This is a genomic window from Vibrio pelagius, assembly GCF_024347575.1.
GTDB classification, from domain to species: Bacteria; Pseudomonadota; Gammaproteobacteria; order Enterobacterales; family Vibrionaceae; genus Vibrio; species Vibrio pelagius.
In genome coordinates, this window is record NZ_AP025503.1 from 461,373 (window position 1) to 922,745 (window position 461,373).

The 461,373-nt window shown below is 45.6% G+C and carries 387 protein-coding genes, 24 tRNA genes, 3 rRNA genes, 2 other RNA genes, 4 pseudogenes, 1 riboswitch and 2 other annotated features (2 of these 423 running past the window's edge); of the genes and pseudogenes, 251 read left to right on the forward strand and 169 right to left on the reverse strand.

What is annotated here, in order from left to right; all coding sequences use genetic code 11:
• Window positions 1–1,278: the 5' portion of a multifunctional CCA addition/repair protein gene (locus vsple_RS02085; RefSeq protein ID WP_261882544.1), read on the reverse strand. It extends 30 nt beyond the left edge of the window; 1,278 of the gene's 1,308 nt are visible here — the first part of the coding sequence; its start codon is at window positions 1,276–1,278; its stop codon lies off the left edge, out of view.
• Between the two features lie 36 nt (window positions 1,279–1,314).
• On the opposite strand from vsple_RS02085, the gene vsple_RS02090 reads away from it, so the two are divergent.
• Entirely contained in the window at window positions 1,315–2,967 is a 1,653-nt protein-coding gene (locus tag vsple_RS02090; protein ID WP_261882545.1) for an ExeA family protein, read from the forward strand.
• Entirely contained in the window at window positions 2,967–3,884 is a 918-nt protein-coding gene (locus vsple_RS02095) for a general secretion pathway protein GspB (protein WP_261882546.1), read from the forward strand. The genes vsple_RS02090 and vsple_RS02095 overlap by 1 nt, the downstream gene beginning before the upstream one ends.
• A 70-nt stretch (window positions 3,885–3,954) precedes the next feature.
• Here vsple_RS02095 and vsple_RS02100 read toward each other — a convergent pair whose 3' ends face one another.
• From vsple_RS02100 to vsple_RS02110, 3 genes are all read right to left on the reverse strand, one after another.
• A complete protein-coding gene (locus vsple_RS02100) occupies window positions 3,955–4,566 on the reverse strand; it encodes a TIGR04211 family SH3 domain-containing protein (RefSeq protein ID WP_255231498.1) in 612 nt (203 codons plus the stop codon).
• Between the two features lie 204 nt (window positions 4,567–4,770).
• The gene (locus vsple_RS02105; RefSeq protein WP_032553082.1) at window positions 4,771–6,033 is read right to left on the reverse strand and encodes an inorganic phosphate transporter; all 1,263 of its coding nucleotides are present in this window, start codon (window positions 6,031–6,033) and stop codon (window positions 4,771–4,773) included.
• Window positions 6,034–6,162: 129 nt separating this feature from the next.
• Window positions 6,163–6,843 carry a TIGR00153 family protein gene (locus vsple_RS02110; RefSeq protein ID WP_255231496.1) on the reverse strand — a complete coding sequence of 227 codons (681 nt, stop codon included), beginning with the start codon at window positions 6,841–6,843 and terminating at the stop codon, window positions 6,163–6,165.
• 208 nt (window positions 6,844–7,051) lie between these two features.
• Here vsple_RS02110 and vsple_RS02115 point away from each other — a divergent pair, with 208 nt between their 5' ends.
• A complete protein-coding gene (locus tag vsple_RS02115; protein WP_261882547.1) occupies window positions 7,052–8,569 on the forward strand; it encodes a CYTH and CHAD domain-containing protein in 1,518 nt (505 codons plus the stop codon).
• 38 nt (window positions 8,570–8,607) lie between these two features.
• On the opposite strand, the gene vsple_RS02120 is transcribed toward vsple_RS02115, so the two are convergent.
• The gene (locus vsple_RS02120) at window positions 8,608–9,357 is read right to left on the reverse strand and encodes a potassium channel family protein (protein WP_261882548.1); all 750 of its coding nucleotides are present in this window, start codon (window positions 9,355–9,357) and stop codon (window positions 8,608–8,610) included.
• 98 nt (window positions 9,358–9,455) lie between these two features.
• On the opposite strand from vsple_RS02120, the gene vsple_RS02125 reads away from it, so the two are divergent.
• The 3 genes from vsple_RS02125 (at window position 9,456) to hldE (ending at window position 15,260) form a co-directional block, all read left to right on the forward strand.
• Window positions 9,456–10,712, forward strand: a complete 1,257-nt coding sequence (locus vsple_RS02125; protein WP_261882549.1) for a methyl-accepting chemotaxis protein — start codon at window positions 9,456–9,458, stop codon at window positions 10,710–10,712.
• Between the two features lie 130 nt (window positions 10,713–10,842).
• The gene (gene glnE / locus vsple_RS02130; protein WP_261883108.1) at window positions 10,843–13,695 is read left to right on the forward strand and encodes a bifunctional [glutamate--ammonia ligase]-adenylyl-L-tyrosine phosphorylase/[glutamate--ammonia-ligase] adenylyltransferase; all 2,853 of its coding nucleotides are present in this window, start codon (window positions 10,843–10,845) and stop codon (window positions 13,693–13,695) included.
• 134 nt (window positions 13,696–13,829) lie between these two features.
• Window positions 13,830–15,260 (forward strand): bifunctional D-glycero-beta-D-manno-heptose-7-phosphate kinase/D-glycero-beta-D-manno-heptose 1-phosphate adenylyltransferase HldE, encoded by a 1,431-nt coding sequence (gene hldE, locus vsple_RS02135; RefSeq protein ID WP_255231492.1) that lies wholly within the window; start codon window positions 13,830–13,832, stop codon window positions 15,258–15,260.
• A 116-nt stretch (window positions 15,261–15,376) separates the two neighbouring features.
• Here the strand turns inward: hldE and tolC are convergent, their stop codons facing one another.
• Window positions 15,377–16,699, reverse strand: a complete 1,323-nt coding sequence (gene tolC / locus vsple_RS02140) for an outer membrane channel protein TolC (protein ID WP_255231491.1) — start codon at window positions 16,697–16,699, stop codon at window positions 15,377–15,379.
• 227 nt (window positions 16,700–16,926) lie between these two features.
• On the opposite strand from tolC, the gene nudF reads away from it, so the two are divergent.
• The 6 genes from nudF (at window position 16,927) to parC (ending at window position 23,862) form a co-directional block, all read left to right on the forward strand.
• Window positions 16,927–17,556 carry an ADP-ribose diphosphatase gene (gene nudF, locus vsple_RS02145; RefSeq protein WP_261882550.1) on the forward strand — a complete coding sequence of 210 codons (630 nt, stop codon included), beginning with the start codon at window positions 16,927–16,929 and terminating at the stop codon, window positions 17,554–17,556.
• Window positions 17,557–17,560: 4 nt separating this feature from the next.
• Window positions 17,561–18,004 (forward strand): DUF1249 family protein, encoded by a 444-nt coding sequence (locus vsple_RS02150; RefSeq protein ID WP_261882551.1) that lies wholly within the window; start codon window positions 17,561–17,563, stop codon window positions 18,002–18,004.
• Between the two features lie 53 nt (window positions 18,005–18,057).
• Window positions 18,058–18,882 (forward strand): 3',5'-cyclic-AMP phosphodiesterase, encoded by an 825-nt coding sequence (gene cpdA / locus vsple_RS02155; RefSeq protein ID WP_261882552.1) that lies wholly within the window; start codon window positions 18,058–18,060, stop codon window positions 18,880–18,882.
• The gene (gene yqiA, locus vsple_RS02160) at window positions 18,882–19,484 is read left to right on the forward strand and encodes an esterase YqiA (protein ID WP_261882553.1); all 603 of its coding nucleotides are present in this window, start codon (window positions 18,882–18,884) and stop codon (window positions 19,482–19,484) included. The genes cpdA and yqiA overlap by 1 nt, the downstream gene beginning before the upstream one ends.
• A gap of 241 nt (window positions 19,485–19,725) precedes the next feature.
• The gene (gene parE / locus vsple_RS02165; RefSeq protein WP_032553096.1) at window positions 19,726–21,606 is read left to right on the forward strand and encodes a DNA topoisomerase IV subunit B; all 1,881 of its coding nucleotides are present in this window, start codon (window positions 19,726–19,728) and stop codon (window positions 21,604–21,606) included.
• Between the two features lie 3 nt (window positions 21,607–21,609).
• Window positions 21,610–23,862, forward strand: coding sequence for a DNA topoisomerase IV subunit A (gene parC / locus vsple_RS02170; protein ID WP_261882554.1), 2,253 nt, complete (start codon window positions 21,610–21,612; stop codon window positions 23,860–23,862).
• A gap of 97 nt (window positions 23,863–23,959) precedes the next feature.
• On the opposite strand, the gene degS is transcribed toward parC, so the two are convergent.
• From degS to zapG, 3 genes are all read right to left on the reverse strand, one after another.
• Entirely contained in the window at window positions 23,960–25,021 is a 1,062-nt protein-coding gene (gene degS / locus vsple_RS02175) for an outer membrane-stress sensor serine endopeptidase DegS (protein WP_261882555.1), read from the reverse strand.
• A 160-nt stretch (window positions 25,022–25,181) separates the two neighbouring features.
• Entirely contained in the window at window positions 25,182–26,537 is a 1,356-nt protein-coding gene (locus vsple_RS02180; protein WP_255231772.1) for a Do family serine endopeptidase, read from the reverse strand.
• A gap of 123 nt (window positions 26,538–26,660) precedes the next feature.
• Window positions 26,661–27,116, reverse strand: a complete 456-nt coding sequence (zapG, locus tag vsple_RS02185) for a Z-ring associated protein ZapG (RefSeq protein WP_255231484.1) — start codon at window positions 27,114–27,116, stop codon at window positions 26,661–26,663.
• A 219-nt stretch (window positions 27,117–27,335) separates the two neighbouring features.
• On the opposite strand from zapG, the gene zapE reads away from it, so the two are divergent.
• The 8 genes from zapE to sspB all read left to right on the forward strand — a co-directional run bounded on the left by zapE (window position 27,336) and on the right by sspB (window position 33,681).
• Window positions 27,336–28,439, forward strand: coding sequence for a cell division protein ZapE (zapE, locus tag vsple_RS02190; RefSeq protein WP_261882556.1), 1,104 nt, complete (start codon window positions 27,336–27,338; stop codon window positions 28,437–28,439).
• A 246-nt stretch (window positions 28,440–28,685) separates the two neighbouring features.
• Complete coding sequence (rplM, locus tag vsple_RS02195) at window positions 28,686–29,114, forward strand: 50S ribosomal protein L13 (protein ID WP_032553102.1); 429 nt, start codon at window positions 28,686–28,688, stop codon at window positions 29,112–29,114.
• A gap of 15 nt (window positions 29,115–29,129) precedes the next feature.
• Window positions 29,130–29,522, forward strand: coding sequence for a 30S ribosomal protein S9 (rpsI, locus tag vsple_RS02200; protein ID WP_004740758.1), 393 nt, complete (start codon window positions 29,130–29,132; stop codon window positions 29,520–29,522).
• A 331-nt stretch (window positions 29,523–29,853) separates the two neighbouring features.
• Window positions 29,854–30,444 (forward strand): ubiquinol-cytochrome c reductase iron-sulfur subunit, encoded by a 591-nt coding sequence (petA, locus tag vsple_RS02205; protein WP_032553103.1) that lies wholly within the window; start codon window positions 29,854–29,856, stop codon window positions 30,442–30,444.
• Window positions 30,444–31,709 (forward strand): cytochrome b, encoded by a 1,266-nt coding sequence (locus vsple_RS02210; RefSeq protein ID WP_032553104.1) that lies wholly within the window; start codon window positions 30,444–30,446, stop codon window positions 31,707–31,709. The genes petA and vsple_RS02210 overlap by 1 nt, the downstream gene beginning before the upstream one ends.
• Window positions 31,706–32,443 (forward strand): cytochrome c1, encoded by a 738-nt coding sequence (locus vsple_RS02215; RefSeq protein WP_255231482.1) that lies wholly within the window; start codon window positions 31,706–31,708, stop codon window positions 32,441–32,443. The genes vsple_RS02210 and vsple_RS02215 overlap by 4 nt, the downstream gene beginning before the upstream one ends.
• Before the next feature lie 96 nt (window positions 32,444–32,539).
• Window positions 32,540–33,175: a stringent starvation protein SspA gene (gene sspA / locus vsple_RS02220; protein WP_032553106.1), complete on the forward strand. Its 636-nt coding sequence runs from the start codon at window positions 32,540–32,542 to the stop codon at window positions 33,173–33,175.
• Window positions 33,176–33,195: 20 nt separating this feature from the next.
• Window positions 33,196–33,681, forward strand: a complete 486-nt coding sequence (gene sspB / locus vsple_RS02225; RefSeq protein ID WP_261883109.1) for a ClpXP protease specificity-enhancing factor — start codon at window positions 33,196–33,198, stop codon at window positions 33,679–33,681.
• Between the two features lie 47 nt (window positions 33,682–33,728).
• Here sspB and vsple_RS02230 read toward each other — a convergent pair whose 3' ends face one another.
• The 5 genes from vsple_RS02230 to vsple_RS02250 form a co-directional block, all read right to left on the reverse strand.
• Window positions 33,729–34,922 (reverse strand): ISL3 family transposase, encoded by a 1,194-nt coding sequence (locus tag vsple_RS02230; RefSeq protein WP_261882557.1) that lies wholly within the window; start codon window positions 34,920–34,922, stop codon window positions 33,729–33,731.
• 132 nt (window positions 34,923–35,054) lie between these two features.
• A complete protein-coding gene (locus vsple_RS02235) occupies window positions 35,055–35,687 on the reverse strand; it encodes a BON domain-containing protein (protein ID WP_261882558.1) in 633 nt (210 codons plus the stop codon).
• 10 nt (window positions 35,688–35,697) lie between these two features.
• On the reverse strand, window positions 35,698–36,288 hold the full coding sequence (locus vsple_RS02240) for a phosphoheptose isomerase (RefSeq protein ID WP_004729817.1): 591 nt from the start codon (window positions 36,286–36,288) through the stop codon (window positions 35,698–35,700).
• A gap of 2 nt (window positions 36,289–36,290) precedes the next feature.
• Window positions 36,291–36,689 carry a YraN family protein gene (locus tag vsple_RS02245; protein WP_261883110.1) on the reverse strand — a complete coding sequence of 133 codons (399 nt, stop codon included), beginning with the start codon at window positions 36,687–36,689 and terminating at the stop codon, window positions 36,291–36,293.
• A complete protein-coding gene (locus vsple_RS02250; RefSeq protein WP_261882559.1) occupies window positions 36,676–38,487 on the reverse strand; it encodes a penicillin-binding protein activator in 1,812 nt (603 codons plus the stop codon). The genes vsple_RS02245 and vsple_RS02250 overlap by 14 nt, the downstream gene beginning before the upstream one ends.
• Window positions 38,488–38,549: 62 nt before the next feature.
• On the opposite strand from vsple_RS02250, the gene rsmI reads away from it, so the two are divergent.
• The 22 genes from rsmI to vsple_RS02360 all read left to right on the forward strand — a co-directional run bounded on the left by rsmI (window position 38,550) and on the right by vsple_RS02360 (window position 67,495).
• Window positions 38,550–39,416 (forward strand): 16S rRNA (cytidine(1402)-2'-O)-methyltransferase, encoded by an 867-nt coding sequence (gene rsmI / locus vsple_RS02255; protein WP_150895845.1) that lies wholly within the window; start codon window positions 38,550–38,552, stop codon window positions 39,414–39,416.
• A gap of 224 nt (window positions 39,417–39,640) precedes the next feature.
• Window positions 39,641–40,080: RNase P RNA component class A (rnpB, locus tag vsple_RS02260), an RNA gene on the forward strand.
• Between the two features lie 228 nt (window positions 40,081–40,308).
• Window positions 40,309–41,259, forward strand: a complete 951-nt coding sequence (rsmH, locus tag vsple_RS02265; RefSeq protein ID WP_032553111.1) for a 16S rRNA (cytosine(1402)-N(4))-methyltransferase RsmH — start codon at window positions 40,309–40,311, stop codon at window positions 41,257–41,259.
• 3 nt (window positions 41,260–41,262) lie between these two features.
• Window positions 41,263–41,580, forward strand: coding sequence for a cell division protein FtsL (ftsL, locus tag vsple_RS02270; RefSeq protein ID WP_255231477.1), 318 nt, complete (start codon window positions 41,263–41,265; stop codon window positions 41,578–41,580).
• Complete coding sequence (locus vsple_RS02275) at window positions 41,577–43,337, forward strand: penicillin-binding transpeptidase domain-containing protein (protein ID WP_255231476.1); 1,761 nt, start codon at window positions 41,577–41,579, stop codon at window positions 43,335–43,337. Before ftsL ends, vsple_RS02275 begins: the two co-directional genes overlap by 4 nt.
• An 18-nt stretch (window positions 43,338–43,355) precedes the next feature.
• Window positions 43,356–44,846 carry a UDP-N-acetylmuramoyl-L-alanyl-D-glutamate--2,6-diaminopimelate ligase gene (gene murE, locus vsple_RS02280; protein ID WP_261882560.1) on the forward strand — a complete coding sequence of 497 codons (1,491 nt, stop codon included), beginning with the start codon at window positions 43,356–43,358 and terminating at the stop codon, window positions 44,844–44,846.
• Entirely contained in the window at window positions 44,839–46,215 is a 1,377-nt protein-coding gene (locus vsple_RS02285; RefSeq protein ID WP_261882561.1) for a UDP-N-acetylmuramoyl-tripeptide--D-alanyl-D-alanine ligase, read from the forward strand. The genes murE and vsple_RS02285 overlap by 8 nt, the downstream gene beginning before the upstream one ends.
• Window positions 46,212–47,294, forward strand: coding sequence for a phospho-N-acetylmuramoyl-pentapeptide-transferase (gene mraY, locus vsple_RS02290; protein ID WP_032553116.1), 1,083 nt, complete (start codon window positions 46,212–46,214; stop codon window positions 47,292–47,294). The genes vsple_RS02285 and mraY overlap by 4 nt, the downstream gene beginning before the upstream one ends.
• Before the next feature lie 58 nt (window positions 47,295–47,352).
• Window positions 47,353–48,669 (forward strand): UDP-N-acetylmuramoyl-L-alanine--D-glutamate ligase, encoded by a 1,317-nt coding sequence (gene murD, locus vsple_RS02295; RefSeq protein WP_261882562.1) that lies wholly within the window; start codon window positions 47,353–47,355, stop codon window positions 48,667–48,669.
• Between the two features lie 30 nt (window positions 48,670–48,699).
• Entirely contained in the window at window positions 48,700–49,887 is a 1,188-nt protein-coding gene (gene ftsW, locus vsple_RS02300; RefSeq protein ID WP_372064208.1) for a cell division protein FtsW, read from the forward strand.
• Between the two features lie 7 nt (window positions 49,888–49,894).
• Window positions 49,895–50,956, forward strand: coding sequence for an undecaprenyldiphospho-muramoylpentapeptide beta-N-acetylglucosaminyltransferase (gene murG, locus vsple_RS02305; RefSeq protein ID WP_261882564.1), 1,062 nt, complete (start codon window positions 49,895–49,897; stop codon window positions 50,954–50,956).
• Window positions 50,957–50,969: 13 nt separating this feature from the next.
• Window positions 50,970–52,430: a UDP-N-acetylmuramate--L-alanine ligase gene (gene murC, locus vsple_RS02310; RefSeq protein WP_255231470.1), complete on the forward strand. Its 1,461-nt coding sequence runs from the start codon at window positions 50,970–50,972 to the stop codon at window positions 52,428–52,430.
• A gap of 194 nt (window positions 52,431–52,624) precedes the next feature.
• The gene (locus tag vsple_RS02315) at window positions 52,625–53,404 is read left to right on the forward strand and encodes a cell division protein FtsQ/DivIB (protein ID WP_255231469.1); all 780 of its coding nucleotides are present in this window, start codon (window positions 52,625–52,627) and stop codon (window positions 53,402–53,404) included.
• Window positions 53,397–54,665 carry a cell division protein FtsA gene (ftsA, locus tag vsple_RS02320; RefSeq protein ID WP_261882565.1) on the forward strand — a complete coding sequence of 423 codons (1,269 nt, stop codon included), beginning with the start codon at window positions 53,397–53,399 and terminating at the stop codon, window positions 54,663–54,665. The genes vsple_RS02315 and ftsA overlap by 8 nt, the downstream gene beginning before the upstream one ends.
• 30 nt (window positions 54,666–54,695) lie before the next feature.
• Complete coding sequence (gene ftsZ, locus vsple_RS02325) at window positions 54,696–55,925, forward strand: cell division protein FtsZ (RefSeq protein ID WP_261882566.1); 1,230 nt, start codon at window positions 54,696–54,698, stop codon at window positions 55,923–55,925.
• 95 nt (window positions 55,926–56,020) lie between these two features.
• On the forward strand, window positions 56,021–56,938 hold the full coding sequence (gene lpxC / locus vsple_RS02330) for a UDP-3-O-acyl-N-acetylglucosamine deacetylase (protein ID WP_032553123.1): 918 nt from the start codon (window positions 56,021–56,023) through the stop codon (window positions 56,936–56,938).
• Window positions 56,939–57,317: 379 nt separating this feature from the next.
• Entirely contained in the window at window positions 57,318–60,044 is a 2,727-nt protein-coding gene (gene secA / locus vsple_RS02335) for a preprotein translocase subunit SecA (RefSeq protein WP_261882567.1), read from the forward strand.
• Between the two features lie 309 nt (window positions 60,045–60,353).
• Window positions 60,354–60,752 (forward strand): 8-oxo-dGTP diphosphatase MutT, encoded by a 399-nt coding sequence (gene mutT, locus vsple_RS02340; protein WP_261882568.1) that lies wholly within the window; start codon window positions 60,354–60,356, stop codon window positions 60,750–60,752.
• 89 nt (window positions 60,753–60,841) lie between these two features.
• Window positions 60,842–61,666 carry a 4-hydroxy-tetrahydrodipicolinate reductase gene (dapB, locus tag vsple_RS02345; RefSeq protein WP_261882569.1) on the forward strand — a complete coding sequence of 275 codons (825 nt, stop codon included), beginning with the start codon at window positions 60,842–60,844 and terminating at the stop codon, window positions 61,664–61,666.
• Between the two features lie 482 nt (window positions 61,667–62,148).
• Window positions 62,149–63,288: a glutamine-hydrolyzing carbamoyl-phosphate synthase small subunit gene (carA, locus tag vsple_RS02350; protein WP_255231463.1), complete on the forward strand. Its 1,140-nt coding sequence runs from the start codon at window positions 62,149–62,151 to the stop codon at window positions 63,286–63,288.
• Between the two features lie 16 nt (window positions 63,289–63,304).
• A complete protein-coding gene (carB, locus tag vsple_RS02355) occupies window positions 63,305–66,535 on the forward strand; it encodes a carbamoyl-phosphate synthase large subunit (protein WP_255231462.1) in 3,231 nt (1,076 codons plus the stop codon).
• Between the two features lie 180 nt (window positions 66,536–66,715).
• Window positions 66,716–67,495, forward strand: coding sequence for a TSUP family transporter (locus vsple_RS02360; RefSeq protein ID WP_261882570.1), 780 nt, complete (start codon window positions 66,716–66,718; stop codon window positions 67,493–67,495).
• Here vsple_RS02360 and vsple_RS02365 read toward each other — a convergent pair.
• The 12 genes from vsple_RS02365 to gltB form a co-directional block, all read right to left on the reverse strand.
• On the reverse strand, window positions 67,446–68,291 hold the full coding sequence (locus vsple_RS02365) for a LysR family transcriptional regulator (RefSeq protein ID WP_255231770.1): 846 nt from the start codon (window positions 68,289–68,291) through the stop codon (window positions 67,446–67,448). The two genes, vsple_RS02360 and vsple_RS02365, sit on opposite strands and share 50 nt — an antisense overlap.
• 60 nt (window positions 68,292–68,351) lie before the next feature.
• Window positions 68,352–68,924, reverse strand: coding sequence for a flavodoxin family protein (locus vsple_RS02370; protein WP_261882571.1), 573 nt, complete (start codon window positions 68,922–68,924; stop codon window positions 68,352–68,354).
• Between the two features lie 3 nt (window positions 68,925–68,927).
• Entirely contained in the window at window positions 68,928–69,341 is a 414-nt protein-coding gene (locus tag vsple_RS02375) for a VOC family protein (protein ID WP_255231459.1), read from the reverse strand.
• A gap of 217 nt (window positions 69,342–69,558) precedes the next feature.
• Window positions 69,559–70,179, reverse strand: coding sequence for a TRIC cation channel family protein (locus vsple_RS02380; RefSeq protein ID WP_261882572.1), 621 nt, complete (start codon window positions 70,177–70,179; stop codon window positions 69,559–69,561).
• Between the two features lie 71 nt (window positions 70,180–70,250).
• Window positions 70,251–71,072, reverse strand: coding sequence for a vitamin B12 ABC transporter substrate-binding protein BtuF (gene btuF, locus vsple_RS02385; RefSeq protein ID WP_420833794.1), 822 nt, complete (start codon window positions 71,070–71,072; stop codon window positions 70,251–70,253).
• Window positions 71,073–71,100: 28 nt separating this feature from the next.
• Complete coding sequence (locus vsple_RS02390) at window positions 71,101–72,054, reverse strand: cobalamin biosynthesis family protein (RefSeq protein ID WP_261882574.1); 954 nt, start codon at window positions 72,052–72,054, stop codon at window positions 71,101–71,103.
• A 10-nt stretch (window positions 72,055–72,064) separates the two neighbouring features.
• Window positions 72,065–72,760 carry a 5'-methylthioadenosine/S-adenosylhomocysteine nucleosidase gene (gene mtnN, locus vsple_RS02395; protein WP_032553134.1) on the reverse strand — a complete coding sequence of 232 codons (696 nt, stop codon included), beginning with the start codon at window positions 72,758–72,760 and terminating at the stop codon, window positions 72,065–72,067.
• A gap of 114 nt (window positions 72,761–72,874) precedes the next feature.
• Complete coding sequence (locus vsple_RS02400) at window positions 72,875–73,303, reverse strand: DUF1499 domain-containing protein (RefSeq protein WP_261882575.1); 429 nt, start codon at window positions 73,301–73,303, stop codon at window positions 72,875–72,877.
• Window positions 73,304–73,613: 310 nt separating this feature from the next.
• Entirely contained in the window at window positions 73,614–75,371 is a 1,758-nt protein-coding gene (locus tag vsple_RS02405; RefSeq protein ID WP_261882576.1) for a diflavin oxidoreductase, read from the reverse strand.
• 30 nt (window positions 75,372–75,401) lie between these two features.
• Complete coding sequence (locus tag vsple_RS02410; RefSeq protein ID WP_261882577.1) at window positions 75,402–80,843, reverse strand: glutamate synthase-related protein; 5,442 nt, start codon at window positions 80,841–80,843, stop codon at window positions 75,402–75,404.
• 511 nt (window positions 80,844–81,354) lie between these two features.
• Window positions 81,355–82,824, reverse strand: coding sequence for a glutamate synthase subunit beta (locus tag vsple_RS02415; RefSeq protein WP_255231453.1), 1,470 nt, complete (start codon window positions 82,822–82,824; stop codon window positions 81,355–81,357).
• On the reverse strand, window positions 82,824–87,371 hold the full coding sequence (gltB, locus tag vsple_RS02420) for a glutamate synthase large subunit (RefSeq protein ID WP_261882578.1): 4,548 nt from the start codon (window positions 87,369–87,371) through the stop codon (window positions 82,824–82,826). The genes vsple_RS02415 and gltB overlap by 1 nt, the downstream gene beginning before the upstream one ends.
• Window positions 87,372–87,902: 531 nt before the next feature.
• Between gltB and mnmL the strand changes: the two genes are divergently transcribed.
• The 4 genes from mnmL (at window position 87,903) to vsple_RS02440 (ending at window position 93,634) form a co-directional block, all read left to right on the forward strand.
• Entirely contained in the window at window positions 87,903–88,859 is a 957-nt protein-coding gene (mnmL, locus tag vsple_RS02425) for a tRNA modification radical SAM protein MnmL/YtqA (RefSeq protein ID WP_255231451.1), read from the forward strand.
• Window positions 88,860–88,940: 81 nt separating this feature from the next.
• Window positions 88,941–90,734 (forward strand): diguanylate cyclase domain-containing protein, encoded by a 1,794-nt coding sequence (locus vsple_RS02430; protein ID WP_261882579.1) that lies wholly within the window; start codon window positions 88,941–88,943, stop codon window positions 90,732–90,734.
• Between the two features lie 103 nt (window positions 90,735–90,837).
• Window positions 90,838–93,183 carry an aerobic respiration two-component sensor histidine kinase ArcB gene (arcB, locus tag vsple_RS02435; protein WP_261882580.1) on the forward strand — a complete coding sequence of 782 codons (2,346 nt, stop codon included), beginning with the start codon at window positions 90,838–90,840 and terminating at the stop codon, window positions 93,181–93,183.
• Window positions 93,184–93,190: 7 nt separating this feature from the next.
• Window positions 93,191–93,634, forward strand: a complete 444-nt coding sequence (locus tag vsple_RS02440) for a hypothetical protein (RefSeq protein ID WP_255231448.1) — start codon at window positions 93,191–93,193, stop codon at window positions 93,632–93,634.
• 124 nt (window positions 93,635–93,758) lie between these two features.
• Here the strand turns inward: vsple_RS02440 and arcA are convergent, their stop codons facing one another.
• Window positions 93,759–94,475, reverse strand: a complete 717-nt coding sequence (gene arcA, locus vsple_RS02445) for a two-component system response regulator ArcA (protein ID WP_255231447.1) — start codon at window positions 94,473–94,475, stop codon at window positions 93,759–93,761.
• A gap of 542 nt (window positions 94,476–95,017) precedes the next feature.
• Here arcA and vsple_RS02450 point away from each other — a divergent pair.
• Complete coding sequence (locus vsple_RS02450) at window positions 95,018–95,503, forward strand: putative 4-hydroxy-4-methyl-2-oxoglutarate aldolase (RefSeq protein WP_261882581.1); 486 nt, start codon at window positions 95,018–95,020, stop codon at window positions 95,501–95,503.
• A 66-nt stretch (window positions 95,504–95,569) separates the two neighbouring features.
• On the opposite strand, the gene vsple_RS02455 is transcribed toward vsple_RS02450, so the two are convergent.
• Window positions 95,570–96,037 carry a ribonuclease regulator gene (locus vsple_RS02455; protein WP_255231445.1) on the reverse strand — a complete coding sequence of 156 codons (468 nt, stop codon included), beginning with the start codon at window positions 96,035–96,037 and terminating at the stop codon, window positions 95,570–95,572.
• 320 nt (window positions 96,038–96,357) lie between these two features.
• Window positions 96,358–96,473 (forward strand) — a sequence feature (Thr leader region).
• Between the two features lie 31 nt (window positions 96,474–96,504).
• Here vsple_RS02455 and thrA point away from each other — a divergent pair.
• The 4 genes from thrA to vsple_RS02475 all read left to right on the forward strand — a co-directional run bounded on the left by thrA (window position 96,505) and on the right by vsple_RS02475 (window position 101,994).
• Window positions 96,505–98,964, forward strand: a complete 2,460-nt coding sequence (gene thrA, locus vsple_RS02460; protein ID WP_261882582.1) for a bifunctional aspartate kinase/homoserine dehydrogenase I — start codon at window positions 96,505–96,507, stop codon at window positions 98,962–98,964.
• A gap of 17 nt (window positions 98,965–98,981) precedes the next feature.
• Window positions 98,982–99,938 (forward strand): homoserine kinase, encoded by a 957-nt coding sequence (thrB, locus tag vsple_RS02465; protein WP_032553216.1) that lies wholly within the window; start codon window positions 98,982–98,984, stop codon window positions 99,936–99,938.
• The gene (gene thrC, locus vsple_RS02470) at window positions 99,935–101,218 is read left to right on the forward strand and encodes a threonine synthase (RefSeq protein WP_261882583.1); all 1,284 of its coding nucleotides are present in this window, start codon (window positions 99,935–99,937) and stop codon (window positions 101,216–101,218) included. Before thrB ends, thrC begins: the two co-directional genes overlap by 4 nt.
• A 116-nt stretch (window positions 101,219–101,334) precedes the next feature.
• The gene (locus vsple_RS02475) at window positions 101,335–101,994 is read left to right on the forward strand and encodes an NADPH-dependent FMN reductase (RefSeq protein ID WP_261882584.1); all 660 of its coding nucleotides are present in this window, start codon (window positions 101,335–101,337) and stop codon (window positions 101,992–101,994) included.
• Between the two features lie 71 nt (window positions 101,995–102,065).
• Here the strand turns inward: vsple_RS02475 and grcA are convergent, their stop codons facing one another.
• Complete coding sequence (grcA, locus tag vsple_RS02480; RefSeq protein WP_150895821.1) at window positions 102,066–102,443, reverse strand: autonomous glycyl radical cofactor GrcA; 378 nt, start codon at window positions 102,441–102,443, stop codon at window positions 102,066–102,068.
• Between the two features lie 327 nt (window positions 102,444–102,770).
• On the opposite strand from grcA, the gene nfo reads away from it, so the two are divergent.
• The 3 genes from nfo to vsple_RS02495 all read left to right on the forward strand — a co-directional run bounded on the left by nfo (window position 102,771) and on the right by vsple_RS02495 (window position 105,441).
• Window positions 102,771–103,676, forward strand: coding sequence for a deoxyribonuclease IV (gene nfo, locus vsple_RS02485; protein WP_261882585.1), 906 nt, complete (start codon window positions 102,771–102,773; stop codon window positions 103,674–103,676).
• 445 nt (window positions 103,677–104,121) lie between these two features.
• Window positions 104,122–104,802: a uracil-DNA glycosylase gene (ung, locus tag vsple_RS02490; RefSeq protein WP_261882586.1), complete on the forward strand. Its 681-nt coding sequence runs from the start codon at window positions 104,122–104,124 to the stop codon at window positions 104,800–104,802.
• Window positions 104,803–104,889: 87 nt separating this feature from the next.
• Window positions 104,890–105,441, forward strand: a complete 552-nt coding sequence (locus vsple_RS02495) for a hemerythrin domain-containing protein (RefSeq protein WP_255231440.1) — start codon at window positions 104,890–104,892, stop codon at window positions 105,439–105,441.
• A gap of 69 nt (window positions 105,442–105,510) precedes the next feature.
• Here the strand turns inward: vsple_RS02495 and vsple_RS02500 are convergent, their stop codons facing one another.
• Window positions 105,511–105,699 (reverse strand): DUF3545 family protein, encoded by a 189-nt coding sequence (locus vsple_RS02500; RefSeq protein ID WP_032553153.1) that lies wholly within the window; start codon window positions 105,697–105,699, stop codon window positions 105,511–105,513.
• Between the two features lie 709 nt (window positions 105,700–106,408).
• Between vsple_RS02500 and vsple_RS02505 the strand changes: the two genes are divergently transcribed.
• Window positions 106,409–107,836, forward strand: a complete 1,428-nt coding sequence (locus vsple_RS02505; RefSeq protein ID WP_255231439.1) for an alanine/glycine:cation symporter family protein — start codon at window positions 106,409–106,411, stop codon at window positions 107,834–107,836.
• Window positions 107,837–108,045: 209 nt separating this feature from the next.
• Window positions 108,046–108,822 carry a peroxide stress protein YaaA gene (gene yaaA, locus vsple_RS02510; RefSeq protein WP_150870961.1) on the forward strand — a complete coding sequence of 259 codons (777 nt, stop codon included), beginning with the start codon at window positions 108,046–108,048 and terminating at the stop codon, window positions 108,820–108,822.
• A gap of 105 nt (window positions 108,823–108,927) precedes the next feature.
• Here the strand turns inward: yaaA and srmB are convergent, their stop codons facing one another.
• Window positions 108,928–110,160: an ATP-dependent RNA helicase SrmB gene (gene srmB / locus vsple_RS02515; RefSeq protein WP_255231438.1), complete on the reverse strand. Its 1,233-nt coding sequence runs from the start codon at window positions 110,158–110,160 to the stop codon at window positions 108,928–108,930.
• A 108-nt stretch (window positions 110,161–110,268) separates the two neighbouring features.
• Complete coding sequence (locus vsple_RS02520; RefSeq protein ID WP_255231437.1) at window positions 110,269–110,991, reverse strand: tRNA1(Val) (adenine(37)-N6)-methyltransferase; 723 nt, start codon at window positions 110,989–110,991, stop codon at window positions 110,269–110,271.
• Window positions 110,992–111,303: 312 nt separating this feature from the next.
• Here vsple_RS02520 and brnQ point away from each other — a divergent pair, with 312 nt between their 5' ends.
• Window positions 111,304–112,617 (forward strand): branched-chain amino acid transport system II carrier protein, encoded by a 1,314-nt coding sequence (brnQ, locus tag vsple_RS02525; RefSeq protein WP_261882587.1) that lies wholly within the window; start codon window positions 111,304–111,306, stop codon window positions 112,615–112,617.
• Between the two features lie 113 nt (window positions 112,618–112,730).
• On the opposite strand, the gene fldB is transcribed toward brnQ, so the two are convergent.
• The gene (gene fldB / locus vsple_RS02530; RefSeq protein ID WP_255231435.1) at window positions 112,731–113,252 is read right to left on the reverse strand and encodes a flavodoxin FldB; all 522 of its coding nucleotides are present in this window, start codon (window positions 113,250–113,252) and stop codon (window positions 112,731–112,733) included.
• A gap of 151 nt (window positions 113,253–113,403) precedes the next feature.
• Between fldB and xerD the strand changes: the two genes are divergently transcribed.
• The 9 genes from xerD (at window position 113,404) to vsple_RS02575 (ending at window position 122,750) form a co-directional block, all read left to right on the forward strand.
• Entirely contained in the window at window positions 113,404–114,318 is a 915-nt protein-coding gene (gene xerD, locus vsple_RS02535; protein ID WP_255231434.1) for a site-specific tyrosine recombinase XerD, read from the forward strand.
• A gap of 26 nt (window positions 114,319–114,344) precedes the next feature.
• Window positions 114,345–115,124, forward strand: coding sequence for a thioredoxin fold domain-containing protein (locus vsple_RS02540; protein ID WP_261882588.1), 780 nt, complete (start codon window positions 114,345–114,347; stop codon window positions 115,122–115,124).
• A 72-nt stretch (window positions 115,125–115,196) separates the two neighbouring features.
• Window positions 115,197–116,933 (forward strand): single-stranded-DNA-specific exonuclease RecJ, encoded by a 1,737-nt coding sequence (gene recJ / locus vsple_RS02545; protein ID WP_261882589.1) that lies wholly within the window; start codon window positions 115,197–115,199, stop codon window positions 116,931–116,933.
• Window positions 116,934–117,160: 227 nt separating this feature from the next.
• A protein-coding gene (prfB, locus tag vsple_RS02550) for a peptide chain release factor 2 (protein ID WP_150895812.1) occupies window positions 117,161–118,259 on the forward strand; the annotation gives its coding sequence in 2 pieces (ribosomal slippage) (window positions 117,161–117,235 and window positions 117,237–118,259; 1,098 coding nt in all).
• A 50-nt stretch (window positions 118,260–118,309) separates the two neighbouring features.
• On the forward strand, window positions 118,310–119,842 hold the full coding sequence (gene lysS / locus vsple_RS02555) for a lysine--tRNA ligase (RefSeq protein ID WP_255231432.1): 1,533 nt from the start codon (window positions 118,310–118,312) through the stop codon (window positions 119,840–119,842).
• A gap of 278 nt (window positions 119,843–120,120) precedes the next feature.
• Window positions 120,121–121,455, forward strand: a complete 1,335-nt coding sequence (gene vpsR, locus vsple_RS02560) for a cyclic-di-GMP-binding transcriptional regulator VpsR (protein ID WP_261882590.1) — start codon at window positions 120,121–120,123, stop codon at window positions 121,453–121,455.
• Window positions 121,456–121,765: 310 nt separating this feature from the next.
• A complete protein-coding gene (locus vsple_RS02565) occupies window positions 121,766–121,888 on the forward strand; it encodes a hypothetical protein (RefSeq protein ID WP_261882591.1) in 123 nt (40 codons plus the stop codon).
• Window positions 121,889–121,995: 107 nt separating this feature from the next.
• A complete protein-coding gene (locus vsple_RS02570) occupies window positions 121,996–122,247 on the forward strand; it encodes a DUF1127 domain-containing protein (protein ID WP_261882592.1) in 252 nt (83 codons plus the stop codon).
• A 191-nt stretch (window positions 122,248–122,438) separates the two neighbouring features.
• Complete coding sequence (locus vsple_RS02575) at window positions 122,439–122,750, forward strand: DUF6482 family protein (RefSeq protein WP_032553168.1); 312 nt, start codon at window positions 122,439–122,441, stop codon at window positions 122,748–122,750.
• A 26-nt stretch (window positions 122,751–122,776) separates the two neighbouring features.
• Here vsple_RS02575 and mutH read toward each other — a convergent pair whose 3' ends face one another.
• Window positions 122,777–123,442 carry a DNA mismatch repair endonuclease MutH gene (mutH, locus tag vsple_RS02580; protein WP_255231428.1) on the reverse strand — a complete coding sequence of 222 codons (666 nt, stop codon included), beginning with the start codon at window positions 123,440–123,442 and terminating at the stop codon, window positions 122,777–122,779.
• Window positions 123,443–124,056: 614 nt separating this feature from the next.
• Here mutH and rppH point away from each other — a divergent pair.
• From rppH to vsple_RS02605, 5 genes are read left to right on the forward strand one after another with little or no spacing between them, the layout of a single operon-like run.
• Window positions 124,057–124,575, forward strand: a complete 519-nt coding sequence (gene rppH / locus vsple_RS02585) for an RNA pyrophosphohydrolase (RefSeq protein WP_239841548.1) — start codon at window positions 124,057–124,059, stop codon at window positions 124,573–124,575.
• 2 nt (window positions 124,576–124,577) lie between these two features.
• Complete coding sequence (ptsP, locus tag vsple_RS02590; RefSeq protein WP_261882593.1) at window positions 124,578–126,827, forward strand: phosphoenolpyruvate--protein phosphotransferase; 2,250 nt, start codon at window positions 124,578–124,580, stop codon at window positions 126,825–126,827.
• Window positions 126,828–126,835: 8 nt separating this feature from the next.
• A complete protein-coding gene (locus tag vsple_RS02595; RefSeq protein ID WP_255231426.1) occupies window positions 126,836–127,627 on the forward strand; it encodes a sulfite exporter TauE/SafE family protein in 792 nt (263 codons plus the stop codon).
• A 53-nt stretch (window positions 127,628–127,680) separates the two neighbouring features.
• Entirely contained in the window at window positions 127,681–128,502 is an 822-nt protein-coding gene (gene lgt, locus vsple_RS02600; protein WP_261882594.1) for a prolipoprotein diacylglyceryl transferase, read from the forward strand.
• 9 nt (window positions 128,503–128,511) lie between these two features.
• Window positions 128,512–129,363 (forward strand): thymidylate synthase, encoded by an 852-nt coding sequence (locus tag vsple_RS02605; RefSeq protein WP_032553174.1) that lies wholly within the window; start codon window positions 128,512–128,514, stop codon window positions 129,361–129,363.
• 708 nt (window positions 129,364–130,071) lie between these two features.
• On the opposite strand, the gene vsple_RS02610 is transcribed toward vsple_RS02605, so the two are convergent.
• Window positions 130,072–131,217 carry a Na/Pi symporter gene (locus vsple_RS02610; RefSeq protein ID WP_032553175.1) on the reverse strand — a complete coding sequence of 382 codons (1,146 nt, stop codon included), beginning with the start codon at window positions 131,215–131,217 and terminating at the stop codon, window positions 130,072–130,074.
• Between the two features lie 388 nt (window positions 131,218–131,605).
• Here vsple_RS02610 and nhaR point away from each other — a divergent pair, with 388 nt between their 5' ends.
• Together nhaR and vsple_RS02620 are read left to right on the forward strand one after the other, a co-directional pair.
• Entirely contained in the window at window positions 131,606–132,496 is an 891-nt protein-coding gene (nhaR, locus tag vsple_RS02615) for a transcriptional activator NhaR (RefSeq protein ID WP_261882595.1), read from the forward strand.
• A 104-nt stretch (window positions 132,497–132,600) separates the two neighbouring features.
• Window positions 132,601–132,897: an ArsR/SmtB family transcription factor gene (locus vsple_RS02620; RefSeq protein ID WP_255231422.1), complete on the forward strand. Its 297-nt coding sequence runs from the start codon at window positions 132,601–132,603 to the stop codon at window positions 132,895–132,897.
• Between the two features lie 134 nt (window positions 132,898–133,031).
• Here vsple_RS02620 and rpsT read toward each other — a convergent pair whose 3' ends face one another.
• The gene (gene rpsT / locus vsple_RS02625) at window positions 133,032–133,292 is read right to left on the reverse strand and encodes a 30S ribosomal protein S20 (protein WP_032553178.1); all 261 of its coding nucleotides are present in this window, start codon (window positions 133,290–133,292) and stop codon (window positions 133,032–133,034) included.
• 251 nt (window positions 133,293–133,543) lie between these two features.
• On the opposite strand from rpsT, the gene murJ reads away from it, so the two are divergent.
• The 6 genes from murJ to ispH all read left to right on the forward strand — a co-directional run bounded on the left by murJ (window position 133,544) and on the right by ispH (window position 141,336).
• Window positions 133,544–135,106, forward strand: a complete 1,563-nt coding sequence (gene murJ / locus vsple_RS02630) for a murein biosynthesis integral membrane protein MurJ (RefSeq protein WP_338116311.1) — start codon at window positions 133,544–133,546, stop codon at window positions 135,104–135,106.
• 70 nt (window positions 135,107–135,176) lie between these two features.
• Window positions 135,177–136,112 carry a bifunctional riboflavin kinase/FAD synthetase gene (gene ribF / locus vsple_RS02635; RefSeq protein WP_255231420.1) on the forward strand — a complete coding sequence of 312 codons (936 nt, stop codon included), beginning with the start codon at window positions 135,177–135,179 and terminating at the stop codon, window positions 136,110–136,112.
• A 63-nt stretch (window positions 136,113–136,175) separates the two neighbouring features.
• Complete coding sequence (ileS, locus tag vsple_RS02640) at window positions 136,176–139,031, forward strand: isoleucine--tRNA ligase (RefSeq protein ID WP_261882597.1); 2,856 nt, start codon at window positions 136,176–136,178, stop codon at window positions 139,029–139,031.
• A 160-nt stretch (window positions 139,032–139,191) separates the two neighbouring features.
• A complete protein-coding gene (lspA, locus tag vsple_RS02645) occupies window positions 139,192–139,692 on the forward strand; it encodes a signal peptidase II (protein ID WP_261882598.1) in 501 nt (166 codons plus the stop codon).
• Between the two features lie 126 nt (window positions 139,693–139,818).
• Window positions 139,819–140,250, forward strand: coding sequence for an FKBP-type peptidyl-prolyl cis-trans isomerase (gene fkpB / locus vsple_RS02650; RefSeq protein ID WP_150895804.1), 432 nt, complete (start codon window positions 139,819–139,821; stop codon window positions 140,248–140,250).
• A 150-nt stretch (window positions 140,251–140,400) separates the two neighbouring features.
• On the forward strand, window positions 140,401–141,336 hold the full coding sequence (gene ispH / locus vsple_RS02655; protein ID WP_261883111.1) for a 4-hydroxy-3-methylbut-2-enyl diphosphate reductase: 936 nt from the start codon (window positions 140,401–140,403) through the stop codon (window positions 141,334–141,336).
• A gap of 122 nt (window positions 141,337–141,458) precedes the next feature.
• On the opposite strand, the gene btsR is transcribed toward ispH, so the two are convergent.
• The 3 genes from btsR to vsple_RS02670 all read right to left on the reverse strand — a co-directional run bounded on the left by btsR (window position 141,459) and on the right by vsple_RS02670 (window position 145,600).
• Entirely contained in the window at window positions 141,459–142,190 is a 732-nt protein-coding gene (gene btsR / locus vsple_RS02660; RefSeq protein WP_032553185.1) for a two-component system response regulator BtsR, read from the reverse strand.
• A gap of 59 nt (window positions 142,191–142,249) precedes the next feature.
• Window positions 142,250–143,920, reverse strand: coding sequence for a sensor histidine kinase (locus tag vsple_RS02665; protein WP_261882599.1), 1,671 nt, complete (start codon window positions 143,918–143,920; stop codon window positions 142,250–142,252).
• A 192-nt stretch (window positions 143,921–144,112) separates the two neighbouring features.
• Window positions 144,113–145,600 carry a carbon starvation CstA family protein gene (locus tag vsple_RS02670; RefSeq protein WP_261882600.1) on the reverse strand — a complete coding sequence of 496 codons (1,488 nt, stop codon included), beginning with the start codon at window positions 145,598–145,600 and terminating at the stop codon, window positions 144,113–144,115.
• Between the two features lie 290 nt (window positions 145,601–145,890).
• On the opposite strand from vsple_RS02670, the gene vsple_RS02675 reads away from it, so the two are divergent.
• The gene (locus tag vsple_RS02675) at window positions 145,891–146,241 is read left to right on the forward strand and encodes a DUF2799 domain-containing protein (protein WP_255231415.1); all 351 of its coding nucleotides are present in this window, start codon (window positions 145,891–145,893) and stop codon (window positions 146,239–146,241) included.
• A 91-nt stretch (window positions 146,242–146,332) separates the two neighbouring features.
• Here vsple_RS02675 and murQ read toward each other — a convergent pair whose 3' ends face one another.
• Window positions 146,333–147,262 (reverse strand): N-acetylmuramic acid 6-phosphate etherase, encoded by a 930-nt coding sequence (gene murQ / locus vsple_RS02680; RefSeq protein WP_261882601.1) that lies wholly within the window; start codon window positions 147,260–147,262, stop codon window positions 146,333–146,335.
• Between the two features lie 31 nt (window positions 147,263–147,293).
• Window positions 147,294–148,409, reverse strand: coding sequence for an anhydro-N-acetylmuramic acid kinase (locus vsple_RS02685; RefSeq protein WP_261882602.1), 1,116 nt, complete (start codon window positions 148,407–148,409; stop codon window positions 147,294–147,296).
• A 99-nt stretch (window positions 148,410–148,508) separates the two neighbouring features.
• Between vsple_RS02685 and nagZ the strand changes: the two genes are divergently transcribed.
• The 3 genes from nagZ (at window position 148,509) to tyrA (ending at window position 151,989) form a co-directional block, all read left to right on the forward strand.
• On the forward strand, window positions 148,509–149,501 hold the full coding sequence (nagZ, locus tag vsple_RS02690; protein WP_261882603.1) for a beta-N-acetylhexosaminidase: 993 nt from the start codon (window positions 148,509–148,511) through the stop codon (window positions 149,499–149,501).
• A gap of 244 nt (window positions 149,502–149,745) precedes the next feature.
• Window positions 149,746–150,819: a 3-deoxy-7-phosphoheptulonate synthase gene (locus vsple_RS02695; protein ID WP_150895798.1), complete on the forward strand. Its 1,074-nt coding sequence runs from the start codon at window positions 149,746–149,748 to the stop codon at window positions 150,817–150,819.
• 42 nt (window positions 150,820–150,861) lie between these two features.
• Window positions 150,862–151,989, forward strand: a complete 1,128-nt coding sequence (gene tyrA / locus vsple_RS02700; RefSeq protein ID WP_261882604.1) for a bifunctional chorismate mutase/prephenate dehydrogenase — start codon at window positions 150,862–150,864, stop codon at window positions 151,987–151,989.
• A gap of 158 nt (window positions 151,990–152,147) precedes the next feature.
• Here the strand turns inward: tyrA and vsple_RS02705 are convergent, their stop codons facing one another.
• From vsple_RS02705 to ettA, 3 genes are all read right to left on the reverse strand, one after another.
• On the reverse strand, window positions 152,148–153,185 hold the full coding sequence (locus vsple_RS02705; protein ID WP_261882605.1) for a M23 family metallopeptidase: 1,038 nt from the start codon (window positions 153,183–153,185) through the stop codon (window positions 152,148–152,150).
• A 35-nt stretch (window positions 153,186–153,220) separates the two neighbouring features.
• A complete protein-coding gene (locus tag vsple_RS02710; RefSeq protein WP_261882606.1) occupies window positions 153,221–153,598 on the reverse strand; it encodes a PilZ domain-containing protein in 378 nt (125 codons plus the stop codon).
• Between the two features lie 85 nt (window positions 153,599–153,683).
• Window positions 153,684–155,351, reverse strand: a complete 1,668-nt coding sequence (gene ettA / locus vsple_RS02715) for an energy-dependent translational throttle protein EttA (RefSeq protein WP_255231408.1) — start codon at window positions 155,349–155,351, stop codon at window positions 153,684–153,686.
• 264 nt (window positions 155,352–155,615) lie between these two features.
• Between ettA and sltY the strand changes: the two genes are divergently transcribed.
• Complete coding sequence (gene sltY, locus vsple_RS02720) at window positions 155,616–157,565, forward strand: murein transglycosylase (RefSeq protein ID WP_261882607.1); 1,950 nt, start codon at window positions 155,616–155,618, stop codon at window positions 157,563–157,565.
• A 142-nt stretch (window positions 157,566–157,707) separates the two neighbouring features.
• A complete protein-coding gene (trpR, locus tag vsple_RS02725; RefSeq protein ID WP_261882608.1) occupies window positions 157,708–158,001 on the forward strand; it encodes a trp operon repressor in 294 nt (97 codons plus the stop codon).
• 107 nt (window positions 158,002–158,108) lie between these two features.
• On the opposite strand, the gene yjjX is transcribed toward trpR, so the two are convergent.
• From yjjX to vsple_RS02745, 4 genes are all read right to left on the reverse strand, one after another.
• Complete coding sequence (yjjX, locus tag vsple_RS02730; protein WP_261882609.1) at window positions 158,109–158,633, reverse strand: inosine/xanthosine triphosphatase; 525 nt, start codon at window positions 158,631–158,633, stop codon at window positions 158,109–158,111.
• A gap of 162 nt (window positions 158,634–158,795) precedes the next feature.
• Window positions 158,796–159,971: a prephenate dehydratase gene (gene pheA / locus vsple_RS02735; protein WP_255231404.1), complete on the reverse strand. Its 1,176-nt coding sequence runs from the start codon at window positions 159,969–159,971 to the stop codon at window positions 158,796–158,798.
• 12 nt (window positions 159,972–159,983) lie between these two features.
• Window positions 159,984–160,105, reverse strand: a sequence feature (Phe leader region).
• A 111-nt stretch (window positions 160,106–160,216) separates the two neighbouring features.
• Complete coding sequence (gene hpf, locus vsple_RS02740; protein ID WP_255231403.1) at window positions 160,217–160,552, reverse strand: ribosome hibernation-promoting factor, HPF/YfiA family; 336 nt, start codon at window positions 160,550–160,552, stop codon at window positions 160,217–160,219.
• Window positions 160,553–161,048: 496 nt separating this feature from the next.
• On the reverse strand, window positions 161,049–161,777 hold the full coding sequence (locus tag vsple_RS02745; RefSeq protein WP_255231402.1) for an outer membrane protein assembly factor BamD: 729 nt from the start codon (window positions 161,775–161,777) through the stop codon (window positions 161,049–161,051).
• A 138-nt stretch (window positions 161,778–161,915) separates the two neighbouring features.
• Here vsple_RS02745 and rluD point away from each other — a divergent pair, with 138 nt between their 5' ends.
• The 11 genes from rluD to vsple_RS02800 all read left to right on the forward strand — a co-directional run bounded on the left by rluD (window position 161,916) and on the right by vsple_RS02800 (window position 174,664).
• Complete coding sequence (gene rluD / locus vsple_RS02750) at window positions 161,916–162,890, forward strand: 23S rRNA pseudouridine(1911/1915/1917) synthase RluD (RefSeq protein ID WP_239841518.1); 975 nt, start codon at window positions 161,916–161,918, stop codon at window positions 162,888–162,890.
• A 2-nt stretch (window positions 162,891–162,892) separates the two neighbouring features.
• On the forward strand, window positions 162,893–163,633 hold the full coding sequence (gene pgeF, locus vsple_RS02755) for a peptidoglycan editing factor PgeF (RefSeq protein ID WP_261882610.1): 741 nt from the start codon (window positions 162,893–162,895) through the stop codon (window positions 163,631–163,633).
• 115 nt (window positions 163,634–163,748) lie between these two features.
• Window positions 163,749–166,322 (forward strand): ATP-dependent chaperone ClpB, encoded by a 2,574-nt coding sequence (clpB, locus tag vsple_RS02760; RefSeq protein ID WP_261882611.1) that lies wholly within the window; start codon window positions 163,749–163,751, stop codon window positions 166,320–166,322.
• A 526-nt stretch (window positions 166,323–166,848) separates the two neighbouring features.
• Window positions 166,849–168,400 (forward strand): 16S ribosomal RNA (locus tag vsple_RS02765).
• Between the two features lie 78 nt (window positions 168,401–168,478).
• Window positions 168,479–168,554 (forward strand) — tRNA-Ser (locus tag vsple_RS02770).
• Between the two features lie 429 nt (window positions 168,555–168,983).
• A 23S ribosomal RNA gene (locus tag vsple_RS02775) occupies window positions 168,984–171,874 on the forward strand.
• A gap of 119 nt (window positions 171,875–171,993) precedes the next feature.
• Window positions 171,994–172,109, forward strand: a 5S ribosomal RNA gene (rrf, locus tag vsple_RS02780).
• The 16S, 23S and 5S rRNA genes sit together here with 3 tRNA genes alongside, the layout of an rRNA operon.
• A gap of 77 nt (window positions 172,110–172,186) precedes the next feature.
• Window positions 172,187–172,263 (forward strand) — tRNA-Asp (locus vsple_RS02785).
• A 36-nt stretch (window positions 172,264–172,299) separates the two neighbouring features.
• Window positions 172,300–172,376 (forward strand) — tRNA-Trp (locus vsple_RS02790).
• Between the two features lie 878 nt (window positions 172,377–173,254).
• Window positions 173,255–174,094, forward strand: coding sequence for a penicillin-insensitive murein endopeptidase (gene mepA / locus vsple_RS02795; protein ID WP_261883112.1), 840 nt, complete (start codon window positions 173,255–173,257; stop codon window positions 174,092–174,094).
• Between the two features lie 261 nt (window positions 174,095–174,355).
• The gene (locus vsple_RS02800; protein WP_255231398.1) at window positions 174,356–174,664 is read left to right on the forward strand and encodes a hypothetical protein; all 309 of its coding nucleotides are present in this window, start codon (window positions 174,356–174,358) and stop codon (window positions 174,662–174,664) included.
• Window positions 174,665–174,705: 41 nt separating this feature from the next.
• Here the strand turns inward: vsple_RS02800 and vsple_RS02805 are convergent, their stop codons facing one another.
• From vsple_RS02805 to rdgC, 3 genes are all read right to left on the reverse strand, one after another.
• Complete coding sequence (locus vsple_RS02805; protein WP_261882612.1) at window positions 174,706–174,960, reverse strand: YfhL family 4Fe-4S dicluster ferredoxin; 255 nt, start codon at window positions 174,958–174,960, stop codon at window positions 174,706–174,708.
• Between the two features lie 28 nt (window positions 174,961–174,988).
• A complete protein-coding gene (trhP, locus tag vsple_RS02810) occupies window positions 174,989–176,392 on the reverse strand; it encodes a prephenate-dependent tRNA uridine(34) hydroxylase TrhP (protein WP_061033314.1) in 1,404 nt (467 codons plus the stop codon).
• Between the two features lie 204 nt (window positions 176,393–176,596).
• A complete protein-coding gene (gene rdgC, locus vsple_RS02815; RefSeq protein WP_261882613.1) occupies window positions 176,597–177,511 on the reverse strand; it encodes a recombination-associated protein RdgC in 915 nt (304 codons plus the stop codon).
• 195 nt (window positions 177,512–177,706) lie between these two features.
• Between rdgC and phoB the strand changes: the two genes are divergently transcribed.
• From phoB to vsple_RS02830, 3 genes are read left to right on the forward strand one after another with little or no spacing between them, the layout of a single operon-like run.
• Entirely contained in the window at window positions 177,707–178,396 is a 690-nt protein-coding gene (gene phoB / locus vsple_RS02820) for a phosphate regulon transcriptional regulator PhoB (protein ID WP_032551271.1), read from the forward strand.
• Between the two features lie 35 nt (window positions 178,397–178,431).
• Window positions 178,432–179,730: a phosphate regulon sensor histidine kinase PhoR gene (phoR, locus tag vsple_RS02825; protein ID WP_261882614.1), complete on the forward strand. Its 1,299-nt coding sequence runs from the start codon at window positions 178,432–178,434 to the stop codon at window positions 179,728–179,730.
• A 53-nt stretch (window positions 179,731–179,783) separates the two neighbouring features.
• Window positions 179,784–180,704, forward strand: coding sequence for a PstS family phosphate ABC transporter substrate-binding protein (locus vsple_RS02830; RefSeq protein WP_261883113.1), 921 nt, complete (start codon window positions 179,784–179,786; stop codon window positions 180,702–180,704).
• 10 nt (window positions 180,705–180,714) lie between these two features.
• Here the strand turns inward: vsple_RS02830 and vsple_RS02835 are convergent, their stop codons facing one another.
• Complete coding sequence (locus vsple_RS02835) at window positions 180,715–182,211, reverse strand: Ppx/GppA phosphatase family protein (protein ID WP_261883114.1); 1,497 nt, start codon at window positions 182,209–182,211, stop codon at window positions 180,715–180,717.
• 115 nt (window positions 182,212–182,326) lie between these two features.
• Window positions 182,327–184,426, reverse strand: coding sequence for a polyphosphate kinase 1 (gene ppk1 / locus vsple_RS02840; RefSeq protein WP_261882615.1), 2,100 nt, complete (start codon window positions 184,424–184,426; stop codon window positions 182,327–182,329).
• A 205-nt stretch (window positions 184,427–184,631) separates the two neighbouring features.
• Between ppk1 and vsple_RS02845 the strand changes: the two genes are divergently transcribed.
• Genes vsple_RS02845 through phoU form a run of 4 tightly spaced genes read left to right on the forward strand, consistent with a single transcriptional unit; the run spans window position 184,632 to window position 190,131 of the window.
• Entirely contained in the window at window positions 184,632–186,848 is a 2,217-nt protein-coding gene (locus vsple_RS02845) for an ABC transporter permease subunit (RefSeq protein ID WP_255231392.1), read from the forward strand.
• A 24-nt stretch (window positions 186,849–186,872) separates the two neighbouring features.
• Window positions 186,873–188,573 carry a phosphate ABC transporter permease PstA gene (pstA, locus tag vsple_RS02850; RefSeq protein WP_261882616.1) on the forward strand — a complete coding sequence of 567 codons (1,701 nt, stop codon included), beginning with the start codon at window positions 186,873–186,875 and terminating at the stop codon, window positions 188,571–188,573.
• Complete coding sequence (gene pstB, locus vsple_RS02855) at window positions 188,574–189,392, forward strand: phosphate ABC transporter ATP-binding protein PstB (protein WP_255231390.1); 819 nt, start codon at window positions 188,574–188,576, stop codon at window positions 189,390–189,392.
• A gap of 40 nt (window positions 189,393–189,432) precedes the next feature.
• Window positions 189,433–190,131, forward strand: a complete 699-nt coding sequence (gene phoU, locus vsple_RS02860) for a phosphate signaling complex protein PhoU (RefSeq protein ID WP_032551280.1) — start codon at window positions 189,433–189,435, stop codon at window positions 190,129–190,131.
• 139 nt (window positions 190,132–190,270) lie between these two features.
• Here phoU and vsple_RS02865 read toward each other — a convergent pair whose 3' ends face one another.
• Together vsple_RS02865 and vsple_RS02870 are read right to left on the reverse strand one after the other, a co-directional pair.
• Complete coding sequence (locus vsple_RS02865; RefSeq protein WP_261882617.1) at window positions 190,271–191,020, reverse strand: copper homeostasis protein CutC; 750 nt, start codon at window positions 191,018–191,020, stop codon at window positions 190,271–190,273.
• A 315-nt stretch (window positions 191,021–191,335) separates the two neighbouring features.
• Entirely contained in the window at window positions 191,336–191,944 is a 609-nt protein-coding gene (locus vsple_RS02870) for a peroxiredoxin C (RefSeq protein ID WP_004740353.1), read from the reverse strand.
• A 221-nt stretch (window positions 191,945–192,165) separates the two neighbouring features.
• Between vsple_RS02870 and vsple_RS02875 the strand changes: the two genes are divergently transcribed.
• Entirely contained in the window at window positions 192,166–193,071 is a 906-nt protein-coding gene (locus tag vsple_RS02875) for a hydrogen peroxide-inducible genes activator (protein WP_239842326.1), read from the forward strand.
• A 1,077-nt stretch (window positions 193,072–194,148) separates the two neighbouring features.
• Here the strand turns inward: vsple_RS02875 and vsple_RS02880 are convergent.
• Window positions 194,149–194,592: a CBS domain-containing protein gene (locus vsple_RS02880; protein WP_255231388.1), complete on the reverse strand. Its 444-nt coding sequence runs from the start codon at window positions 194,590–194,592 to the stop codon at window positions 194,149–194,151.
• A gap of 278 nt (window positions 194,593–194,870) precedes the next feature.
• On the opposite strand from vsple_RS02880, the gene queA reads away from it, so the two are divergent.
• The 5 genes from queA to secF all read left to right on the forward strand — a co-directional run bounded on the left by queA (window position 194,871) and on the right by secF (window position 200,516).
• Window positions 194,871–195,923 (forward strand): tRNA preQ1(34) S-adenosylmethionine ribosyltransferase-isomerase QueA, encoded by a 1,053-nt coding sequence (queA, locus tag vsple_RS02885; RefSeq protein WP_261882618.1) that lies wholly within the window; start codon window positions 194,871–194,873, stop codon window positions 195,921–195,923.
• Window positions 195,924–196,102: 179 nt separating this feature from the next.
• Window positions 196,103–197,239, forward strand: a complete 1,137-nt coding sequence (gene tgt, locus vsple_RS02890; protein ID WP_261882619.1) for a tRNA guanosine(34) transglycosylase Tgt — start codon at window positions 196,103–196,105, stop codon at window positions 197,237–197,239.
• Window positions 197,240–197,347: 108 nt separating this feature from the next.
• Window positions 197,348–197,677: a preprotein translocase subunit YajC gene (gene yajC / locus vsple_RS02895; RefSeq protein WP_032551291.1), complete on the forward strand. Its 330-nt coding sequence runs from the start codon at window positions 197,348–197,350 to the stop codon at window positions 197,675–197,677.
• 20 nt (window positions 197,678–197,697) lie between these two features.
• Window positions 197,698–199,554 (forward strand): protein translocase subunit SecD, encoded by a 1,857-nt coding sequence (gene secD, locus vsple_RS02900; RefSeq protein WP_255231385.1) that lies wholly within the window; start codon window positions 197,698–197,700, stop codon window positions 199,552–199,554.
• Between the two features lie 14 nt (window positions 199,555–199,568).
• Window positions 199,569–200,516: a protein translocase subunit SecF gene (gene secF, locus vsple_RS02905; RefSeq protein ID WP_032551294.1), complete on the forward strand. Its 948-nt coding sequence runs from the start codon at window positions 199,569–199,571 to the stop codon at window positions 200,514–200,516.
• Window positions 200,517–200,817: 301 nt separating this feature from the next.
• Here the strand turns inward: secF and suhB are convergent, their stop codons facing one another.
• Window positions 200,818–201,621, reverse strand: coding sequence for an inositol-1-monophosphatase (gene suhB / locus vsple_RS02910; protein WP_261882620.1), 804 nt, complete (start codon window positions 201,619–201,621; stop codon window positions 200,818–200,820).
• Between the two features lie 181 nt (window positions 201,622–201,802).
• On the opposite strand from suhB, the gene trmJ reads away from it, so the two are divergent.
• The 33 genes from trmJ to ureG all read left to right on the forward strand — a co-directional run bounded on the left by trmJ (window position 201,803) and on the right by ureG (window position 233,556).
• Window positions 201,803–202,531: a tRNA (cytosine(32)/uridine(32)-2'-O)-methyltransferase TrmJ gene (gene trmJ / locus vsple_RS02915; protein ID WP_255231384.1), complete on the forward strand. Its 729-nt coding sequence runs from the start codon at window positions 201,803–201,805 to the stop codon at window positions 202,529–202,531.
• Between the two features lie 117 nt (window positions 202,532–202,648).
• Window positions 202,649–203,170, forward strand: coding sequence for a Fe-S cluster assembly transcriptional regulator IscR (gene iscR / locus vsple_RS02920; RefSeq protein ID WP_255231383.1), 522 nt, complete (start codon window positions 202,649–202,651; stop codon window positions 203,168–203,170).
• Window positions 203,171–203,198: 28 nt separating this feature from the next.
• Window positions 203,199–204,413: an IscS subfamily cysteine desulfurase gene (locus tag vsple_RS02925; protein ID WP_032551302.1), complete on the forward strand. Its 1,215-nt coding sequence runs from the start codon at window positions 203,199–203,201 to the stop codon at window positions 204,411–204,413.
• Between the two features lie 33 nt (window positions 204,414–204,446).
• Window positions 204,447–204,824, forward strand: a complete 378-nt coding sequence (gene iscU / locus vsple_RS02930; protein ID WP_032551304.1) for a Fe-S cluster assembly scaffold IscU — start codon at window positions 204,447–204,449, stop codon at window positions 204,822–204,824.
• 98 nt (window positions 204,825–204,922) lie between these two features.
• Window positions 204,923–205,246 (forward strand): iron-sulfur cluster assembly protein IscA, encoded by a 324-nt coding sequence (gene iscA, locus vsple_RS02935; protein WP_032551305.1) that lies wholly within the window; start codon window positions 204,923–204,925, stop codon window positions 205,244–205,246.
• A 96-nt stretch (window positions 205,247–205,342) separates the two neighbouring features.
• Window positions 205,343–205,858, forward strand: a complete 516-nt coding sequence (hscB, locus tag vsple_RS02940) for a co-chaperone HscB (RefSeq protein WP_255231382.1) — start codon at window positions 205,343–205,345, stop codon at window positions 205,856–205,858.
• 22 nt (window positions 205,859–205,880) lie between these two features.
• Complete coding sequence (hscA, locus tag vsple_RS02945; protein ID WP_261882621.1) at window positions 205,881–207,731, forward strand: Fe-S protein assembly chaperone HscA; 1,851 nt, start codon at window positions 205,881–205,883, stop codon at window positions 207,729–207,731.
• A gap of 20 nt (window positions 207,732–207,751) precedes the next feature.
• Complete coding sequence (gene fdx, locus vsple_RS02950) at window positions 207,752–208,090, forward strand: ISC system 2Fe-2S type ferredoxin (RefSeq protein WP_032551309.1); 339 nt, start codon at window positions 207,752–207,754, stop codon at window positions 208,088–208,090.
• A 94-nt stretch (window positions 208,091–208,184) separates the two neighbouring features.
• Complete coding sequence (iscX, locus tag vsple_RS02955) at window positions 208,185–208,385, forward strand: Fe-S cluster assembly protein IscX (protein WP_032551310.1); 201 nt, start codon at window positions 208,185–208,187, stop codon at window positions 208,383–208,385.
• A gap of 206 nt (window positions 208,386–208,591) precedes the next feature.
• Entirely contained in the window at window positions 208,592–209,887 is a 1,296-nt protein-coding gene (gene pepB, locus vsple_RS02960; RefSeq protein WP_255231379.1) for an aminopeptidase PepB, read from the forward strand.
• Between the two features lie 104 nt (window positions 209,888–209,991).
• Entirely contained in the window at window positions 209,992–210,426 is a 435-nt protein-coding gene (ndk, locus tag vsple_RS02965) for a nucleoside-diphosphate kinase (protein WP_261882622.1), read from the forward strand.
• A gap of 799 nt (window positions 210,427–211,225) precedes the next feature.
• Complete coding sequence (rlmN, locus tag vsple_RS02970) at window positions 211,226–212,344, forward strand: dual-specificity RNA methyltransferase RlmN (RefSeq protein ID WP_032551314.1); 1,119 nt, start codon at window positions 211,226–211,228, stop codon at window positions 212,342–212,344.
• A 441-nt stretch (window positions 212,345–212,785) separates the two neighbouring features.
• A complete protein-coding gene (gene rodZ, locus vsple_RS02975; RefSeq protein WP_261882623.1) occupies window positions 212,786–213,727 on the forward strand; it encodes a cytoskeleton protein RodZ in 942 nt (313 codons plus the stop codon).
• A gap of 7 nt (window positions 213,728–213,734) precedes the next feature.
• Window positions 213,735–214,856 (forward strand): flavodoxin-dependent (E)-4-hydroxy-3-methylbut-2-enyl-diphosphate synthase, encoded by a 1,122-nt coding sequence (gene ispG / locus vsple_RS02980; RefSeq protein ID WP_032551317.1) that lies wholly within the window; start codon window positions 213,735–213,737, stop codon window positions 214,854–214,856.
• A gap of 61 nt (window positions 214,857–214,917) precedes the next feature.
• Window positions 214,918–216,186, forward strand: a complete 1,269-nt coding sequence (hisS, locus tag vsple_RS02985; RefSeq protein ID WP_261882624.1) for a histidine--tRNA ligase — start codon at window positions 214,918–214,920, stop codon at window positions 216,184–216,186.
• An 86-nt stretch (window positions 216,187–216,272) separates the two neighbouring features.
• Window positions 216,273–216,887 (forward strand): YfgM family protein, encoded by a 615-nt coding sequence (locus vsple_RS02990; protein ID WP_255231374.1) that lies wholly within the window; start codon window positions 216,273–216,275, stop codon window positions 216,885–216,887.
• Between the two features lie 10 nt (window positions 216,888–216,897).
• Entirely contained in the window at window positions 216,898–218,058 is a 1,161-nt protein-coding gene (gene bamB / locus vsple_RS02995; protein WP_255231373.1) for an outer membrane protein assembly factor BamB, read from the forward strand.
• Window positions 218,059–218,217: 159 nt separating this feature from the next.
• Window positions 218,218–219,699, forward strand: coding sequence for a ribosome biogenesis GTPase Der (gene der, locus vsple_RS03000; RefSeq protein WP_032551321.1), 1,482 nt, complete (start codon window positions 218,218–218,220; stop codon window positions 219,697–219,699).
• Between the two features lie 73 nt (window positions 219,700–219,772).
• Entirely contained in the window at window positions 219,773–220,660 is an 888-nt protein-coding gene (locus vsple_RS03005; RefSeq protein ID WP_261882625.1) for an alanyl-tRNA editing protein, read from the forward strand.
• Window positions 220,661–220,971: 311 nt separating this feature from the next.
• Complete coding sequence (locus tag vsple_RS03010; protein WP_255231370.1) at window positions 220,972–221,199, forward strand: zinc ribbon domain-containing protein; 228 nt, start codon at window positions 220,972–220,974, stop codon at window positions 221,197–221,199.
• Between the two features lie 296 nt (window positions 221,200–221,495).
• Window positions 221,496–222,782, forward strand: coding sequence for an urea ABC transporter substrate-binding protein (gene urtA / locus vsple_RS03015; protein ID WP_261882626.1), 1,287 nt, complete (start codon window positions 221,496–221,498; stop codon window positions 222,780–222,782).
• Between the two features lie 211 nt (window positions 222,783–222,993).
• Window positions 222,994–224,622, forward strand: coding sequence for an urea ABC transporter permease subunit UrtB (urtB, locus tag vsple_RS03020; RefSeq protein ID WP_261882627.1), 1,629 nt, complete (start codon window positions 222,994–222,996; stop codon window positions 224,620–224,622).
• Window positions 224,623–224,632: 10 nt separating this feature from the next.
• Window positions 224,633–225,856 carry an urea ABC transporter permease subunit UrtC gene (gene urtC, locus vsple_RS03025; protein ID WP_261882628.1) on the forward strand — a complete coding sequence of 408 codons (1,224 nt, stop codon included), beginning with the start codon at window positions 224,633–224,635 and terminating at the stop codon, window positions 225,854–225,856.
• A complete protein-coding gene (urtD, locus tag vsple_RS03030) occupies window positions 225,853–226,695 on the forward strand; it encodes an urea ABC transporter ATP-binding protein UrtD (RefSeq protein ID WP_261882629.1) in 843 nt (280 codons plus the stop codon). Before urtC ends, urtD begins: the two co-directional genes overlap by 4 nt.
• Before the next feature lies 1 nt (window position 226,696).
• Window positions 226,697–227,392: an urea ABC transporter ATP-binding subunit UrtE gene (gene urtE, locus vsple_RS03035; protein ID WP_261882630.1), complete on the forward strand. Its 696-nt coding sequence runs from the start codon at window positions 226,697–226,699 to the stop codon at window positions 227,390–227,392.
• Window positions 227,389–228,318: an urease accessory protein UreD gene (locus vsple_RS03040; protein WP_261882631.1), complete on the forward strand. Its 930-nt coding sequence runs from the start codon at window positions 227,389–227,391 to the stop codon at window positions 228,316–228,318. Before urtE ends, vsple_RS03040 begins: the two co-directional genes overlap by 4 nt.
• Window positions 228,319–228,462: 144 nt before the next feature.
• Window positions 228,463–228,765: an urease subunit gamma gene (ureA, locus tag vsple_RS03045; protein WP_032551330.1), complete on the forward strand. Its 303-nt coding sequence runs from the start codon at window positions 228,463–228,465 to the stop codon at window positions 228,763–228,765.
• A gap of 10 nt (window positions 228,766–228,775) precedes the next feature.
• Window positions 228,776–229,111: an urease subunit beta gene (locus vsple_RS03050; RefSeq protein WP_261882632.1), complete on the forward strand. Its 336-nt coding sequence runs from the start codon at window positions 228,776–228,778 to the stop codon at window positions 229,109–229,111.
• Window positions 229,112–229,170: 59 nt separating this feature from the next.
• A complete protein-coding gene (ureC, locus tag vsple_RS03055; RefSeq protein ID WP_261882633.1) occupies window positions 229,171–230,874 on the forward strand; it encodes an urease subunit alpha in 1,704 nt (567 codons plus the stop codon).
• Between the two features lie 208 nt (window positions 230,875–231,082).
• Window positions 231,083–231,535 carry an urease accessory protein UreE gene (gene ureE, locus vsple_RS03060; RefSeq protein ID WP_255231361.1) on the forward strand — a complete coding sequence of 151 codons (453 nt, stop codon included), beginning with the start codon at window positions 231,083–231,085 and terminating at the stop codon, window positions 231,533–231,535.
• A gap of 57 nt (window positions 231,536–231,592) precedes the next feature.
• Window positions 231,593–232,177, forward strand: coding sequence for a HupE/UreJ family protein (locus vsple_RS03065; protein WP_261882634.1), 585 nt, complete (start codon window positions 231,593–231,595; stop codon window positions 232,175–232,177).
• A 21-nt stretch (window positions 232,178–232,198) separates the two neighbouring features.
• Complete coding sequence (locus tag vsple_RS03070) at window positions 232,199–232,879, forward strand: urease accessory protein UreF (protein WP_261882635.1); 681 nt, start codon at window positions 232,199–232,201, stop codon at window positions 232,877–232,879.
• 38 nt (window positions 232,880–232,917) lie between these two features.
• Complete coding sequence (ureG, locus tag vsple_RS03075) at window positions 232,918–233,556, forward strand: urease accessory protein UreG (RefSeq protein ID WP_008222792.1); 639 nt, start codon at window positions 232,918–232,920, stop codon at window positions 233,554–233,556.
• 88 nt (window positions 233,557–233,644) lie between these two features.
• On the opposite strand, the gene xseA is transcribed toward ureG, so the two are convergent.
• Window positions 233,645–234,985, reverse strand: coding sequence for an exodeoxyribonuclease VII large subunit (xseA, locus tag vsple_RS03080; RefSeq protein WP_261882636.1), 1,341 nt, complete (start codon window positions 234,983–234,985; stop codon window positions 233,645–233,647).
• 238 nt (window positions 234,986–235,223) lie between these two features.
• Between xseA and guaB the strand changes: the two genes are divergently transcribed.
• The 3 genes from guaB (at window position 235,224) to vsple_RS03095 (ending at window position 239,256) form a co-directional block, all read left to right on the forward strand.
• Window positions 235,224–236,687 carry an IMP dehydrogenase gene (gene guaB / locus vsple_RS03085; protein WP_261882637.1) on the forward strand — a complete coding sequence of 488 codons (1,464 nt, stop codon included), beginning with the start codon at window positions 235,224–235,226 and terminating at the stop codon, window positions 236,685–236,687.
• Window positions 236,688–236,886: 199 nt separating this feature from the next.
• A complete protein-coding gene (guaA, locus tag vsple_RS03090; RefSeq protein WP_032551338.1) occupies window positions 236,887–238,440 on the forward strand; it encodes a glutamine-hydrolyzing GMP synthase in 1,554 nt (517 codons plus the stop codon).
• Between the two features lie 222 nt (window positions 238,441–238,662).
• Window positions 238,663–239,256, forward strand: a complete 594-nt coding sequence (locus tag vsple_RS03095; protein WP_032551341.1) for an acetate uptake transporter — start codon at window positions 238,663–238,665, stop codon at window positions 239,254–239,256.
• A 121-nt stretch (window positions 239,257–239,377) separates the two neighbouring features.
• Here vsple_RS03095 and vsple_RS03100 read toward each other — a convergent pair whose 3' ends face one another.
• From vsple_RS03100 to vsple_RS03115, 4 genes are all read right to left on the reverse strand, one after another.
• A complete protein-coding gene (locus vsple_RS03100) occupies window positions 239,378–240,925 on the reverse strand; it encodes an alanine/glycine:cation symporter family protein (RefSeq protein ID WP_261882638.1) in 1,548 nt (515 codons plus the stop codon).
• A 319-nt stretch (window positions 240,926–241,244) separates the two neighbouring features.
• On the reverse strand, window positions 241,245–242,594 hold the full coding sequence (locus vsple_RS03105; protein WP_261882639.1) for an MBL fold metallo-hydrolase: 1,350 nt from the start codon (window positions 242,592–242,594) through the stop codon (window positions 241,245–241,247).
• Window positions 242,595–242,736: 142 nt separating this feature from the next.
• Complete coding sequence (locus tag vsple_RS03110) at window positions 242,737–243,504, reverse strand: 1-acylglycerol-3-phosphate O-acyltransferase (protein WP_261882640.1); 768 nt, start codon at window positions 243,502–243,504, stop codon at window positions 242,737–242,739.
• Window positions 243,505–243,670: 166 nt separating this feature from the next.
• On the reverse strand, window positions 243,671–244,633 hold the full coding sequence (locus vsple_RS03115) for a hypothetical protein (RefSeq protein WP_261882641.1): 963 nt from the start codon (window positions 244,631–244,633) through the stop codon (window positions 243,671–243,673).
• A 431-nt stretch (window positions 244,634–245,064) separates the two neighbouring features.
• Between vsple_RS03115 and vsple_RS03120 the strand changes: the two genes are divergently transcribed.
• The 7 genes from vsple_RS03120 to vsple_RS03150 all read left to right on the forward strand — a co-directional run bounded on the left by vsple_RS03120 (window position 245,065) and on the right by vsple_RS03150 (window position 260,875).
• Window positions 245,065–245,979 (forward strand): DUF4007 family protein, encoded by a 915-nt coding sequence (locus vsple_RS03120; protein WP_261882642.1) that lies wholly within the window; start codon window positions 245,065–245,067, stop codon window positions 245,977–245,979.
• Between the two features lie 6 nt (window positions 245,980–245,985).
• Window positions 245,986–249,243 (forward strand): hypothetical protein, encoded by a 3,258-nt coding sequence (locus vsple_RS03125; RefSeq protein ID WP_261882643.1) that lies wholly within the window; start codon window positions 245,986–245,988, stop codon window positions 249,241–249,243.
• A complete protein-coding gene (locus tag vsple_RS03130) occupies window positions 249,240–250,190 on the forward strand; it encodes a phosphoadenosine phosphosulfate reductase family protein (protein ID WP_261882644.1) in 951 nt (316 codons plus the stop codon). Before vsple_RS03125 ends, vsple_RS03130 begins: the two co-directional genes overlap by 4 nt.
• Window positions 250,191–250,966: 776 nt before the next feature.
• Window positions 250,967–252,778 (forward strand): hypothetical protein, encoded by a 1,812-nt coding sequence (locus vsple_RS03135; protein ID WP_261882645.1) that lies wholly within the window; start codon window positions 250,967–250,969, stop codon window positions 252,776–252,778.
• Window positions 252,771–254,285, forward strand: a complete 1,515-nt coding sequence (locus vsple_RS03140) for a hypothetical protein (protein ID WP_261882646.1) — start codon at window positions 252,771–252,773, stop codon at window positions 254,283–254,285. Before vsple_RS03135 ends, vsple_RS03140 begins: the two co-directional genes overlap by 8 nt.
• Window positions 254,282–259,570: an FtsK/SpoIIIE domain-containing protein gene (locus vsple_RS03145; RefSeq protein WP_261882647.1), complete on the forward strand. Its 5,289-nt coding sequence runs from the start codon at window positions 254,282–254,284 to the stop codon at window positions 259,568–259,570. The genes vsple_RS03140 and vsple_RS03145 overlap by 4 nt, the downstream gene beginning before the upstream one ends.
• A 252-nt stretch (window positions 259,571–259,822) precedes the next feature.
• On the forward strand, window positions 259,823–260,875 hold the full coding sequence (locus vsple_RS03150) for a cysteine desulfurase family protein (RefSeq protein ID WP_261882648.1): 1,053 nt from the start codon (window positions 259,823–259,825) through the stop codon (window positions 260,873–260,875).
• Here vsple_RS03150 and vsple_RS03155 read toward each other — a convergent pair.
• Together vsple_RS03155 and vsple_RS03160 are read right to left on the reverse strand one after the other, a co-directional pair.
• The gene (locus tag vsple_RS03155) at window positions 260,865–262,883 is read right to left on the reverse strand and encodes a DNA phosphorothioation-associated putative methyltransferase (protein ID WP_261882649.1); all 2,019 of its coding nucleotides are present in this window, start codon (window positions 262,881–262,883) and stop codon (window positions 260,865–260,867) included. The genes vsple_RS03150 and vsple_RS03155 overlap by 11 nt on opposite strands.
• 27 nt (window positions 262,884–262,910) lie before the next feature.
• Complete coding sequence (locus vsple_RS03160) at window positions 262,911–263,438, reverse strand: hypothetical protein (protein ID WP_261882650.1); 528 nt, start codon at window positions 263,436–263,438, stop codon at window positions 262,911–262,913.
• A gap of 189 nt (window positions 263,439–263,627) precedes the next feature.
• Here vsple_RS03160 and vsple_RS03165 point away from each other — a divergent pair, with 189 nt between their 5' ends.
• Together vsple_RS03165 and vsple_RS03170 are read left to right on the forward strand one after the other, a co-directional pair.
• Window positions 263,628–264,428 (forward strand): YeeE/YedE thiosulfate transporter family protein, encoded by an 801-nt coding sequence (locus vsple_RS03165; RefSeq protein WP_261882651.1) that lies wholly within the window; start codon window positions 263,628–263,630, stop codon window positions 264,426–264,428.
• Between the two features lie 76 nt (window positions 264,429–264,504).
• Window positions 264,505–265,206 carry a DUF429 domain-containing protein gene (locus vsple_RS03170; protein WP_261882652.1) on the forward strand — a complete coding sequence of 234 codons (702 nt, stop codon included), beginning with the start codon at window positions 264,505–264,507 and terminating at the stop codon, window positions 265,204–265,206.
• Window positions 265,207–265,284: 78 nt separating this feature from the next.
• Here the strand turns inward: vsple_RS03170 and vsple_RS03175 are convergent, their stop codons facing one another.
• The 3 genes from vsple_RS03175 to vsple_RS03185 all read right to left on the reverse strand — a co-directional run bounded on the left by vsple_RS03175 (window position 265,285) and on the right by vsple_RS03185 (window position 266,477).
• Window positions 265,285–265,749: a copper chaperone PCu(A)C gene (locus vsple_RS03175; protein ID WP_261882653.1), complete on the reverse strand. Its 465-nt coding sequence runs from the start codon at window positions 265,747–265,749 to the stop codon at window positions 265,285–265,287.
• A gap of 35 nt (window positions 265,750–265,784) precedes the next feature.
• Window positions 265,785–265,940, reverse strand: coding sequence for a hypothetical protein (locus tag vsple_RS03180; protein ID WP_261882654.1), 156 nt, complete (start codon window positions 265,938–265,940; stop codon window positions 265,785–265,787).
• 123 nt (window positions 265,941–266,063) lie between these two features.
• Window positions 266,064–266,477, reverse strand: a complete 414-nt coding sequence (locus tag vsple_RS03185) for a hypothetical protein (RefSeq protein WP_261882655.1) — start codon at window positions 266,475–266,477, stop codon at window positions 266,064–266,066.
• Between the two features lie 414 nt (window positions 266,478–266,891).
• Between vsple_RS03185 and vsple_RS03190 the strand changes: the two genes are divergently transcribed.
• Window positions 266,892–268,775, forward strand: a complete 1,884-nt coding sequence (locus tag vsple_RS03190) for an ATP-dependent zinc protease family protein (RefSeq protein WP_261882656.1) — start codon at window positions 266,892–266,894, stop codon at window positions 268,773–268,775.
• Between the two features lie 236 nt (window positions 268,776–269,011).
• On the opposite strand, the gene vsple_RS03195 is transcribed toward vsple_RS03190, so the two are convergent.
• The 7 genes and pseudogenes from vsple_RS03195 to smpB all read right to left on the reverse strand — a co-directional run bounded on the left by vsple_RS03195 (window position 269,012) and on the right by smpB (window position 272,655).
• On the reverse strand, window positions 269,012–270,313 hold the full coding sequence (locus vsple_RS03195; RefSeq protein ID WP_261882657.1) for a type II toxin-antitoxin system HipA family toxin: 1,302 nt from the start codon (window positions 270,311–270,313) through the stop codon (window positions 269,012–269,014).
• The gene (gene hipB / locus vsple_RS03200; protein ID WP_102385596.1) at window positions 270,313–270,561 is read right to left on the reverse strand and encodes a type II toxin-antitoxin system antitoxin HipB; all 249 of its coding nucleotides are present in this window, start codon (window positions 270,559–270,561) and stop codon (window positions 270,313–270,315) included. The genes vsple_RS03195 and hipB overlap by 1 nt, the downstream gene beginning before the upstream one ends.
• Window positions 270,562–270,882: 321 nt before the next feature.
• Window positions 270,883–271,032, reverse strand: a pseudogene (locus vsple_RS03205) (IS3 family transposase); the annotation flags it as partial.
• Between the two features lie 81 nt (window positions 271,033–271,113).
• Entirely contained in the window at window positions 271,114–271,461 is a 348-nt protein-coding gene (locus vsple_RS03210) for a hypothetical protein (protein WP_261882658.1), read from the reverse strand.
• A 27-nt stretch (window positions 271,462–271,488) separates the two neighbouring features.
• Complete coding sequence (locus vsple_RS21990) at window positions 271,489–271,638, reverse strand: DUF6538 domain-containing protein (protein ID WP_420833787.1); 150 nt, start codon at window positions 271,636–271,638, stop codon at window positions 271,489–271,491.
• Between the two features lie 97 nt (window positions 271,639–271,735).
• Window positions 271,736–272,102: a transfer-messenger RNA gene (gene ssrA, locus vsple_RS03215) on the reverse strand.
• A 67-nt stretch (window positions 272,103–272,169) separates the two neighbouring features.
• A complete protein-coding gene (smpB, locus tag vsple_RS03220) occupies window positions 272,170–272,655 on the reverse strand; it encodes an SsrA-binding protein SmpB (RefSeq protein ID WP_032551363.1) in 486 nt (161 codons plus the stop codon).
• A 118-nt stretch (window positions 272,656–272,773) separates the two neighbouring features.
• Between smpB and vsple_RS03225 the strand changes: the two genes are divergently transcribed.
• Window positions 272,774–273,202 carry an SRPBCC family protein gene (locus vsple_RS03225; RefSeq protein WP_255231321.1) on the forward strand — a complete coding sequence of 143 codons (429 nt, stop codon included), beginning with the start codon at window positions 272,774–272,776 and terminating at the stop codon, window positions 273,200–273,202.
• Window positions 273,203–273,204: 2 nt separating this feature from the next.
• On the forward strand, window positions 273,205–273,513 hold the full coding sequence (locus vsple_RS03230) for an RnfH family protein (protein ID WP_255231320.1): 309 nt from the start codon (window positions 273,205–273,207) through the stop codon (window positions 273,511–273,513).
• 69 nt (window positions 273,514–273,582) lie between these two features.
• On the opposite strand, the gene bamE is transcribed toward vsple_RS03230, so the two are convergent.
• The 3 genes from bamE to nadK form a co-directional block, all read right to left on the reverse strand.
• Complete coding sequence (bamE, locus tag vsple_RS03235; protein WP_255231319.1) at window positions 273,583–273,942, reverse strand: outer membrane protein assembly factor BamE; 360 nt, start codon at window positions 273,940–273,942, stop codon at window positions 273,583–273,585.
• 167 nt (window positions 273,943–274,109) lie between these two features.
• Window positions 274,110–275,774 (reverse strand): DNA repair protein RecN, encoded by a 1,665-nt coding sequence (gene recN / locus vsple_RS03240; RefSeq protein WP_261882659.1) that lies wholly within the window; start codon window positions 275,772–275,774, stop codon window positions 274,110–274,112.
• A 448-nt stretch (window positions 275,775–276,222) separates the two neighbouring features.
• On the reverse strand, window positions 276,223–277,107 hold the full coding sequence (gene nadK, locus vsple_RS03245; protein WP_261882660.1) for an NAD(+) kinase: 885 nt from the start codon (window positions 277,105–277,107) through the stop codon (window positions 276,223–276,225).
• Window positions 277,108–277,250: 143 nt separating this feature from the next.
• On the opposite strand from nadK, the gene grpE reads away from it, so the two are divergent.
• The 5 genes from grpE to dnaJ all read left to right on the forward strand — a co-directional run bounded on the left by grpE (window position 277,251) and on the right by dnaJ (window position 284,379).
• A complete protein-coding gene (grpE, locus tag vsple_RS03250; RefSeq protein ID WP_255231316.1) occupies window positions 277,251–277,844 on the forward strand; it encodes a nucleotide exchange factor GrpE in 594 nt (197 codons plus the stop codon).
• Window positions 277,845–278,168: 324 nt separating this feature from the next.
• A complete protein-coding gene (locus vsple_RS03255; RefSeq protein WP_261882661.1) occupies window positions 278,169–279,443 on the forward strand; it encodes a dicarboxylate/amino acid:cation symporter in 1,275 nt (424 codons plus the stop codon).
• Window positions 279,444–279,644: 201 nt separating this feature from the next.
• Window positions 279,645–280,682, forward strand: a complete 1,038-nt coding sequence (locus vsple_RS03260; protein WP_261882662.1) for a polysaccharide lyase family 7 protein — start codon at window positions 279,645–279,647, stop codon at window positions 280,680–280,682.
• A gap of 352 nt (window positions 280,683–281,034) precedes the next feature.
• Entirely contained in the window at window positions 281,035–282,948 is a 1,914-nt protein-coding gene (gene dnaK / locus vsple_RS03265; protein WP_255231313.1) for a molecular chaperone DnaK, read from the forward strand.
• Window positions 282,949–283,233: 285 nt separating this feature from the next.
• Entirely contained in the window at window positions 283,234–284,379 is a 1,146-nt protein-coding gene (gene dnaJ, locus vsple_RS03270) for a molecular chaperone DnaJ (protein WP_152468255.1), read from the forward strand.
• 120 nt (window positions 284,380–284,499) lie between these two features.
• On the opposite strand, the gene vsple_RS03275 is transcribed toward dnaJ, so the two are convergent.
• Window positions 284,500–284,937: a type IV pilin protein gene (locus tag vsple_RS03275; RefSeq protein ID WP_255231767.1), complete on the reverse strand. Its 438-nt coding sequence runs from the start codon at window positions 284,935–284,937 to the stop codon at window positions 284,500–284,502.
• Window positions 284,938–285,039: 102 nt separating this feature from the next.
• On the opposite strand from vsple_RS03275, the gene vsple_RS03280 reads away from it, so the two are divergent.
• From vsple_RS03280 to tadA, 6 genes are all read left to right on the forward strand, one after another.
• A complete protein-coding gene (locus tag vsple_RS03280; protein ID WP_261882663.1) occupies window positions 285,040–285,588 on the forward strand; it encodes a GspH/FimT family pseudopilin in 549 nt (182 codons plus the stop codon).
• On the forward strand, window positions 285,572–286,207 hold the full coding sequence (locus vsple_RS03285) for a PilW family protein (RefSeq protein ID WP_261882664.1): 636 nt from the start codon (window positions 285,572–285,574) through the stop codon (window positions 286,205–286,207). The genes vsple_RS03280 and vsple_RS03285 overlap by 17 nt, the downstream gene beginning before the upstream one ends.
• The gene (locus vsple_RS03290; RefSeq protein ID WP_261882665.1) at window positions 286,204–287,550 is read left to right on the forward strand and encodes a hypothetical protein; all 1,347 of its coding nucleotides are present in this window, start codon (window positions 286,204–286,206) and stop codon (window positions 287,548–287,550) included. The genes vsple_RS03285 and vsple_RS03290 overlap by 4 nt, the downstream gene beginning before the upstream one ends.
• Window positions 287,540–287,989: a prepilin-type N-terminal cleavage/methylation domain-containing protein gene (locus tag vsple_RS03295; protein WP_261882666.1), complete on the forward strand. Its 450-nt coding sequence runs from the start codon at window positions 287,540–287,542 to the stop codon at window positions 287,987–287,989. The genes vsple_RS03290 and vsple_RS03295 overlap by 11 nt, the downstream gene beginning before the upstream one ends.
• 295 nt (window positions 287,990–288,284) lie before the next feature.
• Window positions 288,285–289,850, forward strand: a complete 1,566-nt coding sequence (locus tag vsple_RS03300; protein WP_255231309.1) for an AbgT family transporter — start codon at window positions 288,285–288,287, stop codon at window positions 289,848–289,850.
• A 218-nt stretch (window positions 289,851–290,068) separates the two neighbouring features.
• Window positions 290,069–290,602, forward strand: a complete 534-nt coding sequence (gene tadA, locus vsple_RS03305) for a tRNA adenosine(34) deaminase TadA (RefSeq protein ID WP_261882667.1) — start codon at window positions 290,069–290,071, stop codon at window positions 290,600–290,602.
• 135 nt (window positions 290,603–290,737) lie between these two features.
• Here tadA and vsple_RS03310 read toward each other — a convergent pair whose 3' ends face one another.
• Together vsple_RS03310 and mltF are read right to left on the reverse strand one after the other, a co-directional pair.
• Complete coding sequence (locus vsple_RS03310; protein ID WP_255231307.1) at window positions 290,738–290,863, reverse strand: hypothetical protein; 126 nt, start codon at window positions 290,861–290,863, stop codon at window positions 290,738–290,740.
• 344 nt (window positions 290,864–291,207) lie between these two features.
• Window positions 291,208–292,806 carry a membrane-bound lytic murein transglycosylase MltF gene (gene mltF / locus vsple_RS03315; RefSeq protein WP_261882668.1) on the reverse strand — a complete coding sequence of 533 codons (1,599 nt, stop codon included), beginning with the start codon at window positions 292,804–292,806 and terminating at the stop codon, window positions 291,208–291,210.
• A gap of 307 nt (window positions 292,807–293,113) precedes the next feature.
• Between mltF and purL the strand changes: the two genes are divergently transcribed.
• Window positions 293,114–297,025 carry a phosphoribosylformylglycinamidine synthase gene (gene purL, locus vsple_RS03320; RefSeq protein WP_261882669.1) on the forward strand — a complete coding sequence of 1,304 codons (3,912 nt, stop codon included), beginning with the start codon at window positions 293,114–293,116 and terminating at the stop codon, window positions 297,023–297,025.
• A gap of 222 nt (window positions 297,026–297,247) precedes the next feature.
• Here the strand turns inward: purL and dapD are convergent, their stop codons facing one another.
• From dapD to vsple_RS03345, 5 genes are all read right to left on the reverse strand, one after another.
• A complete protein-coding gene (gene dapD, locus vsple_RS03325; protein WP_261882670.1) occupies window positions 297,248–298,279 on the reverse strand; it encodes a 2,3,4,5-tetrahydropyridine-2,6-dicarboxylate N-succinyltransferase in 1,032 nt (343 codons plus the stop codon).
• A 353-nt stretch (window positions 298,280–298,632) separates the two neighbouring features.
• A complete protein-coding gene (locus vsple_RS03330; RefSeq protein WP_255231303.1) occupies window positions 298,633–299,613 on the reverse strand; it encodes a GGGtGRT protein in 981 nt (326 codons plus the stop codon).
• A gap of 21 nt (window positions 299,614–299,634) precedes the next feature.
• Window positions 299,635–300,327, reverse strand: coding sequence for an iron-sulfur cluster assembly scaffold protein (locus tag vsple_RS03335; RefSeq protein ID WP_255231302.1), 693 nt, complete (start codon window positions 300,325–300,327; stop codon window positions 299,635–299,637).
• A 179-nt stretch (window positions 300,328–300,506) separates the two neighbouring features.
• Window positions 300,507–300,593, reverse strand: a riboswitch (Fluoride riboswitch).
• A gap of 155 nt (window positions 300,594–300,748) precedes the next feature.
• Window positions 300,749–301,042 (reverse strand): YebG family protein, encoded by a 294-nt coding sequence (locus tag vsple_RS03340; RefSeq protein WP_032551401.1) that lies wholly within the window; start codon window positions 301,040–301,042, stop codon window positions 300,749–300,751.
• 87 nt (window positions 301,043–301,129) lie between these two features.
• Complete coding sequence (locus tag vsple_RS03345; RefSeq protein WP_261882671.1) at window positions 301,130–302,026, reverse strand: LysR substrate-binding domain-containing protein; 897 nt, start codon at window positions 302,024–302,026, stop codon at window positions 301,130–301,132.
• Window positions 302,027–302,438: 412 nt separating this feature from the next.
• Between vsple_RS03345 and recC the strand changes: the two genes are divergently transcribed.
• From recC to recD, 3 genes are all read left to right on the forward strand, one after another.
• Window positions 302,439–305,915 carry an exodeoxyribonuclease V subunit gamma gene (gene recC, locus vsple_RS03350; RefSeq protein ID WP_261882672.1) on the forward strand — a complete coding sequence of 1,159 codons (3,477 nt, stop codon included), beginning with the start codon at window positions 302,439–302,441 and terminating at the stop codon, window positions 305,913–305,915.
• A gap of 402 nt (window positions 305,916–306,317) precedes the next feature.
• Window positions 306,318–309,992 (forward strand): exodeoxyribonuclease V subunit beta, encoded by a 3,675-nt coding sequence (gene recB / locus vsple_RS03355; RefSeq protein ID WP_261882673.1) that lies wholly within the window; start codon window positions 306,318–306,320, stop codon window positions 309,990–309,992.
• The gene (gene recD, locus vsple_RS03360; RefSeq protein WP_338116312.1) at window positions 309,992–312,184 is read left to right on the forward strand and encodes an exodeoxyribonuclease V subunit alpha; all 2,193 of its coding nucleotides are present in this window, start codon (window positions 309,992–309,994) and stop codon (window positions 312,182–312,184) included. Before recB ends, recD begins: the two co-directional genes overlap by 1 nt.
• 61 nt (window positions 312,185–312,245) lie before the next feature.
• Here the strand turns inward: recD and vsple_RS03365 are convergent, their stop codons facing one another.
• Window positions 312,246–312,434, reverse strand: a complete 189-nt coding sequence (locus vsple_RS03365; RefSeq protein ID WP_255231297.1) for a hypothetical protein — start codon at window positions 312,432–312,434, stop codon at window positions 312,246–312,248.
• Between the two features lie 462 nt (window positions 312,435–312,896).
• Entirely contained in the window at window positions 312,897–314,234 is a 1,338-nt protein-coding gene (argA, locus tag vsple_RS03370) for an amino-acid N-acetyltransferase (protein ID WP_255231296.1), read from the reverse strand.
• Window positions 314,235–314,392: 158 nt separating this feature from the next.
• Between argA and vsple_RS03375 the strand changes: the two genes are divergently transcribed.
• From vsple_RS03375 to csdE, 4 genes are all read left to right on the forward strand, one after another.
• Entirely contained in the window at window positions 314,393–314,869 is a 477-nt protein-coding gene (locus tag vsple_RS03375; RefSeq protein WP_255231295.1) for a DUF2850 domain-containing protein, read from the forward strand.
• A gap of 81 nt (window positions 314,870–314,950) precedes the next feature.
• Window positions 314,951–316,063 (forward strand): murein transglycosylase A, encoded by a 1,113-nt coding sequence (gene mltA / locus vsple_RS03380; RefSeq protein ID WP_261882674.1) that lies wholly within the window; start codon window positions 314,951–314,953, stop codon window positions 316,061–316,063.
• Between the two features lie 103 nt (window positions 316,064–316,166).
• Entirely contained in the window at window positions 316,167–316,976 is an 810-nt protein-coding gene (gene tcdA, locus vsple_RS03385) for a tRNA cyclic N6-threonylcarbamoyladenosine(37) synthase TcdA (protein ID WP_032551412.1), read from the forward strand.
• Window positions 316,977–316,985: 9 nt separating this feature from the next.
• Window positions 316,986–317,414 carry a cysteine desulfurase sulfur acceptor subunit CsdE gene (gene csdE / locus vsple_RS03390; RefSeq protein WP_261882675.1) on the forward strand — a complete coding sequence of 143 codons (429 nt, stop codon included), beginning with the start codon at window positions 316,986–316,988 and terminating at the stop codon, window positions 317,412–317,414.
• 139 nt (window positions 317,415–317,553) lie between these two features.
• Here the strand turns inward: csdE and csdA are convergent, their stop codons facing one another.
• The 7 genes from csdA to vsple_RS03425 all read right to left on the reverse strand — a co-directional run bounded on the left by csdA (window position 317,554) and on the right by vsple_RS03425 (window position 324,880).
• Complete coding sequence (gene csdA / locus vsple_RS03395) at window positions 317,554–318,765, reverse strand: cysteine desulfurase CsdA (RefSeq protein ID WP_261882676.1); 1,212 nt, start codon at window positions 318,763–318,765, stop codon at window positions 317,554–317,556.
• Window positions 318,766–318,855: 90 nt separating this feature from the next.
• Window positions 318,856–319,743: a 2-dehydropantoate 2-reductase gene (gene panE / locus vsple_RS03400; RefSeq protein ID WP_261882677.1), complete on the reverse strand. Its 888-nt coding sequence runs from the start codon at window positions 319,741–319,743 to the stop codon at window positions 318,856–318,858.
• A gap of 110 nt (window positions 319,744–319,853) precedes the next feature.
• Entirely contained in the window at window positions 319,854–320,690 is an 837-nt protein-coding gene (locus vsple_RS03405; RefSeq protein WP_261882678.1) for a nucleoside-specific channel-forming Tsx family protein, read from the reverse strand.
• A 447-nt stretch (window positions 320,691–321,137) separates the two neighbouring features.
• The gene (locus vsple_RS03410) at window positions 321,138–322,493 is read right to left on the reverse strand and encodes an AmpG family muropeptide MFS transporter (protein ID WP_261882679.1); all 1,356 of its coding nucleotides are present in this window, start codon (window positions 322,491–322,493) and stop codon (window positions 321,138–321,140) included.
• A 54-nt stretch (window positions 322,494–322,547) separates the two neighbouring features.
• A complete protein-coding gene (locus vsple_RS03415; protein ID WP_261882680.1) occupies window positions 322,548–323,096 on the reverse strand; it encodes a peptidylprolyl isomerase in 549 nt (182 codons plus the stop codon).
• Complete coding sequence (locus vsple_RS03420; RefSeq protein ID WP_255231288.1) at window positions 323,096–323,665, reverse strand: YajG family lipoprotein; 570 nt, start codon at window positions 323,663–323,665, stop codon at window positions 323,096–323,098. Before vsple_RS03420 ends, vsple_RS03415 begins: the two co-directional genes overlap by 1 nt.
• Before the next feature lie 63 nt (window positions 323,666–323,728).
• Window positions 323,729–324,880, reverse strand: a complete 1,152-nt coding sequence (locus vsple_RS03425; protein ID WP_261882681.1) for a methyltransferase — start codon at window positions 324,878–324,880, stop codon at window positions 323,729–323,731.
• Between the two features lie 169 nt (window positions 324,881–325,049).
• On the opposite strand from vsple_RS03425, the gene bolA reads away from it, so the two are divergent.
• The 9 genes from bolA (at window position 325,050) to nqrM (ending at window position 333,157) form a co-directional block, all read left to right on the forward strand.
• Window positions 325,050–325,361, forward strand: coding sequence for a transcriptional regulator BolA (bolA, locus tag vsple_RS03430; RefSeq protein WP_255231763.1), 312 nt, complete (start codon window positions 325,050–325,052; stop codon window positions 325,359–325,361).
• A gap of 519 nt (window positions 325,362–325,880) precedes the next feature.
• Window positions 325,881–327,221 (forward strand): Na(+)-translocating NADH-quinone reductase subunit A, encoded by a 1,341-nt coding sequence (locus vsple_RS03435; RefSeq protein ID WP_261882682.1) that lies wholly within the window; start codon window positions 325,881–325,883, stop codon window positions 327,219–327,221.
• Window positions 327,222–327,226: 5 nt separating this feature from the next.
• Window positions 327,227–328,471 carry an NADH:ubiquinone reductase (Na(+)-transporting) subunit B gene (locus vsple_RS03440; protein ID WP_261882683.1) on the forward strand — a complete coding sequence of 415 codons (1,245 nt, stop codon included), beginning with the start codon at window positions 327,227–327,229 and terminating at the stop codon, window positions 328,469–328,471.
• Complete coding sequence (locus tag vsple_RS03445; protein WP_261882684.1) at window positions 328,461–329,228, forward strand: Na(+)-translocating NADH-quinone reductase subunit C; 768 nt, start codon at window positions 328,461–328,463, stop codon at window positions 329,226–329,228. The genes vsple_RS03440 and vsple_RS03445 overlap by 11 nt, the downstream gene beginning before the upstream one ends.
• The gene (locus tag vsple_RS03450; protein WP_255231284.1) at window positions 329,228–329,860 is read left to right on the forward strand and encodes an NADH:ubiquinone reductase (Na(+)-transporting) subunit D; all 633 of its coding nucleotides are present in this window, start codon (window positions 329,228–329,230) and stop codon (window positions 329,858–329,860) included. Before vsple_RS03445 ends, vsple_RS03450 begins: the two co-directional genes overlap by 1 nt.
• Before the next feature lie 7 nt (window positions 329,861–329,867).
• Entirely contained in the window at window positions 329,868–330,464 is a 597-nt protein-coding gene (gene nqrE / locus vsple_RS03455; protein ID WP_032551424.1) for an NADH:ubiquinone reductase (Na(+)-transporting) subunit E, read from the forward strand.
• Between the two features lie 29 nt (window positions 330,465–330,493).
• Window positions 330,494–331,720 (forward strand): NADH:ubiquinone reductase (Na(+)-transporting) subunit F, encoded by a 1,227-nt coding sequence (gene nqrF / locus vsple_RS03460; RefSeq protein ID WP_255231283.1) that lies wholly within the window; start codon window positions 330,494–330,496, stop codon window positions 331,718–331,720.
• A 162-nt stretch (window positions 331,721–331,882) separates the two neighbouring features.
• Window positions 331,883–332,887, forward strand: coding sequence for an FAD:protein FMN transferase (locus vsple_RS03465; protein ID WP_261882685.1), 1,005 nt, complete (start codon window positions 331,883–331,885; stop codon window positions 332,885–332,887).
• Between the two features lie 15 nt (window positions 332,888–332,902).
• Complete coding sequence (nqrM, locus tag vsple_RS03470; protein WP_255231281.1) at window positions 332,903–333,157, forward strand: (Na+)-NQR maturation NqrM; 255 nt, start codon at window positions 332,903–332,905, stop codon at window positions 333,155–333,157.
• Window positions 333,158–333,222: 65 nt separating this feature from the next.
• On the opposite strand, the gene vsple_RS03475 is transcribed toward nqrM, so the two are convergent.
• Entirely contained in the window at window positions 333,223–334,446 is a 1,224-nt protein-coding gene (locus vsple_RS03475; RefSeq protein ID WP_261882686.1) for a diguanylate cyclase, read from the reverse strand.
• A 158-nt stretch (window positions 334,447–334,604) separates the two neighbouring features.
• Here vsple_RS03475 and dinB point away from each other — a divergent pair, with 158 nt between their 5' ends.
• Window positions 334,605–335,681, forward strand: a complete 1,077-nt coding sequence (gene dinB / locus vsple_RS03480) for a DNA polymerase IV (protein WP_261882687.1) — start codon at window positions 334,605–334,607, stop codon at window positions 335,679–335,681.
• Between the two features lie 50 nt (window positions 335,682–335,731).
• Here dinB and vsple_RS03485 read toward each other — a convergent pair whose 3' ends face one another.
• Window positions 335,732–337,666: a RecQ family ATP-dependent DNA helicase gene (locus vsple_RS03485; protein WP_261882688.1), complete on the reverse strand. Its 1,935-nt coding sequence runs from the start codon at window positions 337,664–337,666 to the stop codon at window positions 335,732–335,734.
• Window positions 337,667–337,800: 134 nt separating this feature from the next.
• Here vsple_RS03485 and vsple_RS03490 point away from each other — a divergent pair, with 134 nt between their 5' ends.
• The 3 genes from vsple_RS03490 to vsple_RS03500 all read left to right on the forward strand — a co-directional run bounded on the left by vsple_RS03490 (window position 337,801) and on the right by vsple_RS03500 (window position 340,724).
• A complete protein-coding gene (locus vsple_RS03490; RefSeq protein WP_261882689.1) occupies window positions 337,801–338,274 on the forward strand; it encodes a GreA/GreB family elongation factor in 474 nt (157 codons plus the stop codon).
• A 73-nt stretch (window positions 338,275–338,347) separates the two neighbouring features.
• Complete coding sequence (locus tag vsple_RS03495) at window positions 338,348–339,103, forward strand: YggN family protein (protein ID WP_255231276.1); 756 nt, start codon at window positions 338,348–338,350, stop codon at window positions 339,101–339,103.
• Between the two features lie 259 nt (window positions 339,104–339,362).
• Window positions 339,363–340,724 carry a sodium-dependent transporter gene (locus vsple_RS03500; protein WP_261882690.1) on the forward strand — a complete coding sequence of 454 codons (1,362 nt, stop codon included), beginning with the start codon at window positions 339,363–339,365 and terminating at the stop codon, window positions 340,722–340,724.
• A 211-nt stretch (window positions 340,725–340,935) separates the two neighbouring features.
• Here the strand turns inward: vsple_RS03500 and lipA are convergent, their stop codons facing one another.
• From lipA to leuS, 12 genes are all read right to left on the reverse strand, one after another.
• A complete protein-coding gene (gene lipA / locus vsple_RS03505) occupies window positions 340,936–341,901 on the reverse strand; it encodes a lipoyl synthase (protein ID WP_255231274.1) in 966 nt (321 codons plus the stop codon).
• A gap of 4 nt (window positions 341,902–341,905) precedes the next feature.
• Window positions 341,906–342,565: a lipoyl(octanoyl) transferase LipB gene (gene lipB / locus vsple_RS03510; RefSeq protein ID WP_255231273.1), complete on the reverse strand. Its 660-nt coding sequence runs from the start codon at window positions 342,563–342,565 to the stop codon at window positions 341,906–341,908.
• A gap of 195 nt (window positions 342,566–342,760) precedes the next feature.
• The gene (gene ybeD, locus vsple_RS03515) at window positions 342,761–343,039 is read right to left on the reverse strand and encodes a DUF493 family protein YbeD (RefSeq protein WP_032551473.1); all 279 of its coding nucleotides are present in this window, start codon (window positions 343,037–343,039) and stop codon (window positions 342,761–342,763) included.
• 234 nt (window positions 343,040–343,273) lie between these two features.
• Window positions 343,274–344,455, reverse strand: a complete 1,182-nt coding sequence (locus tag vsple_RS03520) for a serine hydrolase (protein ID WP_255231272.1) — start codon at window positions 344,453–344,455, stop codon at window positions 343,274–343,276.
• Window positions 344,456–344,545: 90 nt separating this feature from the next.
• Entirely contained in the window at window positions 344,546–345,328 is a 783-nt protein-coding gene (locus vsple_RS03525) for a septal ring lytic transglycosylase RlpA family protein (protein WP_261883115.1), read from the reverse strand.
• A gap of 66 nt (window positions 345,329–345,394) precedes the next feature.
• A complete protein-coding gene (gene rodA / locus vsple_RS03530; RefSeq protein ID WP_255231271.1) occupies window positions 345,395–346,516 on the reverse strand; it encodes a rod shape-determining protein RodA in 1,122 nt (373 codons plus the stop codon).
• Entirely contained in the window at window positions 346,516–348,408 is a 1,893-nt protein-coding gene (gene mrdA, locus vsple_RS03535; protein WP_261882691.1) for a penicillin-binding protein 2, read from the reverse strand. Before mrdA ends, rodA begins: the two co-directional genes overlap by 1 nt.
• Before the next feature lie 6 nt (window positions 348,409–348,414).
• Complete coding sequence (gene rlmH, locus vsple_RS03540; protein WP_032551440.1) at window positions 348,415–348,885, reverse strand: 23S rRNA (pseudouridine(1915)-N(3))-methyltransferase RlmH; 471 nt, start codon at window positions 348,883–348,885, stop codon at window positions 348,415–348,417.
• A 3-nt stretch (window positions 348,886–348,888) separates the two neighbouring features.
• The gene (gene rsfS / locus vsple_RS03545) at window positions 348,889–349,206 is read right to left on the reverse strand and encodes a ribosome silencing factor (RefSeq protein WP_032551441.1); all 318 of its coding nucleotides are present in this window, start codon (window positions 349,204–349,206) and stop codon (window positions 348,889–348,891) included.
• Between the two features lie 49 nt (window positions 349,207–349,255).
• On the reverse strand, window positions 349,256–350,281 hold the full coding sequence (holA, locus tag vsple_RS03550; protein ID WP_261882692.1) for a DNA polymerase III subunit delta: 1,026 nt from the start codon (window positions 350,279–350,281) through the stop codon (window positions 349,256–349,258).
• A gap of 9 nt (window positions 350,282–350,290) precedes the next feature.
• A complete protein-coding gene (locus vsple_RS03555) occupies window positions 350,291–350,911 on the reverse strand; it encodes an LPS-assembly lipoprotein LptE (RefSeq protein ID WP_261882693.1) in 621 nt (206 codons plus the stop codon).
• 211 nt (window positions 350,912–351,122) lie between these two features.
• The gene (gene leuS / locus vsple_RS03560; RefSeq protein ID WP_261882694.1) at window positions 351,123–353,696 is read right to left on the reverse strand and encodes a leucine--tRNA ligase; all 2,574 of its coding nucleotides are present in this window, start codon (window positions 353,694–353,696) and stop codon (window positions 351,123–351,125) included.
• Window positions 353,697–353,856: 160 nt separating this feature from the next.
• Between leuS and vsple_RS03565 the strand changes: the two genes are divergently transcribed.
• Window positions 353,857–354,327 carry a zinc ribbon-containing protein gene (locus tag vsple_RS03565; protein ID WP_261882695.1) on the forward strand — a complete coding sequence of 157 codons (471 nt, stop codon included), beginning with the start codon at window positions 353,857–353,859 and terminating at the stop codon, window positions 354,325–354,327.
• Between the two features lie 165 nt (window positions 354,328–354,492).
• Here vsple_RS03565 and lnt read toward each other — a convergent pair whose 3' ends face one another.
• From lnt to miaB, 5 genes are all read right to left on the reverse strand, one after another.
• A complete protein-coding gene (gene lnt / locus vsple_RS03570) occupies window positions 354,493–356,007 on the reverse strand; it encodes an apolipoprotein N-acyltransferase (protein WP_261882696.1) in 1,515 nt (504 codons plus the stop codon).
• 32 nt (window positions 356,008–356,039) lie between these two features.
• The gene (gene corC, locus vsple_RS03575) at window positions 356,040–356,930 is read right to left on the reverse strand and encodes a CNNM family magnesium/cobalt transport protein CorC (protein ID WP_032551450.1); all 891 of its coding nucleotides are present in this window, start codon (window positions 356,928–356,930) and stop codon (window positions 356,040–356,042) included.
• Window positions 356,931–357,050: 120 nt separating this feature from the next.
• Window positions 357,051–357,512 (reverse strand): rRNA maturation RNase YbeY, encoded by a 462-nt coding sequence (ybeY, locus tag vsple_RS03580; RefSeq protein WP_032551451.1) that lies wholly within the window; start codon window positions 357,510–357,512, stop codon window positions 357,051–357,053.
• Window positions 357,513–358,634 (reverse strand): PhoH family protein, encoded by a 1,122-nt coding sequence (locus vsple_RS03585; RefSeq protein ID WP_261882697.1) that lies wholly within the window; start codon window positions 358,632–358,634, stop codon window positions 357,513–357,515.
• A 165-nt stretch (window positions 358,635–358,799) separates the two neighbouring features.
• A complete protein-coding gene (gene miaB / locus vsple_RS03590) occupies window positions 358,800–360,224 on the reverse strand; it encodes a tRNA (N6-isopentenyl adenosine(37)-C2)-methylthiotransferase MiaB (RefSeq protein WP_255231263.1) in 1,425 nt (474 codons plus the stop codon).
• A 335-nt stretch (window positions 360,225–360,559) separates the two neighbouring features.
• Between miaB and vsple_RS03595 the strand changes: the two genes are divergently transcribed.
• Window positions 360,560–361,735: a 2-octaprenyl-3-methyl-6-methoxy-1,4-benzoquinol hydroxylase gene (locus tag vsple_RS03595; protein WP_261882698.1), complete on the forward strand. Its 1,176-nt coding sequence runs from the start codon at window positions 360,560–360,562 to the stop codon at window positions 361,733–361,735.
• A 68-nt stretch (window positions 361,736–361,803) separates the two neighbouring features.
• Here vsple_RS03595 and vsple_RS03600 read toward each other — a convergent pair whose 3' ends face one another.
• The 26 genes from vsple_RS03600 to lolB form a co-directional block, all read right to left on the reverse strand.
• A complete protein-coding gene (locus vsple_RS03600; RefSeq protein WP_261882699.1) occupies window positions 361,804–362,850 on the reverse strand; it encodes a lactonase family protein in 1,047 nt (348 codons plus the stop codon).
• A 154-nt stretch (window positions 362,851–363,004) separates the two neighbouring features.
• Window positions 363,005–363,089: transfer RNA gene (locus tag vsple_RS03605), tRNA-Leu, on the reverse strand.
• A gap of 103 nt (window positions 363,090–363,192) precedes the next feature.
• Window positions 363,193–363,277 (reverse strand) — tRNA-Leu (locus tag vsple_RS03610).
• Between the two features lie 71 nt (window positions 363,278–363,348).
• Window positions 363,349–363,425, reverse strand: a tRNA-Met gene (locus vsple_RS03615).
• 45 nt (window positions 363,426–363,470) lie between these two features.
• A tRNA-Leu gene (locus vsple_RS03620) sits at window positions 363,471–363,555 on the reverse strand.
• 52 nt (window positions 363,556–363,607) lie between these two features.
• Window positions 363,608–363,682: transfer RNA gene (locus tag vsple_RS03625), tRNA-Gln, on the reverse strand.
• Between the two features lie 53 nt (window positions 363,683–363,735).
• Window positions 363,736–363,820, reverse strand: a tRNA-Leu gene (locus tag vsple_RS03630).
• Between the two features lie 52 nt (window positions 363,821–363,872).
• A tRNA-Gln gene (locus vsple_RS03635) sits at window positions 363,873–363,947 on the reverse strand.
• Between the two features lie 53 nt (window positions 363,948–364,000).
• A tRNA-Leu gene (locus tag vsple_RS03640) sits at window positions 364,001–364,085 on the reverse strand.
• Between the two features lie 91 nt (window positions 364,086–364,176).
• Window positions 364,177–364,253, reverse strand: a tRNA-Met gene (locus vsple_RS03645).
• Between the two features lie 43 nt (window positions 364,254–364,296).
• Window positions 364,297–364,381, reverse strand: a tRNA-Leu gene (locus vsple_RS03650).
• Between the two features lie 53 nt (window positions 364,382–364,434).
• Window positions 364,435–364,509, reverse strand: a tRNA-Gln gene (locus tag vsple_RS03655).
• Between the two features lie 53 nt (window positions 364,510–364,562).
• Window positions 364,563–364,647, reverse strand: a tRNA-Leu gene (locus vsple_RS03660).
• 52 nt (window positions 364,648–364,699) lie between these two features.
• Window positions 364,700–364,774: transfer RNA gene (locus tag vsple_RS03665), tRNA-Gln, on the reverse strand.
• A gap of 53 nt (window positions 364,775–364,827) precedes the next feature.
• A tRNA-Leu gene (locus tag vsple_RS03670) sits at window positions 364,828–364,912 on the reverse strand.
• Window positions 364,913–364,964: 52 nt separating this feature from the next.
• Window positions 364,965–365,039, reverse strand: a tRNA-Gln gene (locus vsple_RS03675).
• Window positions 365,040–365,069: 30 nt separating this feature from the next.
• A tRNA-Leu gene (locus vsple_RS03680) sits at window positions 365,070–365,154 on the reverse strand.
• Between the two features lie 72 nt (window positions 365,155–365,226).
• A tRNA-Met gene (locus vsple_RS03685) sits at window positions 365,227–365,303 on the reverse strand.
• Between the two features lie 76 nt (window positions 365,304–365,379).
• Window positions 365,380–365,454: transfer RNA gene (locus tag vsple_RS03690), tRNA-Gln, on the reverse strand.
• A 29-nt stretch (window positions 365,455–365,483) separates the two neighbouring features.
• Window positions 365,484–365,568, reverse strand: a tRNA-Leu gene (locus tag vsple_RS03695).
• Window positions 365,569–365,616: 48 nt separating this feature from the next.
• A tRNA-Met gene (locus vsple_RS03700) sits at window positions 365,617–365,693 on the reverse strand.
• A gap of 283 nt (window positions 365,694–365,976) precedes the next feature.
• Window positions 365,977–367,068: a redox-regulated ATPase YchF gene (gene ychF, locus vsple_RS03705; protein ID WP_261882700.1), complete on the reverse strand. Its 1,092-nt coding sequence runs from the start codon at window positions 367,066–367,068 to the stop codon at window positions 365,977–365,979.
• A 10-nt stretch (window positions 367,069–367,078) separates the two neighbouring features.
• Entirely contained in the window at window positions 367,079–367,669 is a 591-nt protein-coding gene (gene pth / locus vsple_RS03710; protein ID WP_239843020.1) for an aminoacyl-tRNA hydrolase, read from the reverse strand.
• A gap of 364 nt (window positions 367,670–368,033) precedes the next feature.
• Complete coding sequence (locus tag vsple_RS03715; protein WP_032550066.1) at window positions 368,034–368,978, reverse strand: ribose-phosphate pyrophosphokinase; 945 nt, start codon at window positions 368,976–368,978, stop codon at window positions 368,034–368,036.
• A gap of 28 nt (window positions 368,979–369,006) precedes the next feature.
• Window positions 369,007–369,882 (reverse strand): 4-(cytidine 5'-diphospho)-2-C-methyl-D-erythritol kinase, encoded by an 876-nt coding sequence (gene ispE, locus vsple_RS03720; protein ID WP_261882701.1) that lies wholly within the window; start codon window positions 369,880–369,882, stop codon window positions 369,007–369,009.
• The gene (gene lolB, locus vsple_RS03725) at window positions 369,879–370,523 is read right to left on the reverse strand and encodes a lipoprotein insertase outer membrane protein LolB (protein WP_261882702.1); all 645 of its coding nucleotides are present in this window, start codon (window positions 370,521–370,523) and stop codon (window positions 369,879–369,881) included. The genes ispE and lolB overlap by 4 nt, the downstream gene beginning before the upstream one ends.
• Window positions 370,524–370,684: 161 nt before the next feature.
• On the opposite strand from lolB, the gene hemA reads away from it, so the two are divergent.
• The 8 genes from hemA (at window position 370,685) to ybaK (ending at window position 378,805) form a co-directional block, all read left to right on the forward strand.
• Window positions 370,685–371,944, forward strand: coding sequence for a glutamyl-tRNA reductase (gene hemA, locus vsple_RS03730; protein ID WP_261882703.1), 1,260 nt, complete (start codon window positions 370,685–370,687; stop codon window positions 371,942–371,944).
• Between the two features lie 29 nt (window positions 371,945–371,973).
• On the forward strand, window positions 371,974–373,062 hold the full coding sequence (prfA, locus tag vsple_RS03735; protein WP_255231257.1) for a peptide chain release factor 1: 1,089 nt from the start codon (window positions 371,974–371,976) through the stop codon (window positions 373,060–373,062).
• A 5-nt stretch (window positions 373,063–373,067) separates the two neighbouring features.
• A complete protein-coding gene (gene prmC, locus vsple_RS03740) occupies window positions 373,068–373,922 on the forward strand; it encodes a peptide chain release factor N(5)-glutamine methyltransferase (RefSeq protein ID WP_261882704.1) in 855 nt (284 codons plus the stop codon).
• A 46-nt stretch (window positions 373,923–373,968) separates the two neighbouring features.
• Entirely contained in the window at window positions 373,969–374,352 is a 384-nt protein-coding gene (locus vsple_RS03745) for a SirB2 family protein (protein ID WP_032550072.1), read from the forward strand.
• Between the two features lie 69 nt (window positions 374,353–374,421).
• Window positions 374,422–375,231, forward strand: a complete 810-nt coding sequence (locus tag vsple_RS03750; RefSeq protein WP_255231255.1) for a SirB1 family protein — start codon at window positions 374,422–374,424, stop codon at window positions 375,229–375,231.
• Window positions 375,232–375,256: 25 nt separating this feature from the next.
• Entirely contained in the window at window positions 375,257–376,108 is an 852-nt protein-coding gene (gene kdsA / locus vsple_RS03755; RefSeq protein WP_032550074.1) for a 3-deoxy-8-phosphooctulonate synthase, read from the forward strand.
• Window positions 376,109–376,568: 460 nt separating this feature from the next.
• On the forward strand, window positions 376,569–378,230 hold the full coding sequence (gene ushA / locus vsple_RS03760; RefSeq protein WP_255231254.1) for a bifunctional UDP-sugar hydrolase/5'-nucleotidase UshA: 1,662 nt from the start codon (window positions 376,569–376,571) through the stop codon (window positions 378,228–378,230).
• A 101-nt stretch (window positions 378,231–378,331) separates the two neighbouring features.
• Complete coding sequence (ybaK, locus tag vsple_RS03765) at window positions 378,332–378,805, forward strand: Cys-tRNA(Pro) deacylase (RefSeq protein ID WP_255231253.1); 474 nt, start codon at window positions 378,332–378,334, stop codon at window positions 378,803–378,805.
• Between the two features lie 256 nt (window positions 378,806–379,061).
• Here ybaK and rluF read toward each other — a convergent pair.
• The 3 genes and pseudogenes from rluF to vsple_RS03780 all read right to left on the reverse strand — a co-directional run.
• Window positions 379,062–379,977, reverse strand: a pseudogene (gene rluF / locus vsple_RS03770) (23S rRNA pseudouridine(2604) synthase RluF); the annotation flags it as partial.
• 139 nt (window positions 379,978–380,116) lie between these two features.
• On the reverse strand, window positions 380,117–380,698 hold the full coding sequence (gene smrA / locus vsple_RS03775) for a DNA endonuclease SmrA (RefSeq protein WP_032550078.1): 582 nt from the start codon (window positions 380,696–380,698) through the stop codon (window positions 380,117–380,119).
• Between the two features lie 157 nt (window positions 380,699–380,855).
• Complete coding sequence (locus vsple_RS03780) at window positions 380,856–380,996, reverse strand: DUF3149 domain-containing protein (protein WP_004739790.1); 141 nt, start codon at window positions 380,994–380,996, stop codon at window positions 380,856–380,858.
• 255 nt (window positions 380,997–381,251) lie between these two features.
• Between vsple_RS03780 and vsple_RS03785 the strand changes: the two genes are divergently transcribed.
• Window positions 381,252–381,328 (forward strand) — tRNA-Pro (locus vsple_RS03785).
• Between the two features lie 427 nt (window positions 381,329–381,755).
• On the opposite strand, the gene vsple_RS03790 is transcribed toward vsple_RS03785, so the two are convergent.
• Window positions 381,756–382,625, reverse strand: a complete 870-nt coding sequence (locus vsple_RS03790; RefSeq protein WP_261882706.1) for a TraB/GumN family protein — start codon at window positions 382,623–382,625, stop codon at window positions 381,756–381,758.
• Window positions 382,626–383,028: 403 nt separating this feature from the next.
• Here vsple_RS03790 and vsple_RS03795 point away from each other — a divergent pair, with 403 nt between their 5' ends.
• A complete protein-coding gene (locus tag vsple_RS03795; protein WP_261883116.1) occupies window positions 383,029–385,680 on the forward strand; it encodes a beta-N-acetylhexosaminidase in 2,652 nt (883 codons plus the stop codon).
• A 503-nt stretch (window positions 385,681–386,183) separates the two neighbouring features.
• Complete coding sequence (locus tag vsple_RS03800) at window positions 386,184–386,876, forward strand: oligogalacturonate-specific porin KdgM family protein (RefSeq protein WP_255231250.1); 693 nt, start codon at window positions 386,184–386,186, stop codon at window positions 386,874–386,876.
• Window positions 386,877–387,115: 239 nt separating this feature from the next.
• On the opposite strand, the gene vsple_RS03805 is transcribed toward vsple_RS03800, so the two are convergent.
• Together vsple_RS03805 and vsple_RS03810 are read right to left on the reverse strand one after the other, a co-directional pair.
• Window positions 387,116–387,556, reverse strand: a complete 441-nt coding sequence (locus vsple_RS03805; RefSeq protein ID WP_261882707.1) for a DUF411 domain-containing protein — start codon at window positions 387,554–387,556, stop codon at window positions 387,116–387,118.
• 22 nt (window positions 387,557–387,578) lie between these two features.
• Complete coding sequence (locus vsple_RS03810) at window positions 387,579–390,281, reverse strand: heavy metal translocating P-type ATPase (protein WP_261882708.1); 2,703 nt, start codon at window positions 390,279–390,281, stop codon at window positions 387,579–387,581.
• Window positions 390,282–390,576: 295 nt separating this feature from the next.
• Here vsple_RS03810 and gltX point away from each other — a divergent pair, with 295 nt between their 5' ends.
• The gene (gene gltX / locus vsple_RS03815) at window positions 390,577–392,004 is read left to right on the forward strand and encodes a glutamate--tRNA ligase (RefSeq protein ID WP_255231247.1); all 1,428 of its coding nucleotides are present in this window, start codon (window positions 390,577–390,579) and stop codon (window positions 392,002–392,004) included.
• Window positions 392,005–392,080: 76 nt separating this feature from the next.
• Here the strand turns inward: gltX and vsple_RS03820 are convergent, their stop codons facing one another.
• The 19 genes and pseudogenes from vsple_RS03820 to vsple_RS03905 all read right to left on the reverse strand — a co-directional run bounded on the left by vsple_RS03820 (window position 392,081) and on the right by vsple_RS03905 (window position 408,031).
• The gene (locus vsple_RS03820; protein ID WP_261882709.1) at window positions 392,081–392,545 is read right to left on the reverse strand and encodes an Sbal_3080 family lipoprotein; all 465 of its coding nucleotides are present in this window, start codon (window positions 392,543–392,545) and stop codon (window positions 392,081–392,083) included.
• An 8-nt stretch (window positions 392,546–392,553) separates the two neighbouring features.
• Window positions 392,554–393,777, reverse strand: coding sequence for a beta-ketoacyl-ACP synthase (locus tag vsple_RS03825; RefSeq protein WP_255231245.1), 1,224 nt, complete (start codon window positions 393,775–393,777; stop codon window positions 392,554–392,556).
• Window positions 393,774–394,499: a 3-ketoacyl-ACP reductase FabG2 gene (locus vsple_RS03830; protein WP_261882710.1), complete on the reverse strand. Its 726-nt coding sequence runs from the start codon at window positions 394,497–394,499 to the stop codon at window positions 393,774–393,776. The genes vsple_RS03825 and vsple_RS03830 overlap by 4 nt, the downstream gene beginning before the upstream one ends.
• Window positions 394,496–394,960, reverse strand: coding sequence for a hotdog family protein (locus tag vsple_RS03835; protein ID WP_261882711.1), 465 nt, complete (start codon window positions 394,958–394,960; stop codon window positions 394,496–394,498). The genes vsple_RS03830 and vsple_RS03835 overlap by 4 nt, the downstream gene beginning before the upstream one ends.
• Window positions 394,953–396,131, reverse strand: coding sequence for a beta-ketoacyl-[acyl-carrier-protein] synthase family protein (locus tag vsple_RS03840; protein WP_261882712.1), 1,179 nt, complete (start codon window positions 396,129–396,131; stop codon window positions 394,953–394,955). Before vsple_RS03840 ends, vsple_RS03835 begins: the two co-directional genes overlap by 8 nt.
• Window positions 396,128–396,784 (reverse strand): DUF3261 domain-containing protein, encoded by a 657-nt coding sequence (locus tag vsple_RS03845; RefSeq protein ID WP_261882713.1) that lies wholly within the window; start codon window positions 396,782–396,784, stop codon window positions 396,128–396,130. The genes vsple_RS03840 and vsple_RS03845 overlap by 4 nt, the downstream gene beginning before the upstream one ends.
• Window positions 396,784–399,144 (reverse strand): MMPL family transporter, encoded by a 2,361-nt coding sequence (locus tag vsple_RS03850; RefSeq protein WP_261882714.1) that lies wholly within the window; start codon window positions 399,142–399,144, stop codon window positions 396,784–396,786. The genes vsple_RS03845 and vsple_RS03850 overlap by 1 nt, the downstream gene beginning before the upstream one ends.
• Window positions 399,116–399,793, reverse strand: a complete 678-nt coding sequence (locus tag vsple_RS03855) for an outer membrane lipoprotein carrier protein LolA (protein ID WP_261882715.1) — start codon at window positions 399,791–399,793, stop codon at window positions 399,116–399,118. The genes vsple_RS03850 and vsple_RS03855 overlap by 29 nt, the downstream gene beginning before the upstream one ends.
• Window positions 399,780–400,274, reverse strand: coding sequence for an acyl-CoA thioesterase (locus vsple_RS03860; protein WP_261882716.1), 495 nt, complete (start codon window positions 400,272–400,274; stop codon window positions 399,780–399,782). Before vsple_RS03860 ends, vsple_RS03855 begins: the two co-directional genes overlap by 14 nt.
• 32 nt (window positions 400,275–400,306) lie before the next feature.
• On the reverse strand, window positions 400,307–401,851 hold the full coding sequence (locus vsple_RS03865; protein ID WP_261882717.1) for an HAL/PAL/TAL family ammonia-lyase: 1,545 nt from the start codon (window positions 401,849–401,851) through the stop codon (window positions 400,307–400,309).
• A pseudogene (locus tag vsple_RS21995) lies at window positions 401,829–402,809 on the reverse strand (LpxL/LpxP family acyltransferase); the annotation flags it as partial. The gene vsple_RS03865 and the pseudogene vsple_RS21995, both read right to left, overlap by 23 nt.
• Window positions 402,810–402,818: 9 nt before the next feature.
• Window positions 402,819–403,577 (reverse strand): annotated as a pseudogene (locus vsple_RS22000) (glycosyltransferase family 2 protein); the annotation flags it as partial.
• Complete coding sequence (locus vsple_RS03875; protein ID WP_261882719.1) at window positions 403,570–403,932, reverse strand: ApeI family dehydratase; 363 nt, start codon at window positions 403,930–403,932, stop codon at window positions 403,570–403,572. The pseudogene vsple_RS22000 and the gene vsple_RS03875, both read right to left, overlap by 8 nt.
• A 46-nt stretch (window positions 403,933–403,978) precedes the next feature.
• Window positions 403,979–405,358, reverse strand: coding sequence for an AMP-binding protein (locus vsple_RS03880; RefSeq protein ID WP_261882720.1), 1,380 nt, complete (start codon window positions 405,356–405,358; stop codon window positions 403,979–403,981).
• A 4-nt stretch (window positions 405,359–405,362) separates the two neighbouring features.
• Entirely contained in the window at window positions 405,363–405,920 is a 558-nt protein-coding gene (locus tag vsple_RS03885) for a COG4648 family protein (protein ID WP_261882721.1), read from the reverse strand.
• The gene (locus vsple_RS03890) at window positions 405,920–406,177 is read right to left on the reverse strand and encodes an acyl carrier protein (protein WP_032550100.1); all 258 of its coding nucleotides are present in this window, start codon (window positions 406,175–406,177) and stop codon (window positions 405,920–405,922) included. The genes vsple_RS03885 and vsple_RS03890 overlap by 1 nt, the downstream gene beginning before the upstream one ends.
• Before the next feature lie 12 nt (window positions 406,178–406,189).
• Window positions 406,190–406,450, reverse strand: coding sequence for a phosphopantetheine-binding protein (locus vsple_RS03895; protein WP_255231231.1), 261 nt, complete (start codon window positions 406,448–406,450; stop codon window positions 406,190–406,192).
• A gap of 83 nt (window positions 406,451–406,533) precedes the next feature.
• Entirely contained in the window at window positions 406,534–407,301 is a 768-nt protein-coding gene (locus vsple_RS03900) for a lysophospholipid acyltransferase family protein (RefSeq protein WP_261883117.1), read from the reverse strand.
• Window positions 407,294–408,031, reverse strand: coding sequence for a beta-ketoacyl synthase chain length factor (locus vsple_RS03905; RefSeq protein WP_261882722.1), 738 nt, complete (start codon window positions 408,029–408,031; stop codon window positions 407,294–407,296). The genes vsple_RS03900 and vsple_RS03905 overlap by 8 nt, the downstream gene beginning before the upstream one ends.
• A 71-nt stretch (window positions 408,032–408,102) precedes the next feature.
• Between vsple_RS03905 and vsple_RS03910 the strand changes: the two genes are divergently transcribed.
• The 3 genes from vsple_RS03910 to vsple_RS03920 are packed head-to-tail and all read left to right on the forward strand — an operon-like array spanning window position 408,103 to window position 410,857.
• Window positions 408,103–408,492, forward strand: a complete 390-nt coding sequence (locus vsple_RS03910) for a hypothetical protein (RefSeq protein ID WP_255231228.1) — start codon at window positions 408,103–408,105, stop codon at window positions 408,490–408,492.
• Between the two features lie 28 nt (window positions 408,493–408,520).
• Window positions 408,521–409,588, forward strand: coding sequence for a methyltransferase (locus vsple_RS03915; protein ID WP_261882723.1), 1,068 nt, complete (start codon window positions 408,521–408,523; stop codon window positions 409,586–409,588).
• 24 nt (window positions 409,589–409,612) lie between these two features.
• Window positions 409,613–410,857, forward strand: a complete 1,245-nt coding sequence (locus vsple_RS03920; protein ID WP_261882724.1) for an NAD(P)/FAD-dependent oxidoreductase — start codon at window positions 409,613–409,615, stop codon at window positions 410,855–410,857.
• 122 nt (window positions 410,858–410,979) lie between these two features.
• On the opposite strand, the gene vsple_RS03925 is transcribed toward vsple_RS03920, so the two are convergent.
• Window positions 410,980–411,486 carry a Fe3+-citrate ABC transporter substrate-binding protein gene (locus tag vsple_RS03925; RefSeq protein ID WP_255231225.1) on the reverse strand — a complete coding sequence of 169 codons (507 nt, stop codon included), beginning with the start codon at window positions 411,484–411,486 and terminating at the stop codon, window positions 410,980–410,982.
• A gap of 126 nt (window positions 411,487–411,612) precedes the next feature.
• The gene (locus vsple_RS03930; RefSeq protein ID WP_255231223.1) at window positions 411,613–412,746 is read right to left on the reverse strand and encodes a flagellar assembly protein FlgT; all 1,134 of its coding nucleotides are present in this window, start codon (window positions 412,744–412,746) and stop codon (window positions 411,613–411,615) included.
• A gap of 192 nt (window positions 412,747–412,938) precedes the next feature.
• Here vsple_RS03930 and vsple_RS03935 point away from each other — a divergent pair, with 192 nt between their 5' ends.
• Window positions 412,939–413,574 (forward strand): FlgO family outer membrane protein, encoded by a 636-nt coding sequence (locus vsple_RS03935; protein ID WP_255231222.1) that lies wholly within the window; start codon window positions 412,939–412,941, stop codon window positions 413,572–413,574.
• 9 nt (window positions 413,575–413,583) lie between these two features.
• Window positions 413,584–414,015, forward strand: a complete 432-nt coding sequence (gene flgP, locus vsple_RS03940; RefSeq protein ID WP_255231221.1) for a flagellar assembly lipoprotein FlgP — start codon at window positions 413,584–413,586, stop codon at window positions 414,013–414,015.
• 200 nt (window positions 414,016–414,215) lie between these two features.
• Here the strand turns inward: flgP and vsple_RS03945 are convergent, their stop codons facing one another.
• The 3 genes from vsple_RS03945 to flgA all read right to left on the reverse strand — a co-directional run bounded on the left by vsple_RS03945 (window position 414,216) and on the right by flgA (window position 415,954).
• Window positions 414,216–414,641 carry a flagella synthesis protein FlgN gene (locus vsple_RS03945; RefSeq protein WP_261882725.1) on the reverse strand — a complete coding sequence of 142 codons (426 nt, stop codon included), beginning with the start codon at window positions 414,639–414,641 and terminating at the stop codon, window positions 414,216–414,218.
• 46 nt (window positions 414,642–414,687) lie between these two features.
• Window positions 414,688–415,005 (reverse strand): flagellar biosynthesis anti-sigma factor FlgM, encoded by a 318-nt coding sequence (gene flgM / locus vsple_RS03950; RefSeq protein WP_255231218.1) that lies wholly within the window; start codon window positions 415,003–415,005, stop codon window positions 414,688–414,690.
• Window positions 415,006–415,207: 202 nt separating this feature from the next.
• Window positions 415,208–415,954, reverse strand: coding sequence for a flagellar basal body P-ring formation chaperone FlgA (flgA, locus tag vsple_RS03955; protein WP_261882726.1), 747 nt, complete (start codon window positions 415,952–415,954; stop codon window positions 415,208–415,210).
• 77 nt (window positions 415,955–416,031) lie between these two features.
• Here flgA and vsple_RS03960 point away from each other — a divergent pair, with 77 nt between their 5' ends.
• From vsple_RS03960 to cheY, 43 genes are all read left to right on the forward strand, one after another.
• Entirely contained in the window at window positions 416,032–416,958 is a 927-nt protein-coding gene (locus vsple_RS03960; RefSeq protein WP_255231216.1) for a chemotaxis protein CheV, read from the forward strand.
• 13 nt (window positions 416,959–416,971) lie between these two features.
• The gene (locus tag vsple_RS03965; protein WP_255231214.1) at window positions 416,972–417,802 is read left to right on the forward strand and encodes a protein-glutamate O-methyltransferase; all 831 of its coding nucleotides are present in this window, start codon (window positions 416,972–416,974) and stop codon (window positions 417,800–417,802) included.
• 245 nt (window positions 417,803–418,047) lie between these two features.
• Window positions 418,048–418,443, forward strand: coding sequence for a flagellar basal body rod protein FlgB (gene flgB, locus vsple_RS03970; RefSeq protein WP_102465501.1), 396 nt, complete (start codon window positions 418,048–418,050; stop codon window positions 418,441–418,443).
• Window positions 418,444–418,447: 4 nt separating this feature from the next.
• On the forward strand, window positions 418,448–418,861 hold the full coding sequence (flgC, locus tag vsple_RS03975; protein ID WP_032550123.1) for a flagellar basal body rod protein FlgC: 414 nt from the start codon (window positions 418,448–418,450) through the stop codon (window positions 418,859–418,861).
• A 17-nt stretch (window positions 418,862–418,878) separates the two neighbouring features.
• Entirely contained in the window at window positions 418,879–419,586 is a 708-nt protein-coding gene (gene flgD, locus vsple_RS03980; RefSeq protein WP_261882727.1) for a flagellar hook assembly protein FlgD, read from the forward strand.
• 49 nt (window positions 419,587–419,635) lie between these two features.
• Window positions 419,636–420,940, forward strand: coding sequence for a flagellar hook protein FlgE (flgE, locus tag vsple_RS03985; RefSeq protein ID WP_255231208.1), 1,305 nt, complete (start codon window positions 419,636–419,638; stop codon window positions 420,938–420,940).
• Between the two features lie 253 nt (window positions 420,941–421,193).
• Complete coding sequence (flgF, locus tag vsple_RS03990; RefSeq protein ID WP_255231207.1) at window positions 421,194–421,943, forward strand: flagellar basal-body rod protein FlgF; 750 nt, start codon at window positions 421,194–421,196, stop codon at window positions 421,941–421,943.
• A gap of 21 nt (window positions 421,944–421,964) precedes the next feature.
• On the forward strand, window positions 421,965–422,753 hold the full coding sequence (gene flgG / locus vsple_RS03995; RefSeq protein WP_032550127.1) for a flagellar basal-body rod protein FlgG: 789 nt from the start codon (window positions 421,965–421,967) through the stop codon (window positions 422,751–422,753).
• A 55-nt stretch (window positions 422,754–422,808) separates the two neighbouring features.
• Complete coding sequence (gene flgH, locus vsple_RS04000; protein WP_255231206.1) at window positions 422,809–423,585, forward strand: flagellar basal body L-ring protein FlgH; 777 nt, start codon at window positions 422,809–422,811, stop codon at window positions 423,583–423,585.
• A gap of 96 nt (window positions 423,586–423,681) precedes the next feature.
• Window positions 423,682–424,773, forward strand: a complete 1,092-nt coding sequence (locus vsple_RS04005; protein WP_261882728.1) for a flagellar basal body P-ring protein FlgI — start codon at window positions 423,682–423,684, stop codon at window positions 424,771–424,773.
• Window positions 424,774–424,783: 10 nt separating this feature from the next.
• On the forward strand, window positions 424,784–425,701 hold the full coding sequence (gene flgJ, locus vsple_RS04010; protein ID WP_261882729.1) for a flagellar assembly peptidoglycan hydrolase FlgJ: 918 nt from the start codon (window positions 424,784–424,786) through the stop codon (window positions 425,699–425,701).
• Between the two features lie 193 nt (window positions 425,702–425,894).
• Window positions 425,895–427,775: a flagellar hook-associated protein FlgK gene (gene flgK / locus vsple_RS04015; RefSeq protein ID WP_261882730.1), complete on the forward strand. Its 1,881-nt coding sequence runs from the start codon at window positions 425,895–425,897 to the stop codon at window positions 427,773–427,775.
• Window positions 427,776–427,787: 12 nt separating this feature from the next.
• Window positions 427,788–428,981, forward strand: coding sequence for a flagellar hook-associated protein FlgL (gene flgL, locus vsple_RS04020; RefSeq protein WP_261882731.1), 1,194 nt, complete (start codon window positions 427,788–427,790; stop codon window positions 428,979–428,981).
• 400 nt (window positions 428,982–429,381) lie between these two features.
• Entirely contained in the window at window positions 429,382–430,521 is a 1,140-nt protein-coding gene (locus vsple_RS04025; protein WP_255231201.1) for a flagellin, read from the forward strand.
• 634 nt (window positions 430,522–431,155) lie between these two features.
• On the forward strand, window positions 431,156–432,289 hold the full coding sequence (locus vsple_RS04030) for a flagellin (RefSeq protein WP_255231200.1): 1,134 nt from the start codon (window positions 431,156–431,158) through the stop codon (window positions 432,287–432,289).
• A 675-nt stretch (window positions 432,290–432,964) separates the two neighbouring features.
• A complete protein-coding gene (locus tag vsple_RS04035; protein ID WP_255231199.1) occupies window positions 432,965–434,095 on the forward strand; it encodes a flagellin in 1,131 nt (376 codons plus the stop codon).
• Window positions 434,096–434,177: 82 nt separating this feature from the next.
• Window positions 434,178–434,603 (forward strand): flagellar protein FlaG, encoded by a 426-nt coding sequence (gene flaG, locus vsple_RS04040; protein WP_239842564.1) that lies wholly within the window; start codon window positions 434,178–434,180, stop codon window positions 434,601–434,603.
• Window positions 434,604–434,625: 22 nt separating this feature from the next.
• Window positions 434,626–436,653: a flagellar filament capping protein FliD gene (gene fliD, locus vsple_RS04045; protein ID WP_261882732.1), complete on the forward strand. Its 2,028-nt coding sequence runs from the start codon at window positions 434,626–434,628 to the stop codon at window positions 436,651–436,653.
• Between the two features lie 3 nt (window positions 436,654–436,656).
• Window positions 436,657–436,962: a flagellar protein FliT gene (fliT, locus tag vsple_RS04050; RefSeq protein ID WP_255231196.1), complete on the forward strand. Its 306-nt coding sequence runs from the start codon at window positions 436,657–436,659 to the stop codon at window positions 436,960–436,962.
• Between the two features lie 12 nt (window positions 436,963–436,974).
• Window positions 436,975–437,385, forward strand: a complete 411-nt coding sequence (fliS, locus tag vsple_RS04055; RefSeq protein WP_008218262.1) for a flagellar export chaperone FliS — start codon at window positions 436,975–436,977, stop codon at window positions 437,383–437,385.
• 226 nt (window positions 437,386–437,611) lie between these two features.
• Window positions 437,612–439,078, forward strand: a complete 1,467-nt coding sequence (locus tag vsple_RS04060) for a sigma-54 dependent transcriptional regulator (RefSeq protein ID WP_255231195.1) — start codon at window positions 437,612–437,614, stop codon at window positions 439,076–439,078.
• A 157-nt stretch (window positions 439,079–439,235) separates the two neighbouring features.
• Complete coding sequence (locus vsple_RS04065) at window positions 439,236–440,279, forward strand: sensor histidine kinase (RefSeq protein WP_255231194.1); 1,044 nt, start codon at window positions 439,236–439,238, stop codon at window positions 440,277–440,279.
• Window positions 440,280–440,308: 29 nt separating this feature from the next.
• Window positions 440,309–441,718, forward strand: coding sequence for a sigma-54-dependent transcriptional regulator (locus vsple_RS04070; protein ID WP_261882733.1), 1,410 nt, complete (start codon window positions 440,309–440,311; stop codon window positions 441,716–441,718).
• A 144-nt stretch (window positions 441,719–441,862) separates the two neighbouring features.
• Entirely contained in the window at window positions 441,863–442,174 is a 312-nt protein-coding gene (fliE, locus tag vsple_RS04075) for a flagellar hook-basal body complex protein FliE (protein ID WP_032549664.1), read from the forward strand.
• A 16-nt stretch (window positions 442,175–442,190) separates the two neighbouring features.
• Window positions 442,191–443,933, forward strand: coding sequence for a flagellar basal-body MS-ring/collar protein FliF (gene fliF, locus vsple_RS04080; RefSeq protein ID WP_261882734.1), 1,743 nt, complete (start codon window positions 442,191–442,193; stop codon window positions 443,931–443,933).
• Entirely contained in the window at window positions 443,926–444,984 is a 1,059-nt protein-coding gene (gene fliG / locus vsple_RS04085) for a flagellar motor switch protein FliG (RefSeq protein ID WP_032549661.1), read from the forward strand. The genes fliF and fliG overlap by 8 nt, the downstream gene beginning before the upstream one ends.
• Before the next feature lie 181 nt (window positions 444,985–445,165).
• Complete coding sequence (fliH, locus tag vsple_RS04090; protein WP_261882735.1) at window positions 445,166–445,966, forward strand: flagellar assembly protein FliH; 801 nt, start codon at window positions 445,166–445,168, stop codon at window positions 445,964–445,966.
• Window positions 445,966–447,285, forward strand: coding sequence for a flagellar protein export ATPase FliI (gene fliI / locus vsple_RS04095; RefSeq protein WP_255231189.1), 1,320 nt, complete (start codon window positions 445,966–445,968; stop codon window positions 447,283–447,285). The genes fliH and fliI overlap by 1 nt, the downstream gene beginning before the upstream one ends.
• Window positions 447,286–447,339: 54 nt before the next feature.
• Entirely contained in the window at window positions 447,340–447,777 is a 438-nt protein-coding gene (gene fliJ, locus vsple_RS04100) for a flagellar export protein FliJ (protein WP_032549657.1), read from the forward strand.
• Window positions 447,778–447,953: 176 nt separating this feature from the next.
• Complete coding sequence (locus vsple_RS04105; RefSeq protein ID WP_261882736.1) at window positions 447,954–450,056, forward strand: flagellar hook-length control protein FliK; 2,103 nt, start codon at window positions 447,954–447,956, stop codon at window positions 450,054–450,056.
• 54 nt (window positions 450,057–450,110) lie between these two features.
• Complete coding sequence (gene fliL, locus vsple_RS04110; RefSeq protein ID WP_261882737.1) at window positions 450,111–450,599, forward strand: flagellar basal body-associated protein FliL; 489 nt, start codon at window positions 450,111–450,113, stop codon at window positions 450,597–450,599.
• 7 nt (window positions 450,600–450,606) lie between these two features.
• Window positions 450,607–451,650: a flagellar motor switch protein FliM gene (gene fliM / locus vsple_RS04115; RefSeq protein WP_255231186.1), complete on the forward strand. Its 1,044-nt coding sequence runs from the start codon at window positions 450,607–450,609 to the stop codon at window positions 451,648–451,650.
• Between the two features lie 24 nt (window positions 451,651–451,674).
• Window positions 451,675–452,085 (forward strand): flagellar motor switch protein FliN, encoded by a 411-nt coding sequence (gene fliN / locus vsple_RS04120; protein ID WP_255231184.1) that lies wholly within the window; start codon window positions 451,675–451,677, stop codon window positions 452,083–452,085.
• Window positions 452,085–452,480, forward strand: a complete 396-nt coding sequence (gene fliO, locus vsple_RS04125; RefSeq protein WP_261882738.1) for a flagellar biosynthetic protein FliO — start codon at window positions 452,085–452,087, stop codon at window positions 452,478–452,480. Before fliN ends, fliO begins: the two co-directional genes overlap by 1 nt.
• Before the next feature lie 64 nt (window positions 452,481–452,544).
• Window positions 452,545–453,384 (forward strand): flagellar type III secretion system pore protein FliP, encoded by an 840-nt coding sequence (gene fliP, locus vsple_RS04130; protein ID WP_420833795.1) that lies wholly within the window; start codon window positions 452,545–452,547, stop codon window positions 453,382–453,384.
• An 11-nt stretch (window positions 453,385–453,395) separates the two neighbouring features.
• Window positions 453,396–453,665 (forward strand): flagellar biosynthesis protein FliQ, encoded by a 270-nt coding sequence (gene fliQ, locus vsple_RS04135; RefSeq protein ID WP_004739854.1) that lies wholly within the window; start codon window positions 453,396–453,398, stop codon window positions 453,663–453,665.
• 5 nt (window positions 453,666–453,670) lie between these two features.
• The gene (gene fliR / locus vsple_RS04140) at window positions 453,671–454,453 is read left to right on the forward strand and encodes a flagellar biosynthetic protein FliR (protein ID WP_261882740.1); all 783 of its coding nucleotides are present in this window, start codon (window positions 453,671–453,673) and stop codon (window positions 454,451–454,453) included.
• A gap of 31 nt (window positions 454,454–454,484) precedes the next feature.
• Complete coding sequence (gene flhB, locus vsple_RS04145; RefSeq protein ID WP_261882741.1) at window positions 454,485–455,615, forward strand: flagellar biosynthesis protein FlhB; 1,131 nt, start codon at window positions 454,485–454,487, stop codon at window positions 455,613–455,615.
• Between the two features lie 188 nt (window positions 455,616–455,803).
• Complete coding sequence (gene flhA, locus vsple_RS04150) at window positions 455,804–457,903, forward strand: flagellar biosynthesis protein FlhA (protein ID WP_255231178.1); 2,100 nt, start codon at window positions 455,804–455,806, stop codon at window positions 457,901–457,903.
• A gap of 27 nt (window positions 457,904–457,930) precedes the next feature.
• Window positions 457,931–459,406 carry a flagellar biosynthesis GTPase FlhF gene (gene flhF, locus vsple_RS04155; protein WP_255231177.1) on the forward strand — a complete coding sequence of 492 codons (1,476 nt, stop codon included), beginning with the start codon at window positions 457,931–457,933 and terminating at the stop codon, window positions 459,404–459,406.
• 13 nt (window positions 459,407–459,419) lie between these two features.
• Window positions 459,420–460,307, forward strand: a complete 888-nt coding sequence (locus vsple_RS04160; RefSeq protein ID WP_032549648.1) for a MinD/ParA family protein — start codon at window positions 459,420–459,422, stop codon at window positions 460,305–460,307.
• The gene (locus vsple_RS04165; protein ID WP_261882742.1) at window positions 460,300–461,034 is read left to right on the forward strand and encodes an RNA polymerase sigma factor FliA; all 735 of its coding nucleotides are present in this window, start codon (window positions 460,300–460,302) and stop codon (window positions 461,032–461,034) included. Before vsple_RS04160 ends, vsple_RS04165 begins: the two co-directional genes overlap by 8 nt.
• Window positions 461,035–461,077: 43 nt before the next feature.
• Window positions 461,078–461,373, forward strand: partial view of a chemotaxis response regulator CheY gene (gene cheY, locus vsple_RS04170; RefSeq protein WP_008218307.1) — the 5' portion only. Its footprint extends 73 nt past the window's final position; 296 of the gene's 369 nt are visible here — the first part of the coding sequence; its start codon is at window positions 461,078–461,080; the stop codon falls past the right edge of the window.

The window sequence follows — 461,373 nt, forward strand, 5'->3', positions numbered from 1 at the left end:
CTGAACACGGCGTTTCTCTTGCTCATCTCGAATCTCTTTGCCTTTAAAGCCGTCGGCAATCACCGCTTTAACATCAACCCCTAATGCAGCTTGATACGCAGCTTCAAAGCGCGGCTTTTGCGGGTAAGGCTCAAACTCTAACCCTTTCCTTCCTGCATGGTCGGCTTGGCAGCACAACAAGATGTCATTGAGCCTTTCAGGTTTACGCCATACGTCAAACTTGTTGAGGATCTTTAGGAAGGTAGCTGGCTTGAGCTCTCCGGCTCGGTGAATATTGGAGTGCTGCTCACAGACAAGCAGTGCTAAATCACGAAATTCATTCGGCACACGAACTCGCTCACACAGTGATTTGATCAGCTTGATCCCCGTATGACAGTGCATTTTGTGGCTAGGCCATTCATTTGGTGGGGTCACACCTTTACCGAGGTCATGTACTTGGGCTGCAAAGCGAACGGGCAGTGAAGTGCTTAATAGTGCGGCCTGCTGAGCAACCATCAAGGTGTGAATACCCGTATCGATCTCAGGATGCCACTTTTCAGGCTGTGGGACGCCAAATAGCGCGTCCAACTCTGGGAGTACCACGGCTAGGGCACCGCACTCTCTCAAGGTTGATAAGAAAATTTCTGGATGTGGTGTACTGAGTGATTTGTGCCACTCTTGCCAGACACGCTCTGCTGTCAGATGCTCTAATTCACCGGACTCAACGATACGTCGCATCATCTCCATAGTTTCTGGCGCAACGGTAAAGCCCAAATGATGAAGCTTGGCGGCGAAACGAGCCACACGCAGCACGCGCAGTGGATCTTCGACAAAGGCGTCTGAGACGTGTCTTAGGACGCGGTTCTCTAGGTCTTGTTGACCATGATAGGGATCGTAGAGTGTACCTTGTTCATCTTGTGCGATAGCGTTGATGGTTAGGTCGCGACGCATGAGATCTTCTTCGAGGGTAACGTCAGGTGCAAAATAGCACTCAAAACCTGTATAGCCAGAGCCAGACTTTTTCTCAGTTCGTGCTAGTGCGTGCTCTTCTTTAGTTTTTGGGTGCAAGAAAACTGGAAACTCTTTACCAACGGCGGTAAACCCAAGTTCTTCCATCTGCTGCGGCGTACTGCCGACGACAACCCAATCTTTGTCGTAGCTCGCAATGTTCAGTAATTGGTCACGTACGGCACCACCTACCAAATATCTGTTTAGGCTCTGGTGTACTGGTAAGCCATCGTAGTTTTGCAACTTATCACCTCGAAATCTTTTATCACTGCTGGACTTTATGGCGAGCAATGGTAATTTCCATTTATCGTAATTATAGGGCAGCCTATGTATAAGGAATATTTTGGCTTCGTAGAGATGCCATTCTCGATTGTACCAAATTCTCGCTACTTGTTTTTAAGTCAGCGTCATCAGGAAGCAATGCAGAACCTGCAAGCTGGACTCGGTGATGGTGGTGGCTTTGCCATGCTGACCGGAGAAGTAGGGACTGGCAAAACGACCGTTGCTAAGGCGATGCTGGCATCTTTAGATGACCAGACACAAGCTGGCCTTATACTGAATCCGACATTCTCTAACATTGAGCTTCTCGAAGCGGTGTGTGATGAGTTCGAGATTGACTATCCAGAGCAAGCTTCACTTAAGCAGCTGAGTCAGGCTATTCATAGTTTCTTGTTGGACAGCCATGAGCAAGGTATTCAAACTCTACTGGTTATCGATGAAGCGCAACACCTTGCTGCGGATGTTCTAGAACAGCTACGCCTTCTGACCAATCTAGAGACAGACAGTCGTAAACTACTGAAAGTGCTGCTGGTGGGGCAACCCGAGCTGCAGCAACATTTGCAAACCAATCAACTTCGACAGCTAGCCCAACGCATCACAGGGCGTTATCATCTGCTGCCTCTCAATGTCCAAGAGGCGGGTAAGTACATTGCGTTTAGACTGGAGACAGCCGGTGCACAGCAGATGTTGTTCTCTAATCGCGCAGTGAAATCCATCGCTCAATACACTCATGGTATACCGAGATTAATAAACCTTGTGTGTGACAAAGCGCTTCAGCTGAGTTTTCATCAAGGCGAGAAAATGCCTTCTCAAGCCACCGTTGAACAAGCGTGTCAGCAGATCATGTCGTTCCAAGCCGAGGTGTATCAAGCGCCTGTTAAACAGCAGTCGGTAGTTTGGCCGAAACTGGTGCAGTACAGCGCGTTGAGTGTGCTGGGTTTGGGGCTCGCTTGGGGAACGTTTACCTATCTGCCACAAAACATCGACAAGTGGTTTGCTAATCAACATGTGGCGTCTGACCTTGAACCTCAGGTAAAAACAGCGCTTCAGGCGCCCATCGAGAGGCAAGCTGAAGCAAAACCTCTGCTACTCCCTGAACATATTGCTCTGCAGCTTAAACTAGGTACAAGCCGAGCTTCTGCTATCCAAGACCTGTATCAGTTATGGGGGTATCAATCTTCACTTCGTGATGGTTTATGTTTGAATGAGCCACAGAGCGTGTTTGTTTGTGCTGAAGGGCAAGCGACACTGCGTGAACTGATGGAACTCAACTCACCAGTGGTGCTGAAATTAACTTTTGAAGAGCACGCTTATCATGCGGTGCTGTATGGCCTTTCTGACAAGTCGGTTGAGTTATTGGTGAATCAATCTTTGGTTCAAATGCCGGTTACGACATTAGAGGCGCTGTGGCAGGGGGATTACGTTGCAATATGGAAACAACCTCTGAGAGAGACGCTGAGAGAGGGCGATTCCGGAGAAGCGGTCACTTTGCTTGACCTGTTACTGTCTGAAGCATTGGGAGAAAATGTAACGGGGCAAGATCAGTTTGATGACGAGCTAAAGCGCAAGGTCGAGGCGTTTCAGATTTGGCAAGGAATGTCAGTAGATGGCATTGCGGGCAAAAAAACGCTCTCACGCCTACAACGAATCGCTCAGTTAGATTCACCTATCCTGATGAGTATTAATGAGGAGAGAGGGTAATGTCTCGAACAATGAGCCGTTTACAAACATCGCAGATGCCAGGATTCCAGCAACATCTCGTTTCGACTCAAGCTCCAAAGTTGCGTTCGCATCGCGGTGCATCAATCGCGTTGAGCCTACTGTTGTTATTGGTGCCGTCATTACTCGTTGCGGGTGGTTTGCTTTATCAAGAGCGAACCTCTAAAGAGCAAGAGAGTGAGGTTGCACTAACTGAGCCAGTAAGTGTGGTAGAGCCTGCCACGTCAGAGTCGATTCCCACTCAAGCGGTCGCAGAGCTCGACACTGGCTTGATGGCGTCTGAGCTGTTTAGCATTCGTCCTGCACCTCAGGTGGGTGAACTGAAAGCTTTGCCGCGTCAAATGAGCTTTGTATCGGTTAACACTGAAACAGTTAACAGTGATGAGCAAGAGACTCAAATATCGAATGAACAAGACAACTCTGCATTAGCTCAAATTGACTATGAGAGTAAGCCGCAACAACCGCCTGCTGAATCGAGCAACCCACCACTGGCTCAGAACACCGGCAGTGCAAACAGTGACGCGAGCGAAAGTGACCTGTTACAAGGGCTGGACCTTACCGAGCTGTCACCGGAGTTAGCCCTAAAAATTGAGTCCATTCTTGAGAACAGCGATTCATCGTCTGAGGTGGATATTGACCGATACCGACCTCAACCGACAGTTCAGTTAGAGTCGCATACTCAGAGCTTGAGTGGGCGCTTACCGAGTCTGAACCTGCAAACGCATATGTACTCAAGCAGTGCAGAGAGGCGTTGGGTGAAAATCAATGATAAAGAGGTGGCACAAGGGGATTGGATAACCCCGGAAGTGCAGCTGATAGAAGTGAAGCCGCAATCTATTGTAGTGGAGTTTGAAGAGCAGGCTATCGAAATTCCTGCGCTTTATGAGTGGCAAGGTTGATCGCTGAAACGATTGAACATTAGAAAAACAAAAAGGAGCACATGAGTGCTCCTTTTTTGATTTGTTGCGATTACGCCCAACCGTTTGGTGATTTTCTCTTACGCGGGATTAGGTGCGGAAGAATCAGACCAAATAACAGACCTAGGCCAGCGACACCGCCGCCGTACATGAAGTACTTTAATAGTAGGTCGTCTTTTTGCGTGTCTAGCTTAGCGCGTAGCTCGCGGTTTTCCGTTTGAACGCTTGTCAGCTGTTGGCTGATTTCGCTGTAGTTCTGCTCTAGCTCAGAAATTTGCGTGTTGCGAGATTCAAGAGAGCTGATTAAACCCGCTTTCTCGCTATCTGCGCTTTGACGCGCATTTGCCAATTTCGCTTTCACTTCAGCTAGCTCTTTCTCTAGCTTAGGCATACGCAGTGCCATGCTCTCTTGAGAAGTGACAAACTTACTCTCAACCCAGCCTTTACGGCCACGGTTGTCTTGAATTTGGGTGTAACCCGTTTGCTTATTTGCTTGTAGGAATGTGATTTTTTCACCAGCATCGACACTACCAATAATACGGTAGCTATTATTTGGGCCAGAGTGCATATAAGTAAATAGTTTATCAGCAATATAACGGTCTTGTGCAAACGCAGCTGGGGCTGCAAGCATTGCGAACAAAACGAAGCTAATCAGTTTTTTCACAGTAAATCCCTTAACGATTTCAATTGGGGTGGGCGATAAGTCAGCCTCAGTTAGCAGATAGTATTTAGTTTCTCGGTAGGGTGCAACAAAGAAGGGAGGCTGAGCCTCCCTTTCTGTGTATTTGAGTCAATAATGACATTAGATTTACATATCGTTACTGAAGCTCACAATTTTCTGACGTCCATTCAGCCCCCTAAAAAGGGATTAGCCAATGAACATACCTTGAATTGCGTAGAAGAATACAACCGCAAGCAGTGCACCTGCTGGCAGTGTTACAATCCAAGAAGCAACGATGTTACGAACTACGCCAAGGTTTAGAGCCGCGATACCGCGAGCGAAACCAACACCCAATACTGCACCAACAAGTGTTTGTGTTGTTGAGATTGGTAGACCAGTACCAGAAGCCAGAACTACGGTACACGCTGTTGCAAGTTGTGCTGCAAAGCCACGGCTTGGTGTGAGTTCTGTAATACCAGTACCAACTGTCGCCATTACTTTGTGGCCAAGAGTTGCTAGACCAACAACAATACCAAAGCCACCTAGAGGCAGAATCCACCATGCGATGGTGCTCTTACCCGTGATTTCACCCATGTGTTCAACCGTTGATACAACAGCAGACAGTGGACCAATCGCGTTCGCTACGTCGTTTGAACCGTGAGCAAATGCCATCGCACACGCTGTGATAACCATAAGAACAGAGAAGATACCTTCCACGCCAGCAAAGCTGTGGTCTTCTTCGCGGTTAGCGAATTTCTTCTGGATGTATAGGTAGCCACCAACCATAACGATCGCAGAAACACCAGCAGCCCAAACCCAAGCTTCAGTGTTGCTTAGGTGAAGACCAACGTGTTTTAGACCTTTCTTGATTGTTACCAGCGCGATCACCATTGTTGTGATGAACATGTATACAGGTACAAAACGTTTAGCGTTAAACAGTGGGTTCTCAGTATCAAAGATCAGACGCTGAGCACTTACGAAGATAACGTAAGCGAAGAAACCAGAGATAACAGGCGTAATGATCCAGCTACCAACAATACCTTGAACACTGCCCCAGTCCACCGCTTCTGTACCCACAGACACACAAGCGAAACCGATGATAGCACCGATGATTGAGTGTGTTGTTGATACAGGCCAGCCCATGTAAGAAGCAAGTAGTAGCCATGTACCAGCAGCAAGCAGTGCTGACATCATGCCGAATACAAGTACGTCAGGTTGGTGTGCAAATAGAGATGTCTCGATAACACCTTTACGGATAGTATCGGTAACCTCACCGCCAGCAAGATAAGCACCAGCAAATTCAAAGATCATTGCGATAATGATCGCTTGTTTAACGGTTAGAGCTTTTGAGCCTACTGAAGTGCCCATTGCGTTCGCAACGTCATTCGCACCAATACCAATAGCCATCAAGAAACCGAAAGCTGCTGCAATAAGAATCAGGACAGTGCCGTAGTTAGCAAGGATATCCATCGTAATACCTAGTTGTTTGATAACAAGCGGAGCAAATTTAGACGCAAAAAACCGCTCAGCGAGAGAAATACTCAACGCATAAGTGGTTTTGGTTAAAAAGTGCTCTTCGTTATATAGTTAACGTTTGATTTAAGATCGAGAAAGCATTACTTCAAGACGAGCGCCAACACGCTGCGCTTGGTCTGCAATACCACCGACCCATTCAAGAATCTTGTATAAGAACATGATGTCGACAGGGTTTAGATCTGCTTCAATTGCCATGAGTTGTTGGCGTAGCTCGATCTGCATCGCGTCTGTATCATCTTCGATTACATCTAATTGATGAATCATCTCAGCAACGAGCGTTACTTCACGGCCTTTAAAGCCAGTCTCAAGTAATTCATCTAGTTCATTGATTACGTTTTGTGCTTGGTTCGCTGCATCTAGGCAACGTTTAACGTAAGCGATGAAATTCTCTTGTAGAGGAGCAGGAACGACAAGCTGACGACCGTAAACGCGGCCAGCGATGTCTTTCGCTAGGTTTGCAAGTTTGTCTTGCTGAGTTAATAGCTCCAACATATCGGTGCGATCAACTGGCATAAACAAACCGCGAGGAAGTTTAAGGCGGATTTCACGTTTTAGTACATCTGCTTCTTTTTCAAGATGAGAAATCTGCGCACGAATTTCAGCTGCCTTTTCCCAGTCACCTTTTGAAGAGACTTCAAAGAAGTTAACTAGGTGAGAACAACATTCGTTCACACACACAACGTGACGTTGCAAAGGTTTAATTGGGGACTTTGCAAATAACCCCATAATTGTATTTACTGGCATGGTTGTCCAACCTAATAAATAATAACCTTAAAAAAAACATACACCATATTCGTGGTGAAATGTTAAGCGATGGCTATAAAGTCGCGCATGTTAACCTAATCAATCTCTCATTAAAACTGTTTTAGATCATCATATGGGCGATATTTCTGACTTGCCGAGTTTTAAAATTGGCAATATCCTGTCCCTATCTTCCCAGAAAGGTATAACTATGGAAACCGAGATAGAACTGAAGTTTTTTGTTTCTCCTGAATTTTCAGAGACCTTACGCAATAAAATTGCTGAAACGAAGGTACTTCAGCACAGTTGTCGAGAGCTAGGTAACATCTACTTTGATACGCCGGACAACTGGCTACGTAAGCATGATACTGGCTTGCGCATTCGACGCTTTGATGACGTATTTGTACAAACCGTAAAAACAGCGGGTCGTGTGGTGGCTGGTTTGCACCAGAGACCAGAGTACAATGCGGAGCACGATAGCAATCAACCGAATCTATCTCTTCACCCTGGTGATATCTGGCCAGACGGTAAGGACGTCGAGACACTGCAAGCTGAACTGATTCCTCTTTTTTCGACTAACTTCACTCGCGAGCAGTGGTTGGTGGGGATGCCTGATGGTAGTCAGATTGAGGTGGCGTTTGATCAGGGCTTTGTTGAGTCTGGTGACCAACAAGAGCCTATCTGTGAGGTTGAGTTAGAGCTCAAATCTGGACAGGCCGATTCGTTATTCACACTGTCTCGCCAGTTCTGTGAACAGGGCGGCATGCGTCTAGGCAACTTGAGTAAAGCAGCGAAAGGTTATCGTTTAGCACAAGGTTACCAAGGCGATGAAGTGAAACCTCTGACCTTGGTGAAGACCGACAAGAATGACACGGTTGAATCCTGTTTTATCCAATCTTTAGAGCACGCTCTGTCTCATTGGCACTACCATGAGCAGATCTTTACTGAGCGCCAGTCGATAGAAGCACTGCATGAAATCAGCCATTCTTTGAGCTTTATCCGTCAAACATTTACCATTTACGGCGGCATTGTCCCTCGTCGTGCGAGTGCGATTCTTCGCCAAGAACTTAAGTGGCTAGAACAAGAGCTAGAATGGCTTAAGAGCTACGACCATTTAGAAGACTTGCTAGAAGACAAAGGCCACGTTTTACGTAAGTTAGATGCTCGCAAGTTCTTGGTTGCTGAACTTAAAGAGATGCAAGAGCAACTTCCAGACCGTGAAGAGCTACTGACTCTGCTGAGCTCTGCGCGCTATACCGGTTTGTTGCTTGATTTGAGCCGTTGGATCCTATCGCGTGGCTGGCAGCCGTTCCTCGATGAGAAAGCGCGAGAGCAAATGGCACGTGGAATTGAGTGGTTTTCGGTCAAGCAATTAGATCGTACTTGGGCAGAGCTTATGGAAGTTTTCCCGCCAGAACGTGTGATGACCAGCCAGGCTTACATCGATCAGCAGTATCGCTTAATGCGTAACCTCTATACAGGTGTTGGATTTGCCAGTCTGTATGATGCTGATGAGCGTAACAGCTTCCGTCTACCTTGGGCGGATATGATCCAAGGTATCGATGATCTGTTGATGCTAAGAACATTAGCCCCGTTAACAGACAAGTTAGAAGGGGATGAAAAAGTTCAGTTAGAGCGTTGGTTGGCTCGCCAAGAGGTGTCTATTCTGCATGCGATGGAGCAAACGCGCCAAATTAGTGTTGAAGTTGAGCCGTATTGGCAAGGTTAACAATCACCAGATAGAACATGAAAATAGGGCATTACGCCCTATTTTTTTATCTGCTGTTCTAGCTTATCTAATCGTTCAAGGATCTGTTGCTGTTGTTCCAGAATAAGGTCGAGCTTTTTGTCTTTGTTCTCTAGCTTCTTATTCTGTAAATCGGTCGGTTCGGTAATCAGAGATGTCACTAAGCCCGAGATCATACCGAATACACCCACGCCACAAATGATCACTAAAGAGGCCACCAGTTTTCCTGAGCTTGTCACAGGATAGTGATCGCCATATCCGACGGTGCTAATCGTGACAAATGCCCACCACAGCGCATCGTATCCAGTGGTAATGTTGGCTCCTGGTTGTTTATGTTCGAGTAACAAAATCGTGCCAGCACCGATAGTGAGCAGCAGCACTAGCAATAAAATGATGGATGCGAGCGTGGTTTCTCGACGATTACGAAACAGCTCTCTAAAAATTCGTTTGCTAGAGCGTAAAACCAAAACAACCCGTAATATCTGAAAGATACGTGCGAAACGCAAAGGTTCGACCATCGGAATACTGGCAAGAAAATCAATCCAATGAATCTTTAAGTATGAAATTTTGTTTTCCGCTCGAACCAGATCAACAGTGAGCTGCAGAAGAAAAACACTACAGATTACAAAGTCTAGGCCGATAAGAACTTGTTTAGATTCATCATCGATAGGCGCAAACAATAAGCTAGAGATCACAAATAACGCTAAGAAAGAGAGAATCAGTGATAATAAGCTCATTGGCTTGGGTGTGTCTTTGGTACTATCTAACATTCATACGAAGCTCGAAATAAATCGCAATCTTTAGCAAATCTTTGCTATTGCGCGGATATGGAAGCATTCAATATATAAGACTTAATGGAGAACTGACAATGACTAAACTGTCATTCAAGCCGTGGGAAAGGGTAATCTCTGACATTCGTCTCGTTCCAAAAATGATCATGCTGATGGTATTCAGTACCATTTTGATCATTGCCAAACAGCTGTGGGATGCCAGCACATTCCATGACTCATTGCTTGCGGCAACGAACAACGCACAAGTCGCACAAGAGCACTACGAGACATATCTAGTGCAGGTGGCTTGGCAAACCGGCTTGATGATTGTGGTGTTTGTGGTTCTTCTTATGGCTGCAGCTCGTGTGATGCTGCGCCAAACTCAGTATCTGAGTGAAGCTATAAAAACTATGGCGGACAAAAACTTGTCAGTACCCATCCATATGGATTGTAAAGATGAGTATGGTGATGTCGCTCGTGAGCTTGAGAAAACTCGCGTTCAGCTGAATGACATGATTAAAACGCAAGTGGCTTCATCCGATGAACTGTTCGCTCTGACCGAAGTGATGACGATCAGTATGTCTGAAACTAAGGAATCAGCGCAGGAAGAGTTCAATGAAATTGATCAGCTAGCGACTGCAATGAGTGAAATGACCTCGACCGTTCAAACTGTCGCTGAGCATGCACAGAATGCGTCTTCTCTTACCGAGCAAGCATCGGGCCAAGCCCTTACAGGTCAAAAGTTTGTACAAGGCTCTGTGTCTAAAATGAGTGAACTCTCAACCGATATCGCTGCATCAGCGGCTGCGGTAAATCAAGTGGAAGAGCGTGTGGACTCAATTGGTAGCGTAGTGGGTACTATCCAAGGCATTTCTGAGCAGACTAACCTTCTTGCATTGAACGCGGCAATTGAAGCGGCACGTGCAGGTGAAGCAGGGCGTGGCTTTGCGGTGGTGGCTGATGAAGTACGTAACCTAGCCCAGCGCACCCAACAGGCGACAGTCGAAATTCAAGACATGATCACTCACCTACAAACCAGTGCTAACTCAGCGGTTGAGTTGATGGAGAAGAGTGTTGTTGAAGCAGCGGAAGGGGTTGATTTGGTTACCAACGCGGGCTCAGAGCTCGATGGTATCGTGAACCAAGTAAACCAAATCAATGACATGAACTTCCAAATTGCGACAGCAGCTGGTCAACAAAGTAGTGTCGCGGAAGAGATGAATGTGAATCTAACCAATGTTCGAGAGTTGGTTGAAGCTTCAGTCACAGTCGTTGGTGAGCTTCTTGAAACCTCACAAATCATGCAAACCAATGCTGAAGAGCTTGATGGTAAGATCAAGCAATTCAAGGTCTAAATTGATTTTGCAAGCTTAGGTCTTATTTCTAATCCGATAAAACGCCCACATTCCTGATGTGGGCGTTTTTTATTGGCAATAGTTTGATATAAATAGAGACAGTATGCGCTTAGTCAAACAAGGAAGAAAAATGCAATTGCCCGCTTCACTTACTCAGCACTCTCAATCGGTTTTAGAAAATCTGCTTGAACATCAAGGCGAAGCGATCTCGGCTTGGTCTCCCCAGTATCAAGAGCAACTTAATTATGTTTTAGGGTTGAGTAGCTTCGTCGGCGACTGCTTACAGCGTGACAGTGAGTTAGCTAAAGTGTTGCCCACCATGCTTGAGTGTGAAGAGCGCGCCGAAGGTTATCGAGAGAGACTCGCAGCTCTTTTGAGCGAGTGTCACGATGAGATGAGTGGTCAGCGCGTTCTGCGTCAATTTCGTAATCGCGAAATGTCTTATATCGCTTGGCGAGACTTTACTGCGTCTTGGCCTCTAGAGCAGAGCCTTAACCACCTTTCAATGCTCGCTGAAGCAATGATCTTTGAAACCTATCAGTGGCAATACAACATTTGTTGCAAAGAGTGGGGCACGCCTTGTAATGCGCAGGGAGAAGCTCAACCTATGCTGATCATCGGCATGGGTAAGTTAGGCGGAGGAGAATTGAACTTCTCTTCTGATATCGACCTGATTTTTACCTATCCAGAGAATGGCGAGACACAAGGTGCACGCAGAAGTATCGCTAATGCGCAGTTTTTCACACGTCTCGGGCAGCGCATCATTAAAGCTCTCGACCAACAGACCTTTGATGGCTTTTGCTATCGCGTTGACATGCGACTGCGTCCCTTTGGTGAAAGTGGCCCATTGGTCATGAGTTACGCAGCGCTAGAAGATTACTACCAAGAGCAAGGACGTGACTGGGAGCGCTACGCGATGGTGAAAGCTCGGGTGATGGGGAGCGAAATGTACCCTGAGTATCAAGAGCTGCGCCAAATGCTGCGCCCGTTTGTGTTCCGCCGTTACATCGATTTCAGTGCCATTCAGTCTTTGCGTCGTATGAAGTCAATGATCAGCAGCGAGGTACGTCGTCGCGGCTTGTCGAATAATATTAAGCTCGGCCCTGGTGGGATTCGTGAAGTGGAGTTTATTGCTCAGGTCTTTCAACTGATTCGTGGTGGACGAGAGCCGAGTTTGCGTGATCGTGGTCTACTAAACACCCTCGAAGCCATAGACGGCTTGAAGCTTTTAGAGTCAGGTGAAGTTGCACACCTTAGAGAGGCTTACCTATTTCTTCGCCGTTTAGAAAACTTACTGCAAGCGATGGCCGACAAGCAGACCCAAACCTTGCCCGATAATAAGCAAGAGCAGCTACAGCTAGCGGTCGCAATGCAATTTGAAAATTGGTCAGCGCTGATTGAGGAGACTCGTCAGCATATGGCCAATGTTCATGGAGTGTTTGAGGATCTGATTGGTGTCGAAGAGGAGGAAGCCAACCCCATCGCGAGCCACTTCAGCGAGTTGTGGGATATGGCACATAAGCAGGACGTAATCGAGCATGTTTTGGAGACTGACATCAATGCCGTTGATCCACAGAAAGCCGCCACCACCATCATTCAGTTCAAGACTGATCTCGCAAAGAAAACATTGGGCCCAAGAGGACGCGAAGTTCTTAACCGTTTGATGCCGAAAGTGTTCCAAGCCTTATACACCAACAAAGATGCAGAGTTTGGGTTGTCGCGTGTGTTGCACCTGCTGCAAAAAATCGTCACGCGAACCACTTACCTTGAACTGCTCGATGAGCACCCTGCGGCTCTGACCCAGTTGGTACGCCTGTGTACCGCGAGTCCGATGATTTCTGAGCAACTGGGGCGCTACCCAATCTTGCTTGATGAATTGATCGATCCTCAGCAGTTGTATAACCCTGTGCCGTTAGAGTCGTACAAAACTGAGCTGCGTGACTATCTTGCACGCATTCCAGAAGATGACATGGAACAACAGATGGAGGGACTGCGTCAGTTTAAGCAGACCTGTATCTTGAGGATCGCAGCGGCAGATATTGCGGGTGTGTTGCCTGTGATGAAGGTGAGTGATCACTTAACCTACTTAGCAGAAGCTATTGTAGAAGCTGGAGTGAATCAAGCTTGGCTGCAAGTGTCGGCTAAATATGGCGAGCCTACCCACATTAAGGATCGTGATGGGCGCGGCTTTGCGGTTGTTGGTTACGGAAAAGTGGGGGGCTGGGAGTTAGGCTATAACTCGGATCTGGATATTGTCTTCATGCATGACTGCCCTGTAGATGTTTATACCGACGGTAAAAAAGAGATTGATGGTCGTCAATTCTATCTGCGCCTAGCGCAGCGCATTATTCATATCTTCTCGACTCGTACTGCCTCAGGGATTCTGTATGAAGTCGATACGCGCTTAAGACCTTCTGGCGCATCTGGATTACTGGTCAGCCCAACCGATGCCTTTGACGAGTATCAACACACTGAAGCGTGGACGTGGGAACATCAAGCATTGACACGAGCGCGTATGATCTATGGTGACGAGCCTTTGGCATTGGCGTTCAACAAGACGCGGCATGAGGTACTATGCCTTGAGCGTGATGGTGACGACCTTAAGCAAGAGGTAGTCAAGATGCGTGAGAAAATGCGCGATCACTTAGGCGGTAAGAAAAGCGATCGTTTTATGCTGAAACAAGACCGTGGTGGCATTACCGACGTTGAGTTTCTTGCTCAATACCTAGTGTTGAGGTACAGCCATGAGAAACCGAAGCTGACACGTTGGTGTGACAATGTGCGTATCTTCGAGAGTCTGATGTCACAGGGCATAATGGAAGAATCACAAGCAATGGCTCTCACTCACGCTTACACCACATTGCGTGATGAAATTCACCATCGCAACTTACTTAATCTTGATGCTGATGTTGCAATGGATAAGTTTGAGCAAGAGAGGGCGCTTGTCACTCAGGCTTGGCAGCAGTGGATGCTCGCTGAATAGCTCAAACCTTGTATCAGTGTAACCGTCTAGATTGTGAAGCGGTGACTCAAACCGCTTCATTGTCTTTTTCTATGGTTTAGCCACTACTATCAGTGTGCTAGACTCTATCCAGATTCGATTTTTGGAGATCCCTAATGAAACCTATTCTACCTGACTACAGCCAATCGGGTGTGTTGATTGTCGGTGATGTGATGCTAGACCGTTACTGGTATGGCCCTACCGGTCGTATTTCACCAGAAGCGCCAGTACCTGTAGTAAAAGTAGAGAATAACGAAGAGCGCCCTGGTGGTGCAGCTAACGTGGCAATGAATATTGCTTCATTAGGCGGCCATGCTCATATCGTTGGTTTAACGGGTAAAGACGAGCCAGCACAAGTACTTAAGAACACACTGAGTGCGCTTAATGTGAACTGTGATTTTGTTGAGCTAGAAGATTACCCAACCATCACTAAGCTACGTGTGATGAGCCGTGGCCAGCAGTTGATTCGTCTAGATTTTGAAGACAAGTTTGAGAATACCGATCCTGAACTGGTTCTGTCTCGTATGGAGCAAGCGCTACCGAACGTGCGTTCTGTTATCCTGTCTGATTACGCTAAAGGTGCGCTTGAGCACGTACAGCGTTTTATTCAGAAAGCGCGTGCAGCAAATGTTCCAGTGTTTATTGACCCGAAAGGTGCGGATTTTGAACGCTACCGTGGTGCAACACTGCTAACACCGAACATGGCCGAATTTGAGCTGGTCGCGGGTAAAGTGAAGTCAGAAGAGGATCTCGTTGCAAAAGGCTTGGCTCTGATTGAAGAGTTTGACTTTGAAGCACTGCTTGTTACCCGTAGTGAGCACGGTATGACGCTACTGCGTAAGGGCCAAGAACCGTTCAACTTGCCAACACAAGCGAAAGAAGTGTATGACGTGACGGGTGCTGGTGATACGGTAATCTCGGTACTGGCGGCTTCTGTTGCTGCTGGTAAGCCACTTGATGAAGCGTGCGCACTAGCGAATGCAGCGGCAGGGGTTGTCGTTGGTAAGCTGGGTACTTCGACTTTATCTATGATTGAGCTAGCAGAAGCGGTACATGGTAGCCGAGATACAGATTACGGTGTGATTTCAGAGGCGGCTCTGATTGAAGCGGTAAAACAAGCTCGTGCTAAAGGTGAGAAAGTTGTTATGACAAACGGCTGCTTCGATATCCTTCATGCGGGTCATGTCTCTTACATGAACCACGCGGCAGAGCTGGGTGATCGCCTGATTGTTGCGGTAAACACGGATGAGTCGGTTAAACGCTTGAAAGGTCCTGGTCGTCCGGTTAACCCAACCGATCGTCGTATGGCGGTTCTTGCCGGTTTAGGTGCGGTAGACTGGGTAGTTCCTTTTTCTGAAGACACGCCACAGCGCCTAATCTCTGAGGTACTGCCGAGCATCCTCGTTAAGGGCGGTGATTACAAGCCAGAAGAGATCGCTGGTGGTGCAGAAGTGATCGCTGCAGGTGGTGAAGTGAAAGTGCTCAACTTTGAAGATGGTTGCTCAACCACAGAGATCATTGAAGCAATCAAAGGTGGTCGTGGATAAGCGCCTCACTTGATTTGATGTTCGATAAATAAAAATGCCGCTCGGTGAGCGGCATTTTTGTATTTGATATGTAGAGACCGATAAGCTCGCTCTTTATCAAACAATGTATTGAGTGATTAGCTCGCTGGTTTTAGGCCTGCGTTCACATCAACAATGTCTTGCTCGCTAAGTGTACCTACCGCTTGACGCAGTTGTAGTACGCTTAGGATGTAGTTGTAACGTGCGTCAGATAGGTTTTTGTTCGCATCGTACAGACGACGAGTTGAATCAAGCACGTCAACGATAGTACGAGTACCGACATCGAAACCGGCTTCTGTCGCTTCAAGTGCAGATTGAGCTGAAACTACTGATTGTTCATAAGCACGTAGCGCACCGATCGATGCACTGATGTTGTTGTTGAACGCGCGAACGTCCTTAACAACACTGCGGTAAGTCGCTTCAAGATCTTCACTCGCTGCTACGTAGTTGTATTCAGCCTGCTTAGTCAGCGAGGTTGTATTGCCACCTGTGTATAGGGGCACAACTAGGTTTAGACCAAGGTTTAAGCCGTCTTGATCGTAATCTTCAGAGCTGTTCGACTGATCAGCTAGAGAGTAGCTACCATCAAGCGTTAGGCTTGGAAGGTGACCAGAGCTTGCTAGCGAGATGTTGTCTTTCGCGATGTCTTGAGAGATACGAGCAGCCAATAAGCTTAAGTTTTTCTCTTGTGCTTGTTCAACTAGTGCTACTGCTGACTCTGAAGACTTGCTTGCTGAGAAGCGGTCAGTATCAAGGATGCTTAGATTAGAGTGCTCTTGACCGGTGATCTCACGTAGACCTTCGTAGTTGTTAGTCAGTGTGTTTTCAGCCAGAACTTCATCTGCTAGTACTGCATCGTACTGCGCTTGCGCATCGTGTACATCAGTGATCGCTGATAGACCGACTTCGAAACGCTGCTTAGTTTGCTCGAGTTGACGAGCAACTGCTGCTTTCTCTGCACGGACGAACTCAAGGTTGTCTTGTGCACGCAGTACTTCAAAGTAAGCCGTCGCAACACGAAGGATCAGACCCTGCTGTTCTGCCGCGTAAGCTGAATCAGCTTGACGTGCTGTTTTTTCAGCTGTGTCTAGAGTAATCCAAGAAGAGCGTTGGTAAAGCTCTTGCGTGAATCCTACACCAACACCCCAACTGTTATTGTCGAGGTTTGCGTTGTTTCCTGAATCATAATCACGGTCACCACGGTTGATGTCGTAGTTCGCAGTTAGGTTGATTTGCGGTAGTAGTGTACTACGGCTAGAGGTGACGGCTTCAAAAGCGGCATCACGCTGCGCAGCTGAACGAAGAAGTGTTGGATCGTTTTGTTTTGCTTGGTCATATACTTCGGCTAGCGTATCAGCAAAAGCTGATGAACTCAGACTGCCAATTGCCGCACTGATAAATAGTGGAAGCAGTTTTCTCATTTTCCTATTCCTGCCTTAAGAGAATTTTTCTTTAACAGAGTTTAACTCAGTTTGATGGTAATTTACTCGAAACTTTGCACTTTTTTACCTTTAACTGTCCACTTGTGCAATATTTATTTTCAGATACTTAAATTTAATTATAAATTTTGTATAAAAAGTTGAACCTAGACCTTGGTAGTTAACTCGTACAATGAGTAAACTATAAAGATCACTGAGTGAGGTGCTAAATGCAACAGTATGACAATCAACAACATGAGTTTACTCCACAAGACGTGGAAATTGTCTCAAAAGAAACGCTCTTTCATGGTTTTTTCAAAATGGTCAAATACACCTTTCGACATAAGTTGTTTGAAGGCGGGTGGAGTAAGCCAATAGAACGTGAAATGTTTGAGCGTGGACATGCTGCGGCACTGCTACCTTACGATCCTATTCGAGATGAGGTGGTGATTGTCGAGCAGATCCGAGTCGGGGCGCTTGAGCATGAGAACCCTTGGCAATATGAAATTGTCGCGGGGATCATCGACACCGATGAATCGTCGGAGCAAGTCGCCCGTCGAGAGGCTGTTGAAGAAGCTGGCGTTGAAGTGACTCATGTTTTGCCGATTACCTCATACTACCCATCATCAGGTGGTTGTTCTGAGAAGCTGGATGTCATGGTGGGCTGCGTTGATGCTACCACGGCTAGAGGTGTACATGGACTCGACTACGAAGGTGAAGACATTCGTGTTCAGGTGATGAGCCGTGAACAAGCTTATCAATTGGTACAGCAAGGTGTGTTCGAAAATGGTGCTACTATTATTGCTTTACAATGGTTGCAACTGAACTACTTGGATTTACAGTCAAAGTGGAAAGAGTGACGCTATGCCGAATATAGCGGTGAAAAAGCCGTATCATGTTGATCTTGCTGAATTGATGCGAGTGTATGAAACCAATTACGCAAAATTGAACGCGCTGCTGCCTGCTGAACATCAGGTGGGCGACGTGCGTTGTTATCAAGCGGTTAACATGGTGTATCAATTGACAGTGAATGAGGTCACAAAATACACCACATTAATAGACATATGTCAGAGTGATGAGATGCCAGTATTCCCTTTGCCAAAAATGTCTGTCAGGCTATATCACGACGCTCGCGTTGCAGAGGTATGTACCAGTGGAGACTTCTCGAGAGTCAAAGCGAAATACGACTACCCAAACACCAAGCTTTTGCAAAAAGACGAGAAATTTCAACTCAATAAGTTTCTTGGCGAATGGTTAACGTTTTGTTTAAAAAATGGAATCAGTCGCACACCTATTACGCTGAATTAGCGTACGTTTGAATACTTTGAAGATCTAACAGTAACGTATCTGGATTTGTTATTTTGGAATTATCACACACTTCAAAATTAGATGAGAGCAGCATTAAGTTAGTGCAACTGACCGACACGCACCTCTTTGCGCCAAGTAATGGCAGCTTGCTGAGCATCAACACAGAAGATAGCTTTCGTGCTGTTGTCGATGGCATTGTGAACCAAGGTTTTGAATATGAAGCGGTTCTAGCGACGGGTGATATCTCTCAAGATCACAGCGCAGAGTCTTACCAAAAATTTGAGGCTGGCATTCAGCCTTTAGAGAAGCCTTGTTACTGGTTGCCAGGTAACCACGACTATAAACCCAACATGGGCAGCGTTATCCCATCGGCTCAAATTCAATGTGTTGAGCATGTGTTGCTTGGAGAGCATTGGCAGATGATTCTGCTTGACTCCCAAGTTGTCGGGGTGCCACATGGTCGTTTAAGCGATCAACAGCTTGAGCTATTAGAACAGAAATTAACGGAATATCCGCACAAGCACACACTCGTTCTACTGCATCATCATCCGTTATTGGTCGGCAGCGCTTGGCTTGACCAACACTGCTTGAAAGACGCAGAGCAGTTCTGGGATGTCGTCTCGCAACATGACAACGTTCGTGGCGTTTTATGTGGTCACGTGCACCAAGATATGAACCGAGAGCATCTAGGTGTGCAGGTGATGGCGACACCATCGACGTGTGTTCAGTTCAAGCCAAACTCGGACGATTTTGCACTTGATACGCTAAGTCCGGGCTGGCGAGAGCTTGAGCTTAAACCAAACGGTGAGATTGCAACCGAAGTTCGTCGACTTGAACGCGGCCTATTCACACCTGACTTCAACGCCGAGGGTTACTAATGCCAGCTGCTGCGTCAACAAATAAGCCTTCAATGCTGCTTTATATCCACGGTTTTAATAGCTCATCGCATTCGCATAAAGCGAATGTGATGGCCGACTACTGTGCTGAACATCGTCCGGATATCAAAGTGGTGACGCCACAATTGCCTAGCTTCCCAGCTCTGGCTGCCGCTCATCTTAAAAACATTGTTGAAGAGTACAAAGAGCAGTACCAAATTGCGTTGGTGGGCAGCTCATTAGGCGGTTATTTATCGACGTGGCTAAATGCGCATTATGGGTTTAAAGCGGTTGTGGTTAATCCAGCAGTGAAACCTTATGAGTTGTTGGCCGATTACCTCGGTGAACAGGTCAATCCATACACTAATGAACATTATGTTTTAGAGGAAAAGCACATTGATGAGCTCAAACAGCTCGACGTGGCCTCTATTTCCGAGCCAAATGATTTTTGGCTACTACAACAAACAGAAGATGAAGTTTTAGATTACCGTCAAGCGGTGGCTAAGTTTCAAGGAGCGAAGCAGACTGTAGAAGAGGGTGGCGACCACAGCTTTGTCGACTTTGAACGTTACCCTCAAAAGATAATTGAATTTCTAGCCTTATAAGGTGTCGCCTCAGCCGCAACATCTTATCTTTTTTGCCTGTTATTTCATCTATCAGTGGTGAAATATCATAGTTTGGTGTCATAGTTTTTGAACGTGCTTGACATCAAACCGCTGCTTCCAGACTATATTCCCCAATACTTTCGCTCGTTCGCTCTGCTGTGAGGGTTCACGGCAACTAACGCGGTTATATCGAATTAGAGCCCAGCGAACAGACGTAAATTTTTTGAGTAAACTCCGTATTATGACTGAACAATATAATGCAAAAGACCTCGAGGTTCTTGAAGGTCTCGACCCGGTTCGACACCGTCCGGGGATGTATACAGAGACTGAAAGGCCAAACCACTTAGCCCAAGAAGTTATCGATAACTCTGTGGATGAAGCATTGGCTGGCCATGCGAAGAAGATCAAAGTGGTCTTGCATGCTGATCAATCTTTAGAAGTGGTGGATGATGGTCGTGGTATGCCTGTCGATATTCACCCAGAGAAAGGCATCTCAGGTGTTGAGCTGATCTTAACTAAGCTCCACTCAGGTGGTAAGTTCTCAAACAATAACTACAAGTTCTCAGGTGGCCTACACGGTGTAGGTATCTCGGTGGTGAACGCACTCTCAAAGCGCGTTGAAGTTACTGTTCGTCGTGACGGTCAAGTTCATGAAATTGCATTTGAAAACGGCGTTGCTGTCACCGACCTAACTGTTACTGGCTCATGTGGCCTGCGTAACAGCGGTACATCAGTACATTTCTGGCCGGATGCTAAGTACTTCGATAGCTCTAAATTTTCTGTGCTGCGCTTGGTAAATAACCTGCGCGCGAAAGCTGTTCTATGTCCAGGACTCGAGATCACTTTTAGCGATAAGGTGAATAACGAAGAACATAAATGGTTCTACGAAGATGGTCTAAAAGACTACCTTGCAGAGGGCGTGAAGGGCTACACCCTACTACCTGAAGAGCCGTACATCGGTGAGTTCACAGCTGAAACTGAAATGGCAAACTGGGCGGTGATCTGGCAGCCAGAAGGCGGTGAGATGATCACTGAGAGTTACGTGAACCTAGTACCGACCAAGCAAGGTGGTACTCACGTAAATGGTCTGCGCCAAGGTTTATTGGATGCGATGCGTGAGTTCTGTGAATTCCGCAACTTGTTGCCGCGTGGTGTTAAGCTAACCGGTGATGACATCTTCGATCGCTGTTCATACGTGTTATCGGTGAAGATGCAGGACCCTCAGTTTGCAGGTCAAACCAAAGAGCGTCTCTCTTCTCGTCAAACCGCTGCGTTCGTATCTGGCGTTGTGAAAGATGCATTCAGCTTGTGGTTGAATGAAAAACCGCAACTGGCTGAACAGCTAGCGGAAACCTGTATTGCCAATGCGCACCGTCGTATGCGTGCCAGCAAGAAGGTGGTACGTAAGAAGGTAGCATCAGGCCCAGCACTACCAGGTAAATTGACAGATTGTTCAGTTCAAGACTTAAACCGCACTGAAATTTTCTTTGTGGAAGGTGACTCGGCGGGCGGTTCAGCAAAACAAGCTCGCGACCGTGAGTTTCAAGCTGTGATGCCACTGCGTGGTAAGATTCTTAACACATGGGAAGTATCTGCTGACCAAGTTCTTGCATCTCAAGAAGTACACGATATCTCGGTGGCTTTGGGTATCGACCCAGACAACGATGACCTATCTGGCCTACGTTACGGTAAGATCTGTATCCTTGCCGATGCGGACTCGGATGGTCTGCACATTGCGACTCTGCTGTGTGCCCTGTTCACTCGTCACTTCCGCTCTTTGGTTGAAGCGGGTCATATCTATGTGGCTATGCCGCCTCTGTATCGTATCGACTGTGGCAAAGAGGTGTTCTATGCCCTTGATGACGATGAGAAAGATGGTGTGCTAGAGCGCTTATCGAAGAAGAAAGCCAAGATCAACGTACAACGATTCAAAGGTCTGGGTGAGATGAACCCACTTCAGTTACGCGAAACTACTATGGATCCAAATACTCGTCGTCTGGTTCAGCTAACGATTGATGACAGTGAAGCGACCAACGAAATGATGGACATGCTGCTAGGTAAGAAGCGTGCTGATGATCGCCGTTCATGGCTACAAAACAACGGTGATTTGGCCGAGGTATAATGAATGTCTAACGAAATTACTTTTGATGGCGTTGAACAATTGCCAATGCGCAAGTTCACCGAAGATGCCTATTTAAATTACTCAATGTACGTGATCATGGATCGTGCATTGCCTTACATTGGCGACGGTCTTAAGCCTGTACAGCGTCGTATTATCTACGCGATGTCTGAGCTTGGCTTATCAGCTGCGTCTAAATACAAGAAGTCGGCGCGTACCGTTGGTGATGTACTGGGTAAGTACCACCCACACGGCGACTCGGCGTGTTACGAAGCCATGGTATTGATGGCACAACCGTTCTCTTACCGCTACCCATTGGTCGATGGTCAAGGTAACTGGGGTGCTCCGGATGACCCGAAATCATTCGCTGCGATGCGTTATACCGAAGCGAAATTGTCTAAGTTTGCTGAGGTTCTGCTTGGTGAGTTAGGCCAAGGTACGGTTGAATGGCAACCAAACTTTGACGGCACGATGAAAGAGCCGCAAATGTTGCCTGCGCGCTTGCCTCATATTCTGCTTAACGGTATCACTGGTATCGCGGTAGGTATGGCAACAGATATCCCGCCACATAACGTGCGTGAGATTGCCGATGCGACCATTAAACTTATCGACAGCCCGAAAGCGGAACTGTCGGAAGTGATGGAGCATGTGAAAGGTCCAGACTACCCAACCGAAGCTGAGATCATCTCTCCGAAGTCAGATATCGAGAAGATCTACAAAACGGGTCGTGGCAGCATCAAGATGCGCGCGGTTTGGCACAAAGAGGGCTCTGATATTGTTATCACTGCTCTGCCTCACCAAGTATCCGGCGCTAAGCTCCTAGAGCAAATCGCTAACCAGATGCGTGCTAAGAAGCTACCAATGGTTGATGATCTGCGTGATGAATCCGATCACGAGAACCCAACGCGTATCGTTGTGGTTCCTCGCTCGAACCGTATCGACTGTGATCAGTTGATGAGTCACCTGTTCGCTTCGACAGATCTTGAGAAGAACTTCCGTGTTAACTTGAACATGATTGGTCTAGATAACCGTCCTCAAGTGAAAGGTCTTGTTCAGATCTTAAAAGAGTGGATTGAGTTCCGTCGTACAACAGTACGTCGTCGTCTACAGCACCGTCTTGATAAAGTGCTAGCGCGCTTACACATCTTAGAAGGTCTTTTGGTTGCTTATCTCAACCTTGATGAAGTGATTGAGATCATCCGAACTGAAGACGATCCTAAAGCAGTGCTTATGGAGCGCTTTGGTATCACAGAGATTCAAGCAGACGCAATCCTAGATACCAAACTTCGCCATCTTGCTAAGCTGGAAGAGATGAAGATCCGTGGCGAGCAAGATGAGCTAGAGAAAGAGCGTGAAAAACTAGAGAAGCTACTCGGCTCTGAGCGTCGTTTGAACACTCTGATTAAGAAAGAGATTCAAGCGGATGCAGATAAGTACGGTGATGATCGTCGTTCTCCACTGGTTGAGCGTGCAGAAGCGAAAGCGCTGACAGAGCGCGACCTTGTACCGAGTGAGCCAATCACTGTGGTACTTTCTGAGAAAGGTTGGATTCGCCATGCGAAAGGGCATGACGTGGACCCAGAAGGCTTGAACTACAAGTCCGGTGACAAATACCTTGCGAGTGCGCGTGGTAAGAGTAACCAACAAGCCGTATTCCTCGGCAGTGATGGTCGCAGCTACTCACTTGAGTCTCACTCTCTGCCTTCGGCGCGTAGCCAAGGTGAGCCGATTACTGGCCGCTTGAATATCAATGCGGGCAGCTCGATCCGCCAAGTCGTGATGGGTGATGATGATCAGCTATGGCTGGTGGGCTCTGATGCCGGTTACGGCTTCGTATGTAAAGGCAGTGACCTGTTGTCGAAGAACAAGAGCGGTAAGGCTCTGGTGAACTTGCCTCAAGCATCTGAAGTCATGCTACCAAGTCCGATTGAAGATCTAGAGACCAACGAGATTTTGGCGATTACTAACCAAGGTCGTATGTTGCTGTTCCCAATTAAAGACCTGCCTCAATTGAGTAAAGGTAAGGGTAACAAGATCATCAATATCCCATCAGCGAAAGCCAAAGAGCGTGAAGAGTTTGTTTCACACCTAATGGCTATCCCTCAAGGGACAACGCTGACGCTGTATGCGGGTAAGCGTAAGCTTGGCTTGAAGCCGGCTGATCTGGATAACTTCCGCGGTGAGCGTGGCCGTCGTGGTGGTCTACTGCCAAGAGGTCTGCAGCGCGTGACTCGTATCGACATTGAGAGTGACGAGTAATCTTAAACAGCTTTATAGATAATAAAAACCCAGCCTTGAGCTGGGTTTTTGTTGTTTGCAATCTACTGAGTGTTAGTCGTAGAGTAGTCTAATTTAACTAGCGCTTGTCTTCTGCAATTGTGACCTTAAGGGTTTTATTCTCACCTTGGCGAAGTATGCCCACATCGACCACTGTGCCAGGTCTTAGGTCGGTAACGATATCCATAACACTTTGGCGTCCATTGATCTTGGTGTTATCGATACTGATGATGATATCTTGAACCTCGAATCCTGCATCAGCAGCGGGGCCTGTAGGATCGATCCCGAGCACCACAATGCCACCAATGTTTTTGTTGCCTAATAAACGAGAAGTCACCGAGTTGATGTCTTGTCCATCGATACCGATATAGCCACGAATCACGCGACCATCGGCAATGATCTTCTGCATGATCTTGTTCGCCAATCCATAAGGGATAGCAAATGAGATGCCGTAGGTTTCCATGTCAGTCGCTTGTTGGAAAGAAGCGGTGTTAATACCGACCAGTTCACCTTGCGAGTTGACGAGTGCACCACCTGAGTTACCCTCGTTGATCGCTGCATCTGTTTGAATGAAGGCTTGATGGCGGTCAGCACTGATCGACGAACGGCCAGTTGCGGAGATGATGCCAAATGTCGTCGTCTGGCCAAGGTTATATGGGTTTCCTATCGCGAGTACGATGTCGCCGACATTAGCTTCGTAATTTGGGTTTAAAGGAATCACAGGAAGGTTGTCGCCGCTGACTTGTAGTATGGCGATATCAGTTCTTTTATCTGAACCCACTAACTGTGCAGCAGCAGCGCGACCATCTTGCAGGGCGACGACAACTTGGTCTGCTTGAGCAACCACGTGGTAGTTGGTAATGATGTAACCTTTCTCACTGACAATAACGCCAGAGCCTAAACCCTGAGTGAGCAGTTTATTACGATCGGATTCATCGTATTTTCGGCTATAGATATTGACGACCGCAGGCGCTGCGCGTCGAACTGCATCATTGAATGACAGTTGCAGTGAACCGATATTGCTTACCTGCTTACTCGCCGCTTCAGTGACAAAGTTGGGTCTAAGCTGTGGGAAAGCGACAAGAATAATCAGTGCTGATACTAATCCAAGGGAAATTGAACGAAATAGAAAGGACAGCATGTTTCCCTCTTCGGCAGGTAAGGTATAAAGCCTCCACACATGGGTGACCAGTTTGAGTTACTTGTGAAGCATAGCATTTTGATTCATCTAAATAAAAGGGCAGGCTGATTAAGTTCTATACGAACTTGTTCAACCTGCCCTCAATAATAGTGATTAATTGTTAACGAATCACTAGGTAAATGGTTCTTGGACCGCGTTGGATATTGAGCGCCAATACGCCTGGGTTCTTCTCAACGATTGATCTGAACTGTGCTAAGTTCCTAACTGTTTGACGGTTCACACCGATAATGATGTCGTCTGGCTTAAGTTGATATGCTTCAGCAGGTGAGCCTTTGGCTACACTTGATACTTTAACGCCTTTTACTGGGTCACTATCATTGGTGTTAGTCAGTTCTGCACCCGTTAAGCCTTCATGCAGTTTTTCTGCTTGAGTTTTACTATTGGTTGATTCACCAAGTGTGACGTCGAAAGTTTTATTTTTACCATCACGAACAACGCCTAGCTCAATCTCTTTGCCTGCACCGAGAGTGGCGACTTTAGCTCTTAGTTCGCTAAAGGTATCAATGCGCTTACCATTGATGGCCACGATGATGTCGCCAGCTTGTAAGCCAGCTTTATCTGCGGCGCTGTCTGGAACCACTTGACTTACAAATGCCCCTTTACTTGACTCGTAACCCAGTGCCTCCGCTAATTCTGAAGTGATTTCGCCACCTTGAACACCAAGCATGCCGCGTTTCACCTCACCAAACTCTAAGATTTGGTTGGTTAGGTTACGCATCATATTAGATGGGATTGCAAAGCCGATACCGACGTTGCCACCATTAGGGCCAAGGATTGCTGTGTTGATACCGATCAGCTCGCCATTGAGGTTGACCAATGCGCCGCCTGAGTTACCGCTGTTAATAGCCGCATCGGTTTGGATGAAGTTTTCAAAATTTTCGAGATTAAGGCCACTTCGACCGAGTGCTGAGACGATACCGGATGTCACTGTCTGACCTAAACCAAATGGATTACCGATAGCAACACTGAAGTCACCAACACGAAGCTGGTCTGAGTCAGCAAAACGGATCTCAGTTAGGTCTTTGACTTTTTCGAGTTTGAGTAGGGCAATATCAGACATTTCGTCACCGCCAATCAACTCAGCATCGTATTCACGTCCGTCATGCAGTTTTACGCGGATCTCGTCTGCGTTATTGATAACGTGATAGTTGGTAACGATATGCCCTTTCTTGGCGTCGATGATGACACCAGAGCCTAACCCTCGGAATGGGCGCTCTTGTGCTTGCTCTGGGCCAAAGAAGAATTGGAACTGTTCTGGGATGCGTTGACGTTGAACTTGTTTACCTTCCACTGCAATGCTGACGACCGCGGGGGTAACTTTCTCAAGCATTGGCGCAAGGCTAGGTAGTTGTTGGTTATCGACACTTAATGGTAGTGCCGCAGTTGCCTGAATCGGTGTGATGATGGAACTTAAGCTTAAAGTCAGTACCGATAAAGCAAGCAAAGGTTTTTTCATCATAAACTCCTCATTAGTTAATGCCTTATAACACACATAAAGTTGGACGATTGCCTAATGTTATACAACACAATTGAAGATTATGACTCAAAAACCTTTGTAAAGTTCATTGAATTTAGATGTTTAAGAAGCTTTCGCTGTTACAACCTCAGGTGCTTCAATGACCTCTTTCTTTTCATCACTGAACAAACCTGTTGCGCCATTGGCGTAATCTTTTGGTTGTTCATCTATGGCTGTTACTGTGCTATCTGATTTATCGGATGACTTACCAGAGTGCGCAGCCGCCGTTTTCACAAATGGGTTATCCTGTTCTGGTAAGTTGGGGATTAACTCAGTGCTGGTCTTTTCCATATGTTGATACAGCTTGGTGTAGTCTTTACCTAAGGTATCTAACATTTCAGCTGTTTTAGCAAAGTGATCGGCAAGCTCTTGGCGTTGCTGCTCTAGTGCAAACTTTGCTGTGTCTAATTCTTTTTGAACATTCTTTTGCTTCTTGTACTCAGGAGTCGTGAGGCGAGAAATAGCAACCCCTAAGATAAGTCCGATTAGTAAACCGCCAACGGCGTACATCCAAGGCATAACAGCTCCTTATTGTTGTTTTTTAACATGTTTGTTACTGCTTAGTTACACATAATGCAGCTTCATGGTACTATGAGAACGCAGCAGTATAAAGAGAAATGCGTGTGCGCTAGCTATCAGTTTAGAGCTGCACATACAGCGCTGAGCCCCCGCCTATTGTACTGTTGAAGCCTTTTTTCCTTCTCTGGTTGATATCGATTTCATTGTGGAAATGTCGTCATGAATCCCATTAAAAAATACGAACAAGATATAAAAGAACATGGATTTCAAAGAGATCCAGCCCAAGAGCAAGCCGTACAGGCGCTAGATCAATTGTTCCACCAATTCCAAGAATACCAAAATGCACCAGTGCCACAGCTGACGCGTTTTCAAAAGTTAATGGGTAAAAAGCTACAACGACCGACACCACCCAAAGGGCTCTATTTCTGGGGAGGCGTCGGGCGAGGTAAGACTTACCTTATGGACACTTTCTGCGATGCACTGCCAACCTCACGCAAAATGCGTGTCCACTTTCACCGTTTTATGTACCGAGTGCATGACGAACTTAAGGCGTTGGGGGAGGTGAGTGACCCGTTGCCGTTGGTGGCCGATAAGTTTAAGCAAGAAGCGGACATTATCTGTTTTGATGAGTTCTTTGTCTCCGACATCACCGATGCGATGATCTTGGGGACACTGTTCCAAGAGCTCTTTGCTCGCAACGTTATCTTGGTGGCGACATCTAACATTCCACCTGAAGACCTCTATCGAAATGGCCTACAGCGTGCACGCTTTTTACCCGCGATTAAGCTGATCCAAGAAAACTGTCGAATCTTGAATGTAGACAGCGGCGTCGACTACCGACTACGTACGTTGGAACAAGCGGAAATTTATCACTACCCATTGGATGCACAAGCGGATATCAATTTGCGCACCTATTACCAACAACTAGTCGGTGAAGGTAAAGAGGTATTAACTCAGATTGAAGTTAATCATCGTAAATTGGATGTGGTAGAAGCGAGTGATGGTGTTTTGCATGGTACTTTTGCGCAGCTTTGTAAATCGGCACGCAGCCAGAATGACTATATTGAGCTGTCTAAGATCTATCACACGGTGTTACTGGCTGAAGTGAAACAGATGAACGCGACGTCTGACGACGCAGCAAGACGCTTTATTGCCTTAGTGGACGAGTTTTACGAACGCAATGTAAAGCTGATTATTTCTGCCGACGTTGCGCTAGAAGAACTCTACACTCATGGTCAGTTAGAGTTTGAATTTAAACGCTGTCAGTCACGCTTAATTGAAATGCAGAGCCATGATTATCTAGCAAAAGAGCACCTAAGTTAGGCTGGGGATTCTTTATTAAGAAAATGGAAGAAAAAAATCGTGATTTTGTTCAAAAAGAGGTGATTTTTTCTTCGCTCTTCTCTATAATCCTGCGACCTACCGTTACTGCGGGCCTCTAACGATGAGTTAAATCACGTTATGCCAAGAGTTTTCCAACACTCGAAGGGGTGATGAATGGTGACTCTTAGACAGTGGGAATACTCAGTATTCCTTAAGTGTAAATTTTTTTAATAGGTAATTATTAGCATGAAAACTTTCGTTGCTAAACCAGAAACTGTAAAACGCGACTGGTACGTTGTAGACGCTGAAGGTAAAACTCTAGGTCGTCTTGCAAGTGAAATCGCTTCTCGCCTACGCGGTAAGCACAAAGCTGAATACACTCCTCACGTAGACACTGGTGATTACATCATCGTTGTTAACGCTGAGAAAGTTACTGTAACTGGTAACAAGGCTAAGGGTAAGGTTTACTACCGTCACTCTGAGTTCCCTGGTGGTCTTAAGTCTATCACTTTTGAAAAGCTGATCGACCGTAAGCCAGAGATGGCTCTTGAACTAGCTGTTAAAGGTATGCTACCACGTGGTCCTCTAGGCCGCGCTATGTACCGTAAGCTAAAAGTATACGCTGGTGCTGAGCACAACCATGTTGCTCAACAACCACAAGTACTAGACATCTAATTGGGGATTATGAAAATGGCAGAGAATCAATACTACGGCACTGGTCGTCGCAAAAGCTCAGCAGCTCGTGTTTTCATCAAACCAGGTTCTGGTGAGATCGTAATCAACAAGCGTAGCCTTGATGTTTACTTCGGTCGTCCAACTTCTCGCATGGTTGTTAAGCAACCTCTTGAGCTAGTTGAACTAACTGAGAAACTTGACCTATACATCACTGTTTCTGGTGGTGGTATCTCTGGTCAAGCTGGCGCAATCCGCCACGGTATCACTCGCGCTCTTATGGAGTACGATGAAACTCTACGTCCTGCTCTACGTGCAGCTGGCTACGTTACTCGTGACGCTCGTTGCGTTGAACGTAAGAAAGTTGGTCTACGTAAAGCACGTCGTAAACCTCAATTCTCTAAGCGTTAATTTTCCTTTACCGGAAAATACACGCTCCCAGTTTTATTACTGGAATTGTGGTTCAAAGCTCGGCTATATGCCGGGCTTTTTGTTTTTCTACTCCCCGCTAAATGCTTTTCCCCCCTCGTTTTATTTCCAATTTCTTATATTTTGATAGCTTTTGTAACCCAATGTGCGCTTTGCCTCATGATTGTTACAAAAAGGTAGCTTTATCTTGTCAAAAAGTAGGGTTTTATTTATCATTTGCCGTCAATAAATAGAACTAAATACGTATTTTGTTAGCCATGCTCTTTAAGCGGAATAATTTCAATCCAAAAGGAGCAAATGGGAGAATGTTTGGATGAGCAACGCGCCTTTAAATAACGGTCGCAGGCGTTTCCTAACCGCAACAACAGCCGTTGTTGGTGGTTTAGGGGCTGCTGCTGTAGCCGTGCCTTTTATTAAATCATGGAATCCGAGTGCCAAAGCGAAAGCTGCGGGCGCGCCGGTGGAAGTGGAAGTCAGTAAATTAGAAGCTGGCCAGATGGTTCGTGTCGAGTGGCAAGGTAAACCTGTATGGGTTGTACGCCGTGCTGAGTCGGTACTAGAAAACTTGAAAACCATTGGTGGTCAACTTCGAGATCCTCAATCGGAAGCAGAGCAACAACCTGAATACGCTCAAAATGAGTTCCGTTCCATTAAGCCGGAATTCTTTGTTGCGGTTGGTTTCTGTACTCACCTAGGTTGTTCTCCAACTTACCTACCTGATTCTTTCGCAGAACAAGTACAAGGTGTTAAGTCTGGTTTCTTCTGTCCATGTCATGGTTCGAAATTTGATATGGCTGGTCGAGTATTCCAAGGCGTACCTGCACCGCTAAACCTTGTTGTGCCAAAGCATATGTATTTAAGTGACACCAAGATCCTGATCGGTATTGACGAGGGAGATGCATAATGCAAGGACTACTAGATTGGGTAGAGAAACGTATACCCGCGATGAATGCTTATAAAAAGCACTTATCTGAATACCCAATGCCTAAGAACTTTAACTTTTGGTACCTTTTTGGTTCTTTAGCAATGTTAGTGTTGGTTAACCAAATTCTTACCGGCATTTGGCTAACAATGAACTACGTACCATCTGGTGAAGGTGCGTTCGCATCTGTTGAATACATCATGCGTGATGTGGAATACGGATGGCTACTGCGTTATATGCACTCAACGGGCGCATCTGCTTTCTTCGTTGTTGTTTACCTGCATATGTTCCGTGGTCTGATTTACGGTTCTTACCAAAAGCCTCGTGAGCTACTTTGGATCTTCGGTATGTTGATCTTCCTAGTGCTAATGGCTGAAGCCTTCATGGGTTACCTACTACCATGGGGTCAAATGTCATACTGGGGTGCTCAGGTAATCATTTCTCTGTTTGGTGCGATTCCTGTTATCGGTGATGACCTAACGCTTTGGATCCGTGGTGACTACATCATCTCTGGTGCAACGCTAAACCGTTTCTTCGCGCTACACGTTATTGCTCTGCCAATCGTACTTCTGCTGCTTATCGTTCTTCACGTTCTAGCACTGCACGAAGTAGGTTCGAACAACCCAGACGGTATCGAGACTAAGCTTCCTAAAGGCACAATGGGCGACGACTACAAAACTCAGTTCCCATTCCACAAGGATTACACTAAGAAATACGACATCATTGACTCTATTCCTTTCCACCCATACGGGACGGTGAAAGATATGGTTGGTGTTGCTGGCTTCTTGTTCTTCTTCTGTTACGTGCTGTTCTTCAACCCAGAAATGGGTGGATTCTTCCTTGAGCCGCCTAACTTTGAAGCTGCGAACCCGCTGAAGACTCCTGAGCACATCGCTCCGGTATGGTACTTCACACCGTTCTACGCAATCCTACGTGCGGTTCCTGATAAGCTGCTAGGTGTTGTAGCAATGGGCGCATCGATTGTTGTGCTATTCCTACTACCATGGTTCGACCGTTGTAAAGTACGTTCGTACCGTTACCGTAGCAAACTGCATTTGATTAACATCATCCAATTCACAATAAGCTTTATTGCGCTTGGTATTCTTGGTGCGCTTCCAGCAACACCAACGTACACAATACTCGCACAAGTATTTAGCTTAGGTTACTTCATGTTCTTCGTACTGCTGTGGTTCTACAGTAAGAATGAAGCGACGAAACCACTACCAGAAAGGGTGACATTCAAATGAAAAAATGGATTGTAATTTTATTTGCTATGTTGCCGTCATTAGCTATGGCAGCGGGCGCAAATGTTCCGCTAGACAAAGCGAACAATGACTTAACGGACCAAGCTTCACTGCAAAACGGTGCTAAGCTGTTCATGAACTACTGTTTTGGCTGTCACTCTACGCAATACCAGCGTTACGAGCGAGTTGCTAACGACCTTGAGATCCCAGTGGATCTGATGAAAGAGAACCTAGTCTTCAACCCTGAAGCGAAGATTGGTGATCTGATGGTTAACGCAATGCCTGCGAAACAAGCGGCAAACTGGTTCGGTGCTCCGCCGCCGGACCTAACTCTAGTTGCTCGTGTTCGCGGCGCAGACTGGCTATACACTTACCTTCGTACTTTCTACGAAGACCCATCTCGTCCATTTGGCGTAAACAACATTGTTTTCCCAAGTGTTGGTATGCCACATGTGCTTGAAGAGCTACAAGGCATCCCAACACCAATCTACGAAACTCATATCGTAGATGGTGAAGAGGTAGAAGTCGTTGTAGGTACTGAAACTGACGGTTCTGGTGAGCTAAGCGCAGGTGAGTACGACGAAGCTGTACGTGATTTGGTTAACTTCCTAGTTTACTCTGGCGACCCAGTTCAACTTGAGCGTCACGCTCTAGGTTGGTGGGTAATGGCTTTCTTAGTATTGTTCACTATCGTTGTGGTTCTACTGAAGAAAGAGTATTGGCGTGATGTGCACTAATTGTGCTATAATACCACGCTAATTCCTAAATTATGTTAATGTACAATGGAGGCTTAGGCCTCCATTGTTTTTATTTAAAGTGTACTGGAGGGCTCCATGGCTGTAGCTGCCAATAAACGTTCTGTGATGACTCTTTTCTCAAGTGCTTCTGATATGTATAGCCATCAGGTGCGCATTGTTCTTGCTGAAAAAGGCGTAAGTGTTGAAGTTGAGTTGGTTGATGAAAATAATCTTCCAGCAGAACTTGTTGAACTGAACCCGTACAAATCAGTACCCACTCTAGTTGATCGCGAGTTGGCTCTATACGACTCAAAAATCATCATGGAATACCTAGATGAGCGTTTCCCTCATCCACCATTGATGCCTGTTTACCCTGTTGCTCGTGGTAACAGCCGTCTAATGATGTACCGTATCGAACGTAACTGGTACTCAGTTGCTGAGAAGATTGTAAAAGGCAATGCAGAAGAGTCTGAAGCGGCACGTACTAAACTGCGCAATGACTTACTAACACTGGCTCCTATCTTCGCAGAGTACGAATACTTCATGAGCGAAGAATTCAGCTTAATCGATTGTTACCTTGCTCCGCTACTATGGCGTCTTCCTGAGCTAGGTATCGAGCTAATTGGCCCAGGTTCTAAAGAACTTAAAGTTTACATGAACCGTGTATTTGAGCGTGATTCATTCCTAGCTTCGCTAACAGAAGCTGAGCGCGAGATGCGACTGGCTCGTTAATCGTTATGGATATCTCAACGATGACGCCACGCCGTCCATATATGCTGCGTGCATTCTATGATTGGCTGGTTGATAACGAACTGACACCACACCTTGTTGTTGAAGCAACATTGCCGGGTGTTCGTGTACCAGAAGAGTTTATTCAAGATGGTCAGATCATCCTGAATATTGCTCCTCGTGCGGTAGGCAACCTTGAGCTTGGCAACGAAGCGGTGACATTCAGTGCCCGCTTCAGTGGACGTCCTCACTCAGTGATCGTACCGCTTTATGCTGTTCAAGCTATCTACGCTCGCGAAAATGGCGCTGGTACTATGTTCGAGCCTGAAGAGGCTTACATGGATGTGCTTGAAGAAGGAATTGAAGAGGGGCCATTTGAAGCTCCGGAACAAGGTCCTTCATTAAGTGTTGCAACGACAGAAGTTGACGTTGATGCGGAAGATTCGGACCCTGAGCCTGAACCACCACGCCCAACGAAAGGCCGACCAAGCCTTCGAGTTATCAAGTAACCGAATGACATTAAAAAAGCAGCGCTGATTCGCTGCTTTTTTTAGGTTCATCGCGGCTTTCCGGGGAAAGCCGCTTTTATCTTCAAGAAGAAGTAGTCAGTATCTCGATAACCATACCCCATTCGCTTGATTAGCTTTATCTTGTTGTTTATCCCTTCAAGCGTGCAGGTATTTAACGGATAACTTGCCGATGCGATAACCCCGTGAAGATATGGTCTGAGTTTTCGTGCGAACTCTTTTAATGGCTTAATCCCACTCTCTTGCACTTGTTCCCACCACGCGTCCCAGAGCTCCTTAGCGCGCCCTTCTGATTCACAATACCAAAGCTCTTTGAGTTGAGCTCCGAGTATATAAGTGGTCATTAAGTCCTTATTGATATTCAATATTTCAGTAAGATAGCTTTCTTGGCGTGTATTTAAGTTGCCTCTATTTTTCAGCAGTACCCAGCGTGAACGCTTCACCCATTGCCTCGCTTTTTTGTCTTGCTTAAGTTTGTTGGCTTGGTCGACTCTAACTCTATCCATCACCTCGCGACCGAACTTAGCGACAACATGGAATAAGTCGTAAACGATTTTTGCGTTCGGACAGTGTGCTTGAACTTCAAGATCGAAAGCCGTATTCATGTCCATCGCGACGGCTTCGATATTTATCCCATGCTCGCCTAATTGCTCGAAGAACGGTCGTATGTCTTTGCGGCTACGACCTAATCCTATCCAAATGACTTGGTGAGTCTTAGCATCAGCGATGACCGTGGCATATCGATGTCCTTTAAAGATGGCGAACTCGTCCATGACGAGTTGCCTTAGGTCTTCCCATTTTATTGACGGTACAACTTGTCTAAGCCGGCGTTTATCTATCTCTTTAATTGTGTGCCAATGAACGCTCGTTAACTGGGAGATATGCTTAATAGGGAGAAGAGGTAATAGTTGTTCTATATAGCTTTTTAGGCGCTTCGTTATGCGAGCATAAGGCTCTAACCAAGATAGAGACTCTGTTTTTATGCCGCAGTCGCGACACTTAATCCTTCGAGTTTGAACGGAAAGTTCAACTGGAACATCGAGTAACATGGCATCCTTTACATGACGCCATTGATACTCATGGATAGCTTCGGCTTCAAGACCACAGAGGCATTTAGCTTCAGAGTTAGGTTTAAGAGTAAGGGTAATAAGTGTTGCTGTCTGGTGAGACTTTACTATTTGAAAGCCTTCCCAGAATGAAGATAGGAAAGTATGATTCGGCATGGAAACGGTAGTTTGTGTATGATTTTTGTTTGGCGACTAAACCATATCACTTACTACCGTTTTTGTTTTAAGTTCCCGCTAATCCGCGATGAACCTTTTTTTATAACTCGATTTTTATTGGGTTGGATGAAGTTAGTTAACGACAGTTTCTGCTTCAGTTTCCGCCGCCGCTTCAGCCTTCACCGTTGCCTCATCACCATATTCGAATGCGCGAATGACTTGTTTGACCCCTGAGATATTACGAGCCACATCGGTTGCAATATCAGCATGCTCACGAGTCACAAGACCCAATAGGAACACTTCACTATCTTCGGTGATAACTTTAACCTTGATGCCATTTAGCTCGGCATTGGCTAATAGAGCCGATTTTACCTTGGTAGTTATCCAGCTGTCTTTGCTGATCTCACTCACGCTCAATGGTGGTTTAACGCGTACTTGGTTGTGGACAGTGTTCACGCCAGCTACTTTTCTCGCTTCGCTTTCAAATGAGCGGCGCTCTGCCTCCGTTGAGGCTTGTCCCATCAGCACCACTGTTCCACGGTAAGAACTGGCAGTGATTCGAACGTTACCGCGATATGGAGCCTTGTTAGTGATGGCTGCAACTTCGAACTCGATATTGTTGTCATTCCAAATCTCTTTGGTGGTGCGAGTGTCGGTAACTAGGTTTGCTGTCGTCGCAGCGCCGGCAATGAATAGTCCCGCACATCCAGACAATGATAGCGTCAGCAGTGAAACGCTAAGCAACTTAACAATAGAAAACTTCATGTTACTCCAATTACTCCTCGTGAGCTGGGAATAGAACTTGGTCAATCAGATCGCATAGGCAATGCAGTGTGACCATATGAACTTCATGGATACGAGCGGTGCGGTGCGATGGGATTCGAATCTCTACATCGTGTTCGCCTAGAAGACCTGCCATCTCACCACCGTCCTTGCCAGTAAAAGCGATGATGGTCATGTCACGGGTTACTGCCGCTTCCATTGCTTTGATGATGTTTTTGCTATTACCACTGGTCGAGATAGCAAGAAGGATATCGCCAGTTTGACCAAAAGCACGCACCTGTTTCGAGAAGATCTCTTCGTAGTGGTAGTCGTTCGCAACTGCCGTTAGCGTAGTATTGTCGGCGGTTAGCGCCATTGCTGGCAGGCTAGGGCGCTCAGTTTCAAAGCGGTTAAGTAGGCAAGAGACAAACTGCTGTGCGTTCGAAGCTGAGCCACCGTTACCACAACATAAAATCTTATTGCCGTTGAGCAAGGTTGCAACCATGGCTTGCGCAGCGTGGGTAATAGCATCTGGCAGGGCTTCTGCTGCCGCGATTTGGATCTGAATACTTTCTGTAAAACTTTCTTTGATGCTATCTAGCATGTTTATCCTTGGGTAATTGCATTTTGTATCCAGTTGATCTGTTCATTTGGCCCTTCAATAGCCACAACATCAAACCGGAAATTAGTCGAGTGTACCGACATGCCTTGCTTCATCAGCCATAGATTGGCGGTGTTGATCAACTTTTTCGCCTTGCCGGCGGTGACCATTTCTGCTGCATGCCCATAACGTGTCTGTTTTCGGTATTTGACTTCAACAAACACAATAGTCTGGTTGTGGTGCATTATAAGATCAATTTCACCACATTTGGCTACGAAGTTTTGCTCAATTAAAGTGAGCCCGTGCCCTTTGAGGTGATCTCTGGCCACGCGTTCGTACCTATCGCCCACTTGTCTGTGGGCGTTGAGTTTTTGTATCAGTTTGGTTCGACTAAAGAGCCCCATGCTCTGCCCAGCTGATTTGACGCTGTACAACACAGTTGTTGTCGATAGTCAGCACGCCGGTTTCACCAGAAATACTATGTCCTTCAACGGCTTTCATTTGTGGAAGCGCGTCCATTAGGTAGTACGCATCCATCCCTAGTGCTTGCAGGCGCTTTTGACCATTAGTGTGAGAAGGCCAAAGCTCATTTAACTGCTTATTGAGCTCGCCTTTGTTCTCTATAAGCAGCGGAATATCACTATAGAAAACACCGGTTAGGTCTTCATACTGTTTACCGCCACTGTTGCTGAAAGAGTTCGAGAACAACGCCGGTTGCTTTGCATCTGGGTTAATGGCGACTTCAATGAAAGGTTTGATCAACGTGAGCTCAGAGTTATTCGCCACGATGTATACTGCGTCGACGTCGCGACGGCTGCGCGGCTCTGTCTCTAGTGGCAAGTCGATCAGGGTATCCATCTGCGCAATGCGCTGTTGGCTCTCTTGTAGTCCGAATATCTGATTTACATTGCGTTGTAACTGTCGCTTGTCAGAGAAGAATGACGTTGCGACATCATTGCTACTGTATTTAGACCACTCTTCTTTGAAGGCTTCTTGTACACGATCGCCCAGTCGGCCTTTTGGTGCCAAGATGAGAGGATACTTGTAACCCTGAGTGAAGAGGTGCTTAGCGGCTTGGGCGACTTCTTGCTCTGGTGATAGTGCCAGGTAGCAAAGTTTGGTGCCTGCCTCTATATGATCTGGAATGTTCAGAGCAAGTGCTGGAATAGCATTTTCATCCCCTTTCTGAGCTTCCTGGAGCTTGGTGATATTGCTCTTAACCAATGGGCCGACGATGAAGTCGACTTTGTTGGCAATCAGCGTCTGTTTGATCTCTTCAGCACTTTGCGTGTTGGTATCTAAAACCGTTAGCGTTGCGTCTTCTTCGCGCTCTTTGTCGTTCATCATCGCAAAAATGAAGCCATCACGTACCAGCTGCGCCTGTTTACTGTACTTACCAGTTAAAGGTAGCAGTAAGGCTGTACTGGTTGGCTTACTGATCTCTAGGCTCAGAATGTCACTGATCGCTTGCGGTGTGTACTTCGCCGCTGGGTGGTACGGATTCTCCGCCAACCAGTCTTGCAGTGTGCTTTGCAGCTCAGGCAGATTACCGTTTAGGGTTTTCAGGTAGATAGAAAGCTGTAACCAACCAGCCAAAACATCTTCGTCTGGCGCGGTTTTTAGTGCTAGCACTTCATATTGAGAGTAGCTGCTAAGATTTTTCCAGATACGATCAGCGATCAACTGTTGATCTTGGTTATCATCAAACTCTTCAAGTTTAGTGAGTTCGCGACTCGCTTCGAAGTACTGATTCAATACCTCAAGAATATCAGCACGCAGGTTGTGGTAGTCTTTCCACTGCTCATTCGGCAGTTTCCACCACGGTTGGAAGTTCAGTTGTTGATACGCTTGCTCAGTCTGCTGATTATTGAATAGCAGCTGCGCACGTGCCAGTTGCCATTCAGCCTGTTGGGTTTCTGTGAGTGGCTGTTTTGCCAAGCGTTTGATCAGCAAAGTTGCTTGATCGGTTTTGCCCGCTTGCACCGACGATTTTAGTGCCATGATCAGCCAATCATTTTGCAGACTACCTTTGCTGCTGTCTGCTTGCATCATATAACTTTCTGTCGATTGTGTCGGATCAAGTGTAATATCAACACGCGTCGGGGCTTGTGGCGCAGAAGAACAAGCCGCCAATGAAATTGCTAATGCAATTGGAGTTAGTAAGCGTGGTACACTGAGTCTCTTATGGTTCATTGTTGCCATGAGTTCTTTTTAATTCCGTATAAATTTGTATCTATATTAATCGTTGAAGTGATGGTAAACAAATGACAGATAACAAAACCTTGCTCACAGAGAGCCCAACTCTCTATATTGTGCCGACTCCTATCGGAAATTTGGGAGACATCACGCAAAGAGCAATCGAAGTATTATCAAGTGTCGATGTTATTGCAGCGGAAGACACACGTCACACGGGTAAGCTGCTTGCTCACTTCAATATATCCACCAGAACGTTCGCTTTACATGACCATAATGAGCAAACTAAGGCGCAAGTTCTAGTAGAAAAATTATTAGAGGGTCAGTCTATCGCATTAGTCTCAGATGCAGGAACCCCTTTAATCAGTGATCCAGGTTACCACCTTGTATCACAATGTCGTCAGGCTGGTGTGAGAGTTGTACCACTTCCTGGTGCATGTGCTGTCATCACCGCGTTAAGTGCATCGGGTCTACCGTCGGATCGCTTCAGTTTTGAAGGCTTCTTACCACCTAAGAGCAAAGGTCGTAAAGATAAGTTCCTTGAGATCGCGAAAGCGGAACGCACATGTATTTTCTACGAGTCACCGCACCGTATCTCAGATTCTCTACAGGATATGCTAGATATTTTAGGCCCTGAGCGTGAAGTTGTACTAGCGCGTGAGCTAACGAAGACCTTCGAAACTATTCAAGGTATGCCACTGGGTGAGCTGATTGAGTGGATTGAAGAAGACGCGAACCGCAAACGTGGCGAGATGGTGCTTTTGATTCATGGTCACCGCGAAGAAGCAACAACCGACTTACCAGATGAAGCGACGCGTACTCTGGCTATTCTGACTAAAGAGCTGCCACTTAAGAAAGCTGCGGCAATGGCTGCAGAGATCTACAATCTGAAAAAGAACGCGCTGTACAAATGGGGCTTAGAGCACCTAGATAACTAATATTTCTTTAGTTTGCGCAGTTAGAGTACAGATAAACGAGTACTAAGCCGTTTATCTGTATCTCTACTGTGTTCTCAACTCTTTTCTCATCTCCTCCCCCGTGTCCCAAATCCCGTCACTCGTATCCGCTCTTTCGCTCAATTCCCCACCGGTTAACACTCTGATTGCATCATATTTGTGATCTCGCTAGACACGTCTCTTTAATCTCTATACAATCCGCCCTCGGAGTTGACTGGGTAGTCGCTGCTTTGTTGATGTCCTTCGGGAGACTGACGCTGAAGTCCTTTGGGAGACTGGCGTTGACGTCCTTCGGGAGACTGACAAAGGGGAGGAAAGTCCGGGCTCCATAGAGCAGGGTGCCAGGTAACGCCTGGGGGGCGCAAGCCCACGACAAGTGCAGCAGAGAGAAGACCGCCGATGGCCTCATTTCTTCGGAAGGGGCACAGGTAAGGGTGAAAGGGTGCGGTAAGAGCGCACCGGACGGCTAGCAATAGTCCGTTGCAGGGTAAACTCCACCCGGAGCAAGACCAAATAGGCCTCCACATTGCGTTGCTCGCGTAAGGAGGCGGGTAGGTTGCTTGAGCCAGTGAGCGATTGCTGGCCTAGACGAATGGCTACTACCGCGCAAGCGGAACAGAACCCGGCTTATATGTCGACTCCACCTATTCCAAGAACCCATCATTACTTAACAGTAGTGATGGGTTTTTTGCTTTATATTGACGTAAATTATTTAGATTTCCGTAAAATCCGCTTTTCTTATAGAGACTTGGGTGAAAAATCCCAACTCGCTACACACAATGTAGTGGAGATAACGTGCGAAATCAGTACACTAAAACGTTAACAGAATCATTTGTAGCCAAACTAAAGGCTTAATCCATTCACTGAGAAGACTATGACAGAAGCGTTCAAACATATTTCAGTATTGCTTAACGAATCAATTGACGGACTGGCGATCAAACCCGATGGTACCTACATTGACGGTACTTTTGGTCGTGGTGGCCATAGCCGTACAATCCTGTCTAAACTGGGCGAGAATGGACGACTATTTAGTATCGACCGCGATCCACAAGCGATCGCTGAAGCACAAAAAATTGATGATCCTCGTTTCACTATTATCCACGGCCCATTTTCAGGAATGGCGGAATACGCGGAACGCTATGATCTAGTGGGCAAAGTAGACGGTGTTCTTCTCGATTTAGGCGTCTCTTCACCACAACTGGATGATGCTGAACGTGGCTTTAGCTTTATGAAAGACGGCCCATTGGATATGCGAATGGACCCTACTTCAGGTATGCCTGTTTCACAGTGGCTAATGGATGCAGAGCTGGATGACATTACTTGGGTTATCCGTGAGTTTGGTGAAGACAAGCATGCGCGCCGCATTGCTAAAGGTATCGTGGCTTACCGTGAGAATGAAGAGAACGAACCTCTGACACGCACTGGTCAACTGGCAAAGCTTATCTCAGACGTAGCACCAAAGAGCTTTAAAGAGAAAAAGCACCCAGCAACACGTGCATTCCAAGCATTTCGTATCTACATCAACAGTGAACTGGATGAAATCGCGACTGCACTAAAAGGCGCAACCAGTATTCTTGCTCCGCAAGGTCGCCTGTCAGTTATCAGCTTCCACTCTCTAGAAGATCGCATGGTAAAACGTTTTATCCGTAAAGAGAGTCAAGGCCCTCAGGTGCCACACGGTCTACCTCTGACTGAAGAGCAAATCAAAGCACTAGGCAGTGCAGTTCTTAAGCCTGTGGGTAAAGCAATTAAGCCTTCAAAGAGTGAAGTGGATGAGAACACTCGTTCACGCAGCTCCGTACTTCGTTTGGCCGAAAAGCTGTAATTAATGAAGACCGCCAAGCCAAACTTAGCCAAGATTATCTTCTTTGATCTAATTTCAGTGGGGCGTGTTCCGCTGTTATTGCTCATTGCTATCTTCGCTAGCGCGATGGCGGTTGTTCTTACAACACACATGTCTCGCCAAGCCATTACTCAGAAAGATATGACTTTGGTGGAACGCGAGCAGTTGGATGACGAGTGGCGAAATCTGATGCTCGAAGAGACCGCGCTTGCCGAACACAGCCGAGTTCAAGCTTCTGCGATTAAAGAGCTTGATATGAAGCGCCCTGACTCAGACAAAGAAGTAGTGATCTCACTGAAATGACCGCTAAAAAGGAAAAAGCACCTGCGAAGAAAGCCGAAGCAGCCGCTTCCAAGGCCGCCGCAGTGAATGGAAAGGACTCTGATCCTATCTTGATCAAATGGCGCTTTAACTTAGTTATTGCGTTTGTCTTTCTTGCATTTGCAGCATTGGTCTCACGTGTCGCTTACATTCAAATTATTGAACCCGATAACCTGATTCGCCAAGGTGACTTGCGTTCGGTTCGCGTTAAAGAGATCCCGTCTGCACGCGGTATTATTTCTGATCGAAACGACGAGCCTCTCGCTGTCAGTGTTCCTGTTGAAGCGGTTTGGGCTGATCCGAAAACCATTTTTGATAAAGATGGTCTGGCGCAGATTGATCGTTGGTATGCATTGGCGGATGTACTTGGGCTAGAACGTCAGTCGATGATCGATAAGATCTCAGCCAATAAAACGCGCCGCTTTATCTATCTTCAAAGACAAGTAAGCCCTGCGATGGCGAAGTACATTCGCGATCTCAAGCTAGTAGGTGTTGGCCTTAAAGCGGAATCTCGTCGCTACTACCCTGCGGGTGAAATCAGCGCACACCTTATCGGCGTAACAGGTATTGATGGTCACGGCTTAGAAGGCGTTGAACGCAGTTACGACCAATGGTTAACCGGTGAAGCGGGTAAGCGCACGATACGTAAAGACCGCTATGGTCGTGTAGTTGAAAACATTGCTTTAGAAGAGCGTGAGCAAGGTAAACCACTCACCTTGACTATCGACCAACGTTTACAAGCGATTGCCTACCGTGAGATCAAACAGGCGGTTGCTGATCACCGTGCTACTTCAGGTTCGGCGATTCTTCTTGATGTCAAAACGGGTGCAGTGTTAGCCATGGTTAATGCGCCATCATATAACCCAAACAACCGTGCCGACCTGCAAAGTTTTAAAATGCGTAACCGCGTTTTGACCGACGCAATGGAGCCCGGTTCTACCGTTAAGCCGTTTGTGGTACTGGCAGCGCTAGAGAACGGTGCTGCGACTCCAGATACCGTGATCAACACCGGAAATGGCATCATGCAAATCGGTGGTAGCCGCGTGCGTGATACCTCTAAAGTTGGCAAGGCTGACCTAGCCATGATTCTCAAGAAGTCGAGTAACATCGGTGTGGCGAAGCTGGCACTGGATATGCCGCTCGAAGCGCTTCTTGGCCTTTACAGTTCCGTTGGTCTTGGTGAAATGTCTGGCTTGAACTTAGTTGGTGAAACAACGGGTATTTTCCCGAATCGACGTCGTTGGTCAAAGTTTGAAATTGCCACTCTATCTTTTGGTTACGGCCTATCTGTCACCCCAATTCAATTGGCTCATGCTTACGCAACACTGGCGAACAAAGGTGTTTACGAGCCGATCCATATCATTGAAAACAACGAGCAAGATTTCTCTAAGCAGATCATTGATAGAGACAATGCCCAGCTTGTTTTAGAGATGCTTGAAGGGGTAACCCAAAAAGGCGGTACAGCAACCCGCGCGGCAGTGCCAGGTTATCGCGTTGCGGCAAAAACGGGTACGTCTCGTAAAGCGGAAGCGGGTGGTTATAGCGATGAGTATATTGCGATTACTGCTGGCGTCGCACCGGTGAGCGACCCTCGAGTATCACTGGTAGTGGTGGTGAACGAGCCGCAGGGCGACCTCTACTACGGTGGTTCTGTTGCTGCTCCCGTATTCTCAGAGATTATGAAAGGTGCACTGCAGATTCTTAACGTACCCGCCGATGAAAACAAATTTCAAGAATAGAGCGAATCAGGATTCGATATGAGTAATAGCTTAACACTGTCTAACTTACTGAGCCCTTGGGGGGCTTTTGACTGCGCTGAACTGGCGGAAGTCGAGGTCACGCACCTTGAGTTAGATAGCCGAGCGGTAAGTTCGGGAGACATTTTCGTTGCTGTTATTGGTCATGCCGTCGATGGACGCCGTTTTATCGATAAAGCGATAGAGTTAGGAGCCCGTGCGGTGGTAGCTCAAGCGTGCGAAGAGCATGTTCATGGTAGTGTTGAACTGCGTAATGGCGTCGCTATCGCTTATGTCCAAGATCTGAATCAAGCGCTCTCTGCTCTGGCTGGTCGAGTCTATCAATCAGATGCGACTCAGCTGATTGGCGTGACAGGCACCAATGGCAAAACCACGATTACCCAACTTATCGCTCAGTGGCTTGATTTAGTCGGTCAGCGTTCTGGCGTTATGGGCACGACAGGTAATGGCTTTCTCGACGACCTGAAAATCGCAAAAAATACCACAGGTAGTGCGATTGAAATTCAGCGTACTTTGAGTGAATTATCGGCTCAGGGGGCGGCCTATACTGCAATGGAAATCTCATCACACGGTTTGGTTCAAGGCCGTGTTAAAGCACTCAAATTTGCAGCCGGTGTTTTTACTAACCTGAGTCGAGACCACCTTGACTACCATGGCACGATGGAAGAATACGCGTTAGCCAAACAGAGTCTGTTTACCAAGCATCACTGTCAGCACGCCATCATTAATGCCGATGATCCAGTGGGGTTGGCGTGGTTATCTGAATTATCCGATGCCGTTGCCGTGTCGCTTAATCCTATAACTGATCGCGCTAATGCAGTGTGGGCCTCAGACGTGGCTTATGCCGAAACTGGCATCCGTATGGATTTCGATGGTGCGTGGGGCACGGGATCACTGCAGGTACCTTTGATCGGTCAGTTTAATGCATCGAATGTTTTAGTGGCGTTCGCGACACTGCTTGCTTTAGGTATTGATAAACAACAACTGGTTGATAGTGCACCCAAGTTACAGCCAGTGATTGGCCGTATGGAGTTATTCCAAGCGCCGCAAAAAGCCAAAGTCGTCGTCGACTATGCTCACACGCCAGATGCACTGGAAAAAGCATTAGCCGCACTGCGCGTGCATTGCTCCGGCAACTTATGGGCAATTTTTGGTTGCGGCGGCGATCGAGATAAAGGCAAGCGTCCAATGATGGCGGAGACGGCGGAACAGTTCGCCGACAAGATCATTATCTCTGATGATAACCCTCGCAGTGAAGACCCGGCGGAAATCGTCAAAGACATGCTGGTGGGTCTAAAGCAGCCTCAAGCCGCATACGTTGAGCATGACCGCTATCAAGCGGTGAAGTTTGCCCTTGAGCAAGCGAGTAACAATGACATTATCCTACTGGCAGGTAAGGGCCATGAGGATTACCAAGTATTAAAAGATGAAACGGTGCACTACTCTGACCGAGAGTCAGCACTGCAATTATTAGGTATTCACAATGATTGATGTATCACTAGAACAGGTCTGTGAGGCCGTAAATGGTGAACTAATTGAATCAGCGGACGCAGGTAAAGCGACCATGATTCATTCGGTATCTACAGATACACGTACCGTTCAAAGTGGTGCTCTGTTTGTGGCTTTGGTTGGCGAGCGATTTGATGCGCATGACTTTTGCCATCAAGCGGTTGAAGCACAAGCCAGCGCGTTGTTAGTCGAACGAAAACTTGACCTAAATATTACTCAAGTCGTTGTTGAGGATACTAAACTTGCGTTGGGTCAGTTGAGTGCATGGGTGCATGCTCAATGTGAAGTGCCAACTATGGCGATTACCGGCAGCTGCGGAAAAACCACCGTTAAAGAGATGGTGGCGAGCATTCTACAACAGCGCGGAAAAGTACTGTTTACAGCGGGCAACTTCAATAATGATATCGGAGTGCCACTGACGCTACTACGCAGTGAGTCAAGTGATGACTTTGCGGTGATTGAGCTTGGTGCTAACCACATCGGTGAGATTGCTTACACCACACAACTGGTGAAGCCGCAAGTGGCGGTGGTAAATAATGTTGCCGCAGCGCACCTTGAAGGCTTCGGTTCAATGGATGGTGTAAAGCAAGCTAAGGGTGAAATCTACCAAGGCCTCTCTGCTGGTGACACCGCTATCGTCAATTTAGAGAGTAATGGTGGTGAATATTGGGAAGAAGTTTTGGCAGACAAGTCAGTGCTTACGTTCTCAGATGTTAACCCTGAGGCCGATTATTTTGCCGACGAAGTTGAGCTTAATGAGCAAGGTGAAGCCTGCTTTACGATGCACACCCCACAAGGGGATATCACCATTGAGCTAGGTATTATTGGTCAACATAATGTGGCAAATGCGCTTTGTGCAGCTGCATTAAGCATCCAGTTCGGTGCGAGTTTGAATGACATTCAGACTGGATTGAAAAACTTAATCTCAGTTAAGGGCCGCGTTGAGGTTCAACAACTGAGTGAACAAATTAAGCTAATTGATGACAGTTACAATGCCAGCGTGCCTGCGATGAAGGCGGCGGCAAAACTGTTGTCTAGCTTTAAAGGGCAGCGTTGGCTGATTTTAGGCAATATGGCGGAATTAGGCGATGAAAGCCTTGCACTTCACCGTCAAGTCGGTGAATATGCTGCCCCATTCGCTTTTGAGCATGTACTCACTTACGGTGATGATACAAAGGTGATCAGTGAGGTCTGCAACGGCATTCACTTCGCCACGCATCAAGCGATGATCGCACATATAGAGCAGCAGTTAAGCTTGCCAAATAATGCGTCGCATACATTGTTAGTTAAAGGCGCAAATAGTGCAGGAATGAGTAAAATTGCCGCTGCTTTAAAGGAGAACTTTTCATGATTATTTGGCTTGCAGAGCTGCTACAGCCACACTTTTCTTTTTTTCGTCTGTTTGAATACCTTTCGTTTCGAGCAATCGCGAGTATTTTGACGGCTCTATGCTTGTCACTGTGGATGGGACCTCGTTTAATTGAGCGTCTGCAAATGCTGCAAATCGGTCAAGTTGTTCGTAATGACGGCCCTGAATCTCACTTCAGCAAACGCGGTACACCAACCATGGGTGGTGTGATGATCTTGGCTGCGATCATCATTACCGTTTTGTTGTGGGCTGATCTTTCTAACCCTTATGTATGGGCTGTGATGGCAGTACTTGGCGGTTATGGTGCGGTCGGTTTTGTTGATGACTATCGCAAAGTTGTGCGTAAGAACACCGATGGCCTAATTGCTCGCTGGAAGTACTTCTGGCAGTCAGCGATTGCGCTGGTTGTGGCGTTTGCACTGTATGCACACGGTCAAGACACAGCAGCGACTCAGCTTGTTGTACCTTTCTTCAAAGATGTGATGCCACAGCTTGGCTTACTCTACATTGTGTTGACGTACTTTGTTATCGTGGGCACCAGTAATGCGGTTAACCTAACAGATGGTTTAGACGGTCTAGCGATCATGCCAACGGTAATGGTAGCAGCAGGCTTTGCGGTTATTGCATGGGCGACAGGTAACGTGAACTTTGCTGAGTACCTACACATTCCATATATCCCGTTTACTTCTGAACTGGTTGTTGTGTGTACCGCCATTGTCGGTGCTGGCCTTGGTTTCCTATGGTTTAACACTTACCCTGCACAAGTATTCATGGGCGATGTTGGCTCTCTAGCTCTCGGTGGTGCTCTGGGTACGATTGCGGTATTGGTTCGTCAGGAGTTGGTACTGGTTATTATGGGCGGTGTATTTGTAATGGAGACGCTATCAGTAATCCTACAGGTCGGCTCTTACAAGCTGCGCGGTCAGCGTATTTTCCGTATGGCACCAATTCACCACCACTATGAGCTGAAAGGTTGGCCAGAGCCGCGTGTAATCGTGCGTTTTTGGATCATCTCAATGGTTCTTGTTTTGATTGGCCTAGCGACACTGAAAGTTCGTTAACTCCACGTTAAGCCTCGTTAATACGGGGCTTTATCCACATTAAGAGCGTCTTGTTTAAATGGAACCTTGGCAAAATATTCAAAATGTAGTGGTTGTAGGGCTCGGTATTACCGGGCTCTCTGTCGTTAAACATCTTGTAAAATATCAGCCTCACTGCACGGTGAGAGTGATCGACACTCGCGATAATCCACCGGGCAAAGAGTCACTGCCGGATGGTGTTGCTCTGCATTCTGGGAGCTGGCAAAACGAGTGGTTGGCACAAGCCGACCTTGTGGTGACAAACCCAGGTATCGCACTGGCAACACCAGAGATCCAAACGGTGTTGGCGCGCGGCGGTGCTGTTGTGGGTGATATTGAATTGTTCGCTTGGGCGGTTGAGAAGCCTGTCGTGGCAATCACGGGCTCCAACGGTAAGAGCACTGTGACAGACCTTACGGGTGTACTTGCTAAAGCTGCTGGTCTTAAGGTGGGCGTTGGTGGCAACATCGGTGTCCCTGCATTGGATCTACTTGAACAAGATGCCGACCTCTATGTGTTAGAACTGTCGAGTTTCCAATTAGAGACCACATCCAGCCTTAAATTAGCGGCAGCGGCATTCTTGAACCTCTCTGAAGATCACATGGATCGCTATCAAGGCATGGCCGACTACTGTGACGCTAAGCGCCGTATCTTCAAACATGCGCAATACGCTTTAGTAAACCGTGATGATCGCGAAACCTATCCGCTGGATTCACAACAAGTTGTAAGCTTTGGTTTTGATAACCAAGAGTTTGGCGTTGATGTGATTGATGGCGAAGAGTGGCTTGTTGATCATGGCGCACCTGTTATTCGCACCCAAGACCTCACTCTGGTTGGTCGACACAATGTATCAAATGCTTTGGTTTGTTTGGCACTACTGAAACTGGCAAACATCGACTACACCAACAGTCTTGATGCATTGAAAGCATATAACGGCCTGACCCATCGTTGCCAAGTCGTCGCAGACAAACGCGATGTGAAGTGGGTTAACGACTCTAAAGCAACCAACGTTGCCAGCACTTTGGCGGCTTTGTCAGGTCTAGAGTGCGCAGGAACACTCTATTTGTTAGTCGGTGGTGTGGGTAAAGGGGCAGACTTCAGTGAGCTTGCACCGGTACTCAACAATATCGCCCGCATTCAATTGTGCTGTTTTGGTGAAGATGCTGACCAGTTTATGCCTCTGCATTCATCGGCACAAAAGTTTGACACCATGCAGCAGATTATTGAAACCGTCTCACCACAGCTGGTGGCAGGAGATATGGTGATGTTGTCTCCGGCGTGTGCAAGCTTCGATCAGTTTAGTAATTTCATGGCAAGGGGTGATGCATTCACCGAGCTTGCTCAAAAGTACGCTTAATCGTTAAAGGACTGGGAACCAGTGCAGAAAGTGAGACAGCTCAACCACTCAATTTGGCAATGGCTTAACCGCTCAACGCCAGAGGCGCTTTACGATCGTCAATTGGTCTGGATCGCGCTTGGGCTGATGATGACTGGATTGGTAATGGTGACGTCTGCTTCGTTCCCAATCAGTGCTCGCTTAACCGATCAGCCTTTTCACTTTATGTTCCGCCATGCGATCTTTTTGCTGCTGGCACTGGGTGTATCTAGCGTAGTACTGCAAATCCCGATGAAGCGCTGGCTTCAATACAGTATGTACTTATTGGGATTATCCTTCTTCTTGCTGGTAGTGGTATTGGCTGTTGGTAAATCGGTTAACGGCGCATCGCGTTGGATCCCTTTGGGGTTATTCAACCTTCAACCAGCAGAGGTCGCGAAGTTGTCGCTGTTTATCTTCATGGCCGGTTACTTGGTTCGTAAGCAAGATGAAGTGAGAAAAACCTTCTTCGGTGGCTTTGCTAAACCCATTATGGTTTTCGGAGCCTTTGCTGTGTTGCTACTAGGCCAGCCCGACTTAGGTACTGTGGTTGTAATGTTGGTGACTCTGTTTGGCATGCTGTTCATTGCTGGAGCGAAACTGTCGCAGTTTATCGCTCTAATGGTCGCTGGTGTGGCTGCGGTTGTTGGTTTGATTGTGATAGAGCCGTACCGTGTGCGACGTGTGACCTCATTCTGGGAACCCTGGAATGACCCGTTTGGTAGTGGCTACCAGCTAACCCAATCTCTGATGGCATTTGGTCGCGGAGACTGGATGGGGCAAGGCTTAGGCAACTCGATTCAAAAGCTAGAGTATTTGCCAGAGGCACATACTGACTTCGTCTTCGCAGTGCTTGCTGAAGAGCTCGGTTTTGTCGGCGTGACCTTGGTATTGATGCTGATCTTCAGTCTGGTTTTCAAAGCAATTTTTATTGGTAAGAAAGCCTTTGAAAACGATCAGGTGTTTAGCGGCTATCTCGCTTTTGGCATCGGTATTTGGTTTGCTTTCCAAACTCTGGTTAATGTCGGTGCAGCGTCGGGTATCGTACCGACCAAAGGCTTAACGTTGCCATTGATCAGTTATGGTGGTTCCAGCTTGATCATTATGTCGGTCGCGGTATCTATGCTGCTGCGGATTGACCATGAATGTCGCCTAATAGAACAACAAGATGCTGAGCATCAAAACGAATTAAATGAATAGTAACAGCATGAAAAAGAACAAAAGATTATTGGTGATGGCAGGCGGTACTGGCGGTCACGTTTTTCCAGGCTTAGCGGTCGCGAAAAAGCTACAACAGCAAGGTTGGGAGATTCGCTGGCTAGGTACGGCTGATCGTATGGAAGCCGATCTGGTACCAAAGCACGGCATCGAGATTGATTTCATTAAGGTGAAAGGGCTACGAGGCCAAGGCATCGCTAAGTTAATTAAAGCGCCTTTCCAAATTATTAATGCCATACTTCAAGCAAAGCAACACATTAAGGCATGGCAGCCAGATGTCGTGCTTGGCATGGGCGGCTATGTAAGTGGTCCAGGTGGCATCGCCGCTTGGTTATCGGGCATTCCAGTGGTGCTGCATGAGCAGAATGCAGTAGCCGGTTTAACCAACCAATGGCTATCTAAGATCGCGAAAAAAGTGTTTCAGGCGTTTCCAGGCGCATTCCCTAGTGCGGATGTTGTGGGTAACCCAGTACGTGAAGATGTTGTTGCACTGCCTGAACCCAGTGAGCGCATGGCGGAACGTGACGGTGATATCCGTATCCTAGTTATGGGCGGTAGCCAAGGTGCCAAGATCCTCAATGATACCTTGCCAGTGGCTTTGGGTCAGCTTGGTGAAGGCTTCACAGTGATGCATCAAGCGGGCAAAAACAATCAACAGCAAGTTATTGAACAATATAATTCTCATTCTGTGAGCAATGTTCAAGTGACTGAATTTATTGATGATGTAGCGCAAGCCTATGCATGGGCCGATCTATTAGTGTGTCGTTCAGGTGCGTTAACAGTGTCTGAAGTCTCTGCTGCAGGTGTTGGCTCTATCTTTGTGCCTTTCATGCATAAAGATCGCCAGCAAGCGCTTAATGCCGACCACTTAGTGGATTGCGGCGCTGCGTTGATGATCGAACAGCCAGATCTCACGGCAGAAAAGCTAGCGAATACTATCGCTCAGCTAGATAGAAATGAATTAAAAACGATGGCAACAAAGGCACGCCAAGCGGCGAAGCTGGACGCTGATGTGACCGTCGCTAAAGCCATTCAAGCTTTAGCAAAATAACGAGATAAATTTGATGACGATTGAACATACGCAAGACTTAGCGCAGATTCGTGCAATGGTGCCAGAGATGCGCCGAGTGAAATCTATCCACTTCATCGGTATTGGTGGCGCTGGTATGAGCGGGATTGCTGAAGTCTTGCTAAACGAAGGCTACCAGATTACAGGTTCTGACATTGCTCAAAACCCAGTAACAGAGCGTTTGGTTAGCAAGGGTGCAACGGTCTACATTGGCCATCAAGCGAGTAATGTCGCGAACGCAAGCGTGGTTGTTGTTTCGACGGCAATCAATGAAGAGAACCCAGAAATTGTTGCAGCTCGTGAAGCGCGCACACCGATTGTGCGTCGTGCCGAGATGCTCGCAGAGCTGATGCGTTTTCGTCACGGTATCGCGGTGGCAGGTACGCACGGTAAAACAACCACAACGGCTCTAGTCACACAGATTTACTCTGAAGCCGGTCTTGATCCAACGTTCGTTAACGGCGGTTTGGTAAAAAGTGCGGGCACCAATGCTCGTCTAGGTTCAAGCCGCATCCTGATTGCAGAGGCTGATGAGAGTGATGCATCATTCTTACATCTGCAACCTATGGTAAGCATCGTTACTAACATCGAAGCTGACCACATGGATACCTACGGTGGTGACTTCGAAACGTTAAAGCAGACCTTCATCGACTTCCTACACAATCTGCCATTTTACGGTCAGGCTGTGATGTGTGTGGATGATCCAGTAGTACGTGAGCTTATCCCTCAAGTAAGTCGTCAAGTGATTACTTACGGTTTCTCTGAAGATGCTGATGTGCGTATTGAGAACTACCGCCAAGAAGGTCAGCAAGGCAAGTTTACCGTCGTACGTGAAGGCAAAGCGAATCTGGATATCACACTCAATATTCCTGGTCGTCACAACGCATTGAATGCTTCAGCTGCCATTGCAGTGGCAACAGAAGATGACATCAGCGATGAAGCAATCCTAAAAGCGATGGCAGGCACGCAGGGTACAGGTCGCCGTTTTGATCACTTAGGTGAATACGAAACCGGAAGAGGTGTGGCAATGCTGGTGGATGATTACGGTCATCACCCAACTGAGGTCGACGTGACCATCCAAGCGGCACGCAGCGGTTGGGAAGACAAGCGTCTGGTGATGATATTCCAGCCGCACCGTTATAGCCGCACCCGCGATCTGTTCGATGATTTTGCCAATGTTCTTGAGCAGGTTGACGTTTTAATCTTGCTTGATGTCTACTCAGCAGGTGAAAAACCGATTGCTGGTGCTGATGGCCGTGCATTGAGCCGAACTATTCGAGGCCGCGGTAAAATCGACCCTATTTTTGTTCCAGATATTACTGCATTGCCTTCAACACTAGCCAATGTTATCCAAGGCGGTGATCTCGTGTTAACACAAGGTGCAGGCGATGTTGGTCGAGTAGCGAAACAGCTAGAAACGCTAAAGTTAGATATAAATCAAATGCAGAGTGCTTAATAGAATAAGTTCTCACATACTGTGGTCGAGCGCGCACTTCTTGCGCTTGACCCAAATTTAACCGAAAATCTGATTATCAACGTTTGATAGTTTGATTTTGCTCAGTATAATTCATAGGTTAAAGTAAGTGCTTTTACCTCTATTACGAAAAGATAGGGAATAGAATTGCGAACCAACGACAGGGACTGCGGGTTTTGGTAGAAAGTACTTTCAGCGAAAACCGCCACCTATTTAGCTTACCATCGTTAAAGAAACACGCCTTTGGTGGTTCTTTTCTGATTTTGGTAGTGCTTTTCATTGGGTTTCTTTTCTATACCACTCTAAGTTGGATGTGGGACGATCAACGATTGCCTCTCTCTAAAATTGTACTTCAAGGTGACTTAACTTATGTCTCCGCCAGTGATGTTCAGCAAGCGTTTAGCCAGATTGAACATATCGGAACCTTCATGTCACAAGACATCGATGTGTTGCAAGACAGTTTAGAGGCACTTCCATGGGTTTCTGTTGTCTCTATTCGTAAGCAATGGCCTGACACGATTAAAGTTTTTTTGACTGAGCACCAAGCTGCCGCGATTTGGAACGGTAATATGTTGCTAAACGAAAACGGCGACGTGTTTAATGGGGATATAGGTCAACTTGAAGGTGACAGAGTCAAACTCTATGGTCCTCAAGATTCGAGTCAAGAAGTGATCGCCAAGTGGCGTCAAATCACTCCGCTGATCAACAGCGTAGGGTTGAATATTACTTCACTGGTTCTGAATGAACGTAGAGCATGGCAAATCATCCTAGACAACGGTATTCGCCTAGAGCTAGGAAAAGATTCTTTAGATGAGCGTGTTGAGCGCTTTATTTCGCTTTATAACGAGTTAGGTGATAAAGCAAATCGAGTGAGCTACATCGACCTCAGGTATGATACGGGAGCCGCAGTAGGCTGGTTTCCAGAGCAAGAGTTAGAAGAGAGTACAGATGACTAAGGCCGCAGATGACAACATAATTGTTGGTCTTGATATAGGCACTGCAACCATATCAGCTCTAGTGGGTGAGGTACTGCCTGATGGTCAAATCAATATCATTGGATCTGGGCAGAGCCCATCCAGAGGTATGGATAAAGGCGGTGTCAACGACCTAGAGTCGGTAGTGAAATCGGTTCAGCGTGCCATTGATCAAGCGGAACTGATGGCTGAATGCCAAATTAGCAATGTATTTATCTCACTATCGGGTAAGCACATCGCAAGCCGAATTGAAAAAGGTATGGGCACTATCTCGGATGAGGAAGTGTCACAAGACGATATGGACCGAGCAATCCATACCGCGAAATCAATTAAAATAGGTGACGAGCAGAGAATTCTGCACGTGATTCCACAAGAATTCACCATCGATTACCAAGAGGGTATTAAAAACCCACTTGGCTTATCTGGGGTTCGAATGGAAGTGAGTGTTCACCTGATTTCTTGCCACAGCGATATGGCGAGAAACATTATTAAAGCTGTCGAACGATGTGGTCTCACCGTAGAGCAGATCGTGTTTTCAGGGCTTGCCTCAAGTAATGCGGTAATCACTGAAGACGAGAGAGAGCTTGGAGTGTGTGTGGTCGATATTGGTGCAGGGACGATGGATATCTCCATTTGGACCGGTGGTGCGTTGCGACACACAGAAGTCTTTTCCTATGCAGGAAATGCCGTAACCAGTGATATTGCCTTCGCATTCGGTACACCAGTCAGTGATGCCGAAGAGATCAAAGTAAAACACGGTTGCGCTCTGAGCGAACTCGTAAGCAAGGATGACTCAGTTAACGTCCCAAGTGTGGGTGGTCGACCGTCTCGTAGTTTGCAAAGACAAACACTTTCTGAGGTGATTGAACCACGTTATACAGAATTAATGGGGCTTGTTAATCAAACTATTGATACTGTTCAACTACAGTTAAGAGATGAAGGTATTAAACATCATCTTGCTGCCGGGGTGGTTTTGACCGGTGGTGCTGCACAGATTGAAGGATTAGTAGAGTGTGCGGAACGTGTTTTCCGCAATCAAGTTCGAGTGGGTAAGCCGTTAGAAGTTAGTGGCTTAACCGATTATGTTAAAGAGCCGTATCATTCTACGGCGGTTGGTTTACTTCATTACGCAAGAGACTGCCAAATAAACGATGAAGGCGATTACAGCGAGCCAAAGCGTAGCGCGCCTTCGATGACAGGTTTGTTTGGTAAATTGCGTAATTGGATACAAAAAGAGTTTTAACCTGAGTTGCAGGAAAAACGGAGATAACACATGTTTGAACCGATGATGGAAATGTCTGACGATGCAGTAATTAAAGTCGTTGGAGTTGGTGGCGGTGGCGGTAACGCTGTTGAGCACATGGTACGTGAGTCAATTGAAGGTGTTGAGTTCATTAGCGTAAACACTGATGCTCAAGCACTTCGCAAGACTAGCGTGAGCAGCGTGATCCAAATTGGTGGTGACATCACTAAGGGTCTGGGCGCTGGCGCAAACCCACAAGTTGGCCGTGATGCAGCTCTCGAAGACCGAGAAAGAATTAAAGAAGTTCTAACTGGCGCCGATATGGTATTTATCGCAGCTGGTATGGGCGGTGGTACAGGTACTGGTGCCGCTCCGGTGATTGCTGAAGTAGCAAAAGAGCTGGGCGTACTAACAGTCGCTGTTGTCACTAAGCCATTTAGCTTCGAAGGTAAAAAGCGTCTAGCGTTTGCTGAACAAGGTATTGAAGAGCTATCTAAACATGTGGATTCATTGATTACGATTCCAAATGAGAAGCTACTGAAAGTACTGGGTCGTGGTGTCACACTTCTAGAAGCATTCGCAAGCGCGAACGATGTTCTTAAGAACGCGGTTCAAGGTATTGCAGAGCTAATTACTCGCCCTGGCATGATTAACGTCGACTTTGCGGACGTACGCACCGTAATGTCGGAAATGGGTCATGCAATGATGGGTAGCGGCATCGCGAAAGGCGAAGACCGTGCAGAGGAAGCGGCTGAAACGGCAATTTCTAGCCCACTACTAGAAGACATCGACCTAGCGGGTGCGCGTGGTGTGCTTGTTAACATCACAGCTGGTTTGGATATGCGTCTAGACGAGTTCGAAACCGTAGGTAACACAGTTAAAGCCTTTGCTTCTGATAATGCAACAGTAGTAATCGGTACTTCTCTAGACCCAGATATGACGGACGAAATCCGCGTAACTGTGGTAGCAACAGGTATTGGCACTGAGAGAAAGCCAGACATTACGTTAGTTGCCGGTGGTAAAGCAAAAGTGGCTTCGGCTACTCAACCACAAGCTGCAGTACAAGCTGCACCAAAAGTGGAAGAGAAAGTGGCACAGCCATTGCAAGAAAAAACTGAGGTTAAACCTCAAGTGAAACCACAGCCAACAACGTCACCTGTTTCTTCAGGTACAGGCGCTACGCAAAACGCAGCACCTAAGCCAGAAAAAGAGAGTGGGTACTTAGATATTCCAGCATTCTTACGACGTCAGGCTGATTAACAAACAACCAATATTTGACTATAGTCAATTTAGTGGTAAAATTCGCGGTCGGTAAATACTGGCCGTGATTTGTAGCACTGATAAGAGGCAGGCAGATGATCAGACAACGTACTCTGAAAGAAATTGTGAAAACAACTGGTGTGGGTCTCCACTCTGGTCGTAAAGTCACACTTACTCTTCGCCCGGCAGCTGCAAATACAGGCATTGTATATCGTCGTACAGATGTAAACCCTCCTGTAGATTTTCCAGCTGATCCAGCATCAGTTCGTGACACTATGTTATGTACAGCACTTGTAAATGACGCAGGTGTACGTATTTCAACGGTTGAACACTTGAATGCAGCATTAGCAGGTATGGGTATCGACAACATTATTGTTGAAGTAGATGCTCCTGAGATTCCAATCATGGACGGCAGTTCAAGCCCGTTTGTGTATCTAATCCAGCAAGCTGGCGTGGAAACTCAAAATGCAGCGAAGCGTTTTATTCGTATCAAAAAGCCAGTACGTTTTGAAGACGGTGATAAGTGGGCAGAATTTGTACCATTCAACGGCTTCCGTATGGACTTCGAGATCGACTTCAACCACCCAGCGATTGAAGCTGATGAACAGCGTCTTCTGTTTGACTTCTCTTCACAAGGTTTTGTTAAAGAGATTTCTCGCGCTCGTACTTTCGGCTTCATGCGTGATATCGAATATTTACAATCTCAGAACCTAGTTCTAGGTGGTAGTTTTGATAACGCTATCGTGCTTGATGAGTACCGCATTCTTAACGAAGAAGGTCTTCGTTTTGATAACGAATTTGTTACTCACAAAGTGCTGGATGCGATTGGTGATCTTTACATGTGTGGACACGCTATCATTGGTGAGTTCCGTGCATACAAATCGGGTCACGGCCTAAACAACCAACTTCTACGTGCAGTTCTTGCTGATGCAGAAGCTTGGGAATGGGCAACATTCGAAGAAGAAGCAGGCTCTCCAGTTGCTTTTGCAGAACCAGGTATGGTTTTGGCGTAAAACTGCAATCAAAGATTTTAGAAACCAGGCAATGCGCCTGGTTTTTTTGTATCTGTAATAAAGTTAAAGTGCGATAAAGCACGGGAATAAGCATTAGGTTTGCCTTGAGGTTGTTTATTCCATCGACAATTGGTAATAAAAGTTCAAACCACATCAAACAAATGGCCTCATAAATGGTCGTTGAGGTGAAAATTACTTACACTAGATGCCAATAATTTTAACTCAAGCCTTGAAAACTCTACTCTCCAACACAATATCTGAGGTACTAGATTTATCTCAGTATCCTTGGTTCGTAACTAACACGAGTTCACAACTGGTAGAGACTGACGGCATTTAAAATAGATCGCGGACGATCTGAGAACGAAGAGATTCCAAGCACATGATTACTAAGCTGCTGACAAAGGTAATTGGCAGTCGCAATGACAGAACACTGCGCCGCCTTAGAAAGATTGTAAAAGAAATTAATAACTACGAACCAACGTTTGAGGCTCTGTCTGATGAAGAGCTAAAAGCAAAAACTGTTGAGTTCCGTGAGCGCTTAGACAAAGGTGAAACACTAGACCAACTTCTACCAGAAGCATTCGCAACAGTACGTGAAGCATCAAAGCGTGTTTACGGAATGCGTCATTTCGACGTACAGCTGATTGGTGGTATGGTTCTTAACGCTGGTCAAATCGCAGAGATGCGTACCGGTGAAGGTAAAACACTAACAGCGACTCTACCTGCTTACCTAAACGCACTTCCAAGTAAGGGTGTTCACGTTGTAACGGTGAACGACTACCTAGCGAAGCGTGATGCTGAGACAAACCGTCCTCTATTTGAATTCTTAGGCATGACCGTTGGTGTTAACGTACCAAACATGGCTCCACCTGAGAAAAAAGCGGCTTACCAAGCGGATATCCTATACGGCACAAACAACGAATTCGGTTTTGACTACCTACGTGACAACATGGCTTTCCGCGCGGAAGACCGTGTACAACGTGAACGCTTTTTCGCAGTTGTCGATGAGGTGGACTCAATCCTAATCGATGAAGCGCGTACTCCTCTTATTATCTCTGGCCCAGCTGAAGATAGCTCAGATCTTTACACTCGAATCAACACTCTGATCCCTCATCTAGAGCTTCAAGATAAAGAAGACTCAGAGGAGTACCGTGGTGAAGGTCACTACACCATGGACGAGAAGTCTAAACAGGTTCACCTGACTGAAAACGGTCAAGAATTTGTTGAAGAGCTAATGGTGAAAAACGGCCTGATGGAAGAGGGCGACACGCTTTACTCTCCAGCTAATATCAGCCTACTACACCACGTTAATGCAGCCCTGCGCGCGCACGTATTGTTCGAGAAGAACGTAGACTACATCGTTACTGAAGAAGGCGAAGTGGTTATCGTTGATGAACACACTGGTCGTACAATGCCTGGTCGTCGTTGGTCTGAAGGTCTGCACCAAGCGGTTGAGGCAAAAGAAGGCGTTAAGATTCAGAACGAAAACCAAACTCTTGCTTCGATTACTTTCCAGAACTTCTTCCGTCTATACGAAAAACTGTCAGGTATGACAGGTACGGCAGACACAGAAGCATTCGAATTCCAATCGATCTACGGCTTAGAAACGGTGGTTATCCCAACCAACAAGCCTATGGTTCGTAACGATATGCCTGACGTGGTTTATCGTACTGAAGCTGACAAGTTCAACGCCATCATTGAAGACATCAAAGAGCGTGTTGCTGCAGGTCAACCATCGCTGGTGGGTACGGTTTCTATCGAGAAATCTGAACTGCTGTCGAACGCTCTGAAAAAAGCAAAAATTAAGCACAACGTACTGAACGCGAAGTTCCACGAAAAAGAAGCGGAAATCGTAGCGCAAGCGGGTACACCCGGTGCTGTGACTATCGCAACGAACATGGCCGGTCGTGGTACTGATATCGTGTTAGGTGGTAGCTGGCAAGCGGAAGTTGAAAAACTACAAAACCCAACTCAAGAGCAGATTGACAAGATCAAAGCAGATTGGAAAGTGGTTCATGACAAAGTACTAGAGTCTGGTGGTCTACACATCATTGGTACTGAGCGTCACGAATCTCGTCGTATCGATAACCAGCTACGTGGTCGTTCTGGTCGTCAGGGTGACGCAGGTTCTTCTCGTTTCTATCTATCAATGGAAGACTCGCTACTGCGTATCTTCACATCTGACCGTATGGCTGGTCTTATCCAGAGCGGTATGGAAGAGGGTGAAGCGATTGAATCTAAGATGCTATCTCGTTCTATTGAAAAAGCACAACGTAAGGTTGAAGGTCGCAACTTCGATATCCGTAAGCAGCTTCTAGAGTACGATGACGTAGCGAACGATCAGCGTAAAGTGGTTTACGAACTGCGTGATGAGCTAATGAGTTCTGACGACATCAGCGAGATGATCGAACACAACCGTGAAGATGTGTTCACATCAGTTATTGATGAATACATCCCGCCACAATCACTAGAAGACATGTGGGATATCTCAGGTCTTCAAGACCGTCTGAAGAACGACTTCGATCTAGACTTTGATATTCAAGGTTGGTTAGACGAAGACGATAAGCTTTACGAAGAAGCACTGCGTGAACGCATCCTAGGCATGGCTGTTGATGTTTACAAACAGAAAGAAGAAGTGGTTGGCGCACAAGTTCTGCGCAACTTCGAGAAGTCTGTCATGCTACAAACTCTTGATGGTTTGTGGAAAGAGCACTTGGCGGCAATGGATCACCTTCGTCAAGGTATCCATCTGCGTGGTTACGCACAGAAGAACCCGAAACAAGAGTACAAGCGCGAGTCGTTTGAACTGTTTGAAGGTCTCCTAGAAGTGCTTAAGTCTGACGTGATTACTATCCTTTCGAAAGTTCGAGTGCAGCAACAAGAAGAAGTAGAGAAGATGGAAGCGCAGCGTCAAGCTCAAGCTGAAGAGGCGGCACGCCGTGCACAAGCTCAACACGCTTCAGCTGAAAACCAACTATCTGACGGCGAAGAGTCAGCAGAAGGGCATCAGCCAGTTGTACGTGACGAGCGCAAAGTTGGCCGTAATGAGCCATGTCCATGTGGCAGTGGCAAGAAGTACAAGCAGTGCCATGGTAAAATTGCGTAAGTTTAATGAATCGTCGCTGTAGCGCATGATAGCTACGTTGGTGGTACTCACTTACAGTCGTAAGCTCTGTGCCACCGCCTTGCTCTCAGGCACTACAACTTAGCTTCATAAAACTGACAAATAGAATATAAAGAGTCGCTTAGGCGGCTCTTTTTGTATGTGAAAGTAATAAGGTTTCGATAGCGTCATCCTCGAGAGTGAGGGATGAGCGAGTCGGGGATCTTTCGAACTAACAAAAGAGCAGATTCTCTATTTAATTCGTTCCTCATTGTAGGGAATGACGGTAGAGACATAGAAGGAACACCATCAATGAAAAGAATCCATATTGTAGCGGGCATTATCTTCAATCAGGATAAATCGGAAATCTATATTACCAAGCGTCCGAGTGATAAACACAAAGGCGGCTTTTGGGAGTTTCCAGGCGGCAAGGTTGAAGAGGGCGAAACCATTGAACAAGCTATGGTTCGTGAGCTTGATGAAGAGATCGGCATTATGGTGACTGAGCAGAGCTTGTTTGAACACTTAGAGTTTGATTATCCAGACAAGTCTCTAAAGTTTGATTTCATCTGTGTCACTGCTTTCGAGCAGCAGCCTTATGGCAAAGAAGGGCAACAAGGGCAGTGGGTTGCGATTGAAGCATTGCCAGACTACGAATTCCCAGAAGCAAACGTGCCGATTTTACAGCGTGTAGTAAAAGAGTACTCGTAAGGGCTAGCCTGAGTCTGAGATTGTTGTTAGTTTAAAGAGATAGTGAACTTGAGTCGCTCTGCGAATGTATGCAGGGGACAAACCAAACAATGGAGATAAATGCAGTGGTAAGAATTGCAATTGCAGGAGCAGCAGGTCGCATGGGCCGTAACTTGGTGAAAGCTACTCACCAAAACAAAGATGCGACGGTTGGTGCTGGTTCAGAGCGCCCAGAGTCATCGCTGGTCGGTGTTGATATCGGTGAGCTGTGTGGTGAAGGTCGCTTTGAGGTTGCCTTGGTTGATGATCTAGCAAAAGTGGTAGAAGAGTTTGACGTCATCGTCGACTTTACTGCGCCTGTCAGCACTCTAGCGAACATTAAACTGTGCAAGAAGCATGGCAAAAAGCTTGTGATTGGTACAACTGGCTTCTCTGAAGAAGAGAAACAAGTGATTGCCGCTGCGTCTAAAGAGATGCCAATTGTTATGGCTCCCAACTACAGTGTTGGTGTTAACCTAGTATTCAAGCTGCTTGAGAAAGCGGCCAAGGTAATGGGTGATTACTGTGATGTTGAAATTGTTGAAGCGCACCATCGTCATAAAGTCGATGCGCCATCAGGCACTGCGATTGGTATGGGCGAAGCGATTGCCGGAGCTATGGGTAATGATCTGAATGACGTTGCGGTTTGGGCTCGTGAAGGCATTACCGGTGAGCGCACTAAAGATGAGATCGGTTTTGCAACCATTCGTGCCGGCGACATCATTGGTGAGCACACAGCAATGTTTGCAGATATTGGTGAGCGTGTCGAAATTACCCACAAAGCAACCGATCGTATGACTTTTGCGAACGGTGCGATCAAGGCGGCGGTTTGGTTAGATAGTAAACCTGCAGGCTTTTATACCATGACAGATGTGCTGGGTTTGAACGAACTGTAAATAGATAATTATGCGCTGGCAATTGCCGGCGCTTTGTTTATTTAGCCCATTCTAATGATAATTAAACTTCACTAAGGTCGTGGAAATACGCTTGGTTTGTTGTGTTTTTTGTCTTGTTTTGGTTGTTTTTTGTTTGAGTTTGTCTTTATTTGTTATTTTCTCTTCTTATTTAACGTTTGCGTTTTCTTATCAATATTTCTATCAGTGTAACTTAGAGTGAAATGACATCGAGAGTTGAAAAAATCTCAATTTCTCTGTGTTAGCCCTGTGAAACTAGTACTTTTGGAGCTTTAAAAGAGAAAGTTGGATAAGTGGCTACAAATGTTTAATTTCTTTTGCGTTAAATGTTGACACAAATCACGGGCATCACTAAAATACCGCCAATTTGTCTAATTTCCATAAACACGCACTTTTGGGTGTTGCAGGAAGGTAGATTTGCAAATTAAATCAATTTAAATGCATTTTTATTTCTGGAGGTTGTCTTGAAAAAGTCAGCATTGCTAGTCCTAGAAGATGGGACAGTATTCCACGGTGAATCCATTGGCGCAGACGGTTCTGCTGTTGGTGAAGTCGTTTTTAATACCTCGATGACGGGGTACCAAGAAATCCTCACTGATCCTTCCTATTCTCAACAAATTGTAACGCTTACTTACCCTCACATTGGCAATACCGGAACCAATTCCGAAGACGAAGAATCCTCTTCAATCCACGCTCAAGGCCTTGTGATTCGCGATCTCCCTCTTATCGCTTCTAACTTCCGTAATGAACAATCCCTTTCTGATTACCTTAAGTCGCAAAACGTTGTTGGTATTGCTGATATCGATACTCGTAAGCTGACGCGTATTCTTCGCGAGAAGGGTGCTCAAAACGGTTGTATCGTAGCGGGTAACAACATCGACGAGGCTCTAGCGCTAGCTAAAGCGAAAGAATTCCCAGGCCTAAAAGGTATGGACCTTGCGAAAGAAGTTACAACAAAAGAAGCGTATCAATGGAAACAAGGTTCGTGGACGCTTACGGGTGGACTTCCTGAAGCGAAAGCAGACTCAGAATTGCCATATCACGTTGTTGCCTACGACTTCGGTGCAAAACGCAACATCTTACGTATGCTTGTTGACCGCGGCTGCCGCCTAACAGTGGTTCCAGCTGAAACGTCAGCGGAAGAAGTTCTCGCACTAAACCCAGACGGTGTTTTCCTTTCAAATGGCCCTGGTGACCCAGAACCATGTACTTACGCAATTGAAGCGACAAAAGTATTCCTAGAGAAAGGTCTACCAATCTTCGGTATCTGTCTTGGTCACCAAATCCTAGCACTAGCTTCTGGTGCGAAGACGGTGAAAATGAAGTTTGGTCACCACGGTGCAAACCACCCAGTTAAAGACTTAGATCGTAATGTTGTGATGATCACTTCACAAAACCACGGTTTTGCTGCAGATGAAGAGACGCTGCCTGAAAACCTACGTGCAACGCACAAGTCGCTATTTGATGGTTCTCTACAAGGTATCCACCGCACAGATAAGCCAGCATTCAGCTTCCAAGGTCACCCAGAAGCGAGCCCAGGTCCAGAAGACGCGGCGCCGTTATTCGACCACTTCATTGAACTAATTAAAAAGCACACAGCGTAATTCGGAGTAGTAGACAATGCCAAAACGTACTGACATTAAAAGTATTCTAATTCTAGGTGCTGGCCCGATCGTTATCGGCCAAGCATGTGAGTTCGATTACTCTGGTGCTCAAGCTTGTAAAGCGCTTCGCGAAGAAGGTTACCGAGTTATTCTAGTAAACTCGAACCCAGCGACCATCATGACTGACCCAGATATGGCTGATGCAACTTACATCGAGCCAATCCAATGGGAAGTTGTTCGCAACATCATTGCGAAAGAGAAGCCAGACGCAGTTCTACCTACAATGGGTGGTCAAACGGCTCTTAACTGTGCACTAGATCTTGAGAAGCACGGCGTTCTTGAAGAGTTCGGTGTAGAGATGATTGGTGCAACGGCTGACGCTATCGATAAAGCAGAAGACCGTTCTCGTTTCGATAAGGCGATGAAGTCTATCGGCCTTGAGTGTCCACGTGCTGACACTGCGAAAACCATGGAAGAAGCTTACGCTGTTCTAGATATGGTTGGCTTCCCTTGTATCATCCGTCCATCATTCACTATGGGTGGTACTGGCGGTGGTATCGCATACAACAAAGAAGAGTTCGAAGAGATCTGTCGTCGCGGTTTAGACCTTTCTCCAACAAACGAACTTCTAATCGATGAATCTCTAATCGGTTGGAAAGAGTACGAGATGGAGGTGGTTCGTGATAAAGCGGACAACTGTATCATCGTATGTGCGATTGAAAACTTCGACCCAATGGGCATCCACACGGGTGACTCAATCACAGTTGCACCAGCTCAGACGCTAACAGACAAAGAATACCAACTAATGCGTAACGCATCTCTAGCGGTACTGCGTGAGATTGGTGTTGAAACAGGTGGTTCAAACGTACAGTTTGGTATCAACCCGAAAGATGGCCGTATGGTTATCATCGAGATGAACCCACGTGTATCTCGTTCTTCTGCTCTAGCTTCTAAAGCGACAGGTTTCCCAATCGCTAAGATTGCAGCGAAACTGGCTGTGGGTTACACATTAGATGAACTGCAAAATGACATCACGGGTGGCGCAACACCAGCATCATTCGAACCAACCATCGACTACGTAGTAACTAAGATTCCTCGTTTTAACTTCGAGAAATTTGCAGGTGCTAACGACCGTCTAACAACGCAAATGAAGTCTGTTGGTGAAGTTATGGCTATCGGCCGTAACCAACAAGAATCGCTACAAAAAGCACTTCGCGGCCTAGAAGTTGGCGCGACTGGCTTTGACGAAATGGTTGACCTAGATGCGCCAGACGCACTAACAACAATTCGTCACGAGCTAAAAGAAGCGGGCGCAGAGCGTATTTGGTACATCGCGGATGCATTCCGTGCGGGTATGTCAGTCGATGGTGTATTCAATCTAACGCAAATCGACCGTTGGTTCCTAGTTCAAATCGAAGACATCGTGAAGCTTGAGCAAGAGCTTAAAGCGAAAGGCTTTGCAGGTCTGAACAAAGAAGAGCTTAACAAACTGAAGCGTAAAGGTTTTGCTGATGCTCGCCTATCTAAGATTCTAGGTGTTGCGGAAAGCGAAATCCGTCGTCTACGTGACCAGTACGATATCCACCCAGTGTACAAGCGTGTTGATACGTGTGCGGCTGAGTTCTCTTCAGATACGGCTTACATGTACTCATCTTACGATGACGAGTGTGAAGCTAACCCAACAGATAAAGACAAGATCATGATTCTTGGTGGCGGTCCAAACCGTATCGGCCAAGGTATCGAATTTGACTACTGTTGTGTACACGCATCACTAGCTCTACGTGAAGATGGTTACGAAACTATCATGGTTAACTGTAACCCTGAGACTGTTTCAACGGATTACGACACATCTGACCGTCTATACTTCGAACCAGTAACACTGGAAGACGTACTAGCAATCGCTCGTGTTGAGAAGCCAAAAGGCGTTATCGTTCAGTACGGTGGTCAAACACCTCTTAAACTGGCTCGTGCACTTGAAGCGGCTGGCGTGCCAATCATCGGTACTAGCCCTGACGCAATCGACCGTGCAGAAGACCGTGAGCGTTTCCAAGTTGCGGTTGACCGTCTAGGTCTTCTACAGCCAGAAAACGCGACAGTAACAACAATGGAGCAAGCGGTAGAGAAATCACGTGAAATCGGCTACCCACTGGTTGTACGTCCTTCTTACGTACTGGGTGGTCGCGCGATGGAAATCGTATACGACGAGCAAGACCTACGTCGCTACTTCAACGAAGCGGTTAGCGTATCAAACGAATCTCCAGTTCTACTAGATAGCTTCCTAGACGATGCAGTTGAAGTCGATATCGATGCTATCTGTGACGGTGAGCGCGTAGTTATCGGCGGTATCATGGAGCACATCGAACAAGCGGGTGTTCACTCAGGTGACTCAGCATGTTCTCTTCCTGCATACACGCTAAGCCAAGAAATCCAAGACGTAATGCGCGAGCAAGTTGAAAAGCTAGCATTCGAGCTAGGTGTTCGCGGTCTAATGAACACGCAGTTTGCGGTTAAAAACAACAAAGTATACCTAATCGAGGTGAACCCTCGTGCAGCGCGTACAGTACCGTTTGTATCGAAAGCAACTGGCGCACCAATCGCTAAAATTGCAGCACGTGTTATGGCGGGTCAATCTCTAGAAGCTCAAGGCTTCACCAAAGAAATCATCCCACCTTACTACTCTGTTAAAGAAGTAGTACTGCCGTTCAACAAGTTCCCAGGTGTTGACCCACTGTTAGGCCCAGAAATGCGCTCTACCGGTGAGGTTATGGGTGTTGGTGCAACGTTCGCTGAAGCTTACGCGAAAGCAGAATTGGGTTGTGGCAATGTTTATCCTGAAGGCGGTCGTGCGCTACTTTCTGTTCGTGAAGGCGATAAAGAGCGTGTTGTTGACTTGGCATCTAAGCTGTCTAAGCTTGGTTACCAACTAGATGCAACCCACGGCACTGCGGTTATCCTTGGTGAAGCGGGCATCAACCCACGTCTAGTGAACAAGGTACACGAAGGTCGTCCTCATATTCTTGACCGTATCAAGAACAACGAGTACACCTACATCGTGAACACGGCTGCTGGTCGTCAAGCGATTGAAGACTCTAAAGTACTTCGTCGTGGTGCTCTAGCTGAGAAAGTGAACTACACCACAACGCTAAACGCAGCGTTCGCAACGTGTATGGCTCACACAGCTGACGCGAAAACAAGCGTCACTTCAGTACAAGAACTACACGCTCAAGTGAAAGCTTCTGAAGCGTAATCTCTGTTAAACGGATATAAATGCCGCAAAGGTCGCTCAATTGAGCGACCTTTTTTATGCCTGCTAGTTTGGCGAGATATGAAATGATGAAAATATGGAATAGATTACTGTCTCGTGTTTCGTTGTTTTCATTTTTGTAACGGTGGTAATTTGTGCTCTCAACGTTAAGGAGTGAGACACATGGACATTACCATTGAGATTCTAGCGATACTGTTTTTTGTCGCGACAGCGGCAGGCTTTATTGATGCGATGGCTGGTGGTGGTGGACTGTTAACACTCCCGGCGCTTTTGGCCGCAGGCGTTCCGCCGACTCAAGCGTTGGCGACTAATAAACTGCAGAGCTCTTTCGGTAGTTTTTCTGCAAGCTGGTACTTTGTCCGTAATGGCATCGTCAGTATCAAAGAGATGCGTTTTGCAATCTTATGTACCTTTATTGGTTCTGCTATTGGTGCCGAATTAGTCCAGTATATCGACGCGAGTTTACTCACTAGCTTGATCCCACTACTACTGATCGCTATCTCACTCTACTTTCTGTTAGCCCCACAAACTAAGACCAGCGAAGGGAAGCAACGTGTATCGGAGGCGATGTTTGCGCTGTGTGTTGGTGGTGGTGTGGGTTTTTATGATGGCTTCTTTGGACCGGGCACCGGTTCTATCTTCACAGTCTGCTTTGTCGCAATTGGTCACTTTTCTTTAGTGGATGCGACTGCGCGTACCAAAGTGCTGAACTTTACATCGAATATTGCCGCATTGATCTTCTTCATTATTGCTGGCCTACCAATTTGGGAACTCGGTTTAGTGATGGCTGTCGGTGGCTTTATTGGCGCACAATTAGGTGCCAAGATTGTGGTTACCAAAGGACAAAAGTGGATCCGCCCTTTGGTGATCGTGATGTCAATGTTGATGGCTTCTAAACTCCTTTGGGAACAGCATCAACAATGGATTCTATCAGTGCTTTAACTCGCGGTGATTGATAGCTATTTGGTCGCACGCAGATGTGAATCGGGCGAATCAAATTTTTGAGCTCCTTAAAACTGAACAGATACTGAGGAGCAATGTTGAGCGTTTTGACGATTGATAGAGGAATCAATGCAGGACCGGTTCCACCTAATGCTAGCTGCGCGGCTGCGGTATAGGCATCCATCTCCATTAGTGGTTTAACACCAAACTTCTCAAGCACTGACAGTTGATAGCTATTGGCTGGGTTGGTCATATCATTGGTGATGACACGCTCTGGTAGACGCTCTAAATGCGTTGAACTTACAATGTAGAATGGTTCGTCAAAAAGATGAAAGGTCATCAGTCCGTGGTGAGGGGGAAGTACCCCAGCACACAATCCTAGCGTCGCTTTCCCTGATTGCACTCGCTCGATGATCCGAGGTGTGTGGTTGGTGGTGATAGTGATGTATTTATCGTGCTGGATAAAGTCGCCCATCATCTTACCGAGGTAGCCGGCAATCAGTGATTTAGAGCTATCTAAGGTGATTAGCGTGGTATCTTCTAGCTCTTGTTGTTCGTAGATAAGTCCACGTAGTTCATTGAATGCGGGACCGATACTCTCGATAAGAGCAACGCCGTCCGGAGAGAGCTTAATCTGTCGCCCATTGGGTTCGATCAGCTTTTTACCTAACTTCTTTTCTAAGTTGGCAATCCGTTTACTGACCGCTGACTGACTGATGTACAACAGGCTGCCAGTACGGCTCATGGTTTTTGCTTTACTGAGTACTAATAGTGTTTCAATACCTTCAAGTAGCATAGGGTTATTGATGAAAGTTGGGAATAATACTCCCAACTTATCTCAATCAGACCTTCGGCTCTACTGTTTACTTGCCAGTTCTTGAACCAGAGTTGCGATCCTGGTTCCGTAGTAGCGAGCAGTGAGTAGGTCATTGGCATTTACGTTACCTTCACCATCATCGATACTCGACACTAAGCCAATGTTAGAGCCTGTGCGATTGAGGCCTAAATCATCGGTATGCTTAGAGGCATCAAGCCCAATCCATAACATTCCATGCTGACACGCCAGTGTGAAGAAACTCAATAGTGTTTGTTGTTGCTCTCCATTGAGACTGCCGCCCGTGGTAAAGCCTGCGGCGAATTTATTGCGCCAAGCTTTAGCACAGTAAGGATCACTGCTGGCGTCCATAAATGCCTTGAATTGTGCGGCTGGGCTTCCCATGTAAGTCGGTGATCCAAATACAATCGCCTCGCACTCGCCAAGCTGCTTGATTTTTTGCTCGTTGATGTAGCGACCTTCTACAATTTCACTGGGTAAAACCTCAATCATGGTGATGGATTGAGATTGAGCCTCGACACCTTCGGCGAGGGCTTGGGCGACAGCTTTCGTTGCACCACACTTAGAGAAGAAAACAATACCGATCTGACTCATTGGTTAATCCTCGTAGCGATTTTTGTTTTCAGCATTTTGAGTAAGGTACTCAATGAACTCCCACTCAACACCGCTTGCATCGTAAAAATAGACGCGCTTGCGAAACGGGTTGTCCTCTCCGATATCGTTCTGTTCATAGCCAGCAGCTAATAAGCGTTTCTCAACACGATCAACGTCATCAACAACGATACCAATGTGATTAATACCCACATCTAGATAAGGGGAGCGATCGGTTTGTTCTCTCTCAACCACCTCTTGAAGGGCGATATAACTGTCGTCAGTACCAATATGGCACCAGCGATAATTCGTTTGTCCACGATGGCGCTCTTTAAATTCAGGGATTGCGGTTTGGATAAATTGGACGGCGTCATCAATATTACTGACGGTGATATTTGCGTGTTCAACATAAGCCTGCATGGGAACCTCCAGTGTTCTCTAATTAGTAAATAAATAACTTTATAAATATATTTGTTTACTAATATAGTTCAAAAAATGACTAAGTAAATAAAAAGCTTTATTTAATCTGTTTTGTTTTACGTAGAGCAAGCTTGCGTGCAACCACTAGAACGACAGGTACAAAAAAAGGCTCTGGAGAGCCTTTGATTTTTGTTCTTAGGTTCAAGCACTTAGAGCACTATTTATTGAGGGCAAATGTTGGCAGAGATAGATGCCAGCGAATGGCTCCCAAGCGAATCAATAGGGTAGAGAAGACACCGGCTAGGAAAGCTGTCTCGGAATCTTGCCCCATGCTAAGAGCCGTTGTGTGGAATACGCCGCCGATGATACATGCTGTGGCATAGACTTCACTTCGTAGGACCATTGGTACTTCTCGCGCCAATACATCGCGGATAATACCGCCGCCGCAGCCAGTAATCACACCCATGATGATCGCGACCAGTGCAGAGTCTTGATAGCTCAGCGATTTCTCTACACCAATACCAACAAACACAGCCAAACCGACCGCATCACACACTGGTAGAATCCACCAAGGGAGACGCTTGGGACGCCTTACGATGATCATTGTCAGCAGACAGGTTATAAGGATAACCCACAAATAAGTGGTATCGGTGATCCAGAATACAGGAGTGGCACCCAACGCCATATCGCGAATCGTACCACCACCAATAGCAGTCACACTGCCTAGAACTGCGACACCAAATGGGTCCATTTTCAAGCGGCCAGCGACAAATACGCCAGAGATGGCAAAAATAGCCGTACCGAATAAGTCGATAAAGTAAAGCAGCATGGAGTCCATGATACTGATGCTCTTATTTAAATTGTAGGGACAGGTATACGGCGAATTGTACGAAAAATCGCATCAAATAGTTAGCGATTTTGACGTGCTTTATCAAAGTAATCACACACCTGTTGGATAGCGTGTAGTGTTCGTGTCGTAGGGCGATTTATCCAGTCAGAATTGAGTGACCAAATTTGCTCTTTTTCAACCGCAGGGATCTCATCGCCCCAATCGCTCCACATGGTGCCGTTCTCAATGGCATGGCGAGAGGTGAAGATAACTTCCGGCTTTTTAAGCACCACTTGTTCAATGCTCACTTGTGGGTAAGAGGTCGCAGCGTCTTCGAAAATGTTTTGGCCACCACAGAACTCAAAGACTTCACTTGGCCAGTGACCTTGTGCAACTGTGATGATAGGTTTTTCACTCAGTTGGTAGAAGTATTGAACAGGTTCGGCGTCTTGATACTTAGACTTGAGTTGTTCAAGCTGGTTTCGATAAGCTTTGGCATTACTGAGTCCAACGCTAGGATCGCTAGAGTATTGACTGAGATGCTCAATATTACTGGCGATGCTATCTAGGCTCTTGGTTTGTGAGTAGTAGATCTCAAAGCCAAATTGTTTGAGTTTCGCAAGCTCTCTCGGGGGGTTGCCAGCAGGCCAAGCCAGAATCAGGTCGGGCTGAAGCGCAATGATCTTCTCGACCTTTATCCCTTGATAGTTGGCGACCTTAGGCAGCTTATCAGCTTCGGGTGGGTAGTCGCTTTTTTCGCTCACTGCAATCAAGTTGTCACCAAGTCCTGCACTGTAAGCCAACTCTGTAGCGTGTGGGGCAAGGCTGATGACACGCTTTGCCTCGCTATGAGTTTGTGCCAACGCATTGGATTGCCATAAACAGAGTGAAAGTACAGAGATAGCTGTACAAGAGGAAGAAAACTTCACATTAAATCCCTTGGTGAATAATCAGTAATAGAGCGCTTTGAATCAGTAGCCACGCCAGTATTCGCCAAGCGAGCATTTTTTGCAGTTGGGCTAGATGCAGCGCCGATGGCGCTATTCGCCCACCTAGTTTGGCTCTTACCGCTTTAACGTCGTCATAGATTGCGGGACCACCGAGTGATAGTTCGAGTTTATTACCTGCTGAAGTGATGAGCCAAGCAGGGCCAGGCAGTGGCCAAGAGCGGCTCTGAGTCAGCATCATTGAGAAGGTATTACTTGCGTTGTGACCTACCACAATCATCAAGGCAAAGAGTCGTAATGGAATAAACTCTAGAACCGCGACCACTTTCACTACGCTGGAACCAAATGGAGCAAAGCGTTGTCTGCTTGGTGACCAAGCGCGCGCTAACTCTGCGGTTAAACGGTACATGAGTGCCGCAATGCCTCCACCAATGGCGTACCAAAAGAGCACGCAGATGACGTTGCGACCGTAACCCATAATCAGAGTTTCGGCAGAAGCTTTTCCAAGTCCCAATGTAGACAGCGTATCGGTTTGTCGATTAACCACAGGCGCGAGCAGTTTACGTGCTTGCGGCTTATTATCCTGACTGAGTGCGCGAATCAGTTGGCTTGCAAGCTTCTCGTTGTTGCGCCAATCGATGGCAAGCAACAGAAGGGCAAGTTCAAATAGTTGTGGCTGCCACATCAGAGGCTTGAGGGCGATAAGCAGAATGAGCGCAGGAAAACACATCAACAACCAAGCTAAGGTTCCAGAGATTAAGCTCTGTGAGTAGTTGCGATGATTGTTGACCTTGTTGGCGAGCTGTTCAGCGAACTTGTGCCAGAGGGTAACTGGGTGAGCAGAGTGAGGAATCGGTAAGATTAAATGAAAGAGCAGTGCTCCCCACATAACGAGGAGCACGCCATTTGCAAATACCTGATCAAACAGTGTTTGCATTTTGAGTGACTTATTTAAGTAGGTCTACCATTTTAATCACCATCTCAGAAGAGCTCTTCGCTGCTAGCGGTAGGAACTCTTCAAAGCTCATTGGTGACTCTTTGTCTGCTACGTCAGAGATTGCGCGTACCACAACAAACGGTACTTCGAATTGGTGACAAGCTTGTGCGATTGCAGAGGCTTCCATCTCAACCGCTACTACAGATGGGAAGTGCTTGCGGATGAACTCTTGACGCTCAGCCGTGCACACGAAGGCATCGCCAGTACAGATTAGACCGCGTACTGCGTGTGTGTCTTCCATTTGTGCTAGTGCTTTCTCAGCAACGTCCATTAGCTTCGCATCTGCTTGGAATGCCGCTGGTTGACCTGCCATTTGGCCGATCTCGTAACCAAATGCAGTCACGTCTGCATCGTGGTGACGAACTTCAGTAGAGATAACCACATCGCCTAGGTTAAGTGTTGAATCAAAACCGCCTGCAGAGCCAGTGTTTAAAACCACGTCTGGTTGATATTCGCTTAGTAGGATAGAAGTACCTACCGCCGCAGCTACCTTACCAATGCCAGATTGCAGTAACACAACATCAACACCATTTAACTGACCTGAGAAAAAGGTACAGCCGCCTTTCTTCACTTCTGTCATCTCTGTGATTGCTGATTTTAGGATCGCAACTTCTTGCTCCATTGCGCCAATGATGCCGATTTTCATGTGTAGTCTCTTAATAAGGTTGTTTTTACAATAGGGTGAAATTGTAGCATGGAAGAGAAGCATCAAGCGACAGCACTTGTGCACTTCTCTTCGGTATCACAACTGCGGGTATGATTACTCAATAAGCCCAGCTTTTGTCAGCTCTGCTCTTAAGGTATCCACGCGTTTGCGGTTCACGCCAAAGTCCGAATGACCGGTACGAGACTCTGAACGAACCAAAAGATTATTGCCTTCAATTTTGAGTTCTAAGTCATCGACAAAACGCATGATCTTGCTGGTAAATTCGACACGTAAGTAATCGTCATTCTTTACGGCTGTTTTGGTTCTAGGTTGCTGCAATATGACCGCTTCAATCTGAGACAGGCTGACGCCATCAGTGAGAGTAAATGGAGCAATGCTGTGTTGCTCACGAGAATCTTGAGTTGAGACACAGTTAGGCTTGTCGCCACATGGGTTTTTAGTTCTGTCTTCCATTGTTTGATTTCCTTGGCTACAGCCTGAGAGTCCGATAAGAAGGGCGGAGAGCAAGACGACTTTTTTCATTATTTTCTCCTTTGTCTTTAATGGGAGTATACGGCTTATCCCATTGATGATCGTCATACCAATCACAGTAAGTAAGTGATCAAAAATAGCGCAGGAAAAAGGCTTGAGAACAAGGCGGAATTTTTCGATAAGTAGTTATTCTACAATCAAAAATTCTAACGCAGTTATCGAGCATTTTAACAAGCTAGGGTGAGCAATTATTTACTACGATTGGTATCATAATACTAAGGGTTAATTATATGACTTAAAAAGGAAAAAGGATCCCTAATGAGATCCTTTTATTTTTTTGTGTTACCTCGGACTAAAAGACCTAGTAGACATCACGCACGTAGCGTTTCTGCTTTTTGAGCTGATTGACGTACGCTTTAGCGCCATCGTCATCGAGACCGCCATGCTCGGCAATAATCTCATGCAGCGCTTTATCGACGTCTTTCGCCATGTAGTAGGCATCGCCACAGACAAAGAAGTACCCGCCACGTTCTAGCCAAGCAAATAGTTCAGCGCCGCTGTCGCGCATCTTATCTTGTACATACACCTTCTGTTCTTGGTCACGTGAGAACGCGAGATCAAGTCGAGTCAGTACCTCTTTTTGCTGTAAAGCTTCGATCTCTTCTTGGTAGATATAATCGGTAGCGCTATTGCGGTCACCAAAGATCAACCAGTTGTCACCAGGGGACGCTTGCACTTCACGCTCCTCAAGGAAGGCGCGGAATGGCGCGATACCTGTCCCTGGACCGACCATGATCATTGGCGCTTTATCATCTTCAGGAACCGCAAAGTTTTTGTTTGGAGCAAAGTAACAAGGGACTTTCTTACCTTCGTCAACAAGATCTGCAAGCCATGTCGAACAAGTACCGTTGTAGTCTCTTTCACCATTGTTGTAACGCACGCTGCCAATGGTGAGGTGAACTTCATCATTATGTTTGTTTAAGCTGGATGAGATCGAGTAAGCGCGTGGTGCAATTGGTCTTAGTAAAGATAAAATCTCAGCCAGTGACAACGACACGGTTGGGTAAGCTTTCACAAGATCGAGGATATCTTTACCCCAAAGGAAGTCATTGAGTGCACTGGTATCGTCACTGCCTAGCATCTGGATCACTCGGTGATCGCTGGCTGCTTCTGCGAGAGCTTTGACTAGCTCTTTTGATGGCGTTCGGATATCTAGGTAACAGGTGAACAGCTCACGCAAGCTGTGGTTTTCGCCATTCCATGATGGCTTCTCATCACCACTGAACTGGAAGTGATCGAGTAGCGCGCTCACTAGCTCAGGTTGGTTTTCTGGGATCACATTAAGAGCATCACCCGGTTTGTAGAACTCGCCCGAGCCTTCTAGTGAAAGCTCATAGTGTACGATCTCTTTACTTGAGCCTTGCTTGGTCAGCACCCGCTTATGTTTCAGTGTTGCTTGCAGAGGGTTCTTACGACCGTACTTGGATTTTTGCTTCGCAGATGGTGATGAACCAGATACCGCTTCGCTATCTTCGCCTTGTGCCGCGATAGCCGGTAGGGTAGCGATCATCCACTCTTCTGCAGGTTGTTCAAAGTCGATGTCACAGTCGACACGGTCAGTCACGCGAGTTGCCCCAAGCTCAACCAATCGCTCATCCCACTCTTTACCAGCCAGACAGAAATCATCATAGCTGGTGTCACCCAGAGCCAGAACTGAGAAGTAGGTATTACTAAGTTGAGGTGCATTGTCACTGCTCATGGTTTCCCACAGTGTCTCTGCGTTATCTGGGTGTTCACCCTCACCATAGGTACTGGTGACAATCAGAATACGCGATGACTTAACAAAGACTTGCGCGTCAACGTCATCCATATCTTGAACAGTTGCAGTTAAGCCGTACTCTTTGGCTTTCTCTGCCGTGTCATAGGCAACGCTCTCTGCGTTACCTGTTTGTGAACCATAGAGGATAGTTAGCCCTTTTACTTGAGGCTTAGACTCCGCATGTACAACGGACTCTTCCTTAACCAAAAGGCGTGAATGAAGGCCTGAAAAGAAGCCCGCCAACCAAGTCTTTTGGTCTTCATTAAATGGTATATCTTGTGGCAAATGAGGTACTTTCATTTTTCTTCCTACTGATTTATCTGCCTGTCCTTAGGCTATATGGGCTTCTTGTTCTGTTTGTTTTGCTTGTTCGATCTGCTCACGGATCACATCGGCAAAGGTGTAGCAGTAAAGTGTTGCTAAGCGCTGATTGATTGGTTCAATCGCTTTCATCTCTTTGCTGATATCTTGTTCTCTTGCCATGATCCATACGGTCGTGCCGCGGCTGTGGGTGTCCCACACATCGCGTCTCTCAAGTGAAGCCTTATAGTCTTGAATACGCTTGTTAGCGAGTAGCACTGAAAGCTCGTCATCACTGTAGTTCGAAACCGCTTCTTTAACGTCTTTAAGCAGTTGGTCGTAGAGCTTTTTATCTTTCAGCTCAAACATACGTTGAATCACTTGAGCATCACTGGTGCTGTTTTTAGCCAGTTGGTGAGCTCGATGCAACACACCACTGTGGGTTAATAGATCGCAGATCAGTGGAGTATCCATGTCGCCATATTGTGGGCTCAACCCATTGGCCAGAGCTTTTTGATCACGGTAGGCAAAGTGCACCGCTTCGATTAGGTTATTCGCTTGGCCTTGGATAAGCTCTTCCAGCATCTGCTTACGCGTGTGAGAACTCAGAATCGTTTCAGGATGTTGGCTATGTAGCAGAGCAAATGGAACCACAAGCGTGAACAAGGTGCGGCTGGTCGGCCAATCTTTGAGGATACGCTGCGCCTTGTGTGAACCCGTAAAGCGAACATGCTGTTCTAAATGCCACTTAAGCGCTTCTTCGTACCCTGGGTTTTGTTCAATCAAAGGCACGGTGAGTACCGAGTCGGCGCTGCAGCTATTTACGAACTGACCATCGATGTCATACTGGTAAGCAATACCACCAGACATACCGTTGCCGAAGCCCTTACCAAAGCCTCCAAGGTTGATTACGGAACCGTTAGTCATGTATTCACAACAGAAGTCACCAACCCCTTCAACAACAGCAACCGCACCAGAGTTACGCACTGCAAAACGGTCGCCCGCTTCACCCTGGACAAAGGCTTGACCGCCAGTTGCGCCAAACAGAGCAAAGTTGCCGATCAGAACGTTGTTACCTGCTTTCAATTTACGTTGGCTTGGTGAACGCACCACAATATGACCGCCGCTTGAGCCTTTACCGACACCGTCGTTACAGGTACCCGTGTGCTCCATGACCAGACCGCTGTTGTTAAATGCAGCGTAACTTTGACCTGCGCTGCCATGGCTTTTTACCACGATAGACTCGGCATCAAAGAAGCGACGACCATTCGCCGCTGTGAGTGTAGCAGGGTGTTGCTGCGCCTTGCTTTGGTAGTTTAGTGCACGTTCGATATCGATGGAGAGTTGACCACCTGTTGATTTGTTGCGGTTATTGAGCTTACCCGCATCCAGAACAATGTGGCGTTCTTCTTGTTCAAAGTAGTCAGCGAGTAACTGTTCAATAAGGTTGTCATCTGGCGTGAAGTCAGCTTCTAGATAAACGGGTTTCGCAACCTTAACAAGGTCGACTTCACGCAGTAAACCGGTCACATTGAGCTTACCAACAATGCTGTGGTGGTTAGCAAGGTGAAGCAGTTCACTCTTACCTCGAATCTCTTGCAAGCTGCTGTAGCCGAGGCGAGCCAAGATCTCACGAACCTCATGGGCAACGTTAAGGAAGTATTGAGCAAGGGCTCGTGGATCGCCTTGGTACAACTCTGGGTTGGTCGTCAGGCCGGCTGGACATTTCACATTACAGTTCTTAGCCATGACGCACTTGAGCATCATCAGTGCTGTGGTACCGAACTCGAACGAATCGCCCCCCATGATGGCAGACTTAATTACGTCGATACCGGTTTGGTGTGCGTTTGAACAACGCAGTGTGACCTTATCGCGCAGGCCATTTTCACTTAGAGCCTGATGCACTTCGGCGATACCGATTTCTGCTGCACGGCCTGTATTCTTCAAACTGGTTACGGCTGCAGCACCAGTACCACCGGTGTTGCCTGCCACGTTAATGATGTCTGCGCCCGCTTTGGCGACACCAACGGCGATGGTACCAATACCTTCAGACGATACGAGCTTAACGATCACGCGTACACGTGCGGCTTTCGCGTCATGGATTAGCTGGCCTAAATCCTCTATCGAGTAGGTATCGTGGTGGGGTGGTGGGCTGACAAGTTCCACGCCGGGAGTACCACCACGCGCAGCGGCAATTTCTACCGTTACTTTTGGTGATGGCAACTGACCACCTTCACCTGGTTTTGCCCCTTGTGCAATTTTGATCTCGATCTCTTCAAGCCGCGGATCTGCAAGGTAGCCGACCCAAACACCAAAACGGCCTGAAGCAAACTGCTTAATCTTGCTCGATTTGATGGAGTTGAAGCGAGAAGAGTGTTCCCCCCCTTCGCCCGAGTTACTCATCGCGCCAGCGATGTTAGTACCTTGCGCTACGGCTTGGTGAGCATTGGCATTCAGGGCGCCGTGACTCATTGCGCCAGAAGCAAAGGCTGGTGTAATAAGGTGAGCGGGTTCGACTTGCTCAAGCGCGATCGGTTGTCTTGTCGTTTTGACGCGAGATAAGAAAGCTTCAAGAGAAGGCTTGGCAGTGAGTTCAATGGTTTCATCGACAACTGCGACATGTTCCACTTTTTCTGACCAAGTGGTCTCAATCGCAATTCGTAGTGAGTTAACTCGTTCGCGGTTATTGAGCGTCAGAATGAAGTGATTTGCGATGTCTGAAGAAGCTTGCACCTCTAATCCCGACCAAAGGTAATTCACATTACCTTCGAAATGGAAACGGTCGAGCAGGTGAGAGAACTCATCGGCACTTTGCGCTTGATTGAAGTTCAGAGGCAGCAGCAAGATGTCACGCAGTGTTGCAGGGCGAGTTTCACGTTCACGATACAAATTATCAGCAAAGGCACGATAAGCCGGCGTTATTTGGAACTTATCGATCTCTTCAGGACTGAGCTTCTCATAGCCAGTCTTCTTATACGCGACGTCTTCACTGGTGGCGACAGTCGATTCAAGCGCTTGTTCAGCAACCGGGTCAACGTAGCGCACCTCTTCTTGTGTCATGTTGATGTATTCACGAACCGCGGTATTACCGAAGCTGTGGCCCGCACCATCTTGACGTTCTTTAAACAGACCCAGTAACGGGATCTGATTTTCTTCATTGATCGCTAGGGCTTTAAAGTGCCACTTTGCTGAGCTCCACGCGAGATCATCAAATTGAGCCCCGCCAACTGGTGAACTGATATTCGGGAAGAAACTGTTGAGCTGTTCTGAGTCGGTATCAAGGAAGTTTGACTCGAAGAACTCACCACCGATATAACTTTCTACCGTACAAAGACCAAATTTACCCATGGTCTTCATCAGCGATTTTTCGCAGGCTTTTTGGAAGTTCTTTAAGCCTTGCTCTATCGATTGGTTGTTACACAGTGTTTTGGCGCGGTGGTAGACAGAGATAGGGCAGACGGCTGAGATACCAAAACCTAAGAGACAGGCGATATCGTGACTACTTGCCGCCTGACCCGTTTGGTAAATCACGCTGGCATCGAAACGCAGGCCGCGTTTAATCAGTCTCTGGTTGACGGCAGTGGCAGTAAGAATCGCTGGCAGTGCAGCCTTGCCATTGCCAATCTGTTTATCGCTGAGTACCACGATGTTGGTGCCGTTCTCAATCGAAGCCTGAATCTGGTCACAGAGTTCGGTGAGGGCTTCAGAAACGCGCTTTGCGTTATCTTCTCTGCTATTTAATGTTGGATTGAAAAGGGCGTCAAATGTTTCAACTTTGATTCGATCTTGCGAGAAAATCTGTTCAAGTTGTTGAGGTTGTAGAATTGGTGAGTTGAGCACCAGTTGTACAGATTCGCTTGGGCTGAAATTAGGCTTTGCCCCAAGAGCGACACGCAGTGTCATACCATCCGATTCACGTAAAGAGTCGAGAGGCGGATTGGTGACCTGTGCAAAACGTTGGCTAAAGTACTTGGACATGCCGCCTTCTTCATCGGTGAGCACGTTTGGCGCAAGGCCAAAGCCCATCGCAGTGATCTTCTCAGCACCATGCTCAATCATAGGATCGAGGAAGAATTTAAAGCTCTCTTGGTTCAGAGAGTAGGCCACATGACGACTGTAGGCGCTGAAGTTTTCATTTTCGGTCACCTTATCTAAGGAGGCTGTCTCAAGATCACTAAGGGTAATACGAGCTGATTCAAGTAGAGCGCCATAGTTACGCTCTTTCGCCAGAGTTTCGAGGATCTCCTTGGTCTCGTAGCTACGACCTGTCGCGTGATCGAAGTAGATCATGCCACCGGCTTGAATTCGTCCAAAGCGCACAATCTCTTCGGCAGGAAAGTCGATCTGACCTGCTTCACTCATCACTGCAAGGTAGCGGTCTGTTTCAACGCTACGCAATGGACGCAGACCTAGTCGGTCTAATCGAGCTCCGACTTTTTGACCATCGGAGAAAATAAGAGCTGCTGGACCATCGTTTTTCTCTTCAGAAAGACTGAAGTACTCAAGCATCGCTTTCACTTCTGGAGAAAGTCGCTCATCGTTTTCCCACGCTGGTGGCATCATCGCCAATACAGCGGTCACTATGTCTAGCTCATCTTCAACGACGCGGCGCGCCAGTGTCTGGTCGAGTCGAGCCGAGTCCGACTGACCTTTTGGAAAGATCACTCGCTTCTGTTGCTGACGTGCGATGGCATCTTCACTGAGTCGGTTTTTCTTGTCCGTGTTCAATTCACCGTTGTGAGCCATGCGGCGGAAAGGTTGAGCCATCATGGTAGCTGGCGCAGTGTTGGTTGAAAAACGTGTGTGGAAGAATAGAGTCGTGATGTGGTGCTCAGGGTGGCTAAGATCACTAAAATAGGGTACGACTTCCCAAGAGTTTAAGCGTCCTTTGTAAACTTGAGTTTTTGAACTCATCGACAGAGGATAGAAACCAGACAGAGCATCATCGGTGAAGCCTACAGATTCAATTTCAGCCAACGCAAGATTGATTTGATGTTCGAAAAGATCTGCGCTGCGAGACAAGTTACCATTTAAAAACACCACTTGCTGGATTGATTGCTGCACTTGACGTGACGCGTCGTTGACGGCTGATGGGTCAACAGGGACCTCACGCCATAGCGCGATATCTAGTTGATATTTAGTCAGATTTTCTTCTATGAGTTGTTTTGCTTGAGCATGGTGTTCACGATTGAAAGGAAAGAAGAAGTTCGCAACACCAAAGTTGCCAGACTTAAGATTTGAGCTCTTAAGCAGATGACGGTAAAAGTTAATCGACAGGTCAATGTTGACCCCAGCACCATCACCAATACCTTCTGCGTTCATACCTCCACGATGTGGGATAGTACACAGAGCTTGGTGGGCAAGAGACAGCAATTGATGGGTCTGTTCACCAGTTTTATCGGTGATGAAGCCCACCCCACAGCTGGAGTGTTCATGCTCGCGGTCATAAAGCGAGCGAGATTCCTGATTCATTCGATCATTTCCTTGATTGCTTGCAGTTGAGACTGCGGGTTCCTTTGGCATGTATCACTACAGTGCCGAAGCCTCAGCTTATATCCCACTCGCGAGTGAAGCCTTTCACAACATCGAGTGGGGAAACCAACCTGACTGCTCCTGCAGATAATGTTGGTTTTCTTATTTGAACGATTTTTGTTCTTTTAAAGCGATCTCCATACTTATCATGTTAAAAAATTGATAGCAAGTGGTTGCCTTTCTGACGAAGAGGTTTTTGAATAGTTAATTAATCTGTAAATGCGGACTAAAAATGACCAAGTTGTGATTTTTTCTATTGTTTTGTCGTGTTTTCTAGACTTATCAACCTAATTGATAATGATTATTAATCATTATTGTTACATGTCATTTTTTCGTCTTAATTCATAAAAAATGGATAAATAGATAAATCAAAAGCGTACTGTATTGCAGGAACAAAAAAGGCCAACACAGAGTGTTGGCCAAAAGTTTGGAAGGAATTGTTATTAAAATTCTATGCTGAAAGCATCAATGAGTTTGCTTTCGCTTCTAGGTTTGAGTTGCCCATCAGGAAGTTATCGATAGCAATCGCACATTCACGACCTTCGTTGATACAACGTACAACCAGAGATTGACCGGTACGCATATCACCCGCTGCAAACACACCTTTCTGGTTGGTTGCAAAGCCGTCAGTCGCCACGTTGCCGCGATCATCCAGTTTGATATCTAGCTGAGCAAGTACACCTGTTGGTTCTGGGTGTAGGAAGCCCATCGCTAGGAATGCCATATCACATGGAATAACACGCTCTGAATTCGCTACTTCTTCAAACCCTGGGCGCTCACCTGGTTTAGCATCTTGCCAAACGATGTCTGCGATACGTAGACCAGTAACTTCACCCTTATCGTTACCGATGAACTCTTTGGTCAGAATGTTCCAGTGACGCTCACAACCTTCTTCGTGAGAAGTGGTTGTCTTCATGATCATTGGGTATTGAGGCCAAGGCATGTTTGCAGGGCGTTTCTCTGGTGGGATCGGCATGATCTCAACCTGAGTAACACTTGCTGCTTTATGGCGGTTAGAGGTACCGACACAGTCAGAGCCTGTATCACCACCACCGATGACCACAACATGTTTGTCTTTTGCGTGAATCTCTTCACCCTTAAGATCCATGTCATTTGCACGGCGGTTGTTTTGACCAAGGAACTCCATTGCGAAGTGAACGCCTTTTAGTTCACGACCTGGAACTGGAAGGTCACGTGGAACCGTTGAGCCACCTGTGAGTAGTACTACATCGAACTCTTGACGAAGCTGTTGTGCATTCACGTCAACACCGATATGTTGATTGACTTTGAACTCAACGCCTGCTTCAGCCATGAGGTTGATCTTACGATCAATCACGTCCATACCCAGTTTGAAGTCTGGGATACCGAAGCGGAGTAGGCCGCCAACTTTTTCATCACGCTCAAATACCGTTACTGAGTGACCCGCACTGTTTAGCTGTTCAGCAGCTGCCAGACCTGCAGGGCCAGAGCCGATGATTGCCACCGTTTTACCTGTGCGAGAGCGAGGTGTTTTAGGTTTTGCGTACCCTTCGCGGTACGCAGTTTCGACAATCGTCTTCTCAATGTTACAGATGGTGATTGGGTCTTGGTTAATGCCAAGCACACATGCGCTCTCACAAGGAGCTGGGCACACACGACCTGTGAATTCAGGGAAGTTGTTGGTAGTACTTAGAATGTTCCAAGCCTCTTCCCAGCTGTCACGGTAAACCGCGTCGTTAAACTCTGGGATGATGTTACCAATCGGGCAACCGTTGTGGCAGAAAGGGACACCACAGTCCATACAACGAGAAGCTTGTGTGTTGATTTTGTCGCCAAACTCTTCGTTAAGTACGAACTCTTTGTTGTCTTCGATACGAACTGATGGGTCGAGCTTCTTTGGAAGCTCACGACCATGCTCTAAAAATCCAGTAGGCTTACCCATTATACTGCCTCCACTTGTTCCGTTTGTGCTTGCTCTGCTTCAGTCTTACGTTTTTGAAGTACCGCTTTGTAGTCACGAGGCATCACCTTGACCATTGACTCTAAGCTTGCTTCAAAGTTGTCTAGGAAAGACTGAGCAACTTCACTTCCTGTGAATTGAACCTGCTTAGTTAGCATCTCTTTCAGTAGCTCACGATCTTCTTCTTCGATAGGATCTAGGTCTACTAACTCAGGGTTTAGCTTAGTTTCGAAGTCACCAGACTTGTCCCAAACGTAAGCCACACCGCCACTCATACCTGCTGCAAAGTTACGGCCAGTTGAGCCAAGGATTACAGCAACACCGCCAGTCATGTATTCACAACCGTGGTCACCAACACCCTCTACAACCACTTTCGCGCCTGAGTTACGCACACAGAAACGCTCACCCGCCATACCGCGAATGTATGATTCACCAGAGGTCGCACCGTAGAAACATACGTTACCTACAACGATGTTATCTTCAGCCACGATGGTTGACTTCGCATCTGGGTAAAGTACCAGCGTACCGCCAGATAGACCCTTACCCCAGTAATCGTTCGCATCACCTTCCACTTCGAACTTAACGCCCTTAGCAAGGAAAGCACCGAAAGATTGGCCCGCAGAACCTTTGAACTTGACGTTCATCGGTTGAGGCAGACCTGCGTCTTTGTATACCTTAGAGATTTCGTTCGACAGCATAGTACCCGCAGAGCGGTCCGTGTTGATGATAGGGAACTCTGCGTCTACGGCTTCGCCCTTCTCAAGTGCTGGAATAGCAGCTTGAATCAACTTACGGTCTAGAACGTTTTCTAGGTTATGGTTCTGCTGTGTTTGGTTGTAAACACCATCTTCATCACGAGCTTGCTCAATGTGAAGCACAGGAGACAGATCGAGGTTCTTGTATTTCCAGTGTTGGATGTCTTCACGCACTTTCAGCTTGTGCGACTGACCGACCATCTCATCGATAGTGCGGTAACCAAGCTCAGCCATCACTTCTCGTAGACCTTCTGCCATGTACTGGAAGAAGGTCACGACGTCTTCTACGCGGCCGTCGAAGCGCTCACGTAGCGTTTTGTTTTGTGTTGCGATACCAACAGGACAGGTGTTCTTATGACACTTACGCATCATGATACAGCCTTCAACAACCAACGCTGCTGTTGCTACGCCCCATTCCTCTGCACCCAGAAGTGTTGCTACTGCAAGGTCGCGAGGAGTTTTCATCTGACCATCAGATTGAACCACGATACGGTTACGTAGGCCGTTCTTCAGAAGCGTTTGGTGCGTTTCTGCTAGACCTAGCTCCCAAGGTAGACCGGTGTGACGGATAGACGACATTGGTGATGCACCTGTACCGCCATCAAAACCTGCGATAAGGACTACGTCAGCTTTTGCTTTCGCAACACCAGATGCGATAGTACCTACACCCGCTTCCGATACTAGCTTCACGTTAACGCGGCCAGCACGGTTTGCGTTCTTCAAGTCGTAGATCAGCTGAGCCAAATCTTCGATTGAGTAGATATCATGGTGCGGCGGTGGCGAGATTAGACCTACGCCCGGAGTCGAGTGACGCGTTGCACCGATCCAGTCATCCACCTTATCACCTGGTAATTGACCACCTTCACCTGGCTTCGCACCTTGAGCCATCTTGATCTGCAGCTCATCGGCGTTGGTTAGGTAGTAAGAGGTCACACCGAAACGACCCGAAGCAACCTGTTTGATAGCAGAGCGTTCCCAGTCACCGTTCTCTTTGCGCTCGAAACGCATAGGATCTTCACCACCCTCACCAGAGTTCGATTTCGCGCCAATGCGGTTCATCGCAACTGCCAATGTTGAGTGAGCTTCATAAGAGATCGAACCGAATGACATTGCCCCTGTCGCGAAACGCTTGAGAATGTTTTCGATTGGCTCGACTTCTTCTAGCGGGATTGAACCTGCTGGGTTTTTAACAAAGTCTAGTTGGCTACGTAGCGTGGCTGCGTTATCGCCTTGGTCATCAACCGCTTTCGCGTATTGCTTGAACTGAGCGTAATCTTTGTTGCGTGTAGATTGTTGTAGTAGTGAGATTGTCTCAGGGTTAAACAGGTGTTTTTCACCACGCTGTTTCCACTGGTAAACACCACCCACATCAAGTACTTGTACTGGGATTTCACGAGTCGGGAAGCCGATACGGTGACGTACTAGCACTTCCTTCGCGATGTCATCGATCGTGAGACCTTGGATGCGTGAAACCGTACCTGTGAAGTATTTATCAACCACAGATTTACTGATACCAAGCGCTTCAAAGATCTGTGCACCGTGGTAAGACTGCAGTGTTGAGATACCCATCTTCGAGAAGATCTTTAGAAGACCGCCGTTGATTGACTTACGGTAGTTTTCGAATAGATCGCGAACGTTTGTCTCTGGATCAAGCTTCTTCGTGCGCTGCAGATCAACCATAGTTTCAATAACTAGGTATGGGTTTACTGCGTTTGCACCGTAACCGATTAGAGTTGCAAAGTGGTGCGTCTCACGAGCATCACCTGTCTCAACCACAATGTCACACTTCGCACGTAGACCCTTACGGATTAGATGGTGGTGAACTGCGCCAACCGCCAGCATTGCTGGAATTGCAGCGTGATTCGAGTTAACCGCGCGGTCAGTTAGAAGGATGATTGAGTAACCATCGATAACGGCATCTTCTGCGTACTGACAGATACGCTTAAGGGCACGCTCTAGTTTGCCTTCGTCTTCGCTTGCTTGGAATACGATGTCTAGCGTCTTCGCTTGAAGGTGCTCGTTATCGATAGCACGTAGCTTCTCAAGTTCAGAGTTAGAAAGAACCGGCGACTCAAGTTCTACTTTTTGACAGTGCTCTGGAGACTCGGCCAGTAGGTTCTGATCCTTACCTAGGTAAGTGTTCAGAGACATAACCATACGCTCACGAATCGGGTCGATAGGCGGGTTAGTTACCTGAGCAAACAGCTGCTTAAAGTAGTTTGATAGATGTTGTGACTGGTGCGAAAGAATCGCTAGTGGCCAGTCGGCACCCATTGCAGAAAGTGGCTCTTTGCCATCTTTCGCCATCGGGACAATGATTTCGTTCACTTCTTCCGAGCTCACACCAAACGCTTGCTGCTTGTGCAGAAGTTTCTCTGGTGAAGGCTGGCTGAATTCGTTGCTCGCATCTGGCAGTTTCTTCAGGCTGAGTAGGTTCTCTTCAACCCACTTCTCGTAAGGTTGTGCTGATGCAATGCCGTCTTTCACTTCTTCATCAGAGATGATGCGACCTTGCTCTAGGTCAGCGACGAAGATACGACCTGGTTGTAGACGACCACGGAACTCAACGTTTTCTGGTTCGATTTCAACAACACCAGACTCAGAGGCCATTACTAGGAAGTCATCTTTGGTCACTGTGTAGCGAGAAGGGCGTAGACCGTTACGGTCAAGGGTTGCACCTACTTGAACACCGTCAGTGAAACATACTGATGCCGGGCCATCCCACGGTTCCATGACGTTCGCGTGGTACTGGTAGAACGCGCGACGAGTTGGATCCATGTTTTTGTTTTCTTGCCATGCTTCAGGGATCATCATCATCAATGCGTGTGGCAGGCTGCGACCAGATAGAACTAGGAGCTCAAGTGCCATATCGAAGTTAGATGAATCCGAGCTGCCTTCCTGACAGATAGGCAGTAGCATGTCGATCTCTGCCTGAGTGAACAGGTCAGATTCGATGATCGCTTCACGGGCTTTCATCCAGTTCAGGTTACCGCGAACTGTGTTGATTTCACCGTTGTGAGCGATGTAACGGAAAGGCTGTGCTAGACGCCAGCGAGGGAATGTATTGGTAGAGAAACGAGAGTGAACCAGTGCAAGAGCACTTACCATCGTTGGGTTTTGTAAGTCTAGGAAGTACTGAGGTACTTGTTCAGTGGTTAGCTGACCCTTGTACACAACCGTCTTGTAAGACATAGAGTTGATGTAGAAGTCATCACCAATGTTAGACACACTCTCAAGGCATACGCGAACCGTGTAGTTACGTAGAACGTACAGTTTACGCTCTAGCTCTTCCGGTGTGATACCAGGGCCACCAGAGATAAACACATGTTCAAATTGAGGCTCTGTGCTCAGTGGATCAGCGCCGATCATTGAGTTATCTGTTGGCAACACACGGTAGCCGATCACTTCTAACTCTAGGCGTTGTGCATTGCGCTCCAGAATGTCGCGACACTGTGCACGTTTGTGTTCGTCTTTAGGGAAAAGTACAACACCAACACCATATTTTTCAAAAGATGGCAGCTTAATACCTAGCTTGACCGTCTCTTCAAGTAGAAACTCGTGTGGTTTTTGCAGCAAGATACCTGCACCATCACCTGAACACGGATCGCAGCCTTGGCCACCACGGTGTTCCATTCGAGCTAGCATATCTAGTGCTTGGGTCACTACTTCATGAGACTTACGGTTTTTGAGGTGAGCTACAAAACCGATACCACAAGCGTCATGCTCCAATTCAGGAGTATACAGACCCTGTGAGTTCTGCTCTTGATCTACCATAGATACATCCTTCCAGTTAAATCTAGGCGTAACGAGTCTGCACTTCGTCAGCCTTGTCCTTTTATATTTATGAGTCTAAACCTGCCCTGTGTTGGCGGTTTGAGTCCTTTCTGTCTCTCGCAGGAAAAATTTTGCGAGAAAAACAATCCTTAGTGATATCCGTTTTTTTTTGACCACAAACTAGTGGTTTATATAGGTGGGATTTGGATAACACCGATTTATTAGCAAGTTTGAGCTGTAATAAAATTCTCAAAAATCGCCAATATGTGTAAGTATCCTACAATTTTGTTAAGGATAATTGCAATGAAAGTTGAACGATGTAGACCATTTTTTTCGTTTTGAATTGAATTTTTCGCATAACATTTGTGCAACATTAGGCAAATAGAGCCGTTTTTTTGCATTTTTATTGATATTTGTTAGGTGTCTCGCAAACGCTTTTCAGTAAGCTGCCCGGCTTAATTTATGAAATCCTGTAATTAACTTTCATAGATGAAATTGATATTCATTCTTATTTAGCTTGGTGCACCTCTCATGCAATTACACGAATTGGTCAATACGATTGGTCAAGATCTCCAACGTCGCTATGGCGAAAAGGTTCACAAACTGACTCTACATGGCGGTTTCAGTTGCCCTAACCGTGATGGAACCATAGGTCGAGGAGGCTGTACTTTTTGTAACGTTGCGTCGTTTGCAGACGAAGAGACTCAAGTCCAAAGTATTGCGGCTCAACTCAACGATAGAGCGGGTGAAATTGCACGAGCTAAAAAGTATCTCGCTTATTTTCAGGCTTACACCAGTACCTACGCAGAGGTTCAGGTGTTGAAAAATATGTATCAAGAGGCACTGAAAGCACCGGGGGCTGATATCGTTGGATTGTGTGTGGGGACACGCCCCGATTGTGTGCCGGACTCTGTATTAGAATTACTCGCTGGTTATGTAAAGCAAGGCTATGAGATCTGGTTAGAATTGGGACTGCAGACTGCAAATGATCAAACGTTAAAGCGTATCAACCGTGGTCATGATTTCGCTATCTACGAGAGTATTGCCAAGCGTGCCAGAGCTTTGGGAATCAAGGTATGTACTCATTTGATCGTTGGCCTACCTAAAGAGACTAAAGCTGACAACCTTGAAACCTTGGAGCGTGTTTTAAATGTTGGTACGGACGGAATCAAACTCCACGGTCTACATATTGTTGAGGGCAGTACCATGGCTAAAGCGTGGAAAGCGGGTAAGTTAGAGGCCCCCTCTCTAGAAGAGTATGTCGATGTTGCCACGGAGATGATTCAGCGTACTCCGGCGGAGGTGATTTATCATCGAGTCTCTTCTGCAGCGCGCAGGCCAACTTTGCTTTCGCCATTGTGGTGTGAGAACCGTTGGCTCGCGATGACAGAGATTGGTCGCTCGCTAGACAAAAGTGGCGCTCAAGGCTGCAAAAATGGCGAAGCTTTTGTCTACACTTTGCCACAGCTCAATACGACACCGAATTAAGCTGCAACGGCATGTAGAGATAAAAAGATCGATTAGTGATAAGATCCGCCCTTATTAGAGGTCTATACAGATAGAGGGTAGATGGAACCATTGATGATTTGGTTGTGGGACAATGCGATGTTCTATGGATCGTTTATTGTTGCCCTTTTGCTGTTTACCTTGTTCGGTTGGTATCTCTACTCCCGTTATCAAGCTCATATCGAAAATCTACTGCTCATAGCGCCAGCACCTTTGTGTATGGTCGATTTAAAGAGTAGTGAAATCGTGTACGCGAATCGTCAGGCGATGCAACTATTGGGTATCCGCCAAGTAGGGACTCATTTCCGCTATCCAACCCATGATTGTCAAACGGCCTTCACTGGATGTCTTTCTCATCATCAAAGTAGCGACTCATTTGAACAATGTTTGATGTGGGCGCTATCCGATTTCGAATCTTGTAAGGTCAATGTACAAGGGCGTAAAGTGATCTTTCGCGGTAGACGTGTATGGATGCTCTATACAATGCCGCACCAATACTCTAGTGAAGAGCAATCTCAAGAGTTACGAGAGCTTAATGTTGCTCGTACCGTTTTGGATTCACTATCGGAATTGATCCACGTTAAAGATCAAAGAGGCAGCCTTGTCGCCAGTAACCGATCGTTTAAGAAGTTTTGGCATGGTCGATTAGAAGAGGGCACGCTGAGTGTGTCTAGTGGCGCGCAGAAAGGGCGGGTCAGTCAACGCAGCTGGACGACCGATCAAGATGGAAAAAGCTGTCTGCTCGAAACGTATCAAAGTGTGTTGATTGATGGAAATGGCGAGAGAATTGGCACGCTCTCGATTAGTCATGATGTGACGGATTGGCATGACATGCAGCAGCAACTGCGCGGTGAGATGGAGAAGCGTAAAGATACCGAAGTGGCGTTAGCTCAAAGAGATACCATTCTTCAAAGTATCTTAGAAGCAAGTCCTGACTCTATTGGCATCTTCAATGAGAATATGGTTTATCAAGCGTGTAATAAACCGTTTGTTACCGCTTTGGGGATTTCTGAGGTGAGTGATTTGGTCGGTAAGCGGCTGCAAGATGTTGTGCCAAACAGCATGTACATGCGAATTTCAGACTCTGATCATCAGGTTCTTCATCAAGGAAAGTCACTGCGATACATCGATAAGGTCGTCTCTAGTAATGGTGAGCAGACTTGGTACGATGTGGTGAAATCACCCTTTAAAGATCCCGCATCAAGTACCAGTGGTGTATTGATCATGGCCCGCGATATTTCAGAGCGCTATTTAGCTGAGCAGAAACTTGAAGAAGCGAACTCAGAGCTAGAACGCCTGAGTTTCTTGGATAGTCTGACTCAAGTGTCTAACCGTCGTCGTTTTGATGATCAACTCTCAACCCTGTGGCACTTCCACGTTCGAGAAAGACAACCATTGACTATCATGCTATGTGACATCGATTACTTTAAAGGCTACAACGATTTCTATGGTCATCAACAAGGTGATGATGCTCTGATTCAGGTGTCGAAAGCCTTCAAGCGCGTATTGAACCGTTCTTCTGACTGTGTTGCTCGTTATGGTGGTGAAGAGTTTGCTTTCATACTGCCAAACACGGCGACTGAAGGTGCTCAGTTAGTGGCGCAACGTATCCATGATGAAATTCAAAGCCTAGGCATTGTTCATGAAAAATCACTGGTTTCTGAATGGGTAACGGTGAGTATCGGGGTAGTTTCTTACATCCCAACCTTGGACGATGAGATGGAGTCGGCTGTGGCATTGGCGGATAGCGCGCTTTATCAGGCGAAAGCGAATGGACGCAATCAAACCAGTGTTCACCCTAGCTCAACCGGGCGTTTCCATACGCTGGCTCATGAGTCTAAAAGGAGACCAAGATAGGCGTAGTTAAATGCTTATATGGTTGTTGCATGTGATGTGGCTAGCTTACCTCTCCTGCCTAAACAGGGTAGAATATTGCTAGTCTTATCGCATGGAGCCTTAAATGAAACCCATGAAAAATCTTGCCCAGTATTACGTAGATCTTCTCGTAAAGCTGGGAATCGTCCGATTCTCTATTCTCCTCGCATTAGCACTGGTTGCACTCGCAGTTGTGGTTCAAGTTGGTATCACACTGGCTCTAAAAGGCAGTGTCGATGATATCGATATTGTCCGTTCTGTTTTCTTTGGTCTGGTTATCACCCCTTGGGCCGTCTATTTCCTCTCTGTCGTCGTTGACCAGTTAGAGGAGTCTCGTCAGCGTCTCGCTAAATTAGTCTCTAAACTTGGAGACATGCGCGAGCGTGACCAAGAGCTAAACAGCAAATTACAGCTCAATATCGAGAAGCTTAATCAAGAGATCGAAGAGCGTGAAAAGGCTGAAGAGGCGCGTGCTGAAGCAATGCATGACCTAGAGAACGAAGTTTTTCAACGCGAGCGCACTCAGCTTGAATTGGCAGAGCGAACGGCGCTTTTGCGTTCCTTCATTGATGCTTCTCCTGACCTTATCTATTACCGCAACGAAGATGGCGTATTCTCAGGATGTAACCGAGCCGTTGAAGAGCTGACCGGAAAAACAGAGAAAGACTTGGTTGGCTTAACACCTTGGGATGTCTATAGCAAAGAGGTGGCTCAACAAGTCGTTGAGACCGATGAGAAAGTCTTTGCAGATAATCAAGCGGTCACTTACGAGCAGTGGTTAGAGTACCCAGATGGACGTAAGAGTTATTTTGAACTGCGCAAAGTTCCTTTCTACAGCAAAGATGGTCGTCATCTTGGGTTAGTGGGCTTTGGACGAGATATCACGGAGCGCAAAGAGCACGAAGAGTCGCTTGAGAAAGCTAGCCGTGACAAGACGACATTTATTTCAACCATTAGCCATGAGCTGCGTACCCCGCTTAACGGTATTATCGGCTTAAGTCGTATGCTACTTGATAGTCAACTGACCACAGAGCAGCGCAAACATATGCAGACCATTAAAGTCAGTGCTGTCACGCTCGGTAATATCTTTAACGATATTATTGATATGGATAAGTTCGACCGACGCAAGCTTGAGCTTTTCCCCACGCCAATTAACTTTGAAGACTTTGTCTCTGAGATGGAGAGCATCTCTGCGTTGATGGCGGAGCAAAAAGGGCTGAGATTCGACCTTGAAAGGTTATCTGATCTTCCAACTGCAGTTGAAGTGGATGGCACTCGCCTGCGCCAAGTTCTGTGGAATCTCGTGAGTAACGCGATGAAGTTCACCAAAGATGGCGGCGTGGTAATGACGGTGAGTGCAGATATCGAAGACGACTTCGCGCATATCACAATGGAAGTTGAAGATACCGGCATTGGTATTCCTGAGAGCGAAATCGACAAGATCTTTGCGATGTATTACCAAGTGAAATCGGGTTCCGATAACTTACATGCGGTTGGGACAGGTATCGGTTTGGCGGTTTCCAAACAGCTGATCAATATGATGGATGGCGACATCACCGTGAGCAGTGAAGAGGGCTTCGGCAGTACTTTTACAGTCTCGATTCGTGTGCCTGTGAATCACGATACTCAAGCTCTAGTGAAGACGCCAAGAAAACAGTCTCAGTTGAACATCTTCATGGTGGAAGATATTGAGCTCAATGTTACGGTTGCGCGTTCGCTGCTTGAGAGTTTAGGCCATACGGTGACGGTCGTCATGACAGGTAAAGAGGCTCAGATCGCGTTCAATCCACAAGAGTTTGATCTGGTGTTACTGGATATTCAACTCCCAGATATGACTGGCTTTGATATCGCTAAGTACTACCGTGAGAAGTACTCCGAACTCCCGCCGTTGGTGGCGTTGACGGCGAATGTGCTTAACAACAAGAAAGAGTATCTTAACAAAGGGATGGACGATGCCATCAGCAAGCCGCTATCGGTAAAAGCGATCCAAGATGTGATTGCTAAGCTGATAGAGAGCGGTCCGTCGGATACTCCGCAGGCGATTGAAGAGGCACAAATCGTTGAACCTAAAATAACCACCATAGACACCAGCTTGCTTGATATTGAGATGCTGGAGTCTTATGTTGATATTGTTGGCCCCAAGCCAGTGCTCGATAGTATTGCGATGTTTGAACAGATGATGCCTGACTATATGGATATTCTAAACTCGAACATGGTAGCCAAAGATCAAGCCAACATTGTTTCGGAAGCACATAAGATCAAAGGGGCTGCAGGTTCGATTGGTTTGAAGAGAATTCAACAAGTGGCGCAAAAAGCGCAATCACCGGGTCTACCTGCATGGTGGGAGAATATCTCAGATTGGGTCGATGAAATTAACAACGAATATCAGAACGACATTGAAGTCTTAAAGAGTTGGTTAAATCAAAGGTAGAAGAGTAATGAAAAAAATAGCATTCGCCGCCTGTGTTGTGGCATTAGCGGGTTGTTCTGCACCACAAGTAGAATGGCAACAAGACAACCAAGTCGAAGTCTCTACTACGACCATCACTATGAAAAGCAACCTTTGGCTAAATAAAATGCCAACCATAGGTGAAGCACAAGATAACACATTACATGGTGCCATTTACCTTGAATCAGATTCACAACTGCCCGCAACACTGGCTATTGAAAGTGTCACGGTGAAACAAGGCGCGGATACGCTACTTATTACGAGCGATGACCTTGACTTAAGAACGCACAATGAGACCAAATGGGAGGTGGCGTTTACGTGGCAGCTCGAGATTAACAGTGAACAACCTGTTGATGTTGCAGTAGAACTAAAAGATGGTGAAGTGGTGAAGTGGCTGGTTGAGAAAGACGTTAAAGTGGATACGGTTTACTAAATAAGCACTTCAGTAAATCAAGAATAGTGTGCTCCGGCACGCTATTCGCGCCTCATGAAACGGGTATTAAAAAAGGGAGGATGCCAAGCATTCTCCCTTTTTCTATTCACTAAGATGGTGTGAATTAGTCTTCTAGATCACCACAGAAGCGGTAGCCTTCACCGTGAATCGTAGCAATGATCTCTGGCGTGCCTGATACAGATTCAAAGTGCTTACGAATACGACGGATAGTTACGTCTACTGTACGGTCATGTGGCTTAAGCTCACGGCCAGTCATCTTTTTAAGAAGGTCAGCACGAGTTTGAATCTTGCCTGGGTTCTCACAGAAGTGCAGTAGAGCACGGAACTCAGAGCGAGGCAGCTTGTAGCCTTCGCCATCTGGGCTTACTAGAGAGCGGCTGTTGATATCCAAAACCCAACCGTTGAATTCGTACTTTTCAACGCTGCGCTTCTCTTCTTGAACCGTGCTTGTGCTCATCGAGCGGTTCAGAAGGTTGCGTGCACGGATAGTCAGTTCACGAGGGTTAAAAGGCTTAGTGATGTAATCATCTGCACCAATTTCTAGACCAAGGATTTTGTCTACTTCATTATCACGACCAGTCAAGAACATTAGCGCAACGTTTGCTTGCTCACGTAGTTCACGAGCAAGCAGAAGGCCGTTCTTACCAGGTAAGTTGATGTCCATGATAACAAGGTTCACTTGGTTGTCAGACAGCACTTGGTGCATCTCTTCACCGTCGCTAGCCTCAAAAACAGCATATCCCTCTGCTTCAAAAATACTCTTAAGAGTGTTACGAGTTACTTGCTCATCTTCTACGATAAGAATCTGCGGGGTTTGCATTTTGGCGGTACCTAAATTTGTGACGAAACTGTGCTAATAGAATAAATTCTAGGCAAAAACATAACATACAGGTAATGTAATTTTGATGATAACTCAAAGTTTTCAAAAATACACTTACTTCCAGCTGTCTGCCTTCCTTGAAGTATTGCCAATAACGTAGATCCAGTACGCCTTTTAATCATTCTGTTAGTGATTGTTGAGGATTCTATAATGTTAACAGCATGCTAACAACGCGATAATGTTAATTCCATTCACTTTGTTGATTTATATCAATTGCTGTCTGGTATAAAACTTGATTAGTATGAGTTACTGTTTAATCAACACTATAAATGATTAAATAGCCATAAATATGGAATGGCTATTCGAACTGGCTCGTATATTTTGCTTTCATAGTCACACTTGACTACTTCGATAGTAGGCTGTGGCACTAAGGAAGCGATAAGCTGTCTCTTAATTATAGACGTATTGAAAACAAAGGATTTATTTTTACTTTAAGCATGGGACTCGCGGTATGGGCTGCCTGTCTCGCTCATGGAGGATATATGCACGATATAACACCGGACTTATGTGATGAGTTCGAAAGCAAAGTGACGCTACTTAACCTCCCTTTACAGAACTACGGCCAGCGAGCTGCGTTCTGGGGGGAAATTGTAACAGTGCGTTGCTATCACGATAATTCTAAGGTTCGTGATGTGTTAGAGGGTGACGGAAAAGGCAAGGTATTGGTGGTCGATGGAAATGGTTCCTGCCAAAAAGCCTTACTAGGTGATCAACTTGCTATACTGGCGATAGAGAATGGCTGGGAAGGCGTGATCGTCAATGGCGCTATCCGTGATGTCGGTATGATGTCGCAGATGGATCTTGGCGTGCAAGCTCTAGGCTCTTCACCGTTCAAAACCGAGAAACGTGGCAGTGGTCAAGTGAATGTGACACTCACTATACATAATCAATTGATTCAGCCAGGCGACTACATCTATGCGGATTGGAATGGAGCGCTCCTCTCTTCAGAGCAGCTGATTAACTCTTAGCTAGCGGTTTTAAAGCCAAAACGAGAGAAGGTTTGGAAGTTGGAGTTGCCTAGAAGCAAAAATCGTTTAAAAGCGGAAACCAATCCCAACTTCCACTCCTTGCTGCCACTCTTCGTAATCTAGGGTGGCATGTAGGTCTAGGTTATCGGTCAGTTGGACGCGACTGGTCACCTCAGCAGCAATCGACTTTTCTTTTCCTTGTTCGGCATTCTCTTCACTGCTGTAGGTATGCAGAGTACTGTTGAAAGAGATACGATCGCTCAGTTGATAGCTTACGCCACTGAGAAATCCATTCTCATGTTTTAGAGCATCGCTATTGATACGAGCACCCACGAACAGGTCGACGTTCTTGAATACCGAGTATGAATAGCCGCTGTCGACTTTCCAAACATCGAAGGATTCATTGGTTGAACTTTGGCTTGAGATAAAAAACTTGTGTGCCGAGGTGTCGAGTTGGCTCGGCAATAGAGGCAACGAGCTCGCGTTACAAACAACAGGTACAGCAAAGGTTAAAAGAAATAGTAGTCTTTTCACTTTCCACTCCTGAAGTCGTTATTATTTGTTATATACGTTTGCTGTCTAATTAAAGCACAGATCTTGGTGGTTGACTGTACGAACTCGATACCTTTTTGTTCGAATTAGATAAGCAATTAGTTGCTTTTGCGATCTGAAGCAAACTCTACTCATTTTTTATGCCTTGTATTTCATGGCTACTTTCTGCTCTAAATAACGTCTTACTATGAAAAATGTCGTGAATGCGAAAAAAAAGTAACTTTTCATTGACGAGCTGTAGCAAAACTTGATACACGTAGAGATAAGCAAACGCAGAGAATTGAATATGCAGCACTCAAGCCACCTAGTAATGACCACAACCATTATTATTACCGACATTACAATTGTTGGGGCAGGCTGCTAACTAACGGATTTACAAATAAAGGCCTGTATCCCACAAGATACAGGCCTTTTTTTATACCATTTTTATGACTTATGGAGAGGAAGGGATGCGAGTTTTAAAGTTTGGAGGTTCATCATTAGCGGACGCCGATCGTTTTTTGAGAGCGGCGGATATCATTGCTAATAATGCCCAGCAAGAAGAGCTAGCGGTCGTGCTATCTGCACCGGGAAAAACAACAAACAAGTTGGTTGCGGTGATTGAATCGGCACTTAAACATGGTGAAGCGGAATCTCAAATCAAAGAGATAGAGTCCTCTTTTTTAGCTCTATTTTCTGATATTAAAGCGTTGGTTCCGGGCATAGACGGCTCGGCGTTCCAAGAGCAAGTGGATACATCACTGACTCAACTGCGTCAGTTTGTAAATGGTATTGATCTATTAGGCATGTGTCCTAATCATGTGAACGCACGCATCATCAGCAAAGGTGAGCGTATCTCCATCCAGCTGATGAAGGCTGTACTAGAAGCAAAAGGTCAGCCAGCGAATCTTATCGACCCGGTTCAGTACCTGTATGCGAAAGGCGATCATCTAGAGGCGATGGTTGATGTTGATGTCTCTACACAGAACTTCCGTCAAAATCCTCTTCCTCAAGGACACGTTAACATCATGCCTGGCTTTACTGCCGGCAATGACAAAGGTGAACTAGTTACGCTGGGTCGAAATGGTTCTGACTACTCAGCAGCGGTATTGGCAGCGTGTCTGCGTGCTGATTGTTGTGAGATCTGGACTGATGTAGACGGCGTTTATAACTGTGACCCTCGTCTTGTTGATGATGCTCGTCTTCTTAAGTCATTGAGCTACCAAGAAGCGATGGAGCTTTCATACTTTGGTGCTTCTGTTCTTCACCCGAAAACGATCGCACCAATTGCTCAGTTCCACATTCCTTGCCTGATCAAAAACAGCTTTAACCCTCAAGGTGCGGGCACACTGATTGGCCAAGACACTGGTGAAGACAACCTAGCGATCAAAGGCATCACTACGCTTAGTGACTTAACAATGGTTAACGTTTCAGGCCCAGGTATGAAGGGCATGGTTGGCATGGCGAGCCGCGTATTCGGTGCAATGTCTTCTGCTGGCGTTTCAATTGTTCTTATTACTCAGTCTTCATCTGAGTACAGCATCAGCTTCTGTATCGAATCTGCAGATAAGCAGAAAGCACAACAAGTGTTGTCTGAAGCGTTTGAACTTGAACTGAAAGATGGCCTACTTGAGCCAGTAGAGTTCATGGATGACGTAGCTATCGTAACACTGGTTGGTGACGGCATGCGTACTTCACGCGGTGTTGCTTCTCAATTCTTCTCTTCACTGGCAGAAGTGAACGTAAACATCGTGGCGATCGCACAAGGCTCTTCTGAGCGAGCAATCTCAGCAGTGATTCCTGAAGATAAAATCTCTGAGGCGATCAAAGCGTGTCACGAAAATCTATTCAACTCTAAGCACTTCCTTGATGTCTTCGTTGTCGGTGTTGGCGGCGTTGGTGGCGAGCTGGTGGATCAGATCAAGCGTCAGCAAGGTAAATTGGCAGAGAAAGGCATTGTTATCCGCGTATGTGGTTTAGCAAACAGTAAAGGTCTACTGCTTGATAGTGAAGGTCTACCACTGGAGCACTGGCGTGATCGCATGAACAGTGCAACCGAAGAGTTCAGTCTTCCTCGAATTGCGGCTTTGGTTCAGCGTAACCACATCATCAACCCAGTACTGGTTGATTGTACGTCGAGTGAAGCGATTGCAAATCAGTATGCCGATTTCCTAGCAGCAGGCTTCCACGTTGTTACACCGAATAAGAAAGCAAACACAGCAAGCATGGCGTACTACCATCAGCTTCGTGAAGTGGCACGCAACTCACGTCGTAAGCTGATGTACGAGACAACGGTCGGTGCTGGCCTTCCGGTTATCGAGAACTTGCAGAACCTTATCTCTGCGGGTGATGAACTTGAGAAATTTAACGGCATCCTATCGGGCTCTCTATCTTACATATTCGGTAAGCTTGATGAAGGTATGACTCTGAGCCAAGCAACTAATATTGCGAAAGATAACGGCTTTACAGAACCTGACCCACGTGACGATCTATCGGGCATGGATGTGGCGCGTAAGCTACTTATCTTGGCGCGTGAAGCAGGTATGGCATTAGAGCTTGAAGACGTAGAAGTTGACCAAGCACTGCCACCAGGTTTTGATGATTCAGGTAGCGTAGAAGAGTTCATGGCGCGTCTACCAGAAGCGGATGCTTACTTCCAAGAGCAGTCAGCAAAAGCGGCTGAAGAAGGCAAAGTGCTGCGTTATGTCGGCGAAATTGCCGATGGTAAATGTAAGGTGCGCATCGCTGCAGTTGATGGCGATGACCCAATGTTCAAGATTAAAGATGGTGAGAACGCGCTGGCATTCTATAGCCGTTACTACCAACCAATCCCACTAGTACTGCGTGGTTACGGTGCGGGTACTGAGGTAACAGCAGCAGGTGTATTCTCTGATGTAATGCGTACCCTTGGCTGGAAATTAGGAGTATAAGAATGAGTTCAAGTGATATGGATGTTGTAGTTTATGCTCCAGCTTCAATCGGTAACGTCAGCGTTGGTTTTGATGTCCTTGGTGCAGCAGTGTCGCCTATCGATGGCACACTGCTTGGTGACCGAGTGATGGTGAAAGCAGGTGATGAACCATTCTCTCTAAAAACGGCAGGCAGCTTTGTTTCTAAGCTGCCAACAGAAGCAAAAGAGAACATTGTTTACGATTGTTGGACAGTGTTTGCTCGTGAAATCGATAAGAAGGGTGTTGCTCTTAAACCACTAGAGATGACGCTAGAAAAGAACATGCCGATTGGCTCTGGTTTGGGTTCAAGTGCATGTTCGATTGTTGCCGCACTGGATGCCTTGAACCGTTTCCATGGTCAGCCGCTAGACGAAACTGAATTGCTTGCGCTGATGGGGGAAATGGAAGGCAAGATTTCAGGTGGCGTTCACTACGATAACGTGGCTCCATGTTACCTTGGTGGCGTGCAATTGATGCTGGAAGAGCTGGGTATTATCAGCCAAGAGGTGCCTTGCTTTGATGATTGGTACTGGGTAATGGCGTATCCGGGGATTAAGGTATCGACGGCGGAAGCGCGAGAGATCCTACCATCTCAATACCGTCGCCAAGATATCATTGCTCATGGTCGTCACCTTGCTGGCTTTATTCACGCTTGCCACTCTGGTCAGCCAGAGCTTGCCGCAAAAATGATCAAAGACGTGATCGCAGAACCATATCGTGAGAAACTGCTACCAGGTTTTGCTGACGCTCGTAAATATGCGTTGTCAGCGGGAGCGCTTGCAACGGGAATCTCCGGCAGCGGTCCGACCTTATTTAGCATTTGCAAAGAAAAAGATGTCGCTGAGCGTGTTGCACGCTGGCTAGAACAAAATTACGTACAAAATGAAGAAGGATTCGTCCATGTTTGTCGTTTGGACAAGCAAGGCTCGATCGTTACAGGAAGTGAGTTATGAAGCTGTACAACATCAAAGAAAATGATGAACAAGTCTCTTTTGGCCAAGCCGTTCGCCAAGGTCTAGGTCGTAACCAAGGTCTATTTTTTCCATCAGAGCTACCAAAGTTTGATGATATCGATGCACTACTTGCAGAGGACTTTGTCCCTCGTAGCGCAAAGATCCTATCGGCACTGATTGGTGATGAACTGCCAAAAGAGCAGATCGATCAAATGGTAGATGCAGCATTCCAATTCCCTGCACCTATCAACCAAGTGAAAGATGGTGTTTACGCACTTGAGTTGTTCCATGGTCCAACGCTGGCGTTTAAAGATTTTGGTGGCCGCTTTATGGCGCAGTCTCTGGCAGCTGTTTCAGACGGCGGCAAGATCACCATCCTCACGGCGACATCAGGTGATACAGGCGCAGCTGTTGCGCACGCGTTCTACGGTATGGAAGACATCAACGTTGTAATTCTTTACCCGAAAGGCAAGATCAGCCCACTGCAAGAGAAGCTGTTCTGTACACTAGGTAAAAACATCCATACTGTTGCTATCGACGGTGACTTCGATGCGTGTCAGGCACTGGTTAAGCAAGCATTTGATGACGCAGCACTGCGTGAAGAGATCGGGCTGAACTCAGCGAACTCTATCAACATCAGTCGTCTAATGGCGCAGATCTGTTACTACTTCGAAGCGGCTTCTCAGCTGACTAAAGAGCAGCGTGAAAACTTAGTGGTTTCAGTACCAAGCGGTAACTTCGGTAACCTAACTGCAGGTCTATTGGCAAAAGCGTTAGGTCTACCAGTTAAGCGTTTCATCGCTGCGACCAATGAAAATGACACAGTGCCACGTTACTTAGAAACTGGCGAGTGGGATCCAAAGCCGACTGTTGCAACCACATCAAACGCAATGGATGTGAGCCAACCGAACAACTGGCCTCGTATCGAAGAGCTTTGCCAACTGAAAGGTTGGGGCTTGGATACACTGGGTAAAGGTAAAGTATCTGATGAGCAGAGCGCAGAATCAGTACGTGACCTAAAAGCACAAGGCTACCTATGTGAACCACACGGTGCTATCGCTTATCGTCTACTAGACGAGCAGTTGCAAGAGGGTGAAACAGGCCTGTTCTTATGTACGGCTCACCCGGCTAAATTCAAAGAAGTGGTTGATGACATTCTAGGTTCAGACATCGATCTACCAGGTCCGCTAGCGAAACACGCTGCGATGGAGCTACTGTCTGAAGATCTTGCGAATGACTTTGATGCTCTTAAAGAGGTACTGCGTCGAGTTCAGCCATAGTTCTGAATACGCCAATTCTGATATGACAAACCGATGACGGTTTTGTTAGATTAAACGAAAAGGTGAGTGCCATGGGTATTCACCTTTTTTATTGGCTATGGATACGAGGAGAAGGTATGCACTTTTTAGTGTTTCTAGGCTCAGTACGAGAAAGCACGCCACCGAAACCAGCACGAGTGGGGGAGCGAGTCAGTCAGGCGTGTTTGAAGCTGCTGAATAAAACTTACCCTGAGCACACGGTGGAGATCATCGACCCTCTTGATTATGAGCTTGGGCCGATATTCAAGCCGGAGTTTTCTTACCGACGCTCCCAGGTGCCAGCTTCGTTAAGCGAGTTAGCGGAGAAGATAAAACAAGCTGATGGTTATGTGATGGTGAGTCCTGAATACAATCACTCGATGAGCCCAGCACTAGCAAACATTCTGAATCATTTTGGGAGTTCGCTGTTTTCTTATAAACCGAGTGCGATAGTGACCTATTCTGCGGGGCAGTGGGGAGGCGCTCGCGCGGCGGTATCGATGAGAACCTTCTTATCAGAGCTAGGGTGTTTACCCGTGTCTGCGATGATTCATCTACCTAGAGCGCAGCAAGTATTCAATGAAGAGGGAAGTGTGGCGGATGTTTCAGATCAGGAACAATGGGATGAATACATGAATCGAACTCTGCACCAGTTGGTGTGGTGGGCAGAAGGGGCTGCTCAGCAGCGAGATAAACTCGACCCTACCACGTTAGCCAAAGCGTTTCGCAAAGATCCTTCCCAAAGGAATGCGCCGTAAATGATAGACATAAAAAAAGCTTGGTCAGTAATGACCAAGCTTTTTAAATTTGGTTACGCTTAAGCTCTAAATTATAGAGACTCAGTGAACGTACGTGCGATAACATCACGTTGCTGTTCAGTCGTTAGCGAGTTGAAACGTACAGCGTAGCCCGATACACGGATAGTTAGCTGAGGGTAGTTCTCTGGGTGAGCAACTGCGTCTTCTAGCGTTTCGCGCTTAAGAACGTTTACGTTTAGGTGTTGACCACCTTCAATGCGAGGTGCAGTTTCGATTGCAACTTCACGGCTCTCGTACTCACCTAGATCAGCAGCTGGGATAACTTGGTCAGCTTCGAAACCAGCAGTTGCTGCAACACAACGCGCTTCGTTCTTTTCGCTATCTAGTAGCCAGATTGAGTTAAGTAGTTCGTCGTTTGCTGCTTTAGTAATTTGAATACCTTGGATCATCACTATCTCCTAGTCCACTGAATGTGGTTTGATTTATGGTGTTAACTTTCGAATTTTGTTGAGCTGGCTTATATATACCTATTTTTAATTAGCTTAATATTGATTTAAGTCAAAAAACAACCAAAAACCTTAATTTCTTAATGGTAATTGTTTTGAGTTAAATCAATAAAAGCTTTGAAAACAATGTAGTTACAAAATATTTTAAACTATAAAAAATATTTAACGGAAATTTTTGTTGTAAATTTACTACAAAAATAGTGCTTTTATTGAACTGATGTGGATATAAACAAGTATTTATCCGTCATTCTGTAAGTGTGAAGTGATTTAATGACAAACAGTAATTCTCTAGCGAAAAATACCTCAAACTCTCGCCAAAAATTCATCGGTGCTCATGTTTCTGCGGCTGGAGGTGTCGATCAAGCTCCGATGCGCGCACGTGAAATTGGTGCCAACGCATTTGCGCTATTTACTAAGAATCAGAGGCAGTGGGCGGCAAAGCCATTGGAGCCCAAAAACATCAGTGCATTCAAAGCCAACTGCAAGATGTTGGGTTTTGGTGCGGAGCACATTCTTCCTCACGATTCTTATTTGATTAACCTAGGTGCCCCAGAAGAGGAGAAGCTCGAAAAGTCTCGCGCGGCGTTTATTGACGAGATGGAGCGTTGTAACCAACTTGGTCTGACGCTGCTTAATTTCCATCCTGGGAGTCATTTAAAGAAAATGTCTGAAAGTGACTGTTTGGCGCGCATCGCGGAGTCTATCAATATTGCTCATCGCGCGGTGCCCAATGTGATCGCTGTGATTGAAAATACGTCTGGGCAAGGGACTAATTTAGGTTGGAAGTTTGAGCATCTAGCGGAAATCATCGATCAAGTTGAAGATAAAGCTCGAGTGGGTGTTTGTTTAGATACTTGCCACACCTTTACTGCAGGTTACGACCTGAGAACCAAAGAAGCCTGTGAAGCGACCTTTGCTGAGTTCGATCGTATTGTTGGTATGCACTATCTAAGAGCAATGCACATCAATGATTCAAAAGCTGAGTTCGCAAGTCGTGTCGATCGACACCATTCGCTAGGACAAGGTGAAATTGGTTGGACGTGTTTCGAGTATATCGCGAGTGATTCGCGCTTCGATAACATGCCGCTGATTCTCGAAACGATCGATTCTTCGATTTGGAAAGAGGAAATTCAACAACTTAGAATGTATCACCACGCGTCTGTGAACGCAGAGTGATCATTGAGTACAGTAAACCTTAAAAAAACTATGGCTAAATGAGGTTGTTGGCACCTTTCTTTCATAGTGTTTAATGAATATGTATTTCACTATGTAATAGAGGAGGGTGCCATTATGTATTCGACCACTTACACACCTAAAGCTAATCTTCATGTTTCGACGATTCATGCGACCCCACGTTTGCCGACTCCAAATCGTCATATTCACAGTCACGGTCATCATCGAACGCCTCAGAAAGGTCAATCGTGATTCCCTTCTTTTTATTCAGCGGTGAGTATCGATGAATCTCTATCTGCGAATTTGGACAATGATGTTTATTAATAGCGGTATGAGGTATAACTAGGCTTTACAGTCACAGTTATCACTTATACCGCTATTTTTATCTGAGCAACTCGCTTGTGTCATTTACTAGCGTTACTGAGTGACATCGTTCGGGAGCAATTCAATGAGTTCGTCGCAGACTTGGCAAGAGATTATTCGTCAGCAACAGAGCCAAGCTTACTTTCACCACATCAACGACTTTGTAGAAAAGCAAAGACGGGATGGTAAGGTCATCTATCCACCCCAAGATCAGGTATTCAGCGCCTTTGATATGACGCCCTTTGAGGATGTGCGTGTGGTGATTCTGGGGCAAGATCCCTATCACGGTGCTCAACAGGCACATGGTTTGGCCTTTTCTGTACTGCCAGGAGTTAAGATCCCGCCTTCTCTGCGTAACATGTATAAAGAACTTGCCGATGATATTGAGGATTTTGAGCCACCCTCACACGGTTATCTTGAGTCATGGGCAAAGCAGGGCGTGTTGATGCTCAATACTGTACTCACTGTCGAAGAGGGCAAGGCGCACTCGCATGCTAAATGTGGCTGGGAGACGTTTACCGATCATATCATTGCGCAGCTTAATGAACGCAATGAGCCGATTATCTTTTTATTGTGGGGCGCGCATGCCCAGAAGAAAGGGCAAACTATTGACGAAAGTAAGCATTTTGTCTTGAACGCTCCACACCCATCGCCGCTTTCTGCACGACGTGGCTTTTTGGGCTGTAAGCACTTTTCTCGAACTAATGAACTATTGAAGTCTCAAAATTTGTCTGTGATTGACTGGCGTTTACCTTTCGAAGTCTAAAGTTGATGGTTTTCTGAGCAGCGTCAAACCTAACTCTCCTATCATCATATACACTTATAAAGAGTAGGTGTAATGGAGTGCAATACTATGATGATTGAAAGGATAAGAAGAGAGCATGGTTACATGGCTCGTCTGCTCATGATCTTAAAGACAAAACTTGAGCTTCTACAGAAAGAGCGAGCGATAAACTACAGCTTAGTGGCGGAAGTGGTGCACTATTTAATGAACCACTCAGATAAAGTGCATCATCCTAAAGAAGACATTATCTATCGTCACTATTTAAAACATTACGGTAAACAGCAGGCCATCGAAGATCTGGAACTTGAACATCAGCTGTTGGCGGAGAAGACCGCTGACTTCTTAGATGTGGTTGAGATGATTCTTCAAGATGCGGTAGTTCCTCAGCAGGTGTTTATTGATCAGCTCGCTGCATTCATTGAAGCGCAGCGAAAGCATATGGAGTATGAAGAGAAAGTTATTTTACCGATCATTGTCGGGGCTTTTTCGGTACAAGACTGGCGCAGTGTTGAAGAGCTTTGGCAACAGCCAGAGGATGATCCTGTATTCGGTGACACGATTGCCGACCAATACCGTCAGCTTGCCACTCGAGTTCGTCAAAGTGAACAGGAGTGTGTGTAGCTCTATATATTGGTAGTATCAAAACAAAAGGCACCCGGTTGGGTGCCTATATTTTATCTATCGTATCTATTAAAGCTTAATGTCGTCGAGGTCGAAATCTAGACCAAGATTCATATCCATGAGTTCTTTTTGAAGGCGTCGACGATCGTTAATCTCCTCAATCTCACGCCACTTGCGTTTTAGAGGTTTTGAGCGCCCTTTCTGTGTTGCACGAGGTAGATCAAGTTCTGTGATTTCATCGTATTGAAAGTTATCCATAAGCTATATCTCCTTCCGTGGGAATAGTCCTTTCGGACTCATTAAATACCATAGTTAACGCCACCATAACTTTGATTTGTTTCTCATTTGTTTCATATTCATGAAGGTTTCGTGTGGTTTTTTGACTTACCATCACACATGCGGCCTATATTTGTGTTCAAAAAGTAGGCAAACAAACTTAGGGAAACGATTAAATTCACTCTCTACGAATGTTAATTCATTGTGCGAAGCTTATGCTCCTTTTGTCACAATGCAACTAAACACATATCTAAAGGATGAGTGGGTGTTTTACTTGATACTTCCAAAAACGGTGATTGTTCACTATACCTTGTAAAGCCTAGCCTGACGGTTAATTTATGGAGTTTCGTGCGGGATAAGGTGAGATAGGGTCCATTGTTGTGCTTATGTCCCGATAATGTGACTTTTATGAGGTGTTGTTGTTGCGGTTTGTGTTAATAAAAGGTGTCTTTTTAGTGAAATGTCACTTTAATATAATACCTTGTGCATATTGATTTTTGCCAAATCTCGCTGCATTATCCGCCCGTCAAAAATACACTGATACGTAAAATGGATGCATGAAGCGACATTTACATTCTCAATCGCCGCAAGAACATAACAATGAATGCTGACACTACATTGACAGAAGCATAGGCGATCAAGAGGAAGGCTAGGAAGCATGATCAGTGCTTAAACTCAATACGAGGTTCACGTGACAGATTTAATCAATTTAATGAACGATCTTCTTTGGGGATCAATCTTAGTTTACTTGCTCGTTGGTGTGGGTATCTACTTCACCGTACGACTAGGCTTCATTCAGTTCCGCCATTTTGGCCACATGTTCTCTGTTCTGAAGAACAGCCGTAAAGCAGACAGCGCTGGTATCTCATCTTTCCAAGCTCTTTGTACTAGTCTTGCTGCTCGTGTTGGTACAGGTAACATGGCGGGTGTTGCAGTTGCTCTAACCGCTGGTGGCCCAGGTGCTATCTTCTGGATGTGGCTCATTGCTATGCTGGGTATGGCGACGTCGTTTGCAGAGAGCACGCTAGCTCAACTGTACAAAACGCGCGATAACGACGGTAACTACCGTGGCGGCCCTGCTTACTACATGGAAAAAGGTCTAGGAATGCGTTGGATGGGGGTTCTATTCTCTGTCTTCTTAATCATTGCATTTGGTCTTGTTTTCAATGCGGTACAAGCAAACGCGATCGCAAGCGCAATGAATACCGCGTTTGACTTTGAGCGTAGCTACACTGGTGTTGCGATTGTGGTTATCTCAGCATTCGTTATCTTCGGTGGTATCCGTAAGATCGCACGTACTGCTGAAATTATTGTACCTATCATGGCGCTGGCTTACCTTGCGATTGCGCTATTCATCATGTTCGCAAACATTGAGAGAGTACCAGAAGTATTGGCTCTTATCTTCAAGAGTGCATTCGGTCTGCAAGAAGCAGCGGCTGGTGGTCTAGGCTACGCAATCGCGCAAGCAATGATCAACGGTATTAAACGTGGTCTATTCTCGAATGAAGCGGGTATGGGTTCTGCGCCTAACGCAGCGGCATCAGCAACACCTTACCCACCGCACCCTGCGTCTCAAGGTTATGTGCAGATGCTAGGTGTGTTCATGGACACCATCGTTATCTGTTCAGCAACGGTTGCGATCATCCTAATGTCGGGTGAGTACGTTCCTCATGGTGAAGTAACAGGTATCGAACTGACTCAACGTGCACTAACAGCACAAGTAGGTTCATGGGGTGGTATCTTTGTTGCTGTAGCGATCTTCTTCTTCGCTTTCACTTCTATCATCGCGAACTACTCGTACGCTGAAACAAACCTAATCTTCCTTGAGCACAACAACAAGAAAGGCCTAGTGCTTTTCCGAGTTATCGTTCTAGGTATGGTTATGTTTGGTTCAATGGCAACATTGCCAACAGTATGGGCATTGGCTGACGTATCTATGGGTCTAATGGCGATTGTTAACTTGGTAGCGATTATCCTGCTATCAGGCATCGTGATAAAGCTTGCGAAAGACTACAACCGTCAACTAGACGCGGGTAAAGTTCCAACGTTCGATGCGAACGATTTCCCAGAGCTTAAGTCTCAGCTAGAAGATGGTATTTGGGACGGCAACAAGAAGTAATCTTGTGATGCGGCTCTGAGCAATATAGAGCGTTCACCGTTTCTCAAATTGAAAGGCTAAGGTAGTGATACCTTAGCCTTTTTTACTGTGTGGATATTAGTGAAATCGATGTTTATCTATCGAAGTAATAGGAAGAGTCGTAAAGACAAATTGATGTTTTTTCTATACTCTATCAAGCATAAAGTCAGATAACCGATTAGGGTAAAGTTATGTTAGTTGTCGTATCACCAGCAAAGACATTAGATTATGAATCACCATTGGCTACCGAGCAGTTTACTCAACCAGAGTTTATTGAACACTCTGCCGAGCTGATTGAAGAGTGCCGTAAACTAACGCCTGCAGATGTTTCGGCGCTAATGAAGGTGAGCGATAAGATTGCCGGCCTTAACGTGGCGCGTTTTGAGCAGTGGAGCGAAACCTTCACTCAAGAGAATGCTCGCCAAGCGATTTTGGCGTTTAAGGGCGATGTTTACACCGGACTTGAAGCGGAAACTCTGACGGACGCGGATTTCGAATACGCACAAAAGCACCTACGCATGTTGTCCGGCCTGTATGGTTTGCTTAAGCCGTTGGATTTGATGCAGCCTTACCGCTTAGAGATGGGTACACGTTTGGCAAATGCTCGTGGTACTAACCTTTATCAGTTCTGGGGTAACCTGATCACTGACAAGCTAAATGAAACACTAAACGCTCAGGGCGATAATGTGCTTATCAACCTTGCATCGAATGAATATTTCAAAGCGGTGAAGCCAAAGAACCTAGATGGTCAGGTGATCACGCCAGTATTTAAAGACTGTAAGAATGGCCAATACAAGGTGATCAGCTTCTACGCGAAAAAGGCGCGTGGCATGATGGCACGTTACATCATTGAAAACCGTGTTGATTCGATTGAAAAGCTGACTCAGTTTGACACTGCGGGCTACTACTTTGTTGAAGAAGAGTCGAACGCAAAAGAATTAGTGTTCAAGCGCGAAGAGCAGAACTAATCTTCGCTTTATTTCAATGACTAAAAAGCCCCTGACAGCGTTGCTATCAGGGGCTTTTTTATTCTGTAGAGTGGGTTAGGTCACCGAACAAGTGACCCAAATCGACTACTTCTTCTTTTTCTTAGCGTTTTTTTTAGCTGCGCCTTTCTTATCGTCTTTCTTCACCTTTTTCTTCTTTTTGAAGACAGGTTTTTTGTGCGTAGGACGCATACCTTCGATGAAGCGCTCTTTGATGCTCTCTTTGGTGTAGCGTGCAACACGCTCAATCATTGGTTGGTCATGCGCTTCGATTAGCGAGATAGCATTACCTTTCTTACCAGCACGAGCAGTGCGGCCAATACGGTGCAGGTAAACATCAGCAGTACGTGGCATGTCGTAGTTAATTACGTGGCTCACATCTGGTAGGTCGATACCACGAGCTGCTACGTCAGTTGCCAGTAGTACATTCACAGTGCCATCGCGGAAACGAGCAATCGCATTGTTACGGCGATCTTGTGGCATTTCACCTTGAATCCAAGCACATGGGATCTGGGCACTCTCTAATTGAGCTCGAAGGTCCGCTAGGCGCTCACGTGTTTTTAGGAACACGATAGTACGCTCTGCTTGTTCAGTGATGATGTGCTTAAGAAGATCCAGCTTGTGCTCTGCTGTGTCTGCACGGTGGTACCACTGAGTGATCTTTTTACGCTCACGCAGGGAAGATTTGGCATCGATCTCTGCTGGGTTGTTTAGTAGATCTTCAGTGAAGCCCTCAACGCCTTTACCCTCTAGGGTTGCCGAGAATAGTAGCGTCTGTTTACGCCAGCGACACTCTGCAGATAGACGGTCAACAACTGGGCCAAAGCCCATATCGAGCATACGGTCTGCTTCGTCTAGAATCAGCCATTCGATAGCACGACAATCAAAGCGTTCAGCTTCGATGTACTCCATCAGACGGCCTGGAGTCGCAACAACGATGTCTTGAGTCGTGCCTAAGATGTCCGCGTGCTCTTGGTACATCACACCACCAGTAATGGTGAAGATATTCAGGCTGGTGTATTTTGCAAGATCACGAGCTTGGTCTGCGATCTGCATTGCTAGCTCACGTGTCGGCGTTAGGATCAGCATACGTGCTGGGCCCGCTTTCTTACGTGGGAAGTCGAGCAGGTATTGCAAAGCTGGCAGTACAAAAGAAGCTGTTTTACCAGTACCTGTCGGTGCAGAAGCTAAAACGTCTCGTCCATCTAACGCTTGTGGGATTGCTTCAGCTTGTATCTGTGTTGGGCGTTCGTAGCCCATCTCGTCGATTGCTTTAAGCAGCTCTTGTTCTAGATCGAGTTCTGCAAAGGTTCTGATCACTGTTGTTTCTCCACAAGCAATAAATGTGTCTGCACGTCGTTGGCAGACGATAAAAAAGAGTAGTCGGCCATTATAGAAGCATTAGTGATTAGGATCACATGGTATTTGCTACATCTTGAGATAAAAATCTTGAGTTAGCGCGATAAACGCCTCGCTGTAACCATTTTGATCGTGAATTAATAGCTGCTGGTGGTCGAGTTGCACATCGGGATCTTTAGATAGCTCAAACAAAAGGCGTGTAGGCTGCTTTTTGGCGGTGGTTCTTACATCCAGTCGGCGCGATAGATGCCATCCACTCTGTCTGGCGATCTCGATAAACTGCTCCCCTTCAACCATCGGCAGAATAAAGCTTGCAGTGGCTGATTCTGTGGTTAGCTCATAGCAGCGAACAGCCAGTGCTTTGTGCTCAAGGCTGGCAGTATGACGAGCGGTAGCGCGTTGGCTATGTGCAGATTGCTCTCCGGAATTAAAGTAGGGTGGATTGCAGATGATAGCGTCGAACTGATCTGGTAATTCAACCTCTAACACACTGCCAAAATAGAGCCGTAGACGATCGCTCCAAGGGGAGTGGTCGAAGTTGATCTTTGCGGCATGAATGGCGTCGGGATCGATATCGATTGCCGAGAGGCTTACCGAAGGATAACGCTGCGCCAGCATTAGTGTGAGTAAACCAGTACCAGTACCAATATCCAGAGCTTGTGGTTGTTGATCAAGCTGTGTCCATGCACCCAATAATACGCCATCGGTGCTGACAGGCATTCCAGTCTGCCCACCATAAATAGAAAACTGTTTAAAATTAAAGCTTTTTGTCTCTAGCGTTTTTTGTTTCATAAATCTGCAAGTACCGGAATTTTTAACTACCTAGTTTTAATGTTGATCTTTTGTATGGTTTTTTGTGCTGACTTGTTTTGAATTGTTGCAATTTATGAGTAGCTTATAATTATGAGTATTTTTTTAAAATTAGTAGAATAAACTGCTTTTAGCATAAAATCGCAAATTAATATGGTGTTTTCCTATGTTGGCTTGCAGCTTAGCGAGTGTTTCGTCATTATGCGCGACTATTTTGTCGATTGAATGGCAGTTTTTCACTGTAACATTCGCGCAAGCACAACATTATTTCAAAAGTATAATTAAGGATTATCTGTGAAACAGAGTCTAAAACTAACAGATGTTATCGCATTGGGCTTTATGCTTTTTGCGTTTTTCTTGGGTGCGGGTAACATTATATTCCCACCTTTAGCTGGCCAGTTGGCTGGTGATCATTTTCTGCCAGCGATGTTCGGCTTTCTGCTGACTGCGGTTGGTCTTCCGTTAATCACCATCGTAGCTGTCGCTCTTGCTGGTGGCTCTTGGGATCATCTAACCAAAGATCTTCCTAAGAAAGCGGCTACCATTATGGCGGTGTTGATCTTCATTATCATTGGCCCTGCATTTGCTGCGCCACGTACTGGCCTTGTTGCTTATGAGATGGCGGTGAAACCGTTCTTCATCGATGCCTCTCAAGCTCACTTAACATTCTTTTCTGTCGCTTTTTTTGTGGTTGCCATGTTCTTCTCATGGTCTCAAGGTAAGCTAATTGACGTGATTGGTAAGGTTCTAACTCCTGCACTTTTCGTCGGCTTAGCTGTCCTGGCGGTTGCTGTATTTGTTAACCCTCAGGGCGACATTCTTGGTGCTCACGGTGAATACATCACTCAACCACTAACCAAAGGTTTCCTTGAAGGTTACAACACCATGGATACTTTTGCCTCACTGATGTTTGGTATGCTGATTGTGGATTCTATCCGTAGTAAAGGCATCTCTGACCGTGCGGCAACAACCAAGTACCTGATCAGCGCGGGTTGTATTGCTGCTGCGGGTCTGGCGTTCGTTTACATCTCTCTATTTTTCCTTGGAGCGACAAGCGCAACCGTTGCTGCAGGGGCGGATAATGGTGGTACGATCTTAAGCCAATACGTTCAATCTCTATTTGGTCCTTCAGGTCAGATTGTTCTGTCTGTGATTGTACTGTTAGCGTGTTTGACTACGGCTATTGGCCTGATCTCGGCCTGTTCTGATTACTTCAGCTCGCTTACACCACTGTCTTACAAGACTTGGGTAATCATCAACGGTGTTGCTTGTGCTACGGTAGCGAACGTTGGTCTTTCTCAGCTTATTTCTTTGTCTGTTCCTGTGCTGTTTGCACTTTACCCAGTGGCAATTGCATTGGTAGCACTGACATTCTTGCGTAGCCGTTTCCCTAATCCAAAAGTTGCGTACCGCGTTGTGGTATTAGTGTCACTGCTGTTCGCTCTTATCGATGCAGCGAAAGTAGCGGGTGTAGATGTATCAGCACTGAAGATGCTGCCACTGTTTGAAATCGGTATGGGTTGGTTACTACCAACCGCTGCAGCCATTATCTGCATGTTCTTTGTAGGTAAGTCGACAGCGTCAGAAATGACACAAGAGAGAGTTTAATCTCTACTCGAATCTAAATAGAAAAAGCCCCGCTGCTGGGAAGTAGCGGGGCCTTTTTGTATTCGCGAGTTTTGATACTTATTACTCAGAGTGGAGGCTGAATAGTTAAGGCGTTAGATTTTTTCGCTGTACTCAACCAGAACCTGCTCAACCCAAGCCGCGATTCGCTCATCGCTCAATTCGTATTGTGAGTCTTCATCAAGAGCTAGACCAACAAATTGTGATTGGTCTTCTGTTAGTGCTTTTGATGCTTCGAACGTGTAGCTGTCGTCGTTTGGCCAGTATCCGACAAACTCCGCGCCTACGGTTTTTAGCTCGTCGTGCAACAAACCCATCGCATCAAGGAACCATTCGCCATAACCTTCTTGGTCGCCCAGTCCGAACAGCGCCACGATTTTGCCTTTTACTGGTGTGGTTGCTAGGTCATCCCAGATTTCATTCCAATCTTCTTGGATTTCACCAAAGTCCCAGGTCGAGATACCCAGTAGCAGCAGGTCATAGTCGGCCATTAATGAAAGTGGCGTCTCTTTTACATTGTGAATGTCGACTAAGTCTTCGCCGATGATGCCGCGAATCTTTTCTGCAGCCATTTCTGTGTAGCAGGTGGTTGAGCCGTAAAACAGTCCAATTTTCATAGCATGAGTTCGATTTTTATTTTGAGATGGCGAATTCTAACCATAAATTGAATTCGATTGCAGCGATTATCCGCCCAAGTTGTAATTTTTATAGCTTTCATCAGGCCTGTAGCTTAATCTCAAAACATTTTCCAATATGATGAGAATAGCTATGCAGTCGCCTCAAGGGCAGAACGCCGATCATGGTCTTGTTGAACAATTTTTAGATGCGATGTGGATGGAGAGAGGGCTTTCAGAAAATACGCTCACCTCTTATCGCACCGATCTTGCCAAGCTACTTGATTGGATGGAAAAGAATAATTACCGCTTGGACTTCATTAGCTTATCCGGTTTGCAGGATTATCAGAGCTGGTTGGTTGATGCGAACTTTAAGCAGACGTCGCGTGCTCGTATGTTGTCGGCGATTCGTCGCCTATTTCAATACCTGCATCGAGAAAAGGTAAGGGCTGACGACCCGAGTGCTTTATTGGTGAGCCCAAAGCTTCCTCAGCGCTTACCCAAAGATCTCAGTGAAGAGCAGGTTGATGCCTTGCTTGATGCTCCAGACCCGAACGATCCGATTGAGCTCAGAGATAAAGCGATGCTAGAGCTTTTATACGCAACCGGTCTTCGTGTGACCGAACTGGTCAGCCTGACAATGGAGAACATCAGCTTAAGACAAGGTGTGGTACGAGTGGTTGGTAAAGGGGGCAAAGAGCGCTTGGTTCCAATGGGTGAAAATGCGGTAGACTGGATAGAAACTTTTATTGAGCAAGGCCGTCCGCAACTGCTTGGAGAAAATAGTTCGGATGTGGTTTTCCCAAGTAAACGTGCCAAGCAGATGACCCGACAAACCTTTTGGTACCGTATTAAGCACTATGCGGTTATCGCAGGTATAGATACGGAACTGCTGTCTCCGCACGTGTTAAGGCATGCGTTTGCAACACATTTACTGAACTATGGTGCCGATCTCAGAGTCGTACAGATGTTATTGGGACATAGTGACTTATCGACAACCCAAATTTATACTCACGTGGCAACGGAAAGACTGAAGCAGATTCATGCTCAGCACCACCCACGAGCTTAGATTCAAATTATTTTAAGGTGAACTTAATGAGCGTATTACGCCGTCTTCCTCTATTGGCACTGCCTTTTTTTATCACTGCTTGTAACGCATCTGAAGAGAATGTTGAGCAGGTTAAGACTGCAGTAGAGGCTGCACCCACTCAAGAATACGATATTAAGGCTTTGACCCAGCGTTTTGAGAAGATTGGCGTCAAAGTGATGGATGTTGTGCCTTCGGATATCGATGGGTTAGTCGAAGTTCAAACCAATAGCGGTATCATTTTCTCGTCTCCATCGGGTGCTCATTTCATCGCAGGTACACTTTACTCACTGGATGAAAATGGCAAATTCAGCGACGTATTAGCGGAGCGTCAGGCTCCTATTAACGCCGCGAAAATCGCAGAAATGGCTGACTCGACCATCGAATACAAAGCGGATGATGAAAAATACGCGATTACGGTCTTCACGGACATCACCTGTGGTTACTGTGTGCGTCTACACAGCCAAATGCAGGGCTATAACGATTTAGGTATTACGGTTCGTTACATGGCCTACCCACGTCAGGGGGCAACTGGCCAAGTTGCTAACCAAATGGCGGCGATTTGGGGTTCAGATGACCCGAAAGCGGCAATGCACGATGCGAAAGTGAATCGTCAAATGCCAGACTCTGCGAAAGCAACGTCGGCAACCAAATCCATTATTGCTAAGCAGTACCAATTAGGTCGCGAGCTTGGTATCAGCGGTACACCGGCAATCTTCTTACCAAGTGGTGAGCTTGTGAGTGGCTACCTGCCTCCTGCGCAACTTATCCAACGCTTAGAGCAATAATTCTGCTCTGCAGTACGCATATCCAAATTTACACATAAGGAATGGCCCAATTTGGTTTGGGCCAAATAGGTCATGATAGAGATACAACGTCGCCCCGAAGTCGATACCTCCGTTCTTCCTGCAGATTTGCCAGAGCTACTTAAACGAATCTATGTGAGCCGTGGAATTAATAGTCCAGCTCAGTTAGAGACGGCAGCCAAAGGCTTGCACTCATACCAGAAGCTCGGTGGCATTGATGCGGCAGTTGAGTTGCTATTCAAAGCTATTCAGCAGCAGAAACGTATTATTGTGGTTGGCGACTTTGATGCGGATGGCGCGACCAGCTCGGCACTTTCGGTGTTGGCGCTGCGTATGCTTGGCAGCAATAACGTTGACTATTTGGTGCCAAACCGTTTTGAAGACGGCTATGGTCTGAGCCCGGAAGTGGTTGAGCAGGCGATTGAGATTGGCGCAGAAGTGATCATGACCGTGGATAACGGTGTTTCATCGATTGAAGGAGTACGCTTTGCCAAAGAGAAAGGCTTAGATGTATTGGTCACCGATCATCACTTACCGGGGCATGAGCTTCCGATGGTGGATGCGATGGTGAATCCAAACTTAGAAAGTTGTGCGTTCCCTTCAAAAGCATTGGCGGGAGTTGGTGTTGCATTCTACCTGATGATGGCGCTATGCGTTCACATGCGAAAGCTCGGTTGGTTTGCTCAGCAAGGTATGGCTGAACCGAAACTTATGGAGCTGATTGACCTCGTAGCACTTGGCACGGTAGCCGATGTTGTCCCTCTTGATGAGAATAACCGTATCTTGGTACACCAAGGCCTACAACGTATTCGTGCAGGCAAGGCGCGTCCGGGAATTCAGGCGTTGATTGAAGTGGCGAAACGCGATGCTCGTCGCCTGGTAGCGTCCGATTTCGGTTTTGCTCTTGGGCCTCGTATCAATGCGGCTGGACGCCTTGACGACATGTCATTTGGTGTAGAGCTGCTGATGAGCAACAACATCCACGCAGCGCGTCGTATGGCGAGTGAGTTGGATGGCCTCAACCAAACTCGTAAAGAGATTGAAGAGGGGATGAAACAAGAGGCAATCGCTTTCTGTGAACGTTTAGAGTTCGGTGAAGCAGATCTACCGTGTGGTTTGGCGCTGTTCCAACGCGATTGGCACCAAGGTGTGATTGGTATCTTGGCATCACGTATCAAAGATAAATATCACCGCCCAGTGATTGCGTTTGCTGATGGTGGAGAGGGCAGCATTAAAGGCTCTTGTCGCTCGATTCCTGGCTTGCACATGCGTGATACTCTGGATCGCATTGATACGCAGAACCCAGATCTGATCGTGAAGTTTGGTGGCCATGCAATGGCGGCAGGCTTAACCATCATGGAAAAAGATTTTGAACGCTTTAGTAAACTGTTTGATGAAGCGGTCAAACAAGATCTTGGTGAAACGGCACTCAAAGGCATCATCTTGTCGGATGGAGAGCTGCTTCCTGAAGAGTTTTCGATGCATACCGCTGAGTTTTTGCGTGCTGGTGGCCCTTGGGGACAAGCCTTCCCAGAACCTATCTTTGATGGCGAATTTAAAGTGCTCCATCAAAAACTAGTTGGTGAAAAGCACCTAAAATTGATGCTGGAGCCACTCTACAAAGGTCACCCGACCAACGTGATGATTGATGGTATTGCTTTTAATGTCGACTTGCGTCGCTGGCCAGACGCATCGGTTAAAACCGTGCACCTTGCCTATAAACTCGATATCAACGAGTTCCGCGGCAATCAATCACTGCAGTTGATGATCGACAATATTGAAGCGAAGTAGCGACCAATTCGTTTCCGCTAAAAGCAAAATTGAGCGCGTGCCCTAACTCCTCTGGGGCGCGTTATTGCCATTTTTAACCTCATGTTAACCCCATTCTTATCTCGCTGATTTCCTTTTGCGTATTCATCAGCGATTGTTCGACTTTCTTATCTAAAAATTTCTGTATCTCCGTCACACTTTTGAGTACAATTCTTCGGTTAAATTCTACTCATAAATGATGAGCTAAAATGTTTGAAATCAATCCAATCAAAAACCGTCTGCAGGATGTGTCTGAGCGCACAAATATCCTGAGGGGGTACCTTTGACTATGACGCTAAACAAGAGCGTCTAGAAGAAGTAAACGCAGAACTAGAACAACCGGATGTATGGAACGAGCCTGAGCGTGCGCAAGCACTGGGTAAAGAGCGTGCATCACTGGAAGCTGTGGTAGAGACCATCGACCAACTTGACCAAGGTGTTGAGGATGTGGAAGGCCTACTTGAGCTGGCGGTTGAAGAAGAAGACCAAGAGACATTTGACGAGATCGAACCTGAACTGGCTGAGCTAGAAGCTAAGCTAGAGAAGCTAGAGTTCCGTCGTATGTTCGCAGGCGATCACGACGCATCTGACTGCTACATCGACCTACAATCAGGTTCGGGTGGTACAGAAGCACAAGACTGGACTTCAATGATGCTACGCATGTACTTGCGTTGGGCTGAAGCGAAAGGCTTCAAGACCGAGGTAATTGAAGTTTCTGAGGGTGAAGTTGCTGGCCTGAAAGGGGCAACGGTTCGCATCTCAGGTGAGTACGCTTATGGTTGGCTACGTACGGAAACAGGTGTACACCGCCTAGTTCGTAAGTCTCCATTTGACTCAAGCGGTCGTCGTCATACGTCATTTGCTTCTGCGTTTATCTACCCAGAGATTGATGACAACATTGATATCGATATTAACCCTTCTGATCTGCGTATTGACGTATACCGTGCATCTGGCGCGGGTGGTCAGCACGTAAACACCACGGAATCTGCGGTTCGTATTACTCACGTTCCAACTAATACAGTGGTGCAATGTCAGAATGACCGTTCTCAGCATAAGAACAAAGACCAAGCGATGAAGCAGCTTCGTGCAAAACTGTTTGAATTAGAGATTCAAAAACAGAACGCAGAGAAGCAAGCGAACGAAGATGCTAAATCTGACATCGGTTGGGGTAGCCAAATCCGCTCTTACGTACTGGATGACTCGCGCATCAAAGATTTACGTACTGGCGTTGAAAACCGCAATACTCAAGCGGTTCTTGATGGCGACCTAGACAAATTTATCGAAGCTAGCCTGAAATCAGGTCTGTAAGCTTTTCACCGAAAAACAATTTTCATAAAGAAAGACAGGATACATCGAAAATGACTGATGCTGTTCAAAACGAAAACGCACAAGAAGGCTCTTTACCTGAAGAGAACAAGCTGATCGCCGAGCGTCGCGCGAAGCTGGATCATATCCGCAAGAGCTGCAAAGCAAACGGTCACCCAAATGATTTCCGTCGTGAGCACCTAGCTGGCGACCTTCAAGCGGAATTCGGTGAAAAGACTAAAGAAGAGCTAGAAGAGCTAAACCACGTGGTTGCAATCGCTGGCCGTGTAATGGCTAAGCGTGGTCCATTCCTAGCGATTCAAGAAACATCTGGCCGTATCCAAGCATACGCTGCAAAAGATGTTCAAAAAGAGCTTAAAGAGAAATACCAAGGCCTAGATATCGGTGACATCATCGGTGTTAAAGGTGCACTTCACAAGTCAGGTAAAGGCGACCTTTACGTGAACATGGAGTCTTACGAGCTGCTAACTAAAGCACTTCGTCCACTTCCAGAGAAGTTCCACGGTCTAACTGACCAAGAGATGCGTTACCGTCAGCGTTACGTTGACCTAATCGTGAACGAAGATTCTCGCAACGCATTCATCGTGCGCTCTAAGCTTGTCTCTTCAATCCGTAACTTCATGAGCTCAAAAGGCTACCTAGAAGTTGAAACGCCAATGATGCACGTGATCCCTGGTGGTGCGACGGCACGTCCATTCATCACTCACCACAACGCACTAGACATCGACATGTACCTACGTGTTGCACCTGAGCTTTACCTAAAGCGTCTAGTTGTAGGTGGCTTTGACCGTGTATTCGAGATCAACCGTAACTTCCGTAACGAAGGTCTATCGCCACGTCACAACCCTGAATTTACAATGATGGAATTCTACCAAGCGTACTCTGACTACAAAGATCTGATGGATCTGACTGAAGAGATGCTAAGCACAGCAGCGATGGACGTTCTTGGTTCGACTTCTATGCCTTACGGTGACGAAACGGTTGAGTTTGGTGGTAAGTACGCTCGTATGAGCATGTTTGATGCAATCAAACACTACAACCCTGAGCACGCTGAAATTCAAGCGCTAACAGAAGCAGACCTTCAAGACCGTGAAAAGATGGTAGCAATCGCGAAATCTGTACACGTAGAAGTAGAGACGTTCTGGACATGTGGCCAGCTTCTAGAAGAGATCTTTGGTGAAACGGCTGAGCCTCAGCTAATTCAACCAACCTTCATCACTGGCTACCCAGCGGACATCTCTCCTCTAGCTCGCCGTAGCGATGACAACCCGTTCTTCACAGACCGCTTTGAGTTCTTTATCGGTGGTCGTGAAGTAGCAAACGGCTTCTCTGAGCTTAACGATGCACAAGACCAAGACGAGCGTTTCAAAGCGCAAGTTAACGCGAAAGATGCAGGTGATGACGAAGCAATGTACTACGATGCTGACTACATCACAGCACTTGAGCACGGCCTACCGCCAACAGCAGGTCAAGGTATCGGTATCGACCGTCTAGCAATGCTGTTTACTAACACGCACACAATCCGTGACGTGATTCTATTCCCGGCGATGCGTCCACAAGCGTAATCTCTCGCTTTCGCATATAGCACGAATCCTAAAAAGCTACCTTCGGGTAGCTTTTTTATTTCTAGGCGTATCAAAACCTTACCTACTCCGCACTCTGAGTTCGAAAAATCATTATTTGTGACATAGTCTTACTATTGAGACGAAGAATCTAAGATAGTCTCACTACTAAACGTCCTTGGCGTGAATATGAACTTGCTTGCGCAGTGGATTTCCCATATACAGGGAAAGCAATAGTTGGTACTCGGCCAAATAAATAGAAAATTGAATAAGGAAGAAGGATGGGAACTCAATTTAAGATGGATTCCTTACCAGGCTCTCTTATCGTCGTTGGTGGTGCGTACGAGCCTTGGTTATCTGTATTAGAACAAGTGGGTTGGCAATGCACTCAGTGTGCGGACCTAAGAAAGGCAGATGCACTTTTTACGGAAACCGGTCCTTGTATTGGGATCGTTGACCTAAGCCATGATGAGTTCAGTCTCAATGGTGTCGCTAATTTAGTGAGTAATAACAAACAGGTACGATGGTTAGCTCTGATTCGTGAATCACAACTAAGTTCAGACACGATCTGCCAGTTTATCGTGAACTTCTGTATCGACTTCTTCACGACTCCGATCCCAGATGCTCAGCTACTTAGCACGATAGGACACCAGTTAGGCATGTTAAAGCTTGAGAAGAAGGTGTGGCCAAATTATGGTTTGAACAGTGACATGGGGCTGCTGGGGGACTCTGTTGCAGTCAAACGGCTGAGAGATCAAGTCAAACGAATTGGCCCGACTGACGTTAGTATCTTGATCTCAGGAGACAGCGGATCAGGCAAAGAGACGGTTGCGCGTTCTATTCACAGACACTCTTCTCGTGCAAAACATCCTTTTTTGACTGTGAACTGCCGTGCGCTGCCTGAATCAAGAATCGAAAGTGAACTGTTTGGCTTGGCCGGTAAGGTGGGGGATACTCCATGCATGCTTGAAGAGGCGGATGGTGGAACGATTCTGTTCAACGATATTTTAGCTATGCCTAGAGACCAGCAGGTGAATCTGCTTAAGTTTTTGCAAGAAGGTAAGGTTGAAACTTCAAAAGGCCTGCGCTCTGTTGATGTACGTATTTTAGCTTCAAACTCCTCAGATATAGAGAAGGCTTTGATTGAAGGCGATTTTAATGAGGAGCTTTATCACTACATCAATGTACTACGAATACATGTTCCGAGCTTGAAAGAGCGTGTCAGTGATATTCCAATTCTGGCAAACCACTTCTTGCACGATTACTCCAAAGAGTTCAATGCACAGGCTAAGAACTTCTCAGAATCGGCGGTCACGGCACTGTCTCGCTACCACTGGCCGGGCAATGTACGTGAGTTGATGAATCAAATTAAGCGGGTGGTACTGATGTCTGATTCGATCATTATTGATGAAGAGCATCTTGATTTGCCAAAACAGCAAGATGAAAAGCGCAGTTTGAAAAGCATTCGAGAGCGATCAGAGCGCGATGCTTTGATTGTCGTTTTAGAGTCGCATGCAGGACAGGTTTCTCTAGCCGCGAAGGAGCTGGGAGTTTCACGAGCGACTATGTATCGTCTGCTCAATAAGCATAATCTGATATCTGAAGGGATAATTTAGAAAACCCCACCATTTGAGAGCCACGCATTGCGTGGCTTTTGGCTTTTTTGGCGAAGCTTTTTATCTGATTGAAAAGCATGAACAGAGATAAGCTCTATAAATTTATATAATCATAGTGAATATCTTATGCTCAACATCATATGCAATTGGGATTTTGGGTGAATGCTTTGTTTTCAGATTGTTAACAGATTAGTGGTTGAATAATGTTCTCGATTGGATAGAATTTAATCGTGAAAGCAATGGTTTGCTAACAAGCCAGAAGCATTCAAATCACATCTTTTGGGATTAATTAATTAGCTTGGAGGCGCAAATGAAACATTTCGATTTTATTCAGCACATTTGCGCGTCGTTCGATCCTAGCACTGACTTGGTGGCTGCTATGCCACGTCTATCAGTAATGGCCGATCGCAACACCCAAGATAAATCTAACTAATTAATCCGTACCCATACTTGGCTGCGGAAAAATAGCAGCTAAGACATATCTACCTCTTATTTCACGCTATTTTTCCCCAGTCTAATCCCACTACTGGAGAATATATTATGCGTCACTCAGTTTACCTCAAATTAGCCACAGTTCTTATCCGAGCCGATCTTCGTCACGAGGAGCGAGTCTGGAGACGGAAAGTCCGCCGCAGTGTCTACGATCTTCCTTGGGAGAATCCACATCTACTAAAAGATATCGGTCTAGAAGTCGATGGACGACCAATCGGATTATCAGAGCCTGAAACCGTCACTATCGAGCGCCGAGTTCGCCATCTTCGTCGTGTCTTAAGTGCGCGAATACCGACGTAATACTAGGGAGTGATTGCACCTGTCACTCCCTAGGATAAAGAAATAGGTGCTGGTTATGGTGTCGGAGGGGGATCTCTGAATCAGTACCGTTGAAAAGAGGGGTAATACGCTCCTCTTTTCATATTTTTTATGAGGTTGTTTAGCAAACAAAGTCAGTTCTACTAAGCTAAAGATATTGATGGAGGTGAGGTATGCAAAAGCATCAACTAGATATGTGGTTGCATGGCGATCATAAAGACTCTTATCGAACACCCAAGGTTTATGTTATCGGGTGTTCTGATATCCCAGAGTATCTATTAGCAGTGGAATATAAGCATAAATTAGAGCCAGTTAAGCAAGGTGGAGAGCCAGTACACTTTGGATCGCTGGACCAGGTCAAAGAGGAGCTCCTCAGGCTTGGTTTCGATAAGGCCTATTTACGCCTCCACAACACTTATGACGAGTTTGGTAGTGAGCCAAGCCAACGCTATTGCGATATAGAGTTAGCTCTGAATCCACACTAAGTCGTCGTTGTTACAATTGCTCGTTATCAAGCGTAGTGTTTTGTCAGAAGCTGATGAGTAAACTGAGTTCTTAAATAGAAGCCGCGCGGTTTGGTCTTGATTGGCTTTCCACTCGCGCCGTACGCCTCAGTTAAGACTCGGCTGTGTGCTGCTTTAGGTCTCAGATGTAGAGCTTCGCCGTGACGAGCGGTGATCTGCTCAACGTTACCTAACACGATCAACTCCATCAGTTCTTCCCAGTCTCTTTGAAGTATCTCTTCTTCTTCTCTGCTTGGCGTCCACAACAGTGGTGATCCTACGTGACGATCTGCCAACGGGATCTCGCGCTCTCCCTCAACTGGGATCCATAACACTTTGGATAATTTGTTGCGAACATGACTGGTTTCCCAAGTCAGCCCTTGCACGCCCATTAAAGGAGCAACACAGACAAAGGTGGTCTCTAATGGCTTGCCACTGTAACTGATCGGAATGCTCTTAAGCTCAATGCCCAAATGTGCGAAGTCCTGCTCTGGTTTACTCCCAGCTGGCGCACCAAGGTGCCACTCCAACAGCTGCCCAACCCAGCCTTTATCTCGTTTCAGATCTTTAGGCATGGTCATTTCAGCTTCCTCAGCCAGTTCTTGAAAGGTCATACCGGCAATGGCGTAGGCTCGCTCTAGCAGCTCCGCTTCAGTTTGTGGTTCAGGTTTCATAACACATCGAGTTGGTAAAACGCCGATTTTATCAGATTCGAATGAAAATGCAGTGTGGTTAATAAATGATCATAGTGGCGATTTACGGATCAATCCTACGGTTATCCACAGGCTAGGAGTCTAAAATCTTACAAAAACAAACCAGTGGATAAATAAACAGGGGTTTCGAGAGGATAAAATGCTTGCCAAATAGCGTGTAAACTGAATCTTTGAATGATGAGTGTGGATAAAGCTAAGGGTGGTTGATCTTTGACCATGTTGAGTTTTCAAAAGATCATTTGAAAAATGTAATTCTAGTTTAGCGATTAATTTAATTTAAGTATTTGATTTTTATATATTATGTTTTATGTCTAATTGTTGTTGGTTTAGGCTGTTGATGAAAGTATGGATTAAAAAAAACGTTTGCGGTGAATTCTTCACATAGTTATTCACAGAAAAGGTGAATAAATGTGGTCTATGTCTCACTATTGTGTGGGTAACTATTTTGTGAGTAAAAGTTATCCAGTTTTAAGAAATTATTCATAAATATAGCCCTAATCACGTCACGAAGTTTGCTCCGCTTGGGGATATGTGGAAAAATCAGTGTAATTAAAAATTTAAATAGAGGTTGGCCAGTGATAGATGGCGATGGTTACCGATTAAACGTTGGTATTGTAATCTGTAACAACCATGGTCAGGTCTTCTGGGCTAAACGATACGGGCAACATTCATGGCAATTCCCTCAAGGGGGAATCGATGAAGGTGAAACTCCGGAGCAGGCAATGTACCGTGAGTTATATGAAGAGGTTGGCCTTACCAAAAAGGATGTAAAGATCGTCGCAACAAGTCGTCATTGGTTACGCTATAAGCTACCCAAACGACTGGTTCGATGGGATTCAAAACCTGTCTGTATTGGACAAAAACAGAAGTGGTTTCTTCTGCGTTTAGATTGCGATGAGTCGCGTATTAACATGCAACGTGGAAGTACACCTGAATTTGATGGTTGGCGTTGGGTAAGTTACTGGTACCCTGTTCGACAAGTTGTTTCTTTCAAGCGAGACGTATACCGCCGTGCAATGAAAGAGTTCGCTTCTTTAGCTATGCCATTTAAAGAGCGGAAAACAAAAGGAAAACGCAAACAGCGTAGAGGTTAAGCATGCTCAGTCAACTAAGGGAAATAGTTGAACACGTATCTAGGGTTGAAGACGTCTCAACCGCATTAGATATTTTAGTAAAAGAGACGTGCAGCGCAATGCAGACTGAATGTTGCACTGTGTATTTAGCCAACAATGATATGCAGCGCCTTGAGTTAATGGCAACTCAAGGCCTCATTTTTGAAGGGAACAGTATCCATATTGGGTTTGACGAAGGTTTAGTCGGCTTGGTTAAACGCAGTGCTGAACCTATCAACCTCGCGCAAGCTTCTGCGCACCCTGCCTATAAGTTTTTCCCAGAACTTGGGGAAGACGTTTATCACTCTTTTCTTGGAACACCAATTATCTACCGTAAGCAAGTGCTTGGGGTTCTGGTCATCCAGCAAAAATCGCCACGCCTATTCAGTGAGATGGAGGAGTCGTTTCTCGTTACTTTGTCTGCACAATTAGCGGTGATTGTCGCGCATGCGCAAACGCAAGGTATGTGGTTGCTGGAACATCAAGATCAACCTTCGACTAAAGGGATCGCTGCCTCATCGGGAGTGGCGATTGGTGAGCTGTGGTGGGATAACACCCAGCCAGAGTTAACCGATGTGTATCCTGCTTCAACGCTTGATATCGAACGTGAACATGAACTGCTCGCGGTTGCAGTTGAAAATGCACTGAATGACTTTAAGCGCATGCGTAAGCGTTTAGACAGTGATATCAACAAAGACGCTCTGGCGATCTTCGACCTGTTTACCCACCTTTTGAATGATCCGATGTTGCGCAATGATCTCAAGGCACAGGTTCAAAAAGGGGATAAAGCCGATTGGGCACTGAGACAAGTCGTGGAGAGCTACTCAAGTCGTTTTGCTCGTATGTCTGATCTCTACCTACGTGAACGAGCGCAAGATATTAGAGAGCTTGGACAGCGTCTACTCTATTTCTTACACAATTCAGAACAAGAGCAGCACTCTTTAGAGAAGCCAATCGTATTGGTAGTCCGTGAGCTCACAGCGTCTGTATTGGCTTCGATCCCGAAAGAGAAGTTGTTGGCGGTGATTTCGCTAGAAGGAGCAGCAAACTCTCACGCTGCCATTTTATCACGGGCTCTAGGTATTCCATCGGTAATGGGAGTGACTCTTAATCTTACCAGTGTGAACGGCAAGCAGGTCATTGTTGACGGCTATAGTGGCGAGATTTTCATTGAGCCGACTCAAAACTTATTAAAAGAGTATCGAGAGCTGATCCTCGAAGAGACAGAGCTCTCAACAATGGTGAATCGTGATATTCACCTACCCGCCAAAACACAAGACGATCACCAGGTCGAGATTTTACTTAATGCGGGCTTGAGTGCTGATACTAACATTGCACTCAATCAAGGCGTTGATGGCGTTGGTCTGTATCGAACTGAGATATCTTTCCTTCTGCAACAGCGTTTTCCTTCAGAAGATGAACAAGTTAAACAGTACCAATCGGTGCTGGAGAGTTATCCAGACAAGCAGGTTGTGATGCGAACGCTGGATATTGGTGGTGATAAAGCTCTACCTTATTTTCCGATTGAAGAGGATAACCCTTTCTTGGGCTGGCGTGGTATTCGATTCACGCTCGACCATCCAGACATCTTTATTATTCAGCTAAGGGCTATGCTCAGAGCCAGCTGTGGCAGTCAAAACCTTAGCATTCTTCTACCCATGATCTCCGGTGCGCGTGAGCTTGATGATGCATTGAAGCTTATCAAGCAGGCGTACGAAGAGGTGTACGAGATTGATGAGCGTGTTTGTATGCCACGTATCGGGATCATGCTTGAAGTCCCTTCAATGCTTTACTTATTGCCATTGATTGCTGACCGTGTTGATTTCGTTTCAGTTGGTACTAACGATCTCACTCAATATTTATTGGCGGTTGACCGGAACAATTCTCGTGTCTCTGATGTCTATGAATCTATGCACCCAGCAGTGATCATGGCGCTCAAGCAGATTCACGATACTTGTAAACAGTATCAACTGCCGGTGTGTATTTGTGGTGAGTTAGCGGGTGACCCGATGGGTGCACTGCTATTGATCGGTCTTGGTTATCAAACCTTGAGTATGAACACCTCGAATGTGGCAAGGATTAAATATCTGATACGTCAGTCTTCATTGAGTGATTTACAAGATTTAGCAAATAATGCACTCGTGCAGCCGTACGGCAGTGACATCTATAGTATGATGCTGTCCTATTTCGAACAGCGTGAATTTGCCGGCTTTATCAGAGCAGGTAAAAAATAGGATTAAACGTGTCATACGAACTCATTGGATTGCTAGCGGGCCTTGGCGCCGTTGTTGGTGTATTGGCTGGCTTATTGGGCATTGGCGGAGGCTTGTTGGTCGTCCCAGCATTGTTGTTCTTATTGCCTAAAGCGGGTATTGCACATGAGATTGCGATGCAAATGGCGTTGGCAACCTCTTTGTCGACCATTATTGTCACTTCTGGCTCTTCTGCGTTGAACCATTTGAAACTTGGTAATGTTGAGATGTTCGTGGTGAAGTGGTTGATGCCTGGTGTTGTGGTTGGCGGCTTTATGGGCTCTTTTATTGCCGATTCCATCCCATCTCAATATCTCCCTAAAGTATTTGGCATCATTGTTTTGTTGCTGGCAATGCAAATGCTGTTGTCGATACGTTCTCACAGCCAAAAGACTATGCCGGACCCAGCAAAAACAGTCGCATGCGGTGGCGGTATTGGTGTGATCTCCAGCTTAGCCGGAATTGGAGGTGGTTCACTGTCTGTACCTTTTCTGAATCATCATGGGGTTGAGATGCGTAAGGCGGTCGGCTCTTCGTCGGTCTGTGGTTGCGTGATTGCCATTTCGGGTATGATTGGTTTTATTTGGCACGGTTCGTCGGTTGAATCATTGCCTGCGTATAGTTTAGGTTACGTTTATGTGCCTGCGTTAGTGGCTATCTCTTGTACTTCGGTACTTACCACTCGCACTGGTGCTAAGTTGGCAACACAACTGCCAACGCCTGTATTAAAAAAAGTGTTTGCCGTCTTTTTAATGTTTATAGCCGCAAGCATGCTGCTGTAGTGTACTCCTCTTAGCCGTTGGCTAATTCTTTTATTCTAGATAGAGAGCTAAATATGTCTCAGGGTTTTATCGAATTCCCCAATATCGATCCTGTTCTGATTGAACTAGGGCCAATTTCTGTTCGTTGGTATGGTTTGATGTACCTTGTTGGTTTTGTGTTTGCGATGTGGCTAGCTAATCGCCGTGCAGACCAACCAAACAGTGGTTGGACTCGCGAGCAAGTCTCAGATTTACTATTTGCTGGTTTCTTGGGGGTTGTTATCGGTGGTCGTGTTGGTTACGTGCTGTTTTACAATTTTGACCTTTTCCTAGCGGATCCTCTGTATCTCTTTAAAGTATGGACTGGCGGCATGTCATTCCACGGTGGTCTGCTAGGTGTTATTACCGCAATGTTCTGGTATGCGAAAAAGAACGGTCGAACCTTCTTTGGCGTAGCCGACATGATCGCGCCATTGGTGCCGTTTGGCTTGGGTATGGGGCGTTTAGGTAACTTCATGAACAGCGAATTGTGGGGCCGAGTGACGGATGTGCCATGGGGTGTCGTCTTCCCGAATGGAGGCCCGCTGCCTCGCCACCCATCTCAACTGTACGAAATGGCGCTTGAAGGTATTGTTCTGTTCTTCATTTTGAACTGGTTTATTAAGAAGCCTCGTCCATTAGGTTCAGTTTCTGGTCTGTTCCTTGCTGGATATGGTACATTCCGCTTCTTAGTAGAATATGTACGTGAACCAGATGCACACCTAGGTCTGTTTGGCGGATTTATCTCAATGGGTCAAATCCTGTCTCTACCTATGGTGATTATCGGTATTCTTATGGTGGTTTGGGCATACAAGCGCGGTCACTACAAAGATGAAGTCCCACAACAAACGAAGTAAGGAATTGGTGTGAAGCAGTATTTAGAACTCTGTCAGCGAATCGTTGATGAAGGCACGTGGATTGAAAACGAGCGTACAGGCAAACGCTGCCTAACGGTGATCAATGCAGACCTGACTTACGATGTTGGCAACAACCAGTTCCCACTTGTGACGACACGTAAGAGCTTTTGGAAAGCGGCAGTTGCTGAGCTACTTGGTTACATCCGTGGTTATGATAACGCGGAAGATTTTCGTAAGCTGGGCACCAAAACATGGGATGCAAATGCAAACCTTAATGAAGCTTGGTTGAATAACCCTCACCGTAAAGGTGAAGACGACATGGGCCGTGTTTATGGTGTTCAAGGTCGTGCATGGGCAAAGCCAGACGGCGGACACATCGATCAGCTAAAAAAGATTGTTGATGACTTAACGCGTGGTGTTGATGACCGTGGTGAGATCCTAAATTTCTACAACCCTGGCGAATTCCACATGGGTTGTCTTCGTCCGTGTATGTACAGCCATCACTTTTCTCTACTGGGTGATACTCTGTATCTAAACAGCACTCAGCGCTCTTGTGATGTCCCACTTGGCCTTAACTTCAATATGGTTCAGGTTTACGTATTCCTAGCGATTATGGCGCAAATCACTGGCAAGAAACCGGGTGTGGCTTATCACAAGCTAGTCAATGCTCACATCTACGAAGACCAGCTTGCACCAATGCGTGATATCCAGTTGAAGCGTGAACCTCTCGCACCAGCAACTTTCCACATTAACCCTGAGATTAAGTCTCTAGAAGATTTAGAAACATGGGTAACACTGGACGACTTCTGGGTAGAAGGCTACGAGTGTCACGAAGCGATTAAGTACCCGTTCTCGGTATAATACGCTTATAAAATGATTTGAAAGGCTGCCATGGTGCAGCCTTTTTTGTACCTGAAGGGCAGCGGAAAGATACGAGTAAGCGAGATGCGAAGAGCTAGAAGTATTCGTCATTCCCTAGACTGACGGAGGAGGGAGTAGGGAATCTCTTTCGTTGCACGCCTGCGAGATTCCCTATCACGCTCGTCCCTCGCTGTAGGGAATGACGGTTCTTTTAGATACGAGTAAGCGGGGTTCGAGATGCGAAGAGCGTGCTTAATCAGAGGGATACGCTGGAGACTAAAAACGACAATCACAGTTCGTACTGTTCGTTACCCGTACCCCGAATCTGTTTTTTGCTCTTCGCTACTCATTCACTCGCATCCCGTATCTGCTTTTGCCCCGTCATTCCCTAGACTGACGGAGGAAGGAGTAGGGAATCTCTTTCGTTGCACGCCTGCGAGATTCCCTATCACGCTCGTCCCTCGCTGTAGGGAATGACGGTTCTTTTAGATACGAGTAAGCGGGGTTCGAGATGCGAAGAGCGTGCTTAATCAGAGGGATACGCTGGAGACTAAAAACGATAATCATAGTTCGTGCTTTTCGTTACCCGTACCCCGAATCTGTTTTTTGTTCTTCGCCACTCGTTTACTCGAATCTCTCATCTGCTCTTAAAAAAGAAAAAGCCCGCAACTCTCGTTGCGGGCTTTGATTATGCGATGGACTTTTTGCTTAAGCAGTTAGCGCTAGGATAGAACCTGGTAGCACTAGGAAAACAGCGATTAGGTAACCTGCTACAACTGCTTTGTTCTTCACAGCCATGTCTGAAATCAGGTCTGCTGCTTTAACTGGTAGTTCACGTAGGAACGGAATACCAAAGATGAATACTGTTGCCATGATGTTGAACACTAGGTGTACTAGAGCAATCTGTAGTGCGAATACTGCGAACTCACCAGATACCGCTGTTGCTGCTAGTAGTGCTGTGATACACGTACCGATGTTAGCACCTAGAGTGAATGGGTAAACGTCACGTACTTTAAGAACACCTGAACCTACTAGCGGAACCATCAAGCTTGTTGTCGTAGAAGAAGACTGAACAAGAACAGTAACGATTGAGCCAGAAGCGATACCGTGCAGAGGACCACGACCGATAGCGTTCTTTAGGATTTCACGAGCGCGGCCTACCATTAGGCTCTTCATTAGTTTACCCATCACTGTGATAGCAACGAAGATAGTTGCGATACCAAGAACGATAAGGAGTACGCCACCTACTGTGTCACCGAATGTAGATAGTGGTTCTTTGATTGCACTCACTACCGGTTTAGTGATTGGTTTGATGAAGTTAAGGCCTTTCATGCTCATGTCGCCAGTTGCAAGCATTGGCGATACCAGCCAGTGAGATACTTTCTCAAGAATGCCAAACATCATCTCTAGCGGTAGGAAGATCATTACAGCAAGTAGGTTGAAGAAGTCATGAATCGTTGCACTTGCAAACGCACGCTTAAATTCATCCTTACAACGAACGTGGCCAAGACTTACAAGCGTGTTAGTTACCGTTGTGCCGATGTTTGCACCCATGATCATAGGGATAGCTACTTCAACAGGTAAACCACCCGCAACTAAGCCAACGATGATAGATGTCACGGTGCTTGATGATTGGATAAGTGCGGTTGCAACCAAGCCGATCATTAAGCCTGCAACTGGGTGTGAAGCAAATTCAAAAAGAACCTTTGCCTGTTCGCCGGTTGCCCATTTAAAGCCAGTACCTACCATTGATACAGAAAGAAGTAGTAGGTAAAGCATGAATGCCAAGTTAGCCCAGCGTAGCCAGCGAGTAGTGCTCGAGATTGGCGCTGCTGCAGTAGTAGCTTGGTTCATAATGTTTTCTCCATGGACCGTTAAAGTCTGTGTTTGGTCTGTTAGTTAATCTGAGCGTGATGTTAGAGGTCGAATATTTCAGTAATATGACATTTTTATTAGTGCGGCTTTTTTTTGTGATAATTTGCTGTTTAAATATTTTTATAGCTGATTATGTTGTTTTAAGTTGTTGTATTTTAAGTTTTTATTGTTGTTTTGTTTATAGCGCTTTTGAATAAAAAAATTGAAAAAAAATCGCTTTTCTACGATTTAATGTGACAGTGTGAATATTTACATTTCGGTAAATTCAATGGTTTTTCCATTTTAACGATATAAAAACCGAAGTAATTGAGGTGAGGTGTCATATTTGCTATAAAAGAGTGTCATATAACTCAATACGGCTTTCATCATGTCGCATCTTAATTACAACCACCTCTACTATTTCTGGATGGTGTGCAAGCAAGGTTCAATCACTAAAGCAGCTGAAGCGCTCTTCTTAACGCCTCAAACCGTCACCGGGCAAATTAAAGCTCTTGAAGAACGAATGGATGGCAAGCTCACTAAGCGAAATGGGCGTAGTGTTGAGCCGACAGAACTAGGCCAACTGGTGTTTAAGTACGCTGACCGTATGTTTGGTCTTAGCTATGAAATGTTGGATATCGTTAATTACAGCCAACATTCTAATATCTTGTTTGATGTGGGGGTTGCAGATGCGTTGTCAAAAAGGCTCGTCAGCAAGATCTTAATGTCGACGATCCCTGAAGGTAACAGCATTCATTTACGCTGTTTTGAATCGACTCACGAAATGCTATTGGAACAGCTGTCGCAACATAAGCTTGATATGATCCTGTCTGACTGTCCAGTAGACTCGAGCCAAAGTCCGGGGTTATTCAGTAAGAAGCTAGGTGAGAGTGGTATGAGCTTTTTCTGTACCGGTAAGGTCGACAATGTTAGTTTTCCCGCGGTCTTGGAACAGAGAAAGCTATTAATACCGGGTAGCCGTACTTCGATGGGGCGCAAGGTTTTGCAATGGTTTGATAGACAAGGCCTGAAGCCGGACATCTTGGGTGAGTTTGATGATGCTGCATTAATGAAAGCCTTTGCGCGTTATCACCACGATGCCATTTTCTTAGCACCAACACTCTATTTATCTGAAGTAGAAGAAGATACCTCACTACAGATGTTGGGTGGTATTGAAGAGTTGAAAGAAGAGTACTATGTCATTTTTGCTGAGAGGATGATCCAACATCCGGCAGTTAAAAATGTATGTGACGCAGATTTTAGTAATTTGTTCGAGTGAGTTAGTTTGTTAATGAATTGATATCGATTATCATAACTCTACAATATGCCGTAAATAGTACTGATAGCCCGTAGTTGGCGTTGAAGGTAGTAGGGAGCCAGACTATGAACTTGAAAGAAATGGAGAAAAACTCGGCACAAGCCGTCGTATTGCTAAAAGCGATGGCGAATGAGCGCCGCCTACAGATTTTGTGTCTATTACACGATAGCGAATTATCGGTAGGTGAGTTGTGCAAAATGTTAGAACTGAGTCAATCGGCTTTGTCGCAACATTTAGCATGGCTAAGGCGAGATGGTTTAGTTGAAACACGTAAACAAGCTCAAACGGTTTACTACACATTGAGTAGTAAAGAGGTGAAAGCAATGATTACGTTACTGCATGGTATCTATTGTAAGAAATAGAGCGGTGTTGGATGTGAGTTTCAGAACACATGGATGTGTGTCATAACGACCATTAAGAGAAAACGGCAAATCGCAGACATAAAAAAACCGGCCAAGGCCGGTTTTTTTCGTTTTGCTTTGAAATCAAATATCTATTAAAGAGCTTTGATTGCAGCAGCGAAACGAGACTTATGACGAGCAGCTTTATTCTTGTGAATAAGGCCTTTAGTCGCCATGCGGTCTAGAAGTGGTGTAACTTCTACGAAAGCAGCAGTTGCAGCTTCTTTATCGCCAGCTGCGATAGCTGCGATAGTTTTTTTCATGTAAGTGCGCATCATAGAACGACGGCTAGCGTTGTGCTGGCGACGTTTCTCAGCTTGGATAGCGCGCTTCTTAGCAGATTTACTGTTTGCCAAGGGTCTAACTCCCAAAAACTTAGTTCGGTGACAATTTAAGGGCGAGGACTATCCCTCATTTGCGCTTAATTGTCAAATGATTTGTGCAAAAACCAATCGTAGCCAAACAAACTTTGGAATGGAAAGGTTATCGCGGTTAAGATGGCGGGGATTCTAACAGCATTTTTAGACCAATGCTAATAAATATGCTTCTAACGATCGGATAGTATTTATCCTCGCTTAGAGCTAATCAATCAGTGTCAGAGGTTTTTGTGAGTAAACGACTATTAAAGTCAGGCATGATAGTAAGTGCGATGACTTTTGTTTCCCGTGTATTGGGACTTGTGCGCGACGTTGTCGTTGCCAATTTGATGGGGGCAGGAGCCAGTGCTGACGTCTTTTTCTTTGCCAATAAGATCCCTAATTTTCTGCGTCGTCTGTTTGCTGAAGGCGCCTTCTCACAAGCCTTCGTACCAGTTCTGACTGAATACCACGCTGCTGGAGACAAAGACAAAACTCGCGAATTGATAGCTAGAGTATCTGGTACGCTTGGGGTATTGGTTTCTATTGTTACTTTAGTTGGTGTGATTGGTTCTGGCGTCATCACCGCTCTATTTGGTGCAGGTTGGTTTATCGATTGGCTCAATGGTGGTCCGTCGGCTCATAAATTTGAGTTAGCCAGTTTGATGCTCAAAATCACCTTTCCCTATTTATGGTTCATTACCTTCGTTGCTTTATCTGGGGCGATTCTTAATACCTTAGGTAAATTTGCGGTCTCTTCTTTTACGCCAGTGTTCTTGAACGTCATGATCATAGGATCTGCGCTCTTCATTGCGCCGAATCTGGAACAGCCTGAAATTGGATTGGCGATTGGTGTCTTTCTAGGCGGCTTGGTTCAGTTTCTGTTCCAACTACCTTTTTTAATTAAAGAGGGCGTTTTAGTTAAGCCCAAGTGGGGCTGGCGCGATCCTGGTGTTGTTAAGATCCGTACTTTGATGATCCCTGCTCTGTTTGGTGTTTCCGTCAGTCAAATCAATCTACTGTTTGATACTTTTATTGCCAGTTTCCTAGCCACAGGCTCCATCAGTTGGCTTTATTACTCTGACCGCCTGTTAGAGTTCCCATTGGGTTTGTTTGGAATTGCTATCGCGACCGTGATTCTGCCTGCACTATCTCGTAAACATGTGGATGCCCAAGGTGAGGGTTTTGCTCATACTATGGATTGGGGGATACGCATGGTCTTGCTGCTGGGCATTCCTGCCATGTTCGGCCTCATTGTTTTAGCAAAGCCAATGCTGATGGTGCTGTTCATGCGTGGTGAATTTAGCCCTCATGACGTGGAGCAAGCGTCGATGTCACTGGTCGCGTATGCTTCGGGTCTATTAAACTTTATGTTGATTAAGGTGCTAGCACCGGGTTATTACTCACGCCAAGACACAAAAACGCCTGTTAAGTACGGTATTATCGCAATGGTGAGCAATATGGTGTTTAATGCCATTTTTGCTTATTTCTATGGTTACGTAGGTTTGGCGATTGCGACCGCACTGTCAGCCTTTGTCAATATGGCACTGCTATATAGAGGCTTACATTTAGCTGGCGTTTACCAGTTAACGAAAACGACTTTAGTTTTTAGCGGAAAGCTTTTACTTGCGGGTGGCGCAATGGTTGCTGTGATTTTATGGCAGCTAGAGAGTATGCAACAATGGCTTGAGTGGAGCTTCAGTTACCGAGCGCTTATGCTAACTGGCTTGATTGGACTTGGCGGCTTTGCTTATATTGTCTCTGTATTCGCTTTGGGTATCCGAGTAAAACATTTAAAAGCAGCGACAGAGTAATACTGATTAGTATATAATCCGTCGGTTTCACACAATGAATGATGCAAATAACAGATTTTAGCTGGTCGTAATGGAACTAATCCGAGGCATTCACAATATTAAAGCGCAGCATCACGGCTGTGTATTAACCATAGGCAACTTTGATGGTGTACATCTAGGACATCAGGAAGTACTGAGCCAGGTATCCAAACAAGCTGCGGTATTGGGCTTACCCTCTGTCGTGATGACGTTTGAGCCTCAGCCCATGGAACTGTTTGCTCGTGACAAAGCCCCTGCACGTTTAACTCGCTTAAGAGATAAGTTCGTGCAGCTGAGTAAGCTGGATATTAGCCGTTTATTGTGTGTCAACTTTAACCACTACTTCGCGAACCTATCGGCGGATGCTTTTATTAAAGATCTGCTGGTGGACAAACTGGGTGTGAAGTTTTTGGTGGTGGGTGATGATTTTTGCTTCGGTAAAGGTCGCACCGGCAATTTCGCTATGCTTAAAGAAGCGGGTGAAAAGTACGGTTTTGAGGTGGTGAGCACCCAAAGCTACTGCTTAAACCAGCTACGTGTAAGTAGCACGGAAATACGCAATGCTCTGGCGGTTGACGATTTGGCCTCTAGCGCTGCCATGTTAGGGCGTGACTACAGTATCAGTGGTCGTGTCTCTCATGGGCGTAAATTGGGAAGAACCATAGGTTTCCCAACGGCGAATATCCCACTGAAACGTTGTGTCTCTCCAGTCTCTGGGGTGTATGTTGTTGAAGCAGTTGACATCGATGGTTCACCTGTCGGTGGTGTTGCCAATATCGGACAACGACCAACGGTAAATGGGGTTCGTCAGCAACTAGAAGTGCATTTTTTTGACTTTAAAGCCAATTTATATGGTAAACAGTTAGAAGTACGTCTTTTGCATAAACTGCGCGACGAGAAAAAGTTTGAATCGTTCGACGCACTAAAGAATCAAATAGAATTGGATGCTGAAGCAGCAAGGGTGTGGCTGCGTCAGCTAAAGAATTAATCGGTTGATTCCACCGATTAACATAATGTCTAACTTCGCCCAATATAACGGAATTAAGAATCGATGAGTGATTATAAAGATACCCTGAACTTACCTGAAACAGGGTTTCCAATGCGCGGTAATCTGGCAAATCGTGAGCCAGAAATGCTTAAGCGTTGGTACAAAGAAGATCTTTACGGCGAAATCCGTAAAGCGAAGAAAGGTAAAAAATCTTTCGTACTGCATGATGGCCCTCCATACGCGAACGGCGATATTCACATTGGTCACGCGCTAAACAAGATTCTTAAAGACATTATTATTAAATCTAAGACTCTGTCTGGTTTTGATGCTCCATACATCCCAGGTTGGGACTGTCACGGTCTTCCAATCGAGCTGATGGTTGAGAAGAAAAAAGGCAAACCAGGTCAGAAGATCTCTGCTTCTGAGTTCCGTGAAGAGTGTCGTAAGTACGCTGCGGGCCAAGTTGAAGGTCAAAAAGAGAGCTTTAAACGTCTAGGTATCATGGGCGAGTGGGACAAGCCATACCGCACTATGGACTTCGGCACTGAAGCAAACATCATCCGTGCTCTAGGTAAAATTGCAGACAATGGCCACCTACTGAAAGGTTTCAAACCTGTTCACTGGTGTACTGACTGTGGTTCTGCTCTAGCGGAAGCGGAAGTTGAGTACAAAGACAAAGTTTCTCCATCAATCGACGTGAAATTCACTGCGGCTGATGAAGCTGCGCTAGTTTCTAAGTTCAAGCTAGCTGAAGGTCACGAAGGCCAAGGCGATATCTCTATCGTTATCTGGACTACAACACCATGGACTCTGCCTGCAAACCGCGCAGTATGTCTACGTGACGATCTTGAGTACGTTCTAATCCAAGTAGAAGCGAATGGCGATCAAGCTGCACAGCGTATCATCGTTGCTTCTGAGCTGGCTAAAGACGTAATGGATCGTGCGGGTATCGAGCACTTTCATAACCTAGGTTTTGCAAGCGGCGCTGATCTTGAGCTAACTCAGTTTAACCACCCATTCTACGACTTCACTGTTCCTGCGATCCTTGGCGATCACGTAACAACGGATTCAGGTACTGGTGTGGTTCACACAGCACCGGGCCACGGTCAAGAAGACTTCGCGGTTGGTAACAAGTACGGTCTAGAAGTAGCAAACCCAGTAGGTTCAAACGGTGTCTACCTACCTGACACTGAGCTATTTGCTGGTCAACACGTATTTAAAGCGAACGACTCTGTACTTGAAGTACTGAAAGAGAAAGGTGCTCTACTACATCACCACGCTTACGAGCACAGCTACCCACACTGCTGGAGACACAAAACGCCAATCATCTTCCGTGCGACACCACAATGGTTCGTATCGATGGATCAAGCTGGCCTACGTGCGAAAGCTCTTGAGTCAATCAAGGGTGTTGAGTGGATGCCTGAGTGGGGTCAAAGCCGTATCGAAGGTATGATCGAAGGTCGCCCTGAGTGGTGTATCTCTCGTCAACGTACTTGGGGTGTGCCAATCGCTCTGTTCGTTCATAAAGAGACAGCAGAACTGCACCCGAACACGCTTGAGCTTATCGAGCAGGTCGCTCAACTTGTTGAGCAGAAGGGTATTCAAGCTTGGTGGGATCTAGAAATCTCTGACCTACTGGGCGAAGAAGCGGACAATTACGAGAAAGTACTCGATACACTGGACGTATGGTTCGATTCAGGTGTCACACACTACTCAGTTGTGGACGCTCGTGAAGAGTACAACGGCAACAAAGCGGACCTATACCTAGAAGGTTCAGACCAACACCGTGGTTGGTTCCAATCTTCTCTAATTTCATCTATCGCGATGAAAGACGAAGCGCCATACAAGCAAGTGCTAACACACGGCTTCGTAGTAGATGGTAACGGCCGTAAGATGTCTAAGTCTATCGGTAACGTTGTTGCACCTAAAGATGTAACCAACAAGCTAGGTGCCGATATCTTGCGTCTATGGGTTGCTTCTACAGACTACACAGGTGAAGTAGCGGTATCTGATGAGATCCTGAAGCGTTCAGCAGATGCTTACCGTCGTATTCGTAACACAGCGCGTTTCTTCCTAGCGAACTTGAACGGTTTCAACCCAGAAACTGACCTAGTTCCAGCTGAAGAGATGGTGGCACTAGACCGTTGGGCTGTAGGCCGCGCACAAGCTGCACAAGAAGAGATCGTGAAAGCATACGGTGAGTACAACACTCACGGTGTAACTCAACGTCTAATGCAGTTCTGTTCTATCGAGATGGGTTCTTTCTACCTAGATGTAATCAAAGACCGTCAGTACACAGCGAAGAAGGGCGGCCACGCTCAACGCAGCTGTCAAACTGCGCTTTACTACATCGTAGAAGCTCTGGTTCGTTGGATGGCACCTATCATGTCGTTCACAGCAGACGAAATCTGGAACGAAATGCCAAGCTCTTTACCAACGGGAGAGCAGCGTGACAAGTTCGTATTCACTGGTGAGTGGTTCGAAGGTCTATTTGGTCTAGCGGAAGGCGAAGAGCTAAGCAACGAATTCTGGACGGAAATCCAATCTGTTCGTGGCGCAGTGAACAAGCTTCTTGAAGACGCTCGTAAAGAGAAAACCATCGGTGGAGCACTGCAAGCTGAAGTGACTCTATACGCAGACGATGCACTAGCAGCGAAAATCAACAAGCTAGAAGACGAACTACGTTTTGTTCTTCTCACTTCAGCTGCGGTTGTTAAGCCTCTGAGCGAGAAGAGCGATGCAGCACAAGCGACAGACCTTGACGGTCTATTCGTTGAAGTTGCAGCGACAGAGAACGAGAAGTGTGACCGTTGTTGGCACCACACGCCAGACGTTGGCACAATCGAAGGTCACGAGAAAGTGTGTGGCCGTTGTGTGACTAACGTTGCAGGTGAAGGTGAAGTGCGTAAATTCGCATAACAACTCAGAGAAAGACTGAACTTTTTGTAAAAATCATAGCCCCAGTATCAACTGGGGTTATTTTTAGTTATGGGAAACGTGTTTAACCAAGTTGGTGACTTATGACGACTCAAATCGAGAGTGTGAATAAGGAATCGCTTCGTAAATACTAGGAATAGAAATGAGTGAAGTTTCGTTAAAACAGTCAGGCGTACGTTGGTTATGGTTGGCTTTATTAGTCTTTCTTGCGGACATTGGCATTAAGTTGCTTGTAATGGACAACATGGGGTATGGCTGGGCAAACCGTATTGAGGTGTTGCCATTTTTTAACTTCTTGTACGTACATAACTATGGTGCCGCATTCAGTTTCTTGAGTGATCAAGGTGGCTGGCAACGTTGGTTGTTTACCGGAATCGCGTTTGTCGTCACAGGTATGCTGACTTACTGGATGAGTAAGCTGCCGGCCACAGAGAAGTGGAATAACATCGCTTATGCCATCATCATTGGTGGTGCGGTAGGTAATGTATTTGACCGTGTTGTACACGGTTTTGTTGTCGATTACTTAGACTTCTACTGGGGTACATACCACTGGCCTGCATTTAACCTTGCTGATATGGGTATCTGTATCGGTGCAGCGATGATCATCCTTGATGGTTTTCGCAAAAAAGATGAGAGCAAATAGGCTCTAAAGTCACTTAATGACTCACAGAATGTAATAGCCCTAAGCGCTGTCGGTTGATTCCGGCGGCGCTTTTTGTTTATTCTCTGTGAGGAAAAATAATAATTGATATAACCCAAGGAAAGTAACGTGACAGCAATTAAGAATGACTCAGCAGTAACACTTCATTTTACGATTAAGATGAAAGACGGTTCCGTTGCTGACAGTACTGAAAACATGGGCAAGCCAGCTAAATTTGTAATGGGTGATGGTAGCTTGAGTGAGAACTTTGAGCAGTGCCTATTAGGACTAGAAGCGGGCACGCAAAAATCGATTGATTTAAAAGCAGAAGATGCGTTCGGTTTGCCGAATCCAGATAATGTTCATCACATGGACCGCGCCCGTTTTGCTGGCGATACTGAGATTGAAGTTGGCACTATCATGGCCTTCTCTGGGCGTGATGGCATGGAAATCCCAGGCATCATTACGGATATTGCTGGCGACTCTGTGACTGTGGACTTTAATCACCCACTAGCAGGTCAAGACGTAACGTTTGACGTTAATATCTTAGCGGTAGAATAGACGGCGATTCATCTTTGCCAACAATTCGAAGCTTCACTGTCTTTGCGCTTCCCTGTAGAATGCCCGCTTCGCTAAACGCGAACTGTAGAATGACTTTGGCCGCGCTGTAAGCGATTCGCAATAAAAGAACTGAGCAATAAAATGAAAATAATGTTAGCTAACCCACGTGGTTTTTGTGCCGGTGTTGATCGAGCGATCAGTATCGTGGAACGCGCACTGGAATTGTATCAACCACCGATTTATGTTCGTCATGAAGTGGTGCATAACCGTTTTGTTGTTGAAGGTTTGAAACAGCGCGGTGCGATTTTTGTGGAAGAGCTTCATGAAGTACCAGACGACAACATTGTTATCTTTTCTGCTCACGGTGTCTCTCAAGCGGTTCGTAAAGAGGCCAAAGAGCGCGACCTAACGGTTTTTGATGCAACTTGCCCTCTGGTAACCAAAGTTCATATGGAAGTGGCTCGTGCGAGCCGTAAAAATATGGAAGTGGTTCTGATTGGTCACGCAGGTCACCCTGAAGTTGAAGGTACCATGGGCCAATACGCGAGTGATACGGGTGGCATGTACTTGGTTGAGAAGCCAGAAGATGTTGAAAAGCTGGTGGTGAAAGATCCAAGCAACCTTCACTATGTAAGCCAAACGACACTGTCTGTGGATGAGACGGCTGATGTGATTGAAGAGCTGCGTCGCGTGTTTCCTGAGATCCAAGGCCCACGCAAAGACGATATCTGCTACGCAACACAAAACCGTCAAGATGCGGTGCGTGATATGGCGAACGATGTTGATGTGGTGATTGTGGTTGGTTCTAAGAACTCATCCAACTCAACACGCTTAAAAGAGCTGGCTGAGAAATTGGGTACGCCAGGCTACTTAACGGATTGTCCAGAAGACATCCAACCAGAGTGGGTTGAAGGTAAGAAGAAAATCGGCGTGACCGCAGGTGCTTCTGCGCCAGAAGAGCTGGTTAATCAGATTCTAGATCGTATTCGCGAGTTAGGTGCTGAAGGCATCGAAGAAATTCAAGGTCGTGAAGAGAACATGTTCTTCGAAGTACCAAAAGAGCTTCAGATTAAACAAGTTGATTAATCATCACGTTCGACAAGCGTTTTGCACTAAGTTTTGCACTAAAGAGCCAACCTTTGCGGTTGGCTTTTTTGATTTTGTTTTCTGTGGATTGAAGAAAAAGGTAAGAGTATTGAACCAAAAGGTTAATGAATCCCCAGTTGTTCTTTGAGCGTTTTCAGATAGCGACGGCTAACGGGCACCTCAAAGCCAGTTAGAGTGATGATTTCCGCAAGCCCGTTTTCCAGAAGCTTGATCTCTTGGATCGCTTTTATGTTGATCAAATATTGGCGATGACAACGGATCAGATCGGTTTTCTCTTCCAGGACTTTTAGTGTCAGTTGCGACGAGGCGGTTTGCGAGGCGCTGCGAACGTGAACACCACTCAGATCGGAGTAGGCGCATTCGACCGTTTGGCTTGCCATGATCACAATCCGGTTGTGGCCGATACACGGAATCTGTTCCAGGTGCGATGGTGCAATCGCATTGATGTCTTGTTCAGGCGGTTGTTGACTCTGCTTAATCACCTTGCACAGGCGAGAGACACTCTTGTTTAGTCTGCATGGTTCAACCGGTTTGAGCAGGTAATCAAAGGCGTTATCTTCAAAGGCCTGAATCGCATACTGGTCATAGGCAGTAACAAACACCACGTAAGGCATGTTCTCAGGGTCGAGCATACTCAGCAGTTCAATACCGGTGATCTGTGGCATTTGGATATCTAAATAGACAACGTCTGGTTTGAGGTGATTGATCTGTTTTAGCCCTTCGATGGCGTTACTGGCTTGACCTATCACATCCACTTTTTCTGTTTCAGTGAGCAACTCAATCAACTCTTCGCGAGCGAACAGCTCATCATCTATGACTAATGCCTTTAACATCCCAATACCTTAATTTCCAATATACTGTTTCAGTGTACGCTACTATGCTGAGTTGCGTGTTACAGCTCTTTTGGAATGATAAAGCTCATGCGCGTAAATTGCTGTGGCTGAGATTCTATTTTTAGAGCAGAGTCTTGTCCAAAGAAATTGGTTAAGCGCTTGTTCACTATCTCCATGCCTAAGCCGACATGGTCGCTATTTGGCTTCTGGTAGCTGCCAGCATTATCTTCTACCGTGACTCGGTAGTTACCCTGATACTGTTCGCTGTAGATCTTCACTTTACCCCCTTCAAGAAGGTTAGATATCCCATGTTTGATGGCGTTTTCAACCAGAGGCTGAAGGGTAAAGCTTGGCAGTTCGACCTCGTAAAGAAGCGGGTCTATATCCCATTCAACCTCTAAGCGGTCTGTAAATCTCGCCTTCTCAATGGTGAGGTAAGCATTAACATGCGCTAACTCATCTTTCAATTTGACGGTGTTGATGTTCTGTTTGAGGTTGCTTCTAAAAAAGTGTGATAAATGCTGAATCAGCTCTCGCGCTTTATTTGGCTCACGTCTTGTGACTGCACTTATGGTATTCAGAGCATTGAATAAGAAGTGTGGATTGACCTGTGCATGGAGTAACTTGATTTCAGCTTGGGTTAACAAGGTTTGCTGCTGTTGGTAGTTACTAAACAGAATCTGACTCGATAACAACTGAGCAATACCTTCCCCCATCGACATATTGATGGTTGAAAAGAGTTTCAGTTTCGGTTCATAGAGCTTGATGGTTCCGACAACTTCATTCCCCGCACGCAGTGGGATAATCAGGGCAGAGCCCAACTTACAATCTGCGGAGAGGGAACACTGGTATGGGTTCTCTTTACCATCTAAGTAGATGATGTCGTTCTTCTCCATCGCTGTCAGTGTACTCTGTGAAGAGATAGGGGTGTTAGGGATATGGTGTTCATCACCAATACCGACAAACGCGAGAATCTTCTCTCTGTCGGTTATCGCTACTGCGCCAACGTTGGTCTCTTCATAAACAATACGAACAATTTTTTGTGCGTTGTCTGAGTTAAAGCCGCCATGAAGAATACCAACCGAGCGTTCGGCAATAGTCAGTGCGCGGCGTGAAAAGGTCGCCGAGTATTTTTCAAAGATGGTTTTTCTATCTTGGATAATGCTCATAAACAGCGCAGCCCCGACCGAGTTAGCGATGATCATTGGCGCTGCAATATCGGAAACCAGTGCATAGGCTTGGGTGAACGGTTTAGCGACCGCCAATAAAATCAGCATTTGCATGATTTCAGCAAATAGGGTGACAGAGAACACCACCATCGGATTAAACAGCTGACTCGCTTTGTTTTTTCGCACTAGGTAGACATGCAGTAAGCCACCAATTAGCCCCTCAGCTGTAGTCGATACCGCGCATGCAAGGTCGGTAAATCCACCCAAGCTGTAGCGATGGATCCCGCCAGTGAAACCGACGGCAAAGCCAACTACAGGTCCACCGAACAGACCGCCCATGACAGCGCCCATTGCTCGCGTGTTAGCGATCGCATCGTTGATCTGCAAGCCAAAGTAAGTGCCCATAATACAGAACAGTGAGAACAGGATGTAACAACTGATTTTATGACTGAGTCGTGAAGAGATACTCAGCAATGGCAGGATCAGCGGTGTCTTACTGATCATATAGGCCAGTACCAAGTAGACACAGGTTTGTTGAAGTAACGAGAGAATCAGTTCCATATATCCACTATTAAGGTATCTGTTTCGGAGGTGTGAGGCGCTGATTGACTCGGTCATCAATACAGCATTTGTTATGGGTATAGTGTAAAGGTCATTTACCCAGTAACGCAAAGCCCATCACAAGGATGGGCTTTGTAGAGTTTCCAACCTTAATTTAAGGTGGAGCAAGCGAAGGGGATAACACCCGATAAGCTAGGCTGTTTTTGTTACGCCTTTTGCTTCTTTTTCTTCATCAGCAAGGTCAGTTTCGCCTTTGCCTTTTGAAATCTTAATCACGTAAGCTGCAACACCCAGAGCACTAATCACACCAACGATAGTTGAGATTTGCATTGGTAGACCGAAGCCCAGTTGGCTGTTGTTCAGGATGAATGTGATACACACAGACGTCATGAAGATTGCAGGAACTGTTGTTACCCAGTGCAGTTTGTTGTGACGTAGTAGGTAAGCTGACGCTGTCCACAGCATCATTACTGCGGTTGATTGGTTAGCGAAGCCGAAGTAGCGCCAGATGATACCGAAATCAACTTGAGTCAAGATACCACCGATAACGAACAGTGGTAGCGCCATCAGTAGACGGTTGCGCAGGGTCTTCTGTTCCATGTTGAAGTATTCAGCAAGGATAAGACGGCTTGAACGGAATGCAGTGTCACCAGAAGTGATAGGTAGGATAACTACACCTAGGAAAGCAAGGATACCGCCAAATACACCCAGTAGGCCAAATGAAGCGCTGTATACCACGTTGCCTGGACCGCCATTTGCTACAGCTTCAGATAGAGACTCAACTGAACCGAAGAACGATAGTGCAAGAGCACACCAGATAAGAGCGATGATACCTTCGCCAATCATTGCGCCGTAGAATACGAAGCGACCGTTCTTCTCATTTTCCATACAACGCGCCATTAGAGGAGACTGAGTTGCGTGGAAGCCAGAGATAGCACCACAAGCGATAGTGATGAATAGAGCAGGCCACAGCGGTAAGTCATTCGGGTTCATGTTGGTGAACATGTCGCTGATCTCAAATCCACCCATGATTTGGTGCTCATCGGAGAAGCCAATCGCTGTGATTAGACCAACAGACATGAAGATAAGCAGTGCGCCGAACAGTGGGTAGAAGCGACCAATGATTTTATCAACAGGGACAATCGTTGCAATGATGTAGTAAGCGAAGATAACCACAACCATAGTCGTTGTAGACATCGCGAAATCAGTTTGATCGTTCACTAGGTTAGTGATCATGCCAGCTGGAGCAGAAACGAATACCACGCCAACTAGAAGCAGTAGAACAATAGCAAAGATATTCATAAAGTGTTTTGCGCCATTGCCTAGGTAACGTCCAGTGATGGTTGGAACCGAAGCACCGCCATTACGGATAGATAACATACCTGAGAAGTAGTCGTGCACGGCACCTGCGAAAATACAACCTAGCACGATCCATAGCATGGCTGCTGGGCCGTATAGGGCACCCATGATAGGGCCGAAGATTGGACCTACACCTGCAATGTTCAGTAGTTGAACAAGGTAAACTTTAGGTGTCGACATTGGAACGTAATCCACACCATCTTGTTTTGTATGAGCCGGAGTTTGGCGTTTTTCGTTTATGCCGAATACTTTCTCAATGAAAGTGCCATAAAGAAAGTAGCCACCAATAAGTGCCGCAACACAGGTTAGAAACCACATCATAATTTGTTATCCCTGAATGTATTAATTAAGTCAGGGTGGATAATAAGCGAGCGGTTGGCGAGAAGCTTGTGCTTAAGTCGTTAGTGGTCGTATAGCGATTTAAGTGGCGCTGTGGTTGATTGAGTGGTTTTCAGATTTGTTAAGCGGTTGGGTGTCAGGTTAAGTGGTTTTGTCTCGAACTAAGCGGTAACCTAGGGGAAGCAGTGGACATTTTAGCGGGTTAAGCGGAGAATCGAGATACGTCAGCTAGTGATAGCAGCTAATGAATAATAACAAGATAAGGGATTCAAATGAAGAAAGTAACCGTAGCTTTGCTAATGGCTCTAGGTATGACAGGCTGCGCGTCAAACGTGCAAGACTTAGCGGCAGAGGGGAATTGGCAAGAAATTGGCTACCGCGATGGTGTAAAAGGTCATACTCAACGTTCCTATTCTGAGATGACAAAGCTGGGCGCAGTCGACCAAGCCGCATATAGCGAAGGTTACTATCAAGGCGTCAGCGAATACTGCAACCCTAATCATGCTTATCAGATTGGTCTTTCTGGTCAGGTTTATGAAGGCGTTTGTTCTGGTACGGAAGATGCACAGCGTTTTCGCATGGAGTGGCAACGAGGTTGGGACGAGTTCTCGAACGATCACTAAGCTGTAAGCTAGCATTAAAAAGCACCGATTCGTCGGTGCTTTTTGCATTGAGACGATGTGAACTCAATTAACAGATGCACATCTTGACGCGTTACTCGTTAGATTGATTGTGCTCAACTGCTTTACGAAGAAATCCATCTTGCTTCTTAAGTTGTTGCTTCGCGACTTCTAGCTCTAGCCCGGTGAGTATCATTAAGATGGCCAGTTTCACGTCGTAGCTGGTCTTTGCAAGCGTTTCTCTTGCTACCTCTTTGTCGCAATCCGTCGCTTGCATAACAATACGGGCAGCGCGCGCCACTAGCTTCTCATTGGTGGCTTTAACATCCACCATTAGGTTTTGATAGCTTTTACCAATGCGGATCATACTGGCAGTGGTCAGCATGTTGAGTACCAGTTTTTGAGCGGTGCCCGATTTGAGACGGGTCGAGCCAGTGAGCGCCTCTGGGCCAACCACAGGGCTGATAGGAATTTTAGCCAACTGAGCGATAGGTGAGTCAGGGTTGCAAGAGAGTGATACTGTGGTCGCGCCAATCTCATTGGCGTATTTGAGCGCACCAATCACATACGGAGTGCGACCGCTCGCTGCAATGCCAACGACGATATCTTTGGCATTAAAGTGAATGGCTTTAAGATCCTCAACACCGAGAGTGAGTGAGTCTTCTGCTCCCTCTTTCGCTTTTAATATCGCTTCTGGGCCTCCTGCAATTAGTCCGATAACGAGCTGGTCGGAAACGCCAAATGTCGGTGGGCACTCTGAAGCGTCGAGTACGCCGAGTCGGCCACTGGTGCCAGCGCCCATATAGATAAGGCGACCGCCATTACGAAAGGCGTCTGCGATATGGTCAACTGCGTTGGCTATCTGTGGTAGCTCACTCTCGATAGCGAGTGGTACCTGTTTGTCTTGTTGGTTGATCTTCTCTACCACTTCCAGAGAGGAGAGCAGATCTATATCCATGGTTTCAGGGTTTCTCCCCTCAGAGACTAAGTGTGATAGTGCTGAAATAAGAGCGTCGTTACTCATAAATATCCTTAAATCTAATCTCTATTGATGGTCAGTTTGCGCGGTACAGCACGCCCAGAGAAGCGCTTTTTGAAGCCCCTGTTACCTCGGGAAGATTGCTTGGTAGCTGATGTACATAACGTTGAGCCAGCCATGCAAATGCCATGGCCTCCATGTAATCGGCATCGACCCCTTTAGCGGAGGTTGAAATTACTTGCCAATCGGGTAGCAACGTAGCAAGGCGCTCCATTAAAAGAGGGTTTCTGACACCTCCACCACATACGTATAGGGCAGGGGATGATCCAGATTGATGCTTCACCACTTCATTAGCTATGGTGATGGCGCTGTACTCACAAAGGGTGCGCTGTACATCGGGTCCCGATATTTCTGGCAATGCCTTTAATTGGTTTTCTAGCCACGGCAGATTGAACAGCTCTCGCCCTGTGCTTTTCGGTGGTAGTTCGGCAAGGTAGGCTTCTTCAAGCAGTGAACTCAGTAGGGCGGAATTTACTTGGCCACTGCGAGCAAACTTCCCATCTTGATCATACTTTTTACCGCAGTGCTTGTGTACCCAAGCATCCATCAACATGTTGCCCGGGCCTGTGTCGTAACCCAACGTTGGCTTGTTTGGTTGAAGAACTGAAATATTCGATATGCCACCAATGTTTAGTACTACTACGCTGCTCTCTTTTGCCTCAAATATGGTGCGATGAAATGCGGGTACCAAAGGGGCTCCTTGCCCACCCAACGCCATGTCTTTGCGACGAAAATCGGCAACAACATCAATATTGGTTTTAGTTGCAATGATATTGGCATCACCCAACTGCATAGTAAATGGGTGATTTCCACTAGGCTGGTGGAAAACGGTTTGGCCATGGTTGCCAATCGCGGTGATTTGAGAGGCGCAGATATCGTGTTTTGATAGTAGCTGTAGAACCGCATCCGCGAATAGATGACCAAGCTGGTGGTCGAGTTCGCCTATCGCGATCAAATTAGTTTGCTGGCCGATACAGACATCGAGTAGCTTCTTTTTGGTCTCTTCGGGCATAGGGAATTCGTCGTGGGCAATCAGCCGAATTTGCTGGTCGTCGATACTGACCAAAGCGGTGTCGATACCGTCCATACTGGTCCCAGACATAACCCCGATGTATAGCTCTTTATGATCCATTCCTAAACTCTTCTGACCGTGAATTAAAAACATTGTAATGCAAATTCAAACGGAATAACCTCGTAAAGATTATCAATTTTGGCTTAGTAAGGGATAAATATGGGACCGTTGTGGGTAGATGTTGAAGGCTACGAGCTCACAGCTGAAGATAGAGAAATTCTTGAGCACCCAACCGTGGGTGGATTGATCTTTTTTGCTCGTAACTATCATGACAGCAAGCAGCTAGCGGCACTAACCAAAGAGATCCGCAAAGCGGCTAAACGACCTATTCTCATCGGTGTCGATCAAGAGGGCGGTCGAGTACAACGCTTTCGTGATGGTTTCTCAATTATTCCTGCGGCGCAAGAGTTCGCCAAACACAACAACGGTGAACAATTGGCTGAGCAAGCTGGTTGGTTGATGTCTGCAGAACTAGTGGCTCATGATATCGATTTGAGCTTCGCGCCGGTATTGGACAAAGGCCATCAGTGTAAAGCGATTGGCAATCGCGCCTTTGGTGAGGACATCGATACTATTGTTCGTCACAGTAGCGCCTTTATCCGTGGGATGAAAAGCGTCGGAATGGCGACGACGGGTAAACACTTCCCAGGCCATGGCGGTGTGATTGCAGACTCTCACCTAGAGACACCTTATGATCCAAGAGAAGATATCTTTGAAACTGACATGGCGATCTTTAAGGCTCAAATTGAGGCAGGCATTTTGGATGCGATGATGCCTGCGCATGTGGTTTTTTCTCACTATGACGATAAGCCCGCCAGCGGTTCACACTATTGGTTACAAGAGGTGTTGAGAAAACAGCTTGGATTTAAAGGGTTAGTTTTCTCCGATGATTTGACGATGGAAGGTGCGGCGATTTTGGGTGGTCCGGCACAAAGAGCGCAAGCCGCTTTGGATGCTGGATGTAACATGGTGTTGATGTGTAATAAACGAGATGCACAAATAGAGGCTTTAGATAACCTAGAGATACAAAGTGTTCCCCTGGCACACTCTTTATTGAAAAAACACACTTTCGACCTTTCAACGCTACAGTCAGATGTTCGATGGAAAGAGGCTTCTGAGCAGATGAAGCGTGTTTTAGATAACGGGCAATAAATAGACACTTTTTAAGTTTTGTTAAGGCGATATGAGAAATATCGCCTTTTTTGTATCTGTAAAGACTGATTTCTAACTCTTTTTCACTTTCCTGCCTGAAAATTCAGTATGTAAATTTAAATTTACATCAAATGTTTTTTATTATTTACACTTGCAATCGTTTTTATAGCTGTTATGTTAGTTTTTAAAGATTGTTAGCCCATATGGATTACATGGGTGTAAATAAAAGAATACAGGTTGAGTTATGCAGAAAAGTGAATTAAGCAATGTCAATATCATCGACGAACAGGTACTGATTACTCCAGACGAGTTAAAAGCAAAATTACCTCTGAGTGATAATGCTCGTCGTTTTATTCAAGAGTCTCGTCAAACTATCGCCAACATCATCCACAAAAAAGATCACCGCATGCTAGTGGTTTGTGGTCCTTGTTCGATTCATGACGTTGAAGCTGCTAAAGAGTACGCAAAACGCCTGAAAGCACTCTCTGAAGAGCTCAGTGATCAACTGTACATCGTAATGCGCGTGTACTTCGAAAAACCGCGTACAACCGTTGGTTGGAAAGGTCTAATCAATGACCCACATCTAGACGGCACATTTGATATTGAGCATGGCCTTCACGTAGGTCGTGAACTGCTGGTTGAACTGGCAGAGATGGAAATCCCATTAGCGACTGAAGCGCTTGATCCAATCAGCCCGCAATACCTAGCAGATACATTTAGCTGGGCGGCGATCGGTGCTCGTACGACTGAATCTCAAACTCACCGTGAGATGGCAAGTGGTCTATCTATGCCAATCGGCTTCAAAAACGGTACTGATGGCAACCTAGGTACTGCGATTAACGCGATGCAAGCGGCTTCTTCAAGTCACCGTTTCATGGGTATCAGCCGCGAAGGTCAAGTTGCGTTACTGACAACTCAAGGTAACCCAAATGGCCATGTGATTCTTCGTGGTGGTAAGCAGACTAACTACGATTCTGTATCGGTGCATGAGTGTGAAGAAGAGCTATCAAAAGCAGGTCTAGGTGCTGCACTTATGGTGGATTGTAGTCACGCTAACTCTCGTAAAGACTTCCGTCGTCAACCGCTGGTTGCTGAAGACGTAATCCACCAGATTCGTGAAGGCAACAAATCCATCATCGGTTTGATGATTGAAAGCCACCTTAACGAGGGCAATCAATCTTCTGACATTCCTCTCGATCAGATGAAATACGGCGTTTCAATTACCGACGCGTGTATCAATTGGGATTCAACTGAGGCACTATTAAAACGTGCACACACGGAACTAGTCCCATTCTTGGAAAATCGTCTAAAAGGCTAGTACCTGCACCAATCGAGGCTTAAGGATTAGAAAGGAAGAAGAATGGCCGTTGAACTGAACGAATTACGCGACCAAATTGACGTTGTCGATAAACAGATGTTAGAGCTTCTTGCCCAACGCTTGGCGCTGGTTGAGAAAGTAGGTGAGGTGAAAAGCGAGCACGGTTTACCGATTTATGTGCCTGAGCGTGAGGCAGCGATGCTTGCATCTCGCCGTGCAGAGGCTGAAAAACTCGGTGTGCCGCCACAGCTTATTGAAGACATTCTGCGTCGTACTATGCGTGAGTCGTACGCGAGTGAGAAGGATTCTGGCTTTAAGTGTCTGAACCCTGAGCTGCGTTCAGTTGTTGTTATCGGTGGTAATGGCCAGCTGGGTGGTCTATTTGGACGTATGTTCAAGCTATCTGGCTACGATGTAAAAGTACTAGGTAGTAAAGACTGGGACAAGGCTGATGAGTTACTGAAAGATGCTGGTCTTGTCGTGGTCACTGTGCCTATCAATCTGACAGAAGGTGTAATTGACAAGCTGAACAATTTGCCAAGCGACTGTATTCTGTGTGACTTAACATCAATCAAGTCTAAGCCACTGCAACGCATGTTAGCGGTTCATCAAGGCCCTGTCGTTGGTCTACACCCAATGTTCGGCCCAGATGTCCCAAGCCTTGCAAAGCAGGTGATTGTTTACAGTGATGGTCGCGGTCAAGAAAGCTACCAGTGGTTGTTAGAGCAATTCGGTATCTGGGGGGCAAGCCTGTGTAGTATGGATGCTCAAGAACACGATCACGGTATGACGTTAATCCAAGCGCTGCGCCACTTCACTTCATTTGCTTACGGCCTACACCTTAGCAAAGAGAATCCAAACATTGATCGTCTGCTTCAGCTGAGTTCACCTATCTACCGCCTTGAGATTGCGATGGTAGGCCGTCTGTTTGCTCAAGACCCGAACCTGTACGGGGATATTATTCTCTCTTCAGACGAAAATATCGCGATGATTCGCCGTTTCCACCACTGCTTTGGTGAAGCCCTGAAGATTCTGGAAGGCAAAGATAAAGCTCAATTCGTGGAAAGCTTTAATGAAGTGAGCGAGTGGTTTGGTGATTACTCTCAGCAGTTCTTGCAAGAGAGTCAAAATCTTCTTAAGCAAGCCCATGACTCGATTCATCGCGGCTAGCCTGCGCTAGAGTTAGCTCCAATAACATTGAGTTAAGAATAGATAGAAAAATAGCCACCTAACTTAGGTGGCTATATTTTTGTTTAACTATCATTGTGTTAAGAGTATTTGTCCTACTGTAGGTAAAAAGATCACCGTAGGTCAAAAGCTATCACACGTTAGTTGGTTGCCAGTGTTGTCTTTGTCTCGGTTTCATCACTTGATACAGTTTCAATCGATGAGTTGATGTAAGGTACGTTCGTCAGGTTGATTTGAAGACGTACGACATTGTCGATCAGTTGAACCAGCGGCCCCCACTTCACCTTCTTCTCTTTATCAAATACGTAGTTAAAGTTTTCTGGTGTCCAGTCCATCAAGTATTGCGGGTTCAAAGAGCGGCCCAAGAAGCGTACTTCGTAATGCAGATGTGGGCCTGTTGAGTTTCCAGAGTTGCCACAGCTTGCAATCACATCACCCTTACTTACAAACTGGCCGCTGCGAACCTTAAACTTCTGCAGATGAGCGTACGAGCTCATGAAGCCAAAAGAGTGGCGCATGGTCAGGAAGTTACCAAAGCCTTTCTTACTTGGGCGCACGGTTTCAATCACTCCGTCAGCCGGAGCAAGAATATCTTCACCGCGCTTACAGGTAAGGTCGATACCAGTATGAGTATGACGCTTGCCTGTAATCGGGTTGATACGGCTGCCGTATGATGAAGAGATGCGTTGATAAGCCATTGGACTATCGTTAGGGATTAAACGGAACATGGTTGCGCGAACTGCTGAGTCGATGGCCGCAGCGTCGATTCGCTCTTCAAGAGAGGTCTCATCGTTAACCAGTTCTTCATCAGCAAGGCCAAGTACCGACTCGACATCGAAGACACGTTTACCGAGCAGTTGAATGGTGCCTTCTTTTTCCGTCAGAGCTTGTGCCAACGAGTGATTGGTTTCAATCTGCTCATCGTACATAAACTCCATATTCTCTTTCTCTACAATCAAAGTCTCGATCAGCTTCTGTGCATCGTGAGCCTGATCAGAGGCGTGCTGTTCGGATGCAGTTAGTTTCTGCTGACCGTCGTAATGTAGATAGATAGCACCGCTAATTAAAAGAGGAACTGAAAGGATTGCAGAGGTGCAAAAAAGCACAGCTTTACGGCCAAAGTAAAGTGTCTGCTCCCCTTGGCTCGAAGGAACAGTAATCGAAATTTTCTGAGACATGATGACGTATTAAATAATAATTCGAAGAGCGTGCTTTATTCGGCTGACTCTTCGCCTAAATCTGTTAGATGTTCTATTTCTCGATAAAGTAACTCATCATCACCAACGTTCAGCTCCACAAGGCGCTTAAGATGGCTGATACTATCAATATCTAAATGCTCTATGCGTAAGCGCACTGAGGTATTGATGGTAGAGACAATAGAGGCTTCTAGTTGAATGTCGATATCACTGTCTGTTAATTGAAAGCAAATTTGAACAGGCAAGTGATGGTTTAATTGATGATGGTTTTCACAATCTATCAGTAAGCCTTGTAGTGACAAGTCTTGTATTGTGCCATCAACCACTAAAGTATCTTGGGTTAAACTGGTAGCGACTTGATAAACGATCCTTGAAAATCGACGCCTTTCTATCATAGATACTTCCTTATCTATCGGTTTAGAGTGTCATATCATATAAGGCCGCTGGTTGAGCGGCCTTAGAATAAGTAACAAGCGAAGTTTACTTAGTTACACGCTTGTATTTGATACGGTGTGGTTCAGCTGCTTCAGGACCAAGCGTCTTCTTCAGCCATTCCATGTACTCATTGTAGTTACCTTCATAGAAGTTAACTTGACCTTCATCACGGTAGTCAATGATATGCGTAGCGATACGGTCTAAGAACCAACGGTCGTGCGAGATAACCATTGCACAGCCAGGGAATTCTAGTAGCGCTTCTTCTAGTGCACGCAGTGTTTCAACATCAAGGTCGTTGGTTGGCTCATCGAGAAGCAGTACGTTACCACCCGTCTTAAGCAGCTTAGCCAGATGAACACGGTTACGCTCACCACCAGAAAGCTCACCGATGATCTTCTGTTGGTCTGAACCTTTGAAGTTGAAGCGAGAACAGTATGCACGAGCTGGGATTTCGAAGTTGTTGATCTTGATGATATCAGCGCCTTCAGAGATCTCTTGGAATACCGTCTTCGTGTCATCCATGCTGTCACGGAATTGGTCAACCGATGCCAGCTTCACTGTTTCACCTAGCTCAACCGTACCTGAATCAGGCTGTTCAGTGCCGCTAAGCATCTTGAATAGCGTTGATTTACCCGCACCGTTCGCACCGATGATACCAACGATAGCACCTTTAGGCATGCTGAATGATAGGTCGTCGATAAGAACACGGCCGTCGAAAGACTTGGTTAGGTTCTTCACGTCGATAACTTTATCGCCTAGACGCTCACCTGGCGGGATGAATAGCTCGTTAGTTTCGTTACGCTTCTGACGATCGCCGCTTTGCAGTTCTTCAAAACGAGCCATACGCGCTTTTGATTTAGACTGACGACCTTTCGGGTTTTGACGAACCCACTCAAGTTCTTTTTCGATAGTCTTCTGGCGAGCTTTCTCTTGAGACGCCTCTTGTTGCAGACGCGCATCTTTTTGCTCTAGCCAAGATGTGTAGTTACCTTCCCACGGAATACCTTCACCACGGTCAAGTTCTAGGATCCAACCTGCTGCGTTATCTAGGAAGTAACGGTCGTGGGTGATTGCCACAACAGTACCGTTGTAATCCACAAGGAAACGCTCAAGCCACGCTACCGATTCTGCATCCAGGTGGTTGGTTGGTTCGTCTAGTAGAAGCATGTCTGGCTTCTCTAGAAGTAGACGACAGATAGCAACACGACGACGTTCACCACCCGATAGGTGTTCGATTTTCGCATCCCACTCAGGTAGACGAAGTGCATCAGCTGCACGCTCTAGAGCGTTTTCTAGATTGTGACCGTCTTTTGCTTGGATAAGAGATTCAAGTTCACCTTGCTCTTTTGCTAGTGCATCGAAGTCAGCGTCTGGTTCTGCGTAAGCTGCGTATACTTCGTCTAGGCGCTTCATTGCGCCTGCTACGTCTGCAACCGCTTCTTCAACGATCTCACGAACCGTTTTAGATTCATCAAGAACAGGCTCTTGAGGTAGGTAACCTACATTTAGACCTGGCTGTGGACGAGCTTCACCATCGATGTCTGTATCAATACCGGCCATGATACGTAGCAGTGTTGATTTACCTGCACCATTCAGACCTAAAACACCAATTTTGGCACCAGGGAAAAAGCTTAGAGAGATGTCTTTCAGAATTTGACGCTTTGGTGGCACAATTTTGCTCACTCGCGACATGGTATATACGTATTCAGCCATTGCCGATCGTTCCTACTTATTGTTCAAAATAAACGATTATTTTATACCAATCCGTCCAAAGATGTTACTCCCCGATATGAAAAGGCTTTTCAGGGATAAATCTTGGCTTTTAATTGTCAAAATTCTCACTAAAAGCAGATTTCAAATGCTTTTTAGGTGGAGTGTTAAACTTTAATAATATTTACACTCAAACTCTTTACATTTGATGTGATGTAAGGCGTAAATAGTCTTCACGTATTCAAACACGCACTAAGGAAAGAGCGAATGTTTTTCCGATTTCTCAATAGGAAAATTGCTGTTGCTGCATCAGTAGTTTTGCCTTCTATGCTATTGGCTCCTGAGGCTCAGGCGAGCCGTGCTTCTGAGCTAGAAATGCAGCGTGACATATACGACCAAGCACAAGACGTATTGGATGATCGTAACATTGAGCTCTATGCCAAGCTGCGATCTAAAATTCGAACATACCCCCTAACGCCATACACAGACTATCGTGCGTTCATGATTGACTTGGGCAAGCGAACGCCACAAGAGGTTGATGCATTTATCGAGAACAATCGTGCTTTTCCATTCTCAAACCGTATTCGCGCGCCTTATTTAACGGAACTAGAGTCGCAGAAAAAATGGTCGACGATTCTCGAATTTCAAACTCAAGAACCCTCCGGTGAAAAGTATCAGTGTATCTATTACCGAGCACACTATGAGCAAGGAAATTATGACTTGGCTTATAAGGGGGCGAAGCAGTTATGGTTGAGCGGTAATGGTGTTGATGATAGCTGCGACCCGCTTTTTTCAGCTTGGGATAAAGCGGGGTTACGCAGTGATGAGTTGATTCTTGATAGGCTGTTGCTGGCTTTCGAACAGCGTAACGGCAAGCTAATGAACTATCTGCTTAAACAGCTTGATAGCGACAAGGCAGCCAAACAAGGCAAGGAGATGAAAGCTCTGTTCAGTAAGCCTGAAGGGGTGGCGAGCTTTGCAAAAAAACACAAGGTGAACGAGTTTTATCAAAAGCAGACCGAGCTCGCTTTCCAGAAGTTGGCACGTAAAGATACCACGGCGGCACAGAAGGCGTTTGATAAAGTGATTGAAGGTCAGAAGTTTTCACAAGAGAAAACTCAGCAACTGGCTGATTACTTGGCGTTTCGTCTGATCAATACCGATTCAGAAGAGATGATGGCTTGGCGAGATCAAGCAATAGAGACCTCTTCTAAGCAAGTGTTGTTAGAGCGTCGTGCACGCCTTGCGATTCAACATGCAGATTGGGCTGGTTTGCAGCACTGGATTAGCAAGCTAGATGATAAACATCAAAGTTCGATTCGTTGGCAGTACTGGCGCGGCAGAGCAGAGCTAGCATCGGGGCAAGAAACTGTGGGCACTAAGCGACTCACTGATATCCTTGGTCAGCGTAATTTCTACAGCGTAGCTGCGGCCAAGCAACTAAATGAACCGGTGCGCTATAAAACGTCGTCATTGACGTATAACTCGCAAGTTGTAAAGCCATTTGAGACCGCTTTGGTGCGTATTGATGAACTGATTACACGCGATAAAATTGCCGCGGCTAAGAGTGAGTGGCGTTGGTTGCTGGCTAACTCAAGCAAAGAACAGAAGTCCATGCTGGCTGCGTATGCCTCTCGTCAAGGTTGGAATCACCTAACTGTTACGGCGAGCATTTCTGCCAAAATGTGGGATAACTTGGAACTGCGTTTCCCTGTCGCGCATAAGTGGTGGTTCAACTTCTACGCTGAGAAGCATGACATTGACCCTGTGACTTTGATGTCGTTAGCGCGTCAAGAGAGCGCATTGGATAGCGAGGCAAAATCCCCGGTTGGTGCGCGTGGAATCATGCAAATTATGCCAGCGACGGCCAAATACACGGCTAAAAAGTACCAGCTGAAGTATCAGGGGCGTGAAGACTTGTACAACGTTGGCAAAAATATTGAGATTGGTAGTCATTATCTTGATGGATTGCTGAATCAATACGACAACAATCGCATCTTTGCCTTAGCCGCTTACAATGCAGGCCCACACCGAGTGAAACAGTGGCGATCTCGAAGTGATGGCAAACTGGATGTGTTTGCTTTTATCGAGATGATTCCGTTCAAAGAGACACGTGGTTACGTACAAAATATCTTGATGTTCGAAACCTATTATCGAGATATCTTGGGTGAGCAAGGGCAGTTCCTTGCGGCTCATGAGCGTGATGCAAAATACTAACCGTCTAACTCAAATTGGCGGTGAATGATGGAATACTTATTTAAATTGGATTCGATATAGGGTTTCGGTATACATTAAAAGGCAGTCGCAGCGCGTCTGCCTTTGTTTTAATAGAACGATAACAAGAGATAAGTGTAGGGATATGGCACCACAACCAGAGTACAGTAATTGGCAAGAGTTGATGGATTTAGTCAAGAGTGCCGCTGAAAATGATCAGCATGAGCTGCTACTGACCATGATGATGACTCCTGATGAACGCGAAGCCTTGGTCGCTCGTGTAAATATTCTGTGTGAACTGATGAAAGGCGACCTTTCTCAGCGACAAATTAGTCAAATGTTGGGAGTGGGCGTCGCAACCATCACGCGCGGTTCCAACGAGCTAAAAGCCAAATCGGAACAAGAGATGCACGAGATTGCTCAGTTGTTGCTCAAATAAGAACGTTTATCCGTCAGTCCAAGCTAAAAACGCTAGCCTCGGCTAGCGTTTTTGCTTTCTTTTCTATTGTGGTGATTGTCAGGGTCACCCCCCGCTTTGTTGGCAGGTTAATCTCTTGGGAAGTGCTCCGGGTTTACAAATGGGATCAAAGCCAAGATCAGTGCTTGATGGTATACCGAGCTGCGCGTGAGTTGATTGTGGGTAAGCAGTCCAATAGCCCCTCCTTTCTGTTTGATATTGTCGGTACCAAACACCTCGTCCATAACATCACCAAGCTCGTTAGCGTATGTAAGCTTCTCAATAACTTGTGGCGGTAGCATCAGGCTAGCAGAGCGGGATTCGCCGCGTTGACCGTTCGATTCAATCACCATCCAAGCAAAGGTTACATTGTTTTCAATACCGGCTTCTAATCCAACATAGAAGTCGCTATCTGGAATAGCTTGAATTGCATTGTGAACACGATTGACCGCACCTTGATAGGTTTCTTGATCGCTCATAGGCTGATCAGCAACGCCACTTGCTACGCTCACGCCTTTGAAGCCAAATTCTTGTTGTGGGAAAGCCGCTTCAAAAGCACTTTTCACTGCGCTTATTTTTGCTGGGTTGAGTGACGCGATAATGACTGTTTTCATGATTATTCACTTGCTCTGTTGTTTGTTCTCACTGAAGTATCATAGATTGACTTTGATAACTCCTGTACCAGAGACCTAATAAGTTGGCCGTTACTTATGCTAGTTTTTATTTCGATAAGTCTTTTATGAACCAGCTTCTGTTAACAAACATTTGTTCACAGGTTAGGGGAGTTTAACTTGTGTCGCTTTAATATTCTCGCTTGGATAGCAGCCCAATACTTTCAAATGACGCGTAATAGTCGTCAGCTCGGTAATTGCTTGCTGCATGTTGTCAGAGTTCAAGTGCGCCTCTAGATCCACATAGAACATCTCTTCCCAAGGGTTACCCATAATAGGACGTGATTCTAACTTGGTCATGTTGATACCGTAGCGTTGTAGAATCAGTAGTGTTTCGACTAGTGATCCCGCTTCTTGGGAGGTTGACATGATCAAAGTCGTTTTCGCTGGAATTTGAGTTGATACTTCAACAGGCTTACGCGCGACTACGATAAAGCGAGTGTGGTTTTCGGTTTGGTTGGCAATATTGCCTTGAATTGGCTGAAGGCCATATAGCTTGCCGCTTGAGGAGTTGCCGATCGCAGCGACAGTGTCGTCGTCAAGTTCTTTCACCTTCTTCATTGCATCAGCTGTGCTCGCGCAAGACTCTAGAGTCACGCCTTTTAAACGACTCAAGAACTCACTGCACTGTTGATGTGGTTGTGGGTGAGAGTAAAGGGTTGTGATGTCTTCTAGACGAATATCTTTTTTCGCAACTAAGCAGTGCTCAATCGGTTGTGATAGTTCACCCACAATGTAAAGCGTTGTGTGTTGAAGTAGGTCGTATACTTCGTTGATAGAACCTGAACTGGTGTTTTCAATTGGAAGTACACCGTAGTCAGCATGACCAGACTCGACCGTCGACGTGACCTCTTTAAAGTGATTGCAGTTTAGTTCGATTAGCTCAGTGTTACGGCGACTGAAGTATTCACGACTTGCAAGGTGTGAGTATGACCCTTTTGACCCCAGAAATGCGACACGAGCCAAAGGTTTACGGCTCTGTGGATTGGCAAGATTCTGCAAGTAAGATTGTTGAAGAAGTACTGAATCTTCGATGATGGTATGAAACAGTTTAGTGATGTACTGAGCATCTAGGTCGTACTTCTCTTTTCCATTCCCGATCAGCTTCACCAGTAGCTGTTGTTCACGAACGGCATCTCGAACTGGCTTTGATGTCTCTACTTTGCTTTTAGCCACCTCAATACTGAGTTTGCGACGTTCAGAGAGTAAGCTTAGAAGCTGATCATCAAGATCATTTAAGCGAAGGCGAATTTCATCAAGCGAAATGGGTTGGTCAGTCATAAATGGGTCCTTATAAAAAAGCCTCCCTTGAGTGGGAGGCTTTCTGTTCGTTTTTGACTTGTTTTTCTAAAACGACTTAGCCTCCGATTTACGGAAGGAAAAAGAAGTCAAAAATAAACAGAGTTTGAGTGTGCATAAAAATGGTTTGTTTTTTGAATGTTTAAACACAATAAGCAAGCGAACGAAAAGCGTCAAGCAAAAAAATAGCGCCGTATTGGCGCTATCTTCGAATCCTTTTATTTCTCTTATTCTACTTCAGCTTCTAGCTCTTCAATCTGAGGCTTTTCAGCTCGGCGAGCTTCAGGTTTGTGTCTTAGCTTATTCAGTTGTCGTTCTAATTTTTGTTCCACCTCATTAACGGCAACATATAGGTCATCATGGATTGATGAAGCAACAAGCTGGCCTTTCGGTACGGTAATAACCGCTTCAAATTTCTTCTTCTTGTTAGGCTCTTCACTAAAGCTTGCTTGGCAGCCGATGATGTCTACTTGCCATTTTTCTAACTTCTTAAATTTACTTTCAATGTGCTCACGGATTGCAGAGGTGATGTCAATATTCTTACCAGTGATATTCATTTTCATAGAAGTTTTCCTCTGTTGTATCCCTCATGGGTTAACTCCAGATTACGTTTTTGGGTGGGAAAGAATGTGATCTAGATCTAGTTTTGGTGGTGGTTTTTTAAGATTGAAATCAAATGTGATCTCACGCAAAAATCGTTATGTTTTTCGAGAAAAATGCTTGTTCTCAATAATAAAAAGGATAAATTGAACCCAAGGGTTCGCTAAAAATTACTTCAGTTTTTAGGGAAATCTTACAGCCCTTAAAAGGTGTGCGGCGAATAATTAAACAGTGTTGTTTTGTGATCTATGTCGCATCAAGGTGTTCCCCGAAAATCTGTCAAATTTAAAAAGCCGCTTGAGTACGATCTCAAGCGGCTTTTTGGTGTTTATGGATAAATTCATAGAGTAGTGAACTTGCCCTTCGTCTTACTAACATCACCATCAGTTGGTATGCACAGTTCAAAAAAAGCACACCACATAAGGTGTGCTTTTCTATCAGACAGATACGGGAGGTTGGCTACGGAATAGGGTTTAGCTCAATCAACTTTTCCGTTCTTGCTACAGCATCTTCAAGACCGAGTTGCTTGTAAGCTTCTAACTGGATCTCTAAAGATTTACGTGCAGCAATGGTATCTGGATAGGTTTTCTGCAGCTCTTGTGTACGGTTGATTGCAGCAATCCACGCCTCACGACGAAGATAGAAATCAGCCGTTGCTAAGTCATACTCTGCTAAACGGTTTTTCAGCGCGAACATACGTTTCTGTGCATCTTCCGCGTAAGGGCTTGCAGGGAAACGCTCTAGTAGCTTCTTAAAATCAGCAAAAGCGAGTTTCACCGGCTCAGGGTCGCGGTCGCTACGATCGATATTGAACAGATCGTGCATGAAGTTACGGTCTTGCGCCATGTGCGTTAACCCGCGCATGTATAAAACCCAGTCTTGCTTTTCATGCGTTGGGTTTAAACGTAAGAATCGTGAAATGGTCGCCAGTCCTAGCGCTAGGTCATCGTTCTTGTAGTAAGCGTAGATAAGGTCTAGCTGTACTTGTTCTGAGTACGCACCGAATGGGTAACGCGAGTCCAGCGCTTCTAGTTTTTCAATCGCAGATAACCAGCTACCACTTTGTAGCGATTCTTGTGCATCAGAATAGAGAACCGATGGCGGTACATCTGGGACGATCTCTTCACTGCTACTACAACCAACTAACAGTGATACAGCTAATAGACCCGATAAAGTGAGGTGTTTCATGTCAGGCGTCGATTCCTTGAATTTAAATATTTTGTTTGCTTCCGTTACTTTCTAACCAGTAACAGATACAATGATGCAATTAATCTATTTTATCCATACTAATGGGTATTAGTCTCACGGTTTTTAAAAAAGTTCGATATGGCTCAGCAGATCACATTAACAGATACAGTAAAAAGCAGCCAGTTAGGTCAACGTTTAGACCAAGCTGTTGCTGAACTCTTTACCGATTTTTCTCGCTCTCGCATTAAAGAGTGGCTTCTTGACGGCAAAATCCAAGTGGATGGCGAAGTTGTTACTAAACCTCGTATCAAGGTTATGGGCGGTGAAGAGATCATCTTACAAGCTGAACTTGAAGATGAAGAGCGCTGGGAAGCACAAGATATTCCTTTGGATATCGTGTACGAAGATGACGACTTATTGGTGATCAACAAACCTCGCGATTTTGTTGTACACCCAGGTGCAGGTACGCCGGATGGAACCGTGCTAAACGCGCTCCTACACCATTACCCTCAAATCGCAGAAGTACCGCGTGCAGGTATTGTTCATCGTCTTGATAAAGACACTACTGGCCTAATGGTGGTGGCGAAAACAGTACCAGCACAAACGCGTCTAGTTCGAGCTCTATCAAAGCGCCGTATTACTCGCGAATACGAAGCGATTGCGATCGGTAAAATGACAGCGGGTGGTATGGTTGAAAAACCGATTGGTCGCCACTCTACTAAACGTACGCTAATGGCAGTGAACGAGTTGGGCAAACCTGCGATCACTCACTACCGTGTTGCTGAACACTTCCGTGAGCACACGCGTATTCGCCTACGTCTAGAAACGGGTCGTACTCACCAAATCCGTGTACACATGTCTTACCTACAGCACCCGCTTTTAGGTGACTTGGCATATGGTGGCCGTGCTCGAATCCCTAAAGGTGCCTCTGAAGAATTAACACAAATGATCCGTTCATTTGATCGTCAAGCGCTTCACGCGGTAATGCTTCGTTTTGAGCACCCAATCACTGGTGAAGAGATGGAGTTCCACGCTCCTGTTCCACAAGATATGATTGTAATGGCAGAAGCGCTGCGCGTTGACGCACGAGACAATAAAGAAGACGACATCTAACCATGACGATGATTATCCCGAATTGGAACGCCCCTAATAATGTCAAAGCCTTTGCCTCAACTCGAGTCGATGGTTTTTCGCAGGCTCAGTATCAAGGTCTGAATTTGGGCAGTCACGTTGGGGATGACATTAACCTGGTGCAAAAGAATCGAGACTGGTTACAGCAACAAACTCAGATGCCGAGCGCACCTGTTTGGCTTAACCAGACTCATTCAACCGATGTTGTTTCAGTCTTTGAGCCAACTTCCAAGATTCTCGATGCAGATGGCAGTTTTACTACTCAACAAGGTGTTGTGTTATCTGCGATGACGGCAGACTGTCTGCCAGTGCTGTTAACGGACAGTAAGGGCACTCAAGTTGCTGCGGTTCATGCTGGTTGGCGCGGCTTAGCGGGTGGGATTGTCGAAAACGCCGTGGCTAAGTTCACTAATATTGATGACAGTAATCCTTTATTGGCTTGGTTAGGGCCAGCTATTGGTCAAGAGGCTTTCGAAGTGGGCCAAGATGTTTTGGATGCTTTTGTTGGCTTTGACAAAAAGGCAGAGCAGGCGTTTCGTGCCACACCAAACAATCAGAAGTGGTTGGCGAATATGTCTCAATTAGCAACTCAACGCCTTGCTAATGTTGGTGTGACGCAAGTTTTTGATTGTAATCTGTGTACTTACGCTGACCCTGATCATTTTTACTCCTATCGCCGCGATGGAGTAACAGGGCGTCAAGCCACCTTCATCTGGCTAGATTAATCGCAAAAACAGTGAACTTTCTGCGTGATAGTTCACTTCCTTCCCCTTGAAAATAATCGATACCGTATCCATCTTCTATTCATAAGATAAACATATCTAAAGTAGGAAGGTTGGAATGCGTCTCGATCGATTCACCAGTAAATTTCAAATTGCGATATCTGATGCTCAGTCTCTCGCATTAGGTCGTGATCACCAATACATTGAACCTGTACACCTAATGGTGTCGCTATTAAACCAAGATGGTAGTGCGATTCGTCCACTGCTTACCATGTTGAACATTGATGTTGTTCAGCTGCGCTCTAAATTGAGTGAGATTCTTGATCGCGTGCCAAAAGTGAGTGGTATCGGGGGAGATGTACAGTTATCAAGTGCAATGGGTACTTTGTTCAACCTATGTGACAAGGTCGCTCAAAAACGGAAAGATACCTACATCTCTTCTGAGATCTTCCTACTTGCAGCAATTGAAGACCGTGGTCCGCTCGGCAACTTGCTCAAAGAGCTTGGTTTAACCGAGCAAAAACTGTCTCAAGCTATTGAGCAGATCCGAGGTGGTCAGAAAGTCGATGATCCAAATGCAGAAGATAAACGTCAAGCTTTGGAGAAGTTTACGATAGACCTTACCGAGCGTGCGGAGCAAGGTAAACTCGATCCGGTAATTGGTCGTGATGACGAAATTCGTCGCACTATTCAAGTGCTGCAACGTCGTACTAAGAATAATCCGGTGATTATCGGTGAGCCTGGTGTGGGTAAAACGGCCATTGTTGAAGGACTCGCTCAGCGCATCATTAATAATGAAGTGCCAGAAGGGCTACGTGGTCGTCGCGTGTTGTCTCTTGATATGGGCTCACTTGTAGCGGGTGCTAAATATCGTGGTGAATTTGAGGAACGCTTGAAATCGGTCCTTAATGAGCTATCGAAAGAAGAGGGTAACGTCATCCTCTTTATCGACGAGATTCATACCATGGTTGGTGCCGGTAAAGGCGAAGGCTCTATGGATGCGGGCAATATGCTCAAACCAGCTTTGGCCCGCGGCGAACTTCACTGTGTTGGTGCTACTACGTTGGATGAGTACCGCCAATATATAGAGAAAGACCCGGCATTGGAGCGTCGCTTCCAAAAAGTGCTGGTGGATGAACCAACAGTTGAAGATACCGTGGCAATCCTGCGTGGTCTAAAAGAGCGTTACGAACTGCACCATCATGTTGAGATCACTGATCCTGCGATTGTTGCGGCAGCGAGTCTGTCACACCGATACGTATCAGACCGCCAACTGCCAGACAAAGCTATCGACCTCATTGATGAAGCGGCATCAAGTATTCGTATGCAGATCGACTCCAAGCCAGAATCTCTGGATAAACTGGAGCGTAAAATTATTCAACTTAAGATTGAACAGCAAGCGCTGACCAATGAGAATGATGATGCCAGTGAAAAGCGTCTTAAAACTTTAGAAAATGAATTGCTTGAGAAAGAGCGTGAATTTGCTGAGTTGGAAGAAGTGTGGAATGCAGAAAAAGCGGCACTATCTGGCACCCAACATATTAAGTCAGAGCTAGAACAGGCTCGCATGGATATGGACTTTGCACGTCGTGCTGGTGATCTAAACCGTATGTCTGAACTTCAGTATGGTCGTATCCCCGAATTGGAAAAACAGTTAGACCTTGCTACTCAAGCAGAAATGCAAGAAATGACACTTTTAAAAAACAAGGTCACGGATGCTGAAATCGCTGAAGTTTTATCAAAGCAAACGGGTATTCCGGTTTCGAAGATGCTCGAGGCTGAAAAAGAGAAGTTACTACAAATGGAGTCGGTACTTCATAAGCGCGTTATTGGTCAGACTGAAGCCGTAGAGGTCGTGGCCAATGCCATTCGTCGCAGTCGAGCTGGGCTTTCTGACCCAAACAAACCAATTGGCTCATTCCTATTTTTGGGGCCGACTGGTGTTGGTAAAACAGAGTTGTGTAAAACCTTAGCGAGTTTTATGTTCGATAGTGACGATGCTATGGTTCGGATTGATATGTCTGAATTCATGGAAAAACATTCGGTAGCTCGTTTAGTTGGTGCTCCTCCTGGTTATGTTGGCTATGAAGAAGGTGGCTATTTAACTGAAGCGGTAAGACGTAAGCCTTATTCGGTAATCTTACTAGATGAAGTGGAAAAGGCACATCCGGACGTCTTCAACATTCTACTTCAGGTACTGGATGATGGTCGTCTTACTGATGGACAGGGTCGAACTGTCGATTTCAGAAATACAGTCGTTATTATGACGTCAAACCTTGGTTCTTCGAGAATTCAAGAGAACTTCGCGGCTCTGGATTACCAGGGAATTAAGAATGAAGTAATGGAAGTGGTGAGTAAGCATTTCAGACCAGAGTTTTTGAACCGTGTTGATGAAAGTGTTGTGTTCCACCCGCTAGGGCAAGAACATATTAAGTCGATTGCCTCTATTCAGTTAACACACCTGAGCAAGCGAATGGAAGAAAACGGTTATGAGCTTGAGGTTTCAGACAAAGCGTTAGAGTTGATTGCTCAAGTTGGCTTTGACCCAGTTTACGGTGCAAGACCATTGAAACGAGCGATTCAGCAGAGTGTTGAAAACCCGCTAGCGAAAGCGATATTGGCCGGTAAAGTGAATCCAGACAAAAAAGTTCAGCTGTTAGTCCATAACGATCGAATCGTTGCTCATCAATAAAAACTAGAGCGATTTAAAGAGCGAACCAAGTAAAACGGCTTGGTTCGCTTTTATTTTGCGCGATTTGTCTGCTTTGTGTTCGAACGATTCGCAAAAGCGATTTTATTTGGAATTTTCTCTTGTGCAGTGGGGATTTGTCTCTATAATGCGCCTCCGTTGTCAGGGATAATCAAGTGGTTTGAACAAAGCAATTAAGACGGTATTAAGCATTTAAGATGCTTTGAAAAATTAGCGATAAAAAGTGTTTGACACTGAAAGCTAATTCGCTAGAATGGCCGTCCACTTCGAGAGGCTCCAAGCGGAACTTTAGAAGTAAGCTCTTTAACAATTTAAACCTATCAATCTGTGTGGGCACTCGTTGATGAATATCACTAAGTTTGTTTTCGTTTTTAAAAGCAAAGGCAAACAGATTCTTCGGAATCAAAATGATTTCAATGAACTGAGTGACCAATTAAGACTTCGGTCTTAGCACAGTCAATTCACTATCGTTAGATAGAATCAGTATTCATTGAGTCGACAAAATCTTAAATTGAAGAGTTTGATCATGGCTCAGATTGAACGCTGGCGGCAGGCCTAACACATGCAAGTCGAGCGGAAACGAGTTATCTGAACCTTCGGGGAACGATAACGGCGTCGAGCGGCGGACGGGTGAGTAATGCCTAGGAAATTGCCTTGATGTGGGGGATAACCATTGGAAACGATGGCTAATACCGCATGATGCCTACGGGCCAAAGAGGGGGACCTTCGGGCCTCTCGCGTCAAGATATGCCTAGGTGGGATTAGCTAGTTGGTGAGGTAATGGCTCACCAAGGCGACGATCCCTAGCTGGTCTGAGAGGATGATCAGCCACACTGGAACTGAGACACGGTCCAGACTCCTACGGGAGGCAGCAGTGGGGAATATTGCACAATGGGCGCAAGCCTGATGCAGCCATGCCGCGTGTATGAAGAAGGCCTTCGGGTTGTAAAGTACTTTCAGCAGTGAGGAAGGGGGTGTCGTTAATAGCGGCATTTCTTGACGTTAGCTGCAGAAGAAGCACCGGCTAACTCCGTGCCAGCAGCCGCGGTAATACGGAGGGTGCGAGCGTTAATCGGAATTACTGGGCGTAAAGCGCATGCAGGTGGTTTGTTAAGTCAGATGTGAAAGCCCGGGGCTCAACCTCGGAACTGCATTTGAAACTGGCAAACTAGAGTACTGTAGAGGGGGGTAGAATTTCAGGTGTAGCGGTGAAATGCGTAGAGATCTGAAGGAATACCAGTGGCGAAGGCGGCCCCCTGGACAGATACTGACACTCAGATGCGAAAGCGTGGGGAGCAAACAGGATTAGATACCCTGGTAGTCCACGCCGTAAACGATGTCTACTTGGAGGTTGTGGCCTTGAGCCGTGGCTTTCGGAGCTAACGCGTTAAGTAGACCGCCTGGGGAGTACGGTCGCAAGATTAAAACTCAAATGAATTGACGGGGGCCCGCACAAGCGGTGGAGCATGTGGTTTAATTCGATGCAACGCGAAGAACCTTACCTACTCTTGACATCCAGAGAACTTTCCAGAGATGGATTGGTGCCTTCGGGAACTCTGAGACAGGTGCTGCATGGCTGTCGTCAGCTCGTGTTGTGAAATGTTGGGTTAAGTCCCGCAACGAGCGCAACCCTTATCCTTGTTTGCCAGCACTTCGGGTGGGAACTCCAGGGAGACTGCCGGTGATAAACCGGAGGAAGGTGGGGACGACGTCAAGTCATCATGGCCCTTACGAGTAGGGCTACACACGTGCTACAATGGCGCATACAGAGGGCGGCCAACTTGCGAGAGTGAGCGAATCCCAAAAAGTGCGTCGTAGTCCGGATTGGAGTCTGCAACTCGACTCCATGAAGTCGGAATCGCTAGTAATCGTAGATCAGAATGCTACGGTGAATACGTTCCCGGGCCTTGTACACACCGCCCGTCACACCATGGGAGTGGGCTGCAAAAGAAGTGGGTAGTTTAACCTTCGGGAGGACGCTCACCACTTTGTGGTTCATGACTGGGGTGAAGTCGTAACAAGGTAGCCCTAGGGGAACCTGGGGCTGGATCACCTCCTTATACGAAGATATTCACGATAAGTGTCCACACAGATTGATACGGTTTAGAAAGTTAGAGTAAGGAAATACTTTTCCAGATGGGGCTATAGCTCAGCTGGGAGAGCGCTTCGCTGGAAGCGAAGAGGTCATCGGTTCGATCCCGATTAGCTCCACCATCTTTAAGTGTTCTTCCTTAAGAATCTTTAAAAATGGTTACTTCATTAAGAAGTGATTAGCTCTTTAACAATTTGGAAAGCTGACTGATTACTTAATTGGTTTTCACTTTAAAAAGTGAAATCAAACAGCTCAAGGCTGTGATTAAGTTAATCAAATTTAAAAGTTCTCAATGTTTATCCTTTCTTAGTTAATAAGAAAGGTATAAACACAACACAAACACATTCAAGTGTCTTGTATTCGAATCAATGTTTACATTGATTCACCATTGAGTCCGGCAAACACGTAATAAGAACTAACCCTTCTTGTTACAACCAAAACCTTGGTTGCTGTTTTGTCTTCACTGCCATTTGTCTTCACTTTTTAAAGTGAAATCAAATAAGCAAGTGAAAGCAAATAAGTCATCAACTCGAAACTTCTTCGGGTTGTATGGTTAAGTGACTAAGCGTACACGGTGGATGCCTTGGCAGTCAGAGGCGATGAAGGACGTATTAACTTGCGATAAGCCCAGATTAGGTAGTAAAAACCTTTTGAGTCTGGGATTTCCGAATGGGGAAACCCACTTACATAAGTAAGTATCTTGTTGTGAATACATAGCAACAAGAGGCAAACCGGGGGAACTGAAACATCTAAGTACCCCGAGGAAGAGAAATCAACCGAGATTCCGAAAGTAGCGGCGAGCGAAATTGGATTAGCCCTTAAGCTTTTAATGATGCAGGTGAAGGCTCTGGAAAGTGCCGCAATAAAGGGTGATAGCCCCGTAACCGACACATCATAATCAGTGAAATCGAGTAGGGCGGGACACGTGATATCCTGTCTGAATATGGGGGGACCATCCTCCAAGGCTAAATACTACTGACTGACCGATAGTGAACCAGTACCGTGAGGGAAAGGCGAAAAGAACCCCTGTGAGGGGAGTGAAATAGAACCTGAAACCGTGTACGTACAAGCAGTAGGAGCACCTTCGTGGTGTGACTGCGTACCTTTTGTATAATGGGTCAGCGACTTATATTCAGTGGCAAGGTTAACCGTTTAGGGGAGCCGTAGGGAAACCGAGTCTTAACTGGGCGTTCAGTCTCTGGATATAGACCCGAAACCAGGTGATCTAGCCATGGGCAGGTTGAAGGTTGAGTAACATCAACTGGAGGACCGAACCGACTAATGTTGAAAAATTAGCGGATGACTTGTGGCTAGGGGTGAAAGGCCAATCAAACCTGGAGATAGCTGGTTCTCCCCGAAAGCTATTTAGGTAGCGCCTCGGACGAATACTACTGGGGGTAGAGCACTGTTAAGGCTAGGGGGTCATCCCGACTTACCAACCCTTTGCAAACTCCGAATACCAGTAAGTACTATCCGGGAGACACACGGCGGGTGCTAACGTCCGTCGTGGAGAGGGAAACAACCCAGACCGCCAGCTAAGGTCCCAAAGTATAGCTAAGTGGGAAACGATGTGGGAAGGCTCAGACAGCCAGGATGTTGGCTTAGAAGCAGCCATCATTTAAAGAAAGCGTAATAGCTCACTGGTCGAGTCGGCCTGCGCGGAAGATGTAACGGGGCTAAGCTATACACCGAAGCTGCGGCTGCACACTTTAGTGTGCGGGGTAGGGGAGCGTTCTGTAAGCCGTTGAAGGTGGTCTGTAAGGGCTGCTGGAGGTATCAGAAGTGCGAATGCTGACATGAGTAACGATAAAGGGAGTGAAAAACTCCCTCGCCGGAAGACCAAGGGTTCCTGTCCAACGTTAATCGGGGCAGGGTAAGTCGACCCCTAAGGCGAGGCCGAAAGGCGTAGTCGATGGGAAACGGGTTAATATTCCCGTACTTCTTACAATTGCGATGGGGGGACGGAGAAGGCTAGGTGGGCCTGGCGACGGTTGTCCAGGTTCAAGTACGTAGGCGGAAGGTTTAGGTAAATCCGGACTTTCTTAACGCTGAGATACGATGTCGAGCCACTACGGTGGTGAAGTCATTGATGCCATGCTTCCAGGAAAAGCCTCTAAGCTTCAGATTGTAAGGAATCGTACCCCAAACCGACACAGGTGGTCGGGTAGAGAATACCAAGGCGCTTGAGAGAACTCGGGTGAAGGAACTAGGCAAAATGGTACCGTAACTTCGGGAGAAGGTACGCTCTTATCGGTGAAGTCCCTCGCGGATGGAGCTGACGAGAGTCGCAGATACCAGGTGGCTGCAACTGTTTATTAAAAACACAGCACTGTGCAAAATCGTAAGATGACGTATACGGTGTGACGCCTGCCCGGTGCCGGAAGGTTAATTGATGGGGTTAGACTTCGGTCGAAGCTCTTGATCGAAGCCCCGGTAAACGGCGGCCGTAACTATAACGGTCCTAAGGTAGCGAAATTCCTTGTCGGGTAAGTTCCGACCTGCACGAATGGCGTAATGATGGCCACGCTGTCTCCACCCGAGACTCAGTGAAATTGAAATCGCTGTGAAGATGCAGTGTACCCGCGGCTAGACGGAAAGACCCCGTGAACCTTTACTACAGCTTGGCACTGAACATTGACCCTACATGTGTAGGATAGGTGGGAGACTTTGAAACCGCGTCGCTAGATGTGGTGGAGTCGTCCTTGAAATACCACCCTTGTAGTGTTGATGTTCTAACGTTGGTCCCTGAATCGGGATTACGGACAGTGCCTGGTGGGTAGTTTGACTGGGGCGGTCTCCTCCCAAAGAGTAACGGAGGAGCACGAAGGTGGGCTAATCACGGTTGGACATCGTGAGGTTAGTGCAATGGCATAAGCCCGCTTGACTGCGAGAATGACAATTCGAGCAGGTGCGAAAGCAGGTCATAGTGATCCGGTGGTTCTGAATGGAAGGGCCATCGCTCAACGGATAAAAGGTACTCCGGGGATAACAGGCTGATACCGCCCAAGAGTTCATATCGACGGCGGTGTTTGGCACCTCGATGTCGGCTCATCACATCCTGGGGCTGAAGTCGGTCCCAAGGGTATGGCTGTTCGCCATTTAAAGTGGTACGCGAGCTGGGTTTAGAACGTCGTGAGACAGTTCGGTCCCTATCTGCCGTGGGCGTTGGAAGATTGAAGGGGGCTGCTCCTAGTACGAGAGGACCGGAGTGGACGAACCTCTGGTGTTCGGGTTGTCATGCCAATGGCATTGCCCGGTAGCTAAGTTCGGAATCGATAACCGCTGAAAGCATCTAAGCGGGAAGCGAGCCCTGAGATGAGTCTTCCCTGGCACTTTAAGTGTCCTAAAGGGTTGTTCAAGACTAGAACGTTGATAGGCAGGGTGTGTAAGCGCTGTGAGGCGTTGAGCTAACCTGTACTAATTGCCCGTGAGGCTTAACCATACAACACCCAAGGGGTTTTGATGGACTCAAAGATACAAACGCTTGAATGAGTTTGAAGAGAACAAGAAACAGCTTTCCAGATTACTTTTCTGAAAGAAAATCAGAAAAGAAAGAATTTGCTTGGCGACCATAGCGTTGTGGACCCACCTGATTCCATGCCGAACTCAGAAGTGAAACGCAATAGCGCCGATGGTAGTGTGGGGCTTCCCCATGTGAGAGTAGGACATCGCCAGGCTCCTATTTATTTTCACTTTTTATGAAAAAGTGAAGACAAAAAGTATGGACACTTGCTCAAAGCAAGTAAGCCACTGCGGAGTGGTAGTTCAGTTGGTTAGAATACCGGCCTGTCACGCCGGGGGTCGCGGGTTCGAGTCCCGTCCACTCCGCCACTTATTCAGACAAAGTTAAGTCTTTAAAACAACTACAGGGGTGTAGCTCCAATTGGCAGAGCAGCGGATTCCAAATCCGCGTGTTGGGAGTTCGAATCTCTCCACCCCTGCCATATCTAAGGCTCTAGTTGAAAGACTGGAGCCTTTTTCTTTGGCGGAAGAAAAGAGCAGCGGATTCTGCCACTACCAAAACTGCGCGTGTTGGGAGCTGGAGTGCCAGCCCAGCCGAATCTCTTCACCCCTGCTATATCCAAGGCTCTAGTCGAAAGACTGGAGCCTTTTTCTTTAGCGGAAGAAAAGAGCTGCGGATTCTGCCACTACCAAAAGCGCGCGTATTGGGAGCTGGAGTGCCAGCCCAGTCGAATCTCTCCACCCCTGCCATATCCAAGGCTCTAGTCGAAAGACTAGAGCCTTTTTATACCAATCGTAGTAATTAATTGCTCACCCTAGCTTGTTAAAACGCTCGATAACTGCGTTAGAATTTTTGATTGTAGAATAACTATTTATCGAAAAATTCTGCCTTGCTCTCAAGCCTTTTTCCTGCGCTATTTTTGATCACTTACTTACTGTGATTGGTATTATTTGGCGGAAGAAAAGAGCTGCGGATTCTGCTACTACCAAAAGCGCGCGTGTTGGGAGCTGGAGTCCCAGCCCAGTCGACTCTCTCCACCCCTGCCATATCTAAGGCTCTAGTCGAAAGACTAGAGCCTTTTTACTTTCTGGTGCTGAGGTAGATCGCTATCTCCAAGTGATAGAAGCTATCCTGTTACTCCAATTAAACCTCTCCCTCTCTCTATAAATTTAGATCGGCGCCTACCATTACGAACTGAATACCACGTATCTATTCCCTACTTATCAACAAAGAAGGAGCTCTGAGCCCAATTTTGCTCGTATAAGTTCGTTGTTAGATTTTGTTTTTATGATATTCAGCTATGCTCATAATCACGGGCTGACTTTATGGTAAGATTGGTGAAAGGAGTAAGGGATGCAAATGAAGTGGGGGAGTGGTTTGTTATCGCTCTTACTATGTACGTCATCACAAGCTGTCCCAACTCAATGGGAAGGGGTGGATAGCCCTACAAGTAATCAAACTAGCTCAATAGGCTCCTACGCTAACGGGTGCTTGGATGGTGCACAGGCGTTACCTCTAGAAGGTGTGGGTTACCAGGTTATACGTCCTCAGAGAAAGCGATACTACGGTCATACCGATGCGATTAGGTTTGTAGAAGCACTTGGAAAGACCGTCAATGATAATCTTAATCAAGTACTGATGATTGGCGATATTTCACTCCCTCGTGGGGGGCGATTTTCTTCAGGCCATTCGAGTCATCAAACAGGGTTAGATATTGACATCTGGTTAAGGCTGAATAATAAAAACCTCTCTTTGAATCAACTTGCGGTTCCCACTCCGATAAGCGTGGTTGACTTAACTAACTACAAGTTACGTACCTCAAACTGGCAAGATAATCACTTTGAAGTTCTTAGATACGCGGCAAAAGATCCTAATGTTGCCCGTATCTTTGTTCACCCTGTTATAAAGCAAGCACTGTGCGATCAAGAATCAGCACAAAATGATGAGCGCAATTGGCTTGGAAAAATAAGACCTTGGTGGGGCCATCATTCGCATTTTCATGTCCGTCTACATTGCCCTGAAGATGCGACTCGTTGCGTCGAGCAAAAAGCGCCGCCGGAAGGGGATGGGTGTGGCTATGAGCTAGCGAGTTGGGCGCCGAAACAGATTCCTGTACCTCCACTGAAGAAAATAGTGAAATCAAAACCAAAGAAAAAAAAGGTGATGCCAACATATTGCTCAACTGTCATTGCTAATTGAGCACCTCAAACAAAATTACTAGTTTCTGATTAGCGTCAGAAACTGGAGAAATGTCACACTTTTGTCTAGAGTGAGTAGAGAGTAAATAAGAATATCGTTTGATATTTAATCTTTCACAATCCGACAAAAACAAAAACAGAGTCGAAGTGGCATAGTTGGGTCATAACAAGAATGTTTTTGGGGTGACAAATAGGACTTACACGTCGTATATAAGAATTAGAGTCTTGATACCCGTCGATATGTAATTCGAGGACAAAAACCATGACAATGATTTGTGCGAAGGAGTTTTCTGAGTGGTTAAGGCATAGATTTAGCAGTGAGGTTTCTGGTGTCTCTTTAACGCGAGAAGATTTGAATAGCTTAACAGGGAGACAGCGCGTAGACCCCGGGTTTATCAATGATGTGCATTATGAGCTGATGCAGTATGGGATGGCCTTCGTAACCGACACAAGTAGAGAGAATTTTTATCTTGTGCATGTTTCCAAAACATCCCATTGGAGAGAGCGCTTGGAGTATCAATTCGAAAAAGATTTGTTCTGTAATATTTATCCGATAGAAAAATCCGGATAGAAAAAAGGTTCAACTTAAGTCCAAGTTGAACCTTTTTATTTTTAGGTGAGGCCTTGAATGATGACGAACTTCTCTAGAAGTTGATCATCGGTTTCGATGTGATTCGGGTCTGTAATGATGCATTTTGTAATCGGACATACAGACTGACACGTCGGCTTTTCGTAGTGACCTTTACATTCAGTACAGAGAGCAGGATCGATCTCGAAGATCGTATCACCCATAGTAATTGCACCATTTGGGCACTCAGGGTCACACATATCACAGTTAATGCACTTGTCAGTTATTAGCAGAGCCATTGCTTACTTCTCAGTCTTTTAAGTACAGTTACTTACCTGATGCGTTGCGTGTGTCTTGGCCTTCGCTCAAGTTACGCATCAACAAGCCGTACTCTAAGTCTAGATCGGCTGGCACAGGAATAAATACAAAGTGACCGTTACCTTTCGCGTCTTCAACTGCTTCAGACTTACGGTTTTCCATCATCTCTAGTGTGAAAACAACGTTACCTTTCGGTGTCATCATTTCTAAGCTGTCACCTACTAGGAATTTGTTCTTCACTTCCACTTCCGCTAGATCGCCACGGCGTTTACCTGTGAATTCACCAACAAATTGTTGAGTATCAGAGATAGAGTAACCGTACTCGTAGTTCTGGTAAGTATCGTGAGTGTGACGACGTAGGAAGCCTTCAGTGTAGCCACGGTGCGCTAGGCTCTCTAGTGTACCCATTAGGCTTTCATCAAATGGCTTGCCCGCGACAGCGTCATCGATCGCTTTACGGTAAACTTGTGCTGTACGAGCACAGTAGTAGAAAGACTTAGTACGGCCTTCGATTTTCAGTGAGTGAACACCCATCTTCGTTAGACGTTCAACGTGCTGGATTGCTCGAAGGTCTTTTGAGTTCATGATGTAAGTACCATGCTCATCTTCAAACGCAGCCATTTTCTCTTCAGGCTTGTGTGACTCTGAAAGTAGAACCACTTCATCTGTTGGTTTACCTAGACCTAGTGTGTTGTCTGGACGTTCGTCTTGAACTTCAACATCCTGAATCTCAACACCAGTAGGGTTTGCTTCAACGATTTGACCGTTTTCGTCTTCTTTTGCCGCTTCTGTTTTGTATTCCCAACGACAAGCGTTAGTGCAAGTACCTTGGTTAGGGTCGCGCTTATTCATGTAACCAGAAAGTAGGCAACGACCAGAGTACGCCATGCAAAGTGCACCGTGAACAAAAATCTCTAGTTCTGTTTCTGGGCAGTGTTCGCGGATCTCTTCGATCTCTTCAAGTGATAGTTCACGAGATAGGATGACACGCTCAACGCCTTGTGTAGCCCAGAATTTTACCGTTGCCCAGTTCACAGCGTTAGCTTGAACTGAAAGGTGGATTGGCATTTCAGGGAATGCTTCACGAACCATCATGATAAGACCAGGATCAGACATGATAAGAGCGTCTGGGCCCATATCAACAACTGGCTTAAGGTCGCGAATGAACGTTTTTAATTTAGAGTTGTGTGGCTGAATGTTACATACAACATATAACTTTTTGCCTTGAGCATGAGCTTCATCGATACCGATTTGTAGGTTTTCGTGGTTGAACTCATTGTTACGAACGCGAAGGCTGTAACGTGGCTGGCCCGCGTAAACTGCATCTGCGCCGTAGGCGAATGCGTAACGCATGTTTTTAAGGCTTCCTGCCGGTGATAATAGTTCAGGTACAAATGGTTTTTGTGTTGTCATTGCTTCGTTCTCTAGTCTGATCTCAAGTCAGGTTGATACCACCAAGTGATATCAAAGGGGCGCAAATTTTACGCTAAAATGAGTTTGGTTGATAGCCCTAAAGATAGCAATGATATTAAGAAGAGAAGGAAGGGGTAAATATACAGCGGGAAATGTAGGGAAAATAAGCTCAGGTACGGTGCACCTGAGCTTTGAAGTTACTGATTAAGCGTTCGGTTGAGTTAATCCACCTAGTGATTCGAACAGGTTCGGAAGGAACACGCTGAACTCACCACATAGTAATGAGAAATCTGCATCAAAGCGTGCAGCTTGGTCCTCACGAGGAATATCGTCGTTCTCATCTTTAAGTTCATCGCTGAACTTCAGGCGTTTGATACTGCCGTCTTCAGCCAGGATGAATTCAATGCGATCTTGCCAGTTGATAAGCAGCTTGGTTACCACCTTGTTCGCTTCAATGTGGTTTTTAATCTCGTCGGCTTCTAGCTCTTGTTTCTTAACTCGAACAATACCACCGTCTTCTTGGATTGATTTAAGCTCAGCTTCGTCAAGCATCGTAATGCCTTGAGGAGTATCGCCTGACTTAACCCATTCGGTTAGTGTTGTTTCGATCGCTTGCTCAGGAATTGCAGGAACAACTGGTAGGCTCCCCATTGTTTTACGCAGCAAAGCTAACAGGTCTTCCGCTTTTTTGTAGCTGCTTGCATCAACAACAATGAAGCCTTCTTTTGGCATGATCAAAGCGTAAGTGAAGCTGCTGCGGCTGAAAGCGCGCGGAAGAAGATCGATGATGATGTCTTCTTTGATGCTGTCTTTCTCTTTTTTCTTCACGGGTTGGCCTGATTCTACTTCAAGCGCTTCTACTTTAGCGTTCAGTGTCTCTTTGATCACTGAAGCGGGTAGCATCTTCTCTTCTTTTTTTGCACAAATCAGAATGCGGTTTTCAGAGACATGCGTCATCATGTCACCGTGCTTACCCATAGCGTGAACCCAACCAAACTTTTGTTTATCTTGGCTGCCGCAAGGTGTGAAGCGAAATTCTTCTAGCTGTTTCTCTAGCTTGTCTGCATTGAACTCAATATCACGATTGAAGCGATACACTAGGCAATTTTTAAACCACATATACTTTTTCTCATACCTTTTTAGAAGTGGTCCATCATAGGGGATTTGAACGAATTTGTCGTTAATTCGGTATCAAAACTTCCAAAGTGAAACGATTGAGACAGTTATATTAAAATTTGTTTTCAATGGTCACAAAAGTGTCATAATTAACTCTGATAATGCAATGCGTTGATTAAATACAAAGGCTATTCAATTATGTCGAGAAGGATTCTGGTCGTTGAGGATGAAGCACCAATTCGTGAGATGTTGTGTTTTGTGCTTGAACAAAAAGGCTACCAAGCAGTAGAAGCTGAAGATTACGATACAGCGGTGAACAAGCTATGTGAACCTTTCCCAGATCTAGTATTACTAGATTGGATGCTACCGGGTGGTAGCGGTATTAATTTCATCAAGCATATGAAGCGTGAAGAGCTAACGCGCAATATCCCTGTGGTAATGCTGACAGCGCGTGGTGAAGAGGAAGATAAGGTTCGTGGTTTAGAAGTCGGCGCTGATGACTACATCACCAAACCATTCTCACCAAAAGAGTTGGTTGCTCGTCTGAAAGCAGTGATTCGTCGTGTGACTCCAACGGCGCTGGAAGATGTAATCGATGTTCAAGGTCTAAAACTTGACCCTGTTTCTCACCGTGTTACCGCGAGTGATGGCCCTGTTGATATGGGACCTACAGAGTTTAAGATGCTGCACTTCTTTATGACACATCAAGAGCGAGTATATAGCCGTGAGCAGTTACTGAATAACGTTTGGGGGACCAACGTGTACGTAGAAGACCGCACTGTGGATGTTCATATTCGTCGTCTTCGTAAAGCGCTTGAAGCGGCGGGTCACGATAAGTTGATTCAAACCGTCCGTGGTGCTGGCTATCGCTTCTCTACAAAAGCTTAATTTATGGCTGCGATGCCCGATTTACGGAGTCCTGAATGGTTGAAAAGTTAACCTGGAAGAAGCTAGCTTGGGAGCTGGCTTTTTTTTACGCACCTTGGTTTATTGTTGGCTGGATATTTGGCTACCTACCTTGGTTACTGTTGGCTGCTACCGTTCTGCAGCTAGCATGGCACCTTCATAACCAAATGCGTCTGTCGGCGTGGTTGTGGGATGAAAAGCGATTAACGCCACCTTCAGGCTCTGGAAATTGGGAGTCTCTGTTTAATGGTATCTACCGCATGCAGCAGAGACAGCGCCGTAAGCGCAAGGAATTAACCAATCTGATTCGCCGTTTCAGAAATGGTGCGGAATCTCTACCTGATGCTGTCGTGGTGTTTCGTAGTGAAGGCAACATTGTTTGGTGCAATAAGCTCGCTCAGTACTTACTGGGCTTTCGTTGGCCGGATGATTCTGGTCAGCCGATCTCGAACCTGATTCGTACTCCAGATTTCATCAAGTACCTTAATAAACAAGATTTCTCTGAGCCATTAGAGATGCCGTCACCTCTAAATGTAGAGCGTATGCTTGAGTTACGTATCGTGCCATACACTGAGGGCGAGCACCTAATGGTGGTGCGTGATGTGACTCAACTTAAACAGCTTGAGGGCATGCGTCGTAACTTCTTTGCCAATGTTTCTCATGAACTGCGCACGCCAATGACCGTACTGCAAGGTTACCTTGAGATGACTGAAGACCCAGATATGGTTGTCGGCCCGATGTGGAGCAAAGCTCATGGCGTGATGACGGAACAGTTGAATCGTATGAATAGTCTCGTGAATCAACTGCTGACGCTATCTAAGATTGAAGCAGCGCCAATGCACGAGTTGGATGAGGTGGTCAACGTCCCAGCAATGTTAGAAGTGCTTGAAAAAGAGGCGACCAGCTTGAGTGGTGACAAGGAGCATAAGCTGGAGTTTGATATCGACAAGAGTTTGCGCGTCCTTGCAGATGAAGACCAACTGCGCAGTGCCATCTCTAATCTCGTTTATAACGCGGTGAAGTACACTCCTGCGGGTGCCACGGTAAAGGTGCGTTGGTATCAAACCAGTCAAGGAGCCTGCTTGGATGTCTCTGATACCGGTGAAGGTATTGAGCCTCAGCATCTGCATAGACTGACCGAGCGTTTCTATCGAGTTGATAAAGCTCGCTCCAGGGACACCGGCGGTAGTGGTCTTGGGCTCGCTATTGTGAAGCATGCACTTAGCCATCACGACTCACATCTCGAAATACAGAGTGAAGTTGGCGTTGGTAGCCGCTTCTCCTTTACGCTACCAAGCCGTTTAACTGTTCAATGAGTCAATCGATGAGAAAATTGTCTGTCTCTACTCTTTTACTTGCCACTCTCACCATGAGTGGCATTGTTCATTCCGAGCAAACCACTGAATCACTGCCTGACTATGAGAAAGTTCATGGTATTTCAGGAAGTCTTCTGTCTGTAGGCTCTGATACTTTAGCTGGAATGACGACACTCTGGATGGAAGAGTTCAAGACTTATTACCCAAACGTGAATGCGCAAGTACAAGCGTCTGGTTCATCGACTGCACCGCCAGCGTTAACTGAACGCACGGCACACTTAGGACCAATGAGCCGGCCAATGCGCCTGCGTGAGATTGAAGCTTTCGAGCGGGAGCATGGCTATAAGCCGACCGCACTTAAAGTGGCTATAGATGCGATTGGTATCTTTGTTCATCGAGACAACCCTATTGAGGGGCTCAATTTTCGCCAGATTGACGGGATCTTTTCTCAAACGCTACGCTGTGGTGCCAATCAATCTTACAAAACCTGGCAAGACTTAGGCATTGCCGAAACTTGGGCTAAGCACCCATTTCAGTTGTTTGGGCGAAACTCGGTATCAGGGACGTATGGTTACTTTAAGATGAATGCGTTATGCGGTGGTGATTTCAAAAATCGTGTAAACGAACAACCGGGCTCCGCATCTGTGGTGCAGTCGGTCTCATCATCGATCAGTGGAATAGGCTATTCAGGTATTGGCTATAGAGTGGCTGGCGTTAAGCTGATTCCCGTCGCGACTCAAGGTGAAGATTACATCGATGCCACGCGTGAAAACATCATTAATGGCAACTACCCATTGTCTCGTTTCCTTTACGTTTATGTGAACAAGCATCCAGAGAAACCTCTGTCTCCAGTAGAGCAGGAATTTTTAACTTTTGTGTTCTCAAAGCAGGGACAGGAATTAGTTGAGAAGGACGGTTACGTAGCGATTCCAAAAGAGTTTGCCCAACGAGAGCTATCTAAAGTTGGGCTTTAATCACGCTGTTTTATGACGTTTGGGTTTCGGTATTATCATCGACATTATTATCGTCGAAATTATGGTTATTGAAACTTAGCTGCCAACCGGCTTGCTCCCATAGCTCTTGCTCTTGTGCTAAATCAGCAGCGAGCAGCTTATTCTCATCTAACCAATCTGGGTTAGTGCAGCTCAGTTTCCAATGGTCTTTATCTAAGAGATCAATTTTTATATCTAACAGCGGCGCATCATTCCGCTGCCCATTCAATAAAATCGCAAGCCTTAAAATTCGGACTAAACCGATGATCTGTTTCTTTTTGAACAGGTTGAAATCGGGCATCTCCTGGAGTTTTAAAGACTTACGTTGGAAGCGTGCCAAAGTTGCCATCACCGACTGCTGTTCGCTGTTAAAGCCTGGCATATTAGTGTGTTTTAACAGGTAGGCTGAATGGCGATGGAACCCTTGAAAGCTTATGCTAAGACCGACTTCATGCAGGAGAGCGCTCCAGCTTAGTAAATCAAACAACTGACTCTTTTTCTTGATACCAAGGGAGTCTTGCAGTTGATGGATGAACTCTAAGGCTTGGCCTCTTACTCTCGCTGCATGTTCTAAGTCGACTTGATGCTTGAGTGCTAAGTTTTCAGTGGTTCGCATTCGAATATCTGAGCGTTGAAAGCGCTCTTCCATTTCATACAGCAGACCTTCGCGAAGTGCACCATCTGAAAAGTGCATCTCTTTGATTGATAGAGCTTTGAAGATACCAGTGAGAATGGCGACACCCGCAGCGAACACGGGTTGACGTTCAACGGTTAAGCCTTTGATATCAATATCTTCAATGGTCTTGTGCTCGCACAAAGTATCGATAAGATGTTCCAGTCTCTTTTCGGTAATGATTGCGTCTTCATACCCTAGACCGATCAATACTTCCTTGATGGCTTTAATTGTACCCGAAGAGCCTAGAGCAACTTCCCAACCATGCTTCTTGTATGACGCCGTCAATGGTTCGAGGCGTTGTTGGGCAGCGATGATCGCTTTAGAGAAATTCTTTGAAGAGAGTTTGTTGTTGGAGAAATAGCGATGAGTAAAGCTCACACAGCCCATTTGCTTGCTGTTGACAAGTTTGGCTTCAAAGCCTTCGCCAATGATTAATTCGGTACTCCCCCCTCCGATATCAACCACCAGCTTAGAGTCGGACTCAGGTTGCGTGTGGGCGACACCAAGATAAATGAGACGAGCTTCTTCTTGACCCGGTATTACCTCGATCGGGAAGGGAAGAATCGCTCTCGCCCTTTTGATAAAGATGTGAGCGTTGTTTGCTCGTCGCAGGGTATGAGTTGCCGCGATACGAACGTTGTCTAACTCAAAGCCTTGTAAGCGCTCTGCAAACATCGCTAAGCACTCAAGACCACGCGCCATTGCGCTGTTATTAAGGTTGGACTGGCTGTCTAAGCCAGAACCTAAGCGCACGCGCTGTTTGTGGCGACTAACCAGTTGCAGCTCTTGGCCAATGACTTTAGCCACCACCATGTGGAAACTGTTGGAACCCAAGTCTATGGCGGCGACATTTCGAACAGGCGCAGATACCGCGTCTAATGAGAGGGTATCTAGCGGAATATTCGGTTCCTGTTTAGAGGAGGCATCGTTAATTTTGCTCATCGTCTGGCTTGGGTTCCCTGGCTTTTCTAGTGTGTTTTTCGACCTGTTTTAGGTAGTCGTAGATGGCGATTTGTGAGCGAACTTTTTTACGGTTACCGCGTGGAACGTAATTGTTGCTCATCTCTTTATCAATCCACCTTGCTTTAACTGTATCGGTAAAATGGATATTTACAATATCAATAATACGTTGTTTCAAACGCTCATCACGGATCGGTGCGGCGACTTCGATACGATGATCGATGTTTCGAGTCATCCAGTCTGCGGAAGAGATGTAAACCTGAGGGTCGCCATCATTGTGAGTGATAATGACGCGAGGGTGCTCAAGGAAGCGATCAATAATACTAATGATTTCAATATTCTCACTAATACCTTCGACGCCTGGAACCAAAGAACACATACCGCGAATAATCATACGGATTTTCACGCCAGCACTGCTTGCACCGTAGAGTTTATTGATTAGCCCTTTGTCCACGAGGTTGTTCACTTTGAGGGTGATCTGCGCTTTCTTGCCTTCTTTAGCATTTGAAATTTCACCATCGATTAATCGATAGAGCTTTTTACGCGAGTTTTGTGGTGAAACAATTAAATGGTCAAACCGCACCGGTCTGTAGGGGTTCTCGATATAACCAAACACGTTTCGTACTTCGTTGGCCAAGTCTTGATCGGCAGTGAGTAGAGAGAAGTCTGTGTAGATGCGTGCATTTTTTTCATGGAAGTTGCCCGTGCCGACATGTGCATAGCGAGTAATCTCTTCTCCTTCTCGGCGGCTAATCAATATCAGCTTAGAGTGTATTTTCAAACCCGGAGCACCAAAGATAACGTGCACGCCAGCTTCTGTAAGTACCTTCGCCCACTCAATGTTGGCCTCTTCATCGAAGCGAGCTTGTAGCTCAACCACTACGGTAACGTTTTTTCCGTTGTGTACGGCATCAATGAGCGAGTTTAATAGCTTGGAATCTTTGGCTACCCGATAGACGTTGATCTTAATGCTGAGCACTTTAGGATCGAATGACGCTTGGCGGACTAATTCAGTAATATGATCAAAGGTGTGATAAGGGTAATAGAGCAGGATGTCTTTCTCTTTGATCGCATCAAAAGTATTATAGTGATGATCGAAATCCGCACACTTCATTGGTGGCAGAGGCTTGTTCTCTAAGTACTCTCGCCCCATGTTTGGGAAGGCAATAAAGTCCTTAAAGTTATGGTAGCGCCCACCTGGAATTAAGCTGTCATAGTTAGACATGCCAAGCTTCTCGCACAAAAAATGGAGCATCTTTTCAGGCATGGTGTGCTCATACACAAAGCGGACTGGCATGGCACTCAATCGTTGTGCAACCCCTTCTGACATCTGCTCTAGCAAGCTATGTTCAACTTCATAACTAAGGTCATACTCTGCATCACGAGTCATTTTCATTGCGTAGCAGTTGAGGCTGTCATATTCAAAAAAGCCCTTGAAAAGATCATCAATACAGTAACGAATGATGTTGTCGAGCAGAATAATGGTCTTACGGCGTTTACCTTTCGGTTCCGGTACTTTGACGAAGCGAGGAAGATGATCGGTTGGTATTTCGATCAAGGCATAACTCGATTGCTGATCTTTTTCTAACTCAACCGTGAGATACGCATACTCATCTTTTAAAAATTGCAATACATCAATTTCATCGGTCATCAGTAGTGGTGTAATGTGAGGCAGGATCTCTTTGCGAAAGTACTTTCGGATCCACTTTATCTGTGATTCATTAAGCTGTGTTTCGTTGACCAGGAAGATGCGTCGTCTCGCCATCTCTAGAATCAGTTCATTGTAGAGTTCATCAAACCTTTGATTGAGTTTTAGCGCTTTGGTTTGCATTTTTGCCAAGAGGTGCTTTGAATTATCATTAATGCCACGCTCCTGGTTAATCAAGATTCGACGTTTGACATCAGCAAAGCGAACTTTGTAAAACTCATCTAAATTGTTGGAAAAAATGCCCAAAAATCGGACACGTTCTATCAAAGGAACATGTTTGTCTGCGGACTCTTGCAATACCCTCTCATTAAAAGAGAGCCAGCTAAGTTCTTTTTCTATGTAGAGTTTTTCCGCATTCATTAAGACTCTCCTCGATTGACTGACGTGTTTTTTGGGGCTTAAATTATAAAAAATAAGCAGCGTATGCTCATTTTGTTACGGTATTATTGCAATTGAAAGTTTATGCAAAAGTTGCTACTAGTTTCAGTTATTTAATGTGACCTGTAATATAATTGTCATCTAATCGAAATATTATGATATTAGCTCAAAAAAGGTAGATATAAAGATGACCCCTAGCCAATTTTCACTGAAAGAAAAAGACAAGAAACGATGGTTGAAAGACCGTCTTGTCCGTTTTTCTGTGACGTGCGGCGGGGTAAGTGTTCTAGCTGCTTTAGTGCTTATCTTTATCTACCTTGCGATGGTTATCTTGCCCATCTTTTCTGATGCCGGTATTCAAGTGAGTAACAATCGTAAGTCTGTCACTGTAAATAACGCTGTTGCGCTCTCAGTTGATGAATATGGTCAACACGCTTTTACTATTGAAAACTCAGGTAAAGTTCAGTTTTGGGACTTAGTAACGCAAAACTCAGACTCTTATTTTTCTGAGCAGATCACTAAGACTCCGATCGCTTTCGCTCGAAATACGCCTGCTGAAAATTGGTTCGCTTTTGCTACGAAAAGTGGTGATATCACTTTTTTTTCGCCTAAATTCAGTGCGCCACTCTATAAACCAAACAGTGTTGCTGAACCTAAAGTTCAACGCATAAACACGATTGAACGCTTCTTGCCAGCAACAGAAAGTAACGGAGCTGAGATTGAGCAGTTTGCTTTCTCTCGTCATGGTTCACAACTGACCATCGCGGCTCAATTGACCGATCAACGTTTGTTGGTGAAATGGTTTCAATCTGATCTTCAAGGAAACTATCATCTGCAGGCGAGTCAATGGCTCTCTACTCAGTTTAGTCAACAAGATCAGATCTTGATGACGCCTGATGGCAAAACACTTTACATGAGAGCCAGCTCTGAACTGGCAGTGCTCACGCTTGACGAGCACCATTTCTCTGTCAGGGAGCTGGTGGATTTGAGTTTGAGCGATGAAAAGCATGCGGTGAAGACGATTGATCTTCTGTCTGGTGCTTACTCTCTGCTTGTGACGCATAACGATGGTCAGGTGTCTCAATGGTTTGATGTGCTGAAAGATAAGCAGCGCAGCCTCACTCATATTCGAGACTTCCAATTAGCAGAAGAAGTGCAGTTCATTCTTCCTGATACCTATCGCAAGGGTTTCTATAGCTTTTACAAAAACGGCACATTGCAAAGCCATTACACGACCAGTGAAAAACTGTCACTGTTTGAACGTGCTTTTAATAAGTCGCCGGAGTTGGCCGCGATGTCTGCCAACGAATTGCATTTAGTTGCCTTAATTGATGATGAAATTCGAGTGGCAGCGGTCGATAATGAATACCCTCAAATTTCACTCTCATCGCTTTGGCAGAAGGTGTGGTATGAAAGCTACCCAGAACCGGCTTACGTGTGGCAGTCGACGTCAGCGAATGATGACTTTGAAGAGAAATTCAGTTTAATCCCGATCACTTTCGGGACCATAAAAGCGGCGCTGTTTGCAATGCTTTTTGCAACGCCGATAGCGGTGTTGGGGGCAATTTATACAGCGTACTTCATGTCTCCAAGAATGCGTCGAGTGGTGAAACCAACGATTGAGCTGATGGAAGCTTTACCAACGGTTATTATTGGCTTCTTGGCCGGTTTATGGTTTGCACCTATTGTCGAGACACACCTCACCGCAGTCTTCTCCTTGATGGTGGCACTGCCGTTAAGTGCGCTGTTAATGGGATTGGTCTGGTACTTGTTACCTCACAGCTTTACCTGTCGATTCTCGAATGGTTGGCACGCACTGATCCTGATACCTGTACTCCTGATTACCATTGTGAGCGTGTTTGTTCTTGGCAGTCAGATCGAGGCGCTTTTGTTTGGCGGAGACATTCGTACTTTTCTGGCAGGATACGGCATTGGCTTTGACCAAAGAAATGCATTGGTGGTGGGTTTTGCTATGGGGTTTGCTGTTATCCCTACCATTTTCACTATCGCCGAAGATGCGATCTTCTCTGTGCCTAAGCATCTCTCTGACGGATCGCTGGCTTTGGGAGCTACCGCATGGCAAACACTGATTTATGTTGTGTTGCTGACTGCGAGTCCTGGTATTTTCTCTGCAATAATGATGGGGCTAGGGCGTGCCGTTGGTGAAACCATGATTGTTCTGATGGCGACAGGTAACACGCCTATTTTGGATTGGAATATTCTAGAGGGGATGAGAACCTTATCTGCAACCATTGCGGTTGAGCTGCCTGAATCTGAAGTGGGTGGCTCTCACTTCCGTTTATTGTTCTTAGCGGCGCTGCTGCTGTTTGTCTTCACTTTCGCCGTAAACTTCTTGGCTGAGTGGGTAAGACAACGACTGCGCGACAAGTATCGTGCGTTATAGTGTTCAAGGGGCAGCATAGTATTCATGGCCAATAAATTTAAATCTCTATTGAACTGGGTTAAGTCAGGTTCTCCTTGGATCTGGCTGACCGGTGGTGCGGTTAGTATCAGTATGCTTTCCGTGCTTGGTTTGATGCTGTTAATCGGCTGGAAGGGGCTTACGTACTTTTGGCCTGCACCACTCTACCAATGGCAACTTGACGATTCAGCACAGTCACAAGTCGAACTGAATGGTTCGCCAGATCGCCTTATCGGTCAGCTTTATGAGAACAAATACATTCCGATTGCTCAGATCCCCCAGTCTCATGAGCACCTATCTGAGCAGCAACTTACTACGGGCTTAGTGAAACGCCTAAGCGTCAAAGTGGCGAATCGCGAGTTGTATCCGGCAGATTTCGTATCGATTCTAGATATCAATCTACAGCAGCCAACAGAGCCGGAAGGGTGGGCAGTGATAGAGCGTAGTCGTGGTGGTTACTTCTTTGGTAAGCCAATTCGCTTTGAAAGTGCGGCTGGCTCAAGTGTGACTGATATTGACCAGTCTTTAGAAGAAGGGCTGGCGTTTGCGGATGTACTTCGTGAAGAGACGTCGCGGATTGTAAATCAAGAGATCCGTGGGATCAGTTGGCAGTTAGAGAAGTTGAGGCTTGAAAAGCGCAAACTGGAGCTGAATGAGAAAATCAGTGAGAGTTATTTGAAAAGTTATGAAGATACTCGACGCGCACTCAATCAACAACTGGATGATGCTGAACTGCGTTTAGAGCAGCTCAGAACTCAGCTCAACGTAGAGAGCCTAGTTGTCGAAGACATGACGGGACAGCAGGTTGAGATTCCATTAAGCCATATCTTAGATTACTGGTATCCGAATCAGATGAACTATGCTGAGAAAGTCACTCACTGGTTCAAACAGATCTGGAAGTTTTTGTCGGATAACCCAAGGGAGTCGAACTCTGAAGGGGGCGTTTTCCCTGCGATATTCGGCACAGTCTTGTTGGTTATCTTGATGTCGATCGTGGTGATGCCTCTTGGTGTTATTGCTGCGATTTACCTCCATGAATATGCAAAGACCAATGCACTCACGCGCTTGATTCGTATCGCGGTAATCAACTTGGCTGGTGTTCCTTCGATTGTCTATGGTGTATTTGGCTTGGGCTTCTTCGTTTATACCATTGGTGGGTCGATTGATACGCTGTTTTATGCTGAGCGTTTACCGGCTCCGACCTTTGGTACACCCGGGCTTTTATGGTCTTCATTGACTTTGGCGGTTTTAACATTGCCAGTCGTTATTGTGACGACAGAAGAAGGTTTGACGCGAATTCCTAGCGCGGTTCGTCATGGTTCGTTAGCGTTAGGGGCGACACAGTTCGAAACCTTGTGGCGAATTGTACTGCCGATGGCAAGCCCAGCAATTATTACAGGTTTGATCTTGGCGATTGCTCGTGCGGCTGGCGAAGTTGCGCCGTTAATGCTGGTGGGGGTGGTGAAGCTGGCTTCAAGCCTCCCTGTTGATGGGCAGTTTCCGTACGTTCATTTGGATCGTAAGTTTATGCACTTGGGTTTCCATATTTATGATGTTGGCTTTCAGACGTCCAACATAGAAGCAGCTAGACCTTTGGTGTACGCTACATCGTTTCTTCTCGTTACTGTGATTGTGGGGTTAAACCTGACTGCGATTAATATTCGCAATAACTTGCGTGAGAAGTACCGAATCTTAGGACAAGATTAGATGTTTTCAATTAATGAAACCTTGGGTTATTACGCCCCGCTTGATGTTCACAACCTAACGGATGAACAGACAGCCATCTCGATTGAGAGCTTAAATCTTCATTATAAAGAGAGCCAAGCGCTCGACGATATCTCAATGAAGATCCCAAAAGGGCAGGTGACGGCGTTTATCGGGCCTTCTGGGTGTGGTAAATCGACCTTGTTACGCTGCATTAACCGAATGAATGATTTGGTGGAAGGGTGTCGAGTGTCTGGCAAAGTGAAGCTTTATGGTCACAATGTTTATGATCCTCAAGTGGACGTGGCCACCTTACGCCGACGTGTGGGTATGGTTTTTCAGAGGCCAAACCCTTTCCCTAAATCGATCTATGAAAACGTGGTTTACGGCTTACGCCTTCAAGGTATGAGCAATAGCCGTGATCTTGATGATGCGGTTGAACGCTCTTTACGTGCAGCAGCCTTATGGGATGAAGTGAAAGACAGGTTGCATGAAAATGCATTTGGTCTCTCTGGCGGTCAACAGCAGCGCTTGGTGATTGCGCGTGCAGTGGCTATTGAGCCTGAAGTTCTGTTATTGGATGAACCAACGTCTGCATTGGATCCTATCTCCACTCTGACGATTGAAGAGCTGATTAACGATCTTAAAACGCAATACACGGTCGTGATTGTGACTCACAACATGCAACAAGCAGCGCGTGTCAGTGACCACACCGCGTTTATTCATATGGGTAAGTTGATCGAGTACTCAGATACAGATTCAATCTTTACTTCGCCATTGAAAAATCAAACAGAAGACTACATTACAGGAAGATACGGTTAAGCTTGCTGTTCCCATAGCAGGCCATTATTTAGGAGCTGACATGCATTTCGGTCGTCATATATCTGGACAATTTAACGTTGAACTTGAGTCTATACGTACTCATGTTCTAACTATGGGCGGCCTTGTGGAGCAGCAGCTCTCTTTTGCCATGCAAGCTCTGCACAAAGACGATATCGAGTTAGCCAAGAAAGTGATCCGTGATGATCATAAAGTCAATGCTATGGAAGTCTCGATCGATGAAGCCTGTACTCGAATCATTGCTAAGCGCCAGCCAACGGCGAAAGATCTCCGCCTAATCATGGCGATCATCAAAACCATTACCGACCTCGAGCGTATCGGTGATGTTGCCTCTAAGATTGCGCAGGGGGCAATTGATATCCCTTCAACTAAAAATCAGAAGTTTCATGTTTCATTAGAACCACTGTGTCGTCATGCGATTGCGATGTTGCATCAGGTTCTCGATGCCTTTGCACGTATGGATGTTGATGCCGCCGCAGAAGTGCATAAACTTGATGATAAGCTTGATGCAGAGTATGAAGCGGTGATTCGCCAGCTGATGACCTACATGATGGAAGACCCGAAAAATATTCCGAATATTCTACAGGTGATGTGGTCAGCTCGCGCTATTGAGCGTGTTGGTGACCGATGCCAAAACATTTGCGAGTACATCATTTACTTTGTGAAAGGAAAGGATGTACGCCATCTAGGAAACCAAAGCCTAGATGACGCACTGAAGTAGTTTGATAATCTAAATTCTTGATCTAGAGAGTCATAATGGCACCAAGGTTAACGTTAATCGTGGTGTCATAAGGAATATCAGTTTCGTTATGGTCGAAGACGTTCATGTCGGCTCCTTTGACTTCGTTCTTGATAAACCATTAACTGTGATTTCGGATAGCGTTTTTTACGGCTCTAATTTTATCTGAGCTAGTGATAGGAATAAGGTAGTCATCGATATCCTGATTTCCCATTTTTGCTTCTGATGTTCTCTTCATTAAGCTATGACGAGTGGTTTTCCCCGATAGGTGTAGTGCATTGACCTTTGGTGCTTGTAAAAGAAGTGGAGCGTTTTCAGCATTAACACCAGCCCCAGCCATAATATCGATACGACCTTTAGCCAGCTTAACCATATCATCTAAAATCTCTATTCCGTCCTCGGCCGTTGGCGCAAGCCCTGAAGTCAGTACTCGTTCAAAGCCAAGTTGAATGGCTTGTTCTAGAGTAAGCTTATAGTCTGGAGAGACATCAATTGCTCGGTGAAGCGTCATACCGAGATCTAAGTTTTTCGCCTTTTGGGTCAATCTCGCCAAAGCAATCATATCCAAACAGCCATTAGACTGAGTCACACCCAGAACAACACCTGTTAGTCCAGCTATAGCAGCCGCTTCAATATCCTCTAACATGCATTCAATGTCTTCTGCATCGAAGATGAAGTCGCCTTGTCTTGGGCGGATCATTGCGTAAACAGGAATTGAAGATAGCTGTGCTGCTTTTTTCATAAAGCCAAAACTTGGGGTTAGACCGCCTAAAGCAAGAGATGAGCAAAGTTCTATACGATCAGCGCCACCTTCGATAGCAAGGTGAAGCGACTCAAGGTTATCGATACATACTTCTAATTCAGGTTTCATTTTTTCATTCCGAAGAGGGGGTAACGGGATGATAGCAATTGAAAGTAATAAAAGGGTAGAGGGAATCGGAGTGAAATAGGGGTAAATCTTTTCAGTAACCACTGCCTCAATTTAGAGGCTTGAGGTGAGTCGATAAGAAAGTGCCCGGCCAATATAACAAAAGCCCGAAGCATGAACTTCGGGCTTTTAATAAGACTTTACTTCTTAACTGATTGGCGTTGCACTTTGTGCTATTGCTTTACGCTTCTTGTGCCTTTGGCTACTAAGAGAGCTTCCAACCATTCACCCGGGTTGAGCGCGGGCTTAAGAATGTAATTACTTGCTTAGGTCGTCTGCGTGCTCAGATAGGAATGCTGCAACACCTTTTGGAGATGCGTCCATACCTGATTTGCCTTCTTCCCATTGTGCAGGACAAACTTCACCGTTCTTCTCGTGGAAGTTTAGTGCGTCTACCATGCGTAGCATTTCGTCGATGTTACGGCCTAGTGGTAGGTCGTTAACTACTTGGTGACGTACAAGACCGTCAGCGTCGATTAGGAAAGAACCACGGAAAGCAACGCCAGCTTCTGGGTGCTCAACGTCGTATGCTTTACAGATTTCGTGCTTAACGTCAGCAACTAGTGGGTATTTAACTTGACCGATACCGCCGTCAGCGATAGCAGTGTTACGCCATGCGTTGTGAGAGAATTGAGAATCGATAGAAACACCGATTACTTCAACGCCTTTAGCTTGGAAATCTTCTAGACGGTTGTCGAAAGCGATAAGCTCTGAAGGACAAACGAATGTGAAGTCTAGTGGGTAGAAGAAAACAACCGCTTTCTTACCTTTTGTGAACTCTGCGAAGTTGAAGTTATCAACGATTTCACCGTTACCTAGAACAGCTGCTGCAGTAAAGTCAGGGGCTTGACGACCTACTAGTACCATTTTGGAATCTCCTAAAAAATTAGTTGGCCCAATACTTCTTTGATTGGGCTCCGTTTCTACGCGACAAACTATAGTACAATCGGTACTATAGAAAAAAGCGAATTAAATAGATTGAGTTAATCGAAAAAAACGATAAACCTTCTCTTTGTCCTTTCCAAGTCTATCGACCGTTTAGGAAGCGTAGACTCCAAATTATCTTACTCATATTACAAAGTAATTTCATGAATAAATGGCCAAGTCTTAAGCAACTTCACTATCTGGTGACACTCCATGAAACACGTCACTTTGGTGATGCCGCTGAGCGTTGTTTCGTGAGTCAATCGACTCTAAGTAAAGGTATACAAAATCTTGAAGAGTTGATCGGGTGTCCTCTATATGAAAAGAAAGATAAGAAGAGCCCACTGGTGTTTACTCATGCAGGTGAACAGGTGGTAGAGCATGGGCGTGAGCTGCTAGCCAAAGGGCAAGACTTGGTTGAGCTAGGGCGACTATGCCAAGGCGGTGATATGCAGGGGCAGCTTAAAGTGGGCTGTATTCCGACGATTGCCCCTTTTCTTTTATGTAATCTCGTTCAAGAGGTCAATGTTCGCTTCCCAGAATTGAACATGTTGCTGCGTGAAGATACCACTACGAATTTGTTGGCTGCGTTACGTCAAGGTGAGCTAGATGTCTTGATACTAGCGTTGCCTGTCGATATTGATGGAATGGAAAGCCAAATTGTCGGCAGTGATCCGTTTCGAATGATCATAAGTCGTAATCAAGCGGATGCGATTCGCACGCCAATCAAATATGCCGATCTTCCGGATGAGTCGGTGTTCCTTTTAGAAAAAGAGCACTGTTTAACCGAGCATGCAGTGTCGGCTTGTCAATTGACTGATAAAGAGAAGATCAATCCGTTTTCTGCAACCAGCCTTCACACGTTAGTGCAAATGGTCGCCAATGGTTTAGGCACAACATTCATTCCTCAGATGGCGATTGATCATGGTTTGATTGAGAACCAGAACTTGGTGGTGGTCGATGCGCCGGGGCAACAAGCCCACCGTCACATTGGTTTAGTGTGGCGTCCTAGTTCTTCACGAGTAAGCACATTCAATCAGTTGGCAGAAGTGGTGTCGGAATTACTTTAATCTTTTTTGTATTCACGATAGCAATAAGTATTAAGTCAAATTTCCTAATAGCTCAAATAAAAGCACACTGCATTCAGTGTGCTTTTTAGTATTTTGTTCTGTTGAAATGCTTTTGTTCAACTGCAAATAATGGAAGGTTTGTTAGATAGCTTTCATTCAATTGTGAAATTTCACACGATGAATTTTACACATTTCTTTTTGCTCCTTGTTTAACTTTCCTGATGCATAGGCTCAACAGTGGTTGAAGATTAACGGTAATCTCATGTTTACTTCGAATTAAACGGTTGTTTTAAACTGGGCATTGCTCAATTTTTCAACGTAATAAAATTACGTAAATCCTCGAAGAGTAAGCTGTGAAAAAGCCACTTAGATCACAACGATATAAAGCTTTGAATTTAACTTTTTATTAACTTTAGACCTTTTGCTCTATCTTGGTTTGGGGTAGATTAACTGCATGAAGATTAAGACTTATGTCTAGCTGTAGCTTACTTGTAATCGATTTCAAATTTGGAGATGGTAATAAGCGAAAGCAGCATGGAGCAGACATATATCGACGAGCAATCCCCCATAATATTAATCAGCTTGTCGATGCAAAATGTCGTTTTTGAGTTACAAACGTTTTTAGCGTTATGGCTCGTATTTAGATTGATAGAGATAGTGTCGAAACAGGGAAGTATGTTTGCTACATAAAAACCAAAGCAGACATACCTTACGCCACAGGCAAGCTTGAGGGATTAGGTACCCTTTCACCTAGCCCTTAAGTTATTTTCCCGAAATGAAGCCCAAACCTTTTTATATGTACAAGAGTGCAAAATGCGAAATCAAGGAGTGCTGTGATAAGCAAAGATATAAGCAAAAAGTAGGAAGGCCGCCTACCTATATAAGAGTGGAAACCAGATCGAGCTATAACAAGATTCCTTACTGTTTACAGGAACGCATGAAACCCTGACCTTCGAGCGGCCCAATCCAGCCGCTCATTTTTTTGTCTGTCATCTATCAAAATTCACCGAGCGAGACGAACGGAATCAAGCTTGTTGAATTCTATTTGGACAATAAGCCCGCTTTAAAGAGCGTTTACTACACCTCAATCTCTTCAGGTTCACTCTCTTCTTGCAGCTCCAGTAGATTGATCGCAATGGTCACGAAGTCACTGTCTGTGATGATGCCAACCAACTCACCGTGCTCTAAAACAGGTAAACAACCTACCTTGTGTTTCTGCATATAAATAGCTGACTCTTTGAGCCCTGCCCTCGGTTCAACTGACATGACGTTCTTGTGCATGATGTCATTGAGTGGTGTGGCGAGAGTATAAGATTGAGCTTGAGGGATATTTTGTAGGCTGGATTCTTGAGCGGCAAGGACATCACGTTGAGTCACGACACCAAGCAGTTTTCTGTCTGCATCTACGACTGGAATATGCCGTATATCCAAAGCTTCCATGGTGTGTTTAGCATCAGCGAGTGAGTGTGAGCGCAATAGGGTATGAGGGTTGCGAGTCATCATGTCTTCAACCTTGATCATACAGACCTCCTTATTATTCCGTTTTACTACTCCAACTATAGATTTATCTCCTCAAAATATCTGAGAGCTAACTCATTATTGGGTGACTTTTATGCAACAAATGTCGTTAAAGTCACGTCCGATTTGACGTCGAATTTTTACGCCTATTTACAATAATCGGGTACTCAAAACCTTGCTATTGCGTCACGTGTGCCTATACTAGCCCACTGCGAAAAATTTAGTCGCGGCTTTGTGTCGTCTACTAAATTGACCTCATCCAACTAAACAAGACTAGAAAAATGCAAGTTTCAGATTTTCACTTTGACCTACCCGATGAACTCATTGCTCGCTACCCACAAGAGGAGCGCACAGCAAGCCGCCTATTAAAGCTAGATGGCAATACGGGTAACCTAAATGATGGCTCATTTAAAGATGTTCTAGACTTGGTTGAACCAGGTGACTTAGTCGTCTTCAACAATACTCGAGTTATCCCTGCACGTGTTTTTGGCCGCAAGGCTTCAGGCGGTAAGCTAGAGGTGCTTGTCGAGCGCATGTTGGATGAGAAAAGCATTCTTGCACACGTTCGTTGTTCAAAATCACCAAAGCCGGGCACACAGTTGTTCTTGGGTGAGAACGACGAATATGAAGCAGAGATGGTCGCACGTCATGATGCACTGTTTGAGATTCGCTTTACTTCTGAAGAGAGCGTTCTAGATATCTTGAACAGCGTTGGTCATATGCCGCTGCCACCTTACATCGATCGTCCAGATGAAGATGCAGATAAAGAGCGTTACCAGACCGTCTATAATGAGAAACCGGGTGCGGTAGCTGCGCCAACGGCGGGTCTTCACTTTGATGACAAGCTAATGGCTGATATGAAAGCTAAAGGTGTTGAGTTTGCTTATGTGACGCTTCACGTTGGTGCGGGTACATTCCAACCAGTGAAAGTGGACAACATTAATGACCACCATATGCATGCTGAATATGTTGAAGTACCACAAGAAGTTGTTGATGCGATCGCGGCAACTAAAGCTCGTGGTGGCCGTATCATCGCTGTTGGTACTACATCAGTTCGCTCTCTTGAGAGTGCTGCGCAAGATGCTCTGAAGAAAGGTACTGAGCTTGTACCATTCTTTGGTGATACAGAGATCTTCATCTTCCCTGGTTATGAGTACCAGCTGGTGGATTGTCTGATCACCAACTTCCACCTGCCAGAATCAACTCTGATCATGCTGGTGAGTGCTTTTGCTGGTTACGACAACGTGATGGGTGCTTACAATCATGCCGTGAAGAGCGAGTACCGCTTCTTCAGCTACGGTGACGCGATGTTCATCAACAAAAAAACAAGCTAATTTTAGCCAGTAATAAGCGATATAAATAGAATTTACGGGTGCTAGCAGTAGGCTAGGAGAGAGGTTGAGCATCAGCCTCTTTCTCGCAAGGAATCCGCGACCGCTCCTCATAGAGTCTTAAGACGAACTTAAGCTCTGAATTAACAGTCAGATTGTTTCTCTGGCATATTGGAGGCTTCGTGAAATTAAAATACGAACTTAAGAAAACAAACGCTGGTGCACGTCGTGGTCAACTTCAGTTTGAACGCGGTACCGTTGAAACACCAGCATTCATGCCTGTAGGTACGTACGGTACTGTAAAAGGTATGACTCCTGAAGAAGTAAAAGACACAGGTGCTGAAATCCTACTGGGTAACACATTCCACCTATGGCTACGTCCTGGTCAAGAAATCATGAAAATGCACGGTGACTTGCACGATTTCATGAACTGGCAAGGTCCTATCCTTACCGATTCAGGCGGCTTCCAAGTATTCAGCTTAGGTGCGATGCGTAAAATCACTGAAGAGGGTGTACATTTCCGCAACCCTGTAAACGGTGACAAGATCTTCATGGACGCAGAAAAGTCGATGGAAATCCAAAAAGACCTAGGTTCAGACATCGTTATGATCTTCGATGAGTGTACGCCTTACCCTGCGACACACAAAGAAGCGAAAGACTCTATGGAGATGTCTCTACGTTGGGCTGAACGTTCACGTAACCACTTCGACAAACTTGAAAACCCGAACTCACTATTCGGTATCGTTCAAGGTGGTGTGTACGAAGACCTACGTGATATCTCTGTTAAAGGTCTAACTGAAATTGGCTTCGACGGTTACGCGGTTGGTGGTCTAGCAGTAGGCGAACCAAAAGAAGACATGCACCGCATTCTTGAGCACACATGTCCTCAACTGCCAGAAGACAAACCGCGCTACCTAATGGGCGTAGGTAAACCTGAAGACCTAGTTGAAGGTGTTCGTCGTGGTATCGACATGTTTGACTGTGTAATGCCAACGCGAAATGCACGTAACGGTCACCTATTTGTGACTGAAGGTGTGATCAAGATCCGTAATGCGAAGCATAAAACGGATACAACGCCACTAGATTCAGAGTGTGACTGTTACACTTGTAAGAACTACAGCAAGTCTTACCTACATCATCTAGACCGTTGTAACGAAATCCTAGGTGCGCGCCTGAACACGATTCACAACCTGCGCTTCTATCAACGTGTTATGTCTGATATCCGTAAAGCGATTGATGAAGACCGTTTTGAAGCGTTTGTGGAAGAGTTCTACGCAAGAATGGGACGTGAAGTTCCACCACTAGGTAAAGAATCTTAGTATTTCTTTTGCGAGCCCCGTCTCTATTCATAGGGATGGGGCTTGAAAATAAAGGGATGCAACCCAATAAGACAAACAATTACGAAAATATAAATAGAGGATGTTTTAATGTTTATTTCTCAAGCACATGCAGCAGCAGAAGGTGCACCAGCTGGCGGCGGTTTTGAAATGCTAATCATGCTAGGTATGTTCGCGGTGATCTTCTACTTCATGATCTACCGTCCACAAGCTAAGCGTGTTAAAGAGCACAAAAACCTAATGGCTTCGATGGGTAAAGGTGATGAAGTTCTAACAAGCGGTGGTCTGATCGGTAAGATCACTAAAATCGCTGAAGACAATGACTACGTTGCAATCGAACTGAACCCAAACAACGAAGTAGTGATCAAGAAAGACTTCGTTACAGCAGTGCTACCAAAAGGTACTCTGAAATCTCTATAAACAGCTAGAGGATCCTCGCTGTGCTAAACCGTTATCCGTTATGGAAGTACCTGATGGTGATGTTTACCATTGCCATCGCTGCGTTGTACGCACTTCCAAATCTATACGGTGAAGATCCGGCAGTTCAAGTTACAGGGGCGCGTGGCGCCTCTGTAGATATGTCTACGCTGGATACTGTCACCAAAGCTCTTGAAGCCGAGAGCCTTCCCACTAAATCCGTTGCTCTAGAAAACGGTTCTATTCTTGTACGCTTTAACGATACCGATACTCAAATCAGTGCGCGTGATGTGATCACTGAAGCTTTGAATGAAGATGTTATCGTTGCCTTAAACTTAGCGGCTTCAACTCCAGACTGGCTTGAATCAATTGGTGCGGCACCAATGAAGCTTGGCCTTGACCTACGTGGTGGTGTTCACTTCTTGATGGAAGTGGATATGGATGCTGCGATGGAAAAACTGGTAGGCCAACAAGAAGAAGCGTTCCGTAGCGAACTTCGTGAAGAGAAAATCCGTTACCGTGCAATTCGTCCATCTGGTAAAGATGCGGTTGAAGTACTGCTACGTAACGAGGAGCAACTTGCAGCGGCGAAAACGTTGCTAGAGTCTCTGCACCCAGATATGACTTTCGTTGATTCTGAGTCGAACGGTCGTTTCTCTCTGATTGCTAACTTTACTGAAACTCGTCTGCAAGAGATCCGTAACTACGCTGTAGAGCAGAACATCACCATCCTTCGTAACCGTGTTAACGAATTAGGTGTTGCTGAGCCGCTAGTTCAACGTCAAGGCGCAAGCCGTATCGTAGTTGAGCTACCAGGTGTTCAAGACACTGCTCGTGCAAAAGAGATTCTTGGCGCGACGGCAACGCTTGAATTCCGTGAAGTTGATAGCTCTGCGGATCTGGCTGCAGCTGCGGCAGGTCGTGCACCAGCAGGTAGCGAAATTAAGCAAGACCGTGATGGTCGCCCTGTTGTTCTTAAGAAGCGCGTTATCCTAGGCGGTTCGAGCATTACAGATGCAAGCTCAAGTGTTGATGAATATGGTCGTCCTCAAGTTAACATCTCGCTAGACAGCGAAGGTGGTAGCAAGATGTCTGCGTTCTCTCGTCAAAATATCGGTAAGCTAATGGCAACCGTATTTGCAGAGTACAAAGACAGCGGTCGTAAGACACCTGAAGGCAAAGTGATTCTAAGTAAGCACGAAGAAGTGATTAACCAAGCAACGATTCAATCTGCGCTAGGCCGTAACTTCCGTATTACGGGTATCGATTCTGCTGCTGAAGCACACAACCTTGCACTTCTTCTACGTGCTGGTGCTCTGATTGCACCTATCTCGATTGTTGAAGAACGTACCATCGGTCCATCTATGGGTCAGCAGAACATTGATATGGGTATCATGGCGATGATCTGGGGTATGGCTGCAGTAATGCTATTTACGCTTGTTTACTACCGTCGCTTTGGCTTGATTGCTAACGTAGCGCTAATGGCGAACTTGGTGTTGATTATCGGTGTGATGTCGATGATTCCAGGTGCGACGATGACGCTACCGGGTATCGCAGGTATCGTCTTGACGGTCGGTATGGCGGTCGATGCGAACGTACTCATTTTCGAACGTATTCGAGAAGAACTACGTGAAGGTCGTAGCCCACAGCAAGCGATTCACCAAGGTTATGCGAACGCATTCAGCACCATTGCCGATGCCAACATCACTACACTACTAACGGCAATCATTCTATTTGCTGTTGGTACAGGTGCGATTAAAGGCTTCGCGGTAACGCTGTCTATCGGTATTCTGACCTCTATGTTTACAGCTATCGTAGGTACACGTTGTATCGTGAACCTAATGTATGGCGGTAAGCGTGTAAACAAACTGTCGATCTAAGGCTAGGAATTAATATGTTTCAGATTCTAAAAGCAGACAAATTGATCGACTTTATGCGTTGGTCAAAGGTAGCTTTTGTTCTTTCTATCTTAATGATTGGTACAGCCATCTTTACTCTATCAACCAAGTCGTTGAACTGGGGTCTAGACTTTACTGGCGGTACCCTGATTGAAGTTGGTTTTGAGCAACCAGCGAACCTTGAAAACATCCGTTCGGCACTAGAAGCAAAAGGTTTTGGTGACGCGACCGTTCAGAACTTCGGTTCTGCTCGTGATGTTATGGTTCGTCTACGTCCACGTGAAGGTGTGGCGGGCGAAACGCTAGGCAACCAGATCCTATCAGCTATCGAACAAGGTACAGGTGAGCAAGTTGAAATGCGCCGTATTGAGTTCGTTGGTCCAAACGTTGGTGATGAGCTAACAGAAGCGGGTGGCTTGGCTATCCTTGTTTCTCTTATCTGTATCTTGATCTACGTATCGGTACGATTCGAATGGCGTTTGGCGGCAGGTGCGGTACTTGCACTGGCGCACGACGTTATCATCACGCTGGGCGTATTCTCTCTAATGCAAATTGAAGTCGACCTGACCATCGTAGCAGCCTTGCTAACGGTAGTCGGTTACTCACTCAACGATACCATTGTTGTATTCGACCGTATCCGTGAAAACTTCCGTAAGATGCGTAAAGGCGAAGCGCCTGAAGTACTGAACAGCTCAATCACTCAAACATTGAGCCGTACATTGATCACTTCTGGTACAACTTTGTTCGTAGTTATCGCTCTATTCGTTCAGGGTGGTGCGATGATTCACGGCTTCGCTACAGCACTTCTACTGGGTATCACAGTAGGTACTTACTCTTCTATCTATGTTGCTTCGGCGCTAGCAATGAAGTTGGGTATCACGCGTGAGCACCTAATGCCACCTCAAGTGGAAAAAGAAGGCGAAGAGTTTGACGAAATGCCATAGGCGCTATGCTGAATGACATTTACAAACCGAAAAAACCGCTAGGCAACTAGCGGTTTTTTTATGCCTGAATTTTGTAGGAAAACTCAATACAAATTAAGGTCGAAGTGAGTTGCACTTAATGTCATAAGCGCTATTCTGCTCGCATCTCGCATCTCGCATCTCGCATCTCGCATCTCGCATCTCGCATCTCGCATCTCGCATCTCACATCCCTGAACCACAGATACTAAAAAGCCCCGCAATTGCGAGGCTTTGAATCTTTTAGCTCTTAATTTTATAGAGGCTATCAACGTAAGGCTTAAATTACTTCAGCATGCCTTCGTTTGCGTTCTCACGAACGTGTTTAAGAATTGCTTTAACACCGCGAGCGCTTGAAGCAACAACGTTACCAGACTTCATGTAGTCAGTACCGCCAGCGAAATCAGTTAGGATTGCGCCTGCTTCACGAGCAATTAGATCACCAGCAGCCATATCCCACGGTTTTAGATCTAACTCTAGGTAACCGTCAACACGGCCAGCTGCTAGGTAACATAGGTCTAGTGCTGGAGAACCAGTACGACGGAAGTCAGAACAATCTACGAATAAACCAGAGATGATCTTCATGAAAGATTCAGAGTGTTGCTTAGCTTTGAATGGGAAACCTGCAGCTAGGATAGAACCTTGTAGGTCTTTCAGCTGAGTTACACGCATACGAGCGTTGTTTAGTTGAGCACCAGCGCCACGTTGAGCTGTGAATAGCTCGTTTAGCATTGGGTCGTAAACACACGCTACTTCAGTACGGCCGTTCATGCGAACAGCGATAGATATTGCGAAGTGTGGGAAGCCTTTAACGAAGTTGTTGGTGCCATCTAGTGGGTCAACGATCCATTGAACATCAGAGTCTTTACCTTCAGTAAGACCGTTCTCTTCTGAAACAATGCTGTGCTCTGGGTAAGAAGCTTTGATTGTTTCAATAATCATGTATTCAGCTTCTTTAGCAATATTTACAACGTAATCGTTGTTGCCTTTCAAAGATGTTTCGATCTTATCAGTTGTTTCTAGAGATTTAGCAATGTGATTGCCTGCTTTACGCGCAGCGCGAATAGCAATGTTTAGCATTGGATGCATATGGAGATTCCCACAAGATGTTAAAGAACGATTTAAAGCGGCGGCGAGTATACCAAAGTTTTTGCAAAAGGGAAGTGGTTATTTTTTGAACTCTTGAAATCACATTCCTGTTAGGGTCTGACCATTTTACTTTGTGATGTGTTAATATCTCGCGATTATTTTTAAAGTGGTGTCATATAGCATGTTAGACAATGTAAAAGTCGTTCTCGTTGGTACTTCTCACTCGGGTAATATCGGCTCTGCCGCTCGTGCGATGAAAGTTATGGGTTTAAGCCAATTAGTATTGGTGGATCCTCAGTGTGAAGTCGATGAGCAAACAATGGCTTTGGCAGCAGGTGCTGGTGACATTGCAGAGAATGCGATCATCGTATCAACGTTAGAAGAAGCGGTGAAAGATTGCGGTTTGGTTGTAGGCTCTAGTGCTCGTTCTCGCACATTAGAGTGGCCGATGCTTGAACCGCGTGAGTGTGGTGAGAAGTTCGCTATCGAAGGGAAAAAACACCCGGTGGCGCTTATCTTTGGTCGTGAGCGTACGGGGTTAACGAATGATGAGCTACAAAAGTGTCACTATCATGTTTGTATTCCGGCTAACCCAGAGTACAGCTCATTAAACCTAGCGATGGCGGTTCAGACATTGAGCTATGAAGTTCGTGTTGCCCACCTAAATCAAGAGGCGAGTCAGTACCCTCCACAAGCTGAAGATGAGTACCCACGTCACGAAGAGCTCGAAATGTTCTACGAGCACCTTGAAAAAGTGATTACGGATACCCAATTCATCTCTAAGGACAAACCGGGTCAGGTGATGAATAAACTTCGTCGCCTTTTTAGTCGTGCACGTCCTGAAATCCAAGAAATTAATACATTACGTGGTATTTTGACTTCGGTTGAGAAGTCTCGAAAGGGTGAGTAAGTACCCATAAATTCCGTAAGGATGAATACCTGACTAAAATAGTCAACTAAATACTTGACCAATTTGGTCGGGTATGGGAAAATTCCAACCACATAAACAATGTGGATACGGTGTGATATGAAACTTACATCTAAAGGAAGATATGCGGTCACAGCTATGCTAGATGTAGCACTGCATTCGCAAAAAAGTCCTGTACCTCTGGCTGACATCTCTGAACGCCAAGGTATTTCGTTATCTTACTTAGAACAACTATTTTCTAAGTTACGCAAAGCTGGCTTAGTCGCTAGTGTTCGCGGCCCAGGTGGTGGTTACCGTTTGGGTGCTGAAGCGGGCGATATCGCTGTCGGAACTGTGATTGCAGCAGTAGACGAATCAGTGGATGCGACTAAGTGTCACGGTCGAGCAGATTGCCAAGGTGGTAGTCGTTGTTTAACTCACACTTTATGGCGTGACTTAAGCTCCCGAATCAGCAGCTTCTTAAATGACATTACGCTCGGTGAGCTAATGAAAGATAACGAAGTCTTAGAAATTTCTGATCGTCAAGATATTGATCTTGCGGTTAATAATGGTTTTGCACATAAAAATACGAGCACTACAACGATTAGTGCAGCACCTCACGGTGCTAATGCCCGCACTTAAGCGGTCAGTTTTTACATTGGAGTAGAAAATGAAACTGCCTATTTACTTTGACTATTCAGCTACTTGCCCAGTTGATTCTCGTGTTGCTGAAAAAATGGTTCAGTGTATGACGATGGACGGTAACTTCGGTAACCCAGCATCTCGTTCACACCGTTACGGCTGGCAAGCAGAAGAGTCAGTAGATAATGCTCGTGAGCAAATTGCCGATCTCCTGAATGCAGATCCGCGTGAAATTGTTTTCACGTCTGGCGCAACAGAATCTGACAACCTTGCGATTAAAGGTGCAGCGCACTTTTACGAGAAGAAAGGTAAGCACGTGATTACGTGTAAGACCGAACATAAAGCGGTTCTTGATCCATGCCGCCAACTTGAGCGTGAAGGCTACGAGGTAACTTACCTAGAGCCAGAATCAAACGGCATCATCGATCTAGACAAGCTACAAGCTGCAATGCGTGAAGACACAGTGCTTGTTTCTATCATGCACGTAAACAACGAAATCGGCGTTATCCAAGATATCAATGCAATCGGCGAACTATGTCGCTCACGCAAGATCATTTTCCACGTTGATGCGGCTCAGTCTGCGGGTAAAATTCCACTAGACGTACAAGAGACTAAAGTTGACCTAATCTCACTTTCAGCTCACAAAATGTACGGCCCTAAAGGTATCGGTGCACTTTACGTTCGTCGTAAGCCTCGTATTCGCCTTGAAGCTCAAATGCACGGTGGTGGTCATGAGCGTGGTTTCCGCTCTGGTACACTAGCGACACACCAAATTGTTGGCATGGGTGAAGCGTGTGCTATCGCTAAACAAGACATGCAAAAAGATTACGACCACGCACTAGCGTTACGTGAGCGTCTACTGAAAGGTGTTCAAGACCTTGAAGCAGTGACGGTAAACGGTGACTTAGACCAGCGTGTTCCGCACAACCTAAACGTGAGCTTCGCTTTCGTTGAAGGTGAGTCTCTGCTTATGTCTTTAAAAGACCTAGCAGTATCATCAGGTTCTGCATGTACATCTGCAAGCCTAGAGCCATCTTACGTTCTACGTGCTCTTGGTCTGAACGATGAACTGGCACACAGCTCAGTACGTTTCTCATTCGGCCGTTTCACAACGGAAGAAGAAGTTGACTACGCAATCGCACAGATTCGTGTAGCAGTAAATAAATTACGCGACATGTCTCCTCTATGGGATATGTATAAAGAAGGGATTGATCTGGACACTGTTGAGTGGGCACATCACTAATCTCACGGATATAGAGGATACGAGGTAACTATCATGGCATATAGCGAAAAAGTAATTGATCACTACGAAAACCCACGTAACGTAGGTTCGTTTGATAAAGAAGATCCAAATGTAGGTAGCGGCATGGTTGGCGCACCGGCATGTGGTGACGTAATGAAACTGCAAATCAAGGTAACACCAGAAGGTATTATCGAAGATGCGAAATTCAAGACATACGGTTGTGGTAGTGCAATCGCGTCTAGCTCACTAGTTACTGAGTGGGTAAAAGGTAAGAGCATCGATGAAGCAGCAGCAATCAAAAACTCTGAAATTGCAGAAGAGCTAGAGCTTCCACCAGTGAAAGTTCACTGTTCAATTCTTGCTGAAGATGCAATTAAAGCAGCCGTTGCGGATTACAAAAAGAAACGTTAATCGTACCCCGTAGCGAATCGTTGCAAAAAAATAGTAATATTAGGGAGTGCGTCTTGCACTCCCACTGAGTTCTCAAATTATTAAAACAAGGTTGTAGTATGGCCATCACCATGACAGAGACGGCGGCAAGCCGAGTTCAAGCATTCCTAGATAACCGAGGTAAGGGTATCGGGTTACGTTTGGGCGTAAAAACCACTGGCTGTTCAGGTATGGCATATGTACTTGAGTTCGTTGATGAGCTTAACGAGGAAGACCAAGTATTTGAGCACTCAGGTGTTAAGGTCATCATTGATCCTAAAAGCTTAGTTTATCTAGATGGTACTGAGCTTGATTACGTAAAAGAAGGCCTAAACGAAGGTTTTGAATTCAACAACCCAAATGCGAAAGGCGAGTGTGGTTGTGGTGAGAGCTTTAATGTATAAGTGCTTCAATGGCTAAGCATTTATTGTAAGCGCATCGATTGTAAGCAACGTACAATTAGGCTCTGCATCAGGGCCTAAAATTAGGACCACCTTTACATGAATCATTTCGAATTATTTGGGCTACCACTTCAGTTTCAACTGGATGGTAGCCTTCTTGCTTCTCAGTTTAGAGATCTGCAGCGTCAATTTCATCCAGACAACTTTGCGACTGCCTCAGAGCGTGAGCGCTTGCTAGCGGTGCAAAAAGCTTCTCAAATCAATGACGCTTATCAGGTACTTAAGAACCCAATTAGTCGCGCAGAGCACTTGCTAGTGCAAAACGGCGTTGATATCCGTGGTGAACAGCAAACCATGCAAGATCCTATGTTCCTTATGGAGCAGATGGAGCTGCGTGAGGAGTTAGAGCATATCGCAGCAAGTCCAGATGGTGCTGACGAGTTGTACGACTTCGATACTAAAGTTGGCAAAATGTACAAACAACACCTTGCGCAGATCGAGCAACAGCTAGAACAAGCAGCATGGGAAGAAGCCGCTGACACTGTTCGTAAACTGAAATTCATCGCAAAACTCAAGAAAGAAATAGAACAAGTCGAAGATCACCTGCTCGACTAGCGACTAGACAAAAGGAATCCTCATGGCATTACTTCAAATTGCAGAACCAGGACAAAGCTCAGCACCGCATGAGCATAAGCTGGCTGTGGGTATCGATCTAGGTACCACCAACTCTCTTGTTGCCTCGGTTCGCAGTGGTGAAGCGACGACCTTAGTAGACGCTCAAGGCCGCTCAATTTTGCCTTCTGTGGTTCATTATCAAGCTGATTCACACACTGTTGGCGTAGAGGCTCGTGGCTGTGCACAGACTGATCCACAGAATACCATCATTTCAGTGAAGCGACTGATTGGTCGTTCATTGGCAGATATTAAGCAGCGTTACCCATCACTGCCTTATCAATTTGAAGAGAGCGAGAACGGCTTACCAGTTATTCGCACGAAACAAGGTACCAAGAATCCAATTCAAGTATCGGCTGATATCTTGCGTGCTCTAGGTCAGCGTGCAGAGTCTACGCTCGGTGGTGAGCTTGCAGGTGCTGTCATTACTGTTCCAGCATACTTCGACGATGCGCAGCGCGCTGGTACAAAAGATGCGGCGCAACTGGCTGGTCTTCATGTTCTTCGTCTTTTGAATGAGCCGACTGCTGCTGCGATTGCCTATGGCCTAGATTCAGGTCAAGAAGGTGTGATTGCTGTATATGACTTAGGTGGTGGTACGTTCGACATCTCTATCCTGCGTCTGTCAAAAGGTGTATTCGAAGTATTGGCAACCGGTGGTGATTCAGCACTGGGCGGCGATGATTTCGACCATTTAGTCGCGAATCACTTCCAACAGCAAGCAGGTTTGACTGAGCTGACGGCTGAACAGAACCGTATTCTGCTAGACGCAGCAACGGACGCAAAAATTCGTCTGTCAGCAGATGAGCAAGTTGACGTCGAAGTCCTTGGTTGGAAAGGCACACTGACTCGTGATGAGTTTAACGACATCATCAAGCCACTGGTTAAGAAAACATTGATGTCTTGTCGTCGAGCGCTGAAAGATGCTGATGTAGACGCCGATGAAGTACTTGAAGTTGTTATGGTTGGCGGTTCAACTCGTACCCTGCTTGTTCGTGAAATGGTCGGTGACTTCTTTGGTCGCACACCACTGACAAGCATCAACCCTGATGAAGTGGTTGCAATTGGTGCTTCAATCCAAGCTGATATCCTAGTGGGCAATAAGCCAGATGCAGAGATGCTGTTATTGGATGTTATCCCACTGTCTCTGGGTATCGAAACTATGGGTGGTTTGGTCGAGAAGATTATTCCTCGTAACACCACTATTCCTGTCGCTCGTGCTCAAGAGTTTACTACCTTCAAAGATGGTCAAACGGCGATGACGGTGCATACTGTTCAAGGTGAGCGTGAGATGGTTGATGACTGTCGCTCACTCGCTCGTTTTGCTCTAAAAGGTATTCCTCCTATGGCGGCAGGCGCTGCGCATATCCGCGTAACTTACCAAGTGGATGCAGACGGTCTATTATCTGTGACAGCAATGGAAAAGAGCACGGGTGTCCAAGCGGAAATCCAAGTTAAGCCATCATACGGTCTAAGTGATGATGAAGTAGCTAATATGCTCAAAGATTCAATGACATATGCGAAAGAAGACATGCAAGCTCGTGCACTAGCTGAGCAGCGTGTAGAAGCGGATCGCGTGATTGAAGGTCTAATTGCAGCAATGCAAGCCGATGGCGACGAGCTGCTTAACGAGCAAGAGAAACAACAGTTGCTGCAAGCGATTGAGTCACTGATCGAAAAGCGTAACGGTGATGACGCTGATGCCATTGAACTAGAGATTAAGAATACAGACAAAGCGAGCCAAGACTTTGCTTCTCGTCGTATGGATAAATCAATTCGTGCTGCACTGTCAGGTCAGTCAGTCGATAATATTTAATAGTTAGAGAATAGATAAACATGCCAAAGATTATTGTTTTACCTCACGAAGATCTATGTCCAGAAGGCGCAGTGCTAGAAGCAGAAACTGGCGAGACGGTACTTGATGTTGCACTAAAAGCAGGTATCGGTATTGAGCACGCGTGTGAAAAGTCGTGTGCATGTACAACGTGTCACGTTGTGATTCGTGAAGGTTTCGATTCATTAGAAGAGAGCGACGATCTTGAAGATGACATGCTAGATAAAGCGTGGGGTCTAGAGATGGAATCTCGTTTAGGTTGTCAGGCGAAAGTTGCAGACGAAGATCTCGTGGTAGAGATTCCAAAATACACGCTAAACCTAGCTTCTGAAGATCACTAAAACTCAAGCCACATGGCGAAAATTTTAGTAAAACTGGCGCAGAATAACAGTGTATTAGAGGCGCATGAGTGCCTTTAACTAATAAGGAAATGATATGAGCTTAAAGTGGATTGACTCGCGAGATATCGCGATTGAACTATGCGACTTATACCCTGATACGGATCCAAAAACGGTACGTTTTACTGATCTGCACCAATGGATATTAGATCTTGAAGACTTCGATGATGAACCAAATCACTCGAATGAGAAGATCCTTGAAGCCATCATTCTATGCTGGATGGATGAGATGGACTAACGTCCTACACTCATTTTTGACTTGGAGATAGAGGTAAGCTCTCTGAAAACACAGCCAAGTTAACAATTCTTACTAAAAAAAGCGGACCTTATGGTCCGTTTTTTTATCAAAATGACATTTTACTCCTACATAATGCTAACATCAGTTCGCAAACAAAAAATAATCTGAATCACTAAGGTAACGTGGTTCAAAGACAAGGAGAAATCATGTCTACACAGATGTCAGTATTTTTAAGTCAAGAGCCAGCCCAGCCTCAGTGGGGAGATAAGGCTATCCTTTCGTTTTCAGAAGCAGGTGCAACAATCCACCTAGCAGGAGGCCACGATCTAGGCGCAATCCAGCGCGCAGGTCGCAAACTTGACGGACAAGGTATTGCTTTCATTTCACTGCAAGGCGAAGGTTGGGATTTGGAAAGCGTTTGGGCTTTCCACCAAGGTTATCGTGGTCCTAAGAAACAAACCACGCTAGAGTGGGGCGAGCTACCAGAAGCCGACCAATCTGAGTTAGAAGCTCGTATCCGTGCGACAGATTGGACTCGTGACATCATCAACAAAACAGCGGAAGAGGTTGCACCACGTCAACTGGCAACAATGGCTGCTGAATACATCAAATCTATTGCGCCAGAAGGCACAGTAAAAGCGAAAATCGTTAAAGACAAAGACCTGCTTACGGAAGGTTGGGAAGGCATCTACGCTGTCGGTCGTGGTTCTGAGCGCACATCAGCAATGCTACAGCTCGACTTCAACCCGACAGGGGACGAAAACGCACCAGTGTTTGCATGTCTAGTTGGTAAAGGTATTACTTTCGATTCAGGCGGCTACAGCATCAAACCTGGCCAATTCATGACTGCGATGAAAGCCGATATGGGCGGCGCGGCAACCATTACTGGCGGTCTAGGTCTAGCAATCGAGCGCGGCTTAAATAAGCGTATCAAGCTGATTTTATGTTGTGCAGAGAACATGATCTCGGGTCGTGCTCTTAAGCTTGGTGATATCATCACCTACAAAAATGGGACTACCGTAGAGATCATGAACACCGACGCAGAAGGTCGCTTGGTTCTGGCTGATGGTCTGATGTACGCAAGCGAGCAAAACCCAGAGCTTATCATCGACTGTGCGACGCTAACTGGTGCTGCGAAGAATGCTCTAGGCAACGATTACCACGCACTAATGAGTTTTGATGATGAGCTGTCTCACCAAGCGCTAACAGCAGCAAATCAAGAGAAAGAAGGTCTATGGCCACTTCCTCTTGCTGATTTCCACCGAGGTATGCTGCCGTCAAACTTTGCTGATCTTTCAAATATCAGCTCGGGAGATTACACACCAGGTGCAAGTACTGCAGCTGCATTCTTGTCTTACTTCGTTGATGATTACAAGAAAGGCTGGCTACACATGGACTGCGCGGGTACATACCGTAAATCACCAAGTGATAAATGGGCCGCAGGCGCAACCGGCATGGGTGTTCGCACTCTGGCACGCCTGCTTATTGAGCAAGCAAAATAATTATAAAATCAGGCAGCTATTGGCTGCCTGATTGTTACCTAAACTCAATTAATGAGGGCAGGTGCCGTTTTAGATAACAACAAAAATGAAGTGAAGGAACCCCTATGGCTCTAGAAAGAACGTTCTCAATTGTTAAGCCAGATGCTGTTAAACGAAACTTGATCGGCGAAATTTACCACCGCATTGAAAAAGCGGGCCTACAAATCGTTGCAGCTAAGATGGTGCACCTAACAGAAGAGCAAGCGAGCGGTTTTTACGCAGAACACGAAGGCAAAGAATTCTTTGGCCCACTAAAAGAGTTCATGACTTCTGGTCCTATCATGGTTCAAGTACTAGAAGGCGAAAACGCAATCGCTCGTTACCGTGAACTGATGGGCAAAACAAACCCAGAAGAAGCGGCGTGCGGCACTATTCGCGCTGATTACGCAATTAGCATGCGTTACAACTCAGTACATGGCAGCGACAGCCCAGAATCGGCAGCGCGCGAGATTGAGTTCTTCTTCCCTGAATCTGAAATTTGCCCACGTCCTGCTGAGTAAGCGACGGGCTAACGATTCTCAAGGCTTCACTACGGTGAGGCCTTTTTTGTATGTGAGTTTTACGTAGTTGGAGATTTCAGACATCTCGTTCCTCGATTCTGGAATGACGAGAAGAGTATGGGTTAGTTGCAGCGTCATTCCCGATAGCGACGGAGGAGCGTAGTCGGGAATCTCTGTTTGCTGTTGGAGATTCCAGATATCTCGTTCCTCGATTCTGGAATGACGAGAAGGAGAGCGGTTAGTTCTAACACCATTCCCGATAGCGACGAAGGAGCGTAGTCGGGAATCTCTATTTGCTGTTGGAGATTCTAGACATCTCGTCCCTCGATTCTGGAATGACGAGAAGAGAATGGGTTAGTTGCAGCGTCATTCCCGATAGCGACGAAGGAGTGTAGTCGGGAATCTCTGTTTGTTGTTGGAGATTCCAAATATCTCGTTCTTCGATTCTGGAATGACGAGAAGGGAATGGGTTAGTTGCCCGTCATTCCCGATAGCGACGAAGGAGCGTAGTCGGGAATATCTGTTTGTTGTTGGAGATTCCAAATATCTCGCTCCTCGATTCTGGAATGACGAGAAGGGAATGGGTTAGTTGCCCGTCATTCCCGATAGCTACGAAGGAGCGTGGTCGGGAATCTTGCTCTTATTTCGTGAATTGCGAGTAATGAAAGAGGGTTGTGTAAATTTTAATCACTTAACTTTGAATGTCTTAGTAAAGACAGGGTTTTACAACCCTTGTTGAAGATGCGTAAAGGCTGTACAATTCGCGCCCTTAATTATTGTTCCGTCATTGAGAGGCACCATGACCACAGCTAAAGTCAATCTACTCGATTTTGATCGTAAAGGTCTTCGTAAATTTTTCACAGAAGAACTGAATGAGAAAGCTTTTCGAGCAGATCAAGTAATGAAGTGGATGTACCACTTCGGTGTCGATGACTTCGAAAACATGAACAACATCAACAAAAAGCTGCGTGAGAAACTTCAACGCCGCTGTGAGATTGTTGCGCCTGTTGTTTCTGAAGCTCAACACTCTTCTGACGGTACAATTAAATGGGCAATGCGAGTTGGTGATCAAGACGTTGAAACGGTATACATCCCTGATGGTGACCGTGCGACGCTGTGTGTATCATCACAAGTAGGCTGTGCCCTTGAGTGTAAGTTCTGCTCTACAGCACAACAAGGCTTCAACCGTAACCTAAAAGTTTCAGAGATTGTTGGTCAAATTTGGCGTGCATCTCGTGAGATCGGCCTTGAGAAAGAGACTGGTCGCCGCCCAATTACAAATGTTGTAATGATGGGTATGGGTGAGCCTCTACTTAACATGAAAAACCTAATGCCATCATTAGAAATCATGTTGGATGATCTTGGTTTTGCTCTGTCTAAGCGTCGTGTAACCGTATCGACTTCTGGTGTTGTATCGGGTCTTGACCAAATGACAGGTAACATTGACGTTGCACTTGCAATCTCACTACACGCGCCAAACGACAAGCTACGTAGCGAAATCATGCCAATCAATGATCGTTGGGATATTGAAGACTTCCTAGCATCGGTTCGTCGTTACATTGCATCTTCAAACGCAAACCGCGGTAAAGTTACCGTTGAGTACGTGCTACTTGATCATGTGAATGATGATATGGACCACGCTCGTGAATTGGCTGAGCTCATGAAAGATACGCCATGTAAGATCAACCTGATTCCATTCAACCCATACCCAGGTTCGCCTTACAAGAAACCAAGCAACTCTCGTATTGATCGCTTCCAGAAAACACTGATGGAATACGATTACACAGTAACAGTACGTAAGACTCGTGGTGACGATATCGATGCTGCATGTGGTCAATTGGTGGGAGATGTTATCGACCGTACCAAGCGAACTAAGCAAAAGGCCGCTGCGGAAACTATTCCAGTAAAAGCGCTTTAATCCTCTCTCCGTTTTGATAACAAGCCAGAAGTCTACTTCTGGCTTGTTTGTTTTTGACTGTTTATCACCTTTTATCAGTTCATCGCGCCACGCTTTATTACATTTTTCGTTAAATTTTGTACAAAACCATGAGCTAATGGTAAATTTTGTCGAAAGAGTTTTTGCCTTGTCAGGGCATTAGCTTATGATTAAAACAGCTTAGACTCAGTTTAAGTACTTACTTGTTACTCGAACCATCAATATGTCTATTTACTAGGTTGGCATTAAACAGATAGCTGCCTGAGAAGCCCTCCTGCATAGCAGGTCTTGGTTTTCGATTTCAAAAGGTTTTTGGTGCGAGTAGTAGGATAAATTTCACATAGAGTGGGTTGTAAGATTGAGCGTAAACGATAAGAAAAATGGCTCTCGACAACCGACTATAATATTTAGAAGTTCTACTTTATGGACACAGAACAAGATACACAAGCGCCGCAAGCGGCAGCTCCTGTACTGGAAGCCGGTACTATCCTTAAAAACCGACGTGAGTCGCTAGGGTTAACCCAACAACAAGTCTCTTCTCGCTTAAAACTACGTGTTAGTTTGATTCAGCAGATTGAAGATAACCAATTTGACACCGACCAAGTCGCCACATTTATGCGTGGTTATGTTCGCTCGTACGCTAAGTACGTCAATCTAGATGAGAAAGTCGTGCTTGAGGCTTTGGAACACTCTGGTGATGTTCAGCATCAAGAACAAGAGATGATGAGCTTCTCGCGTAAAACCAAAACAGAGAAACACAACAGTCGTATTATGTTGCTAACTTGGAGCATTTTCGCGGTTATTGCTGGTATATCTTCACTTTGGTGGTGGCAGAATCAGCAGCAAGATACCCTCTCTCAATCCACTGTTACTGAAGAGAGTGCGGAAGAGGTTGTGGCTGACGAGCTCAATGACGAGTCACTGACCACTTCTCTCGATCTGATTGAAGCTGAAGCGCCAGCCGTTGAAGCGTCTCAAAATGTAGAGAGTGAAGCGACGACAGAAACCAGTGTCACTGCAGATGCGATTGAAGCTGATATCACTTCTGAAGTCGGCGCATCAACGAAACCTGCAACCGCTACAGAGACGGAAGTTACTGAGACAGGCGTTGTCGCACCTGAAGCTGTGTCTAATGAGTTAGTCATGCAATTTAGCTCTGACTGCTGGATTCAAGTGAAAGATGCGACAGGCAGAACGTTGTCGACCGGCATTAAAAAAGCAGGTCAATCACTCAATTTGTCAGGTGAAACCCCGTATAAAGTCGTTATTGGTGCTCCAGAAGCTGTCTCAATGACATTTGCGAGTGAACCTGTCGACCTTTCTGGGTATACTTCAGGCAAAGTAGCTAGAATAACCTTACCTTAGAGTTAATATGCAACACGAATCTCCTATTATTCGTCGCAAGTCGACCCGTATTTATGTGGGCGACGTGCCGATCGGTGATGGTGCACCAATTGCTGTGCAATCCATGACTAATACTCGAACAACAGACGTTGCGGCGACTGTTGCTCAAATTAAATCGCTAGAAAATGTTGGCGCTGATATTGTACGTGTCTCTGTTCCGACGATGGATGCAGCAGAAGCGTTCAAGCAGATCAAACAGCAAGTTTCAGTCCCTTTGGTTGCAGACATTCATTTCGACTACCGTATCGCACTGAAAGTGGCGGAGTACGGCGTTGACTGTTTACGTATTAACCCAGGCAATATCGGTAATGAGAGCCGTATTCGCTCTGTAGTTGACTGTGCTCGCGATAAAAATATTCCGATTCGTATTGGTGTTAACGGTGGTTCTCTAGAGAAAGACATTCAAGAGAAATACACAGAGCCAACGGCAGAGGCATTAGTTGAGTCTGCAATGCGCCATGTCGATATTCTTGATCGTCTTAACTTTGATCAATTTAAGGTCAGTGTTAAAGCATCAGACGTATTCCTAGCGGTAGGTTCATACCGTCTATTAGCACAGAAGATCGACCAGCCTCTACACTTAGGTATCACTGAAGCTGGTGGTGCACGCGCAGGCGCGGTTAAGTCATCGGTTGGCTTAGGTATGCTTCTGTCAGAAGGTATCGGTGATACGCTGCGTATCTCTCTAGCTGCAGACCCAGTTGAAGAGATCAAAGTTGGCTTTGATATTCTTAAGTCTTTGCGTATTCGCTCGCGCGGTATCAACTTTATCGCTTGTCCAAGCTGCTCTCGCCAAGAGTTTGATGTTATTAATACGGTTAATGCATTAGAAGAGCGTTTGGAAGACGTAATTACACCAATGGATGTGTCGATCATCGGTTGTGTGGTAAACGGCCCTGGTGAAGCGGAAGTATCGCATTTAGGTCTTGCGGGTAGTGCGCGTAAGAGTGCGTTCTACGAAGACGGTAAGCGTCAGAAAGAGCGTTTCGACAACAACGATCTTGTCGATCAGCTAGAAGCGAAGATCAGAGCAAAAGCGTCTGTGATGGATAAATCCAATCGCATTGACCTTAAGAACCTAGAAGATTAATACAACGCGATAAGGTGAAGCGTTTAGGCACACCTTGTCGTGAAAAATGACGGAAAAAATTGTGGCTAAAAATATTCAAGCAATCCGAGGCATGAACGACTGCCTTCCAACTCAATCACCACTTTGGCAGAAAGTAGAAAACGCAGTAAAAAGCGTGGTAAGCGCATACGGCTACAACGAAGTGCGTATGCCTATTGTTGAAGAGACAAATCTATTTAGCCGTGCTGTAGGTGAAGAGACTGACGTAGTTTCAAAAGAGATGTACACCTTTGAAGATCGCAATGGTGACAGCCTAACTCTACGTCCTGAAGGCACTGCGGGTTGTGTTCGTTCTTGCATTCAAAACAGCCTTATCAACCGTGATGAGCAGCGTCTATGGTACATGGGCCCAATGTTCCGTCACGAGCGTCCTCAAAAAGGTCGTTACCGTCAATTCCACCAATGTGGTGTGGAAGTGTTTGGCCTAGACGGTCCAGACGTTGACGCAGAACTTATCATGATGACCGCACGTTTATGGCGAGAGCTAGGTATCGACAAGCACGTGCGTCTAGAGCTGAACTCAATCGGCTCGACTGAAGACCGTGCAAACTACCGTACAGCGCTTGTGGCTTTCCTAGAGCAACACATCGACGTGTTGGATGAAGATTGTAAGCGTCGTATGCACACAAACCCACTGCGTGTTCTAGATACGAAGAACCCAGACGTACAAGCGATTCTTGGTGATGCACCTCGCCTTTCTGAATATTTAGGTGAAGAGTCTCAGCAACATTTTGCAGGTTTGTGTGAACTTCTTGATGCGGTAGGTATCGAATACAAAGTTAACGAGCGTCTAGTACGTGGCCTTGACTACTACAACCGCACTGTATTTGAGTGGATCACTGACAGCCTAGGTGCACAAGGCACTGTGTGTGGCGGTGGCCGTTACGACGGTCTGGTTGAGCAACTAGGCGGTAAAGCAACTAACGCTGTTGGTTTTGCAATGGGTCTAGAGCGTCTTGTCCTAATGATGGAGACTCTAGAGCTAACAGAAGTGCGTCGCAGCGTTGACGTATACATGGTTGCAGCAGGTGAAGGCACCATGATTGCGGGCATGCAACTGGCGAATGAATTGCGCGACAACATTGCAGGCGTTCGCGTAATGAACCACTTCGGTGGTGGTAGCTTTAAGAAACAATTCAAACGTGCTGACAAAGTGGGCGCTGTAGTGGCACTGGTACTGGGCGAAAACGAAGTAGCAGACAACACGGTGGTATTGAAAGATCTGGTTGGTGGTGAACAAGAAGTTGTTGCCCAAGCAGAAGTTGCTGCAAAAGTAGCGGCGCTAATCTAACTCGCCCACAGAGCAATCAAACGCTCAATATGAATATTCAACGCCAGCTGCTTGCTGGCGTTTAAAAGAATCAAAGAGGACAGGAAGTGGAACTTTACGATAGCGAAGAGCAACAAGTTGAAGCCATCAAAGACTGGTGGAAAGAGAACGGCAAAGCTGTGATCTTTGGTGCTGTGATTGGTTTAGGTGGTCTGTTTGGCTGGCGCTATTACCAAGACTCAGTGACCCAGGCTCGTGAAGCAGCTTCTGAAAGCTACACCACAGCGATTTCTGCACTGGATGCAAAAGGCCTAGATGCACAAGCGGATATTCAAGCTTTCATCGATAGCAACAAAGACGCCGAGTACTCTGTACTTGCGGCAATGCAACTGGCAAAAGCACAAGTAGAAGCGGGTGATTTAGCAGCAGCGCTTGAGCAGCTTGAGTGGGCACAGTCAGCGACAAAAGACGCGGCATTAGCACCTTTGCTAGGCTACCGTGTAGCTCGTGTAAAAGCAGAGCAGGGTGAGTTTGACGCAGCGCTTAGCGAACTAGCGGCGATCACTGATGAATCTTGGAAAGGTCGTGTTGCTGAACTGCGTGGTGATATCTCACTGCGTAAAGGCGACAGCGATGCTGCATATGCGGCATATACTGAGGCACAACAAGCGGTTGACGCTAGCCAAACGCTTCAAATCAAACTTGACGACTTAGCTAAATAAGGCGCTTTGAATGAAGAAGATGTTTCCCAAAGCGACACTGTGTGCGATAGCTCTAGGGCTACTTGCTGGCTGTGCGGGTGAAGAAGACACCGTTATCATGGCACCAGTGCCAACTGTAACGAGTGAATTTACACCATCCCAAGAGTGGTCTACTTCAGTGGGTGATGGTGTTGGTCATTACTTCTCAAAGCTCACGCCTGAATACGCATACGACAAAGTATTTGTGGCTAGCCGCGATGGCATGATCAAAGCGCTTGATCCAGAAACGGGTAAAGAGATCTGGAGAAACGATCTAGAGAAAGACGTGATTGCGCGTATCTCTGGTGGTTTGACAGCAGGCTACGGTAAGGTTTTCGTAGGTTCTGAAAATGGCGAGATGATCGCGGTTGATGAAGAGACCGGGGAAGAGCTATGGCGTGTTTCGGTTAATGGTGAAGTATTAGCGGCACCTGCAACAGAGAACAACATGGTTCTGGTTCACACTAGCCGTGGCATGATGGTAGCGCTTGACCAAGCAACAGGTGAGGAAAAGTGGACCATCAGTACCGAAGTTCCTAGCTTAACTCTGCGTGGTGACAGTGCACCTGTGACAGTATCTGGCGGTGTGTTCTGGGGAACGGCAAATGGTCGATTGGCTGCTGCTATCGTTGACCGTGGCCAGCTTATTTGGCAACAACCAGTAGGCACACCAAAAGGCGCGACTGAAATCGATCGTCTTGTTGATGTTGACTCTTCTCCAGTTGTCCTAGGTGGCACGCTCTATACTGTCGGCATTAATGGTCAATTGATTGCGATTGACCTACGTTCAGGTAAACCAGTGTGGAAGCGTAATTACTCTTCTGCTATTGACTTAGCGAGCGATGGCAGCCGTCTGTTTGTTGTGACAGATAACGATCATTTAGCTGCGGTTGATGCGCGCAGTGGTACAGAGATCTGGAGTACATCTCTGCTTGAAAACCGCTTACTGACAGCACCTGCTATCATTAACGGATATGTTGTGGTAGGTGATACAGAAGGTTACCTACACTGGCTAGACCGCGCAACAGGCGACTTTGTTGCCCAGCAGCTGGTGGATGACAGTGGCTTTGCTGTGGCACCAATTGAGCTAGCTGGCGGCTACCTTGTCGTTACTCGCAACGGCGATGTAAAGAAACTGACGATTAGCCAATAAAAGCGTGATATAATTCACAGTCGGCTCCTGGTTGGTAACAGCCAGGAGCCGTTTTGTTGTTGTAAAATTAATAAAGCGTGTGGTTATAGGTAAGAGTTTAAACTTGCGAACAAGTGTTTACCTATAACTACATTAAGAAAAGAAATTGTAGAGGTTGTTATGGTACCTGTTGTTGCTCTAGTAGGGCGTCCGAACGTAGGTAAGTCTACGTTGTTTAACCGATTGACTCGAACTCGCGATGCATTGGTTGCGGATTTTCCTGGCTTAACGCGTGACCGTAAGTATGGCCAAGCTCAGCTTGGTGAACATGAATTTATTGTTATCGACACCGGTGGTATCGACGGTACTGAAGAGGGTGTTGAAACTAAAATGGCAGAACAGTCATTAGCGGCGATCGATGAAGCTGATGTTGTACTGTTCATGGTAGATGGCCGTGCTGGTCTAACACCGTCTGATATTGCTATCGCGAAGCACCTTCGTCAGTTAGAAAAGCCTTCAATGCTAGTAGTAAACAAGGTTGATGGTATCGACCCTGATGCAGCAAGTGCAGACTTCTGGCAACTTGGCGTTGAAGACATGTACCAAATTGCTGCGGCTCACGGTCGTGGTGTAACAGCGCTTATCGATCTAGCCCTAAACCCATTCGCAGAAGCACTTAAAGCGGAAGCAGGTGAAGTGAGCGATCTGACTGAGTTTGAAGATGAAGAAGCTGAGCAAGTTGATTTCACTGAAGAAGAAGCGGAAGCAGAATTCCAGCGCCTTCAAGATCAACCAATTAAGCTCGCGATCATTGGCCGTCCAAACGTAGGTAAATCAACGCTAACTAACCGTATCCTAGGTGAAGAGCGTGTGGTTGTTTACGATATGCCGGGCACAACGCGTGACTCTATCTACATCCCAATGAGCCGTGATGAGCGTGAATACGTTCTGATTGATACAGCGGGTGTACGTCGTCGTAAGAACATCAACGAAACGGTTGAGAAGTTCTCGGTTGTTAAAACGCTGAAGGCGGTTGAAGACGCTAACGTTGTTCTACTTGTTATCGATGCTCGCGAAAACATCTCTGACCAAGACTTGAGCCTGCTAGGTTTCGCTTTGAATGCTGGTCGTTCAATTGTGATCGCAGTAAACAAGTGGGATGGTCTGGATAATGACGTCAAAGAGCGCGTAAAGAAAGAGCTAGACCGCCGTCTTGGTTTCGTTGACTTTGCACGTATCCACTTCATCTCTGCACTTCACGGCACAGGTGTTGGTCACTTGTTTGAGTCTGTTCAAGAAGCTTACAAGTCAGCGACGACACGTGTAGGTACATCGGTACTAACACGTATCATGAAGATGGCAACCGATGATCACCAACCGCCAATGGTTCGTGGCCGTCGTGTGAAGCTTAAATACGCGCACGCGGGTGGTTACAACCCACCGATCGTGGTTATCCACGGTAACCAAGTTCGTGAGCTACCAGATTCGTACAAACGTTACTTGATGAATTACTATCGCCGTTCTTTAGAGATCATGGGTACACCGATTCGTATTCAGTTCCAGAACAGTGAGAACCCGTTTGAAGGTAAGACTAACAAGCTAACTGTCTCTCAAGAGCGTAAACGTAAGCGCATGATGAGCATGATGAAAGGCCGTAAGTAACCTTTATAACTGATTTGATACCCGAGCCGAGCTCGGGTATTTTTTTAAGCAAAATTCATTAGATCTAAAGAACATGACTACACCGATTCAAATTCATCCAACCATCACTCAGTTTTGTCACCAAACTTGGAGCCTAACCGCTACTGCGCAATACACAGAGCAGCAAGCTGAGAAAACTTACCTTGTTGTTAATAAAACCCCATTTCACCCAGTTAGCCATATTTGGCCTGATCACCCTGCAGACCGCGGCTACATTGTCGCTAATCAACAGCAGATAGAGGTAGAAGACTGTCTGGTTGGAGCGATAGAACAATCGACTGGAAAACTCTTCGTTGCAGAAGATATTCCTGTTAAGAGAGATACAGAGGGGTGGGTGTTTGTTGTGGTGCATCAACTACCGGCTTCTTCAGAGGCTATTGAAGTTGGTCAAGCTGTCGAGCTTCACGTTGACCAAGACTATCAAGATAGCCTTAGCCGTGGACACAGTGCCGGACACATCGCATATCTTGCTTTAAACCAAGTGCTTGCAGAGCAATATTGGCGTAAAGATGCAGACAGAAAAGATCCATTGGGCCACTATGATTTCAATAGCTATGCTCAAGTGACCAGCTTTGTAACCCCTGATTTATGTACCGATAAATACCGTTTGGGCAAAACTCTCAAGAAACGTGGTCTTAATGTTGCGGATATGCTCGAAAATCTTTCTGCAATTGAAATCGCAGTCAATCAAACGATCGCCGATTGGTTGGAGCAAAAAAGCTCAGTTGCAATGAAATTGGATGGTGAGTGTTTGACAGATTCCCGTTACTGGCAATGGCAGAAAAATGAAAGTACTTTAATTTCAATTCCTTGTGGTGGAACTCACATCAATAGTACAGCTGAGCTTGGTGGTTTGACAGTAAAATTGACCAAACTCGATGACCAACACATTGAAATGCAGACGCATGTAAATCAAAGATAATTGGTTTTAGATCGATTGGTGATATTCTGTTTAAGTAACTGTTTTTAACCTTATATGGATTATTACTCTGTTTAAAATCCAAATGCAGCACATGTAACTTATGCTTTCGGTGTGTGGTGATATAAATATTCTTTTTAGGGTAGATCGCTGATCAAAATAGATAAAGCAAAAGATCAAGCTTTGATCTTCGTGATATACCCTGCATAGTATTTTGATATCGAACCGATAATGACAAGAACATGTATCAAATCAAGCAATCGAAAATACACTAAGCGTAGAGTTAACCCTAGTTGATGATTTAGGAATGCGATATGAGTGAAAATACCTGCCCTCAGTGCCAGTCTGAATTAGGTTGGGACGGGCAATACCACTGCGAAACCTGTGCAATGCACTTCACTAAAATTGGTTACTGCCCGGATTGCCAAAGCCAACTCGAGAAGCTTCAGGCATGCGGTTCTGCCAGTTATTTCTGCAATGATAAGTGCAATGAGCTTAAGTCTAAGTCGAGAGTCACATTTGAGTTTAAGCCGACGGCTTAGTTTTGGTGTAACTCGTCCATTTTGTTTGTCTCGTCCTAAAATACATTTCTTTTTTTAAGCCCACTTCTCAACGAGCTGGGCTTTTTCTTATCGTCATGTTTCATATTGGTTCATTTCTAAGACAACTGCACCACCATGAATCAGCTTACATAGTGCACCTTGCACCATAGTGGTCTCATATCAATTTAAGTCATTAAGAATCAATCGTTTAATTTATTTTTAACTTTGTAGATAGCTTGGCACTCTTCTTGTAGTTCTATAACTGGATAATAAAAAACAATTATGGAGTAACAACTATGAACAAGGTGTTCAAATTATCGTTAGCTGCACTATGTACTTCACTCTCTTTCTCTTCTGCAAGCGTGTTGGCTGCGGAAGATACGATTAAGGTGGGGGTTCTACACTCTTTGTCGGGCACTATGGCGATCAGTGAAACTACGCTAAAAGACACGGTTCTGATGCTAATAGATGAACAGAACAAGAAAGGTGGTCTACTGGGTAAAAAGCTTGAACCAGTTGTCGTTGACCCAGCATCAAACTGGCCGCTATTTGCTGAAAAAGCCCGTGAATTGATTGAAAAAGAGCAAGTCGATGTGGTGTTTGGTGGTTGGACATCGGTTTCTCGTAAATCCATGTTGCCAGTGTTTGAAGAGCTCAACAGTATTCTTTTTTACCCAGTTCAATATGAAGGTGAAGAGTCTTCGAAAAACGTTTTCTATACGGGTGCTGCGCCAAACCAACAAGCGATCCCAGCAGTGGATTACTTGATGGAGGAGCTTGAAGTGAAGCGCTGGGTACTTGCGGGGACAGATTACGTTTATCCGCGTACAACCAACAAGATCCTTGAAGCTTACCTAAAAGAGAAAGGTGTCGCGCAAGAAGACATCATGATCAATTACACACCGTTTGGTCACTCTGATTGGCAGTCTATTGTTTCTGATATTAAGAAGTTTGGCGATGCAGGTAAAAAGACAGCCGTAGTCTCAACGGTTAATGGCGATGCGAATGTTCCATTCTATAAAGAGTTGGGCGCACAAGGTATCTCATCTGAAGACATTCCTGTGATTGCCTTCTCGGTGGGTGAAGAAGAGCTATCGGGCATGGATACTGAGCCATTGGTTGGTCACCTTGCTGCTTGGAACTACTTCATGAGTGTCGATACCGAAGCCAACGAAGAGTTTGTCGAGACATGGCAAGCATTCATTAAGAACGAAAAACGCGTGACCAACGATCCAATGGAAGCGCACTACGTCGGCTTCAACATGTGGGCTCAAGCTGTGACCAATGCGGGCACAACCGATGCAGAAGCGGTGCAAGATGCATTGATTGGTGTTTCTGTTCCTAACTTATCAGGTGGTTACTCAACCATGCTACCTAACCACCATATCACCAAACCAGTATTGATCGGTGAGATCCAAGAAGACGGCCAGTTTGAAGTTGTGTGGGAAACTACCGGTCTTGTGGCTGGGGATGCGTGGTCAAGCTACTTACCGGAATCAGCCAAACTTTACTCTAGCTGGTCGAAGCCATTCTCATGTGGTGCTTTCAATGTAGAAACGAAGACGTGTTCAGGTAGCAATTAAGCACACCTAAATACGTGCGCTCTTGGCATTTCAGTCAACTTCGCCGAGGGCGCCTTCGTGAGTGCATCCAAATGTTGATGCGTCCAAATCAGGATGATTTTCCAAGCAGCAATAAGTATCCAAACAACAATAAGATTCCAAGGAACTATAAGAATAAGCTGCGTACGCGTGGCTTGAATAAAAACGTGCTTGGTGGGTTAAGGAACAATAAATGAAAAACGTATTAAACGTGTTTAAGGCACTGCTGCTTTTTGTAGTGAGTGCGCAGTTTGCGTGGGCCGATGTGTCCGACAGCGCAAGTTTTACCAAGGCGCTAATTGGTAAAAAAACGTCAGAGAAAGAGTCAGCTATTGAATGGATCATTGCTTCGCAACCGGAAGGCGTCGCACTACCACTCTTGAACAGTTGGCTTAACGGCACGCTCTACTATGTGAATGACAGAAAGAGCGACCACTACAAACAGCTGTATTTGATTGAAGGGATTAAAACAGCCACTCATGCACAATCTGCTTGGAGTGACGAGACTCTGGCGATTGAGTCGACTAAGCCATTTAAAAAGGTTCGCGTAAACAACAAACTGCGTGGAATCCTACGTATCGAAATCGCCTCAATGGGGCTTAATAGCGAAGATTCAGAGGTTCGCTATCAATCGGTCAACAACCTGCTTGGTACTAAAGATCGCGCCATCATAGAGCGCATCAGGCTAATGCAGCCTAGCGAAGAGAATGATCGTGTCGCTGATTTAATGACATTGCTATTGGCGGTACATATTTCTCAAGACAACCAAACCAATGCAGCGTCGCGTATCGAGGCTATCGAAACCTTAGGTGATTTTAAGCAATCTGTGGTGCTTAAAACGCTTAATACACTGCTTAGCAAAGAGAGTGAACCGGCAATCATTGATGCGGCTGAGCGCGCACTCGATCAATATCAGCAGAGCCAATCTTTCTACTCAGGCGTTGAAACTGTCTTCTTTGGTTTGAGTATGGGTTCAGTATTGGTACTAGCCGGTATTGGCTTAGCGATTACGTTTGGTGTCATGGGCGTGATTAATATGGCTCACGGCGAGCTGATCATGATAGGCGCTTACACTACCTATGTTCTGCAACTGTTGATGCCAAACCATATTGGTACTGCGTTGCTATTGTCGATTCCGGTTGCTTTCATCGTTTCTGGGTTAGTTGGCATTGTTATCGAACGCTCTGTTATTCGTCACCTTTACGGTCGTCCACTCGAAACGCTGCTTGCGACATTTGGTATCAGCTTGATCTTACAACAAGCGGTTCGCAGTATCTTCTCACCACTTAACCGCTCTGTGAGTACACCAGAATGGATGGCAGGTGCGCTTGAGCTCAACCCAATGTTGTCACTGACTTATAACCGACTCTATATCATTTTGTTCTGTGCTTTGGTGTTTATAGGACTGCTTATGGTTCTGAAGAAAACGCCACTTGGCTTGCAGGTACGTGCTGTATCTCAAAACCGTGCAATGGCTCGTGCAATGGGTATTCGATCTGAGCGTGTAGATGCTATGACCTTCGGTTTAGGTTCTGGTGTCGCAGGCGTTGCGGGTGTGGCTCTCTCTCAATTGACCAACGTTGGCCCGAACATGGGACAAGCCTACATCATCGACTCATTCATGGTAGTGGTGTTTGGCGGTGTTGGTAACCTATGGGGCACTTTAGTTGCAGGTTTGAGTCTGGGTCTGTTTAACAAGGTTTTAGAGCCTTGGGCAGGCGCGGTTCTCGCCAAGATCTTAGTTCTGGTTTTCATCATTCTATTTATTCAAAAACGACCACGCGGGCTATTCCCGCAGCGTGGGCGTGCGGCTGAAGGTTAAGGAGAACATTATGCAGTCGAAATCTTTTGTTCTCTCAGCCTTGAGAGGTGATAAGGGCGGTCAGTTGACGATCCTTATCTTACTGGCAGCGGTGGTTTTGGTGCCTATGGCCAATACGCTGCTGCCAAGTGGACACCCACTTCATGTTGAGACTTTCACTATCTCTTTGATGGGTAAGTATTTGAGCTATGCAATGCTAGCTTTAGCGCTGGATTTAGTCTGGGGTTACTTAGGTATTCTCAGCCTTGGGCACGGGGCATTCTTTGCGTTGGGTGGTTATGCGATGGGCATGTACCTGATGCGTCAGATCGGTGACCGTGGGGTTTATGGTGATCCTATCTTACCTGATTTTATGGTGTTCCTTGATTGGTCGGCGTTGCCATGGTTTTGGCAAGGTTTTGATCAGTTTTGGTTCGCTTGCTTGATGGTTCTTCTAGTGCCGGGCGCATTAGCCTACTTGTTCGGCTATCTGGCATTTCGTTCGCGCGTGTCTGGCGTTTATCTCTCTATCATGACGCAGGCGCTGACCTACGCGCTGATGCTGGCGTTTTTCCGCAATGAAATGGGCTTTGGCGGTAACAATGGCCTGACGGATTTTAAAGACATCATAGGTTACAGCCTGCAGAGCGACGCAACCAAAATCGGCCTATTTGTCTGCACGGGCTTGGCGTTGATTATCAGCTACATCGTTTGTCGTATGGTGGTCACCAGTCGCTTGGGTCGTGTTGCGCTGGCTATTCGCGATACTGAGTCACGCACTCGCTTCATGGGCTATGACGTTGATGGCATCAAGCTGTGGGTATTTGTGCTATCGGCGGTTATCGCGGGTATTGCAGGGGCATTGTACGTACCACAAGTTGGCATCATCAACCCAGGTGAATTTGCGCCGCTTAACTCGATTGAAGTGGTGGTGTGGGTTGCTTTGGGCGGTCGAGCGACTCTGTTTGGTGCGATTGTCGGTGCGCTCATTATCAATTATGCCAAGAGCTGGTTCACGGTCGAATTCCCAGAGGTGTGGCTATTCGCTTTAGGCGGTCTGTTTGTGCTATCGACCATGTACTTCCCACAAGGTGTAATTGGCTTTGTCAGCGATAAGTGGCAGCAACTGCGCAAGAAAACCAGCGCGTCGAAGCCTGACTCTTCCAATAGTGATTCATCGAACAATACGCCTTCTAACCCTAATTCAGACAATACGGGTAGCTCATCAATCAAGCCGAAGGAGGTGACAGCATGAGTACATTGAACTCTCTAAAGGACTCGGTGAGTGCACTGACACGTCGTGATCAAGTTTTTGATTATCTTAAGCCAGATGTGCACCCTGCGATTGATACGCGCCACAACATTTTGCTGTATGTGGAGGGGGTGAATAAAAGCTTCGACGGTTTCAAGGCGATCAATGACCTGAACCTGTATATCAAGGAAGGGGAACTGCGCTGCATCATAGGTCCAAATGGAGCGGGTAAAACCACCATGATGGATATCATCACTGGTAAAACCAAACCCGATACTGGAGAGGTATGGCTTGGCTCTAACATCAATCTTTTGAAGATGAATGAAGCCGAGATTGCCAACGCGGGCATTGGGCGCAAGTTCCAAAAGCCAACGGTGATTGAGTGCCTTACTGTGTGGCAAAACTTAGAGCTAGCTATGTCTGGTGTGCGCTCAGTATGGGGAACCTTCACCGCGGTGATGAACGGTGAACAGAAAGATAAGCTGATCTCTGTACTTGAACTGATTCACTTGCATGAAGAAGCGACCAACCTCGCTGGGAATCTATCTCATGGTCAGAAGCAGTGGCTGGAAATCGGCATGCTGCTGATGCAAAACCCTAAGTTGTTGCTGGTGGATGAGCCCGTGGCAGGCATGACTCATCAGGAGATGGACAGAACCTCAGAGCTACTTAACTCTCTTGCAGGTAAGCACTCAGTGGTGGTGGTTGAACATGACATGGATTTTGTGCGTTCGATTGCCAGCCACGTGACGGTACTTCACCAAGGACATGTTCTGGCGGAAGGCACCATGGATCAAGTGCAAGCACACCCACAAGTTAAACAGGTTTATCTGGGAGAGTAAGATGTTACAAGTGAAATCCGTTAATCAGTATTACGGTGAGAGCCACACCTTGTGGGATTTAGATATGCATATTCCAGAAGGCAAGTGCACCGTACTTATGGGGCGCAATGGCGTCGGTAAAACCACCTTGTTGCAGTGCATTATGGGATTGGTCAAAGTTGAAAGTGGCGACATCTCGCTCTCTGGAGAATCTCTGTTGAAAACCGATGCAGAAGAGCGTCCAAGACAGGGAATTGGTTATGTACCGCAGGGGCGTCAAATCTTCCCTATGCTCACGGTTCAAGAGAACCTAGAGGTTGGATTGCCTATCCGTGACAAAGGCGATCGCAAGATCCCAGAGTTTATCTTTGATCTATTTCCGGTATTGAAAGAGATGCTGCATCGTCGCGGAGGCGATCTGTCTGGTGGGCAACAGCAGCAGCTGGCGATCGGCAGAGCCTTGGTAGTCAATCCAAAGTTACTGATTCTGGATGAGCCGACCGAGGGGATCCAGCCGAATATTGTTCAGGAAATTGGCGACATTATCCGCATGCTTAACGAAAAAATGGGGCTAACAGTATTGCTGGTTGAGCAGAAGCTGCCGTTTGCTCGCAAGGTGGGAGACCGCTTTTGCATTCTTGACCGAGGCCGACAAGTAGCAGAAGGCGAAATGGAAGGTCTCGATGAAAAATTGATAAAGGAGTATCTCACGGTATGAGCGATGTACTTAACGCGATCTTGGAAGACGCGCAGCCACTTGGGATGGCAATTGCAGAGGATGTGAGAGACGGCTGGCAAGCCCATTTGAATCTTACCTTTGCAGACCGTGGAGACAAAACCGTACTCAAACATCGTTATCAGCTGGGGCCTCTTGCAGTGCAAAGACCTCTGTATCCTGATGGCAAAACCTGTCACAGCTACCTGCTGCATCCACCGGGTGGTGTTGTGGGTGGAGATAGCTTAAATATTGATATCTCAGTAGAAAGTGGCGCGCACACTCTGATCACAACACCGGGTGCCACCAAGTTTTATCGTTCTAACGCTAAGTACGCCAAGCAAAAACAGATGCTGCACGTCGCTAAAGATGCGCGCCTTGAGTGGATGCCACAAGAGAACATCTTTTTTCCCGATGCGCACGTCCGTTTAGACACTGAAATCTATCTTGAAAAAGGTGCACAGTTTTGGGGTTGGGAGATGCACTGTTTTGGTCGGCCTGCACAAAATGAGGGATTCGAGCAAGGACACCTGGTCGGGAAAACTGAAATCTACTTAGATAACAAGAAATTGCTTACCGAAGGTTTTAATTTTCATGGTGGCGATAAGTTAATGATAAATATGGGGTTATTAAACTACCCGATGATGGGTACCTTCTATATTACCGCGGATGAGCCACAAGATTTAGAGTTGGTACAGAGCTTGCTCTTATCTATTACACAGCAAGCTTCACTGCAACCTGTTCATTTTGGTTCATCGAGTAAGTCCTCATTAATTATGGGCGCGACACAAATTGAAGGGTTGATTGTGATCCGAGCTTTAGGTCATTGGAGTGAAGACATACTCCAAGCCTTTGGACAGATATGGCAAGCAACGCGCTCACACCTTTGTGGTTCCACTCCTGATTTACCAAGGATTTGGGCGACTTAGCGACCTGCCCATTTTTGTACCGAGGGTAGACTTCCAGCCCTCGGTACTTTTTTTCGCTTGCTGTGTGAAAAATTCACTTAGTTCAGAAGGAAAACGGGCTAAGTATCTAGACGATAAGTAGCTAGACGAACAGCGAGCAAATAAATGGAATTAACACCAAGAGAAAAAGACAAACTCCTCATCTTCTGCGCAGGTATGCTCGCGCAGCAGAGAAAAGACAAAGGCTTAAAACTTAACTACCCAGAGTCCATCGCACTGATCAGTAGCGCCATTCTCGAAGGTGCGAGAGAAGGAAAAACCGTCTCCGAGCTAATGGATTTTGGACGTACTCTTCTCACCGTCGATGATGTGATGGAAGGCATTCCCTCCATGATCCCCGACGTGCAAGTCGAGGCCACCTTTCCTGATGGCACCAAGTTGGTGACCGTTCACGAACCGATTGTGTAAGGAGAGTTCAATGGCCAGTTCCAACTCAAACTACAGCGGGTTTGTACCCGGAAAAATAGAGACAGCACCCGGCAGTATTACCTTGAATGAAGGGCGAGATACTGTCTCTGTGAAGGTCAACAACATTGGTGACCGTCCGGTTCAAATAGGCTCTCACTATCACTTCTATGAAGCGAACCCTTCTCTGATTTTCGAGCGAGAATTAACTAAGGGCTATCGCCTGAACATCCCTGCTGGCACTGCAACCCGTTTTGAACCGGGCCAGTCGCGTACTGTTGAGCTGGTGAGCTATGCAGGTGCAAGGGAAGTGTACGGCTTCCAAGGAAAAGTGATGGGTAAGCTTTAACGCTCAACACTACCCGAAGCAGATAACCGTCAAAGAGATAAAATAACAAAGGATTGATAATGGCGACGATATCCAGACAGGCTTATGCCGAGATGTTTGGGCCAACGGTCGGTGACCGAGTGCGTCTTGCAGATACCGATTTATGGCTAGAAGTAGAAAAGGACTACACCGTTTACGGTGACGAAGTGAAGTTTGGTGGCGGCAAAGTGATTCGTGATGGCATGGGACAGAGCCAGCGAGTGAGCGCAGAAACGCCAGATCTCGTGATCACCAATGCCGTCGTGCTCGATTATTGGGGCATCGTAAAAGCCGATGTTGCGATTAAAGATGGCCGCATTCAGGCGCTCGGTAAAGCGGGCAACCCAGACGTTCAGCCGGGCGTTGATATCGTGATTGGCCCGGGCACCGAAATCTTAGCCGGTGAGGGCGCAATCCTGACGGCTGGTGGCATTGATTCACACATTCACTTTATCTGCCCGCAGCAGATTGAAGAGGCGTTGGCGTCAGGCGTCACAACCATGATCGGTGGTGGTACTGGGCCAAATACAGGAACTAACGCCACCACCTGTACGCCGGGTCCGTGGAACATGCACCGTATGTTGGAAGCCTTGGACGAATACCCAATGAACTTTGGCTTACTCGGCAAGGGTAACGCCAGCCAACCAGAAGCATTACGTGAGCAAGTGGCTGCGGGTGCAGTGGGCTTAAAGCTGCACGAAGATTGGGGAACTACGCCCGCATCGATTGATACGTGTTTAAGTGTTGCTGATGAGATGGATGTACAAGTTGCGATTCATACTGACACCTTGAACGAATCAGGCTTTGTGGAATCGACACTCGGTGCAATTGGTGATCGCGTGATTCATACCTACCACACTGAAGGAGCAGGTGGCGGTCATGCGCCCGATATTATTCGTGCTGCAGGTGAACCAAATGTATTGCCGTCATCAACCAACCCAACAAGGCCTTATACCGTCAATACCGTTGATGAGCATTTAGATATGCTGATGGTGTGTCACCACCTTTCTCCGTCGATTGCTGAAGATGTCGCGTTTGCTGAGTCTCGTATCCGCCGTGAAACCATCGCTGCTGAGGACATTCTGCACGATCTCGGTGCGTTCTCGATGATTGCATCGGATTCACAAGCGATGGGACGAGTAGGTGAGGTGATCACTCGTACTTGGCAAACCGCGCACAAGATGAAAGTGCAGCGTGGCAGCCTAGAGGAGGATTCAGACTACAGCGATAACTTCCGTCTGCGTCGCTACATTGCAAAGTACACCATTAACCCTGCCATCACTCACGGCATGGCGCATGAAATTGGCTCAATTGAAGAAGGTAAGTTGGCCGACCTTGTGTTGTGGAAACCAGCCTTTTTTGGTGTGAAACCAAGTGTAATCTTGAAAGGCGGCATGATCGCGATGGCCCCGATGGGTGACCCTAATGCCTCTATCCCAACGCCACAGCCTGTGCACTACCGCTCTATGTTTGGTAGCTCGGGCAAGGCAAGTCAAAACACCTCGATGCTTTTTGTTTCTAAAGAAGCCAAGGCGCAAAACATTGATAAGCAGCTTGGGCTAAAGAGCCTGATTGGTGTGGTGAGTAACTGCCGAAATATCAGCAAAGCAGATATGAAGCTCAACGATTGGATGCCAAAGATCGAAGTCGATTCACAAACCTATCAAGTACGAGCTGATGGACAACTGCTTGAGTGTGAGCCGGTCAAAGAGCTGCCGATGGCACAGCGTTACTTTTTGTTTTAAAGAGAAGTTGTTTTAAAGAAAAGTTGTTTTAAACAAAAGCTGTTTTGAGAAGAGCTGCTGCAGAGAACAGCGGTTTCAGAGAAGAATGGTTTTACGAAAAATTATTTTAGAGAGCTCTTGATTTGAACACTCTTGTTTTAAGAGCTCGGATTTTAATTCTACGCCTTATTCAAGGTTATGAATCTCATATGGAGGTTGAGGTAATAACATGATTGAACTAACTCAAATTCAAGCAGAGCAGAGCACGACTCCCGATGGCTTTTTGAGCCTACCGATCGACAGTCGTATTAAAAGCCGTCTTAAAGTGACGCTCGATGATGGTCGTGACGCTGGTTTGTTTCTTCCTCGCGGACACATCCTACGTGGAGGCGAACAGCTCACCAGTGAGTGTGGTCTAACGGTCGAAGTTAAAGCAGCACCGGAAACCGTCTCTACGGTGTATTGCGATGATGCGCATCTGCTGACGCGCGTGGCTTATCACTTAGGTAACCGACATGTTCCCCTGCAAGTGGAAGCTGGCTGGGTTCGCTATCAGCACGACCATGTACTGGATGAAATGGTCGAGGGTTTAGGTGCAACAGTAACCACTGAAAAACAACCTTTTGAACCAGAAGGTGGGGCTTATGGTGGGCGCTCTGGCGGTCATCACCACCATCACTAACACATCTATTCCTAGATACAACAACGATTTAAATAACAATAAAGCAAGGATTTCGCGATGAACTTTAAACACGCTACAGGCTTAACGACACTAACAATCGCTTCGCTAACAACACCAACATTGGCTTTCGCTCACCCAGGCCATGATCACGGCTCTCACTCACTTGTCTCTGGTTTAACGCACCCTGTTACTGGCGTCGATCACCTGATCATGCTGGTGGCATTTGGTATGTTGATTGGTGCGCTCTCTTATTCCAACAAGATCAAATCTGCTCTAGTCGGTGGCGGTCTTGTCTCTCTGATGGCAGGACTATTAGTCGGTCAAGCAATGGGCTTCTCTGTCGTGATTGAGCCTGCGATTATCGCTTCTCTGTTTGTCGTAAGCCTATGTCTATGGCATGTGTTTTCACCTTCAACAACTAAGGTCAACAGCGTACTGGCTGTTTCAATTGGTTTCCTATTCTTCCATGGTTACGCCCACGGCGTTGAAGCTGCGTCTGGTCTTGCACAGTTCGCGGCAGGCATGGGCGTAAGTGCTTTAGGATTGATGGGCGTTGGCTATGTTGCAGGCAAGGCGCTGTATTCAAAATGGGCATCTCTGGGTGTGGCTTCGCTAAGCGCGCTGTTTTTAATGGCGGCCTAGATTGTCCGTAGGGAGATAAGCATGCAAGCAACAGCGAATGTCGCGAGCTATCGCCTATTTCAATTAATTAGCCCTTCATTGCCCATTGGTGGCTTCACCTATTCTCAGGGGCTGGAGTATGCCGTGGAAGCGGGTTGGGTGACCAACCGCGCTACGATGGAGCAGTGGCTGAACTATATGGCGAACTCAAGTGTCGCCACTCTAGAGCTGCCAATTATAGACCGACTCTATCTGGCACTAGAACAAGGCGAGCTCGATCAGATTGAGTACTGGTGTGATTTTTTGTACGCAAGCCGGGAAACCAGCGAGCTGCGCGCTGAGGAGAAACAGCGTGGGCTGGCGTTGTTTACTCTGCTAAAACGATTGGAGATTGATGTCTCTGTCATGGATTCAATCCAATCGCACCCAAATCAACTGTTGGGATTCTGCATAGCAGCAAGGCATTGGAAAATCAGTTTAGAGGATTTAAAGCAAGGCTATCTATGGAGTTGGTTAGAGAACTTGGTCACTGCTGGCGTGAAGCTAGTGCCACTTGGTCAAACCGATGGTCAGCTAGCACTACTGAATGTCACACAACGATTTCCTGAAGTGATCAATCAGGCGCGAAAAATTGAAGAGTGGATGATTGGCAGTTTCACGCCCTCGCTTTCGATTGCCAGCTCACTGCATGAAACACAATACACAAGACTATTTCGTTCATAGCGCAACGATGTAGTGAAAAGAATATAAGGAATAAGACTATGGAAAGTTATAAGCAACCGCTTCGAATCGGTATTGGCGGCCCAGTAGGCTCTGGTAAAACGGCACTGCTTGAGGTGCTGTGTAAGGCGATTCGTGACAAGCTCAATATCGCGGTCGTGACCAACGATATCTATACACAGGAAGATGCAAAAATCCTCACGCGAGCTGAAGCTTTAGAACCTGACCGTATCATCGGTGTGGAGACGGGCGGCTGCCCACACACTGCGATTCGTGAAGATGCGTCGATGAACCTTGCAGCCGTTGAAGAGCTGGCTAAGCTGCACAAAAATCTTGATGTGGTGTTTGTTGAGAGTGGTGGCGATAACCTGAGTGCGACGTTCAGTCCAGAGCTTGCTGATCTGACTATCTATGTAATTGATGTAGCAGAAGGGGAGAAGATCCCACGCAAAGGCGGCCCGGGTATTACTCGCTCGGATCTGCTGGTGATCAACAAGATTGATTTGGCACCCTATGTTGGCGCGTCGCTAGAAGTGATGGAGCAAGACACGCAACGTATGCGTCCAACCAAACCGTTTGTGTTTACCAATCTTAAAGAGAGTAAAGGGTTAGACACCATTATCGATTTCATTGTGACCGAAGGAATGCTTACGCTTAAAGAGCCCGAGAAAACAAGTTAGTCATTCGCAGCTTCTGATAACTCCCCCCCCCATAAGCAAAGCCCTATCAAATCTGATAGGGCTTTCTAATTGAGTGCGGCTAAGTTGATTATGCTTTTGCAATCTTTTGGGTGACTTGAGATTCAATCACGCCATCTTCAACTTGCGTTTTTATCACTTCGCCAACATTCACATCTTCAATCGAAGAGACTGTCTGTTTAGAAGCTGAATGAGTGATGCTGTAGCCACGCTTAAGTGTCGCGAGTGGACTTACTGTTTCCAGCTTCTCAGCGGCCATAGCCAGCTGGTGGCGAGTGGTTAGCAGTGTTTTATCCATCGCATCCAATAGCTTTTGCTCAGAGCGTTGCAGGTGCAGCTTTTGTTCACCCAAGTGTTTCACCGGCGAGTGGAGTTGCAACTGGTGGTGTTTACGCTCGATACGTTGTTGGTGCTGTTTTAAGTATTGAGTTATACCACGACGCAAACGCATATCGAGATCATCAAGTTGCTGACTCTGCTTTTGTAGCTGGTAGCTTGGATGCTGCTTCTCTAAGCGGAATTTGAGTGCATGTGTCGTTTGTGCATATTTCATCAATGAGTGACGAATCGCACTGATCAAACGCGCACGCTTGGCAGAAAAAGCTTGCTCTTTGTGGCTGTTGTCACGGCTAACCAGTTCAGCCGCCGCTGATGGAGTTGGCGCGCGCATATCAGCAACAAAGTCAGCAATCGTCACATCTATTTCGTGACCGACAGCGCTGATGATCGGGATTTGGCTTGCCGCAATGGTGCGCGCAACGATTTCGTTGTTAAAGCACCAAAGGTCTTCCAGCGAACCACCACCACGGCCAACAATCAATACATCACATTCGTTGCGCTCATTGGCACGCCCAATCGCTTGAGCAATCTGAATCGCTGCTTCTTCACCTTGAACCATGGTTGGGTAAACAACAACAGGCAAAGATGGATCACGACGCTTAAGTACGTCCAAGATATCGTAGAGAGCGGCACCCGTTTTCGAAGTGATGACACCAACACGCTTAGGATGCTCAGGCAGTGGCTGCTTATTGGATTGAGCGAATAGGCCTTCTGCAGCAAGGTTCATCTTGAGTTTTTCAAACTCTTGTTGAAGTCGACCATCCCCCTCAGGCTGCATGCTTTCAATGATCAGCTGATAGTCACCACGCGGCTCATAAAGAGAGAGGCGAGCTTTAACCAGCACTTGATTGCCGTTCTGAGGTTTAAATGTCACTCGACGGTTGTTGCCACGAAACATGGCACACTTTACCTGAGCGCGAGAATCTTTAAGAGTGAGATACCAGTGACCTGAGACAGGTGCTGAGAAATTGGAGATCTCGCCGACGAGCCAGACAATACCCATTTCATTTTCAAGAAGAAGTCGAACCTCCGCATTGAGGCGAGAAACAGTAAAGATGTTTGGATTGGTCATAGAGGCGCTATCTTTGTCGGACGGTCTTATGTCGTATCTCACAGGGCGTGAGTATGGAAGATAGCGGCAATATAATACATATCAAGGGGGTAAATGCAAATAAAAAATATAAAAATGTGTAGCCAAGCGATTTCCCCGTGCGTATAATCCCTCCGCAATATCTAATCCTAAGAGCTTCATTATGCGAAACGATGAAGCGGGATTTTTCTTTCTACCCCTCAATTGTGAGATATTGCAAATGCTAAGAATTGCCAAAGAAGCGCTGACATTCGATGACGTACTACTTGTGCCAGCACACTCCACTGTTCTCCCAAACACAGCTGATCTTCGCACTCAGTTGACTAAAAACATTTCACTGAACATCCCTATGATTTCTGCGTCGATGGATACCGTGACGGAAGCTCGTCTGGCTATCGCACTCGCGCAAGAAGGTGGCATTGGCTTTATCCACAAGAACATGTCTATCGAGAAACAAGCTGAGATGGTTCGTCAGGTTAAAATCTACGAAGCAGGTGTGGTTTCTCACCCTGTAACAGTAAGCCCTGATGCAACAATCGCTGACGTTGTCGCTCTAACTGAGAAGCACGGCTTTGCTGGTTTCCCAGTGGTTACTGAAACAAATGAACTGGTTGGTATCATTACTGGTCGTGATGTTCGCTTCGTAACAGACTTGTCTAAGAAAGTAGACGTAGTGATGACGCCTAAGTCGCGTCTAGCTTCAGTTAAAGAAGGTGCAACACGTGAAGAAGTGCAAGAAAAAATGCACGAAGCACGCGTTGAGAAAGTGCTGGTAGTGAACGATGAGTTCCAACTAACCGGTATGATCACAGCAAAAGATTTCCATAAAGCAGAACGTAAGCCTAACGCATGTAAAGATGAGCGCGGCAGTCTACGTGTTGGTGCCGCTGTCGGCGCTGGCGCTGGTAACGAAGAGCGCGTTGCTGCTCTTGTTGAAGCTGGTGTAGATGTTCTACTTATCGACTCTTCACACGGTCACTCTGAAGGTGTCCTAAACCGTATCCGCGAAACTCGCGCAGCTTACCCAGATCTAGAGATCATTGGTGGTAACGTTGCAACGGGTGCAGGTGCTCGTGCACTTATCGAAGCTGGCGTAAGCGCAGTTAAAGTAGGTATCGGCCCTGGTTCTATCTGTACAACTCGTATCGTTACTGGTGTTGGTGTTCCTCAAGTAACAGCAATCGCAGACGCAGCAGAAGTGGCTAACGAATACGGCATCCCAGTTATCGCTGATGGCGGTATCCGTTTCTCTGGTGACATCTGTAAAGCAATCGTAGCTGGCGCATCTTGTGTGATGGTGGGTTCTATGTTTGCTGGTACTGAAGAAGCACCGGGCGAGGTTATCCTTTACAACGGTCGTTCTTACAAGTCTTACCGTGGTATGGGTTCTCTTGGCGCAATGTCTCAAGGTTCTTCTGACCGTTACTTCCAGTCTGACAACGCAGCAGACAAACTGGTACCAGAAGGTATCGAAGGTCGTATCGCATACAAAGGTCGCCTAAAAGAGATCGTTCACCAACAAATGGGTGGTCTTCGCTCAAGCATGGGCCTAACTGGTTCAGCAACTATCGAAGATATGCGTACTAAAGCAGAGTTTGTTCGTATCTCTGGTGCAGGCATGAAAGAGTCTCACGTACACGACGTTCAAATTACTAAAGAAGCGCCTAACTACCGTCTAGGTTAATCGACTTCTTTAAACGTTTTATAGTGTGCCCATTAGAGGCACACTGTTTTATCTAGCTCTGTTTTTTCTCTATCTATATAGTGATTAAACATTGAGTAAGAGAAAATTGACGAAAACGTTTGCTTTATTTCTTGAAGAGTTAATGAGAGGTGAGTAAACTCGCCTCCGTTTCATCACATAGCCAATAAGACTGCTTACAATGACTAAAAATATTCATGACCAACGTATTCTAATTCTAGATTTCGGCTCTCAATACACGCAGCTAGTTGCTCGTCGTATTCGTGAAATCGGTGTTTACTGTGAACTTTGGAGCTGGGACGTAGAAGAAGCGGATATTCGTGAATTCAACCCAGACGGCATCATCCTTTCTGGTGGCCCTGAAAGTGTAACGGAAGAGAATTCTCCACGTGCACCTCAGTACGTATTTGATTCAGGTGTTCCTGTATTCGGTATCTGCTACGGCATGCAAACGATGGCTGAGCAACTTGGCGGTAAAGTAGCAACGTCTACTGAGCGTGAGTTCGGCTACGCAGCAGTACAAGTAACGGGTGAATCTGCACTGTTTGCTGATCTAGAAGCATCTCAAGATGTTTGGATGAGCCACGGTGACAAAGTAGTAGAAATCCCAGCTGACTTCGTTAAAACAGGTGAAACAGACACTTGTCCTTACGCAGCAATGGCGAACGAAGAGAAGAAATACTACGGCGTTCAATTCCACCCAGAAGTAACGCACACTAAGAACGGCATGAAAATGCTAGAAAACTTCGTTCTTAATGTATGTGGTTGTGAAGGCCTTTGGACTTCTGCTTCAATCATTGAAGATGCAGTTGCACGTATTAAAGAGCAAGTAGGTGACGACGAAGTTATCCTTGGTCTATCTGGTGGTGTTGATTCATCGGTAGTTGCGATGCTTGCTCACCGTGCAATCGGCGACAAACTAACGTGCGTATTCGTAGATAACGGCCTACTTCGTCTCAACGAAGCTGAGCAAGTTATGGATATGTTCGGCAACAAGTTTGGTCTAAACATCATCCACGTTAACGCTGAAGACCGTTTCCTAGAAGCACTTAAAGGTGAGAACGATCCTGAAGCTAAGCGTAAGATCATCGGTCACGTATTCGTAGATATCTTCGACGAAGAGTCTAAGAAACTGAAAAATGCTAAGTGGCTAGCTCAGGGTACTATCTACCCAGACGTAATTGAGTCTGCGGCATCTAAGACGGGTAAAGCGCACGTCATCAAGTCTCACCACAACGTTGGTGGTCTTCCAGACGATATGGAAATGGGCCTTGTTGAGCCTCTACGTGAGCTGTTTAAAGATGAAGTACGTAAGATCGGTCTAGAGCTTGGTCTTCCATACAACATGCTTTACCGCCACCCATTCCCGGGTCCAGGTCTAGGTGTTCGTGTTCTTGGCGAAATCAAGAAAGAGTACTGTGATTTGCTACGTCGCGCTGATGCGATCTTCATTGAAGAGCTTCACGCTGCTGACCTTTACCACAAAGTATCTCAAGCGTTCACGGTATTCCTACCAGTTCGCTCTGTTGGTGTAATGGGCGATGGCCGTAAGTACGATTGGGTTGTGTCTCTACGTGCTGTAGAAACAATCGACTTCATGACTGCTCACTGGGCACACCTGCCATACGACTTCCTAGGTAAGGTTTCTAACCGTATTATCAACGAAGTTGACGGCATTTCACGTGTTGTTTACGACATCTCTGGTAAGCCACCAGCAACAATCGAGTGGGAATAATCTCTCTCTGTTGATGTAATCGAGACAAATTTGTCTTAGATTCTAGAAGCTTCGAACTCAGTTCGGGGCTTTTTGTTTTTTTGAAGCCAATCGCCAGAATGATCATTTACTCAACCTAAGTTTTCGATAACTGGATTACCTCAAATACGGTTTATAGATTAAAATTTTATTATAATTTTTATTGGTTTTGTTTAACCCCTATTTGATAAAGGTAAATTCGCAATGTCGACCAAACTAGCTAACCCAGCGCCACTTGGCTTAATGGGTTTCGGTATGACCACTATTCTTCTTAATATTCACAACGCAGGTTTCTTCCCGATTGATTCGATGATCCTAGCGATGGGTATTTTCTATGGTGGTTTGAGCCAAGTGATTGTCGGCACTATGTGCTTTAAGCGTGGTGACACGTTCGGTACGACAGCATTTACTTCTTACGGTCTATTTTGGTTGACACTGGTTGGTCTGATCGTAATGCCTTACATGGGCCTACCAGCAAGCCCAGCAAGCTTTATGGGCTGGTATCTACTACTGTGGGGCGTATTCACAGGCTTCATGTTCATCGGATCTTTATGCTACCCAGTCGCGAAGCAAGTGGTCTTCGGCTCTCTAACGATTCTATTCTTCCTACTAGCAGCGCGTGACTTCACGGGTAGCGAACTTATCGGCACCATCGCTGGTTTTGAAGGTATCTTCTGTGGCGCTTCTGCTATCTACTTTGCAATGGCTCAAGTGATCAACAACGAATACGGTCGCACAGTATTGCCAATCGGTGAGAAGAAAGCACCGCAAGTTGCAACGCAAGAGATCGCAGCTTAAGACCGGTTTTTGAGAACAGGCTTAAGAGACAGGAAAACAAAACGGGTTAGCCGACATGGCTAACCCGTTTTTTATTATCGCTGAATAGACCTTACAGCATCTATCCAGCTTAGGCGTTTACTTACGCAGATGGCTGTTCAACTGGTTTGCTGTCAGCTGTTTCAGCTTCAGGTGATTTACCTGTTACGCGCTTGTATTTACCTTCCCAGTAAGTTGCACCTTTGATGCCAAGTTTAACTGGGTTGAATGTGTACTCAGTCACGCCTTTCTTCTGTTGCTCTTCGTAATCTTTCAGCGCTTTCAGAGCTGGTTTAGACATGAAGAAGATAATCAGAATACCGACGATGTTTAGCCAAGCCATCAGACCTACACCCACATCACCCATTGCCCATGCAAGGTTGGCGGTTTTCACTGTACCGTAGAATACTGCAGTGATAAGAACCGCTTTCAGAGCAAACATCATACCTGGAATCTTAATAGTACGACGTAGGTACGCGATGTTCGTTTCTGCAATGTAGTAGTAAGCAAGAATAGTTGTGAACGCGAAGAAGAACAGAGCGAACGCAATGAATGGTTTACCAACACCTGGTAGAGCACTTTCGATTGCAAGCTGTGTAAATACAGGGCCGTTCGCGCCGATATCTGCAGCTAGGTTCTGTACTAGGAATGCGCCTTCTGCACCACCGTGTACGTTGTATGCACCAGTGATAAGAATCATGAACGCAGTTGCTGAACATACTAGTAGCGTATCGATGTAGATAGAGAAAGATTGAACCAGACCTTGTTGTGCAGGGTGCTCAACGCTTGCAGCCGCTGCCGCGTGAGGACCAGTACCTTGACCTGCTTCGTTAGAGTAAACACCACGCTTAACACCCCAACCGATAGCAGCACCAACACCCGCCATAGGCGTAAATGCATCACCAACAATCATACCGAAGATGCGTGGCACTTCACCAATGTTTAGAAGGATGATAACGAAAGCAATCACGATGTAAGCTAGCGCCATGAAAGGAACCACGATTTGCGTGAAGTTCGCAATACGCTTAACACCACCGAAGATGATGAACGCTAGGATGATCGCAATAACAGTACCAGTGAAAACTTTAGCAAAACTGAACGTACCGATAGCTGTTTCGATCATGTCGCCTGTGCCAAACGCTGCTTCTACCGCATTACCGATGCTGTTTGACTGCACGCCTGGTAGTAGAACACCACAAGCAAAGATTGTCGCGATAGCGAAGATCCACGCGTACCATTTCTGACCCATAGCTTTTTCGATGTAGTAAGCTGGACCACCACGGAACTCGCCTTCATCTTCTTCTTTATAGATTTGAGCCAGTGTTGATTCTGCAAACGCCGTTGCCGCGCCAAAGAAGGCAACAACCCACATCCAGAATACCGCACCAGGACCACCAAAACCGATTGCCGCAGCAACACCAGCAATATTACCTGTACCTACACGGCCAGAAAGCGAAACAGCAAGTGCTTGAAAAGATGAGATACCTTTACTTGAGCTTTTGCCAGATAACAACAAACGCCACATTTCAAAAAAGTGACGAACTTGAACAAATCGGGTCATTATGGAGTAGAACAAACCTGCGCCTAGACACAAGTAAATCAGTACCGGACTCCAGATTATTCCATTCAAAAAATCAACGAATGACTGCATGAGTATTTTTCCCTGTTAGTTGTACTTATGATTGTTTTTCGTACAACACAATACTTCACATGTAATGCTCTTGTTAAATTATTTGTCTATCTAAGCTTAATAGTGTGATATATCGCATGTTATTGAGAGCTTTTGTTAACGATAAGTTCTATTTTTCCGTTCGCCATTCGACATATAGATGCAGTTTATTGCATATCTAGTTATATTTCACGGATGCTTTTCATTGGTCGTTTGCTTAAAAACTACAGTTGATCATGGAGTTAGCTATCGCAGAGTTAGTGAAACGAATTTGCTATCGCGATACTCGTTTCGTCTTAAATTAGTCAGTTGACACACTAAACCCACACCCCTCAAGTACTTTGGTCAACGTGGATTGAGCTTTTGGCTCACTATGAATCAAATGGATAGATTTTGGTGGGGGAGTGATGCCCTCGATAAAGCGCATGAGATCGCTTTGACCCGCGTGAGCCGAATAGCCCGACATAGTATGAATTTGTGCATTCACCGGAATATGAGCTTGGTCGATCTCTACAGACTCAACCCTTTGCTGCAACGCGCGACCTAATGTTCCGTGCGCTTGGTAACCCGCTAGAATCACATCCGTTCTCTTATCGGGCAGCAGTGCCGATAGGTAATTCATAATTCGTCCCCCTTGACACATCCCCGATGCCGCGATAACGATCGCAGGCTCTGCTGTTGATTTCAGCCTATTGACCAGTTTCTTATGGGCACGGTGATCATCAATCGTAATGCACTGCTCGAACGCCAATGGATTGCGGTGTTCTGCTAATCTCTGTTTCGCTTCCTCTCCCCATAGCTCTTTAAATTGGCGATAGGAGCGGGTGATCTTGTGTGCCATTGGCGAGTCAAGAATGATGGGCAGTTGGCGACTCAGAGAACGTTGCTCGATCATCTGTTCAATATCAAACAATAGTTCTTGTGTTCTTCCAACGCTAAAAGCGGGAATAAGGATTGCGCCACCATCTTCTAGTGAGTGATCAATAATGCGGTTTAGTGTTTCTGCACGCTCAGCGATATTGGAATGATTGCTCGCACCGTAGGTCGATTCAATATACAGATAGTCGGCTCGTTCAGGTGACACAGGGTCTGGCAGTAGAGGAGTGTTACTTGGGCCAAGGTCCCCAGAAAACACCACGACCTCTTCATTCGGCAATTTAACCTCAATATAAGCAGAACCAAGTATGTGCCCAGCGGGTTGAAAACGAGCATAAAGAGTATTTGGCCTACCATGATCTTTTTGCTTGTTGAGGTGAGGCGCTCGCGGAATTGGAAACCACTGATGATAGGCTTGGGGCTGTATTAGTGAGTGAATTCTTTTGAGGATTAGCTTTCGTTGGCGGTGGCTAAAGCCTTGCAGTTTCAACCCATCTTCAATCATTAGCGGGGCAATAGCGGCCGTCGCTTTGGTACATATGATTGGTTGATTAAAACCAGTCGCCAGCAGCCATGGAATACGACCAATATGATCAATATGGCTATGAGTAAGCAGCAAAGCGTTTAGATGCTGAGTCTTAAACTCAACGTCTAATGGGCGTGTATCTGCACCTTGAAACAGCCCACAATCAATCAGTATTGCTTGGTCTTCCACTCTCAGTTCATGGCAAGAGCCCGTAACTGTATGTTTACCACCGTGATGAATAACCTGCATTCGTCGCTCCTATCAAAGCCAACCTCAATTGTGCTAATCGGGACGGGCAAAGAAAATAGCAGCGATGAGAGTTGCGAGGCCGCGAGCGATAAAATGTAACTGAGCCTTCACTCAGCCCCATTGACGCGAGATATCACTCTGCTTATTGAGTCGAACTTTTACGTGTATCGATCTTTGGACTGGCTTCAGCCTCTAAGCGCGCGACTTCTGCATCAAGCTGGGCGATTTTTTCCGCCATTACAGCGTGGCAATGATCGGCAAGCTCTCTGGCATCACTCAGTTGGTAGCCCGATACATCAATAGGTGCGAGCATTTCAGTGATCACTATACCGTTGTTGGCGCGATTCAAATCAATCTTGTTGTGAGTGGTACTGGTACACATTGGGGTAATAGGCACACCTGCTTCAATTGCCATTCGGAACGCACCGGTTTTAAAAGGCAAGAGCCCACGGCCTTTGCTACGAGTACCTTCTGGGTAAACCCATACCGATAGGTCTCTTTGGTGAATCGCCTCAGCCACTTGCTTAATCGTATCTCTGGCTTTGGACTTGTCTTCACGATTGATCAAAATGTTACCCGTGATCCAATACAAAACACCAAAGAATGGAATCCACAGTAGATCGCGTTTACCCAGTGATACGGTGCGCGGCCTTAGCATTCCCGGATCGGTGACAAAATCAAACACACTCTGGTGATTCGAAATGTACACGCTGTTTTTCGGCGTTGGCGCGTTCTCTAGCCCGCGCTGAATAATTGTAAGGCCAAGGATCTTTTGCAGTTGATTGAACCAGCGACAGAAGAAATACACATGCTTAGGGTTTTTAGGGCTAAACAGACAGAAAACAAGCGCACTCAGTGTCGTGGTAACCACAAACACCGTAGCCAAAATAAGACGAAGAACAGTAAGCACAGCCGACTCCTTTCCACTGCACATTGGCAGTATTCAAACCGTTGAAGAAGATTAGAGCTTCAGTTCTATTTAACCAAGTTGCAACATTTTGAGAGCGGCAGACATCAAGAGTGAGAGATGTATATAAAACCGCAGCCAAGAATCTAGGGTATCAGCACACACGTGTTCACTGGCTATGTAATTGAACCCATAGGTCTTTGTTTGGATCTTGGTTTTCTACCCAGACTGGATCTTCACGAGATTCTAGATACAACTGAAGCCCGTTATAAGACATAAAAGCGGCTGGGCCACCGAGGTGTTCAAAGTAATCGAAGTAGTCATCTTCGAGTGAACATAGATGATCTAAGTCTTTCACTTTATGTGCTAAAGCCCATTGGATGGCAAATTTAGGTGCGATGCTGCCAGAGATGTTGACCTCTTCAGCATCCTCATCAAAAGTTAGCTCGGAGCGTTGTCTTTCAAGGTCAATTTCTTCTTGTTCTGATTCTTGTTGTAGCACTTCATCTACGATATCTAAACGGGCTGCTTTAGAAGCATTTTTATTAAGCTTAGCGATTCGTAATGCATAGCCAAATCGAGCTGGTGTAACGATATCAACCAACTGGGTGAGCAACTCTTTGTTGACCCCAGCTGCTTTAACAAAGTAATCGATACATGAATACACATTGGCGTAGCGGGTACTATCAAACTCAAAACCAGCAGATTCGTCATAAACATTGAGAGGGATAGTATCAATAGCTAAAGACCAACCTGGGTAATCGACCCTTTGTTTCGCGATCTGATACATTTTCCAGGCACTTTTGCCAAAGCCACCCAAGATTGCTCCAGAGAACTCACAGTCTATTAACTCTTGCTCTGTCCAGTTCTCACCTATCCCGAGATGTTTAGCATACTTGTTGATTAACGCCTGTTTAATTTTATCTCTCAGTACCCAAATGGAAGTGACGCTTTTTGGATAGCTGATGCTTTGGCATTCACCACAAGTTGGGATTGCTAATGGCGGGTGCTCGAGCTTAGCGATTGACTCGGCAGATTTAGGGAACTCAAAGCTATTACTGGACGGCTCCCCACAGAACCAACAGGTGTGGCGCGAGTTGAAGGGGATGTCTATGTATGAGTGTTGCGTCATTAGTGCTTATCCTTCTAACGTCCAGTATTTTTATAGCTTATCCATAACTTTCCATCAGGTTCATTCTCTAATGAAATCTAGTTGTATACATAACTAGCTTTTCAATAGGTTATCTTTCGCATGAATTTATACGGTGTATCGTTTAACGTGCGAGATTGCCTGAAATTGGTAAGTCATCGAGCATTATCTATAAGTCGTTAAGCCTTTTCGGTATTTCATTTTTGATTAGGAATCAGAGAACAAACTTATCAATTTCGAGTTTGAAAGAAGAATTGAGATGCTAGACCTCCCTTGTAGTCTGGTGCAAAAACGGTAAAATGAAGCGCAAATATTTTTGATTTATATATGATTACCTCTCGCGTTTAAATTGTTGTTTTTAAATGATTTTTCTTTTGTTTTCTGTGAGGGGGAAAGTTATCTTAGGGTCGATTTTGAATAAATATACAGCACGATTTTCTGGACACCAAACTTTTCCACTTCGTTATGGGTGGCTTTATAAATTTTATCAGACTAGTCAGCTTGAAGGCTTCGATACACTTTCTACTGATGAGTTAATGGTTGAGTGGGGTGTAGGCAAGAATATGGTCGATGGAATAAAATATTGGGCCGGACGTGTAGGTATCTATGATCAGACAGATGGCCATAAGGTCAGCGATGAGTACTTTCACATCGATCAACAAGATGAACACTTAGAAAACATAAGCTCATTGTGGCTTATTCATTGGCTTCTATGCAGAGACGTATCCGAACTGACAGCTTATCGTATATTTTTTAATTTTTATAATGGACAAAAGGTTGATAAAGAGTCACTTCTAGTGTTCATAAAAGAGTTGTTTGCAACAAAACAGTTTGAATCAGATACCAAGAAAAAGAGCATATTACAATTACCTGCAGACAATAGTTTAACGAAAGACATCAGCACCTTCTTTTTGACTTATGCAAAAAGTAAAACAAGTAAAGTTTCGGAAGATAGTTTCTCTTCTCCGTTAAGTGAATTAGGGCTGTTGAAGCAACTTGATAGGCAGAAGTTTTTGTGTGAGTTGGAGCCAAGGAACAGTTTAAGCGATCAAGTTTTCACATTTGCTTTAATTGATTACTTTTCGATGTTATCGGGTAAAGGCGGCGCTACAACGATGTCATTTGACTCATTCTTACTTGAGCCTGGTAGCCCAGCCCGCGTTTTCCGCATGGCTCAGACAGAGGTAGAAAATAGATTAGAACAAGCTTCAAAGCTGACATCTGGGTCAATCGGTTGGACGGATACTCAAGGCCTTCGTCAAATACAAATCAAAGATATCGCTGTATTAAAAAACAAAAATACCTTTCTCGCTAAGATTTATAAGTAGGTCGTCGTGTCTAATTTAAAAGAACATATCAATGTCAATATTCGCTTTCAACGTTCAACACGTATAGATTCAGATTTAGATTTTGAAGGCAAATTTTTTAATGGCTTTGTATTTCATGGTACCGCAGAAAATACTTTAAGAACGATAGCAGAAGGTTACCAACAGTCTAATCGGAAAACTTATACAGTTACAGGTCCATATGGTACTGGGAAATCAACTGTAGCCCTTTTGCTAGCAGGTTTACTGTCTTCAGAAAGAAATCTTAGAAATATTGCTTCAGAAGTTGTTAAGCCTGAGTTCTCTGAATTTTTTTACAAGAAAATTCCAGTAGTCAATGGTTGGTTTGTCGTTAAATCTGTGTGTAGTTTTGAGTCTCCAATTACAGCATTATGGTCATCTATAATAGCTGAATCTGAAGCTCATAATATCGACCTTTCTCATATCCCAACCCCAAAAGATGAGAAGTCTTTTTTTGCGGCGTTCAGCAAAGTAATGAAGTTAGTTGAAAGTTCTCTTGATGGGATTGTTATTTTATTTGATGAAATGGGTAAATCGTTAGAGTTCCTTAACTCGAAGCAACTAGATCTTCAATTTTTTCAAGATTTTGCTGAAAAAATGGCACGTAAAGATTTCCCTGTTTTGTTTGTAGGCTTCTTACATCAAGCATTTGCTGAATACGCTCGTGGACAATCACAATCTGTGAAGGAAGGGTGGGCTAAAGTACAAGGCCGTTACACTGATCTACTGTTCAATGTCTCTGAAGATGAAACAGTAACGTTGATTGGCAATAGTATTGTACAAGAGCCTTCTTACAGGGTTAATAGCTCGGTTGTCGAAAGTACTCTTAAAGCACTAGAAGATACACGGATATCTAAGTCAATAAATATTAAGGCTAAGCTAGAATCAGCATTGCCTCTGCATCCATTAACTACCCTTTTACTTGGGCCATTATCTAAACGCCGATTTAGCCAAAATGAACGGAGTACATTTGGTTTTCTAGGCTCGGTAGAAAATCATGGTTTTCAGTCATTTATTGGGAGCAATAAAGCAGAAGTACTCTACCGTCTTTCAGATTTGTATGATTACATCGAGACGAATTTAGATCACTTAATACTTTCTTCGCCTGATGCAAGAGCGTGGTCGGAAGCAAAAGATGCAGTTGAGCGTACGCAAGCAAGAGAAAAAGGGTTTGTTGAAGAGCTAATTAAGACTGTCGCGATTTTGAATATGTTCGGTCGTAAACTAGGGCTTTACTCTACGAAGAGTGTCTTGCATGCAGCATTAGACGAATATAACTCAGATGAAATAGATTTGTCTCTTGATAAACTCAAAGAACAAAACCTTATCGTTTATCGCAAGCACCTGCAGTCCTATGCCGTATTTGAAGGAAGCGATGTTGATATTGATGAAGAGCTTGAGAATGAAAGAATTAAACAGAGCAGTAGTGATGAATGGAAAAAGTTTCTAGAAACTAAATCCGATCATGTTGTTGCTAAAAGTCATTATCATGAAGTGGGTGTTTTACGCTGGATGAAAATGGTTTTTGAAACCGGCAGTTTTGATGGTGCTAAGTTCAAGAAAAAGAACAAGCTAAACTCAACTGAATTCTCAGTTTTCATTTTACTGACGTCGGGCGATGCAGATATTGCAAATATTATTTCTAAACAATACCCGGAATATGTTTTTGGAACAGCACCAAGTGCTATTGACCAATTAAAGTCGATTATTAATGATTTAATCTGTCTAGATAACATTTCACGACATAATCCAGTCATTCAACATGACCGTATTGCTCGAAGAGAATTGGAATATCGTATTAACTTAACGCAAGTTGCGTTCGATAATGTCTATGCTGATTTGTTTGATAGTGCAACTTGGTACAACAAAGGTAAAAAGACTGAAGGTGTAAACCTATCAACCGTGGCAAGTAACGTCGCAAAAGATCTTTACCCACAATGCCCGCGACTTTATAACGAATTGATCAATCGAGCTAAACCTTCGGGGGCCGCTGTTTCGGCTAGAAAGAAGTTGATGGTTAAGATGGTTGAAGAGTATTTTGAAAAAGACCTCGCCATTGTCGGAACTCCGCCAGAAATGGCAATGTATAAATCTTGTTTACAAAATCTAAATTTGCATACAGCAAATAGTGAAGGCGATTTTGATTTTGTAATGCCAACAATTGAGCCTAGATTAAAAGGAGCTCAGAAAAAACAACAGCAGAAAGTATATGAACTGTGGAATGATGCAATTAGTCATGTAAAAAAACGCAGTGTTGATGGTGTAGTTCCTCTTAGTGATATTGTCGACCTTTGGTCGGCTGAACCTTATGGTTTAACAAGTGGCTTAATTCCAATCTGGACTCTATCTCTTGTGTTAGCACAAAGAGATAATCTCGCTTTCTATGATAAAGACGTAACAAATAAGTTTATCTATATAACAGGTGCCGATGAAGAGTTCGTAAATAAACTAATTAAAGAGCCACGGAGCGTAGGTGTAAGGTACTTTGAAGATGATGGCGTAAAAAAAAGCTACATTGAATCTTTATGTAGAATAATAAATAAGTCAGACGCAACGAAAAGTACACTTTATGCAGCTCAAGGTTTTGTTTCTTTTGTTGCAAGTCTATCGGGGTGGGTAAAGAGCACACAACAATTATCGAATAACGCAAGAGCATTTAGGCTAGTGGCTTTAAAGGCCGATGACCCTAATAAGTTTTTGCTTGAAGATTTGCCTGCGGTTCTGCATACCAAAGACGATGAAGAGTTAGTGAGCGTTATAACTGAGGTTTGTGACGAGCTGAAGTCTGCTCATAGAAGAATGTTGAGTGAGTTCAGAGGACGCATTAATACATTATTCAATGGGCCTGTAAACGCAGCGTTTCTTGAACGGGCAATTAGTGTTGAAAATTATACTGCTGATTCAGGCTTGAAGACTTTCGCTAGACGTCTTGGTGAATTTACTAGTAAAGATACTGACGAATGGACGTCTAATATGATCTCCTTTTTGTCAGCTAAAGCTGAACGGAATTGGAATGATTTAGCAATAGAGAAGGCCAACTCAGAGCTGGTTGTATTTGTAGAACGCTTCAAATTAGCTGAGTACTTCGCTAATAATATCGGGAATGTTGATAAATCGTTAGAAGATAAAGATCATCAAGATACTCTCAATCAAATAGACAAAATGCTATCTGGTGTATCAGTACAAGAGCAGAAAATTATTCTAATGAAGTCTCTTGAAGCGTTGCTAGGAGAAAAATCAAAATGATAGACCCCAATAAGAAACAACTCCATGTACTCGGGTTATCAGGCGGTAAAGATAGCGCTGCGTTAGCTATTTACATGCGTGACAAGCACCCGGAAGTTGATTTGACTTATTACTTTACTGATACCGGTAAGGAATTACCTGAGGTGATTGAGTTTGTAAATCGATTAGAGGGCTATATAGGTAAGAAAATCATAGATCCCTACGAGGAGATTTGCACGTCAAACCGAGAGAAAAAGGACTTTGATTACTGGTTGAAAGAGCACAATGACTATCTGCCTTCACCACAAGCTCGTTGGTGCACTATACAAATGAAGCTCGTTCCATTTGAGAAGTGGATTCAAAAGTATTTAGATGAAGGTTATCAAGTAATTACATATGTTGGCATCAGAGCCGATGAGCCTTATCGCGAAGGGTACCAGGCAACAAGTAATCGTGACATTGTTACTGTAATGCCGTTTCGGGATGATGGTATTGATTTGGCGGGCGTCAAAGATATTTTACAGCAAGCAGATTTGTTCGCTGATACGGAAGAAGCTCGAAATAACCCCAAGAGTGCCCAAGCTCAAGGGTTGCCTGGATATTATGATTGGAGGTCGCGTAGTGGCTGTACATTCTGTTTCTATCAAAGAAAAATCGAATGGGTTCGCCTGCGAGAGCGTCATCCAGAGGCATTCGAAGAAGCCAAAAATTACGAGAAGAGGGCTGAGGATGACGAGGGTAATGGCACATTCTATTGGCTAGGAAAAGATACTCCTTTATCCACACTCGAGGATCCGAAGCGAATTGCTCGTATAAAATCTGAGCATGATAAGAAACGTGAGCGCTTTTTAAAACGCAAACGAATCAATGTCCTGCAAGTCGATGTAAGTGATGTGGACCGAGATTTTATGGATGAAATTTACGATGAGCAGGAAGGCGGCGGTGCTTGTGTAGCCTGTTATAAATAAAGGCTTTGTTGCATAATTCGCGTGAACTAAGTTATGACCTTACGGTGATATCAATGAAAACCACTCAACGATATGTCATCATAGAGCCGGTTTTGTTAACCATTAAGTAATTAACTGGTGAATAAGGCTATAACCAAAAGGTGAGCGTTGATGCGCTCATTTTTCTCCTATATTGCGCGTGGCTTTGATATCGGTTTGAATTGACGACTAAACTGGTTCTGAGTTCTGAAACAATGACACAGTCCATGATGGAGCCGTCAGCCTTACAATTGTTACTGACAGCCGATACTTTTAAGGAGTATATGTAGAGCAGCGACTCTGCTAGAAATTTTAAGAGTTTAGCGGTTCACTACTGGTTCTTCATTCATAATGACTACTGATTAGTGGCGGTATCATGTTCAACAATTCTTCTTGTTCATTACATCTCCGCATACTTTTTCCTCCACGTGTAGAACATCGCGTGAGAAATGGCATACTTGCGACATATTTTTTAGCAGGTCAGAGACTCTGTGTATCGACTAATACACAACCCTTAGGATTTCCTATCGACTTGAATATAATTTCGAAAACAATGCCAAAAATCGGTAAAGAGTGAAATTGTGAGGTATATCGTACCTTTACCTGCTTGAAAATTATTATTTTTTTTGTTTTAGTTAAAATATATACATAGCTTGACGAACACTAGTTGTTTCATTGTAAACCTCAGTTAAAATATCACTAGTGAATAGATATAAGCGTTTTGTGAAAAATTCGACCATATATGGAAGGAATTGTTAATGTCCTGGAAAATAAACAAATGGATAAAGTATTTAGAAGGTTATTGTCAAGGTAAAAATCAAATTCAAGACGAATATGTTAGGAAAGTTGCTTCAAACTTAGGGCTAGAGCAACCTTTGAATATTAAGTTTGAATGGCAAAAACAAATAACTCAACAATTTGAATCTAAGGATAGTCACGGAGTAATAATTCTCACTGGTACAGCTGGGGACGGAAAGACTAAGTTATGCCGGGACATAGTAAAGCAAATTGAAGGAGAGTTATTTGATGAAGATGACTGGAATAGTAAGAGCTTCTTTAGAAGTAATGAAAAAACCATAGTTAAAGATTTTTCTGAACTTTCTTCAGAAAATACTTCAATTATTATCAATGAACTTATTGATGTGTTACGTAATGGCTTTACTAATAAACCTATTTTGATAGCAGTAAATGATGGTATTTTGGTGGATGAAATTGACAGCTTTATTTCATCAGAAAATGATTTAGACCTAATTAAAAAAGCAAGACAATTAAAAGAAATTATTGAAGATAAGATAAATTTAGGTTTTAGTTCATGTTCTCAGCAAGAACTCATAAAACTGGTTAATCTTTCTAAATTAAATGCTAAAGATAATTTTTCATTAATTATCGATGAGATTTTGAGTCACTCCGGGTGGGAGTCATGTGACTCTTGTGAAGGAAAGAAGTCTAATTATTGTCCTATTTATCAAAAATATAGCCTTCTGAGGTCAAAGCCTCATATTAAAGAGAATCTAAGTAATATTATTTTGCTACTGCAATTGAATAATGAGCATTTTACAATTCGAGAGCTTTTAAATCTCGCTACAAATACTATTTTAGCTTCTACGCCTAAAGCGAAACATTTAAAAGTAACTAAAAAAGAAAATAACTACCAAATTTTCACGTGCAATCGAATAAAAAGGTTAGCTGACCGTGACGGACTCAATTATGAGTCATCAATTGAAGTAGGTTTTTGGGGGATGAACCTTGGTCCTCATAAAATGCATAATGCGAGACCATATTCAGAAATTAACAAGCTCAATTTTGGTGAACTATCTACAAATTATTGGGATAACTTACTAAAATGTAAAGAAAGTAGAGATATTGAAATTCCTTTAGATGATTTTAATGAATTATTTGATTCTAAAAAATCTGTAGAAAGTGGAATTGATCCTGAACTTTGGGGAGCTATTGTAAGACGCTCAAGAATGCAACTTTATTGCTATCAAAACAATGACGCAAGATCGTATGAGCTTCAAAAATTTTCAAGCTTCACTTATTTCAAAAGTAACGTTTATCAAAATCTCGTAGCTAATGATGACTGTGATGATGTTGAAGTGATTTCCCTTATTGTATTGGCATTGAACAGGGTATTTCACGGCAGATATATCTCTGAAGGTACAGGGAAAGACCGGTTGTATGTTCCTGAAAAAGATCAAGGTTCGATTACACCCATATCAATATTCCATGGTGATGATGTAAGAGATAGAGATATTATTATTAATAAGGTTAAAGGTGATTTTGAGTTAACAGGATCACGAATAGAGCCTGTTATAGAGTTTTATATTGATCGGGATGTTAAGCTGAAGTTAACTTTAACTGTCGAGCTATTCGACTTTTTACATAAAGTTGCTAAAGGCTCTCCACCAAATACGACTAACCCTAGACTTTATAAGAAATTATTAATTTTCAGATCTAAACTAGCTTCCCAAATAAGTAAAAACTCAAGGGCTTCGGGAAAAAGAATAGATACTTATAAAATTAACAGTGGAGAGTTTAGGTCTTCAGCTTTAAAGGTAAACCATGGATAGCTTACACACTTATTCTTCTGAGTTAAAAAAACAATACTCGATAAAACATATTCCTATTATTGAAAATATTTGGGGTCACAGATTTAGGCAAGATCAAACCCCATCAATTCTATTTTTTGAGCTTTTATGCATCATTGAAAGTCAGCTTCGCGCGAAGGAAGCAGGACTAATTGATGCCATTTTTTCTCCAGAAAATAACACTTTGTATTTTAAACATAGACAATTTTTTAAGCTTAGAATTCTTATATATCAAAATGAAATATTAGAAACTATCATCAACTCAGAGCTATCAGAAGAGAAGAAATGGCAAAGGCAGTTTGAATACCTTAAAGCAATAGAAGGCGATTTATATAGGTTTTCTGATGATGATATTGATCATATTAAGAACAACTTCGAGTCATTTGATAGCTTTTATATTGCGATAAAAATATTAAGTTCATTGACTTTTGATCCTTTATCTAAAAAAAGGTGGACATCAAAGTTCATTTATCCAATATCATCAGATTATGTCTGGTGTGACTTTGATAACAAAAAGTCTACTGAAGACCGAAGGTTTTTTTGTCGAGGTGGTGAATTAGTGTACCTAATGTTGTGCCGCTCTGACCAAGATACTCGAATTGAATTAGAACAATATTTCGAGTCATGGTTAGAAAAACAAAACACTTCATTTTCTACCATCGCTAAGTTATTGGTGCGAGAAGAAGAACGTATTCAATTATCTGAAACTAGTCGTAAGAGTCTAGGCTATCTACCATATAACTCCCTGAGTCTATTTGATGAGCTTGCCAAAGATTTAAAGCAGGTGCTGTCGTTAGATTTAGAAAGATTAGATAAAGTAAAGGTAATGATTGACCTCATTGGCTACCATACTGGCAACTATATATTAGCAATTGGTGAAACTTACCATAACAGCTCTGATGCTAAAGAATTAAAACGTCCTACCTATATTTCAGAGGTTTTGTCCAAGGCAACTAACAGTATTAGAAAAACATCAATTCAAAGCATTTCAACTCAAAGAAATAAGTTGAAAAGGTGTTTAGATTCGAGAGTTAATGCAGTTATAGAGCTATACGCTTCTGAGCTTGAGAATGTTGAAGAGAGTGAGCGAGAAAGCTTCAAAGAATCAGAAATAAAAAGTGCTCATAAATACTTAATAGACCATATTTCAAATTATCCTAATGTTTGTTTTAGAGAAATAGGTTTTTTGTCTAAAAAGAATACAAGAAGCTACAGGTATGTTCTTACTGAAGACTTTCTTCACTCACTAGTCGTTACCACTCTTGGCAATAATAAGCGGCTTGAATTTAATAAATTTGTAAAAGTGTTAAAGGATAAATATTCCATTTTTATAGATGCCTCTCCTACTGCGCATAATGAATTAATTCAAAGGGATCTAAATCGAAACTCTAAAGAACTTGCTTCTTTGTTGTATCAAATGGGAATGTTAAGGCACCTATCAGACGCTTGTAGTTATGTAATTAATCCGTACAGGGAGGATTCGGTATGAGATCTCTTGCAAAATATTTTTATGAGATTGTTAAAAAAGAATATCGAGATTGGTGTGAATCAAATAAAGGAAGTGGAATACCTGGTCGCTTTGTTTTAAAAGAATTTGATGCAAATTTGGTTGAAGAAATTATCAATAATATTAATTCTAATCATGATTTTCCAATCAAGCCTTTAGGTTCAGATGATGGTTTTATCGTTGTCGTTGAAAAACATGAGCAGTATCAAAATGTTGAAATTGATAAGCATAGTTTTTCGGAAATGGCTCATGAAAGAAATAGAGAAGGGAATTTCTTTTGCTTAATGTTGATGGCAGAAATTAAGCCTACAATGGAGCAAGTTCGAGGCATTGATCAAAGTACGGTATTTGAGCAAACCGAAATAACAAAGTGGGTCGAATTGGCGAAGCGCCAACATACTGAGCAAGCTTTCTTTATTGATGAATATGTAGCTGAACTTTCTAAGTTTGTCTCTGAGTTAACCAACTCTAAATGGAATGCCAGACCTTTTATTGAAATAGACAAGATTAATGCCTTTATTGATGGGGTAATTGAAGAAACTATTAGAGATGGAAAGTTTTATTATGCTCTAGGTAAGAGTTGTGTTCACTTAGGCGGTATAAATAGGCTTGAAGAGTTCTTACCTCTTAAAAACTCGGGCGGTTCATATCGTCGAATATTTAGGTCAATCGTAACTAAAACGTTGTTCAAAGATATAAATTTTTGGCGAGCAATTAATAAAGACAAAGAGGTTGAGCTGTCTGAAATAAAAAATAATATCGATACAATTAAGCAATCCGGAAACGACTATGATGAGTTTTGCATAGATATTTTAAAGTATTTTACAGCGTTTTATCAAGAAGACAGAAAATTAACTGTCGCTCAAAAACAAGAGTTACAAAAACTTTACGATTGCTCTTTTCCATATCCTTCAGTATTACAGGTAAAAAGCGCAAAGCCGAAATTTTTATTAGGTGCAGAAACTCAAGTATTCTTAGCTGACAACGATATTGATTTGGAAGAAGAATACATTGAATTACTTGGATTAGTAGATAACTCACCGTCTCAGAAACCAGAAATTAACGATCTTAGAAAGTTTTACTTTAGCTATTCCAAGGACATTTCTGAAAACTCAAAGCTAGATAAAGCGTGGCTGAAAGAAATCACGGGATCTAAAATTACTGAATGTAATGATTTGATAACTGGACTATTAGAGGTTTTATCAAAGTCTGTTTTACTAAATGACTTAGGTGATGATGAAATAGTTCTCAGCCTAGCAAAAGATAGGACAAGAAGAAGTTTAGAGCGGAAGAACTGGTATGCAATCAATTACTTTAATAATGAATATAAAGATCTAGCGTCCTTTTGGTCTCAGTTCGGAGATAATTTTAAAGTTGAATTTGGCAAAGTCTTCAATGAAGGTTTTGCTTCATCAGTCGACTCAAAAAATCGAAAAAACGGTGAGTCCAAAGCTGTAAATGAGCTTTCATTTAGAGTTATTAGGCGTAAGAAAGGCGGTGATGACCTTATTGATAGTTGGGAACTAAAATGGATTTTTAATCCTTATGGATTTGAATCATCTAAATATTTAGATTTTGCAAAAATCTCAGATAGAAAAGGATTTTTTCATAAATACGACCTATCATTGGATCCACTCTTTATAAAGAGAGCAGAAAGCACTCCAACAATTACAAACATTCATATGTTTTTAGCTGTAAGCACAAGCATGAAGAAAGGTGCAGTTGTTAAGAAATCTGATAAAGAAACAGATGTTTTTGAAAAATTATTGGAAGACTTGAAAAACCATAATCACCTTAGCCATGATGGTCATACTCAAGTGATGGAGTCATTTTCTGACTTTTTCAAATGTTGGAAAAACACAGCAGATTTATTTTACCTTAATCCATTGTGTTCGGTTGATGATGAGCTTGAAGTCAAATTAAGAAGCCTAATTGAGCTTATATATTCCTTAAGTTCAAGCAAAGAAATAAATAATGCTTTAGTATATGAGTTGTTAAGCGCTCATACGATTAACGTTACAGAAAATGCAAATTATTGTATTTACCTTCCGTGGTCTCCGTATAGCCTGTTAATGCAATCTCAAAGAAATCTTATGTTAAAGAATATTAGCTCACAGTTCGCTAATAAATCTTTAAGTATTGCGAATAAAAGTGATGGTGTTTTAGCAAAGCTTTTCAGAGAACTTTTTGACAATAATGGTAAAAGCTTGTTTCTTAAGAAACTCGATGATAACAGCTATTCTGACTTGGTCTCAACAAATTCAAAATCTGGATACTACGAGTTTGGAAAATTAAGTACTTCAAAAAATGCAATAAACGACTCTGAAATAAAATCAGTTATTAATGCAACGGCTATAAAGTTTTTAGAAACATACCCTAATGAACGCCACCACCTGCAGATATTGTGTATAGGGCTCACTTCTTATGAACATTTACTTTCAGTATATGATGAGTTGTTAAAAATATCGGACAATCACGAAGAGAAATTATCAATATCGTTAGTGTTTAATTGTAGTAATCGGAAAGCTTTAGATAGCGTTTATCAAACTATTTGTGAGAGCTTCGATACTAACCGAGTTGACTCTAATATTACGATTCGGATCGTTAATGATATTGATGAGGTAGAAGATGGAGAGATAGATCTTATCTATAATTTTGATCCATTATTTGCTCATAATAAAGTTGCAGAGGTTGCTCCTCAGTATATTCAAAGAGAGTTTGATGCATTGAGCTGGGAGTATTGTGCATCAAGAAAAGTACCTTCTGATCCTATTGCTAGAAAAACACAGTTTTCGATGAATAACCATGTTAATGATAGTAAAGGGCAACTTTTTCTGTCTACATTTTTAAAAGTAAATAACCGACATGAGTCAACTTCTTTTTGTAGAGAAGTTAGTCAAGTAGGCTTGAAAGATGAAATATCGAAAGGATTAAGTAAGTGTAATTGGCTTATTATTTATGACTATTTATTAAGTAAAGAAACGCTAAATGCATGTAGTGAAAATGATCCGGTAGATAGCTCAGATAATAGCCGAAGAGTTTTGAGATATATTCAAGGTGAAGGTAGCAAACGTTCTTTAGCTATTATTACAGATAAAGAAACGCAATATATTACTAAGAATTTAAACTCTGATATGCGCGATTGGCAACTGGTTCACCCTGAAAAAGTCGAGGATTTAGTTGATAAAATATTCTCTATGTCAAACTCATTCAGCAGTGATACGTTGCTAAGATCTGTAGGTAACGGTAAGTTTTCTCATGACCTTGTAGGGACTGCGGGAGCTGCTTGGCTTCTTGAGAGCATTTATGACAAAGACTCAAAAATTTCAGATATCTTTTGGGTTCACTTAGATGATTATTTAAGCTGGTTTAAATCTTCTATCGAAGATGATGCATTTAAGTCGATTGGCCGAACCGTAAATTATATTTCTGATTTATTGGGGGTTTATATATATCAAAATGAATCGGGTGTTACTACAATCAACTTGATTGTCAGTGAGTCAAAATTAACAAACGGCTCAACAGAACAGTCCGTTAAATCTTGCAAACAAGTTAAGTCAACTGTTGATCTAATATCATCAATGTTGCGCTCATACGAAGACATTGACTTTGAATATTGGCTGAATAAATTCTACGAGTTTATCGTTGGACATTTTAAATTCGATCCTAGTAAGTTTGAGTTCTATGACCTTATCGCATTAGATAAAAAAGCAGTGAATATCAATGTTTCAGGGTTATCAGTGGTGTTTCATTACGATAACGCTCAAGTTGGTACGTCTTCAGATGTTGTTTTTGACACTGATTATTTATGCCAACTGAAATTAAGTTCAGCAGACACAAAGCAAGTATTTCAGTCGCTAGTAGATGAAAGTCCATTAAGGTTATTTGATAGATTTAACTTCTCAAAACTATCGTTAAATAAATCGATTAATACAGATTCACTTATCGATAATAATGATACAAGCTCCACTGAAAGTGAAAGATTACCCGAAAATTCGTCAGCTACTTTAAGTGAAGTAGAAGAAAATGTCTCAAATGTTGATAGTCCTGAACCTACTACGGTAGAATATACAAAAGCTCTAGAAAAGGGTGATAAAAGGCTAAGCGGAGAAAAGTCTTCACTGGAAATAATTAATCACTGTATTGGTTACTTAGAGACGAATATAGATGAAATCGAAAAAAATGAGATCGATATCAATTCAATAAAAGCCAATATTCGTAAGATTTTTGGGCACGCAAATCTCCCTTCCAACTTCTCAGAAAGCTTAGTAACTCCAAATTCGATAGTAATTAAGTTGCACGGTGATGTGAATTTAAGCCCTAGTAAAGTTCTCAAACTTAAAGATAACTTTCTCTCGGTCGTGGGATTGTCACTACGTCGTGTATATCCCGATAAAGGCGTGATGGTACTGGTTTTTGATCGTGATAAGCGAGCTACAGTCTATTTTGGTAAGTTACTAAATAATAGTTTAGAAGAACGTAAGGCTACCATAGAGCAAGATTTCAATAATAAGATCATGCTCGGTCAGGATGAATTTAGTGAAAGTAGCGTTTTCTTTAAATTAGATGGTGCAAGCCCTCATGCCTTAATTGGTGGTCAAACGAAATCTGGTAAATCTATTTTGATGAATAATATGATAATCGACTTATTGATGACCAATTCTCCAGATAATTTGAAATTAAGGTTGTTTGACCCTAAGCAAGTTGAGTTTGCGGCATACTCTAAAGCGCCTCATTTAGCTCATCCAGTTGTGCTAAATAAAGAGGAAGCTGTTGAAAGATTAAAAGAGCTCGAGAGTTTGATGAATGAGCGTTATACGCATCTCATGACTTTGAATGTTAAAGACTTTGAGGCATACAATCGTAAGTACCCTAGTGAGCGAATGTCTAGAGAAGTGGTCTTTTTTGATGAGCTTGCAGATTGGATATTAGATAACGCGTTTAAGGCGGAAGCTAAAGATATTATTGTTCGACTTTCTTCAAAAGGCCGTGCTGCTGGAATACATTTGGTTTTGGCAACACAACGGCCTAGTGCTGATGTGGTCTTCCCACTCTTACGGGCAAATTTAGACACCAAAATTGCCTTAAAGGTTGATAGAGATCAGAACTCTGAAATCATTCTAGGGGAATCTGGGGCAGAAAGTCTGTTGGGATACGGACATGGAATTGTTAAGACTGAGGGAGAAACATACTCGATTCAAGTTGGTTTCACTGATACGCAGGTATTTGATGGGCTGGTTGAAAAAGTAGTCGAATATTGGTCATAAACAATTCAACTTTCAGCAATGCTGGGGTAATTCGCATAGGTTTGACTGTAACAACGGTATATGTAACTTCTTTGCTCAACGAAAAGTAAAGAGGAAACAACCTATGCGAGATTATCTTTAGGAACGGGGTTAGTGCCGTTCTAACGTGAATTCGGGACTTAATAAACCTTTATGTTTCTATTGAAATGTACTACAAAGAGTACTTAGTGATTAATAGACAATACTGTAGTCAACGTATTAAATTAGTAAACAATGAATAACTACTTCGATTATGCAGCTTCAACCCCAGTATCAAACGCCGTGAAAGTAGCAATGCAGCCATGGCAAGACGAAAACTTTGCAAATCCTTCATCAGCACATATCGATGGTGAGAGTGCGAGTAAAGCGATACAAGAGGCAAGGGAAATCATTGCTGATAAAATTGGAGCCATGCCTAGTGAAATCATCTTCACCAGCGGCGCTAGTGAGTCAAATAATTTGGCAATCAAAGGAATAGCGTTTCAACATTTGGAGTCGAAAGGCCACATCATTACCTCGTCTATCGAACATAAATGTGTCCTGAGTACTTGTGCCTTTCTTGAGGCGATAGGTTTTGAAGTTAGCTATATTGAGCCAAATGAGCACGGATTGATTGACATTAGTGCCGTCGAAAAATCACTAAAACCTAATACATTGCTGATCTCTATCCATCATGTAAACAATGAACTTGGGACAGTCCAGCCGATTGAAGAAATTGGTGAGCTCGCCTTTGAACATGGAATCCCATTTCATACCGATGCGGCTCAAAGCTTCTGTAAACTCGATATCGACGTTGATGATATGAATATTGAGATGCTGTCATTATCAGGTCATAAAATATATGGCCCTAAAGGGGTTGGTGTTTTATATGTCCGTGATGCCCGCTACTCTGATCTCGTACCATTGATCCATGGTGGTGGACAAGAGCTCGGTATTCGTGGAGGTACTTCACCGACACCATTAATTGTTGGTTTAGGGGAAGCAGTAGGTTCGTTTCCTATTAGGCCTAGTGTGCAACAGCTTGAATTCGAAAATTTAATTCAATCTTATCAGTTCACTCGTAATGGTGGGGATAGAGCCGTCCCTACTACATGGAATGTAACTTTTTCTGATGATAATGAAGTGAAACGTTTTACAAAAACGCATAATTGGTCTATTTCACAAGGTTCAGCCTGTAATGCGATATCTAATGTCCCTTCACACGTTTTATCCGCTATCGGGTTATCTGAAGAAGAGGCAAGGCGGACTTATCGTATCAGCTTACCTCCTTATTATATTAATAGTTAACGAAACGAAAGCCTTTTATTTTCTTATTATGCTTAATAAGGCTTTCTTCTAGTTCTGCTCTATGCAGAATCACGTCTTGATCCCATGCAACGTCTAATAATTTAGCGAGCCGTTTATCGAAGCTATGCTGCTTGGTGAAATCCGTATGCTCATTAGTAAGAAGAAGGTGCTTATTCAGTAGTGGTGGCCTGCGCTCTTCGTTTACATAATCGAAGAAATCGATGTCTTGCTCGGCCATCTTGATTTTTATGCGCTCGACTAAGAAAGGAACTGACTTTTCAAAGTCGTCATAGGCGGTGAGAGTCAGCTTACCTGATGTGATATGAATTTTGATAAGGTCTATCTCTTCATCTAGCTCACCATACATTTGTAGCCCCGCGCCTACGTAGACTCGCAGCAGTAATGGTAAATCATCAATAAAATCTCGGTGTAGAATCAACGAATGTCCTTCGTTGAGAAGGCTGGCTGGTAACTGGGTATGGGCTTTTTCACACTGTTGCTGGATTAAGTCGGTGTCGGCAATCGCGAACAGCAGCTCAGCGGCCAGGTTAATGGCAGTTTTATAGTCATCAAACAGCGCTTTGATATCGCGCTTTAGTGGCTCTGGCAGCTGCGTGTACGGCTTTCTTTTCTCAAACAGACCCATCGCAAAGTACAGCAGCAGGTCTTCTTTTCTACTCTTTTCTGCTTGCTCAAACTCTTGAGTATCGAACATCTCTTGCAGCAAGTTGAACACTTTTTTGTGTGAGCCGATGAGCTCTCGGATTTTGTCGGAGTGTTCAAATTCGTCGTTGGCAGGAATACGGCCTAGTTCTAAACAGGTGTTCCAAAAACTGTTGAACAAATCTTGATGCTGAGTGATAAGCAGCTTGGCTTTATCTTTTGCCTCGATAGGTTCTGGTGAAGTCAGTTGTTGCCACTTGTGGTGTCGTTTGTATTTACTCTGTAGGTATTGCTGTTCTTCGAGCTTGTCTTTGAATATATAGAAAATACCGGGTGCGACAGTAATGGCGTCTTCCTGAAGGCTTCTTTCTATGTATGCTCTTATTTCAGATTGCGCATAGTACTTTTGAAAGGTGTTACGAGAGGTTATTACCCCATCTTTATAGGATTTGAACTGCGCAATGTAGTTCTCGTTTGCCAGCATCACAGACACCACCAGGAATTTGTCGGCTAACTCCCAAGCACCTAGTAAAGCCTCCAACCGTTCATCTTGATCTTCAATAACGTTGAGTACAAAGCCTAAGTTAACGATGCTGGAATTAACCTTGTCGTTATCCGGTTGAAAGGTCGGGTCCCAACCAAGCACATCTAAACCATGCGCTTCAAGCTCTCTTAAGTCGTCGCCTCGGCCGCAACCGTAGTCGAAAATAGAGTAGGAGCCTTCCAAGTAACCATGCTTTACCAATGTTTTCATCGGTGCAGATAACTCATGTCGCACTAATGCAGTTTTGTGTCTGTCTATGCCTGCATCTTCTACTTGCGAGATTGCAGAGCTACGAAACAGGCGGCCATCGACAAGCTCGTAGCCATGGCGTGCAATCAAGTTCTCCCATGAGCGCTTAAATCCGATCAAGCGACTGTTCTCGTACAGCCCTGCATTTTCACCTTCTTGTGTTAAAGAGGTGAAGTGCTCGAAGTATTCACTGTCGGGCAGAATCATGGTCTCTTTGCGGTGCAAAATCGGAGGGTTATCGGAGCCTTCGTAGCTCATGATTTTATGACTGAGTTTAGAGAGGTCGACATTCAAACTCTGTTTTAAAGCAGGGTAGGAATCGGAGTAAAAGTCAGGGTAGTTAAGCAGGGATAAGCGGAATTCTTTCTTGAACAGTTTTACTAGGTTCCAGTTGTCGTCTTCTAAGCTAACGGCTTTTGCCACGGCAGGAATGAATTGAGTGAGAATGTTCGGAAGGGCATTAAAGGCGTCTCTGTGAAGGTAAACGGCATCCGGCAATTGTTTCCCCACTTTGATTTGTGCCACCAACTCGGCAAACAGTTCTTCGTTCATTCCTTGTCCTCTTAGATGTTTTTTCGATTATAAGCCATCGAATAAGGTATGTGTGGCGCTGCCTTTTGCACTTTTCGTATTTACGCGAAGCCCATCACTTCGTGCTTGCCGAATCAGTGCATACCGGCTGTTTTCAGGGCCAATGCTGATGTGAATCGGTTTGCTACTTCCATAAAAGTACAGGCGGTCGAACGCTAGATGAGTGCAAATGTATTTCGCGACTTCATCCATTCTATTTTCATAACCTTTAACATAGAAATCGCAGGCTGCGCCATCGCGTTTGCAGATACGCTTGCCTTTGCTGTTGAGTTCCATGGAAGCGTGTTGGTCAATGTCTGGAGCCATGTCACCTGGGCTGTTCTTCAATATCCAACGAAGCAAAGAGTGACTGGTGTAGCCGTAGGTAATATGTACTTCGCCGAGCTGGGTCTGAAGTGGCCTAATTATCTCGCTTTGTAGGTGTTGTAGCTGGCGTTCAGATTGCGGGCTTATTGGGTTCTCGCCAAGGTAATCGACATGTTTGGTTTGGTACCAATTGATCAGTTCATACGACATAACATGCCTTTATATGCTGTGTAATCACCTATATTTAACGAACTGGTGTCGTAAAAGCAACCAATAAGAGGGAAGCCGATAATGCTGTTTTTCTTATCCTTAGTTAGCATCTTTTTGCTTGGTTATCTCGCTCAGAGCACTGGGCTGTGCATGGTGAGAGGAGTAAAAAAAGCGCAAAAAGGAGCGCCAATGTTTTTAGTAGCCATCTTGATGAGTGGCACACTCGCTTGGGTATCCATGTCTGTGGGTTTAACTTCTGAAACTCAAAGTTCGACTATTGGATTCTGGCCGAGTTTTTTCTCGTTGGGTGGTGGTGTGTTATTTGGTATTGGCGCAGCAGCGAACAGCGGGTGCGGTGTTTCTACTGTGAGCCGATTGGCGCGGGGAGAAACAGTTATGTTGGTGACCATTATGGGCTGGTTTATTGCTTGGCTTTTGTTTGTCCCTATTTTGCCTCTGGAGCTAAAGGGAGAGGCTTTTTTGATAGGTGAACAGACTCGTTATTTCATATTAGGTGGTGCATCTCTAGCCATTGCCGTGGCGTGTTTTTTTATGGGAGCTAAGAATCGCAAGCTATGGTTGTCGATGTTAGGAGTTGGTTTGATGGCAGGCTTAGTATTTATCTATGAGCCGCACTGGACACCAAGCGGTTTACTTAAATCGGTGAGCGGTGCTTTATGGTCAGGTGATTCCAATCTTTGGCCTGAACAAGAGCGATTCATTTTAATCTTATGTTTACTGGTCGGTATGGTTACAGCGGCAGTATGGACACGTTCATTTGAGTTTCGATTGCTCTCTATTCGCCAAGCTATACGACACTTGTTGGCGGGTATACTAATGGGTCTAGGGGCTGTTATGGCTGGTGGCGGTAATGATACTCAGCTGTTGGTGGCAATGCCTATTTTCTCTCCTGCTGGTTTTACAACTGTCGCGTGTATCGTTTTGGGCATTTACTTTGGAATCCGTTGGATTCCCACTCATTATCGTTGAATGCTTCACTACTTTAAGACCAATAATCGTGCTTCAATGGAGCCTACAAAAGTAAGCGCTTGGAAAGATTAAGTTCATGAAACACATCGGCATAGATGCCTGCAAAGCGGGTTGGGTGGTTTGGAGTTGGCAGCAGGATGAGGTGCAGCTTGAAGTGGTGGCTGAGCTCTCTCAGATAACAGAACAGTTGCGTGATGCTCATAGCCTGATTGATATCCCCATCGGTTTCAGTGATACCAAAACGCCTGATAGATTGTGTGATAAAGCGGCTCGAAAATACTTAACGAGAACTCGCGGAGCTTCGGTGTTCCCAATGCCTTGTCGTGAAGCGGCTAATGCAGAAAGCTACCTTCAAGCTTGTGAGATTAACTTCGAGTTGTGTGGGCGTAAGCTCTCTAAACAGGCTTGGTACATTCTGCCAAAAGTGCGCGAGGTGGATGCGTTACTCAATTTTTACCCTGAACTCTATTTGCGAGAATCTCACCCAGAGGTGGTGTTCGCTACTTTGAATGGTGCGCCGTTAGAGCATTCGAAAAAGAGCATTGAAGGCCAGCATCAAAGGCTCGATTTGTTAGCGCGATATCTACCTCAACATATCGATAAGCTCAATCACCAAGTAGCAACCACCAAAAAATCGAAAGTCGCGCCTGATGATCTCATCGACGCGTTCGCTCTAATGCTTTGTGCTTTGCATTCTGATCAACTGAGCTCATTTCCTGAAAGTGAAGACAATGATCCGCAAGGTCGAACCCGCGAGATTGTCTATTGGCAGCCATAGTTCTTGGAAAACCATAGCTCTAAAACTTAAAAGCCCCTCGTGGTAAAAATCACAAGGGGCTTATTTATGAACTAATAATTAGTGGTGATGTTGCATGTGTGCGTTCTCTTCAACCGCGAGCTCCACCTCTACTGTACCTGCATTTTCAAATTGCAGCGTCATTGGGAAGCGTTCGCCTTTTTTGTAAGACTTATTTGGGTTGAAGATCATTAGATGATAGCCGCCCGGCTTGAACATCACCGTCTCCATGCTACCAATACGCACCTTGTCGATTTTGATCATCTTCATCATGCCGTCTGACATTTCATGAGTGTGAATCTCTACACGACTTGCGATAGGGGTTGATGCGCTGATCAAAAAGTCATCCTCTGCCGCCAAGTTCTTTAGCTGGAAAAAGCCTCCAATTACAGTCGCATTCGGTGGCGCTTCACGACTCCAAGGGTGGTCAATCTGAATGCTATCAGCGGTGTACTCATGAGCCGCGACGTTGACACTAACAAGCGTCGCGATAAATAGAATCAAAGTGTTGAGCTGCTTTTTCATAATAGTCTCTCTTTTTTTAATAATAGATTACCAAGTCAAGTTACCTTAATACCCAAGTCCAAATTCAATAGTGGCACTCGCTGAGTTGCCGACGTTGATGGGCCAGAGCTTGAAGCGCCACCACAAACCGACAAAGCTGAGCAGACAAGAGCAGAAACAAGCGCTTTTGTTGCTGGGGTTGGGTTGAACATCGACTTTCCTTTCTTGTTTTTGTAGTGCACAACGGAATGAATGTGTGCAAATACGTCCCGCCAGTCGAATAAAAGGCGGTGAACTCGATTTGTTAGACGTGGATGTACGGCGAGATCGCCGAGTTACGCGACGAAAGCGGTGGGTGGAGATTGCTTAGGCGCTAGCGCGAGGTAAATCTTACGGTAGCTTTGAACGTGGTGATATGGCGTGAATGAGGCCGCGATTCGGCATAACCAAACCGCCAATGCCGCTAGCACCATTGCGATCACGGTGATAGAAAATTGGCACATCTCTAGCAGAGGACATTGAAACTTGAGTGGGTCATGAAATTCAGCGATTGGTAGTGGTGACATCGCGTTATCTTCGATGAGTTCGCTAATATCGACCCATTTAAACCCTTCAGCTGTACACAGTAGAATCTTCTCTCCCTGTGCTTCTGACAGCCAGTTTTTGTTATTAACTTGTGATGGGTTGAGTGCCATCGTGGCTAACAAATATATCTGAAATAGCAAAGCAGCAATGACGTAAATCGCCATTACTTTTTGTTTTATTTGCGTATTTCTTGATATATGCATCGCAACATTCAGTTAACTAGATTCGGCGCGGATACTACCAAAGAAACTAAGGTATTGTAATGCTAAGTTTATAAAATGGTGACATAAATACTTAAAAGAAATAATCATTTAGCTTCTATACTGTTAGTTGATTCGTTTAAAAAGGCTGCCTTACCTTCAATGAACTTAATGATGTATCGTTTCGAAGTTTATCTAGATACGTTGCGAAAATACGCTGCTAAAAAGTCAATAATTGATGAGTTCAAAACCTGTTAAGTCATCGATTTGTCATTGAAAAAGCCACCACGTAAACATTATGTGAGAACTACTGCTGACGAGGTAACTCTGAGCAAAAACGTCAGTATTATTAGTGAACTGATGACAACGGAACAACTAATGAAAAAGATATCTTTGGCTTTAACTCTATTAAGCACACTCGTTTTTTCACACTATTCCATAGCCACAACTGAGGCTTCACATACCACGCAAAACCCAACTTACGAGCTTGATGGTAAGTCGGTACTAGGCCGTACTGAGAATGTTTATCTCTCTAACGTGGAAGGGCTCAGTGATATTCCTTTTATCGGTAAAATCGATACGGGAGCCGAAACTACGTCGATGCACGCAGAAGATATTCACGTAACCAGCAGCCATCCAGATTATGAAAATCTCAAAGACCAAGAGCTGATGCTAGCGTTAACGGAAGAGGTTCTGGAGAACGGCGATGTTGCATACAGTGATTGGGATGGCAGCACTTTCGAACCTTTTAAAACAGAGGTGTCGTTTAAGGTTCAAAATCCTCGAACGGGAGATATGGTGCTGATCGAGGCGCCTTTAGAGCGCGTCAGTATGATCCGTAGTCGTACGAGCAGCACGCCGATACTTCGTCCTACCATAAAAATGTCGCTCAAAATCGCCGGCAGAGAGCTGGAGACAGACGTCAATCTCACCGATAGAAGCCACTTCTCTGCGCCTATTCTGATTGGCAAAACCTTCTTAGCTGAAAATGCATTGGTGTTTGCAGGTTACGATTATTTACAAGAGCAAGAAAAGGCGACCGTTGTAGGCAGAAAAGAAGTGGTTACCATTAATGGCTTTGCTATGAATGCGAGCTTCTCTCTTGTAAACCGCTACAGCAATATGCATGCGGAAGAGATTGATATCGATAAGAAAAACAATCTAGTGACCTTTGATATCGTCAGTATCGATGGTCAAAAAAAAGAGATGAGCTTACCACTGGTTCGTATGCTCAACGTAAGTGGTAAACAAAGACCTTTGGTGTATGTCCCTGTTGAATTAGATAAAGACACCACACGAAATATTTTAGTGTATCTGCGTGATCGCTCAGGCAGTGGTTCTCAGCTAAGAGTGGGCACCATGACTGCGAGTGAGCACTTTATGATCAACAGCAATGCTGAAAATCTGTTGTCGCAAGGTGCTGAGAGCTTCCAAGAGGCGACGAAGTCTGACGAGCCTTTGATCCTTTCACCAGAAGAGAAAATTACACTGGATAATTTTCCACTCAAAGCTGTTGCTTCATTTGCGGTGAGCACACCAGTTTTGAAAGTGGAAAGCTATGAAATGACGGGGTCGGGTGATGATGCCAAGGTTGAATTCTTCCTGATAGACGCTAACGGTGAGCAGCAAAGAGTGTCTAAAAAGGTGATTAAACAGTTAAGAGTCGGCAAAGATGTTCGCCCAGTCGTCAGCGCTGATCTTGTTGTCTCTGGCAAAGCTCATGAACGAGAATTTGCACTAGATGTGCTAGATATGAGTGAAAAGGCGCCTTACTTCATCTTAGGCAAAAAAATGGCTAAAGAGGGTGTGTATATTAATACCCGTGCCGACTATCTTTTGAACGCGGAACCTCTGTTCAAAGTAGGGCATGTTGAGTTTGTCGAAGTTAGCGGCATGACATTCCCAGCCAAGCTAGATACTGGTGCCGACGTGAGTTCAATGAACGCGATAAACATCAAACGTTTCAAGCAAGACGGACAAGATATGGTGAGCTTCACGTATAAAAACAAGCAAGGCGACAAGCAAGACTTTGTTAAGCCCGTTATAGATGTGATGCGTATTAAAGCCAAGAAAGGGGAGAAGGTAAATATTCGCCCTGTAGTGGAAATGGAAGTCAAACTCGGTGATTTAAAGAAGAAGGTGAAAGTCAACCTTCAAGACCGCTCTCGCTTTGAGTACAGCATGATCTTAGGTAAGAACTTCTTGAAGTACGGCGCGCTTGTGAGTAGCGATGAAGACTATGTATTGGGTAAGAAAAAGTAACCCGCACTAGATTCCAGATAAACAAAAAGGGCCAACTCTTGCGAGTTGGCCCTTTCCAAACGTTTGGTGGAGCTGGTGGGAGTTGAATGGTTTCATAATTTGTTTTAAATTCAATGATTTAAAGTTATTGTTTGAATTTAGTGTTACATTGAATGTTACATCAATTTCTTACTGAAAAAGGAACTGAACCCGCGTCCGCTTATGTTAATTTTCCTGATGATTCTGGTTTGATATAGCTAAATCTTCTTAACGATTTTCTGAGTATTCTCAAAAATTGAGCTCACGATATGCTCAGGAAAGCCTTTAGGCAATGTAGCACTTACCTGTAACATCGCCTTCGGTAAGGCATCTTTCATTTCATCAATTATCTCTTGCATCGTGTCTTGATTAAAGTTTACAGCTTTAGCTGTATCCAAAAAGTGACGAGGCAGGATTTTACTGATTTCATACTTCTTGCCCTTTGTTGCTTTCAATCCCATCGCCAGCTTAAGCTTTCTGATATTGAGCCCTTTTCCTCCCAGTAGTGGGTAGGCTGACAAAATATCGTAGAATGGAGTGAGTCTGTAGCTGCCTCCTTTATCAATATAGATAGAAAAGTTTTTAGCATGTCCATCTGTAGCGCCAATGAGCCATTGAAATACTTGAAACCTCATGAAGTTATACCGATCTTCTAGTGCATTACTTGACCCCATTAATAACTCCATGATCTGAGCTATGCCAGGGCCACCTTGAGATTCGTACTTAATGGATGATGGCATACCAAATACTTGGCAGATATCTTCCTGAGGTAAGCGTAGCAAGCCTGCTCTGTCTTTTGTCCAGCGTCTATCAAAGCGTTCTACAGCTAAAGCTTTAATGTTGTCTGTTTGGATTATTTGGACGTTGGGAACTGCAAACCCTAGAGCTCTAGCTAACTCAATGCAAAGGTACTCGTTTTCTACGCTATCTTTGAGATCTAGGGTCGCGTTGGCTTGTTGTATTTCGCCTATTGGCAGTTTGATGATGTGAGTGGTGGGGGTGTTTCCTTTCGGTATACACCATTGCTCATCAACGAATAGGAGAGCCGTTTTCTCTTGAGCACCTGCCACGGAGATTCTAAAGTCTTCTTCTTCTTCGAGCATTCCGAGCGGAATATCAGACTTGTATGCAGAAAGAACAGTTTCTAGTTTTTTGTCATCAAGGACTTCGTAGCTAAGTGGCTCTTTTTTATAGGGGCGGTCTGGAGGAAGTAAAGCAATCGCACCAACACTGTCTTTTCCTATTTCTTTTAGTAGATCAAATGGTTGTTTGGATGACGCCTTGTACCTTGCAACTATTCTATCTCTGACTTGAGGGCTGTCTGGCAAGAGATTGTCAAAATAGTTTATAACTGCATCGGAAGTGATAGCTGGTAATTGAAGTTTTAAAGACAATGATAGTGGTCGAGTTACCGCATTGGTTAACCAGTTTTTATTATATTGAAAAGTGTGAGCACCATTCTTATGTTTCTCTAGAGTACCAACAAGTTCACCATTCATGTATGCGATTAGCTTCTGCATTACCAGCTCTCATCATCATTTTCATTTAACGAAGCTACCTGTGATTTCTCTTGGATACTCAATGTTAGATCCATAGCCTGGGCAAGCTTAAAGAAGGTAGCAAGTGTTGTTTTGTTAGGGTTGTTTTCGAAGTTCGAGATTGTAGCTTGCTTGATGCCGACTTTTTTTGCTAGTTCTGACTGCGTCCATCCATTCTTCTGACGTATCAGTAACATCATATCTGCTAATTGTTTTGGACTATATATCATTTGTTCCAGCTCTCTATAGAATTAAAGTGCACCTTCAAGATATTTAATTATCCCTTAGTGAGGATAGGTAAAAGTATATCCCCATAAGAGGATAAAGTCCATATTATCCCCACTAAGGGATGAGAAAGTATTTATCCCTTCCTAGGGATATTGAGTAATCTTAAGGGGCATAAGAAGCAGAGGAGCAGCAATATCTAATTAAATACTGAGTTATATGTAATACTGGCATTAGTCATAGAGCCACTAAATTCTGGTAGTTTTTCTTGTTTGAGGGAGCCGTTCTTATCTGGATGATCTGCTCCAGCAAAACTGGACACTACATTAAGCGACATTTTGCTGTTCAAAGTTAACTGGGCTTAGATACCCAAGAGCACTGCGCCTTCTCGTCCGATTATAATCAACCTCTATGTACTCGAAGAGCGTTTGGCGCATCTGATCCTTCGTCGTCATCGACTCATATTGGATCGCTTTGAATGGGTTAACGTCAGTGAGTTCGTTCAATTGACACAATTCGAACAACTCAGATAATTTTTGGCAGTAGTCCTGTACGGATTACTCACTTAGTGTTGGTAGCCCCATGCTTTTATTTAACTCGATGGCTTCATGACCTGATAGACCTTTAACTTGTTTGTGCTTTTTGAGGTTGGTCAGGTAGTTGCGTAGGAATGATGCCACCGCCTCAGCACATCGAATTGCTGTCAATTGATACTTGCCAATAAGCCCGAGAACAATTTTGCACTTAGCTTCTAACATCGTTACTGCCTTCGATGAGATGCGCTCTGCTTTGTACTTACAAAAGCGTTCTAGCGCGTCATAACACGATACTTCGTTTGTTGATGGTTGCGAAATGGTAGGTGTGGAAGCGTGCTTATCGAGTGATGTTGCTGCCGCTGGCGTCAAGGTAGTCTTGCGAACCTGAATTTCAAGCTAAAGAGCCATAATAGTGGCTTCAGCTTTATCTGAAGTCTTTAGTGAGCGTTTGATCTCACGGCGGTCACTAAAGAGGTGACGATGGTCAGGTGGCACTTGGTAACGAAATTGCCAAATTCCGCCTTTTGATATCTGTAGATAGCGCATGTTTTAGTACCAAAACTTAGTAAAAACAGCCTAAATCCAAGTGTTGAAAATACAAAAAGGGCGATAAGTCAGTAACTTATCGCCCTTTCCAAACGTTTGGTGGAGCTGGCGGGAGTTGAACCCGCGTCCAGAAACCATTCATCCTTGGTACTACATGCTTAGTCGATCTTTAAATTCACCAGTAACCTGCGAACCGACACGCTAGTTAAAGGCTAACCTGAATTATAATTCGCCGTTCATCTCTCAGGTGGGAAAATCCGGGCTAGCGCGTTTGGGTTTGATCTCTCGTTATTCCCCGTCTTACGTGCGGAAGCTAGGGCGAGAGAGCTCTGAGCAGGTTATTAAGCTGCTAGTGCGTAGTTTTCGTCGTTTGCGACTATTTTTTTGCGGCTTTTTACGTGGCCAACCGCCCCACGGCATGCACCTCAGACTGCAAAATTCCTGTCGAATCCTAAATCAGCCCCAAAGTGTTCTTGCATAGTACCAGAAAAGCTATGCCTGTCTAGCGCTGTGCAGTTCAAGTGCTCAAGATTAACGCAAATTACTCTTCATAATTCGTGCTTTATCGCGAGCCCAATCTTTTTCTTTCATATCAGTACGTTTGTCGTGCAGCTTTTTACCTTTTGCTACGCCAATTTTGATCTTAGCCCAAGAGCGAGACCAGTATAGCGACGTTGCAACTAGCGTCATGCCTTCACGGTTAATACGACCGAATAAGTTGTCGAGCTCTTTTCTCGACATTAGGAGTTTACGGACACGTGTTGGGTTCGCGACAATGTGCGTACTTGCTTGTGTTAGTGGCGTGATAGTCATACCACTGATGAATGCTTCACCGTCTCGGATGTAGACGTAGCTTTCTGCGATGTTCGTTTTGCCTTCACGTAGGGATTTTACTTCCCAGCCTTGTAGCTCAAGCCCCGCTTCAATCTCATCGTCGATGAAATATTCGTGGCGAGCTTTCTTATTTAGCGCAATGGTATTACTACCCGCTTTTGATTTTGATTTTTTCTTTGCCATAATGGCCTCATTATACGGATTGCGCGAAAGATGGGGAATCCTTTTTATTTGCGCTCTGGCTCAATACCATTAAAATTGTGGTTCGTTTAATGTAACGCTGTCTTTAACAGGAGTCTATATGCCAAAGGTTACTCGTTCAGCATTAGTATCATTTAGTGCTGGCCAGATGTTTGACTTGGTCAATGATGTTGCTCGTTATCCTGAGTTTTTGCCGGGTTGTTCTGGTTCTCGTGTGATCGAATCTTCAGATTCAGCAATGGTGGCTTCGGTTGACGTATCGAAAGCTGGTATTAGCAAAACATTTACAACATCGAATCGCCTCGCAGAAGGTGCAGAGATTTTAATGGAGCTGGTAGACGGCCCATTTAAGAAATTGCAGGGCGGTTGGTACTTTACTCCTTTGGATGACCAAGCGTGCAAAGTAGAACTCAAGCTTGAGTTTGAATTTTCGAGTCGCATGATTGAAATGGCTTTTGGCAAGATCTTCAATGAGCTCACCAGTAATATGGTGAACGCATTTACTCAGCGTGCGAAGCAGGTGTACTAAGCATGAGCATTGAATCAGATATGATCCACGTTGAAGTGGTTTACGCTCTGCCGCATGAGCAGCGTGTATTTACACTGGTGGTGAACAAGAACGCGACGGTAGAAGAGATCATCGGCCAATCTGGTGTACTTGAGCTTTATCCTGAGATCGACTTATCTAAGAATAAGGTCGGTGTGTACAGCCGTAATGTGAAGCTCGACGCTACGGTTCGCGATAAAGACCGTATTGAGATTTACCGAGCACTGCTGGCTGATCCAAAAGAGATTCGTCGTAAGCGTGCTGAGCAAGCAAAAGCGGCTGCGGCTAAGTAAGTCGTTATACGCTACATAGCAAAAAGCCTGCAGTTGCAGGCTTTTTAGTATCTGGGGCATTTAGCGTTTTTATCGAAGGCTTTCGAAAAACTCATCACTCGCTTCAAAATCACCGTTGATGCTTACTAGTGTGCCGGTCGCATCAAAGTTAACAATCAGGTTCTTCTGGATTGGATCTTCGTGACCTGTTTGGTGATGGTAAATGTAGTACCAAGTGTCTGGGTAGCCATTTTCAATCAGCATTGGTGAACCCATAACGTAACGAACTTGTGTTTTGGTCATACCAAATTTCAGTTGGTCGACAGCTTCTTGTTCAACGTAGTTACCTTGGTTGATGTCAATTCGATAAACCAACTTTTCTAATAGAGAACAACCGGTCAACATTGTTAGTGCAAGTGGAACTGCAACTAACCACTTCTTAATTCGCATAGTCTGAGATCTTTCTTCGCTAAAATACTGCCTGATGATAAACAAGCTCCAGCAAGAAGTAAAAAGCTCCTTGCTCTTTGAACTTAATATGACTAGCAATTTTGAAATAAGTTGCAAAATTGCCAATCTTTTTCAGAAAACTATCAGGTATTTGGCGAAAGTTTAATCTAAGCAGCAACTAATAGCTCTTTCGCGTTAGCGAGTGTTGAATCGGTGATCTGGCTGCCACCAAGCAATCTTGCAAGCTCAGAAATACGTTGTTGCTCATCAAGCGTGTGCATTTGCGTCTCTGTTTTACCTGCTTTGGTGCTCTTGGCGACGAACAGTTGTTGGTGACCACAACCCGCAACTTGAGGCAAGTGAGTCACACACATAACTTGTGTCGATTCACCTAGAGTACGCAGCATTTTGCCAACGACTGCAGCCGTTGGGCCACTGATACCCACATCGACTTCATCGAAGATCAGGCTAGGGGTGTCGACTTTCTGAGCGGTGATCACTTGAATCGCTAATGAGATACGCGATAGCTCACCACCAGAGGCCACTTTAGCAATTGGCTGCATTGGTTGCCCCGGGTTGGTAGAAACAATAAAGGTCACGTTGTCCATACCTAATGGGGATGGGTGAGTATTGGTGTTGTTTACCTCAATCGCGAACTGCGCTTTTTCCATGCTCAGCTCGTGCATGCTCTGTGTGATCAGCTTATTGAGCTCTTTGGCGTAACGCACGCGAGACTTATGCAGCTTCTCCGCTTTCGCAACAAAACTTTGGTAGTGCTGTTCAACTTCGTTAGCCAGTTCATCCAGTTTTTCATCAGAGCAATCTAGGTCTTCAATCTGCTGCAGCAGATCTTGGTGATGTTTATAAAGATCTTCTGGTAATACATGATGCTTGCGTGACATCGACATGACTTTTGAGAAGCGCTCTTCGACAAATGCCATACGACCTGGGTCGACATCGATACTATCAAGGTAAGTTCTTAGCTCGCTATTGGTTTCTTCAATTTGGATGATGGCTTCAGAGAGCATGTTCGGTAGCTCAGCCAGTCTTTCATCCAGTTCAGCCAATTGAATTAGGGAGTGATTGGCCGATTGCAAAATACCAAGCGCATTAACTTCTTCACCTTCGTAAATAAGCTCGATAGCTTGCTGACAGGTTGATGCAAGCTCACCACTGTTGGATAGGCGTTTGTGCTCTTGTTCAAGCTCTTCATATTCTTCCTCCCCAAGTGAGAGCTCGTTCAGCTCTTTGATTTGGTACTCAAGCAGTTGTTTCTGTGCTTGGTTCTGTTGGCTGTTATCGCGCAGCTCTTTTAGATGGTTATCTGCATGACGCCAAGTTTGGTAAGCGTTGCGAGTCGACTTCAACAAGTTAAGGTGGCCTGCGTATTGGTCGAGCATTGCCATCTGGTAGTCGCTTTTCATCAACTGATGATGCGCGTGCTGACCATGAATGTTAATAAGCAGTTGCCCCAATGATTTTAGTTGAGAAAGCGGAACAGGGCTGCCATTAATGAAGGCGCGCGAACGGCCTTCTTTCGAGATGGTACGGCGAAGGATACATTCGCTGCCATCCAGTAGCTCGTTATCTTCTAGCCAACGAGTCGCATGTAAGTTGTTATCCAGTAAAAATGCGGCACTAACTTCGGTCTTCTCTTCACCTTGTCGCACCATGCCAGCGTCGGCTCTACCACCAAGGCATAAGCCTAACGCATCGATAGCAATAGATTTACCCGCACCAGTTTCACCAGTGATGGTTGTCATGCCTTTAGAAAGTTCTAGCTGTAAAGACTTAACAATAGCGAAATTATTAACACTTAGATGAGCCAGCATTTTTATTTACCTGTATAACTGAACAATACTGTATATAAGCTCAGTATATACTGTTTCTTTATACAGTAAAGTGAGCAGGTGAATATTTTTTGTGAGCTCGATCAAACCAAACTTCGTTTGTAGGTCTCTGATATTGATGTCTATTTGTGAAAATAGATTCCAGACACCTCGTCCCTCAGTTCTGGAATGACGGTGACTTTGGTGCTTTATGAACGACTTACGTCATTCCCTAAAGCGACGGAGGAGCGTAGTAGGGAATCTTTTTTGTTTGATGTTTACGTGTAGTGAGATTCCAGACACCTCGTCCCTCGGTTCTGGAATGACGGTGACTTTGGTGCTTTATGAACGACTTACGTCATTCACTAAAGCGACGGAGGAGCGTAGTAGGGAATCTCTGTGGAATAAAAAAGGCTGGCATGTCGCCAACCTTTCATTTTTCTTTGTGCCGTTAGAACAACTTACTCGACCAACCGAGCTTGTTTCGTAGCACGTGATAGTAGCTGTAATCTTTAGGGTGGATCAGCTTAAGAACGTTGGGGCTTTGGTAGATGTGAATCTCGTCACCTGGTGAAACAGGGAGTGAGATTTGACCATCACAGCTTACCTCTTGAGTGCCACGATTGTCTGGAGAGACGATAAGTTTAATGTGGCGCTTGCTATCTACTACTAAAGGGCGGCTCGATAGGGTGTGTGGAAACATCGGCACTAAAGAAATAGCGTTTAAACTTGAAGATAGGATCGGGCCACCGCCAGAGAGTGAATAGGCTGTAGAGCCTGTCGGTGTTGAGACAATCAAACCATCTGAACGTTGTGAAAAGGCGAAGCTATCATCGATGTAGACTTCAAACTCGATCATGTGAGCGACTTGGCCGGGGTGAAGTACCGCTTCGTTAAGTGCTGCATTGTGGCTTTTTATTTGACCATGACGATGGATCTCGGTTTCAAGTAAGAAACGCTCTTCCTCCATGAACTCACCAGTCAGCACATCAGTTAGTGCTGACTGGAAATTCTCAGGGTTAAGGTCGGTCAAGAAGCCGAGGTTACCCCGGTTTACACCGATCACTGAGATATCGAATCGAGACAAGATACGCGCAGCGCCGAGCATGTTGCCATCACCGCCTACAACCACCGCCAAATCCGCTCGTTTTCCGAGTTCGACTAAGCTAGAGAATCGCTCTTTAGGGATGTCGTCTAAGATACTGGCTAACCTGTCATCAACAAACACTTGATAGCCTTCAGTACTTAACCACTGATACAGCTCTCTATGAGTCTGAATTGCTTGTTGATCTCGAGGTTTACCAATGATGGCGATGACTTCAAATGGCTTTTTCATAGGGTTTCCAAACGAATTAGGCTTGAATCAAAATTCTTCATCCCCATAATAAAGGCAAGTTGAATGACTATGCGAGTGTTTTATATCAAATTGGGCGCTAATACGCCGCTCACTGGCATAGAAAACTGAATTCTGGAGATATCATGAGCAACGAAGAAAACAAAGTAACGGAAGAAGAGCTAGATCAGATCATTGCTGAGGCAGAGAAAGTTGAAGCAGAAGCAGATGCCGAAGCGCAAGTTGAAGAAGCGGCTGACGAGCAAGAAGCAAAGATCGCTCAACTAGAAGCAGCTTTGTTGTCGAGCGAAGCGAAAGTGAAAGAGCAACAAGATTCTGTTCTACGTGCGAAAGCGGAAGTTGAAAACATGCGCCGCCGCACTGAGCAAGAGATCGATAAAGCGCGTAAATTTGCTCTAAACAAGTTTGCTGAAGAGCTGCTACCAGTTATCGACAACTTAGAGCGTGCAATGCAAGCCGCAGACGCTGAAAACGAAGTGGTTAAGCCACTGTTTGAAGGTGTTGAGCTAACACACAAAACATTTGTCGACGTAGTGGCTAAGTTTGGTCTTAAAGAGATCAACCCTGAAGGAGAAGCATTCAACCCTGAGCTTCACCAAGCAATGTCTATCCAAGAGAGCCCAGATCACGAGCCAAACACCGTTATGTTTGTGATGCAAAAAGGCTATGAGCTAAATGGTCGTGTGATTCGTCCTGCAATGGTTATGGTTTCAAAATAGATAACCGAATCATGTGAAATTCAGAGAGAGGCTTCGGCCTCTCTTTTTTTTATGTTTTAAACAGTGGTGGTCTAATGAAAAAAGCCAAAATAACACCATAGGTATGACGTTCCCTTTAATTAGTGATTTCAAGTGTTTAGATTAATATGTTATGAAACAAGTTGTTTTTAATTGATTGCTCTGATGTCACATTTGTAATTAATATGTAAAATAATACTTTCAATTGTTATCTTGATATGTAAAATCTCCGGTCATATCGAGATATTGCTCGTATATATAACTATAAAAGTACACATTTCAAACATAACAAACTGGAGATAAACGATGGATAAATCGCTCTCAAGTAAAATTTTTGTAGGTTTATTTGCCGGCCTACTTATCGGTACTGCAATTCAGTACCTATTCAGCGGTATTGCGATCTTTGATACCTACCTACTCGGTGCTGCGGAAGGCGCTGGTGGTATGTTCGTTTCACTTATTAAACTTCTTGTGGTCCCACTTGTTTACGTATCTATCGTTTGCGGTATCGCTGAACTGAAAGATATCCGTTCATTTGGTCGCCTTGGTGGTAAAACTTTTGCTCTTTACATTATCAACACCATCATTGCGATTTCTGCTGCGCTAACTATCGGTTTGATCTTCCAACCAGGTGCGGGTGCTAGCTTAGCGGGTACGGTTTCTGAGACGATTGCTCTAACAACAACAGAAACTCCAGATATCTTCTCTCTGGTTGTGAACATTGTTCCTAGCAACCCAGTACAAGCATTTGCAAGCGGCGACATGCTTCAAATCATCTTCATGGCGATTCTAACGGGCCTTGCTATTCAAGCGCTTGATTCTCGTGGTGGCCCAGCTATCAAGACGTTCAAGATGGCGAATGAAATCATGATGAAGCTTATCGGCTTAGTAATGAGCCTTGCGCCATACGGTGTATTTGCCCTTATGATTCAACTGGGCGCAACGCTTGATGCAAACACGCTAATGTCTGTAGCAGGTTATGTCGCACTTGTTGTTGCAATGCTAGTGTTCTGGATTTTCTTCTTCTACCCAGCAATGGTTGGTGCATTCACAGGTGTTTCTCCAAAACAGTTCCTGCGTGCAACTCGTGAGCAAGTTCTATTCTCACTATCGACGGCAAGCTCTAACGCGACAATCCCTGTAACAATGCGTACCCTTACAGAGAAACTGAATGTTTCTAAATCTGTAGCGGGCTTCGGTGTACCGCTAGGTGCAACAATGAACATGTCTGGTGTCTCTATCTACATTGCACTAGCAACTATGTTCGTTGCTAACGCATTTGGTCAGCCAATCAATACTGCAGATATCTTTACTCTTGGTCTTACTATCCTGCTACTGTCTATCGGTGCTGGTGGTGTTCCGGGTGGTGGTGTAGTAATGGTAGGTGTTCTATTGCACCAACTAGGTCTACCACCAGAAGGTCTAGCAATCGTTGCAGCGGTAGACCGTATTTGTGACATGTTCTGTACTTCTTCTAACGTAGTTGGTGACACAGCAGTAAATACTATCGTTGCTAAGTCTGAAGATGAAATCGGTGTAGAAGCAGACAAAGAAGTTGAACTGAATAAAGCCGAAGCTTAATCAGAAAACTCTACATTAAATTGCTAAACGCGAGGCCTAGTGCCTCGCGTTTTTCGTTTGCAGGCAGTGGTCAATTTTGTGAATGACAACGTGAAAATTCTCTATGGTTCTGCAAATATTTAATATCGATCACATATAATAATACAATAGTATTTTATATTCGTTGGCAACCTACATTTAGACGACATTAAGGAAATTAAAATGAAGTTGTCCTACCTTAGCTTAATCACCGCTGCTGTTTTGGCGACACCAGCTTTTGCCGCAGATACAGATATAGCGACTCAATTCAATCTTGATCCTGCGAAAGCCCCTGCGCAGAACTTTGATTTGTCTAAATGGAAGATCAATCTGCCTGAGCTGACTAAAGAGGGCCCGCGTAAAGGCAAAACGCTTGAGATCGCAAAGGCTGAGCTTGCTAATGTAGAGACGCCTTATGTCCACCCTGAGTGGTTCTACACAGATAAGGAAACGGGTGCGATGGTGTTTGTTGCTCCAAATACAGCGCCAACCACACCAAACAGTAAGAATACTCGAAGCGAGTTACGCGCTATGTTAGCTGACGATTACGCTGCGCCAGACAACAACTTTGCTGTGTCGAGCCATACTAATGCGAAGGAATATGGCTCGATTGGTGGCCAGATGACAGCAACTCTGTCGGTTGATCAAGTGAGCACCAGTGGTAACTATAACAAGACAGGCGCGTTCTCTGTGGTGATTGGTCAGATTCATGGCTCCGACAATGAACCGCTGAAGATTGTTTACCGTAAGTTGCCAGAGCACGAGCATGGCTCCCTAACTTGGAACTATGAGCTTAACCCTGCACCAGAGCTGCAGAATGCAAAAGATGAGAACGGTAAGAAGTTGCGCAAAGATATTCGCCATGATGTGTTTGGCAAATACCACCTGAAGAAGGGCAGTGCAGACCCAGTTGATGGCATTAAGCTAGGGGAAGTTTTCTCCTACGATGTTGATATTAAAGATACGATGATGCATCTCACTTTCACCAAGAATCCAAATTCAGATTCGCCAGTGGTGAAAACTTATGAAGTGGATTTGGCGAAAGGTAATTACCAAGGTCACGATGTCGATTTAGGTTACGGTCAGGACTGGATGTATTTTAAAGCTGGCGCTTACAATCAGTGCAATACCAAAAAGTCGAGCTCAGCGTGTGAATGGCGAGGTATGGACGCAGGCGATTACACCAAAGTCAGTTTCTACCAACTGGATTTAAACCAATAATCATCGATAAATATTGATTTTCAAAGGCCTTCTATATGAAGGTCTTTTTTATGGGGCTAAGAATAAGGCAGAGGTTTTAATTGGGCGCTAAATGCGAGGTTTTCTCAACTGTGGAGCCTTAACTGGCAAGGGATCGCTCATATTTTACCGTTATGAAAAAAGATGGGAAAAAAAATAGATTTTTTTTACGTGTTCCCTTGAAAACCAATTTGTCGCCCTTATCTATGGTGCATACGAAAAGCAAATTAAATTTGCACTTAAATTTTGTGTGTCGGGGGTTGAATCCCCGGTAACCAGCCCCACATATGTGGGTATAGCAAAAACTAAATAGAATTATTTCGGAGATAGCCTGATGGGTAAAATCATTGGTATTGATTTAGGTACTACTAACTCTTGTGTTGCTGTTCTTGACGGCGACAAACCACGCGTAATCGAGAATGCGGAAGGCGAACGCACAACTGCGTCGGTAATCGCATACACAGACGGCGAGACGCTAGTTGGTCAACCTGCAAAACGTCAAGCTGTTACTAACCCTCAAAACACACTATTCGCTATCAAGCGTCTAATCGGTCGTCGTTTTGAAGATGAAGAAGTACAACGTGATATCGAAATCATGCCTTTCAAAATTGTTAAGGCTGACAACGGTGATGCATGGGTAGAAGCGCAAGGCCAAAAAATGGCTGCTCCTCAAGTATCTGCTGAAGTACTTAAGAAGATGAAGAAAACAGCTGAAGACTTCCTAGGTGAAGAAGTAACTGGCGCTGTTGTTACTGTTCCTGCTTACTTCAACGATGCACAACGTCAAGCGACTAAAGATGCTGGCCGTATCGCAGGTCTAGACGTTAAGCGTATCATCAACGAACCAACAGCAGCTGCTCTAGCTTACGGCCTAGACAAGCAAGGCGGTGACCGCACTATCGCTGTATACGACCTTGGTGGTGGTACGTTCGATATCTCTATCATCGAGATCGACGAAGTTGAAGGCGAGAAGACATTTGAAGTTCTTTCTACTAACGGTGACACTCACCTAGGTGGTGAAGACTTCGATAACCGCATGATCAACTACCTAGTAGACGAGTTCAAGAAAGAGCAAGGCATCGATCTTAAGACTGATCCACTAGCAATGCAGCGTGTTAAAGAAGCAGCAGAAAAAGCGAAAATCGAGCTTTCTTCTACTACTCAAACTGATGTAAACCTACCTTACGTTACTGCTGATGCGACTGGTCCTAAGCACATGAACATCAAAGTGACTCGTGCGAAGCTTGAGTCTCTAGTTGAAGACCTAGTACAACGTTCTCTTGAGCCTCTAAAAGTTGCTCTAGCGGATGCTGACCTATCTGTAGGCGAAATCACTGACGTTATCCTAGTTGGTGGTCAAACACGTATGCCTATGGTTCAAGCTAAAGTTGCTGAGTTCTTCGGTAAAGAAGCTCGTAAAGACGTAAACCCTGACGAAGCAGTAGCAATGGGCGCTGCAGTTCAAGGTGGTGTATTAGCTGGTGACGTTAAAGACGTACTACTTCTAGACGTTACTCCTCTATCTTTCGGTATCGAAACGATGGGTGGCGTAATGACTAAGCTAATCGAGAAAAACACAACTATCCCAACAAAAGCGGATCAAGTGTTCTCTACAGCTGAAGATAACCAAAGCGCGGTAACTATCCACGTACTACAAGGTGAGCGTAAGCAAGCGACTTACAACAAGTCTCTTGGTCAGTTCAACCTAGAAGGTATCCAGCCAGCACCACGTGGCATGCCACAAATCGAAGTAACTTTCGACCTAGATGCTGACGGTATCCTAAACGTATCTGCGAAAGATAAAGCGACGGGTAAAGAGCAGAAGATCACTATCCAAGCATCAGGCGGTCTGTCTGAGGAAGAGATCGAAGCAATGGTACAAGAAGCAGAAGCTAACAAAGAAGCGGACAAGAAGTTCGAAGAGCTAGTAACTGCACGTAACCAAGCTGACCAAATGATTCACGGTACTCGTAAGCAAGTAGAAGAAGCTGGTGAAGCTCTACCTGCAGACGAGAAAGAGAAGATTGAAGCAGCTATCGCAGCTCTAGAATCAGTTAAGTCTGGTGACGACAAAGAAGCGATCGACGCTAAAGTTCAAGAACTTATGCAAGCAGCTCAGAAGCTAATGGAAATCGCTCAACAGCAAGCTCAAGCTCAACAAGCTGGTGCTGAAGCAGGTGAGCAACCTAAGCAAGACGACGATGTTGTTGACGCAGAGTTTGAAGAAGTTAAAGACGACAAAAAATAATTTTTCGTCGCTATAACACGTGATTTCTGCGTCGAAGGTACTCACTTACACTTGTAAGCTCCGTGCCTTCTCCTTGAACTAACGTGTTTTAGCTTAGAAAAAGTCGTTTTTCGATTTCTAAATATACGGGCGTCAGAGGTAACTCTCACGCCCGTAAATTTGTATTTAGGCTGTCAATCTAGATAATGGCTCTCGAATCTCGAATCTCGAACCTTTATCTAGGTTGATACATAAGCTACTGAAAGATGTAATTTGGTAGTGGTAATAAATTTGGTGACTTAGAACATGTCAAAACGTGATTTTTACGAAGTATTAGGCGTCAGCCGTGATGCATCAGAGCGCGATATTAAAAAGGCGTACAAACGCTTAGCAATGAAGTTCCACCCAGACCGTAACCAGGGTGATGAAAGCGCAGCAGAAAAGTTTAAAGAAGTAAAAGTAGCGTATGAGATCCTTACCGATTCTCAGAAGAAAGCCGCTTATGACCAGTATGGTCACGCAGCCTTTGAACAAGGCGGTATGGGCGGCGGTGGCGGCTTCGGCGGCGGTCATGGTGATTTCGGTGACATCTTCGGTGATGTGTTTGGCGATATCTTTGGTGGTGGTCGTCGTGGTGGCGGTCAGCAACGTGCACAACGTGGTTCAGACCTGCGCTACAACATGGAACTGACTCTAGAAGAGGCGGTTCGCGGTGTATCGAAAGAGATTGAAGTACCTACACTCGTTGAGTGTGACGTATGTGACGGTAGCGGCGCGAAGAAAGGCTCTTCAGCTCAAACCTGTGGTACGTGTCATGGCCACGGTCAAGTTCAAATGCGTCAAGGCTTCTTTGCTGTTCAACAAACGTGTCCAACGTGTAACGGTAAAGGCAAGATCATTAAAGACCCATGTAACTCTTGTCATGGTCAAGGTCGTAAGCAGAAGACCAAAACACTTAACGTTAAGATTCCAGCTGGCGTGGACACGGGCGACCGTATCCGTCTATCTGGCGAAGGTGAAGCGGGAGAGCAAGGCGCTCCAGCAGGCGACCTATATGTACAAGTTCATGTAAAAGAGCACAACATCTTTGAGCGTGACGGCAACAACCTTTACTGCGAAGTACCAGTAAGTTTCTCTATGGCTGCGCTAGGCGGTGAGGTTGAAGTTCCTACACTGGACGGTCGTGTAAACCTTAAGGTGCCAGAAGAGACACAAACGGGCCGTATGTTCCGTATGCGTGGCAAAGGCGTGAAAGGCGTTCGTGGCGGCGGTGTGGGTGACCTAATCGTTAAGCTAGTGGTTGAGACACCGGTTAAGCTAAGCTCTCGTCAGAAAGAGCTTCTACGTGAGTTTGAAGAGACATGTGGCGGTGAAGCGGCAAGCAAGCACAAGCCTAAGTCTGAAGGTTTCTTCAGCGGCGTTAAAAACTTCTTCGATGACCTAACTAAATAATTTAGGTCATCGAATCCTAAGTTATTGAGATTTAACTTAGTGACTAAACTAGAAAGCCTGCTCATGTAGCAGGCTTTATTGTATCTCCAGTCTAACTTCACCCCTTTAGTTCATACCGTCTCACAGCCAACAAGCCTCTGGGTATTCAACATTGGCGTTGTTGAGAGTGAGCTTTTTTGGACTAACGCCATCAAAACAATCATCTTTATCTTGCCCTACTTCCGACTTTGGTGTGGCTGAAATCGTATAAGCAGTAGACGCCGAACTTACGACGCTGAATGAAAATCGCGAGCTGTCGGTATCACAAATTAAGCAGTTGCTTCCTGAGATGATATGACTCCAATCATAGCCGTCATCGTAACTCGCTTCTAACTCTAGTTGTATGCGTGCTATGTCAGCGATAGCTGTAGCTCGATGACCTGCTAAAACATGATGGGTGTAGCTTGGATAGGCGATAGCACCCAAGATCCCGATAATGGCAACCACAATCAATAACTCGATCAATGTCATTCCTTGTAAACGTATGTTGTTGCTGTTGCATATATTTTTTCGAATCATCACGAGGACTTCCTTTTCACTAGTTAGGCTATTTTTCTCTGGTGATAGCATCGGTGCAAGATTAAATACGGTTACGCAATCTATTACATAGGGATTTGGGAAATGACTCGCGGGTTTACGCTTATAGAGCTGCTGTTCACGGTTGTTGTACTTTCGGTACTGCTGGCTATGGCTGCCCCGAGTTTTAGCTCTCTGCTTGCCTCTTCTAAACTCCAAAGACTCGCCCCAGAGGTTCATGGCTTTTTGGTTGCTGCGCGTTCTGAAGCGATTGCTCGTAATCAAGAATTGCACCTTCTATTTTTGGTTTCGAATGCGTTAGGTGCGATTGAGGATTCAGAGGGGGAGTGGGATTTGGTGGTGAGTACTACCGCTTCGTATGTTCCAGATAACGTGGTAATGCATCTTGATGGCTCAGCTTATAGAGATATCAAAGTATCGTTCAGCTTTTTAAATCAGAATTCAATCTCTATTGACGGAGTAAGAGGGCGTTTTATCAACGGCAATGTCACTATGGCTTCGGTGAATGCACCGTCTGAAGAACTCTCGGTTAAAGCCTCAAACACAACCGGGCGTATTCGGGTTTGCAGTAGCGATCCAAACAGCGATGGGCGCAATAGTATTGGTCACTATGGTTATGAGATCTGCAATTAAGTCTGCTCAAGGTAGTACCTTGGTTGAGATGATGGTGGCCTCTGCAATCGGTGTGATTGTAATCGGTACGATTGGTAGTGTGTTCATCACTAACCAGCGCCTTAGCTCAGAGAAAAGCCTAGAGCTACTCCTATCACAAAACTTATTCTCCACGACTCAAATGATGAAAGAAGAGATTTGGCGTGCTGGATACAACGCCGATGCTGGCCAATCGCTAAAGTTATCTGGAGCATCAAATACAATTTATACCCAGCAAGTCAGTGCGGATGAGGCTTACCTTGGTTTTGTGTATCTGCAAAATAGTGCCTCGTCCGCTTATCGTAATATTGTTTATCAGTTCAAAGACAACAAGCTCAACTATTGCCTAGGAGAGTCAACAGAGCTTTTGGCTATCAATGAAAAGCCATTTAGTAATATAAGCGGAGACGTGACGATGATGTGTCAAAGCTTGTTCTTCGAGAGACAAATTCAGGTAGATGCGTTTTCTGTTTCTGTAGAAGATCTATCGAGTAGTCAGGCGAGTTCGCAAAGGGTCGACGTGACACTTGAGGCGTCGCTAGTGAACGCGGACCTGAGCCAGAAAGTGATGACATCAGTTGTACAAAGGAATTGGCAATGACGATCAATCAGCAACGAGGAGCGATAACGCTGCTATTAGTCAGTATTCTTTTAGTTGGTGTACTGATTGTTTCTCTTGGCAGCTTCAAAACCACTTACTATCAAATTAAGCGCGCGCAAAATGAGGTCCAAGCGCGTAAAGATCATTGGCAAGCGGAAGGGGGATTGGAGTGTACGTTTAGTTATCTACGCGAAGAGGGTAAACAAGTCTCAGACATCGTTGGGCCACCGTCTCAACCTTCGGAGTTTATCGATTGGTGTAGTCCCTACGATCAGCAACCAAAGATCACTACGCGCAATGGTACACTAAGTGGTAGTCATATTGTCGAAGCTGCAATTGATCGCTATCGAGTCACTAAAACCCTACGCGATAGCTCTTTGCTTGGTGCAGGGGCGATTCAATCAACGGGGCCTATCGAGATCATAGGTACTTTAACCTTACAACCAACAGCCACAGAGACACCAATCAGTGGCAATGAACATGAATGTGTCAGTATTTCATTTGGCGACCTTTTTACCTATCAATACGACTCGACTCATGGTGACTCTGGGCAGGTATTGGGTTTAGAGGTGAAAGACCCAAGCGCGGATGGTCCATTTCCTGGCTTCAGCGGTGTTTGTCATCCCGACTACAAAACTGAAATCGTCAAAGGCGTTACGGGGGATGCTTATTCGATCTATGCGCCCGATTACTACCAAAAAAACAACCCAACCCCGTTTAAGAAAGACTTCAACCCAGATCCGAATCTTGACCTATTTTACTCGTTCTTTGGGATGCCTAAAACAGAGCAGAACATCATCGATCTATCGCAAGATTCGGACAAGTTTAGGCACATTCAACTGATCAACCCGACCGATTGCGGTAGCGAAATCATGAGCCATTTCACCGTCGGGCAAACAAAAGGGCTTTGGATTGAAGGTAACTGTCATATTAACGCCTCAGTCGCGGCTAATCTTAATACTGCTCAACTATTGGTGATTCATGACGGTGCTTTTGCGCTTAATGGCGCGATGACATACAACGGAGTGATCTATCACCTAGTGGATTACGCCAATAGCATAACCAAATCTCGTATTGATGATTTTTGGGAGTCGATTATCACTTCTTCAACACCTAGTGCATTTACACCATTTGTTAAACCACTACATGATCCAGCTATAGAGAAAAAAACAGTAGGAATCCAATTTGCGTCAGGGTTACCTGCTGGTGGGCTTATCTTTGACGTAAAGGGTGGGGTATCGACTATCGTGGGTGATATGGATCTCTACTATCGTTCAAATGCAAACCCGACAGATCCACCTTCAATCTATCAATGGAAAAAGGGCTCTTGGAATGACTTCTAACCAAGGCGGCTTTAGCTTATTTGAAGTGCTTATCTCATTTCTGTTGGTGGGCGTAGCGGCGTTAGGGATGGTTAAGTTACAGACTTATGCTGAGCAGAAAGCCGACTATGCGATTCAGAGTGTTGAAGCGCTGCACTTTGCTGAGAGGCAATTGGAGTATTACCGGACTCGGGCAAACAATGTCAGTGGGGCGGTTGGGTTAATTCGCTTTTCGGAACTTCACCATACGGATCATTGTCTCAATGCTGATAGTTCAAGTCCGTTATCCGGCCTATCGGGATCTGAATACTCACTCAGTTGTTCTGTAGTAAACGCTAATGGTGCTATGTCGAGTGCTCTACGTAATATTACGGTCACTGTTTCATGGCAAGATCGAATGAGTAAAATGCAAAGTATAACGCTAGAAACCATGCTTTCTAAATACAGTGAATTTGATTAATTCACTGTGTAAATGTTCACCCGAACCCTCTCTCTACCACTCCAATATTGATAATTTTCACTCCTCGGACATTGTTTACGTGCTAGTTAAAAAACTGTATACGGAATGGTGTTTGTTCTGTTTTTAGATTGTTGCTGCCACATGCGGTTTTTGCAAAATATGTCTCCATTTATGGAATTTTAGGTGGAATCTTGTGCTTTTTGTGGGGGCTTTGAATAGAATATGTGTTGTACGAAGAGGCCCTAAGCACAACTATATTAGGCCTAAATAAAACAACATCACATATGGAGTTACCATGAGTAACCAAGCCGTAAATAGAGCGCCTGCACCTGACAAAATCAGTAGTATGGATCGCTTTCTAAACTTCATTGAACGTGCCGGTAACAAGATCCCAGATCCTGCGCTGCTTTTCTTTTGGGGATTACTCCTAGTTTGGGGCTTGTCTGCTGTGTTATCACAGTTTGATTTTGGGTTGATCCACCCAGTTTCTGGTCAGGCTGTTGAGGTTAAAAACCTTGTGACAGGTGAGTCTTTTGCAAACTTCCTTGCAACTATGGTGACCAACTTTACTGGTTTTGCACCATTAGGCATTGTATTGGTTGCAATGTTAGGTGTTGGTGTTGCTGAAGCGTCTGGCTTCATTAACACAGGTCTTAAGAAGATGCTTAACGTTACACCAGCTAAGTTCATTACACCTGTGCTTATTTTGGTTGCAATCGTATCCCACACTGCAGCTGATGCCGGTTACGTACTGGTTATCCCACTAGGTGCCATTATCTTCCACGCTGCGGGTCGTCACCCTCTTGCTGGTATCGCAGCGGCATTCGCTGGTGTATCTGGTGGTTTTGCTGCAAACTTCTTGCCTTCAGGTATCGATCCACTGCTAGCTGGCTTTACACAAGAAGCGGCAGCTATTCTTGATCCGACATACGTCGTGAACCCCCTTTCAAACATTTTCTTCACGGGCCTTTCTTCCATCTTAATTGTGAGTATTGGTTGGTACATCACTGATCGCATCATCGAACCACGTCTACAAAAGACGACTAAAATTGATGAAGATGCAGAAGAAGCACCGGATATGGGGTCATTCACAGAGCTAGAAAGCAAAGCATTCTCTCGTGCTGGTTGGGCAATGATGGCTGGTGTTGCGCTATTGATTGCAGCGTTGATCCCTGAGTCTTCACCACTGCGTTCACCATCAGGCGTAATTACTGCGTTTGATGCGCCGGTAATGCAATCTATTGTTCCGTTGATCTTTATACTATTTATCATTCCTGGCGTAGTATATGGTCGCGTAGCAGGCACGTTTAAGGCGAGCGATGATATTATTAAAGCGATGTCTACAACGATGGCGAGCATGGCAAGCTTCATGGTTATGGCGTTCTTCATCGCTCAGTTCTTAGTCGCGTTTGGTCAATCAAACTTAGGTACGCTATTGGCATTGTCAGGAGCACAACTTCTACAAGCGATGAATCTGCCGGGTGAAGTGACGATTGTTGGTATGGTTCTACTTACAGCATTCGTTAACTTACTAGTGGGTTCTGCATCTGCGAAATGGGCTCTGATTGGTCCAATCATGGTACCAATGTTAATGGCTGTAGGTATTTCTCCAGAATTAACTCAGGCTGCTTACCGTGTTGGTGACTCTGTATCTAACATCATTTCACCTATGATGGTGTTCTTCCCTCTAGTTGTTGTTTACATGCAGCGTTATGTGAAGAGCTCAGGTATTGGTTCGTTAGCATCAATGATGATGCCGTACTCAATTGCAATGCTAATTGGTTGGACAATCTTCCTACTGGGTTACTGGGCGCTAGGTATCCCGCTAGGTATTCAAGCACCATACACTTACACTATGTAAGTATGAATTAAGCTTTATTGATTCCTAAGCCCGCACCGATAAGTGCGGGCTTTTTTTCGCAATGCTTTTGATATCCCGATAAAGGTACTCAGCTTTTAATCAGACTCTCGAAAGCCATCTCAATAGCAGTCAGTGCTCAAATCTGACAATTCCATTTCGATGATCATCAAATAAAGGTATGCTCTGCGCTTACCTTTTTCGCTTTTAGGGAGTTTCTTTTGTCTGACCATCAATTTACATCGCAAGATGAAGCCTTTATGCGCCGAGCTATGGAGTTAGCACATCAAGCTGAACTTGAGGGTGAAGTGCCCGTTGGAGCGGTCTTGGTAAAAGATGGTGAAATCATCTCGGAAGGGTGGAACCGTTCGATTGGTAGCCATGATGCGACCGCGCATGCTGAGATTGAAACTTTGCGTAAGGCGGGTCAAACATTAGAGAACTACCGTCTTCTCGATACCACCTTGTATGTGACGTTAGAGCCATGCCCAATGTGCGCTGGGGCTCTTCTGCACAGCCGAGTGAAGCGCGTTGTCTTTGGCGCGCCAGACTTGAAAGCGGGAGCCGCTGGCACGGTATTGAATCTTTTTGATAGCCAAGCGTCTTACCATTATGCGGATGTAGAACATGGCTTGTTGGAAGAGGAGTGCCGCTCTCAACTACAGGCGTTTTTCAAAAGGCGTCGTAAAGAGATTAAAGAGAAAAAGCAGCAACAGAAGTTAGCGCAAGCAAAAGACGATCAAGAAGGGAGCTAGTTTAACGGCGCGTGGTTTTTAGGTAGATCTAATCAGCAGCTTTCGATTCTAGCAAACATCTAATACTGTTCGAATTGAGGTGTCAGAGTGATATTTCGAGATTGAATTAGATGCTTGCTGATGATGTTTTTCGGTTTAAAGCATCTGTACGAAAGCTCGGTTTCGCCAGATGATCTTCTTTTTGTTGTTGGCTAGCATGCGCTTACGACGGTTAGCCGCGACGGTTTTATAAAGGCGTTTAGAGCGTAACTTACGTTTCATCTTGTTTAACAGCCTCCCACTATCAATATCAGCTCTATTAAACAGCTTAAGTTAAGTTGAATATACCCATTACGAAATTGTTGAGTACGTTGGTTTACGGCGTCACTTCAACGACACTCACCTTATAGGTCAGTTTTGTTGCAAATTAATGACAAGTGATACCAGTTACTCCTCATATGTATGGTAATCAAAGAAGCTTTTCAAGTAGCAAAATCGGGTTGAGTGATTGGACTGACAGACTGAATGGGAAAGTGTTTGTATTTTCACCAAATGAGATAACAAACACTTCCCTTATAAATAGAATCACCGATCAATGTGACGCTCGGTTGAAGGTGAGCGGCGTTCTACTCTTCGCTCTGATCTTCGTCGCTCAACTCGTCGGTTGAGGCTGCATCACTGATACTTGACTCTGCTTCTGAGATGGCGAGCGGTGGAATCACGATAAGGTCTTCCATACTCTCTTCCAGTGCTTCCTCAGTGCGTTGGTTTACGTGGCCGATGATACTTTGGTAGTAACGACGAATATTCTCTACATAGTTTTTGGCTTCGTCACCACGAGCATAACCGTAGCGCGTTTGGCTATAGTACTTCTTCTGTCTTAGTAGAGGCAGTCTGTCTTTTACGTCACTCCAAGAGTCCGGATCGCCACCCTGTGCTTTGGTTAATCGACGCGCATCCATCATATGTCCATAGCCAACGTTATAGGAAGCAAGAGCAAACCAGATCTTCTCATGTTGTGTGATGGAGTCAGGGATTCTATTGACGATACGACGTAGGTATTCCACACCACCTTGCACCGACTGTTTTGGATCCAAACGGTTCGTTACACCCACACTCTTCGCCGTCGGAAGGGTTAACATCATCATGCCTCGCACCCCTGTTGGAGATTTTGCGACTGGGTTCCAGTGCGACTCTTGATATGCAAGGGCTGCAATCAAGCGCCAGTCAAACTCTTGCGAGTACTCTTGGAATAGTGGTGACCATTTCGGTAGCTTGCTGTCCAGTGCACGAATAAAAGCGCGAGTATCCACGTAATCGAAACTTCCGATGTGACCGATGTATTTCTCTTCCAGCGTTGCTAGCTCACCAGACTGTTTAAGGTTGCCGAAGAACTCAATCAGCAGCGCATAAAGGCTCTCATCTTCCGATTTTTTTAAGTACCAAGAGATAGGTTGATCTTCCGTTAGCTCGAATGCAAGCGCGAGATCTGGATAGAGGCGCTGTGCCAGCGATAGTTCAATGGAGTCTGCAACGGTAAAGCGCAGTTCGCCCTTAGACACTTGTCTCAAAAGATCATTAATGTCTGCATTGCCAACCGACTCGTAAATAAAGTCTGGGTTAGATTGCTGAAGTTGATTTAGAGTCGGTTCAAAGTGAGATTCTTTAATCACTACAAGGGCAGGAACTAATCTGTCATCGATAGTTGTTAGCTCGCTGCTTTCTTCATTCTGCTCTCTGTTCTGTTGCTCTATGAATTTCGCTTGGCGTTGGTTCTCAAACTCAATCAGTTGTTCTAGATTACGCGGGCGCCATTGACCTTTCTTGTAAACTACTTGTTGGCTTACGTAATAATAAGCTGGCGCAGCACGGTAGCCGCGGGTGTGCTCATTGTTCTGGGCCAAACCTGTTGCGATAAGGTCTATTTCACCTTTTTGTAAGGCAGGGAATAAGCCTGACAAACGGTATGCAGGTTTCATCTCTAATTGTACGCCGAGCTGCTCGGCAAACTCTCGAGCTAATTCATAATCCAAACCAGCAGGGCCGTCTGGGCCGATATAGTATGAGAGTTGGTTATTGAGAGTTCCGACCCTTAACACGCCGCGCTCTCGGATCTGCTCCAAGTCGCTTTTCGGTTCCGACTCAATTTGGCATCCCGCTAAACCGGTAATGGTGATTGCGACGAGAAGAAGTTTGGATGAAAAAATGCGTGTAAGTGTATGCATCAAAATGAAATCTCAAAAAAGTAACGTCCCTTTATATCAAACCGTTTACTCTCGGCAAAGTGACTTTAGGTAAACAGCGGTAAAAGTGGCCAGAAATGCAGCAAAAGTAACAATTGCCAAGAAACATGAAAAAAATGACGCAAACGGTTGCTTTTTTGGTTACGTCACAAAAACAATTGCTATATAATGCGCCCGCAACAGAGAGGTGGAATCGGCATAAGTTCGAAGAAAACAGTTAGGTTACTCCTAAAACCCACTGAATTTATACCAATATCACCTTAATCAATTGCATAAGAGACCTAAGCACATGAGAATTTTTCGTGGCTCCCCAGCTCTATCTGAATTTCGTGTTAACAAGCTTTTAGAGCTTTGTCGTGAACTTGGCTTACCTGTTACAGGCATCTACGCTGAATTTGCGCACTTTGCCGATCTAACAGCAGACCTAAATGATCAAGAAGTTGAGAAACTAGAAAAACTTCTGACTTATGGCCCGACGATTGAAGAGCATGAACCGCAAGGTCTTCTTCTATTAGCAACTCCTCGCCCAGGCACCATTTCGCCTTGGTCTTCAAAATCGACGGATATCGCAAACAACTGTGGTCTAGATAAGATCGCACGTCTTGAGCGCGGTACCGCTTACTATATCGAATCATCGGTAGAACTTTCTGAGCTACAACTGGTTGAGCTTAAAGCGATCCTGCACGATCGTATGATGGAAGTTATCTTCACTGATTTCGAATCTGCAACGGCACTTTTCCAAGTGGCAGAGCCTGCTCCGGTAGCAGACGTAGACCTGTTAAAAGGCGGTCGTGCTGCGCTTGAGAACGCAAACGTTACCTTAGGCCTTGCACTTGCGGACGATGAAATCGAGTACCTTTACGATGCGTTCGTAAACAAGCTAGATCGTAACCCAACCGACATCGAACTAATGATGTTTGCACAGGCGAACTCAGAGCACTGTCGTCACAAGATCTTCAACGCAGACTGGACTATCGACGGCGTTAAGCAAGAGAAGTCTCTGTTTAAGATGATCAAAAACACATTCGAAACCACGCCAGAAAACGTGCTGTCTGCATACAAAGATAACGCAGCAGTTATGGTGGGTTCAGATGTAGGTCGATTCTTCCCGAACCCAGAAACTCGCCAGTACGGTTACAACCAAGAGAAAGCACACATCCTAATGAAGGTGGAAACGCACAACCACCCAACGGCGATCTCTCCTTGGCCGGGCGCTTCTACAGGTTCAGGTGGTGAAATCCGTGATGAAGGTGCGACTGGTATCGGTGGTAAGCCAAAAGCGGGTCTAGTTGGTTTTACAACCTCTAACTTACGTATTCCTGGTTTTGAACAGCCATGGGAAACAGATTTCGGTAAGCCGGGTCGCATCGTTAACGCTTTAGATATCATGCTAGAAGGCCCACTTGGTGGCGCGGCGTTCAACAACGAATTTGGTCGTCCAAACCTACTTGGTTACTTCCGTACTTACGAAGAAAAAGTTAACTCACACGCAGGTGAAGAGGTTCGTGGTTACCACAAGCCAATCATGATTGCTGGTGGTATGGGTAATATTCGTGACGAGCACGTTCAGAAGAAAGAGATCCCAGTAGGTGCAAGCCTAATCGTACTTGGTGGTCCTGCAATGAACATCGGCCTTGGCGGTGGTGCAGCTTCTTCAATGGCATCTGGTCAATCAGCAGAAGACCTAGATTTCGCTTCAGTACAGCGTGAAAACCCAGAGATGGAACGCCGCTGTCAGGAAGTGATCGACCGTTGTTGGCAACTTGGTGATGCTAACCCAATTGCGTTCATCCACGATGTGGGCGCGGGCGGTATCTCGAACGCACTTCCAGAGCTGGTAGACGATGGCGAACGTGGTGGTATCTTCCAACTGCGTGATGTACCAAACGACGAACCAGGCATGAGCCCACTTGAGATCTGGTGTAACGAATCTCAAGAGCGTTACGTAATGGCAGTTGCGCCAGAGAACATGGAAGTATTCGATGCGATCTGTAAGCGTGAACGTGCACCATACGCAGTTGTTGGTATCGCAACAGAAGAGCGTGAGCTTAAACTTGAAGATTCACATTTCGAGAACACGCCAATCGACATGCCAATGGATGTGCTTTTAGGTAAGACACCTAAGATGCACCGTGATGCGAAAACGCTAAAAGCGAACAACCCAGCGATTAACCGTGACGGTATCGAGCTAAACGAAGCCGTGGATCGTGTTCTACGTCTTCCAACGGTTGCAGAAAAAACATTCCTAATCACTATCGGTGACCGCACGGTGACTGGTCTTGTTGCGCGTGACCAAATGGTTGGCCCGTGGCAGGTTCCAGTAGCAAACTGCGCGGTAACCGCAGCAAGCTACGACACTTACCACGGCGAAGCAATGTCGATGGGTGAGCGTACACCAGTTGCTCTACTAGATTTCGGTGCTTCAGCTCGTCTAGCGGTTGGTGAAGCAATCACGAACATTGCAGCGACAAACATTGGTGATATCAAACACATTAAACTGTCTGCGAACTGGATGTCTCCAGCAGGTCACCCAGGTGAAGATGCAGGTCTTTACGAAGCGGTGAAAGCTGTGGGTGAAGAGCTATGTCCAGCTCTTGGCCTAACTATCCCAGTTGGTAAAGACTCAATGTCGATGAAGACGAAGTGGGAAGAGAATGGCGAGCAGAAAGAAGTAACGTCTCCGCTATCTCTAATCATCACTGCATTTGCTCGTGTTGAAGATGTACGTAAGACAATCACACCTCAGCTTCGTACAGATAAAGGCAATACTAGCCTTGTTCTAATCGACCTAGGTAACGGTCAAAACCGTCTAGGTGCAACGGCTCTAGCACAGGTTTACAAGCAGCTTGGTGATAAGCCAGCAGACGTAGATAACGCAGCACAGCTAAAAGGTTTCTACGAAGGCGTTCAAACTCTTGTCGCGAACGACCAAGTAGTGGCTTACCACGATAAGGGCGATGGAGGTCTATTCGTTACTCTTGCTGAGATGGCATTCGCCGGTCACTGTGGCGTTAAAGCTGACATCGCTGACCTTTATTCAGAAGAGAAGGGCGAAGACGCACTAGCAGCACTATTCAACGAAGAGCTAGGTGCAGTACTTCAGGTTAGGAATGATGACCTAGATTCTGTACTTTCAACGCTAGCAGCGAACGGCCTTGAAGCATGTTCACACGTAATTGGTTCTGTAGAAGCATCTGATGAGCTAGTGATCACTTCTGGTGAGTCGGTCGTTCTTGAGCGTAACCGTACTGAACTACGTACTATCTGGGCTGAGACAACGCATAAGATGCAAGGTCTACGTGACAACCCAGCATGTGCTGACCAAGAGCACGAAGCGAAGAAAGACAACTCGGACCCAGGTCTGAACGTTAAGCTAAGCTTCGATGTGAACGAAGACATTGCAGCACCGTTTATCAACACTGGCGCTAAACCTAAGATGGCAATTCTGCGTGAGCAAGGTGTTAACTCTCACGTTGAGATGGCAGCAGCGTTCGACCGTGCAGGTTTTGAAGCAACAGATATTCACATGAGCGACATCCTAACGGGTCAAGCAGTGCTAGAAGAATACCAAGGCCTTGTCGCTTGTGGTGGCTTCTCTTACGGTGACGTACTTGGTGCGGGTGAAGGTTGGGCGAAATCTATCCTGTTCAACGAGCAAGCTCGTAACCAGTTTGAAGGCTTCTTCCAGCGTGAAGATACCTTCTCTCTAGGTGTATGTAACGGCTGTCAGATGCTATCAAACCTGAAAGAGCTAATCCCAGGTGCAGACCTATGGCCACGCTTCGTTCGTAACGAGTCTGAGCGTTTTGAAGCTCGCTTCAGCCTAGTAGAAGTTCAGAAATCTGATTCAGTATTCTTCGACGGCATGGCGGGTTCTCGTATGCCAATCGCAGTGTCTCACGGTGAAGGTCGCGTAGAAGTGCGTGATGCTGAACACCTAGCGGCGATTGAAGCATCAGGTACGGTTGCAGTTCGTTACGTGGATAACCACGGCAATGCGACTCAGCAATACCCGAACAACCCGAACGGTTCACCAAACGCAATCACAGGTCTAACGACTCAAGATGGCCGCGTTACTATCATGATGCCGCACCCAGAGCGTGTATTCCGTACAGTAGCGAACTCATGGTCTCCAGAAGGTTGGGGTGAGAACGGTGCTTGGATGCGTATGTTCCAAAACGCACGTAAGAATCTAGGTTAATCTGACGTAGTTTAATACACATCTTGGTTGGTATTGCACACTAGCTAAGTTCACGGGAAAAAGTTTAAAGCGCAGGTCGAAAGGCCTGCGCTTTTTTAATATAAACTGTGACTGGTATCGGCCGCTGAGAAAGCATAACGTTGTCCATTTTCTAAAGATAAAAGAAAAGCCGCTGGAGTTTAATTCCAGCGGCTTAGTGTTTTTTAGCGACTAGTGTTTAGATTAGTTGTTGCTGTGCAGCTCGCTGTTTAGTTCAACCGCTGATTTGTTAGCAAGACATTCGATTTGACCAGTCACTGAGTTGCGACGGAATAGTAGGTCAGAAACGCCAGCTAGGTCACGAGCTTTAACCACTTCAACTTCTTGGCCAGAAGAGTCAAGCATACGTACTTTAGAGCCAGCAGTTACATACAGACCAGACTCGACCGTACAACGGTCACCTAGTGGGAAACCAAGACCCGCGTTTGCGCCAAGCAGTGAGTTTTCACCGATAGAAACGACAACCGTACCGCCACCAGATAGCGTACCCATGATAGAAGCGCCGCCGCCGATGTCAGAACCGTTACCAACAACAACACCTGCAGAGATACGACCTTCAACCATGCTCACGCCAGTCGTACCTGCATTGAAGTTGATGAAGCCTTCGTGCATAACGGTAGTGCCTTCACCTACATGTGCACCTAGACGAACGCGAGACGTATCAGCGATACGAACGCCTGCTGGTACTACGTAATCCACCATTTTCGGGAATTTGTCTACGCAATCTACAGACAGAGCACGACCTGCTAGGCGAGCTTCGATTTGGCGATCTGCTAGCTCAGGAAGATCGATTGGGCCTTCGTTTGTCCATGCGATGTTGTGCAGTAGACCAAAGATGCCATCTAGTACCGTGCCGTGTGGTTGCACTAGGCGGTTAGAGATAAGTTGTAGCTTAAGGAAGCCTTCAGCAACTGAAGCTGGTTTCTCGTCTGTAGCAAGAACAACAACAACCAGTGGTTGCTCAGATGCTGCTGCTTTTTCTGCGAAAGATGCGTTTGCAGAATCGTCGTTTGCTGCGAATGCTTTCGCCAGTTCTGCGCTTTGTGCAGCAGAGATTTCGATAGCTTGGTTGCCTTCAGTGTAACCTGCAACTTCAGCAACAGCGGCTACAAGCGCGTCGCTTGGGTTTAGAAGTGGGTTAGGGAAGAACGCTTCAATGATTTTATTGTCGCGGTTTTTGGTTGCCGTACCAAAGGCCAGTGAAAAGTAAGCCATGTTGAATCTCCATGTGTTGAGTCTTGATTTTGCTATATCTTCATTTGCTGTTCGTGTGGTGAGCAGCTTGGGTAGCAAACGTTAATTTAATTGCGTTTATCATAAAGAGAGCGCCCTCGTTATGAAAGGGCGCATGGGGAGAAAGTCTGTAAAATGATATTGCTTGTCTTTTAAGAGATATATTTCTGCAACCAGATAAAGTGAAACTTGAGCCGTTTTATGTCTACAAACGACCTTCAACCAAGCGTTCACCAAACACACTTGACCATACCGAGAACAAAAAATAGCCAGCATAATCGCTGGCTATCTGTTTCACGTTATTGTTGTTTTTATCTCTGTTGTGAAGGCTAGGCTTAGGCTGCTTGGCTCACGGCTACCGCCAGCGCCACCGTCGCTCCTACCATAGGGTTGTTACCCATGCCGATGAACCCCATCATAGCCACGTGAGCTGGAACAGAAGAGCTGCCTGCAAACTGTGCGTCGGCGTGCATTCTACCCATGGTATCTGTCATGCCGTATGAAGCAGGGCCTGCGGCCACGTTATCTGGGTGTAAAGTTCGACCTGTACCACCGCCTGAAGCGACTGAGAAGTAAGGTAAACCTTGGCGAGTACGTTCAGCCTTGTAGATTCCCGCAACGGGGTGTTGGAAGCGCGTAGGGTTGGTTGAGTTACCCGTAATACTGACATCCACTTGTTCACGATGCATGATAGCAACCCCTTCACGAACATCATCGGCACCATAACATAGGATCTCTCCGCGAGGGCCTTGTGAGAAACGGCGGCGCTCGGTTTCAATTAGCTCACCTGTTTGGTAGTCAAACTGAGTACGCACGTAGGTAAAACCATTGATACGAGAGATTAGATAAGCGGCATCTTTTCCCAAACCATTTAGGATCACTTTGAGTGGTTTAGTGCGAGATTTGTTGACGTTGAGTGCAATTTTGATTGCGCCTTCGGCGGCAGCAAAAGATTCATGACCCGCTAAAAAGGCGAAACAGCCACTCTCTTCATTTAGCAAACGCGCCGCCAATGCTCCATGACCAATACCGACTTGGCGTTGCTCTGCAACACTACCTGCCTTGGTATAGGCTTGGAGCGCTTCACCAATAATATTTGCGGCTTGTTCTGCGGTCTCAGCTTTACGATAAAGTGCTAGTGCCGTACCTAGTGTGTAGGCTTCACTGGCGCTGTCGAACGCAATAGGTTGGGTGTCCATCACCAATGCTTTCGGGTCAACATCATGCTCTAAACAGTATTGGTAGGCTTGGTCGAGAGACTCTAAGTTCATTTCAGCCAATACACGAGTTACTGATGGATTATTTAGTGTGTTCATAGTCAGGTTCCTCTTTGGCGATTAGTGTTGGCGTGGATTGATGGTTTTCGCGGCTTCATCGAAGCGGCCATAGGTGCCAGTGGCAAGCTCAGCGGCTTCAGCAGCTGGTGTACCTTGATTCATGGCTTTCATCATTTTGCCAAGGTTGAGGTATTGATAACCGATCACTTCGCTGTGTTCGTCCAACGCAAGCTGAGTCACGTAGCCTTCTGCGAGCTCCATATATCGCACCCCTTTCGCGGCTGTCGAGTAACTGGTGCCGACTTGGCTGCGTTGTGTTTGTCCTAAATCTTCCAATGCAGCGCCAATTTCGAGGCCGCCCTCAGAGAATGCCGATTGAGTTCGACCATAGACAAACTGAAGAAAGATTTCGCGCATCGCGACGTTGATTGCATCGCATACTAAGTCAGTATTAAGCGCTTCAAGGATGGTTTTTCCTGTCAGGATTTCAGCGGCCATCGCAGCCGATTGAGTCATGCCTGAACAACCGATGGTTTCAATTAACGCTTCTTCAATGATGCCATTTTTGACGTTGAGGGTTAGTTTGGCGGCGCCTTGTTGTGGAGCACAAGCTCCTACACCGTGACTTAAACCAGAGATAGCAATCACGTCTTTCGGGCTGACCATCGCGCCTTCAACGGGAATAGGGGCAGATGCATGAAGATCGCCACGTTGAATCGGACACATATTTTGGATTTCAGATGAGTATTGCATAGTGTTTTCTCACTTATAAAGTCGATGAAGACCTCGAACGTTGAGAAAACAGGACATGTTGGAAGAGGTGTGACTAATTTCACTACAGATCTTACGTATCGTGACACCAAGAAAAAAGAGCAAACAACGCTCGTAAAATGGTGGGTATAACGATACTACCAACAGGCTTACCTGTTTTCGATTCTGTAGGAGTCATTAGCACGGTTCGATATGAACGGGCGGTTGAAGCTAGAAAGCTTAGGTGGAACCCCATCACCTGATGGCGAATAGATTAGATCTCAATCACACTTTCTTGCAAGGGAATGTTTAGAGCAATGTTAACTATAAACTCGCTTCATTATATTTCGATAGATATAAAAAACGCCAACTACATACTCTATTCAGAGTTGTCATTGGCGTTTTTAGGAGAGGTATCAGCGAGTTATGCTGCGTCTTCTTCCGCGTCTTCAACCGCTTCAAGCTTTTTAGCTTTCTTAGGCGCTGGTTTGCGCTTGGCACCAAGAGCATAAAGAACTTCTTCTTTGTTCTTCGCAAGGTACATCGCAAGCTCTTCTTGCTTGCCTTCATCTTCTACTAGTTCACTTTTGCCTAAAAGTTCAAAAAGCTCATCAGCCATATCCAGCATTTTGTCGTATGCGTCAGCTTCGGCTTTAGAGGTAAAAGTCATTTTCTCTTCTCCGTTGCGTTCCACCACGTACTTGACGATAACAGCCATGGTTAATCCTCTAAGTTTGATAAATTTTACTGGCTTTTTATACAGTTTTAGTGACTAAAAGTCCAGTTGCCAACCTTGATAGAAGTATCAATCTTGATGTGCCGCCCACTCTTCACAATAACTCGTGAAGGACTTGAGAAGTGGACTCTGATATTTGTCTTTATGAACTAGCATCCAAAATCGACGCTTCATATCCAGTGGCACATTCAATGTTTTGACTCGACCATCTTTGATTGCAGGCTCTGCAGCAAGCTTAGAAAGGCAAGCCAAGCCTAATCCAGCGGATACCGAGTTGATGATCGCTTCTGTGGTATTGAGTTCGAATGATTCATACCAATGCTCAAGACGCGGTGCCACCGTACGTAAAAAGAACTCTCGAGTACCAGAGCCAGATTCTCGCAGTATCCAGTGACTGCTCTCAAGATCGCGCAATGGCACGATATCTAACGAGGTCAATGGGTGATTGGGGCTGGCAACAATGCACATCTCGTCGCTACTAAACTGATTGGCAAGCAGTTCAGGGTGCAAGGTTTTCCCTTCGATCAGAGCAATATCGAGCTCGTAATCGACCAGCTTTTGGCAAATCAAAGCAGTGTTGGAGATAAATAGGCTTTGCTCTTGATGTTGGGTTTGCTGACGAAATCCTGAGAGAATAAATGGTGCAACTTGATTGCCTATGGTGTCACTGGCACCAACCTTTAATAAACCACTCAAAGGTTGGTCGTCACTGAACAACTCATCAATGCTAGCCGCTCGATGTAGTATCTCATCCGCAAGAGGAAGTAATTTTTGTCCCTCTTGATTGATGATCAGTCGGTTGTTAACGCGATCAAACAGAGAGTGCCCAAGCTGTTTCTCCATTTCACCCAAAGCCATGCTGACAGCCGCTTTTGATAAAAATAGCGCCTCGGCTGCGGCAGTCATCGTCGAGTGTTGGGTGATGGTGACAAATACTTTGAGCTGTTTAATTGATATATTAGCCATCGAAATTTTATCAGCCTGTGATTGAGTGGTTTGATGTTTAGAAAACCTGAACAAGTGTTCTATATAATTGGATATAACTTAACAAACCGCAAGCGTATTATGGCCTCAACAAGCTGATGAGTTCACAGATAAGTGAATGGAATGAAGAGAGGCTGATATGATTCAACAACTCAAACATAGATTAACTGGCGCGCCGACTCGGATGGCGTAGGTTATGTCGCCGCACGTTACTACATGAATTACAAACCACACCGTTTAATGAGCGTTGCAAAAGGTCGTTTATAACGGGTGGTCGTTCAAAAGATAAACAGACCTTAAGCTTTTGGGTTTTCATAATCTTATATTGCTCATCCAAACTCGGTACTTATGCTAATCTGGCAGTATATTGTGGCAAGATTAGCGTGAGTGCACTTTGTTTACTGTCTACCATTCCAATAAAGTTGATACTTTAAAAATCCTTCTCGTTCACTTAATCAAAAGTGACCCTCTGGCTAACCCATTCGACAAAGAGCAGATCTTGGTACAAAGCCCGGGTATGTCTCAGTGGCTTAAAATGGAGCTGGCAAAAGAGTTTGGTGTTGCCGCAAACATCGATTTTCCTCTTCCTGCTACTTTCATCTGGGAGATGTTTACCCAGGTTCTTCCTGATGTTCCCAAGCGCAGTGCCTTTAACAAAGAGGCGATGACGTGGAAGCTGATGAGTATTCTGCCTGCTAAGCTCGATCATCCTGATTTTTTGCCACTGCAGCGCTATTTGGAAAACGATACAGATAGCTCTAAGCTGTACCAATTGGCTGAGAAAATTGCCGATATTTTTGATGGTTATTTGGTGTATCGACCAGAGTGGATGGCGGCTTGGGAAGCGGGTGAACCTGTGGCTGAGTTGCAAGACGCGGATGGTCAACAAGAGCATCCGTGGCAGCCGATCTTGTGGCAGGCTCTGTATGAGCAAACACTATCCCAAGATCAATCAAAGTATCACCGTGGTAACTTGTACCATGACTTTATTGAAGCGCTCGCACAGCAGAAAGATCAGCTTTCCCACCTTCCGAAGCGGTTGTTTGTATTTGGTATCTCATCACTACCACCACGCTATATGGATGCCCTCAAAGCGATGGGTGAACACATTGATGTTCATTTGATGTTCACCAATCCATGTCAGCACTATTGGGGCGATATTCGTGATAGAAAGTATCTAGCAAGAGTAGAAGCTCAGCGTCGTAAGCAGTTTGCTTTGGTCGAGGGCTCGCCTCAGTTAGAAGGGGAGGTTTCGCCTCTCAAAGATGGCCTAGAAGCTAACGTTGAAGATGAACTGCATACTAGCCAGGCGGTGGGTAATAGCCTACTGGCATCGATGGGAAAACTTGGTCGTGACAATCTGTTTTTATTGTCCCAGTCTGAGTGTGAAGAGCATGAATTTTTCATTGATGTTGAGCGCGATAGCCTATTACATCAGCTTCAAGCCGATATTTTGGAGCTTGAGGAGCATCAAGATGATCACATGCTTGATTCGAGTGAACATAAGCAGAGTATTGCTGTTGGGGATCGTTCGTTAACGGTTCATGCTTGTCATAGCCCGATGCGTGAAGTGGAAGTGCTGCACGACCAGTTATTGGCGATGTTTGATAACGATCCCAACCTAAAACCACGCGACATTATCGTAATGGTAGCGGACATTAATGCCTACAGCCCTGCGATTCAAGCGGTGTTCGGTAATGCGCCGGGCGAGCGTTATATACCTTATTCGATCTCTGACCGTACTGCTGATCAAGAGAGCCCAATCTTAACTGCATTCATGCAGCTGGTGGCGCTGCCTAAGAGTCGTTGTCTTGCTTCAGAGCTGCTTGAACTACTTGAAATCCCAGCGATGATGGCGCGTTTTGATATCGACGAATATCAATTTGAGCAAGCTAAACAGTGGGTTGAAGAGGCGGGTATTCGCTGGGGTGTTGATGGCAGTACCGCAACAGAGTTTGATCTACCCGAGACTCAACAAAACACTTGGCTGTTCGGTATCCAGCGGATGCTGCTTGGCTATGCGATGTCAGAGTCAGCAGGATTATTTGAAACCGCCGACTCATCGATTGCCGCATACGATGAAGTGCAAGGCATGAGTGCAGAACTTGCGGGTAAGCTCGCGCACTTTATTGACCGTATTGCCTATTATCGACAGCGCCTCAATCAGTCACAATCGATTGAACGTTGGCGTGAGACTCTGCTTAACTTGATTGATGATTTCTTCAGCGTCGAGCTGGAAGGCGAAGTAGTATTGAAGTCGATTCGCGATGCTCTAGGGCAACTTAACGAACAGCTCGATGATGCTTTATATGAGCAAGATTTATCACCAAGCATCGTTTATCAGTATTTGAATAACAAACTCTCTGGGGCACGCATCAGCCAACGTTTTTTAGCTGGGCAAGTGAACTTCTGTACTCTGATGCCGATGCGTTCGATTCCTTTCAAAACGGTATGTCTGCTGGGGATGAATGATGGTGTGTATCCGCGCTCTATGCCACCAGAAGGCTTTGATTTAATGAATGGCCGTACTCGTCCGGGTGACCGTTCTCGCCGTGATGATGATCGTTATCTGTTCTTAGAGGCGATGTTATCGGCGCAAGAGAGTCTGTACATCAGTTATGTTGGTCGCTCTATTCAAGATAACACTGAGCGCGTCCCGTCAGTGCTGGTGTCTGAGCTGATCGAATACTGCGAGCAGAACTACTGTTTGCAGGGCGACGAAGCTCTGGGAAGCGACGAATCTGGGCGTAAGCTGAGTCAAGCGCAGATGTTTGAGCACACCATGACGCCATTCAGTCCGAGTGCTTTCATGCCGGACCAAGACAATTCACAGCTTAGCTACGCTAGAGAGTGGCTGCCTGCGGCAAATCGAGCAGGCGAGCGCAGTGGTGAATTTAACCGAGCGTTAGAAGATTATCTTGCCGGAGCAACTTACCCACTTGAGCTTGATCTGGTCGAGTTACAGCGTTTTTGGCGTTTACCTGTTCAATACTTCTTTAATCGCCGTTTAAAGGTGGTGTTTGAGCCGCCGTTACCAGTGATGGAAGACGACGAACCGTTTGTGTTGAATGGTCTAGAGAGCTATCAACTTAAAGACGCGCTATTACAAGTATTGATTGATAACCCTCAATCACCCGATGAAGCCATTCGTCACTTTGTCGCTAAACAGAAAGCTCAAGGTCGTTTGCCGGTTGGGGCATTTGGTGACATTGAGTTTGAGACCAATCGTGTGCAAGCCGAGGAGCTAGCCAAAGAGATCCAGTTCGTGACTGGTGCGCCTAAAGAAGATTTAGAGGTCAATATTACGATAGACAGCCTCGGCGAAGGAAAACCGGTCAAGTTGATAGGTTGGTTAACGCACAACTATCAATCGGGCCTAGTGCGTTATCGCAGTGGTAAAATTCGCGCGCAAGACTATCTGGCCGCTTGGATCGATCACTTGTGTTGCAATGTGATGGGCAACCCGCAAACAACGCATATTATCGGCTACGACAAAAAAGAGGGCGTGGTGCATCTTACGCTTAGCCCTCTGAGTGATGTTCAAACTGCAAAGCAGACTTTGGGTGAGCTCGTTCGTCTGTTCTATCAAGGTATGACCCAGCCGCTTCCATACTTTCCTAAAACGGCACTGGCAGGGGTTGAAGCAGGATTTAGTCGAGGCAAATGGGTTGATGATGAAGAGAAGTCTCTGAAGAAGATGGCGGATACCTTTAATGATAGTTACGCGTTTACGGGTGAAGGACGCGACAGCTACATCTCACGTATTTGGCCAAAGTGGGATGACACATTGGCGGCGGAAGCAAGGTTGTACTCTACTCTAGTGATGCAAGCAGCTCGTCTTGCAGCGATTGATCCCAATGATCAGGAGTAACCTAGGGCGATCGTCAAGATCGCTCAACTCATGCCAATTAGGCCGATGTATATGGGAAGCTTATTGCAATTTTAGAATGAGTATAGACCGGATAAGAGAAGTGCTGAGAAGTCAGGGAGTGAAAAGCACAGGAATTAAAGTGGCCGCCAGTAAATCATTATTAGTGTAGGGCGTTCGCTGTACGGCCACAGGTCAGAGGGACCATTATTCTTTTGGTTCTTTAGCGGCGAAAAAGTAATCGTCTGCCTGAACTCGTGGGCGCATAGTAACGACGTGCACCAAATTGATCCGTGAGAGAGATCGCACTCCCTAATAAGATATTGGTACTAGACCAAATTTGTATGACGTTTTTGATACTAGGTCACATTTGTAACAGAATAATTAAGAAGAAGGCAGCTCGGTATGACTACCACAAAACGTGATCTCGTTATCACGCCACAAGCGCTTAATACCATGACGTTTCCTCTGCATGGGGCGCGATTGATTGAAGCTTCTGCAGGTACGGGTAAAACCTTCACGATAGCCGGCTTGTATCTGCGACTTTTGCTTGGTCACGGCACTTCTGAGATTGGTGTTAATGGTGAAGAGCCGAGTCGACACCAGCAACCGCTAACGGTCGATCAGATTTTGGTGGTGACCTTTACCGAAGCGGCAACAGCAGAACTTAGAGACCGTATTCGTGCACGTATCCACGATGCGCGCATTGCTTTTGCACGTGGTCAGAGTAGCGATCCTGTCATAGCCCCTCTACTTGAAGGCATTGACGACCATACTGGGGCTGCCAAAATCTTGCTGAATGCTGAAAGACAGATGAATGAAGCGGCGGTATACACCATTCACGGTTTCTGCCAACGCATGCTAACGCAAAATGCGTTTGAGTCGGGTAGTCGCTTTGACAATGAATTTGTGACCGACGAAAGTCATCTAAAAGCGCAAGTGGTGGCGGATTACTGGCGTAAACAGTTCTACCCATTACCGCTGCAGTTGGCTGGAGAAGTACGTAATATCTGGGGTTCACCTTCTGCTCTGTTAGCGGATGTAAACCGCTACCTAACAGGCGCGCCGTTAAAGCTAACAGTAGAGGCGATGTCTGGTGATCTGCAATCTCTTCACAACAGCAACCTTGATAAAATCAGAGCACTCAAAACACAATGGCTGGCATCGCAAGAGGACTTTCTGCCCATTATCTCGGGCTCAGATGTTAACAAACGCAGCTACACCAAAAAGTCACTGCCGACTTGGTTAGAGGCGGTAACGACTTGGGCGCAAAGTGAGACACATGATTATCAGTACCCAGATAAACTCGAAAAGTTTTCTCAATCAACGCTCAACGAGAAAACACCGAAAGGCACGGCTCCTTGTCATGAGGTTTTTGAGGCGATTGATACCTTCTTAGCACAGCCTGCGGATATGAAAGCGCCGCTACTGGCACATGCAATTACCCATTGTCGAACCATGCTTGCCGCGGCTAAAGAGCAGAAGCAGTGGCTCTCATTTGACGATCTACTGACCCAGCTCTCAGCGTCGATTGATGTCGATGAACAGTCACTGTTGGTCGAACGCATTCGTACTCTTTATCCAGTCGCGATGATCGATGAATTCCAAGATACCGATCCGCTGCAGTACAGCATCTTCAGTCGTATTTATCTGGATAGCCCACAATGTGGCTTGTTTATGATTGGTGACCCGAAGCAGGCAATTTACGGCTTCCGTGGCGCAGACATTTTTACCTATATCAAAGCGCGTAACCAAGTGAGTGCCCACTACACTCTTGGTACTAACTGGCGTTCAAGTGCAGACATGGTGAGCGCGGTAAATCAGGTGTTTAGCCAATCTGACAGTCCGTTTATCTATGACGAAGATATTCCATTTCTTCCAGTCGCTTCGAGTCCCAATGCCGATTTGCGTCACTGGACACTTGGCGACCAGGTTCAACCTGCGATGACATTTTGGTTGCAAGAGGCGGAAGATAAGCCCTTACCTAAAGGGGAATATCACGCAGCGATGGCAGAAGCGACGGCGAGCCAAATTCAAACAATATTGACCGCTTCTCAAGACCAGCAAGCGTTTCTTGATAACGGCAAAAGCCAAAAATCGATTCAAGCGGGTGATATAGCCGTCTTGGTGCGAACCGGTAGTGAAGGGCGTTTAGTTAAGACGGCGCTTGCAGAGCAAGGCATCGCCAGTGTTTACCTCTCTAACCGAGACAGTGTATTTGTCAGTCTTGTTGCTCAAGATCTTCAACGTTTGTTGCAAGCGGTACTAACCCCAGAAAATGACCGAGCTCTTCGTGCTTGTCTGGCTTCTGAGTTGTTTGCCCTTGATGCAGCATCATTAGACCAACTGAACAATGATGAGGTTGTTTGGGAAAATGCGGTTAATGAATTTCGTGAGTACCGAAAGCTGTGGCTACAGCGCGGTGTGCTACCGATGTTACGCGCGGTGATGAGTAAGCGCCACCTAGCTGAGCGATTGTTGGAAGAAGAGAACGGGGAGCGTGCACTGACGGATTTAATGCACATCGGCGAATTGCTCCAGCAAGCGAGACAAGAGCTAGACAGTGACTATGGACTGTTGCGCTGGCTTGCGGAAGCGATCATCGATGCGCAGAATGGTTTGGGTGGCAGTGAAGATGACATTCAGCGTCTAGAGTCAGAAAGAAACTTGGTGCAAATCGTGACTATCCATAAATCCAAAGGCTTGGAATATGACTTAGTGTTCTTACCGTTTGTAGCAAGCTACCGTGAAGCGAGCGAAGGTAAATATTACGACCACGCTACAGACACTACTGTGCTTGATATCACAGCCAGTGATGGCGCGTTAGCGCAAGCCGACAAAGAGCGCTTAGCGGAAGACTTACGTCTGATCTATGTAGCGCTAACCCGTGCTGTTTACGGCTGCTTTATTGGTATGGCACCACTGCGCAAGGGGCGTTCAACCAAAGAGCCGACGGGTGTGCATTTGAGCGCGATGGGCTATCTGGTTCAAAATGGGAAAGAGTGCAGCATTGCTGAACTACAGCAAGCTTTGGCGAGTTTAGAGAGTGGCAATCAAAGTATTACATTGAGCGAGACGCCTACGCAGCATGAGCAGCCTTTTGTAGCTAAATCAGAACCACAACCTGATCTCCAAGCTCAAGAGTTGAAGGCGTCGATTGACCGTGCGTGGCGTATCACCAGTTACTCTGGGTTAGTCAAGCAAGGCAGTCATGGCGCAAGTCATGATGCGACGATGGAGGTATCGGGCTTTGATATTGACTCTGCCGATGAGCAGGATGAAGACGAGCTGATTGAGCCAGAGCGTTCTATCTTTACTTTCCCTCGAGGAGCAAGACCGGGTACGTTTTTGCATACCCTGTTTGAAGAGGTCGAGTTTACCGAGCCTGCGACCAGCGAGCACAATACTCAAGTGATCACTCACTTACTGGAACTTGAACAGTATGAGCTTGAGTGGTTACCGGTTCTTCAACAATTGGTTGATACCGTGCTCAACACCGCTTTAGATGGTAAAAAGCTTAAGTTAAGCGAGAAAAATGCTTCTCAGCGACTTGTTGAGATGGAGTTTTTATTGCCCATTGAGGTGTTAGCATCCTCAGAACTCAACCGTGTTATTCAGTATCATGATCCTCTTTCGGCGAAAGCTGGCGACCTCGGTTTTCACACTGTGCAAGGCATGTTGAAGGGCTTTATTGATTTGGTGTTTGAACATGAAGGCAAATACTACGTGCTTGACTGGAAATCAAATCACTTAGGTGATGATGTGGCGGTTTATCATGGCGACGCCCTTAAGGGTGCCATGGCCGATCACCGATATGATTTGCAGTATCAAATTTACGCCTTAGCTCTGCACCGCTTCCTGCGCAGTCGAATTGCTAATTACAGCTACCAAAAGCATTTTGGCGGTGTTTATTATCTGTTTTTACGTGGTATGGATGGACAATCTCAGCAAGGAATATTTTCCGCTAAACCAAGTGAAGCCATGCTCAATGAAATGGATCAATTGATTGACGGCAAGGTCGTCGATCGCCAAACAGCCCAATCGAATGATGACCAAGCTGGACAGATGGAGCTTATATAATGACACCCATTGATTTACACCAAGCGCCGTTAATGGATGTACTAAAGGTTTTGGCTGATAAGGGGACAATTCGCCAGCTCGATTATCAATTTGCTCGCTTTATCACCCAGCAAGCGAGTGGTTACTCACAAGAGGCCGATACTGCTCAGCAGCTTGGCTTTCTTGCGGGTGTGGTTAGCCATGAGCTGGGAAAAGGTCATATCTGTATGCAACTGACAGTGAGTGATCACTATCAGTCAAATACACCCGCTGACTTAGCGCAGTTGCTTGGGCTATATGGCGAAGCTGCACAGCAGCTCAATCAACGTCTATTGAATATCGATTGGTCTGCTATTTTGAGTAACTCAAGTCTGGTTGGCACCACTGCTGCCTGTGTTAAGCCACTCATGTTTGACGGGCAGCGTGTCTATCTACAGCGCTATTGGAATTATGAGGTGGTGCTTGCTGAGGCTTTAAATCGCTTGAGTCATCCGGTGGAATTTAATCTAGAGCAGAAGCGAGCACTGACACAAACGCTTAATCAACTATTTGCTCGGAGCTATCACTTTCTTTTTAATGCTTTGGCTAAGGCTGACGCGAATGGTCACAGTACGCAAGTGCTTCGCCAGCAGTTGGTTTGCGATCACTTAGATATTGTCTCTGAATCTGAACTCAATTGGAGCGAGATTGATAGAGTGGTAGCGGATGCACGTCAGGTTTCTGACCTGAGTGTGTTGGATGAGTTGGTGCCTTTGTCGGTATGCCTCAATTGGCAAAAAGTTGCGGCAGCGGTAGCACTCAGCCGACGCTTTGCTGTGATATCAGGTGGTCCTGGTACAGGTAAAACCACCACAGTGGCGAAACTGTTATCTGCAATGGTCGAACAGTCATTGAACTTGGGCAAAGCGCCGACCATTAAATTGGTTGCGCCGACAGGTAAAGCGGCAGCGCGTTTGACCGAGTCAATTGGTAAAGCGATCGATCAACTTCCAGTTGAACCTGTAGTGAAAGAGAACATCCCCACGGAGTCGAGCACCTTGCACCGCTTACTTGGTGCTATTCCAAATCGTGCTGAGTTTAGACATCATCGTCGAAATCCACTGCATCTGGATATACTGGTTGTCGATGAAGCTTCGATGGTTGATCTCTCTATGATGTATAAGCTGGTGGACGCACTTCCTTCTCATGCGCGTTTGATTCTTCTGGGAGATAAAGACCAACTAGCCTCGGTTGAAGCCGGCGCTGTATTGGGCGATATTTGTGATTTCAATGCTCACGGCTACAGCGCATCTCAAGGGAGCTTGATTGCTGAACTGACGGGTTTTAACGCTTTGTCTAGCCACAACGTAAGACACAACAACATCAGTTCGGCTCCAGCCGTCGCTGATAGCTTGTGTATGCTGCAAAAGAGTTATCGCTTTGATGCGCGTTCCGGTATCGGTCAACTGGCTAAGGCAATTAATGCTGGGTCAGCCGCGCAAGTTGACTTGGTATTGAATAAAGGTTTTGCCGATATCGAGCACCACTCTCTTTCCAGTGACAGTTATAACTTGATGCTACGTACTTTGGTCAATGAGTACGGCAGTTACTTAAATTGTATTCACCAACCGTTAGCTGAAGGCGAGAAACAGGAGGGGCGCGCTAAACAAGCCCTGGATCTTTTCAGTCAGTGTCGACTTCTTTGTGCGGTACGAGATGGTGATTTTGGTGTTTCAGGATTAAACCACCGTATTGAGCGAGCTCTAGCGGCGAGGCGTTTGATTCAACCTCACAATGAAGAGCTCTGGTATCACGGTCGCCCAGTGATGATAACGCGTAATGATCATGGTCTTGGTTTGTACAATGGTGATATTGGTTTGTGTATGCTGGATTCCACTATTACCGAAGATGGTTCATCGCCAAGACTTAAGGTTTATTTTGAGCTGCCTGATGGCAGTGTTAAGGCGGTGCTGCCTAGTCGAGTGCCTGAGCATGAAACGGCTTATGCGATGACGATTCACAAATCTCAAGGTAGTGAGTTTGATTTGACCTTAATGATTCTGCCACCGGAGTTCAGCCCGATTTTGACGCGTGAACTTATCTATACAGGCGTGACGCGTGCCAAATCTCGCTTGATGATGTTTAGCGATAACTCAGTATTTAAGCGAAGTATTAAGGTGAAAACTCAACGTGTGAGTGGCTTGGCGGTTCGTTTGGGAGGCGGTGAACGCTAAAGGAATAAAGAGATGACGATAGGAAGCAGCCGTCCGTGGTGGCTTCTTTGAGTAAAGGGTCTTACTCGTTACTGAGAAAGGCTTTTGTAAAAGAGATATGGTTTATCTTGTATTTTGCTTGGCAGTTCAAGATAAACTCTTTTAGGTTATCAGTGACTGGAAACACACAATGGACGTCAAGCCCTTCAAGAAATTGGTTGTCAGCCATATCCCAGAAGCTCTGTAGCGAATTACAAATAACGGTTCTCATATCAATATGCTCTTTTTGCTTTTTGTTATTAACGGGCATAGCCAAAGTTTAATACCAATCACAGTAAATAAGTGATCAAAAATAGCGCAGGAAAAAGGCTTGAGAACAAGGCAGAATTTTTCGATAAGTAGTTATTCTACAATCAAAAATTCTAATGCAGTTATCGAGCATTTTAACAAGCTAGGGTGAGCAATTATTTACTACGATTGGTATAAGCCTGCGATGTTAAGTTTAAGCAATCCGTGCAAGTCCCCATGCGAAGAACGCATAGACGATTCCAATCAATGTTTACTAAGAATGTAAATCGGGTAAATTCTATACAAGTATTGGTGTGAATAAAAGTGCATAGTTTATAAATCTCATATAGTAATCGATTACATTTGCAATCAATTTCTATCGAAAGTGAGAAAAGGCACCAAATTTAAATTTTAGGTGCCGGAATTTTGCACAAAACATCAAGTTTTAGACGTTCAACGCCAGTATTTTCGATTTGCGTTGATAGTTGTACAGGCTTTGTTTTTCCATTGGCAGTTCATCGACTCCAATTTCATAAAAACCTTGCTCCCTAAACCAGTGAAGGCTGTGGGTGGTCAGTACGAAAATCTGATCAATATTTTGGGATTTAGATTGGTGCCTCATGTAATTGAGCAGCAGTTGCCCACGGTTGCCATCTCGGTAGTCTGGATGAATAGCAACACACGCCATTTCCGCCATATGATCTTCAGGGTAAGTGTAAAGTGCGGCGCAACCTATGATCAGTCCATCCTTCTCTATGATGGTGAAACGGTGAATCTCCTGCTCGAGTTGTTCACGAGAGCGACGAACCAAAATACCTTGCTCTTCAAGAGGACGAATGAGATCGAAGATACCACCGATATCATCGATTTGAGCTTGCCTTACTTGTTCGGCACTCGCCATAACCACTTGAGTACCGATACCATCAAACGAGAACAGTTCTTGAATTAGCGCGCCATCGAGTTTATAGCTGATTAAGTGACAGCGTGGTACACCAGCGTGGCAAGCTGCAATCGCGCCTTTTAAAAAACGTTGAGTGCCGCTACCCATATTGAGGGTTGGATCTTGCGACTCTGTGAGACGATCAAGTATCTGCTTAGCGTCTTTTGGAAATAGCTCTGCAAGTACATTACCATCGGTGTCGATAACCCCTTGTTCAGAACAGAAACCAATCAGTTTATCGGCCTTGAGGCGAATCGCGACTTGGGTAGCGACCTCTTCGGAAAGAAGATTAAAGCTCTCCCCTGTTACGGAGCTTGCAATAGGGCCCAGTAGCACAATCGATCCTTGAGCTAGAGTACGGTTGATACCCTCGATATCAATACGGCGGATTTTTCCGCTATGACAGTAGTCAGTCCCATCATCGACCCCAAGCGGTTGTGCGGTGACGAAGTTCCCACTCATGACATTGAGCTGCGTGCCGGCCATTGGGGTATTGTTTAAGCTCATTGATAAGCGTGCGGTGATCGCAAGTTGTAATTGTCCAGCCGCTTGCATAGCTACGCCTAATGCATGCTCATCAGTAACTCGGATATTCTTGTGGTAAGGGGTATAGCAATCTTGCTTGGATAGCAGCTCGTTGATTTGCGGACGAGCTCCATGAACCAGAACAATTTTTACACCTAGACTATGAAGGAGTGCAATATCATTAATGATGTTACCGAAGTTGCGATCGGCCACCGCTTCGCCTCCCAGCATAATAACCATAGTTTTTCCACGGTGTGCATTGACGTAGGGGGTTGATTGTCTGAAGCCTTTAACTAAGGCGGTGCTTCTTAATTTCACAGAGAGAATCCGTTCTGGTTATTTATTCCTAAATTTAACATTTTTATTCAATCGTAAACAAGAATATTTTAGGAATAAAATAGTAAGCTACCGTAAAGAATACTTTATTCTGTAACATTGTTGAGTGTAGAATGTCAGTTGCTTAAAATTGAGTAGTAATGGTTATGCAAGCCCCAGTAAGTAAAAACAAAATTGATGACATTACGAAGAGCTTAATTAGCGATTCGGATAAGAGAAAAAACGCTAACTTTAAACATAAGTTGGTCGAACGTAGCTTAATGGTGCTAGCTTTAGTGGGTACGATCGCAGTGGTGATCTTGTATCAAGGGGTCTTTGCTCGTATGCAGGCCGCATCGACACCTAAAAGTATGATTTACGGCACATGGGTGGAGCAGAATGTTGCGCATTACGCAGCCGATGAGTTTGTGCTGAATGATAGAGGCGTGACGGTCGCTGGTTCTGTGATTGCGACTGATTTTAGCTTTGATGGCAACTATTTTAAGTATCGCTCTGCAGGAAAGACCTATCGTTTCAAAATGGTTAACTCGGATTATACCGAGATGAAGCTCGACTCCGATGCACACTACAACCCTGTCTTTCGTTTAAAGGGCTATAACGACCATTCAGTTCGTTAGGTTATCTTACTGTAAACTCTTACAAACTTAGATTGAGTTATTCAGCCGTTTTTGTCATCCTCGTTGCATAGAAAATTTTGGATGATTCTTGTGATTAAAAAATGGCTCCCTCTGGTTTCGGCCTCAGTACTATTCGGTTGTGCGCAACCGACAGACCGCGCTCAACAGTATCTTGATGATGAATTTCCTCGTACCTTAAATAAGGTTGAGCAGATCGAAACCAACTCCCCTAGAGACTACACGGCTTTTTATGAACAAGCTGCAATGGTGGTCTCTAAGTCTCCCTCTATGGCAAAAATCTATCAGCCACTTTATCAACAGTTGAATGAGTGGGCTCTGCAAAGTGGTGACCCTAAACAATTGTCCAATTACGGTGTTGAGGCTGCACAATTGGGTGGTGGAGACAAGCAGGGTAATGTTCTATTTACTGGCTATTTCTCACCTGTGATGGAGCTGCGCCATGAGCCAAATGAGGAGTATCGTTACCCTGTCTACGCATTACCAAATTGTGGTCAGGAGTGCCCAACGCGAGCTGAAATCTACGACGGTGCATTAGACGGACTAGGGTTAGAGCTTGGTTATGCCGCAAATCGTATCGATCCATTCATGATGGAAGTGCAGGGCAGTGGGTTTGTACACTTTGGTGATGATGACACCCTTAAGTATTTTGCCTATGCCGGTAAAAACAACAAAGCGTATGTCAGTATTGGACGTGTATTGATTGAACGAGGGTTGGTGCCTCGTGAAAAAATGTCTCTTAAAGCCATTAAAGAGTGGGTGATGGAAAATGATCCAGAAGTCGTGAAAGAGCTTCTAGAACAGAACCCTTCTTTTGTTTTCTTCCAAGCAAATGAAGATTTGTCGGTAATGGGCAGCGCAGGTATTCCACTACTACCGATGGCGGCTGTTGCGGGTGACCGATCTATCTTGCCTATGGGGACACCGATTTTAGCGGAAGTGCCACTGCTAAATGCTGACGGCACTTGGAGTGGGGTGCATCAGCTTCGTTTATTGTTGGTACTGGATACTGGCGGTGCGGTGAAGCAAAATCATCTCGATCTTTATCACGGTATGGGGCCAAGAGCTGGCACAGAAGCGGGACACTACAAGCACTTTGGCCGAGTTTGGAAGCTTGGGTTAGACGGCAGTGCGACCGAAGCACCCTGGGCGTTGCCACCTGAAAAGATTGAGTAAGCTAGCGCATTGAACTACATCGGCTAATCCCCTAGACTTTTTATTCAAGAGTGCGTATAAAACGCACTCTTTCTTTTTCTAATGCAATAAATTGGCGGCAACAATGCGTGAATTGACCACACCAGCTTCTGAAAATTATGACCAACGATTCGGCGGGACTCGCCGTCTGTATGGCAATAGTGAAGTTGAAATATTAAGAGCAGCACACGTTTGTGTGGTTGGTATCGGTGGTGTTGGTTCATGGGCTGTTGAGGCTTTGGCTCGTACTGGTGTTGGTGAACTGACCTTGATCGATATGGATGATGTGTGTGTGACAAACATTAACCGTCAGATCCATGCAATGACTGGTACAGTTGGTCAAAGCAAGATTGAGGTGATGGCTGAGCGCGTTAAGTTGATCAATCCTGAGTGTAAAGTGAATCTGATTGATGACTTTATTGGTCCAGACAATCAAGCTGAATACATTACCAAAGAGTTCGATTACGTTTTGGATGCGATCGATAGCATGAAAGCAAAAGCATCTCTGCTGGCGTACTGTCGAAGCAATAAAATTAAGGTGATCACCACCGGTGGTGCTGGTGGTCAAGTTGACCCGACTCAGATTCAAGTTGCTGATTTAACCAAGACAATTCAAGATCCGCTCGCTAAGAAATTGAAAGATACGTTGCGTCGTCACCATAACTTCCCGAAAAATCCAGCGCGTAAGTTTGGTATTGAGTGTGTGTTCTCAACCGAACAGCTGAAATACCCACAAGCTGATGGCAGTGTATGTGCAGCTAAAGCGACGGCAGAAGGGCCTAAACGTATGGACTGTGCGACGGGTTTTGGCGCAGCGACTGTGGTAACCGCAACCTTTGGCTTTGTCGCTGTATCGCGCATTGTTGAAAAGTTGATTCAGAAGTATAAGAAGTAGGAGCACTAGATGCATTCATTCCCTGACTCTCCTTTTGGTTCCACAATTACCAGTGATGACATTGTCGAGAAAATGGCAACGTTTCGTGGCTGGGAAGATCGCTATCGCCAAGTGATTCAGTGGGGGAAAAAGCTTCCTCAAATGCCTGATGAATTGAAAAGCGAGCAAGTGACTGTGGCTGGCTGCGAGAGCCAAGTGTGGTTGGTGGCTCAGCAAGACGGGGATGTTTGGCATTTCTGTGCTGATTCTGATGCGCGTATTGTGCGCGGATTGATTGCCCTGGTAATGGCCGCTTTTGATGGCAAAACGTCACAGCAGATCCAAGCATTCGATATCGATGACTATTTTGCAAAGCTTGGTTTGATTGATCACCTTAGCCCTTCTCGTGGCAATGGCCTAAAAGCGATTGTTGAGCAGATAAAGCAGCTTGCTTGCTAGCCATAAAATCTCCGATTCACGTTAAGAGATTCCAGACACTTCGTCCCTCAGTTCTGGAATGACGAGTAGAACCTAGATTCGTCATTCCCTATAGCGACGAAGGAGCGTAGTAGGGAATCTCGTTCGATCCCCACCAAAGCTAAAGCATGTCTACCGCTTTCTCTATAGCAGCAATCAGTCTTTCAACATCTTCAATATCGTTATAAATCCCAAACGAAATTCGCACCGTGCCTTTGATCCCCAATGCATCCATCAATGGATGAGCACAGTGGTGGCCGGCTCGAACCGCAATGCCTTGTTGATCGAGCAGCGTCGCGATGTCTTGATGATGCACGCCATCCATAGTAAATGTGACCACGCTAGAGTTAGGTTGGTAGCCAATGACTTCGATGTCATCCAATTTAGATAGGGCTTGGTAGGTCATATCGACCAATTGATGAATGTGCGTTTCTACTTGCTGTTGTTCGAACTGGCTTAGCCATTGAATCGCCGAGTCCAACGCGATCGCACCAGCCACATTGGGTGTGCCTGCTTCAAACTTACCGGGCAGTGCAGAGTAGGTCGTTCCCTCAAAAGAAACACGTTCGACCATCTTCCCTCCGCCATGCCAAGGTGGCATCGACTCTAGTAATTCTAGCTTGCCATAAAGCACACCGATCCCCGCTGGTGCATAAAGTTTGTGTCCTGAGAATACGTAGAAATCAGCGTTCAGCTCAGTCACATTGACAGTCTCATGAACAACCCCTTGTGCACCATCGACAACCACGATCGCACCGACAGAGTGTGCTTTTTCTATGACTTGTTCAATAGGTTGACGTGTCCCCGTGACATTGGTGACTTGCGCCAGAGCGATGATTTTAGTTTTGTCATTTAACAGAGAATCAAAAGCAGCCATATCGAATTGGCATGTTTTGGTCATTGGTATCTTAATCACTTTAGCACCGGTTTGCTCGGCGACGATTTGCCACGGCACAATATTAGCGTGGTGCTCAAGTTCACTGACCAGAATCTCATCCCCCGGCTTTAAAGAGCTTCGAGCATAGGTTTGGGCAATTAAGTTCAGCGCTTCAGTTGCACCGCGAGTCCAGATGATCTCTTTGCTTGAAGCAGCGCCAATAAACTGAGCGACATTATCCCTCGCAGCTTCAAATTGACTGGTCGCTTTGGCTGTAAGACTATGACTTCCCCGGTGGACATTGGCATTTTGCTTAGAGTAATACTCACTAATCGCATCGATCACCACTTGAGGTTTCTGGGTTGTCGCAGCGCTGTCTAAGTAGATCAGAGGCTGTTGATTAACCTGTTGGGTGAGCGCAGGAAATTGCTTGCGAATGTGTTGGATGTCTAGCATCTAAAATTACCTAAGGGTTGAAGATTGGATAGGGTGCTGAACGTAGCACTTCTATTTATTGTATCGTGAGTTACTTGATTGTGGAGACTACTATTTACACCGCAGCGCTTCTTGCTGTTTTACTCGGTCAAAAAGTGCTTGATTGACTGGCGTTGCGATACCGTGTTTGCGAGCGGTATTAAGTAAGTGACCCGTAATGAAGTCGATCTCGGTTTTTCGCTGATAGAACATATCTTGCTTCATCGATGAGTTGTTGGCTGCAGTAGCCTGGATAACTTGCTGAACGATTGAACTGAGCGACTCGATAGAGGTTGGTAGATTCTCTGCAACCATAATTTCAACGACTTCGGCAATGATCTCATTGACTACGGCTTGATACTTCTCTTCAGAAAGTTGACCATTTTTAATCTGTTCAAGACCAGTTAAAGGGTTAATCGCGCAATTTACAGCAAGCTTATTCCACAGTGCTTGATGGATATTGTCGTTCCAAACAACGTCGGGAAGGGCATGATTAAGCACATCCACTAAGAAATGACACTGGCTGCCGTTGCTGTTGTAGCCACCAAGTTGGGTATTGCCGTGTCCCGTGTGATGAACCTGATTTGGCGAGCTTTTATAAGCAGCTTGAGTTGTAGTAGCAAGAACAACCGGAAACGGTTCAACTTGTGAAGCGATGTTATCTACTGCGCCCATGCCGTTATGCATGAAAAGAAGAATCGCGTCTTCATGTATATGAGGAATAAGCGGTTGGATCGCTGATTCCACTTGCCAAGCTTTTACTGTAATTAAGATAAGATCACTATCGGCAAGCTTGGTTTTATTATTGTTGTCGAATCGAACTTTTGCTTGTTCGTCGAGTGATATTAGGTAGTCGGTTTGAGTGGAGCGGCTCCAGACTGATACGTTATGACCAGCTTGATGAAGTTTAATTGCCCACAGCGAGCCAACGGCTCCAGGGCCGGCAACAGTAATATTCACAATACGACCTAGTTTTATCAAATAGGTGCTCAGGATAGCGCTGCAGAATATGAAAGCAATAAAAAATGGCACCCGAGGGTGCCATTTAGGAAGTTTTCTTAAAGCTCAGATTAGAACTTGTAAGTTACTGCTACATAGTGACCGAAGCCAGTCGTTTTGCCAGCTAGACCGTCGTCTTTAAGACCGTAAACGTCTTTGTAACCTTTAAGGCCGTAACCAACAGCGAAACGATCTGAGTGCCAGTAGATACCGTTGAACATAGCACCACCATTTGAAGTGTTTAGTGCTTTGTTGTCATCATCCATACCAAATTGGTAGTCGATGTAACCTTGGTAAGAGATGAATGAACCGTTCTCGAAGAAGTAGAATGGTTTGAACCAGTTAGCCGACACTTGGTAACCGTTCCAGTCTTTCTTGTTTGAGTCGTATGTGCCGTATAGGTTTAAGCCAACTTTGCCAAACCAAGGAACCATTACGTCAGAACCTAGACCGATTTTTTGTGTGTTAGTTGTTTCACTTGGAACACAAGTTGATTGGTCTGGGGTGCAGTTTGTCGCACCGCCGCCGCCCCACTCAACCAGAGTCGCAACATATAGTTCTTGAACTGGACCGAAAGAAAGGTCTTTACCTGTTAGTCCGTCAAGAGACATACGAGGTGCAAACTTCATAAAGATTTTTTCTGCACCATCTTTATCACTACCAGGATTTGAAGTTAGGTTGAATACATCAACGTAGCCGTATAAATCAAAGATTCCTGAACGACCACCAAATTCCATCTCTAGGTAGTCATGAGATGATTCACCAGGAAGCTCATCGAAAGCACCCATTAGGTTAAATTGAAGCCACTTGTAATCGTTTTTGTGGATATCGCCGTCAGAGTAATCTGCTGCCATTACTGGAGCAGAAGTAGCTGCTAGAAGACCAAGAGTCAGAAGTGATTTACGCATAAGGGAACTCTCTCTGTTAAAAATAAGTAACTCGCTAATCCATGCGTGTTAGTGATGTCCGAATGCCGAGCATGATAGCGATTTTGCTCTCAATTAAAAGTGAGAATGGATGCAAACTAGAAATAAAAGAGTGACTCTAGTCACACAAATGATCTAAATAAGGGAACTTTAAGGGTGTAGTGCAACCTGATGCTGCCTAGTTTTTATTGATTTAGCGATTGCTGCACATTTTATAGATAAATTGAATAATTGATGTACGAAGCAAACGTTTTTGCAGTATCTAGTGATCTAAATCTTGTTATCAACATGAATGGTATAAAATGAATTGACACCGTATTTTCAGTTGCAGATGAACTTATACCTCAATATAAATAATACAAATTAGTTGAACCACAAATAAAAAGAGAACCAATAGGCTCTCTTTTATCACTGTGAGTTAACGGACTACTATTTCTGTTGCCGTGCTTCTTCAAGCAAGCGAGCGAAGAAGTGTCGAAGGGAGTAGAGCATTAATAGGCTAGGTATCACCATGAGTGCGGTAATAATAAAGAACAGCGACCAATCATTAAGGTAGTCGACAAGTTCTCCACTAAAGGAGGCCAACGTTGTGCGTCCAAAGTTCCCCAGAGAAGCAAGGAGTGCGTATTGCGTAGCCGAGAATGCCTGCCCAGTTAACAAGGTTAAAAACGACACAAACGCTACCGTAGAGAAAGCGGTTGTAAAGTTATCGACAATTATAGTCGCGAGGAACAAGGTTTCGCTTGGCCCTGCTTTAGCAATCCATGCGAACATCAGGTTACTGCCCGCCATCGCAATACCACCGATCATTAACCCTCGCACGATACCAAACTTCACGTTGAAGATACTGCCTAACAGAGTGAAGAATATTGTCGCGCCCCAGCCAATCAGTTTCGAGTAGTGACCGATCTGTTCGTTACTAAAGCCTATCTCTTTGTAGAAGGTGATAGACATACGGCCCAAAAAGGCTTCGCCAATCTTAAACAAGAACACAAACAACAGTAGAGTGATTGCCACTTGTACGCCATTGCGCTTGAAGAAGTCATAAAAAGGTTCAATCACAGTTACGCTAAACCAAGCGACGATCTTAGAATCGATCACTTTATTGTGACGTTGTTGAGCTTGCTCTTGTAACTGTTCACGTTCTGTTTTTGGCTCCCCAACCAGTAATGTGAACAACATTAAGACCACCACCACACCAGCCATACCGTAGTAGACGCCATTCCATCCAATTGCGTCAGCGTTAATGAATGCGAGATAGCCCGGCAAGGAGTAACCTGTCCACCAACCGACCACTGCCATTGCAGAAGCTTGTGGTAGTTTTGATGCTTCAGATTTAGGGAAGGTATCGATACGAAACGCATCGATGGCAATATCTTGAGTTGCAGAGGCAATCGCAATACCTAGAGCCAACATCGAGGTAAACATCAGGTCGTTGGCTGGATTGACACCTGCGATAAAAAGGGTGGCAATCAATACGATGGATTGACAGAAAAATATCCAGCTACGACGTTGGCCAAGTATTGCATGAAGCACAGGCAGTTTAACGCGGTCCACTAATGGCGCCCATAAAAAATTGATCGCGTAAACGGCAAATACACTACCGAAATAACCAATCGCAGCACGGGTTAATCCGGCATCTTTCAGCCAGCCTGACATGTTGGAGCCAATTAATACCCAGGGAAAACCGCTGGAACAACCGAGCATAAACACCCAGAGTAGTCGCTTATCTAAATAGCTACGGAAAGTTTGCATCCATGAAAGTGAGGAAGAGCCTGAAGACATAGGGCGTCCTTGTATAGAAAAACGCCCTTAATGAGTTAAGGGCGTGAGAAGAGATTATTTGATAACTTTGACGGCTGTAATCACGATTGGGTCTACTGGGATGTCAGACATACGACCCACGCGCTTAGTTGGGATGGTCGCCATTTTCTGAACGACATCGAAGCCTTCTGTCACTTCACCGAATACCGCATAGCCTGGATTACCAGCACCAGCATTTAGGAAGGTGTTGTCAGAGTAGTTAATGAAGAACTGGCGAGTTGCAGAGTGTGGCGCGTTGGTACGTGCCATCGCAATCGTCGCGGTTTTGTTCTGTAGACCGTTGTTGCCTTCATTTTTGATTGGCGCATAAGTCGGTAGACGGTTCATCTCTTCATCAAAGCCACCACCTTGAGCCATAAAACCTGGGATCACTCGGTGGAATTGGCTGCCAACATAGCTGCCATCTTCTACGTACTTTAGAAAGTTTTCCGAGCTGATTGGTGCTTGCTCTTCATTAAGTTCGATCGTGAAATTACCTAACGTAGTCTCAACCGCCACTTTGGGGCCAGCCCAAACGCTCGCGCTTAGCATTGCTAGAGTAATAGAAGTTAGAATACGACCCATTAGAAATGCTCCTTCATGTAAGTTTGAAGTTCTTGGTCGTTGGCGATTTCAGTCAGAACTAGATTGATAACGTCGTTTAGCACCAGAGCAATATCTTCGTTTGAAGCACTCAATGCTCCTGTGCGAACTGCTGTACCATTAAAGGTCTTGACCAGTTTGCCTGCCGGAGTTTCAGCTGTTACTTCCAGCGTTACCTTACCATCCATTTGGTTTTCCATGATGGTGTGCTTAACCGTCACTAAGGCTTCTTGGATTTCAAGAACAACAGAGTTTTCGCTATTAACGCTCGCTCGGAAGCCTTGAGATTCAAGCTGTTGAGCTAATACGTTCTCTAAAGAGATGCGCATGTTCTGCTTAGCATGAATAGGTTGAATGTTGGAACGGCCGCTATCCACGAGTGCGACGTATTGTGCCGCACGTACATCTTTACTGCTTAGAGTGTACGTTTTGCCTTGTACTAGGTTGCTATTACTGAGAGAAGCTTCTGGAGCTAGGTTGATCTGCTCTTGTTGAGGCGCAGAACACGCCGTCAAAGCCATAATAGAAGCTGCTAAAATCAGTTTTTTCATTCCAATATCCTTTCTAATTCCACACGAGACGCACGGCACTTTCCCGTACGCGCAATACCACAGCTACTTATTAAAGTTAGCGGGCTCTCTTGTTGCTTGTAATATCTCAAATTTTTGGTTCAATTCAAGCGTTTCGACGTTCGCCTTGCCAAATAATCTCGCTAACTTTACATCGTATCCGAGGTGTCGGTTGCCAATAACAATTAATTTGCCCCCGTTACTAAGAACATGCTTTGCATCACAAAACATCTGCCATGCAATATGGTCGGTGATCGCTTGTTGTTGATGAAAAGGAGGATTACACAGAACTAAGTAGGTGCTGTTCTTCTTGAACCCATCTAAACAGTTATTGGCAATGAACTGGAAATTGCCCTCGTCCCCGATGTTGTGATGAATGTTCTGTTTGGCCGATTCCACCGCCATAAAGCTCTCATCAACACAGGTAATGCGAGCCTGTGGGTTCAGTTGCGCCGCTTTAACACTTAATACTCCGTTGCCACAACCTAGGTCGATGATATGACGAAGCTCCGGATCTTGCGGGATGTGCTCAAGCATATAGCGAGCGCCCTGATCGAGTGCTTCCCCTGAGTAAACATTCGGTAAATTTTTCAGGCGGATATCTTCACCATCAACGTCCCACTCAACGTACGGTTCAACCTTGTGAATAGGCTGACAGTTTGGTGACGAGAATACCAAGCGGTGTTTTTTCTTCGCTAAAGAGGTTTTGGTTTCACCGAGGTACTTTTCAAATAGGTTGAGGGTAGAGGTGTGAATCTCTTTTACTTTATTGACACCAATCACTTGGCATCCTTCAGGAAGAGCCTGACGCAATTGACTTAGTTGCCACACTAAATGGCGATTGGTTTTTGGTAGCTGCATCAATACCAGATCAACACCAGCTGGGATATCGTCCATGGTAGTGAGAAACTGAACGCGATTACATTGGTTACGTTGCAGGTTTTTGAGTGCGCCTCGATGAGAAATAAACGAGTCGCTCATCATTGTCACGTCGTGATCTTGTGAGAACCAAGCGGAGAGTGCACCAAAGTGATCATTGAGAATCAGGATGTGTTTTCCAGGTTCTAGAGCCATCTCTTCGACATGATTGATAATGTATTCATCACCAGCATCCCACGCCTGCAGGGTTTCACTAGAACGTTTAGGGAAACGATGTAGAGTCAGGGTTCTGTCGTGTAGGGTAAGTTCGGTTTTCATGACTTAGATACTTTATGTGAGAAATAACGGCGGCATTCTCTCAAAAGCGGACTAAACAAGATAGAAAAAACTCTACATTCCTATGAGTGTCATGTATTAAAGACACTTACCCACTTTGGGTTTATACTGTTTTGATAGTGAATAATAAGAGTCCGATAAAGGAATCATGATGATCCAAGAAGTCATTGAAACGAAACTGCATAATGAGTTTGAGCCAACACATCTCAATGTAGTAAATGAAAGCTACATGCACAATGTTCCAGCAGGTTCTGAAAGCCATTTTAAAGTGGTTGTGGTGAGTGATGCATTTGAAGGTCTGCGTTTGATTGCACGTCATCGAGCTGTCAATCAAGTGCTGTCTGAAGAGTTAGCGAATCACATCCATGCGCTCTCTATTCATACTTATACAAAAGAAGAATGGCAGAAGCAGTTTGACAGCGTGCCAGATAGTCCAATGTGTATGGGTGGCAGCAAGTCATAAAGCGGGTAGATAAACAAAGGGTGGCATTGGCTGCCTTTTTTATCGCCAAATCTATCGGTTTTTCGTTGTTATATTGACCAGCTTGATGACTCCTTAAACGATCTGAAATACCCATAAATAGTAATGTTTTTATTAACAGTGTTTCAACATAATCGGAAAAATATTACTTTGTGACAGAGTGTTAATCTCTTGTTTAAAACGCGATTAAAATGCCTTTTTATCTGTGCGGCTCGTCAAAATTATTCATATTTGAGAGTCCATATGCTTCAATTCTCACCAAATATAACCCTTATTCAAGTTATTGGTCATGGCATCAAGACGTCAAAAAATGCTAGAATACGGCACCTGATAAATCTCACCTCATTTTTGTGATGAGTTTATTAAGATAATGTTGCGATTTTGGTGCCTTAATTCTACCAAAACCGGACACTCTAATGTCGTGTCTAAGGGCGCATAAAAACCGTCCTGAATTTACGCAATTAAAAGAATCTTTTTCCCGATAAAGTAGTGCAAGTGCGTATGATTACAATAAAGAAGGGCTTGGATCTTCCTATTGCAGGAGCTCCATCCCAGGTGATTAATGATGGTAAGTCCATCACTAAAGTCGCCTTGCTTGGCGAAGAGTACGTTGGTATGCGTCCTACGATGCATGCTCGCGTTGGTGATGAAGTGAAGAAAGGCCAAGTTCTTTTTGCAGATAAAAAGAACCCAGGTGTTGTATTTACTTCTCCAGCAAGCGGTAAAGTTATTGAAGTAAACCGTGGTGCTAAGCGTGTTCTTCAATCAGTAGTGATTGAAGTAGCAGGCAATGAGCAAATCACGTTCAATAACTATGAAGCTAACCAACTAGCAGGTCTAGACCGTGATACGGTTAAGACTCAGCTTGTTGAGTCTGGCGCATGGACCGCTCTGCGTACTCGTCCGTTCAGCAAGGTTCCAGCTGTTGATTCTGAAACTCAGGCTATTTTCGTAACTGCTATGGATACGAACCCTCTAGCTGCTGAGCCAGAATTGATCATTAACGAGCAGTCTGATGCTTTCGTTGCTGGTTTAGATATTCTTTCAACTCTAACGAGCGGCAAGGTTTACGTTTGTAAGAAAGGCACAAGCCTACCTCGTTCGTCTCAGTCTAATGTTGAAGAACATGTTTTCGATGGCCCACATCCTGCAGGTCTTGCAGGTACACATATGCATTACCTATATCCGGTAAATGCAGAAAACGTAGCGTGGAGCATTAACTATCAAGACGTTATCGCGTTCGGTAAACTTTTCCTAACGGGTGAAATTTACACAGATCGCGTTGTTTCTCTGGCTGGTCCAGTCGTAAACAACCCACGTCTTGTTCGTACTCAACTTGGTGCTAGCCTTGATGAGCTTACGGACAGCGAGTTGATGCCAGGTGAAGTTCGTGTGATCTCTGGTTCAGTACTAACTGGTACTCAAGCAACAGGTCCTCATGCTTACCTTGGTCGTTACCATCAGCAAGTTTCTGTTCTACGTGAAGGTCGTGATAAAGAGCTGTTCGGCTGGGCTATGCCTGGTAAGAACAAGTTCTCTGTTACTCGTTCATTCCTTGGTCACCTGTTCAAAGGTCAGTTGTTCAACATGACAACGACAACGAACGGTAGTGATCGCTCAATGGTTCCAATTGGTAACTACGAGCGCGTAATGCCTCTAGATATGGAACCTACTCTGCTGCTTCGTGATCTATGTGCAGGCGACGTTGATAGTGCTCAAGCACTAGGTGCGCTAGAGCTAGATGAAGAAGATGTAGCATTGTGTACCTTTGTATGTCCAGGCAAGTACGAGTACGGTCAACTACTTCGTGAATGCCTAGATACGATTGAGAAGGAAGGGTAATTTTCATGGGCCTTAAAAAGTTTCTTGAAGACATCGAGCATCATTTTGAGCCAGGTGGTAAACACGAGAAGTGGTTCGCGCTTTACGAAGCAGCGGCAACTGTGTTCTACACGCCAGGTCTTATTACAAAGAAGAGCTCGCATGTTCGTGATAGCGTTGACCTAAAACGTATCATGATTATGGTTTGGTTCGCGGTATTCCCAGCTATGTTCTGGGGTATGTACAACGCGGGTGGCCAAGCTATCGCTGCACTTAACCATATGTACGCAGGCGCTGAACTAGCATCTGTAATCGATGGTAACTGGCACTACTGGCTGACTCAAATGCTTGGCGCTTCCTTGGGAGCCGATGCAGGTGTTGGCAGCAAAATGCTACTAGGTGCGACTTACTTCCTACCTATCTACGCAACGGTATTCATCGTTGGTGGTTTCTGGGAAGTTCTGTTCTGTATGGTGCGTAAGCACGAAGTTAACGAAGGTTTCTTTGTTACTTCTATCCTTTTTGCACTTATCGTTCCGCCAACACTTCCTCTATGGCAAGCGGCACTAGGTATTACCTTCGGTGTTGTTGTTGCTAAAGAGATCTTCGGTGGTACGGGTCGTAACTTCTTGAACCCTGCTCTTGCTGGCCGTGCGTTCCTATTCTTTGCATACCCTGCTCAGATTTCTGGTGACCTAGTATGGACTGCAGCGGATGGTTTCTCTGGTGCAACTGCTCTTAGCCAATGGGCTCAAGGCGGCGGTAGCGCTCTAGTGAACACGGTATCTGGTGAAGCAATCACTTGGATGGACGCGTTCATTGGTAACATCCCAGGTTCTATCGGTGAAGTATCGACTCTAGCACTGATGATCGGTGCTGCGATGATCGTATACATGCGTATAGCTTCATGGCGCATCATTGCGGGTGTAATGATCGGTATGATCGCTGTGTCTACGCTGTTCAACGTGATCGGTTCTGACACGAATGCAATGTTCAGCATGCCTTGGCACTGGCACCTAGTTCTAGGTGGCTTCGCATTCGGTATGTTCTTCATGGCAACAGACCCAGTATCAGCATCATTTACCAACAAAGGTAAGTGGTGGTACGGCATCCTAATCGGCGCAATGTGTGTAATGATCCGTGTTGTTAACCCAGCATACCCAGAAGGCATGATGCTTGCGATCCTATTCGCAAACCTATTTGCCCCTCTGTTTGACCACGTTGTAATCGAGAAGAACATTAAGCGGAGACTAGCTCGCTATGGCAAGTAATAACGATAGCATTAAAAAGACGCTGTTTGTTGTTATCGCGTTGAGTCTAGTGTGCTCAATCGTCGTTTCAACAGCTGCAGTTGTTCTTAAACCTAAGCAACAAGCTAACGCAGTTCTTGATCAGCAAACTAAGATCCTAGAAGTTGCAGGCATCGACCTAGCAGGCGACATTCCTGCGTTATACGAAGAGAACATCGAACCTCGTCTAGTTGATTTCGCTACTGGTGATTTCGTTGACGGCGATGCAGCTGCATACGACCAACGTAAAGCGGCAAAAGATCCAGCTCAGTCTATCAAGCTTTCAGCTGAAGAAGACGTAGCTAAGATCCTTCGTCGTGCTAACACTGGTACGGTTTATCTAGTTAAATCTGGTGAAGAAACGACTAAAGTTATCATCCCTGTTCACGGTAACGGCCTATGGTCAATGATGTACGCATTCGTTGCGGTAGAGACTGATGGCAACACAGTTTCTGGCATCACGTACTACGAGCAAGGTGAAACTCCAGGACTTGGTGGTGAAGTTGAGAACCCAACATGGCGTGCTCAATTCGTTGGTAAGAAACTATTCGACGAAAACCACAAGCCAGCTATCAAAGTTGTGAAAGGTGGCGCTCCTGAAGGTTCTGAGCACGGTGTTGATGGCCTTTCTGGTGCAACACTAACTAGCGTTGGTGTTCAACATACATTTGACTTCTGGTTAGGTGAAATGGGCTTTGGTCCGTTCCTAGCAAAAGTTCGTGACGGAGGTCTGAACTAATGTCTAGTGCAAAAGATATTAAAAAGAGCATCTTAGCGCCAGTATTGGACAACAACCCAATCGCGCTACAGGTTCTTGGTGTGTGTTCTGCTCTTGCGGTAACCACTAAACTAGAAACAGCATTTGTTATGACTATCGCAGTAATGTTTGTTACTGCTCTGTCTAACTTCTTCGTTTCTTTAATCCGTAACCACATTCCTAACAGTGTGCGTATCATCGTTCAGATGGCGATCATCGCATCACTTGTAATCGTGGTAGACCAAGTGCTTAAAGCATACCTATACGATATCTCTAAACAGCTATCTGTATTCGTAGGCCTAATCATTACTAACTGTATTGTAATGGGTCGTGCTGAAGCATTCGCAATGAAGTCTGAGCCAATCCCATCTCTAATCGATGGTCTTGGTAACGGTCTTGGTTACGGCTTCGTTCTTATCACTGTAGGTTTCTTCCGTGAGCTTCTAGGCTCAGGCAAGCTATTTGGTATGGAAGTACTACCTCTAGTGAGCAACGGTGGTTGGTATCAGCCAAACGGCTTGATGCTTCTAGCACCTTCTGCATTCTTCCTAATCGGCTTCTTGATTTGGGCGATTCGTACGTTCAAACCAGAGCAAGTAGAAGCGAAGGGGTAAGGTAGTCATGGAACATTATATTAGTCTGCTAGTTAAATCGATTTTCATCGAAAACATGGCGCTTTCTTTCTTCCTAGGTATGTGTACATTCCTAGCGGTATCTAAGAAAGTTAAAACTTCTTTTGGTCTTGGTGTTGCGGTAGTTGTAGTACTTACAATCGCTGTACCTGTAAACAACCTTGTTTACACGCACATTCTAAAAGAGAACGCGCTTGTTGAAGGTGTCGATTTAAGTTTCCTTAACTTCATCGCATTCATCGGTGTTATCGCGGCACTTGTACAAATCCTAGAGATGGTTCTTGACCGTTTCTTCCCACCTTTGTACAACGCACTAGGTATCTTCCTACCACTGATCACAGTTAACTGTGCAATCTTTGGTGGTGTATCTTTCATGGTAACGCGTGACTACAACTTCGCAGAATCTGTTGTGTACGGCTTCGGTTCTGGTGTGGGTTGGATGTTAGCTATCGTTGCACTTGCGGGTATCCGTGAGAAGATGAAGTACTCTGACGTACCTCCTGGTCTTCGTGGTCTTGGTATCACGTTCATCAGTGTTGGTCTAATGGCGTTAGGCTTTATGTCTTTCTCTGGTGTTCAACTGTAGGGTAAGCACCCAGAAATAAGGAATAACAAATGCAAAGCATTATTCTTGGTGTAGCGATGTTTACCATCATTGTACTTGCACTGGTTTTAGTGATTCTTTTCGCTAAATCTAAGCTTGTACCTACAGGTGACATCACTATCGCTGTAAACGATGACCCATCTCTAGCAATCACGACACAACCGGGCGGTAAACTGCTTGGTGCTCTAGCTGGTGCTGGTGTATTCGTATCTTCTGCTTGTGGTGGCGGTGGCTCTTGTGGTCAGTGTCGCGTAAAAATTAAATCAGGCGGTGGCGACATCCTTCCAACTGAGCTTGACCACATTACTAAAGGTGAAGCGCGCGAAGGTGAACGTCTTGCATGTCAAGTTGCTATGAAAACTGACATGGATATCGAACTTCCTGAAGAGATCTTCGGTGTGAAGAAGTGGGAATGTGAAGTTATCTCTAACGATAACAAAGCAACCTTCATCAAAGAGCTTAAGCTGCAAATCCCTGATGGCGAATCAGTACCATTCCGTGCTGGTGGTTACATTCAGATTGAAGCGCCTGCTCACCACATCAAATATTCTGATTTCGATGTACCAGAAGAGTACCGCGAAGACTGGGACAAGTTTAACCTGTTCCGTTACGAGTCTAAGGTTGATGAAGATATCATCCGTGCATACTCAATGGCTAACTACCCAGAAGAACACGGTATTATTATGCTGAACGTGCGTATCGCTACGCCGCCGCCAAATAATCCTGATGTTCCACCGGGTCAAATGTCATCGTTCATCTGGTCTCTTAAAGAGGGCGACAAGTGTACTATCTCTGGTCCATTTGGTGAGTTCTTTGCGAAAGACACTGATGCTGAAATGGTATTCGTTGGTGGTGGTGCTGGTATGGCGCCAATGCGTTCACACATCTTCGACCAGCTTAAGCGTCTTAACTCAACTCGTAAGATGTCTTTCTGGTACGGTGCACGTTCTAAGCGTGAGATGTTCTACGTAGAAGACTTCGACGGCCTACAAGCTGAAAACGATAACTTCGTTTGGCACTGTGCTCTGTCTGATCCAATGCCAGAAGATAACTGGGATGGTTACACAGGCTTCATCCACAACGTACTGTACGAAAACTACCTGAAGGATCACGAAGCTCCTGAAGATTGTGAGTACTACATGTGTGGTCCACCGATGATGAACGCGGCTGTTATCGGCATGCTAAAAGATCTTGGTGTAGAAGATGAGAACATCCTTCTAGATGACTTCGGTGGTTAATCCACTTAAGTAACTGATATTATGGCTGGCTCTTAGGAGTCAGCCATTTGTTTTTCTAAGCTGTGTTCACCACACAACGGCTTATATAAGAAAGCATATGTGGCAAGCATGCAGACACTGTTCTTTCTTATATAAATCACTAACAATAATGGGAGTAAGCAAGTGAGAATTTGGCTTGTTGCATTAACTTCTCTACTGTTTTTGGCTGGCTGTGAAAAGCCACGAGAGCAAGTACATTTGAACGGTCCGACTATGGGCACGAGCTACAATATTAAGTACATCAATAGTGATGATTTTCCTGCATCAGACAAGGTGCACGCAGAGATCGATCGTCTGCTTGAAGAAGTGAATGATCAGATGTCGACATACCGCAAAGATTCCGAGTTAAGTCGCTTTAACCAGTATGAAGGTGGCGATGCGTTTGAAGTGTCTGAGCAAACGGCGACGGTTGTGAAAGAAGCGATTCGTTTGAACGGTCTTACTGAAGGTGCATTGGATGTGACAGTTGGGCCTTTGGTCAATCTTTGGGGCTTTGGCCCTGAAGCCCGCCCTGAAGTGGTTCCAACGGATGAAGAGCTGGCTGCACGCAAACAAAAAATTGGTATCCACCATCTAAGCGTAGAGGGCAACAAGCTGACGAAAGATCTGCCAAGTTTATACGTTGACCTTTCAACTATTGCGAAAGGTTGGGGTGTGGATGTACTGGCTGACTACCTAGACTCTATTGGCATTCACAACTACATGGTTGAAGTCGGTGGTGAGATTCGCTTGAAAGGTCTAAATCGTGAAAATGTTGGTTGGCGCATTGCGATTGAAAAGCCAAGCGTTGAAGAGCGTACGATTCAAGAGATCATTGAGCCAGGTGACATGGCTATTGCCACATCGGGTGATTACCGAAACTATTTTGAGCGTGATGGTGTTCGTTACTCACACATTATCAATCCAGAAACAGGTAAACCGATTCATCATAAAGTGGTATCAGTAACCGTGTTAGCCCCGTCTTCAATGACTGCAGATGGTTTATCTACTGGCCTTATGGTCTTAGGTGAGGTAAAAGGTATGGAAATCGCAAATCAACATAATATCCCAGCATTTATGGTGGTAAAAACAGCCGATGGCTTTGAAGAGATCGCCTCTGAAGCGTTCAAGCCATACTTAAAGAAATAAGGTAGCGAGAGCATTATGAATACATTTATTATTACATTTGGTGTTTTTCTAGCAGTGATTGCAGCAATGTCGATTGGCTACATCATCCAGAAGAAAGTGGTAAAAGGTAGCTGTGGTGGTCTTGGTGCGGTTGGTATCGATAAGGTATGTAACTGTCCTGAGCCTTGTGATGCGCGTAAGAAGCGTGAAGCTCGTGAAGCTTACCGTGCTGAGAAGTTAGCTGCACGTGAAGAGAAGCTCGCTGCATGGGAAAAAGACCGTATCGCTTAATCAGACTTACCTGATAAAAGAAAAGCTCAAGGGGAAACCTTGAGCTTTTTTGTTTGTGGTGGTTTTTAGTTGTTTCTTTCAAACACCAGTTGATTGCGGCCTTGCTCTTTGGCTTGATATAAGAGTTCATCAGCCGCTTTTATCTGACTATCTAAGTCGGACTCAATGTTGGTGACGCCAATACTCATAGTAACTTGAATTTGTTGATCGTCATGAGTTATGACCTGCTGTTCAATCGCCATTCTCATCTTTTCTAGACGCACGATAAAGTCTCTAAATGATCCGCAAGCCTGAATACAGAACTCCTCGCCGCCAAAACGAGCAGCCACGTCATCTTTGAAAAATGATTTAATGATTCGACCAACTGCAATTAATACAGCGTCGCCGCCATCATGACCGTAGGTATCATTTACTTTTTTAAAGAAGTCGATATCCATCATTGCGATATTGCGTTTATCGCAACCTTTACAAGCTTGATTGAACAAGAATCGGCGATTCCATAATCCGGTAAGCGCGTCTTCATTGGCGTGACGGAACAGTTCATTGTTGGCTTCTTTCATATCCAGTAGTTGGTGAATACGACAGAAGAACTCTTCTTGATTGAATGGCTTATAGAGAAAGTCGTTAGCGCCCGCTTTTAGGAACTGTGCGGTTAATGTGCGATCATCACTTCCTGACAGCCCTAAGATGGCCAGTTCGTTGCGTGTGTAGTGTTGGCGAATTTCTCGAATCATGGTGATGCCGTCCTTATTGGGCATGTCATGATCGGTAACGACAAACGTAATATCGGGGTCGCTTTGAAGTAGAGCTAAGCCTTGTTCACCGTCAACAGCTTGAACAGTTTGGATGTATTGGTGTTCGAGGAGTTGCACTATGTAGTGGCGCACCACTGAAGAGTCGTCGACAACCAGAGCTTTGTGATTTTTGTTGTTAGTAATGCGTTGAATTAAAGGTAGCAAATACGTCACTGACGCCTTACTGTCTTTTAGAATGTAATCAATCACACCTTTAGCAAGTACTTGCTCACGTAGGGCTGCACTGAACATGGCAGTCAGTACGATGATCTTCTGTTGGTAACCAAGAACCAAGTCGACGATTTCGCCATCTTGTCCATCTGGCAGGCAATAGTCTAATACCGCGCAAAGAAAGTCTGTTTCCTGTTCAAGTATCTCTTTAGCCTGCTGGACAGATTCGGCGAGCGTCACCGCAAAACCGCTAGTAGTTAGCTGTTGGTGAAGGTAGTTTCTAAAGGCTCGACTGTCTTCAACAACCAGTATTTTTTCAGTCAACTCTGTTCCCTACATCTTGAGTAAATACTTTTTAACTATACTACCAGAAGTGTTGACAACTGACTAAGCGAAAGATGGCTCAATCAATGATCACTTTGTTCTCGGCGAATAAATGATTATACTGTTTATTAATACAGTGTTTGGCGGGTGTTTTGGTCATGTGTGCTTCTGATAGAGAAAGAGTGCGGAAAATAATCCATGTTGATATGGACTGCTTTTACGCGGCTGTCGAAATGCGCGATAACCCATCATATCGAAATCGTCCGTTAGCCGTAGGTGGACACGAGAAGCAGCGTGGAGTACTGAGTACTTGTAACTATGAGGCGCGCAAATTTGGTATTCGCTCGGCGATGCCAACGGCTAAGGCGTTGCAGTTGTGCCCAAACCTGTTGGTGGTGCCGGGGCGGATGCAGGTCTATAAGGAAATCTCTAAGCAGATCCGAGCCATCTTTTCTCGATATACCTCCATCATTGAACCGCTATCACTGGATGAAGCCTTTCTTGATGTGACTGACTCAGAGCAGTGTCATGGCTCAGCCACTCTTATTGCCGAAGCTATCCGTCGTGATATTTGGAATGAACTCCAGTTAACGGCGTCTGCAGGTGTCGCGCCGATTAAGTTTTTGGCTAAAGTGGCTTCGGATATGAATAAGCCCAATGGACAGTTTGTTATTCCCCCTCAAGATGTTCAGGGGGTGATTGATGAGTTGCCATTGGAGAAGATCCCTGGCGTTGGCAAAGTGAGTATCGAGAAGCTTCATCAAGCGGGCTTTTATATCTGTAAAGATATTAAGCAGACAGATTATCGATCCTTGTTGGCTAAGTTTGGTCGACAAGGTGCTTCGCTTTGGAAGAGAAGCCATGGCATTGATGATCGAGAGGTTGTAGTTGAGCGAGAAAGGAAGTCGGTGGGTGTGGAGCGCACTTTCAGTGAAAACATCTCAACTTATCAAGAGTGCTGGAAAGTGATTGAAGAGCGCCTGTTTCCTGAGTTAGAAGCAAGGCTTGAGAAGGCGAGCCCGACTAAATCTATCACCAAGCAAGGCATTAAGCTTAAGTTTGCGGACTTTCAACAAACCACTATTGAACATATTCAACCCTCTTTGAATCTCGAGCACTTCAAAGAGCTGTTGAGTGAGATTCTAAAGCGTCAGCAAGGACGTGAGATTCGCTTGCTAGGGTTAAGTGTCATGCTGCAACCCAAAGATCAAATGCGCCAACTCAGTTTCTTCTAATCATAAGAAGCTAAGTTGGCGACTATTTTATTATCTTGGAGTTTGTTGAACTATCTTGGAATTCGTTGAACCAGAGCGAGGGTATCGCGGAAAGGGTGCTGTTCAAGCTTGCCATATCCAACCATCTTACTGGCTTTGAGCTTGGTAGACAGTGGCGTTGCAATACCCGATAAGAAGCGAGTAATTGCTTCATCTGTTACCCATTGTGGGCTGCTACTTATGAATTCATTTATCCAAGCTTGAAGGTCACTCTCGTCAATCGCCGTCAACGGTACATCAGGTAGCTTGGCGGCGTTGCCACGACATGCTGAACAGTGTCCACACTCTTGTGGCGCATTAAGGTCACCAAAGTAGTTGGCGAGTTTTGAACTCAGGCAGGTGCTTGATTCAAAGAAATCCAACATATAGTTGAGGCGGCCAATTTCATTGTCCTCTTTTTGTTTAAACAGTGTCGACAGACGCTGAGCAACCTCATTTGGGTCTTCACTGGTATTGTGTACTGCATACACATCGGTGATTTGCTTGCTTTCCAGCTCAATCCAACCTTGCTCATTAAAGTAGTCGATTGCTGCGATCACTCGCTGCCTGTCTGCTTGAAAGTGCGTCCACAATGCATCGAAGTCCACTTGGCACCAAACACGAGCTTGCGGTGAGCATTGGAAGATCGACTCCACAAACGCACGGCGCTCTCCCTGAAATTGGTCGATGATCTGTGGTTTTGGTCGAACAAACTTGAATTTGTAATCGGCGAAGAAACTGTATTTAGGCTCAATGATGCCCTCGATCTCAAGGTACACTAATAGTGTTTTCAGTGGCAGCTGACGAATATTGGATTCGCGAGAGAGCTGATTGAGCATGATTTCCCACTGAGTAGTGTAGGTATTGCCTGAGGGCTGACAAGCGTATATTTCTTGCAGCACGGTTTGAATCGCGATGTTATCGGGTGTATCACCAAAGACAAAGTTCTCTAGCGTACTGAGGCCGTGTTTATTAGCAAGCAGTATACATTCAGAGTTTTGTCCGTCACGACCGGCACGTCCAATCTCTTGGGAGTAGTTCTCTATCGATTTAGGCAGATCAAAGTGAATCACTCGGCGAATATTCGACTTATCGACACCCATACCAAACGCGATGGTCGCAACGATGCAGCTGATTTCATCGCTCATAAACTGCTGCTGAATGGCATCGCGGTTTTCTGGCTTGAGACCGGCATGGTAGGCAATCGCATTAATGCCGACATTTCTGAGGGTTTGCGCGACATTCTCTGCTGTCTGCTGAAGCGTCACATAAACAATAGTCGGCGATTGCGGCGCTTGATTGACCACTTCACATAAAGTCTCTAACTTCGTCTCTTGCTCACAAGGTTGTATCGCTAAGTCGAGGTTTTTACGATAAAAGCCGGTGACTACGACACTCTCTGGAGCAATATTGAACTTGCTCTGCATGTCTTGAATTACTCCCGTTGTCGCCGTTGCGGTTAGCAAAAGGACTTGAGGAATGTTGAGCTGTTTCTGATAGTGAGGCAGCTTGAGATAGTCAGGTCGGAAGTTGTGACCCCATTCTGAGATACAGTGCGCTTCGTCGACCACTAGAAGCGAGATAGGTACTTGTGAGATGAATTGTCGAAAGCGCTCGTTCTTGAGGCGCTCAACCGAGATCATCAAGATTTTGGTTTCGCCATTGCGAACCGACTGCATCACTCGTTGAGTGGTTTGCCTGTCTTGGCTCGACTCGATGGCCGCGGCAGCAATCCCTTTACTGTGTAGAAAACTCAATTGATCTTTCATAAGTGCAAGTAAGGGGGAAATCACCAACGTGAGATGGGGCAGCTCTAGCGCCGGAAGCTGATAACAGAGAGATTTGCCTGATCCGGTCGGAAAAATTGCCGCTGCCGATTGGCCTGCTAGAACATTATCGATAACTTGCTTTTGTCCATAACGCAGTGAGTCGAATCCAAAGACCTGTTTTAGCTTCTGTTCTATCATAAGTGTGTCCGGTTAATCTGTGTGGTGTGCCGCTAAGCCTGTTCAATTGGCAGAGAAACTCCAGTTTCAAAGCGCTTGCACCAGATTGTACCTAATTCTATTCTGTAGCTCCTAAAGAAAAGCACTTCAAAAGTATGAATAAATCCGAGCTTAAACAAATAATCCTCCAGCAGCTTGAATCTCGGCTTGCAATTGCACAGTCGGCAACGCAGCGAGCGATTGATGCTGCGACAGACGAAGAGACAGTTCCAGAACATAAATATGATACTCTGGCACTAGAGGCATCTTACCTCGCACATGGTCAGGCCGTAAGAGTCCAAGAGTGTGAAGAGGATATTCAATGCTATCGTGATTTAGTTCTGAGAGAAGGCGAACGCGTGGCGATGAGTAGCTTTCTTTCTGTTATCGACGAGCAAGATAAGGTTAAGTATTTCTTTATCGGGCCAAGAGTCGGAGGTTTATCACTCGAGTGGGGTGACAAAGATGTTGCCATATTGACGCCAAACGCTCCTCTAGGTGCAGCCTTGATGGGGAAAGAGGTGGGAGACGAAGTGGAATTTAGTGTTGCAGACAGCCATTTTCTCTATGAAATTGTGTCGGTTTGTTAAGTTCTAAACCTTTCCATGACATAGAGTGAATCACTCAATGTATAGTTAGTACAGCAATGTATGTGAGGATGTTATGAAAAAGAACGTATTAATTGCATCACTATCCTTGGTGTTGGCCGCAGCGAGTGTTCCTGTGTATGCGGCTCAGTGTCGTGTAGACCTGAAAAATGAACTGAGAATTGATCAGCAGACAGTTGAAATCCACCAAACCAATGGCGATACGGCCGTACTTGATGGTAACGAGCTCTATATTCATGGTGAAAAGGTTGAGCTCGATGCAGATCAGCAAGCGGCGATTGAACGCTACCGTGAAAGCATGAGTGAATACTTACCTCAAGCCAAGGCAATGGCGAAAGAGGGATTAGCATTGGCAAACGATGTTATCGACGACATTGCAGTGAGTTTGGATGCGCCAGAAGCGTTTGATAACGTTAAAAAATCAATGAGTGACTTCTTTGCTGAGATGGAAGCTCGTTACTATAAAGATGGTGACTTGGTGCTTCCGGCTGAGAGCTTCGAGTCGATGGCTAATGGCTGGAGTGCAGACTTCGATAAGGCGATGGAGATCTTTAACGAAGAGTTTATCTCAAGCGCTTTTAATGCCATGTCTGAAAAAATGAAGCAAGAGGGCGGTCTTAACTTAACTGAGATGGCGGACAGTATGTCTGAACTGAAGTTGAAAATTGAAGAGCGTTTTAAAGAGCACTCACAACAGGTAGAGAAAGAAGCGGAAGCATTTTGTGACTCACTTGATGAGATGGCTGAGCAAGAAAAATCGTTGCATGAAAAGATCCCGAATTTGAAGGACTACCAAGTGTTCACTATTTAGCAAGAACGGGTAGTAAATTGAACGATTGACTGGGCACCTTGGGTGCCCTTTTTCGTGTCTATTACATGAAGAGGTGAGGTGGTCATTATTATTGGAATGATGTTTTTTTATGGTTTGTAATTCTATGTATATTTAAATTTACAGTTTTACTGTTTGGTTTTTTCTAATAAATAAGCACTTTAATCATTTATAGATTGCATGAGTCCATGGTTTTGATTATTGTACTAGCAAACTAGTTCATTGGTATTTTGCAGGCAGTATGAACCAACAATCTTCTTCATCAAGAGAGCTGTTTAGCTCTCGTTTAGGCTTCATTTTGGCGGCAGCAGGCGCTGCAGTTGGCCTTGGAAACATTTGGGGTTTCCCAACACAAGTCGCGAGTAATGGTGGCGGCGCGTTCCTGTTAGTGTATTTGGTGCTGATCTTTGTGGTCGCATTCCCAATGCTGGTGGTTGAAATGGCGATTGGTCGTCATGGTCAAGCTAACCCAGTGGATAGTATGCGCTCACTAACGTCGAACCCACTGGCGAAAAAAGTCGGTGCACTGACCGGCTGGATTGGTTTAAGTGTACCAAGTGCTGTATTAGGCTTTTACAGCATTGTTGGTGGTTGGTTGATCTGCTTCCTATTTGGCGCGATTGCTGATGTGTTGGGCTTGGTTGAGATTGCAGCGTGGTTCAAAGGTTTTAGTGTAGAGCGCAATGTCTTTGGTACTGTTCTGTTTTACGTGCTGACAATCTTGATTGTACAAGGTGGCATCAAGCAAGGTATTGAAAAATGGTCGACCCGTTTAATGCCAGCGCTGTTCGTTCTGTTCGCACTTTTGTTCGTTTACATCATGACTCAACAAGGTGCAGTAGAAGGACTTAAGCACTACCTTGTACCTGATTTTGAAAAGGTATGGGATAGAAAACTGATTTTAGCGGCCATGGGACAAGGCTTCTTCTCATTGACCATTGGTGGCTGTTCAATGCTGATCTATGGCTCTTACTTAAGTAAGAAAGAGAACTTACCGAAGATGGCGATGAACGTAACCTTAGTGGATACCGCTGTTGCCTTCATTGCAGGTCTTGTGGTGATGCCAGCGATGTTTGTTGCGATGCAGAAGGGCGTACAAATCTACGCTGAAGATGGTTCATTGCTGAGCTCAGATACACTGGTATTTACGGTATTGCCTTTGATGTTCGATAGCTTAGGCTTCCTAGGTCAGATCTTTGCGATTGTCTTTTTCCTACTACTGACTATTGCTGCGCTGACCTCTTCTATTTCGATGCTAGAGGCTCCCGTTTCTCTTGTGAGTGAGCGCTTTAACACGGCTCGTACACCGACAAGTTGGGTTATCGGTGCTTTAATCGCGCTGTTCAGCATCGTTATCGTTTACAACTTTGGTACTCTGTTTGGCCTAGTGGCTATGATTGCTACTCAGTACCTACAACCTATTGCTGCATTGATGTTCTGTCTGTTTGGTGGTTGGGTATGGAGTCGTGCGTCTAAGGTAAAAGAGCTAGAGCAGGGCTGTCCTGACTTCCAATTAGGCTGGTTTGGTAAAGTATGGCCTGCATACGTCAAATTTGTATGCCCTGTACTGGTAGTAACGGTTATCTGGGCATCTTTCGGCTAGTGTTCTAGCGATACTACAAACGATTAAAGCAACACGCTAAATATGAAAGCCGTTCTTGGTTAAGAGCGGCTTTTTAGTCTCGGTATGTTTGGATATGCAGTTTGTGCTTTTATCGAGAGTTGTGTGAGTTTGAACGTTAAATCACAGGTATGAAAAAGGCGCATAACCATAGGGTATGCGCCTTTCAAATATAGAGAAGTTAAGTCGCGAGTTACTTAATTTCCATACCTTGTGCTTGTAGATCCGCGTGGTAAGAAGAGCGAACGAACGGGCCACACGCCGCGTGTGTAAAGCCAAGCTCTAGAGCGATCTCTTTCAGTTCATCAAACTCAGATGGTGGCACGTAACGCTCAACTGGCAAGTGGTGACGGCTAGGTGCTAGGTATTGGCCTAGAGTCAGCATTGTCACGCCATGTTCACGTAGATCTTTCAGTACCTGAATGATCTCTTCTTTTGTTTCACCAAGACCCATCATTACGCCCGACTTTGTTGGGACGTCTGGGTGCTGCTCTTTAAACTTCTTCAGTAGGTTCAATGACCACTTGTAGTTCGCACCTGGACGCGCTTTACGGTATAGGCGAGGTGCTGTCTCTAGGTTGTGGTTAAATACATCTGGCGGGTTGTCTTTTAGTAGTTCAAGCGCCACGTCCATACGACCACGGAAGTCAGGAACCAGAGTTTCGATACGAATATTTGGGTTTAGTGCACGGATCTCACGGTTACAGTCTGCAAAGTGTTTTGCACCACCATCACGCAGATCATCACGGTCAACGGAAGTAATAACCACGTACTTCAGTTTCATGTCTTGGATGGTTTTTGCTAGCTTCTGAGGCTCTTCCGCTTCAGGCGCGACTGGGCGTCCATGGGCTACGTCACAGAAAGGGCAACGACGAGTACAGATAGCACCAAGAATCATGAAGGTTGCCGTACCGTGGTTAAAACACTCAGCCAGGTTCGGACAAGACGCTTCTTCACATACCGAGTGAAGGTTGTTCTTGCGCATTGCAGATTTGATGTCTTGGATGCGCTGGCTATCAGCAGGCAGCTTGATCTTCATCCAGTCCGGCTTGCGCAGGATCTCTTTCTGCTCGGTAGGCATGTTCTTTACTGGAATCAATGCCATTTTATCGGCGTCGCGGTATTTAACGCCTTTTTCCATTTGGATTGGTTTGCTCATGATTTTATGCTTCTGCTGTAGTGTTACGGTTGGCTTGAATGTCTACTTGGTCATAACCAAGTAATTCGACAAGCTCTTGTATTAGCTGTTGCTCAACGATCTCTAGATCCGAAGGACCACCTAGTTGGCTAACTTGAGCCATTTCCATACCTTGGTAACCACAAGGGTTGATACGAAGGAATGGTGACAGGTCCATATCGACATTGAGTGCTAGCCCATGAAAAGAGCAGCCACGTCGAATACGCAGTCCTAGAGAACATATCTTTTTGCCATCGACATAAACACCCGGAGCGTCAGGTCGTGCAGCTGATTCGATATTGTATGCTTTCAGAGTGTTGATTACGAGGTTCTCGATGTGAGTAACTAGATCTCGCACTCCAAACTTTTTACGACGAATGTTGATCAAGAAGTAAGCTACCAACTGGCCCGGGCCATGATAGGTGACTTGTCCGCCGCGATCACTTTGAATGACAGGGATGTCGCCAGCATTAAGTACATGCTCTGCTTTGCCTGCTTGCCCTTGAGTGAAGACTGGGTTGTGCTCGACTAACCAAATTTGGTCAACGTCTTCTTCTGTGCGTGTATCGGTGAACTCATGCATGGCCTTCCATACGGGTTCATAATCCTGGCGACCTAATTTTTTGACGATTAGCTTATTTTGCAAAGCAGGACTCCCTCAAGGGTTAATAAAGTGAACGCATTATAAACGCGAAATTTGATTCTAACTACAGACGGACTGCAAGGTTTTTCAACTTTCTTTGTATTTCTTGAAAATTAAGTTGAATAAAAGCGGCAAAAACGGAGTGCTTAAAACAAAAACAGCGGCGTTAAGCCGCTGTGATCCTTGTGTAATCCTAGATTACAGAACCATACGTACGATATCGATCTCGCCAAGCTCTTTGTAAAGTGTTTCTACTTGCTCAATCGACGTTGCTGTAATGTTGATCGAAACAGAGTGGTAGTTACCCTTTGCACTTGGTTTCACTGTTGGGCTGTAGTCACCAGGAGCGTGGCGCTGGATCACTTCCAGTACAAGTTCAGGCAGTTCTGGCTTCGCGTAACCCATAACCTTGTAAGTAAAAGAACAAGGGAACTCTAAAAGGTCTTTAAGTTTTGCATCAGAATTGATGTTCATGATTAGCTCCAAAATGGTAGGTACTTCGCTGCTGGGCAAAATACCGAGAAAAGCGTATTCGGTCAATTGACTCGATTAATAAGAGCGGAATATTACTGGTAAATATCACCGAACTCAAGATCAACAAAAGCCGCACAGTGCGGCTTTTGTTAGCTTGTTAGGCGACCCTAAAAAGGGTTATGAGTAAATAGTTAACAGGATCATGTGATTACTGTCACTCACTGTTACTCTAAGTCCTTAGAATAAACCTTTGAACAGAAGAACTAGGTAGTCCCATAGACGGCTAAATAGGCTGCCTTGCTCGACATCTTCTAGTGCCAGTAGTGGGTATTCAGCCACGTCTTGCCCATCGATCTGATAGAAGAGTTTACCAACTTGGTCGCCCTTGCTAATCGGTGCTTCAAGTTCTTTTTCTAGAACAAAGCTCGCTTTTAGGTTCTTCGCTTGGCCGCGAGGAAGGGTTACGAATGTGTCTTCATCGACTCCTAGAGCAACTGTGTCTTTGCTGCCCATCCAAATTTTCTCTTCAACGAACGTTTCACCAGCGTTGTGTGGTGCAACTGTTTCAAAGAAGCGGAAGCCGTAGCTAAGTAGCTTTTTGCTCTCTGTTTTGCGAGCGTTAGCATTCTTGGTGCCCATTACAACAGCAACCAGGCGCATCTTACCTTCAGTTGCTGAGCTTACTAGGCTGTAACCTGCATTACTTGTGTGACCAGTTTTGATGCCATCCACATTCATGCTCTTATCCCACAACAGGCCGTTACGGTTGTATTGAGTAATGCCGTTGTAAGTGAATTTTTTCTCAGAGTAGATGCGGTACTCTTCAGGAACGTCACGAATAAGTGCTTGACCTAGTAATGCCATATCGTAAGGCGTTGAATATAGGTTCGGGTTATCGAGGCCGTGTACGTTCGCAAAGTGCGTGTCTTTCATGCCGATAGAGCTTGCCCACGCGTTCATTAGATCAACGAACGCATCCTCTGAACCAGCAATGTGTTCTGCCATGGCGACACATGCATCGTTACCCGATTGGATGATGATACCGCGGTTAAGATCTTCAACTTTTACCGTGGTACCCACTTCAACAAACATCTTTGAAGAGTCTGGGAAATTCTTCGCCCAAGCGTTTTCGCTGATTACAACGTCGTCATTAAGGTTGATGTTGCCACGTTCAAGTTCTTGACCGATAACATAGCTGGTCATCATTTTGGTCAAGCTTGCTGGGGAAAGCTGAGTGTTCATCTCTTTTTCTGCCAATACTTTGCCTGAATGGTAATCCATTAGGACAAAGCCTTTAGCAGCAATTTGTGGTGCGTCTGGAACAACGATAGGCGCGGCGAATGACGAAGAAGCTAGCGTTGCAGACAGCGCAACAGAAGTAGCAAAAATCGATTTGATAAGTTTGTTAGATTTATTCATTTTGAACGCAATTATTTAGTTAACTATCCATATCTTAACAGAATCACTATTTCAAACCAGTGCAGTGATTGTCATAAATTCCGTAAGATTCTAGCGAGTTAAGGTGTGCTTCTTTATATAAGCTGACGGGTAACCCATAAGCTTAACCTGTTCTAATTTTTCTTGAGTCAGAGCATAGTCATGAAATGGCCCAAGCATCAGTCGGTATTTGTCATCTACTGGCTGAAGAAAAGTTTTGACCGATAGTTTTCGGCTCAGTTCACTCGCGAGTTTTTCACTGCGATCTTGATGCTGGGAAGTCGCAACTTGAATAATATATTGTGGTAGTGCCGCTTTCTTCTTTTCGTCGGTTGGGATATCAACGGTTATCACTTCAATTTCGACATTAGCCGTCCCGGTACGAATCACGTCTAATTTGTATGCAGCTGCGTAGCTTAAATCAATGATGCGACCCTCATGAAAAGGGCCACGGTCATTAACGCGAACAATGGTGCTCTTATTATTGTCGGTATTGGTCACTTTCACATAGCTTGGAATTGGCAGTGTCTTGTGCGCAGCGGACATTGAGTACATGTCGTACACTTCACCATTAGAAGTCAAGTGCCCGTGAAACTTCTTGCCATACCAAGATGCTTTGCCTTTCTCTGTGAATCCTTTGCTATCGCGAACGATTTTATAGTCTGCACCACGCAGGGTGTAATCACTGTTACCCCCTAGGCTGTAAGGTTCATATTTTGGATGTGCATCTTCTAAATGCTCAACTGAAATGGGTGCATCAGGGGCGATGTCATCGTTAATGTCGTAGCGACCCGATTGTGAATCTGGTTGTGATGAACAACCGTTGATCAGCACGACTAAGCTCCCAACTAACATCAGTTGTTTGAGATGCGATGATTTGTCGGAGGTCTGTGTACCGTTGTTCATTGTGTTAATTATCACTTACGTCGCCTTTGAGAATGCTTTGCGGTGAGTGTGGATTGACATCAAAATACCAAAACCAGCCATCAATGTAACCATCGAAGTACCCCCATAACTAACAAGAGGTAGAGGTACACCTACCACGGGTAGAATGCCACTAACCATACCAATGTTTACAAAAATATAAACGAAGAAGCTTAAAACAATACTACCGCCCATCATTCGCCCAAACGCGGTTTGAGCTTGGCTTGCGAGAATCAGACCGCGGCCAATAATGAACAGATAGATAGCAAGAAGAAATAGAATACCGATCATGCCCCATTCCTCGGCAATGACCGCAAAGATAAAGTCGGTATGACGCTCCGGAATAAACTCCAGCTGAGATTGAGTCCCTTGTAGCCAACCTTTACCTGAGATACCGCCAGAGCCAATCGCAATCTTACTTTGAATAATATGGTAGCCCGCACCGAGTGGATCGGATTCTGGATCAAACAGAGTACGTACACGAACCTTTTGGTATTCGCGCATTAAGAAGAACCACAGAATTGGGATAAACGCACCCAAAGCTACCGCTGCACTCGCGATGATTTTCCAACTGATACCCGCCAAGAAAATCACGAAAATACCAGACGCCGCAATCAAGATTGACGTTCCTAAATCGGGCTGCTTGGCGATAAGAATGGTGGGTACAAATACCATTACCAATGAGATGACTAGCGTTTGAAATGTCGGGGGGAGTGAACGCTTACCAATGTAACGAGCTAGCATCAGTGGTACAGCGAGCTTAAGTAGCTCCGAAGGTTGGAAGCGAACAAATCCGAAATTCAACCAGCGCTGAGCTCCCTTGGAGGCTTCACCAAAGAACAGCACGCCGAGTAGCAATATCACACCGCCAATAAACAGCACCGGAGCCAATGTCTCATAGGTGCGCGGGGAGATCTGTGCGAGGAAGATCATTACGCCAAGTGATAACGCCATACGCATCGCTTGACGATCCATCATCGCCAAACTTTGACCGCTTGCGCTGTACATTATCAGCAACGCAAACCCCATTAATACTAAGATGCCAAGCAGAAGCGGCAAATCAATATGGAATCGCTCAAATAGGGCGCGATTTTGACCAGTAGAGAGATCGAGTTTCATTATTGTGTTGCCTTACTCTTATATTCATCGCCCAGAACAATATGGTCGAAGATTCGTCTCACAACAGGACCACCGTTTGATGAGCCACCGCCTGCGTTCTCGAGTACGATGGTCACGATTGCTTTAGGGTCATCCAACGGTGCAAAGCCAGTAAAGAGCGCGTGGTCACGTAGGTGTTCTGCGATTTCATCAGCATTGTACTCTTCATCTTCTTTCAATCCGAAGACTTGCGCAGTACCGGATTTACCGGCGGTCAGGTAAGACATACCTTGGAAAGAGCGACGAGCCGTCCCTTTACGACCGTGGTTTACCAGCTTCATGCCTTCTTTACCTATGTCCCAGAATCGCTGCTTTACACCTGTAATTGGTGGATAAGTTTCGATATCAGACAGCGATTGTGTCTCAAGTGGTTGTCCATTTTCAATGGTGGCACGCAACAGGTGCGGAGCAATGACTTCACCTTCATGTACCAATACCGATGTTGCTTTCGCTATCTGCATGGGTGTTGCTGTCCAGTAGCCTTGTCCAATACCGACAGGGATGGTATCCCCTTGATACCAAGGCACACGATGACGAGCCATTTTCCAATCACGCGTAGGCATGTTGGCTTTACTCTCTTCATGGATATCGATACCCGTGTAGTCACCAAAACCAAACATCATCATCCAGCGTGATAGGCGGTCAATGCCCATATCAAAGGCGATTTGGTAGAAGAAGGTATCCACAGATTCTTCAATTGCTTTAACGATATCAACAGTGCCGTGCCCCCAGCGTAGCCAATCACGGAAAGGTTTGGTTTTTGAGTTTGGAATCTTCCAATACCCCGGGTCGTTACGGGTAGTGTTTGGTGTGATCACACCTTCTTGCAACGCGGCTACTGCGATGAAAGGTTTAATCGTTGATGCTGGTGGGTAGATACCCAGAGTCGCTCGGTTTACGAGTGGACGGTTTTTGTCGTTGAGCAGGGCGTTGTAACCTTTGGACGAGATACCGTGCACAAAGGCATTTGGGTCATAGCTCGGGCTAGAGACCATAGCGAGTACCCCGTTGTCTTTTGGATCGAGTACAACGGCTGAGCCGCGACGTCCATCGAGTAATTTGTGTACGTAAAGTTGAAGGTCAATATCGAGGTTCAATACGATGTCTTTGCCTGGAATCGCGGGTACAAATTTTAATGTACGAATAACACGCCCACGGCTGTTAACTTCAACCTCTTGGTAGCCGGCTGTACCATGTAGTATGTCTTCGTAATAGCGCTCGATACCCAACTTACCGATGTCGCGGGTCGCTTGATAGTTCGCGTCTTTCTCTTCACGAACCAGACGTCGCATATCGCGGTCATTAATGCGTGATACGTAGCCAATCACGTGTGTCAGTACATCACCATATGGGTAAAAACGCTTGAGAGTACCTGTCACCTCGACACCTGGGAACTTGTGCTGGTTTACAGAGAATACCGCCACTTGATCTTCAGTGAGTTGGTTGAGGATAGGAACGGACTTGAAACGACGCGTATTGCGGCGATCGCGATTGAATCTTTCGACGCGCTCTGGGCTGATTTCTAAAAGTTCTTGGAGACGCTTAATGGTGTCATCCATGTCCTTAATTTTTTCAGGAGTGATCTCCAGGTCGAATACTGGACGGTTTTCCGCCAGTAATACACCATTTCGGTCATAGATTAGGCCGCGAGTCGGTGCGATAGGAACAACTTTGATACGGTTGTCGTTCGAGCGGGTTTTATAGTCTTGATATTGGTTGACCTGAATGTTGTACAGGTTGGCAACCAAAATGCCCATCATGATTACAATGCCTATAAACGCAATAAAAGCACGACTAGCAAATAGTCGTGCTTCTTCTTTGTAATCACGGATTTGGCTACGTTTACGTAACATTAACGCTTATTCTCGGTGATACGGATGATTAGCTGTAATGCTCCAAGCTCGGTACAGGCTTTCTGCCATGATAACTCGCACAAGCGGGTGCGGTAGAGTCAGAGCCGACAGAGACCAACTTTGGTCAGCCGCCGCTTTACATGCTGGAGCAAGCCCTTCTGGGCCACCAATCAGGATAGAAACATCACGTCCATCCAGTTTCCAGCTCTCTAGTTGTTCAGCTAGTTGTGGTGTATCCCATTTTCTGCCTGGGATATCGAGCGTCACAATACGGCTGCCTTTTGGGACCGCTGCTAGCATCGCTTCGCCCTCTTTTTGCAGAATGCGTGCAATGTCAGCATTTTTGCCGCGTTTGCCCGCTGGAATTTCTACCAATTCCAGTGGCATATCGTGTGGGAAGCGACGCTTATATTCTTGAAAGCCTTCCTCAACCCATTTTGGCATTTTGGTGCCAACGGCAATTAATTGGATCTTCACAGATTAGCCCCACAGCTTTTCTAGTTGGTATAGCTCGCGTTGCTCAGCTTGCATCACGTGAAGCATGCTAGTGCCCATATCTAGGACAACCCATTCGCCTTCTTGTTCCCCATCCATACCTAGCGGCTCGAGGCCGACTTTTTTCACTTCACTTGCGACATGTTCCGCGATAGAAGCGACGTGGCGCTTTGAAGTACCAGTACAAACGATCATGTAGTCTGTCACACTGGATTTACCTTCAACGTCGATGGTGATGATCGACTCTGCTTTCATGTCGTCGGCTTTATCTGCAAGAAAATCTCTTAGTTCTTCACGTAACACAGGGTGTTCCTTAAATCTTAATTTTGCGACTCAAAATCATATCACGCTTTTATGCGGGAAAGGGGATTGAAGCCGAGGGGATACAAAACTCAACACTCAATTGGTGAATGAGTGGCCAAGGTGATTGCTCATACTGGGTTTTAGAGAGCAATTCAGCTTGAGTAAGCAGTGCAAACAGAGAGTGTAACTGAGTCACTGAGACTCGTGTTAGCGCTGCGTTATAAAGGGGTTTCTTAGATTGCCAGATACGATGTTTCTCGAACACTTGTCCGATAGGCATCTGCTGCATCTGCTGTTGCATTTGAAGCAGCAGTGTTAGCTCTCGCTGAATACTACGCAAAAGAATCACGGCTTCCACACCTTCCGCCTCTAATTGGCGCAAAATACGTTGAGCTCGATTACCTTTACCTGCGAGTAGGGCATCTACCCAGTGGAAAGGGGTAAAATGATTATGACGACTTAATGACTCTTCAAGTCGAACTAAGGTCAGCTTACCATCAGGGTATTGCAGGGCTAGCTTCTCTAAGCTTTGGGTCAATGCGAACAAGTTACCTTCATGCCATTGAGCCAACATTTGCGTCGCTTCGGCGTCTGGCTGTAAACCAATTTGGCGACAGCGAGCTTGAACAAATTGAGGCAAGCGGCCAACGTCAGGGGGTAAGCAGCTTACCCAGTGACCTTGGCTTGAAAGTGCTTTAAACCACTTCGCGTTCTCTTGTGCCTTAGTTAGTTTGGTTCCGATCAACACTAACATGATGTCTTCATGCAGCTGATCTGATAGCGCCAATAGCTCTTTCGCGATAGCGGCATTTACACCAGACTCTGGCAACTCTAACTCGATCAGTTGACGGCTCGAAAACAGACTTAGGGCTTGGGTACAGTCGTAAACATCATTCCAATCTAGGCTGCTGTCGATAGCAAAGCGATGACGCTCTTCAAAGCCTTGCTCTTTAGCGGCTTTCTGAATCGACTCACGGCTTTCTTGAAGCAATAGCGGTTCGTTACCAAAGATCAAATAAACGCGGCTAAGCTGCTTATTTAATTGCTCTGATAAACGGTCTGCAAAAATACGCATCAGTTAACCTTATTGAGCAGACTCAGTTGAATCTGGAGTTACCTCAACATTTTTAATGTTGTACTGCTTCTCTAGCTCTTTAACTTGAACTTCTTCTAGGTCTTCAAGGTTCATGCTGTTCGCAGCAATGTTGGCTTTCAGGCGTGCCATTTGACGTAGGATTTGGCTTGCAGCTAGCTTGCGCATCTCATCTTCAATCATGTCGCGTTCGACCGATTTTGCGAGTGCTGTTAGCGGGTTATCTAGGTAACTACGAGTTACGCTGGTGGTAAAGGTTTTATCGCCCAGTTCAGGAATCGTCACACGATAAGAGGCATTGAAAGTCAGTTCCTTCTCAGCAGCACGTGTGTTCTGGTAGAGAGAGAGCGTACGCTCATTAACGCTTTCGCTTAGTAGGTGAAGGTTAGGCGTTTTGCTGGTTGGCGCAGCAATTTCCACGTTACTCATACGCAACTGGCTCTTCACCATACGCGTAAACGTACTGTATTGGTCGTAACTGGATACTGAGATCTTGTTCAGTTCCTCGGGTACAGAGTAGTCACCACGCAGGTGAAAACCACAGGCTGAGAGTAGGCTGACAGTTAGAACAACGAAGGTAGCTTTTAACGAAGACAGTGAAATCAGGCGCATTATTTGATGGCTCTCATAAAATGGATTACTTATTTAAAGGCTTTAAGTTTAGGGGTAACCGTGCTGGGTATTAACCAATGTAAAAGCGTTTAAATAAGTAGACAGGGTGGGGTGCACCCTGTCTATTGACTGCGAAGTGGCAATTAAGTTCTTTAATTCCTATCGCATTGTGAGTGTTTACTCAACCAATCAGTCACGATGTGACGAATGATTAGTTAGCAACGATGTTCAGTAGCTTACCCGGTACGTAAATCACTTTACGAACAGTCTTGCCGTCTGTGAACTTAGTTACGTTCTCATCGTTTAGACCTAGCGCTTCAATATCTTCTTTCGAGATATCTGCCGGTACTGTTAACTTCGCACGTAGCTTGCCGTTTACTTGAACGATGATTAGCTTCTCGTCTTCAACCAGAGCTTTCTCATCGTGTGTTGGCCATGTCGCATTATCGATGTCTTCTTGACCCAGCGCTGTCCACATTTCGTAAGAGATGTGAGGAGTGATAGGGTAAAGCATTGCAACAACTGCTTTTAGTGCTTCATCAAGGATTGCACGGTCTTGTACAGATTCTTGAGGCGCTTTAGCTAGCTTGTTCATCAGTTCCATGATAGCTGCGATAGCCGTGTTGAACGTTTGACGACGAGCGATATCGTCAGTCACTTTCGCGATTGTCTTGTGAACGTCACGACGAAGTGCTTTTTGGTCGCCAGACAGTGCCGATGCATCAACAGCTTCTGCAGCGCCTTTTGATGCGTGCTCGTTTACGAGTTTCCAAACACGTTTCAGGAAGCGGTTCGCACCTTCAACGCCAGACTCTTGCCACTCAAGAGTCATGTCTGCAGGTGATGCAAACATCATGAATAGACGAACCGTATCAGCACCGTACTTGTCTACCATCTCTTGTGGGTCAATACCGTTGTTCTTCGACTTAGACATTTTGATCATGCCCGAGTGTGTTACATCACGGCCAGCGTTATCTTTCGCTGAAGTGATACGGCCTTTACCGTCACGCTCTACAGCTACGTCAGTTGGTGCAACCCACTCTTTACCGCCTTTGTCGTTCTCGAAGTAGAACGCATCCGCTAGTACCATGCCTTGACACAGTAGCTGCTTGAACGGCTCGTCAGATGTTACGTAACCTGCGTCACGTAGCAGTTTGTGGAAGAAGCGCGAGTACAGTAGGTGCATACAAGCGTGCTCGATACCACCGATGTACTGGTCTACTGGTAGCCAGTAGTTCGCTTTTTCTGGATCTAGGATGTCGTCAGCTTGTGGTGAACAGTAACGCGCATAGTACCAAGAAGATTCCATGAACGTATCGAACGTGTCAGTCTCACGTAGAGCTGGTTCGCCGTTAAATGTTGTTTTCGCCCACTCTTTGTCAGCTTTGATTGGGCTAGTTACGCCGTCCATTACCACGTCTTCTGGAAGAATGACTGGTAGTTGGTCAGCGGGTACTGGATGAACCTCACCATCTTCAGTGGTTACCATTGGGATTGGAGCGCCCCAGTAACGTTGACGAGATACACCCCAGTCACGTAGACGGAAGTTTACTGTCTTAGTACCTTTGCCTTCTGCTTCAAGCTTGGCTGCGATTGCATCGAACGCCGCCTGGAACTCTAGGCCATCGAACTCACCTGAATCGAACAGTACGCCTTTCTCAGTGTACGCTTCTTCAGAGATGTTTAGTTCGCTGTCGTCAGCAGGCTTGATCACAGGGATGATGTCTAGGCCGTACTTAGTCGCGAATTCGTAGTCACGTTGGTCGTGTGCAGGTACTGCCATTACAGCGCCTGTACCGTAATCCATCAGTACGAAGTTAGCTACATAAACTGGCACTTCACGACCGTTCAATGGGTGAATAGCAGTAAGGCCAGTTGCCATACCTTTCTTCTCCATTGTCGCAAGTTCAGCTTCCGCTACTTTGTTGTTCTTACACTCGTCGATGAAGGCCGCTAATTCAGGGTTGTTCTCAGCTGCGATTGCCGCTAGAGGGTGACCTGCTGCAATACCTACGTAAGTCACACCCATTAGTGTGTCTGGACGTGTTGTATAAACTTCTAGGTCTTGTTGACCTTTCACTTCAAACTTGAGTTCTACACCTTCAGAGCGACCGATCCAGTTGCGCTGCATGGTTTTAACCATTTCAGGCCAACCATCTAGGTTGTCTAGATCGTCTAGTAGCTCTTGTGCGTATTCAGTGATCTTGATGAACCACTGTGGGATCTCTTTTTGCTCTACAGGCGTGTCACAACGCCAGCAGCAGCCGTCTTCAACCTGCTCGTTTGCTAGAACAGTTTGGTCGTTTGGACACCAGTTAACTGAAGAAGTCTTCTTGTACACTAGGCCTTTTTCGTAAAGCTTAGTGAAGAACTCTTGTTCCCAACGGTAGTACTCAGGCGTACAAGTTGCGAATTCACGGTTCCAGTCGTAACCAAAGCCTAGAAGTTTAAGCTGGTTCTTCATGTATTCGATGTTTTCGTAAGTCCAAGGCGCAGGTGCTGTATTGTTCTTAACCGCTGCGTTTTCTGCTGGTAGGCCGAATGCATCCCAACCGATTGGCTGCATTACGTTTTTGCCTTGTAGACGTTGGAAACGAGATACCACATCACCGATCGTGTAGTTGCGCACGTGACCCATGTGCAGTCGACCACTTGGGTATGGGAACATGGATAGACAGTAGAATTTTTCTTTATTTGGGTCTTCACTTACAACAAAGGTCTTGTTGTTATCCCAGTGCTGTTGAACTTTTTGTTCAATTTCTTGCGGATTGTATTGTTCTTGCATCGATGATGTCCGGTTATCTTGGAATTTGTGAGTCTGGTTTGATCAGACTTCAATAGATCGTCATAGAATACCTAAAGGAACGAACTACAACAATAGCTATACCTGTCATACTCTCATTATCTCGGGTATTGATTTAGGTCTGCAATCTTGAGGAGGACTTATGCCAAAGAAAAAAGCACTCTATGAAGAGCTAGTGGAAGATGTCATCGAAATACTTAAGCATAGCCCTGAAGAGATCAACAATAAGCTTGAAACGTCAGGCAAGCTTGCAAAAGCGGCGAATGATATGACGAAAGATGAGTTGTCTTTGATCTCGGCTTACGTTAAATCGGATCTGAAAGAGTTCTCTGAAAGCTATGAGGAGAGCAAAAGTGGACCGTTTTATTTGATGATTGCAGATTCCATCTGGCATGGCTTGCTGGAAATCACTGACCGCACCAAGGTCGAGTGGGTAGAGCTGTTCCAAGATCTGGAGCATCAAGGGCTCTATCAAGCAGGAGAAGTGATCGGTTTAGGTCGTCTGATTTGCGATGATTGTGGTCACCAAACGGAGTACAACCACCCAACCACCATCATTCCGTGCATCAAATGTGGCGGTAAAGGGTTTAGCCGAAAAGCGCTCAAGCCATAAAAGCTCGTAGACAGTAAATGCACTTAAACCATAGTGCTCTCTCCGACATCAACAAAAAAGGGTTGACCTATCAGGCCAACCCTAAAACGCTTTATCTCGAATCTCGAATCTCGAATCTCGAATCTCGAATCTCGAATCTCGAATCTCGAATCTCGAATCTCGACCCTAGCTTTTCTCTCTCAAACGCCAGCCAATGACTAAGCTCAATAGTACCCATACGTAGAGTGGCCACGTGCCAACAACGCGGTAAGGTGTTTGACCATCGGTAGAGATGAGCTCAGCCTTTAACACCGCTGTCTCGAACTGCGGTACTTGCTCAACGATTTTGCCTTTGTGGTCAGTTACCGCGGTCACACCGTTATTGGTAGAGCGAATAACTGGCTTACCAAGCTCTAGAGCACGCATTTGCGCGATCTCCATGTGTTGCAGTGGGCCAATTGAGCGACCAAACCACGCGTCGTTGGAGAGCGTTAAAATGAAGTCAGTCTCTTCGGTCACGTTCTGACGAACTTGATCATTAAAGATGATTTCGTAACACAGCGCTGGCGCGAGGTGACGACCATTTGCCACGATGTTTGGCTGAATGAAATCACCGCGACTAAACGACGACATTGGCAAGTTGAAGAACGGTGCCAGTGGGCGCAAGATATCTTCAAACGGCACAAACTCACCAAACGGAAGTAGGTGGTGTTTGTGGTAGCGCTCACTTGGGTCGTAGCTGTACTCGCCGTATGGGTTTACCCCAAGCGAGAGAATGCTGTTGTAGTACTTCTTCTCTTCAGACTGATTAAGCACACCAGTGATGATTGAGCTGTTATTCATCTTGGCTGCGCTATCAAGGTTGCGCAGAAATGATGGAATTTCAACTTCAAAGGCTGGAATGGCGGCCTCTGGCCAGATGATGATGTCTGCGCCCCAGTTATCGCGGCTCATGTCGGTGTATTTCATCATAGTAGGCCAGCGTTGGCTTGGTAACCATTTGGAGTCTTGGTCAACGTTGCCTTGAATGAGTACAACCGACGTGGTTTTGTCTGGATTCGGTGTCACCCAGTTGATGTTACGAATACCAAAGCCGGTACTCAATAAAACCACTGGAATCAACCCGACACTCCACGCTCTATTAATCGCAGTGTAAGCCAGTGCGCTCGCGGAAACGATAACGGCTAAGGTAATCAGTTCCACACCACCAATCGGTGCAAATGACCCAAGAGGAGACTCTATTTGGCTGTAGCCAAGCCATAGCCACGGGAAACCTGTCATAACCCAGCCGCGTAGCCAGTCTGTTACTAACCATAGGGCTGGTGCTGCAAGGAAAAAACGAGTGAGGTTATTGTTCGGGAAGAAGCGGTTGAGCGCCCATGCGAACAGACCCGTATAAACGGCGAGATATCCAATAAGCAAGCCCATTAGGAATAGGTTTGCGGCCAATGGCATGCCGCCGAAGCCGTCAATACTGACGTAAACCCAGCTGATCCCGGTAGCAAATTGACCAAAACCCCAAGCGTAGCCTGTCCACAGTGCACTTTGGGTACTTTGCTTGTGCAATAGGATTAACAGGATAGCTGGGCTAAGAATAGCGATAGGCCAGAAAGAGTAGGGAGCAAATGCAAGGGTTGTGATAGCGCCAACAAAAACGGCCGCAAGCGGCCGTAGTAGGCGATGAATAAATGGTTTAGTCATCTAAATTATGTCATCTCTTCAGAGAGAAGTTGTTATTCTTCGATAGTTGGAAGAGGTTGCTCGTCTGGGATAGTTACCTGTAATTGAATCACACGGCGGTTATCTGCAGAGGTGACTTTGAAATGGTAGTTTTCAATTTCTACGATTTCGCCGCGAGTCGGCAGGTGCCCAAAGGCTGTCATTACCATACCACCAACAGTATCCACTTCGTCGTCACTAAAGCTGGTTCCAAATGTGTCATTGAACTCTTCAATAGTGGTCAAAGCTTTTACTGAGAAGGTATGCTTGCTCAGCTTACGAATGTCTAACTCTTCTTCATCGTCGAACTCGTCTTCAATTTCACCAACGATTTCTTCGAGGATATCTTCAATGGTTACGAGACCAGATACACCGCCAAACTCATCGACAACGATAGACATGTGGTAACGCTCTTCACGGAATTCCTTGAGTAGGCGGTCAACACGCTTACTTTCTGGAACAACAACCGCAGGACGAATCACTTGCTCAATGTCGAATGGGGCGCTGTCTGAGCCCAAATACTTAAGTAGGTCCTTCGCTAAAAGAATGCCCTCTACATGGTCTTTATCTTCACTGATCACTGGGTAGCGAGAGTGTTGAGCATCAGTAATCAACGCAATCAATGTATCTAAGTCATCGGTGCGTTCAACTGTAACCATTTGAGAACGCGGCAGCATGATGTCACGCACGCGCATCTCAGAGATTTCCATTACACCCTCAAGCATGTCGCGAGTGTCGTGGTCAATTAGGTCATTAATTTCAGAGTCGCGGATTACATCTACGAGCTCTTGGCGGTCTTTTACCTCGCCTTGAAATAGTTGGCCTAGGCGTTCAAAGAAGGACTTTCTACTCGGACCTTCAGATTTTTTACTTCCCTCAGAAGTGGGGGGGTTACCTTCGTTCATGATTTCTCAAAAAATAACGCTATCAGAAGTGTGATAGCACACATAACAACTCAGATACCAATCGTGTTTCAGGGTTCATGGAGCTGCTGTTTCTCTGCAATCTATCTCTCTAGAATTCGTTTACTTTTCTAGGATGTAAGGGTCTTCGTACCCCATAGCTTGCATGATTTCTGTTTCGAGTGATTCCATCTCTTCAGCTTCATCATCTTCGATATGATCATAACCTAGCAGATGCAGACTGCCATGTACAACCATATGAGCCCAGTGTGCTAGCAGAGGCTTGTTTTGTTCTTCTGCTTCCTTTTCTACCACTTGGCGACAAATGATGAGATCACCTAAAAGATCGAGCTCAATACCCGGAGGCGCCTCGAACGGAAAAGACAGCACATTGGTTGGTTTGTCTTTTCCGCGATACTCATGATTCAGCTGGTGGCTCTCTTCCGTATCAACGATACGAATAGTCAATTCCGCATTCTCTTGGAATTGTGGAATTGTTTTGTCCAACCACTGCTGGATATCTTGTTCAGTCGGTAAGCCTTGTTCATCTTCGACTGCTAATTGCAGGTCTAGTTCAATAGACATCTATTTATCACCTTGCTGCGCAACCACAGCGCTATCTTGTGTTGCTAATGGTTTCTCTGCTGGCTGTTGAGCTTCAAGCAGTTTGGCTTCACGCTCTTCACGCTTACGACGTTCAAACTCTTTACGCTCTTTTTGGTCTTTCGCTTCCCATTTTTCATACGCGTTAACGATACGAGCAACAACTGGGTGACGAACCACGTCTTCAGACATGAAGAAGTTAAAGCTGATGTCATCGACTTCACTCAGCACTTCAGTTGCATGACGTAGGCCAGATTTCGCACCACGAGGTAAATCGATCTGGGTGATATCCCCCGTGATTACTGCACGTGAGTTGAAGCCAATACGAGTCAGGAACATCTTCATTTGTTCAACCGTGGTGTTTTGGCTTTCGTCAAGAATGATGAAGGCATCGTTCAGAGTACGACCACGCATGTACGCAAGCGGTGCAACCTCAATCACGTTACGTTCAATCAGCTTCTCAACACGTTCAAAACCTAGCATCTCGAACAGTGCATCATAAAGAGGGCGTAAATAAGGGTCGACTTTCTGGCTTAAGTCACCAGGAAGGAAACCGAGTTTCTCACCTGCTTCAACCGCAGGACGCGTTAATAGAATACGACGGATCTCTTGGCGCTCAAGTGCATCTACGGCTGCTGCCACCGCTAGGTAAGTCTTACCAGTACCTGCAGGACCAATACCAAAGCTGATGTCATGAGTCACCATGTTCATTAGGTATTGCGCTTGGTTTGGCGTACGCGGCTTAATCACGCCTTTTTTGGTCTTGATGAACACTTCTTTGCCGTGCTCAATGCTTGACTCAGTAGTTTGCTCTAGGACACCAGACTCTTTGATCGCCAAATGGATTTGCTCTGGCTCGATGTCTGGAATATTACCTTTCACCGGAGCAGATTCAACATACAGACGTTTAACGATCTCAAGCGCGGCTGCCGCAGTGTGAGGCCTGCCGACGATAGTGAAAAAGTTGCTGCGGTAGTTGATCTCAACACCTAAACGGCGCTCAAGGTGTTTAATGTTGTCATCGAATGGCCCACATAGGCTTGCAAGGCGACGATTATCTGCTGGTTCTAGATTGATCTCTAGAGTAACGATTTTATTGCTCAAATTAGCCTCTCATTTTGTGCCACCGACTCTTTTCAATCAAAAAAGAGCAAGAAGCCCGATTGAGACCGGGCTTCTAATGGCGATTTCCCTATTTCTAAGATGGTCACTTAGTTAGGTAATTTCAAGCTTTGCAGTTCAGCTTTGTGCTGAATCTAGATGTTTTGCTTATGGTGTAAATGTTGCTACACCTAGCTCGTCTTCACGTTTTGTTTTCGCCATCATCTGCGTTGGAGAGATGATAGTGCGTAGGTCCATGTCTTTTTCTGTACGAACCAGTTCACCACGTAGAGAGTTAGCGAATACGTCTGTGATCTTCACGTCAACGAATTGACCGATAAGGTCTGCGCTGCCTTCGAAGTTCACAACACGGTTGTTCTCAGTACGCGCGCGAAGCTCCATTAGGTTCTTCTTAGACGGACCTTCCACAAGAACGCGTTGTTCTGTATCAAGCATCAGACGCGAGTAACGCATTGCTTGAGAGTTCACCACTTGTTGTAGTTCGTATAGACGCTCTTTTTTCTCTTGCTCAGGCACGTCACATGGGTAATCTGCAGCAGGTGTACCTGGACGAGGGGAGAAGATAAAGCTGAAGCTCATATCGAAATCTACGTCTTTGATCAGTTTCATCGTTGCTTGGTGATCCATTGCGGTTTCACCTGGGAAGCCAACAATAAAGTCAGAACTGATTTGAATATCAGGACGAGCTTTACGTAGCTTACGAATGATCGACTTGTACTCGATAGCTGTGTGAGGACGCTTCATCATGGTTAGGATGCGGTCACTACCACTTTGTACTGGTAGGTGCAGGAAGCTCACAAGCTCTGGCGTATCTTCGTACACAGCGATGATATCGTCAGTAAACTCAAGTGGGTGACTCGTTGTGAAACGGATACGGTCGATACCATCGATAGAAGCGACAAGGCGAAGTAGTTCTGCGAATGAACAGATGTCACCTTCGTGCGTTGGACCGCGGTATGCGTTTACGTTTTGGCCTAGTAGGTTAACTTCACGTACACCTTGTTCAGCTAGCTGTGCGATTTCGAATAGCACGTCATCCATTGGACGGCTAACTTCTTCACCACGCGTGTAAGGTACAACACAGTAAGTACAGTACTTAGAACAGCCTTCCATGATAGAAACGAAGGCGGTTGCACCTTCAGCGCGAGGCTCTGGTAGACGGTCGAATTTCTCGATCTCTGGGAAAGAGATGTCCATTACTGGCGCTTCATCGCTTAGAGATTGTTTGATCATCTCTGGTAGGCGGTGCAGTGTTTGTGGGCCAAAGATTACGTCAACATATGGTGCACGTTCACGGATGTGGTCGCCTTCTTGAGTCGCTACACAGCCACCCACACCGATCACAACACCGTCTTTTTTGTCTTTTAGCGTTTTCCAACGACCAAGCTGGTGGAATACTTTCTCTTGCGCTTTTTCGCGGATAGAACAGGTATTCAGTAGTAGTACATCTGCTTCCTCAGGTACTTCTGTTAGCTCATAGCCATTTGCGGCATTTAGCAGGTCAGCCATTTTTGATGAATCGTATTCATTCATCTGGCAGCCCCAAGTTTTAATTAGCAGTTTCTTACTCATGTTTTGTTCGCTCGATCGTTAGTTTAATTTAAGGGAGCAAATCGCCCAGTGTTAATCCGCGGTTATGGTCTCTATTATAGCTTCTAAATATGGCTAAAATAGCGCTACCCTAACAGCAAGCGGCGTATTGTACTGGTTTCAAAACCGACTGACTAGTGGTCTAGCAAAATCTCTTATGTAGTGGTTTTTATTCTCGTTAAGATTGTTAGTTATTTCGAGAAACACTATACACAGCAAGGGATTGTCCATTTTGAGATTAAGGTTTTTGGTTACAAGTAAGTTGTGAAAACGTACAATCAAAAACAGTCATTGAATCAAACTGATAAGTACAAAATATGAACAGTTACGATATTGTGGTAGTCGGCGGTGGTATGGTTGGTGCAGCAACCGCTATCGGATTTGCGCAGCAAGGTATGCGTGTCGCGGTGATCGAGGGCTTTGCCCCGCAAGCCTTCGAAAAGACACAACCTATGGACATTCGTGTCTCTGCGATTTCTCAAGCCTCTGTGGATCTGCTGGATTCGCTAGGTGCTTGGGATGCAATCGAGAATATGCGAGTTTGCACGTATAAACGCTTAGAGACTTGGGAACATCCAGAGTGCCGTACGCGATTTGACGCTGCATCTTTAGAGTTACCTCGACTGGGCTATATCGTCGAAAACCGCCTTATCCAACTTGGGTTGTGGGCGCAATTTGAACGTTATGACAATATTGAACTGCTATGCCCAGAAAAGCTCGATACCATTGAATTTGGTGAAACGAACATTGTGGTGTTGCAGTCGGGCTTGCGTCTATCAACTAAATGGGTTGTTGGTGCAGACGGCGCGAATTCGGCTGTTCGTCAGCAAGCGGGAATTGGTATCACGGCTTGGGATTACCGCCAACACTGTATGCTGATCAATGTCGAGACGGAACTTCCTCAGCAAGACATTACTTGGCAGCAATTTCTACCAAGTGGCCCTCGTTCTTTTTTACCTTTGGCGTCGCTTAATGAAGAGGGTAAGGAAGTGGGGCAAGGCTCTTTGGTTTGGTACGACAAGCCGTCACGTATTAAGCAATTGTCAGCAATGAGTCCAGAGAAGCTGCGTGCAGAAGTGTTAAGTCACTTCCCTGCGGAGCTGGGTGATATCAAAGTGCTTCAATCGGGCTCTTTCCCTCTGACTCGCCGACATGCTCAGCGTTACGCTCAAAACAACTGTATCTTGGTCGGAGATTCTGCACACACCATCAACCCTCTGGCTGGGCAAGGGGTGAACCTAGGCTTCAAAGACGTGGCAGCTCTTATTAAACTGACTAAAGATCAAGGCGAGTTAACTGACTCTGTCGCAAGAAGCTACGAGGTTAAAAGAAGAGGGGATAACCTCATCATGCAGAGTGGCATGGACTTCTTCTACAAAACGTTTAGTAATGATCTTGGCCCACTTAAATTTGTTCGCAATGCAGCATTAAAGCTTGCAGAGAATTCAGGACCAATTAAAAACCAAGTATTGAAGTATGCTTTGGGGCTGTAGTTGATAGTCTCGTACAGCTAAAGAAGTAAAGGAGAGCCAATGCTCTCCTTTTTTGTATCCACTACTTACTATACTTGCTGTGTGACACAAACTGGTGAACCCACTTCTAAAGAGTGACCGCTGTAGGTTAAAGAGCCGTCTAGTTTATTGCGTTTGAAAGTGGTCAGATTGTTGGAGTGTTGATTTGCAGCGACTAGCCACTCTCCATCATCAGTAATATGAAAATCACGAGGGAAGCTGCCTTCAGTACGATAGCTATCCACAAAAATCGGCTTTTGATTCACTGGGTCGAGTTTAAAGTGACTGATCCTTGATTGGTGTCGGCAAGAGACATAAAGATGCTGCTCATCTGGCGATAGCTTGATTGCAGCGGCCGCTTCTCCTTTTTCTGAATTAGGGAGCGCATCCATCTCATCAACAATATGCCAACGTCCAACGGCCTTCTCTAGCATTAGAATCGTTTCAGATAGCTCACATACCACATAGGCTTTATCTTCAGCCTTACTGAAAACCATATGACGAGGCCCATTGCCTGCAGGAACTTGAATAGATTGTACAGGCTCTTCTAAAAACTCCTCTTGCTCCTCATCGAAGCAGTAGAAGTTGATGCGATCGGCGCCAAGATCAACGGTCACAAACTGTGGCGAGTGCGTTAAAAACAGCGACTGATGGGCATGTGGCCCTGTTTGTCTATCTTGGTTGGGCCCTGAACCTGACATTTTTAGTGTTTTTATTCGCTTATCGATGTTGCCATTGATACCCAAACTAAAAATATCGAATGTGCCAGAAGAGTACTGGGAAGTGATGGCAAACTTATGGTTAGGATCTATCGAGATGTGACATGGGTGATCCCCCAATATGAACTCGGAGTTAGATAGGACTTTTGAACCTGTCTCTGAAATATGAAATAGCTGAGGTTGCGACTGTTGGTCGATTTCAGATGCGGTATAGATGCCCAGCTTTGTAGAGACAACAAAAGAGGGGTTAATGCACTTTGCGATCAGTTGTGGAGGGTTCAGCTTACCTGTTTCTAGATCAAACTGAGTTTGATACACACCTTGGCTTCCATTTGGATCTTCTGTGTAGCAACCGATGGTTAAAGGGAGAGTTCTCATAGCGCTGTCATACTCAATGTGAAAGTGGAGTCGACATTGTCTTATAAAAAGGTAACTAAGTGCTGAATCTAGGGGAAATACTTGGTGATGTGGTTAGCAGATTTGTATATTTCAGATAAAAGAAAACCCAGCTAAAAAGCTGGGTTTCTAATAATGGTGCGGAAGGAGAGACTTGAACTCTCACACCTTGCGGCGCCAGAACCTAAATCTGGTGCGTCTACCAATTCCGCCACTTCCGCATCAATTCTTTTGGCCATACCGATGATTGGTAAAATCAGTATCACGTTGTATTTGATTGTTTTACGTGTCAATCACACACTCTTCGTTTCCGAAGAAGAATAATGGTGCGGTCGGAGAGACTTGAACTCTCACACCTCTCGGCGCCAGAACCTAAATCTGGTGCGTCTACCAATTCCGCCACGACCGCAACAATTCTGTAGTCATACCGATAATTAGTAAAATCAGTATCACGTTGTATTTTTCATTCTAATGAAAGAATGGTGGCTACTGCGGGATTTGAACCTGCGACCCCATCATTATGAGTGATGTGCTCTAACCAACTGAGCTAAGTAGCCAACTTGTTTCTCTTTCGAGATCTCTTTGTTTCCAAAGAAGAATAATGGTGCGGAAGGAGAGACTTGAACTCTCACACCTTGCGGCGCCAGAACCTAAATCTGGTGCGTCTACCAATTCCGCCACTTCCGCATCAATTTGTAGTTAAGGAGATGATTGGTGAATCTCAATAACGTTGTATTAGTGGCTGGGCTACCTGGATTCGAACCAGGGAATGCCGGCATCAAAAGCCGGTGCCTTACCGCTTGGCGATAGCCCAACTGGATTGTTTCATGTGTCAATCACACGCTCTTCGTTTCCGAAGAAGAATAATGGTGCGGAAGGAGAGACTTGAACTCTCACACCTTGCGGCGCCAGAACCTAAATCTGGTGCGTCTACCAATTCCGCCACTTCCGCATCAATTTGTAGTTAAGGAGATGATTGGTGAATCTCAATAACATTGTATTAGTGGCTGGGCTACCTGGATTCGAACCAGGGAATGCCGGCATCAAAAGCCGGTGCCTTACCGCTTGGCGATAGCCCAACTGGATTGTTTCATGTGTCAATCACACACACTTCGTTTCCGAAGAAGAATAATGGTGCGGAAGGAGAGACTTGAACTCTCACACCTTGCGGCGCCAGAACCTAAATCTGGTGCGTCTACCAATTCCGCCACTTCCGCATCGCTAATTTATTCTCTCAGCAAAGAGTGTAGTCATACCGATAATTGGTAAAATCAGTATCACGTTGTATTTTTCATTCTAATGAAAGAATGGTGGCTACTGCGGGATTTGAACCTGCGACCCCATCATTATGAGTGATGTGCTCTAACCAACTGAGCTAAGTAGCCAATCTTTCTCTTTCGAGATCTCTTTGTTTCCAAAGAAGAATAATGGTGCGGAAGGAGAGACTTGAACTCTCACACCTTGCGGCGCCAGAACCTAAATCTGGTGCGTCTACCAATTCCGCCACTTCCGCATCAATTTTTTAGTTAGAGAGATGATTGGTGAATCTCAATAACGTTGTATTAGTGGCTGGGCTACCTGGATTCGAACCAGGGAATGCCGGCATCAAAAGCCGGTGCCTTACCGCTTGGCGATAGCCCAACTGGATTGTTTCATGTGTCAATCACACGCTCTTCGTTTCCGAAGAAGAATAATGGTGCGGAAGGAGAGACTTGAACTCTCACACCTTGCGGCGCCAGAACCTAAATCTGGTGCGTCTACCAATTCCGCCACTTCCGCATCAATTTGTAGTTAAGGAGATGATTGGTGAATCTCAATAACGTTGTATTAGTGGCTGGGCTACCTGGATTCGAACCAGGGAATGCCGGCATCAAAAGCCGGTGCCTTACCGCTTGGCGATAGCCCAACTGGATTGTTTCATGTGTCAATCACACGCTCTTCGTTTCCGAAGAAGAATAATGGTGCGGAAGGAGAGACTTGAACTCTCACACCTTACGGCGCCAGAACCTAAATCTGGTGCGTCTACCAATTCCGCCACTTCCGCATCAATTTGTAGTTAAGGAGATGATTGGTGAATCTCAATAACGTTGTATTAGTGGCTGGGCTACCTGGATTCGAACCAGGGAATGCCGGCATCAAAAGCCGGTGCCTTACCGCTTGGCGATAGCCCAACTGTGATATCCATTAAGATATCTAAATAATGGTGCGGTCGGAGAGACTTGAACTCTCACACCTCTCGGCGCCAGAACCTAAATCTGGTGCGTCTACCAATTCCGCCACGACCGCAGCAAATCTTTATAGTCATACTGAATATTGGTGATTCAATATAACGTTGTCTTTTCTTTCTCGAAGAAAGAGTGGTGGCTACTGCGGGATTTGAACCTGCGACCCCATCATTATGAGTGATGTGCTCTAACCAACTGAGCTAAGTAGCCATCTGAGAGCGAGACAATATAAACTAAACTCGCTTTCAATGCTATTACCTTTTAAAAGATAATTACACTTAATTTGTGGCTGGGCTACCTGGATTCGAACCAGGGAATGCCGGCATCAAAAGCCGGTGCCTTACCGCTTGGCGATAGCCCAACAATTGATATCAAAAGATATCTCAAATATGGTGCGGAAGGAGAGACTTGAACTCTCACACCTTGCGGCGCCAGAACCTAAATCTGGTGCGTCTACCAATTCCGCCACTTCCGCATATTTCCTAAAGACTCTAACTCATTTAAGAGGAAAGTATTTAGGAAATGGTGGCTACTGCGGGATTTGAACCTGCGACCCCATCATTATGAGTGATGTGCTCTAACCAACTGAGCTAAGTAGCCATTTCCAAATTGTCGTTCCGTTTTGAAGCGTTGCTGCTTCGTTGGGAACGGGGCGCATTATGCGTAGTTGAGTGAAACCCGTCAACTTTTTTTTTAAATAAATCACGAATAAATGCCTGTTCGATTTCTTTTTAGACAAAGAGGCGTATTTGTGATCAAAAAATGGGGTTGAAACCCGATGTTTTGGTGAAGTTAATTTTTATATGGATAGAACTCATTGAATTGAGAAAACAAAAAAGGCCAGTGAGAACACTGGCCTTTGGCAATAAGTTGCTAATAAAACTTATACGTTGAAGCGGAAGTGAACAACATCGCCGTCTTTAACGATGTAGTCTTTACCTTCTAGACGCCATTTACCTGCATCTTTTGCACCGCTCTCACCGCTAAATTCGATGAAGTGGTCGTAACCAACAACTTCTGCACGGATGAAGCCTTTTTCGAAGTCAGTGTGGATCTTACCTGCAGCTTGTGGCGCAGTTGCACCAACAGGGATAGTCCAAGCACGTACTTCTTTAACACCAGCAGTGAAGTAAGTTTGCAGAGTAAGTAGTTCGTAACCAGAACGGATCACACGGTTTAGACCTGGTTCTTCGATACCCATGTCTGCTAGAAACTCTTCGCGATCTTCGTCTTCAAGTTCAGATAGCTCAGATTCAATAGCGGCACATACAGCAACAACGACATTGTTCTCTTTTTCTGCGTATTCACGAACTGCGTCTAGGTACGGGTTATCTTCGAAACCGTCTTCGTTTACGTTCGCAATGTACATTGTTGGCTTAAGTGTCAGGAAGTTTAGGTAGCCAATTGCTGCCGCTTCTTCTTTTGAAAGCTCAACTGTACGCGCCATACCACCTTCAGTCAGAACTGGTAGTAGCTTTTCTAGAACAGTGATTTCGAACTTAGCGTCCTTGTCACCGCCTTTTGCTTTTTTAGTGTTACGTTGAATTGCACGCTCACAGCTGTCTAAGTCAGCCAGTGCAAGTTCAAGGTTGATCACTTCGATGTCATCGATTGGTGATACTTTGCCAGAAACGTGAACGATGTTTTCGTTTTCAAAACAGCGAACTACGTGACCAATTGCGTCAGTTTCACGGATATTTGCTAGGAACTTGTTACCCAGACCTTCACCTTTAGAAGCGCCAGCAACTAGGCCCGCGATATCAACGAATTCCATCGTTGTAGGAAGGATCTTCTGCGGATTAACAATTTTCGCTAATGCATCTAGACGTAGGTCAGGTACTGGAACGATACCTGTGTTTGGTTCGATGGTACAAAACGGGAAGTTTGCTGCCTCGATACCTGCTTTAGTTAGTGCATTAAACAGAGTTGACTTACCAACGTTTGGTAGACCAACGATGCCACATTTAAAACCCATGATATAAACCTTATTCTGCTTTGAACGTATGTAAGCGATTTTGTGCTTTTGATAGGCCATCTTTCAATAAGATGTCTAGGCTGCGTACTGACTCGTCAACAACGGCATCAATACACTCTTGCTCTTTTTGCGGAGCTTTGCCTAATACATAACCTGCAACTTTATCTTTGTGTCCCGGATGGCCTATGCCTAAACGAAGACGGTAGAATTCTTTATTGTTACCCTGCTTGCTGATGATGTCTTTGAGTCCATTGTGACCGCCGTGACCGCCACCCTTTTTGAACTTACCAATACCAGGTGGAAGATCGAGTTCATCATGTGCAACCATGATCTCTTCTGGCTTTATTTGATAGAACTTCGCCATTGCCGCAACGGCCTTGCCGGATAAATTCATGTAAGTTGTTGGGATCAACAAGCGAAGATCTTCACCGTGAACCATAATGCGCCCAGTCAAACCAAAGAACTTTGCTTCATTCTTTAGCGTAACGTTGTGCACGCGTGCTAATTCTTCAACTACCCATGCGCCCGCATTGTGGCGAGTTTTGGCGTATTCTGGACCTGGATTTGCCAGTCCAACGAGAAGTTTTATTTGTTGGCTCAAGGTATGGATCTCTCTCGGGATTTCAAAAAGCGCCGTATGATATCACAATTTATGAAAAAGGTGCGAGCAGTGGAATACTTGTCTCTGCTCGAGAACCTCACTTATGACACTAATACCAATCGTAGTAAATAATTGCTCACCCTAGCTTGTTAAAATGCTCGATAACTGCGTTAGAATTTTTGATTGTAGAATAACTACTTATCGAAAAATTCTGCCTTGTTCTCAAGCCTTTTTCCTGCGCTATTTTTGATCACTTATTTACTGTGATTGGTATAACCTTAGCGCAATATAGGACAGGTATAAAAAAAGCACTTCAATTGAAGTGCTTTTTAAACGCATAACTCTATGGGTAGAGTAGTGAGTTTTAGTTAAACATCGCAGAGATTGACTCTTCGTTGCTGATACGACGAATCGCTTCAGCAAGCATGCGAGATAGGCTAAGAGTTGTTACTTTACCTGTCGCTGCCATCTCAGGAGATAGTGAGATAGAGTCAGTAACGATAACTTGGTCTAGAACAGAGTTCTTGATGTTGTCTGCTGCACCACCAGAGAATACAGCGTGAGTTGCGTAAGCGAATACACGCTTAGCACCGCGCTCTTTTAGCGCTTCAGCTGCTTTACATAGTGTGCCACCTGTGTCGATCATGTCATCAACGATAACACAGTCACGACCTTCAACATCACCGATTAGGTTCATCACTTCAGAAACGTTAGCACGTGGACGACGCTTATCAACGATAGCGATATCAACGTCACCTAGAGCTTTCGCGGTTGCACGAGCACGTACAACACCACCTAGGTCAGGAGAAACCACTACTGGGTTCTCTAGGCCACGGTTAGCCATATCTTCTAGAAGAACTGGAGTACCGAAGATGTTATCAACGGGTACATCGAAGAAGCCTTGGATTTGTTCAGCGTGTAGGTCGATAGTAAGAACGCGGTCAACGCCAACGTTAGAAAGGAAGTCTGCAACAACTTTTGCAGTAATTGGCACACGAGCAGAACGTACGCGACGATCTTGACGGGCATAACCGAAGTAAGGGATTACAGCAGTAATACGGCCAGCAGAAGCACGGCGCATTGCGTCAATCATTACCACCAATTCCATTAGGTTGTCATTGGTTGGTGCACAAGTAGATTGAATTAGGAATACATCACTACCACGAACGTTCTCGTTGATTTGTACAGCGACTTCGCCGTCAGAAAAACGGTCTACAGTAGCATCGCCAAGAGAGATGTATAGACGGTCAGCAATACGTTGGGCTAGTTCAGGTGTTGCGTTACCAGCAAATAGCTTCATATCAGGCACGGTGGAAACCTCAGGGTTGCGTCCAGTTTTAATTAGATTGTGGGTGGGCTGATTGGTATTCAGCCAGCGCCTCTTTTAAAGGTGAAAAATTTCGACCTTTAGCAATAAATGCAGAAGCGTTGTCAGACAGTTTTTCCAGTACAGATTCTGCTTCGTTTTTGCTCGAAAATTCCGCAAAAACGCAAGAACCTGTGCCAGTTAATCTCGACGGCGCATATTGTAGCAGCCATGAAAGTTGCTTATCAACCTCTGGGTACAGCATTCGTACAATTTTTTCGCAATCGTTTACGTATTCTTGCTCTAGAAGCGTTGCTAGCTCTCGCTTCGGCGTGTTTCTAGTTAAATCTGGGTGAGTGAATATGTCTACAGTTGCAATGCTTACCTGAGGTTTAACCACCAAATACCATTTCTCTTCTGGATTTGCTGGATGCAACTGCTCACCCACACCCTCAGCAAAAGCCGAGAAGCCACGAACGAATACAGGGACGTCCGCCCCCAGTTTTAAACCTATCTCTGCTAATTGATCATCAGAAAGGCCGAGTTGCCATAAATAGTTTAATGCGACTAACACGGTTGCTGCATTTGATGAACCACCGCCAATACCCCCACCCATAGGCAAAACTTTCTTGAGTTCAATATCAGCGCCGAAGTTTGTATTGGTGTACTGTTGAAGAGCAGTTGCGGCTTTCCAGATTAGGTTATCTTCTGTAGCAACACCTGGGATTTGAGGCGAAATCGTAATGTGGCTTGAGCGTTGGTGTGCTGTGATGCTGAGTTCGTCACCGAAGTCGACAAACTGAAACAGAGTTTGCAATTCGTGATAGCCGTTATCACGACGACCGTTAATGTAGAGAAAAAGGTTCAGTTTAGCCGGTGACGGCCAATGAGTTTGCGTCGAAATCATTTATCGAGTGTCCATTTAGAGACCACAATGTTGATCTTATTTTCATCTTGTTTAAAGGAGAGTCGTGTTGGAAGAGGCAGTACCTTTTCAACGGTATCATTTTGGCTATCGAAGTTTTGGCTCAGTGTGACATCGCGATAGCGGTCAAAGTTAAGTTGCCAAGCTTTGTCATCGATCTGCTTAGAAAGCGCTTCTACGGTATTGTTGGCGTTCAATAAGTAGGTGTCTGCTTGATCGGGATTACCGAGTAGCCATTGTGGTAGATGATCAACGGGGATCGTCAGCCCAGTTAGTTGTCTAACCAGTTTAGATGCACTTCTATGGGTAAATACTTGATCATCATAAGTCACGACTTTAGCGCCGTACTCGTTGATTGTCAGGTTAAGTGCGGTTTGACCTAGGAACGTAGTCAGTCGCAATTGACTGAAGTTTGGTGAGTGTTTCCACAAAAAGTTGAGGCTTTGGCGCTCTTCAGGAGAGATGTAGGCCAACTTACCTGTAGCTTGATAATATTGGATCTCTTGCAGTTGTCGCTGATGTGCTTGCCATTCCACGCTGGTCGGCTGTTCTGGTGCAGAAACACAACCTGTTACGACTAGACAGAAAAAAATCAAAGAGGCAATTTTACGAAATCTATCCATGTTTGCTCACAACTTGTTCAATAACATCGAAAAAACGCTTCAACTATAGCATTGAATTCACGAACTCAGGAAAACAAATACTGCTTACCCTTTAAATAGAGCCATGCATCAAGTAAAATTCGGCATCCTGTTTTTAAACCCTGATCGAGAACTTCTGATACATGTCTTTGCTTGCCGTAGGTATCAATCACAATACAGCGTCGGTTGAATTGCGAGAAAAAGTAGCGTTTGGTCCAGATAAATTATCTGATGCACTAAAGCAACTTAACGCAAATGCACACGTGAATGGAAGTGTCATACTCTCCACTTGTAACCGAACAGAAGTGTACTGTGACGTTAAAAGTGCGGCTAAGAATAAGCTGATTGAATGGTTATCAGTATTTCATGACGTTAGCCCAGAAGAGCTGAAACCCAGCCTGTATATTCATGAAGAGCAAGCGGCAATTAAACACCTAATGCGTGTTGCTTGTGGCTTAGACTCTTTAGTATTGGGTGAGCCTCAAATTCTCGGACAGGTAAAACAAGCGTATTCTGATTCGCGTGAGCAGAAAGCCGTCGATGCATCGATGGAGAAGCTGTTCCAAAAGTCATTCTCTGTTGCTAAGCGTGTACGTACTGAAACTGAAATTGGCGGTAGTGCCGTTTCTGTTGCTTACGCAGCTTGTACATTGGCGAAACACATCTTTGAGTCGATTGAAGATTCGACGGTGTTGCTAGTAGGTGCCGGTGAGACCATCGAGTTGGTAGCAAAACACCTCTCTGCTAATGGCTGTACTAAAATGATTGTGGCTAACCGAACGCGTGAGCGTGCTTTAGGTTTAGCCGAAGAGTTTGGTGCTGAGGTGATCAGCTTGAATGAGATCCCAGATCATCTCAATAAGGCGGATATTGTGATCAGCTCAACAGCGAGCCCTCTGCCGATTATCGGTAAAGGTATGGTTGAGACCGCACTTAAACAGAGAAAGCATCAACCCATGCTGCTGGTTGATATCGCGGTGCCTCGTGATGTCGAAGCGGAAGTGGGCGATCTTAACGATGCCTACCTATACACAGTGGATGACTTACAATCGATTGTGGATGGCAACATCGAGCAGCGCAAGGTTGAAGCGATTCAAGCTGAAGCGATTGTCAGTGAAGAGAGCGCCGCCTTTATGAGTTGGATGCGCTCCCTGCAAGCGGTGGATAGCATTCGTGAGTACCGAAAGTCAGCGAATGAAATCAGAGAAGAATTATTAAGCAAGAGTTTACAGTCACTGGCTGCGGGCGGTGATCCTGAGAAAGTCTTGCTTGAGCTGAGTAATAAGCTCACAAACAAATTGATCCATGCTCCAACACGCGCACTACAAAGTGCAGCTGAGCAAGGAGAACCTGCGAAATTAACGGTCATTAGACAGAGTTTGGGCTTAGAAGACCCTCAATAAATTTAGACCTCCAAAAAGATAAGACGAATATGAAAGCCTCGATTCTAGTAAAGCTTGAAACACTTGTTGAACGCTACGAAGAAGTTCAACACCTGCTTGGTGATCCAGATGTGATCGGTGATCAAAACAAATTCCGCGCACTATCGAAAGAGTACTCTCAGTTAGAAGAAGTGACCAAGTGCTTCCAAGCGTACCAGCAAGCGCAAGACGATCTAGAAGCTGCCGAAGATATGGCGCAAGAAGACGACGAAGAGATGCGTGAAATGGCGCAAGAAGAGATTAAAGAAGCGAAAGAGGCGATCGCGCGCCTGACTGATGAACTTCAAATCCTACTGCTGCCAAAAGATCCAAACGATGAGCGTAACTGTTTCCTAGAGATCCGCGCTGGTGCTGGTGGTGACGAAGCGGGTATCTTCGCAGGTAACCTGTTCCGTATGTACTCTAAATTTGCTGAGAAGAAAGGCTGGCGCGTTGAAGTAATGAGCAGCAATGATTCAGAGCAGGGCGGTTACAAAGAGATGATCGCTAAAATAAGCGGCGAAGGCGTTTATGGCGTGATGAAGTTTGAGTCTGGCGGTCACCGTGTTCAGCGTGTGCCAGAGACAGAATCTCAAGGTCGTGTTCATACTTCAGCATGTACCGTTGCTGTTATGCCTGAAATCCCAGAAGCGGATCTTCCAGAAATTAAAGCGGCAGACCTGAAAATTGATACCTTCCGTGCATCAGGCGCGGGTGGTCAACACGTTAACACCACGGACTCTGCAATCCGTATTACTCACTTGCCAACAGGTACAGTGGTAGAGTGTCAAGACGAGCGTTCTCAGCACAAAAACAAAGCGAAAGCGATGGCAGTTCTTGCTGCGCGTATTGTACAAGCTGAAGAAGAGCGTCGTGCTGCTGAAGTATCAGACACCCGTCGTAACCTACTAGGCTCGGGTGACCGTAGTGACCGTATCCGTACTTACAACTACCCACAAGGTCGTGTTTCTGATCACCGTATCAACCTAACACTTTACCGCCTGAACGAAGTGCTAGAAGGCGACCTACAAAGTCTAGTTGATCCAGTACTGCAAGAGCACCAAGCCGACCAACTTGCTGCGCTAGCTGAGAACAACTAAACCCTATGCAATCTGCCTATACGGTTGAAAGTGCATTAAAAGCAGCAATCGTACAGCTTCAAGAGGGCGAGAACACTTCGCCCTCTATTGATGCTGCTGTGCTGCTTTGCCACACGCTTGATAAACCTCGTTCCTACCTTCTTACTTGGCCAGAAAAACATCTGACTCTCGAACAAGAACAGCATTTCAACGAACTGCTGACGCGCAGGCTCACCGGAGAACCAGTCGCGTATATTGTCGGTGAGCGAGAGTTTTGGTCGTTACCTTTGAAAGTTTCTCCTTCAACCTTGATTCCTCGACCTGATACTGAGCGTTTGGTTGAAGTCGCGTTGGATAAAACATTTGGTAAGACAGGTGACATCCTCGATTTAGGTACAGGGACAGGGGCGATTGCGTTGGCACTCGCATCTGAGATGCCTAACCGCAATGTGACTGGGATTGACCTGCGTCCTGAAGCGCAACAACTCGCTAGCGAGAATGCGGAACGCCTTAACATCACCAACACCACTTTTTTAAATGGCAGTTGGTTTGAACCGTTATCTGAAGACAGCCGCTTTTCGTTGATCGTATCGAATCCACCTTACATTGAGAAAGATGATCCACATCTGTCTCAAGGGGATGTGCGCTTCGAACCTATTACAGCGCTGGTTGCGGAAGAGAAAGGTTTAGCAGACATCAAGCATATTGCCGACCATGCTCGCTACTATCTAGAAGCCGATGGTTGGTTGGCATTTGAGCACGGTTACGATCAAGGAGATGCGGTTCGCGAGATCATGCAGGCCTTGGGCTATTTAGACGTCATGACAGAAAAAGACTATGGCGGCAATGATAGAGTCACTTTGGGACGCTATCTACCTTAGTGTCGGTGTTAGATAAAACGCAAATAAAAGAAATTAAAGGGATATCATGTACGAAGGTTTAAAACATTTTCACTTATTGACGGTTGGGCTTAGTGCTCTACTACTGTCAGTTCGCTACGCGCTTATGATGGCAAATTCTCCAATGCTTAAGCACCCATTCCTGCAACGCTTCCCACATATCAACGACTCACTACTGCTGTTGTCTGGTATTGGTCTGATCTTTATTACTGGTTTTATTCCATTTACCCCAGCAGCGCCTTGGCTAACAGAGAAACTGACTTGTGTTATGGCATACATCGCACTGGGCTTCTTTGCGCTTAAGTTCGGTAAAAACAAGTTGCTTAGAACCTTTTCGTTTTTCGGTGCGTTAGGTTGGTTGGCGATGGCAGGTAAGATTGCTGTTACTAAAGTGCCAACGTTCTTCGGCTAATTGTTTTCCTGTTTAGGTTAGTTATCTGCCTGTTTAGGTTAGTTATCTTAGTATTTCGGTTAATTATCTATGTACGAATTTTTTGACGAAGACTTTGACCAGCTAGAGCTGGTGGAAGGTGCTTTGATCTTAAATAAAGCGGTAAACCCTGAGACTCAAGACAAGTGGGCAGAGCTAGAACTGGCTCGACTGCTAAGCGATGCTGAGCAAGCATTGGTGCATGAGACAGATGAACAGCAAAAGTTTGAATCTTTTATCCGTCTGTTCTTTTATGAGTGGGGCTTTGCTGGAGATAAAGATGCGTATTTCTCTTCAGATAATGCGTTTATTGATAAAGTCCTAGAGCGCAAAAAGGGTGTACCGGTGAGCTTAGGTGCCATCTTCTTATATTTAGGACGTAAGTTGGGTTTCCCTGTTGATGGTGTCTCTTTCCCAACGCAATTCCTACTCAAGGTTACTTGGTACGATCAAGCTCCTGTCTACATCAACCCTTACAATGGTGAGTATGTTGGGCAACAAACCCTGCGCGCTTGGTTGATTGGTCATGATGGCCCGCTTGCTCAAGTGAAAAGCGAACATCTTGAAGTTGCTGATCACCCAACTATTATCGGTAAGTGGTTAGCACTTTTGAAAAGCGCGTTGCTGCGAGAAGAGCGCTATACTCTTGCACTAAAGTGTACTGATTTGGCGTTAACTTTTGTGCCAGATGATCCGTATGAAATTCGCGATCGTGGTTTTATCTATCAGCAACTGGATTGTCACCAAATCGCTGCGACTGATTATCAGTATTTTATTGACCAATGCCCAGATGACCCAGCGTCTGAGTTACTTAAATCTCAAGTGAACGCGATGAACGAAAAAGTCGTTGTGGTTCACTAATTAACAATTATCTAGAGAGAATATGATGGAACAGAAAACAGTTCACATTGGCGATATGCCAATTGCAAACGACAAGCCATTTACGCTATTTGCAGGTATGAATGTTCTTGAGTCTCGCGATCTAGCGATGCAGATCTGTGAACACTACGTAAAAGTGACTGAGAAGCTAGGTATCCCTTACGTATTTAAGGCGTCTTTTGATAAAGCGAACCGCAGCTCTGTACACTCTTACCGTGGTCCAGGCATGGAAGAAGGTCTTAAGATTTTCCAAGAGCTTAAAGACACGTTTGGCGTGAAAATCATCACGGATGTTCATACTGAAGCTCAAGCACAGCCAGTCGCAGACGTTGTTGATGTGATTCAGCTTCCTGCGTTCCTAGCTCGTCAAACTGACCTTGTTGAAGCGATGGCGAAAACAGGCGCTGTAATTAACGTGAAAAAGCCACAGTTCATGAGCCCTGGTCAAGTTGGCAACATCGTTGATAAGTTTGCTGAGTGTGGCAATGAGAACATCATCCTTTGTGAGCGTGGCTCGTGTATGGGTTACGACAACTTGGTTGTTGATATGCTTGGCTTTGGTGTGATGAAAAAAGCATCAAACGGCAGCCCAATTATCTTCGACGTGACTCACTCACTGCAGATGCGTGACCCTTCAGGCGCGGCATCAGGCGGTCGTCGTGAGCAGACTGTTGAACTTGCAAAAGCGGGTTTAGCGACAGGTATCGCTGGTCTGTTTATTGAAGCGCACCCGAACCCAGATCAAGCACGTTGTGATGGTCCGTCGGCACTACCATTGGACAAGCTAGAACCATTCCTAGCGCAAATGAAAGCACTTGATGATTTGATCAAAGGTTTCGATCATATCGACATTAAATAGTCGTAATTAAAGAACGAAAGCCGGCATTTGAGTCGGCTTTTTTGTGTCTATAATTTGTGTAGTTGTACTGAGGGACATTTGTCATTCCACACTGAAATGGCACTTATTGGTGTGTTATATTATAACAATAAGTGCTTGATAATAATTATAAATTTAGCTTAAGTTATCTTAACTTGTTGATTGGTTAATCAATATCACAAACGGCGCGTAAACGCATGAAAACGTTTGCCTGTGATCACTTATTGAATGAAATGCAACTTCGTTTGTTTGTTACACAATCGAAAGCTGATTAAGGTGATCTATCCTACATAAATATGAAATCACTCTGTTAGGTTTACCTTCTTAATTTAAACTACTTCAAGTTTTACTATCCTTTAACGATGTTTGCCAAACAAGCGTCCGTTTAATTGCGATGGCTTTAAAGCAGTGGATTCCCCCTAAAAAGTTCAAAGGTATGACAATGAAGCAACGCCTTATTCTAAAGACAGCACTCAGTGCTGCGATCCTAGCAACTCTTGCAGGTTGCGCATCTCAACCTGCTCAAGAGTGGGAAAACGATAAAACTTACAAGCTAACTGTTCTGCATACTAACGACCACCACGGTCGCTTCTGGCAGAATAAATACGGTGAGTACGGCATGGCCGCTCGTAAGACTCTAATCGACGAGCTTCGTGAGGAGATTCGTGCGGAAGGTGGTAGCGTGCTGCTTCTATCTGGTGGTGACATCAACACAGGTGTACCAGAGTCAGATCTACAAGATGCCGAACCAGATTTTAAAGGTATGAACAAGATTGGTTACGATGCAATGGCGTTGGGTAACCACGAGTTTGATAACTCTTTAGACGTACTCGCTAAACAGATCGATTGGGCGAACTTCCCAATGCTATCTGCAAACATCTATGATAAAGCGACCGGTGAGCGCAAGTTCCAAGCTTACGAAATGTTTGAAAAGCAAGGTATTAAGATTGCTGTTATTGGTCTAACGACAGAAGACACCGCTAAGATCGGTAATCCTGAATTTATTGCTGGCATTGACTTCCGTGATCCAAAAGAAGAAGCGAAAAAGCTGATTGCTGAACTGAAAGAGACAGAAAAGCCGGATCTTATCTTCGCAGTTACTCACATGGGTCACTACGAAAACGGTCAACGTGGTGTTAATGCACCGGGTGACGTTGCTCTAGCTCGCTACCTAAACGAAGGCGACCTAGATATGATCGTTGGTGGTCACTCTCAAGAGCCTGTATGTATGGAAGGCCCGAACGTAGCGAAGAAAAACTTCAAGCCAGGTGACGAGTGTAAGCCGGATGTACAAAACGGTACTTACATCGTTCAAGCTCACGAGTGGGGTAAATACGTAGGCCGTGCTGACTACGAATTCCGTAATGGCGAACTAGAGATGGTAAGCTACGACCTGATCCCAGTTAACTTGAAGAAGAAGGTTAAGATCGACGGTAAGAAACAACGTGTTCTTATCCAAGATGAGATTGCACAAGATCCAGAACTACTAGAGTTCCTACGTCCGTTCCAAGAACAAGGCCAAGCACAGCTTGAAGTTAAGATTGCTGAAACGAATGGCAAACTTGAAGGTGATCGTAACGTTGTTCGTTTCCAACAAACAAACCTTGGTCGTCTGATCGCAACATCTCACATGGAGCGTGCTAAAGCTGACTTCGCTGTGATGAACTCTGGTGGTGTTCGTGACTCTATCGAAGCGGGTGAAGTGACGTACAAAGACGTATTAACGGTTCAACCATTTGCAAACATCCTAACTTACACTGACATGACGGGTGCTGAAGTACTGGATTACCTAAATGTTGTTGCAACGAAACCAATCGACTCTGGCGCTTACGCTCAGTTCGCTGGTATCTCAATGACAGTAGAAAATGGCAAGGTTTCTAACGTATTCATCGGTGGTAAGCAACTTCGTCTAGACGAAACGTACCGTTTCACTGTACCAAGCTTCAACGCTGCGGGCGGCGACGGTTACCCTAAACTAACGGGTCACCCAGGTTACGTAAACACTGGTTTTGTTGACGCTGAAGTACTAAAAGAGTACCTAGAAGCAAACAGCCCAGTAGACGTAAACGCGTACGCACCATCTGGTGAAATGGTTTACAAATAATTAGGTAAATCGAGGGTTTAGATTGACTCTCAGCGCCTGATAATTTTAACTAAAGCGATGCTTCGGCATCGCTTTTTGTTTATCTGATATTTGGAAAAACCATGACACCGGCCATCAATCTTGCAAAGAAGAAAAAAGTTACTCATACCATCCATCAGTATGACCACGATCCAAGCCACGACAGTTATGGGTTAGAGGCTGTGGAAGCGTTGGGACAAGACCCAAAGAAAGTCTTTAAAACACTACTTTTCTGCTTGAATGGTGTTGCCAAAGATCTCGCGGTCGCCGTGATTCCTGTCGACCAGAAGCTGAACCTGAAACTGGCAGCGAAAGCGGCGAAAGGTAAGAAAGCTGAGATGGCCAACCCGGATATTGCGCAGAAGACAACGGGTTATGTCGTTGGTGGAATTAGCCCTCTTGGTCAAAAGAAGGCGCTACCAACTTTCATCCACTCCAGTGCAGAACCTCAAGATACCATCTGTGTTAGCGCGGGCAAACGAGGTTTAGAGATTGAGTTGGCGCCAAGCGACCTTGCCAAACTGACTCGAGCTCAGTTTGTCGATTTGTGTCTGTAGTCGACTCACATACTCTCTTCGAATACAAAAATGCCCACTAGAGTTAGTGGGCATTTTTATTATTCAGCTTGCTACTTCTTGAGGCTTAATGTGCCGCCAACGCGTTTCTTCGGCGCTTGGTTTGTCTCTTGTCTGCGAACGTTTGTCGGCTTGCTATGAGAACGAGAAGGCGCTTTACCACGGTTGTTATTACGCTCTTGGTCTTGGCGATTCGTACGTTGACGCTCACCACTTTGTTGGTCGTCACCGTGAGATGGACGTTTACCACGCTTAGAGTTTGGCGCATGACGGAATTCATCGGCATTATTACCTTTGAAGGTACGTGGGCGGTTCTCTTTCTGATTACGACGCGCTCTAGAGCCTTGGTTCTCTTCTCGGCTATCAAACAGTTTTGCATCGGTTGCTTTGCGAATGCGTTGACCTTTAGCGTTTAGTTTCGACGCTTCTTCTGTGCTCACTGAGCCTTCACACATTGCCAAGATTTCCGCGATCTCGTCATCACTTAGGTAGCGCCATTTACCGTTAGGAATACCATCAAGGGAGATGTTCATGATACGCACGCGACGCAGCTTGAATACCTCGTAACCTAAGGCTTCACACATACGACGAATCTGACGGTTCAAGCCTTGAGTTAAAGTAATACGGAAAGAGAACTTGGTCTCTTTTTCCACCTTACATGGCAGGGTAACGGTATCTAGGATCGGTACGCCTGACGCCATTTTCTTCAAGAACTCGCCTGTGATTGGTTTATCAACACGAACCACGTACTCTTTCTCGTGGTTGTTGCCGGCACGAAGGATCTTGTTGACGATATCGCCATCGTTGGTCAAGAAAATCAAGCCGTCTGAAGGTTTATCAAGACGACCAATAGGGAAGATACGTTTATGGTGGCCCACAAAGTCGACAATGTTCCCTGGGATATCACGTTCAGTAGTACAAGTGATACCGGTTGGCTTGTTTAGAGCGATATAGATAGGCTTCTCTTTCGAGCGAACAGGTTTGCCATCAATCTCTACGTCATCACCAGGTAGGACTTTTGTGCCCATTTCTGGAGTCTTGCCATTAATGGTGACACGGCCAGCATCAATTAGCTTGTCAGCTTCACGGCGTGAGCAAAAGCCAGTTTCACTGATGTATTTATTGAGACGTTTCGCTTGGGATTCTTGTGACATGATTTTCTCTTAGCGTTTCACAACGGAATATAGGTAAACAAAAAGCAACTACCGAGTAGTTGCTTTCTGAGTATGTATCTTTAACTGCGCATAATTTTAGCATCTAGTGTGAGCTTGAGCACGAATTAAATTTCCTGAGCTAACTCATGCGCTTCTGATGTCTTTCTCGGTTTTCTAACTTTTTATCGTCACTTTTTCTTAGCATCACATACACCGCCCCCGTGCCGCCATGGAACTGCTGCGCAGAGTGAACACATTGCACGTCATTAATCTGCGAGAGCCAGTTTGCCACGTAGCTTTTCATCATCGCTGGTGGGTTAGAGCGTTCACCCTTGCCGTGAACAATAATCACAGTACGAATATCCATACGTAGACATTGACGCAAGAAAGAGAGGATCTCGTTCCGTGCATCTTTAAGCGTTTTGCGGTGCAGGTCGAGCTTGGCCTGAATTGGGTATTTTCCTAAGCGCAGCTTTTTATATACGCCATCTTGCACGCCATCTTTCTTGTACTCCACGATATCTTCAGGTTTCAGCATCGGAGAGTAGTCTAGAGAGAGGTAATCTTTTTCATCGTCAGAGAGCCACATTGCCGCTTCGCGCTTAGCAAGGTGAGACTCGGTGACTCGGTGAACTTTTTGATGCTCCGCGGTATCTTGGTCAATACGCTTAACGTCGCCCATCATTTGTTGGAATAGATCTAGGTCGTCATCATGAGACATAGTGGTTATCTCAAGTTGGAGAGGGATAAAGAAAGTATACCTAAGTTATGGGGTGGTTCAAAAACGAAAAAACCGGAGCAGACAATATTAGTCAGCTCCGGTGCAAAGCATCTTTAAGTCCCAACTTAAACAGGTTGGTGATTAAGGCTTGGCGACTCTAGTGAGGAGATTTGTCGGTCATAACCTTGTAAATGAAGAAGCCTCCATAAAACATCATGAGACCAAGAGCCCCGAAGATTACTATCATTGAAGATAGTCCCACTGCATTACCAAATAGGAGATCTAGCCAAAAGTCCATGTGTATACCTCAAAGTTATGTGACACGTATAATTCTATTAACTGAACCTATCGGTTTACTGATCTGGATCAATCCTGTTGCATAAGTTAAATCTTTGTTGGTGAGTGTGTGTATTTGGTCACATTCTCATCGTGCTTGGTTGTCTTTTGTTCGAACGGTATAATATTGAAGGAAATAATGAAAAAAGCGCTTGCGGATAAACTCAGATTCCGTATTATACGCTCCATCGACAGGCAATGAGCCAGTTAGATATCTCGGTGAATAGCGCAGCTTGGTAGCGCATCTGGTTTGGGACCAGAGGGTCGGGGGTTCGAATCCCTCTTCACCGACCACTTTTAGAAAGCCTGCTCAATGAGCAGGTTTTCGTCGTTTTAGGGTAAGGGAAAGGAATAGAACCCAAATGGGGTTCGTCTGATGTTCAAAACACGCTCTTCACCGACCATTTTTAGAAAGCCTGCTCAATGAGCAGGCTTTCGTCGTTTTAGGATGTAGGAAATAGGAATAGAACCCAAATGGGGTTCGCCTGATGTTCAAAACACGCTCTTCACCGACCACATTAAAGAAAGCCGTAGCCCTCCTTATAATAGATAGGGGCTACGGCTTTTTTGCATTCTAACGGATATGTCATTCCCTAGAGCGGCGAAGGAGCGAGTAGGGAATCTTCTTCCATCTTCAAAAGAAAGGACTGACCCCTAAGGTCAACCCTTAACATAATTGGATACGAAATATCATCACTCGATGAATGACTTACGACAGCTGCTATTTCACTTCGCATTGCGTCTGTTCACTCTTCGACAACTGAACCACTTCAAAACCGCGTGCCTTCAACAAGTCGATAAGACTCTGTTCTCCAATAAGATGCATTGCACCAACCACAACTAAATACGTTGCCTCTTGTTTTAGCTTCCAATTGTTACTGCTCAGCTTATCAGCCCAGTCATGATTGCGATCGGTAAGAAACGCTGCGGTTAGCTCCGGTGACATGGCGGCCAGTTCTGCGAGACGCTCTAGGTTTTTCTTGTCTCCCGCTTTCCAACTATCGATCAAGCAGCGGGTTGCCTCGCCCGTTTCATCAAACTCTTCAATAGAGCTCAGCAGCAGCTCTTTGCCTCCCTCTCCACCTTGAGCAATCAAATCAATCTGGAACTGCAATGACTCTAAGGTAATAAGAGGCTTATTAAGCTGTTGTGCAAGAGCAGCAACGTGAGCGTCGACACCAAACTGCGGCAGATAACCTAGTTGCTCAAACTGCTTCATTTGGATTGTGAGTGCTGTAGCCCACGGTGGTGAAAGTAACATTTGCTGATGCGGTAAGTTGAGAGATTGGGTGATCTGTTTAAATTGCGCCTGTTGAGTGTCATCGAGCACATCAGCGGTTGTGATTGTTGTCGAAGGGTACTTTAAGCCTCCGGTCTGTTTGAGGTCTGCCTCCAAGATAAGTCCATTACTGCGTTTAAGTGCATTGTTGATTGGATTAGGAAGCGGGTACATGGATTCATCGCCGGCATGCACAGAGCCAAAAATGATGAACTCAAGTTGACCTTTTTTCGCCTGCCAGAAGAGAGGCTCTGCGATTGCGGTCGAGCACGCTGTACAGAAGAGAACAATAAAGCTGAGTATTTGGCGCACATTGGCTCCTTAATTGATTGTAGTCGCTCGTTAAAATCCATTTTGACGTTGGTTTTTAACGTAATTTTATTAGAGATTAATCACGTTATAGCGATAAAAAATCCGCTCATTGATTTGACTTTAAAAATATCACAGCGAAATGCGGTGAGTAATCTATCAATTTTGTCTTAGAATCTGTGAAGTGATTCCCAATATTTACGTCAAAACAAAAATGACGGATTGTTCGTTGTGTTTAAGTTTATGATTTAAAAGCTTTTATATTTTTATTTCCCATCGACGTTTGAAGTTGATCACCTTCTTGCTTCGATTTAATTCACGGCAAAAAATAACGTCATATAGTGAATTTATCTTTTGGAGGTGCACTTATTTGCTTCCACACAATTTTAACTTATGGGTGAATATGATGTTGAAGAGAAACTTATTATCAGTCGCAGTTTTAGTCGGGTTAACAGGATGTGCTGTTACACAATCGACAGAGCAACAAGTCGTGAATACATTGGCGGACAATCTTGATGTTCAATATGAGGTGTTGACGAATCATGGTGCGAATGAAGGTCTCGCATGTCAGGACTTAGGCGCAGAATGGGCATCTTGTAATAAGGTAAACATGACGCTAGTTAACCAAGGTGACGCGGTTGACTCTAAAGATTGGGCTATCTACTTTCACAGTATTCGTCTGATTCTGGATGTTGATAATGAGCAGTTTAAAATTACTCGTGTAACAGGAGACCTACACAAACTAGAACCTACAGATAAGTTTGATGGTTTTGCTGCGGGCGAAGAAGTTGTCCTTCCGCTGGTTGGTGAATACTGGCAGCTCTTTGAAACTGACTTCATGCCAGGCGCGTTTGTTGCTGCACCAAACGCAGAGCCTAAGATGATCACTTCTCTTAACACAGAAGACGTTGCCTCTTTCGTGACTGGCCTTGAGGGTAACAACCTAAAACGTACGCCAGATGACAACAATGTATTTGCAAACGCTGTGTCTCGTTTCGAGAAGAACGAAGACCTAGCAAAACAAGACGTATCAACCACGTTACTACCAACGCCAATGTCTGTTGAAGCAGGTAAAGGTACGGTAAATATCGCGGCGGGTATTGCGCTGCCTAAAGACGCATTCGATGCGACTCAGTTTGCAGCAATTCAAGATCGTGCAGAAGTGGTAGGTGTGGATGTTCGTGGTGATCTTCCTGTAAGCATCACTGTTGTTCCTGCAGACTTCACCGGTGAATTAGCAAAATCTGGTGCTTACGAAATGAGCATCAAAGGCGACAGTATTGTGATTAAAGCGTTCGACCAAGCAGGTGCTTTCTACGCAGTACAATCTATCTTTGGCCTGGTAGATAGCCAAAATGCTGATTCTCTACCACAACTGTCTATTAAAGATGCGCCGCGTTTTGATTACCGTGGTGTGATGGTGGACGTGGCTCGTAACTTCCACTCTAAGGACGCAATCCTTGCAACGCTTGACCAAATGGCAGCGTACAAGATGAACAAACTACACCTTCACCTAACGGATGATGAAGGCTGGCGTTTAGAAATCCCGGGTCTGCCTGAGCTGACTGAAGTGGGTGCTAACCGTTGTTTCGATTTGGAAGAGAAAAGCTGTTTACTGCCTCAGCTTGGCTCAGGTGCAACGACAGACAACTTTGGTTCTGGCTTCTTCAGCAAAGCAGACTACGTGGACATCTTGAAGTACGCGAAAGCGCGTAACATCGAAGTGATTCCTGAAATCGATATGCCAGCGCACGCTCGTGCAGCAGTGGTATCAATGGAAGCACGTTACGACCGTCTAATGGAAGAAGGTAAAGAAGCAGAAGCGAACGAGTACCGCCTGATGGATCCTCAAGATACATCGAACGTAACGACGGTTCAGTTCTACAACAAGCAAAGCTTCATCAATCCATGTATGGAATCTTCCACTCGCTTCGTTGATAAGGTGATTTCAGAAGTAGCAGCAATGCACCAAGAGGCTGGCGCACCTTTAACTACATGGCATTTCGGTGGTGACGAAGCGAAGAACATCAAGCTAGGCGCTGGCCTGCAAGACATCAACGCAGAAGAGAAAGTGAGCTGGAAGGGTAACATTGATTTGTCCGAGCAGGACAAGCCATTCGCACAGTCTCCACAATGTCAGACTCTGATTGCTGACGGTACGGTAAGCGACTTTGGTCACTTACCAAGCCACTTTGCTGAAGAAGTGTCGAAGATGGTGGCAGAGAAAGGCATTCCAAACTTCCAAGCTTGGCAAGATGGTCTTAAATACAGTGAAGGTGAGAAAGCGTTCGCAACAGAAAATACGCGTGTTAACTTCTGGGACGTTCTTTACTGGGGTGGCACGTCATCAGTGTATGAGTGGTCTAAGAAAGGTTACGACGTGATCGTTTCTAACCCAGACTACGTGTACATGGACATGCCATACGAAGTTGACCCGAAAGAGCGTGGTTACTACTGGGCAACACGTGCAACAGATACTCGTAAGATGTTTGGCTTTGCACCAGAGAACATGCCTCAGAACGCAGAAACCTCTGTAGACCGCGATGGTAACGGCTTCACTGGTAAAGGTGAAATCGAAGCGAAACCTTTCTACGGTCTATCAGCACAGCTTTGGTCTGAGACAGTACGTAACGACGAGCAATACGAGTACATGGTATTCCCTCGCGTACTAGCAGCCGCTGAGCGTGCATGGCACCGTGCTGATTGGGAAAACGACTACAAAGTGGGTGTTGAATATTCGCAAAACTCTAACCTAGTAGACAAAGCTGCGCTAAACCAAGACTACAACCGCTTTGCGAACGTACTTGGCCAACGCGAACTGGCTAAATTAGAAAAAGCGGGTATCGACTACCGCCTACCTGTACCAGGTGCGAAAGTTGAAGCGGGTAAACTGGCAATGAACGTTCAGTTCCCAGGTGTAGAGCTGCAATACTCTGTGGATGGTGAAACTTGGCTAACGTACGACGACAATCAGCGACCAAGCGTTGAAGGTGAAGTTTATATCCGCTCTATCTCAGAAAGTGGCGAGCGAGCGAGCCGAGTGACCTCGGTAAAGTAAACACACAATAAAGTTTAATGACAAAACTCCCTTTTCATAGGGAGTTTTTTTGTTGCTGAATACTCGATCTGTTTAAAGTGGGGTTGCGAGGTTAGGTGGCTGTTGAAGATTATGATTTGGCTCTGATTCATCATCATGGTGATGAAGCTCTCATTATTTTTGCTAAAAAATAAGTCTGCTATAAAAAAGTCTCAAATCAGTGTGATTGAACGACTCAAAACCGTTTGAAGATCTGATATTTGTGTGATCTAAAGGGGTTTTTAGTTTATAAGTACGGTTTTTATCAATTTTTACTTTTTATAAGTAATTGAATACAAAGTTAAAAATAACTTGTTGTTTTTTGACGGTGAGGAAGATCACTGAGATGACTCTTTTATTTTGAAACAAAAATTAATTCGAGCAACATAGATTTCATGCCAGGGAGGCAACCCATTACTCAAGCGGCGAAGGTGAATGATGTACCAAAGATATGCCGCTGAAAAATCAAACTAAGGCAGTTTACTATGAAAAAAATTATCGCTCTAAGTGCTCTATCTCTTGCTTTCTCTTCTAGTGCTTTTGCTGGTTCTTCTTACGTAACAGGTAACATTCAGCTCCATGATGACGGTCGTATTCACGGTTCTGACATGACTTCAACACTCGAAGCAGGTCATACGTTTGATAATTCTCTAGGGGGCTTAACTGTTTACACTGAGTTTGATGGTATCCAACTGGGTAAACTTGAGTCTGAAAATGGCGGTGCAGGTAATACAACTCCGGGTATTACCGTAGGCGGTGAGCAATCTTTCAACATTACTGACAATCTATGGGTTGCGGCGGGTTACCAGCATCTATTCTCTGCAGGTGAAAGCATTCAGTACCGTCCTCTTGTAAAGATTGGCTACAACTTCGATAACGGTATTTCGATCAGCAACCGCACACGTGCTCATATTGATGCAACTTCTAACGATGATAAAACAGATTATCGCATGGACAACCGCATCGGCTACACAGTTAACGATGATCTTGCGCTTAGCTACAACAACGTTTACATGATCGAAGCTGAAGCAATGGACCACGAGTTGCGTGCAACATGGACTCGTCAAGGTGTCCAACCTTACTTTGAGTTCCGTAGCCAAGCTAACGGTGTAGATTTCGCAAATGGTGACTCTAAGCAGAACAACGCATTCGTATTCGGTGCTTCTTACGGCTTCTAATTGAGTTCTAGCGGCAAGAGGGTGCTCTTGTCGGCTCTATGCACAGCTGAGTGCAGAAGGGGGATTTAGCATCAACAGCCTAGTTGGTGCTATAAAATTTGCTTTACTGTCCAAAGCAAAGAGCCTAGTTTGCAATCTAAGTCTTAGGTTAGTCTAATTCTTAGGTGTGTAGTGACTAGGCTCTATTTTTCGTTATAGGCTGGCAGCGCTCAGTGTTACTCGCTTTAGCGAAAGGACGTTTAGTTGCCTTTGTAGTGGCGATACTCGAACACCTGACCTTTCTCATTGAAAGCGTATACCGAATACTCATCCTTTTGGTCGCCATACTCCATACCTGGTGATCCCATCGGCATCCCCGGAACGGCAAGACCAATAGCATTGCGTGGTGGGTTATCTAAGAAAGCTTTGATGTCATCAGCAGGGATGTGACCTTCGAATACATAGCCATCGATCTCAGCTGTATGGCAAGAGGCGAGCTCTGGTGCTACGCCAAGTTTTTGCTTAACCGCGTTCATGTTGTCGTGGAGCTTTTCTGTTACTGTAAATCCAGCTTCTTGCATGTGAACGGTCCAATCTGTACAGCAGCCACAGTAAGGAGATTTGTGATTAAGCACGTTGGCAGCCAATGCTTGTCCAGACATAAAAGTAAGTGCCGTGAGAGTGAGAACTTTACGAATCATGGTGTACCTCATAAAGATAAAATTATTGGTTTTTATTGTCGGTGGTTTTGAATAGTCGTAAGCGGTTTGCGTTGCTTACAACGGTTATGGAAGATAGAGCCATCGCAGCTCCCGCCACCACTGGGCTCAATAAGAACCCGAAAAATGGATAAAGCACACCCGCAGCAATTGGAATGCCGAGCGAATTATAAACAAAAGCTCCAAATAGGTTTTGTTTCATATTCTTCACCGTAGCTTGCGATAACTCAATCGCGTTGCTTACCGAAACCGGAGAAGAGTTAAGCAGTGTCATTTGTGCACTTTCGATGGCGACATCGCTACCACTGCCCATTGCGATACCGACATCGGCTTGAGCAAGCGCGGGCGCATCATTGATACCATCGCCAACCATCGCAACTTGATAATAGCGCTGTTGCAGCTTGACGATATGTTCTGCTTTTTGGTCAGGTAGTACGTCGGAGATGACATCATCAATTCCTAATTGAGCGCCAATTGCTTGAGCGACCGCTTGGTTGTCACCAGTCAGCAGCACAGTATGAACACCGCGATTTTGTAATTGTTGAATCGCTAACTTACTGTCGCTTTTCAATGTGTCAGAAACGCCGATAATGCCTTCTAGCTGATGGTTTTTAGAGACAAAAATAGGAGTCCAGGCAGCTTGGTTACACGCTTCAATTGCGCTCACTGCAGTCTCAAGCTGGATACCGAGACTCTTCATAAAGCTGAGCGATCCCACTTGCACCCATTGGTCATCAATCTTGGCTTTGATACCTTGACCGCGTAGGTTTTCAAACTCTGAAACTGGCTGGATCTCAAGGCTTAAAGACTGGGCATGCTGACATATCGCTTTAGCCAGTGGATGCTCTGAAGCAACCTCTAAAGAGTAAGCGAGAGTCATGAGTTCAGCTTCAGTGGTGTTGTAACTAAACACCTGTTGTACTTGGGGTTTGCCCTCGGTCAAGGTGCCCGTTTTATCAAACACTACTGCATCAACCTTGCTTGCAGATTGCAGTACATCGGCATCTTTAATCAGTATGCCTAGTTCGGCTGCTTTGCCTACACCTACGGTGACTGATAGAGGTGTTGCCAACCCAAGTGCACAAGGACAAGCGATGATAAGAACTGTGGTTGAGACAACCAGCATGTAACTTGCGCTAGGTTCAGGACCGAAAACAAACCAAACCCCAGCGGCAATAGCGGCAATCGCGACAACAACAGGCACAAATACTGCCGAAATAGAGTCGGCTAATTTGGCAATAGCAGGTTTAGTGCTCTGTGCCTGTCGAACCATCTGAATAATACGAGCAAGCATAGTGCTAGAACCTGTACCCGTCGTTTCTATTACAAGGGTGCCGTCACCATTAATAGTGCCCGCTGAGACCTTGTCTGCAGCTTTCTTAATGTTCGGTAGAGGTTCGCCAGTAAGCATCGACTCATCGACATACGATTCGCCCGAGACAACAACACCATCGATCGGCATCTTTTCACCGGGCTTCACTCGAATCTGCATACCGACTTCAATAGCTTCCACGGCAATAGACTGCTCTTTGCCATCAATAATCGCGGTCGCTTGTTGAGGTTGAAGGTTAATTAGGGCCTGCAATGATTGGGTGGTACGAGCCTTAGCTTTGGCCTCAATATAGTGCCCTAGAGAGATAAGACCGATGATCATTGCGCTCGCTTCAAAATAGACATGACGTGACGCTTGCGGGAACCAGCTTGGTGCGATGACGACCAACATTGAATACAACCATGCAGCACCCGTGCCGAGAGCGACCAAGGTGTCCATGGTTGCTCGTTTATGCTGTAAAGATTGCCATGCATTGATAAAGAATTGTCGACCCGAGGTCGCAAGTAGTACCAAGCAGATGAACCCCATCAAGCCCCAACCGATCTGGTCATTGGTACTTTCGATCATCATGCTACCGCCGAATAATCCCCATGCCATCATAGGCACACCCAGAGCCAATGCTGAGATCGAGTTGATCAAAAACGATCGCTGAAGCTTCGTATGCTGACGCTGCTGCTGTTCTTGCTGAGTCTGAGCATCTTCTACAAAGTCCGCTTGATAGCCAGCATCTTTTACGGCTTGCAGAAGCGGTTGTTCTATCTGATCACGGCTGCTCGAACTAAAGACGAGCGCGGTTTGCTCGGCGAGGTTAACTTGAACTCGTTCGATATGATTAACAGACTTAAGCGCTTTTTCGACTGAAGAGACACAGCTAGCACAGGTCATGCCCTGTAAAACTAGGTGATACGCGTGTGCTTGCTCCGTTGAATCCTGAACCGGAGTATTCTCTGAGTTAGCTTCTTTTCTATCTTCAACGGTGTCAGTGTCTTCTGAATATGGGCGTGCTTGATAACCTACTGCCTCTACACACTCGATAACCTCTTCCTCAGAAAGCTGGGTGGTTAGTGTCAGTTCTGTTTTAGAGACATCGAACGTGCCAATTTGCGGGTGTTCTCGTAGCGCCGATGTGAGTTTGTTGACGCACTTGCCGCAGTTTAAGCCAGACAGAGATAAGTGCCACTGATGACCAATAGAATAACCCAGCGTACCGATTAGCTCTGAAATCTCGCGATAACTTAAAGGTGTCACCACATCAATATAGGTCGGAGACAAGTCGTTGATGTCGGTATTCTCGACGTCACTGAGTAAGTTACGCACTTTTTTTGCGCAACCCATGCAGTTTAAGCCGTTCAATGGGGTCATGTAGTGGTTCATAGTGATACTCCAATTCTCATCTATGGCTAAACATAAACCTTCCCGTAAGGGTAAGGTCAATATTCTTTCTTAAAATTTTGCTGAGACGGACGTACTGAGGCGTGGAAGTGGGTGTCTGTTGCTATCATCACTCAACTTGAAGGTAAGGTTTCTATGAAGAACCGAGTATTTATCGCTCACTACTGATTGTAGAATTGAATGGGAGTGATAAAATAGCGCCCAAATTTTAGGACTGGTGAGTAGGGATCTATCCACCAGACACTGAACTGATCACCTACACAATCAAGGTATTTAAATGACGGTTAAAACTCGTTTTGCTCCTAGCCCAACTGGCTATCTTCACGTTGGTGGTGCACGTACTGCACTTTACTCTTGGCTATTCGCTAAAAACCAAGGCGGTGAATTCGTTCTACGTATCGAAGACACAGACTTGGAGCGTAACTCTCAAGAAGCGGTAGATGCAATTCTAGAGGGCATGCAATGGATGGGTATGGAGTGGGACGAAGGCCCTTACTTCCAATCTAAGCGTTTTGATCGTTACAACGAAATGGTTGATAAGCTACTTGCTGAAGACAAAGCATACAAATGTTACGCGTCTAAAGAGCTGCTTGACGAAATTCGTGCAGAGCAAGAAGCAAACAAAGAGATGGCTCGCTACGATGCAAACCACCCTAAAGTTGTTGCAGCGAACGCAGCAGCAAAAGAAGGTGATGCGTGCGTTATCCGTTTCCGCAACCCGAAAGAGGGCAGCGTAGTATTTGAGGACCAAATCCGTGGTCGTATTGAAATTGCTAACAGCCAACTTGATGATCTAATCATTCGTCGTACAGACGGCGCTCCTACTTACAACTTCGTAGTAGTAGTGGATGACTGGGACATGGGTATCACACACGTTGTTCGTGGTGAAGACCACATCAACAACACACCTCGTCAAATCAACATCTATGAAGCACTGGGCGCGCCAGTTCCAACATTCGCTCACTGTGCAATGATCCTAGGTGATGACGGTGCGAAACTGTCTAAGCGTCACGGTGCTGTATCAGTAATGCAATACCGCGATGAAGGTTACCTACCAAACGCACTAAACAACTACCTAGTACGTTTAGGTTGGTCTCACGGTGACCAAGAGATCTTCTCTCAAGAAGAGATGATTAACCTATTCAGCCTAGATGCAATCAGCAAGTCTGCGTCTGCGTTCAACACTGAAAAACTACTTTGGTTGAACAACCACTACATCAAGACTTCTGAGCCTGAGTACGTTGCAAAATACCTGCAATGGCACCTAGACGAGCAGAAGATTGATACAGCAAACGGCCCAGCTATCACAGAAGTGATTAAGCTAGTCGGCGAGCGTTGTAACACGCTGATCGAACTTGCAGAGCAATCTCGTTACTTCTACGAAGATTTCTCTGAGTTTGAAGCGGGTGCGGCGAAGAAGCACTTACGTGGTGTTGCTAAAGGTCCACTAGAGCTTGCTCTTGCTAAAGTTGAAGCGCTTGAAGAGTTCACAACAGCAAACATCAAAGACGGTGTGATCGCAGCAGTCTGTGAAGAGCTAGAGATCGGCATGGGTAAAATCGGTATGCCACTTCGCGTAGCAGTGACAGGTGGCGGTCAGTCTCCTTCTGTGGATGCTGTGATGGAGCTTGTTGGTAAAGAGCGCGTTATCGCTCGCATCAAGATGGCTCTTGAGTTCATCGCAGAGCGTGAAGCTAACGCTTAATTGAGCAATTATTAGATTCAAAAAAGGGTCAGTAACTTGGTTACTGACCCTTTTTATTTAACTGAAACTTTTAAAATTACAGTTTCTCATCGGCAATCATTTGAGTCGCTTCTTGAGCTGTCTTCTTGTCAAATAAGATGTCCATCATCGCTTTGATGCGTTCCATATCATCGCCGAACTTAGATAAGTTGGCACTATTTGGCGCTTTAAACTCAACGTTACCGACGCGCTTTTGGCCTTGGTAAGCTGAGATCTTGGCGTCTGCGACGAAGGTTCTAAAATCCCAACTCCAGCGAGAGACATAGTCTAAGGTGACTTCTTCAGGCTTGTGTTCAGAGCCATCTGTGACAACCTTACACTTCACTTGGTTGTTCAAACACCAGTCAAGCATAGAATCAAGAAACACAGAACGTGTCTTGGTGTCTTCTACAATCGTGACGTTTTCAATACTGTTTGCGTCTGGCAGAGCGTTGCCTGAGTATTTAGGCGCGCTACAACCAGCCAGTAGTGCAACGGCGAATAGGATTAGGGCGTTTTTCATTATGGCTCCTAGATTTTCTTAAAGATGATAGAGGTGTTGATACCGCCAAAGGCAAAGTTGTTGCTCATTAGGTATTTAACATCCAATTCGCGACCAGAGCCCGTGATGTAATCCAGTTTACCGCACTGTTCATCCACATTTTCAAGGTTAAGCGTTGGACTGAACCAACCGCTATGCATCATTTCTAGGCTGAGCCATGCTTCAATCGCACCACACGCGCCTAGTGTATGACCAAAGTAACTCTTGAGAGAGCTGATTGGCACTTCACCGAAGATGTTCGCTGTTGCATTACTCTCGGCAATGTCACCTTTCTCTGTCGCGGTGCCGTGTGCTGAAACATAACCAATTTTGTCTGCAGCAAGGTCTGCATCTTTGAGGGCTTTTTCCATACAGATCTGCATGGTTTCCATTTGCGGCTGGGTTACGTGGGCGGCATCACAGTTGCTGGCAAAGCCGATGATTTCCGCATAAATCTTAGCGCCACGTGCTACTGCATGCTCGTACTCTTCAAGAATCAGAGTACCAGCGCCTTCACCAATCACTAGGCCATCGCGTTCACTGTCGTATGGACTTGGTGATTTCTTGGGTGTGTCGTTTTTCAAACTGGTTGCAAAAAGGGTATCGAACACCGCAGATTCTGTTGGGCAAAGCTCTTCACCACCACCTGCAACCATCACAGTTTGGTAGCCGTGCTTGATCGCTTCATAAGCGTAGCCGATGGCTTGGCTTCCGGACGTACATGCACTGCTGGTGGGAATAACACGACCACGAAGTCCGAAGAACAGACCCACGTTAACTGCAGCTGTGTGCGGCATCATCTGTACGTATGTGGTAGCTGTAATTGCTCGTGTCGATTTCTCATTCAGCATCACACCAAACGCACCAACTGCATCAGTACTGCCGGTTGAAGAGCCGTAAGCAATACCAGTTTCACCATTGGTTAATACGTCATGCCCAATTAAGCCAGCTTGCTCAAGAGCATTCTCGGTCGCGACCGTTGCTAGGCGAGATACACGACCCATGCCACGAACTTGCTTGCGCTTGTAGTGCTTTGGCAGTTGGAAATCGTCAATTGGTGCAGCGAGTTTGGTGTTGAGGCCGTCATATTGCTCAAAGCTTGGCATGTACTGAGTCGCGTTCTCGCACGCTTTTAGTTTTGGTTCGATATCTTGCCAGTTGTTGCCAAAGGCTGTAACGCCTGACATTCCAGTAACGACTACACGGCGGGTCATACTAGACCTCCATTTACAGAGATCACCTGACGCGTGACATAAGCGGCGATATCAGACATGAGGTAGCTCACCAAGCCTGCGACTTCTTCCGGCTCGCCCATGCGACGTAGTGGAACTTGTGGTAGCGCGTGCTCTTTCACATGATCATCAACCATACCTGTATCAATCAGACCTGGAGCGACACAGTTCACGGTAATCTTGCGTTTTGCCAGTTCAAGGGCGAGCGATTTGGTTGCACCAATAACACCCGCTTTCGCAGCACTGTAGTTAGTCTGACCGCGGTTTCCCATGATGCCAGAGACAGACGCTAGAGTGACAATTCGGCCACCTTTACGTTTTTGAACCATCGGCATCACGCATGGGTGAAGTACGTTGTAGAAGCTATCTAGGTTAGTATGGATAACGCCATCCCACTCTTCTTCTGTCATGGCAGGGAAAGCCGTGTCACGAGTAATTCCCGCATTGTTTACCACACCGTAGTATGCACCGTGTTCTGCAATATCTGCTTCAAGTGTCTCTCGGCACTGTTCACGATTACTGATATCAAACTGAATCAGACGGCCTGAGCCCCCTTCTGATTCAATTTGCTCTAGAGTCTCTTGAGCACCCTGCTTGTCACCCATATAGTGAACAGCAATGTGAAAGTCATCTTTGGCAAGTTGAATAGCAATGGCCTTACCAATGCCTTTGCTGGCACCGGTGACTAATACTTGGCGAGTCATGACTGATTCCTCGTTTTCATTTCTTGTAATTTTTGTTCTGTTGGCACGTAAACATTGAGTTGACACTGAGCCACCAACTCTCCTTGGTGCTCTACTTTTGATGTGAACACCGCCATGCCGTTATCTTCCATCAATTGTTCTGCATAGATATCTAAGGTTTGTCCCTTGGTAAAATGGTCGCAAAGCGATTTGTATCGACGCGAACCTAAAAGAAAACCGATGGGAGGCTGCTCGCCTTGATTCAATGCATGATACCCAGACCATGCAGCGACAGACTGCGCCATAAACTCAATGCCAACATATGCGGGCATGGTTTGAGATTCTGAGTCGTAGAATAGATGATGTTCACCAATATCTACCTGGCAGTGAATCGCTTGTTCTTCAATCTTGATCGCTCTGTCGATAAGAATCATCGGATCGTCGTGGGGAAGAAGTTGGTCTACCGAAGGGATATTAGTCATTTACTACACCAAAAATAAGGCTAATGTTGTTTCCACCGAAGGCAAACGAGTTGCTTAAGATGTTTTTTGATTTGAGCTTTTGGTAACAGTCTACCAAATCAATATCGATATCTTCAGCTTTATCCTGACATTTTTGTAAGGGAAGAGATAAATCGAAACTAAGGATATGCCATGCGATGGCGGCCTCGACTGCGCTGGCTGCTCCGAGAGTATGGCCGGTAAGTGGCTTGGTTGAGCTCACTGGCACTTTGTTTGGAAAGACGCGCGAGATAGCTTTGCTTTCCATTGAGTCATTGAGCGGCGTCGCTGTGCCATGCGCATTGACATAGCCAATCTGTTCTGGCTCTAGGTCGGCATCACGAAGTGCATTTCGCATCGCTTGCTCTGCTCCATTACCTTCAGGGTGCGGTGCAGAAATGTGGTGAGCGTCAGAGCTATCGCCGCAACCGAGAAGCGCGACGGATGGCTGTTTCAACTTATCTTTACTTAGCAACATGAAGGCCGCTGCCTCACCGATATTGATGCCTTTACGTTGCGCACTGAACGGTTGGCAATGCTCGGTAGATAAGGCCTCTAAGCCATGAAAGCCGTTTAAGGTTAGTTTGCATAGGGTATCGACACCGCCAACAATGACAGCATCGACCATTCCTGAGTTGAGCAGTCGCTTGGCACTCAAAAACACACGGCCACTTGAAGAGCAGGCGGTAGAGATAGCGTAATTTGGGCCTTGCAGGTCGTAATAGTGACTCACGAATTCGCTGATATTACCAAGCTCTTGTTTAGAGTAGTGGTATGACTGTGGAAATTGTCCATTTTTCAATTTCTCGGTGAACGCGAGCTCACCATCTGAAATGCCGGATGTACTTGTCCCTATAATAACGGCAACTCGGTCATGACCATATTTGGCTTTAGCTTGCTCGATCTCTGACTCTATTTGCGACAACGCAGACAAAGCAAGACGATTGTTACGTGAGTTGTACTCCTCGAAAGGTGCTTGGATGCTCGGAAGCTCACCGTCAACTCGCCCGACGACTGTTGGCTGTCCATCATTTAATAGATCGAGTGCTTCCACCATATTTGAGCCAACACCACTTTGTAGGCGCTGGTGAATATCATTGTGATTAGAACCCAAAGCGGAGTGAAAACCACAGGCATGAATGTAAATCGTCATAGTGTTTCGTTCTTCGTTGCTGGAGTGGTTAGGTTTGAACTCAGGGTTTGGATATTGATACGATACCCCTGTGTGAGGTGCTCAAACACAATGTCTCCCTCTACTTTCTGTTGGTTATCTGTCGCAAAGTAGCGGATTTCGATGACCGGTGTATTGCTCTTATCGTAGACGACACGTTGGTTGGCTGTTTCAACAATGTGCCAACCTATGTCGCTCAACGAACTTTGCCATGCCTCGATTGGCCATAGCGTTAGCATGAGATTGAACAGTACTTGCTCTGGTGCTGGCAGGGTGTCATCGAGCCCAGTTAATACCTGCGTATCGATTGTATCATCTTGATACTGAAGAGATAAAATTCGGGTGCCCCAAGAGGAGAAGCCTGCGAGCACTACCTTGTTTTGATTAACTTGCAGTTGTACCGGTAGCTGTTGTTGTGTTTCACCCCAGCTCGCCGTAATCAGTTGGCTTGTGGTCAATTCATAGCCAAGCTTTGCTGGTTTAGGAAGCGCAACTTGTGTGTTTTCATCAATAGTGACCAAGGCTTGGCGAGTATTTTGCGGACCAAGAGAGCAAGCACTTAACGTTGCAGCAAGCACAAAGGCTACTCCGATCTTTATCGAATAGCGCCATGTTTTAAGGTGTGCTAGAACCATTATTTTGTCCTTCTTTTCGCTGAATTACCTTCAGCTCCTATCGCCATTGGAGAGAGCAACCACGCCACAAATATACCAGTGAGCACGGTGACACCAAAGCTATGGATAGCGTGAGTCTGGCTTAGGGATAGCAACCCAAAGGAGAGAAGCGTTGTGATGCCGGAGAGCGATATCGCGAGTAGGGTGCCAAGCGACTTCTTCTGTTCGGCAAAAAATAGCGTGTAATCGATACCGATACCTAAGATCAGTATTAGGCCGAGTAGATTGAAGAGATTGATGCTTGAGCCTACAGCGGCTGTAACGCCAAGCCCGGCAGCACCCGCAATGATAGATGGCAGCAGCATGATGATGGCTCTTTTAGGGCCATAGCGCCAGCCTAGAACCAGCCCAATACCTGCCAGTGCTACCAGCAGTAGCTCCAGTACTTTGACGCGATACTCAGAAAATAGTGAAGAGATTTCATCCGCTTTGTTGAGGTACTTAATCCCTAAAAGCTGAGTCTCTTTATTGTTTAACCACGCCTCAAAACGCTGTGAGTCATCAATATCTTGGAGAAGCACGATTGCGGCTTGTTGACCATTGATGGGGTCAAGCCACAATGAACGCATGGGTTCTGACACTGGTGAGCGTAAGAAGTCGTTCACCGTGATCTCTCGATACACAGGGAGTTCAGGAAAGCTCGCCCAGCCCAGTCCACTCTGTAGAGGTTGGCTTTGATTGCGATACAATTCACTGACGAGTTGGTAGTTGAGCTTTTGCTCATGAGTCGTTGGCAGGAGCTGGTGGATACTTCGATAACCAGAAAGCGTCCCGTTGCTGACCAGTTGATCCAGCTCGTCGCCTAGTCGATGCAGTGATTTTAGCAGAGCTTGATCGTTGCCTGCGGTGATTAGCAGCATCGACTGACTATTGCCAATCCCTGATACTGATGTAATGGTCTGCTCTTGCGCCTTCAATGTCTCAGGCATCGCCTGCAACTGACGAATGTCATCAAGGTATTGAATTTGGGTCAATGCGACGATGCTAGCCGCAGCAATGAGCGTTGGCAAGGCGTAGCGCAGGGCAGGCTTGCTCCAAAGCTGGAGCCATGCGTTCAGCAGGGAAGCAAGAGGTAGCGGTCGGTCTTGACTTGGTCGCTTCGCTAATATCGGATACCAACAAACTACAGTCGTGTAGGCCGCAAACAGACCAATAGACGAAAACAACGCCAATTGTTGTAGGCCGGGGAACGGAGCAATCAGTAACCCTAAGTAACCGATTAAGCTGGTCACTAAACCAAGACTTATCGCCATTAAAATATGTTTTAGCCCTTTGTCACTTTGCCAGCGAGACCCGGCAACTAGCCGGTCAGTAAGATAGTGGAAAGAGTAATCAATAGAGACACCGATTAAGCTCGCGCCGAACACTAAGCTGAATAGGTGCACTTGGCCAAAAATCACGACCGTGCTAGCCAATGCCACCAACAATCCGGTGCCGATCGAGATTAATGATAAGGCGAGGGGAAGGGCGCTGCGGAATGTCATCCAAATCAAAATAATGACCCCAGCTAAGGAGCCAAGGCCAATGGTATTGATTTCAGATTTAGCACTCTTGGTCCCATAGTCGGCATAAAACACGACGCCAGTATGTGCAATTTCAACGCCGAACTCTTGCTCGATATTTTGCTCAATCGACTCTATGAGCGGCAGCTTCTCTTGAGTATTCAGACTGTAAGGAGAACCAGCCAAAGTAGCGGTGATCAACACATGAGTGCGCCCTGCGGACTGCGTTGTTAGGTAGTGCTCTTGCAGGGTGAAGTTGGTGCTGGTCTTGCCGACTTCACCAATGTAATCACGGAACAGCAGAAATGGATCCAGTGACAGCTCTGTCGCTGTGACTCCTGAAAACGGGTTATAGAGAGACTGGATTACGTATTGAACTTGGTTCTCTGGCGCATGCTCTAAGGTCTGCTTCTGCTGTTCTGTGAGGAGCTGAGCTCTATGCTGAAAATAGAAATCACTCCATTGATTTTGCGTGTTGGCACTGACCTTCCCCTGAACTTTAGAAAACAGCGGGGAGTCGTTGGCAAGCATGTCACGATTTAAACCACGTTCAAAACTTGCGGCAGCAGCGATCGCTTGCTTAGCCGATTCGGAAGAGACGAGAAAAAGTACCTGCTCGCTCATTGAGTTAGAAAGTTGCTCGAAAGCCTGCTCTGCCAAAGGATCTTGCTGATTCTTTGGAAGTAACTTCAGAATGTTGGTTTCAATCGGCACTGCAGAAGAAAAAGCGAATTGTTTGATTAACAATCCGCTAAAAAAAATGACGAGGATTAGCCAGGTTAAGGCAAATTTAGAGTTGGAACTGCTGTGCTTCGTCATCCGTAAGTCTTTGCGGTTGGTGGTTGAAGTTAGAGAATTCGATGAGCGTACTATCGCCTCGGATCTCCTTGAGCTCGATGCGTTCAATGTCGCTCTTGCCTTGCAAAATTATGCGCTCAAAAACAGCATTCATCGGTGCATGCTTGGGTGTGAGTGAGAGAGTCCAACTTGTCGTTGCGTCGCTTGGTGAAAAATTCAACGAAAATTGCTCTGTCAGTTTTTGAGTATCGCCATGAAACACCGAAAGAAAAATATGGCTGAAGTAAAAGGCCATTGGGTTCTCTTTGTCAGTGATCACTTGTGCAGGTTGTTTACCAAAGCGTTGGCTAAGCTTATTGTCAGTCAATACTAAATGCACAGGGAAAGGTGTGGTTTGGTTCCACAATAGACCATTGGCTTTATCAAGCAGAAAGGAGCCTTGCGATAACAGCGGCTGATCGAACATTTCCATCGTGCGAGTTTGAGTGAAGTCGCCACGGATGATGGATTGGTGACTCAGTGTTGTCTGTAAATCAGCAAGTGTCTTTACTTCTCCTTTTTCTGAGTCAGCCCAAACATGAGAAGCAACGAACAGGCTCAGAAAGCAGCACAACAGCACTCGGGAGAAGGTTGCTAATGAGGTCAGCGAACGAAAGCTAAGCAGATTCATGGCAAGACTTCTCTTTGTTAGCGGTAAAGGGGCTATCTTCACTCAAGCAACCATGTTGATGCCAGTGGTTCACCTTTTCGGTGAGGGCGCTTGGAGAGGCAAAACACATCTCTTCTGTTTCAATCGCCACTGCAACTTGCATTGTGTGAGCACGGGTCATTCTTTGGCCTGTCTTGGCATCATGAATCTCGTAGTCGACACGCAGTCGGTTTTCCCACTCAGTGAGGCGCGCAGTCACTTTTATCTCATGGTTGAATGGGATCGCTTTTACATACTTCACTCGAGTATCAATGATTGGCCACATGTAGCCTGAGTCCTTCATCTCAAGGTAGTTGTACTTTAGCTTGTCCATCATGACGCGTCTTGCTTCCTCAAAAAATCGGAAGTAATTGCCATGATAGATAACGCCCATTGGATCGGCGTCTTGGAATGAGGTCACAATGGTAACCTCGGCTGAAAGTGGATGAAGGATGTCAGACATAGTTGGCTCTTTCGTTAATACAGTTAGGCGGCTTAATACAGTGTCCAGTGCTGCTGTTGAATACGCTGAATAAACAGACGCAGATCGCTTTCCAATGGGCGGTCTTCAACAACAAACTCAAACTCTTGCATCACTTGATCACGGATCTGCTTCAAGTTGTCGCTCATGTGGTGCTCGTCGAGCTCATTAGCACGCTTACGTAGCTCCAGAGCTTGCGTTGCTGCTAAGAGTGAAGCGGCGGCAACTTGCTCAGTTAGCTCTAACACTCGCAAGCAATCACGAGCGGCGATCGTACCCATGCTGACTTTGTCTTGGTTATGGCATTCGGTCGAGCGAGAGAACACACTTGCTGGCATGGTGTGTTTTAGCGCTTCTGCCGTCCAAGCTGAGATACCAATCTGAACTGCTTTAAAGCCGTGGTTGATTGGCTTACGCTCACCTTGAGCACCCGTTAGGTTGAACGGTAGACCATTGTTGAATTTGTAATCCATCAACTGCGCCATTTGACGATCAAGCAGATCGGCAAGGTTAGCGATTGCCGTTTTTAACGTATCCATAGCCATTGCGATGTGACCACCGTAGAAGTGACCGCCATGCAGTACACGCTCGTTATCACCGTCGATGATTGGATTGTCGTTCGCGCTATTGAGCTCGTTCTCAATCATTTGACGTAACCACGGCAGTGAATCTTCCACTACACCGATAACGTGCGGTGCGCAGCGCAGTGAATAGCGATCTTGTAGGCGGTCGCTATTGCGCGGCGGACGATCAGCTTGCAAGTCATCACGTAACCAAGCGGCAACCTGTTGCTGGCCAGGGTGAGGTTTCACTGCAAACAGCGCTTCGTCGAAGTGGAAGTCATTACCGTGCATGCCGACAGACACCATGGCGGTGATTTTAGTTGATAGCTGAGATAGGTACTCAGCACGCTTGTAGGCGATACAAGCAAGAGCCGTCATGACCGATGTCCCGTTCATCAGCGCTAAGCCTTCTTTTGGCTTCAGCTTAATCGGTGTAATGCCTAGTTCGTTGTATACATCGCTCGTTGGTCGCACTTCACCCTTGTACAACACATCGCGTTCGCCAATGAGCGCAGCCGCTAGGTAGGAGAGTGGTGTTAAGTCACCGCTTGCACCTACAGATCCTTCTTGAGGAATGCGTGGTGCAATGTCATTGTTGATCAGAGTAACGATTTGGTTGAGCAAGTCATGGCTAACCCCTGACACGCCTTGGGATAGTGAACAAAGGCGTGTCGCCAATACCGCACGCGCTTGATCATGAGTGAGTGTCTCACCAAGGCCACAACCGTGGAAGCGAGTCAGGTGCAGAGGTAATTCATCCACCAAGTTAGGTGGGATAGCAACGGTACACGAATCACCGTAGCCAGTCGTCACACCATAAATGACTCCTTCTTCTTTCAAAAGGCGTTCAAGAAATGCCACGCCTCGGTCAATCTTAGAGGTGAAGGCTGGGTCGGTGTTCATGCTTGCGTTAGCACCTTGAGAGATCGCGACAACGTCTTCGATCGTTAGGCGTTCTGCACCAAATGTGATGCTATTTTGAGTCTTTTTCGTCATGGTGCTGATTGCTCAATGTCCAAAAATTAAAAAAGTTATACCATTGAAGGGGGGCCTTCAATGTGTAGTGCTGAAGTCGGTCAGCGTACTGCTGAACCACTTGTTGCAGTGTCTGTTCACGCGTCTTTCTTGGTAAGACTATCTTGTCGCTAAAATGTTCAAAGTAGACGTTAAAATGAGGCTTTTTACTGCTATCGTCACGAAGCCCAAAGAGCAAGAATACTGGGGCTTTAAGAACAGAAGCTAACATAAATGGCCCCTGTGGGAATGGAGCTTGTTGTCCTAAAAACTCCGCCCATACTGAGCGGCTCTCTTTGCTGGTGGAGGTACGATCGCCAACAATCACGATCCACTCACCTTGTTCAAGTTTTTGTTGAAGCAAGATAGCGGTATCTGGTCCCATTGAGCTGACTTGGATAAGGTTTAAGTCTGAGTTTGGATTTACCGCTTTCATTACCGAATTAAAGCGTTCGGCATGCTCCGTAAAGACCAGTGCGTTGATCTTAATATTTGAGTGTCTGCGACCGAGTGCGCGACAGAGTTCGATATTACCAAGATGCGAGCCTAGGATAACCACGCCTTGCTCATTGTTGACCATATTTTCAAACTGATCTTGGCCATGAATCGTTAGGTTCTCAACCGAGAAATCTCCTTTCCAAGCGGCGAGTTTGTCCAACATAGTGTGACCAAACGAAAGCAAATGATGGTAGCTGGTTAGGTTACTTGGCAGATCAATATTGTGTTGCTCGGCATACAGCTTGAGTGTGTGTAGATAATGCTCAGATGCTTCGCGGGCGCGTTTTCCTGTTAGGTGGTAGTAGCGCATCACGCCTTTGAGGATCAGATTGAAGACACCGCGTCCAAGCAGGGTGTAGATCATCAACAGCAGTTTGATACCCAGCACTGTGCCGCGCTCTTGAGTGCGTGACCAGTGGGGTTGATTGCTGCCGCTTTTTTCTGTTTTGTTGAAGTGGCGGGCGATCAGTTTCGGAGCGCGTGGTAGCATGCCGAAAAACAGTCGAGTATGCATCCAGCTGATTTTTACGTTGTCCCACAGCGCATCGAAGTGCGAGATACCGCCCTCTGGATAGATCACGCGAGTGTCGATAAAATCAATATCACAACCTTCCCAGTACAGACGCACCAACACTTCGATATCGAAATCCATACGCGAGCCAACATCGTACTTGTTGAGTACAGATTGTGTTGCAGTAATCGGGTAGGCGCGGAAGCCACACATGCTGTCTTTGATTGAGAAAGACAGGGTCTCTATCCATACCCAAATATGCGTTGCGTAACGCCCGTACAGACGTGATTTAGGCACACTGTCATCATAGACAGGCTGCCCAGAAATAAGGTGGGTTGGTGCTGCTTGCGATTTTTCAAGAAGTTTAGGTAGAGCCTCTAGATCGTGTTGACCGTCAGCATCAATCTGAATGGCATGGCTGAAACCCAGCTGTTGAGCTCGTTCAATTCCCGCTTTGACTGCGCCGCCTTTGCCTTGGTTCTCGATTAGAGTCACTAAAGTTACGTTATCAAGCTCAGCCAATGGCTTTAGGTGCTGCTTGGTTTCGGCATTGCTCCCGTCATCGACCAAAATAATGGGTAGTGCATAGCTTTTAAGGGATTCAATAACCGCTGCCACTGTCGAGCCGTGGTTATAGCAGGGAATCAAAAAACAGGCTTGGTAGCTTGTTTGGGCTTCAATGTCCGCCACGCTATTCACTTTTTTCTCCTAGCTTCATTTTGCCTGAAGAGTGCGTGCAATTGCCGTTATCTGAGGTGTAGCTAAACGCCAGTTTTTGTTTATCTGAGTCCCATTTTAGTGCCAATGTGACCGTCGCATCGGGCAAAACGGGTTCTTGGAACTTGATCACTTCCATACCTTTAAAGTGAGGCGGTACGCCCAACTCTTGGACTGCATAGGTGAGTGCCCAATCAATCTGAGTGACGCCGGGCAGGATAGGAAAACCCTTAAAGTGCCCTTTAAAGTCAGTTAAGTCGGCATCCACCTTAAGCGTGAGTGTCGACTCATTTGTTTGGGTCTCAATCTGTAAAATGGTTGGCTTTCTTTTGTCCATAGCACTGGCTTTACTTTATTGTTTTAATGACGTCGCTTGAGGCGAATTATTGCGTGTTTATGATTTTTTCTATTTGTGGTGAGAGCCGCTTGCCTTGGCTATTGAGCGGGATCTCTTCAACTACTCTAAAACGCCTTGGTATCGCAATCGGTTCAAGCCACTTTCTAAGCTCATTGCGTAATAGTAACCAAAACTTGCCTTTACCGACACTGTTAAGCGTCTGTTTTCCTTCATCGGAAAGCACGATCACAGAAGCGAGAATCAAACGATTTGGCTCTTCAAATGGGATAACGGCGCATTCATTAATCCACGACAGCTGCTCAAGGCGCTTTTCTACTTCAACCAGAGAGATACGTTTCTCTTCAATCTTGATGATTCGGTCAGTACGACCTTTGAGAATAAATTGGTTGTCAGAAACCATTTCACACTCATCAGCCGTTTGGTACCAGTTGTCTCGGTCAATATAAGGTGACAGTAATTTGATGCAATTCTCTGGGTTTAATTCAGCTTGGATACATGAAAAGAGTTGCCAAGGGGTTTGAGCATCTAGCTGTTGACGGTAAGCGATTCCGCCCGTTTCTGTGCTGCCAAAAACTTCGATGGGCAGTTCACCAAATAGAGCGCGAGCTTGTTGGGCGGCTGCTAATGGCAGAGGACCACCAGACGAAAAAACGCCAACCAGAGGTTTCGCACTTTGCTCTTCAGAAAGACGCTTCAAGAGAGCTGGGCTGCTTACCAATACCATTTGTGAGTCGGCATGCGAAACGATTTGCTCTGGATACTCCAAATTGAAACGAGAAAAAGGTACTGACGAGCAGAGCGGCCATAAGATACGAAATAGCAAACCATAGATATGCTGATGCGAAACTGTGCTGTGAACACGGCTGCCTGTCAGCATCGATTGCCAGTTTTTACTGAGCTCGGCAATCTCAATATCAAGCTGCTCTAGTGTTTTGTGTATCGCTTTCGGTGTGCCGCTTGACCCTGAAGTAAATAGAATCAGTTCTATTGCGCTAAGATCGATTGACTCATTGATCGTATCGCCTGCTTGAGTATCAAAGAGTTGGTTCGATAGGAGCAGAGTGTTGGTGTTGCTCACCACTTGAATACTTTCATCAACCAACAGCAGGTCATATTCACTACTGAGCTCAGATAGCGCTTCCGGTTGATAATTACCGGGCAGGACAATCTGCTTGTTTGATAAAGCACAAGCCATGAATGCGACTGTAAAAAAGTAGCTGTCTTGAGTACAGATAGCGGTACGTTGCGTCGATGCATCGGATAATAGACGGCAAAGTTTCGCTACATCATTTTGAAACTCTTGCCAGCTGATCTGTGATTTGTCATCAAAACAGAGAACGGAATCTAGAGATCGATTCACCAGGAATAGCTGAGCGAGAGAAGTATAGCGAGGGTGTTTGTTCATAATTTTAGTTTTGACGTACGCGTTGTCGGATTACCCACTCGACGGCAAACAAAATACCAGCTAGTAGATAACTGATTAAACCGTTGTAAAGTGTCCACAACTCAAGAGATTGGAAACAAGTATAGAGTGCGATGGCACCATTGAGCACAAAGAAGCCACACCAAACTTTGGTTACTTTTCTTGTGTAGTCGATGCCGCTTTGTGGTAGCTCTGGCTCTTGTAATCGAGCGAGGCGTTCAATGATCGTTTGAGGCTGAGTGAGGCTAAGTGCAAACACTGTGAACATACACAGATTGACGACAACCGGATAGTAGGTGAGCCAACCGTGCTGTTTAAATATCATGCCTAAAAGCAGTAGCAGTAAACCAGCACCACCACTCATCCACGCAAGGTGTTTAAGTTCTTTGATCTTAGCCTGACCACCGGTCACGATTCGTACCAGAAACACGGTGGCCAACACTCCTCCTACCGCTTGCAGGCCAAACTTATTGAGCCCAAAGTAGACGGCAATTGGGTAAGAGAAGATGATCAGTGCCGACAATAGGGTCAGCAGGGGGCGCACTATGCGTCCTTGAGAAGTTCAACGACAGACTCAACCACATCATTGACGGTGCGTACTGTTTTGAACTCTTCAGGCTTGATTTTTTTGCCCGTTACATTTTGCAAGTGAACAACCAGATCCACAGCATCAATGCTATCAAGGTCAAGATCTTGATAAAGATGTGCTTCTGGTGTGATTTCTTCAGCATCTAGCTCGAATAGCTCGATAAGCGCATCTTTAACCTGATTAAATACTTCTTGTTGGTTTGCTTGTGTCATAAGGAAATCTTTCTACTTGTTCGTTTGCGATGTGATGTAGTTTGCTAGATTAGCAACAGAAGCGAAGTGCTGACGTGTGTTTGAATCATCAGCGTCAATCACAATGTTGTATTTCTTCTTAATTGCCAGGCCAAGCTCAAGTGCATCAATCGAGTCTAGACCTAAACCATCACCAAATAGTGGAGCTTCAGTTTCAATTTCATCAATGCTCATATCTTCAAGGTTTAAAGCATCAATGATCAGCTGTTTTAGTTCGTTATGTAATGTTTCCACTTTGGCCTACTTGTCTATATACATGCGAGTCTGTGCGATCGAATAGAAGCACATTTACTCAAATCAAAAGGGTGATGAGAGGCTTATTGTTCTTGCTCGGGAAAAATGTTTTCCGCAAGATGCCGGTTTAAGCGCCTTGCCGCAGAAGTTAGATTATTTGAGCTCTCAATAAACGGTGTCACCTCTATTTTACCTTTGACTGAGACATGAAAAAAGGGTTTCGTTGAAGGAACTTGGTACCACTTCTTCTCTTTTGTGAGAAATGAGGGCGTGACCGTGATGTGAATGACACGTAGATCCGTCTCTGTTCGAGTGGCGATTTGCGCGGCACCACGCTGTAAAGAAGGAGTGACGCCGGGCGTAGTGCGCGTTCCCTCTGGAAATATCAACAACACGTTGCCACGAGAGAAACGCTCTTCACAACGTTCAAGAAGGTCATCAGGCGCTTGGTTAGGGATATAACCAGCGGCCTTTACAATTCGCTTCATGAACAGGTTTTCCCAAATCGCGGCCTTAACTAGACAATCACACTGTGGCAGTTGAGATGCGATAAGGACATAATCAATTAAACTTGGGTGGTTAGCGACAATGATGCAGTTGCGATCTTGCTGTAGCGTTTCAATTCCATCAATGCGGTAGTCAATGGCGCCAGTGAATTTCATGATTCGGCAGAACGCATTAAACGTGAGACAAATTAAACGCTGTGCTTTGAGTTCACGTTGGATGGTATTGGATGTGGTGATCGCAATCAGCGGCAGAATGATAAAACTCAGAACCAAACCGCCCAAGCCAAAAATCGAAAAGCACAGCCCAGTGGCGAATACTCGCCAGTATTGATTCAGTTTATTCACCATGTTTATTCCACAACCAAGTTTGACGTTTACCTGGGATTGTCCAATTGGATTGTTTTTTTAGGTAGTGCTGGAGAAACAGCAAACCTTGTGGGAGCGCGACTTCCTGTAACTCAATATCTGAGGTCTCTCTGCTGAGAGAGTATCCAGTTCCTTGGCTCAACACCAATCCTAGTGCGTAGTCAGAATAAACCTGAGTTTCGTATTCTTTATATAGCTCAGGTAGAGGTTGATCGAAATCGATGACCATCACTTTATGCTCAGGATGCTGACTCAAATAGAGATAGGCTTCAATGAGTGCATTATGGAATGTATCCACACCAGAAGCGATCGAGCTCAGAGGAAGCGGCGCTTTCACGGCAATTGTTGTCAGCCCGGCAGCGGTGTTGTGCACGGATTGAGAAAAGGCCATTGGAGACGCGTCTTCACCCTCTAAAATTGATTTAACCAATGCGACGGTTCGGTGCAGTTCGCCATGACGGCTGGCAAAGACTAAGAAATGGATATCGTTTTCTTCAAGTAGTGTTAGTGCGGTTTGCACAGCAAGCTTGCTTTGAACACTCATGCGGCGACGCATCATCGGAGGAATTGTTTTGAAGTCAGTGGTCGTCTCTTCTGGCCACTGCATTATTGCACTCCATGCCTGCCAATCCTGTTGAGTCGTGAGCCCAGGAGAATTTGCACACCATTTTTCAATATTGAACGACATTAAATGAGATTGATTTGACATAGAGTATTGATTTGAATTGGGTCTAATTAAATACTATGCGAGTTAAACACAAATATAGGTAAGGAAATACAATGAAATTATTCAAAATTGCCGCTTCAATGTTATTCGTTTTGGTTCTCGCAGGCTGTGGTCGTGTACAGCCAGTTATGAACGTTGAGGATACTCCAGTTGCACATAATCTTCAAAGTAAACAGGTAAGATCAGCGATTTATGAGTCGGCAGTTGATCGCGGCTGGTTGGTTTCTGAGGTGAAGCCTGGTCTTATTCGAGCAGAGTTATATGTTCGCTCTCACCATGCGGTTGTTGAAATTCCTTACAGCGATAAATTCTATTCGATTCTGTATGTCGAGTCAGAGAACTTAAAATATGACGACGGTGAAATTCATCGCAACTACAACCGTTGGGTCAATAACCTGAACGTTGATATTAAACGAAAGCTAGCGCAAATGGCCGCTGAATAGTTTTATAAAGAATAAGTTAAGGTTTTTTGTGTCCAATTATAATTTAGATCCATTCAATGCACTTGAAGCAAAAACAGAGGCTCAGAAGCTCTCTTTCGCGCCGATAGTGTTCCACACTGCACGTACACTGCGTGATTTAGGGATACTTAAAGCCCTTGATGACGCAGGTGAACAAGGTTTAAACGCCAGTGATATTTCGACTAGAACTGGCGTGTCTGAATACGGTGTTAAAGTCCTGCTCGATATGGCATTAAGTGCGCATATTGTGCTGTGGGATAAGCCTAATTATCGAATCGCAAATCTTGGCTTTTATCTGCTGCATGATGGTATGACTGAAGCGAATATGGATTTTACAGCGGATGTTTGTTACGCCGCTATGATGCATCTGACTGAAGCCATCCAAAAGGGCACCCCGGCAGGGCTGAAAGAGTTGGGCCAGTGGGAGACGATCTATCAAGGGTTGTCTCAACTGCCTCAACAAGCGAAAGAGAGTTGGTTTAAGTTTGATCATTTTTATTCGGATCGCTCATTCCCAATTTTGCTGGAAAAAGTCTTTCAAAAGCAGCCTAAATCGCTGGTGGATATTGGTGGAAATACCGGTAAGTGGGCACTGCAGTGTTGCGGTTATGATTCGGATGTTGAAATCACGATTGTTGATTTGCCGCAGCAGTTAGAGATGGCGATGGCTAATGCCAAAGAGCAAGGCTTTGAAGACCGAATTACCCCTTATCCTGCCAATATGCTGGATAAGCAACAAGCGCTGCCAACGGGGGCGGATGTGTGGTGGATGAGTCAGTTCTTAGACTGTTTTTCTCCGATGGAAATCTTAAGCATCTTGAAGCGAGTTCGTTCGCATATGTCAGAACAAGCGACAGTTTATATTCTGGAGCTATTCTGGGATGCGCAAAAATACGATGCAGCCTCTTATAGCTTGAATGCGACATCGCTGTACTTCACCTGCTTAGCCAACGGAAATAGCCGCTTCTATCGTAGTGAAGATTTCTTAGAGATTGTCGCTGAAGCAGGGTTTGAAGTGGTGACTCGCACCGATGATATCGGGCTAGGACATACGCTCCTTGAACTAAAAGCCGCTTAACATTTAATTTTGGTGATGACAGTAATGAGAAAAATAAAGACTCAAGTAGTAGTTATCGGTGCCGGCCCTTCAGGTTCAATTGCCGCGGCTCTACTCCATAAAAAAGGGATAGACGTTCGCGTGATCGAGAAGAGTGTTTTCCCTCGCTTTTCTATTGGCGAAAGTCTATTACCAGCGTGTATGGAAGTCGTTGAACAAGCCGGAATGACAGAAGCTGTCAAGTCCGCCCAGTTCCAATACAAAGATGGGGCTGCGTTTCGTAAGCGCGGTGTGTATACCGCCTTTGATTTCCAAGATAAGTTCTCGAAAGGCCCTGGCACCACTTTCCAAGTTCAGCGCGCCACTTTTGATAAAGTACTTGCCGACGAGGCGCAAAAGCAAGGTGTGGCTATTGATTACCAGCACGAGCTTATCGATATTCGTTTTACTGACCAGCACGCTATTTTGGATGTTCAACCAGAAGGCGAAGAGTTGTACCAAATCGAGGCTGACTATGTACTAGACGGCAGCGGCTTTGGTCGTGTGCTGCCTAAGATGTTAAATCTAGAGGAGCCGTCGTGCTTGCCACCTCGCAAGGCAGTGTTTACCCACATTCACGATAACATCGAGTCGGCGGAACATGACTTAGAATACGACAGGAACAAAATCCTTATTTCTGTCCATCCAACTAACCCTGACGTATGGTATTGGTTAATCCCATTCAGCAATGGTGTCTCTTCATTTGGTGTCGTGGGCGAACCAAGCTTTTTCGAAGACTACCCAGAAGATAAGATAGCGCTGCTTAAGCAGGTAGCTAGTGAAGAGCCGGGGTTGGCCAATATTTTAAGCCAAGCCGAGTACTCTAATCCTGCAGGTGAGATTGGCGGTTACTCAGCCAACGTCAAACACTTAGCCACTGACAGGTATGCTCTGCTCGGGAATGCTGGCGAGTTCCTTGACCCGGTGTTCTCTTCTGGTGTGACAATTGCGATGAAGTCTGCCGAATATGCCGTAGATTGCGTGGCTAGGCATGTCAATGGCGAAGCAGTGGATTGGGACAAGGAGTATGCCCAGCCTTTGATGAAAGGGGTGGATACATTCCGAACTTATGTCGAAGGTTGGTATTCGGGTTCGCTGCAGGACGTGATTTTCTATGAAAAACCGAATCCTAAGATCAAGCAGATGGTTTGTTCTATTTTGGCTGGTTACGCGTGGGATGAGTCGAATCCATATGTCAAAGAGTCTCAGCGACGCTTGTCTGCTCTAGCGGAGTTGTGCCAAGAGGCTTAGTGATTTACCTCGATACAAAAAACAGCGATCCCGGTCGCTGTTTTTTTATGGCTGGTTGCACATTGCCCTGCTTCTGGTAAGACATCGATTTAGGAGAGGTATCATGGTCTGCAGCGGTGTGACTACTTGAGGTCAATGCTGTTTAGGCGTCCCATGAATACCAAGAGATCAATTACATCTTTGTGTGCTTCCAGTAACGCTCGCTTGGTTTGGCTGTATGCGGCTAGTCGGCCATGTTTTCTAATTGAGCAGACTTTAGTTCGATATTTATACTCACCGTTTTCGGTAAACACGCGCCACTTAGCAATATAACATTCGTCGCGATGTTCAGGGTCGCTTTGAGTTGGATTGGGTTTGAATACGATTTTAGGTTCTAGGCTGTGTGGGAGTCGCGTCATTAGGTATGGGTCTTTGAGCACCTTGCCCCAGAATTTCCCCCATAACTGTTTACCGAGTTCATCACGTAGTTTGATGGTTTTTTTAAGTGCCTTCTCTTCTCCAAGTCGCACAAACCCAACCGACCGATGCAGAACTGTATCGTCAGGCGTGTGGATATGGATTTTGTATGCCGTCTTGCCTTTTGAGATGAAGCGGTAACCGGTGGCTCCAATCAGGTTATTCTCACTCATAGCTTACTAATTGATGGTTATGTTATTAGTAAGATTACGCCAAATATCAGAAAAACAGAAACCGATTGAGCGGAAAAAATAAAGCCCTGAACTCTACTTCAGGGCTTTGTTATATATTTGAAGGTCTTACATCAACTTCTGCATCACGTCGCCAATTTGAATGCTACCCGTTAAGCTAGGTTGATCAATGGTCAGTTCAGCTTCGTTTTCGTAAACACGAGTCACAGTAAGGGTGATGTCACTCTTAGATACCTTGTTGCGAGGCAGGCCATTTTGATCGATAAACGACCCAGTGTGCCATAGTTGAAGCTTGTCGCCGTTTTGAACGCCATGTAAACGACCTAAATCCATTGTCACGGTATTACCAAATACGGCAGCCACCTCCGGAAGAGTGATTTTACACGACACTTCCGACTCTAAATCGAGCATAATATTTCGGCTTACTCGCAACATCATGCTGCCATAGGTTGATGCCCAGAAACGTGCACTCTTGGTATCCACCTCACTGGTTTTCGGGAAAGGCCATTTTGCCACTTCACGATAACTGCGGTTGTAAACTTGATGGCCAGTTTTGCCGTCATACACCTGCATCTCTAAAGCAAACTGACGGTTAATCACATCGTCTTGCAGGAGTTTTGACTCGATGGTTGCCGTTAAATCGGTGATGGTGCCGCCGATTACGTATTGCGCTCCATGGTCTTGCGCGATCATTTTCAGTGTCTCTGGCTGGCGTCGGTCTATCTCGTAATCGGTGGTACCAACGGAAACAAAACTGCGAGACTCTTGAGATAGCTGGCGATTAATGACGTGGCTGAAGTCGTCGCCAATGTTATAAACTCGACCCATTACCGCTTGTTGCGGAGACGCGAGGTCCACGTTGCCGACCAAAAATGTCTTCTTATACTGACTTTCATGGCAACCATTTGCCGAAGGGTAAATGTCGATGCGGGCGGTGATCATGATGTTGCCGCTGCGCTTTCTCTCTTTTTCGACGAGGATGTATCTCACTTCGTGGTTAGTGAATTGATACTCTTTTTGCCCCGGCTGTAGATAGGGCGTTAGGTTAGCGATACTACCAATATCACCTCCAGAGAACTGCATCGCTTTATAAACAGCATCTTCAAGGGCATGAACTCTTGCCGCATCTTCAGACGCGACTATCGCCGCTGTACCGGTAACTTCAAACCATGAAGCATGAGCACTGAAAGTCATGGTGAGCAGCGAACCTATTGAAAATAGTGTGGAAAATATTTTTTTCATCTATTTGTTACCAGTTGGGTATAAATATTGCTTAACAAATTATCAGAAGCGAACTGCTGATTTGAGTGCTGCTTTTATTAATCTGAACAATTAATCAAAAGCAAAGACTGTTCCAACATTGTAATCCATTAAAGGAAAGAGTGGTGAGAATAGGTTGCACAGTCTGGTACTAAAACATCTGGAGAGAACACGATGAAAAAATGGCTTGTAGTAATCAGCGTAATGCTAATTACATCATGTGCTTATTCGCCTATCTATAACGGTAAGACTGAGTATTCGGGTAGTCAGTTTATGTTAATGGATAGTCCGCGTCATACAATGGACTACTTTGTAGAGAGTATGACCGAAGATTTGATCCTATCCAACACCAGCGTATCGGCACGTACACCTATCGCCGTCACCTCGTTTGTTGATTTGCAACATATGGACTCGACCAACTGGTTAGGAAATTCCGTCTCTGAAGGTTTTATCCATCAGTTTCAGCGTCGTGGCTTTAAAGTGGTAGACTTTAAAACAACGGGATCGATTCAGGTGACTCAGCAAGGGGATTTTGCTTTAAGTCGAGATTGGAAAGATTTGGCGCAAGAGCAAGATGTTCAATATGTTCTGACAGGTACTATGCTGCGTCAAGAAGGCGGTGTGCTAGTTAATGCTCGTGTAGTCGGTATGCAAACGCGTATTGTTGTCGCGTCGGCGCAAGGTTTCTTGCCTGCAGACCGTATTGGTCGTGACTTAGATACATTGAATAGTATCCGCACTCAAGACGGTGTAATCATTCGTTCAGATCCAACAATTAAACAACCGTACACGGTTATTCTTCGCCCATAGGAGCCTGTCATGAAGAAGGTGATGTTTTTACTCGCGGCTTTATTACTTGTTGGCTGCCAACCTTTGCAAAGTATGCGACCAGACGATTTCTTGGTAGCGGTTGGTTACGCAAGCATTAGCGAACAAAAAGGGCGTAACGATGAAGAGAAGCGCATTCGAGCGATGCGTGCGTCAAAGATTGATGCGTATCGTGAGTTGGCAGAGCAGGTCTATGGTATGCGCGTTAGTGGTCGTGCTGAGCTTGAAGACCAACGTTTAGGTACTGAACTGACTTCAGGCGCGGTGGATGGCGTTATTCGAGGTGCAGAAGTGGTACGCAGCTACCCAGTGGGCGACAGCTACGTGACTGAATTGCAGCTTGATATCAAGAAAATGGATAAACTGCGCGATTACGGTGAGGTTCAAGCCGTACCAGAGAAGCGACAACAAACACTTTTCTAGCGCTGCTTGACTGATAATGAACTCTGTTGCTGGCTTTCCAGATGGTAAGTGGCAGAGAACCACATTCAGTTTCACGCAAAAAGCGGCAAGTATTGGATACTTGCCGCTTTTCTATTTTCAGTGGCTTAAGCCAATTTGATAGTTGAGACTAAGTTCAATGATTGAAGCGGTGAGTGTGTCACTCGAATGGAAAAGTAGAGCTACGCTTTTACGTTGGTTCCTAACGTAGATATGGTGTGCGTCTGTCCTCCGGCATTGTATGTCATGCCTATTTTTCCGTGGCTTTGCTGCATCATGTTGCTAAGTTTGTTGAAGCTCAGGTGTGCACGGTTGAGTGCTTCACCATTAACAAGGTTTGCTTGTTGGCAATCGTGAATAATAGAGCGGATTTGGGCGACGAGTTCGACAAGCTCTGGCTTCTCGCTTAGCTCGGTTACATTAGTGTGCGCTGCAATTCTTTGGTCGGTATTTTTTAACTGTTCAACCAGCACGACTTTTTCTTTAGCAATACGTTCAATCTCGCTTGATTTTCTACTGGTAATAGCGCTCTTTTCCGAACTCAGCAGTTCAGAGAGAGCTTGGGCGCTTTGAAGTTGAAAATTAACTAAGTCTGCGAGTGCTGCCATACTAAAACCTAATCACGCTTAATAGTCAGTTGAACGCAAAACGAACTTATAGGCCTTTAAGCTCGTTTTCGAATTTGATCATGTTGTCAGCCAGTTTTTCTGGGTCAACAGTATACGAGCCGTTTGCGATCGCTTCTTTAATCGCTGCGACTTTTACTTGGTCAAAGCTTGGTTGTGCAGCCATATCTTGGTGCATTTGACCAATAGCTTTACTTTGTTGGCTTAGCGATACCGCATCTTTACTTGCGGGCTTTGCCGACACTTCAGAGCTCGATGCTTGCGAACTGCTAGTATCAGTACGCGCCGCTGAGCGGTTAGTTGTCGTTAGGGTTTGGCCTGAACGAATATTATCAATGCCTGCCATAGTTGAGCCTTTATCTACGAATATGGGAACCTGTACAGTCGCTATCGGCCGCCGGTTCAATTACTTTAGAGATTTTTAACTCGATTGTTGAATTCTCTAATAGAGTATCATTTTGGCAGGGCGGCGTGTTAACAAAGCAACAAATCTTCCATGCCGAGATGGGCTGCATCCTGCTTATGATAAGAGCGTCCGATTTCACTCATTAGAAATGAACGGTCACTTCCGACATATCGGTAACAATACCTTCAATTATACGCTGTGATTTATCGTTTTTCACTCTCACTTGATCACCAGTTGAACCATCTGTTAAAGCAGTGCCTTTGGTTGTAATGGTCATGCCACCTTTAACCGCTTGTATGATAACCTTCTCATTACGACAAACGACGCAAATATCACCTCTCTCAATAACATCACCAGGGCGCAGGTTCTTTTTCACTTTGGCTCCGATGACCTGTTCCGGAAGGGTATAGCCTTGGCGACGAAATTGGTGAAGTGAAATCATAGCGGTAGTGACATCATATTGGCCGATAATCTCACCCCGTGCGATGGTTCTTGTTGCTGTGACCAGCGGTGCGGAAATAGAGAGTCGAACCGGGACATACACTCGCCATTCATCAGAGATACACTGCACGAGGACGGTGATGCTACTACGAGTGTTGGCAGCGGTAGAGGCGCTAGTTTCTAGAGGGGTGGGGCAATCTGTTGCCTTGATCCTAGAGTCTACATTGGCGGATTGAACCAAAAGCTCACCGCCCATGGGTTGCTCAACTGTGTCGAGAATATGCTGCTCAGCCGCAGTTTGAATCGCCTCAATTTGTTCTGATGTCGCACCTTGTACAAAAAAACTAAACAATATTGATATAATGCCGATAAACTTAGCGACAATTTTAAAAAAAGCTCTACATGTTGTTATGGAAAATGGTTGCAGATTTGAGTTATGATACGTCATTCTGTTCCTCTAATGGTTCGTAGCCTGTAGTAGACTAACACTTTTTAATCAAAATAGTTTGATATGGAGATGCGCTCATGACGGGTATTCTTGATTCAGTGAATCAGCGTACGCAACTCGTCGGTCAAAACCGATTAGAATTACTAACCTTTCGCTTAATGGGGCGTCAGCGCTATGGTATTAACGTATTTAAGGTTAAAGAAGTACTACAGTGTCCTAAGTTGACTTTAATGCCGAACTTAAACCCATTGGTCAAAGGGGTTGCGCACATTCGTGGTCAAACCATCTCGGTTATCGATTTGAGCTTAGCGATTGGCGGTCGCCCAACAACAGACGTAGAAAAGTGTTTTGTTGTAATTTCTGAGTTTAACCGTACTATTCAAGGCTTCTTGGTAAGCTCTGTTGAGCGAATTATCAATATGCACTGGGAGTCAATCTTGCCGCCACCTGATGGCGCAGGTAAGGCGAACTACCTGACGGCGGTAACTAACATCGATAACGAATTGGTTGAAATTCTGGATGTCGAGAAAATTCTTGCAGAGATCTCTCCGGTTGACGAAACAATGGACAGCAAAATTGCTGAAGAGATTGCAGAAGTTGAGCAAGAGAAACCACTAGTTAGACGCATTCTGATTGCGGACGATTCGACAGTTGCCCGTAAGCAAGTACAGCGAGCTATTGAATCGATAGGCTTCGAAGTGATTGCTGTTAAAGATGGTAAAGAAGCTTACGAGAAACTGATGCAGATGTCGGCAGAGGGCAGCATTTACGACCAGATCTCTCTTGTTATCTCGGATATCGAGATGCCCGAGATGGACGGTTACACACTGACTGCAGAAATCCGCCGTCATGCAGAATTAAAAGACCTATATGTAATTTTGCACTCGTCTTTGAGTGGTGTATTTAACCAAGCAATGGTTGAGCGTGTGGGTGCGAACTCATTTATCGCGAAATTTAACCCAGATGAGCTTGGTTCAGCGGTTAAGTCCGCGTTAACTGAATAAAAAAGAGACATTAATGACTGCTATAACAATTAGTGATCAAGAGTATCGTGATTTTAGCCGCTTTTTAGAATCTCAATGTGGCATTGTACTCGGTGATAGCAAGCAATATCTTGTACGCAGTCGCCTTAGTCCTTTAGTTACAAAATTTAAATTGGCGTCTCTGTCTGATTTACTGAGAGATGTGGTAACGGGTAGAAACCGCGAGTTGCGCGTGGCGGCAGTTGATGCCATGACGACCAACGAGACACTTTGGTTCCGAGATACTTACCCGTTTGCTGTGCTTGCGGATAAACTTCTTCCGGAAATAGCGGCAAACAAGCGTCCTATCAAGATTTGGTCTGCGGCAAGCTCTTCTGGTCAGGAGCCGTACTCAATGGCAATGACCGTGCTTGAGACTCAAGCTCGTAAGCCAGGTATGCTGCCAAATGTTTCGATCACAGCCACAGACATTTCCGCGAGCATGCTCGATATGTGTCGTGCTGGTGTGTACGACAATCTAGCGTTAGGTCGTGGCCTGTCGCCTGAACGTCGCCGTACTTTCTTTGAAGATGCGGGTGATGGCCGTATGAAGATTAAAGATAATGTGAAGCGCATGGTTAACTTCCGTCCGCAAAACCTAATGGATAGCTACGCACTGTTAGGTAAATTCGACATTATCTTCTGTCGCAACGTATTGATTTACTTTTCGCCAGACATGAAGTCTAAAGTGCTAAATCAGATGGCTAACAGCCTTAATCCGGGTGGCTACCTACTGTTAGGTGCTTCGGAGTCTTTGACTGGTCTGACTGACCGTTTTGAGATGGTACGCTGCAACCCGGGCATCATTTATAAGCTTAAGTCATAGCAAGCATATAGACCCGCCAGTTTTTCTTATCAAACCCAGCCATCGCGCTGGGTTTTCTTTTTTGCCCCGCTCGGTATATCTTTAGAACAGAGTGACATTCCAATTTACTCTACTCTTGGCTTGTAAATTGCAGGCTAAACAGCGAGTAACCGATAAAAAGCATTCATTGTTCTATTGGCTTGAAAAGTTGGTATACATATTGCTTTGGTTATTTCATAACAGTCAGTTCTTGAGTTGAGGTTTACATGACTATTTCTTTTGACAACGCATTAGGCATTCATCAACACACAGTTGGTGTACGTGAGCGCAACGCTGAGGTGCTTTCCACCAATATCGCGCAAGCAAACACGCCTGGTTACAAGGCAAAAGGATTAGACTTCAAAAAATCACTGCAGGCGGCAAGTTCTGGGGCAAGCATTGGTCTTAGCCGCACGGACGGTCGGCATATTTCTGCCTCAACGACGGTGAATGGGGAAACTAAGTATCGTATTCCTACTCAACCTGATACAGGAGATGGCAACACGGTGGATTTGGATTTAGAACGAAACTTGTTCATGCAAAACCAAATCAGGCATCAAGCCTCTCTAGACTTCTTAGGAAGTAAATTCAAGAACTTAACTAAAGCGATTAAAGGGGAATAATTAGATGAGCTTATTTAATGTATTCAATGTGACTGGTTCTGCGATGAGTGCTGAATCTGTTCGTCTAAACACGACCTCAAGTAACCTAGCGAACGCGGACAGTGTAAGTAGCTCAGCTGATGAGACTTACAAGGCACGCCATGCTGTGTTCGGCGCTGAGTTAAGTAAGGCACGCAATAGCGGTCATACCGTGCCGGTGAAAGTATTAGGTATCGTAGAAAGCGATAAACCGCTTAGCGCGGAGTACAACCCAGATCACCCATTAGCAAACGACGAAGGCTACATCTACAAGCCAAACGTTAATGTTATGGAAGAGATGGCAAACATGATTTCAGCTTCACGTGCGTACCAAACAAACGTACAGGTTGCTGACTCGAGTAAACAAATGCTGCTGCGTACGCTGCAGATGGGTCAATAAGGATAAGGAGGTAGCATATGGCCGGAATCAATAATGTTGGTCAAAGCGGCTTGTCCTATGTTGATCAGCTTAAAAATCTTCAAGACAGCAAAAAGCCTGATGAAACAACAGGTAAGCAAGATCTTAAACAAGAAGACTTCTTATCGTTATTGACCAAGCAGCTTGCTCAGCAAGACCCTTTTAAGCCGGTCAGCAATGACCAGATGATTGCGCAAATGGCTTCATTTGCGACCGTAGATGGCATTGGCAAGATGAATACACAGTTTGAAAGCTTGAATTCATCAATGACATCTAACCAAGCACTTCAGGCCTCATCTTTAGTAGGGCGTGATGTGTTAGTTCCTGGCGCGGCAGGTGTGAAACCCGGCGATGGCGGCATGGCGGCAATGGTAAAACTTCCTCAAGCTATGGATAACTTAATGATCCGTGTTGAGAACGAAGTGGGCCAATTGGTCCGTACCTTTGATGTCGGCTCTAAGCCTGCAGGTGACACACGTGTTGAATGGGACGGAAAAGACGAAGACGGCAACCAATTGCCTGCTGGTAAATACAACGTGAAAGCGGCTGGTTTACTGGATGGAGAGAGCGCAGAGTTCCAAGTATCGACGTATGCGAACGTGAACAGTGTGCTTCTTGGCAAAGGTGATGGCAACGTACTACTCAATCTGGCTGGTTTCACATCGCCAGTACGACTTGCTGAAGTACTAGAAGTTGGCAAAGCGTAGCTCAAGATAGAGTGAATATGCTGGCTAGATAGATTAGGAGAATATTGGAATGTCATATGTAGCTTTAAGCGGTCTATCCGCAGCTCAATTAGATCTGAACACAACAAGTAACAACATTGCCAACGCAAACACATTTGGCTTTAAAGAGTCGCGTGCTGAATTTGGTGATGTTTACTCAAGCTCTCTATTTACGAACGGCAAAACCACTCCAGGTGGTGGTGCTCAAGCGAATAAAGTTGCTCAGCAGTTCCACGAAGGTTCAAGTATTTATACCAACAACCCAATGGATTTACGTGTAAGTGGCACAGGCTTCTTCGCTGTGGCAAAAGACCGTATGGTACCTGAGATCAACGAACTGACACGAAATGGTGCATTTCACCTAAACAAAGATAACTACATGGTTACTTCTAACGATGAGTTTCTTCTAGGTTACGATGTTGATCCAACTTCGGGAGAAGTTCTATCTTACGCACCGAAGCCGCTGGCGATTCCAGCTGAATTTGGTAAGCCAAAACAGACTGAAAATATTGAAGTGGGTGTCAACCTACCTGCAAACGGTGATCTAAAAGATCCGGCTGCGTTTAACTTCAATGATGCAGATACTTATAACCGTGCGACCTCTTCAACGGTCTACGATTCTATGGGTCAGTCTTACAAGCTAACTACTTACTACCTAAAAGACCAAACCCAGCCAAACACATGGCAGACTTACTACACTATGACAGATAGTGAAGGTGAGAAGCCATTGAACATTGCTGGTGGTGATGCGACAAACGCGACGGGTCATATCGGTCATACGATGCGCTTTAATAACGACGGAACTCTAGCAAGCCTAAACAATGGTCAGCCAATTGTGTCTGAAGCGTTAGGTGCGGGTGCCGTACCGGTGAACCTAAATGGCGCGGATGTAACACAAACACTGAACTTTGGTTTAGACTCTTCGACGCAGTTTGCAGCACCGTTTGAATTGACAAAATTCGATGAAGACGGCGCAACAACAGGCTTCCTAACTAAGGTTGACTTCGATGAGTACGGTAGTGTTCTAGGTACATACTCAAACGGTGAAAACGTAATGCTAGGTCGTGTTGGTCTAGTACGTGTTCCTAACGAGCAAGGTCTAGATAAAAAGGGCGGCACTCAGTGGGATTCTACTAATTACTCAGGTGATAAAATCTGGGGTGAATCTAACAAGGGTTCATTTGGTGGAATCAACAATGGCTCACTTGAGCAATCGAACATCGATATGACTCAAGAGCTGGTTGACCTGATTTCTGCTCAACGTAACTTCCAAGCGAACTCGCGTTCTCTAGAAGTTCACAACCAACTACAGCAAAATATTCTTCAGATTCGTTAATACCTTCTTGGTCTGAATCATCTGCGAATACCCAATTCAATCCGTTTGAATTGGGTATTGTTGCTTGCCTATCTATTTGCCGCCTCAATTGCCGCGCGGTAACGTTTGTTCTTGCCACCCCCTGGCAGAAAGGATCATTTTGATCTCTGTAATTCCCTTTTTCCGACCTAACACTCTGATTATAAACATTATTTCATAGTTGGCACAGTGATTGCTTTATTGGCTCTAGATAATGATTTTTTGGAGCAAAATTATGGATCGCGCACTGTTTTTAGCCATGAGTGGCGCAAAGCAAAATATGCAAGCTTTGCAGCTACGTGCCAACAACCTCGCCAACGTAAGCACAACAGGCTTTCGTGCTGACCTAGCACAAGCTCGTTCAATGCAAGCGTACGGTGAAGGTATGCCAACACGTGTTTTCAGCATGACAGAGCGCCCGGGCCATAATTTTGAGCAAGGCAGCGTTGTGACGACTGGCCGTGATTTAGACGTCACTATTCAAGGTGATGGTTGGATTTCGGTAATGGACAATTCTGGTCGTGAAGGTTTAACCCGTAACGGTAACCTCAAGATCGACCAAAACGGTCTACTGACTAACGGCAGTGGTCATCTTGTTCTTGGTGAAAACGACGCACCGATTACCTTACCAATCCCACTAAGCAAAGTAGAAATTGGTACAGACGGTACGATTTCGGTGATTCCTCAAGGCGCTCCAGCTGAAGAACTTGCCGTTGTCGATCGCATCAAAATGGTTCGCCCAGATAATCAAACCCTATTTAAAGATACGAATGGTCTTTTCCGTTCGAAAAACCCAGATCAGGCATACGAAGCTGATGCAGCCGTTACGCTGCTGACTGGTGCCATCGAAGGCAGTAACGTGAATGCCGTCGGTGAAATGACAAGCTTGATTGACCTACAGCGTCAATTTGAAATGCAAGTCAAGATGATGAGCACAGCAGAAGAGATGGACAAGTCGTCTGATTCACTGCTTCGTATGAGCTAATAGAATTTAAAGGAAAATACTATGCATCCAGCATTATGGGTAAGTAAAACGGGTTTAGACGCCCAACAAACCAATATTTCAACAATTTCAAACAACCTTGCTAACGCATCAACGGTTGGCTTCAAAAAGAGCCGTGCCGTATTTGAAGATTTGTTCTATCAAAATATCAATCAGCCAGGCGGTCAATCGTCTCAAAACACTGAACTGCCAAGTGGTTTAATGTTGGGGGCGGGTTCCAAAGTGGTCGCGACGCAAAAAGTGCACACTCACGGTAATGCGCAAACGACAACCAACAGCCTAGATATGATGATCGAGGGTGACGGCTTTTTCCAAGTTGAAATGCCAGATGGTGAGACAGGTTACAGCCGCAATGGTCAATTCACATTGAATGGCGACGGCGCAATCGTCACTTCAGGTCAAGGCTACCCGTTACAGCCGGAAATTGTCATTCCTGAAGATGCAATTTCGATTACTGTCGGTAACGATGGTGAGGTTTCAGTGCGTATTCGTGGTGAGCAGAACAACGTCGTTGTTGGTCAGATTACGATTACTGATTTTGTAAACCCAGGCGGTCTTGAACCTGTTGGTCAGAACCTTTATCTGCCGACGGGCGCGAGTGGTGATCCGCAAGAGGGTGTACCGGGTTTTGATGGCTTAGGCAACATTCGCCAGTCGATGTTGGAAACGTCTAACGTAAATGTAACCGAAGAGCTGGTCAACATGATTGAAGCTCAGCGTGTTTACGAAATGAACTCAAAAGTGATCTCATCAGTAGACAAGATGATGAGCTTTGTTAACCAACAACTTTAATCGTTAGATTAAGTAACGTGTAATTATCCCTGCTGCTGACTAAGAGAGTATCACCATGAAACGTATTTTTTGTTTAGCCCTGCTAGCTTCGATGACTGGTTGTAGCATGCTGGAGCCTATCGAAACGCCAGAACAACAAAATGCCACCACTGTGGTCGATGCGGTAGAGGGTGATAAGTCGAGTGAAGAGAGCTCTGGTATCGTAGACACATTACGTGGTCGTACTGATCCAATAGCGGGTGATCCGGCTTGGGCACCAATCCATCCTAAGCAGAAACCCGAACATTACGCAGCAGCGACGGGGTCGCTATTTAATGTCAACCATATTGGCAGTATGTACGATGACTCTAAGCCACGCGGTATCGGTGACATCATTACTGTGGCGCTTGATGAAAACACGCGTGCGACTAAAAAAGCTAACGCGGATATGTCTAAATCGAACGACTCATCAATGGAGCCATTGGCTGTCGGTGGGCAAGAGCTGACTATCGACAAATACAACTTCTCTTACGATCTAAGCAACACCAACACCTTTGCTGGTGATGCATCGGCTAACCAAAGTAACAGTATCAGCGGCTACATTACCGTAGAAGTGATTGAGGTGTTGGCTAATGGGAACTTGGTGGTACGCGGTGAAAAATGGATGACGCTGAATACCGGCGATGAATACATTCGCTTGAGCGGCACGATCCGTCCGGACGATATTGGCTTTGATAACACCATCGCTTCGAACCGTGTTTCCAATGCTCGAATTCAATATTCCGGTACTGGCGTACAACAAGATATGCAAGAGCCTGGATTCTTGGCACGATTTTTTAATGTAGCTCTATAGCGATAATCACAGTGCCGATTGTTTGACCATCAACAAACGGTATTGGATTTAGAAGAAACTTAATGTAAATCAGAGCAATAGAGACAGGTTACTCCCATGAAAAAGCTAGCACTTGTACTTTTCGGCATGTTATTTCTTGCCACCACTGCTCATGCCGCTCGTATCAAAGACGTGGCAAAAGTTGCAGGTGTTCGTAGTAACCAATTGGTTGGCTATGGTTTGGTAACGGGTTTGCCGGGTACTGGCGAAACAACACCTTTTACAGATCAAACGTTTAACGCGATGCTGCAAAATTTTGGCATCCAATTGCCACCCGGCACTAAACCAAAAACCAAAAACGTGGCAGCGGTTATTGTTACTGCAGAGCTTCCTGCTTTCTCTAAACAAGGTCAAACCGTTGACGTCACCGTGTCTTCTATCGGCTCAGCAAAAAGCTTGCGTGGTGGTACGCTACTGCAAACTTTCCTGAAAGGTCTTGATGGGCAAGTGTATGCCGTCGCACAAGGTAACCTAGTCGTGAGTGGTTTCAGCGCACAAGGTAACGATGGTTCTAAGATTGTCGGTAACAACCCGAACGTCGGTATTATTTCGAGTGGTGCGACGGTTGAGCAAGAGATCCCAACACCATTTGGTCGTGGTGATTACATTACGTTCAATCTAATTGAGTCTGACTTTACAACTGCTCAGCGTATGGCTGACGCGGTGAACAACTTCCTTGGACCACAGATGGCATCCGCTGTAGACGCGACTTCAGTTCGAGTTCGTGCACCGCGTGAGATTAGCCAGCGTGTCGCTTTCCTATCTGCGATTGAAAATGTTGAGTTTGACCCTGCAGAGGGCTCAGCAAAGATCATTGTTAACTCTCGTACCGGTACCATTGTTGTTGGGAAGCACGTACGTCTTCGTTCAGCTGCTGTGACTCACGGTGGTATGACGGTAGCAATCAAAGAGAATTTAAGCGTTAGTCAGCCAAATGGTTTCTCTGGCGGACAAACCGTTGTTGTTCCTGACTCAGACATCGAAGTCACGGAAGGTGACGGTAAAATGTTTAAGTTTGAACCTGGTTTGACTCTGGACGACCTAGTAAGAGCGGTCAACGAAGTGGGTGCGGCTCCTTCTGACTTAATGGCAATCCTTCAAGCACTGAAACAAGCGGGTGCGATTGAAGGCCAGTTGATCATTATCTAAGGGGTGGGTCATGATTAAGAACAACAACGACATCGGCTTTATTCACGACATCGGCAGTCTTGATCGACTTCGTCAACAAGCGGTCAATGGTGAAGAGGGCAGTGAACAAGAAGCGCTTAAAGCCGCAGCAAAACAGTTTGAATCCATTTTTACTTCTATGCTGTTTAAGTCGATGCGCGATGCCAACTCTAGCTTCAAGTCAGACATGCTCAACAGTCAGAATGAACAGTTTTATCGTCAGATGTTGGATGATCAGATGTCGAGTGAGTTGAGCGCATCGGGTTCATTGGGCTTGGCAGATATGATTGTTGCTCAGCTTAGTGCTGGACAAGGTTCTGACAATCAAGAAACTAAGGTTCGCCAAGAAGGGTTTGATCCTGCACTTGAGCGCCCTAAATACTCTAAGAAAGTGGATAGAACAGAACGTCCAGAGACAGTGGCAAACGTGGCGGCACAGCCTGTTTCGTTCGACTCACCGGAGTCCTTCGTTGCCTCAATGAGTCCGTATGCTGAAAAAGCAGCGCGTGCTCTGGGTGTTGATTCATCACTACTTCTTGCTCAAGCCGCTCTCGAAACAGGCTGGGGCTCTAAGATGGTGAAAAACTCTTTGGGCAATAGTAATAACCTATTCAACATCAAGGCTGATCGTAGTTGGAAAGGCGATAAGGTTGCGACTCAAACGCTAGAGTTCCACGGAAAGACAGCGGTAAAAGAGCAAGCTTCATTCCGTTCATACGCTAACTTTGAAGAGAGCTTTAACGACTACGTGAAGTTCCTAAATGAGAATCCTCGTTACCAAACCGCGCTTCAACATCAAGGCAGCTCAGAGAACTTTATCAAAGGCATTCATAGTGCTGGATACGCAACTGACCCGAACTACGCCGACAAGGTGTTGAGAGTTAAAGCCAAAATCGATCAGATGAACTGATCCAATGATTCATAGAGAGCTCACCAACTGGTGGGCTCTTCTTTTATCTGTTTCTCTTTTCCTATCTATTTATCACCTTTTATCTTCCAACTCTCTTCTTTTAACGCCTTGTAATTAGTTTGGCACGTAAATTGCTTTTTAGACGTAAGGTTAATCAGTTTTACTGATTTTATTAGGTTTTTTTGGGGGCATTATGGCGTCAGATCTGTTGAATGTAGGTACACAAAGTGTGCTTACCGCTCAGAGACAGTTAAACACCACAGGTCATAACATTTCTAACGCGAATACAGAGGGTTATAGCCGACAATCTGTCATCCAAGGTGTTAATGATCCGCGCCAATATGGTGGTCAAACCTACGGCATGGGTGTGCATGTGGAAAATGTTCGCCGCTCTTGGGACCAGTTTGCCGTTAATGAGTTAAACCTATCGACAACGAATGCCGCTAATAAGAACGACACCCAAAGTAACATCGACATGCTCTCGGGTATGTTGTCTTCGACGGCCTCTAAAAAAATTCCTGAGAACATGAACGAGTGGTTCGACTCGATCAAAACGTTATCCGATACGCCAAATGATATCGGTGCGCGTAAAGTGGTACTCGAGAAGGCGGGTATCATTTCTCAAACATTGAATGAATTTCATGAAACGATTCGCCAGCAGTCAGATGTTGCCAATAAAAAATTAGATATGGGTATCGAACGCGTTAACCAACTCGCGATCGAAATTCGTGACGTTCAACGCTTGATGATGCGCACTCCTGGTCCACACAATGACCTGCGCGACCAGCATGAAAAACTGATCAATGAGCTATCTGGGTACACCAAAGTAACGGTGACACCCCGTTCGAATGCTGAAGGCTTTAACGTTCACATTGGTAACGGTCATACCTTAGTTTCCGGTAGTGAGGCGAGCCAATTGAAATTGATTGATGGATTGCCTGATGCCCATCAACGACGTTTAGCGATTATTGAAGGTAAGGCGATAAAGCCGATTACGAGCGCAGATATTGACGGCAAAATTGGTTCGATGTTGGATATGCGTGATGAACACATTCCTGAGGTGATGGATGAGTTAGGCCGTATGGCCACAGCGCTCTCTTATCATGTCAATAAGCTACAAAGCCAAGGTCTAGACCTTAACGGTAATGTTGGCCGCAATCTATTTACCGATGTGAATTCAGAGCTGGTGGCGAAATCGCGTGTCGTGACGAGCGGTCAGTCGCAAGCCGATGTTGCGGTGTTCATTGATAACACCAACGCGCTTAAAGGCGGTGAGTACGGCTTAAAGTACGACGGCAGTGATTATGTGGTCACGAAGCCGAGCGGTGAAACCGTTAAAGTTACCACTGACTCGAGTGGCAGTGCTTTCTATCTAGATGGCATGCGTGTTGAGATTCGTAATCCACCTGAATTGGGTGAAAAGATTCTATTACGACCAACGCGCAGTTTTGCCGCTCAGATGCAAATCGAAAGCAATGATCCTAAAGATATTGCCGCACAGAGCTATGAAGCCTCGACAACCTTTGCTCAAGGTGATGCGGAATTTAAGATCCTTGCTGCAGGGCAGTTGCGTGAATTTGAAGTGATTGTCTCGCCACGTGGTGAACAATTTGCGGTCACGGATACTAAAGGCAACGTATTGATGCAGCCACAGCCGTATCCACCATCTGGTCCAGTGACTGTCATGGGGACGACTTTCGAGTTGACACCTGGCGCTATCGCCAACGATAAATTTACCGCCAACCTTGTTCCGTCTGAAGGTGATAACGGTAACCTGCGAAAAATGCAGGATATTCAGACGAACAAGTCACTCGACGAAGGTAAATCAACGCTGCTGGATACCTACCATAACCTGAATACTAATACAGGGTTGAAGGCGTCGACCGCCAATCGTCTTAGTGAGATTGCAACGTTAGAAAAGCAGTCAGCGCAAGAGCGAATCGCTTCTATATCTGGGGTGAACCTCGATGAAGAAGCGGCAAATATGATGAAGTTTCAGCAAGCCTACATGGCATCGTCGCGCATTATGCAGGCGGCCAATGAAACCTTCGATACCATCTTGGCCTTAAGGTAATAGGAGGAAGTCATGTTAACTCGTATCTCCAGTTTCCATAATTACCAGTCGGTGCAAAACGACCTACGCCGTCAAGAGAACAAGGTTCATCATAACCAAGCGCAATTGGCGTCGGGTAAAAAATTGCAGTCGCCTAGTGATGATCCACTAGCGACTCACTACTTGCAGAATATTGGGCAGCAGTCTGAACAACTTAAGCAGTATGTAGATGCTATTACCTTGGTGAGAAACCGTTTAGAGCACCACGAAGTGCTGATCTCTAACTCTGAAGGTTTTGCCGATGAAGCAAAGCGTACAGTGATGGAGATGATCAACGGTGCATTGTCTCCAGCAGATCGCTTGGCAAAACAACGTGAACTGCAAGAGATTGCCAATAACTTCCTATATATGGCGAACTCGCAAGATGAGTCGGGCAACTACACTTTTGCTGGAACTAAGCTGAAGAATCAGCCTTTCTTTCGTGATAACGAAGGTAACGTGATTTACGGCGGTGACGACTATCAACGCAAGATGCGCGTCGCCAGTAGTTTTGAAATGCCAATGAACGATCCAGGCAGCAAGCTGTTCATGGAGATCGACAACCCGTTTGGTGATTACAAACCTACGTATGAGTTGCAACCTGCCTCTGAACTGCTTTTAGAGCGTGCGACTAACAGTGAATTTCAAGACCCTGCAACCTACAAAGTCACATTCGTCGATATGCAGAACGGCAAATACGCATATCAGCTAGAAAAAGATGGCAGTGTGGTAGCGGCCAAAGATTTTAACCCAACAGAAGGGATTAAATACGAGGGCCTGCACATTGAGCTGCGCGGTCAAATCACTAAGGGTGATTCGATTGTGCTAGAGCCAAGAGATAGCTTTTCGATATTTGATACCTTTCGTGATGCAGCGGCGTTGGCGGAGGAGTCGGTCTCTAATTCATCTGCAACCGCTCAGCTGCATCGGGCAACGGAAGAGTTTCATGCTGCCTTCATCCATTTAACTAAGGCTCGCACAGATGTTGGTGCGCGTTTAAACACATTGGATATTCAAGAGCAGCAACATGAGGACTTCAAGTTGTCGCTGGCGAAAGCCAAAAGTAACTTTGAAGATTTGGATTATTCAAAAGCGATCATTGAATTCAATGAGAATTCTCGAGCACTGCAGGCTTCTCAGCAAGCCTTTGGTAAAACGAAAGATTTGACGCTGTTCAATTACCTCTAACACTTTGTTGTATGAAATGAGCTCTGCTTTATGCCTTATGTGCAATGCCGTAAGTGCGAGAGGGTTCTAAAAATTGCCGCTTTCTTACCCGTTTTGAAATGTAAGTAACGTAAGCGGCAAAAAGCGGCAACACACCGGTTAGAGAGATTACACAGTCGTAATCTATCGATTGAAAGAACAGTAGTCTTGTTTTTAACTCATTGTTTTTTAATGATATAAATTTATTTTTTGTCAATTTAAAAATTGGCACACAACTTGTATCTATATAAGTCAGAAATGATTTATACAGGTCTTAAACCCTAGCTTAGGGTTTAGCAAGTAATATACGGTCAGTGCTTATCCATATGAGAGTAAAGCTGGCCGCTTCGCAGAAAGCTTGCGAACTCATAAGGAGAGCAAAATGGCAGTGAATGTAAGTACTAACGTTTCCGCAATGACAGCGCAGCGTTATTTGAATAAAGCGTCTAATGACCTCGCAACCTCGATGGAGCGTTTGTCATCAGGCCATAAGATCAACAGCGCAAAAGATGATGCGGCAGGACTGCAGATCTCTAACCGCTTAACGGCACAGTCGCGTGGTCTTGATGTGGCAATGCGAAATGCTAATGATGGTATCTCGATAGCGCAAACGGCTGAAGGTGCAATGAATGAGTCTACCAACGTTCTGCAACGTATGCGTGACTTGGCAATTCAATCTTCAAACGGTACTAACACCGCTGCTGAGCGCACAGCACTGAACGAAGAGTCTATGGCGCTTCAAGACGAACTTAACCGTATTGCGGAAACCACTTCATTTGGTGGTCGTCGACTATTGAACGGTTCGTTTGGTGAGGCTTCTTTCCAGATCGGCTCGAATTCTGGTGAAGCGATGATTATGGCGTTGACCAGCATCCGTGCGGATGATTTCCGTATGGGTGGTACAACGTTTGATTCAGAAAACGGCAAAGACAAGAACTGGGAAGTACCAGCAGACGCTCGTGACCTTAAGCTTGAGTTTGTGACTAAGTCTGGTGAAGAAGTGAAGCTGGAATTGATGACAAAAACAGGTGACGACATCGAAGAGCTTGCGACATACATCAATGGTCAGTCTGACATGATTAATGCGTCGGTTACCGATGATGGTCGCCTACAAGTGTTTGTTGCTGAACCGGATCTACAACAAGGCTCTATGTCTATCTCTGGTGGTTTGGCTTCTGAGTTAGGTCTCAAGAGTGAAGGTCGTCAAACAACGGTACAAGATATTGACCTAACGTCGGTCGCGGGTTCACAGAACGCAATCAGTATTATCGATTCAGCGCTGACTTATGTTGATTCACAGCGTTCAGATCTGGGTGCGAAGCAAAACCGTCTAAGCCACAGCATTAACAACTTGGCGAACGTACAAGAAAACGTAGATGCGTCTAACAGCCGCATCAAAGATACCGACTTTGCGAAAGAGACAACGCAAATGACGAAATCTCAAATTCTGCAACAAGCAGGTACTTCAATACTTGCTCAAGCAAAACAGTTGCCTAACTCTGCAATGTCACTATTGCAATAGTTATTGGTTGACCTTGCTGTTCGTGTCCAGACGTGGGCCATACAGCAAGGAAAACTGGCAAGCATACTTACTATTGAGTGTTTAGCTCTCTCATCTCTCACCTGCTTTACATTTTTACGGTAAGGATGCAACGGTAAGTCAGAATGTGTTCATTTCTCGATGATCTCCACACAGGCTCTGACCGCCACTTAGCCCCAGTTCTCTCAAAGGAAAAGGGGCTTTTTCCTTTCTAGCGTTCCTGTTTTTTCCCTTCTAACTTTCCTGCTTTTCAACACGCTCTCTTATTTTATTTCTCAGTTTCATTGTCAATCCTGGCCTTGCCAAAATTTTCTCTAATCAAAAGTTGCGCAATTATTAAACATCTCTTTTCTTAAATTTGCTCAAAATTCTCCTTTGAAGAGCCTAATAATTGAACTCTTCTAATTTTCAAACGTCAACTTTGGAAGTTTGTGGAATAAAAAATCTTTAATAAGTGTTTGTATTTATTGGTTTTGTTAAATTAATTGGTTTTTTTTGAAGTTTTTTCTAAAGCTCTAGAAATCTAAGCCGTTATTAAAAGTAACTTTGAGAGAACTACTTGGTTTTCCGAGACGTCGGAAACCGCAACACCGGAAAATCAATTGGAGAAATCACCATGGCAGTGAATGTAAATACCAACGTTTCAGCGATGACTGCGCAACGTTACCTAAACAACGCAAACAGCGCTCAGCAGACCTCTATGGAGCGTCTATCTTCTGGCTCTAAAATCAACAGTGCAAAAGATGACGCAGCAGGTCTACAAATTTCTAACCGTTTGAACGTACAAAGCCGCGGTCTAGACGTAGCGGTACGTAACGCGAATGACGGTATCTCGATTGCTCAAACCGCTGAAGGTGCAATGAACGAGACGACAAACATCCTGCAACGTATGCGTGATCTTTCTCTACAATCGGCGAATGGCTCAAACTCCAAAGCTGAGCGTGTAGCAATTCAAGAAGAAGTAACAGCACTGAACGACGAGCTGAACCGTATCGCAGAAACGACCTCTTTCGGTGGTAACAAACTTCTGAACGGTACATACGGTACTCAGTCTTTCCAAATCGGCGCAGACAACGGTGAAGCCGTGATGCTTGAGTTGAAAGACATGCGTTCAGACAACGACCAAATGGGTGGTCAGAGCTACCAAACTGAGAACGCAAAAGACAAAAACTGGAACGTTCAAGAGGGCTCTAACGACCTGAAAATGACGTTCACAGATAACTTTGGTCAAGCTCAAGAGATCAACATCAATGCAAAAGCGGGTGATGACATCGAAGAGCTAGCGACTTACATCAACGGTCAACAAGACTCTGTGAAAGCGTCTGTAACGGAAGATGGCAAGCTACAAATGTTCGCAGGTAACAACAAAGTAGAAGGCAAGGTAGACTTCTCTGGTGGTCTTGCGGGTGAGCTTGGTATTCAAGGTGGTAAAGAAGTAACGGTTGATACCATCGACGTAACATCGGTAGGTGGCGCTCAAGAATCAGTAGCTATCATTGATGCAGCACTAAAATACGTAGATAGCCACCGTGCAGAATTGGGTGCGTTCCAAAACCGCTTCGACCACGCTATCAACAACTTAGATAACATCAACGAAAACGTAAATGCATCTAAGAGCCGCATTAAAGACACAGACTTCGCGAAAGAGACGACGCAAATGACTAAGTCGCAAATTCTTTCTCAAGCGTCTAGCTCGATTCTTGCGCAAGCGAAGCAAGCACCGAACGCAGCACTGAGTCTTCTAGGTTAATCAAATAAAAGTGGCATTGCATTTGTCAGTGCCTCTTCCACAAATTAGCTCGTGGTGAGAGATGAGCGCTAAACAAACCCAGCTTCGGCTGGGTTTTCGCGTTTTTGGTATTTGGTAAAGTGTTTTGGGATATCCAATTGTGTCGTTGGTGGCGAGAGAGATTCCCTATCACGGTCGTCCCTCCCTGTAGGGAATGACGGGGGACGGTCATGATGACTTGGCTAGATGGAGGCTTTTATCGTCATCCCAGAACCGAGTAGAACGAGGTATCAGGGATCTCGTTCTTGCTCAGGTACAGATAAAGGAAGAGTTCTTTTTCTTTGATAAAAGTTAACGACCACCACCTCAATATCAAATGCAGTTAAATATCGACGCTTTCACAGTAAATTAATAAGTAACCATGTGCTTATAAATCCATCAATAGTTGAAACTTTAGCGAATATCGCCCGATTAATTGAACTACGATCACATTTTCTCTTGTTATTGAAAATAAAACCAAAAAAATCGATTTTTTTGTTAAAGCTTCTAATCAAAGCGCCGTTAAAGGGATTGAGAGAAATGAGATGTGCCAATGTGAGGTGAGAGACGCAGCGGTACATCAGACAATATTGATGTGTGCTTTATGTGAGGTGAGAGTCACTGGCGTGCATCAGAAATGCCTAAAGGAGATCAACTATGGCAATTAATGTAAACACTAACGTGTCTGCAATGACGGCTCAACGCTACCTAAATGGCGCAGCTGAAGGTACACAAAAATCAATGGAGCGCTTGTCTTCTGGCTATAAAATCAATAGCGCAAAAGACGATGCTGCAGGCCTACAAATCTCGAACCGCTTAACGTCTCAAAGCCGCGGCCTAGACATGGCTGTGAAGAATGCGAACGACGGTATTTCTATTGCACAAACGGCTGAAGGTGCAATGAATGAGTCTACAAACATTCTGCAACGTATGCGTGACCTTTCTCTACAATCTGCAAACGGCTCAAACTCTAAGGCTGAGCGTGTTGCAATCCAAGAAGAAGTAACGGCGCTTAATGACGAGCTAAACCGTATCGCTGAAACAACATCTTTCGGTGGTAACAAGCTTCTAAACGGTACTTACGGTAGCCAATCTTTCCAAATCGGTGCAGATTCTGGTGAAGCGGTAATGTTATCAATGGGTAACATGCGTACTGACACTCAAGACATGGGTGGTAAGAGCTACACAGTTGAAGAAGGCAAAGACTCTTCTTGGACAGTAGCGGCAGGTTCTGATCTAACAATGAAGTACAAAGACAAGTTTGGTGAAGAGCAAGAAGTTAATATCTCTGCAAAAGCAGGTAACGATATTGAAGAGCTTGCGACTTACATTAACGGTCAAAGTGAAGACGTTAAAGCTTCTGTTGGTGAAGGCGGTAAACTACAACTGTTCGCAGCAAGCCAAAAAGTACAAGGTGACGTTGAGTTCGGTGGTAGCCTAGCGGGTGAGCTTGGTATTGGTGACGGTAAAGATGTGACGGTTAACGATATCGACGTGACTTCTGTAGCGGGCGCTAACGAAGCGGTATCTATCATTGATGGTGCGCTTAAGTCTGTAGACAGCCAACGTGCTTCTCTAGGTGCTTTCCAAAACCGTTTTGATCATGCAATCAGCAACTTAGATAACATCAACGAGAACGTTAATGCATCTAAGAGCCGCATCAAAGATACTGATTACGCGAAAGAAACGACAGCTATGACCAAGTCTCAAATCCTGCAACAGGCGAGTACTTCAATCCTAGCTCAAGCGAAGCAATCTCCATCAGCAGCGCTAAGCTTATTGGGCTAAGCTTACTTAGTAAGCGGCAATAGAGGTCGACTTAGGTAGAGCTCTAATGCCACAGCTCATATGAGGTCGGAAGGAGAGTGTTATGGAAATATCATCCAGCGCATCGAACGTCCAGCCTTATGGCTCACCTAATGGCATTAAATTTGCATTCGATGAAGGTAGCAGTGCGCCAAGTGTTTCTAAACCGTTAGAAGTGGCACCCAAAGAGAAGGTAGAGAAATCGCAAGAGGATGCTACCGAAGCGGCGATTCAATTAGCTCAAGATAGACAAGAGCTGAATAAAGAAGAGCGCGTTAAAATGGTAGAGAAGATGAATGAGTTTATCTCTTCTATCAACAAGGGTGTCGCCTTTAAAGTGGATGAAGAGTCGGGTAGAGATGTGGTGACCATATACGAAGCCACAACAGGCGATATTATTCGCCAAATACCTGACGAAGAAATGCTTGAGATTTTAAGGCGCCTAGCGGCCCAAACCTCAAATAGCGGGCTATTGGAGGCGAAGGTTTAAGTCGTATTATTGAGGTGATTTAATGAGTTTAGGCCCACTTGGGATGTCGTCTGGCATGGATATCAACTCCATGGTCAGCAAAATTGTCGATGCGGAGCGCATACCTAAGCAGCAACGTATCGACAATGAAAGAACGCGAATCGATTCCAGCATTAGTGCCTATGGAAGACTCAGAGAATCGCTTGATTCGATGAAGAACTTAATGACGAACTTTCGTCAGGAAAAAGCTTTCGCTGTGAGAACAGTTGAAAGTACCGATGACGGAGTTGTGTCTGCAACCGCGACAACGGATGCAATTGCAGGCAAATATGCCATCGATGTGTTGCAGCTTGCCCAAAGTCACAAAGTGGCTTCTGATGTTCTATCGGAAGACATGAAGTTTGGCCCAGGTAAGCTGCAGGTTTCGCTTGGTGAGAAGAGCTTTGATGTACAGGTCGGTGAGCGTTCGAAACTTATCGACGTTGTACGAGGCATCAATGGTGCAAGCAATAACCCAGGTGTTCGTGCCTCGGTCATTAATGACGTTGAGGGGCCTCGCCTTATCGTCGCGTCAAACCTATCTGGCGCAGAACAACAGATTAGCATCAATGTTGATGCTTCATCGGATAACCCCCTCAAAAAACTTGAATACAAAACTCTTGAAGAGCGTGTAAAAGCCTTAGAATCGGCACGCCTAGCCGCTCAAGAGATCCTCTCAGTGCCTGCTCCAGGGCAAGATGTTGCCCCTATAGAAGCGGCAACCGAAACACCACAAGAGGTGGATGCTGCAGGCAATCCTGTGCCACAGGAGGCGTCTGAAGCTGAAAGCCTACCGCTTGATTCAGAACTCGCTCAAGATCCAAGCAGCCAAACTTTTGGAGAGGCAGCCGCGGCAGCTGGTCAAGCCGCGATAGATGCAGCGAAGGCATCGGCTTCTGTTATGCCAGAAGACAACATTCCAGGTTGGACCGAGACGGCATCAGGCACATTATTAGATTCTTATTACACACCAGAACTCGAACTGGATGAGAAAGCCATCGAGAAGGCGCCAGATGTGCCGGGGTGGAGCAACACCGCGTCGGGTACACTGACGGACTCTTACGTAACACCGAAAGAAGCTCAGCAAAAGCTTGAGGCTGAACAAGCTCGTATTGAAGAGAAAACCACTCAAGAAAAAGCCGTACTCGCAGAGCGTGTTGCCAAGGGTGAGATTACTGAGCAACAAGCCAAAGATATTGAACGCTCAAAACTTTCTCCAGAAGAGCGAGAGCACCTAGAAAAAATCGATAAAGCTCAAGCAGATTTAGAGAAAGCGCAGCAATCTTTTGATACTTACAGTGGTATGACTGAAGTTCAAGCGGGACAAGACTCTATGGTTGTACTCGATGGTGTAGCCCAGCTTTCGAGTAACAATAATGTGATTGAAGATGCGATTGAAGGTATTGATATCACGGTCAAAGGCAAAACACCGAAAGATAAACCCCCTGCGGAGATCGGGGTTGAGTATGACCGAGGTAGCGTACGTCGAGATATTGAAGCTTTTGTGGCGTCATACAATCAGTTTTATCAAGTTTCAAAAAGCTTATCAGGTGTCGATCCGACCACGGGTCAAAAAGGACCACTGGCCGGTGATAGTACCGTGAGAAATGCAGACTCGCGTTTGAAAAGTGTATTTTCAACTAGCATCAAAGGTGCACCACCAGACATCAGATCCCTAACTGAATTTGGTATTACAACAACCCGTCAAGGTACGCTTGAAATCAATTACGATATGTTGGATCGCCAGTTGAACAACAATTTCGACAAGTTGGGAGACTTCTTTGGCGGTAACAATGGCTTTGCTAAGAAGGTTGAAGATGCCATTCAAGGTATTACGGGTGTAACTGGTTCAATTCGAACACGTGAGCGAAGCCTAGTTGAACAGAATTATCGATTAGCGGATGATCAGGCGGCACTTGATCGCCGCATGGACGGATTAGAAAGCCGCACTCACTCTCGCTTTACTGCGATGCAAGAAGCAACTGGTAAAATGCAGTCCCAACTGGGCAGCATGATGAACGCGTTAGGTTAATAGATGAAGGACGAACTTCAGAAGCTTTGTGAACTAGATCAACAAATTATGGCTAAGTTCGAAATAAGTGAAATTAATACTGAAGAAATAATGGCGCTTGTCGATAACAGGGAACAGTTGCTGAAAAACGTGCTTCATTTATTGGATTCACACCCCGACGTTAAGCAAAGCTCCGAGTGGTATAATGCCATTACGAGGACAAGAAAATTGGTTGAGCTGATGCAAGCGGAAACGACACGAGTCGGCAAAGACTTACAGAAGTACCGTCACGGTAACAAGTCAGTTCAACAGTATAAAAAGTTTTTATAGAAGAGGTTTACTATGCGCGGTTCTTTACAGGCATATAAAAAGGTATCAGTGGATAGTCAGCTTACTGCTGCCTCACCCCATAAAATTGTTCAAATGTTGATGGCAGGTGCTATCGAGCGTCTTATTCAAGGTAAGGCTGCGATGCAAGCAGGGAATATTCCTGTTAAGGGTGAGCGTCTGGGTAAAGCGTTAGATATCATTATTAGCCTTCGTAGTTGTCTTTCAATGGACGATGGTGGTGATATCGCAAAAAACCTAGATCAACTTTATGAGTTTATGATCACGCAAATTTCTGCAGCGAATCACAAAAATGACCCTCAACCTATTGATGATGTGATTGATATTATCCGTGAGATTAAGAGTGCTTGGGACCAGATCCCGAATGAATATCACAATTTAACCTCTGCTGAGGTGGGTATTTAGAGAAAACTCAAAGTTCTAACCGATCTCACATGAGTTAATTGGTTGGTTGCCTTATTTTTTTAATCAAATAAAATAGAAGCCATTAGATAGCCTAATGGCTTTTTTCGTTGCTGATTTTCATAATTTGTCTATCGTTAATCTTATCAATGATACTTTTTCTGTTTTATAGATTACGTTGCTAATGTTTTCCGCATCACACCAATAATAAAGGCAATACATCCTACTTATGCAAGGTTTGTCAAAACTGCTTGTCGTAGACGATAATGCTCAAGAGCGTCACAATTTAAGCACCATATTAGAGTTTGTAGGAGAGGGCTGCGAAGTTGTCAGCTCTGAACAAGCACATAAAGTCGACTGGTCTCAACAGTGGGCTGGGTGCATTATTGGCTCCATTAAAGGTAACGGCTTCACTTCTTTACTCAATCAACAGCTGCTCAAGGCTAACCATATCCCTTTGTTAGTGATGGGTAAGCATAACTATTCTGTGGATGAGTTAACCAACTATGTGGGTGAGCTAGAACTGCCGCTCAATTACCCGCAACTGAGTGATGCATTGAGGCATTGCAAAGACTTTTTAGGTCGCAAAGGCGTTAATGTCGTCTCATCTGCACGCAAAAATACTCTGTTTCGTAGCCTAGTCGGTCAAAGCTCAGGCATTCAAGAGGTCCGTCACCTCATCGAGCAAGTCTCTGCTACTGAAGCTAACGTGTTGATTCTAGGTGAGTCAGGTACAGGCAAAGAAGTTGTAGCTCGTAACATTCACTACCATTCAAAACGCCGTGGTGGACCTTTCGTACCTGTTAACTGTGGTGCCATTCCTCCGGACCTGTTAGAAAGCGAACTCTTTGGTCATGAAAAAGGGGCCTTTACCGGTGCGATCACTGCACGTAAAGGTCGCTTTGAACTGGCGGAAGGTGGAACTTTATTCCTCGATGAAGTTGGCGATATGCCGATGGCAATGCAGGTAAAACTGCTACGTGTACTGCAAGAGCGTTGTTTTGAGCGTGTCGGCGGTAATGCAACATTGCAAGCTAACGTTCGTGTGATTGCAGCAACACACCGCAATCTGGAGAGCATGATTGATGAAGAAGCGTTCCGCGAGGATCTTTACTACCGATTAAACGTGTTCCCAATCGAGATGCCAGCACTGCAAGAGCGTAAAGAGGATATACCGCTATTACTGCAAGAGCTGATGACACGTATGGAAGCGGAAGGCAGTATGCCGATCTGTTTTACTCCGCGTGCTGTTAACTCTTTAATGGAGCATGACTGGCCAGGCAACGTCCGTGAATTGGCGAATCTGGTTGAACGTATGGTTATTCTGTATCCAAACAGCTTGGTTGATGTAAACCATCTACCTACCAAGTATCGCTATAGTGATATCCCTGAATTCCAGCCAGAGTTTAATAGCTTTGTGTCGGAAGAAGAGCAAGAGCGCGACGCACTAGCGGATATATTCTCTGAAGACTTCAGTTTTGATCAACAAGATGATCTCAATGATAACGCCAATGCTCCACAAGAACTGCCACCAGAAGGCGTAAACTTAAAAGAGCTGCTGGCTGATTTAGAAGTGAATATGATCAACCAAGCTTTGGAAGCACAAGGTGGTGTGGTTGCTCGTGCGGCAGACATGTTGGGTATGCGACGTACAACCCTTGTAGAGAAAATGCGCAAATACAATTTGCAGCGATAAATCGGACTGAGGATGGTAGCTCATACACAACTCTGATCTACCTTTTAATCAGAGATAGTCGAGTTGTTGACGGCTTAACTATGTGATAAATATAGCGAATAGCCTGATGTGTGTGGTGCATGTCAGGCTATTCTAGTATTTGAGGCCAATTTTTTATATGCACGCATCCGACCAACCAGAAAACCAATCACACTTAGACTCTGTTGAGCAGCAAGTTGAGCGATACAAGCAAGTACTCGATGTGATGCCTGCTGGCGTTATCTTGTTGGATACTCAAGGTGAAGTGAGAGAAGCCAACCCAGAAGCCCACCGTATATTAGGTGTCGAGCTGGTGGGAGAAAAGTGGTTCTCAGTGATCCAGAGTGCATTTGATCCCAAAGATGATGACGGCCATGAAATCTCACTGAAAAATGGTCGCAAAGTGCGTTTGGCGATCTCTGCATCAACTACTGGTCAATTGATCTTAATTACCGATCTGACAGAAACTCGACTGCTTCAATCTCGAGTGAGTGATCTTCAAAGGCTCTCTTCATTGGGAAGAATGGTTGCTTCGTTGGCGCACCAAGTTCGTACTCCTTTATCCAGTGCGATGCTTTATGCCTCCAACTTAGCTGCGCCAAACTTGCCTCCTGCCACAAAAACGCGCTTTCAAACTAAGCTTATGGATAGACTGCATGATCTAGAGAAGCAGGTTAATGATATGCTGTTGTTCGCTAAAGGCGGCGATAACAAAGTCGTGAAGCCATTTACGGTCTCGGAATTGATTGCGGAATATCAACCGATGGTCGAGACGGCACTTAAGACCAACAACATCGATTATTGCCAAGAAGTTGAAGGTGAAGATACGCAAATGTTTGGCAATGCTAACGCCATCGCTTCTGCGCTAAGTAACTTGGTACTCAATGCCGTACAGATTGCGGGTAAAGAGTCACAAGTTGACGTATTTTTCCGACCAGTGAATGGTGAGCTTAAAATATCGGTACAGGATAGTGGTCCTGGTGTGCCGAAAGAGCTGCAAGGGAAAATCATGGAGCCGTTTTTTACCACTCGCTCTCAAGGTACTGGCCTTGGTCTAGCCGTGGTGCAGATGGTGTGCCGCGCTCACGAAGGGCGATTAGAATTAATATCAGAAGAGGGCGATGGCGCATGCTTTACCATGTGTCTGCCATTGGAACGCCCTTCTACTGCTGAAAGTATTTAAGTTTTAACCGAATTTACACGGAGAATCACATGGCTCAAAGCAAAGTGTTAATCGTAGAAGACGATGAAGGTCTACGTGAAGCCTTGGTCGATACGCTCGCGCTCGCTGGCTACGAATGGCTAGAAGCGGACTGCGCGGAAGATGCTCTGGTCAAGTTAAAGTCTAACTCCGTTGATATCGTGGTATCCGATGTTCAGATGGCGGGAATGGGTGGATTAGCTCTGCTTAGAAACATCAAGCAAAACTGGCCAAATCTACCCGTGCTATTGATGACTGCCTACGCCAACATTGAAGATGCCGTTGCAGCGATGAAAGAAGGCGCGATCGATTACATGGCTAAGCCATTTGCGCCAGAAGTGCTGTTGAATATGGTGAGTCGCTACGCACCGGTTAAGTCGGAAGACAACGGCGATGCGGTGGTGGCTGACGAAAAGAGCCTTAAGCTGATAATGTTGGCCGACAAAGTGGCCAAAACTGACGCAAACGTGATGGTACTTGGGCCGAGCGGTTCAGGTAAAGAGGTGATGTCACGATACATCCATAACGCCTCTAACCGTAAAGATGGCCCATTCGTTGCGATCAACTGTGCAGCTATTCCTGACAACATGCTTGAAGCAACCCTGTTTGGTTATGAAAAAGGGGCCTTTACGGGAGCAATCCAAGCGTGTCCAGGTAAGTTTGAACAAGCACAGGGTGGTACAATCTTGCTCGATGAGATCAGTGAGATGGATCTTAATCTTCAGGCGAAGCTATTACGTGTACTGCAAGAGCGCGAGGTAGAGCGCCTTGGTAGTCGCAAGAGCATCAAACTCGATGTGCGTGTGTTGGCAACCAGTAACCGTGATCTGAAACAGTATGTCTCGGAAGGTAATTTTCGCGAAGACCTGTATTACCGACTTAATGTATTTCCTATCTCTTGGCCACCACTGTGTGAACGCAAGGGAGATATTGAGCCACTTGCTAAGCACCTTATTGAGCGTCACTGCACCAAGCTTGGGATGCCTGTACCGACGATTTCCGCTGAAGCTGTCGGTAAGCTAATCCACTACCCTTGGCCTGGCAACGTTCGAGAATTAGATAATGTAGTGCAACGTGCGTTAATATTAAGCGAACAATCGAACATCACTGGAGAGCATATTTTGCTTGAAGGTGTCGATTGGCAAGATGCTAGCAGTCTGCAGCAGATTGTTGAAGGTAATGACGTCGCAACTCCTGAAGTTAAGCCTATTGCGGAAGTTAACCCCGTCACTAAAGTCTCTTCCGCCAGCGAAGGTCTAGGGAATGAGCTTCGTGATCAAGAGTACGCTATCATTCTCGAGACATTGATTGCTTGTAATGGTCGTCGTAAAGATATGGCTGAAAAACTGGGTATTAGCCCTCGTACACTTCGCTATAAATTGGCGAAAATGCGCGATGCTGGGATAGATATCCCAAACTAAATACGAGTAATCCTGCATTGATTGTGGACATAGAGTACGATAGCTAATCACTCTACCACTGTCTTTTATCAGCAGTGGCACATTAATTGCTCAATCAATAGTAAAGCGACAAAGAAAGTCATAATTTTGACTCTGAGGTAGTAAATGAGAATAGATGGTTTACAAGGCGAGATGCAGGCAATGATGGTCGAAGCTGCAAATACGCGTCCGGCAGCGACTGGACAAACGGTTGGTGCGGATTTCGGCAATATGTTGACGCAAGCCATCAATAACGTGAACTCGTTACAGAAAACCTCAGGAGATCTTCAAACGCGTTTTGACAGCGGTGATGAGAGTGTCTCTCTCTCCGACGTAATGATTGCTCGAAATAAATCTAGTGTGGCTTTTGAAGCGACGATTCAGATCAGAAACAAACTGGTTGAGTCGTATAAAGAGCTGATGAATATGCCGGTATAGTGTTAGGTAGTAGATAGTGGCAGAAAATAGTCAAACAACAGATTTAGCCGTTAGTGATGCGAATGACCATGCACTCGTTGCAGGGGCAGACGTGGACAACGAAGGGCAAAACCCTGATCTAGGTGAGCGCAGTTCATCGAAGTTCGACATGGCGGTAGGTGATCTTGATCTCCTGCGTCAGGTCGTACTTGTTCTTTCGATCTCCATCTGTGTGGCGCTGATAGTGATGCTGTTTTTCTGGGTGAAAGAGCCAGAAATGCGTCCGTTAGGTGCGTATGAGACTGAAGAACTGATCCCAGTGCTTGATTACCTTGATCAGCAAAAAATCGAATACTCATTAGAAGGCAATACCATTTCGGTTCCGGCCAGTGAATATAACTCACTGAAGCTGGACATGGTGCGTGCCGGTCTGAATCAAGAGAAAAACGCAGGTGACGATATCCTAATGCAGGATATGGGCTTTGGTGTATCTCAACGCCTTGAGCAAGAGCGTTTAAAACTGAGTCGCGAACGTCAGCTAGCGAAAGCGATCGAACAGATGAAGCAGGTGCGCAAGGCGCAGGTTTTGTTGGCGTTACCAAAACAGAGTGTGTTTGTTCGCCACAATCAAGAAGCATCAGCATCGGTATTTTTGACGCTTAAAACGGGGACTAACCTCAAGCAGCAAGAGGTCGACTCTGTTGTGGACATGGTTGCCAGTGCTGTCCCTGGAATGAAAACATCACGAATTACGGTGACCGACCAACACGGTCGTCTACTAAGCTCTGGCTCTCAAGACCCTGCTTCAGCGGCTCGCCGGAAAGAGCATGAATTAGAGCGAAATCAAGAGCAGGCGCTTCGTGAAAAGATTGACTCGGTACTGATCCCAATTCTTGGTTTCGGTAATTACACCGCGCAAGTAGACATCCAACTTGATTTCAGTGCGGTAGAGCAGACTCGTAAGCGCTTTGACCCAAATACGCCAGCGACGCGCAGTGAATACACACTAGAAGATTACAACAACGGTAATATCGTCGCAGGCGTACCGGGTGCGTTGAGTAACCAACCGCCGGCGGATGCCTCGATTCCACAAGATGTGGCGCAAATGAAAGATGGCTCATTAATGGGCCAAGGCTCGGTTCATAAAGAAGCAACACGAAATTTTGAGCTCGATACCACCATCAGTCATGAACGTAAGCAGAGCGGCACGGTTAACCGTCAAACTGTGTCAGTCGCGATTAAAAATCGCCAGTCTGTGAACCCAGATACTGGTGAAGTCGTTCACACACCGTTGAGCGAAACAGAGATTAATGCGATCAGACAAGTTCTGATTGGCACAGTTGGCTTTGATGAAGGCCGTGGTGATTTGTTGAATGTGCTGAGCGTTCAATTTGCTCCGCAAGTGACCGATGTGCTGCCGGATGTGCCTATTTGGGATCACCCGAACTTCAACGATTGGGTTCGATGGTTTGCAAGCGCCTTGGTTATCATTGTTGTCGTTCTTGTACTGGTTCGTCCAGCTATGAAGAAACTGCTTAACCCAGCTGAAGACAGTGATGAACAAGCGTATGGTCCTGATGGATTACCGATTGGTGCTGATGGCGAGACCAGCTTGATTGGCAGTGATATTGAAGGTGGTGAACTGTTTGAGTTTGGCTCAAGCATTGACTTACCAAACCTTCATAAAGATGAAGATGTATTGAAAGCAGTACGTGCTCTGGTCGCAAATGAACCAGAGCTAGCGGCTCAAGTAGTTAAGAACTGGATGGCAGATGGCTAATGAAATTGTTCCACAAGGTGAAGGTGGAGAAGTAGCAGAAGTTGCGAACGTTGATATCGCATCAATTTCTGGTGACGAACGCGCAGCGATCTTGTTGTTAAGTCTTAACGAAGAAGACGCCGCGGGTATTATCCGACACCTTGAACCAAAACAGGTTCAGCGTGTGGGTAGTGCAATGGCGCGTGCCGCTGACCTTTCTCAAGAGAAAGTAGGCGCAGTACACCGCGCTTTCCTAGACGATATTCAGAAGTACACTAATATCGGTATGGGTAGCGAAGACTTTATGCGTAATGCGTTGGTGGCTGCTCTGGGTGAAGATAAAGCGAATAACCTTGTTGACCAAATCCTTCTAGGTACAGGCTCGAAAGGTCTTGACTCATTGAAGTGGATGGATCCTCGTCAGGTTGCGAGTATCATCATCAATGAGCACCCGCAGATCCAAACAATCGTACTCTCGTACTTAGAAGCGGATCAGTCGGCTGAGATTTTGTCGCAGTTCCCTGAGCGTGTTCGCTTAGATCTGATGATGCGTATTGCCAACCTTGAAGAAGTTCAACCTTCAGCACTGGCTGAGCTGAACGAAATCATGGAGAAACAGTTTGCGGGTCAAGCTGGTGCTCAAGCGGCCAAGATTGGCGGCCTGAAGGCAGCAGCAGAGATTATGAACTACATGGATAACAACGTCGAAGGCGTGTTGATGGATCAAATCCGCGACCAAGACGAAGACATGGCAACTCAGATCCAAGACCTCATGTTCGTATTCGAGAACCTTATCGAAGTCGACGACCAAGGTGTTCAAAAGCTGCTGCGTGATGTACCACAAGACGTTCTTCAGAAAGCGCTTAAAGGCGCTGATGAAGGTCTGCGCGAGAAGATCTTCAAGAACATGTCTAAACGTGCTGCCGATATGATGAGAGACGATATCGAGGCGATGCCGCCAGTGAAAGTATCGGATGTTGAAGCCGCTCAGAAAGAGATCTTGGGCATTGCAAGGAAAATGGCCGACAGTGGCGAGATTATGCTGTCTGGTGGTGCCGACGAGTTCCTATAAGTTAGAAACGACCAAGCCCCACACTGATGGGGCTTTTCTTTATCGATTTCATTGTTATTTTTGGTTTGCATAAGCGGTGTGCTCGAACGGTTGGTTCTGACTAGTTTCCACTGGGTGACTGAGCTCTTACAGGATGAAGTAAGGTTATGTAAACTTTTGGTCTATTTGATAGGTATTTATTATGTCAGGTGATAGAAAGCGCGGCTTTTTCCGTCCCGATGAGGACAACACGGTAGCGGAACCTCAGAAGTGGGGGCTGCCTGATTATACGTCTGAGACACACCAACAGGCGAAAGAGACCGCTTTTAACTACGACCCAAGCTGGATGCCAACCGTTGAAGAAGCGATTGAAGACGAAGAGCTAGTGTTGACCGAAGAGCAGATCGAGCTGATTAAGCAAGGGGCTTATCAGGAGGGTCTACACCAAGGTCAAGAAGCGGGCTTTAAACAAGGTTACGAGAAAGGCAAAGAAGAGGGTTTCGCGGCGGGCCATGCTGAAGGTACAGAAGCAGGCAAGCTAGAGGGCGTAACTGCTGGACAAGAGTATATTCAGCAACAAGTGGCTATTTTCATGGGGCTTGCCAATCAATTTGCTCAACCATTAGAGCTGATGAATGCTCAGGTTGAAAAACAGCTCGTCGATATGGTGCTGACCATGGTTAAAGAGGTGGTGCATGTTGAGGTGCAGACCAACCCTCAAATTATTCTTGATACCGTGAAAGAGTCGGTTGAGTCTCTGCCTATCTCAGGTCATGCAATCACGCTTAAGCTGCACCCTGAAGATGTCACAATCATTCGTTCAGCTTATGGTGAAACCGAACTGGATTGCCGTAACTGGACGCTTGTCGCTGAACCTGCATTGAATCGCGGTGATGTTCAGATTGAAGCGGGAGAGTCGAGCGTCAACTACCGTATGGAAGATCGTGTTCGTCAGGTTATCCAAAATTTTTGTGGCGTGAATCGTCACCAAGGTAACGAATAGTGCTTGAGCTTGCAGACCGCCTTGGGCAATACAAAGTTGATGGTCTTAAGTCTCGACCAATTGCGTCAGGAAAACTGGTGCGAGTGGTCGGTTTGACGCTAGAAGCGACGGGATGCAAAGCGCCGATCGGCAGCTTGTGTTTGGTCGAAACCATGTCAGGGCAGATGGAAGCGGAGGTAGTCGGCTTCTCTGGTGACAACCTATTTCTAATGCCTAGCGAGCAGATCACCGGTATCTTGCCGGGCGCGCGAGTGACCCCGATGACAAGTGAGAGTGGCATTCCTGTTGGTATGGAACTGCTTGGTCGCGTGATTGACGGTGTGGGTAACCCTCTGGATGGCTTGGGACCACTCTATACTGAGCATCGCGCCTCTTTTAATGCTGAACCCATCAACCCATTGGCACGCAAGCCGATATCAGAACCTCTCGATGTTGGTTTAAAGGCTATCAACGGCTTACTTACGGTAGGTAAAGGCCAACGTATTGGCCTGTTTGCAGGTTCTGGTGTGGGTAAATCGGTGACACTTGGCATGATGACTCGAGGTACAACCGCGCAAGTGGTGGTCGTGGGTCTGATTGGTGAGCGTGGGCGAGAAGTTAAAGAATTTATTGAAGAGATCCTAGGCGAGGATGGCCGTAAGCGTTCGGTTGTCGTAGCCGCGCCTGCCGATGCGTCACCTTTGATGCGACTCAAAGGCTGTCAAACGGCGCTGACAGTAGCAGAATACTTCCGTGATCAAGGTCTTGACGTATTGCTATTGATGGATTCACTGACCCGTTTTGCGCAAGCTCAGCGTGAGATTGCCCTATCTGTTGGAGAGCCGCCAGCAACCAAAGGTTACCCACCGTCGGTGTTTGCTAAATTGCCTGCACTGGTTGAGCGTGCCGGTAATGGCAGTGATGAACAAGGCTCAATTACTGCTTTCTTTACGGTTTTGACCGAAGGTGATGATCTTCAAGATCCGATTGCCGACGCGTCGCGAGCGATTCTTGATGGTCACGTCGTGCTGTCTCGTGAGATGGCGGACGCGGGTCACTATCCTGCGATTGATGTAGAGAAGTCGGTGAGTCGTGTTATGCCGCAAATCACCACCGAAGAGCATGTACTGATGTCGAAAGCGGTAAGACAGGTACTGTCGATTTGTCGTAAGAACCAAGATTTGGTCTCTATCGGTGCCTACAAGCCGGGGACAGATCCAGCGATAGACAGTGCCTTTACGCTTAAGCCGAAACTCGATGAATATCTGCAGCAGAAAATGAAAGAGACGGTACCTTACGATATGTGTGTCAATATGCTGAAACACGTGTTGGGAGGTTAGCTCTGTGACGATCTTTAATGATATGACAGTGTTCAATAAGCTGAGTGTTTGCTGATGGATAACGCACTTGAATTCTTGCTAGAGCAAGCAAAAGAAAAAGAGAATCAGGCGGTGTTGGCACTCAACAAAGCCAATGCTGAGCTGCAAGGTTATTACGAACAAGTCGCGCAGATTGAGAAATACCGTTTGGATTATTGTCAGCAGTTAGTCGACCGCGGTAAAGCAGGGCTAACAGCAAGTCAATATGGACACCTGAATCGATTTCTTACTCAATTAGATGACACGCTATCCAAACAAAAAGAGGCAGAAGGTCACTTCAAGAGCCAGGTTGATAACTGCCAAGAGTATTGGATGGAGCTGCGCAAACAGCGTAAGTCGTACGAATGGTTAATGGAAAAGAAGCAGAAAGAAAAAGCGAAGCTGCAAGACCAACGTGAGCAGAAACAGATGGATGAGTTTTCGACGTTGTTATACAGCCGACAACGTCGCTAGTCTTTCCCTCGAAATTACATTTTATTGACCTTTCTCACAGTATCGTCATCTCAGGCATGTTTTTTGCTTCATTAGCTCTGTTATTACGCTCTTGAATCTTTAGGGTTCGGAGTTTCACTTTCTTTTTGCCGCTCCAAGTACCTTGGCGTCAAAGTGATTAGATAGAGCTTGTACATATGAATGTTAGTCCTTCTTCAAATTCAGTCACTAGCAAAGCCACTTCACTGTTGGAGGCGAGTGGTTCTTCAGCACAAACAAGCGAAAGCAGTGAAGGTAAAGGTTTCTTCGTTTCCCTGAAAGACGCACTGGGTTTTGGTGAAGAGGTAAAAACCCAGGCAGCTAAAGGCAACGAGTCAGGCGATGCCCAGCAAGTAACCGCAGACTCTGATGATACTGAAAAGTCGGAGAATGTCGCCGATACCGCTAAGAAAGTGGCTAGCGACGGACAAGCGTCAGACGGACAGACGGCGTCACAGAGTGAAGATGCGCTTCTAAAAAGCGAGAGTGCCGACAATACCTCGGCCTCAGATGATAAGTCGGTTAAAAAGAGCAACACTGCAGACGCAAATAAAGCTGGGGCTCTTGAAAATGGTGTGCAAAAACCGGCAACACAGGATGTTATTGCTTCAGACAAATCACAGGCCCCTGCGGAGGCATCATCTGCAGTAGAAAAAAGCGTTTCACAGCCAAATACGGCGGCAGAGCCAATGGCTGAAAACAGGTCTCAACCAGTTCAATCGAATGGGCCAGAGTTAACACAGGTTGACCGACAAACGACGGATGCGAGTAAGGCGTCTGCCGCAATGAGTGAAGGCAATAAGCTGCTCGGCCAACTGGATGAGGCAAATAAAACCTTACAAACTTCAGCAAACGGCAAAGACTTGCCTCAAGTCGATTCGACACCAGTTGCGATGATGAGTGACGATGTGCCTGTGCCTCAACTTAAACAAGCACAACTGCAGCAATTGAAGCAGCAGGGTGTGGCACCGCAGCAGATCGAACCATCAGTCAAAGTCGAGCAAAGTACAGTGACTTCTGCTTCTGAGCCAGTTCAACCGTCGCAAGTGTTGACGCAAGCAGAGTTGGAATTGGCGGCTGAGGTAGAAATGCATACTCAAGCCATTAATCAATTGAACACCCAAATTGAAGCAACCGAAATGGTTGTGAATGAGCTAGAGACGAAACAGTTAAGTGGCGAGGATCTTTCCGATGCTGAAAAGGCGACTTTAGCAAAAGCTTCGTCTGAACTAGTCGTGCTTCAACAGCAGCGTACACAGTTAGTTGAACAGGCGAGTCAGCTGGTTAGCCAAGCGCCTGCTGCGATCAATTGGGATGCACCACCGGAAGCATCAGACGTTGCAACGGATAATCCCGAAGAGTGGGTCGCAGCAACGACGGTAGCAGCAGGAGCAAGTCAGCAGATAATGCAACAGAATGTGGCAGTGGATAAAGCTCAAGCGGCACTCGCTCAGTCAAATCACGCCCAATCTGTTCAAATGCAACAAGTTCAGCAAGCGGCAGCCCAACAAGCATCGAGTGCTTCGTCGGGAGCTTCTTCAGCACAGGGCTCGTCGCCAGATTTGAACCTCGCAGCCACACATAACGCCGCAACCAATCTAATGGGTACGGAGATGTTAGCTGCTAAGGCTGGAACTAAGGACGTAATGCTTAAAGCCGGCGCAGGAACGGCAGCACTGGCTGGTTTAGGGCGAGCAACGGGCAAAGAAGACAGTAAAGAGAGCAGTTTTGCACAGCAAATAGCCTCAGCAGCAGGCGTGCAAGGGACGACACCGGTAGGTTCAGCACCGACGCGAGCTGAGATTCAAGCTGCGCAACAAGCACCGCTTCAGCTAACCAAGGAGCTCGCCAACGAGCAAGTAGCTGAAAAGGTGCAGATGATGATGTCCAAAAACTTAAAGAATTTGGATATCCGACTGGACCCGCCAGAGCTTGGGCAGTTAAAGATCCGCATGACAATGAATAATGACGTGGCGAATGTGCACTTTACGGTGACTAACCAGCAAGCTCGCGATGTGATTGAACAGACATTGCCAAGACTGCGTGAGATGCTTGCACAGCAGGGTATGCAGCTTGCGGACTCCTCCGTGCAGCAACAAAGCACAGGGCAAGGACAAGCGCGCTACAATGGCGGTGATGGGGTTGGACAATCAGGTTCAGGAGGTGCAAATGATGGGCAAGGTGACGAAAACCTTGATAGCAACAGCAATCTTGAATTGAATGTCGCGTCAAAGCGTGATGGAATTAGTTATTACGCCTAATATTAGGTGCACACCAAACAGTTAGATGGTTTTAACGACGAATTAGAGATAAGCATGGCAGAAGAACAAGAAGCACCCAAAGGCAAAAATAAATTACTGATCATTATAATTGCAGTTGTCGTGTTACTACTGGGTGGTGGTGGTGCAGCATTTTTTTTAATGGGCTCTGACAGCGGTGCTGCGGAAGCAGAAAACAACGCGCAAACACCAATGACAGCAGCCGAACCTGTCGCTTATGTCAATATTCCACAGCCGTTCCTATTTAATGTCTCTGGCGATAAAAAGGATCGTCTTGTTCAGATTAAAGCGCAATTAATGGTGCGTGGCAGTAATAATCAAGAACTTGCTCGTTACCATTCACCATTGGTTGAAAGCACTCTTTTGGCTACGTTTGCGTCCGCGACGGTAGATCAACTACGATCGCCAACAGGGCGTATCGAGCTGCGAGATAAAGCGACAGAAGATATTAAAGCGAGCCTGACTCAGGCCGTTGGGCAACCTGTTATTGAAAAAGTGTTATTCACTGACTTTGTGATTCAGTAGGCAATCCGTGACCGATTTATTAAGCCAAGACGAAATTGATGCGCTGTTACATGGTGTAGATGATGTTGAAGAGGTAGAAGAAGTCTCAGAAACGGAGTCCGACAATGCCGTTAACTTTGACTTCTCTTCTCAAGATCGAATTGTTCGTGGTCGAATGCCGACCCTTGAGCTTATTAACGAGCGTTTTGCGCGTCATATGCGCATTAGCTTGTTTAATATGTTGAGAAAAACGGCGGAAGTTTCGATTAACGGTGTACAAATGATGAAATTTGGTGAATACCAAAATACATTGTACGTACCGACCAGTCTTAACATGGTGCGTTTCAGACCACTGAAAGGTACGGCACTGATCACGATGGAAGCACGCTTGGTGTTCATTTTGGTAGAGAACTTCTTTGGTGGCGACGGTCGATTCCACGCCAAGATTGAAGGTCGTGAATTTACCCCAACGGAACGCCGTATTATTCAGCTACTTCTTAAAATAGTGTTTGAAGACTACAAAGAAGCGTGGTCGCCAGTGATGGGCGTTGAATTTGAATACTTAGATTCAGAAGTAAACCCAAGCATGGCAAACATCGTGAGCCCAACTGAGGTTATCGTGGTGAGTTCGTTCCATATTGAAGTTGATGGCGGTGGGGGCGACTTCCACGTTGTGATGCCGTATTCGATGGTAGAGCCAATCCGTGAATTACTCGATGCTGGTGTTCAGTCAGATAAGATGGAAACCGACGTGCGTTGGAGCACTGCTTTACGTGATGAGATCATGGATGTTCCGGTTAACTTTCGTGTAAACCTTCTTGAGCAAGATATCTCGCTACGTGACCTAATGGAGCTACGTCCGGGTGATGTGATTCCAATGGATATGCCAGAACATGCGACCATGTTTGTTGAAGAACTCCCTACGTATCGTGTGAAAATGGGGCGCTCTGGAGAGAAGCTGGCTGTTCAAATATCCGAGAAGATTGAACGACCGCATGTGGTTAAAACAGACCTAGCGTTCTTGGGTAAAGACTTGATGTCTGAGCTTGAGAATGATGAAGACAACGAATAATAAGTACGAAAATAGGATTTGGTAATGGAACCTAGTGAAGATCAAAAGTTGGCAGACGAGTGGGCTGCCGCGCTTGGTGAAGATCCGTCGGCACCTTCGATGGATGCGGATGATGTGTTAGCCGCACCACTGGATGAGCTGACAGATTCATCCTCGCCTATCTCTGAAGATGAGCGTCGTAAGCTCGACACCATCATGGACATTCCGGTGACTATTTCGATGGAAGTAGGGCGTTCGCAAATCAGCATCCGTAACTTGTTGCAATTAAACCAAGGTTCTGTTGTAGAGTTAGATCGCATTGCGGGTGAATCTTTGGATGTGATGGTTAACGGCACCTTAATTGCTCATGGCGAAGTGGTTGTGGTCAATGACAAGTTTGGTATTCGTTTGACCGACGTAATCAGCCAAACAGAACGTATTAAGAAACTGCGTTAATGGCAATACGGACTCAAACGCTGGTGGCGATGGGGATAATCATGGCGCCATCTTATGCATTCGCTGCCGCGCCAGACCTCGATTTAGCGACCACATTTGGGTCGCTAATTTTGGTTATAGGCTTCATCTTATTTCTTGCTTGGTTACTTAAACGTATGCAAGTGCCAGCGATGAGCAACCAGCAAGGTTTGTCGATTATTCGCCAAATTCCAGTAGGTACTAAAGAGCGTATCGCGATTGTTCAAGCGGGAGAAGAGCAGTTCTTGGTCGGTATTACCAGCCAATCGATTCAGCTGATCTCAAAGCTTGAAGAGCCTTTATCAAAAGAGATGTTGGAAAAAAGCACCTTTTCAAATCAACTCTCTCAGCTAATGAAGAAAGATGCCAACAAGTAACGGATTTACTCACTCAACGAGTCAACATTTCATTTCAGCTCTGACATCGGTATGCATTACTCTCATGCTGATGGTGTCGTTGTTTTTGAGCCAATCGGTGATGGCGCAAGCTGAAGATGGGCCGATCCCGGCGAACATTGCCGGGTCAGAGTCCGTTACGGTCAGCACGATGCAGCAAGATCAAGCGTCAGCTCAAACCATTACTACAGGCAGTCTCACTGGCAGCGGTGGAGGTATTCCTGCCTTCACCATGACCACCAATGATGAAGGTGGCGAAGACTACTCGATTAACCTCCAGATTCTGGCGTTAATGACCATGCTGGGCTTCTTGCCGGCTATGGTTATCTTGATGACGTCGTTTACGCGTATCGTAGTTGTGATGTCTATTTTGCGTCAGGCGATGGGTCTACAGCAAACGCCATCTAACCAGGTGATTATTGGTATCGCTATCTTTTTGACCTTCTTTATCATGTCTCCGGTGATCAATCAGGTGAATGAACAAGCCGTTCAGCCATACTTGAATGAACAGATCTCGGCTCGACAGGCGTTTGATGTGGCGCAGGAGCCGATCAAAGCCTTCATGCTAAAGCAGACTCGAATTAAAGATCTAGAGACCTTCGTGCAGATCTCAGGCGCTGAAGTGCAAAACCCAGAAGATGTATCGATGGCGATTCTGATTCCTGCGTTTATCACCTCTGAGCTCAAGACAGCATTCCAGATAGGTTTTATGCTGTTCTTACCATTTTTGATCATCGACCTCGTGGTTGCCTCGGTATTGATGGCAATGGGTATGATGATGCTCTCGCCAATGATCGTATCGCTACCCTTCAAACTTATGTTGTTTGTATTGGTTGATGGCTGGAACTTGATACTCTCCACTCTCGCCGGCAGTTTTGCCTTGTAGCTGGAGGACACATGAATCCAGAGATATTTGTTGAGTTATTTAGGGATGCACTTTGGATGGTACTCATCATGGTATGTGCCATCATCATCCCGAGTTTGTTAATTGGTCTGGTTGTGGCGATTTTCCAAGCCGCGACTTCGATTAACGAACAGACCTTGAGTTTCTTACCCCGTCTGATTGTGACGCTTTTGGCTCTGATGCTGTTTGCGCACTGGATGACGCAGATGATGATGGAGTTCTTTTTCGAACTCATCGAGCGTCTGCCGCAAGTCTTGTATTAACACCTATGGAATACCCGGCGTCCGTTGTTCTCGATTGGTTAGCGAACTATTTTTGGCCTTACGCTCGTATCTCATCGATGTTGATGGTGATGACGGTAACCGGGGCGCGCTTTGTTTCACCTCGAATTCGCCTTTATCTTGGTCTTGCAATCACATTCGCTGTGATGCCAGCCATTCCTGCGGTCCCTCAAGATATTGAACTGCTCTCCTTTCAGGGCTTTTTAACTCTGTTTGAGCAGGTCTTAATTGGTATTGCGATGGGGATGGTAACCCAGTTTATGATTCAGACATTCGTTATGCTGGGTCAGATATTGGGTATGCAGTCGAGTTTGGGTTTTGCCTCAATGGTCGACCCCGCCAATGGACAAAACACCCCAGTTCTTGGTCAGCTATTTATGTTCCTCGCGACCATGTTCTTCTTGGTGACCGACGGGCATTTGAAGATGCTTCAACTGGTGGTGTTTAGCTTTAAAACCTTACCGATTGGTAGCGGTGCACTGACGGCTGTTGACTATAGAGAACTGGCTCTGTGGCTTGGTATTATGTTTAAAACCGCGTTGGCGATGTCACTGTCGGGTATTATTGCACTACTCACGATTAACTTGTCATTTGGTGTGATGACGCGTGCCGCGCCACAACTGAATATCTTCTCGCTCGGTTTCGCGTTTGCGTTATTGGTTGGTTTACTATTATGTTGGTACATCTTGGGCGGCCTATACGGTCATTATGAACTCTTCTGGATGCAAGGCGAACAACAAATTTGTCGCTTGATCCGGTTGGATTGTTAGGTCAATAGACCCTAAATAGCAGGAGGCTGAATTGGCAGAGTCAGACGGTCAAGAACGCACAGAAGAGGCCACGCCCAGACGCTTACAACAGGCCAAAGAGAAAGGGCAGGTTGCAAGGTCAAAAGAGCTCGCGTCAGCGTCAGTACTCATTATTGGAGCCGTCGCTTTAATGTGGTTTGGTGAGTCTATGGCCAAAGCACTGTTTGAAGCGATGCAGCGTCTGTTTTCTCTCAGTCGTGAAGAGATCTTTGACACCACTAAATTGCTAGAGATAGCGGGTGGTGCGTTGGTGAACTTGCTATTTCCGCTGCTGCTCATTCTGGTTACCCTGTTTGTTGCTGCCGTTATTGGTGCTGCGGGTGTGGGCGGGATCAGTTTCTCGATGCAAGCGGCCATGCCCAAAGCCTCTAAGTTAAATCCACTCAGTGGTATCAAGCGAATGTTTGGTATGCAGAGCTGGGTAGAATTGATTAAGTCGATCCTCAAAGTGGCTCTGGTGTCGGGGATGGCCATCTATCTGATTCAAGCCTCGCAAGGCGATCTCATGCAGCTGAGTATGGATGTTTATCCACAAAACATCTTCCACGCACTCGATATTTTGCTGAATTTCATCTTACTGATCAGTTGCTCTCTGCTCATCGTGGTGGCTATCGATATTCCATTTCAAATCTGGCAACACGCTGACCAATTGAAAATGACCAAGCAAGAGGTGAAAGACGAATACAAAGATACGGAAGGTAAGCCAGAGGTGAAAGGGCGCATTCGTATGCTTCAACGCGAAGCGGCTCAGCGTCGTATGATGGCGGACGTTCCACAGGCTGATGTCATCGTCACCAACCCAGAGCATTTCTCTGTTGCGCTTCGTTATAAACAAGACCAAGATAAGGCACCTGTTGTGGTCGCTAAGGGCGTCGACCATATGGCAATGAAGATACGTGAAGTTGCACGCGAACACGACATCTACATTGTACCAGCGCCACCGCTCGCACGAGCTCTCTATCATACAACAGAGCTTGAACAACAGATTCCTGACGGCTTGTTTACGGCAGTGGCGCAAGTTCTTGCGTATGTTTTCCAGCTCAAGCAGTATCGTAAACGTGGCGGTGAGCGCCCGAAATTACAACAATCTAATATGCCGATCCCACCTGAGTTACGTCATTAGATCAAATACTTGAGCTGAGTCGAGTGAATGCGGATAATGACGGTTTACCAAAATCAATATCGTCATTAACCAGTGTCGATAAATTGACGACTCGACACTGGTATAGTGTTTGCTATACCAATGCTGATTTGATAACCCTGATGTGGCTGGAATAAGCAGCATCAAATATAGCGATGCAGCCCTGATTTATGAAATTCTCCCTACCTTTCTCGGATAAGCTACCCAAACTACCAAACCGCGCGATGCCCGCTATAGGTGCGCCAGTTATGGTCTTGGCGACGCTCGCTATGGTGATCTTACCGATCCCAGCTTTCCTATTGGATATGTTTTTCACCTTTAACATTGCATTGGCAATGGTGGTGTTACTGGTAACGGTTTATACCCGTCGCCCTCTCGACTTTGCCGCTTTCCCTACCGTACTGCTTATCGCCACGCTATTAAGACTTGCCCTGAACGTGGCATCAACACGTGTGGTTCTTCTCTATGGACATGAAGGGGGAGATGCAGCCGGTAATGTGATTGAAGCGTTTGGTAACGTGGTAATTGGCGGTAACTATGCCGTCGGTCTTGTGGTCTTCCTGATCTTGATGATCATTAACTTCATGGTTGTAACCAAAGGTGCAGGGCGTATTTCAGAGGTAAGTGCACGTTTTACCTTGGATGCGTTACCGGGTAAGCAGATGGCGATTGATGCCGACTTGAATGCCGGATTGATTGACCAAGAGCAAGCGCGTACTCGTCGTTTTGAAGTGACCAAAGAGGCAGACTTCTACGGCTCAATGGATGGTGCGTCAAAATTCGTTAAAGGTGATGCCATTGCCGGCATCTTGATTCTCTTTATCAATATTATCGGTGGTTTGAGCATCGGTATGGCGCAGTTCGGCTTGGGCTTTGGTGAAGCGATTGAGATCTACACTCTATTAACCATTGGTGATGGTTTGGTTGCGCAAATTCCATCGCTATTGCTTTCGATTGCCGCGGCAATGATGGTAACTCGTCAGAACACTGATGAAGATATGGGGCAACAACTGGTCTTTCAGATGTTCGACAACCCAAAAGCTTTGATGATCACTGCGGCGATCCTTGGTGTGATGGGTATTGTTCCGGGGATGCCTCATTTTGCGTTCTTAACTCTAGCAATAGCTGCAGGGGCAGGCGCGTATTTCATTGATAAAAAGCAAAAACAAAAAGCTAAAGAGCCAAAACTTCCTGCAGCGATGGAGCCAGGAGGCGAAGCGCCAGCACAGAAAGAGTTGTCATGGGATGACGTTCAACCTGTCGATACCATCGGCCTGGAAGTGGGCTATCGTCTAATTCCACTGGTTGATAAAGATCAAGGCGGTGAGCTGCTTGAGCGCGTAAAAGGTGTACGTAAAAAGCTGTCTCAAGACTTTGGCTTCCTGATTCCAGCCGTTCATATTCGTGACAACCTCGAACTGACTCCCAATAGCTACCGGATTACCCTAATGGGTGTGGCGGTAGGCGAAGCGGAAATCAAGCCAGATATGGAACTGGCGATCAACCCAGGTCAGGTCTACGGCATGATCGATGGTGAGCCAACCATTGACCCTGCGTTTGGCCTAGAAGCGGTTTGGATCCGTGAAGAGCAACGTGAACATGCGCAAGCACTGGGCTATACCGTAGTCGATTCATCCACAGTATTGGCAACTCACTTGAGTCAATTACTGACGAACAACGCGTCACAGCTACTTGGTCATGAAGAAGTTCAAAATCTACTGGAGATGCTCAGTCGCTCTGCACCTAAGTTGGTGGAAGGCTTTGTACCTGATCAACTGCAATTGGGCGTGGTAGTTAAAGTGCTTCAGAACCTGCTCAATGAAGCGATACCGATTCGAGATGTTCGTACCATCGTACAAACTTTGGCGGAGTATTCAGGCAAGAGTCAAGAACCTGACATTCTTACCGCCGCGGTTCGTATCTCTTTGAAACGCTTAATTGTTCAAGAAATCAATGGCATAGAGCCCGAACTGCCGGTAATAACGTTAATCCCTGAGTTGGAACAAATCTTGCATCAGACCATGCAAGCCTCCGGCGGTGAATCTGCAGGGATTGAACCTGGTTTGGCCGAGCGTCTACAGACATCACTGAGTCAGGCAACACAAGAGCAAGAGCTTAAAGGAGAACCAGCGGTACTGCTTACCTCTGGTGTATTGCGATCAACATTAGCCAAGTTTGTTAAGAACACGATCCCGAGCTTACGAGTCCTCTCTTATCAAGAGATTCCAGACGAAAAGCAGATCCGAATCGTACAAGCTGTTGGAAACTAATCCGCGTAATTAGAACGGACTATTGAATTGAAAATTAAACGATTTTTTGCGAAAGATATGCGAACAGCGTTGCTCCAAGTGAAAGAAGAACTTGGCTCTGATGCTGTGATCATGTCTAACAAAAAGGTCGCAGGTGGCGTTGAAATCGTTGCAGCTATAGATGGTGAGTCCAATCAACCAGCAGCGCCACGACTCAACAAGCCTCAGCCTATGCAGAGCCAGTATACGCAAATGGCTGCATCGAAATCGGGCCAACGTCAGTTGGATGATGACAGAGTAAGTATTGGCGGTTCGGGAGCAGAAAGTGGTCGCTCAATGACGAAGCGCTTTGCGAACATGCTTAAGCAGTATAGTCATGGTGCAGAGGAAGAGTCGCAACACCGAGCTGAAAACGAAGATTCACTATCGGCTTTGTTAAATCGACAATCGGGCAGTAAACATAATGTTGACACTGCATTCTCTTCTCATGAGTCTGGCCTTGCTAAATTAATAGCAGAAGATCGCCGAGTTGAGCGCCCACAACATCGTTTAGACCCGACGCGTTACGATCGTGGGCGTGAGCCTGAGTCTTCACATCGCTCTGATTCTGAAATGGAAACGATGCGTGAGGAGATGACATCGATTCGCCGACTACTTGAACATCAAGTGTCAGGGCTGATGTGGCAAGAAGTAGAGCGTCGTGAACCACTACGTGCAATGTTGATCAAGCGTCTTGAACGTATGGGTATCTCTCCAGAGCTTGCTGACCAAATGGCTTGCTATATCCCTGAAGACACCAAACCAGCCCGAGCGTGGAAAGCATTGTTGGCGCTGGTGGCAGATCAAATCTCAGTTACCCAGAAAGATATTCTTAAACGTGGTGGCGTTGTGGCTCTGTTAGGGCCAACGGGCGTTGGTAAAACCACAACCGTTGCTAAGCTCGCAGCTCGAGCTGCAATGGAATACGGTGCCGACAATGTCGCACTCGTTACAACCGATACCTATCGAATTGGTGCACATGAGCAACTTTCAATATACGGCAGAATTATGGGTTGTCCCGTAAGAGTTGCTAAAGATTCTAAAGAATTGGCCGATGTTATATATCAACTGCGTAACCGTCGCCTGATTCTGGTGGATACTGCAGGTATGGGACAGCGCGATGTTCGCCTGTCTGAGCAGTTAGACACATTGATGCAAGAGAGTGGTTCCGTCATTCACAGCTACTTGGTGCTGCCCGCGACAGCGCAGCGTAAAGTTCTGCAAGAGACGATAGAACACTTTAGAAGAATCCCGCTGTCGGGATGCATCCTAACTAAACTTGATGAATCACTAAGTTTGGGTGAATTCATCAGTGTAGTAATACAAAATGCACTACCCGTTGCGTATATCGCAAATGGTCAACGAGTTCCTGAAGATATCGTTATTGCTCAACCTAAGTACATGATTGCTAAGGCGAATGAGCTACTCGAAAAATCAACAGAGAATGAACCTCACTACTGGAATAGCGATTCTGAAGGACTCTAGGCGGCGGATAAATATGACTGAAAATATGATACATGACCAAGCTAGCGGCCTCCGTCGCTTAACAAAGCCTTCTTTAACTAAAGTTATTGCAGTAACTGGTGGTAAAGGTGGTGTGGGTAAATCTAACGTCACTCTTGGACTGGCAATCTGTATGGCACGTCAGGGCAAGAAGGTAATGGTGCTGGATGCCGATTTAGGTCTGGCTAACGTAGACATCATGTTGGGTATTCGTTCAAAACGAAACCTAGGCCACGTGTTGGCGGGTGAGTGTGAGCTAAAAGACGCGATAGTGGAAGGCCCACACGGGATTAAGATTATCCCAGCGACGTCGGGCACACAAAGCATGACCGAGTTATCGCATGCGCAACATGCCGGTCTGATTCGAGCGTTTGGTACGTTAGAAGATGAAATGGATGTCTTGCTAATCGATACGGCAGCTGGTATATCTGACATGGTTGTGAGTTTCTCAAGAGCGGCACAAGATGTGGTAGTGGTGGTTTGCGATGAACCAACATCGATCACTGACGCCTACGCCTTGATTAAGCTTTTGAGCCGTGAACATCAGGTTCAGCGCTTCAAGGTTGTTGCGAATATGGTCAGAAGTTACCGTGAAGGGCGAGAATTATTTGCAAAATTGACGCTTGTCACAGAGCGTTTCTTGAATGTGAGCCTTGAGCTTGTGGCATGTATACCGCTAGATGATAAAGTACGTCAATCAGTTAAGAGACAGAAAATCGTAGTGGATGCGTTCCCACGCTCTCCAGCCGCGTTAGCAATTAGCTCATTGGCGAATAAAGCGTTAACTTGGCCAATTCCGAAAACCCCAAGTGGTCACTTGGAATTTTTTGTGGAACGTCTGTTAAATCGCAGTACATATGCAGAGGAACCATTTGGTGAATAAAGCGCTTACCTACAATCAACGCGGCAACCTCGACGGGCAGCAAGCCTTCTTCGAGAAGTATTCTGTGTTGGTTAAACGTATCGCTCATCACTTGTTGGGGCGATTGCCGCCTAATGTATTGGTGGATGACTTGATTCAAGCTGGTATGATCGGCTTGATTGAAGCACAGCAGAACTACGATGGTTCAAAAGGCGCAAGCTTTGAAACTTACGCTGGTATTCGAATCCGTGGTGCAATGCTGGATGATATCCGACGAGGCGACTGGGTGCCGAGGTCGGTTCATAAAAACAACCGCGAAATTAGCAATGCCATTGCTGAACTGGAAGCGAGTTTAAACCGAGACCCTAGCGATTCTGAAGTCGCGAAGCACATGGGACTGACTTTAGAGCAGTATCACAGCGCTTTAACGGATATAAATTGCTCAAAGTTGGTTGGAATCGAAGATTTAGGCGTCTCAGATGATGTAATATCTCCGAATGAAGACTCTCAAGATAACGCACCTTTTCAAGGAGTTGCTGATGAGTCGTTTCGACAAGCTTTGATCGATTCAATAAAACAACTTCCAGAAAGAGAGGGCTTAGTCCTATCTCTTTACTATGACGAAGAACTCAATTTAAAAGAGATTGGGGAAGTATTAGGTGTCAGCGAATCTCGTGTCAGCCAGATATTGAGCCAATCTATGCAGCGTCTGCGCACTAAATTAAGTGCTTGGACACAGAATGACTAACAACACTGATTTTTATTCAGTGGAGGCTAATTTGAACAAAAACATGAAAATTCTCATTGTTGATGATTTTTCAACGATGCGCCGTATTGTTAAAAACCTACTTCGTGACTTAGGTTTCAATAACACTCAAGAAGCAGATGACGGTCTAACCGCACTTCCTATGCTGAAAAAAGGCGAATTTGATTTCGTGGTAACTGACTGGAACATGCCTGGAATGCAAGGTATCGACTTGCTTAAACACATTCGTGCTGATGCTGAACTCAAGCATTTGCCTGTACTTATGATCACTGCAGAAGCGAAACGTGAGCAGATCATTGAGGCAGCGCAAGCAGGCGTGAA

Coding starts and splice junctions, on each gene's coding strand:
- vsple_RS02620 (WP_255231422.1), top strand. CDS start 132,601: ATGAACTTGAAAGAAATGGAGAAAAACTCGGCACAAGCCGTCGTATTG.
- vsple_RS03935 (WP_255231222.1), top strand. CDS start 412,939: ATGAAAAAATGGCTTGTAGTAATCAGCGTAATGCTAATTACATCATGT.
- ybaK (WP_255231253.1), top strand. CDS start 378,332: ATGACACCGGCCATCAATCTTGCAAAGAAGAAAAAAGTTACTCATACC.
- fliN (WP_255231184.1), top strand. CDS start 451,675: ATGGAACCTAGTGAAGATCAAAAGTTGGCAGACGAGTGGGCTGCCGCG.
- vsple_RS03930 (WP_255231223.1), bottom strand. CDS start 412,746: ATGAAAAAAATATTTTCCACACTATTTTCAATAGGTTCGCTGCTCACC.
- vsple_RS02410 (WP_261882577.1), bottom strand. CDS start 80,843: ATGAATCAGGAATCTCGCTCGCTTTATGACCGCGAGCATGAACACTCC.
- mltF (WP_261882668.1), bottom strand. CDS start 292,806: ATGCATACACTTACACGCATTTTTTCATCCAAACTTCTTCTCGTCGCA.
- vsple_RS03040 (WP_261882631.1), top strand. CDS start 227,389: ATGAGCGATGTACTTAACGCGATCTTGGAAGACGCGCAGCCACTTGGG.
- bamB (WP_255231373.1), top strand. CDS start 216,898: ATGAAGAAGATGTTTCCCAAAGCGACACTGTGTGCGATAGCTCTAGGG.
- mepA (WP_261883112.1), top strand. CDS start 173,255: ATGAAGTGGGGGAGTGGTTTGTTATCGCTCTTACTATGTACGTCATCA.
- vsple_RS03965 (WP_255231214.1), top strand. CDS start 416,972: ATGACTGCTATAACAATTAGTGATCAAGAGTATCGTGATTTTAGCCGC.
- vsple_RS04105 (WP_261882736.1), top strand. CDS start 447,954: ATGAATGTTAGTCCTTCTTCAAATTCAGTCACTAGCAAAGCCACTTCA.
- purL (WP_261882669.1), top strand. CDS start 293,114: ATGAGAATTTTTCGTGGCTCCCCAGCTCTATCTGAATTTCGTGTTAAC.
- vsple_RS02180 (WP_255231772.1), bottom strand. CDS start 26,537: ATGAAAAAACCTTTGCTTGCTTTATCGGTACTGACTTTAAGCTTAAGT.
- ftsZ (WP_261882566.1), top strand. CDS start 54,696: ATGTTTGAACCGATGATGGAAATGTCTGACGATGCAGTAATTAAAGTC.
- nqrE (WP_032551424.1), top strand. CDS start 329,868: ATGGAACATTATATTAGTCTGCTAGTTAAATCGATTTTCATCGAAAAC.
- ppk1 (WP_261882615.1), bottom strand. CDS start 184,426: ATGAATGCGGAAAAACTCTACATAGAAAAAGAACTTAGCTGGCTCTCT.
- vsple_RS03865 (WP_261882717.1), bottom strand. CDS start 401,851: ATGACGAAAAAGACTCAAAATAGCATCACATTTGGTGCAGAACGCCTA.
- vsple_RS02570 (WP_261882592.1), top strand. CDS start 121,996: ATGCGTCACTCAGTTTACCTCAAATTAGCCACAGTTCTTATCCGAGCC.
- vsple_RS03490 (WP_261882689.1), top strand. CDS start 337,801: ATGAATAAATCCGAGCTTAAACAAATAATCCTCCAGCAGCTTGAATCT.
- vsple_RS02115 (WP_261882547.1), top strand. CDS start 7,052: ATGGAAACCGAGATAGAACTGAAGTTTTTTGTTTCTCCTGAATTTTCA.
- vsple_RS02475 (WP_261882584.1), top strand. CDS start 101,335: ATGCACTTTTTAGTGTTTCTAGGCTCAGTACGAGAAAGCACGCCACCG.
- tyrA (WP_261882604.1), top strand. CDS start 150,862: ATGGCCGTTGAACTGAACGAATTACGCGACCAAATTGACGTTGTCGAT.
- vsple_RS03330 (WP_255231303.1), bottom strand. CDS start 299,613: ATGAACACACTAAATAATCCATCAGTAACTCGTGTATTGGCTGAAATG.
- parC (WP_261882554.1), top strand. CDS start 21,610: ATGTCTAACGAAATTACTTTTGATGGCGTTGAACAATTGCCAATGCGC.
- zapE (WP_261882556.1), top strand. CDS start 27,336: ATGAATCCCATTAAAAAATACGAACAAGATATAAAAGAACATGGATTT.
- ureA (WP_032551330.1), top strand. CDS start 228,463: ATGGAATTAACACCAAGAGAAAAAGACAAACTCCTCATCTTCTGCGCA.
- vsple_RS02695 (WP_150895798.1), top strand. CDS start 149,746: ATGCAGAAAAGTGAATTAAGCAATGTCAATATCATCGACGAACAGGTA.
- pgeF (WP_261882610.1), top strand. CDS start 162,893: ATGACGATGATTATCCCGAATTGGAACGCCCCTAATAATGTCAAAGCC.
- sspB (WP_261883109.1), top strand. CDS start 33,196: ATGACGCCACGCCGTCCATATATGCTGCGTGCATTCTATGATTGGCTG.
- vsple_RS02705 (WP_261882605.1), bottom strand. CDS start 153,185: ATGTCTCAGAAAATTTCGATTACTGTTCCTTCGAGCCAAGGGGAGCAG.
- prmC (WP_261882704.1), top strand. CDS start 373,068: ATGCAATCTGCCTATACGGTTGAAAGTGCATTAAAAGCAGCAATCGTA.
- vsple_RS02375 (WP_255231459.1), bottom strand. CDS start 69,341: ATGCAGGCTTATGTTGAACACGCAAATATCACCGTCAGTAATATTGAT.
- zapG (WP_255231484.1), bottom strand. CDS start 27,116: ATGCCTTGGATGTACGCCGTTGGCGGTTTACTAATCGGACTTATCTTA.
- trpR (WP_261882608.1), top strand. CDS start 157,708: ATGGCACCACAACCAGAGTACAGTAATTGGCAAGAGTTGATGGATTTA.
- vsple_RS03410 (WP_261882679.1), bottom strand. CDS start 322,493: ATGTCTTCAGGCTCTTCCTCACTTTCATGGATGCAAACTTTCCGTAGC.
- vsple_RS02245 (WP_261883110.1), bottom strand. CDS start 36,689: ATGGGGCTCTTTAGTCGAACCAAACTGATACAAAAACTCAACGCCCAC.
- carB (WP_255231462.1), top strand. CDS start 63,305: ATGCCAAAACGTACTGACATTAAAAGTATTCTAATTCTAGGTGCTGGC.
- flgB (WP_102465501.1), top strand. CDS start 418,048: ATGACTATTTCTTTTGACAACGCATTAGGCATTCATCAACACACAGTT.
- vsple_RS03190 (WP_261882656.1), top strand. CDS start 266,892: ATGAAAAAGATATCTTTGGCTTTAACTCTATTAAGCACACTCGTTTTT.
- flgP (WP_255231221.1), top strand. CDS start 413,584: ATGAAGAAGGTGATGTTTTTACTCGCGGCTTTATTACTTGTTGGCTGC.
- vsple_RS03005 (WP_261882625.1), top strand. CDS start 219,773: ATGACTACACCGATTCAAATTCATCCAACCATCACTCAGTTTTGTCAC.
- flgK (WP_261882730.1), top strand. CDS start 425,895: ATGGCGTCAGATCTGTTGAATGTAGGTACACAAAGTGTGCTTACCGCT.
- vsple_RS03595 (WP_261882698.1), top strand. CDS start 360,560: ATGAACAGTTACGATATTGTGGTAGTCGGCGGTGGTATGGTTGGTGCA.
- murC (WP_255231470.1), top strand. CDS start 50,970: ATGACGATTGAACATACGCAAGACTTAGCGCAGATTCGTGCAATGGTG.
- vsple_RS03880 (WP_261882720.1), bottom strand. CDS start 405,358: ATGAACAAACACCCTCGCTATACTTCTCTCGCTCAGCTATTCCTGGTG.
- vsple_RS02405 (WP_261882576.1), bottom strand. CDS start 75,371: ATGAAAGTACCTCATTTGCCACAAGATATACCATTTAATGAAGACCAA.
- vsple_RS03805 (WP_261882707.1), bottom strand. CDS start 387,556: ATGATTCGTAAAGTTCTCACTCTCACGGCACTTACTTTTATGTCTGGA.
- vsple_RS03820 (WP_261882709.1), bottom strand. CDS start 392,545: ATGAAAAACGCCCTAATCCTATTCGCCGTTGCACTACTGGCTGGTTGT.
- vsple_RS03260 (WP_261882662.1), top strand. CDS start 279,645: ATGAAGTTGTCCTACCTTAGCTTAATCACCGCTGCTGTTTTGGCGACA.
- iscA (WP_032551305.1), top strand. CDS start 204,923: ATGGCCATCACCATGACAGAGACGGCGGCAAGCCGAGTTCAAGCATTC.
- vsple_RS03300 (WP_255231309.1), top strand. CDS start 288,285: ATGAGTAACCAAGCCGTAAATAGAGCGCCTGCACCTGACAAAATCAGT.
- dinB (WP_261882687.1), top strand. CDS start 334,605: ATGTGTGCTTCTGATAGAGAAAGAGTGCGGAAAATAATCCATGTTGAT.
- clpB (WP_261882611.1), top strand. CDS start 163,749: ATGCGTCTCGATCGATTCACCAGTAAATTTCAAATTGCGATATCTGAT.
- hemA (WP_261882703.1), top strand. CDS start 370,685: ATGTCTTTGCTTGCCGTAGGTATCAATCACAATACAGCGTCGGTTGAA.
- vsple_RS02125 (WP_261882549.1), top strand. CDS start 9,456: ATGACTAAACTGTCATTCAAGCCGTGGGAAAGGGTAATCTCTGACATT.
- hipB (WP_102385596.1), bottom strand. CDS start 270,561: ATGATATATAGTCCAAAACAATTAGCAGATATGATGTTACTGATACGT.
- rodZ (WP_261882623.1), top strand. CDS start 212,786: ATGGACACAGAACAAGATACACAAGCGCCGCAAGCGGCAGCTCCTGTA.
- rlmN (WP_032551314.1), top strand. CDS start 211,226: ATGACCACAGCTAAAGTCAATCTACTCGATTTTGATCGTAAAGGTCTT.
- vsple_RS02365 (WP_255231770.1), bottom strand. CDS start 68,291: ATGCTACTTGAAGGTATTGAAACACTATTAGTACTCAGTAAAGCAAAA.
- phoB (WP_032551271.1), top strand. CDS start 177,707: ATGTCGAGAAGGATTCTGGTCGTTGAGGATGAAGCACCAATTCGTGAG.
- flgE (WP_255231208.1), top strand. CDS start 419,636: ATGTCATATGTAGCTTTAAGCGGTCTATCCGCAGCTCAATTAGATCTG.
- vsple_RS03555 (WP_261882693.1), bottom strand. CDS start 350,911: ATGCGCCTGATTTCACTGTCTTCGTTAAAAGCTACCTTCGTTGTTCTA.
- vsple_RS03280 (WP_261882663.1), top strand. CDS start 285,040: ATGACTCGCGGGTTTACGCTTATAGAGCTGCTGTTCACGGTTGTTGTA.
- flgG (WP_032550127.1), top strand. CDS start 421,965: ATGCATCCAGCATTATGGGTAAGTAAAACGGGTTTAGACGCCCAACAA.
- ychF (WP_261882700.1), bottom strand. CDS start 367,068: ATGGGTTTTAAATGTGGCATCGTTGGTCTACCAAACGTTGGTAAGTCA.
- fliR (WP_261882740.1), top strand. CDS start 453,671: ATGGAATACCCGGCGTCCGTTGTTCTCGATTGGTTAGCGAACTATTTT.
- vsple_RS03440 (WP_261882683.1), top strand. CDS start 327,227: ATGGGCCTTAAAAAGTTTCTTGAAGACATCGAGCATCATTTTGAGCCA.
- vsple_RS03155 (WP_261882649.1), bottom strand. CDS start 262,883: ATGAACGAAGAACTGTTTGCCGAGTTGGTGGCACAAATCAAAGTGGGG.
- kdsA (WP_032550074.1), top strand. CDS start 375,257: ATGGAACAGAAAACAGTTCACATTGGCGATATGCCAATTGCAAACGAC.
- vsple_RS04070 (WP_261882733.1), top strand. CDS start 440,309: ATGGCTCAAAGCAAAGTGTTAATCGTAGAAGACGATGAAGGTCTACGT.
- vsple_RS03170 (WP_261882652.1), top strand. CDS start 264,505: ATGAAACACATCGGCATAGATGCCTGCAAAGCGGGTTGGGTGGTTTGG.
- hldE (WP_255231492.1), top strand. CDS start 13,830: ATGAAACCTATTCTACCTGACTACAGCCAATCGGGTGTGTTGATTGTC.
- ribF (WP_255231420.1), top strand. CDS start 135,177: ATGGAACTAATCCGAGGCATTCACAATATTAAAGCGCAGCATCACGGC.
- flhA (WP_255231178.1), top strand. CDS start 455,804: ATGAAATTCTCCCTACCTTTCTCGGATAAGCTACCCAAACTACCAAAC.
- vsple_RS02670 (WP_261882600.1), bottom strand. CDS start 145,600: ATGATGTGGTTTCTAACCTGTGTTGCGGCACTTATTGGTGGCTACTTT.
- lolB (WP_261882702.1), bottom strand. CDS start 370,523: ATGGATAGATTTCGTAAAATTGCCTCTTTGATTTTTTTCTGTCTAGTC.
- vsple_RS03925 (WP_255231225.1), bottom strand. CDS start 411,486: ATGAGTGAGAATAACCTGATTGGAGCCACCGGTTACCGCTTCATCTCA.
- xerD (WP_255231434.1), top strand. CDS start 113,404: ATGCAGTCGCCTCAAGGGCAGAACGCCGATCATGGTCTTGTTGAACAA.
- urtD (WP_261882629.1), top strand. CDS start 225,853: ATGAGTACATTGAACTCTCTAAAGGACTCGGTGAGTGCACTGACACGT.
- urtB (WP_261882627.1), top strand. CDS start 222,994: ATGAAAAACGTATTAAACGTGTTTAAGGCACTGCTGCTTTTTGTAGTG.
- thrA (WP_261882582.1), top strand. CDS start 96,505: ATGCGAGTTTTAAAGTTTGGAGGTTCATCATTAGCGGACGCCGATCGT.
- rpsI (WP_004740758.1), top strand. CDS start 29,130: ATGGCAGAGAATCAATACTACGGCACTGGTCGTCGCAAAAGCTCAGCA.
- vsple_RS02520 (WP_255231437.1), bottom strand. CDS start 110,991: ATGAAACAAAAAACGCTAGAGACAAAAAGCTTTAATTTTAAACAGTTT.
- vsple_RS03290 (WP_261882665.1), top strand. CDS start 286,204: ATGACGATCAATCAGCAACGAGGAGCGATAACGCTGCTATTAGTCAGT.
- mltA (WP_261882674.1), top strand. CDS start 314,951: ATGATTCTTGTGATTAAAAAATGGCTCCCTCTGGTTTCGGCCTCAGTA.
- vsple_RS04035 (WP_255231199.1), top strand. CDS start 432,965: ATGGCAATTAATGTAAACACTAACGTGTCTGCAATGACGGCTCAACGC.
- vsple_RS02500 (WP_032553153.1), bottom strand. CDS start 105,699: ATGGATAACTTTCAATACGATGAAATCACAGAACTTGATCTACCTCGT.
- iscR (WP_255231383.1), top strand. CDS start 202,649: ATGAAACTTACATCTAAAGGAAGATATGCGGTCACAGCTATGCTAGAT.
- guaA (WP_032551338.1), top strand. CDS start 236,887: ATGACTAAAAATATTCATGACCAACGTATTCTAATTCTAGATTTCGGC.
- mraY (WP_032553116.1), top strand. CDS start 46,212: ATGATTATTTGGCTTGCAGAGCTGCTACAGCCACACTTTTCTTTTTTT.
- murQ (WP_261882601.1), bottom strand. CDS start 147,262: ATGAGTAACGACGCTCTTATTTCAGCACTATCACACTTAGTCTCTGAG.
- vsple_RS03945 (WP_261882725.1), bottom strand. CDS start 414,641: ATGGCAGCACTCGCAGACTTAGTTAATTTTCAACTTCAAAGCGCCCAA.
- vsple_RS02150 (WP_261882551.1), top strand. CDS start 17,561: ATGCCGAATATAGCGGTGAAAAAGCCGTATCATGTTGATCTTGCTGAA.
- lgt (WP_261882594.1), top strand. CDS start 127,681: ATGTCTCAGGGTTTTATCGAATTCCCCAATATCGATCCTGTTCTGATT.
- vsple_RS03225 (WP_255231321.1), top strand. CDS start 272,774: ATGCCAAAGGTTACTCGTTCAGCATTAGTATCATTTAGTGCTGGCCAG.
- ndk (WP_261882622.1), top strand. CDS start 209,992: ATGGCTCTAGAAAGAACGTTCTCAATTGTTAAGCCAGATGCTGTTAAA.
- flgL (WP_261882731.1), top strand. CDS start 427,788: ATGTTAACTCGTATCTCCAGTTTCCATAATTACCAGTCGGTGCAAAAC.
- secA (WP_261882567.1), top strand. CDS start 57,318: ATGATTACTAAGCTGCTGACAAAGGTAATTGGCAGTCGCAATGACAGA.
- vsple_RS03445 (WP_261882684.1), top strand. CDS start 328,461: ATGGCAAGTAATAACGATAGCATTAAAAAGACGCTGTTTGTTGTTATC.
- vsple_RS04060 (WP_255231195.1), top strand. CDS start 437,612: ATGCAAGGTTTGTCAAAACTGCTTGTCGTAGACGATAATGCTCAAGAG.
- vsple_RS02495 (WP_255231440.1), top strand. CDS start 104,890: ATGATGATTGAAAGGATAAGAAGAGAGCATGGTTACATGGCTCGTCTG.
- vsple_RS03070 (WP_261882635.1), top strand. CDS start 232,199: ATGCAAGCAACAGCGAATGTCGCGAGCTATCGCCTATTTCAATTAATT.
- vsple_RS02440 (WP_255231448.1), top strand. CDS start 93,191: ATGAAAAAAATAGCATTCGCCGCCTGTGTTGTGGCATTAGCGGGTTGT.
- vpsR (WP_261882590.1), top strand. CDS start 120,121: ATGGGAACTCAATTTAAGATGGATTCCTTACCAGGCTCTCTTATCGTC.
- miaB (WP_255231263.1), bottom strand. CDS start 360,224: ATGAGTAAGAAACTGCTAATTAAAACTTGGGGCTGCCAGATGAATGAA.
- ftsL (WP_255231477.1), top strand. CDS start 41,263: ATGAAGACCGCCAAGCCAAACTTAGCCAAGATTATCTTCTTTGATCTA.
- glnE (WP_261883108.1), top strand. CDS start 10,843: ATGCAATTGCCCGCTTCACTTACTCAGCACTCTCAATCGGTTTTAGAA.
- vsple_RS03345 (WP_261882671.1), bottom strand. CDS start 302,026: ATGGCTAATATATCAATTAAACAGCTCAAAGTATTTGTCACCATCACC.
- degS (WP_261882555.1), bottom strand. CDS start 25,021: ATGCTGTCCTTTCTATTTCGTTCAATTTCCCTTGGATTAGTATCAGCA.
- fliQ (WP_004739854.1), top strand. CDS start 453,396: ATGAATCCAGAGATATTTGTTGAGTTATTTAGGGATGCACTTTGGATG.
- vsple_RS02845 (WP_255231392.1), top strand. CDS start 184,632: ATGACCCCTAGCCAATTTTCACTGAAAGAAAAAGACAAGAAACGATGG.
- vsple_RS03565 (WP_261882695.1), top strand. CDS start 353,857: ATGCCAAAGAAAAAAGCACTCTATGAAGAGCTAGTGGAAGATGTCATC.
- mutT (WP_261882568.1), top strand. CDS start 60,354: ATGAAAAGAATCCATATTGTAGCGGGCATTATCTTCAATCAGGATAAA.
- nagZ (WP_261882603.1), top strand. CDS start 148,509: ATGGGACCGTTGTGGGTAGATGTTGAAGGCTACGAGCTCACAGCTGAA.
- vsple_RS02210 (WP_032553104.1), top strand. CDS start 30,444: ATGCAAGGACTACTAGATTGGGTAGAGAAACGTATACCCGCGATGAAT.
- vsple_RS03375 (WP_255231295.1), top strand. CDS start 314,393: ATGGTTATGCAAGCCCCAGTAAGTAAAAACAAAATTGATGACATTACG.
- urtE (WP_261882630.1), top strand. CDS start 226,697: ATGTTACAAGTGAAATCCGTTAATCAGTATTACGGTGAGAGCCACACC.
- vsple_RS04160 (WP_032549648.1), top strand. CDS start 459,420: ATGACTGAAAATATGATACATGACCAAGCTAGCGGCCTCCGTCGCTTA.
- vsple_RS03180 (WP_261882654.1), bottom strand. CDS start 265,940: ATGTTCAACCCAACCCCAGCAACAAAAGCGCTTGTTTCTGCTCTTGTC.
- vsple_RS03860 (WP_261882716.1), bottom strand. CDS start 400,274: ATGTCTGACATCCTTCATCCACTTTCAGCCGAGGTTACCATTGTGACC.
- bamE (WP_255231319.1), bottom strand. CDS start 273,942: ATGCGAATTAAGAAGTGGTTAGTTGCAGTTCCACTTGCACTAACAATG.
- phoR (WP_261882614.1), top strand. CDS start 178,432: ATGGTTGAAAAGTTAACCTGGAAGAAGCTAGCTTGGGAGCTGGCTTTT.
- yajC (WP_032551291.1), top strand. CDS start 197,348: ATGTTTATTTCTCAAGCACATGCAGCAGCAGAAGGTGCACCAGCTGGC.
- vsple_RS03365 (WP_255231297.1), bottom strand. CDS start 312,434: ATGAGAACCGTTATTTGTAATTCGCTACAGAGCTTCTGGGATATGGCT.
- grpE (WP_255231316.1), top strand. CDS start 277,251: ATGAGCAACGAAGAAAACAAAGTAACGGAAGAAGAGCTAGATCAGATC.
- arcA (WP_255231447.1), bottom strand. CDS start 94,475: ATGCAAACCCCGCAGATTCTTATCGTAGAAGATGAGCAAGTAACTCGT.
- flgA (WP_261882726.1), bottom strand. CDS start 415,954: ATGACGTATCATAACTCAAATCTGCAACCATTTTCCATAACAACATGT.
- vsple_RS03285 (WP_261882664.1), top strand. CDS start 285,572: ATGAGATCTGCAATTAAGTCTGCTCAAGGTAGTACCTTGGTTGAGATG.
- vsple_RS02275 (WP_255231476.1), top strand. CDS start 41,577: ATGACCGCTAAAAAGGAAAAAGCACCTGCGAAGAAAGCCGAAGCAGCC.
- flgM (WP_255231218.1), bottom strand. CDS start 415,005: ATGGCAGGCATTGATAATATTCGTTCAGGCCAAACCCTAACGACAACT.
- vsple_RS02370 (WP_261882571.1), bottom strand. CDS start 68,924: ATGAGTCAGATCGGTATTGTTTTCTTCTCTAAGTGTGGTGCAACGAAA.
- lspA (WP_261882598.1), top strand. CDS start 139,192: ATGAGTGAAGTTTCGTTAAAACAGTCAGGCGTACGTTGGTTATGGTTG.
- gltB (WP_261882578.1), bottom strand. CDS start 87,371: ATGGTAGATCAAGAGCAGAACTCACAGGGTCTGTATACTCCTGAATTG.
- vsple_RS03750 (WP_255231255.1), top strand. CDS start 374,422: ATGTACGAATTTTTTGACGAAGACTTTGACCAGCTAGAGCTGGTGGAA.
- csdE (WP_261882675.1), top strand. CDS start 316,986: ATGCATTCATTCCCTGACTCTCCTTTTGGTTCCACAATTACCAGTGAT.
- dnaK (WP_255231313.1), top strand. CDS start 281,035: ATGGGTAAAATCATTGGTATTGATTTAGGTACTACTAACTCTTGTGTT.
- sspA (WP_032553106.1), top strand. CDS start 32,540: ATGGCTGTAGCTGCCAATAAACGTTCTGTGATGACTCTTTTCTCAAGT.
- nqrF (WP_255231283.1), top strand. CDS start 330,494: ATGCAAAGCATTATTCTTGGTGTAGCGATGTTTACCATCATTGTACTT.
- fliG (WP_032549661.1), top strand. CDS start 443,926: ATGGCTAATGAAATTGTTCCACAAGGTGAAGGTGGAGAAGTAGCAGAA.
- xseA (WP_261882636.1), bottom strand. CDS start 234,985: ATGACCAATCCAAACATCTTTACTGTTTCTCGCCTCAATGCGGAGGTT.
- ybeY (WP_032551451.1), bottom strand. CDS start 357,512: ATGTCTATTGAACTAGACCTGCAATTAGCAGTCGAAGATGAACAAGGC.
- murD (WP_261882562.1), top strand. CDS start 47,353: ATGGAACCTTGGCAAAATATTCAAAATGTAGTGGTTGTAGGGCTCGGT.
- vsple_RS04065 (WP_255231194.1), top strand. CDS start 439,236: ATGCACGCATCCGACCAACCAGAAAACCAATCACACTTAGACTCTGTT.
- vsple_RS02610 (WP_032553175.1), bottom strand. CDS start 131,217: ATGAACCAAGCTACTACTGCAGCAGCGCCAATCTCGAGCACTACTCGC.
- vsple_RS03340 (WP_032551401.1), bottom strand. CDS start 301,042: ATGGCTGTTATCGTCAAGTACGTGGTGGAACGCAACGGAGAAGAGAAA.
- ileS (WP_261882597.1), top strand. CDS start 136,176: ATGAGTGATTATAAAGATACCCTGAACTTACCTGAAACAGGGTTTCCA.
- vsple_RS02090 (WP_261882545.1), top strand. CDS start 1,315: ATGTATAAGGAATATTTTGGCTTCGTAGAGATGCCATTCTCGATTGTA.
- vsple_RS03175 (WP_261882653.1), bottom strand. CDS start 265,749: ATGAAAAAGCAGCTCAACACTTTGATTCTATTTATCGCGACGCTTGTT.
- flgJ (WP_261882729.1), top strand. CDS start 424,784: ATGATTAAGAACAACAACGACATCGGCTTTATTCACGACATCGGCAGT.
- vsple_RS03825 (WP_255231245.1), bottom strand. CDS start 393,777: ATGACCCGCCGTGTAGTCGTTACTGGAATGTCAGGCGTTACAGCCTTT.
- hscB (WP_255231382.1), top strand. CDS start 205,343: ATGAATCATTTCGAATTATTTGGGCTACCACTTCAGTTTCAACTGGAT.
- vsple_RS03745 (WP_032550072.1), top strand. CDS start 373,969: ATGTACGAAGGTTTAAAACATTTTCACTTATTGACGGTTGGGCTTAGT.
- urtC (WP_261882628.1), top strand. CDS start 224,633: ATGCAGTCGAAATCTTTTGTTCTCTCAGCCTTGAGAGGTGATAAGGGC.
- grcA (WP_150895821.1), bottom strand. CDS start 102,443: ATGATCCAAGGTATTCAAATTACTAAAGCAGCAAACGACGAACTACTT.
- fliT (WP_255231196.1), top strand. CDS start 436,657: ATGAAGGACGAACTTCAGAAGCTTTGTGAACTAGATCAACAAATTATG.
- queA (WP_261882618.1), top strand. CDS start 194,871: ATGCAAGTTTCAGATTTTCACTTTGACCTACCCGATGAACTCATTGCT.
- thrC (WP_261882583.1), top strand. CDS start 99,935: ATGAAGCTGTACAACATCAAAGAAAATGATGAACAAGTCTCTTTTGGC.
- lpxC (WP_032553123.1), top strand. CDS start 56,021: ATGATCAGACAACGTACTCTGAAAGAAATTGTGAAAACAACTGGTGTG.
- vsple_RS02800 (WP_255231398.1), top strand. CDS start 174,356: ATGACAATGATTTGTGCGAAGGAGTTTTCTGAGTGGTTAAGGCATAGA.
- vsple_RS02415 (WP_255231453.1), bottom strand. CDS start 82,824: ATGGGTAAGCCTACTGGATTTTTAGAGCATGGTCGTGAGCTTCCAAAG.
- recN (WP_261882659.1), bottom strand. CDS start 275,774: ATGCTGGCTCATCTAAGTGTTAATAATTTCGCTATTGTTAAGTCTTTA.
- dapD (WP_261882670.1), bottom strand. CDS start 298,279: ATGGCTTACTTTTCACTGGCCTTTGGTACGGCAACCAAAAACCGCGAC.
- vsple_RS03135 (WP_261882645.1), top strand. CDS start 250,967: ATGTCCTGGAAAATAAACAAATGGATAAAGTATTTAGAAGGTTATTGT.
- vsple_RS03920 (WP_261882724.1), top strand. CDS start 409,613: ATGAGAAAAATAAAGACTCAAGTAGTAGTTATCGGTGCCGGCCCTTCA.
- recB (WP_261882673.1), top strand. CDS start 306,318: ATGACTACCACAAAACGTGATCTCGTTATCACGCCACAAGCGCTTAAT.
- vsple_RS02880 (WP_255231388.1), bottom strand. CDS start 194,592: ATGATCAAGGTTGAAGACATGATGACTCGCAACCCTCATACCCTATTG.
- nqrM (WP_255231281.1), top strand. CDS start 332,903: ATGAATACATTTATTATTACATTTGGTGTTTTTCTAGCAGTGATTGCA.
- nfo (WP_261882585.1), top strand. CDS start 102,771: ATGACAAACAGTAATTCTCTAGCGAAAAATACCTCAAACTCTCGCCAA.
- vsple_RS03160 (WP_261882650.1), bottom strand. CDS start 263,438: ATGTCGTATGAACTGATCAATTGGTACCAAACCAAACATGTCGATTAC.
- smpB (WP_032551363.1), bottom strand. CDS start 272,655: ATGGCAAAGAAAAAATCAAAATCAAAAGCGGGTAGTAATACCATTGCG.
- fliJ (WP_032549657.1), top strand. CDS start 447,340: ATGGATAACGCACTTGAATTCTTGCTAGAGCAAGCAAAAGAAAAAGAG.
- vsple_RS03065 (WP_261882634.1), top strand. CDS start 231,593: ATGAACTTTAAACACGCTACAGGCTTAACGACACTAACAATCGCTTCG.
- vsple_RS03185 (WP_261882655.1), bottom strand. CDS start 266,477: ATGGCGATTTACGTCATTGCTGCTTTGCTATTTCAGATATATTTGTTA.
- leuS (WP_261882694.1), bottom strand. CDS start 353,696: ATGCAAGAACAATACAATCCGCAAGAAATTGAACAAAAAGTTCAACAG.
- yjjX (WP_261882609.1), bottom strand. CDS start 158,633: ATGAAAACAGTCATTATCGCGTCACTCAACCCAGCAAAAATAAGCGCA.
- vsple_RS02285 (WP_261882561.1), top strand. CDS start 44,839: ATGATTGATGTATCACTAGAACAGGTCTGTGAGGCCGTAAATGGTGAA.
- vsple_RS02865 (WP_261882617.1), bottom strand. CDS start 191,020: ATGAAACCTGAATTAGAAGTATGTATCGATAACCTTGAGTCGCTTCAC.
- vsple_RS03810 (WP_261882708.1), bottom strand. CDS start 390,281: ATGAACCACTACATGACCCCATTGAACGGCTTAAACTGCATGGGTTGC.
- vsple_RS02540 (WP_261882588.1), top strand. CDS start 114,345: ATGAGCGTATTACGCCGTCTTCCTCTATTGGCACTGCCTTTTTTTATC.
- vsple_RS02925 (WP_032551302.1), top strand. CDS start 203,199: ATGAAACTGCCTATTTACTTTGACTATTCAGCTACTTGCCCAGTTGAT.
- rplM (WP_032553102.1), top strand. CDS start 28,686: ATGAAAACTTTCGTTGCTAAACCAGAAACTGTAAAACGCGACTGGTAC.
- pstA (WP_261882616.1), top strand. CDS start 186,873: ATGGCCAATAAATTTAAATCTCTATTGAACTGGGTTAAGTCAGGTTCT.
- tcdA (WP_032551412.1), top strand. CDS start 316,167: ATGCGTGAATTGACCACACCAGCTTCTGAAAATTATGACCAACGATTC.
- vsple_RS03130 (WP_261882644.1), top strand. CDS start 249,240: ATGATAGACCCCAATAAGAAACAACTCCATGTACTCGGGTTATCAGGC.
- mtnN (WP_032553134.1), bottom strand. CDS start 72,760: ATGAAAATCGGCATCATTGGCGCAATGGAGCAAGAAGTTGCGATCCTA.
- rsmH (WP_032553111.1), top strand. CDS start 40,309: ATGACAGAAGCGTTCAAACATATTTCAGTATTGCTTAACGAATCAATT.
- vsple_RS03010 (WP_255231370.1), top strand. CDS start 220,972: ATGAGTGAAAATACCTGCCCTCAGTGCCAGTCTGAATTAGGTTGGGAC.
- vsple_RS02430 (WP_261882579.1), top strand. CDS start 88,941: ATGGAACCATTGATGATTTGGTTGTGGGACAATGCGATGTTCTATGGA.
- vsple_RS02805 (WP_261882612.1), bottom strand. CDS start 174,960: ATGGCTCTGCTAATAACTGACAAGTGCATTAACTGTGATATGTGTGAC.
- lysS (WP_255231432.1), top strand. CDS start 118,310: ATGACTGATGCTGTTCAAAACGAAAACGCACAAGAAGGCTCTTTACCT.
- vsple_RS03165 (WP_261882651.1), top strand. CDS start 263,628: ATGTTTTTAGTAGCCATCTTGATGAGTGGCACACTCGCTTGGGTATCC.
- ispG (WP_032551317.1), top strand. CDS start 213,735: ATGCAACACGAATCTCCTATTATTCGTCGCAAGTCGACCCGTATTTAT.
- recD (WP_338116312.1), top strand. CDS start 309,992: ATGACACCCATTGATTTACACCAAGCGCCGTTAATGGATGTACTAAAG.
- ureC (WP_261882633.1), top strand. CDS start 229,171: ATGGCGACGATATCCAGACAGGCTTATGCCGAGATGTTTGGGCCAACG.
- lipA (WP_255231274.1), bottom strand. CDS start 341,901: ATGAGCAAACCAATCCAAATGGAAAAAGGCGTTAAATACCGCGACGCC.
- vsple_RS03150 (WP_261882648.1), top strand. CDS start 259,823: ATGAATAACTACTTCGATTATGCAGCTTCAACCCCAGTATCAAACGCC.
- mrdA (WP_261882691.1), bottom strand. CDS start 348,408: ATGTTACGTAAACGTAGCCAAATCCGTGATTACAAAGAAGAAGCACGA.
- vsple_RS02675 (WP_255231415.1), top strand. CDS start 145,891: ATGAAGAAAGTAACCGTAGCTTTGCTAATGGCTCTAGGTATGACAGGC.
- vsple_RS03485 (WP_261882688.1), bottom strand. CDS start 337,666: ATGATAGAACAGAAGCTAAAACAGGTCTTTGGATTCGACTCACTGCGT.
- rsmI (WP_150895845.1), top strand. CDS start 38,550: ATGACAGATAACAAAACCTTGCTCACAGAGAGCCCAACTCTCTATATT.
- vsple_RS03910 (WP_255231228.1), top strand. CDS start 408,103: ATGAAATTATTCAAAATTGCCGCTTCAATGTTATTCGTTTTGGTTCTC.
- fliO (WP_261882738.1), top strand. CDS start 452,085: ATGGCAATACGGACTCAAACGCTGGTGGCGATGGGGATAATCATGGCG.
- vsple_RS03405 (WP_261882678.1), bottom strand. CDS start 320,690: ATGCGTAAATCACTTCTGACTCTTGGTCTTCTAGCAGCTACTTCTGCT.
- mnmL (WP_255231451.1), top strand. CDS start 87,903: ATGCAATTACACGAATTGGTCAATACGATTGGTCAAGATCTCCAACGT.
- vsple_RS03855 (WP_261882715.1), bottom strand. CDS start 399,793: ATGAATCTGCTTAGCTTTCGTTCGCTGACCTCATTAGCAACCTTCTCC.
- vsple_RS02215 (WP_255231482.1), top strand. CDS start 31,706: ATGAAAAAATGGATTGTAATTTTATTTGCTATGTTGCCGTCATTAGCT.
- vsple_RS03050 (WP_261882632.1), top strand. CDS start 228,776: ATGGCCAGTTCCAACTCAAACTACAGCGGGTTTGTACCCGGAAAAATA.
- vsple_RS03795 (WP_261883116.1), top strand. CDS start 383,029: ATGTTGAAGAGAAACTTATTATCAGTCGCAGTTTTAGTCGGGTTAACA.
- vsple_RS02110 (WP_255231496.1), bottom strand. CDS start 6,843: ATGCCAGTAAATACAATTATGGGGTTATTTGCAAAGTCCCCAATTAAA.
- guaB (WP_261882637.1), top strand. CDS start 235,224: ATGCTAAGAATTGCCAAAGAAGCGCTGACATTCGATGACGTACTACTT.
- csdA (WP_261882676.1), bottom strand. CDS start 318,765: ATGCTAGACATCCAACACATTCGCAAGCAATTTCCTGCGCTCACCCAA.
- ushA (WP_255231254.1), top strand. CDS start 376,569: ATGAAGCAACGCCTTATTCTAAAGACAGCACTCAGTGCTGCGATCCTA.
- fliP (WP_420833795.1), top strand. CDS start 452,545: ATGCTGATGGTGTCGTTGTTTTTGAGCCAATCGGTGATGGCGCAAGCT.
- dapB (WP_261882569.1), top strand. CDS start 60,842: ATGGAGATAAATGCAGTGGTAAGAATTGCAATTGCAGGAGCAGCAGGT.
- vsple_RS03495 (WP_255231276.1), top strand. CDS start 338,348: ATGAAAAAGAACGTATTAATTGCATCACTATCCTTGGTGTTGGCCGCA.
- tolC (WP_255231491.1), bottom strand. CDS start 16,699: ATGAGAAAACTGCTTCCACTATTTATCAGTGCGGCAATTGGCAGTCTG.
- vsple_RS03420 (WP_255231288.1), bottom strand. CDS start 323,665: ATGAAAAAACTGATTTTAGCAGCTTCTATTATGGCTTTGACGGCGTGT.
- vsple_RS03255 (WP_261882661.1), top strand. CDS start 278,169: ATGGATAAATCGCTCTCAAGTAAAATTTTTGTAGGTTTATTTGCCGGC.
- vsple_RS03600 (WP_261882699.1), bottom strand. CDS start 362,850: ATGAGAACTCTCCCTTTAACCATCGGTTGCTACACAGAAGATCCAAAT.
- rdgC (WP_261882613.1), bottom strand. CDS start 177,511: ATGTGGTTTAAAAATTGCCTAGTGTATCGCTTCAATCGTGATATTGAG.
- vsple_RS02230 (WP_261882557.1), bottom strand. CDS start 34,922: ATGCCGAATCATACTTTCCTATCTTCATTCTGGGAAGGCTTTCAAATA.
- pepB (WP_255231379.1), top strand. CDS start 208,592: ATGTCTACACAGATGTCAGTATTTTTAAGTCAAGAGCCAGCCCAGCCT.
- vsple_RS03450 (WP_255231284.1), top strand. CDS start 329,228: ATGTCTAGTGCAAAAGATATTAAAAAGAGCATCTTAGCGCCAGTATTG.
- vsple_RS02400 (WP_261882575.1), bottom strand. CDS start 73,303: ATGAAAAAAGTCGTCTTGCTCTCCGCCCTTCTTATCGGACTCTCAGGC.
- vsple_RS03145 (WP_261882647.1), top strand. CDS start 254,282: ATGAGATCTCTTGCAAAATATTTTTATGAGATTGTTAAAAAAGAATAT.
- parE (WP_032553096.1), top strand. CDS start 19,726: ATGACTGAACAATATAATGCAAAAGACCTCGAGGTTCTTGAAGGTCTC.
- ureG (WP_008222792.1), top strand. CDS start 232,918: ATGGAAAGTTATAAGCAACCGCTTCGAATCGGTATTGGCGGCCCAGTA.
- hpf (WP_255231403.1), bottom strand. CDS start 160,552: ATGAAAATGAATATCACTGGTAAGAATATTGACATCACCTCTGCAATC.
- pstB (WP_255231390.1), top strand. CDS start 188,574: ATGTTTTCAATTAATGAAACCTTGGGTTATTACGCCCCGCTTGATGTT.
- fliD (WP_261882732.1), top strand. CDS start 434,626: ATGAGTTTAGGCCCACTTGGGATGTCGTCTGGCATGGATATCAACTCC.
- lnt (WP_261882696.1), bottom strand. CDS start 356,007: ATGACTAAACCATTTATTCATCGCCTACTACGGCCGCTTGCGGCCGTT.
- secF (WP_032551294.1), top strand. CDS start 199,569: ATGTTTCAGATTCTAAAAGCAGACAAATTGATCGACTTTATGCGTTGG.
- thrB (WP_032553216.1), top strand. CDS start 98,982: ATGGATGTTGTAGTTTATGCTCCAGCTTCAATCGGTAACGTCAGCGTT.
- vsple_RS02390 (WP_261882574.1), bottom strand. CDS start 72,054: ATGCAAACACTGTTTGATCAGGTATTTGCAAATGGCGTGCTCCTCGTT.
- vsple_RS02870 (WP_004740353.1), bottom strand. CDS start 191,944: ATGGTACTAGTAGGTCGTCAAGCCCCTGACTTTACTGCAGCAGCTGTT.
- vsple_RS02380 (WP_261882572.1), bottom strand. CDS start 70,179: ATGGACTCCATGCTGCTTTACTTTATCGACTTATTCGGTACGGCTATT.
- vsple_RS02710 (WP_261882606.1), bottom strand. CDS start 153,598: ATGATAGAAAGGCGTCGATTTTCAAGGATCGTTTATCAAGTCGCTACC.
- vsple_RS02575 (WP_032553168.1), top strand. CDS start 122,439: ATGCAAAAGCATCAACTAGATATGTGGTTGCATGGCGATCATAAAGAC.
- vsple_RS02835 (WP_261883114.1), bottom strand. CDS start 182,211: ATGGTGGTGGCTAAAGTCATTGGCCAAGAGCTGCAACTGGTTAGTCGC.
- vsple_RS03500 (WP_261882690.1), top strand. CDS start 339,363: ATGAACCAACAATCTTCTTCATCAAGAGAGCTGTTTAGCTCTCGTTTA.
- ureE (WP_255231361.1), top strand. CDS start 231,083: ATGATTGAACTAACTCAAATTCAAGCAGAGCAGAGCACGACTCCCGAT.
- nudF (WP_261882550.1), top strand. CDS start 16,927: ATGCAACAGTATGACAATCAACAACATGAGTTTACTCCACAAGACGTG.
- vsple_RS03520 (WP_255231272.1), bottom strand. CDS start 344,455: ATGAATAAATCTAACAAACTTATCAAATCGATTTTTGCTACTTCTGTT.
- fliE (WP_032549664.1), top strand. CDS start 441,863: ATGAGAATAGATGGTTTACAAGGCGAGATGCAGGCAATGATGGTCGAA.
- holA (WP_261882692.1), bottom strand. CDS start 350,281: ATGCGTATTTTTGCAGACCGTTTATCAGAGCAATTAAATAAGCAGCTT.
- yaaA (WP_150870961.1), top strand. CDS start 108,046: ATGTTAGTTGTCGTATCACCAGCAAAGACATTAGATTATGAATCACCA.
- vsple_RS03310 (WP_255231307.1), bottom strand. CDS start 290,863: ATGAAACGTAAGTTACGCTCTAAACGCCTTTATAAAACCGTCGCGGCT.
- nadK (WP_261882660.1), bottom strand. CDS start 277,107: ATGAAAAAGCCATTTGAAGTCATCGCCATCATTGGTAAACCTCGAGAT.
- flgH (WP_255231206.1), top strand. CDS start 422,809: ATGAAACGTATTTTTTGTTTAGCCCTGCTAGCTTCGATGACTGGTTGT.
- bolA (WP_255231763.1), top strand. CDS start 325,050: ATGATCCAAGAAGTCATTGAAACGAAACTGCATAATGAGTTTGAGCCA.
- prfA (WP_255231257.1), top strand. CDS start 371,974: ATGAAAGCCTCGATTCTAGTAAAGCTTGAAACACTTGTTGAACGCTAC.
- nhaR (WP_261882595.1), top strand. CDS start 131,606: ATGTCGCATCTTAATTACAACCACCTCTACTATTTCTGGATGGTGTGC.
- murE (WP_261882560.1), top strand. CDS start 43,356: ATGAGTAATAGCTTAACACTGTCTAACTTACTGAGCCCTTGGGGGGCT.
- vsple_RS04030 (WP_255231200.1), top strand. CDS start 431,156: ATGGCAGTGAATGTAAATACCAACGTTTCAGCGATGACTGCGCAACGT.
- vsple_RS03415 (WP_261882680.1), bottom strand. CDS start 323,096: ATGGGTCGTATTCTAACTTCTATTACTCTAGCAATGCTAAGCGCGAGC.
- pheA (WP_255231404.1), bottom strand. CDS start 159,971: ATGACTGACCAACCCATTTCGCTTGATGAAATTCGCCTTCGCTTAAAT.
- vsple_RS03800 (WP_255231250.1), top strand. CDS start 386,184: ATGAAAAAAATTATCGCTCTAAGTGCTCTATCTCTTGCTTTCTCTTCT.
- vsple_RS03095 (WP_032551341.1), top strand. CDS start 238,663: ATGTCGACCAAACTAGCTAACCCAGCGCCACTTGGCTTAATGGGTTTC.
- vsple_RS03275 (WP_255231767.1), bottom strand. CDS start 284,937: ATGATTCGAAAAAATATATGCAACAGCAACAACATACGTTTACAAGGA.
- petA (WP_032553103.1), top strand. CDS start 29,854: ATGAGCAACGCGCCTTTAAATAACGGTCGCAGGCGTTTCCTAACCGCA.
- vsple_RS02360 (WP_261882570.1), top strand. CDS start 66,716: ATGGACATTACCATTGAGATTCTAGCGATACTGTTTTTTGTCGCGACA.
- vsple_RS03905 (WP_261882722.1), bottom strand. CDS start 408,031: ATGTCAAATCAATCTCATTTAATGTCGTTCAATATTGAAAAATGGTGT.
- ettA (WP_255231408.1), bottom strand. CDS start 155,351: ATGGCTGAATACGTATATACCATGTCGCGAGTGAGCAAAATTGTGCCA.
- vsple_RS02875 (WP_239842326.1), top strand. CDS start 192,166: ATGAATAAATGGCCAAGTCTTAAGCAACTTCACTATCTGGTGACACTC.
- gltX (WP_255231247.1), top strand. CDS start 390,577: ATGACGGTTAAAACTCGTTTTGCTCCTAGCCCAACTGGCTATCTTCAC.
- der (WP_032551321.1), top strand. CDS start 218,218: ATGGTACCTGTTGTTGCTCTAGTAGGGCGTCCGAACGTAGGTAAGTCT.
- fdx (WP_032551309.1), top strand. CDS start 207,752: ATGCCAAAGATTATTGTTTTACCTCACGAAGATCTATGTCCAGAAGGC.
- ptsP (WP_261882593.1), top strand. CDS start 124,578: ATGCTCAGTCAACTAAGGGAAATAGTTGAACACGTATCTAGGGTTGAA.
- corC (WP_032551450.1), bottom strand. CDS start 356,930: ATGAACGAAGGTAACCCCCCCACTTCTGAGGGAAGTAAAAAATCTGAA.
- vsple_RS21990 (WP_420833787.1), bottom strand. CDS start 271,638: ATGCGCTATCTACAGATATCAAAAGGCGGAATTTGGCAATTTCGTTAC.
- fliS (WP_008218262.1), top strand. CDS start 436,975: ATGCGCGGTTCTTTACAGGCATATAAAAAGGTATCAGTGGATAGTCAG.
- flgD (WP_261882727.1), top strand. CDS start 418,879: ATGGCCGGAATCAATAATGTTGGTCAAAGCGGCTTGTCCTATGTTGAT.
- btsR (WP_032553185.1), bottom strand. CDS start 142,190: ATGTTAAAGGCATTAGTCATAGATGATGAGCTGTTCGCTCGCGAAGAG.
- rluD (WP_239841518.1), top strand. CDS start 161,916: ATGGCTCAGCAGATCACATTAACAGATACAGTAAAAAGCAGCCAGTTA.
- vsple_RS03890 (WP_032550100.1), bottom strand. CDS start 406,177: ATGACACAAGCAAACCAACAAGAAGTATTTAATCAGGTTAAAGATGCG.
- vsple_RS02250 (WP_261882559.1), bottom strand. CDS start 38,487: ATGGCAACAATGAACCATAAGAGACTCAGTGTACCACGCTTACTAACT.
- phoU (WP_032551280.1), top strand. CDS start 189,433: ATGCATTTCGGTCGTCATATATCTGGACAATTTAACGTTGAACTTGAG.
- flgF (WP_255231207.1), top strand. CDS start 421,194: ATGGATCGCGCACTGTTTTTAGCCATGAGTGGCGCAAAGCAAAATATG.
- vsple_RS03840 (WP_261882712.1), bottom strand. CDS start 396,131: ATGACGATTTACATTCATGCCTGTGGTTTTCACTCCGCTTTGGGTTCT.
- urtA (WP_261882626.1), top strand. CDS start 221,496: ATGAACAAGGTGTTCAAATTATCGTTAGCTGCACTATGTACTTCACTC.
- vsple_RS03835 (WP_261882711.1), bottom strand. CDS start 394,960: ATGACTAATATCCCTTCGGTAGACCAACTTCTTCCCCACGACGATCCG.
- vsple_RS03875 (WP_261882719.1), bottom strand. CDS start 403,932: ATGGACAAAAGAAAGCCAACCATTTTACAGATTGAGACCCAAACAAAT.
- vsple_RS03845 (WP_261882713.1), bottom strand. CDS start 396,784: ATGGTTCTAGCACACCTTAAAACATGGCGCTATTCGATAAAGATCGGA.
- vsple_RS03295 (WP_261882666.1), top strand. CDS start 287,540: ATGACTTCTAACCAAGGCGGCTTTAGCTTATTTGAAGTGCTTATCTCA.
- suhB (WP_261882620.1), bottom strand. CDS start 201,621: ATGCATCCAATGCTAAACATTGCTATTCGCGCTGCGCGTAAAGCAGGC.
- vsple_RS02235 (WP_261882558.1), bottom strand. CDS start 35,687: ATGAAGTTTTCTATTGTTAAGTTGCTTAGCGTTTCACTGCTGACGCTA.
- vsple_RS02685 (WP_261882602.1), bottom strand. CDS start 148,409: ATGGATCATAAAGAGCTATACATCGGGGTTATGTCTGGGACCAGTATG.
- vsple_RS03140 (WP_261882646.1), top strand. CDS start 252,771: ATGGATAGCTTACACACTTATTCTTCTGAGTTAAAAAAACAATACTCG.
- ung (WP_261882586.1), top strand. CDS start 104,122: ATGAGTTCGTCGCAGACTTGGCAAGAGATTATTCGTCAGCAACAGAGC.
- vsple_RS03425 (WP_261882681.1), bottom strand. CDS start 324,880: ATGAAAACCGAACTTACCCTACACGACAGAACCCTGACTCTACATCGT.
- vsple_RS03100 (WP_261882638.1), bottom strand. CDS start 240,925: ATGCAGTCATTCGTTGATTTTTTGAATGGAATAATCTGGAGTCCGGTA.
- vsple_RS03960 (WP_255231216.1), top strand. CDS start 416,032: ATGACGGGTATTCTTGATTCAGTGAATCAGCGTACGCAACTCGTCGGT.
- fliL (WP_261882737.1), top strand. CDS start 450,111: ATGGCAGAAGAACAAGAAGCACCCAAAGGCAAAAATAAATTACTGATC.
- arcB (WP_261882580.1), top strand. CDS start 90,838: ATGAAACCCATGAAAAATCTTGCCCAGTATTACGTAGATCTTCTCGTA.
- fliH (WP_261882735.1), top strand. CDS start 445,166: ATGTCAGGTGATAGAAAGCGCGGCTTTTTCCGTCCCGATGAGGACAAC.
- vsple_RS03230 (WP_255231320.1), top strand. CDS start 273,205: ATGAGCATTGAATCAGATATGATCCACGTTGAAGTGGTTTACGCTCTG.
- trmJ (WP_255231384.1), top strand. CDS start 201,803: ATGTTAGACAATGTAAAAGTCGTTCTCGTTGGTACTTCTCACTCGGGT.
- dnaJ (WP_152468255.1), top strand. CDS start 283,234: ATGTCAAAACGTGATTTTTACGAAGTATTAGGCGTCAGCCGTGATGCA.
- ispH (WP_261883111.1), top strand. CDS start 140,401: ATGTTAGCTAACCCACGTGGTTTTTGTGCCGGTGTTGATCGAGCGATC.
- smrA (WP_032550078.1), bottom strand. CDS start 380,698: ATGTCTCATGATGACGACCTAGATCTATTCCAACAAATGATGGGCGAC.
- vsple_RS03105 (WP_261882639.1), bottom strand. CDS start 242,594: ATGCAGGTTATTCATCACGGTGGTAAACATACAGTTACGGGCTCTTGC.
- vsple_RS03525 (WP_261883115.1), bottom strand. CDS start 345,328: ATGTTAGTTGGGAGCTTAGTCGTGCTGATCAACGGTTGTTCATCACAA.
- recJ (WP_261882589.1), top strand. CDS start 115,197: ATGATAGAGATACAACGTCGCCCCGAAGTCGATACCTCCGTTCTTCCT.
- murG (WP_261882564.1), top strand. CDS start 49,895: ATGAAAAAGAACAAAAGATTATTGGTGATGGCAGGCGGTACTGGCGGT.
- vsple_RS03115 (WP_261882641.1), bottom strand. CDS start 244,633: ATGACGCAACACTCATACATAGACATCCCCTTCAACTCGCGCCACACC.
- vsple_RS02565 (WP_261882591.1), top strand. CDS start 121,766: ATGAAACATTTCGATTTTATTCAGCACATTTGCGCGTCGTTCGATCCT.
- vsple_RS02120 (WP_261882548.1), bottom strand. CDS start 9,357: ATGTTAGATAGTACCAAAGACACACCCAAGCCAATGAGCTTATTATCA.
- sltY (WP_261882607.1), top strand. CDS start 155,616: ATGTTTTTCCGATTTCTCAATAGGAAAATTGCTGTTGCTGCATCAGTA.
- trhP (WP_061033314.1), bottom strand. CDS start 176,392: ATGACAACACAAAAACCATTTGTACCTGAACTATTATCACCGGCAGGA.
- hscA (WP_261882621.1), top strand. CDS start 205,881: ATGGCATTACTTCAAATTGCAGAACCAGGACAAAGCTCAGCACCGCAT.
- vsple_RS04025 (WP_255231201.1), top strand. CDS start 429,382: ATGGCAGTGAATGTAAGTACTAACGTTTCCGCAATGACAGCGCAGCGT.
- iscX (WP_032551310.1), top strand. CDS start 208,185: ATGAGCTTAAAGTGGATTGACTCGCGAGATATCGCGATTGAACTATGC.
- vsple_RS03850 (WP_261882714.1), bottom strand. CDS start 399,144: ATGACGAAGCACAGCAGTTCCAACTCTAAATTTGCCTTAACCTGGCTA.
- vsple_RS02450 (WP_261882581.1), top strand. CDS start 95,018: ATGCACGATATAACACCGGACTTATGTGATGAGTTCGAAAGCAAAGTG.
- vsple_RS02240 (WP_004729817.1), bottom strand. CDS start 36,288: ATGCTAGATAGCATCAAAGAAAGTTTTACAGAAAGTATTCAGATCCAA.
- vsple_RS02665 (WP_261882599.1), bottom strand. CDS start 143,920: ATGGAACTGATTCTCTCGTTACTTCAACAAACCTGTGTCTACTTGGTA.
- ftsA (WP_261882565.1), top strand. CDS start 53,397: ATGACTAAGGCCGCAGATGACAACATAATTGTTGGTCTTGATATAGGC.
- flaG (WP_239842564.1), top strand. CDS start 434,178: ATGGAAATATCATCCAGCGCATCGAACGTCCAGCCTTATGGCTCACCT.
- fldB (WP_255231435.1), bottom strand. CDS start 113,252: ATGAAAATTGGACTGTTTTACGGCTCAACCACCTGCTACACAGAAATG.
- vsple_RS03435 (WP_261882682.1), top strand. CDS start 325,881: ATGATTACAATAAAGAAGGGCTTGGATCTTCCTATTGCAGGAGCTCCA.
- vsple_RS03780 (WP_004739790.1), bottom strand. CDS start 380,996: ATGGACTTTTGGCTAGATCTCCTATTTGGTAATGCAGTGGGACTATCT.
- iscU (WP_032551304.1), top strand. CDS start 204,447: ATGGCATATAGCGAAAAAGTAATTGATCACTACGAAAACCCACGTAAC.
- rodA (WP_255231271.1), bottom strand. CDS start 346,516: ATGAAACTCGATCTCTCTACTGGTCAAAATCGCGCCCTATTTGAGCGA.
- vsple_RS04005 (WP_261882728.1), top strand. CDS start 423,682: ATGAAAAAGCTAGCACTTGTACTTTTCGGCATGTTATTTCTTGCCACC.
- vsple_RS03195 (WP_261882657.1), bottom strand. CDS start 270,313: ATGCAGAAGCTAATCGCATACATGAATGGTGAACTTGTTGGTACTCTA.
- vsple_RS02105 (WP_032553082.1), bottom strand. CDS start 6,033: ATGGATATCCTTGCTAACTACGGCACTGTCCTGATTCTTATTGCAGCA.
- yqiA (WP_261882553.1), top strand. CDS start 18,882: ATGCCAGCTGCTGCGTCAACAAATAAGCCTTCAATGCTGCTTTATATC.
- vsple_RS02745 (WP_255231402.1), bottom strand. CDS start 161,777: ATGAAACACCTCACTTTATCGGGTCTATTAGCTGTATCACTGTTAGTT.
- vsple_RS02830 (WP_261883113.1), top strand. CDS start 179,784: ATGAGTGGCATTGTTCATTCCGAGCAAACCACTGAATCACTGCCTGAC.
- vsple_RS03830 (WP_261882710.1), bottom strand. CDS start 394,499: ATGACTCGCCAAGTATTAGTCACCGGTGCCAGCAAAGGCATTGGTAAG.
- vsple_RS02095 (WP_261882546.1), top strand. CDS start 2,967: ATGTCTCGAACAATGAGCCGTTTACAAACATCGCAGATGCCAGGATTC.
- ispE (WP_261882701.1), bottom strand. CDS start 369,882: ATGATTTCGACGCAAACTCATTGGCCGTCACCGGCTAAACTGAACCTT.
- mutH (WP_255231428.1), bottom strand. CDS start 123,442: ATGAAACCTGAACCACAAACTGAAGCGGAGCTGCTAGAGCGAGCCTAC.
- flgC (WP_032550123.1), top strand. CDS start 418,448: ATGAGCTTATTTAATGTATTCAATGTGACTGGTTCTGCGATGAGTGCT.
- vsple_RS03335 (WP_255231302.1), bottom strand. CDS start 300,327: ATGCAATACTCATCTGAAATCCAAAATATGTGTCCGATTCAACGTGGC.